This is a genomic window from Hydrogenophaga sp. FG152 (genome assembly GCF_057809615.1).
In genome coordinates this window covers 56,347-504,282 of the sequence record NZ_JBMDKH010000001.1, presented here as the reverse complement: position 1 = coordinate 504,282, position 447,936 = coordinate 56,347, and the positions used below count along the sequence as shown (strand labels likewise).

430 protein-coding genes, 3 tRNA genes, 1 other RNA gene, 3 pseudogenes and 1 riboswitch (1 of these 438 only partly in view) are annotated in these 447,936 nt (G+C 68.3%); of the genes and pseudogenes, 206 read left to right on the top strand and 231 right to left on the bottom strand.

The features are described from left to right. Window positions 1–8: 8 nt before the first annotated feature. The 14 genes from ACODTB_RS02435 to ACODTB_RS02370 are packed head-to-tail and all read right to left on the bottom strand — an operon-like array spanning window position 9 to window position 15,627. A complete protein-coding gene (locus ACODTB_RS02435) occupies window positions 9–401 on the bottom strand; it encodes a DUF1636 domain-containing protein (protein WP_291111286.1) in 393 nt (130 codons plus the stop codon). A 16-nt stretch (window positions 402–417) separates the two neighbouring features. Then, the gene (locus tag ACODTB_RS02430; protein ID WP_291111288.1) at window positions 418–1,101 is read right to left on the bottom strand and encodes a vWA domain-containing protein; all 684 of its coding nucleotides are present in this window, start codon (window positions 1,099–1,101) and stop codon (window positions 418–420) included. Next, window positions 1,098–2,150 (bottom strand): magnesium chelatase ATPase subunit I, encoded by a 1,053-nt coding sequence (locus ACODTB_RS02425; protein WP_291111290.1) that lies wholly within the window; start codon window positions 2,148–2,150, stop codon window positions 1,098–1,100. The genes ACODTB_RS02430 and ACODTB_RS02425 overlap by 4 nt, the downstream gene beginning before the upstream one ends. Continuing rightward, window positions 2,147–5,932, bottom strand: a complete 3,786-nt coding sequence (cobN, locus tag ACODTB_RS02420) for a cobaltochelatase subunit CobN (protein WP_291111292.1) — start codon at window positions 5,930–5,932, stop codon at window positions 2,147–2,149. Before cobN ends, ACODTB_RS02425 begins: the two co-directional genes overlap by 4 nt. Before the next feature lies 1 nt (window position 5,933). After that, window positions 5,934–6,998: a cobalamin biosynthesis protein CobW gene (gene cobW, locus ACODTB_RS02415; protein WP_291111294.1), complete on the bottom strand. Its 1,065-nt coding sequence runs from the start codon at window positions 6,996–6,998 to the stop codon at window positions 5,934–5,936. A 14-nt stretch (window positions 6,999–7,012) separates the two neighbouring features. After that, window positions 7,013–7,837, bottom strand: coding sequence for an ABC transporter substrate-binding protein (locus tag ACODTB_RS02410; RefSeq protein ID WP_291111296.1), 825 nt, complete (start codon window positions 7,835–7,837; stop codon window positions 7,013–7,015). A gap of 8 nt (window positions 7,838–7,845) precedes the next feature. Further along, the gene (gene cobO / locus ACODTB_RS02405) at window positions 7,846–8,415 is read right to left on the bottom strand and encodes a cob(I)yrinic acid a,c-diamide adenosyltransferase (protein WP_291111298.1); all 570 of its coding nucleotides are present in this window, start codon (window positions 8,413–8,415) and stop codon (window positions 7,846–7,848) included. A 25-nt stretch (window positions 8,416–8,440) separates the two neighbouring features. Then, window positions 8,441–9,202, bottom strand: coding sequence for an ABC transporter ATP-binding protein (locus ACODTB_RS02400; RefSeq protein ID WP_291111300.1), 762 nt, complete (start codon window positions 9,200–9,202; stop codon window positions 8,441–8,443). Beyond that, on the bottom strand, window positions 9,199–10,203 hold the full coding sequence (locus ACODTB_RS02395; RefSeq protein WP_291111302.1) for a FecCD family ABC transporter permease: 1,005 nt from the start codon (window positions 10,201–10,203) through the stop codon (window positions 9,199–9,201). Before ACODTB_RS02395 ends, ACODTB_RS02400 begins: the two co-directional genes overlap by 4 nt. Further along, the gene (locus ACODTB_RS02390) at window positions 10,200–11,084 is read right to left on the bottom strand and encodes an ABC transporter substrate-binding protein (protein ID WP_488929074.1); all 885 of its coding nucleotides are present in this window, start codon (window positions 11,082–11,084) and stop codon (window positions 10,200–10,202) included. Before ACODTB_RS02390 ends, ACODTB_RS02395 begins: the two co-directional genes overlap by 4 nt. Further along, window positions 11,081–11,635: a bifunctional adenosylcobinamide kinase/adenosylcobinamide-phosphate guanylyltransferase gene (locus ACODTB_RS02385; protein ID WP_291111304.1), complete on the bottom strand. Its 555-nt coding sequence runs from the start codon at window positions 11,633–11,635 to the stop codon at window positions 11,081–11,083. The genes ACODTB_RS02390 and ACODTB_RS02385 overlap by 4 nt, the downstream gene beginning before the upstream one ends. Then, entirely contained in the window at window positions 11,628–12,449 is an 822-nt protein-coding gene (locus ACODTB_RS02380) for a cobalamin-binding protein (protein WP_291111306.1), read from the bottom strand. The genes ACODTB_RS02385 and ACODTB_RS02380 overlap by 8 nt, the downstream gene beginning before the upstream one ends. Next, a complete protein-coding gene (locus tag ACODTB_RS02375) occupies window positions 12,446–13,765 on the bottom strand; it encodes a cobyrinic acid a,c-diamide synthase CobB (RefSeq protein WP_291111416.1) in 1,320 nt (439 codons plus the stop codon). Before ACODTB_RS02375 ends, ACODTB_RS02380 begins: the two co-directional genes overlap by 4 nt. Continuing rightward, complete coding sequence (locus ACODTB_RS02370; RefSeq protein WP_291111307.1) at window positions 13,765–15,627, bottom strand: TonB-dependent receptor domain-containing protein; 1,863 nt, start codon at window positions 15,625–15,627, stop codon at window positions 13,765–13,767. Before ACODTB_RS02370 ends, ACODTB_RS02375 begins: the two co-directional genes overlap by 1 nt. Before the next feature lie 78 nt (window positions 15,628–15,705). Beyond that, window positions 15,706–15,961: riboswitch (cobalamin riboswitch) on the bottom strand. Window positions 15,962–16,010: 49 nt separating this feature from the next. Between ACODTB_RS02370 and ACODTB_RS02365 the strand changes: the two genes are divergently transcribed. The 8 genes from ACODTB_RS02365 (at window position 16,011) to ACODTB_RS02330 (ending at window position 23,377) form a co-directional block, all read left to right on the top strand. Next, window positions 16,011–16,250, top strand: coding sequence for a DUF904 domain-containing protein (locus ACODTB_RS02365; RefSeq protein ID WP_291111308.1), 240 nt, complete (start codon window positions 16,011–16,013; stop codon window positions 16,248–16,250). Further along, on the top strand, window positions 16,247–16,630 hold the full coding sequence (locus tag ACODTB_RS02360) for a cell division protein ZapA (protein WP_291111310.1): 384 nt from the start codon (window positions 16,247–16,249) through the stop codon (window positions 16,628–16,630). The genes ACODTB_RS02365 and ACODTB_RS02360 overlap by 4 nt, the downstream gene beginning before the upstream one ends. A gap of 73 nt (window positions 16,631–16,703) precedes the next feature. Beyond that, window positions 16,704–16,883: non-coding RNA, 6S RNA (gene ssrS, locus ACODTB_RS02355), on the top strand. 2 nt (window positions 16,884–16,885) lie between these two features. Further along, complete coding sequence (locus ACODTB_RS02350; protein WP_291111312.1) at window positions 16,886–17,701, top strand: sulfite exporter TauE/SafE family protein; 816 nt, start codon at window positions 16,886–16,888, stop codon at window positions 17,699–17,701. Between the two features lie 243 nt (window positions 17,702–17,944). Further along, window positions 17,945–18,352, top strand: a complete 408-nt coding sequence (locus ACODTB_RS02345) for an SWIB/MDM2 domain-containing protein (protein ID WP_297401076.1) — start codon at window positions 17,945–17,947, stop codon at window positions 18,350–18,352. A 207-nt stretch (window positions 18,353–18,559) separates the two neighbouring features. Beyond that, window positions 18,560–20,329 (top strand): adenylate/guanylate cyclase domain-containing protein, encoded by a 1,770-nt coding sequence (locus ACODTB_RS02340; RefSeq protein WP_291111316.1) that lies wholly within the window; start codon window positions 18,560–18,562, stop codon window positions 20,327–20,329. Window positions 20,330–20,429: 100 nt separating this feature from the next. Then, on the top strand, window positions 20,430–21,446 hold the full coding sequence (locus ACODTB_RS02335; protein WP_291111318.1) for a phosphatase PAP2 family protein: 1,017 nt from the start codon (window positions 20,430–20,432) through the stop codon (window positions 21,444–21,446). Further along, on the top strand, window positions 21,443–23,377 hold the full coding sequence (locus tag ACODTB_RS02330) for a S8/S53 family peptidase (protein WP_291111320.1): 1,935 nt from the start codon (window positions 21,443–21,445) through the stop codon (window positions 23,375–23,377). The genes ACODTB_RS02335 and ACODTB_RS02330 overlap by 4 nt, the downstream gene beginning before the upstream one ends. 12 nt (window positions 23,378–23,389) lie before the next feature. Here the strand turns inward: ACODTB_RS02330 and ACODTB_RS02325 are convergent, their stop codons facing one another. The 3 genes from ACODTB_RS02325 to ACODTB_RS02315 all read right to left on the bottom strand — a co-directional run bounded on the left by ACODTB_RS02325 (window position 23,390) and on the right by ACODTB_RS02315 (window position 26,540). Next, complete coding sequence (locus ACODTB_RS02325) at window positions 23,390–24,043, bottom strand: Crp/Fnr family transcriptional regulator (RefSeq protein ID WP_291111322.1); 654 nt, start codon at window positions 24,041–24,043, stop codon at window positions 23,390–23,392. 11 nt (window positions 24,044–24,054) lie between these two features. Beyond that, window positions 24,055–24,750 carry a helix-turn-helix transcriptional regulator gene (locus ACODTB_RS02320; RefSeq protein WP_291111324.1) on the bottom strand — a complete coding sequence of 232 codons (696 nt, stop codon included), beginning with the start codon at window positions 24,748–24,750 and terminating at the stop codon, window positions 24,055–24,057. Window positions 24,751–24,836: 86 nt separating this feature from the next. Continuing rightward, window positions 24,837–26,540, bottom strand: a complete 1,704-nt coding sequence (locus tag ACODTB_RS02315; RefSeq protein WP_291111326.1) for a thiamine pyrophosphate-binding protein — start codon at window positions 26,538–26,540, stop codon at window positions 24,837–24,839. A 35-nt stretch (window positions 26,541–26,575) separates the two neighbouring features. On the opposite strand from ACODTB_RS02315, the gene ACODTB_RS02310 reads away from it, so the two are divergent. From ACODTB_RS02310 to ACODTB_RS02265, 10 genes are all read left to right on the top strand, one after another. After that, on the top strand, window positions 26,576–27,226 hold the full coding sequence (locus tag ACODTB_RS02310) for a TetR/AcrR family transcriptional regulator (RefSeq protein ID WP_291111328.1): 651 nt from the start codon (window positions 26,576–26,578) through the stop codon (window positions 27,224–27,226). Window positions 27,227–27,304: 78 nt separating this feature from the next. After that, window positions 27,305–28,312: a Bug family tripartite tricarboxylate transporter substrate binding protein gene (locus ACODTB_RS02305; RefSeq protein WP_291111330.1), complete on the top strand. Its 1,008-nt coding sequence runs from the start codon at window positions 27,305–27,307 to the stop codon at window positions 28,310–28,312. A 21-nt stretch (window positions 28,313–28,333) separates the two neighbouring features. After that, on the top strand, window positions 28,334–28,819 hold the full coding sequence (locus ACODTB_RS02300; RefSeq protein ID WP_291111332.1) for a tripartite tricarboxylate transporter TctB family protein: 486 nt from the start codon (window positions 28,334–28,336) through the stop codon (window positions 28,817–28,819). Between the two features lie 7 nt (window positions 28,820–28,826). Next, window positions 28,827–30,326 (top strand): tripartite tricarboxylate transporter permease, encoded by a 1,500-nt coding sequence (locus ACODTB_RS02295; protein ID WP_488929073.1) that lies wholly within the window; start codon window positions 28,827–28,829, stop codon window positions 30,324–30,326. Beyond that, window positions 30,323–31,153: a sugar phosphate isomerase/epimerase family protein gene (locus ACODTB_RS02290; RefSeq protein WP_291111336.1), complete on the top strand. Its 831-nt coding sequence runs from the start codon at window positions 30,323–30,325 to the stop codon at window positions 31,151–31,153. Before ACODTB_RS02295 ends, ACODTB_RS02290 begins: the two co-directional genes overlap by 4 nt. Continuing rightward, a complete protein-coding gene (locus tag ACODTB_RS02285) occupies window positions 31,150–32,505 on the top strand; it encodes an enolase C-terminal domain-like protein (RefSeq protein ID WP_291111338.1) in 1,356 nt (451 codons plus the stop codon). The genes ACODTB_RS02290 and ACODTB_RS02285 overlap by 4 nt, the downstream gene beginning before the upstream one ends. A gap of 230 nt (window positions 32,506–32,735) precedes the next feature. Continuing rightward, complete coding sequence (locus tag ACODTB_RS02280) at window positions 32,736–33,707, top strand: tripartite tricarboxylate transporter substrate binding protein (protein ID WP_291111340.1); 972 nt, start codon at window positions 32,736–32,738, stop codon at window positions 33,705–33,707. 43 nt (window positions 33,708–33,750) lie between these two features. Beyond that, the gene (locus ACODTB_RS02275) at window positions 33,751–34,914 is read left to right on the top strand and encodes a Gfo/Idh/MocA family protein (protein WP_291111342.1); all 1,164 of its coding nucleotides are present in this window, start codon (window positions 33,751–33,753) and stop codon (window positions 34,912–34,914) included. A 129-nt stretch (window positions 34,915–35,043) separates the two neighbouring features. Beyond that, window positions 35,044–36,231, top strand: a complete 1,188-nt coding sequence (locus ACODTB_RS02270) for a dihydrodipicolinate synthase family protein (RefSeq protein WP_291111344.1) — start codon at window positions 35,044–35,046, stop codon at window positions 36,229–36,231. A gap of 3 nt (window positions 36,232–36,234) precedes the next feature. After that, window positions 36,235–37,113, top strand: coding sequence for a sugar phosphate isomerase/epimerase family protein (locus ACODTB_RS02265; protein WP_291111346.1), 879 nt, complete (start codon window positions 36,235–36,237; stop codon window positions 37,111–37,113). A 35-nt stretch (window positions 37,114–37,148) separates the two neighbouring features. Here ACODTB_RS02265 and ACODTB_RS02260 read toward each other — a convergent pair whose 3' ends face one another. The 4 genes from ACODTB_RS02260 to ACODTB_RS02245 are packed head-to-tail and all read right to left on the bottom strand — an operon-like array spanning window position 37,149 to window position 38,803. Next, on the bottom strand, window positions 37,149–37,346 hold the full coding sequence (locus tag ACODTB_RS02260) for a hypothetical protein (protein WP_291111348.1): 198 nt from the start codon (window positions 37,344–37,346) through the stop codon (window positions 37,149–37,151). Further along, window positions 37,343–37,861: a DsrE family protein gene (locus tag ACODTB_RS02255; RefSeq protein ID WP_291111350.1), complete on the bottom strand. Its 519-nt coding sequence runs from the start codon at window positions 37,859–37,861 to the stop codon at window positions 37,343–37,345. The genes ACODTB_RS02260 and ACODTB_RS02255 overlap by 4 nt, the downstream gene beginning before the upstream one ends. Before the next feature lie 2 nt (window positions 37,862–37,863). Continuing rightward, entirely contained in the window at window positions 37,864–38,475 is a 612-nt protein-coding gene (locus tag ACODTB_RS02250) for a TetR/AcrR family transcriptional regulator (RefSeq protein ID WP_488929072.1), read from the bottom strand. Window positions 38,476–38,533: 58 nt separating this feature from the next. Beyond that, complete coding sequence (locus tag ACODTB_RS02245) at window positions 38,534–38,803, bottom strand: hypothetical protein (RefSeq protein ID WP_291111354.1); 270 nt, start codon at window positions 38,801–38,803, stop codon at window positions 38,534–38,536. 350 nt (window positions 38,804–39,153) lie between these two features. Between ACODTB_RS02245 and ACODTB_RS02240 the strand changes: the two genes are divergently transcribed. Both ACODTB_RS02240 and ACODTB_RS02235 read left to right on the top strand, forming a co-directional pair. Beyond that, entirely contained in the window at window positions 39,154–39,765 is a 612-nt protein-coding gene (locus ACODTB_RS02240; protein WP_291111356.1) for a response regulator transcription factor, read from the top strand. Continuing rightward, on the top strand, window positions 39,766–41,556 hold the full coding sequence (locus ACODTB_RS02235; RefSeq protein WP_291111358.1) for an ATP-binding response regulator: 1,791 nt from the start codon (window positions 39,766–39,768) through the stop codon (window positions 41,554–41,556). A gap of 8 nt (window positions 41,557–41,564) precedes the next feature. Here ACODTB_RS02235 and ACODTB_RS02230 read toward each other — a convergent pair whose 3' ends face one another. Further along, a complete protein-coding gene (locus ACODTB_RS02230) occupies window positions 41,565–41,879 on the bottom strand; it encodes a hypothetical protein (RefSeq protein WP_291111360.1) in 315 nt (104 codons plus the stop codon). A 197-nt stretch (window positions 41,880–42,076) separates the two neighbouring features. On the opposite strand from ACODTB_RS02230, the gene ACODTB_RS02225 reads away from it, so the two are divergent. Continuing rightward, window positions 42,077–43,969: an InlB B-repeat-containing protein gene (locus tag ACODTB_RS02225; RefSeq protein WP_291111362.1), complete on the top strand. Its 1,893-nt coding sequence runs from the start codon at window positions 42,077–42,079 to the stop codon at window positions 43,967–43,969. A gap of 14 nt (window positions 43,970–43,983) precedes the next feature. On the opposite strand, the gene ACODTB_RS02220 is transcribed toward ACODTB_RS02225, so the two are convergent. Both ACODTB_RS02220 and ACODTB_RS02215 read right to left on the bottom strand, forming a co-directional pair. Continuing rightward, complete coding sequence (locus ACODTB_RS02220) at window positions 43,984–46,518, bottom strand: DUF1631 family protein (RefSeq protein ID WP_291111364.1); 2,535 nt, start codon at window positions 46,516–46,518, stop codon at window positions 43,984–43,986. A 145-nt stretch (window positions 46,519–46,663) separates the two neighbouring features. After that, a complete protein-coding gene (locus ACODTB_RS02215; protein ID WP_291111365.1) occupies window positions 46,664–47,908 on the bottom strand; it encodes an MFS transporter in 1,245 nt (414 codons plus the stop codon). An 83-nt stretch (window positions 47,909–47,991) separates the two neighbouring features. Between ACODTB_RS02215 and ACODTB_RS02210 the strand changes: the two genes are divergently transcribed. Then, window positions 47,992–48,828: an AraC family transcriptional regulator gene (locus tag ACODTB_RS02210; protein WP_291111366.1), complete on the top strand. Its 837-nt coding sequence runs from the start codon at window positions 47,992–47,994 to the stop codon at window positions 48,826–48,828. Between the two features lie 109 nt (window positions 48,829–48,937). After that, window positions 48,938–49,192, top strand: a complete 255-nt coding sequence (locus ACODTB_RS02205) for a hypothetical protein (RefSeq protein WP_291111368.1) — start codon at window positions 48,938–48,940, stop codon at window positions 49,190–49,192. 1 nt (window position 49,193) lies between these two features. Here ACODTB_RS02205 and ACODTB_RS02200 read toward each other — a convergent pair whose 3' ends face one another. From ACODTB_RS02200 to ACODTB_RS02155, 10 genes are all read right to left on the bottom strand, one after another. After that, window positions 49,194–50,615, bottom strand: coding sequence for a coniferyl aldehyde dehydrogenase (locus ACODTB_RS02200; RefSeq protein ID WP_291111369.1), 1,422 nt, complete (start codon window positions 50,613–50,615; stop codon window positions 49,194–49,196). 78 nt (window positions 50,616–50,693) lie between these two features. Continuing rightward, on the bottom strand, window positions 50,694–53,312 hold the full coding sequence (clpB, locus tag ACODTB_RS02195) for an ATP-dependent chaperone ClpB (RefSeq protein WP_291111370.1): 2,619 nt from the start codon (window positions 53,310–53,312) through the stop codon (window positions 50,694–50,696). Window positions 53,313–53,421: 109 nt separating this feature from the next. Beyond that, complete coding sequence (locus ACODTB_RS02190) at window positions 53,422–54,180, bottom strand: GNAT family N-acetyltransferase (RefSeq protein ID WP_291111371.1); 759 nt, start codon at window positions 54,178–54,180, stop codon at window positions 53,422–53,424. 1 nt (window position 54,181) lies between these two features. After that, window positions 54,182–54,655 carry a molybdenum cofactor biosynthesis protein MoaE gene (locus ACODTB_RS02185; RefSeq protein WP_291111372.1) on the bottom strand — a complete coding sequence of 158 codons (474 nt, stop codon included), beginning with the start codon at window positions 54,653–54,655 and terminating at the stop codon, window positions 54,182–54,184. Window position 54,656: 1 nt separating this feature from the next. After that, window positions 54,657–54,908 (bottom strand): molybdopterin converting factor subunit 1, encoded by a 252-nt coding sequence (gene moaD / locus ACODTB_RS02180; RefSeq protein WP_291111374.1) that lies wholly within the window; start codon window positions 54,906–54,908, stop codon window positions 54,657–54,659. Next, window positions 54,905–56,197, bottom strand: a complete 1,293-nt coding sequence (locus ACODTB_RS02175) for a molybdopterin molybdotransferase MoeA (RefSeq protein ID WP_291111376.1) — start codon at window positions 56,195–56,197, stop codon at window positions 54,905–54,907. The genes moaD and ACODTB_RS02175 overlap by 4 nt, the downstream gene beginning before the upstream one ends. Then, on the bottom strand, window positions 56,194–56,736 hold the full coding sequence (mobB, locus tag ACODTB_RS02170; RefSeq protein WP_291111378.1) for a molybdopterin-guanine dinucleotide biosynthesis protein B: 543 nt from the start codon (window positions 56,734–56,736) through the stop codon (window positions 56,194–56,196). The genes ACODTB_RS02175 and mobB overlap by 4 nt, the downstream gene beginning before the upstream one ends. Beyond that, window positions 56,733–58,175 (bottom strand): threonine synthase, encoded by a 1,443-nt coding sequence (thrC, locus tag ACODTB_RS02165; protein WP_291111379.1) that lies wholly within the window; start codon window positions 58,173–58,175, stop codon window positions 56,733–56,735. Before thrC ends, mobB begins: the two co-directional genes overlap by 4 nt. Next, window positions 58,175–59,497 (bottom strand): homoserine dehydrogenase, encoded by a 1,323-nt coding sequence (locus ACODTB_RS02160; protein ID WP_291111380.1) that lies wholly within the window; start codon window positions 59,495–59,497, stop codon window positions 58,175–58,177. Before ACODTB_RS02160 ends, thrC begins: the two co-directional genes overlap by 1 nt. A gap of 27 nt (window positions 59,498–59,524) precedes the next feature. After that, on the bottom strand, window positions 59,525–60,751 hold the full coding sequence (locus ACODTB_RS02155; RefSeq protein ID WP_291111382.1) for a pyridoxal phosphate-dependent aminotransferase: 1,227 nt from the start codon (window positions 60,749–60,751) through the stop codon (window positions 59,525–59,527). A 138-nt stretch (window positions 60,752–60,889) separates the two neighbouring features. On the opposite strand from ACODTB_RS02155, the gene ACODTB_RS02150 reads away from it, so the two are divergent. The 3 genes from ACODTB_RS02150 to ACODTB_RS02140 all read left to right on the top strand — a co-directional run bounded on the left by ACODTB_RS02150 (window position 60,890) and on the right by ACODTB_RS02140 (window position 63,861). Then, window positions 60,890–61,270, top strand: a complete 381-nt coding sequence (locus ACODTB_RS02150; RefSeq protein ID WP_291111383.1) for an Mth938-like domain-containing protein — start codon at window positions 60,890–60,892, stop codon at window positions 61,268–61,270. A 170-nt stretch (window positions 61,271–61,440) separates the two neighbouring features. Beyond that, window positions 61,441–61,917, top strand: coding sequence for a peroxiredoxin (locus ACODTB_RS02145; protein WP_291111385.1), 477 nt, complete (start codon window positions 61,441–61,443; stop codon window positions 61,915–61,917). Window positions 61,918–62,112: 195 nt separating this feature from the next. Further along, window positions 62,113–63,861: a PhoH family protein gene (locus ACODTB_RS02140; protein ID WP_291111387.1), complete on the top strand. Its 1,749-nt coding sequence runs from the start codon at window positions 62,113–62,115 to the stop codon at window positions 63,859–63,861. A 66-nt stretch (window positions 63,862–63,927) separates the two neighbouring features. Here ACODTB_RS02140 and dnaB read toward each other — a convergent pair whose 3' ends face one another. The 10 genes from dnaB to ppsA all read right to left on the bottom strand — a co-directional run bounded on the left by dnaB (window position 63,928) and on the right by ppsA (window position 74,407). Then, on the bottom strand, window positions 63,928–65,367 hold the full coding sequence (gene dnaB / locus ACODTB_RS02135) for a replicative DNA helicase (protein WP_291111389.1): 1,440 nt from the start codon (window positions 65,365–65,367) through the stop codon (window positions 63,928–63,930). Between the two features lie 172 nt (window positions 65,368–65,539). Next, on the bottom strand, window positions 65,540–65,992 hold the full coding sequence (gene rplI / locus ACODTB_RS02130; protein ID WP_382156962.1) for a 50S ribosomal protein L9: 453 nt from the start codon (window positions 65,990–65,992) through the stop codon (window positions 65,540–65,542). A 13-nt stretch (window positions 65,993–66,005) separates the two neighbouring features. Then, on the bottom strand, window positions 66,006–66,287 hold the full coding sequence (gene rpsR, locus ACODTB_RS02125; RefSeq protein ID WP_068166407.1) for a 30S ribosomal protein S18: 282 nt from the start codon (window positions 66,285–66,287) through the stop codon (window positions 66,006–66,008). Window positions 66,288–66,298: 11 nt separating this feature from the next. Next, the gene (gene priB, locus ACODTB_RS02120) at window positions 66,299–66,571 is read right to left on the bottom strand and encodes a primosomal replication protein N (protein WP_291111395.1); all 273 of its coding nucleotides are present in this window, start codon (window positions 66,569–66,571) and stop codon (window positions 66,299–66,301) included. A gap of 39 nt (window positions 66,572–66,610) precedes the next feature. Further along, window positions 66,611–66,997: a 30S ribosomal protein S6 gene (gene rpsF, locus ACODTB_RS02115; protein WP_291111398.1), complete on the bottom strand. Its 387-nt coding sequence runs from the start codon at window positions 66,995–66,997 to the stop codon at window positions 66,611–66,613. 130 nt (window positions 66,998–67,127) lie between these two features. After that, window positions 67,128–67,601 carry a hypothetical protein gene (locus ACODTB_RS02110; protein ID WP_291111399.1) on the bottom strand — a complete coding sequence of 158 codons (474 nt, stop codon included), beginning with the start codon at window positions 67,599–67,601 and terminating at the stop codon, window positions 67,128–67,130. 211 nt (window positions 67,602–67,812) lie between these two features. Continuing rightward, window positions 67,813–69,495: an MFS transporter gene (locus ACODTB_RS02105; protein ID WP_291111400.1), complete on the bottom strand. Its 1,683-nt coding sequence runs from the start codon at window positions 69,493–69,495 to the stop codon at window positions 67,813–67,815. 126 nt (window positions 69,496–69,621) lie between these two features. Further along, window positions 69,622–71,685 (bottom strand): VC_2705 family sodium/solute symporter, encoded by a 2,064-nt coding sequence (locus ACODTB_RS02100; protein ID WP_291111401.1) that lies wholly within the window; start codon window positions 71,683–71,685, stop codon window positions 69,622–69,624. Continuing rightward, window positions 71,678–71,950, bottom strand: a complete 273-nt coding sequence (locus tag ACODTB_RS02095; protein WP_291111402.1) for a DUF4212 domain-containing protein — start codon at window positions 71,948–71,950, stop codon at window positions 71,678–71,680. The genes ACODTB_RS02100 and ACODTB_RS02095 overlap by 8 nt, the downstream gene beginning before the upstream one ends. Before the next feature lie 63 nt (window positions 71,951–72,013). Further along, the gene (gene ppsA, locus ACODTB_RS02090) at window positions 72,014–74,407 is read right to left on the bottom strand and encodes a phosphoenolpyruvate synthase (protein ID WP_291111403.1); all 2,394 of its coding nucleotides are present in this window, start codon (window positions 74,405–74,407) and stop codon (window positions 72,014–72,016) included. A gap of 165 nt (window positions 74,408–74,572) precedes the next feature. On the opposite strand from ppsA, the gene ppsR reads away from it, so the two are divergent. From ppsR to ACODTB_RS02070, 4 genes are all read left to right on the top strand, one after another. Continuing rightward, window positions 74,573–75,394 (top strand): posphoenolpyruvate synthetase regulatory kinase/phosphorylase PpsR, encoded by an 822-nt coding sequence (gene ppsR / locus ACODTB_RS02085; RefSeq protein WP_291111404.1) that lies wholly within the window; start codon window positions 74,573–74,575, stop codon window positions 75,392–75,394. A 120-nt stretch (window positions 75,395–75,514) separates the two neighbouring features. Continuing rightward, window positions 75,515–75,709, top strand: coding sequence for a hypothetical protein (locus ACODTB_RS02080; protein ID WP_291111405.1), 195 nt, complete (start codon window positions 75,515–75,517; stop codon window positions 75,707–75,709). Between the two features lie 105 nt (window positions 75,710–75,814). Beyond that, window positions 75,815–76,123 (top strand): DUF485 domain-containing protein, encoded by a 309-nt coding sequence (locus tag ACODTB_RS02075; RefSeq protein WP_291111407.1) that lies wholly within the window; start codon window positions 75,815–75,817, stop codon window positions 76,121–76,123. Beyond that, entirely contained in the window at window positions 76,120–77,826 is a 1,707-nt protein-coding gene (locus tag ACODTB_RS02070; RefSeq protein WP_291111408.1) for a cation acetate symporter, read from the top strand. The genes ACODTB_RS02075 and ACODTB_RS02070 overlap by 4 nt, the downstream gene beginning before the upstream one ends. 47 nt (window positions 77,827–77,873) lie before the next feature. On the opposite strand, the gene ahpF is transcribed toward ACODTB_RS02070, so the two are convergent. Further along, window positions 77,874–79,463: an alkyl hydroperoxide reductase subunit F gene (gene ahpF / locus ACODTB_RS02065; RefSeq protein WP_291111410.1), complete on the bottom strand. Its 1,590-nt coding sequence runs from the start codon at window positions 79,461–79,463 to the stop codon at window positions 77,874–77,876. Between the two features lie 153 nt (window positions 79,464–79,616). Next, window positions 79,617–80,180 carry an alkyl hydroperoxide reductase subunit C gene (gene ahpC / locus ACODTB_RS02060; protein WP_291111412.1) on the bottom strand — a complete coding sequence of 188 codons (564 nt, stop codon included), beginning with the start codon at window positions 80,178–80,180 and terminating at the stop codon, window positions 79,617–79,619. A 433-nt stretch (window positions 80,181–80,613) separates the two neighbouring features. Between ahpC and ACODTB_RS02055 the strand changes: the two genes are divergently transcribed. From ACODTB_RS02055 to ACODTB_RS02045, 3 genes are all read left to right on the top strand, one after another. Continuing rightward, window positions 80,614–82,779, top strand: coding sequence for a TonB-dependent receptor domain-containing protein (locus tag ACODTB_RS02055; RefSeq protein WP_291118730.1), 2,166 nt, complete (start codon window positions 80,614–80,616; stop codon window positions 82,777–82,779). A 245-nt stretch (window positions 82,780–83,024) separates the two neighbouring features. Continuing rightward, entirely contained in the window at window positions 83,025–85,238 is a 2,214-nt protein-coding gene (locus ACODTB_RS02050; RefSeq protein WP_291118733.1) for a catecholate siderophore receptor Fiu, read from the top strand. A gap of 79 nt (window positions 85,239–85,317) precedes the next feature. Further along, window positions 85,318–85,998 carry a Fe2+-dependent dioxygenase gene (locus tag ACODTB_RS02045; RefSeq protein WP_291118736.1) on the top strand — a complete coding sequence of 227 codons (681 nt, stop codon included), beginning with the start codon at window positions 85,318–85,320 and terminating at the stop codon, window positions 85,996–85,998. A 13-nt stretch (window positions 85,999–86,011) separates the two neighbouring features. Here the strand turns inward: ACODTB_RS02045 and ACODTB_RS02040 are convergent, their stop codons facing one another. From ACODTB_RS02040 to ACODTB_RS02005, 8 genes are all read right to left on the bottom strand, one after another. Further along, a complete protein-coding gene (locus tag ACODTB_RS02040; RefSeq protein ID WP_291118738.1) occupies window positions 86,012–87,427 on the bottom strand; it encodes a sulfite reductase subunit alpha in 1,416 nt (471 codons plus the stop codon). After that, entirely contained in the window at window positions 87,424–88,443 is a 1,020-nt protein-coding gene (locus tag ACODTB_RS02035) for an FAD:protein FMN transferase (RefSeq protein ID WP_291118739.1), read from the bottom strand. The genes ACODTB_RS02040 and ACODTB_RS02035 overlap by 4 nt, the downstream gene beginning before the upstream one ends. A gap of 75 nt (window positions 88,444–88,518) precedes the next feature. After that, window positions 88,519–89,451, bottom strand: coding sequence for a DUF4198 domain-containing protein (locus ACODTB_RS02030; RefSeq protein ID WP_291118741.1), 933 nt, complete (start codon window positions 89,449–89,451; stop codon window positions 88,519–88,521). An 18-nt stretch (window positions 89,452–89,469) separates the two neighbouring features. Next, window positions 89,470–89,982, bottom strand: coding sequence for a DUF2271 domain-containing protein (locus tag ACODTB_RS02025; RefSeq protein WP_291118744.1), 513 nt, complete (start codon window positions 89,980–89,982; stop codon window positions 89,470–89,472). 22 nt (window positions 89,983–90,004) lie between these two features. Continuing rightward, complete coding sequence (locus ACODTB_RS02020) at window positions 90,005–90,643, bottom strand: PepSY-associated TM helix domain-containing protein (RefSeq protein WP_291118746.1); 639 nt, start codon at window positions 90,641–90,643, stop codon at window positions 90,005–90,007. A gap of 158 nt (window positions 90,644–90,801) precedes the next feature. Then, the gene (locus ACODTB_RS02015) at window positions 90,802–92,211 is read right to left on the bottom strand and encodes an efflux transporter outer membrane subunit (protein WP_291118772.1); all 1,410 of its coding nucleotides are present in this window, start codon (window positions 92,209–92,211) and stop codon (window positions 90,802–90,804) included. Between the two features lie 8 nt (window positions 92,212–92,219). After that, complete coding sequence (locus ACODTB_RS02010) at window positions 92,220–94,223, bottom strand: MacB family efflux pump subunit (RefSeq protein WP_291118748.1); 2,004 nt, start codon at window positions 94,221–94,223, stop codon at window positions 92,220–92,222. Further along, on the bottom strand, window positions 94,220–96,082 hold the full coding sequence (locus ACODTB_RS02005) for an efflux RND transporter periplasmic adaptor subunit (protein WP_291118750.1): 1,863 nt from the start codon (window positions 96,080–96,082) through the stop codon (window positions 94,220–94,222). Before ACODTB_RS02005 ends, ACODTB_RS02010 begins: the two co-directional genes overlap by 4 nt. 150 nt (window positions 96,083–96,232) lie before the next feature. Between ACODTB_RS02005 and ACODTB_RS02000 the strand changes: the two genes are divergently transcribed. Together ACODTB_RS02000 and ACODTB_RS01995 are read left to right on the top strand one after the other, a co-directional pair. Next, the gene (locus ACODTB_RS02000) at window positions 96,233–97,786 is read left to right on the top strand and encodes an ATP-binding protein (protein WP_291118752.1); all 1,554 of its coding nucleotides are present in this window, start codon (window positions 96,233–96,235) and stop codon (window positions 97,784–97,786) included. Beyond that, on the top strand, window positions 97,779–98,474 hold the full coding sequence (locus tag ACODTB_RS01995) for a response regulator (RefSeq protein WP_291118754.1): 696 nt from the start codon (window positions 97,779–97,781) through the stop codon (window positions 98,472–98,474). Before ACODTB_RS02000 ends, ACODTB_RS01995 begins: the two co-directional genes overlap by 8 nt. A gap of 116 nt (window positions 98,475–98,590) precedes the next feature. Here the strand turns inward: ACODTB_RS01995 and ACODTB_RS01990 are convergent, their stop codons facing one another. The 6 genes from ACODTB_RS01990 to ACODTB_RS01965 are packed head-to-tail and all read right to left on the bottom strand — an operon-like array spanning window position 98,591 to window position 103,084. Then, window positions 98,591–99,514 carry a metal ABC transporter solute-binding protein, Zn/Mn family gene (locus ACODTB_RS01990; protein ID WP_291118757.1) on the bottom strand — a complete coding sequence of 308 codons (924 nt, stop codon included), beginning with the start codon at window positions 99,512–99,514 and terminating at the stop codon, window positions 98,591–98,593. Then, window positions 99,511–100,413, bottom strand: a complete 903-nt coding sequence (locus ACODTB_RS01985; RefSeq protein WP_291118760.1) for a metal ABC transporter permease — start codon at window positions 100,411–100,413, stop codon at window positions 99,511–99,513. Before ACODTB_RS01985 ends, ACODTB_RS01990 begins: the two co-directional genes overlap by 4 nt. Beyond that, window positions 100,413–101,162: a metal ABC transporter ATP-binding protein gene (locus ACODTB_RS01980; protein WP_291118763.1), complete on the bottom strand. Its 750-nt coding sequence runs from the start codon at window positions 101,160–101,162 to the stop codon at window positions 100,413–100,415. Before ACODTB_RS01980 ends, ACODTB_RS01985 begins: the two co-directional genes overlap by 1 nt. Then, window positions 101,159–102,097, bottom strand: coding sequence for a metal ABC transporter solute-binding protein, Zn/Mn family (locus ACODTB_RS01975; protein WP_291118766.1), 939 nt, complete (start codon window positions 102,095–102,097; stop codon window positions 101,159–101,161). Before ACODTB_RS01975 ends, ACODTB_RS01980 begins: the two co-directional genes overlap by 4 nt. 49 nt (window positions 102,098–102,146) lie before the next feature. After that, window positions 102,147–102,758: a DUF6162 family protein gene (locus ACODTB_RS01970; RefSeq protein ID WP_291118768.1), complete on the bottom strand. Its 612-nt coding sequence runs from the start codon at window positions 102,756–102,758 to the stop codon at window positions 102,147–102,149. Then, window positions 102,755–103,084 carry a hypothetical protein gene (locus tag ACODTB_RS01965; RefSeq protein ID WP_291118770.1) on the bottom strand — a complete coding sequence of 110 codons (330 nt, stop codon included), beginning with the start codon at window positions 103,082–103,084 and terminating at the stop codon, window positions 102,755–102,757. Before ACODTB_RS01965 ends, ACODTB_RS01970 begins: the two co-directional genes overlap by 4 nt. 170 nt (window positions 103,085–103,254) lie before the next feature. Here ACODTB_RS01965 and ACODTB_RS01960 point away from each other — a divergent pair, with 170 nt between their 5' ends. From ACODTB_RS01960 to hemP, 5 genes are all read left to right on the top strand, one after another. Continuing rightward, complete coding sequence (locus ACODTB_RS01960) at window positions 103,255–104,367, top strand: alpha-hydroxy acid oxidase (protein WP_291116337.1); 1,113 nt, start codon at window positions 103,255–103,257, stop codon at window positions 104,365–104,367. 257 nt (window positions 104,368–104,624) lie between these two features. Next, on the top strand, window positions 104,625–105,344 hold the full coding sequence (locus ACODTB_RS01955) for an energy transducer TonB (RefSeq protein WP_291116334.1): 720 nt from the start codon (window positions 104,625–104,627) through the stop codon (window positions 105,342–105,344). Between the two features lie 26 nt (window positions 105,345–105,370). Beyond that, window positions 105,371–106,123 (top strand): MotA/TolQ/ExbB proton channel family protein, encoded by a 753-nt coding sequence (locus ACODTB_RS01950; RefSeq protein WP_291116332.1) that lies wholly within the window; start codon window positions 105,371–105,373, stop codon window positions 106,121–106,123. A gap of 9 nt (window positions 106,124–106,132) precedes the next feature. Continuing rightward, the gene (locus ACODTB_RS01945; protein ID WP_291116328.1) at window positions 106,133–106,546 is read left to right on the top strand and encodes an ExbD/TolR family protein; all 414 of its coding nucleotides are present in this window, start codon (window positions 106,133–106,135) and stop codon (window positions 106,544–106,546) included. Next, a complete protein-coding gene (gene hemP, locus ACODTB_RS01940) occupies window positions 106,543–106,755 on the top strand; it encodes a hemin uptake protein HemP (protein WP_291116326.1) in 213 nt (70 codons plus the stop codon). The genes ACODTB_RS01945 and hemP overlap by 4 nt, the downstream gene beginning before the upstream one ends. Window positions 106,756–106,905: 150 nt before the next feature. On the opposite strand, the gene ACODTB_RS01935 is transcribed toward hemP, so the two are convergent. Then, the gene (locus tag ACODTB_RS01935; RefSeq protein ID WP_291116323.1) at window positions 106,906–107,313 is read right to left on the bottom strand and encodes a GlcG/HbpS family heme-binding protein; all 408 of its coding nucleotides are present in this window, start codon (window positions 107,311–107,313) and stop codon (window positions 106,906–106,908) included. Window positions 107,314–107,562: 249 nt separating this feature from the next. On the opposite strand from ACODTB_RS01935, the gene ACODTB_RS01930 reads away from it, so the two are divergent. Both ACODTB_RS01930 and ACODTB_RS01925 read left to right on the top strand, forming a co-directional pair. Continuing rightward, window positions 107,563–108,258, top strand: a complete 696-nt coding sequence (locus ACODTB_RS01930; protein WP_291116320.1) for a Bax inhibitor-1 family protein — start codon at window positions 107,563–107,565, stop codon at window positions 108,256–108,258. A gap of 141 nt (window positions 108,259–108,399) precedes the next feature. Further along, complete coding sequence (locus ACODTB_RS01925) at window positions 108,400–108,738, top strand: hypothetical protein (protein ID WP_291116317.1); 339 nt, start codon at window positions 108,400–108,402, stop codon at window positions 108,736–108,738. A 1-nt stretch (window position 108,739) separates the two neighbouring features. On the opposite strand, the gene rlmD is transcribed toward ACODTB_RS01925, so the two are convergent. The 5 genes from rlmD to surE all read right to left on the bottom strand — a co-directional run bounded on the left by rlmD (window position 108,740) and on the right by surE (window position 113,682). Continuing rightward, entirely contained in the window at window positions 108,740–110,236 is a 1,497-nt protein-coding gene (gene rlmD / locus ACODTB_RS01920) for a 23S rRNA (uracil(1939)-C(5))-methyltransferase RlmD (protein WP_291116314.1), read from the bottom strand. Between the two features lie 12 nt (window positions 110,237–110,248). Then, on the bottom strand, window positions 110,249–111,034 hold the full coding sequence (locus tag ACODTB_RS01915; protein ID WP_291116311.1) for a 3'-5' exonuclease: 786 nt from the start codon (window positions 111,032–111,034) through the stop codon (window positions 110,249–110,251). 13 nt (window positions 111,035–111,047) lie between these two features. After that, the gene (locus ACODTB_RS01910; protein WP_291116308.1) at window positions 111,048–111,866 is read right to left on the bottom strand and encodes a peptidoglycan DD-metalloendopeptidase family protein; all 819 of its coding nucleotides are present in this window, start codon (window positions 111,864–111,866) and stop codon (window positions 111,048–111,050) included. A 167-nt stretch (window positions 111,867–112,033) separates the two neighbouring features. Next, on the bottom strand, window positions 112,034–112,819 hold the full coding sequence (locus ACODTB_RS01905; RefSeq protein WP_488929085.1) for a protein-L-isoaspartate(D-aspartate) O-methyltransferase: 786 nt from the start codon (window positions 112,817–112,819) through the stop codon (window positions 112,034–112,036). A gap of 83 nt (window positions 112,820–112,902) precedes the next feature. Next, window positions 112,903–113,682 carry a 5'/3'-nucleotidase SurE gene (gene surE, locus ACODTB_RS01900; RefSeq protein ID WP_291116305.1) on the bottom strand — a complete coding sequence of 260 codons (780 nt, stop codon included), beginning with the start codon at window positions 113,680–113,682 and terminating at the stop codon, window positions 112,903–112,905. A gap of 125 nt (window positions 113,683–113,807) precedes the next feature. Between surE and ACODTB_RS01895 the strand changes: the two genes are divergently transcribed. Beyond that, on the top strand, window positions 113,808–114,794 hold the full coding sequence (locus ACODTB_RS01895; protein ID WP_291116302.1) for an NADPH:quinone oxidoreductase family protein: 987 nt from the start codon (window positions 113,808–113,810) through the stop codon (window positions 114,792–114,794). Between the two features lie 24 nt (window positions 114,795–114,818). Here ACODTB_RS01895 and ACODTB_RS01890 read toward each other — a convergent pair whose 3' ends face one another. From ACODTB_RS01890 to ACODTB_RS01870, 5 genes are all read right to left on the bottom strand, one after another. Next, a complete protein-coding gene (locus ACODTB_RS01890; protein ID WP_291116299.1) occupies window positions 114,819–116,633 on the bottom strand; it encodes a methyl-accepting chemotaxis protein in 1,815 nt (604 codons plus the stop codon). Window positions 116,634–116,754: 121 nt separating this feature from the next. Further along, window positions 116,755–117,351: a PqiC family protein gene (locus ACODTB_RS01885; RefSeq protein WP_488929071.1), complete on the bottom strand. Its 597-nt coding sequence runs from the start codon at window positions 117,349–117,351 to the stop codon at window positions 116,755–116,757. 11 nt (window positions 117,352–117,362) lie between these two features. Then, window positions 117,363–118,400: an MlaD family protein gene (locus ACODTB_RS01880; RefSeq protein WP_291116295.1), complete on the bottom strand. Its 1,038-nt coding sequence runs from the start codon at window positions 118,398–118,400 to the stop codon at window positions 117,363–117,365. Continuing rightward, complete coding sequence (locus ACODTB_RS01875) at window positions 118,397–119,212, bottom strand: ABC transporter ATP-binding protein (RefSeq protein WP_291116292.1); 816 nt, start codon at window positions 119,210–119,212, stop codon at window positions 118,397–118,399. The genes ACODTB_RS01880 and ACODTB_RS01875 overlap by 4 nt, the downstream gene beginning before the upstream one ends. After that, window positions 119,213–120,376: an MlaE family ABC transporter permease gene (locus tag ACODTB_RS01870; RefSeq protein ID WP_291116289.1), complete on the bottom strand. Its 1,164-nt coding sequence runs from the start codon at window positions 120,374–120,376 to the stop codon at window positions 119,213–119,215. Between the two features lie 203 nt (window positions 120,377–120,579). Between ACODTB_RS01870 and ACODTB_RS01865 the strand changes: the two genes are divergently transcribed. The 6 genes from ACODTB_RS01865 (at window position 120,580) to ACODTB_RS01840 (ending at window position 127,577) form a co-directional block, all read left to right on the top strand. Further along, the gene (locus ACODTB_RS01865; RefSeq protein WP_291116286.1) at window positions 120,580–122,619 is read left to right on the top strand and encodes an AsmA family protein; all 2,040 of its coding nucleotides are present in this window, start codon (window positions 120,580–120,582) and stop codon (window positions 122,617–122,619) included. 26 nt (window positions 122,620–122,645) lie between these two features. Beyond that, complete coding sequence (locus ACODTB_RS01860) at window positions 122,646–123,401, top strand: tyrosine-protein phosphatase (protein WP_291116283.1); 756 nt, start codon at window positions 122,646–122,648, stop codon at window positions 123,399–123,401. A gap of 98 nt (window positions 123,402–123,499) precedes the next feature. Then, complete coding sequence (locus ACODTB_RS01855) at window positions 123,500–124,345, top strand: plasmid replication/partition related protein (protein ID WP_291116280.1); 846 nt, start codon at window positions 123,500–123,502, stop codon at window positions 124,343–124,345. 22 nt (window positions 124,346–124,367) lie between these two features. Continuing rightward, complete coding sequence (locus ACODTB_RS01850; RefSeq protein ID WP_291116277.1) at window positions 124,368–125,345, top strand: AraC family transcriptional regulator; 978 nt, start codon at window positions 124,368–124,370, stop codon at window positions 125,343–125,345. 58 nt (window positions 125,346–125,403) lie between these two features. Continuing rightward, a complete protein-coding gene (locus ACODTB_RS01845) occupies window positions 125,404–126,555 on the top strand; it encodes an FAD-dependent oxidoreductase (RefSeq protein WP_291116274.1) in 1,152 nt (383 codons plus the stop codon). Window positions 126,556–126,566: 11 nt separating this feature from the next. Then, entirely contained in the window at window positions 126,567–127,577 is a 1,011-nt protein-coding gene (locus ACODTB_RS01840) for an ABC transporter substrate-binding protein (RefSeq protein ID WP_488929070.1), read from the top strand. A 64-nt stretch (window positions 127,578–127,641) separates the two neighbouring features. Here ACODTB_RS01840 and ACODTB_RS01835 read toward each other — a convergent pair whose 3' ends face one another. After that, a complete protein-coding gene (locus ACODTB_RS01835; protein WP_488929069.1) occupies window positions 127,642–129,633 on the bottom strand; it encodes a LamG-like jellyroll fold domain-containing protein in 1,992 nt (663 codons plus the stop codon). A 98-nt stretch (window positions 129,634–129,731) separates the two neighbouring features. Continuing rightward, window positions 129,732–130,652: a LysR family transcriptional regulator gene (locus tag ACODTB_RS01830; RefSeq protein ID WP_291116267.1), complete on the bottom strand. Its 921-nt coding sequence runs from the start codon at window positions 130,650–130,652 to the stop codon at window positions 129,732–129,734. A gap of 155 nt (window positions 130,653–130,807) precedes the next feature. Between ACODTB_RS01830 and ACODTB_RS01825 the strand changes: the two genes are divergently transcribed. Together ACODTB_RS01825 and ACODTB_RS01820 are read left to right on the top strand one after the other, a co-directional pair. After that, a complete protein-coding gene (locus ACODTB_RS01825) occupies window positions 130,808–131,776 on the top strand; it encodes a Bug family tripartite tricarboxylate transporter substrate binding protein (RefSeq protein ID WP_291116264.1) in 969 nt (322 codons plus the stop codon). A 62-nt stretch (window positions 131,777–131,838) separates the two neighbouring features. Continuing rightward, complete coding sequence (locus tag ACODTB_RS01820) at window positions 131,839–132,627, top strand: class II aldolase/adducin family protein (protein WP_488929068.1); 789 nt, start codon at window positions 131,839–131,841, stop codon at window positions 132,625–132,627. A gap of 17 nt (window positions 132,628–132,644) precedes the next feature. Here ACODTB_RS01820 and ACODTB_RS01815 read toward each other — a convergent pair whose 3' ends face one another. Further along, complete coding sequence (locus ACODTB_RS01815) at window positions 132,645–133,064, bottom strand: helix-turn-helix domain-containing protein (RefSeq protein WP_291116259.1); 420 nt, start codon at window positions 133,062–133,064, stop codon at window positions 132,645–132,647. A 113-nt stretch (window positions 133,065–133,177) separates the two neighbouring features. On the opposite strand from ACODTB_RS01815, the gene ACODTB_RS01810 reads away from it, so the two are divergent. Continuing rightward, on the top strand, window positions 133,178–133,363 hold the full coding sequence (locus ACODTB_RS01810; RefSeq protein WP_291116256.1) for a hypothetical protein: 186 nt from the start codon (window positions 133,178–133,180) through the stop codon (window positions 133,361–133,363). Window positions 133,364–133,416: 53 nt separating this feature from the next. On the opposite strand, the gene ACODTB_RS01805 is transcribed toward ACODTB_RS01810, so the two are convergent. Continuing rightward, the gene (locus tag ACODTB_RS01805) at window positions 133,417–133,719 is read right to left on the bottom strand and encodes a hypothetical protein (protein WP_291116253.1); all 303 of its coding nucleotides are present in this window, start codon (window positions 133,717–133,719) and stop codon (window positions 133,417–133,419) included. Window positions 133,720–134,147: 428 nt separating this feature from the next. On the opposite strand from ACODTB_RS01805, the gene ACODTB_RS01800 reads away from it, so the two are divergent. From ACODTB_RS01800 to ACODTB_RS01785, 4 genes are all read left to right on the top strand, one after another. After that, the gene (locus tag ACODTB_RS01800) at window positions 134,148–134,501 is read left to right on the top strand and encodes a hypothetical protein (RefSeq protein WP_291116250.1); all 354 of its coding nucleotides are present in this window, start codon (window positions 134,148–134,150) and stop codon (window positions 134,499–134,501) included. Between the two features lie 136 nt (window positions 134,502–134,637). Then, window positions 134,638–135,423, top strand: a complete 786-nt coding sequence (locus tag ACODTB_RS01795; RefSeq protein WP_291116248.1) for a HupE/UreJ family protein — start codon at window positions 134,638–134,640, stop codon at window positions 135,421–135,423. Between the two features lie 40 nt (window positions 135,424–135,463). After that, a complete protein-coding gene (locus tag ACODTB_RS01790) occupies window positions 135,464–135,814 on the top strand; it encodes a DUF6488 family protein (protein ID WP_291116245.1) in 351 nt (116 codons plus the stop codon). Between the two features lie 3 nt (window positions 135,815–135,817). Beyond that, window positions 135,818–136,870: a DMT family transporter gene (locus tag ACODTB_RS01785; protein WP_291116242.1), complete on the top strand. Its 1,053-nt coding sequence runs from the start codon at window positions 135,818–135,820 to the stop codon at window positions 136,868–136,870. A 267-nt stretch (window positions 136,871–137,137) separates the two neighbouring features. Here ACODTB_RS01785 and ACODTB_RS01780 read toward each other — a convergent pair whose 3' ends face one another. The 7 genes from ACODTB_RS01780 to ACODTB_RS01750 all read right to left on the bottom strand — a co-directional run bounded on the left by ACODTB_RS01780 (window position 137,138) and on the right by ACODTB_RS01750 (window position 142,597). Beyond that, window positions 137,138–137,620 carry a hypothetical protein gene (locus ACODTB_RS01780; RefSeq protein WP_291116239.1) on the bottom strand — a complete coding sequence of 161 codons (483 nt, stop codon included), beginning with the start codon at window positions 137,618–137,620 and terminating at the stop codon, window positions 137,138–137,140. A gap of 237 nt (window positions 137,621–137,857) precedes the next feature. Further along, window positions 137,858–137,933: transfer RNA gene (locus ACODTB_RS01775), tRNA-His, on the bottom strand. A gap of 36 nt (window positions 137,934–137,969) precedes the next feature. Continuing rightward, window positions 137,970–139,889 carry a SurA N-terminal domain-containing protein gene (locus ACODTB_RS01770; protein WP_291116236.1) on the bottom strand — a complete coding sequence of 640 codons (1,920 nt, stop codon included), beginning with the start codon at window positions 139,887–139,889 and terminating at the stop codon, window positions 137,970–137,972. 74 nt (window positions 139,890–139,963) lie between these two features. Then, window positions 139,964–140,039, bottom strand: a tRNA-Val gene (locus ACODTB_RS01765). Window positions 140,040–140,061: 22 nt separating this feature from the next. Beyond that, window positions 140,062–140,334 (bottom strand): HU family DNA-binding protein, encoded by a 273-nt coding sequence (locus tag ACODTB_RS01760; RefSeq protein WP_066158910.1) that lies wholly within the window; start codon window positions 140,332–140,334, stop codon window positions 140,062–140,064. A gap of 272 nt (window positions 140,335–140,606) precedes the next feature. After that, entirely contained in the window at window positions 140,607–141,701 is a 1,095-nt protein-coding gene (locus tag ACODTB_RS01755; RefSeq protein WP_291116234.1) for a tartrate dehydrogenase, read from the bottom strand. After that, window positions 141,698–142,597 (bottom strand): alpha/beta fold hydrolase, encoded by a 900-nt coding sequence (locus ACODTB_RS01750; protein ID WP_291116230.1) that lies wholly within the window; start codon window positions 142,595–142,597, stop codon window positions 141,698–141,700. The genes ACODTB_RS01755 and ACODTB_RS01750 overlap by 4 nt, the downstream gene beginning before the upstream one ends. Window positions 142,598–142,662: 65 nt before the next feature. On the opposite strand from ACODTB_RS01750, the gene ACODTB_RS01745 reads away from it, so the two are divergent. Beyond that, entirely contained in the window at window positions 142,663–143,637 is a 975-nt protein-coding gene (locus ACODTB_RS01745) for a LysR family transcriptional regulator (protein ID WP_291116228.1), read from the top strand. Here ACODTB_RS01745 and ACODTB_RS01740 read toward each other — a convergent pair. The 4 genes from ACODTB_RS01740 to ACODTB_RS01725 are packed head-to-tail and all read right to left on the bottom strand — an operon-like array spanning window position 143,591 to window position 148,246. Continuing rightward, window positions 143,591–144,484 carry a DMT family transporter gene (locus ACODTB_RS01740; protein WP_291116226.1) on the bottom strand — a complete coding sequence of 298 codons (894 nt, stop codon included), beginning with the start codon at window positions 144,482–144,484 and terminating at the stop codon, window positions 143,591–143,593. The genes ACODTB_RS01745 and ACODTB_RS01740 overlap by 47 nt on opposite strands. Window positions 144,485–144,493: 9 nt before the next feature. Next, window positions 144,494–145,063 (bottom strand): CDP-diacylglycerol--glycerol-3-phosphate 3-phosphatidyltransferase, encoded by a 570-nt coding sequence (gene pgsA / locus ACODTB_RS01735; RefSeq protein WP_291116222.1) that lies wholly within the window; start codon window positions 145,061–145,063, stop codon window positions 144,494–144,496. Window positions 145,064–145,111: 48 nt separating this feature from the next. Further along, a complete protein-coding gene (gene uvrC, locus ACODTB_RS01730; RefSeq protein WP_291116219.1) occupies window positions 145,112–147,157 on the bottom strand; it encodes an excinuclease ABC subunit UvrC in 2,046 nt (681 codons plus the stop codon). 48 nt (window positions 147,158–147,205) lie between these two features. Then, window positions 147,206–148,246 carry a dienelactone hydrolase family protein gene (locus tag ACODTB_RS01725; protein ID WP_291116216.1) on the bottom strand — a complete coding sequence of 347 codons (1,041 nt, stop codon included), beginning with the start codon at window positions 148,244–148,246 and terminating at the stop codon, window positions 147,206–147,208. Between the two features lie 103 nt (window positions 148,247–148,349). Between ACODTB_RS01725 and earP the strand changes: the two genes are divergently transcribed. The 4 genes from earP to ACODTB_RS01705 all read left to right on the top strand — a co-directional run bounded on the left by earP (window position 148,350) and on the right by ACODTB_RS01705 (window position 151,943). Beyond that, on the top strand, window positions 148,350–149,435 hold the full coding sequence (earP, locus tag ACODTB_RS01720) for an elongation factor P maturation arginine rhamnosyltransferase EarP (RefSeq protein WP_291116213.1): 1,086 nt from the start codon (window positions 148,350–148,352) through the stop codon (window positions 149,433–149,435). Window positions 149,436–149,509: 74 nt separating this feature from the next. Next, complete coding sequence (gene efp / locus ACODTB_RS01715) at window positions 149,510–150,064, top strand: elongation factor P (RefSeq protein WP_291116210.1); 555 nt, start codon at window positions 149,510–149,512, stop codon at window positions 150,062–150,064. 88 nt (window positions 150,065–150,152) lie between these two features. Continuing rightward, the gene (locus ACODTB_RS01710) at window positions 150,153–151,031 is read left to right on the top strand and encodes an AEC family transporter (protein ID WP_291116207.1); all 879 of its coding nucleotides are present in this window, start codon (window positions 150,153–150,155) and stop codon (window positions 151,029–151,031) included. Window positions 151,032–151,073: 42 nt separating this feature from the next. After that, on the top strand, window positions 151,074–151,943 hold the full coding sequence (locus ACODTB_RS01705; protein WP_291116204.1) for an LOG family protein: 870 nt from the start codon (window positions 151,074–151,076) through the stop codon (window positions 151,941–151,943). A 118-nt stretch (window positions 151,944–152,061) separates the two neighbouring features. Here ACODTB_RS01705 and ACODTB_RS01700 read toward each other — a convergent pair whose 3' ends face one another. From ACODTB_RS01700 to ACODTB_RS01690, 3 genes are read right to left on the bottom strand one after another with little or no spacing between them, the layout of a single operon-like run. Further along, window positions 152,062–153,603 carry an efflux transporter outer membrane subunit gene (locus tag ACODTB_RS01700; RefSeq protein WP_291116201.1) on the bottom strand — a complete coding sequence of 514 codons (1,542 nt, stop codon included), beginning with the start codon at window positions 153,601–153,603 and terminating at the stop codon, window positions 152,062–152,064. Between the two features lies 1 nt (window position 153,604). Then, window positions 153,605–156,769, bottom strand: coding sequence for an efflux RND transporter permease subunit (locus tag ACODTB_RS01695; RefSeq protein ID WP_291116198.1), 3,165 nt, complete (start codon window positions 156,767–156,769; stop codon window positions 153,605–153,607). Between the two features lie 12 nt (window positions 156,770–156,781). Then, complete coding sequence (locus ACODTB_RS01690) at window positions 156,782–158,056, bottom strand: efflux RND transporter periplasmic adaptor subunit (protein WP_291116195.1); 1,275 nt, start codon at window positions 158,054–158,056, stop codon at window positions 156,782–156,784. Window positions 158,057–158,211: 155 nt separating this feature from the next. Between ACODTB_RS01690 and ACODTB_RS01685 the strand changes: the two genes are divergently transcribed. Then, window positions 158,212–158,892: a TetR family transcriptional regulator gene (locus ACODTB_RS01685; RefSeq protein WP_291116193.1), complete on the top strand. Its 681-nt coding sequence runs from the start codon at window positions 158,212–158,214 to the stop codon at window positions 158,890–158,892. Here ACODTB_RS01685 and ACODTB_RS01680 read toward each other — a convergent pair. From ACODTB_RS01680 to ACODTB_RS01645, 8 genes are all read right to left on the bottom strand, one after another. After that, complete coding sequence (locus tag ACODTB_RS01680) at window positions 158,889–160,001, bottom strand: MFS transporter (protein ID WP_488929084.1); 1,113 nt, start codon at window positions 159,999–160,001, stop codon at window positions 158,889–158,891. The two genes, ACODTB_RS01685 and ACODTB_RS01680, sit on opposite strands and share 4 nt — an antisense overlap. A 62-nt stretch (window positions 160,002–160,063) precedes the next feature. Then, window positions 160,064–161,452, bottom strand: a complete 1,389-nt coding sequence (locus tag ACODTB_RS01675; protein ID WP_291116188.1) for a DNA recombination protein RmuC — start codon at window positions 161,450–161,452, stop codon at window positions 160,064–160,066. An 8-nt stretch (window positions 161,453–161,460) separates the two neighbouring features. Further along, the gene (locus ACODTB_RS01670; RefSeq protein WP_291116186.1) at window positions 161,461–162,450 is read right to left on the bottom strand and encodes a 2-hydroxyacid dehydrogenase; all 990 of its coding nucleotides are present in this window, start codon (window positions 162,448–162,450) and stop codon (window positions 161,461–161,463) included. Between the two features lie 22 nt (window positions 162,451–162,472). Continuing rightward, complete coding sequence (locus ACODTB_RS01665) at window positions 162,473–163,885, bottom strand: sodium:proton antiporter (RefSeq protein ID WP_291116184.1); 1,413 nt, start codon at window positions 163,883–163,885, stop codon at window positions 162,473–162,475. A gap of 39 nt (window positions 163,886–163,924) precedes the next feature. Beyond that, window positions 163,925–164,272 (bottom strand): FKBP-type peptidyl-prolyl cis-trans isomerase, encoded by a 348-nt coding sequence (locus tag ACODTB_RS01660; protein ID WP_291116182.1) that lies wholly within the window; start codon window positions 164,270–164,272, stop codon window positions 163,925–163,927. A gap of 40 nt (window positions 164,273–164,312) precedes the next feature. Continuing rightward, window positions 164,313–165,035, bottom strand: coding sequence for a nitroreductase (locus tag ACODTB_RS01655; protein WP_291116180.1), 723 nt, complete (start codon window positions 165,033–165,035; stop codon window positions 164,313–164,315). Continuing rightward, a complete protein-coding gene (locus tag ACODTB_RS01650; RefSeq protein ID WP_291116178.1) occupies window positions 165,032–165,484 on the bottom strand; it encodes an acyl-CoA thioesterase in 453 nt (150 codons plus the stop codon). The genes ACODTB_RS01655 and ACODTB_RS01650 overlap by 4 nt, the downstream gene beginning before the upstream one ends. Beyond that, window positions 165,481–166,458, bottom strand: a complete 978-nt coding sequence (locus ACODTB_RS01645; RefSeq protein ID WP_291116176.1) for a histone deacetylase family protein — start codon at window positions 166,456–166,458, stop codon at window positions 165,481–165,483. Before ACODTB_RS01645 ends, ACODTB_RS01650 begins: the two co-directional genes overlap by 4 nt. Window positions 166,459–166,722: 264 nt before the next feature. Between ACODTB_RS01645 and ACODTB_RS01640 the strand changes: the two genes are divergently transcribed. Then, window positions 166,723–167,265, top strand: a complete 543-nt coding sequence (locus tag ACODTB_RS01640) for a phasin family protein (RefSeq protein ID WP_204733310.1) — start codon at window positions 166,723–166,725, stop codon at window positions 167,263–167,265. A gap of 204 nt (window positions 167,266–167,469) precedes the next feature. Here ACODTB_RS01640 and ACODTB_RS01635 read toward each other — a convergent pair whose 3' ends face one another. Further along, window positions 167,470–168,405, bottom strand: coding sequence for a patatin-like phospholipase family protein (locus tag ACODTB_RS01635; protein WP_488929067.1), 936 nt, complete (start codon window positions 168,403–168,405; stop codon window positions 167,470–167,472). Between the two features lie 107 nt (window positions 168,406–168,512). Here ACODTB_RS01635 and ACODTB_RS01630 point away from each other — a divergent pair, with 107 nt between their 5' ends. Further along, window positions 168,513–169,568: an extracellular solute-binding protein gene (locus ACODTB_RS01630; RefSeq protein WP_488929066.1), complete on the top strand. Its 1,056-nt coding sequence runs from the start codon at window positions 168,513–168,515 to the stop codon at window positions 169,566–169,568. Window positions 169,569–169,719: 151 nt separating this feature from the next. Here the strand turns inward: ACODTB_RS01630 and ppk2 are convergent, their stop codons facing one another. After that, a complete protein-coding gene (gene ppk2, locus ACODTB_RS01625) occupies window positions 169,720–170,628 on the bottom strand; it encodes a polyphosphate kinase 2 (protein ID WP_291121955.1) in 909 nt (302 codons plus the stop codon). Window positions 170,629–170,767: 139 nt separating this feature from the next. Here ppk2 and ACODTB_RS01620 point away from each other — a divergent pair, with 139 nt between their 5' ends. The 4 genes from ACODTB_RS01620 (at window position 170,768) to rpoD (ending at window position 178,159) form a co-directional block, all read left to right on the top strand. Further along, window positions 170,768–171,526 (top strand): 3-hydroxyacyl-CoA dehydrogenase, encoded by a 759-nt coding sequence (locus tag ACODTB_RS01620; RefSeq protein WP_382156785.1) that lies wholly within the window; start codon window positions 170,768–170,770, stop codon window positions 171,524–171,526. A 119-nt stretch (window positions 171,527–171,645) separates the two neighbouring features. Continuing rightward, a complete protein-coding gene (locus tag ACODTB_RS01615; RefSeq protein ID WP_488929065.1) occupies window positions 171,646–173,481 on the top strand; it encodes a gamma-glutamyltransferase family protein in 1,836 nt (611 codons plus the stop codon). Window positions 173,482–173,512: 31 nt separating this feature from the next. Further along, window positions 173,513–175,504: a DNA primase gene (dnaG, locus tag ACODTB_RS01610; RefSeq protein WP_488929064.1), complete on the top strand. Its 1,992-nt coding sequence runs from the start codon at window positions 173,513–173,515 to the stop codon at window positions 175,502–175,504. 315 nt (window positions 175,505–175,819) lie between these two features. Continuing rightward, complete coding sequence (rpoD, locus tag ACODTB_RS01605; protein WP_488929063.1) at window positions 175,820–178,159, top strand: RNA polymerase sigma factor RpoD; 2,340 nt, start codon at window positions 175,820–175,822, stop codon at window positions 178,157–178,159. Window positions 178,160–178,220: 61 nt separating this feature from the next. On the opposite strand, the gene ACODTB_RS01600 is transcribed toward rpoD, so the two are convergent. From ACODTB_RS01600 to ACODTB_RS01540, 13 genes are all read right to left on the bottom strand, one after another. Further along, window positions 178,221–178,637, bottom strand: coding sequence for a PPC domain-containing DNA-binding protein (locus tag ACODTB_RS01600; protein ID WP_488929083.1), 417 nt, complete (start codon window positions 178,635–178,637; stop codon window positions 178,221–178,223). A 5-nt stretch (window positions 178,638–178,642) separates the two neighbouring features. Further along, window positions 178,643–180,145, bottom strand: a complete 1,503-nt coding sequence (locus ACODTB_RS01595; RefSeq protein ID WP_488929062.1) for a class I SAM-dependent DNA methyltransferase — start codon at window positions 180,143–180,145, stop codon at window positions 178,643–178,645. Between the two features lie 7 nt (window positions 180,146–180,152). Then, a complete protein-coding gene (locus ACODTB_RS01590; protein ID WP_488929061.1) occupies window positions 180,153–180,806 on the bottom strand; it encodes a hypothetical protein in 654 nt (217 codons plus the stop codon). Between the two features lie 100 nt (window positions 180,807–180,906). Beyond that, the gene (locus tag ACODTB_RS01585; protein WP_488929060.1) at window positions 180,907–181,743 is read right to left on the bottom strand and encodes a DUF3037 domain-containing protein; all 837 of its coding nucleotides are present in this window, start codon (window positions 181,741–181,743) and stop codon (window positions 180,907–180,909) included. After that, complete coding sequence (locus tag ACODTB_RS01580) at window positions 181,740–182,483, bottom strand: HipA family kinase (protein ID WP_488929059.1); 744 nt, start codon at window positions 182,481–182,483, stop codon at window positions 181,740–181,742. The genes ACODTB_RS01585 and ACODTB_RS01580 overlap by 4 nt, the downstream gene beginning before the upstream one ends. Beyond that, a complete protein-coding gene (locus tag ACODTB_RS01575) occupies window positions 182,480–184,174 on the bottom strand; it encodes a GIY-YIG nuclease family protein (RefSeq protein WP_488929058.1) in 1,695 nt (564 codons plus the stop codon). Before ACODTB_RS01575 ends, ACODTB_RS01580 begins: the two co-directional genes overlap by 4 nt. Before the next feature lie 3 nt (window positions 184,175–184,177). Continuing rightward, window positions 184,178–185,536, bottom strand: coding sequence for a restriction endonuclease subunit S (locus ACODTB_RS01570; protein ID WP_291118878.1), 1,359 nt, complete (start codon window positions 185,534–185,536; stop codon window positions 184,178–184,180). Further along, window positions 185,536–188,430: a type I restriction endonuclease subunit R gene (locus tag ACODTB_RS01565; RefSeq protein ID WP_488929057.1), complete on the bottom strand. Its 2,895-nt coding sequence runs from the start codon at window positions 188,428–188,430 to the stop codon at window positions 185,536–185,538. Before ACODTB_RS01565 ends, ACODTB_RS01570 begins: the two co-directional genes overlap by 1 nt. A 36-nt stretch (window positions 188,431–188,466) precedes the next feature. After that, complete coding sequence (locus ACODTB_RS01560) at window positions 188,467–189,846, bottom strand: HAMP domain-containing sensor histidine kinase (protein ID WP_291118862.1); 1,380 nt, start codon at window positions 189,844–189,846, stop codon at window positions 188,467–188,469. Then, on the bottom strand, window positions 189,843–190,550 hold the full coding sequence (locus ACODTB_RS01555) for a response regulator transcription factor (protein ID WP_291118859.1): 708 nt from the start codon (window positions 190,548–190,550) through the stop codon (window positions 189,843–189,845). The genes ACODTB_RS01560 and ACODTB_RS01555 overlap by 4 nt, the downstream gene beginning before the upstream one ends. A gap of 9 nt (window positions 190,551–190,559) precedes the next feature. Beyond that, window positions 190,560–190,856: a hypothetical protein gene (locus tag ACODTB_RS01550; protein ID WP_291118856.1), complete on the bottom strand. Its 297-nt coding sequence runs from the start codon at window positions 190,854–190,856 to the stop codon at window positions 190,560–190,562. A gap of 14 nt (window positions 190,857–190,870) precedes the next feature. Continuing rightward, entirely contained in the window at window positions 190,871–191,341 is a 471-nt protein-coding gene (locus ACODTB_RS01545) for a Spy/CpxP family protein refolding chaperone (protein WP_291118853.1), read from the bottom strand. Window positions 191,342–191,410: 69 nt separating this feature from the next. Beyond that, the gene (locus ACODTB_RS01540; protein ID WP_488929056.1) at window positions 191,411–192,382 is read right to left on the bottom strand and encodes a LysR family transcriptional regulator; all 972 of its coding nucleotides are present in this window, start codon (window positions 192,380–192,382) and stop codon (window positions 191,411–191,413) included. 77 nt (window positions 192,383–192,459) lie between these two features. Here ACODTB_RS01540 and uraD point away from each other — a divergent pair, with 77 nt between their 5' ends. Genes uraD through ACODTB_RS01525 form a run of 3 tightly spaced genes read left to right on the top strand, consistent with a single transcriptional unit; the run spans window position 192,460 to window position 194,395 of the window. Next, entirely contained in the window at window positions 192,460–193,047 is a 588-nt protein-coding gene (gene uraD, locus ACODTB_RS01535; protein ID WP_291118847.1) for a 2-oxo-4-hydroxy-4-carboxy-5-ureidoimidazoline decarboxylase, read from the top strand. Beyond that, window positions 193,044–194,021, top strand: coding sequence for a Bug family tripartite tricarboxylate transporter substrate binding protein (locus ACODTB_RS01530; protein WP_291118844.1), 978 nt, complete (start codon window positions 193,044–193,046; stop codon window positions 194,019–194,021). The genes uraD and ACODTB_RS01530 overlap by 4 nt, the downstream gene beginning before the upstream one ends. Before the next feature lie 5 nt (window positions 194,022–194,026). Then, window positions 194,027–194,395, top strand: coding sequence for a hydroxyisourate hydrolase (locus tag ACODTB_RS01525; protein ID WP_291118841.1), 369 nt, complete (start codon window positions 194,027–194,029; stop codon window positions 194,393–194,395). A 22-nt stretch (window positions 194,396–194,417) separates the two neighbouring features. Here ACODTB_RS01525 and ACODTB_RS01520 read toward each other — a convergent pair whose 3' ends face one another. From ACODTB_RS01520 to ACODTB_RS01500, 5 genes are read right to left on the bottom strand one after another with little or no spacing between them, the layout of a single operon-like run. Further along, window positions 194,418–195,416, bottom strand: coding sequence for an aldo/keto reductase (locus ACODTB_RS01520; RefSeq protein ID WP_291118839.1), 999 nt, complete (start codon window positions 195,414–195,416; stop codon window positions 194,418–194,420). A gap of 27 nt (window positions 195,417–195,443) precedes the next feature. After that, window positions 195,444–197,243 (bottom strand): HAD-IIIC family phosphatase, encoded by a 1,800-nt coding sequence (locus ACODTB_RS01515; protein WP_291118835.1) that lies wholly within the window; start codon window positions 197,241–197,243, stop codon window positions 195,444–195,446. Then, on the bottom strand, window positions 197,236–197,457 hold the full coding sequence (locus ACODTB_RS01510) for an acyl carrier protein (RefSeq protein ID WP_291118832.1): 222 nt from the start codon (window positions 197,455–197,457) through the stop codon (window positions 197,236–197,238). The genes ACODTB_RS01515 and ACODTB_RS01510 overlap by 8 nt, the downstream gene beginning before the upstream one ends. Window positions 197,458–197,517: 60 nt before the next feature. Further along, on the bottom strand, window positions 197,518–198,693 hold the full coding sequence (locus ACODTB_RS01505; RefSeq protein WP_291118829.1) for a thiolase family protein: 1,176 nt from the start codon (window positions 198,691–198,693) through the stop codon (window positions 197,518–197,520). Window positions 198,694–198,703: 10 nt separating this feature from the next. Beyond that, window positions 198,704–199,636, bottom strand: a complete 933-nt coding sequence (locus tag ACODTB_RS01500; protein WP_291118826.1) for a WcbI family polysaccharide biosynthesis putative acetyltransferase — start codon at window positions 199,634–199,636, stop codon at window positions 198,704–198,706. Between the two features lie 153 nt (window positions 199,637–199,789). Between ACODTB_RS01500 and ACODTB_RS01495 the strand changes: the two genes are divergently transcribed. The 5 genes from ACODTB_RS01495 (at window position 199,790) to ACODTB_RS01475 (ending at window position 210,050) form a co-directional block, all read left to right on the top strand. Next, window positions 199,790–201,163: a surface lipoprotein assembly modifier gene (locus tag ACODTB_RS01495; RefSeq protein WP_291118823.1), complete on the top strand. Its 1,374-nt coding sequence runs from the start codon at window positions 199,790–199,792 to the stop codon at window positions 201,161–201,163. Window positions 201,164–201,218: 55 nt separating this feature from the next. Then, a complete protein-coding gene (locus ACODTB_RS01490; protein ID WP_291118820.1) occupies window positions 201,219–202,076 on the top strand; it encodes a FecR domain-containing protein in 858 nt (285 codons plus the stop codon). A gap of 78 nt (window positions 202,077–202,154) precedes the next feature. Continuing rightward, the gene (locus ACODTB_RS01485) at window positions 202,155–203,996 is read left to right on the top strand and encodes a glycosyltransferase (protein ID WP_291118817.1); all 1,842 of its coding nucleotides are present in this window, start codon (window positions 202,155–202,157) and stop codon (window positions 203,994–203,996) included. 10 nt (window positions 203,997–204,006) lie between these two features. After that, the gene (locus ACODTB_RS01480; protein ID WP_291118875.1) at window positions 204,007–209,202 is read left to right on the top strand and encodes a glycosyltransferase; all 5,196 of its coding nucleotides are present in this window, start codon (window positions 204,007–204,009) and stop codon (window positions 209,200–209,202) included. Beyond that, the gene (locus ACODTB_RS01475; RefSeq protein WP_291118815.1) at window positions 209,199–210,050 is read left to right on the top strand and encodes a class I SAM-dependent methyltransferase; all 852 of its coding nucleotides are present in this window, start codon (window positions 209,199–209,201) and stop codon (window positions 210,048–210,050) included. The genes ACODTB_RS01480 and ACODTB_RS01475 overlap by 4 nt, the downstream gene beginning before the upstream one ends. On the opposite strand, the gene ACODTB_RS01470 is transcribed toward ACODTB_RS01475, so the two are convergent. Then, a complete protein-coding gene (locus ACODTB_RS01470) occupies window positions 209,995–210,969 on the bottom strand; it encodes a class I SAM-dependent methyltransferase (protein ID WP_488929055.1) in 975 nt (324 codons plus the stop codon). The two genes, ACODTB_RS01475 and ACODTB_RS01470, sit on opposite strands and share 56 nt — an antisense overlap. Before the next feature lie 92 nt (window positions 210,970–211,061). On the opposite strand from ACODTB_RS01470, the gene ACODTB_RS01465 reads away from it, so the two are divergent. Then, complete coding sequence (locus tag ACODTB_RS01465; protein ID WP_291118809.1) at window positions 211,062–211,886, top strand: class I SAM-dependent methyltransferase; 825 nt, start codon at window positions 211,062–211,064, stop codon at window positions 211,884–211,886. A 4-nt stretch (window positions 211,887–211,890) separates the two neighbouring features. On the opposite strand, the gene ACODTB_RS01460 is transcribed toward ACODTB_RS01465, so the two are convergent. The 8 genes from ACODTB_RS01460 to ACODTB_RS01425 form a co-directional block, all read right to left on the bottom strand. Then, on the bottom strand, window positions 211,891–212,565 hold the full coding sequence (locus ACODTB_RS01460; protein ID WP_488929054.1) for a class I SAM-dependent methyltransferase: 675 nt from the start codon (window positions 212,563–212,565) through the stop codon (window positions 211,891–211,893). 25 nt (window positions 212,566–212,590) lie between these two features. Beyond that, on the bottom strand, window positions 212,591–213,553 hold the full coding sequence (locus ACODTB_RS01455) for a Gfo/Idh/MocA family oxidoreductase (protein WP_488929053.1): 963 nt from the start codon (window positions 213,551–213,553) through the stop codon (window positions 212,591–212,593). 134 nt (window positions 213,554–213,687) lie between these two features. Then, window positions 213,688–214,554 (bottom strand): class III extradiol dioxygenase subunit beta, encoded by an 867-nt coding sequence (locus tag ACODTB_RS01450; protein ID WP_291117004.1) that lies wholly within the window; start codon window positions 214,552–214,554, stop codon window positions 213,688–213,690. Between the two features lies 1 nt (window position 214,555). Beyond that, window positions 214,556–214,987: a protocatechuate 4,5-dioxygenase subunit alpha gene (gene ligA / locus ACODTB_RS01445; protein WP_291117001.1), complete on the bottom strand. Its 432-nt coding sequence runs from the start codon at window positions 214,985–214,987 to the stop codon at window positions 214,556–214,558. Between the two features lie 2 nt (window positions 214,988–214,989). Beyond that, on the bottom strand, window positions 214,990–215,922 hold the full coding sequence (locus ACODTB_RS01440; RefSeq protein WP_291116999.1) for an amidohydrolase family protein: 933 nt from the start codon (window positions 215,920–215,922) through the stop codon (window positions 214,990–214,992). Between the two features lie 120 nt (window positions 215,923–216,042). Further along, complete coding sequence (gene ligK, locus ACODTB_RS01435; protein WP_291116996.1) at window positions 216,043–216,726, bottom strand: 4-carboxy-4-hydroxy-2-oxoadipate aldolase/oxaloacetate decarboxylase; 684 nt, start codon at window positions 216,724–216,726, stop codon at window positions 216,043–216,045. A gap of 135 nt (window positions 216,727–216,861) precedes the next feature. Next, entirely contained in the window at window positions 216,862–217,896 is a 1,035-nt protein-coding gene (locus ACODTB_RS01430) for an amidohydrolase family protein (RefSeq protein ID WP_291116993.1), read from the bottom strand. A gap of 30 nt (window positions 217,897–217,926) precedes the next feature. Further along, a complete protein-coding gene (locus ACODTB_RS01425) occupies window positions 217,927–218,628 on the bottom strand; it encodes a substrate-binding domain-containing protein (protein WP_291116990.1) in 702 nt (233 codons plus the stop codon). A 125-nt stretch (window positions 218,629–218,753) separates the two neighbouring features. Between ACODTB_RS01425 and ACODTB_RS01420 the strand changes: the two genes are divergently transcribed. Further along, complete coding sequence (locus tag ACODTB_RS01420) at window positions 218,754–219,650, top strand: LysR substrate-binding domain-containing protein (protein ID WP_291116987.1); 897 nt, start codon at window positions 218,754–218,756, stop codon at window positions 219,648–219,650. On the opposite strand, the gene ACODTB_RS01415 is transcribed toward ACODTB_RS01420, so the two are convergent. The 6 genes from ACODTB_RS01415 to ACODTB_RS01390 all read right to left on the bottom strand — a co-directional run bounded on the left by ACODTB_RS01415 (window position 219,647) and on the right by ACODTB_RS01390 (window position 225,672). Continuing rightward, the gene (locus ACODTB_RS01415) at window positions 219,647–220,618 is read right to left on the bottom strand and encodes an AEC family transporter (RefSeq protein WP_291116984.1); all 972 of its coding nucleotides are present in this window, start codon (window positions 220,616–220,618) and stop codon (window positions 219,647–219,649) included. The genes ACODTB_RS01420 and ACODTB_RS01415 overlap by 4 nt on opposite strands. 153 nt (window positions 220,619–220,771) lie before the next feature. Further along, window positions 220,772–221,764: a tripartite tricarboxylate transporter substrate binding protein gene (locus tag ACODTB_RS01410; RefSeq protein ID WP_291116981.1), complete on the bottom strand. Its 993-nt coding sequence runs from the start codon at window positions 221,762–221,764 to the stop codon at window positions 220,772–220,774. A gap of 6 nt (window positions 221,765–221,770) precedes the next feature. Then, on the bottom strand, window positions 221,771–223,090 hold the full coding sequence (locus ACODTB_RS01405; RefSeq protein WP_291116978.1) for a TRAP transporter large permease: 1,320 nt from the start codon (window positions 223,088–223,090) through the stop codon (window positions 221,771–221,773). Then, window positions 223,087–223,557, bottom strand: a complete 471-nt coding sequence (locus ACODTB_RS01400; protein ID WP_366833473.1) for a TRAP transporter small permease — start codon at window positions 223,555–223,557, stop codon at window positions 223,087–223,089. The genes ACODTB_RS01405 and ACODTB_RS01400 overlap by 4 nt, the downstream gene beginning before the upstream one ends. A 117-nt stretch (window positions 223,558–223,674) precedes the next feature. Continuing rightward, window positions 223,675–224,712, bottom strand: coding sequence for a TRAP transporter substrate-binding protein (locus ACODTB_RS01395; RefSeq protein WP_291116972.1), 1,038 nt, complete (start codon window positions 224,710–224,712; stop codon window positions 223,675–223,677). Between the two features lie 177 nt (window positions 224,713–224,889). Beyond that, window positions 224,890–225,672: a GntR family transcriptional regulator gene (locus ACODTB_RS01390; RefSeq protein WP_291116969.1), complete on the bottom strand. Its 783-nt coding sequence runs from the start codon at window positions 225,670–225,672 to the stop codon at window positions 224,890–224,892. A gap of 150 nt (window positions 225,673–225,822) precedes the next feature. Here ACODTB_RS01390 and ACODTB_RS01385 point away from each other — a divergent pair, with 150 nt between their 5' ends. After that, on the top strand, window positions 225,823–226,953 hold the full coding sequence (locus tag ACODTB_RS01385; protein WP_291116968.1) for a 5-methyltetrahydropteroyltriglutamate--homocysteine S-methyltransferase: 1,131 nt from the start codon (window positions 225,823–225,825) through the stop codon (window positions 226,951–226,953). A gap of 442 nt (window positions 226,954–227,395) precedes the next feature. Here the strand turns inward: ACODTB_RS01385 and ACODTB_RS01380 are convergent, their stop codons facing one another. Then, window positions 227,396–228,436 carry a TRAP transporter substrate-binding protein gene (locus ACODTB_RS01380; protein WP_291116965.1) on the bottom strand — a complete coding sequence of 347 codons (1,041 nt, stop codon included), beginning with the start codon at window positions 228,434–228,436 and terminating at the stop codon, window positions 227,396–227,398. Window positions 228,437–228,605: 169 nt separating this feature from the next. Between ACODTB_RS01380 and ACODTB_RS01375 the strand changes: the two genes are divergently transcribed. Next, the gene (locus tag ACODTB_RS01375; RefSeq protein ID WP_291116962.1) at window positions 228,606–229,235 is read left to right on the top strand and encodes a 2-hydroxychromene-2-carboxylate isomerase; all 630 of its coding nucleotides are present in this window, start codon (window positions 228,606–228,608) and stop codon (window positions 229,233–229,235) included. 3 nt (window positions 229,236–229,238) lie between these two features. On the opposite strand, the gene ACODTB_RS01370 is transcribed toward ACODTB_RS01375, so the two are convergent. Next, entirely contained in the window at window positions 229,239–231,077 is a 1,839-nt protein-coding gene (locus ACODTB_RS01370) for an AMP-binding protein (protein ID WP_291116960.1), read from the bottom strand. Window positions 231,078–231,087: 10 nt separating this feature from the next. Beyond that, window positions 231,088–231,954: an amidohydrolase family protein gene (locus tag ACODTB_RS01365; RefSeq protein WP_291116957.1), complete on the bottom strand. Its 867-nt coding sequence runs from the start codon at window positions 231,952–231,954 to the stop codon at window positions 231,088–231,090. A gap of 113 nt (window positions 231,955–232,067) precedes the next feature. Here ACODTB_RS01365 and ACODTB_RS01360 point away from each other — a divergent pair, with 113 nt between their 5' ends. The 15 genes and pseudogenes from ACODTB_RS01360 to dnaJ all read left to right on the top strand — a co-directional run bounded on the left by ACODTB_RS01360 (window position 232,068) and on the right by dnaJ (window position 249,127). Beyond that, the gene (locus ACODTB_RS01360) at window positions 232,068–232,856 is read left to right on the top strand and encodes a crotonase/enoyl-CoA hydratase family protein (protein ID WP_291116954.1); all 789 of its coding nucleotides are present in this window, start codon (window positions 232,068–232,070) and stop codon (window positions 232,854–232,856) included. Between the two features lie 150 nt (window positions 232,857–233,006). After that, entirely contained in the window at window positions 233,007–234,878 is a 1,872-nt protein-coding gene (locus ACODTB_RS01355) for a feruloyl-CoA synthase (protein ID WP_291116952.1), read from the top strand. 12 nt (window positions 234,879–234,890) lie between these two features. After that, window positions 234,891–236,138, top strand: coding sequence for a thiolase family protein (locus ACODTB_RS01350; RefSeq protein ID WP_291116947.1), 1,248 nt, complete (start codon window positions 234,891–234,893; stop codon window positions 236,136–236,138). A gap of 23 nt (window positions 236,139–236,161) precedes the next feature. Continuing rightward, the gene (locus ACODTB_RS01345) at window positions 236,162–236,926 is read left to right on the top strand and encodes an SDR family NAD(P)-dependent oxidoreductase (protein ID WP_291116944.1); all 765 of its coding nucleotides are present in this window, start codon (window positions 236,162–236,164) and stop codon (window positions 236,924–236,926) included. 120 nt (window positions 236,927–237,046) lie between these two features. Next, window positions 237,047–237,466, top strand: coding sequence for an acyl-CoA thioesterase (locus ACODTB_RS01340; protein WP_291116942.1), 420 nt, complete (start codon window positions 237,047–237,049; stop codon window positions 237,464–237,466). Between the two features lie 54 nt (window positions 237,467–237,520). Further along, on the top strand, window positions 237,521–238,654 hold the full coding sequence (locus ACODTB_RS01335; protein ID WP_291116939.1) for an ABC transporter substrate-binding protein: 1,134 nt from the start codon (window positions 237,521–237,523) through the stop codon (window positions 238,652–238,654). Window positions 238,655–238,802: 148 nt separating this feature from the next. Further along, window positions 238,803–239,843, top strand: coding sequence for a branched-chain amino acid ABC transporter permease (locus tag ACODTB_RS01330; RefSeq protein ID WP_291116936.1), 1,041 nt, complete (start codon window positions 238,803–238,805; stop codon window positions 239,841–239,843). Between the two features lie 119 nt (window positions 239,844–239,962). Next, window positions 239,963–241,732 (top strand): branched-chain amino acid ABC transporter ATP-binding protein/permease, encoded by a 1,770-nt coding sequence (locus ACODTB_RS01325; RefSeq protein WP_291116933.1) that lies wholly within the window; start codon window positions 239,963–239,965, stop codon window positions 241,730–241,732. Between the two features lies 1 nt (window position 241,733). After that, window positions 241,734–242,477, top strand: a complete 744-nt coding sequence (locus tag ACODTB_RS01320) for an ABC transporter ATP-binding protein (protein ID WP_291116930.1) — start codon at window positions 241,734–241,736, stop codon at window positions 242,475–242,477. After that, a complete protein-coding gene (locus tag ACODTB_RS01315) occupies window positions 242,474–244,165 on the top strand; it encodes an acyl-CoA dehydrogenase family protein (protein WP_291116928.1) in 1,692 nt (563 codons plus the stop codon). The genes ACODTB_RS01320 and ACODTB_RS01315 overlap by 4 nt, the downstream gene beginning before the upstream one ends. A gap of 3 nt (window positions 244,166–244,168) precedes the next feature. Beyond that, window positions 244,169–244,729, top strand: coding sequence for a MarR family winged helix-turn-helix transcriptional regulator (locus ACODTB_RS01310; protein ID WP_291116925.1), 561 nt, complete (start codon window positions 244,169–244,171; stop codon window positions 244,727–244,729). Between the two features lie 111 nt (window positions 244,730–244,840). Beyond that, window positions 244,841–245,170 (top strand): winged helix-turn-helix transcriptional regulator, encoded by a 330-nt coding sequence (locus ACODTB_RS01305; RefSeq protein ID WP_291116922.1) that lies wholly within the window; start codon window positions 244,841–244,843, stop codon window positions 245,168–245,170. A 146-nt stretch (window positions 245,171–245,316) separates the two neighbouring features. Next, complete coding sequence (grpE, locus tag ACODTB_RS01300) at window positions 245,317–245,877, top strand: nucleotide exchange factor GrpE (protein WP_291116919.1); 561 nt, start codon at window positions 245,317–245,319, stop codon at window positions 245,875–245,877. 86 nt (window positions 245,878–245,963) lie between these two features. Next, window positions 245,964–247,907 (top strand): annotated as a pseudogene (gene dnaK, locus ACODTB_RS01295) (molecular chaperone DnaK); the annotation flags it as partial. A gap of 83 nt (window positions 247,908–247,990) precedes the next feature. Then, complete coding sequence (gene dnaJ, locus ACODTB_RS01290; RefSeq protein ID WP_291116915.1) at window positions 247,991–249,127, top strand: molecular chaperone DnaJ; 1,137 nt, start codon at window positions 247,991–247,993, stop codon at window positions 249,125–249,127. A 59-nt stretch (window positions 249,128–249,186) separates the two neighbouring features. On the opposite strand, the gene ACODTB_RS01285 is transcribed toward dnaJ, so the two are convergent. Continuing rightward, window positions 249,187–249,663, bottom strand: coding sequence for an ASCH domain-containing protein (locus tag ACODTB_RS01285; protein ID WP_291116913.1), 477 nt, complete (start codon window positions 249,661–249,663; stop codon window positions 249,187–249,189). Between the two features lie 157 nt (window positions 249,664–249,820). Further along, a complete protein-coding gene (locus tag ACODTB_RS01280) occupies window positions 249,821–250,321 on the bottom strand; it encodes a GNAT family N-acetyltransferase (protein ID WP_291116909.1) in 501 nt (166 codons plus the stop codon). Between the two features lie 112 nt (window positions 250,322–250,433). On the opposite strand from ACODTB_RS01280, the gene ACODTB_RS01275 reads away from it, so the two are divergent. Next, complete coding sequence (locus ACODTB_RS01275; RefSeq protein WP_291116906.1) at window positions 250,434–251,420, top strand: ZIP family metal transporter; 987 nt, start codon at window positions 250,434–250,436, stop codon at window positions 251,418–251,420. Between the two features lie 35 nt (window positions 251,421–251,455). Next, window positions 251,456–252,682, top strand: coding sequence for a lytic murein transglycosylase (locus tag ACODTB_RS01270; RefSeq protein ID WP_291116903.1), 1,227 nt, complete (start codon window positions 251,456–251,458; stop codon window positions 252,680–252,682). 2 nt (window positions 252,683–252,684) lie between these two features. Here ACODTB_RS01270 and ACODTB_RS01265 read toward each other — a convergent pair whose 3' ends face one another. Continuing rightward, window positions 252,685–253,659, bottom strand: a complete 975-nt coding sequence (locus tag ACODTB_RS01265; RefSeq protein ID WP_291116900.1) for a helix-turn-helix transcriptional regulator — start codon at window positions 253,657–253,659, stop codon at window positions 252,685–252,687. Between the two features lie 113 nt (window positions 253,660–253,772). Here ACODTB_RS01265 and ACODTB_RS01260 point away from each other — a divergent pair, with 113 nt between their 5' ends. Further along, window positions 253,773–254,378 (top strand): glutathione S-transferase family protein, encoded by a 606-nt coding sequence (locus ACODTB_RS01260; protein ID WP_291116898.1) that lies wholly within the window; start codon window positions 253,773–253,775, stop codon window positions 254,376–254,378. 9 nt (window positions 254,379–254,387) lie between these two features. Here ACODTB_RS01260 and ACODTB_RS01255 read toward each other — a convergent pair whose 3' ends face one another. From ACODTB_RS01255 to ACODTB_RS01220, 8 genes are all read right to left on the bottom strand, one after another. After that, a complete protein-coding gene (locus tag ACODTB_RS01255) occupies window positions 254,388–254,714 on the bottom strand; it encodes a hypothetical protein (protein WP_291116895.1) in 327 nt (108 codons plus the stop codon). A 2-nt stretch (window positions 254,715–254,716) separates the two neighbouring features. Beyond that, window positions 254,717–255,235, bottom strand: coding sequence for a helix-turn-helix domain-containing protein (locus tag ACODTB_RS01250; protein ID WP_291116892.1), 519 nt, complete (start codon window positions 255,233–255,235; stop codon window positions 254,717–254,719). Between the two features lie 50 nt (window positions 255,236–255,285). Continuing rightward, window positions 255,286–255,630 carry a heavy metal-binding domain-containing protein gene (locus tag ACODTB_RS01245; protein ID WP_488929052.1) on the bottom strand — a complete coding sequence of 115 codons (345 nt, stop codon included), beginning with the start codon at window positions 255,628–255,630 and terminating at the stop codon, window positions 255,286–255,288. A gap of 245 nt (window positions 255,631–255,875) precedes the next feature. Continuing rightward, window positions 255,876–257,492 carry a DHA2 family efflux MFS transporter permease subunit gene (locus ACODTB_RS01240; protein ID WP_291120456.1) on the bottom strand — a complete coding sequence of 539 codons (1,617 nt, stop codon included), beginning with the start codon at window positions 257,490–257,492 and terminating at the stop codon, window positions 255,876–255,878. 16 nt (window positions 257,493–257,508) lie between these two features. Continuing rightward, a complete protein-coding gene (locus tag ACODTB_RS01235; protein WP_488929051.1) occupies window positions 257,509–258,816 on the bottom strand; it encodes an EmrA/EmrK family multidrug efflux transporter periplasmic adaptor subunit in 1,308 nt (435 codons plus the stop codon). A 43-nt stretch (window positions 258,817–258,859) separates the two neighbouring features. Beyond that, window positions 258,860–260,317, bottom strand: a complete 1,458-nt coding sequence (locus ACODTB_RS01230; RefSeq protein ID WP_291120452.1) for an efflux transporter outer membrane subunit — start codon at window positions 260,315–260,317, stop codon at window positions 258,860–258,862. Between the two features lie 59 nt (window positions 260,318–260,376). Next, a complete protein-coding gene (locus tag ACODTB_RS01225; RefSeq protein WP_291120450.1) occupies window positions 260,377–260,859 on the bottom strand; it encodes a MarR family winged helix-turn-helix transcriptional regulator in 483 nt (160 codons plus the stop codon). Between the two features lie 148 nt (window positions 260,860–261,007). Continuing rightward, entirely contained in the window at window positions 261,008–261,178 is a 171-nt protein-coding gene (locus tag ACODTB_RS01220; RefSeq protein WP_171020127.1) for a hypothetical protein, read from the bottom strand. A 224-nt stretch (window positions 261,179–261,402) separates the two neighbouring features. Between ACODTB_RS01220 and ACODTB_RS01215 the strand changes: the two genes are divergently transcribed. The 18 genes from ACODTB_RS01215 to ACODTB_RS01130 all read left to right on the top strand — a co-directional run bounded on the left by ACODTB_RS01215 (window position 261,403) and on the right by ACODTB_RS01130 (window position 277,734). Further along, window positions 261,403–262,239: an ABC transporter ATP-binding protein gene (locus ACODTB_RS01215; RefSeq protein WP_382320679.1), complete on the top strand. Its 837-nt coding sequence runs from the start codon at window positions 261,403–261,405 to the stop codon at window positions 262,237–262,239. Between the two features lie 52 nt (window positions 262,240–262,291). Then, on the top strand, window positions 262,292–263,287 hold the full coding sequence (locus ACODTB_RS01210) for an ABC transporter substrate-binding protein (protein WP_488929082.1): 996 nt from the start codon (window positions 262,292–262,294) through the stop codon (window positions 263,285–263,287). A 45-nt stretch (window positions 263,288–263,332) separates the two neighbouring features. Next, window positions 263,333–264,118 carry an ABC transporter permease gene (locus tag ACODTB_RS01205; RefSeq protein ID WP_488929050.1) on the top strand — a complete coding sequence of 262 codons (786 nt, stop codon included), beginning with the start codon at window positions 263,333–263,335 and terminating at the stop codon, window positions 264,116–264,118. Between the two features lie 158 nt (window positions 264,119–264,276). Next, complete coding sequence (locus tag ACODTB_RS01200; RefSeq protein WP_291121822.1) at window positions 264,277–265,029, top strand: SDR family oxidoreductase; 753 nt, start codon at window positions 264,277–264,279, stop codon at window positions 265,027–265,029. A 122-nt stretch (window positions 265,030–265,151) separates the two neighbouring features. Further along, a complete protein-coding gene (locus ACODTB_RS01195) occupies window positions 265,152–265,649 on the top strand; it encodes a cupin domain-containing protein (RefSeq protein ID WP_291121834.1) in 498 nt (165 codons plus the stop codon). 102 nt (window positions 265,650–265,751) lie between these two features. After that, complete coding sequence (locus ACODTB_RS01190) at window positions 265,752–266,576, top strand: alpha/beta fold hydrolase (protein ID WP_291121823.1); 825 nt, start codon at window positions 265,752–265,754, stop codon at window positions 266,574–266,576. 14 nt (window positions 266,577–266,590) lie between these two features. Further along, a complete protein-coding gene (locus ACODTB_RS01185) occupies window positions 266,591–267,418 on the top strand; it encodes an IclR family transcriptional regulator (protein ID WP_291121824.1) in 828 nt (275 codons plus the stop codon). Continuing rightward, on the top strand, window positions 267,415–269,091 hold the full coding sequence (locus ACODTB_RS01180; protein WP_488929049.1) for a thiamine pyrophosphate-binding protein: 1,677 nt from the start codon (window positions 267,415–267,417) through the stop codon (window positions 269,089–269,091). Before ACODTB_RS01185 ends, ACODTB_RS01180 begins: the two co-directional genes overlap by 4 nt. Then, window positions 269,088–269,882, top strand: coding sequence for an aspartate dehydrogenase (locus ACODTB_RS01175; RefSeq protein ID WP_291121826.1), 795 nt, complete (start codon window positions 269,088–269,090; stop codon window positions 269,880–269,882). The genes ACODTB_RS01180 and ACODTB_RS01175 overlap by 4 nt, the downstream gene beginning before the upstream one ends. Continuing rightward, window positions 269,879–271,351, top strand: a complete 1,473-nt coding sequence (locus ACODTB_RS01170; RefSeq protein ID WP_291121827.1) for an aldehyde dehydrogenase — start codon at window positions 269,879–269,881, stop codon at window positions 271,349–271,351. Before ACODTB_RS01175 ends, ACODTB_RS01170 begins: the two co-directional genes overlap by 4 nt. Window positions 271,352–271,385: 34 nt before the next feature. Continuing rightward, the gene (locus ACODTB_RS01165) at window positions 271,386–272,369 is read left to right on the top strand and encodes a Bug family tripartite tricarboxylate transporter substrate binding protein (protein ID WP_291121835.1); all 984 of its coding nucleotides are present in this window, start codon (window positions 271,386–271,388) and stop codon (window positions 272,367–272,369) included. Window positions 272,370–272,471: 102 nt separating this feature from the next. Beyond that, the gene (locus ACODTB_RS01160; RefSeq protein WP_291121828.1) at window positions 272,472–273,458 is read left to right on the top strand and encodes a Bug family tripartite tricarboxylate transporter substrate binding protein; all 987 of its coding nucleotides are present in this window, start codon (window positions 272,472–272,474) and stop codon (window positions 273,456–273,458) included. Between the two features lie 5 nt (window positions 273,459–273,463). Then, on the top strand, window positions 273,464–273,784 hold the full coding sequence (locus ACODTB_RS01155; RefSeq protein WP_291121829.1) for a hypothetical protein: 321 nt from the start codon (window positions 273,464–273,466) through the stop codon (window positions 273,782–273,784). Next, window positions 273,784–274,230, top strand: coding sequence for a RidA family protein (locus ACODTB_RS01150; RefSeq protein WP_291121830.1), 447 nt, complete (start codon window positions 273,784–273,786; stop codon window positions 274,228–274,230). Before ACODTB_RS01155 ends, ACODTB_RS01150 begins: the two co-directional genes overlap by 1 nt. Before the next feature lie 6 nt (window positions 274,231–274,236). After that, complete coding sequence (locus ACODTB_RS01145) at window positions 274,237–275,016, top strand: SDR family oxidoreductase (RefSeq protein ID WP_291121831.1); 780 nt, start codon at window positions 274,237–274,239, stop codon at window positions 275,014–275,016. Between the two features lie 43 nt (window positions 275,017–275,059). Beyond that, window positions 275,060–276,046, top strand: coding sequence for a Bug family tripartite tricarboxylate transporter substrate binding protein (locus tag ACODTB_RS01140; protein WP_291121832.1), 987 nt, complete (start codon window positions 275,060–275,062; stop codon window positions 276,044–276,046). A 14-nt stretch (window positions 276,047–276,060) separates the two neighbouring features. Beyond that, complete coding sequence (locus ACODTB_RS01135) at window positions 276,061–276,429, top strand: RidA family protein (protein WP_291121833.1); 369 nt, start codon at window positions 276,061–276,063, stop codon at window positions 276,427–276,429. 84 nt (window positions 276,430–276,513) lie between these two features. Then, window positions 276,514–277,734 carry an MFS transporter gene (locus ACODTB_RS01130; RefSeq protein ID WP_291114120.1) on the top strand — a complete coding sequence of 407 codons (1,221 nt, stop codon included), beginning with the start codon at window positions 276,514–276,516 and terminating at the stop codon, window positions 277,732–277,734. A gap of 19 nt (window positions 277,735–277,753) precedes the next feature. Here the strand turns inward: ACODTB_RS01130 and ACODTB_RS01125 are convergent, their stop codons facing one another. Then, the gene (locus ACODTB_RS01125) at window positions 277,754–278,212 is read right to left on the bottom strand and encodes an NYN domain-containing protein (RefSeq protein WP_291114122.1); all 459 of its coding nucleotides are present in this window, start codon (window positions 278,210–278,212) and stop codon (window positions 277,754–277,756) included. A gap of 422 nt (window positions 278,213–278,634) precedes the next feature. Here ACODTB_RS01125 and ACODTB_RS01120 point away from each other — a divergent pair, with 422 nt between their 5' ends. From ACODTB_RS01120 to ACODTB_RS01110, 3 genes and pseudogenes are all read left to right on the top strand, one after another. Further along, a complete protein-coding gene (locus ACODTB_RS01120) occupies window positions 278,635–279,144 on the top strand; it encodes a DUF1993 domain-containing protein (protein ID WP_291114125.1) in 510 nt (169 codons plus the stop codon). A gap of 215 nt (window positions 279,145–279,359) precedes the next feature. Then, window positions 279,360–279,611: pseudogene (locus tag ACODTB_RS01115) on the top strand (transposase); the annotation flags it as partial. Window positions 279,612–279,628: 17 nt separating this feature from the next. Next, the gene (locus ACODTB_RS01110; RefSeq protein ID WP_488929048.1) at window positions 279,629–279,880 is read left to right on the top strand and encodes a hypothetical protein; all 252 of its coding nucleotides are present in this window, start codon (window positions 279,629–279,631) and stop codon (window positions 279,878–279,880) included. A 430-nt stretch (window positions 279,881–280,310) separates the two neighbouring features. On the opposite strand, the gene ACODTB_RS01105 is transcribed toward ACODTB_RS01110, so the two are convergent. Continuing rightward, a complete protein-coding gene (locus tag ACODTB_RS01105; protein WP_291114136.1) occupies window positions 280,311–280,679 on the bottom strand; it encodes a DUF1428 domain-containing protein in 369 nt (122 codons plus the stop codon). A 233-nt stretch (window positions 280,680–280,912) separates the two neighbouring features. Here ACODTB_RS01105 and ACODTB_RS01100 point away from each other — a divergent pair, with 233 nt between their 5' ends. From ACODTB_RS01100 to ACODTB_RS01085, 4 genes are all read left to right on the top strand, one after another. Next, window positions 280,913–281,722 carry a phosphatase PAP2 family protein gene (locus ACODTB_RS01100; protein WP_291114138.1) on the top strand — a complete coding sequence of 270 codons (810 nt, stop codon included), beginning with the start codon at window positions 280,913–280,915 and terminating at the stop codon, window positions 281,720–281,722. A gap of 27 nt (window positions 281,723–281,749) precedes the next feature. Further along, a complete protein-coding gene (locus tag ACODTB_RS01095) occupies window positions 281,750–282,244 on the top strand; it encodes a DUF1579 domain-containing protein (protein ID WP_291114141.1) in 495 nt (164 codons plus the stop codon). Window positions 282,245–282,387: 143 nt separating this feature from the next. Continuing rightward, window positions 282,388–283,503 carry a DUF4062 domain-containing protein gene (locus tag ACODTB_RS01090; protein WP_291114144.1) on the top strand — a complete coding sequence of 372 codons (1,116 nt, stop codon included), beginning with the start codon at window positions 282,388–282,390 and terminating at the stop codon, window positions 283,501–283,503. 14 nt (window positions 283,504–283,517) lie between these two features. Then, window positions 283,518–285,302 (top strand): alkaline phosphatase D family protein, encoded by a 1,785-nt coding sequence (locus ACODTB_RS01085; protein WP_291114147.1) that lies wholly within the window; start codon window positions 283,518–283,520, stop codon window positions 285,300–285,302. A gap of 21 nt (window positions 285,303–285,323) precedes the next feature. Here the strand turns inward: ACODTB_RS01085 and ACODTB_RS01080 are convergent, their stop codons facing one another. Genes ACODTB_RS01080 through ACODTB_RS01060 form a run of 5 tightly spaced genes read right to left on the bottom strand, consistent with a single transcriptional unit; the run spans window position 285,324 to window position 290,974 of the window. Continuing rightward, window positions 285,324–286,919 carry a class I adenylate-forming enzyme family protein gene (locus ACODTB_RS01080; protein ID WP_291114150.1) on the bottom strand — a complete coding sequence of 532 codons (1,596 nt, stop codon included), beginning with the start codon at window positions 286,917–286,919 and terminating at the stop codon, window positions 285,324–285,326. Between the two features lie 2 nt (window positions 286,920–286,921). Continuing rightward, window positions 286,922–287,902, bottom strand: a complete 981-nt coding sequence (locus ACODTB_RS01075; RefSeq protein WP_291114153.1) for a Bug family tripartite tricarboxylate transporter substrate binding protein — start codon at window positions 287,900–287,902, stop codon at window positions 286,922–286,924. Window positions 287,903–287,925: 23 nt separating this feature from the next. Continuing rightward, window positions 287,926–289,179 (bottom strand): thiolase family protein, encoded by a 1,254-nt coding sequence (locus tag ACODTB_RS01070; protein WP_291114156.1) that lies wholly within the window; start codon window positions 289,177–289,179, stop codon window positions 287,926–287,928. Further along, on the bottom strand, window positions 289,176–290,162 hold the full coding sequence (locus ACODTB_RS01065; RefSeq protein WP_488929047.1) for a fumarylacetoacetate hydrolase family protein: 987 nt from the start codon (window positions 290,160–290,162) through the stop codon (window positions 289,176–289,178). The genes ACODTB_RS01070 and ACODTB_RS01065 overlap by 4 nt, the downstream gene beginning before the upstream one ends. Next, window positions 290,159–290,974: a cyclase family protein gene (locus ACODTB_RS01060; protein ID WP_291117491.1), complete on the bottom strand. Its 816-nt coding sequence runs from the start codon at window positions 290,972–290,974 to the stop codon at window positions 290,159–290,161. Before ACODTB_RS01060 ends, ACODTB_RS01065 begins: the two co-directional genes overlap by 4 nt. 106 nt (window positions 290,975–291,080) lie before the next feature. Between ACODTB_RS01060 and ACODTB_RS01055 the strand changes: the two genes are divergently transcribed. Then, a complete protein-coding gene (locus ACODTB_RS01055) occupies window positions 291,081–291,815 on the top strand; it encodes a TetR/AcrR family transcriptional regulator (protein ID WP_291117494.1) in 735 nt (244 codons plus the stop codon). Window positions 291,816–291,821: 6 nt separating this feature from the next. On the opposite strand, the gene ACODTB_RS01050 is transcribed toward ACODTB_RS01055, so the two are convergent. Further along, window positions 291,822–292,811, bottom strand: a complete 990-nt coding sequence (locus ACODTB_RS01050) for an AraC family transcriptional regulator (RefSeq protein WP_291117497.1) — start codon at window positions 292,809–292,811, stop codon at window positions 291,822–291,824. A gap of 92 nt (window positions 292,812–292,903) precedes the next feature. On the opposite strand from ACODTB_RS01050, the gene ACODTB_RS01045 reads away from it, so the two are divergent. From ACODTB_RS01045 to ACODTB_RS01035, 3 genes are read left to right on the top strand one after another with little or no spacing between them, the layout of a single operon-like run. Next, window positions 292,904–294,043 carry an FAD-dependent monooxygenase gene (locus tag ACODTB_RS01045; protein ID WP_291117499.1) on the top strand — a complete coding sequence of 380 codons (1,140 nt, stop codon included), beginning with the start codon at window positions 292,904–292,906 and terminating at the stop codon, window positions 294,041–294,043. Window positions 294,044–294,088: 45 nt separating this feature from the next. Continuing rightward, window positions 294,089–295,078 (top strand): Bug family tripartite tricarboxylate transporter substrate binding protein, encoded by a 990-nt coding sequence (locus ACODTB_RS01040; protein WP_291117502.1) that lies wholly within the window; start codon window positions 294,089–294,091, stop codon window positions 295,076–295,078. Between the two features lie 13 nt (window positions 295,079–295,091). Beyond that, the gene (locus ACODTB_RS01035) at window positions 295,092–296,672 is read left to right on the top strand and encodes a sulfatase family protein (RefSeq protein WP_291117506.1); all 1,581 of its coding nucleotides are present in this window, start codon (window positions 295,092–295,094) and stop codon (window positions 296,670–296,672) included. A 22-nt stretch (window positions 296,673–296,694) separates the two neighbouring features. Here ACODTB_RS01035 and ACODTB_RS01030 read toward each other — a convergent pair whose 3' ends face one another. Genes ACODTB_RS01030 through ACODTB_RS01000 form a run of 7 tightly spaced genes read right to left on the bottom strand, consistent with a single transcriptional unit; the run spans window position 296,695 to window position 302,667 of the window. Then, window positions 296,695–297,024, bottom strand: coding sequence for a type II toxin-antitoxin system RelE/ParE family toxin (locus tag ACODTB_RS01030; protein ID WP_291117509.1), 330 nt, complete (start codon window positions 297,022–297,024; stop codon window positions 296,695–296,697). Then, window positions 297,021–297,272, bottom strand: coding sequence for a type II toxin-antitoxin system ParD family antitoxin (locus ACODTB_RS01025; protein WP_291117512.1), 252 nt, complete (start codon window positions 297,270–297,272; stop codon window positions 297,021–297,023). Before ACODTB_RS01025 ends, ACODTB_RS01030 begins: the two co-directional genes overlap by 4 nt. A gap of 39 nt (window positions 297,273–297,311) precedes the next feature. Further along, window positions 297,312–298,037, bottom strand: a complete 726-nt coding sequence (locus ACODTB_RS01020) for an SRPBCC family protein (RefSeq protein WP_488929046.1) — start codon at window positions 298,035–298,037, stop codon at window positions 297,312–297,314. After that, window positions 298,027–298,503: a (2Fe-2S)-binding protein gene (locus ACODTB_RS01015; RefSeq protein ID WP_291117518.1), complete on the bottom strand. Its 477-nt coding sequence runs from the start codon at window positions 298,501–298,503 to the stop codon at window positions 298,027–298,029. The genes ACODTB_RS01020 and ACODTB_RS01015 overlap by 11 nt, the downstream gene beginning before the upstream one ends. 18 nt (window positions 298,504–298,521) lie before the next feature. Continuing rightward, window positions 298,522–299,388 (bottom strand): FAD binding domain-containing protein, encoded by an 867-nt coding sequence (locus tag ACODTB_RS01010; protein WP_291117521.1) that lies wholly within the window; start codon window positions 299,386–299,388, stop codon window positions 298,522–298,524. After that, window positions 299,381–301,666 carry a xanthine dehydrogenase family protein molybdopterin-binding subunit gene (locus tag ACODTB_RS01005; RefSeq protein WP_291117524.1) on the bottom strand — a complete coding sequence of 762 codons (2,286 nt, stop codon included), beginning with the start codon at window positions 301,664–301,666 and terminating at the stop codon, window positions 299,381–299,383. The genes ACODTB_RS01010 and ACODTB_RS01005 overlap by 8 nt, the downstream gene beginning before the upstream one ends. A 20-nt stretch (window positions 301,667–301,686) precedes the next feature. Continuing rightward, a complete protein-coding gene (locus ACODTB_RS01000; RefSeq protein ID WP_291117527.1) occupies window positions 301,687–302,667 on the bottom strand; it encodes a Bug family tripartite tricarboxylate transporter substrate binding protein in 981 nt (326 codons plus the stop codon). Window positions 302,668–302,913: 246 nt separating this feature from the next. On the opposite strand from ACODTB_RS01000, the gene ACODTB_RS00995 reads away from it, so the two are divergent. After that, entirely contained in the window at window positions 302,914–303,477 is a 564-nt protein-coding gene (locus ACODTB_RS00995) for a MarR family winged helix-turn-helix transcriptional regulator (RefSeq protein ID WP_291117529.1), read from the top strand. Here the strand turns inward: ACODTB_RS00995 and ACODTB_RS00990 are convergent. The 9 genes from ACODTB_RS00990 to ACODTB_RS00950 form a co-directional block, all read right to left on the bottom strand. Further along, entirely contained in the window at window positions 303,474–304,442 is a 969-nt protein-coding gene (locus tag ACODTB_RS00990; protein ID WP_291117532.1) for a PDR/VanB family oxidoreductase, read from the bottom strand. The two genes, ACODTB_RS00995 and ACODTB_RS00990, sit on opposite strands and share 4 nt — an antisense overlap. Window positions 304,443–304,452: 10 nt before the next feature. Further along, a complete protein-coding gene (locus ACODTB_RS00985; RefSeq protein WP_291117535.1) occupies window positions 304,453–305,481 on the bottom strand; it encodes a Rieske 2Fe-2S domain-containing protein in 1,029 nt (342 codons plus the stop codon). A gap of 43 nt (window positions 305,482–305,524) precedes the next feature. Then, window positions 305,525–305,749: a recombinase-like helix-turn-helix domain-containing protein gene (locus tag ACODTB_RS00980; RefSeq protein WP_291117537.1), complete on the bottom strand. Its 225-nt coding sequence runs from the start codon at window positions 305,747–305,749 to the stop codon at window positions 305,525–305,527. An 18-nt stretch (window positions 305,750–305,767) separates the two neighbouring features. Further along, on the bottom strand, window positions 305,768–306,742 hold the full coding sequence (locus tag ACODTB_RS00975; RefSeq protein ID WP_291117540.1) for a VOC family protein: 975 nt from the start codon (window positions 306,740–306,742) through the stop codon (window positions 305,768–305,770). A gap of 136 nt (window positions 306,743–306,878) precedes the next feature. Then, complete coding sequence (locus tag ACODTB_RS00970) at window positions 306,879–307,229, bottom strand: EthD domain-containing protein (RefSeq protein ID WP_291117543.1); 351 nt, start codon at window positions 307,227–307,229, stop codon at window positions 306,879–306,881. 10 nt (window positions 307,230–307,239) lie between these two features. Next, entirely contained in the window at window positions 307,240–307,989 is a 750-nt protein-coding gene (locus ACODTB_RS00965) for an SDR family NAD(P)-dependent oxidoreductase (protein ID WP_488929045.1), read from the bottom strand. Window positions 307,990–308,000: 11 nt separating this feature from the next. Continuing rightward, the gene (locus ACODTB_RS00960; protein WP_291117549.1) at window positions 308,001–308,888 is read right to left on the bottom strand and encodes an alpha/beta hydrolase; all 888 of its coding nucleotides are present in this window, start codon (window positions 308,886–308,888) and stop codon (window positions 308,001–308,003) included. 38 nt (window positions 308,889–308,926) lie between these two features. Beyond that, entirely contained in the window at window positions 308,927–309,925 is a 999-nt protein-coding gene (locus ACODTB_RS00955) for a Bug family tripartite tricarboxylate transporter substrate binding protein (RefSeq protein WP_291117551.1), read from the bottom strand. Window positions 309,926–309,974: 49 nt separating this feature from the next. Beyond that, window positions 309,975–311,012 (bottom strand): porin, encoded by a 1,038-nt coding sequence (locus ACODTB_RS00950; RefSeq protein WP_291117553.1) that lies wholly within the window; start codon window positions 311,010–311,012, stop codon window positions 309,975–309,977. A gap of 175 nt (window positions 311,013–311,187) precedes the next feature. Between ACODTB_RS00950 and ACODTB_RS00945 the strand changes: the two genes are divergently transcribed. Then, entirely contained in the window at window positions 311,188–311,877 is a 690-nt protein-coding gene (locus ACODTB_RS00945; RefSeq protein WP_291117557.1) for a GntR family transcriptional regulator, read from the top strand. Here the strand turns inward: ACODTB_RS00945 and ACODTB_RS00940 are convergent. Next, window positions 311,874–312,755 (bottom strand): transglutaminase-like domain-containing protein, encoded by an 882-nt coding sequence (locus ACODTB_RS00940; protein ID WP_291117560.1) that lies wholly within the window; start codon window positions 312,753–312,755, stop codon window positions 311,874–311,876. The genes ACODTB_RS00945 and ACODTB_RS00940 overlap by 4 nt on opposite strands. Window positions 312,756–312,922: 167 nt before the next feature. On the opposite strand from ACODTB_RS00940, the gene ACODTB_RS00935 reads away from it, so the two are divergent. Both ACODTB_RS00935 and ACODTB_RS00930 read left to right on the top strand, forming a co-directional pair. Continuing rightward, the gene (locus tag ACODTB_RS00935) at window positions 312,923–315,475 is read left to right on the top strand and encodes an FtsX-like permease family protein (protein WP_291117562.1); all 2,553 of its coding nucleotides are present in this window, start codon (window positions 312,923–312,925) and stop codon (window positions 315,473–315,475) included. Beyond that, the gene (locus ACODTB_RS00930; RefSeq protein ID WP_291117565.1) at window positions 315,475–316,596 is read left to right on the top strand and encodes a lipocalin-like domain-containing protein; all 1,122 of its coding nucleotides are present in this window, start codon (window positions 315,475–315,477) and stop codon (window positions 316,594–316,596) included. The genes ACODTB_RS00935 and ACODTB_RS00930 overlap by 1 nt, the downstream gene beginning before the upstream one ends. A gap of 10 nt (window positions 316,597–316,606) precedes the next feature. On the opposite strand, the gene ACODTB_RS00925 is transcribed toward ACODTB_RS00930, so the two are convergent. The 3 genes from ACODTB_RS00925 to ACODTB_RS00915 form a co-directional block, all read right to left on the bottom strand. Beyond that, window positions 316,607–317,221: a LysE family translocator gene (locus ACODTB_RS00925; protein ID WP_291117568.1), complete on the bottom strand. Its 615-nt coding sequence runs from the start codon at window positions 317,219–317,221 to the stop codon at window positions 316,607–316,609. Window positions 317,222–317,837: 616 nt separating this feature from the next. Then, window positions 317,838–318,905, bottom strand: coding sequence for a M48 family metallopeptidase (locus tag ACODTB_RS00920; protein WP_488929044.1), 1,068 nt, complete (start codon window positions 318,903–318,905; stop codon window positions 317,838–317,840). Further along, window positions 318,905–320,110, bottom strand: coding sequence for a YjgN family protein (locus ACODTB_RS00915; RefSeq protein WP_291120460.1), 1,206 nt, complete (start codon window positions 320,108–320,110; stop codon window positions 318,905–318,907). The genes ACODTB_RS00920 and ACODTB_RS00915 overlap by 1 nt, the downstream gene beginning before the upstream one ends. Before the next feature lie 89 nt (window positions 320,111–320,199). Between ACODTB_RS00915 and ACODTB_RS00910 the strand changes: the two genes are divergently transcribed. After that, entirely contained in the window at window positions 320,200–321,984 is a 1,785-nt protein-coding gene (locus ACODTB_RS00910; RefSeq protein ID WP_291120462.1) for an ABC transporter transmembrane domain-containing protein, read from the top strand. Between the two features lie 130 nt (window positions 321,985–322,114). Continuing rightward, window positions 322,115–323,446 (top strand): Glu/Leu/Phe/Val family dehydrogenase, encoded by a 1,332-nt coding sequence (locus ACODTB_RS00905; protein WP_488929043.1) that lies wholly within the window; start codon window positions 322,115–322,117, stop codon window positions 323,444–323,446. A 301-nt stretch (window positions 323,447–323,747) separates the two neighbouring features. Here ACODTB_RS00905 and ACODTB_RS00900 read toward each other — a convergent pair whose 3' ends face one another. The 26 genes from ACODTB_RS00900 to tsaD form a co-directional block, all read right to left on the bottom strand. Then, complete coding sequence (locus tag ACODTB_RS00900; protein WP_291120466.1) at window positions 323,748–324,227, bottom strand: DUF1178 family protein; 480 nt, start codon at window positions 324,225–324,227, stop codon at window positions 323,748–323,750. Further along, complete coding sequence (locus tag ACODTB_RS00895; protein ID WP_291120468.1) at window positions 324,224–324,847, bottom strand: NUDIX domain-containing protein; 624 nt, start codon at window positions 324,845–324,847, stop codon at window positions 324,224–324,226. The genes ACODTB_RS00900 and ACODTB_RS00895 overlap by 4 nt, the downstream gene beginning before the upstream one ends. Further along, window positions 324,847–325,149, bottom strand: a complete 303-nt coding sequence (locus tag ACODTB_RS00890) for a DUF2818 family protein (RefSeq protein WP_291120470.1) — start codon at window positions 325,147–325,149, stop codon at window positions 324,847–324,849. Before ACODTB_RS00890 ends, ACODTB_RS00895 begins: the two co-directional genes overlap by 1 nt. A 55-nt stretch (window positions 325,150–325,204) precedes the next feature. Beyond that, complete coding sequence (gene nuoN, locus ACODTB_RS00885; protein WP_291120472.1) at window positions 325,205–326,713, bottom strand: NADH-quinone oxidoreductase subunit NuoN; 1,509 nt, start codon at window positions 326,711–326,713, stop codon at window positions 325,205–325,207. A gap of 27 nt (window positions 326,714–326,740) precedes the next feature. Next, window positions 326,741–328,216: an NADH-quinone oxidoreductase subunit M gene (locus ACODTB_RS00880; protein WP_291120474.1), complete on the bottom strand. Its 1,476-nt coding sequence runs from the start codon at window positions 328,214–328,216 to the stop codon at window positions 326,741–326,743. A 16-nt stretch (window positions 328,217–328,232) separates the two neighbouring features. Then, window positions 328,233–330,287: an NADH-quinone oxidoreductase subunit L gene (gene nuoL, locus ACODTB_RS00875; RefSeq protein ID WP_291120476.1), complete on the bottom strand. Its 2,055-nt coding sequence runs from the start codon at window positions 330,285–330,287 to the stop codon at window positions 328,233–328,235. Between the two features lie 40 nt (window positions 330,288–330,327). Next, a complete protein-coding gene (gene nuoK / locus ACODTB_RS00870; RefSeq protein WP_291120478.1) occupies window positions 330,328–330,636 on the bottom strand; it encodes an NADH-quinone oxidoreductase subunit NuoK in 309 nt (102 codons plus the stop codon). Further along, complete coding sequence (locus tag ACODTB_RS00865) at window positions 330,633–331,283, bottom strand: NADH-quinone oxidoreductase subunit J (protein WP_291120480.1); 651 nt, start codon at window positions 331,281–331,283, stop codon at window positions 330,633–330,635. Before ACODTB_RS00865 ends, nuoK begins: the two co-directional genes overlap by 4 nt. 51 nt (window positions 331,284–331,334) lie before the next feature. After that, entirely contained in the window at window positions 331,335–331,871 is a 537-nt protein-coding gene (gene nuoI, locus ACODTB_RS00860; RefSeq protein ID WP_291120482.1) for an NADH-quinone oxidoreductase subunit NuoI, read from the bottom strand. Window positions 331,872–331,886: 15 nt separating this feature from the next. Further along, complete coding sequence (nuoH, locus tag ACODTB_RS00855; protein ID WP_291120484.1) at window positions 331,887–332,963, bottom strand: NADH-quinone oxidoreductase subunit NuoH; 1,077 nt, start codon at window positions 332,961–332,963, stop codon at window positions 331,887–331,889. Continuing rightward, complete coding sequence (gene nuoG, locus ACODTB_RS00850) at window positions 332,960–335,092, bottom strand: NADH-quinone oxidoreductase subunit NuoG (protein WP_291120486.1); 2,133 nt, start codon at window positions 335,090–335,092, stop codon at window positions 332,960–332,962. Before nuoG ends, nuoH begins: the two co-directional genes overlap by 4 nt. A gap of 14 nt (window positions 335,093–335,106) precedes the next feature. Then, window positions 335,107–336,480 carry an NADH-quinone oxidoreductase subunit NuoF gene (gene nuoF, locus ACODTB_RS00845; RefSeq protein WP_291120488.1) on the bottom strand — a complete coding sequence of 458 codons (1,374 nt, stop codon included), beginning with the start codon at window positions 336,478–336,480 and terminating at the stop codon, window positions 335,107–335,109. Beyond that, window positions 336,477–337,001: an NADH-quinone oxidoreductase subunit NuoE gene (gene nuoE, locus ACODTB_RS00840; protein WP_291120490.1), complete on the bottom strand. Its 525-nt coding sequence runs from the start codon at window positions 336,999–337,001 to the stop codon at window positions 336,477–336,479. The genes nuoF and nuoE overlap by 4 nt, the downstream gene beginning before the upstream one ends. After that, on the bottom strand, window positions 336,998–338,251 hold the full coding sequence (locus ACODTB_RS00835) for an NADH-quinone oxidoreductase subunit D (protein ID WP_488929042.1): 1,254 nt from the start codon (window positions 338,249–338,251) through the stop codon (window positions 336,998–337,000). Before ACODTB_RS00835 ends, nuoE begins: the two co-directional genes overlap by 4 nt. Window positions 338,252–338,277: 26 nt before the next feature. Then, entirely contained in the window at window positions 338,278–338,886 is a 609-nt protein-coding gene (locus ACODTB_RS00830) for an NADH-quinone oxidoreductase subunit C (RefSeq protein ID WP_488929081.1), read from the bottom strand. Window positions 338,887–338,955: 69 nt separating this feature from the next. Then, a complete protein-coding gene (locus ACODTB_RS00825; RefSeq protein ID WP_066270388.1) occupies window positions 338,956–339,435 on the bottom strand; it encodes a NuoB/complex I 20 kDa subunit family protein in 480 nt (159 codons plus the stop codon). Between the two features lie 36 nt (window positions 339,436–339,471). Beyond that, window positions 339,472–339,831 (bottom strand): NADH-quinone oxidoreductase subunit A, encoded by a 360-nt coding sequence (locus tag ACODTB_RS00820; protein WP_204735483.1) that lies wholly within the window; start codon window positions 339,829–339,831, stop codon window positions 339,472–339,474. Window positions 339,832–339,879: 48 nt separating this feature from the next. After that, window positions 339,880–339,964: transfer RNA gene (locus ACODTB_RS00815), tRNA-Leu, on the bottom strand. Between the two features lie 180 nt (window positions 339,965–340,144). Then, window positions 340,145–340,549, bottom strand: coding sequence for a preprotein translocase subunit SecG (secG, locus tag ACODTB_RS00810; protein WP_291117827.1), 405 nt, complete (start codon window positions 340,547–340,549; stop codon window positions 340,145–340,147). Between the two features lie 55 nt (window positions 340,550–340,604). Beyond that, window positions 340,605–341,351, bottom strand: a complete 747-nt coding sequence (gene tpiA / locus ACODTB_RS00805; RefSeq protein ID WP_291117830.1) for a triose-phosphate isomerase — start codon at window positions 341,349–341,351, stop codon at window positions 340,605–340,607. A gap of 22 nt (window positions 341,352–341,373) precedes the next feature. Further along, window positions 341,374–342,363 (bottom strand): NAD(P)H-quinone oxidoreductase, encoded by a 990-nt coding sequence (locus ACODTB_RS00800; protein ID WP_291117833.1) that lies wholly within the window; start codon window positions 342,361–342,363, stop codon window positions 341,374–341,376. A 20-nt stretch (window positions 342,364–342,383) separates the two neighbouring features. Further along, the gene (pnp, locus tag ACODTB_RS00795; protein WP_291117836.1) at window positions 342,384–344,513 is read right to left on the bottom strand and encodes a polyribonucleotide nucleotidyltransferase; all 2,130 of its coding nucleotides are present in this window, start codon (window positions 344,511–344,513) and stop codon (window positions 342,384–342,386) included. Window positions 344,514–344,747: 234 nt separating this feature from the next. Further along, window positions 344,748–345,014 carry a 30S ribosomal protein S15 gene (rpsO, locus tag ACODTB_RS00790; RefSeq protein ID WP_291117839.1) on the bottom strand — a complete coding sequence of 89 codons (267 nt, stop codon included), beginning with the start codon at window positions 345,012–345,014 and terminating at the stop codon, window positions 344,748–344,750. Between the two features lie 121 nt (window positions 345,015–345,135). Further along, on the bottom strand, window positions 345,136–346,338 hold the full coding sequence (locus ACODTB_RS00785; RefSeq protein ID WP_291117842.1) for a pyridoxal phosphate-dependent aminotransferase: 1,203 nt from the start codon (window positions 346,336–346,338) through the stop codon (window positions 345,136–345,138). Between the two features lie 25 nt (window positions 346,339–346,363). Continuing rightward, window positions 346,364–347,668: a branched-chain amino acid ABC transporter substrate-binding protein gene (locus ACODTB_RS00780; protein ID WP_291117845.1), complete on the bottom strand. Its 1,305-nt coding sequence runs from the start codon at window positions 347,666–347,668 to the stop codon at window positions 346,364–346,366. A gap of 114 nt (window positions 347,669–347,782) precedes the next feature. Continuing rightward, the gene (gene tsaD, locus ACODTB_RS00775) at window positions 347,783–348,889 is read right to left on the bottom strand and encodes a tRNA (adenosine(37)-N6)-threonylcarbamoyltransferase complex transferase subunit TsaD (protein WP_291117848.1); all 1,107 of its coding nucleotides are present in this window, start codon (window positions 348,887–348,889) and stop codon (window positions 347,783–347,785) included. A 72-nt stretch (window positions 348,890–348,961) separates the two neighbouring features. On the opposite strand from tsaD, the gene ACODTB_RS00770 reads away from it, so the two are divergent. The 13 genes from ACODTB_RS00770 to ACODTB_RS00710 all read left to right on the top strand — a co-directional run bounded on the left by ACODTB_RS00770 (window position 348,962) and on the right by ACODTB_RS00710 (window position 364,019). Next, on the top strand, window positions 348,962–350,233 hold the full coding sequence (locus ACODTB_RS00770) for a nitrate regulatory protein (protein ID WP_291117851.1): 1,272 nt from the start codon (window positions 348,962–348,964) through the stop codon (window positions 350,231–350,233). A 330-nt stretch (window positions 350,234–350,563) separates the two neighbouring features. Continuing rightward, complete coding sequence (locus tag ACODTB_RS00765; protein WP_488929041.1) at window positions 350,564–351,832, top strand: CmpA/NrtA family ABC transporter substrate-binding protein; 1,269 nt, start codon at window positions 350,564–350,566, stop codon at window positions 351,830–351,832. 30 nt (window positions 351,833–351,862) lie between these two features. After that, window positions 351,863–352,792 (top strand): nitrate ABC transporter permease, encoded by a 930-nt coding sequence (gene ntrB, locus ACODTB_RS00760; RefSeq protein WP_291120246.1) that lies wholly within the window; start codon window positions 351,863–351,865, stop codon window positions 352,790–352,792. Next, complete coding sequence (locus ACODTB_RS00755) at window positions 352,789–353,595, top strand: ABC transporter ATP-binding protein (RefSeq protein ID WP_291120243.1); 807 nt, start codon at window positions 352,789–352,791, stop codon at window positions 353,593–353,595. The genes ntrB and ACODTB_RS00755 overlap by 4 nt, the downstream gene beginning before the upstream one ends. A 21-nt stretch (window positions 353,596–353,616) precedes the next feature. Further along, a complete protein-coding gene (gene nirB, locus ACODTB_RS00750) occupies window positions 353,617–356,106 on the top strand; it encodes a nitrite reductase large subunit NirB (protein WP_488929040.1) in 2,490 nt (829 codons plus the stop codon). Further along, window positions 356,103–356,486, top strand: coding sequence for a nitrite reductase small subunit NirD (gene nirD, locus ACODTB_RS00745; RefSeq protein WP_291115927.1), 384 nt, complete (start codon window positions 356,103–356,105; stop codon window positions 356,484–356,486). Before nirB ends, nirD begins: the two co-directional genes overlap by 4 nt. Then, entirely contained in the window at window positions 356,483–359,263 is a 2,781-nt protein-coding gene (locus tag ACODTB_RS00740; RefSeq protein WP_291115925.1) for a nitrate reductase, read from the top strand. Before nirD ends, ACODTB_RS00740 begins: the two co-directional genes overlap by 4 nt. A gap of 68 nt (window positions 359,264–359,331) precedes the next feature. Beyond that, window positions 359,332–360,261, top strand: coding sequence for a DNA-binding protein YbiB (gene ybiB, locus ACODTB_RS00735; protein ID WP_291115923.1), 930 nt, complete (start codon window positions 359,332–359,334; stop codon window positions 360,259–360,261). After that, entirely contained in the window at window positions 360,245–361,030 is a 786-nt protein-coding gene (cobA, locus tag ACODTB_RS00730; RefSeq protein ID WP_291115921.1) for a uroporphyrinogen-III C-methyltransferase, read from the top strand. Before ybiB ends, cobA begins: the two co-directional genes overlap by 17 nt. A 47-nt stretch (window positions 361,031–361,077) precedes the next feature. Beyond that, a complete protein-coding gene (locus ACODTB_RS00725) occupies window positions 361,078–361,758 on the top strand; it encodes a methyl-accepting chemotaxis protein (RefSeq protein WP_291115919.1) in 681 nt (226 codons plus the stop codon). A gap of 27 nt (window positions 361,759–361,785) precedes the next feature. Continuing rightward, entirely contained in the window at window positions 361,786–362,988 is a 1,203-nt protein-coding gene (locus ACODTB_RS00720; RefSeq protein WP_291115917.1) for a BaiN/RdsA family NAD(P)/FAD-dependent oxidoreductase, read from the top strand. Window positions 362,989–363,243: 255 nt separating this feature from the next. Beyond that, window positions 363,244–363,456, top strand: a complete 213-nt coding sequence (rpsU, locus tag ACODTB_RS00715) for a 30S ribosomal protein S21 (protein WP_056273869.1) — start codon at window positions 363,244–363,246, stop codon at window positions 363,454–363,456. A gap of 107 nt (window positions 363,457–363,563) precedes the next feature. Next, the gene (locus ACODTB_RS00710; RefSeq protein ID WP_291115915.1) at window positions 363,564–364,019 is read left to right on the top strand and encodes a GatB/YqeY domain-containing protein; all 456 of its coding nucleotides are present in this window, start codon (window positions 363,564–363,566) and stop codon (window positions 364,017–364,019) included. A 90-nt stretch (window positions 364,020–364,109) separates the two neighbouring features. On the opposite strand, the gene pmbA is transcribed toward ACODTB_RS00710, so the two are convergent. Beyond that, window positions 364,110–365,525 carry a metalloprotease PmbA gene (pmbA, locus tag ACODTB_RS00705; protein ID WP_291115913.1) on the bottom strand — a complete coding sequence of 472 codons (1,416 nt, stop codon included), beginning with the start codon at window positions 365,523–365,525 and terminating at the stop codon, window positions 364,110–364,112. A 72-nt stretch (window positions 365,526–365,597) separates the two neighbouring features. Here pmbA and yjgA point away from each other — a divergent pair, with 72 nt between their 5' ends. The 3 genes from yjgA to ACODTB_RS00690 are packed head-to-tail and all read left to right on the top strand — an operon-like array spanning window position 365,598 to window position 367,355. After that, complete coding sequence (yjgA, locus tag ACODTB_RS00700) at window positions 365,598–366,254, top strand: ribosome biogenesis factor YjgA (RefSeq protein WP_291115911.1); 657 nt, start codon at window positions 365,598–365,600, stop codon at window positions 366,252–366,254. After that, window positions 366,251–366,859, top strand: coding sequence for a molybdopterin adenylyltransferase (mog, locus tag ACODTB_RS00695; protein WP_291115909.1), 609 nt, complete (start codon window positions 366,251–366,253; stop codon window positions 366,857–366,859). The genes yjgA and mog overlap by 4 nt, the downstream gene beginning before the upstream one ends. Window positions 366,860–366,878: 19 nt before the next feature. Then, complete coding sequence (locus ACODTB_RS00690; RefSeq protein ID WP_291115907.1) at window positions 366,879–367,355, top strand: FKBP-type peptidyl-prolyl cis-trans isomerase; 477 nt, start codon at window positions 366,879–366,881, stop codon at window positions 367,353–367,355. Between the two features lie 129 nt (window positions 367,356–367,484). Here ACODTB_RS00690 and cysE read toward each other — a convergent pair whose 3' ends face one another. Together cysE and ACODTB_RS00680 are read right to left on the bottom strand one after the other, a co-directional pair. Next, window positions 367,485–368,255 (bottom strand): serine O-acetyltransferase, encoded by a 771-nt coding sequence (cysE, locus tag ACODTB_RS00685; protein ID WP_291115905.1) that lies wholly within the window; start codon window positions 368,253–368,255, stop codon window positions 367,485–367,487. Window positions 368,256–368,266: 11 nt separating this feature from the next. Continuing rightward, window positions 368,267–369,001, bottom strand: a complete 735-nt coding sequence (locus ACODTB_RS00680) for an RNA methyltransferase (protein WP_291115903.1) — start codon at window positions 368,999–369,001, stop codon at window positions 368,267–368,269. A gap of 124 nt (window positions 369,002–369,125) precedes the next feature. Between ACODTB_RS00680 and ACODTB_RS00675 the strand changes: the two genes are divergently transcribed. Further along, window positions 369,126–370,058, top strand: a complete 933-nt coding sequence (locus ACODTB_RS00675) for an inositol monophosphatase family protein (RefSeq protein WP_291115902.1) — start codon at window positions 369,126–369,128, stop codon at window positions 370,056–370,058. Between the two features lie 150 nt (window positions 370,059–370,208). Here the strand turns inward: ACODTB_RS00675 and ACODTB_RS00670 are convergent, their stop codons facing one another. Beyond that, entirely contained in the window at window positions 370,209–373,517 is a 3,309-nt protein-coding gene (locus ACODTB_RS00670; RefSeq protein ID WP_291115900.1) for a PAS domain-containing protein, read from the bottom strand. Between the two features lie 124 nt (window positions 373,518–373,641). Between ACODTB_RS00670 and ACODTB_RS00665 the strand changes: the two genes are divergently transcribed. Next, entirely contained in the window at window positions 373,642–375,522 is a 1,881-nt protein-coding gene (locus tag ACODTB_RS00665; protein WP_488929039.1) for a sensor histidine kinase, YfiR-like protein-associated, read from the top strand. A 3-nt stretch (window positions 375,523–375,525) separates the two neighbouring features. Here the strand turns inward: ACODTB_RS00665 and rpoN are convergent, their stop codons facing one another. Both rpoN and ACODTB_RS00655 read right to left on the bottom strand, forming a co-directional pair. Then, window positions 375,526–377,022 carry an RNA polymerase factor sigma-54 gene (rpoN, locus tag ACODTB_RS00660; protein WP_291115896.1) on the bottom strand — a complete coding sequence of 499 codons (1,497 nt, stop codon included), beginning with the start codon at window positions 377,020–377,022 and terminating at the stop codon, window positions 375,526–375,528. Window positions 377,023–377,279: 257 nt separating this feature from the next. After that, a complete protein-coding gene (locus ACODTB_RS00655; protein ID WP_366833348.1) occupies window positions 377,280–377,552 on the bottom strand; it encodes a GlsB/YeaQ/YmgE family stress response membrane protein in 273 nt (90 codons plus the stop codon). Between the two features lie 156 nt (window positions 377,553–377,708). Between ACODTB_RS00655 and ACODTB_RS00650 the strand changes: the two genes are divergently transcribed. Genes ACODTB_RS00650 through ACODTB_RS00640 form a run of 3 tightly spaced genes read left to right on the top strand, consistent with a single transcriptional unit; the run spans window position 377,709 to window position 380,213 of the window. Further along, window positions 377,709–378,188, top strand: a complete 480-nt coding sequence (locus tag ACODTB_RS00650) for a CBS domain-containing protein (protein WP_291115894.1) — start codon at window positions 377,709–377,711, stop codon at window positions 378,186–378,188. Window positions 378,189–378,198: 10 nt separating this feature from the next. Continuing rightward, entirely contained in the window at window positions 378,199–379,062 is an 864-nt protein-coding gene (locus tag ACODTB_RS00645; protein ID WP_291115891.1) for a YihY/virulence factor BrkB family protein, read from the top strand. Then, window positions 379,059–380,213 (top strand): zinc-binding metallopeptidase family protein, encoded by a 1,155-nt coding sequence (locus ACODTB_RS00640; RefSeq protein ID WP_291115889.1) that lies wholly within the window; start codon window positions 379,059–379,061, stop codon window positions 380,211–380,213. Before ACODTB_RS00645 ends, ACODTB_RS00640 begins: the two co-directional genes overlap by 4 nt. On the opposite strand, the gene ACODTB_RS00635 is transcribed toward ACODTB_RS00640, so the two are convergent. The 4 genes from ACODTB_RS00635 to ACODTB_RS00620 form a co-directional block, all read right to left on the bottom strand. After that, the gene (locus tag ACODTB_RS00635; RefSeq protein WP_291115886.1) at window positions 380,204–381,478 is read right to left on the bottom strand and encodes an ATP-binding protein; all 1,275 of its coding nucleotides are present in this window, start codon (window positions 381,476–381,478) and stop codon (window positions 380,204–380,206) included. The genes ACODTB_RS00640 and ACODTB_RS00635 overlap by 10 nt on opposite strands. A gap of 78 nt (window positions 381,479–381,556) precedes the next feature. Beyond that, the gene (locus tag ACODTB_RS00630; protein ID WP_291115883.1) at window positions 381,557–382,072 is read right to left on the bottom strand and encodes an MgtC/SapB family protein; all 516 of its coding nucleotides are present in this window, start codon (window positions 382,070–382,072) and stop codon (window positions 381,557–381,559) included. A 5-nt stretch (window positions 382,073–382,077) separates the two neighbouring features. Next, entirely contained in the window at window positions 382,078–382,548 is a 471-nt protein-coding gene (locus tag ACODTB_RS00625; RefSeq protein WP_291115880.1) for a response regulator, read from the bottom strand. A gap of 122 nt (window positions 382,549–382,670) precedes the next feature. Then, entirely contained in the window at window positions 382,671–383,354 is a 684-nt protein-coding gene (locus ACODTB_RS00620; protein ID WP_291115877.1) for an outer membrane beta-barrel protein, read from the bottom strand. A gap of 188 nt (window positions 383,355–383,542) precedes the next feature. Here ACODTB_RS00620 and ACODTB_RS00615 point away from each other — a divergent pair, with 188 nt between their 5' ends. After that, window positions 383,543–385,795, top strand: coding sequence for a response regulator (locus ACODTB_RS00615; RefSeq protein ID WP_291115872.1), 2,253 nt, complete (start codon window positions 383,543–383,545; stop codon window positions 385,793–385,795). A gap of 108 nt (window positions 385,796–385,903) precedes the next feature. Further along, window positions 385,904–386,359, top strand: coding sequence for a PA2169 family four-helix-bundle protein (locus tag ACODTB_RS00610; RefSeq protein WP_291115869.1), 456 nt, complete (start codon window positions 385,904–385,906; stop codon window positions 386,357–386,359). Between the two features lie 58 nt (window positions 386,360–386,417). Here the strand turns inward: ACODTB_RS00610 and ACODTB_RS00605 are convergent, their stop codons facing one another. The 3 genes from ACODTB_RS00605 to ACODTB_RS00595 all read right to left on the bottom strand — a co-directional run bounded on the left by ACODTB_RS00605 (window position 386,418) and on the right by ACODTB_RS00595 (window position 388,533). Continuing rightward, window positions 386,418–386,696 carry a hypothetical protein gene (locus tag ACODTB_RS00605; RefSeq protein WP_291115866.1) on the bottom strand — a complete coding sequence of 93 codons (279 nt, stop codon included), beginning with the start codon at window positions 386,694–386,696 and terminating at the stop codon, window positions 386,418–386,420. 90 nt (window positions 386,697–386,786) lie between these two features. Continuing rightward, window positions 386,787–388,205 carry a sigma-54-dependent transcriptional regulator gene (locus ACODTB_RS00600; RefSeq protein WP_291115863.1) on the bottom strand — a complete coding sequence of 473 codons (1,419 nt, stop codon included), beginning with the start codon at window positions 388,203–388,205 and terminating at the stop codon, window positions 386,787–386,789. A gap of 121 nt (window positions 388,206–388,326) precedes the next feature. Beyond that, a complete protein-coding gene (locus tag ACODTB_RS00595; protein ID WP_291115860.1) occupies window positions 388,327–388,533 on the bottom strand; it encodes a hypothetical protein in 207 nt (68 codons plus the stop codon). Window positions 388,534–388,693: 160 nt separating this feature from the next. Here ACODTB_RS00595 and ACODTB_RS00590 point away from each other — a divergent pair, with 160 nt between their 5' ends. Beyond that, complete coding sequence (locus ACODTB_RS00590; RefSeq protein WP_291115857.1) at window positions 388,694–388,903, top strand: DUF6496 domain-containing protein; 210 nt, start codon at window positions 388,694–388,696, stop codon at window positions 388,901–388,903. A gap of 35 nt (window positions 388,904–388,938) precedes the next feature. Here the strand turns inward: ACODTB_RS00590 and ACODTB_RS00585 are convergent, their stop codons facing one another. Continuing rightward, complete coding sequence (locus tag ACODTB_RS00585) at window positions 388,939–389,187, bottom strand: hypothetical protein (RefSeq protein ID WP_291115854.1); 249 nt, start codon at window positions 389,185–389,187, stop codon at window positions 388,939–388,941. Window positions 389,188–389,333: 146 nt separating this feature from the next. On the opposite strand from ACODTB_RS00585, the gene ACODTB_RS00580 reads away from it, so the two are divergent. The 7 genes from ACODTB_RS00580 to ACODTB_RS00550 all read left to right on the top strand — a co-directional run bounded on the left by ACODTB_RS00580 (window position 389,334) and on the right by ACODTB_RS00550 (window position 394,303). Further along, window positions 389,334–389,699 (top strand): hypothetical protein, encoded by a 366-nt coding sequence (locus tag ACODTB_RS00580; RefSeq protein WP_291115852.1) that lies wholly within the window; start codon window positions 389,334–389,336, stop codon window positions 389,697–389,699. Between the two features lie 53 nt (window positions 389,700–389,752). Then, a complete protein-coding gene (locus tag ACODTB_RS00575; protein WP_291115850.1) occupies window positions 389,753–389,878 on the top strand; it encodes a hypothetical protein in 126 nt (41 codons plus the stop codon). A gap of 114 nt (window positions 389,879–389,992) precedes the next feature. Beyond that, the gene (locus ACODTB_RS00570) at window positions 389,993–390,394 is read left to right on the top strand and encodes a GreA/GreB family elongation factor (protein ID WP_291115847.1); all 402 of its coding nucleotides are present in this window, start codon (window positions 389,993–389,995) and stop codon (window positions 390,392–390,394) included. A gap of 87 nt (window positions 390,395–390,481) precedes the next feature. Further along, on the top strand, window positions 390,482–391,351 hold the full coding sequence (locus tag ACODTB_RS00565; protein ID WP_291115844.1) for a universal stress protein: 870 nt from the start codon (window positions 390,482–390,484) through the stop codon (window positions 391,349–391,351). An 8-nt stretch (window positions 391,352–391,359) separates the two neighbouring features. Next, window positions 391,360–392,232 carry a hypothetical protein gene (locus tag ACODTB_RS00560; RefSeq protein WP_291115841.1) on the top strand — a complete coding sequence of 291 codons (873 nt, stop codon included), beginning with the start codon at window positions 391,360–391,362 and terminating at the stop codon, window positions 392,230–392,232. Between the two features lie 47 nt (window positions 392,233–392,279). After that, a complete protein-coding gene (locus ACODTB_RS00555; protein WP_291115838.1) occupies window positions 392,280–393,404 on the top strand; it encodes an MBL fold metallo-hydrolase in 1,125 nt (374 codons plus the stop codon). Further along, on the top strand, window positions 393,401–394,303 hold the full coding sequence (locus tag ACODTB_RS00550) for a delta(1)-pyrroline-2-carboxylate reductase family protein (protein WP_488929038.1): 903 nt from the start codon (window positions 393,401–393,403) through the stop codon (window positions 394,301–394,303). The genes ACODTB_RS00555 and ACODTB_RS00550 overlap by 4 nt, the downstream gene beginning before the upstream one ends. Here ACODTB_RS00550 and ACODTB_RS00545 read toward each other — a convergent pair. Then, the gene (locus ACODTB_RS00545; RefSeq protein WP_291115833.1) at window positions 394,230–394,433 is read right to left on the bottom strand and encodes a hypothetical protein; all 204 of its coding nucleotides are present in this window, start codon (window positions 394,431–394,433) and stop codon (window positions 394,230–394,232) included. The genes ACODTB_RS00550 and ACODTB_RS00545 overlap by 74 nt on opposite strands. Before the next feature lie 86 nt (window positions 394,434–394,519). Between ACODTB_RS00545 and ACODTB_RS00540 the strand changes: the two genes are divergently transcribed. After that, window positions 394,520–395,059: a DUF4142 domain-containing protein gene (locus tag ACODTB_RS00540; protein ID WP_291115830.1), complete on the top strand. Its 540-nt coding sequence runs from the start codon at window positions 394,520–394,522 to the stop codon at window positions 395,057–395,059. Window positions 395,060–395,065: 6 nt separating this feature from the next. Here the strand turns inward: ACODTB_RS00540 and ACODTB_RS00535 are convergent, their stop codons facing one another. The 5 genes from ACODTB_RS00535 to ACODTB_RS00515 form a co-directional block, all read right to left on the bottom strand. Then, on the bottom strand, window positions 395,066–396,226 hold the full coding sequence (locus ACODTB_RS00535; protein WP_291115826.1) for an alpha-hydroxy acid oxidase: 1,161 nt from the start codon (window positions 396,224–396,226) through the stop codon (window positions 395,066–395,068). 73 nt (window positions 396,227–396,299) lie between these two features. Continuing rightward, complete coding sequence (locus tag ACODTB_RS00530) at window positions 396,300–397,073, bottom strand: SDR family NAD(P)-dependent oxidoreductase (RefSeq protein ID WP_291115823.1); 774 nt, start codon at window positions 397,071–397,073, stop codon at window positions 396,300–396,302. A 28-nt stretch (window positions 397,074–397,101) separates the two neighbouring features. Then, window positions 397,102–398,073: a Bug family tripartite tricarboxylate transporter substrate binding protein gene (locus tag ACODTB_RS00525; RefSeq protein ID WP_291115820.1), complete on the bottom strand. Its 972-nt coding sequence runs from the start codon at window positions 398,071–398,073 to the stop codon at window positions 397,102–397,104. 37 nt (window positions 398,074–398,110) lie between these two features. Then, window positions 398,111–398,584, bottom strand: coding sequence for a RidA family protein (locus ACODTB_RS00520; protein ID WP_291115818.1), 474 nt, complete (start codon window positions 398,582–398,584; stop codon window positions 398,111–398,113). 5 nt (window positions 398,585–398,589) lie between these two features. After that, the gene (locus ACODTB_RS00515; RefSeq protein WP_291115815.1) at window positions 398,590–398,979 is read right to left on the bottom strand and encodes a RidA family protein; all 390 of its coding nucleotides are present in this window, start codon (window positions 398,977–398,979) and stop codon (window positions 398,590–398,592) included. Between the two features lie 123 nt (window positions 398,980–399,102). On the opposite strand from ACODTB_RS00515, the gene ACODTB_RS00510 reads away from it, so the two are divergent. From ACODTB_RS00510 to ACODTB_RS00495, 4 genes are all read left to right on the top strand, one after another. Further along, window positions 399,103–400,002 carry a LysR family transcriptional regulator gene (locus ACODTB_RS00510; protein WP_291115812.1) on the top strand — a complete coding sequence of 300 codons (900 nt, stop codon included), beginning with the start codon at window positions 399,103–399,105 and terminating at the stop codon, window positions 400,000–400,002. 135 nt (window positions 400,003–400,137) lie between these two features. After that, window positions 400,138–401,016, top strand: a complete 879-nt coding sequence (locus ACODTB_RS00505; RefSeq protein ID WP_291115809.1) for a polysaccharide deacetylase family protein — start codon at window positions 400,138–400,140, stop codon at window positions 401,014–401,016. 41 nt (window positions 401,017–401,057) lie between these two features. After that, entirely contained in the window at window positions 401,058–402,059 is a 1,002-nt protein-coding gene (locus ACODTB_RS00500; protein WP_291115807.1) for a Bug family tripartite tricarboxylate transporter substrate binding protein, read from the top strand. Window positions 402,060–402,081: 22 nt separating this feature from the next. Then, entirely contained in the window at window positions 402,082–402,939 is an 858-nt protein-coding gene (locus ACODTB_RS00495) for a fumarylacetoacetate hydrolase family protein (protein ID WP_291115804.1), read from the top strand. Window positions 402,940–402,957: 18 nt separating this feature from the next. Here the strand turns inward: ACODTB_RS00495 and ACODTB_RS00490 are convergent, their stop codons facing one another. Next, window positions 402,958–403,395, bottom strand: coding sequence for a MarR family winged helix-turn-helix transcriptional regulator (locus tag ACODTB_RS00490; RefSeq protein WP_291115801.1), 438 nt, complete (start codon window positions 403,393–403,395; stop codon window positions 402,958–402,960). 108 nt (window positions 403,396–403,503) lie between these two features. On the opposite strand from ACODTB_RS00490, the gene ACODTB_RS00485 reads away from it, so the two are divergent. Together ACODTB_RS00485 and ACODTB_RS00480 are read left to right on the top strand one after the other, a co-directional pair. Then, complete coding sequence (locus ACODTB_RS00485; RefSeq protein WP_291115798.1) at window positions 403,504–404,451, top strand: amidohydrolase family protein; 948 nt, start codon at window positions 403,504–403,506, stop codon at window positions 404,449–404,451. 28 nt (window positions 404,452–404,479) lie between these two features. Then, window positions 404,480–405,481: a Bug family tripartite tricarboxylate transporter substrate binding protein gene (locus tag ACODTB_RS00480; protein WP_291115795.1), complete on the top strand. Its 1,002-nt coding sequence runs from the start codon at window positions 404,480–404,482 to the stop codon at window positions 405,479–405,481. 73 nt (window positions 405,482–405,554) lie between these two features. Here the strand turns inward: ACODTB_RS00480 and ACODTB_RS00475 are convergent, their stop codons facing one another. Further along, entirely contained in the window at window positions 405,555–406,229 is a 675-nt protein-coding gene (locus ACODTB_RS00475) for a response regulator (protein WP_291115792.1), read from the bottom strand. 175 nt (window positions 406,230–406,404) lie between these two features. After that, complete coding sequence (locus tag ACODTB_RS00470) at window positions 406,405–407,097, bottom strand: glutathione S-transferase family protein (RefSeq protein ID WP_291115789.1); 693 nt, start codon at window positions 407,095–407,097, stop codon at window positions 406,405–406,407. Window positions 407,098–407,211: 114 nt separating this feature from the next. Here ACODTB_RS00470 and ACODTB_RS00465 point away from each other — a divergent pair, with 114 nt between their 5' ends. Beyond that, window positions 407,212–408,102 carry a LysR substrate-binding domain-containing protein gene (locus ACODTB_RS00465; RefSeq protein ID WP_291115787.1) on the top strand — a complete coding sequence of 297 codons (891 nt, stop codon included), beginning with the start codon at window positions 407,212–407,214 and terminating at the stop codon, window positions 408,100–408,102. A 607-nt stretch (window positions 408,103–408,709) separates the two neighbouring features. Beyond that, a pseudogene (locus ACODTB_RS00460) lies at window positions 408,710–409,660 on the top strand (transposase); the annotation flags it as partial. A gap of 203 nt (window positions 409,661–409,863) precedes the next feature. Here ACODTB_RS00460 and ACODTB_RS00455 read toward each other — a convergent pair. Further along, on the bottom strand, window positions 409,864–410,259 hold the full coding sequence (locus ACODTB_RS00455; RefSeq protein ID WP_382320886.1) for a helix-turn-helix domain-containing protein: 396 nt from the start codon (window positions 410,257–410,259) through the stop codon (window positions 409,864–409,866). Between the two features lie 106 nt (window positions 410,260–410,365). Here ACODTB_RS00455 and ACODTB_RS00450 point away from each other — a divergent pair, with 106 nt between their 5' ends. The 14 genes from ACODTB_RS00450 to ACODTB_RS00385 all read left to right on the top strand — a co-directional run bounded on the left by ACODTB_RS00450 (window position 410,366) and on the right by ACODTB_RS00385 (window position 424,376). Beyond that, window positions 410,366–410,569 carry a hypothetical protein gene (locus tag ACODTB_RS00450; protein WP_444687010.1) on the top strand — a complete coding sequence of 68 codons (204 nt, stop codon included), beginning with the start codon at window positions 410,366–410,368 and terminating at the stop codon, window positions 410,567–410,569. Continuing rightward, window positions 410,566–410,901 carry a hypothetical protein gene (locus ACODTB_RS00445; RefSeq protein ID WP_488929037.1) on the top strand — a complete coding sequence of 112 codons (336 nt, stop codon included), beginning with the start codon at window positions 410,566–410,568 and terminating at the stop codon, window positions 410,899–410,901. Before ACODTB_RS00450 ends, ACODTB_RS00445 begins: the two co-directional genes overlap by 4 nt. A gap of 113 nt (window positions 410,902–411,014) precedes the next feature. Next, complete coding sequence (locus tag ACODTB_RS00440) at window positions 411,015–411,548, top strand: phospholipase D family nuclease (protein WP_488929036.1); 534 nt, start codon at window positions 411,015–411,017, stop codon at window positions 411,546–411,548. After that, window positions 411,545–412,099: a hypothetical protein gene (locus tag ACODTB_RS00435; RefSeq protein WP_291115781.1), complete on the top strand. Its 555-nt coding sequence runs from the start codon at window positions 411,545–411,547 to the stop codon at window positions 412,097–412,099. The genes ACODTB_RS00440 and ACODTB_RS00435 overlap by 4 nt, the downstream gene beginning before the upstream one ends. Before the next feature lie 390 nt (window positions 412,100–412,489). Beyond that, entirely contained in the window at window positions 412,490–414,517 is a 2,028-nt protein-coding gene (gene fusA, locus ACODTB_RS00430) for an elongation factor G (RefSeq protein ID WP_291115778.1), read from the top strand. Between the two features lie 73 nt (window positions 414,518–414,590). Beyond that, window positions 414,591–414,968 (top strand): nuclear transport factor 2 family protein, encoded by a 378-nt coding sequence (locus tag ACODTB_RS00425; protein WP_291115775.1) that lies wholly within the window; start codon window positions 414,591–414,593, stop codon window positions 414,966–414,968. 306 nt (window positions 414,969–415,274) lie between these two features. After that, on the top strand, window positions 415,275–417,932 hold the full coding sequence (gene mutS / locus ACODTB_RS00420) for a DNA mismatch repair protein MutS (protein ID WP_291115772.1): 2,658 nt from the start codon (window positions 415,275–415,277) through the stop codon (window positions 417,930–417,932). Continuing rightward, complete coding sequence (locus ACODTB_RS00415) at window positions 417,929–418,756, top strand: proteasome-type protease (protein ID WP_291115769.1); 828 nt, start codon at window positions 417,929–417,931, stop codon at window positions 418,754–418,756. The genes mutS and ACODTB_RS00415 overlap by 4 nt, the downstream gene beginning before the upstream one ends. Window positions 418,757–418,759: 3 nt before the next feature. Further along, window positions 418,760–419,629 (top strand): alpha/beta fold hydrolase, encoded by an 870-nt coding sequence (locus tag ACODTB_RS00410; RefSeq protein ID WP_291115765.1) that lies wholly within the window; start codon window positions 418,760–418,762, stop codon window positions 419,627–419,629. 42 nt (window positions 419,630–419,671) lie between these two features. Continuing rightward, window positions 419,672–421,597 (top strand): PAS domain S-box protein, encoded by a 1,926-nt coding sequence (locus tag ACODTB_RS00405; RefSeq protein WP_291115762.1) that lies wholly within the window; start codon window positions 419,672–419,674, stop codon window positions 421,595–421,597. Between the two features lie 131 nt (window positions 421,598–421,728). Then, complete coding sequence (locus ACODTB_RS00400; RefSeq protein ID WP_291115759.1) at window positions 421,729–422,160, top strand: DUF2306 domain-containing protein; 432 nt, start codon at window positions 421,729–421,731, stop codon at window positions 422,158–422,160. Window positions 422,161–422,197: 37 nt separating this feature from the next. Further along, complete coding sequence (locus ACODTB_RS00395) at window positions 422,198–422,488, top strand: 2TM domain-containing protein (protein WP_291115756.1); 291 nt, start codon at window positions 422,198–422,200, stop codon at window positions 422,486–422,488. A gap of 38 nt (window positions 422,489–422,526) precedes the next feature. After that, the gene (locus ACODTB_RS00390; protein ID WP_291115753.1) at window positions 422,527–423,570 is read left to right on the top strand and encodes a sensor histidine kinase; all 1,044 of its coding nucleotides are present in this window, start codon (window positions 422,527–422,529) and stop codon (window positions 423,568–423,570) included. After that, window positions 423,567–424,376: a LytR/AlgR family response regulator transcription factor gene (locus ACODTB_RS00385; RefSeq protein WP_291115933.1), complete on the top strand. Its 810-nt coding sequence runs from the start codon at window positions 423,567–423,569 to the stop codon at window positions 424,374–424,376. Before ACODTB_RS00390 ends, ACODTB_RS00385 begins: the two co-directional genes overlap by 4 nt. A 23-nt stretch (window positions 424,377–424,399) precedes the next feature. On the opposite strand, the gene hutC is transcribed toward ACODTB_RS00385, so the two are convergent. Beyond that, a complete protein-coding gene (gene hutC, locus ACODTB_RS00380; protein ID WP_291115750.1) occupies window positions 424,400–425,128 on the bottom strand; it encodes a histidine utilization transcriptional repressor HutC in 729 nt (242 codons plus the stop codon). Window positions 425,129–425,271: 143 nt separating this feature from the next. On the opposite strand from hutC, the gene hutU reads away from it, so the two are divergent. The 4 genes from hutU to hutG are packed head-to-tail and all read left to right on the top strand — an operon-like array spanning window position 425,272 to window position 430,684. Further along, window positions 425,272–426,969, top strand: a complete 1,698-nt coding sequence (gene hutU / locus ACODTB_RS00375; protein WP_291115747.1) for a urocanate hydratase — start codon at window positions 425,272–425,274, stop codon at window positions 426,967–426,969. Between the two features lie 25 nt (window positions 426,970–426,994). Next, window positions 426,995–428,536 carry a histidine ammonia-lyase gene (hutH, locus tag ACODTB_RS00370; protein ID WP_488929035.1) on the top strand — a complete coding sequence of 514 codons (1,542 nt, stop codon included), beginning with the start codon at window positions 426,995–426,997 and terminating at the stop codon, window positions 428,534–428,536. Then, window positions 428,533–429,768, top strand: coding sequence for an imidazolonepropionase (gene hutI / locus ACODTB_RS00365; RefSeq protein ID WP_291113485.1), 1,236 nt, complete (start codon window positions 428,533–428,535; stop codon window positions 429,766–429,768). Before hutH ends, hutI begins: the two co-directional genes overlap by 4 nt. Beyond that, the gene (gene hutG / locus ACODTB_RS00360) at window positions 429,746–430,684 is read left to right on the top strand and encodes a formimidoylglutamase (RefSeq protein WP_291113483.1); all 939 of its coding nucleotides are present in this window, start codon (window positions 429,746–429,748) and stop codon (window positions 430,682–430,684) included. The genes hutI and hutG overlap by 23 nt, the downstream gene beginning before the upstream one ends. A gap of 13 nt (window positions 430,685–430,697) precedes the next feature. Here hutG and ACODTB_RS00355 read toward each other — a convergent pair whose 3' ends face one another. Further along, window positions 430,698–431,120 carry a hypothetical protein gene (locus ACODTB_RS00355; RefSeq protein ID WP_291113481.1) on the bottom strand — a complete coding sequence of 141 codons (423 nt, stop codon included), beginning with the start codon at window positions 431,118–431,120 and terminating at the stop codon, window positions 430,698–430,700. Window positions 431,121–431,254: 134 nt separating this feature from the next. On the opposite strand from ACODTB_RS00355, the gene ACODTB_RS00350 reads away from it, so the two are divergent. Next, window positions 431,255–431,872: a DUF924 family protein gene (locus ACODTB_RS00350; RefSeq protein ID WP_291113479.1), complete on the top strand. Its 618-nt coding sequence runs from the start codon at window positions 431,255–431,257 to the stop codon at window positions 431,870–431,872. 110 nt (window positions 431,873–431,982) lie between these two features. Continuing rightward, entirely contained in the window at window positions 431,983–433,857 is a 1,875-nt protein-coding gene (locus ACODTB_RS00345) for a choice-of-anchor I family protein (RefSeq protein ID WP_291113477.1), read from the top strand. Between the two features lie 107 nt (window positions 433,858–433,964). On the opposite strand, the gene ACODTB_RS00340 is transcribed toward ACODTB_RS00345, so the two are convergent. After that, window positions 433,965–435,242: a DUF2157 domain-containing protein gene (locus ACODTB_RS00340; RefSeq protein WP_488929034.1), complete on the bottom strand. Its 1,278-nt coding sequence runs from the start codon at window positions 435,240–435,242 to the stop codon at window positions 433,965–433,967. A 117-nt stretch (window positions 435,243–435,359) separates the two neighbouring features. Here ACODTB_RS00340 and ACODTB_RS00335 point away from each other — a divergent pair, with 117 nt between their 5' ends. From ACODTB_RS00335 to ACODTB_RS00320, 4 genes are read left to right on the top strand one after another with little or no spacing between them, the layout of a single operon-like run. Further along, window positions 435,360–437,189 (top strand): glutamine--tRNA ligase/YqeY domain fusion protein, encoded by a 1,830-nt coding sequence (locus tag ACODTB_RS00335; RefSeq protein ID WP_291113473.1) that lies wholly within the window; start codon window positions 435,360–435,362, stop codon window positions 437,187–437,189. A 24-nt stretch (window positions 437,190–437,213) separates the two neighbouring features. After that, on the top strand, window positions 437,214–437,621 hold the full coding sequence (locus tag ACODTB_RS00330; RefSeq protein WP_291113471.1) for a phage holin family protein: 408 nt from the start codon (window positions 437,214–437,216) through the stop codon (window positions 437,619–437,621). 39 nt (window positions 437,622–437,660) lie between these two features. Further along, entirely contained in the window at window positions 437,661–438,305 is a 645-nt protein-coding gene (locus tag ACODTB_RS00325) for a nucleotidyltransferase domain-containing protein (protein WP_291113469.1), read from the top strand. Beyond that, a complete protein-coding gene (locus tag ACODTB_RS00320; RefSeq protein ID WP_291113467.1) occupies window positions 438,283–438,699 on the top strand; it encodes a hypothetical protein in 417 nt (138 codons plus the stop codon). The genes ACODTB_RS00325 and ACODTB_RS00320 overlap by 23 nt, the downstream gene beginning before the upstream one ends. A 55-nt stretch (window positions 438,700–438,754) precedes the next feature. On the opposite strand, the gene ACODTB_RS00315 is transcribed toward ACODTB_RS00320, so the two are convergent. Then, window positions 438,755–439,807 carry a hypothetical protein gene (locus tag ACODTB_RS00315; protein WP_291113465.1) on the bottom strand — a complete coding sequence of 351 codons (1,053 nt, stop codon included), beginning with the start codon at window positions 439,805–439,807 and terminating at the stop codon, window positions 438,755–438,757. 107 nt (window positions 439,808–439,914) lie between these two features. Beyond that, complete coding sequence (locus ACODTB_RS00310; protein ID WP_291113463.1) at window positions 439,915–440,034, bottom strand: excalibur calcium-binding domain-containing protein; 120 nt, start codon at window positions 440,032–440,034, stop codon at window positions 439,915–439,917. Window positions 440,035–440,412: 378 nt separating this feature from the next. Between ACODTB_RS00310 and ACODTB_RS00305 the strand changes: the two genes are divergently transcribed. Together ACODTB_RS00305 and ACODTB_RS00300 are read left to right on the top strand one after the other, a co-directional pair. Next, window positions 440,413–441,279: a restriction endonuclease gene (locus ACODTB_RS00305; RefSeq protein WP_488929033.1), complete on the top strand. Its 867-nt coding sequence runs from the start codon at window positions 440,413–440,415 to the stop codon at window positions 441,277–441,279. Window positions 441,280–441,300: 21 nt separating this feature from the next. Next, a complete protein-coding gene (locus ACODTB_RS00300; protein ID WP_291113458.1) occupies window positions 441,301–441,624 on the top strand; it encodes a hypothetical protein in 324 nt (107 codons plus the stop codon). Between the two features lie 10 nt (window positions 441,625–441,634). Here the strand turns inward: ACODTB_RS00300 and pcp are convergent, their stop codons facing one another. Both pcp and ACODTB_RS00290 read right to left on the bottom strand, forming a co-directional pair. Beyond that, window positions 441,635–442,276 (bottom strand): pyroglutamyl-peptidase I, encoded by a 642-nt coding sequence (pcp, locus tag ACODTB_RS00295; RefSeq protein WP_291113456.1) that lies wholly within the window; start codon window positions 442,274–442,276, stop codon window positions 441,635–441,637. A 4-nt stretch (window positions 442,277–442,280) separates the two neighbouring features. After that, window positions 442,281–443,036 (bottom strand): tRNA-uridine aminocarboxypropyltransferase, encoded by a 756-nt coding sequence (locus tag ACODTB_RS00290; RefSeq protein WP_291113454.1) that lies wholly within the window; start codon window positions 443,034–443,036, stop codon window positions 442,281–442,283. A 154-nt stretch (window positions 443,037–443,190) separates the two neighbouring features. On the opposite strand from ACODTB_RS00290, the gene ACODTB_RS00285 reads away from it, so the two are divergent. From ACODTB_RS00285 to ACODTB_RS00255, 7 genes are all read left to right on the top strand, one after another. Further along, entirely contained in the window at window positions 443,191–443,580 is a 390-nt protein-coding gene (locus tag ACODTB_RS00285) for a hypothetical protein (RefSeq protein ID WP_291113452.1), read from the top strand. 85 nt (window positions 443,581–443,665) lie between these two features. Continuing rightward, window positions 443,666–444,886 (top strand): GGDEF domain-containing protein, encoded by a 1,221-nt coding sequence (locus tag ACODTB_RS00280; RefSeq protein ID WP_488929032.1) that lies wholly within the window; start codon window positions 443,666–443,668, stop codon window positions 444,884–444,886. Window positions 444,887–445,225: 339 nt separating this feature from the next. Beyond that, entirely contained in the window at window positions 445,226–445,840 is a 615-nt protein-coding gene (locus ACODTB_RS00275) for a DUF938 domain-containing protein (protein ID WP_291113448.1), read from the top strand. 52 nt (window positions 445,841–445,892) lie between these two features. Further along, complete coding sequence (locus tag ACODTB_RS00270; RefSeq protein WP_291113446.1) at window positions 445,893–446,369, top strand: tellurite resistance TerB family protein; 477 nt, start codon at window positions 445,893–445,895, stop codon at window positions 446,367–446,369. A 124-nt stretch (window positions 446,370–446,493) separates the two neighbouring features. Further along, complete coding sequence (locus tag ACODTB_RS00265; RefSeq protein ID WP_291113444.1) at window positions 446,494–446,940, top strand: RcnB family protein; 447 nt, start codon at window positions 446,494–446,496, stop codon at window positions 446,938–446,940. A 146-nt stretch (window positions 446,941–447,086) separates the two neighbouring features. Next, entirely contained in the window at window positions 447,087–447,695 is a 609-nt protein-coding gene (locus ACODTB_RS00260) for a thioredoxin fold domain-containing protein (RefSeq protein ID WP_291113442.1), read from the top strand. 105 nt (window positions 447,696–447,800) lie between these two features. Further along, window positions 447,801–447,936, top strand: partial view of a hypothetical protein gene (locus tag ACODTB_RS00255; protein ID WP_291113440.1) — the 5' portion only. 5 nt of this gene lie beyond the right edge of the window; the window shows 136 of its 141 coding nt (coding positions 1–136); it begins with the start codon at window positions 447,801–447,803; its stop codon lies off the right edge, out of view.

Sequence of the window (447,936 nt, the reverse complement as noted above, 5' to 3'; positions counted from 1 at the left end):
GTGGGGGCTCATGGCTCCGCCCCCGTGAGGTTGGGGGGCAGGCGCGCGAGGATGCCGCTGCGCAGGCGCTCCGGCCGCGCGTTGCGCAGCAGGTTGCCGTCGCTCGCGGCCGCGTGCAGGCCGGCGCAGACGAGCACGTGCTCCGCCGTCTCGGCATCGGGCACCAGATCGCCGAACAGGTAGGTGTGTTTGCCCGGCGCCTGAAAGGCCACCGAGCAGGCGCGCGAGCAGCTGCTGAGGCAGGCCATGCCCCGCACCCGCACCAGGGGCTCGGCGTTGCGCCCTTGCACGGCCTGCACGGCCTCGAACAGCAGCGCGCCGGCCGCCGGCTCCTCGCGCGAAGCGCCCGGGGGCCGGCAGGTGGTGCAGACGATCACTTCGGTGATGGGTGTCAGGGACATGGTGTGGGCTGCGTGATCAGGCCGGCAGGCGGTGTTCGGCCTGCCAGCGCTCGGCCCAGGCCGCGCACCGGCCCAGGGGCCGCAGAGGGTCGTCGAAATCCACGACGACGATGTGGCCCGCCGAGCCGGGGGCCATGGGTTGTTCGAGCGTGCGGCCGTCGGTGAGCAGCCACAGGCAGTCGCCACCCGCCGCGCCGCGCTGCCGCTGCGTCTTGCGCAGCAGGCGATCGGCCTCGTTCAGGCAGGCCGACAGCGGTGTGCCGCCGCCGCCACCCACCGGCCGCACGCGCTCGCGGCCGGCCGCGCGGGCCGGGCCGGGTGGCAGCAACAGCTGCACGCCCTGGCCGCCGAAGCTCAGCAGCGCCACGTGGTCGCCGGCGCGCGCAGCCTGCTCGATCAGGCGCGCGGCATAGCCCTTGGCCCAGGCCAGCCGCCCGCCCCGGCGCATCGAGCCCGAGGTGTCGAGCGCGATCAGGTGCAGCGGGGGCGTGCGCGGGCTCACCGGCCGGTGGCGCAGGTGCACGGGCGCGAGGCGCTGCGACCCTTTGGCCTGCAAGGTGCGCAGCCAGTGAATGCCGGCGCCCGCCGCGTCGGCCGGGCGCACTGCGTGCCGGGCCAGGCCCGGTTTCGGGGAGAGGTTCGGGGCAAGCCACCGCCGGCCGCCGCTCGCCATGGGCGCGCGCGGGCCGGGGTGGCTCATGCTTTTTTTGGGGGCCAGGCCCCCGTGTGTTTCACCGACGCCATGGCCTCGGGCTGCGGCGGCAAGGCGCCCCAGTCGCCGTCGGGCTCGGTGCCGTTCGACGCCGCGGCGGCACCCTGCCCGCCCGCCGGGGCATGGGAAGGACGGGACATCGGCGGCGTGGCGCTGTCGGGCGCGCGGCGGTGTGCCAGCGCGAGTTCGGCCACCGCGTCCACATCGGCCACGCCCACGTGGTCGCGCTGCTCCAGCGCGGCCAGGGCGCGCGCGGCGCGCAGCATGACGAGGTCGGCGCGGATGCCGTCGACACCGGCGGCCAGGGCGAGGTGCGCGGCGTGCTGCACCACAGCGTCCGGCCACGGCAGCTGCGCCAGCGCGGCGCGCGCGGCGGCCAGCGTGGCCACCAGCCGGGACTGCGCGGCGGCGTGTTCGGCCAGCAGCGCGTGCGGGTCGGCGTCGAAGGCCAGGCGTGCGCGCACGATGGCCTGGCGCTGCGCGGCATCGTCGGGGTTGGCGAGCGCCACCGACAGGCCGAAGCGGTCCAGCAGCTGCGGGCGCAGCTCGCCCTCTTCCGGGTTCATGGTGCCCACCAGCACGAATTGCGCGGCGTGCTGGCGCGAGACGCCGTCGCGCTCCACCGTGTTCACGCCGCTGGCGGCCACGTCGAGCAGTGCGTCCACCAGCGCATCGGGCAGCAGGTTGACTTCATCGACGTACAGCACACCGCCGTGCGCGCGCGCCACCAGGCCGGGCGCGAGCCGCACCTGGCCGTCGCGCAGCACGTCTTCGAGGTTGAGCGTGCCCACCAGCTGTTCCAGGCTGGCCGCCAGCGGCAGCGTGACGAAGGGCGCCTGCGGCAGCAGCGCGGCCAGCGCGCGCGCCGAGGTGGACTTGGCCGTGCCGCGCGGCCCGCTGATGAGCACGCCGCCCATGCCAGGGTCGATGGCGGCGAGCAGCAGCGCGCGCTGCAGCGCGTCGTGGCCGACCAGGGCGGTGAAGGGAAAGGTGGCGTGGGACGCCGCGTGCAGTTCGGGCAAGGCGGTGTTCGTCATTTCAGGGGTCCTTCTTCCAGTGCGTGTTCGAGCGCCAGCAGGTGCTGTTCGATGCGTTCCCGGTGCTCGCCCGGCTCGGCCCACAGGCCGCGCTGCATGGCTTCGAGCAGGCGCTCGCCGATGCCGCGCAGGGCCAGCGGGTTGTGTTGTTGCAGGAAGGCGCGCGTGGCGTCGTCGTGCAGGTAGGCCTCGGCCACCAGCGCGTACTGGTGGTCGCCGACCACGCCGGTGGTGGCGTCGAAGGCGAACAGGTAGTCCACCGTGGCGGCGATCTCGAACGCGCCCTTGTAGCCGTGGCGTTTCACACCGTCGATCCACTTGGGGTTGACGGCGCGCGAACGCACCACGCGGGCCACTTCCTCGCCGAGCGTGCGCACGCGCGGCGCGCCGGGCGTGCTGAAGTCGCCGTGGTACAGCGCGGCGCTCGCGCCGCTCAGGTGCTGCACGGCCGAGGCCATGCCGCCCTGGAACTGGTAGTAGTCGTCGGAGTCGAGGATGTCGTGCTCGCGGTTGTCCTGGTTGTGCAGCACCGCGTCCACGCGCGCCAGGCGCTGCTCGAAGGCCTCGCGCGCGGCCGTGCCGTGGCCGTCCTGCCCGTAGGCGAAGGCGCCCGCGCGCAGGTAGGCCTGCGCGAGGTCGGCGTTGCCGCTCCAGCGCCGGCTGTCGATCAGCTCCTGCAGGCCGGCGCCGTAGCCGCCAGGAGGCGGGCCGAACACGCGCCAGGTGGCGCGGCGTTGCGCGTCCTCGTCCGCCGCGCCGGCCGCCATGGCCTCCGCGGCTTCGCGCTGCACGCGCGCGCGGATCGGGTTCACCTCGTCCGGCTCGTCGTCCTGCGAAATCGCGGCGACGGCGCGCACCGCCGTGTCGAACAGGTCGATCACGTTGGGAAAAGCGTCGCGGAAGAAGCCGGAGACGCGCAGCGTCACGTCGATGCGCGGCCGGTTCTTGATGGCCATGGGCAGCACCTCGATGTCCACCACCCGGTGGCTGCCGGGCGCCCACTTCGGCCGCACGCCGAGCAGCGCGAAGGCTTGGCCGATGTCCTCGCCGCCGGTGCGCATGGTGCTGGTGCCCCACACCGAGAGGCCGACCGCCGTGGGGAAGCTGCCGTGGTCCTGCAGGTGGCGCTCGATCACACGGTCAGCCGCGAGCGCGCCCATGGCGTAGGCGGTGGGCGTGGGCACGGCGCGCGTGTCGACCGAATAGAAGTTGCGCCCGGTGGGCAGCACGTCGGGGCGGCCGCGCGAAGGTGCGCCGCTCGGGCCGGCGGGCACGAAGCGGCCTGCGAGGCCGCGCAGGAGCTGGCTGGTCTCATTCGGGCCGCAGGCGTCGAGCCGGGGCGCGAGGGTTTCGCGCATGCGATGGATCACCGGGGCCGTGTGCGGCCAGGCCTGCGCATCGAGCAGCGTCCCGTCCGCGCCCAGGTGCTTGTCGACGAGCGCGGCGGCCAGCCACTCCAGCCGCTCGCGGGTGTGGCCGGCGTGGCGCCAGGGCTCGTCGCCCATGGCCTGCAGCGCCTCCGGGCGTGGGCCGTTCCAGGCCTCGGCCCACTCGGGGCTGAGCGGGTCGAAGCCGTCCAGGCCCAGGTCGTTGGCCAGTGCCACCAGCAGGCTGCCCTGCCCCGCCGCCTGCCCGCCGGGGAAGCGCGCGAGCGCCACCAGGGTGTCGGTGCGCTGGCGGCCCTGCGGCGAGCGGCCGAGGATGTGCAGGCCGTCGCGGATCTGCGATTCCTTGATCTCGCACAGGTAGGCGTCGAGCTTCGCGAGCAGCTGTTCGCGCTGCGCCTCGTCGGCCGGCGGCTGGAAGCCCAGCTCGCGGTGCAGCTGGTGTTTCAGCACCTGCGCCAGGATGCCTTCGCGCAGCAGCCTGGCGCGGCGCGGGTCGAGCGCGAGCGCTTCGTAGAACTCGTCCATCTGGCGCTCGAGCTCCTGCAGCGGACCGTAGGTCTCGGCGCGCGTGAGCGCGGGCATGAGGTGGTCGATGATGACCGCCTGCGTGCGGCGCTTGGCCTGGCTGCCCTCGCCCGGATCGTTGACGATGAAGGGGTACAGGTGCGGCAGCGGGCCCAGCAGCACGTCGGGCCAGCAGGCCGCCCCCAGGGCCACGCTCTTGCCCGGCAGCCATTCGAGGTTGCCGTGTTTGCCCACGTGCGCCACGGCATCCACCGCGAAGGCGCGCCGCAGCCAGAAATAGAAGGCCAGGTAGCCGTGCGTGGGCACGAGGTCGGCGTCGTGGTAGCTGGCGACCAGGTCGAGGTCGCGCCCGCGCGCGGGCTGGATGCCCACGAAGACCTGGCCCAGGCGCAGGCCGGGCACCATGAAGCGGCCGCCACGCTGCATCGGGTCCTGCTCGGGCGCACCCCAGAGTGCGTTGACCGCGGCCTGGCTCTCGGGCGGCAAGGCCTGGAAGTCGCGCAGGTAGTCCGCCATGGCGAGGCTCTGGCCGGCCGGCCGGTGGTGATTGGCGTCGGTGTCGTTGGTGACGCCCTGCACCAGGCACGCCATGAGCGCATCGCCATCGGCCGGCAGCTCACCGGTGGAGTAGCCCGCGTCGCGCAAGGCGCGCAGGATGAGTGCGGTGGACGCGGGCGTGTCCAGGCCCACACCGTTGGCCAGCCGGGCGTCGTCGTTGGGGTAGTTGGCGAGGATGAGCGCGAGGCGCTTGTCGGCGGGCGGCTTGTCGCGCAGCGCGCACCAGCGGCGCGCGAGCTCGGCCACGAAGCGGATGCGCTCGGGCTCGGGCTGGTAGCGCACCACGTCCACCTCGGTGCGCTCGCAGCGCCAGGCCAGGCCCTTGAAGCTGATGGCGCGCGTGCCGATGCGGCCGTCCACCTCGGGCAGCACCACCTGCATGGCGAGGTCGCGCGGCGCGAGACCATGCGGGTCGGCCGCCCACTGTTCCTGCGAGCAGCCGGCGGTGATGAGCTGCAAGACCGGCGCGTCGCCGGCCAGCGCCACCGCCTCGGTGCTGTCGCCGTCGAGCGAGGCCACGGCGAAGCTGGTGGCGTTGAGCACCACGCCCACGCCACGCTCGGCGGCCAGGGCCTGCAGCTCGGCCAGGCTCTCGGGGTTTTTCAGGGAGTCCACCGCCACCGCGAGGGCGTTGAGCCCTTCCTCGGCCAGGGCGGCGAGCAGGGCGTCGAACACGGCGGTGTTGCCGGCCTGCAGGTGCGCGCGGTAGAACACCAGCAGCGCCACCGGCGCGCCATCGATCCAGGGCGCGGCGGCCTGCGGCGTGTAGGGCATCACCGGCGGCAGGGGCCGGGGCGGCGGTGGCTTCGGGCCCCGGCCAAAGGCCGCGTGGCCGATGAGCGAGAAGAAGGCCAGCGCGTTCTCGCGCCCGCCTTCGCGCAGGCAGCGCCAGAGCCGGTCGCAGTCCTCGGGCGCGGCGGTGCTGCGCATCAGCAGCTGCGGGTCCTGCGCGTTGTCGCCCGAGAACAGGGCCAGCCACTGGCCGTGTTTCGCCGCCAGCGAGACCGCCTGCTCCACCACGTAGGCCCAGTCGCTCGGCGCGCCCAGGTGGTCGATGACGACCACGCGCGCGTGGCGCAGCACGTCGTCCACGTACAGGTCGGTGGACGCGGGCTGGCGCAGCCACATCAGGTTGCACAGCCGCACGCTGGGGAAATCGCTGCCCAGGCCCGCGGCGGCGTCGGCCAGCAGCGAGAGCGTGGTATCGGCGGCGCTGAGCACCACGATGTCGCCGGGGGTCTGCTCCACGCGCACGATGCCCTGCCCGCCGTCTTCGACGTGGCCGCCCGGGCGTGTGGACAGGAGGTGCATGTCAGGCCACGCTGGTGTCGGTGCTCAGGGCCGACTGGAGTTCGTTCTGCAGCGTGTCGCGGTCGAGGTGGTCGCCGATGAACACCAGCCGCGTCGCGCGCGCGTCGTCGGCGCGCCAGGGCCGGTCGAAGTGGCTGTCGAAGCGCTGGCCCACGCCCTGCACCACCAGGCGCATGGCCGCGCCGGGCAGGGCCACGAAGCCCTTGACGCGGTAGATCTCGTGGCGCTGCACCAGGGCCACGAGCGCGTCCAGCAGGCGCTGGCGGTCTGCCACCTCCAGCGTGAGCGAGACCGAGTCGAACTCGTCGTGGTCGTGGTCCTCTTCCTCGTCGTGGTGGGTCTTGCGCTGGTCGATCACGTCTTCCACCGCGCGCTCCAGACCGAGCAGCACGCCCAGGTCCAGCTTGCCGTGCTGCGCATGCACCAGCTTCACGCCGGCCGGCGTCTCGGCGCGGATGATGGCCTCCACCTCGGCCAGCGTGGCGGCGTCCAGGCCATCGGTCTTGTGCACCACCACCAGATCGGCGGTGGCCAGTTGGTCCTCGAACAGCTCGGCCAGCGGCGAGTCGTGGTCCAGGTTCTCGTCGGCGCGGCGCTGCGCGTCCACCGCCACCGGGTCTTCGGCGAAGCGGCCGGCGGCCACGGCCGGGGCGTCCACCACGGTCACCACGGCGTCCACCGTGAAGGCGTTGCGCAGCGCGGGCCACTGGAAGGCCTGCACCAGCGGCTTGGGCAAGGCGAGGCCGGAGGTTTCGATGACCAGGTGGTCGATCTGGTCGCGGCGCGCGGCGAGCTGCTCCATCACGGGCGCGAACTCTTCCTGCACCGTGCAGCACAGGCAACCGTTGGCGAGCTCGAACAGCTGGCCGTTCTCTTCGCCGTTCTCGTCGCAGCCGATGCCGCAGCCGCGCAGCAGCTCGCCGTCGATGCCGAGTTCGCCGAACTCGTTGACGATGACGGCGATGCGCCGGCCCTGCGCGTTCGTGAGCAGGTGGCGCAGCAGCGTGGTCTTGCCGGCACCGAGGAAGCCGGTGACGATGGTGGCGGGGATCTTGCGGGTTTGCATCAGGGGTCTCCTATTCAGGGGCGAGGGGGCAAGGCGAGCAGGCAATCGACCAGCATCTGCGCGGCCTCGCCCAGGCGGGGACCGGGGCGCGAGAGCAGGTCCATTCGGTCGGCGTCGAGCTGGCAGACCTGCTGGCGGCGCAGCGCCTGCAGGCCGGCCCAGCCGGGGCGCTCGGTCATGCCCGAGAGCGTGGACTGGGGGCCGATGATCAGATCGGGCGAGCGGCGCACCACCATCTCGGGGTTGACGCGCGGGAACAGGCCGGCGTCGCCGCTCACGATGTTGACGAGGCCGAGCCGCGCCACGGTTTCGCCGATGAAGCTTTTGGCGCTGGCGGCGGTGGGACCGATGCCGACCTCCACATACACCGTGCGGCCGCGCAGGGACGCCGGCACGCGGCGCGCGGCGGCGTCGAGCTCCTGGTCGATGCGCCGCACCAGTTCGAGGGCGCGCGCCGTCTCGCCCAGCGACTGGCCGAGCGCGAGCAGCATGCGCTTGAGGTCGGCGTGGGTGCGCGCGTCGAAGGTCTGCACCGGCACGCCGAGTTCGGTCAGGCGCTCACCGGCGCGGCTGCGCGGCCCGAGCAGCACCATGTCGGGCCGCAGCGCCACGATGTGTTCGATCTGCGCATCGGCCAGGCCGCCGACCTTGGGCAGCTTGGACACGCTGCCCGGCCAGCTGGAATGGCGGTCGGTGCCGACCAGTTCGGCGCAGTGACCGAGCGCGCACACGGCCTCGGTGAGCGAGGGCGACAGCGTGACGATGCGGTGCTGCGCGAGCGCCGGCACGGCCATGCCGCCGAGCAGCCCCAGCATCGCCAGCGTTGGCACGGGCAGCATGGCGCCCATCAGTCTTCAATGCCTCGCTGTGCGGGAACGCCGGCCTTGAAGTGGTGCTTGATCAGCGTCATCTCGGTCACCGTGTCGGCCAGCTCGATGAGTTCGGCCGGCGCCCCGCGCCCGGTGAGCACCACGTGGACGTGCGGCGGTCGCTCGCGCAGGCAGGTCAGCACCGCCTCCAGCGGCACCCAGCCGTAGCGCAGCGGGTACATGATTTCGTCCAGCACCACCATGAAGTGTTCACCCGCGCGGATGGTGGCCTCGGCCTTGGCCCAACCGTCGAGCGCGAGTTCGGCCGAGTGGTCCAGGTCGCGGCTCTTCCAGCTGAAGCCGTCGCCCAGGCCTTCGATGGGAATGCCCAGCTGTTCGAACAGGCGGTGCTCGCCGAAGCGCGCCGAGGGCACCTTCATGAACTGGTAGACCTTGACCGCCTTGCCCCGGCCATGGGCGCGCAGCGCCAGGCCGAAGGCGGCCGTGCTCTTGCCTTTGCCGGTGCCGGTGTGGACGAGCACCAGGCCGCGCCGTTCACCTTGGGGTTTGGGGGTGTCGCGCAGGACGGGAGGGGCTTCGATCTGCATGGTGCGGGCTCCGTGAAAAAGAGGGTCAGCGGGGCAAGGCGACCCACTGGTCGCCCAGCGGGTGGATCGCGATGCGGTGGTCAAAGACCTGTTCGAGGGCCTGGTGGGTGGCCGCGTCGTCACAGGCGCCCTGGTGGTGCACGCGGCCCTGGGCCATCACCACCATCTGGTCGGCGTGCAGGGCCATGCCGATTTCGTGCAGCACGCTGACGACGGTCTTGCCCTGCGCCACCAGCTCGCGCACCAGCAGCAGCCAGTCGGCCTGGTGCGGTGGGTCGAGGTTGGCCAGCGGTTCGTCCATCAGCATCACCTCGGCCTGCACCGCGAGCAGGCGCGCCAGCAGCACGCGCTGGCGTTCGCCGCCGGAGAGCGCGCCCAGCGGGCGCTCGCGCCAGTCCCAGGCCTGGGTGGCGCGCAGGGCCTGCTCGACCGCGGCGCGGTCGGCCTCGGACGGCGGGGCCAGCCAGGGCTGGTGCGGCAGGCGGCCAAGCATGGCCACGTCCCACACGCTGAGGTCGTCGGCACCCTGCTCGCCCTGCCCGAGCCAGGCCAAGCGGCGCGCGCGCTCGCGGCCACGCCATTGCATCAGCGGGCGGTCCAGCAATTGCACCTCGCCGCTGTGCGGCAGCAGGCCGGCGAGGGTCTTCAAGAGGGTGGACTTGCCCGCGCCGTTGGGGCCGACCACGCTGGTCCAGCGCGCGGCGGGCAGGCTCACCTCGATGCCGTGCAGCACCGGCGTGCCGCCCAGCGCCACGCCGATGTTCCGGGCCTGCAGTGCGACCGTCACAAGCCACCTCCCGGCCGGCGGCGCCGGTGCATCAGCCACAAGAGGTAGCTGCCGCCCAGCACGGCGGTGAGCACACCCACCGGCAGCTCCTGCGGCGCGATGATCCAGCGCGCGAGCACGTCGGCGGCCATCAGCAGCAGGCCGCCCATCAAGGCGCTCAGCACGATCAGGCGGCCGTGCGTGGTCTTCACGATGGAGCGCACCAGGTGCGGCGAGGCCAGACCCACGAAGGCGATCAGGCCGGTCTGCGCCACGGCCGCACCGGTGGCCAGCGCCAGCACCGCCACCAGCACGGCGCGCACGGCCACCAGCGGCAGGCCCAGGCTGATCGCGGTGGCTTCGCCCAGCGCCAGGCCGTCGAGCACGCGGCCGAGCGAGGCGGCCACCAGCAGCGCGGCCAGCCCCATCGCGGCCATCACGCCGCAGGCGGCCCAGCCCACGAAACCGGTGCTGCCCAGCATGAAGCCCTGCATGGCCTGCAGGGTGTCGGGCGAGGCGATGGTGACGAGGTCGCGCGCGGCGCCCAGCACCACGCCCACGATCACGCCGGCCAGCAGCAGGCGCAGGGTGTGCTGCACGCCCTTGGCGAGCATGAGCGTGAGCACCACACCGACCACCGCACCGGTGAAGGCCGCGCCGGTCAGGCCCAGGCGCACGGCCCATTGGGTGGCGAAGGGGGTGGTGCCGAACAGGGCCAGCGCCAGGGCCACGCCGAGCGCCGCGCCCGAGGCGCTGCCCAGCAGATAGGGGTCGGCCAGCGGGTTGCGGAACAGGCCTTGCGCGACCGCGCCGGCCAGGCCGAGCAGGCCGCCGGCCACCCAGGCACCGAGCGTGCGCGGCAGGCGGATGTCCCACAGGATCTGCCAGGCCACCGGGTCGTGCCGTGCGTGCAGCACGCTGTCGAAGCCGGTGCTGCCCACGCCCGCGCCCAGCAGCAGCACCGCCACGGCCGCGATCAGCAGTGCGCTGCCGAGCCAGAGGCTGTGGCGGGCGCCGCTCACTTCAAGCCCTTTTCGGTGATGCAGCGCGCCATGAGGCGCGCGGCCTCGGCCATGCGCGGGCCCGGGCGCACCAGCACGTCGGACTCCTCGGCCGTGAAGACGCAGAGGCGGCGCTCGCGCAGCGCACGGATGCCGCGCCAGCCCGGCCGGGTTTCCAGGCCCTGGACGTTGCGCGAGCCGATCATGATGAGGTCGGGGTTGGCGCGCACCACGTACTCGGGGTTGACGCGCGGGAACGGCCCCAGCCCGGGCGCAACGATGTTCTGCACGCCCAGGCGCGCCATCATCTCGCCGATGAAGGAGCCGGTGCCGGCGGCGTAGCCCCCGGCACTCACCTCGTAGTACACACGCAGCTGGCGCGCGCCCGGCGGCAGCGACTGCGCCACCGCCGACACGCCGGCGTCGATCGCGCGCCAGATGCGCTGCGCATCGGGCACTTCCAGCAGCTGGCCCAGCTTGCCCATCACGCGCTGCGCGTCGGCCGAGCTTCGGGGCTCCATCGCCAGCACCTTCACGCCCAGCGACTCCAGCCGCTGCACGCCGCGCGACGAGGTGGCCATGAGCACCACGTCGGGCTTGAGGGCCACGATGGCCTCGATGTTGGGGTCGATGCCGCCTCCCACTTGCGGCAGGTTGCGCACGCTGGCCGGGTAGTTGGAATAGCGGTCCACCCCCACGAGGCGGTGGCACTGGCCCAGCTCGCACACGGTTTCCGTGAGCGAGGGCAACACGGAGACGATGCGCTGGGGCGATTGGGCCAGCGTCACCGTCACGCCCCGGTCGTCGGTCAGGGTCACATCGGCCGCGTGCGCCGCGCCACCGATCAGGCAGCCCAGGGCCAGAATGCGCCAGAAACGAAGGGACATGGATCGGACTTTCATTTCAGGGTCAGCGGCAGGCCCGCCGCCATCAGCGTGACGCGCTCGCAGGCGGCGGCCACGGCCTGGTTCAGGCCGCCAAGCGCGTCCACGAAGGCGCGCACCTCGCGGCCCATGGGGATCACGCCCAGGCCGATCTCGTTGCCCACCAGCACCACCGGGCCGCGCGCGGCGCCAATGGCCTGGCACAGGCTGCGCGTCGGCTCGCCGGGATCGGCCGCCGCGCCTTCGGCGGGCATCAGCAGGTTGGTCAGCCACAGCGTGAGGCAGTCCACCACCACCAGGGTGTGCGGCGCGCTGTGTTCGCGCAGGGCCTCGGCCAGGGCCCGCGACTCTTCCACCGTGGCCATGCCGGGCACGCGCTCGGCACGGTCGCGCTGGTGGCGCGCGATGCGCTCGCGCATCTCGTCGTCCCAGGGCTGGCCGGTGGCGATCATCACCGCGCGGTGATCGGGACTTTGCGCCAGCCACTGGCGCGCGAGCAGTTCCGCGCGGCGCGACTTGCCGCTGCGCTGGCCGCCCAGAATGAACTCGCTGCGGGCGATCTCAACCATGCTGCGCCATCCATTCGGTGACGATGCGGTGCAGCTGCGCCACGCCGTCGGTGAGCGCAGCCGGCCCGGGCTGCAGGATGTCGGCCGACTTGATCTCGAACAGCTGGCCGTGCTTCACCGCACTCACGTCCTGCCAACCGGCGCGCGCGGCCACCTTCTCGGGTCGGAATTTCTTGCCGCACCAGGAGCCGATCACGATGTCGGGGTTGCGGCGCACGATCTCGGCGCCGTCGGCAATGATGCGGTCCTTGCCCAGCGGCATGCGCGCGAGTTCGGGGAACACGTCGTCGCCCCCCGCGATGCCCATCAGCTCGGAGACCCAGCGGATGCCGCTGATGTGCGGCTCGTCCCACTCCTCGAAGAACACGCGCGGGCGGCGTTTGCCGCCGGCTTGCAGGGTTTGCACGGCGGCGCGCAAGCCGTCGAGCCGGGCCCGCGTGGCCTCGATCCAGGCCAGCCCTTCGTCGGCACAACCCACGATCGCCGCCACCTGGTACAGCATGGACAAAATCTCGTCCACGCTGCGCTGGTTGAACACCGTCACCTGCACGCCCGCGCGGATGAGTTCGGCCGCGATGTCGGCCTGCAGGTCGGAGAAGCCGAACACGCAGTCGGGTTGCAGCGCGAGGATCTTGTCGATCTTCGCGTTCAGGAAGGCGCTGACCTTGGGCTTCTCGTCGCGCGCGCGGCGCGGGCGCACGGTGTAGCCGGAGATGCCGACGATGCGGTGCTCCTGCCCGAGCAGGTACAGCCACTCGGTGGTTTCTTCGGTCAGGCAGACGATGCGCTGCGGGCCGAGGGATGCCGTGTTCATGGGGCAGCTCCTGCGAGAAACAGCGAGGCGGTGGCCGCCGGGCTGGACGGGAACCAGGCGTGGAAGTAACTGGCCTGCACCGGCCCCACACGGTACACGGCCTCGCCGGCACCGCCGCGCGCCGGCTCGGTGCGGTGGGCCGGCGCCAGCGCGGTCTCGCAGCGCGAGTAATGGAAGGTGTGGCCGCGCAAGGTGCCCGCCGGCAGCGCGAGTTGCTGCAGCCCCAGGGCCGCCAGCCGCTTCTGCATGAGCACCTGGCCTGGCAGCAGGCCCCAGAGGGCGACGGCCTCGCCGTCGCTGGACACGATGTGATCGAACAGCGGCATCATGCCGCCGCATTCGGCCCACACCGGCCGCCCGGCCTGGGCGTGTGCGCGCAGGCCGTCGCGGGTGCGGGTGGCCGCCGCCAGTGCGCCGGCGTGCAGCTCGGGGTAACCGCCGGGCAACCAGACCGCGTCGCACGCAGGCAGCGGCTCGTCGGCCAGCGGCGAGAAGAACACCAGTTCGGCACCGAGCGCGCGCAGCACATCGAGGTTGGCCGGGTAGATGAAGCAGAAGGCCGCATCGCGCGCGACGGCGATGGTCCGGCCGGCCAGCAGCGGCGGCTGGGCGGGCACGGCGGCGGGCGCCTCGAAGGCCACCGACCAGCGCGCCAGCGCGGCGCCGTCCATCTGGCCCAGGGGCGTGCGGGACAGCGCATCGGCGGCGGCATCGAGCCGGGCCAGCGCGTCGGGCAACTCGGCGGCCACCGTCAGGCCCAGGTGGCGTTCGGGCAATGAAAAAGTGGCGTCGCGCATGACCGCACCCAGGAACTGGGCCTCGTCATCGGCCAGCGCCTCGCGCAGCATCTGCGCATGGCGCTCGCTGCCCACGCGGTTGGCCAGCACGCCGGCCCAGGGCAGGCCGGGGCGGAAATGGCGCAGGCCAAATGCCAACGCACCGAAGGTGCCCGCCATGGCCGACGCATCGATCACCGCGAGCACCGGCAGGCCGAAGCGCTGCGCCAGGTCGGCCGCGCTGGGCTCGCCGTCGAACAGGCCCATCACCCCTTCGACCACGATCAGGTCGGCCTGCGTGGCCGCTTCGTGAAGGCGCGCTCGCGCATCGTGCTCGCCCGTCATCCACAGGTCGAGGTTGTGCACCGGGTGGCCGGTGGCGAGCGCGAGCCAGTGCGGGTCGAGAAAGTCGGGCCCGCACTTGAAGGCGCGCACGCGCCGGCCGGCGCGCGCATGCAGGCGCGCCAGTGCCGCGGCCACGGTGGTCTTGCCCTGGCCCGAAGCCGGGGCCGCCACCAGAATGGCCGGGCAATGCGCCATCACCGCTGCGGCGCCCACTTCAGGCCGATATAGAACGTCTGACCGGCGGTGGCGTAGCCGCGCGCGGTCTGGTAGTCCTTGTCGCCCACGTTGTCCACGCGCGCCAGCAGCGTCCAGTCAGGCCCCAGCCGGGTGCTGGCGTACAGGTTCACCAGCCCGTAGCCGTCCAGGCGCTGGGTGTTGGCGGCGTCGTTGTAACGGCGGCCCACCAGCTCCAGCTCGGACCCCAGCGTCCAGCCGGCCACTTGCGTGTCGGCGCTCAGCTTGGCCATCTCGCGCGGCCGCCGTGCCAGTTCCTTGCCGGTCGCCAGGTCCTTGGGGTGTTGCAGGTCGAGCGAGCCGTTCAGCCTCACCGCCCCCACCTGCCCGCCGGCCTCCACCGTGATGCCCGAATACTCGGCGCGGGCGGTGTTGGCGTAGCAGCCGGGGAACGCGCCCGTCCCGTTGATGCAGGCACCGGCCCCGCCCACGTAGGTGATCAGGTCGGACACCTTGTTGCGGTAGGCCACCACGCTGAAGAGGCTGCTGCCGACCTCGCGCTTCAGGCCCACTTCGACGTTGCGCGAGGTTTCCGGGCGCAGCGAAGGCACGCCGTAGATGCTGAAGCGCTGGTACAGCGTGGGCACGCGGAAGGCCGTGCCCGCCGAGGTCATGACACGCCAGCCCGGCGCGAAGGCATAGGCATAGGCCGCGCTGCCGGTCGACTTGGCGCCGAACTCGCTGTCGTCGTCCTGGCGCGCGTTGAGTTGCAGCGTGTGTTTGCCCTCGCGCCAGCCATAGCCCAGTGCCAGTGCGTTCTGATGCCGGTTGGTCGCGGCGGGCCGGGTCTCGGCGTTGTCGAAGCGGTCCTCGCGCCGCTCCAGCGTCGCCGTCAACTGGTGCGCGCCGAGCTGCCAGCGGTTCTGCCACAGGTAGTTGCTCAGGCGGGTCTTGGACACGTAGGGCGAAGGCCGGGTGGCGTAGCGGTCGGTGCCTTGCGTGACACCGACCTGCGTGCTGTACACCTCGCTCCAGCGCGCCGACCAGGTCAGGCCCAGCGTGTTCACCTCGCTCAGCGCGTGGTCGTCGCGGCGCGGTGTGGTCGAGTCGTACTGCGCATCCAGGTCGCTGGACAGCAACGTGGCCTCCAGCCGGTGGCCGGGCGCCACTTTCAGACCCAGGCGGGCCGATGCCGAGGTGCTGCGAAAGCCGTCGTGGTCCGGGTTGGCCGAGGGCTGCGCGTTGAAGCCGTGGCTGGTTTCGCGCGTGACGCCGAAGGCGTAGTCGAAGTCGCCGGCGGCGCCGCTGAAGGAGGCATCGAGCTTGGCCGTGCCCTGGTTGCCGAGACCGAACTCGATCGAGGGCGTGAAGCCGCCCTCGCCCTGGCGCGTGAAGATCTGGATCACGCCCGCCATGGCGTCCGAGCCGTAGACCGCCGCCGCCGGGCCGCGCAGCACTTCGATGCGCTCGATGCGCGACAGCGGGATCGCGCTCCACGATGCGCCGCCGCTGCCGCCCTGCGACTCGATGCGCACGCCGTCCACGTAGACAGCGGTGAAGCGGGTTTCGCCGCCGCGGACATAGACGCTGGTGGTGGCGCCCGGGCCACCATTGCGGCTGATGGAAATGCCTGGCACCCGGGCCAGCACGTCGGCCAGACCGGTGGCGCCGCTGCGCTCGATGGCCGCGCGGTCCAAGATGGACACGTCGGCAACGACGTCGGTCAACGGCTGCTCGACGCGGGTGGCCGTGACCACTGTTTCCTTCAGGGTGGCGTCAGCGGGGGAGGAAGAAGTTTGTGCGCAGGCGACGGACGAGCCAAAGCCCGCCAGCAACGCCAGCGGTAGCACGGCCAGGGGCGCGCGCAGGGTGCGATTTTTCATGATGAAGAAACAGACAGGAGACCCTCACCATCTTCCCCGACGGTGCATGGGCATCACGGTGGAGCGCCTGTCGCCAGACGCACCACCACCTTGTTGGCCGGTATCCGGGCTGACAGACCGACCTCCATCGCCTTCCCAGATGACACGGTGTGTCGTCCAGTGGCTGTCGGATGGAGGCTGAGGACCGTTCGCGCACGCGCTCATGGCCACTCGTCTGCTTACCGTTGCGGGGGCAGCGCAGGTTAGGTCCCATCCCTGGGGTGTGACCCTCCTGCTTCCCGTTGAACTGCGGCATGTGAACCACACCGCGAGCACCAACAACCGGCATTCTACGGCGCGCGCACCCGGGGCAACCCTACAATGTGAAAACTTCGAGTCCCACCATGGCCGATCCCAAGCACTTTGATCAGATCACCGAACGTGTCGAGCGCCTGTTGCTGCGGCACGAAGAACTGCAGCGCACCAACAGCCTGCTGGTGGAACAGGTGCATGCGCTGCAGGCCGAACGCGACTCGCTCAAATCCAGGTTGATGGCCGCCCGCGCCCGCATTGATGCCTTGTTGGATCGCCTGCCACCCGGCATGACCGATGCCACTCCAGACACCCGCAAGGAAAGATCATGAGCAAGCCCGGCAGCAAACAGATTGAAGTGCAGATCATGGGCCAGAGCTACCTGCTCTCGTGCCCACCGGGTGGCGAGGCCTCGCTGCTCGACGCGGTGGAGCGCGTGGACACCGCCATGTGCCGCATCCGCGATGCGGGCAAGGTGAAGGCGCGCGATCGCATCGCGGTGCTCGCCTCGCTCAACCTCGCGTTCGAACTCTCGCAGAAGGAAGCCGAGAGCTTCCAGGCCTCGTCGTTCGGCCAGCCCGAGCCGAGCGCGTTCGCCGAAGCCGGTGGCGGCTTCGAGAGCGAGCCGCTCGACCCCCAGACGCAGGCCCGCGTGGAAGAGCTGATGCGCCGCCTGGACCAGACGCTCGACAAGGACGGGCGCCTGCTCTGACGCGCCGCCGGTCACTGCGCGCGAATATATCGACCGATGGTCCTCGTGGGCCGCATGCAGCGCCTACAATTTGAACTGTCTGCAGTGCGCGCCGGGCTTTATATTTCCTTGAACCAATGCTCATAGAGCCCGGGCTTGGTACATTGCGTGGCTGGTGCGAGCGTCTCGCGTCAGACGAACCCGAAGCCCCGCTGCCCTCGCCCACCTGAACCCCGGTTCAGGATGCCGGTCCGGCGGCACTTGCAGACACCTTTCATGCCTCTAGACCCCCTCCTGATTCTCGAGTTGGCCGCGCTCGGCCTGGGCACCGGATTCCTGGCCGGCTTGTTGGGCATCGGTGGAGGCATGCTGATGGTGCCCTTCATCACCTTCATCCTCGCGGGACGCGGTGTGGAAGCGGATCTCGCGGTCAAGATGGCCATCGCCACCTCCATGGCCACCATCATCTTCACGTCCATCTCCAGCGTGCGCGCGCACCACAAGCGCGGTGCCGTGCGCTGGGACATCGTCAAGGGCCTCGCCCCCGGCATCGTGCTGGGCTCCGCCATCGCCAGCCTGGGCATCTTCGCCTTGCTCAAGGGCTCATGGCTTGCGCTGTTCTTCGCGGCCTTCGTCGGCTTCTCGGCCACACAGATGCTGCTCGACAAGAAACCCAAGCCCACGCGCACCCTGCCCGGCACCCCGGGCCTGGTGGGTGCCGGCGGCGTCATCGGCATGCTCTCGGGGCTGGTCGGCGCGGGTGGCGGTTTTGTCAGCGTGCCCTTCATGACCTGGTGCAACGTGAGCATCCACAACGCCGTGGCCACCAGCGCGGCGCTCGGTTTTCCCATCGCGCTGGCCAACGCCGTCGGCTACGTGATCGCAGGCCAAGGCCTGAAGGATCTGCCGGCCGGCTCGTTCGGCTACATCTACCTGCCTGCGCTGGTGGTGATCGCGCTCTTCAGCGTGTTGATGGCGCCGGTGGGCGTGAAGGCGGCGCATGCGCTGCCGGTGAAATCGCTCAAGCGCGTGTTCGCCGGCCTGCTGTACATGCTCGCCACCTACATGCTCTACAAGGGCATCACCGCCTGATCGAGGCACGAAGCCAGCCGCCGTGAAGCCGGCAAAAACGCCCTCCCGCCAAGGCACTGAGCGGCCTCCTCGCGAGGAAGTGTTGTTTTCCCCGCCAAAAACCCGCGTCTCCCCTGCGCAAAGCTTGAAAAAAGCGCGTTCTCCACCTTGGATTGCGGGTGCATCTCCATTAGCATGCGAGACACCAGTGAGAAAGCGCGTTTTCCGCTGGCGAATCGTCAACTTCTAGAAGGAAATTCAATCATGGCAACTGCGAAAAAAGCGCCCGCTAAAAAGGCGGCACCGGCCAAGAAGGCCGCTCCTGCGAAGAAGGCCGCTCCGGCCAAGAAGGCAGCCCCTGCGAAGAAGGCCGCTCCGGCCAAGAAGGCAGCTCCTGCGAAGAAGGCCGCTCCGGCCAAGAAGCGCACCCCCAACGCCGCGTTCATGAAAGCGCTGACCCCCAGCGCCGCTCTGGCCGCCATCGTGGGCAGCTCGCCCCTGCCGCGCACCGAAGTCACCAAGAAGATCTGGGACTACATCAAGAAGAACAAGCTGCAGGACTCGGTCAACCGCCGCATGATCAACGCCGACGCCAAGCTGAAGGAAATCTTCAAGAAGGCCCAGGCGTCCATGTTCGAAATGACCAAGCTGGTCAACGACCACCTGAAGTAAGCCTTCCTTCTTCACCTTCACGGGTGCAATGAAGATCAGCAAAGCCGGCGCAAGCCGGCTTTGCTGTTTTTGCGCCTTCGCGTCTCAGCATCGCGCGCGACATGTGAGAAACTGCAACAAAATTTTGACAATCCCTCAGGCATGACCGCCCGCCAGCCCGTGACCGCTTCGAAATTTCAAGAAGGCCAGGACCCACCATCGACGACCATGCCTCCGTTGCCACAGCAACGGCACAAGGTCGTGTTGGTGATCGACCTGGTGGAATCGGTGCGGCTCATGGCGGCCAACGAAGCCGCGGTCGTGAACCAATGGCGCGGGTTCATGCACCACGCCACCTCCCAGGTGCTGCCCGCGTGCCGGGGTCGCCTGGTCAAGAGCCTGGGCGACGGCATGCTGGTCGAGTTCGACCAACCCACCGACGGCGTGCGAGCAGCCCTCGCCCTGCACCAATACTTCGCGCCGCTGAACCAGACGCTGCCGCCCGCCCAACAACTGCACCTGCGCGCCGGCCTCAACGCCACCAACCTGTACGTGGACGAGAACGACGTGTACGGCCACGGCGTGAACCTGGCCGCGCGCGTGGCCGACCTCGCCTCGCCCGGTGAAACCCTGGTGACCACCAGCGTGTTCGACGGCATCGTGGTCGGCGTGGACGCCGAGGTCGAAGACCGCGGGGAGAGTTACCTCAAGCACTGGCCCGAGCCGGTGCGCACCTGGCAGCTGTACCCGGTCTCCAGCACGTCGGCGGCCGTGCGCCCGCGCGTGCCCGAAGGCGCCGCCACCGACTTCCGCCCCTCCATCGCTGTGGTGCCCTTCGAGACGCGCAGCCACGCGGCCGAGCAGTTCGTGATCGGCGAGCTGATCGCCGACGGCGTGATCGCGCAACTCGCGCGCAGCCAGAACCTGCGCGTGATCTCCCGCATGTCCACCACCGCCTTCCGTGGCCGCCAGAGCAGCACGGACGAGATCGGCCAGCGCCTGGACGCGGCCTTCGTGCTCGGCGGCAGCTACGTGACCTACGGCGACAAGGTTGTCATCATGGCCGAGCTCTCCGACCGCAAGCGCGGCGAAGTGATCTGGGCCGACCGGCTCACGGGCGACACGCGCGACCTGCTCGAAGCCCAGAGTCAGTTGCTCGACGCCCTGTGCGCCGCCTGCGCCAAGGCCTTGCTCAACGACGTGGTGCAGCGCACGCTGGTGCTGCCCGTGCCACAGCTCGACAGCAATGCCCTGATGCTCGGCGGCATCACGCTCATGCACCGCTCCACGCCGCGCGACCTGCAGCGCAGCCTGCAGCTGATCGAGGCCGTGGTGGAGCGCCACAAGCGCGTGGCCACGCCCTGGGCCTGGCTGGCCAAGTGGCACATCATGCAGGTGGTGCAAGGCCTCTCGGGCGAGCCAGCGCGCGACTTCCAGCGCGCCATCGACACCGCCGACCGCGCGCTCGACCTCGAACCCAGCAGTTCGCTGGCCATGGCGATCAAGGGCCATGCGCTGTGCCACCTCGGCGAAGACGTGGACGCCTCGCACCGGCTGCTGCAGGAGGCCACGCAGAGCAACCCGAACGATCCGATGGCCTGGCTGTACAACAGCGTGTGGTCGACGATGTGGGGCACGCCCGAGGATTCGATGAACGAGGCGGAAAACGCGCTGCAGCTCTCGCCACTGGACCCGCAGAAGTACTATTTCGAGATGATGCTAGCCACCAGTTGCGCGGCCCTGGAACAGTGGGATCGGGCCATCGAGCTCTGCAAGGCCTCGCTGATGAAGAACCGCTACCACCTGCCCACGATCCGTTGCCTGATCGTCGCGCAACTGGAAAGCGGGAGCACCGACGCGGCCAGGGAGTCGTTCCAGCTGATGCGCACGCTGCAACCCGACCTGACCATCACGAAGTACATGGCTTCCGGGGGGCAGAGCCCTCTGCGAAAGCGCGTGGCACATGCACTGACCCAACTGGGTCTCCCTGTCCATTGACCAACAAGGAGTTGACATGAGTGGAGGAATGAGCGGAGGGATGAGCGGCGGCATGAGTGGGGGAATGAGCGGTGGCATGAGTGGGGGCATGAGCGGAGGGATGGGCACCATGGGAGGCGCCATGGTCTCGGCCGATTCCCTGATCCTCAGCCGCGCGGCCATCGTCGGCCCGTTCAACGGGGCGGTGCTGCACGTCAACGAGCCGGCGTTCGACAGCCCGCCGAACCTGGCGCTCTGGGCCGATGGCCCGCGCCATGAAGCCATCTTTACCCAGCTCGTCGAAGGCCTGCTGTTCAAGACCCGCAGCGGCCCCAAGGACGCCACGCTGGAGTTCGCCAACCTCCAGGCCAGCACCATTCAGCGCAAGCCGCTCGTGCGCATGCGCGCGCCCACCAAGGCGCAGTTCAAGAAGCAGCTCGATCTGGTGGCCTCCTATGCGGACCTGCGAGCCGACCGCGCGATCGAGATCGTGGACCAGCGTACCCCGCCGATCCTGTTCTGGTCGTCCCTGCTCGGCCTCACGGCGCACCGCCACAAGAAGACCCTGCAGCTGATCGACCTGGTGTTCTCCCTGAGCGTGCTGGTGGAGATGCGCTTCAAGCAGATCTTCGCCAGCATCCGCCCGGTGGCGTTCTCGCCGCAGATCCAGCCCATGATCGAGACCCCGGGACACGGCAGCTGGCCCAGCGGCCATGCCACCGAGGCCTTTGCCGTGGCCACGCTGATGCAGGCCCTGCTGGATACCGTACCAGGTACAGGATCGCCGCCCAACGGCACGCTGAACCGCGAGCAGATGCAGCGGCTGGCCGCGCGCATCGCGACCAACCGCGTGGTGGCCGGCGTGCACTACCCGGTCGACAGCGCCGGCGGGCGCCTGCTGGGCACGGCGCTGGCCGAGTTCCTGGTGGCGCGCGCCACCGGCACCCGCGTGCACGAGCGCGGCTTCGACGGCCGCCTGTTCGAAGGCCCCAACGGCGAGCCGCTGGACTTCAGCCTGAACCAGTCGATGGACCACACGAGTGGCAACGCCTACACGCGCTCGGCCACGTCCACCGCCGTGGGCAACGCGCCGCTGCTGAACTGGCTTTGGGAGGAAGCACTCAAGGAGTGGAAATGAGCGGCCCGACCTGGCAGCCGCTGCCCACCGGCGAGTTCACCGGCATCGACTGGAACGCCCCCGGTGCCATCGACGGTGAAGACCCCTACCTGGTCTGGGCGGAAGCCGACCAGTTCGCGGGCTACCACTTCGGGCGCGGCAAGAAGCCGCCCAAGTGGCTGCCGATCGTGATCGAGCTCACCAGCGAGGCCGACGTGCCGGCGCTGGTGGCGGCCTCCTCCACCGCCTGGCTGCAGATTCCGCGCGTGTACCTCAACGTGCCCGGGCTGCGCTTCTGCACCGCGCGGGTGAAGAAGCGCTTCTTCGACCAGTTGCGCAACAACCCGCACTTTCGCGGCCTCATCCTGCGCTTCGAGCTCGGCCTGCCGGTGGGCCACCACACGCACCCCCTGGTCGACCCCTGCACGCCCGACAGCCACCCCGACCACGCCCCCGGCCTGCTCGAGGGCAAGGTGCTGGGCCTGATCGACGGCGGCCTGGCCTTCGCCAACGAGCAGTTTCTCGATGCGCTGGGCCACACGCGCGTGAAGCACTTCTGGCGCCAGGACGACACGGTGAATGGCAACTGGCCCGGCAACCAGCCGCACCACTGCGTGCCGCTGGACCCCGCGCGCGCCGGCCCGACCCCGTGCGACATGGGCTACGGGCACGAACTCTCGGGCGCGGCCATCGACGCGGCCATGGCCGCCTACACGCGCCACGGCCAGCTGGACGAGGACGCGCTCTACGAACACCTGCAGCTCTGGGACCTGACGCGCCCGGTGAACCACGGCACGCACGTGATGAGCCTGGCCTGCGGCAAGGGCAGCCTGCTGCACCCCAAGGACGACGAGGCCAGCCGCTGCGATCTGGTGGCGGTGCAGCTCGACTGGTCCAACGTGCTCGATACCTCGGGCGGCGCCATGAACGTGAGCGTGCTCGACGGGCTGATGTACATCCTCGCGCGCTGCGCGCCCAGCGCCCAGCTGGTGGTCAACATCAGCTGGGGCACGCTGGCCGGTCCGCACGACGGCACCTCGGTGCTGGAAGCGGCGATGGACCAGCTGGTCGCGCTGCTCGGCGGCCGCCTGCAGATTGCCGTGCCCGCCGGCAACGCCTACCAGAGCCGCACCCACGCCAACGCCACACTGCCCCCTGGTGGCTCGGTGGCGCTGCACTGGCGCGTGCAACCCGACGACCGCACCGAGAGCTACCTGGAGATCTGGCTGCCCGCAGGCGCGCAGAACGTGCGCATCAGCGTGACGCCGCCTGGCCACACCCAGCCTTTGCCCCCCATGGCGATGGGCCACGGTGGCACCTGGGTGAACGCGCAAGGCGCGCCGCTGTGCGGCCTGATCTACCCCACGACCTCGGCGCTGGGCAGCCACGGCACCTGCGCTCTGCTGGCGCTGGCGCCCACGTTCAGCCGCAGGAAGTCGGTGGTCACCGGGCCCTTCGGCACCTGGAAGGTGGTGCTGAGCAACACCGGCTCGACGCCCACGCTGTTCGACGCCTACATCGAACGCGACGACGTGGCCATCGGCCAGAACACGGGCGCGCGCCAGTCCTATCTGGAAGACGTGTTCTACGACACCAGCGGCAACCTGGGTTCGTTCGTGGACCATGCCGACAACCCCACGCCCGTGCGCCGCAGCGGCACCTTCAACAGCCTCTCGACCGGCCAGAACACCGTGAGCGTGGGAGGCCTGCGCGCGCAGTCGTCGGCGGGCGGGCATTTCGCGCTGTACTCCCCGCGCAAGCCCGACCCCGATGCCGGCCGACCTCAGCGACCGGGCGTGAAGATGGTCCCCGAGACACTCAAGGCCAGCGACGACAACCCGGCCCTTTGGGGTCTGCTCGGCGCGGGCAGTCGCAGCGGCAGCGTGGTGCGCCTCGTGGGCACCAGCTCGGCCACGCCGCTGGAGGCGCGGGACATGGTCAACGGCCTCTGAGCCGCCGCCCGCTCACCAGCGGGCGGGCAAGGGTTTGCGCAGCACGATCCAGCGCTCGCGCACCGCGATGTAGCCGCCGGTCTCCAGGTCCTTGAGCAGGCGGCTCACCATCTCACGCGAGCAGGCGAGGTGCTGCGACATCTGCTGGTGGGTCAGGCGCTCCTTCAGGGGGCGCTCGCCGTTCCCGTCGGGCTTGCTGCTGGCCAGCTCGTTGAGCAGGCGCACCAGGCGGCCGTAGACGTCGATCAACGCCACGCTGCGCGCGCTGTCCGTCGCCAGGCGCGCGCGCCGGATAAGGCGGGCCATGAGTTCCAGCGCGAACTCGGGGTGGGCCGCGATGTACTCGAGCAAGGTGGCGCGCGACACCACCGCGCAGGTGCTGGCCTCGGCGGCCTCCACGTTGGCCGAGCGCGGCCCGCCGTCGAGCGACATCTCGCCCACGTACTCCAGCGGGCCGTACATGCCCAGCGTGAGCTCGCGGCCCTGGTTGTCGGCCACGAAAGCCCGCAACCGCCCCTGCAGGACGATGTACAGCGTGTCGCCGGTTTCGCCTTCCTGGATCAGCAGCGCGCCACGCCGATAGCGCCGCGCGACCCCGAGGGTCGCGAGCGCTTCAATGTGGGGGGAGTTGGGAGGGGTTACGAAGGAAACGGCAGGGGCAGGCATCCAGGCTCACGTCACGGGTGGGAAAACTCCGTGGCATTGTGAGGCATGGGCGTGATGATGCGCAAGGCAGGGACCACCGGCGGCAGGCTGTTGACCCGGTGCAGCAGGCGGCGGATGCTGGGCGCGCCGGCCTTCTCGCGCAAGGTCTTGATCTGGCTGCGCACGGTGGACTCGGCCACGCCGTGCTGCGTGGCGATCTCGGTGATCTGCAGGCCCCGGCACAGGCCCATGAGCACCGACTCCTCGCTCGGGCTGAGGTTGAGCGAGCGGGCGAACATGCGCACCGCGAGGTTGTCGCAGGTGCTCTGGCGCGACAGCAGCACCAGCACCGAGGGCGCGTCGGCCTCGAGCGGGTGGCTCAGCGGCGTGAACGCCAGCGAAAGCTCTTTCTCACCCGACACCAGCATGAGCAGCTTGCGCTGGCCACGGAACGAGGACTCCATGGCCAGCTGGATCTGCGAGGTGAACTCGGCGCTGCTGCCCAGCAGGCTGTTGCCGTACGACATGATGACCCGCCCATTGGCCAGCTCGTGCCGCGCCAGGTGGTTGGCGTGCAGGATGTGCCCTTGCGCATCGATGATCAGCATGCCGTAGTCGATCTCGTCGAACACCCGCATGAGGTGCTGCGCGCCCAGGCCCGAACGCAGGCCCATGCCGCCCGCCACATCCGCGCCGCCGTTCCAAACCGTGTCCGTTGCTTGCCACATGACCAACCCCCGTTGATGGATGGGCCAGTCTAGGCAGGGGCGCTACCGACGGGGTGTGTGAAGCTGCCCCGGACTTTGTGACGTATTCACAGGGCCGTGCGCTGGGCGGCCTGGCGGATCGCGCCGAGCGTGCCGCGCGTGGTGATCACCTCCACGTCCAGCAGCACCTCGATCACCGTGCCCACCGGCGCGGCCAGGGCGCGCTGCAGCGCGGGCTCGAACTCGGCGGTGTGGGTGATGCGCTCGGCCGCGTAGCCATAGGCCCGGGCGAGCGCGCAGAAATCGGGGTTGGTCAGGCCGGATCCGCTCACGTGCGCTGGGTACTCGCGCTCCTGGTGCATGCGGATGGTCCCGAAACTGCCGTTGTTGAGCAGCAGCACGATGCTTTTCGCACCGTGCTGCGTCGCGGTGGCCAGCTCCTGCCCGTTCATGAGGAAGTCGCCGTCGCCCGCGATGGTGAAGGCGGTGCGCCCGCTGACAATGGCCGCGCCGATGCCGGCCGGCACGCCATAGCCCATGGCGCCATTGGTGGGCGCCAGCTGCGTCTTGTGGCCCTTGGCCAGGCCATGGTGGCGGAAGAAGCGGTGCAGCCAGCTGGCGAAGTTGCCCGCGCCGTTGGTGAGCACGGCATCGGCCGGCAGGTGCCGCTGCAGGGTGTGGACGAGGGCCGGCATGTCGATGGTGCCGGGCAGCGTGATGCCGCCGTTGGTCACGTCGATGTTGGCAAGGTAGTCGGCATGGCAGGCCTGCGCCCAGGCGCTCCAGGGCACGGACGGCGGCGCGGTGAGCACCTCGAGGCTGCGCGCGGCGGCGTTCATGGTGGCGTGGATCGCGAGCGTGGGCTGGTACACCCGGCCCAGTTCCTCGGCGCTGGCGTGGATGTGCACCAGCTTCTGGGCCGGCACCGGCGCTTCGACCAGCGTGTAGCCGCCGGTGGTGGCCTCGCCCAGGCGCGGACCCAGCGCGATCAGCAGGTCGCTCTCGCGCACGCGGCGCGCCAGCGCGGGGTTGATGCCCAGCCCCACGTCGCCTGCGTACAGCGGGTGGTGGTTGTCGAAGGTGTCCTGGAAGCGGAAGGCGTTGGCCACCGGCAGCTGCCAGTTCTCGGCGAAGCGCTGCAGCGCGGCCGCGGCCTGCGGCGTCCAGCCGCCGCCGCCGGCGATCACCAGCGGCCGCTCGCTCGCCAGCAGCAGCGTGCGCAGCTCGCGCAGCGCGCCCGGGTCGCTCCAGGCCTGCACCGGCTCCACGCGCGGCAAGGGCTCGGCATCCACCGGCTGCGTGAGCATGTCCTCGGGCAACACCAGCACCACCGGGCCGGGCCGGCCGTTCATGGCGGTGGCGAAGGCGCGCGCCACGTACTCGGGAATGCGGCGCGCATCGTCGATGCGCTCCACGCGCTTGGCCATGCCCTTGGTGGACGGGCCGAAGAAGGCGGCATAGTCCACTTCCTGGAAGGCCTCGCGGTCGCGCGCGTCGCTCGCCACATCGCCCACGAACAGCACCATGGGGGTGGAATCCTGGAACGCGGTGTGCAGGCCGATGGACGCGTTGGTGGCACCGGGCCCACGCGTCACGAAACACACGCCGGGCCGGCCGCTCAGCTTGCCGTGGGCCTCGGCCATGAAGGCCGCGCCCCCCTCCTGCCGGTTGGTCACGAAGCGGATGCGATCGGCATGGGCGTGAAAGCCGTCGAGCACCGCCAGGTAACTTTCGCCCGGCACGCCGAAGGCATGGGTCACACCCTGGACAATGAGGCATTCCACAAGCAGATGGCCAGCGATCCGGGTCATTTGACTTTATTAACCAATTAGAGAATTATGTTGGCATGAGCAGCACACCCACACCGGTCGCGGAAGAGCGCTTGAGAGACGCCGACCGATCGCAGAATACCATTCTGAACGCGGCGCGAGACGAGTTCTCCGAGCATGGGCTGGGCGGTGCTCGCATGGACCGCATCGCCGAGCGCGCCGGCCTCAACAAGCGCCTCATCTACTACTACTTCGAGGACAAGGAGCGCCTGTTCCAGGCGGTGCTGGAACAGGCCTACCGCGACATCCGCGAAGAGGAACAGCAGCTCAACCTGCTGCACCTCAAGCCCGAGATCGCGCTGCGCCGGCTGGTCGAGTTCACCTGGAACTACTACCTCGAACATCCCGAGTTCCTGACCCTGCTCAACAGCGCCAACCTGCACCGCGCGCGGCACCTCGCGCAGTCCGAGCGGGCGCGCCAGCTCAACTCGCCGCTGATCGCCACGCTGGCCGAGGTGGTCGAACGCGGCCACGCCGACGGCACCTTCCGCGGCGGTATCGACCCCCTGCAGCTCTACGTGTCGATCGCCGGCCTGTCCTACTTCTACCTCTCGAACAACCACACGCTGTCGGCCATTTTCGGGCGCGACCTCATGACGCCCAAGGCGCACAACGAACGGCTCTCCCACATGTGCGATGTGATCCTAGGGTATGTCCTGAGGAACTGACACGGCTGGCGGCTTGACGTCGCAGGGGGTGGTTTCTAGTATTAACCGCTCGGTGAATTAAACCCCTGGAGACAACGCATGAAGACCGCCCTGCCCCTTCGCCACCTGTTGATCACCTCCCTGCTGGCCGTTGTCTCGGCCAGCGCCATGGCCCAGTGGAAGCCCGACCGGCCGATCACCCTGATCGTGCCCTGGGCGCCGGGGGGCTCAACCGACCAGGTCACGCGCGTCACCGCAGCGGAACTGGAAAAACACCTGGGCCAGAAGATCGTGGTGATGAACCAGCCCGGCGCCTCGGGCTCGGTGGGCACCAAGAACGCCATGGCCGCCGCACCCGACGGCTACACCTGGACCGCCGGCGGCGCCAAGGACCTGGGCACCTACAAGGTGCTGGGCATGCTCGACACCTCCGCCACCGACTGGAACCTCTACCTGAACGTGGCGCACATCGCGGTGGTCGGCGTCAACGCCGACGCGCCCTACAAGACCATGACCGAGCTGCTGGCGGCCATGAAGGCCAAGCCGGGCGCGGTCTCGGTCGCCACCGCGGGCGTGAATTCCAGCGGCCATTCGGCCATCGAAGCCATCGCGCGCGCCGCCGGCGTGACCTACAAGCACGTCACCTACGACGGTGGCGCACCGGCCGCTGTGGCCGCCGCCTCGGGCGAGACGGAAGTGACCACGCAGCTCGCGGCCGAGCAGACCGACATGATCCGAGCCAAGAAGATCCGCCCGCTGGCGGTGGTGGGCGACAAGTCGATCGAGATCGAGGGCTTCGGCACCATCCCGCCGCTGTCTCAGTTCATCCCCGGCTTCAAGGACCCGATCAACTACTTCGGCATCTTCGTGCCCAAGGCCGCGCCGCCGGTGGTGGCACAGACGCTGGACAGGATCTGGGCCACCGAAATGGTCAAGAGCGAGGCCCTGAGGAAGTACGCGCAGTCGCGCGGCGCCATGTTCGCGCCGATGGCGGGCGAAGAGGCGCAGAAAGCCGTGTTCCCGGCCATCCAGTCCTACGCCTGGACGCAGCAGGCGGCCGGCAAGGCCAAGGTGTCGCCCGACACCGTCGGCATTCCCAAGCCCTGATCCACCCACACGGAACACAGCATGAGCGAGGGTGGAAAAACCGCCCGCTCCGACCTCTGGGGCGGTGCGGGCTGGGTGGTGTTCGGCCTGGCGATCGTGGTCGGCTCGGTGCGCATGGACCGCTTCGAGTCCATGGGCGCGCAGCTCTACACCATGCCGGGCTTCGTGCCCGGCATGATCGGCTGCCTCGTCGCATTGCTCGGCCTTGTGCTGATGGCGCGCGGCTGGGCGCGCCGGGCCCAGGAGTCCGCAGCGCCCTCAGAGCCGCTGCTGAATCGGCGCATCCTCGTCACGCTGGCGCTCACGCTCGTGTACGCCGGCCTGCTGATCGGGCGCGCGCCGTTCTGGCTGGTCACGGCCCTGTTCGTTGCGACCTTCGTGGCCTTGTTCGCCCCCGCGAACCTGGCGCCCGCGCGCCGCGCCACCGTGGCGGTGCTGGCCGGTGTGCTCACCTCGGCCGTCGTCACCCTGGTGTTCGAGCAGGTCTTCCTCGTCCGTCTTCCTTAGGAGCACCATGTTTGACGGACTGATCATGTTCGGGCAGTCGATCGCCCGTTTCAGCGGCCCCGAAACGATTGCCTACGCCCTGCTGGCCTCGCTGGTCGGGGTGGTCATGGGCGCCCTGCCAGGCCTCACGGCCACCATGGCTCTGGCGCTGATGACCACGCTCACACTCAAGCTGCCACCCAGCCAGGCGCTGCTGATCCTGATCTGCACCTACGTGGGCTCGATCTACGGCGGCTCGCGTTCAGCGATCCTGCTCAACATCCCGGGCACGCCGGCCTCGGCCGCGTCCTGCCTGGACGGCTACGCGCTCGCGCGCCAGGGACTGGCCGGCCGCGCCATGGGCATCGCCACCACCGGCTCGGTGATGGGCACGCTGATCGGCATGTTCTTCCTGGCCACGCTCACGCCTGTGCTGGGTGGCCTGGCGCTGAAGTTCGGCGCCTACGAGTTCTTCTGGCTGGCGCTCTTCGGCGTCATCATCGCCGGCACGCTCACCGGCGACGACCCGCTCAAGGGCTGGATCGCCGGCATCGCCGGCCTGTTCATCGCCACCATCGGCCAGGAGCCGCAATACGGCTACGAGCGCTTCGCGTTCGGCGTGAGGGATCTGGCCGGCGGCATTCAGCTGGTGCCCGCGCTGGTCGGCGCCTTCGGCTTTGCCGAGCTGCTCACTGCCATGCGCGAACGGCAGGCGCCGGTGAAGATCAGCGCCTTCGACACCGTCATCCCCAAGGTGCGCGACGTGCTGCAGTACTGGCGCACCATCCTGCGCTCGGGCCTGATCGGCACGGGCGTGGGCATCGTGCCCGGTGTGGGCGAGGACGTGGCGGCCTGGTCGTCCTACGCGGCGGCCAAGCGCGCGAGCAAGGAAAAGGAGAAGTTCGGCAAGGGCTCGGTTGAAGGCCTGATGGCCGCCGAGACCGGCGACAACGCCTGCGTGCCCGGCGCGGTGATCCCCGTGCTCACCCTGGCCATTCCCGGCTCGGCGCCGGCCGCCGTGCTGATGGCCGCGATGATCATCCACGGCGTCAAGCCCGGGCCGCTGATCATGGTGGAGAACCCCGAGTTCGTGTACGACGTGGTGACCATGATGCTGTTCGCCACCATCGGCATCCTGATCTTCGGCCTGGTGCTCACCAAGGCCCTGGTGCAGGTGCTGCGCGTGCCACAGCACCTGATCACCCCCATCGTCTTCGTGCTGTGCGCGGTGGGCAGCTTCGCCATCGCCGGCCGCCTGTTCGATGTGTATGTGATGCTGGTCTTCGGCCTGATCGGGTTCGGCCTGCGCCACTACGGCTACCCGATGGCGCCGCTGGTGCTGGGCATCGTGCTCGGCGACCTGCTGGAGAAGAACCTGCGCCGCGCGCTGGTCCTCTCCGACGGCGACCTCTCGCCCTTCTTCACCCGCCCCATCGCCGGCACCGTCGCCGCCCTGATCTTCGCCACCATCGCCTGGAAGCTCTGGGCGCTGTACGGCCGCCGAAGCCGCACCAGGGCGCCGGCATGAAACTGGCCTTGTGCAACGAGGTGCTGCAGCCCCTGCCGCTGGCGGCGCAGTGCGAGGCCGCCGAGCGCATGGGCTACGACGCCCTGGAGATCGCCCCCTTCACGCTGACCGACGAACCCGAGGCGCTCGACAGCGCCGCCGCCCACCGCGTGCGCGCCACCGCGCACAGCCACGGCCTGGCCGTCTCCAGCCTGCACTGGCTGCTGGTCAAGCCCGCCGGCCTTTCGCTGGTGAGCGATGACAAAGCCTTGCACCGCCGCACGCTGGACCTGCTGCGCCGCCTGATCGACTTCACCGCCGCCTGCGGCGCGCGCGTGCTGGTGCACGGCTCACCCAGGCAGCGCTCGCCCGGCCCCGGCCAGAGCGTGGCGGACGCTGCCGCCCGCTTCGAAGCCGCCATGGCCGAACTCGCGCCACACGCCGCGGACGCGGGCGTGGTCTATTGCATCGAACCACTGGGCCGCTTCGAAACCCCGGTGGTCAACACCGTGGCCGAGGCCGCCGCGATGGTCGATCGCATCGGCTCGCCCGCCATCCGCACCATGCTCGACGTGAGCGCCGCCTCGCACAACGAAACCGAGCCCGTGCACGAGGTGCTGCGCCGCTTTCTCGCCAGCGGCCACATCGCGCACATGCAGGTGAACGACAGGAACCGCCGCGGCCCCGGCCAGGGCGAGACCGACCAGCGCCCCGTGCTGCAGGCGCTCAAAGACGGGCGCTACGCCGGCTGGGTGGCGGTGGAACCCTTTGAATACGTGCCCGATGGCCTGGGTTGCGCCCAGGCCTCGGCGCAGCATGTGCGTGAGATCTGGAGGACCCTGTCATGAGCGCTGTGACCCTGCGCGTGCACGAGGTGCAGCTGTACGAGCGCCACGTCACGCTGCGCCTGCCCTTCCGTTTCGGTGCCGCCACCGTCACGCAATGCCCTCAGGCCTTCGTGCGCGTGCTCGCCGAGGTGAATGGCCGGCGCGTGGAAGGCGCGAGCGCCGAACTGATGGTGCCCAAGTGGTTCGACAAATCGCCCACGCTCACCCACGAACAGAATTTCGAACAGCTGCGCGAATCGCTGCGCAACGCGCGCGAGGCCGTGCAGGCGACCCGCGAGGCGCTCAGCCCCCATGCGCTGTCGCACGAGGCGGGTGAGGCGGCCATCGCCACCTCGGTGGTGCGGCAGCTGCCGCGGCTGGCCGCGCAGTTCGGCCCCGCCCTGCTGGACAAGGCCGTGGCCGACGCGGCGTTGCGCGCGGCCGGCCGCTCGTGGGTCGACGGCGTGCACGCCGGCGTGCTCGGCGACCCCTGGGGCCCGCGGCTCGATCTGGTGCGCCCCACGCACGTGGTGCTGCGCCACACCGTGGGCCTGGCCGACCGCCTGGTCGAGAGCGACCAGGGCGCCGATCCGCAGGACGGGCTTCCCGCCACGCTGGAGGCCGCGATCCAGCGCCACGGCCTGCACCACTTCAAACTCAAGCTCGGCGGGCAGATCGGCGCCGACGTGGAGCGCCTCACCCGCATCGCCGAGGTGCTGCAGCGCCTGGGTGGGGACTACCGCGTCACGCTCGACGGCAACGAAACCTTCACCGATGCCACCAGCCTGGGCAAGTTCTGGCAGGCGCTGCGCACCACCCCCGCGCTGGCCGATCTGCTGCGCCGCACCCTGCTGCTGGAGCAGCCCCTGGCGCGCGCGGTGGCGCTGCGCGAATCGATCGCCTCGCTGGGCATCGGCGTGCCCGTGATCCTGGATGAGTCCGACGACCACGCGGCCGCGCTCGACGAGGGCCTGGCGCTGGGTTACCACGGCATCTCCAGCAAGGCCTGCAAGGGCATCTACCGCTCGCTGCGCAACGCCCACCGCATCGCGCAGGACCCCCGCCTGCTGCTCTCGGGCGAAGACCTCACCTGCCAGGCCGGCCTGGCGGTGCAACAGGACACCCTGCTCGCGGCCAGCCTGGGCGTGCGCCACATCGAACGCAACGGCCATCACTATGTGGACGGCTTCGGCCCCGCGCCCGCCGATGAAGCGTTGGCCTTCGCGCGCGCGCACCCCGGCTTCTACGAGACCACGGCGGGCCGCCCGCACCTGGCGGTGCACCAGGGCCGGCTCGACCTGAACGCCCTGCACGCGCCGGGCTTCGCGACCGCGGCCGTGCCGCAATGGCGCAGCTTGCAGGCCATTGCCTGAAATTTCACCAAATGGTTAATTGAAAGCGGTCTGCGGCTCACCACTCGCGGCCGTGGCGGCGGTGGCCGAGCCGCGTCCTGGCGCGCTCAAGCCCGCAAAACCAAGGGAAAACCCTGAATTCAAGGCCCGCAATCTCCGCTTGCGCATCTTTCGCGACCGCTTCTATAATTTCCACTATTCACTGACTGGTGAATTAAACCAACAACCAGCCTTTTTCACTGGAGACAAGCATGAAACTGATCCACGCCACCGCCCTGGCCGCGTTCGCTCTCGCCACCAGCCTGCCTGCCGCCGCGCAGCAGGCCTACCCGAACAAGGCCATCCGCGTGATCGTGCCGTTCGCCGCGGGCAGCACCACGGACATCATTGCGCGCGCGATCACGGACAAGATGAGCCAGAGCATGGGCCAGCCCATCGTGGTGGACAACCGCGGCGGCGCCAGCGGCACCATCGGCCAGGCGGCGGTGGCCGCGGCCGCGCCTGATGGCTACACCATCATGATCCACTCGTCCTCGCACACGGTGAGCCCCTCCACCTTCGCCAAGCTGTCCTTCGACACGGTGAACGACTTCGCGGGCGTCACCCCGATCTCTTCCACCCCCAACGTGCTGGTGATCGCGCCGAGCAGGAACCTCAAGACGCTGCCGCAGCTGGTGGCCAACGCCAAGGCCAACCCCGGCAAGATGAACTTCGCCTCCGCCGGCCAGGGCAGCGCCACCCACCTCAACGCCGAGAAGTTCAAGATGGCCGCGCAGATCGACGCGGTGAACATCCCCTTCAAGGGCTCCGCAGAAGCCGTCACCGAAGTGCTCGCCGGCCGCGTGGACTACTACTTCTCGCCCATCGCCCCGGTGATCGGCCAGATCAAGGAAGGCCAGCTGCTGGCCCTGGCCGTGGGCTCGCCGCGCCGCGCCAGTGCCCTGCCCGATGTGCCCACCACCGCCGAAGCCGGCGTGCCCGGCTCCGAATTCAACTTCTGGATCGGGATGATGGCCCCGGCCAGGACGCCGCGCGACGTCGTCAACCGCCTGCACGACGAAGTCGTCAAGGCCCTGGCCACGCCGGAAGTGAAGGAACGTTTCCTCAAGCTGGGCGCCGATGCCTGGACGCTCAAGCCCGAGCAGTTCGATGCCTACATCAAGGAAGAAATCAAGAGCAACGCCGTGCTGGTGAAAGCCGCCGGCCTGCAAGTGACCAACTGACCCCGGCCCCGGGGTTTTCAAAGCGAAGAGAAGGAATTCGACAATGGCCGTTCAACAACTCGGGATCATCATGCACGGCGTGACCGGACGCATGGGCATGAACCAGCATCTGATCCGCTCCATCTGCGCGATCCGCGCGCAAGGCGGTGTGACGCTCTCCAACGGCGACCGGGTCATGCCCGACCCCATCCTGGTCGGCCGCAACGCCGAGAAGATGGAAGCGCTGGCCAAGGCCCACAACATCCCGCGCTGGGGCACCGACCTCGATGCCGCGCTGGCCAACAAGAGCGACACCATCTTCTTCGACGCCGGCACCACGCAGATGCGCCCCACCCTGCTGGCCAAGGCCATCCGCGCCGGCAAGCACGTGTACTGCGAGAAGCCGATCGCCACCAACCTCAACGAGGCGGTGGAGATCGCGCGCCTGGCGCAGAGCTCGGGCCTCAAGCACGGTGCCGTGCAGGACAAGCTGTTCCTGCCCGGGCTGCGCAAACTCGACATGCTGCGCCGCGCCGGCTTCTTCGGCCGCATGCTCAGCGTGCGCCTGGAGTTCGGCTACTGGGTGTTCGAAGGCGACCTGCAGCCCATCCAGCGCCCGAGCTGGAACTACCGCAAGGAAGACGGCGGCGGCATGATCCTGGACATGATGTGCCACTGGCGCTACGTGCTGGACAACCTGTTCGGTGAAGTGAAGTCGGTCTCGTGCATCGGCACCACGCACATCCCCACGCGCTGGGACGAAGCCGGCAAGCCCTACGAGTGCACCGCCGACGACGCGGCCTACGCCACCGCCGAGCTCACCGGCCACAACGGCGAAAACGTGATCGCGCAGCTCAACATGAGCTGGGCCACCCGCGTGAACCGCGACGACCTCGTGACCTTCCACGTCGACGGCACGCACGGCTCCGCCGTCGCGACGCTGACCGGCTGCAAGGCCCAGAGCCGCGTGAACACGCCGCGCCCGGTGTGGAACCCGGACGTCAAGCAGACGATGAACTTCTCCGAGCAATGGCAGGACGTGCCGGACACGCAGGTCTACGACAACGGCTTCAAGATCCAGTGGGAACACTTCATCCGCCACGTGGTGGAGAACGAGCCCTACAAGTGGACGCTGCCCGAAGGCGCCAAGGGCGTGCAGCTGGTGGAAGCCGCGCTGGAGAGCTGGGAACAGCGCCGCTGGGTCGATGTGCCCGAACTGAAAGTCTGAAGACCGGAAGACACCCCCGCCGCGCTTCGCGCGACCCCCTCAAGGGGGCGACACCTGCGGCCCGGCAAAGCCGGTTCCGCGGTGTCTCTTGATCCGACCATCTCGCGCGTTGCGCTCTGGAGCATCCACATGACCTTTTCTCTCAAACTGCCCACGGCTTCGGGCCAGGTCGAGGCTTACACCCTGCGCGGCACCACCCCGGTGAAGCCCGCGCCGGGCGTGAAGTTCAACCGCATCGCCTACTCCGCCGCCCACGTGGTGGCCGACCCGCTCGCCGCCATCGACCCCTGGCTGCAGTGCGCGGTGGACTGGGACGCGACCATCGCCTACCGCCAGCGGCTCTGGTCGCTCGGCCTGGGTGTGGCCGAGGCCATGGACACGGCCCAGCGCGGCATGGGCCTGGACTGGCCCACCTCGCTGGAGCTGATCCGCCGCTCGCTCGACGCCGCCAGGGACGTGCCCGGTGCGCTGGTGGCCTCGGGCTGCGGCACCGACCACCTCGTGCTGGAGAACGTGAAGACGGTCGATGAAGTCATCGCCGGCTACGAAGAGCAGATGGCCGCCATCGAGAAGCTCGGCGGCAAGCTGATCGTGATGGCCAGCCGAGCCCTGGCCCGCGTCGCGAAGAGCCCGGCCGACTACGAGCGCGTGTACGACCGCATCCTGAGCCAGGCGAAACAGCCCGTGGTGCTGCACTGGCTGGGCGACATGTTCGACCCCGCACTCAAGGGCTACTGGGGCGACAACGACCCCGACAAGGCCATGGACACCGCGCTGGCCGTGATCGCGGCACACCCGGACAAGGTGGACGGCATCAAGATCTCCCTGCTCGACAAGGACAAGGAGATCGCGATGCGCCGCCGCCTGCCCCCGGGCGTGCGCATGTACACCGGCGACGATTTCAACTACGCCGAGCTCATCGCCGGCGACGGCTTCGGTGCCGAGAAGACGCACGGCCAGAGCGACGCGCTGCTGGGCATCTTCGACGCCATCGCACCCGCCGCCAGCGCCGCGCTGGGCGAACTCGCGCAGGGCAACCTGCAGAAGTTCCACGACATCCTCGGCCCCACGGTGCCGCTGTCGCGCCACATCTTTGCCGCGCCCACGCGCTTCTACAAGACCGGCGTGGTCTTCATGGCCTGGCTCAACGGCCACCAGTCGCACTTCACCATGGTCGGTGGCCAGCAAAGCACGCGCTCGCTGCAACACTTCGCCGAGCTGTTCCGCCTGGCCGATGCGGCCAACCTGCTGGAGCAACCCGAGCTGGCCGTGCGCCGCATGGGCACGCTGCTGGCCCTGCACGGCGTGGAGGCCTGATCGATGCGCGACTTCTCCCAAGACCACCGCTGGTTGTCCCTCAACACGGCCACGGTGCGCAAGAGCCGGGGGCAGGACCTGCCGCTCGATCAGATCCTGGACGCCTGCGCGCGCCACGGCATCCCGGCCATCTCGCCGTGGCGGGACCAGGTCGCCGCCGTCGGGCTGAAAACCATCTCAGCCCAGGTGAAGTCGCTCGGCCTGAAGCTCTCGGGCTACTGCCGGGGCGGCATGTTCCCGGCGGTGGATGCCGCCGGGCTGCAGGCCGCTCGTGACGACAACCGCCGCGCGGTGGACGAGGCCTGCGAACTGAACGCACCCTGCCTGGTGCTGGTGGTGGGCGCCCTGCCCGGTGCGCTGGCCGGCCAGGCCGCGCACAAGGACATCGGCCGCGCGCGCCAGCAGGTGAGCGAAGGCATTGCCGAACTGCTCGAGTACGCCAAGGCCAACGGCATGCCGCTGGCCATTGAACCCCTGCACCCGATGTACGCGGCCGACCGCGCCTGCATCAACACCATGGAACAGGCGCTGGACGTGTGCGACGGGCTCGACCCGGGCCAGACCGGCGCGATCGGCGTGGCGGTGGACGTGTACCACGTGTGGTGGGACCCCAAGCTGCAGGCGCAGATCGAGCGCGCGGGCAAGAACCGGCTGCTGGCCTTCCACGTGTGCGACTGGCTCACCCCCACCACCGACCTGCTCAACGACCGGGGCATGATGGGCGACGGCGTGATCGACATCCCGCGCATCCGCGGCTGGGTGGAAGCGCAGGGCTTCGCCGGGTTCAGCGAGGTGGAGATCTTCTCCACCGGCAACTGGTGGAAACGCGATCACGACGAGGTCCTGAAGACCTGCATCGAACGGCACCGCAGCGCGGTGTGAGCCCCAGGCCCCGCGCACGGCGCGGGGCCCGCCCATCAAGGCCGGCGCAGATCGACGTCCGGGCCGATGTTCTCAGGCCGCCGCTCGGCCTTGCCCGGGACGGGCGCGCCTTGAGCCGTCTCTGGCCTCTGGAACATGGCCAGCAGCAACTCCCGGATCCGCTGCGCGGCGAGGTCCTGGGTCTCGGCAACCAGCGAGCGGTGGGGGGTGGTCCACTTTTCGCGAGCGCTCATTTTTTCAGTTGAGGCTGGTCCATGTAGCGCACGTCCTTGACCGGCAGCGGGATCGGATTGATGTACCGGTAGCCCTGGGACTGCAGGTAGGCGATCTCCGGAAAGCCTGCGGGCACGACGGTGATGAACCCGTGCATGTCGTTCGGCTGGAAACCCGCTGCCCGCATGGCGTTGCTGCACATGCGGAACTCGACCCCGTTCTTCGCCAGCTCGGCCATCTTGTCCACGATGCCCTGGTACTTCTCGTAGTTCTCCTTCGCGAACACCCGAAGCTCGGGGCCGTGCGTCACCACCACCATCTTGCCCTTGAGCGGCGTGCGGGTGTTGTTGACGAAGTTGTAGAGGATGTTCATGTCTCCGGGGTTCTCGTAGTTGAGATCGAAGACAGCATTGATGGTCGGGTACTCGTGCATGTCGACCTTGGCAGTGCCGTAGGGCGCGAACTCGTCGGCAGAGGCCGCGACGGCGCCGAAAACCAACGCCGATGCAAGCAAGGTGCGAGCGAAAAATGTCATCGTCAAAACTCCAGGGTGAAAAAACTAGCAGGCACTGGCGCGTGGTTCCAGCGAGCGAAGCCAGGCCTTGATCTGGCGGGCTTCGGTATCGATGACCCTGGGGTCCTTGAGCGCATTGGCCAGGATGCCCATGCCCTGCAGCGAACACAGCAGCTGAAGGCGTGCTGGCGCGCGCTGCGCGCCAGACCCATCGCCGCGAACTGCCTCGTGCACCACGCCAGCAGAAGAGAAAAAGGCTTCGAGGCCAGCTGGCCAAGCGTCCCGCCGTCCTTGCCCAGCTCATAGCACAGGCTGCCGACTGGGCAGCCGTGCCGGGTGTCGGACTCCCGGTCGCGCAGCCAGACATCGGCCAGCGACGCGAGCCGGGCACGCGGGTTCTTGAGCGCATCCCAGCTCGTCAGGCGGCGCTGGATGACGCCGACGCGCAAATCCATGATGGCGCTGGCGAGCAACTCCTTGGTGGGGAAATAGAAATGCACGCTGCCCAGCGGAATCCGCGCCGCCGTGGCAACGTCGGCCAGGGACGTGTTGGAAAACCCATGTCGATGGACCAGGTCGGCCGCCGTCTCGGTCAGGTGCTGGCGCTTCAGTTCACTCTCTGCCCGCGATGCCATGTCATGCCCCAAAAAACCAGTTGATCAACTGGATTATGGGATTTCGACACGGAGACTGTCAACGAGTGATGAGCTTCTCGTTGCTCGCTGTGAGCACGGCGGCCGGGAGGGGGCCGCGCCGCGCGGCCTCGTCGGCGAGGATCAGCGACCCTGTCGTGCGCTGCTGCAGGCGGCGCTGCTCGCCGCGTTGCGTGACGTCATTGAGCACCGCCACGAACCACATCAGCAGCAGGCCGGCGGTCGCCAACAGCAGCCAGACCAAGGCATTGGAAAAGACGCCGAGCCAACCGCTGTCGCGGGGTGGGCTCATGTGGGTGGTGCTGTTCATTGCGGGCTCCTCGATGCGGTGTTGGGCTTGCACGGATGATCCGCGCAGGCACCGATCCGGCATGTCGGTGCATGGCGACGCAGCTTGTAGGAGCCAGCCGACACAGCGGCAATGCCGCACCCAGCGGCTGCGCATGTGCGCGCGGCACAGGCCCTCGCGACTCACTTGACCAGCACGCGCTCGGTGGCGGTGGAAGCCGTCGTGCCAGGCGTGGAAGGCCGGGTTCTTCTGCATTCGATTGAGGGGTTCTCGAGGATGTCAAGAATCCGTGGCGATATTCCCGAAAGGCGGTGACCTGCCCCTTGGGGCAGTGCCCAAAAGTGCATGGTGGGCCCAGAATCGACACGCCCATGAACCTGCTCCTCATCGATGACCACCCGATGTTCGGCGTCGGGTTCGTTCACGCCCTCACCCACCTGCGCCCAGGCATCGACGCCCGGGCGGTGCTGCACCTGGAACACGGGCTGGCGCTGGCCCGGCAATGGCCCGGGCTGGATGTGGTGCTGATCGACTACCGGCTGGCGGGCGACGATGGGCTGGCCGGCTTGCGGCGCTTCGGCACGCACCACCCGCTCGTCGCACGCGTGCTGATCTCGGGCCAGGAAGACCGGCACCTGCTGGCGCAGGCGCGCACGGCCGGCGCCGCGGGCTTTCTGGGCAAGTCGTTGCCGATCGCCGAGATCCTGGCTGCGCTGGAGAAGATCGTGGGTGGTGGCGAACATTTCCACGCGGCGGAAGTTGCCGGCAGGCTTCTCACGGGAGCAGCGACCTCCGGCCCGACAGCCCGACAGCTCGAGGTGTTGCTGCTGGTGGCGCGGGGCCAGCAGAACAAGCAGATTGCGCACGAACTGGGCATAGCCGAGCGCACCGTGAAGCTGCACGTCACCGCGCTGCTGGATGCGCTGGGCGCGCGCAACCGCACGCACCTGCTGGTGCTGGCACGCGACTCGGGCCTCATCTGAATGGACCGGTCCACCAGCGCCCCGGGCCCGACCGCGCTGGAGGTGGACCAGATCAACCGGCTGGTGCGCACCACCCCGGCGGTGTGGTTCCTGAGCACACTGGGCGCGTTGATCTGTTACCTGCAGTTCGCCGACTCGCAGACCGATTCGCGCCTGGACTGGTGGCTGGCCGCCTTCTGCGCGGTGAGCACGCAGAGGCTGGTGGCGTCCCTTTTCGTGCACCGCGTACCGCGCTCGGTCCGCCTGATCCGCTGGTGGCTGAGCAGCACGCTGGTGCATGCCGCGCTGTGGGGCCTGCTGAGCGTGGTCCTGCTGACCCCGGGGCCGCCCCAGGCGGAGTCCATCCTGCACATCACGCTGGTGGCGATAGCCATGGGCGGCTCGGTGCGCCTGCCCGGCTTTCGCCTCACGCTGATCGCCCATGTGGGTCTGGTGCTCGGCCCGCTGATCCTGCGCGACCTGTGGACGGCCAACCCATACCACGCGGTGCTGGCGTTCCTGGTGTTCCTGATCGGGGTGTACGCCCTGGTCAGCGGCCGCAACCAGTCGCTGGCCCTGCGCGAGATCCACGTCCAGCGCCAGCGCAACGAGGAACTGATCGTCGCCTTGCAAAGAGAGAACGAACGCAGCGAAACCGCGCGCGGCGTGGCCGAAGAGGCGAACGCGGCACGCACCCGCTTCTTTGCAGCGGCCAACCACGACCTGCGCCAGCCTCTGCACGCCATGCGCCTGCTGTCTCAGACGCTGCTGGAACAGGGCCACAAGGTGGACGTGGCCGCGGTGTCCACCCACCTGGTCGAGTGCGTGGAGGGCATGGCGGAGGTGATCGACGACCTGCTGGAGATCACGCGGCTCGACGTGGGCCACATGGCACCGCACTGGTCGAGTTTTCCGCTGGACGATCTGGTGCGGGAGTGCTGCCGGCCCCACGAACCACTGGCGCTGGCCAAGGGCCTGCGGCTGGACATCGATGTGGCCCGGCTGGCCGTGCACAGCGACCGCGCCCTGCTGGCCCGGGTGCTGAGCAACCTGGTCTCCAACGCCATCCGCTACACCGAGCGCGGCGCGGTGCGGGTGGCCTGCGCCCTGACAAGCGACGAAAGCCACGTCTGGCTGGATGTGGAAGACACCGGCATCGGCATCGGTGAAGAGGACCTGCCGCGCATCTTCGAGGAGTTCTACCAGGTGGGCAACCCGGCCCGCGACCGCCACCTGGGCCTGGGACTGGGCCTGGCCACCGTGAAGCGCCTGAGCGACCTGCTGTCGCTGGATGTGTCGGTGCTGCGCTCGGCGCCCGGCCAGGGCAGCGTGTTTTCCCTGAAGCTGCGGCGCGTGGCCATGGACGAGGTCACGATGAGCGCCGCGCCCCATCCCGAGCCGGGCGCCCAAGAGGCTTTGCTGCCCGGCCACCGGGTGCTGGTGATCGAGGACGACGCCGATGCGCGCGCCGCGCTCACGGGCCTGTTGCGCTCATGGGGTTGCGACGTGCGTTCGGCGGCGGATGCGGCCACCAGCCTGGACCACATTCGGACGGGGTTCCGGCCCGACGCCCTGGTGGTGGACCTGCGCCTGCCCGACGGTGCCAGCGGCATCGACGCCTTGCGCGATGTGCGCGCGCTGCTGGGTGACGAGCTGCCCGCCGTGATGGTGACGGGCGACGCCGGAAGCCCGCACATGCGGCTGGCCCAGGACGCCGGCCTGACGGTGATGGTCAAGCCGGTGCGGCCGGTGCAATTGCGCGCGTTCCTGGGGCAGGTGTTCGCCAGGGAGCAGGCGCCGCAGCCCGATTGAGGAAGGGCTCAGCGCAACAGGGGGTTGCGCGCGGGCGGCGCGCCCTTGCGGCTGCACACCGCCTCGGACACCGAGCGCCCCAGCACATTGAAGGACCCGCCGACGAAGCAGCCGTATTCCTGGCCGCTCTTGGTGCGCACGGCGTAGCGGGTGGTGGTGCCCTCGTCGACGCGGTTGCTCACGGTGAACGCGTTCCGCTCCAGGCCGAGCGCAAAGGCGGTGCGGTCGACGATGGCCTCGTCGGTCACGGCCATCGAGGCGCAACCGGCGGTGAGCAGCAGCAGCGCGGCAAGGGTGGGTACCCAGAGTCTGGGTGAGTGCATGGGTTCTCCTGTCATGAAAGTAGTCGGTTTTGACGGCAAAGGTCTGCCGCGAACCCATGCTAGGCGGGACCTCCCCGGCGGGGAACAGCACCATCGGGCAGGTGATGCGCGCGCGCATCGCCCTGCCCGATGGTGCTATGGAGCCGCGCGCCCTTCGTTCCTAGCATCCGCCCCATGTACAACCATGGAGCACATGAATGAAATGGCAAGGAACGATCGCACGGCTGTCCGTGCTGGCGGCGGTGGCCGCCGTGCTGGGCGCCTGTGGAGGCTCGAACAACAGCAGTGGAAGTGGTGGCAACAGCCCCGCTCCCGCTCCGGACACCAGCAGGCTGGAGGTGACCGTGGTGGGCAGCGGCAACATCAGCTCACTGCCCACCGGGCTGGACTGCAACGACGCCTGCGGCGCACCCTTTGCGACCGGCAGCGCGGTGACGCTGACGGCCACACCGGCGGCGGGGCAGCAACTGGCCAGCTGGAGCGGCGCCTGCAGCGGCGCGGCGCTGACCTGCACCGTGTCGATGGACCAGGCGCGCTCGGCCACGGCCACCTTCGTGGCCACCACGGCCACGCGCTTCGACCTGTCGGTCACGCGCACCGGCAGCGGCGATGTGACTTCGTCACCGGCGGGCATCAGCTGCGGCAGCAGCTGCGAGGCCCAGTTCAACGCCGGCACCCTGGTCACGCTGACGGCCAGCCCCGCGTCGGGCCAGGTGTTCGATGGCTGGAGCGGCGCCTGCCGCAACCAGGCCCTGAGCTGCGACGTGACGATGAGCGCGGCGCGAGCCGTGGCGGCCGCCTTCAAGGCAGCGCCCAGCCAGGCGGGCTGGGGTGAGCTGGTGAACCTGGCGGGCGCGGGCGCGGCGACGCCGGTGGTGGCCATCGACGACGCGGGCCGGGCCACCGCCGTGTGGCGCCAGCTGAACCCGGGCACCACCGAGCACCACGTCTGGAGCAGCCGCTCGGTCTCGGGAGGCACCTGGTCCACGCCCGAGCGGCTGGAGAGCAACACCGGCAACGTGAGCGAACTGCGCTTGTCGGTGGACGCGGCCACGGGGCGCGGCATGCTGCTGTGGATCCAGGCCGGCCCCACGGTGGACCTGCATGCGAGGCCGCTGGACCCCACCACCGGCTGGGGCGCCGCCGCGGTGGTGGACAGTGGCGCGGGCATGGTCGGCGTGAGCAGCGTGGGCACGGACCACAGCGGCAACGCGGTGGCGGTCTGGTCGCAGATCGGCCCGGCGACGCGCTTCAGCATCCACGCCAACCGCTACACGCCCGGCGGCGGCTGGGGTTCGCCGCAGCTGATCGAGACCAACGAGGTGGTCGGCAGCGTGGACGGTGACCCCGTGGTGGCGGTGACGCCCGCCGGCGACGCACTGACCGTGTGGAAGCGCTCCGGCGGCGGCGGTGACCTCTGGGGCAACCGCTTCACCGTGGGCGCGGGCTGGGGAACCGCTGCCGCCATCGTGACCGACGCGGGCGCCTTCCAGACCCTGGGCCGGCACGACCTCGCGCTCGATGCCGGTGGCAACGGCCTGCTGGCCTGGGGCCAGCTCGACATCGCGGGCGGCACCGGCAACAACGCCATCTGGTTCAAACGCTTCAATGCCGGCGCCTGGCAACCGGCGGTGGGCACCGTGGCACCAGCCGTGCCCAACACGCAAGGCTTCGTCAGCACGCCGGTGCTGCGCATGAACGCGGCGGGCACGGCGGTGGTGGTCTGGGGCGATGCCGACCAATCGCTGAACGCGGCGGCGGCCGCCCCGCAGGCGGTGGCCTTCAGCGGCCCGACCACGCTGCGCAGCGCCAACGGCGGCACCTGGGACAGCCTGCCGGTGGTGGGCATGGACAGCGCGGACCGCGCGATGGTCGCCTGGGTCGATCCCGTGGGCAGCAACGTCACGGTGTCGCGCCTGACACCGGGCAGCGGCTGGTCCACGGCGGAGGTGGTGGAAACCTACACCGACCCGTCGTACACCCCGGCCCTGGCCATGAACGGGCAAGGCCACGCGGTGCTCGGATGGGCGCAGCTCTTCTCCGCCACCGGCACGCAGATTGTGGTGCGCCGCTGGAACGCGGGGCCGTGAACGGGCGACGGCCTTCAGGCCGCGGCCGACTCCGCCGACCTCGACGAGGCGGCGGGGTCGGCCTTTTTCATGGCCTGCAGCGCCTTCTGCACCACACCCTGCTGCGTGTTGACCGGGCGCAACAGGCGGCTGGCGATCAGGCGTTCGCAGCTGCGCTTGGTCATCGAATGCGGCCGGCCTCCCCGGCTCACGAACATGAACAGCGTGCCCTTGCTGCTGGCCCAGATGAGTTGGGCGCGCAGCCACTCGCGGTGGGAATACAGGTCCACCCAGTCGCCTTCGTGCAGGCCCACCAGCGTAGCGGCGGCGTTGATGTCTTCCAGTTCGCCCTCTTCGGCCAGGGCCGCGGCCTGCGAATCGTCCTCGCTGGCGCGGGCCTGCACCTGGGTTTCGATGAGGTCGCCGTAATCGGTCGGCATGGTGTCCTCGAAACCGGCGGCCTCCAGCTCGCGCTTGCCCAGCCAGGGCTGCGCGCGCGGCTTCGGCTTGCGCTGCTCGGGCGTGGCGGGCAGGGTTTCGTCGAGGTCCATGGACATGGAGGAAGGCACCTCCTCCAGGGGCATCGCGCCGGAGTTCTCCATCGGCGGCAGGCCGGAGTGGCTCGCATCGGCGCGGATGCGCGCGCGGCGAAGGCCGAGCACAGGCTGGTGCAGGCGCATCAGCGCATCGAAAAAAGGCTTGGTTTCCTCGCGCGTCTTGCCCAGCATGTCCAGCCCCGCGTGCAGCGTGGCGAGCATGCCGGGCACCATGGCGAACAACTCCTTGGGCCGCTTGAGCGTGACTTCCTTCTTCACGCTCCACAGCAGGTTGGACACCACCTTCCGGTAGCCGCCGGGGTCGGCCTCGTCCGGCTCGTTGAGCTTGGCCGAGGCGATCACCAGCGACCAGGGGCCATAGAGGAAATCGAGGATCACCCCGGGCGCATTGTCCACGTCGGGCCGCTGGCTCAGGTCCCAGGCGATCTGGTCGGCCATGGCCTGCCGCTCTTCGGCGTAGCGGATGGACTGCAGGCTGTTGTCCTGCAGCGCGAGTTCCTTCTGGTCCTGCGCTTCCCAGCCCTGCCGCAGTTCGGTGAGCACGTCGGCGAACGGCTGGGGGTCGCGCGTGGCGGTGGCGTTGAGCTCGTTGAACGCGCTCTGCACCGGCTGGAAGAAGCTGTCGAACTCGGGCGCGAACTCGTCGTTGAACTTGAAGCTGCGCTGCGCCACGCTCTCGATCAGGCGCCGCGCGGGGTGCTCGTCCTCGTTGAAGAAGCGCGGGTTGGCCATGGCCAGGCGCAGCAGCGCCGGCTCCAGCGCCACCACCGCTTCGCGCACCGGCCCGAGCAGCAAGGGATCGCTCGCCACCTGGCTGACCAGCGTGCGCACCAGGTCCAGGCCCACGGCCTGGCTGACGCGCTGCGCCTTCTGCTTGAGGTGCATGAGCACGCGCGAGCGCTCGTGCGCGGCGGCGTAGGTGCCCCAGGCCTTGTGGCTGAGCTGGCTGGAGATGCCGATCTCGCGCGCCGGCCGGTCCACCACCGGCAGGTCGCGGTACTGCGTCTGCTGCTCCAGGATCATGGACTCGTCGAGCACCGGGATCGCGGCAAACGCCTCGATGGCGGCGAGCTCCTCGCTCACCTGCTCGTAGTAGTCCGGGGTCAGGTGGCGGTCGAAATGCTTGCCGCCCTGCTTCAGGAAGTCATGGAAGACCTGGTGGTCTTCGCCCGGTTGCATGCGCGCCAGCGTCTGCATGGACGGCAGCGGATCGGCACTGGCCCAGCCCGGCGCGTGGTGGCCGCTGCCCCCGGTGTCGCCGGCGTCCTGCCACTGGCTGCTGGACGGGACGCCCAGGCCGGCCGCGCGGGACGAAGTGCCCAGGCTGCCCGAGCGCGTGGACAGGCCGCCGGATCGGGTGGACGCGCCCGACTCTTCCACCAGCCGCACGCGGTAGCCGGCTTCCTGCACGTTGGCGCGCTGCAGGATCAGCGCCACGCGCTCGTAAAGCTTCTGCAACTCGCGGGCCAGCGCGTCGCCCATGTGCCGCAACCACAGGGCGCGCACCTCGGGTTCGGATTCGGCCGAGGCCATGAGCTCGCGCAGCGCCCGCACGAAGACCGAGGGCCGCATGGGGTTGCGCTCGGCCTGCACCGTCTGCAGGCCGATCACCGAACTCATCAGGGCATCGAGCACGCCGAGTTGCTGCTCCACCACCGGCATGAGGCTGTGCACCAGCCGGGCCGATTCGAGCGACTCGTTGACCGCGTCGTCCTCCACCAGCGACAGCAGGGAAGACTCGGAGAGCAGGGCCGGGCGCGAGCTGTTCATCTCGGGCGAGGCCATCAAAGCATCGCGCAGGTGCTGCGAGAAGCTGCGCCCCCACTGGATCTTGTTCTGCAACAGACCCCACCAGGCCAGCGCGAGACGGTCGCGCTGGGCGACTTCCTTGGAAGCTTTTTCCGCGGCCTGCAGGCTGGCAATGGCCGAGTCGGCGCAGCGCGCCAGCATGTCGGGCGCGCCGGAGAGTGCTTCCTGGAAGCACTGCTGCAGCAAACGGGAGGGCGCCGTCATGGGCGGTGTGCGGGAATCGGCCGGGTGGGTATATGTATCAAGATGCTTTTATACCCGCTGGCAAGGCCCACCGCGTGAAGGGCGGCAAATATTCGGCAGCCGGGCGCAACACCGGCACCGGCGGCGCCCGGGTGGCCGGCCCGCTTCAGGCCGGCGCCAAGACGGTGCGCCGCACCCGGCGCACGTTGAAAGCGCTCGCGATGAGCACCGCCTGCACCACCGCCAGGCCGATCAGCACGCCCTGGAACTGGCCGTGGTCCATGAGCACGCCGAAGATCAGCGGCGAGATCGCCTGCCCGATGTCCAGCCCCGAATAGACCACGCCGTACACGCGGCCGGTGGCGTTGTCGGGCGTGGACTTCTTCACCAGCAGGTCGCGCGACGGGCCTGCGATACCGGCCGAGAAGCCCATGGCGCCGAACAGAACGGGCACCGCCGCCGCCGGCACGTGGGCAAAGGCCAGCACCAGCGCGAGGCAGGCCGCCAGGCCGAAGCCCACGCCCACCACGCGTTCGCAGCGCGCCGGGTCGGCGGCCAGGAAGCCACCCAGCACCATGCCGCCGGCCGAGCAGACCATGTAGATCGTCAGGCACACCGCCACCAGCGCGATGGGCACACCGTGCAGCTGGCGCGCGGCCTCGGGCGCGAAGGCCTGCACCACGCTGAGCGCCATGGCATAGAAGAAGAAGAAACCGAAGCACATCCATACCGCCGGGATGCGCAGGAAGGCCATGGGGTTTTCCACCGCCCCGTGGGCGGCGCCCGGCGCGGGCTTGGGCGCGGCAGGCAGGGCGAGCCGCTCGCGGTTGAACCACAGCACGGCAAGCACCACGAAGGCCAGCACCCCGGCGCTCGCCAGCGCCGCCCGCCACGAATAAGCCAGGGCGATCGGCACCATCATGGCCGGCGCGAGCGCCCAGCCCAGGCTGCCGGTGATGCCGTGCACGCTGTAGGCGTGCCCCAGGCGGGGCGCGCTCACCTTGCGGTTGAGCAGGGTGTAGTCCACCGGGTGGAAAACGCCGTTGCCGATGCCGGCCACGATGGCGAAGAAGGCCATCATCCAGTAGCCGGTGCTGGCCGCGAACCCGAAGGCCGCCACGCCCAGCAGCGCCAGGCCGGCGAACAGCACCGGGCGGGGACCGAGGCGGTCCACCACGAAACCCGAGGCGGTCTGCACCGCGCACGAGGTAACGAAGAAGATGGTCATCAGGAAACCCAGTTCCGCGTAACTGGCATTGAATGCGTCCTTGAGCCAGGGGAACAGCGGCGCGAGCAGCAGCTGGCTGAAGTGGCTGACCATGTGGGCCAGGCCGACCAGCCCGATGAGGCTGGCGTCCTGCCGCAGGGCCACGGGCGGCGGCAGGGATGAGGTGGTGCTGGAGGAGGACATGGCGTGATCGTAGATCGGCCCGACTTCGCCGAATCGCGACGATCTGTCAGAATTCGTTGAAAATCCGCCAACGCACCAAAACGATGCCTCAGCGCCCTCGCCCCGGCCCCACGCAGCTCGGAGACACCGACCCCTTCACGCCCGACGCGGCCCGCCCGGTGCGCGTGCGCGCCCGCGACCTGAGCGCGGACACCCACTTCGAACCACACCGCCACCCCTGGGGGCAGCTGGCCTACTGCGCCACCGGCATCGTGCAGGCGATGGCCTCTCCCGACGACCCGAGCCTGCAGGCGGTGACCTACATCGTGCCGCCCTCGCGCGCGGTGTGGATTCCGCCCGGCATGCGCCACGCCGTCACGGTGCGCGAAGCCGCCGAGTTGCGCACGCTCTACATCCACGCGGGCGCCGCGCCCGCCGGCTGGACGGCCTGCCGCATGATCGTCGTCTCTCCCCTGTTGCGCGAGCTGATCCAGGCCATGGACGCGGCCACGCGGCGCGCGGCCGAACCGGCGCGCGACCGCCTGCTGACCGACCTGGTGCTCGACGAGCTGGCGCACGCCGACACCCAGACCCTGGGCGTGCCGCTGCCGCGCGACAAGCGGCTGCGCGCCCTGTGCGAGGCGGTGCTGCGCGCGCCCGGCGAACGCGCCACGCTGGCCGAATGGGCGGCCGACACCGGGGCGAGCGAACGCACCGTGGCGCGGCTGTTCCGCGAGGAACTGGGCACCACCTACCAGCAGTGGCGGCAGCAGGCGGTGCTGGCACACGCCTTGCCTCTGCTCGCCCGGGGCATGCCCATCGGTCAGGTGGCGGCGGCCACGGGTTATGCCAGCGACAGCGCGTTCAGCGCGATGTTCAAGGCGGCCATGGGCCACCCGCCAACGCGCTGGGGCTTGCGGGCAGACGGCCAGCAACGCTGAAGGAGACTCGGCGCGGCCGTCTTCCCCCCCCTTCAAGGGGCTGTCATATCTGACAGGCAGCATGGGACACGCTCGGGCCAGAATGGTGCCGAGATTCGGGGAGAAAAAAATGGAATGCAGCAACCAACGCTACGTGAAGACATCCCGCGCCTGGGACGCCCTCACCTGGCCCGACCGGCTGGGCCGCCAGACACACACCCTCCTGTTGCTGGCCAACGGCCGCCGCAGCGAGCAGGAACTGGTGGGCCTGCTGGGCGACGATGTGAAAGAACTTCTGCAGCGCTTGCAGCAAGAAGGTTTGCTGCAGTGCGCCACGACCGGGGCCGCGGCGGAGACCGACGACGATGCGGTGGCGGGTGTCTGACTCAGAGCCAGCGCTTGAGCAAGCCCATCACACGCTGGAACCGCGCCCCATACGGCGGATAGAACAGCTGGCCCATCGCCCAGCGCGACTGCACCAGCACGGGCTTCTGCTGCGTGAAGCGCAGGAAGCCGGCCTCGCCGTGGTACGAGCCCCAGCCGCTTTCGCCCACGCCACCAAAAGGCAGGCCTTCGTGCGCGATGTGCATCAGGGTGTCGTTCACCGTCACACCACCGCTGACCGTGCGGTTCAGCAAGCGATCGCGCGCGGCGGTGTCGCTGCCGAACCAGTACAGCGCCAGCGGCCGGGGGCGCAGGTTGATGAAAGCGATGGCGTCGTCGATGCCGTCGTAGGCCACCACCGGCAGGATGGGGCCGAAGATTTCTTCGCCCATCAGACGCACGCCCGGCGCCGCATCGAACACCAGCACGGGATTCATCTGGCGCGCATCACCGCTGGTGCCACCGGGCGGCGCCACATCCACCACGCGCGCGCCGCCGGCCTGGGCTTCGTCCAGCATCGCGACCAGACGCGCCTGGTGCCGCTCGCTCACGATGGCGGCGTAATCGGGGTTGCCCGCGATGCTGGGGAACAGGCGTGCGACAGCGGCGGTGTAGGCGCGCTCGAACTCGGCCTCCCGGTCCCGGGGCAGCAGCACGTAGTCGGGCGCGATGCAGGTCTGGCCGGCGTTGAGCAGCTTGCCGTGCGCGATCTTGACGGCCGCATCGTTCAGGTCGCACGAGGCATCGATCACGCAGGGTGACTTGCCGCCCAGCTCCAGTGTCGTGGGCGTGAGGTTGGTCGCCGCGGCCGCCGCCACCTGGCGGCCGACCTGGGTGGAGCCGGTGAAGAACAGGTGATCGAACGGCAGGCGGGAGAAGTCCTGCGCCACGTCCGGCCCGCCCAGCACCACGCTGAACTCGTCGGCCGCGAAAGCCTGCTGCACCAGCGTGGCCATGAGGGCCGAGGCGTGGGGCGTGAGTTCGCTGGGCTTGAGCATCACGCGGTTGCCGGCCGCCAGCGCCGTGGCGGCTGGGCCGAACGTGAGTTGCAGCGGGTAGTTCCAGGGACCGATGACGCCGACCACGCCCAGGGGCTGGCGCTGGATGTGGGCCCGCGCGGGCTGCAGGTAGAGCGGCGTGGCCACCCGCTGCGGTTTCATCCAGCCGGGCAGGTGCTTGTGCAGCTGGGCCATGCCCGCGCGCAGCACGAACAGGTCCGCCGCCTCGGTGAGCTGCGGGGAGCGCACGCCGAAGTCGGCCTCCACCGCCTCGGCCAGAGCCGGCGCGTGGGTGTCGATCAGGGCACGCAGGCGGGCCAGCCGGTCGCGCCGCAATGCCAGTGGCACGTCCACCTGGGCGCGGCTGGCGTTGTACTGCGCGTCGAACAGCGCCCGCAGAGGCAGGGAGGGAGGGATCTGGGTCATGGGTTTCATGATAGGCCGCCCCTCCCGTCAAGGGTAGAGCCCCTCCTCCATCCACGACGGACGGAGGAGCCCAGGGCCTCAGGCCTGCACGACGCCGTCGCCGAACTCGAACACGCCGGGGTTCTGCACCGGGTCCACGTCCACCGGAATGGACGACTTCGGTGGGTAGCGCCCTTCGAGCAGGAACTTCGAGAGCGGGTTCTCGATGCGCTGCTGGATCGCGCGCTTGAGTGGCCGCGCGCCGAAGACCGGATCGAAGCCGACCTTGGCCAGCTCGGCCAGGGCCGCCGGCGAGACATCCAGATGCAGGTCCATCCTGGCCAGGCGCGCCTCGAGCACCTTGAGCTGGATCGCGGCGATCGATTCGATGTGCTTCGCGTCGAGCGCGTGGAACACCACCGTCTCATCGATGCGGTTGAGGAACTCGGGCCGGAAGTGGTTCTTGAGTTCGTCCCAGACCGCTTCCTTCACCTCGTCGTACGGCGAGCCGACCATGGCCTGGATCATGTGCGAGCCGATGTTGCTCGTCATGACGATCACGGTGTTCTTGAAGTCCACGGTGCGGCCCTGGCCATCGGTCAGGCGGCCGTCGTCGAGCACCTGCAGCAGCACGTTGAACACGTCGGGGTGGGCCTTCTCGACCTCGTCGAGCAGCACCACGCTGTAGGGCTTGCGGCGCACGGCTTCGGTGAGGTAACCGCCCTCCTCGTAGCCCACATAGCCGGGTGGCGCACCGATCAGGCGCGCGACCGAGTGCTTCTCCATGAACTCGCTCATGTCGATGCGGATGAGGTGGTCTTCACTGTCGAACAGGAAACCGGCCAGCGCCTTGCACAGCTCGGTCTTGCCCACGCCCGTGGGGCCGAGGAACAGGAAGGAGCCGGTCGGGCGGTTCGGGTCGGACAGGCCCGAGCGCGAACGGCGGATGGCGTTGGCAACGGCACCGATGGCCTCGTCCTGGCCGACCACGCGCTCGTGCAGCTTGCCCTCCATCAGCAACAGCTTGTCACGCTCGCCCTGCATGAGCTTGGACACCGGAATGCCGGTGGCGCGCGCCACGACCTCGGCGATCTCTTCCGCGCCGACCTGGGTGCGCAGCAGCTGCGGTCGGCCCTTGCCGTCCTTGTTCAGCGCCTTGCCCGACTCGACGGCCTGCGCGTCCTTCAGGCGCTTTTCCAGCTCGGGCAGCTTGCCGTACTGCAGCTCGGCGACCTTGTTGAAATCGCCCTTGTCGGTGAAGGTCTTGATCTGCGAGCGGATGCGGTCCATCTCTTCCATCACGTCCTTGGAGCCGAGCGCGGCGGCCTTCTCGGCTTTCCAGATCTCGTCGTAATCGGAGATCTCTTTTTCCAGCCGCGCGATCTCTTCCTCGATCAGACCAAAGCGCTTCTGCGATGCCTCGTCCTTCTCGCGGCGCACGGCTTCGCGCTCGATCTGCAGCTGGATCAGGCGGCGGTCGAGCCGGTCCATCACCTCGGGCTTGGAGTCGAGTTCGATCTTGATCTTGGACGCGGCCTCATCGATCAGGTCGATCGCCTTGTCGGGCAGGAAACGGTCGGTGATGTAGCGGTGGCTGAGTTCGGCCGCGGCCACGATGGCCGGGTCGGTGATCTGCACGCCGTGGTGCACCTCGTACTTCTCCTGCAGGCCGCGCAGGATGGCGATGGTCGCCTCCACGCTGGGTTCGCCCACCAGGATCTTCTGGAAACGGCGCTCCAGCGCGGCGTCCTTCTCGATGTACTTGCGGTACTCGTCGAGCGTGGTCGCGCCCACGCAGTGCAGTTCGCCGCGCGCCAGGGCCGGCTTGAGCATGTTGCCCGCGTCCATCGCGCCTTCGGCCTTGCCCGCGCCCACCATGGTGTGCAGCTCGTCGATGAAGACGATGGTCTGGCCCTCGTCCTTGGCCAGTTCGTTGAGCACGGTCTTGAGGCGCTCCTCGAACTCGCCGCGGAACTTGGCGCCGGCCAGCAGCGCGGCCATGTCCAGGCTCAGCACGCGCTTGCCCTTGAGCGAGTCGGGCACTTCACCGGCCACGATGCGCTGCGCCAGGCCTTCGACGATGGCGGTCTTGCCCACGCCGGGTTCGCCGATGAGCACGGGGTTGTTCTTGGTGCGGCGCTGCAGCACCTGGATGGCGCGGCGGATCTCGTCGTCGCGGCCGATCACCGGGTCGAGCTTGCCCAGGCGGGCGCGCTCGGTGAGGTCCAGCGTGTATTTCTTGAGCGCCTCGCGCTGGCCTTCGGCCTCGGGGCTGTCCATTTTCTGGCCGCCGCGCACGGCGGTGATGGCCGCTTCCAGGCTCTTGCGGTTCAGGCCGTTTTCGTTGGCGATGCGAGCGAGTTCGCCCTTGCTGTCGGCCACGGCGAGCAGGAAGAGCTCGCTGGCGATGAACTGGTCGCCGCGCTTGATCGCTTCTTTTTCGGTGGCCTGCAGCAGCTTGGCCAGCTCGGGGCCGACCTGCACCTGGTCCTGCCCCTGCACTTCGGGCAGGCGCTTGACCGCCGCTTCAGCGGCCTTGACCAGGCCCGGCACGTTCACGCCCGCGCGCTGCAACAGCGACTGCGGGCCATCGGCCTGGCGCAGCAAGGCCAGCAACAGGTGGGCGGGTTCAATGTAGGCGTTGTCGGCGCCCAGGGCCAGGGTTTGAGCTTCGCCGAGGGCTTCCTGGAACTTGGTGGTGAGTTTGTCGAGACGCATGAAAGGCTCTCCGTAAATTCAGAATTGCCCCACAGGTGGCGCCAATCACCGGATTTTCAAGGCGCGGTTCCACTGTCACGGTCCCGGCCGGCATCGGGTTTGATGTCGATCAAACCGGGGCGGGATCGGGCCGGCGCCAGTAAGCGTAAGCCCAGGCCGTGGAAAAGCCCAGCCTCTGGTAGAGCGCGAGCGCCGGTGCGTTGCTGGCATCGACCTGCAGGAAGGCTTGCGCAATGCCGCGCTGCGCCGCCTCCCGGGCCATCGCGCGCAGCAAGCGCCCAGCCAGGCCCCGGCCGCGCTGCGCGGCCGCGGTGCGCATGCCGTGCACCCCCAGCCAGCCGTGGCCGAACGAAGCCGCACCACAGGCCAGCGTGTGACCGTTCTCGCGCAGGCTGGCATACCGCGTGCCCGTGGCGCGGCTCAGCGAGCGGGCATGGCTCTCGCCATCCACCGGGTCCAGGCCCTCGCCCAGGAACATGGCCATCCAGGCCGCATCAGGCGCATCGGCCAGCACAGCGGCCGGATCGGCTTCGGCGCTCAGCAGCGCCTCGATCGGGGCGGTCTGCGTCAGCGTGGGTTGCTGGCGCACGAAACCCTGCTGCCGCAAGGCCTGCTGGAAGGGCTCGAACGGGGGCAGGTCCGGCAGGCGGAGCGCGGGGGTGAAGCCCCGGGCTTCATACCGCGCCAGGATCGAGGCCAGCAAGCCGAGGTCGGGCGCTGCATGGTGCAGGGGCACGGCGCTGCGCGCGCGGCCCACGGTGCCACTGTCCATGGGCAACAACCAGCCGGGCAGCGCTTCCACCACCTCCGGCGCCACCGCCTGCAGCGTGGCGCGTTCGATGGCTTCGACGTCGGCGGCGCGGGTCATGTCAACCGTTGCGCGCCTCGATGCCCCAGCGCGCGAGCGCCGCGTCGTCGCTCACGCGGGCGTCGACCCAGCGCGCCCCCTCGGGCGTCTGTTCCTTCTTCCAGAACGGCGCCTGGGTCTTGAGGTAGTCCATGAGGAACTCGCAGGCCTGGAAACTTTCGCCCCGGTGCGCGGAGGTCACGGCCACCATCACGATCTGGTCCAGCGGCTGCAGCAGGCCCACGCGGTGGATCACGCGCGCGCCGTACAGATCGAAACGCCGCAAGGCCTCATCGATCATGGCTTCGATCGATTTTTCAGTCATGCCCGGGTAATGCTCCAGCTCCATCGTGCTCACGCTCTGGCCGTCGTTGCGGTCCCGCACGGTGCCGATGAAGCTGCAGACGGCGCCCACGCGCGCGTCCTGCAGGCGCAGTTGAGCGACCTCGGTGCTGAGGTCGAAGTCTTCGATCTGGATGCGGACGCGGGGCGTCATTTCAACCACCCGTGACGGGCGGAAAGAACCCGACCTCGGCGCCCTCGGTGAGTGGCGCGGACTCTTCGCTCATGGCCTGGTTCAGGGCCACACGCACCGCCCGGCCCGGCGCCAGCACGTCCGCGTACGCGCCCCCGCGCGCCACGAGCTCGGCGCGCAAGGCCGAGAGCGTGGTGGCCTGCGTGTCCAGGGTTTCGCTGCCGGTGCCCACGGCCTCACGGATGGCGGCGAAATAGCGCAGTTGGACTTTCATGCAAGCAGATCCGCGAACGAGAGATAGGACACGGGGTCACCGTGGGCGATGGTGGTGCCGGCCGGGTTGTCGACCAGGCCATCACCCCAGACCGCGGACGTCAGCACACCCGAGCTCTGGTTGGGGAACAGGTCGAGCCCGCCCGCGGCGTTGCGGCGCACGCGCAGGAATTCGCGGCGCTTGTCGGCACGCGCCACCGTGAAATGCGCCGGCAGCGTGATGGCCGCAGGCAGTGCCTGGAAGCGGTTGGCCGGCACGCCTTGCAGCTTGAGCAGGAAGGGCCGAACCAGCAACAGGAAGGTGACGAAGCTGGACACCGGGTTGCCCGGCAGGCCAATGAAATGGCAGGCCTCGCCAGTGGCTGCACCCGCGCCACCATCGCGCCGCACCGTGCCATAGGCGAAGGGCTTGCCCGGCTTCATGCCGATCTGCCACAAGTCCAGGCTGCCGAGCTTTTGCACCGAAGGCTTGATGTGGTCTTCCTCGCCCACCGACACACCACCGCTGGTAAGGATCAGGTCGTGGTGGTCGGCCGCGGTCTTGAGCGCGGCCAGCGTGGCCTCACGCCGGTCGGGCACGATGCCGAGGTCGCTCACCTCGCAGCCCATGCGCTGGAGCAGCGTGCGCAGGAAGAACCGGTTGGAGTTGTAGATCGCGCCCGGCTTCATGGCTTCGGGCGGCACCTCGCCGGGCATCACGAGTTCGTCGCCGGTGGAGAACAGCGCCACGCGCGGCCGCGCGTTCACCAGCAGGTGCGCCAGGCCCAGGCTCGCGGCCAGACCCAGGCTCGAGGGCGAGAGCCGCTCGCCCCGGGCGAGCACCACGGCACCGCGCGTCACGTCTTCGCCCGCGCGGCGCACCCACTGGCCCACCTCGGGCACCGCCTGGATGTGCACGGCGTGGATGTCGCCCCCCACCTCGATGGTGTCTTCCTGCATCACCACGGCATCGGCCCCGGCGGGCATGGGTGCGCCGGTGAAGATGCGCGCACAGGTGCCCGGCTCCAGGGGCTGGCCCACATGGCCTGCGGCGATGCGCTGGCTCACACGCAGCACCTGGCCCGGCTCGGTCACATCGGCCACGCGCACCGCGTAGCCGTCCATGGACGAGTTGTCGTTCGGCGGCACCTGCAGGGCCGAAACCAGGTCTTGCGCGAGCACCCGGCGGTCGGCATCGAACGTGGCGACGGTCTCGGTCGCGCTCAGCGCCTCGACACGGCCCAGCAGGTCGGTCATGGCGTCGGCCAGCGACATCAGCGGTGCGCGTGCGGAAGGTTGGGAGGCGTTCATGGCGTCTTGGAAGGCGGATGGGCCTGGTAGGCGAAGCGGTCTGCATTGTCGAGCAACCAGAGCGCCACGTCATCGGGACGGTTCAAATCCAGCACCGTGCGTGGGGTGGGTGCCGGCAAGGCATTCGGGCTGTCGGTCACGACGGCAACGACGCGATCGTCGGCGGGGTAACGCACCGGCTTGCCATGGGCCTCGCGCCAGACCTCGACCTTGGCGAGGTCGCTGTCCTTGAAACCCTCGACCAGCACCCAGTCCACGGCGGGGTGCAGCTCGGCGATGAGGCTGTGCACCGAGTGCACCACGCGATCCTGCAGCTCGCGCATGATCACCAGCCGCCGGGGCGAGGCGGCCAGCACCTCGAAGGCGCCAGCCTCGCGGTGGCGCCAGGTGTCCTTGCCCGGGTGGTCAATGTCGAAATCGTGGTGGGCGTGCTTGACCACCGAAACGCGCTGCCCGCGCAGTTGCAGCGCGGGAATCAGTTGTTCGACCAGCGTGGTCTTGCCGGATCCGGAGTAGCCCGCGAATCCGACCACCTTCATGCGCGGGCGCAGTGCTGGGCGATGAAGGCCTGCACGTCGGCGGTGCGGGCCGGCATGACCTTCACCCGCTTGGGCAGGTCTTCGATCCCCTGGAACTGCGCCGGGCGATCGGGCTGGCGGCCCAGGGCTTCGACAATGGTTTCGGCGAACTTGATGGGCAGCGCGGTCTCCAGCACCACCATGGGGGTGCCGGCTTCACGGTGTTCGCGCGCCACCTTCACACCGTCGGCGGTGTGGGTGTCTATCATCAGGCGGTGGCGCCGGTGCACGTCGCGAATCGTGTCGAGCCGGTCGGCATGCGTGCTCTTGCCGCTGCGAAAACCATAGTGGCTCGCGGCCTCGGCGAACACCGGGTCGGTGCTCAGGTCGAAGCGACCCTCGCGCGACAGGCCTTCACCGAAGAAGGCCTTGACGCGATCGCCGTCGCGCCCGAGCAGGTCGAACACGAAGCGCTCGAAGTTGCTGGCCTTGGAAATGTCCATCGACGGGCTGGAGGTCTCGTGCGTGTCGGCGCTGCCGCGCACGCGGTACACGCCGGTGCGGAAGAACTCGTCGAGCACGTCGTTCTCGTTGGTGGCGACCACCAGCGTGCGGATCGGCAGGCCCATCTGGCGCGCCACATGGCCCGCGCACACGTTGCCGAAGTTGCCGCTGGGCACGGTGAAAGAGACCTGCTCGGTGTCCTTCGTGGTGGCCTGGAAATAGCCGGCGAAGTAGTAGACCACCTGGGCCAGCAGGCGGGCCCAGTTGATCGAGTTGACGGTGCCGATCTTGTAGGCGCGCTTGAACGCGAGGTCGTTGCTGACGTCCTTGACGATGTCCTGGCAATCGTCGAACACGCCTTCGATCGCGATGTTGTGGATGTTCTCATCCATCAGGCTGAACATCTGCGCCTGCTGGAACGGGCTCATTCGCCCGTGCGGGCTGAGCATGAACACGCGCACGCCGTGCTTGCCGCGCATGGCGTACTCGGCCGCGCTGCCGGTGTCGCCGGAGGTCGCGCCCAGGATGTTGAGCTCTTCACCGCGGCGCGCCAGTTCGTACTCGAACAGGTTGCCGAGCAACTGCATCGCCATGTCCTTGAAGGCCAGCGTGGGGCCGTTGGACAAGGCTTCGAGGTAGAAGCCGTCTTCGAGCTTCTTCAGCGGCACGATCTGCGGCGTGCCGAAGACCGCTTCGGTGTAGGTCTTCTCGCAGAGCGCACGCAGGTCGGCGGCGGGAATGTCGTCGATATAGAGCGACAGGATCTCGAACGCCAGCGCGGCGTAGCCCCCGGGCCGGCCGCCGTTGAACGACTCACGCAGGCGCTGCAGCGCGATGGCATCGACCTGCGGGTAACGCTCGGGCAGGTAGAGACCACCATCGGGCGCCAGGCCTTCCAGCAGGATTTCGCAGAAGCGCTTGCGGTCGGCATGACCGCGGGTCGAGAGGTAACGCATCAGTTGAGCTCTTCCTTGCGGATGCGCACGATGGGCGCCAGCACGGTGGGCAGCGTCTGCAGTTGCGCCAGGGCGTCGTTCATGGTGCCCTCGCGCGTGTCGTGCGTGAGGATGATGAGGTCGGTGGAGGTGCCACCTTCGCCGCTCACCTCGTCGGCCTCGCGCTGCAGCACCGCATCGATGCTGATGCCGGCGCCGGCCAGCAAACCGGTGACCTTGGCCAGCACGCCGGCCTGGTCGGCCACGCGCAGGCGCAGGTAGTAGCTCGTCACCACCTCGCTCATGGGCAGCACGGTGAGATCGCTCAAGGCGTCGGGCTGGAACGCCAGGTGCGGCACGCGGTGGTGGGGGTCGGCCGTGTGCAGGCGGGTGATGTCCACCAGGTCGGCGATGACGGCGCTGGCGGTGGGCTCGCTGCCCGCGCCCTTGCCGTAGTACAGCGTGGTGCCCACGGCGTCGCCGTTGACCACCACGGCGTTCATCGCGCCTTCCACGTTGGCAATCAGGCGCTTGCTCGGCACCAGGCTCGGGTGCACGCGCAGCTCGATGCCTTGCGCCGTGCGCTTGGTGATGCCCAGCAGCTTGATGCGGTAGCCGAGCTGTTCGGCGTACTTGATGTCGGTGGCGCCCAGCTGGGTGATGCCTTCCACGTAGGCCTTGTCGAACTGCACGGGAATGCCGAAGGCGATCGCGCTCATGAGCGTGACCTTGTGCGCCGCGTCCACGCCTTCGATGTCGAAGGTCGGGTCGGCCTCCGCGTAGCCCAGGCGCTGCGCCTCCTGGAGCACGACGGCGAAGTCCAGGCCCTTGTCGCGCATCTCGGAGAGGATGAAGTTGGTCGTGCCGTTGATGATGCCGGCGATCCACTGGATGCTGTTGGCGGTGAGACCTTCGCGCAGCGCCTTGATGATGGGAATACCACCGGCCACGGCGGCCTCGAAGGCCACCATCACGCCCTTGGCCGAAGCGGCCGCGAAGATTTCGGTGCCATGCACGGCCAGCAGGGCCTTGTTCGCGGTGACCACGTGCTTGCCGGCAGCGATGGCCTCCATCACCAGGGCCTTGGCGATGCCATAGCCGCCGATGAGCTCGATCACGATGTCGATCTCGGGGTTGGCGATCACGGCGCGGGCGTCGTTCACGACCTTCACATCGGGACCCACGATGGCCTGCGCACGGGCCACGTCCAGGTCGGCCACCATGGTGATTTCAATGCCACGACCGGCGCGCCGGCGAATCTCTTCCTGGTTGCGCTGGAGCACGTTGAACGTGCCACTGCCTACGGTGCCTATGCCCAGGAGGCCTACTTGGATCGGTTTCATGTCGGTCATGGTTGGGAAGCGGAAAAATCAGGTGCCGTGGCGTTTTCGCCAGCCCTCGAAAAACTTGGCCACGCGGTGGATGGCCTCGCGCAGGTCGTCCTCGTGCGGCAGGAACACGATACGGAAATGCTGGTTGTCCGGGTAATTGAACCCGGTGCCCTGCACCAGCATCACGCGCGTTTCCTGCAGCAGTTCCAGGAACATCTGCTGATCGTCCTCGACCGGGTACATCTTCGGGTCGAGCTTGGGGAACATGTAGAGCGCGGCCGAGGGCTTGACGCAGCTCACGCCAGGAATGGCGGTGATGAGTTCGTAGGCAAGGTCGCGCTGGCGGCGCAGGCGACCGCCTTCGCACACGAGGTCATTGATGCTCTGGTACCCGCCCAGCGCGGTCTGGATCGCCCACTGGCCCGGCACGTTCGCGCACAGGCGCATGTTCGAGAGCATGTTCAGGCCCTCGATGTAGTCCTTGGCGGGCTTCTTGTTGCCCGACACCACGAGCCAGCCCGCGCGGTAGCCACACGACCGGTAGCTCTTGGACAGCGAGTTGAAGGTCAGCGTGAGCACGTCGTCCGACAAGCTGGCGATGGCCGTGTGTTTGGCACCGTCGTACAGCACCTTGTCGTACACCTCGTCGGCGAAGATCACCAGCCCGTGCTCGCGTGCGAGTTCCACGATGGCCTTGAGCAGATCGTCAGAGTACAGCGCACCCGTGGGGTTGTTCGGGTTGATCACCACGATGCCCTTGGTCGCCGGCGTGATCTTGCGGCGGATGTCGTCGAGGTCCGGCATCCAGCCGTTGGACTCTTCGCACATGTAGTGCACCGGCGTGCCGCCCGACAGGCTGGCCGCGGCCGTCCACAGCGGGTAGTCCGGTGCCGGCAGCAGCAGCTCGTCACCGTTGTCCAGCAGCGCGTTGGTCGCCATCACGATGAGTTCGCTCGCGCCGTTGCCGAGGTAGATGTCTTCCAGGGCCACGCCTTTGATGCCCTGCTTCTGCGTTTCGTGCATCACCGCCTTGCGCGCCGCGAAGATGCCCTTGCTGTCGGAATAACCCGCCGAGTTCGGCAGGTTGCGGATCATGTCCTGCTGAATCTCCTCCGGCGCATCGAAGCCGAACACCGCCAGGTTGCCGATGTTGAGCTTGATGATCTTGTGGCCTTCCTCTTCCATCTGACGCGCCGCGTCCATGATGGGCCCGCGGATGTCGTAGCAGACGTTGGCAAGCTTGGCGGATTTCTGGATGCTTTTCAAAGGCCCTCCGGAGGGGGTTGTGGGGTCATGACCAACATGCCCCGCCGAGGTGCGCCGGGCGTTATATTCGGTCTCTTCAGCAGGGAAAACCTGCAATTTGACCACAGATCCCCAGCCCTTCTGATCCGCTGCCTTCCCATGAAACTTCACGCCGACAAGCTGGACACACAGTCCATCACCTCCTACGGCGAGGGGTGGATCGCCGTGAACGGCCAGCGCCACGCCGGCAGCCTCGTGCTCGCCTCGGGGGGCCAGCTGATTCCCTGGGAATGCCAGCACTTCGAAGACCTCACCGCCACGCACTTCGAGCAGTTGGCCAGCGTCATGCAAGAAGCACCTGAACTGGTGGTGTTCGGCAGCGGCTCCCGGTTGCGCTTCGTGCGGCCCGCGCTGCTGCAGGGTTTGATGGAGCGCCGCATCGGCGTGGAAACCATGGACACCGCCGCGGCCTGCCGCACCTACAACATCCTGGCTGGCGAAGGCCGCCGCGTCGTGGCGGCGCTTTTGATCGAAACCTGAAACGCCCCGTTCCCCGCTCCAGCCAAACCGTGACGGAATGGCGCAATCAGGGTAAAATAGCGGATTGTTTCCTGCCACGGCCCCCTTTTGCATGTCCAGTGCAGGGCATGCCGTGAAGCACCCGGGAAGCCAACGAATCACCACCAACTTACGTCAGGGGTCCACGCAGTATGGCAGTCGTTGTCAACAAACCCATTCCCGAATTTGAATCGCAGGCCACCGGTGGCGTGAAGGTCAGCAACCAGACCCACCTTGGCCAGACCATCGTTCTGTATTTCTACCCCAAGGACAACACCCCCGGTTGCACGACCGAGGCCATGCAGTTCCGCGACAAATACAAGGATTTCGTCAAGGCCGGCGCGCAGGTGTTCGGCGTGTCGCGTGACAACATGAAGTCGCACGATGACTTCAAGACCAAGCTCGAACTGCCCTTCGAGCTGATCGCGGACACCGAAGAGAAGATGTGCCACATGTTCGGCGTGGTGAAGAACAAGATCATGTACGGCAAGAAGGTCAAGGGCATCGAGCGCAGCACCTTCCTGATCGGCCCGGATGGCGTGCTCAAGCAGGAATGGCGCGGCCTGAAAGTGCCTGGCCACGTGGAAGACGTGCTCAAAGCGGTGAAGGCGCTCAAGAAGGCTCCCTGAACCCCAGATCGAGGGAGTGTGGGACCCCGCTGATGCAGGAATTTCCGGGTCACACGACTCGTGCATAATGAATTCATGACAACGGGAAGCGTTTCAGCCCCACCCTCTTTCGACAAGCTCCGCAGCTCTCAAAGCCGCCCGGTTTTCCCGGCGGCTTTTTGTTTTCCGGCCCCGCGCTGACACCACTAGCCCTCCATGCCACTGCCTCCCGCACCCTCCAAACGCGCAGCCCTGCTGGCCCCCGATGCCTACTCCCTTCGAGCCGCCGAAGAGCCACTGGACTTGAACCCTGTCCTGGAACCGTCCGCAACGGTTGCACCCGCCACCCCGACGGGCTCGGCGCCGAAGGGCCATGGGCGGGGTCGAAAACCCTCGATGACAGCTGCCAGCGCACGCGCCGAAGTGCCGAAGGCACCCGTGCGCCCGCCTGCGCCGGTGGTGGCCAAAGCCCCCGAAGTGCGCCAGCCCGTCCCCGAGGCGCCCGCCGAACCCCGGGCCCCCGTGGCACCGGTGGCCAGCAACCGCCGGCGCACCGCAGGCAAGGCCGGCAACGGGCCGGCGCGACTGTTCGTGCTGGACACCAACGTCCTGCTGCACGACCCCATGAGCCTGTTCCGCTTCGAGGAACACGACATCTTCCTGCCCATGATCGTGCTCGAAGAACTCGATGGGCACAAAAAAGGCATGACCGAGGTGGCCCGCAACGGCCGCCAGACCAGCCGCACGCTCGACGCCCTGGTGGCCCAGCAAGGTGGCGACATGGCCAAGGGCCTCAAGCTCTCGGCCACCGGCCACCAGTCGGCCCGTGGCCTGCTGTTCTTCCAGACCGAACCGCTGGACAACGCCCTGCCCTCCAGCCTGCCCCAGGGCAAGGCCGACAACCAGATCCTGGGTGTGGTGCATGCCCTGCGCGAGCGGTATCCGCAACGCGAAGTCATCCTGGTGTCGAAGGACATCAACATGCGGGTTAAAGCGCGCGCGCTGGGCCTGGCCGCCGAGGACTACCAGAACGACAAGACCCTGGACGACGGCGAACTGCTCTACGCCGGCGCACTGGCCCTGCCCCAGGACTTCTGGACCCGCCAGAGCAAGACCATCGAGAGCTGGCAGAGCGGCAGCCACACGTTCTACCGCGTGAGCGGCCCTGCCGTGGGCCAGTTCTACATCAACCAGTTCGTGTATTTCGAGGCGCCCGGCGAGCCCTCGCTGTACGCCCGTGTGACCGAGATCCGCGACAAGACCGCGGTGCTCAAAACGCTGAAGGACTACACCCATTTGAAAAATGCGGTGTGGGGTGTGACCAGCCGCAACCGCGAGCAGAACTTCGCGCTCAACCTGCTGATGGACCCGGAGATTGACTTCGTCACACTGGCCGGTACCGCGGGCACGGGCAAGACGCTGATGGCGCTGGCCAGCGGCCTGACCCAGGTGCTCGACGACCGCCGCTACACCGAGATCATCATGACGCGCGCCACCGTGAGCGTGGGTGAGGACATCGGCTTCCTGCCGGGCACCGAAGAGGAAAAGATGGGTCCCTGGATGGGTGCGCTCGACGACAACCTCGAGTTCCTGGCCAAGGGCGATGGCGGCAATGCCGGCGAGTGGGGGCGCGCCGCCACCAATGAGCTCATCCGCAGCCGCATCAAGGTCAAGAGCATGAACTTCATGCGCGGCCGCACCTTCATGAACCGGTACGTGATCATCGACGAGGCGCAGAACCTGACGCCCAAGCAGATGAAGACGCTGATCACCCGCGCCGGCCCGGGCACGAAGATCATCTGCATGGGCAACCTCGCACAGATCGACACGCCCTACCTGACCGAAGGTTCGTCGGGCCTGACCTACGCAGTCGATCGCTTCAAAGGCTGGCCGCATGGCGGACACATCACGCTCGCGCGCGGCGAGCGTTCGCGCCTGGCCGATTTCGCCAGCGAAGTGCTCTGACCTCAAGGCTTTTTGCCATGAAAAAACCCGGCCAAGGCCGGGTTTTTTCATGCGCGCCGTCCGTTGTCAGTAATCGCTGCCACCGCCCATGCCACCGCCTGCCAGGCTTTCGAAACGGGTGAGCATGTTCAGGAAGGCCAGCTTCACCACGCCAGTGGGGCCGTTGCGCTGCTTGCCGATGATGATCTCGGCCACGCCCGGCTCCTTGCAGTTCTCGCGGTTGTAGTACTCGTCGCGGTAGATGAACATGATGATGTCCGCATCCTGCTCGATGGCACCGGACTCGCGCAAGTCCGACATCATGGGGCGCTTGTCGGTGCGCTGCTCGACCGACCGGTTGAGCTGGGAGAGCGCGATCACCGGGCACTGCAGCTCCTTGGCCAGCATCTTCAACCCCCGCGAGATTTCACCCAGCTCGGTGGCGCGGTTGTCGCCCCCGGACGCGCCGGAGCCACTCATGAGCTGCAGGTAGTCAACCACGATCAGGCCCAGCTTGCCGCACTGTCTGGCCAATCGACGGGCATTGGCGCGCAGCTCGCTGGGCGTGAGACCCGGCGTCTCATCGATGTGCAGCGACACGGTGCGCAGCTTTTCGATCGCCTCCGTCAAGCGGGGCCACTCGTCGTCGGTGAGCTTGCCGGTGCGCAGATGCCCCTGGTTGATCCGGCCGATGGAGCCGACCACACGCACCGCCAGCTGCGACGCGCCCATTTCCATGGAGAACACGGCCACAGGCAGCCCTTCGTTCAGGGCCACGTGCTCGGCGATGTTGATCGCGAACGCGGTCTTGCCCATGGAGGGTCGGGCCGCCAGCACCACGAGGTCACCCGCCTGCAGGCCCGAGGTCATGCGGTCCAGATCGATGAACCCGGTGGGAACACCCGTCACGTCCGCCGGGTTGTCGGCCATCTCCTGCACACGGTCCAGGAGGTCTACCACGAGCTTGTCCATGCTCTGGAAGCCCTCCTTCATCCGCGAGCCTTCCTCGCCGATCTTGAAGACCTTCTGCTCGGCCTCGTCCAGGATCTTGGCGACTGGCCGTCCTTGTGGGTTGAAAGCGGCGGTCGCGATCTCATCACTGGCGGTCACGAGTTTGCGCAGGATCGCGCGCTCGCGCACGATCTCGGCATAGCGGCGGATGTTCGCCGCACTCGGCACGTACTGCGCAAGCGAGTTGAGGTACGCCAACCCGCCCGCCTCTTCGGCCTTGCCCAGGTTCTGCAAGTGCTCGAACACCGTCACCACATCGGCAGGCTTGCTCCCGTTGACCAGGGTCGCGATCGCAGAATAGGTCAGCCGGTGCTCGTGGCGATAGAAATCGGAATCGTTGATCAGGTCGGCCACACGGTCCCACGCACCGTTGTCGAGCAGCAGGCCGCCCAGCACACTGGATTCGGCTTCGATGGAATGCGGGGGCACACGCAACTGGGCGACCTGACGATCCCCCACGGGGTCTTCAAAGCCCGCATCAAAGTCGGGGAAGGGACTGGAAAAGGCAGTGGACATGGAGGTATCGCAGCTAAAGAGCGATGGTACGCCCCAGGGGATGGATCAGGGGTGGACAACCCTGTGGAAATCCGGTGTGAATCGCGTGCAGAAGGCGGGATAACCCGCCCGCGCCGGGCAAAAAAAAGCCGCTGCCCGAAGGCAGCGGCTTTTGCAGAACGCTGCGCGGAACTCAGGCGGTTTCGCCGAGCACCGAGACGTTGACGTCGACCGTCACGTCGGTGTGCAGGTTGACGCTGACCGTGTAGTCGCCCACGTTCTTGAGGGGGCCGTTGGGCATGCGCACTTGCGACTTGGCCACGGCGAAGCCTTGCTTGTTCAGCTCTTCGGACACGTCGTGGTTGGTCACGGAGCCGAACAGGCGGCCGTCCACACCGGCCTTTTGCGACAGCTTGACCGTCACGGCAGCGAGCTTCTCGCCCAGGGCCTGGGCTTCGGCCAGCTTGGCCGCCGCCACCTTTTCGAGTTCCGCACGGCGGGCTTCGAATTCAGCGATGGCGCTCTGGGTGGCACGGCGGGCACGGCCGGTGGGGATCAGGAAGTTGCGGGCATAGCCCTCTTTGACCTTGACCACATCGCCGAGGGCGCCGAGGTTGATCACTTTGTCGAGCAGGATGATTTGCATGTCAGGCTCTCTTTCAGACGCGGTGCTGGTCGCTGTAGGGCAGCATGGCCAGGAAGCGTGCGCGCTTGATGGCGGTGTTGACCTGGCGCTGGTAGAAGGCACGGGTGCCGGTCAGGCGCGCGGGGATGATCTTGCCGTTTTCGGCGATGAAGTCACGCAGGACGTCCACGTCCTTGTAGTCGACTTCTTCGACGTTGGCCACGGTGAAGCGGCAGAAGCGCTTGCGCTTGAAGAGCAGCGACTGGGTGTTGCGCTTCGGGCGCTTGTCTTTGTTGAAACGTTTGGGTGCAGCCATGATGGGCCTTCCTATGTTTTGCTGAAATCTTGGATGTGGAACACCACGCCTTTGCCATTGCGCGCATTCGTCATGAAACCGTGAAACTCGCAAACCGCATCCAGGCCCTGTCGGGAGAGGATTTCGGCCTGGGCACCGAAGGCCACGGCCCTCAGCTGCAATTTCACCTGTCTGGGGGTGTCCATCTCGACGACCTGGGACTCGTGTTCAAGCACGAGGTTGACGGCCGGGATGCCTGCCGGTGTGTAACGCAGGCTCTGCACCTGCACCACCACGGCGGACAATTGAAGACGGTTCACCCGATGACGATTGGCGCCACAGACTTAGGCGGCGGCCTGCTCCTGCGACTGGTGCGTGGCGGGCTGTTGAAGCTTGCGGGCTTCTTCGCGCTCGACCGACTTCATCATGGCCGACGGACCGGTGTCGGCCTTCTTGCGCAGCACGGTGAGGTGGCGCAGCACGGCGTCGTTGAACTTGAACGCGTGTTCCAGTTCGGACATCACGGCCTGATCGGCCTCGATGTTGACGCACAGGTAGTGGGCCTTGGACAGCTTGTTGATCTGGTAAGCCATCTGGCGGCGGCCCCAGTCTTCAACACGGTGGATCTTGCCACCACCGGTGGTGATCATGCCCTTGTAACGCTCCAGCATGGCCGGAACCTGTTCGCTTTGGTCCGGATGGATCAGCAAAACGATTTCATAGTGACGCATAGACACTCCTTGAGGATGAGCCGTGGGAAGCCACGGCGGGATTCAGCCACCCGCCGCGTCTGGAAGCGGTGTGGCAAGGCGAAAAGCTCACGATTATAGCAAATCGCGGCTTTTCGGCACCCCAACTGCTTCAGCGGTTGTTCAGCGCCTTGTCCAGGGGCACGAACTTCTCGGGGCCCACGGCCTCGCGGATCCGGGGAGCCAGTTCGAGCAGTTGCTCGTAGTTGCCGGCGGCCTCCACCGCCAGATTCAGGCGAAACCCCCTCAAGCCCAGGCTGGCGGTGAGCCGGGTGGCGATGGGATAGGCATCCTGATAGCGCTGCACCGGACTGCGCGAGTTGTGCTCCTTGAGCACTTCGTCGTGGGCCGCGGCCACCGCCTGCTCCGCGGCCGAGGGCCTGGGTGCCGAATCGGTGATCAATCCGAGCGCGAACAGGTGCTCAACGTCTTCCTGGGATACCCCCATGGCGGCCGAGGCCGCCAGCAACTCCGCCATGGAACGCCGGCCATCCACGAGGATGAAGACCGACCGTTGTCGCGGCGTCAGCGGCACCGATCGGTCTTTCATGACCTGCAGGCCGGTTTCGGTTTTCACAATGCTCATGGGTTCTCTCGAGGAAGCTCCACCGGGGGTGGTTTGTACCGGTCACCGGGATGACTCAACGCGGAAGTTGGATGAAACGAGCTTTACATGCGACTGGCGGCATTTGAATTGGGGTTTATCCATACCGGAGCGCCCATGAAAAAGCCCGCACGGGGCGGGCTCTGTGAAGAAAGTCGCACCCGCCTGCGGGCGGATGCGACCCTGCTTAACCTCAGTCCTTGGCGTAGATGTCCACGTCCTTGGTCTCGCGGATGAAGATCATGCCGATGATGAACGTGCCGGTCGCCACGATCACTGGGTACCAGAGGCCGTAGAAGATGTCGCCGGTCGCGGCCACCATGGCGAAGGCCGTGGTGGGCAGCAAGCCGCCGAACCAGCCGTTGCCGATGTGGTACGGCAGGCTCATCGACGTGTAGCGGATGCGCGTGGGGAACATCTCGACCAACATGGCAGCGATCGGGCCGTACACCATGGTCACCAGGATCACCAGGAACACCAGGATCAGCAGGACCATGCCCTTGTTCATCTTGGCGGGATCCGCAGGGGTGGTCAGGCCTTCGGCCTTGGCGGTGTCGGTCAGTGCCTTGCGGAAGTCGCCAATGGCCTTCGCGCTGTCAGCCGCAAACGCATCGCGCTTCTCGTTGAGCACGCCCACTGGCGAGTTCAGCACCTTGTCGCCCAGCGTCACCGTCGCAGGTGCACCGGCCGGACCCTGCACGCTGGTGTACGGGATGTACGCCTGCGTGAGTGCGCGCTTGGCGATGTCGCACGAGGTGCGGAAATCGATGTCGCGTGCAATCGGGCTGCCCTGGAACGAGCACTCCTTCAGATCGGCCGTCACCGTGACCTTGTTCGCCTGCTGTGCCGCCACCAGCGCCGGGTTGGCGTAGTTGAGCAACATCGGGAAGACGGTGAAGTAGGTCAGCGCTGCGATCAGGCAGCCGCCCATGATGATGGGCTTGCGGCCGATCTTGTCGGACAGCGTGCCGAAGAAGATGAAGAACGGCGTACCGATCAACAGCGAGGCGGCGATCAACAGGTTGGCGGTGGTGGCGTCCACCTTGGCGATCGTGGTCAGGAAGAACAGCGCGTAGAACTGCCCCGTGTACCAGACCACGGCCTGGCCGGCGGTCAGGCCGAGCAGCGCCAGGATCACGACCTTCAGGTTCTTCCATTGGCCGAAGGACTCGGTCAGCGGCGCCTTGGAGGTCTTGCCTTCGGACTTCATCTTCTGGAACGCCGGCGACTCATTGAGGCTCAAGCGGATCCAGACCGAAATGCCCAGCAGCAGGATGGACACCAGGAATGGAATGCGCCAGCCCCATTCGCCGAACTCCTTGTCGCCCATCGCGGTGCGCACGCCCAGAATCACCAGCAGCGACAGGAACAGACCCAGCGTGGCCGTGGTCTGGATCCATGCCGTGTAGGCGCCTCGTTTGCCGTGCGGCGCGTGTTCGGCCACATAGGTCGCGGCACCGCCGTACTCACCACCCAGCGCCAGGCCTTGCAGCATGCGCAGGATGATCAGGATGACGGGAGCGGCCAGGCCGATGGACGCGTAGCTGGGCAGCAGGCCCACGATGAACGTGGACGCGCCCATGATCAGGATGGTCACCAGGAAGGTGTACTTGCGCCCGATCATGTCCCCCAGGCGGCCGAAGAAGATCGCACCGAACGGCCGCACCAGGAAGCCCGCTGCGAAGGCCAGCAAGGCGAAGATGTAGGCGGATGTTGGATCCAGGCCGGAGAAGAACTGGCGCGCGATGATGGCCGCGAGCGAGCCGTAGAGATAGAAGTCATACCACTCGAAAACCGTCCCTAGAGAAGAGGCGAAGATCACCTTTCTCTCCTCCTTGGTCATCGGTGCAGAAGCACTGGCCGTCGAAGTTGCCATGATGTTGAAGTCTCCTAAGTTAGATGGCTGGCACAAGATGCCATCGCAGTGTTTTAGGAGCGTCTGACAAGAAACTGACAGAGGGTGTCCTGGGCACGCCAGCGCCCTTGGAACTGGTGTAAACCCCTAAGCGCTGGCGCCCTTGCGGCGCTGCAACAAGCTCAGAAGACCGATCACCACAAAGCCCACCGGCACACCGAAGACCCCCGCCGACAGGGGTTGGATGCCGAACCAGAGGTCTTGCCCCGCAGGCATGGCGAAGAAGGCGCGAACGGTGGGGGCATTGATCATCATGTAGAGCACCGTGGTGCCCAGGCCGATCAACATGCCTGCCACCGCGGCCGGGCCGGTGGTGCGCGACCAGAAGATGCCCATGATCATGGCGGGCACGAAGGCGGACGCGGCCAGCGAGAACGAGGACGCCACCAGCGGCAGGATCTCGGCAGGCTTGAGCGCGGCCACGAAGGCGGCCACCGTGGCCACGCTGAGCAAGGCGAACTTGGAGAGGATCACGCGCTGCTCGGGCGTGACGATGCGTTTGACCTCATGGCAGTAGGTGTCGCGCACCAGCGAATTGCTGATCGTCAGCAGCAGGCCATCGGCGGTCGACAGCGCGGCCGCCAGCCCCCCGGCGGCCACCAGGCCCGAGACCACATAGGGCATGCCCCCGAGCTCGGGCGTGGCCAGCATGATCACGTCGGCACCCAGGCGGAGTTCGCTGAACTGCAGGATGCCGTCGCCATTGATGTCGCTCACCGAGACCAGCGAACCGTCCATGCGCGACCACTGCGCGATCCAGGGCGGCAAGGCATCGAAACTGCTGCCCACCACGTTCTGCATCACCTCATACTTCACCAGCACCGCCAGCGCGGGCGCGCTCAGGTACAGCAGGGTGATGAAGAACAGCGACCACGCCACCGAGGAACGCGCGGTCGCCACCGATGGCGTGGTGTAGTAGCGCGTGAGCAAATGCGGCAGCCCCGCCGTGCCCACCATCAGGCAGAACATGAGGGCCAGGAAGTTCGCGCGCGAGGACTGGAAGGTCTCGCGCTCGGCCGGCGTGCCGTCCGGATCGCCTGCGAAGGCCTGGCTGTGCGGCATGAGCCCACCCAGTGGCCGGGACCGCTCCTCGCTTTCCTGCATGGCACGCGTCCACCGTTCCCGCGCCGTCGCCACGTCAGGAGGCAAGGCCGCCAGTTCGCGCGTGGCCGCGACCACCAGCTCCATGTCGGCGTTCTGGGACTTGAGCGCGCGGACGCGCTCCTGCTTGGCGACCCGCTCGCGCTTGAGCGTGCCCTCCACGTCCTGCAGCCACACCGCGTACTCGCGCGCGCGCCGCGCGAACTCGTCCTGCACCTGCTTCTCGGCCGGCGAGGCCATCAGATCGTGCTCGAGCTGGGCGATCTTCTCGAGTTGCTCGCCGTACACCAGCGGCGCCAGCGGGTTGCCCAGTTGCTTGTAGGCCAGCCAGGACACCGGGATAAGGAAAGCGAGCAGCAGGATGATGTACTGCGCCACCTGGGTCCAGGTGATGGCCCGCATGCCACCCAGGAACGAGCACAGCACCACCCCACCCAGGCCCAGCATGATCCCGATCTCGAACTGCACGCCGGTCAGTCGCGAGGCCACCAGGCCGATGCCGTAGATCTGCGCGACCACGTAGGTGAAGGAGCACAGCACGGCCGAAAACGCCGCGATGCGCCGGGGCCAGCGCCCGCCGAAACGTTCCTTGAAGTAGTCCGGCACCGTGTACAGGTTGAGCTTGCGCAGATGGGGCGCGATGAGCAGCGCCACGAGGCAGAAGCCTCCGGTCCAGCCCAGCACATAGGCCAGCCCGCCGGCCTGCGTCTCGGTGCCGCCGAAGCCTTGCAGGTACAACCCACCCGCGAGGCTGATGAAGGAGGCCGCGCTCATCCAGTCGGCGGCGGCGGCCATGCCGTTGTAGACGGGCGGAATGCGCCGCCCCGCCACGTAGTACTCCTCGGGGTCGGCGGTGCGGCCGTAGATGCCGATGCCGCCGTACATCATCACCGTGGAGAACAGGAAGATGGGGCCCAGCCAACGCCGGGACAGGCCGCTCTGCTCGGCCCACGCCATCAACAGCAGGAAGGCGATCAGCGCCAGGACGTAGAACGCCAGGATGCGGTGCAGCCGGCGCTGGTAGGCCGCGTAGCCCGGGCCGTCAGTCATCACCGGCCTCGCCCGCCCCGTTGCGCGCCTCCTGGGCCTCCAGGCGGCTCATGACACTGGCGTAGACGACCACGACGATGATGAACACCAGGACCGCGCCCTGAGCCGCCATCCAGAAGTGCAACGGCCAGCCCATGACGACGACGCTGAGTTCGCGCGCGAAGAAGCAGACGCCGAACGAGGCCAGCACCATGACCGACAACAGCACCGCCTTGAGCGCCAGGGCGCGGCGGTCGTGTTCGTCGGTCGTGGGGCGCTCGGACATCAGCGGATCATCGCACCCGGGCGGCTCGCGCCGCCTAGGTATTTGCTCGCAGCAGCGAGGCGATCACTCCTTGGCCAGCTGCTTCCAGGTGTCGATCACGCTGTCCGGGTTGAGCGAGATCGAGCTGATGCCCTCGTCGCGCAGCCACTCGGCGAAATCGGGGTGGTCGCTGGGGCCCTGGCCGCAGATGCCCACGTACTTGCCTTCGGCCTTGCAGGCGCCGATGGCCATGGTCAGCATGGCCTTGACGGCCGGATCGCGCTCGTCGAAGTCGTGCGCCAGCAGCTCCAGGCCCGAGTCGCGGTCCAGACCCAGCGTGAGCTGCGTCAGGTCGTTGGAGCCGATCGAGAAGCCGTCGAAGAACTGCAGAAACTGCTTGGCCAGCACCGCGTTGCTGGGGATCTCGCACATCATGATGACCTTGAGGTCGTTCACGCCGCGCGCCAGGCCCTTTTCGGCCAGCAGCCCGGTCACGCGCTCGGCCTGGGCCAGGGTGCGCACGAAGGGCACCATCACCTGCACGTTGGTCAGACCCATGTCCTCGCGCACGCGCTTGAGCGCCTCGCACTCCATGGCGAAGGCTTCGCGGAACTCGTGGCTGACGTAGCGCGCCGCACCGCGGAAGCCCAGCATCGGGTTCTCTTCCTCGGGTTCGTAGCGCGAGCCGCCCACCAGCTTGCGGTACTCGTTGCTCTTGAAGTCGGACAGGCGAACGATGACGGGCTTGGGCCAGAAGGCCGCCGCGATCGTGGCCACGCCTTCGGCCACCTTGTCGACGTAGAACGCGCGCGGCGAGGCGTGGCCGCGGGCCACGGACTCCACCGCCTTCTTCAGGTCGGCGTCGACGTTCGGGTAGTCGAGGATGGCCTTGGGGTGCACGCCGATGTTGTTGTTGATGATGAACTCCAGTCGCGCCAGGCCCACGCCGCCATTGGGAATCTGGGCGAAGTCGAAGGCCAGCTGCGGATTGCCCACGTTCATCATGATCTTCACGTCCAGCGCCGGCATGTCACCGCGCTGCACTTCGGTGATCTCGGTCTCGAGAAGGCCGTCGTAGATGTTGCCGGTGTCGCCTTCGGCGCAGCTCACCGTGACCAGCGTGCCGTCCTTGAGCAGGTCGGTCGCGTCGCCGCAGCCCACCACGGCCGGGATGCCCAGCTCGCGCGCGATGATGGCGGCGTGGCAGGTGCGCCCGCCCCGGTTGGTCACGATGGCGCTGGCGCGCTTCATCACCGGTTCCCAGTTCGGGTCGGTCATGTCGGTCACCAGCACGTCGCCGGGCTGCACCTTGTCCATCTCGCTGATGTTGTGCACCAGGCGCACGGGGCCGGTGCCCACCTTCTGGCCGATCGCACGGCCGCTGGCCAGCACGGCGCCCTTGCCTTTGAGCTTGTAGCGCACCTCGGTCTTGCCGGCGCTCTGGCTCTTCACCGTCTCGGGCCGGGCCTGCAGGATGTAGATCTGACCGTCGGTGCCGTCCTTGCCCCACTCGATGTCCATCGGGCGGCCATAGTGTTGCTCGATCACCAGCGCGTATTTCGCCAGCTGCTCGACGTCGGCATCGGACAGGCTGTAGCGGTTGCGCTGTTCCACCGGCACATCGATGGTCTTCACCAGCTTGCCGCTGGCGGCCTTTTCCTCGGGCGTGCTGAACACCATCTGGATCAGCTTGGAGCCCAGGTTGCGGCGGATCAGCGCGCGCTTGCCCGCCTTGAGCATGGGCTTGTGCACGTAGAACTCGTCCGGGTTCACCGCGCCCTGCACCACCGTTTCGCCCAGGCCGTAGCTGGAGGTGATGAAGACCACGTCCTCAAAGCCGCTCTCGGTGTCGATGGTAAACATGACGCCGGCCGCGCCGGTGTCGGAGCGCACCATGCGCTGCACGCCGGCGGAGAGCGCCACGTCGGCATGGGCGAAGCCCTTGTGCACGCGGTAGCTGATGGCGCGGTCGTTGTAGAGGGAGGCGAACACCTCCTTCATCTTGTGCAGCACCTCTTCGATGCCCACCACGTTGAGGAAGGTTTCCTGCTGGCCGGCGAACGAGGCGTCGGGCAGGTCTTCGGCCGTGGCCGAGGAGCGCACCGCGAACGAGGCCTTGGCGTTGCCGGCGCTCAGGGTCACGAAGGCGTCGCGGATCGCTTTTTCCAGGTCGGCCGGGAACGGCTGGTTTTCGACCATGGCGCGAATCTCGGCACCGGCCTGGGCCAGGGCCCGCACGTCTTCGGTGTCCAACTGGTCCAGCCGGGCGTTGATGCGCTCGGTCAGGCCGTCGTGCTTGAGGAATTCGCGGAAGGCGTGCGCCGTGGTGGCAAAACCGGTCGGCACCTTCACGCCGGTGGGCAATTGCGAAATCATCTCGCCGAGGCTGGCATTTTTGCCGCCGACGGACTCGACATCGCTCATTCGCAGTTTTTCGAACGGCACGACCAGATCGGTCGCTCCAAACAGCTGGGACATGGGAAAGCTCCTAAGGTTGAAAAACCGGGGTTCCAAGCGCCAGCGGGGCGACCTGTTGTTCTGTTGTGGGTCCGACGCCGGGCAGGGAAGCAGATACGGGGGCGCCTGCGGCAGGATAATGGCTGGCGCAGACACAACACCCAGCATTGTAAGGACGCGGCCCACATGCCCAATCGAACGGTCTTCTTCATCTCGGACGGCACCGGCATCACGGCCGAAACCTTCGGCAACGCTATCCTGAACCAGTTCGAGGCCACCATGCGCCGGGTCCGGCTGCCTTTCCTGGACAGCGTGGACAAGGCGCACCAGGCGGTGCGCCAGATCAACCATGTCGCCGACGTCGAAGGCAAGCGCCCGCTGGTGTTCACGACGGTGGTCGACATGGACGTGCTGTCGGTGTTCCGCACCCAGTGCAAAGGGGTGCTGCTGGACATGTTCGGCACTTTCGTCGCCCCCCTGGAACACGAACTCGGCATCAAGTCCAACCACCGCGTGGGCCGTTTCTCGGACGCCTCCAAGAGCCAGGCCTACCACGACCGCATCGAAGCCATCAATTTCTCGCTGGCCCATGACGACGGCCAGAGCCACAAGGACCTGGAGGGCTCGGACGTGATCCTGGTCGGCGTGAGCCGCAGCGGCAAGACGCCGACCTCGCTCTACCTGGCGATGCAGTACGGCCTGAAGGCGTCGAACTACCCGCTGATCCCGGAAGACTTCGAGCGCCGCCAGCTGCCCCCTGCCCTGGTGCCGCACCGCAAGAAAATCTTCGGTCTGACGATCGCGCCCGAGCGGCTGAGCGAGATCCGCAACGAGCGCCGGCCCAACTCGCGCTACGCGCAACTCGACAACTGCCGCATGGAAGTGGCCGAGGCCGAGGCCATGATGCGCCGCGAAGGCATCCGCTGGCTCTCGACCACCACGAAGTCGATCGAGGAAATCGCCACCACCATCCTGCAGGAGATCCGGCCCGAGCGCCTGGAGTACTGAGGGCCCGGCGCGGGCGCTGTCAGAAAGACGTCAGCCAGTGCCCGAAAAATGGGCCGACGGGCCTTGCCCGTTCCCGCCCTCCCCTGCCCCTCGCGGCAGACGCCAACCAGTACACGAGACATGATCAAGATCTTCATCGCCTTCGCCATCTTCGCCGCCATCAGCCTGTTCGCGCTCATGAAAGGTGGCGACATCGACATGGGTGGCGAGAAGCACGGCATGGATGCGCCGCACACCGAACAGGCCGCTCCTGCAGCACCGGCAGCGGCACCTGCCGCGCCCGCCGCACCCGCGCCGGCCGAACAGCCGAAGTAAGCCAGGAACAAGGCGCGGGTCAGCCCCGCGTCAGCCAGGGGTCAGTGCTCCGTAAGTGCCACGTCCTACGCTCCATGTCACCCGAAATCAACCCGAGAGACATGCATGGACGAGAGTCTGGTTCAACAGATCGCGAGCAACCCCGCTTACCTTCAACTCAAGGCCAAACGATCGCGCTTCGGCTGGTGGCTCACGCTGGCGATGATGGCCGTCTACTACGGCTTCATCCTGCTGGTCGCCTTTGACAAGGCCTTGCTGTCGCAACTCACGGGCGACGGCGTCATGACCGTCGGCATCCCGCTGGGCTTCGGTGTCATCGTCTTCACGATCGTCATCACCGCGGTCTACGTCAGGCGCGCCAACACCGAGTTCGACGAGCTGTCGGCCGCCGTGGTCAAGGCGGTGCAGAAATGAGGCGCGTGCTCACCCTGCTGGCCCTGGCCAGCGTGTCCGTCGCGGCCTGGGCCGCCGGTGCCGATCTCGGCCAGGCCGACAAGCAGGCCACCAACTGGACGGCCATCGGCATGTTCGGCCTCTTCGTGCTGGGCACGCTGTACATCACCAAATGGGCCGCCGCCAAGACCCGCTCCGCGTCGGACTTCTACACCGCCGGTGGCGGCATCACCGGCTTCCAGAACGGCCTTGCCATCGCGGGCGACTACATGTCGGCCGCCTCCTTCCTGGGCATCTCGGCGGCGGTGATGGCCTCCGGCTTCGACGGCTTGATCTACTCCATCGGCTTCCTCGTGGGCTGGCCCGTCATCACCTTCCTGATGGCCGAGCGCCTGCGCAACCTGGGCAAGTTCACCTTCGCCGACGTGGCCGCGTTCCGCTTCCAGCAGGCTCCCATCCGCATCTTCGCGGCCTCGGGCACGCTGGTGGTGGTCGCGTTCTACCTGATCGCGCAGATGGTGGGCGCGGGGCAGCTGATCAAGCTGCTGTTCGGCCTGGAGTACTGGGTCGCCGTGGTGATCGTGGGCGCGCTGATGATGGTCTACGTGCTCTTCGGCGGCATGACCGCCACCACCTGGGTGCAGATCATCAAGGCCTGCCTGCTGCTCGGCGGCGCGTCCTTCATGGCCTTCATGGTGCTGCTGCACTTCGGCTTCAGCCCCGAGGCCATGTTCGCCGGGGCGGTGAGGATCAAGACCGATCTCGCGCTCAAGGACGGCAAGGTCGCCGAGGCCGCGGCATCCATCGGGCAGTCCATCATGGGCCCGGGCAACTTCGTCAAGGACCCGATCTCGGCCATCAGCTTCGGCATGGCGCTGATGTTCGGCACCGCCGGCCTGCCCCACATCCTGATGCGCTTCTTCACTGTGCCCAGCGCCAAGGAAGCCCGCAAGTCCGTGATGTGGGCCACCGGCTGGATCGGCTACTTCTACCTGCTGACCTTCATCATCGGCTTCGGCGCCATCACCTTCGTGCTGACCAACCCGCAGTTCCTCGATGCCAAGGGCGGCCTGCTCGGCGGCAACAACATGGCGGCCGTGCACCTGGCCAGCGCCGTGGGTGGCAACGTGTTCCTGGGTTTCATCTCGGCCGTGGCCTTCGCCACCATCCTGGCCGTGGTGGCCGGCCTCACGCTTTCGGGTGCTTCGGCCGTGTCGCACGACCTCTATGCCACGGTGCTGAAGAAAGGCAAGGCCGATTCGGCCGCCGAGCTGCGCGTGTCCAAGATCACCACGCTCTGCCTGGGTGTCGTCGCGGTGGTGCTGGGCATCGCTTTCGAAAAACAGAACATCGCCTTCATGGTCTCGCTGGCCTTCGCCATCGCGGCCTCGGCCAACTTCCCCGTGCTCTTCATGAGCGTGCTGTGGAAAGACTGCACCACCAAGGGCGCGGTGATCGGCGGCTTCCTCGGCCTGGTGTCCTCGGTGGCGCTCACCGTGGTCTCGCCCTCGGTCTGGGAAGCGACCCTGGGCAACCCCAAGGGCTCGGCGTTGTTCCCCTACACCTCGCCCGCGCTGTTCTCGATGGCCATCGGCTTCGTGGGCATCTGGCTGTTCTCGGTGCTGGACAAGAGCCAGCGCGCACGGGTGGACCGGGCCGGCTTCCTGGCCCAGCAGGTGCGGTCGGAAACCGGGATCGGCGCCGCAGCAGCGGCCGCCCACTGAAACGGCGAACCGGCCCGGGGCCTCGCGGCGCCCGGGCCTGACAAGCCTCAGGCCGCGACGGCCTCGGCCGGCGCCGCCACCGGCTGGCGGATCAGGTGATCGAAGGCGCTGAGCGCGGCGGTGGAACCGGCGCCGGCCGCGATCACGATCTGCTTGTACGGCACCGTGGTGCAGTCGCCCGCCGCGAACACGCCTGGCACGTTGGTGTGGCCCTTGGCGTCCACCACGATCTCACCGAAGCGGCTCAGCTCCACCGTGCCCTTCAGGAATTCGGTGTTGGGCACCAGGCCGATCTGCACAAACACGCCTTCGAGTTCGACGTGCTTCACGTCGCCGCTCGCGCGGTCCTTGTAGCTCAGGCCATTCACCTTGCCGTCGGCGCCGGTGATCTCGGTCGTCTGCGCATTCACGTGGATGTCCACATTGCGCAGGCTCTTGAGCTTGCTCACCAGCACGGCATCGGCCTTGAGCGCATCGGCGAACTCGATCAGCGTCACGTGCTGCACGATGCCGGCCAGGTCGATCGCGGCCTCGACACCCGAGTTGCCGCCACCGATCACCGACACGCGCTTGCCCTTGAACAGCGGACCGTCACAGTGCGGGCAGTAAGCCACGCCCTTGTTGCGGTACTCGGCCTCGCCGGGCACGTTCACATTGCGCCAGCGGGCACCGGTGGAGAGGATCACGCTGCGCGCGCTCAAGGTCGCGCCGTTGGCCATCTGCACCTGGACCAGGCCGTTGGGTTCGCTCGCCGGGATCAGCTTGTCGGCGCGCTGCAGGTTCATGATGTCCACGTCGTAGTGGCGCACCTGCGCTTCGAGCGCGGCGGCGAACTTCGGGCCGTCGGTCTCGAGCACGCTGATGTAGTTCTCGATCGCCATCGTGTCGTTGACCTGCCCACCGAAACGCTCGGCCGCCACGCCCACTCGAATGCCCTTGCGGGCGGCGTACACCGCCGCCGCGGCACCGGCCGGGCCGCCGCCGACGATCAGCACGTCGAACGGGTCCTTGGCGTTGAGCTTCGCGGCTTCGCGCGCATCGGCGTTCACGTCGAGCTTGCCGACGATCTCTTCCACCGTCATGCGGCCCGAACCGAACACCTGGCCGTTGAGGAACACGATGGGCACGGCCATGATCTCGCGCGCCGTCACCTCGTCCTGGAAGGCACCGCCTTCGATGACCGTGGTCTTGATCTTCGGGTTCTGGATCGCCATCAGGCTCAGTGCCTGCACCACGTCCGGGCAGTTGTGGCAGGTCAGGGACATGTAGACCTCGAAATTGAAGTCACCATCCAGCGCCTGGATCTGTTCGAGCACGTCCTGCTCGACCTTGGGCGGGTGGCCGCCGGTCCACAGCAGGGCCAGCACCAGCGAGGTGAACTCGTGGCCCAGCGGCAGCCCGGCGAAGCGCAGCGAGGTGTCGCTGCCGGCGCGCTGCAGGGTGAACGAAGGCCGGCGCGCGTCCTGGCCGTCGGTCTTCAGGGTGATCTTGTCGCTGCGCAGCGCCTGGATGGTCTGCAGCAGATCAAGCATTTCGCGGGAGCTCTCAGAGTCGCTCAAGGAAGCGACGATCTCGAAAGGTTGTGTCACGCGCTCCAGGTAAGCGCCGAGTTGAGCCTTGAGGGTGTCGTCCAACATGTTGTGTTTCCTTTATCTAAGCGACTTTGAGAACCGGCCTCCTCAGGGATTGAAAGGCGGCCAGGGGTTCACCCGACGGGCCTTCTGGGCCCGCGGGTTCTTCGATGTGCAACCGGTGAGGCCGGGCCTCATCTCGGAACATCAAACGATGGATCAGATCTTGCCGACCAGGTCCAGCGAAGGAGCGATGGTCTTGGCGCCTTCGTTCCACTTGGCCGGGCACACTTCGCCGGGGTGGGCGGCGGTGTACTGGGCGGCCTTGAGCTTGCGCAGCGTTTCCTTCACGTCACGGGCGATCTCGTTGGAGTGGATCTCGGCGGTCTTGATCGTGCCTTCGGGGTTGATGATGAAGGTGCCGCGCAGCGCCAGGCCTTCTTCGGGGATGTGCACGCCGAAAGCGTTGGTCAGCACGTGGGTCGGGTCGCCCACCAGCGGGAACTTGGCCTTGCCCACGGCGGGCGAGGTTTCATGCCACACCTTGTGCGAGAAGTGCGTGTCGGTCGTGACGATGTAGACCTCGGCACCGGCCTTCTGGAATTCGGCGTAGTTCTCGGCCGCGTCTTCCACTTCGGTGGGGCAGTTGAAGGTGAAGGCAGCGGGCATGAAGATCAGCACCGACCACTTGCCCTTCAGCGTCTCGTCGCTGACGTCGATGAACTTGCCGTTCAGAAAGGCCGTGGTCTTGAAAGGCTGGACGGTGGTGTTGATCAGGGACATGGTTTTCCTTGGGTTGGGGTTGAGAAAGAGGCGGCGATCAGAAAGGGTTTTCCATATCGCCATGGGTTGAATGATAGCAAATAACTACCAACCCTTGGGATTGATAGTGTTTATCCACCCGATAGCTTTCTTGTTGCTGTGCAGCAACTCGCCCGATGAGGGCCATTCGTGTTTACCACATTCCGGCGACGGCATCGTTTTGGCGAGATTTCAGAGGGCAAACCACGTTCCCGCCGGACGCTTTCTGGCAGGCATCGAGCGAGCTATCACAAAAAAATTATCAGAAACTTAACAAGAATGGTTTTCATTTGTAATAATAAGAAAAGTAGCCAGCCAGCCCCTCCCCTGCCCCCGTCCCTTGTGTGATGCGCGCGATGCCGAGTGGATGCATGCCAGCCAATTCCATCAACGCATGCATACGTAAGGATTTCTGATGTCGAGAGCATCCACCCCGTCGGCTGGCCAGCGCGGCGTTTCGTCGGGCTACCGCTTCCCCTTGCAAGCCACCGCCGTGGCCTGCAGCCTGTACGCGCTGAGCCTGGGCGCGGCCCACGCCCAGCAAGCCGAGGGCTCGCTGTCCGAAGTCGTGGTATCGGCCTCCGGTTTCGAGCAAGACATCAAGAAGGCGCCCGCCAGCATCACGGTGGTGTCCCGCGAAGCCCTGGAAACCAAACGCGCCAGCAGCCTGGCTGAAGCGCTCGCCGATGTGGAAGGCGTGGACGTCGGCAACGACGTTGGCAAGACCGGCGGCATGAACATCAGCATCCGCGGCATGCCTTCGGACTACACCCTGGTGCTGGTGGATGGCCGCCGCCAGAACGCCGCCGGCAACGTGACCCCCAACGGCTTCGGCGAGACCTCCACCAGTTTCCTGCCGCCCATCAGCGCCATCGAGCGGATCGAAGTCATTCGCGGCCCGATGGCCACGCTCTATGGTTCCGATGCCATGGGCGGCGTGATCAACATCATCACGCGCAAGGTCGGCAAGACCTGGGCCGGTGCGGTCAACCTGAACGGCACCGTGCAGGAAAACCGCGATCGCGGCGACAGCCTGGGCACCAACGTCTATCTGAGCGGCCCCATCAAGCAAGACACGCTGGGGTTGACGCTCCGCGCCAGCTCTTTCAAGCGCTCGGCGTCCGAACTGGAGCCCACTGGCGACGCAGGCAACACCACCATCAGCACCCGTGGTCCCAGCCCGGTGAAGGCGGACATCGACACCCTCGGCGCTCGCCTGACGCTGACGCCGAACAGGGATCACGAAATCTACCTGGACCTGGACACCGCGCGGCAGGTGTACGACAACTCATCGGCGCAGCTCGGCACCCTCGGCGTGCAAGGCTACACGGCGAAGCAGAAGTTCAATCGCGAGCAGACGGTGCTGGCCTACAACGCCAACCTCGGCTTCGGCAAGCTGGAAACCAGCCTGACCCGAAACGAAACCGAAACCATCGGCCGCACGATCCCTTCAGGCACCCCCGGCAAGGCGCCGGGCAGCGCGCGCACGCTGACGGCGGAGAACACCATCCTCGACGCCAAGCTGATCACAGCCGTGGGCGAGTCGCACCTGCTGACGGTGGGCGCCCAGTACTGGGACGCGGAGATGATCGATGGCGTGGCGCCCGCACCGTACACCCACACGCAGTGGGCCTTGTTTGGCGAGGACGAGTGGCGCCTCACGCCCGCCCTCGCGCTCACACTGGGTGCGCGCTACGACGACCACAGCCAGTTCGGCGCGCAGTTCAGTCCGCGCATCTACACGGTCTGGGATGCCACCGACAACTGGATCGTCAAAGGCGGTGTGAGCCGTGGCTTCAAGACCCCGCGCCTCGATCAACTGGCCGATGGCATCACCGGTTTCACGGGTCAAGGCACGCGCCCCACCATCGGCACGCCTTCCCTCAAGCCAGAAACCAGCACGTCTTACGAACTCGGCACGATGTTCGACGACAAGAAGGGCTTCACGATCGGCGGCACCATCTTCTTCAACCAGTTCAAGGACAAGATCGCCACCGGCAGCGGCTTGCTCAACTGCAGCTTCGCGGGCGCCCCCAACCGCCCCGGGTGCGTGAACTATGGCAACTGGCCCGCCGTGGACACCTATGGCCAGTCGGTGAACGTGGACGAAGCGCAAACGCGCGGCTTTGAGCTGTCCACCCGGGTGCCGCTGGCCAAAGGCCTCCACGCCACCGGCAACTACACCTTCACCCGCAGCGAGCAAAAGAGTGGTGCCAGCGCAGGCCAACCCCTATACAACACCCCGAAGCACATGCTCAACGCCAAACTCGACTGGAAGATCGACGAGAAGTTCTCGACCTGGGTCAGCGCCGAGTACCGCAGCTCGCGCTGGCGCGACGACACCTCGGCCACCGGCAGAGCGGCCCGTGCAGTCCTGGGTGACTACAAGGCGACGACCCAGTTCCACCTGGGCGGCAGCTACCGCCTGAACAAGTCGGTGACCCTGGGCGCCACGATCTACAACCTGTTCGACAAGGACTTCCTGGAATACGCCCAGTACGCGCCCAACGCCTATGCCGCGCGCTACAACAACATGCTCGAAGGCCGGCGCCTCTGGCTGACCGCCAACGTCACCTTCTAACCCCCCTGTTTCTGCCATCGGGCATGCAAGCGCCAAGACCGTCCGGTCTTGGCGCCCTTCGTCGTTCCTGACGCCAATTCACAACAAAATGGAAAAATTGTGAATGGGAATGATTTTTATTTGTGATAATCCCGGCCGAAGCCAGCCAAAGCCCCCGACGACCTGCCGTGCCCTTGCACCGAGCCGGTGCGATGTGGAAGCCCGCCAGCCAACACACCATCGCACCGCACCGCAAGGACTCACCCATGGCCCATATCCGCAGCCGCAAGCACAGCAAACCCGTCCACCTCCTGGCCCTCCTGGCCGCCTCCGTTCCTGCCGCCGGCATGGCGCAGCAGACCACCACCCTGCCCACGGTGACCGTCAAGGAAGCCCCCGAGGTGCCGTACAAGGCCGACAAATCGGCCAACGAGAAGATGACGGCGCCGCTGGTGGACACGCCCAAGACCATCCAGATCATCAAGAAGGAAGTGCTGGAAGAGCAAGGTGCCGTCACGCTGATGGAAGCCCTGCGCAACACCCCAGGCATCACCATGCAGATGGGTGAGAACGGCAACACCTCGGCCGGCGACACTTTCCAGATGCGCGGCTTCTCGTTGCAGCAATCCACCTTCGTCGACGGCATCCGCGACCTCGGCGCCGTCACGCGCGACACCTTCAACCTGGAACAGGTCGAGATCGTCAAGGGCGCCGCCGGTGCTGAAACCGGCCGTGGCGCAAGCTCCGGCTTCATCAACCTGATCTCCAAGCAGGCCCACCTGGGTGACGAAAACAGCGCCTCCGGCACGATCGGCACCGGCAGCCGCAAGCGCGCCACCGTTGACTTGAACAAGCAGCTCAGCGACACCTCCGCCTTCCGCCTGAACGCCATGGCGCAGGACAGCGGCGTCGATGGCCGCGATTTCGTGGAGAACAAAGGCTATGGCGTGGGTCTGTCTTACGTGACCGGCCTGGGCACGCCCACGCGCCTGCACCTCTTCAGCCAGCACCTGCGCCAGAAGAACGTGCCGGACGGTGGCATTCCCGCCATCGGCTACGAGGGCTTTACCTCGATTCCGAATGCCGCCAAGGTGCGTCGTGAAAACTACTACGGCAGCCCCAACGACCAAGAGAAAGTCGATGCGGACATGATCACGGCCAAGATCGAGCACGACCTGGGCCAAGGCACGACGATCCGCAACATCACGCGTTTCGGCAAGACCCGCATGGACCGCACGCTGACCGGCATCATTGGCATCACCTCCGCCAATACCGCCGCGACGGCCGTGAACCCTGCGGTGGTCGCTGCCAACCCGGCCACCTGGCTGGTGGCCCGCTCGCGCCAACGCGTCGATCAGGAAAACACCATCCTCGCCAACCAGACCAGCGTGAACACCGAGTTCAGCGCGGGCGGCATGCAGCACTCCCTGGCAGCCGGTGTGGAGTTGCTGCATGAAAAGCAGAACGCCTTCGACCATGGCACCGCTGTGGGCACGACGCCATCGGCCAACCTGTACAACCCGAACCCGTTCCAGACCATGGCCAACTTCGGCGGGCGCACGGGCGGTGTCACGGGCGGCTCGACCAACACCATCAGCGCGTACGCGTTCGACAACGCCAAGCTCAACGACCGCTGGTCCATCAACGGTGGCCTGCGTGCGGATGTCTACAAGCTGAGCACGGAAAACGTGACCGCGGCCGGTGCGCGCACCGCGTTGGAAGACTCGCGCAGCCTCATCAGCTGGAGCGTTGGCAGCGTCTACAAGCCGGCCGAAAACGGCAGCGTGTATGCGTCCTACGCCACCTCGGCCAACCCGCCCGGCGGCAACAACTTCCAGCTGAGTGCCACGGGCGGCAACCAGGCCAATGCGGCCCTGGATCCTCAGAAAACCGAAACGTTCGAGCTCGGCACCAAGTGGGAGCTGATGAACAAGCGCCTGAACGTGGCCGCCGCTGTGTTCCGCACCACGAACGACAAGCAAGTCACGACCGACACGATCACCAACGCGTCGGTGCAGGAAGGCAAGACGCAGGTGCAAGGCATCGAGCTGTCCGCCGTCGGCCAGATCACCAACTTCTGGCAGATCACCGCCGGCCTGGCCAAGACCAGCACGAAGCAGATCAACCAACAGACAGCCACGACCGCCACGACGGGCGTGCGCTGGTCGCCTGACCTGACCGCCACGGTGTGGACTTCGTACCAGCTGGACAAACTCACGCTGGGCGTGGGTGCGCGCTACAGCTCCGAAGCCAAGCGCTTCGTCAACGCCACGGGCGCACCGGGCAACCTGCCCAACGTGCCTTCGTACTGGGTTGCGGACGCCATGGTCGCCTACCAACTCACCGACAAGGTCAGCCTGCGCCTGAACGTGTACAACCTGTTCGACGACGAATACCTGATGGCCGTGAACAACGGTGGCGGCCGTCTGGCACTGGGCGCCCCCCGCTCCGCCGCCCTGACCGCCAACTTCAAGTTCTGATCCCGACCACCCCTCAGAACGCTGCGATCGAAAAGGCCCGCCCCATGGCGGGCCTTTTCCCGTTTCAGGAACCCTGCCCATGCTGCTGCACATTCCCCAGGTCCTCACCCCCTCCGAAGTGGCCGAGATCCGCCAGGTGCTCGACACCCAGGGCTGGGTGGACGGTCTGCGCTCCACCGGCCCGCAGGCGGCCAACGTCAAGCGCAACCTCCAGCTCGACACCGCTTCCCCCGTGTTCGCGCCGCTCTCGCAGCGCATCGCGCAGGCGCTGCAACGCCATCCGCTGTTCGTCTCGGCCGTGCTGCCAGCCACCATGCTGCCGCCGATGTTCAACCGCTACGAAGGCGGTGGGCACTATGGCAACCACATCGACAACACGATCCAGACCGACCGCTTCAGCGGCCAGAAGGTGCGCACCGACGTGTCCACCACCGTGTTCCTCAGTTCACCCGACGAGTACGAAGGCGGCGAGCTGATCGCCGAGGACAGCTTCGGCACGCACGAGATCAAGCTCGATGCGGGCGACGCAATCGTCTACCCCTCCACCAGCCTGCACCGTGTGGAGCCGGTGACCGGCGGCGTGCGCGTGGCCTCGTTCCTGTGGACGCAAAGCCTGGTGCGCGACGCGTGGCGGCGCTCGATGCTGTTCGATCTGGACATGACCATCCTGAAACTGCGCAACCAGCTCGGTGACACGGCCGAGGTGGTTGGCTTGACTGGCCACTACCACAAGCTCCTCCAGCAGTGGGCGGAGACTTGAACGCAGCGCGCCGTCAGTACACGTCGCGGCGGTAGCGGCCGTCGGCCGCGAGCTGCTGCAGCGCGTCTTCGCCCAGGATGGTCTGCAGCGCGTCGTTGACTTCGCCGGCCATGCCTTCGAGGCTGCCGCAGACATAGATGGCCGCACCGTCGGCCACCCACTCGCGCACCGAGGTGGCAGCCTCGGCCAGGGCATGCTGCACATACAGGCGCTCCACTTGATCGCGCGAGAACACCCAGTCCACGCGGCTGAGCCAGCCCTGGCGCGCCCAGGCATCGATCTCGTCTCGGTAGTGCGCATCGCAGCGCGCGTTGCGTTCACCAAACAACAGCCACATCGGCGCCACACCGTCGGGTCGGCGCACCGTGGTGGCATCGGCCAACGGCCCGGCCGCCGCCAGACGGCCGCGAATGTGCCCACGCAATCCGGCCAGGCCCGTGCCGTTGCCAATCAGGATCAGGCGGCGGTCTGCGTTCTCACCAATGCGAAAGCCCCCGTGCGCGCGCACGCGCAGCATCACCGTGGCGCTGTCGGCCGCAGCGCTCGTCAGCCAGCCCGAGGCCAGGCCCGGGCTGCCGTCGGCGCGGCGCGTGCGGCGCACCAGCAGGTGCACCGCGCCGTCCTGCGGCACGGAAGCGATGGAGTAGTCGCGCGGTTCGCCCGGTGCGGTGGGCACCTCCACCTGCACCAGGTCGCCCGCCTGCCACTCGGGCAGCGCCGCGCCAGCGTGTTCGGGCACCAGTTCCAGGTGATGCACTTCCTCGCCTGCGCTGCCGGGGTTGAGGTGCTGGCGCGCGCGCAGCCGCCAAGGTTGCAAGGCCGGCGCTTCCCAATCCGGCAAGTCGCTGGTGCCAGCCAGGTGCGCGAGGTGCTGGCGCCAGCGCTGCAGCGCGTCGGGGTCGCTCTTGTCCACGTCGATGCGGTCGAACAGGGCCTGCGCGCCGCGGTCCATCAGCCATTGGTCCAGCTGGCGGCCGAAGCCGCAGAAATGGGCGTAGGTCTTGTCGCCCAGCGCGAGCAGGCCCACGTGCAGGTGCGACAGCGTCACACCCGCGCTGGCCATCACCTGCCGGGCGAACAGCACGGCGCTGTCGGGCGGATCGCCCTCGCCATAGGTGCTCGCGATGCAGAGCAGGCGATCGGCCTGTTGCAGGTCGGCCAGGCTGATCTGGCTCAGCGGCGCCAGGCGCACCGGCACGCCCGCCGTGTGCAAGGCCTGCGCGGTCTGCAAGGCCAGCTCTTCGGCCTGGCCGGTCTGGCTCGCGTACGCCACCCACCACGCGGGCACACCGGGCGTGGCCGGCAGCAGCGCGTCCACCCGGCGCCGCGCGGCGCGCTGCCGGTTGCAGTGCTGCCAGGCGATGGTGCCGCACAGCAACGCGTAGCACAGCAGGGTGGCCAGGGCGTAGAGCCATTTTTCGCTGGTCATCCGGCGAGTTCCTTCATCGCGGGTGTGAGGGCTTCGGTCAATCGGCCATCGGGCTCGCGCTGCACGAACAGCGCCGCGATGCCGTGCGCGGTGGCCAGGGCCAGGCCCTGCTCTCTTCCGAGCACGGTCAGCGCGGTGGACCAGGCATCGGCCCACAGGCACTCGGCGTGCAACACGCTCACGGACGCCAGACCGTTCGCCAGCGGCCGGCCGTGGCGCGGATCGATGGTGTGCGGCCAGCGCGCGCCGTCGTGGGTGTACACACGCCGGTAGTCGCCCGAGGTGGCGACACACAGCCCGTGCAGGGCCACGCGTGTGGTGGGCAGCGGTGCTTGTCCAGGCGCGGTGGGTGGCGATTCGAGGTCCACCCACCAGGGTTGGCCACCCAGCCGCAAGCCCTGGCCCCGCAGCTCGCCCCCCACCTCCACCAGGCTGTGGCGCAAGCCCATGCCGCTCAAACGCCGCGACACCCGGTCCACCGCATAACCCTTGGCAATCGCCGAGAAGTCCAGCCGCACGCCACCGGGCTGGTGAAGCTGGCGGCTGGCCGGCTGCCATTGCAGGGCGCGCCAATCGTTGAGCGCCAGGGCGTGCTGCACCGCGCCGTCCGTGGGAGGGGCGAAGCCGGGGTCGGTGTAGCGTGGGCGGGGGCCGAAGCCCCAGAGGTTGACCAGCGCGCCAGCCGCGGGGTTGAAGGCACCGCCGGACACCTCGGCCAGCCACAGCGCCGCCGCCAGCACCTCGGCCATGGCCTCGGGCACGGTGTGCCACGTGCCGGCCGGGGCGCGGTTGAAGCGCTCCAGGTCGGAGCCCTCCAGCCAGGTGCTCATCTGGGCCACGACAAGATCCAGCTCGTCCTGCACGGCGGCGCGCACCGGCTCGCTGGGCGAGGCGCCGGCCGCCACCCACCGCACCTGCCAGGTCGTGCCCATGGTCTGGCCGTCCAGGCACTGTGCCTGGGCACCCAGCAGGGGCATCGAAGCGTCCAGCTCCAGGGGCACCAGCACACGGTTCATGTTGCGAGGGTCAGAAACCAAAAAACAACCCCAGCCATCTGCATGGTCTGGGGCATGCCGGCATGCGCCGGGGCATCAACGGGGCAGGACTTCCAGCGTCAGGCTGTAGCCCGAGCGGCGGACCGGCTCGGCCAGCGTGCCTGCGGGGCCCGCCGGCGCGGGACGCGGTGCATCGGCAGCGGGGGCTGCGGCAGCAGGCGCACCCGGACCACCAGCACCGGGCCCACCCGCACCGCCAGGACCACCCATGCCGGGAGCGCGCGGCGGCGCGATGTTCACCCAGTACATGCCGGCCGCAGGCCACTTCACCTTGATTTCACCCTTGTCGTCGGTGGTGGTGCGGATTTCACCCAACTCGCTGCGGTAGCGCAGGCCGGCCAGGATCACGGTGGCCGCGTAACCGGCCGCGGGCTTGCCGTTGTCGATGAAGCGGAACGTGGCGGTGTCGCCTTCCACCAGATCGTTCGGGTGCGTCACCGGCACCAGCTCGATGCCGCGGCCCGTGGGCTTGAGGGCGTCGGTGGTGGGCTTGCCCGAGGTCACGAAGGTCTCCACGCGGTTCTGCGACTGGCTCACGCGCAGGTCTTCGGCGTTGGCGGGAATCTCCTTGGCCAGCGACTCGGCGGTGCCGCGCAGGCGCTTGCTCTCGGTGCCCACCTTGAAGCTGGCGATGAGGGCGTCGTTCACCAGCGCGAGTCGGTAGGTGCCGGGCTTGTCGAGCTTCACGTCGAACATGCTGCGGTAGCGGCCCTTGGCCTGGTTCTCGGCCTGCACCGGCTGGCCGTCGGGACCGATCACCACCAGGTTGTCCAGGCCGGCGGCGTTGTGCTCGTAGTAGAAGATGTCGTTGGAAACGGCGGCGTCGACCGACACCCAGGGCAGCTGGCCCGAGTAGATGGTGCCCGAGGGCAGCAGCCAGGAGCGGTGCGCATGCACGGCGGCCGGCAGGGCCAGCATGGCCGCGGCGGCCAGGGTGAGAACTCGGGCGCGAACGGTGGTGGTTTTCATGAGGGTCTCCAGTCGGGGTCAGGGTTTGACGGTGACGCTGATCGCGCCGAGTTCGTGTTCGCCACGGGCTTGCGTGGTGGTGGCCGCCTTCGGGGGCCACACGAAGGGCACCTTCACCACTTCGCGGCCTCCCACTTCGCGCGCGGCTTCGAGCACAAGGCTGTATTCACCCGGGGCCAGCTTGCCCAGCGCGGTGCTGTCGGCGAACTGCACCGACTGCTCGCCGGGCGCGCGCGTGGCGCCGCTGATGCCGTCCACCGGCATGGTCAGCTCGCGCCCGCTCTTGCGCCACCAGGCGCGCATGTCCTTGAGCCACTTGGTGCCCTCGTTGTTGCGCATCTTGATGTCGTACCAGACCGCGAGGTTGCCCGCGAAGGACTGGTCGTTCTTCTCGATCCAGATCGCCACGTAGGGGCGGTGGTACTCCGCCACGGTCAAGCGCGGAATCTCGACTTTGAGCGCCATGTCGGCGGCCAGGGCGGGGAAGGCAAACCCAGCCGCGGAAATGGCGGTGGCGTATCGGATCAACATGGGAACGCAGCTCCTTCGGCAGTCAATGGATGAACAGGATCACGAGCAACAAGGGAATCACCAGGCCCGCGCCCACCATGGGCCAGGTGGTGGGGCGGCTTGTCGCGTGGAACTTGAGGATGAACAGGCCGGTGATGCAGAACACCAGGCAGGCCACCGAGAAGATGTCGAGAAACCACTTCCAGGCCAGGCCGGTGTGTCGGCCCTTGTGCAGGTCGTTCAGGTAGGAGATCCAGCCCCGGTCGGTGCGCTCGTACTCCACGCTGCCCGACTCGCGCTCGATGCGCAGCCAGGCATCGCCACCGGGGCGCGGCAGCGAGAGGTAGATTTCTTCGGGCGACCACTCGGCGGTCGTGCCGGGCAAAGGCACGTCCAGCGCCTCGGCCAGCCAGCGGTGCACCTCGGGCGGCAGCACCGCGTTGTCCGGCTCGTCGTCCTTGGGCGCGAGCGCCGTCTGCAGCTCGGCGGGCAGCTGCACCAGCTTCTGCTGCACCTTGGGAGCGGCCGCGATGTCGGCCGCGTGGTTGAGGGTGATGCCCGTGAAGGCGAACAGCAGCATGCCGATCAGGCACAGCGCCGAACTGATCCAGTGCCATTGGTGCAGCGTCTTGAGCCAGTAGGCACGGTTGGATGCCGCTTGGGCGGCAGGAGGGTTCTTCACGGGAGTAGAAGCAACGCAGAAACAGATCGGAAGCCAAGGAAAGGCGGGACGTCGCAAAGGCGGACACTGCCTTCGCTCATCAATCTGAGAATTATAACTATTCTCATTTAGAAAGGCACTCACACCCCCATAAAAATGGCGGGTTCGTGCTCCTCTTTTTAGGACAGCGGGGGCGGCGGGCCGGCCCAGTCGCCGCCCAGGGCCTTGTACAGGTCCAGCGCGGCCGTCAGGCGCGACAGGCTTTGCGTGGCCAGCGCGTCCAGGGCGGTGAACAGGGTGCGCTGCGCGTCCAGCACCGAGAGCAGATCGCCACTGCCCTCGCGGTACCGCAGCTCGGCCAATTGCAGCGAGCGGCGCGCCTGCGCCACCACTTCGCGCTGCAGCGCTTCCTGGCGCTCGCTGCGCGCCACGTTGCCCAGGCCGTCGTCCACCTCCTTGAGCGCGGTGCGGATGGCCTTGCCGTAGTTCTCGATCAGCACCACGCGCTGGGACTCGGTGCTGCGGATCTGCAGGCGCTGGCGCCCGCCATCGAAGATCGACTGCGCCAGCGAAATGCCCAGCGACACGCTGCGCGTGGGGTCGGCCAGGCTGATCAGGGCCGAGGTGCCCAGGCTGCCCGACGCCGACAGCGACAGGCTCGGCAGCAGCGCCTTGCGCGCGACTTCCACGTTGGCATCGGACGCGGCCAGTTGCGCTTCCGCAGACGCCAGATCGGGGCGGCGCGTGAGCAGCGAGGACGGCAGGCCCGGCGACAGCGCGGGCACACGCAGCTGCGTGAACTCACCCGCTTCAGGCGCGTAGCCTTGCGGCACGCGCCCCAGCAACAGCGCGAGCGCGGTGGCGGTCTGGCGCTGCTGCAGTTCGATGGGCAACAAGGCCGTGCGCTGCGACAGCACTGTGGTGCGCTGTTGTGACACTTCCAGCGCCGTGGCCACGCCGTTGCGCTGGCGCGCTTCCACGATCGCCAGCACGCGCTCGGCAATGGCCAGGTTCTCCCGCGCGATGCGCAGGCGCTCGGCGGTGTTGAGCCACAGGAAATAGTTGTTGGCCACGGCCGTGAGCAGCGTCAGGCGCGCGGTCTTCCAGTCGTACTGGCTGGCCTGGAACGAGGCCTCGCCCGCGCGCACGCCGGCCGCGATGCGGCCCCAGAGATCGACCTCGTAGCTGACGGACAACCCGGCACTGCTCGACTCGCGGGAGGTGGACGCGGTGCCCGGCGCATCGGTCCGGCCGGCGGTGCTGCCCAGGCTGCCGTTGACCGACGGCAGGCGCGAGACGCCCGCCTGCTGCAGGGCGATGTCGGCCTGGCGCATGCGTTCGATCGCGATGCGCAGGTCCGGGCTGCCGGCCTGCGCCTCTTCGATCAGGCGCTCCAGCGGCTGCGAGCCGAAGGACTGCCACCAGGCGGTGGTCAGCTGCGGCGCTTCGGCCGCGGGCAGCGTGGGCGCAAAGGTGGCGGGCATCTCGACCACCGGCCCACGCGCCGGCTCGGTGCTGGCACAGGCCTGCAAGGCCAGCACGGCGGCCAGGACCAGCGGTTTGGCCAAGGGGAACATTGACGGTTTCATCACGGTGTTCATTCGGAAGACAGGGCCACGACGGGGTCGAGCCGCGCGGCCTTGCGCGCGGGCAGGTAGCCAAAGATCAGGCCGGTGGCGAAGGCGCAGCCGAACGCCAGCACGACCGGGGTGACGGAGAACTGCACCGCCGTGCCGGTGGCGCCGATCACGAAGGCCACACCCAGGCCGATGACGACGCCGATCAGGCCACCCAGTGCGGAGACCACCAGCGCCTCGATCAGGAACTGCTGGAGGATGTTGCGCATGCGCGCGCCCGTGGCCATGCGGATGCCGATCTCACGGGTGCGCTCGGTCACGCTCACCAGCATGATGTTCATGACCCCGATGCCACCGACCAGCAGCGAGATCGCGGCGATCGAGCCCAGCAGGATGGTCATGGTGTTCTGGGTCTCGGTCGCGGTGTCGATGATCGACGCCATGTTGCGGATCTGGAAGTCGATCACGCCATGGCGCTCGGCGAGCAGCGACTCCACCGCCGACTGGGTTTCGTCGATGCGGCTCACGTCCGACACCGCCACCGTCACGTTGCGCAGGAAGCGCTGGCCCGACAGGCGCAACTGGCTGGTGGCGTAGGGCACCAGCACCACGTCGTCCTGGTCCTGCCCGTTGGGCGAGGCGCCGCGCGTGCTCATCACACCCACCACCTGGAAGATCAGGTTGTTCACCAGCACGAACTTGCCCAGCGGCTCCTCACCCCCCGGGAACAGGGCCTTGGCCACGGTCTGGCCGAGCACCGCCACGGTGGCGTATTCCTGCTCGTCCTCGTCGGTGAAGAAGGTGCCGCGCTGCACCTTCCACTGGCGCGCGAGCGGAAACTTGGACGAGGTGCCGAGGATGCTGCTCGAATAGTCGGACTCGCCATAGCGCAAGGTCGCGTTGCTGCTCTGCTCGGGCACGGCCGCCAGCACGTTGGGCACTTCCTTGTCGATCGCGTTCACGTCGGCCAGCACCAGCGTCGCCGTGTTGGAGAAGCCCCGCTGGTTGGGCGCGCCCGGGCGCACCAGCAACAGGTTGGAACCCATGGCGCTGATGCGGTCGATCACCACCTGCTTGGCGCCATCGCCAATGGCGAGCATGGCGATCACCGAGGCCACCCCGATCACGATGCCCAGCAGCGTGAGGATGGCGCGGAACACGTTGGCGCGCAGGGCGCGCAGCGCGGTCTTGGCGGCCTCGACCACATCGCTCAGGTGCGAAATGCGGCCGGCGCGCGCCGTCCAGTTCTGCGCCGCCACGGCGGCCTGCCCTTCGGGCGGGCGCGGGCCCGGGTCGGCCAGGATGTGGCCGTCCTTGATCTCGATCACGCGCTGCGCGTGCTGCGCGACCTCGGCGGCGTGGGTGATGAGGATCACCGTGTGCCCCTGCGCCGCCAGCTCCTTGAGCAGGACCATCACGTCGGCGCCGCTCTTGCTGTCCAGCGCGCCGGTGGGTTCATCGGCCAGGATCACGCGGCCGCCGTTCATCAGGGCACGGGCGATCGATACGCGCTGCTGCTGGCCGCCCGAGAGCTGGTTCGGCCGGTGGTGCATGCGCTCGCCCAGGCCCAGCGAGCCGAGCAGTTCGCTGGCACGCTGATGGCGCTCGGCCGGGGGGATGCCGGCGTAGACGGCGGGCACCTCGACGTTGTCCGCCGCCGTGCCGGTGGCGATGAGGTTGTAGCTCTGGAACACGAAGCCGAAGGCATCGCGGCGCAACTCGGCGAGTTCGTCGCGCTCCAGTTCGGAGACATCGCGGCCCATGAAGAGGTAGCGGCCGGTGGTGGGCTTGTCCAGGCAGCCCAGGATGTTCATCAGGGTGGACTTGCCCGAACCGGATGCGCCCATGATGGCCACCAGCTCGCCGGGGTAGATCTTCAGGTCGATGCCATGCAGCACCTCGACCGACAGGTCACCGTTGTGGTAGGTCTTGGTGATGCCGCTCAGGTCGATCAGCGGCACGCCCGCGCTCTGCGGCGCGGCGCGCAGCGCCTCGGCCTCCTGCGACTGCGGCAGCTGGCTCATCGGCGTGCCCCACCGCCGGCGCCAGCCGGCATGCCGCCAGGACCACCCATGTTCGGCTGGCCAAGGCCCGTGCCCTGTGTCGGGTTGGCGGGACGGCGCTCGGGTTCGCGCACGCCGGCGATCACGCGGTCGCCTTCCTTCAGGCCCGACAACACCTCGGCGTGCACCCGGTTGCTGATGCCGATGGTGACTTCGCGCTCCTCGATCGTGCCGTCCTCGGCCATGACCTTGACCTTGGCCTGACGAGGGCCGCGCGCCGGGCGGGCAGGTCCGTCGTTGCGGGGCATGCCGCTCACGTTCGGCACCGAGGGCTTGGCGGGGGCAGCGTCCTTGCCGCCGGCCTCGGTGCCCGAGGCGGCCCGCTTCTGCGTGGGAGCGGCACCATTGGCGCCGCCGGGTGCCGCCGTGGCTGCACTGCCACCGTTGGCCTGCGCCTGCTCGCGCTCCTTGCGGCGCTGCTCGCGGAAGCGGGCACGCTCCTCTTCGCTCATGTTCTGGAACGCTTCAGGGCTCATGCGCGGGCGATCGCCGCCCGCGCCCGCACCGCCCGGTGCGGCACCGCCTGCGGCTTCGCGTTCCTTGCGGCGCTGCTCGCGAAAGCGCGCACGCTCCTCGTCGGTCATTTTCTCGAAGGCCTCGCGGTCCATGCGAGGACGCTCGCCGCCCGCCTGCGCGACCACGGTGTCGGCCACCGTCCTGAAGGACGCCGACGGGATGGCGGACGTGCTCGTGCCACGCTGCGTCGGCGCCGCCGGTGCGGTCGGTGCCGCGCCCGGTGCAGGCGAACCAGCGCCGGGGTTGCGGTTGCCGCCGCCCGGCCCGCCTGGCTGCCCGCCGCGGTTGCCCTGGGCTCCGCGCTGGATCGTCAGCGCCGACATCGGCACCACCAGCACGTCCTTGGCCTCGGCCACCACGAAGAACACCTGCGCCGTCATCTGCGTCATCAGGCTGCGGTTGTTGTTGGGCACCTCGAACAGCGCGTTGTAGAGCACCACGTTGTTGGTCACCGTGGGCGTGGGTTCGATCTTCTTGAGTTCGCCGTACCAGCGGCGGCCCTGGCCACCCAGGGTGGTGAAGTACACCGGCATGCCGCCGCGCAGCTTGCTCACGTCGGCCTCGGACACCTGGGTCTGCACCGTCATCACCGACAGGTCGGCGATGCGCATCAGCGTGGGGGCCGACTGGTTGGTGTTCAGCGTCTGGCCCTGGCGCGCCGTGATGCTCACCACCGTGCCGGCCATGGGCGCGTAGATCTTGGTGTACTTCAGGTTCGCCTCTTCCACCCGCATGCTGGCCTGCAGCTGCTCCATCGAGGCCTTGAGCGACTGGATCTGCGCACGCGCCGTCTTCACCGCGGTTTCCGCGTTCTGCAGCGTCTCGGCGGTGGTGGCCTCTTCGGCCATCAGGTTCTTCTGGCGCTGCAGGTCGCGCTCGGCCTTGGCCAGGGTGAGCTCGCGCTCGCCCATCTGCGCCTGCTGCGAGCGCAGCTGGGCGCGGCTGGCGTCCACGCGCGCCATCGAGGTCTCGGCGTCGATCTCGGCCAGCAGGTCGCCTTCCTTGACCTCGCTGCCCACCTCCACGTGGATCTTGCGCAACTGGCCCGACACCTGGGCGCCCACGTCCACATAGTCGCGTGGCTGCAGCGAACCGGTGGCGCTGACCTGGTCTTCGATGTCGCCGCGCTGCACCGTGGCGGTGATGTAGGCGCTCTCGGTCTTGGCGCCGGGCCCCCAGCGGTGGTACGCAAAACCGCCGCCCCCGAGCACCGCCAGGCCCACGAGCGCGATCAGCGCCAGCTTCCAGGGCTTGCGGCGGCGGGTGGCTGGGGCCTTGCCCCCTTCACGTTGGACTTCGTTCATGGCAATGCGTTGAGGTTCTGGATGGAGGGCGCCAGCAGGGCGTGCCGGGATGATGCGGGATATTGCCCGCGAAATATGGAAAGAATGAGCAAGCAGAACGCCCTGGCTTGCACAAAGTTTGAAAGATTTGGGTTTAGTCTCGGCAACACCATGCAGACCGACCGTGCCATCCCTTCGTCCAGCCGCCGGGCCTGGCTTTCGCGCTTCGACACCCTGCGCGTCAAGCTCTTCCTGGCCATCGCAGGCGCCAACGTGGTGCTGGTCATGTCCGCCTACCTCATCTACAGCTGGAGTTTCGACAAGGGCCTGGTCGAGTACCTGAACAAGGCCGACGAAAACCGGCTGCAGCCCCTGATCGTGCGGCTCGCCGAGGGGTACCGCCAGCACGGCAGCTGGGCCTGGATCACCGAAGACCGCCAGCGCTGGCAGGACCTTTCGCGCGAGGTGCTGGGCACCGGCCGCATGCAGCGCCGCCCCGCCGAGCCGCAGGGAAGCTCGCCTGCCCTCCCCCCGGCGCAGACGCCGGCCGACGTGCAGCCCCATGTGCATCCGCCGCCACCGCCCCCATCGGCGCAGCCGGCACCCGGCACGCCGAGCGTGCCACCGCCCCTCACCATCGACCCCCGGCTGCTGCTGCTCGACCCCGAGCGCAACCTGCTCGCCGGCCCGGAAGGCCGCACCGAACAGGCCGTGCTCAAACCCATCCAGGTCGACGGCCAGCTGGTGGGCTACCTGGGCTATGTGCCGCGCCTGCAGATGGTGGCCTCGCTCGAACGCGTGTTCCTGGCCCAGCAGACCCGCACCTTCGCCGCCATCGCGCTGGGCATGCTCGCGGCCGTGCTGCTCAACGCCGCGCTGATCGCGCGCTGGCTCTCCCGGCGCCTGCACGTGCTCGGCGAAGGCACGGCGGCCGTGGCCCAGGGCGACTACAGCGTGCGCCTGCCCGCGCGCGGCCACGACGAACTCGCGCAATTGGCCGATGCCTTCAACCACATGGCCACTTCGCTGCAGGCCGCGCAACACGCACGGCAGCAATGGATCGCCGACATCGCCCACGAACTGCGCACGCCACTGGCGACCTTGCGCGCCGAGATCGAGGCCTTGCAGGACGGCATCCGCCAGCCCGACACGGCCAACCTCGACTCGCTGGCGCAGGAGGTCAGCCGCCTGACGCGGCTGGTGGAAGACCTGCGGCTGCTCTCGCTGTCGGACCTGGGCGCGCTGGACTACCGCTTCGCCCCGCTCGACCTCGGCCGCTTCGTGGGCCACCACCTCAGCGACGCGGCGGGCCTGCCCGGCCGGCGCCTTCAGGTGCGCACCGAACTGGCCGACGGCGTGGAGATCCGCGCCGACGGCGACCGGCTCGATCAGGTGCTCAACAACCTGCTGCAGAACACGCAGCGCTACAGTGCCGACCCCGCCACGCTCAACGTGCAGGTGCGCCGCCACGACACCGAGGCCCAGCTGACCTGGGAAGACAGCTCGCCGGGCGTGCCACCCGACGCCCTGCCCCGCCTGACCGAGCGGCTCTACCGCGTGGACGAGTCGCGCGCCAGCGCCAGCGGCGGCTCGGGCCTGGGTCTGGCGATCGCGCACGCCATCGTGCTGGGCCACGGCGGCCGCATGCAGGCTTCGGCCAGCGCGCTGGGCGGTTTGCGCTGGGACATCTGGCTGCCTCTGAACACGGAGGCCGCGCATGGCTAGGATCCTGATCGTCGAAGACGAAAACAAGATCGCAGGCGTGCTGCTCGACTACCTCCGGCAGTCCGGCTACGACACGCACCACCTCGCGCGCGGCGACGAGGTGGAAGACTGGCTGGAGCACCACCCGGTGGACCTCGTCCTGCTCGACCTCATGCTGCCCGGCAAGAGCGGGCTGGACGTCTGCAAGGCGCTGCGCGCCGGCACGCCCGGGAAACAGGCACCGGCCGTCATCATGGTCACGGCCCGGGTGGAAGAGATCGACCGCCTGCTCGGGCTCGAACTCGGGGCCGACGACTACATCTGCAAGCCCTTCAGCCCGCGCGAAGTGGTCGCGCGCGTGAAGGCGGTGCTGCGGCGCGGCATGCACGCGGTGGAGGCCACGGCCGACGAACTGCCCCATGGCCTGAAACTCGACGACGCCGCCTGGCGCGCCACCATCGCCGGGCACGACCTGGGGCTGACCGCCGTGGAATACCAGCTGCTCAAGGTGCTGAGCGCGCGGCCCGGGCGCATCTTCTCGCGCGAACAGCTGATGGACTCGATGTACCAGGACGAGCGCATCGTCTCGGACCGCACGGTCGACAGCCACATCAAGAAGCTGCGCCGCAAGATCCAGGAGCACCTGCCGGAGCAGGAGCTCATCCATTCCGTCTACGGCCTCGGCTACAAATTCGAACCACCCCTGTAGCGGCTGCGCCGCTTTCCCCTCAAGGGGACGACACCAGCGGCCTGGCGAAGCCAGTTCCGCGGTATCTCTGGAATCGACCCCGTGCGCGCCGGACGCGCCCCTTCTCCTCCGTGCCTTCAACGGGTGGCGATGGCGCCCAGGCGCTGGGCGTTCTCGCGCAACTCAGCCACCGGGTCGCGGCCCTCGGTCAGCAGCACGATGCTGCGCACACCGGCCTGTTGCACGGCCTGCGCCACCGCTGGCGGCAGGTCGCGGTGGTGCAGCACGGCGACCACCGACGCGCTGCGCAGCCGTTGCGTCAACTGCGTGAGCGCCTCTGGCGTCCACGCTTCGTCGGCGCGGGCATCGGTGCCTGCGAGGTCGAGGTTGAAGCCGTTGACGAGGTAGTCGAGCCGGTCCGACAGGCTGAACACCGCGAGGTTGCTCGCGGTGGCCAGGCGGGCTTCGCTCTGCGCCGTGATGCCCAGCAGCTGCTGGCGCAGCACGCCCACATTGGCCTGCAGGCGCGGCTTGGCGGCGGGCACCAGCCGGCCGACATCGCTGGCGATCACGTCGGCCATGCGGCCCAGGTTCACCGGGTCCAGCCAGGGCAGCGCGTTCGCTGCGGCGTCCTGCTCCTGCAGCGCCATGCCGGGCAAAGAGGCATCGAGTGGGCGCGCCGCATCGATCTCGATCAGGCGGATGTTCTGGCGGCGGGCCAGCGGAAACAGCGGGTCGTCGGGCCAGATGGAGCGCAGGGCGATCACGGCGTCGGCCTGGCGCGCGGCCTCGCCGAGCCCGGTGGCGCCACGGCCGGAGAAGAAAGCCAGCTGCCGGTTCGGCGGCAGCGTCTCGGGTACCGGGCGCAGCACCACGATGCCGGTGTCGCGCGCCAGGGTGGTGGTCAGCGCGGCCACCACGGGATGCGCCACCAGCAGGCGCGCCGGTGCGGCGGCAGTTGCCGTGGGTGCGGCAGGCGCCTGCGCGGTGGCGGGCCCGGCCGACAGGGCCAGCAGACCGGCCAGGCACCAGGCCGAGGGAGACAGAAGGCGCGAGGTCATCCGGCATGTCCTTTCAATGACGGGGTGAAGCCCCGGATGACCGCCGCGAGCGCAAACAAGCCGCCGGCGGTCAGGATGATGGCCGCGCCCGAAGGCACCGGCAGTTCGAGTTCGATCGGCACCAGGATGCCGATCTGCGTGCTGACGGTGGCGATCGCCACGCTCAGCCAGAAGAAGCCCCGCAGCGACAGGCTCAGCAGGCGCGCGGCGGCGGCCGGAATGATGAGCAAGGCACCGACGAGGATGGCACCGATCACTTTGACCGACGCCACCGTCACGATGGTCACCAGCACCACGAACAGGTAGTCCAGCAGCTTCACGCGCACGCCGCGCACGCTGGCCAGCTGCGGGTTGAAGCTGGCGAGCATGAAGCGGTTGTACAGCGGCACCGTGAGCGCCACCACCAGCGAGCCGACCACCGCGAGCACCAGCAGGTCCCCGGCGTCCACGGTGAGCACCGAGCCGAACAGCACGTTTTCCAGGATGTGGATGTTGACGCGGCCCGACAGCATCAGCAGCAGGCTCGCCCCCATGGCCAGCGAGACCGCGAGGAACACGCCGATGAGGGTGTCGGGCGAGAGGCCGGTGCGGTTGCGCAGGTAATTCAGCAGCATGCCGAACAGCAGGCAGTAGGCGAACAGGCTGCCGTAGGGCCCGGTGTAGGGCTCGCCCAGCAGGATGCCGATGGCCACCCCGGTGAGCGCGGCGTGGCCCACGGCCTCGGAAAAGAAGGCCAGCCGCTTGACCACGACCAGCGTGCCCAGGCCGCCGAGCACGGGGCCGATGAACAGGCCGGCCAGCACGGCGTTGACCACGAAACCATAGGCCAGCGAAGCGGGCAGCGTGCCCTGCTCGGCCAGGTGCTGGATGCCCTGGCGGAAGGAATCGAACGCGCTCATCACGCCACCGCCTTGTCTTTTTCTTCTTCGCGCCGCTGCCGGCTGGAGAACAGCGCGAGCACGCGCTGCGGGGTCAGCGTCTCGGCGGCCGGGCCATCGAACAGCACCTGGCGGCTCAGGCCCGAGACGTGGTCGGCCAGGCGCGTGACGGCATCGAGGTCGTGCTCGATCCACAGCACGGTCACGCGGGTTTCGCGCCAGTGCGCGAGCAGCTTCTCGAAGATCGCCTCGCCCGCCTCGTCCAGTGCCGACATGGGTTCGTCGAGCAGGATCAGATCGGGCGAGGGAATCAGCGCCTGCGCCAACAGCACGCGCTGGCGCTCGCCGCCAGAGAGCGCACCCATGCGGCGGCCGGCCTTCTCCAGCATGCCCACCTGCTGCAGCGCCTGCTCCACCGGCTCGCGCCAGCGCGGCGACAGGCCGAGAAACACGGGCCGGCGCTGGCACATCGCGCCCATGAAATCCATCACCGTCATCGGCAGGCCGGCATCAAAAGCCAGCGCCTGCGGCACGTAGCCCACCACGCCGGGCAACTCCCCGGGCCAGCCCAGGCTGATCTGCCCCCGGTGCGGCACCTGGCCGAGCAAGGCCTTGAAGAGCGAACTCTTGCCGCCGCCGTTGGGGCCCACGAGCGCGTGCACAGTGCCCGCCGCCACGCGCAGGTTCACCTGCCGCAGGATGTCGGTGTGGCCGAGGGTGAGGTCGACGGATTCGAACGCAATGCCGGGGCCGCCCGCCACCGCGCTCACGCGGACTCCTTGATCGCGCGCACCACGGTGGCGAGGTTGCGGGCGATTTCGTTTTCGAACTTGTCGGCCGTGTACGGGCCGTGCGAGATGTGCGTCAGCGCGTAGAGGCGCACGCCGGTTTCGCGGCGGATGGTGTCGACGTAGGCCGACGGGAAGTCCATTTCCGAAAAGATCACCTTCACATCGAGCGAACGGATCTGGTCGATGGTGCCCTTGAGCTGCGAAGGGCTGGGTTCGATGCCGTGCGCGGGCTCCACCACCGCCGCGACTTCCAGGCCGAACTCGCGCAGCAGGTAGTCGTAGGCGCCGTGGATGGTGGCGATGCGCAGGCCGCTGGCGGGTGCCTGTGCCAGCTGGCCCAGCGCGTCGGCGCGCAGCTTGCGCAGCCTCTGCGCGTAGGCGCGCGCGTTCGCGGTGTACGCGTTGGCGTTCGCCGGGTCGAGCTTGCCCAGTTCGCGGGCGATGGTGTTGACCTGCGAAATCGATGCCGTCACCGACAGAAAGGTGTGCGGATTCACCACCTTGCCCGAGGTGCCCCGGCCGGTGCCCACCGCGGCGAGCAGCGGCACCTGGGCGTTGGCCTCGATCACTTTCAGATCGGGCTTTTCGCTGGCCGCGATCATGCGGCCGGCGAAGTCGTCGTGGCCCACGCCGTTGAGCACGATCACGTCGAGCGAACCGATGCGCTTGATGTCTTCGGTGCGCGGCTCGTAGGCGTGCGGGTTGAAGCCGGCGGGGATGACGGGCACCACCTCGGCCAGATCGCCCACCACGTTGGCGACATAGCTGTAGTAGGGGTGCAGCGTGACACCGACGCGCAGCTTGCGCGCCTGGGCCCAGGCCGGCACGCTGGTGGCGGCAAAAGCCACGGGCGCCCAGGCCATCGCCGACAACAGGTGGCGGCGGCGCGCGGAAGGCAGGGGGTGGTCTGGCATGAAAGAAATCCCGAAAGAAAAGAAAACGGAAGCGCGAAAGACAGCGAGGTCAGTGCGCGGTGTCCTTGCGCGTCACGCCAGCGTCGTAGCGCACCACGACCTGGCGCCAGCCCTGGCGCGTGAGCGAGGCATCGTCCAGCTGCTCGGGCCAGGCGTTGGGGCCCTCGCGGTGCACCCAGACCTCGGCCTCTTCGTCGTGCGCGTGGGCCTTGGGCGGCGCTTCGCCCTCGCCCCTGGTCGGCAAGCGCAACAGGACCGACGCCGCGACATCCGGTGCCGCACTGCGGCCCACGTAAGCCAGCTCATGGCCTTGTGCCTGCGTGCGCCATTCGTGGCCACCGCGCGCGGCCGCACCCGCGCCGGCAGCGAAGGGCGGCAGGTCCATGCCACGCAGTTGCTCGATGCTCGGCACTGCGTTGTCCGTCTCGATCAGCGCGGTGATTTCCTCGGCCGCCACCAGCAGGTCGGCGTGCACGCCCTGCTCCGCCGCGTTGAGCTGCGTTCGGGCGTCGATCTGGTGCGACGACAAAGCCGCCGCCGCCAGCGGCTGCGCGCGCGCACCGATCAGGATCGCTGCCACCAGCAGCACGCAGGCCGCGGCCAGCACCACCCACAAGGTTTCGTGTCCCGCGCCCGCAGGACGCACCACTTGCGTGGTCATGGCTTGACGTCGGTGTGGTCGACCTCGGCCGAATGCTCGCCGCCGTCCTCCAGCCGCACGAAGAATTCGCCCGCAGGCCGCTTGAACTGCAATGAGGAATCGCCGCCCAGCGTGCCCTTGAACAACACGCGCTCGTCGTAGGCCCGTACCTGCACCGACATGCCGACCGCGTCGCTGCCATCGGAGAATTCGCCGACGCAGCGCACCATGTTCTCGGCAGCGGGCTTGCAGGTCAGCAGCAGGCTGTGAGCCGAGGCCAGGCCGGGCAGCGCCGCCGCCCCCACGAACAGGATGGACAGAAACAGGGGGTGAAGGTTTTTTTGCATGGACCAGAATTCGCCGAAACCTGCCCGGATCGGCCGAACCGGCCCGGCATGGACAATAATGAACTACAAATGAGAATTGTTACCATTATAAACAGCGAAACAAAGCCCCTGCCCGCGCTGCTCCTGTTTTTGCTGCACCGCTCCCAAGCCCGCCGCACCCCCACGACGCCATGACATCCCACCCCGCCCTGCCCCCGGACGTCGCCACCCTGGGCGATCACGAGCGCCACGCCCGCCGCGTGCTGGACGATGCCACCTGGGCCTATCTGTTCGGCGCGGCGGCCGACGAGCTGACCTTCGCGCGCAACATCGACGCCTGGCGCGCCCTGGAGCTGCTGCCCCGCGTTCTCAAGCCTCTGGCAGGGGGCCACACCCGCATCGAGCTGCTCGGCCGCACCCTGGCCCACCCCATTCTGGTCGCACCCATGGCGCATCAGCGCCTGGCGCACCCCGATGGCGAACACGCCACCGCCCTGGCCGCCGCCGCACTGGGCGCGGGCCTGGTGTTCAGCACCCAGGCATCGGTACCGCTGGACGAGATCGCGGCCCGCTTCCTGCCGGAGCCTGGGCGCGGCCCCTTGTGGTTCCAGCTCTACCTCCAGCCCGACCGGGGCTTCACGGCCGAACTCGTGCAGCGCGCCGAAGCCGCCGGCTTCGAAGCGCTGGTGCTCACGGTGGACGCGCCGGTGCAAGGCGCTCGCGACAGCGAACGGCGCAGCGGCTTTCGGCTGCCGGCCGGCATCGGCGCGGTCAACCTCACGGGCCTGCGCCAACCGCCGCCCCGCACACTGGCCGCGGGGCAGAGCGCCCTGTTCGACGACCTGCTCACCCACGCACCCGCCTGGGACGACGTGGCCTGGCTGCGCTCGATCACGCGCCTGCCCGTGCTGATCAAGGGCGTGCTGCATCCCGACGATGCCCGCCAGGCGGTGGCCTGCGGCGCCTCGGGCCTGATCGTCTCCAACCACGGCGGGCGCACGCTCGACACCGCCATCACCACAGCCAACGCCCTGCCCCGCATCGCGCAAGCCGTGCAAGGCGATCTGCCCCTGCTGGTGGACGGCGGCATCCGGCGGGGCACCGACGTGCTCAAAGCCATCGGCCTGGGCGCGAGCGCGGTGCTGGTGGGCCGCCCCGTGCTGCACGGCCTGGCCACGTCGGGCGCGACCGGGGTCGCCCACGTGCTGCGCCTGCTGCGCGACGAGCTGGAAATCGCGATGGCGCTCACCGGCTGTCGCACGCTGGCCGAGGCCTCCACCGCGCTGGCACCGCCACCGCGCTAAAAAAGCCGCTCCTTTTTTACTGAAATCATGAGAATGCGAAACATTCTCGTTTAGAATGACTGCCAGTTTCCCGCCACACCGCCGAGCCGTCGGCCCAAGCGAAAGGACCTCCATGACCACCGGCCTCGCTGTCCTCGGCGCCAGCCTCATGATCATGCTGATCGCGGCGTGGTGGATTTTTCGACACAGATAGTTCATAACGAGGCCTTCACCACGGCCCCACGCCATCGTCCTGCCGAGCCTCTGCCGACTTCACCATGCCGACCGCCAGCGCCACCATGGCGCCTCCCCTCTCTCCCTTGCCTGACGCCCCACCGCGCCGACTGAATCGCCGCATCCTGGTGGTGGCAGCGGTGATGGGCTTCCATGTGCTGGCCGTCTGGGCTCTGCAGAGCGGCCTGCTGCGCCGCGCCGTGGAGATGGTGATCCCGGTCGAGGTGCTGGCCGAGATCATCGAGCCCGCAAAGCCACAGGTCATTCCCGAGCCGCCACCGCCTGCGCCTGTGGTGCAAAAGCCCCAGCCCAAACCGAAGCCCATCGCGCGCCCCGAGCCCACGCCGCAACCGGTATTGCAGCAGGAGCCCTCACCCACGGCGCCCGTGGTGGCGCCCCCGGAACCCGCGCCGCCTGTCGTGGCCGCCGAGCCAGCGCCCCCGGCACCGCCCGCGCCGCCCGCGCCACCCGCACCGCCGCGCGTGGAACTGCCCTCCAGCAGCGCCGATTACCTGAACAACCCGCGCCCGCCCTACCCCGCCTTGTCCAAGCGCATGGGCGAGCAGGGCAAGGTCGTGGTGCGCGTGTTCATCGAGACCAACGGCACGGCGAGCAAGGCCGAGGTCCGCACCTCCAGCGGCTTCGACCGGCTGGACCAGACCGCCGTACAGACCGTGCTGCGCTGGCGCTACGTGCCGGGCAAGCGCAACGGGGTGGCTGAAGCCATGTGGTTCAACATCCCGATCAATTTCGTTTTGGAATAAACCTCTTCCCCTGGAGTCAGAGAATCATGGATCCGCAATTCGCTTCGACCGGCTTGGCCCACGTCTGGACACAAGGTGACTGGGTCACCCGCTCGGTGGCCATCGTGCTGCTGGCGATGTCCCTGACCACCTGGGTCATCATCCTGTGGAAGGCCCTGGACCAGCGCGCCCAGCGCGCCCAGGCCAAGGGCATCGAAGGCTTCTGGCACAGCGCCGATTTCGCCGAAGGCCTGGACAAGCTGGGCTCGTCCGAAGGCAACCCCTTCCGCAGCGTGGCCCTGGAAGGCCGCGAAGCCACCCGCCACATCCTGCACAAGGACGGCCACAACGGCACGCCGCCGCAGCGCCAGCTGCACGACAGCCTGGACGTGAGCGACTGGGTCGAGCGTTCGCTGCGCAAGAGCGTGGACGACCACACCGCCCGCGCCCAGAGCGGCCTGTCGGTGCTCGCCTCGGTGGCCTCCACCGCGCCTTTCGTGGGCCTGTTCGGCACCGTCTGGGGCATCTACCACGCCCTGCTGAGCATCGGCGCGGCCGGCCAGGTCAGCATCGACCGCGTGGCCGGCCCGATCGGCGAGGCGCTGATCATGACCGCGCTCGGCCTGCTGGTCGCCATTCCCGCCGTGCTGGGCTACAACGCCCTGGTGCGCGGCAACAAGGGCATCAGCCACCAGCTCAACCGCTTCGCACACGACCTGCATGCGTACTTCGTCACCGGCGCCCGCGTCACCGCCGGCGCGGCCGACGGCAAGGTGCTGCCGATGAAGAAGGCCTCGTAAGGACCCGCCATGGCCATCGGAACCCAATCGGACAGCGACGAGGTGATGAGCGAGATCAACATGATCCCGTTCATCGACGTCATGCTGGTCCTGCTGATCATCTTCATCATCACCGTGCCCGTGATCAAGCACTCGGTCAACATCGAGCTGCCCCAGGCGAGCGTGGAGAAGGTGCTGGACAAGCCCGAGAACATCCGCCTGTCGGTGGATGCGGACGGTGTCTATTACTGGAACGACCAGCGCGTGGAAGACGCCGACTTCGCCAACCGCCTCGCGGCGGCGGCCGCGCAAGATCCCCAGCCCGAGCTGCACATCCGTGGCGACAAGGCGGTGCGGTATGAGCGCGTGGCGCAAGCCATGGCCAGCGCGCAGCGCAGCGGTGTGCGCAAGATCGGCTTCATCACGGAACCAGGCACGCCATGAACCCGAACCCGGACACCACCCCCGCGCCCGCCGACGCAACCGCATCCGATGCGCCGACGACGCTGCAGCTCCTGCACGAAGGCCATCCCGTGCCGGTGCTGCCCAGCGCCGAGCTGCTTCGAGGCCAGAAGGTGGTGGCCATCCATCACAACGGATCGCTCTACCGGCTGCACGCGACGCGACAGGGCAAGCTGATCCTCACCAAGTAACCAGGCGGCACCGCCAGCCCGCCTCGCACCGTTTTTTCATCGTGGGGCGACCCGGGGACATCACCATCCCCGTGCGTCGTTTTTAGCCAGCCAAGAGACCCCGGGTCTCGTTAGCCAGGCATTTTTTCGGGGCGCGCCGCCCGGATTCGCTTACAGGCCAATCGCCGCGATGCCCGCGCGCGCGATCTGCGCGTCTTCGGTCGACTTCACACCGCTCACCCCCACCGCGCCCAGGCACTGGCCATCCTTGAGGATGGGCACGCCACCTTCGAGCATGCCCGAAAGCGTGGGCGCGCTCAGGAAGGACATGCGGCCCTGGTTGATGACATCTTCGTAGATCTTGCTCTCGCGCCGGCCCATCGCGGCCGTGTGGGCCTTGGCGGGGGCGATGTGGGCGGAAATCGCGGCCGCGCCGTCCAGCCGCTGCAGCCAGAGCAGGTGCCCGCCGTCGTCCACGATGGCGATGGTCACGGCCCAGTTGTTCTTCACCGCCTCGGCTTCGGCCGCGGCGGCGATGAGTTTGACGTCGGCGATTTCGAGCATTGCCTTGTTTTTCATGAACTTGGTCCTAAATGGGGGATCAGAGAAGGAATTGCAGAGCGGGAGCTTACCGCCCGGGCGCAAAGTGCGAACGATAACGCGTGCATTGGCACACCCCAGGTCACAAGTGACCATACCAAAAATGCGTTGTCCCGCGCCGGGTGCTCACGGCGAACCAGCCTCCTACAATGCAATTTCGCCGGTTGCGCGTCATTCCGACGCGCAGCGACCGGCCCACGTCGTCAGATGATGAAGGAGATCACCACCATGACCGACCAAGCACAGACCAGCGGCCGCTTCGGCACCGCCGTCTCTTCCGATGCACTGCGCAACAAAGTCATGCGCAACACCTACTGGCTGCTGGCCCTGTCCATGCTGCCGACCGTGCTGGGCGCCTGGATCGGCGTGCAGACCGGCATCACCGCCGCGCTCACGGGCGGCCTGGGCCTGATCGTCTTCCTGGGCGGCGCCTTCGCCTTCATGTTCGCGATCGAGAAGACCAAGAACTCCGCCGCCGGCGTGCCCGTGCTGCTGGCTTTCACCTTCTTCATGGGCCTGATGCTTTCGCGCCTGCTGGCTTCGGTGCTGGGCTTTTCCAACGGCTCCAGCCTGATCATGACCGCCTTTGGCGGCACGGCCGGCGTGTTCTTCATCATGGCCAACCTCTCTGCCGTGATCAAGCGCGACCTCTCCGGCCTGGGCAAGTGGCTCTTCGTGGGCGCCCTGGCCATCATGATCGGGGCGATCATCAACGTGTTCGTGGGCAGCCCGGCCGGCATGGCCGTGATCGCCACCCTGGCGATCGTGGTGTTCAGCCTGTACCTGCTCTACGACCTCAAGCGCATCGTGGACGGCGGCGAGACCAACTACATCACCGCCACCCTGGGCCTGTACCTGAGCCTGTTCAACATCTTCCAGAGCCTGCTGATGCTGCTGGGCATGTTCGGCGGCGACCGCGAGTAAGCCCCGGCTCTCGCCCCAAGAAAAAGGACCTTCGGGTCCTTTTTCTTGACCTGCCGCGCGGGTGGCGTGACTTTTTTGCTGCCAGAGGCGTCAAGTTCGGGGCCGAGGCGCCGAAACAAGGCTGAAACCCACTGAACAGCCATGCGACACACCGCCCTCACCCTCTGCCTCCTGGCCGCCGTCAGCCTGCTGACCGGCTGCGAAGCCCTGGGCATCGAGACCGCCACGCAGGTCGCGGCCAAGAAGGAGGCCGAGGGCAAGGCCATCGGCAGCGCGTGCCGGCATGCGGTGCGCAGCATCGAAAGCTGCTTCAGCAACTACCCGCGCGCCGGCAAGGCCGCCGTGTTCGCCGGCTGGCGGGAGATGGACCAGTACATGCGCGAGAACTCGGTGGTGGGCATGCCCTCCGAACCCGAGTCCGGCGCCGCGCCCGCGGCGGCCGACGGCGCCAAGCACGGCGCCGAATCGCAGAAGTCCTGACTCAGCCCTCGTCGGCCACCGCTGGCGCCGCATCGGCGCCCGGCACCTTCGACGGGTCCAGCTCGAACACCGCCATGCTCTCGACGTGCGCCGTGTGGGCAAACATGTTGACCACCCCGGCCGCCACGCAGCGATAGCCCGCCTGGTGCACCAGCAGCCCCGCGTCGCGCGCGAGCGTGGCCGGGTTGCAGCTCACGTAGACGATGCGCTGCGGCGGCGTCCAGCCACCGCGCAGGGCCGGGTTCTGGTGCAGGTCGGCCATGGCCTTGGCCAGGGCGAACGCGCCCTCGCGCGGTGGGTCCACCAGCCACTTCTGTGCCACGCCATCGGCCACCAGTTGCTCGGGCGTCATCTCGAACAGGTTGCGCGCCGCGAAGGTGGTGGGCGCAAGCGGGCGGTCCCGGCCGGCCTGGTTGCCCGCCAAGTTCTCGCGGGAGCGCGCCACCAGGGCCTCGCTGCCTTCGATGCCCAGCACCTCGCCCGCCGTCGTGGCGATCGGCAGCGTGAAGTTGCCCAGACCGCAGAACCAGTCGATCACACGCTCATCGGCCCGGGCGTCGAGCAGGCGCAGGGCGCGCACCACCAGCACACGGTTGATGTACGGGTTGACCTGGGTGAAGTCGGTCGGCTTGAACGGCATGGTGATGCCGAACTCGGGCAGGGAATACGACAGCACCGCCCCACCCTCGTCGAGCAGCTTGACCGTGTCCGGCCCTTTGGCCTGCAGCCACCATTGCACGCCATGCTGGAGGCCGAAGGCCCGCAGGCGCGCGCGGTCGTCCTCGCTCAGCGGCTCCAGGTGGCGCAGCACGAGCGCCGTCACGTCGTCGCCGCTGGCCAGCTCGATCTGCGGGCATGTGTCGCGCGCGTCCATGCCGAAGATGAGTTCGCGCAAGGGCATGAGCATGTTGCTCACGTGCGCGGGCAGCACCGGGCAGACCTTCATGTCGGCCACATAGCGGCTCTTGCGCTCGTGAAAGCCGATCAGCACCTCGCCCTTCTTGTGCACGTGGCGCACCGAAAGGCGCGCGCGGTGGCGGTAGCCCCAGGCCGGGCCTTCGATGGGCCGCATCATGGTCTCGGCCTTGACTTTGCCCAGGTGCCACAGGTTGTCTTCCAGCACGCGTTGCTTGACGGCCACCTGGGCGGCCTCGTGAAGGTGCTGCATCTTGCAGCCGCCGCAAGCGCCGGCGTGCAGGCCGAAGTGCGGGCAGCCGGGCCGCACGCGCTGCGAGGATTCGCGATGGATCGCCGTCACCGTGCCGGCCTCCCAGTTGTTCTTCTTGCGGTGCACGTTCACGCTGACCTGTTCGAAGGGCAGCGCACCTTCGATGAACACCACCTTGCCGTCGGGCCGGCGGGCGATGCCCTGGGCGTCGATGTCGAGGGATTCGATCGCGAGCCAGCCCTCAGGCAGGGTGCTGGCCGGTGTTTCGTGGGCCGCCTCGGTGCTGGCGGTGGTGAGAAGGCTGTTTTCGTGGAGGGAGGACGCTGTCATCCCCCGATTGTCTCAGGCCCAGGCCCGCAGGTACTCGTCCCAGTGCGGCTCGGCCGGCGCCAGGTTGCCCAGCGTCTCCTTGACCATGGCGATTTCCTGCCCGTATTCGGCCTCGGTCAACCCGCCGCGCATCTTCTGGAAACGGCAGTACACCAGGTAGGTGTTCATCACGTCGGTCTCGCAATAGCGGCGAATCTCTTCGGTCTGCCCCGCCAGGTACTGCGCGTACACCTGCGAGCCGTCCATGCCCAGCTTGCCCGGAAAGCCGCAGAGCTTGGCCATGGCATCCAGTGGCGCGTTGTTCTTGGGCGAGTACATGGCCAGCAGGTCCATCAGGTCCAGGTGCCGCATGTGGTACCGGCTGATGTAGTTGTTCCACTTGAACTCGCGGTCGTCCTCGCCCAGGTCCCAGTACTTGCTGGCCTCCACGCCATGGCGCAGGCCGCGGTAATGCAGCACCGGCAGGTCGAAGCCGCCCCCGTTCCAGCTCACCAGCTGGGGCGTGTGCTTCTCGATGGAATGGAAGAAGGCCTGCACCACCTTGCCTTCGCTCTGCCCATCGCGGTCCACGAAGGAATGGATGCGCAGGCCCTCAGCGTTGCGGAAGACGCAGCTGATGACGAGCACGCGCTGCAGGTGCAGCGGCACGAAGTCGCTCTGGCCCTTTTCCTTGCGCTCGGCCAGCCAGGCGGCGTGGACCTGCTCGTCGGTCAACTCGGGCGCCGCGCCGCGCAGGGCGCGCAGCCCGGCCACGTCGGGAATGGACTCGATGTCGAAGACGAGAACCGGCCAGGCCATGCCGCGCCGGGGTTCAGCGCTTGGGCAGGTGGCCCATCGGGTCGACCGGCTTGCCCAGGCGGCGCACCTCGAAGTGCAGCTTCACGCGATCGGTGTCGCTGCTGCCCATCTCGGCGATCTTCTGGCCCTGGCGCACAGCCTGGTCCTCACGCACCAGCAGCGCCTGGTTGTGGGCGTAGGCGGTGAGGTAGGTGTTGTTGTGCTTGAGGATGATCAGGTTGCCATAGCCGCGCAGGCCGGCACCGGCGTAGACCACACGGCCATCGGCCGCCGCGACCACCGGGTCGCCGATCTTGCCGGCGATCGACACGCCCTTGTTGTTGGCCTCGTCGAACGGCGTGATGACGGTGCCCTGGGCCGGCCAGATGAAGCTGATCTCGTCGGCACCGCCCGCGGCCGGGGCGGGTGCCGGGGCCGGCGGGGTGGTGGGCGAGGTGGAGGCCGCGGGGGGCGCGGTTTCCGACAGCGGCCGCGAGGCCACGCCCGAACTGGTCACCGGGCTCGTGGTGGGGCCTGTCGGTGCCGTGGCGGTGGCGCCCGGCGGCTGCACGCGCAGCACCTGGCCCACTTCGAGCGCATTCGGGTTGGTCAGGTTGTTCCAGGCCTGGATGTCGCGCCAGTTCTGGCCGTTGTCCAGCGCGATGCGGAACAGGGTATCGCCCGCCTTGACGGTGTAGTAGCCCGGCTTGCCGGCGTTCTCGGCGCCCGGCATGGGCACCACTTCGGCCGGGCGCGGGGCGGCGGAACCGCCTCGGTCTTCCACCGGCGCCGGGCGGTCCAGGCGGGTGGAGGAACAACCGGCGGCGACCATCAGCGCCGCCAGCATGGACATGACCGCGACGCCTCGCCATGCAGGACGACCCGACTCCTGGGGACGCCCCGAGCATTGGAAAACACGCTTGTTCATGAAAACTCCCACGAATTGCAAGGAACCCTGGCCGCCTGCGCGGTCAGGGCCCTGAAAAAGACACGTTGCACCGCCCGGGAGGCGGTGCAACATCATGCGACACCCGATTTTAGAGGCACAAAGAGCACGGCCTCCAGCTCGGTGCGGACGATGCCGGTGGCGGTTTTGTCCACCACCACCAGGTTCTGCCGACCGGCCGCCGTGACCGCGGGCGCCACCAGCCGGCCACCCACGGCCAACTGGTCGATCCAAGCCTGCGGAATGTCGTTGCCACCCGCCGCCGCGATGATGGCCGCATAGGGTGCCCCTTTGGGGTAGCCCAGCATGCCATCGCCAAACAGCAGGTGCAGGTTGGAGAGGCGGAACCAGCGAAGGTTCTCGCGCGATTTTTCGTGCAGCCCCTTGAGCCGCTCGATGCTGTAGACCTCGCGCGCCAGGTGGCTGAGCAAAGCGGCCTGGTAACCGCAGCCGGTGCCGATCTCCAGCACCCGGCCCATCTTCTCGCTGCGGCCCTGGCAAAGCAGCTCCAGCATGCGCGCCACCACGCCGGGCTTGGAAATCGTCTGCCCCAGGCCGATGGGCAGGCTGGTGTCTTCATAGGCCTGGTTGACCAGCGCCGAATCGACGAAGCGGTGGCGTTCCACCGCCTGCAAAGCCGCCAGCACGCCCGTGTGCGTGACGCCCTGCCCCTGGATCTTGCGCACCATGGCGGCGCGCACCGCCTGCGATTCCATGCCCACGCCCGTGGGCGCCACCGGATGCGCCGGTACCCGGGGCGCGGCCTTGGGCTGCGGCAGGGCCGGCGGTGCCACGGCGCGCGCCGCCGGCCGGGGCTGCAACTGATTGCGCAGCACCGGTGCGGGCGCGGCGGCGGGCAGGCGCGCCGGAAAACCCGGCCTGGGCTTCGCGCCCGCCGCAGGGGCGGAAGATGGTGACGGCGGACCCCCCGGCAGACCGCGCTTCACGAGCCGGCTCCGCCCGTGGACAGGCTCGCGGCCGTGGGCGCCCAGTAGGCAAGGCGGTCGTGGTCGGTCAGGTCCACCTGCAGGGGCGTGATGGTCGCGTAACCCTGCAGCGAGGCGTGGAAATCCGTGCCTTCGGCGTCGTCCTTGGCCTTGCCCGCGCTGCCGATCCAGTACATGGTGTCGCCGCGCGGGTTGGTCTGCGAAATCACCTGCTCGGCAGCGTGCCGGCGGCCCAGGCGCGCCACCTTGAAGCCGCGCAGCTCGGCCAGCGGCCGGTTGGGGATGTTGACGTTGAGCAGCCAGGGCTCGGCGGGCGGGCCGTTTTCCAGCGAGGGCAGCAGTTGCGAGACCAGGCGCGCGGCCATCTGGCCCGCGTCTTCCAGGTGGCCCCAGCCCTTTTCGGTCTGTGAAAAGGCGATGGCGGGCACGCCGAACAGGTAGCCCTCCATGGCCGCGCCCACCGTGCCGGAGTAGATCGTGTCGTCGCCCATGTTGGCGCCGTTGTTGATGCCGGAGACCACCAGATCGGGCCGGTAGCCCAGCAGGCCGGTGAGCGCGATGTGCACGCAGTCGGCCGGCGTGCCGTTCACATAGCGAAAACCGTTGTAGGCCGTGTGCACGTACAGCGGCGAATGCAGCGAGAGCGCGTTGGACTTGGCGCTGTTGTTGTGTTCCGGGGCCACCACCTCCACCTCGGCCAGCCCCTTGAGGGCTTCGTAGAGCGCCACGATGCCGGGCGCCTGGTAACCGTCGTCGTTGGAGATGAGTATTTTCATTGCCGCGATTTTAGGTGGATCGCCCCGGTCACGCCCGGGACATGCAAGGGGCTTACCCGCTGCGGAAGACGGTCCCCGCTGCCTATCATGGAACGGTTTCATGACCATTTGAACGAGGACACACCATGCATGCCTGGCTCTGCGAAAACCCCGTGGGCGTCGACGCCCTGACCTGGAAGGAACTGCCCACGCCAGCGCCCAAGGCGGGCGAGGTGCTGATCGAGATCCAGGCCGCGAGCCTGAATTTCCCCGACCTGCTCATCGTGCAGAACAAGTACCAGATGAAGCCCGCCCTGCCCTTCGTGCCAGGTTCGGAATACGCCGGCGTGGTGCGGGCGGTGGGCGAGGGTGTGAAGCACCTGCAGGTGGGACAAAGCGTGGCCTGCCTGAGCGGCACGGGCGGCTTCGGCACGCACACCATCGCGCCGGCCGCGCTGTGCATGCCGCTGCCGCCCGGGTTTCCGGCGGTGGACGCGGCCGCGTTCATCATGATCTACGCCACCTCGTGGCACGCGCTGATGGACCGGGGCGCGCTCAAGGCCGGCGAGACCGTGCTGGTGCTGGGCGCGGCCGGCGGCGTGGGCACGGCGGCGATCCAGATCGCCAAGGCCGCGGGTGCGCGCGTGATCGCGGCTGCCTCCAGCGACGAGAAGTGCGAGCTGTGCAAGCAGCTGGGGGCCGACGCCACCATCAACTACAGCGTGCACACCCCCAAGGAGGGCCTGCGCGATGCGATCAAGCAGCTCACCGACGGCAAGGGCCCGGACGTGATCTACGACCCGGTGGGTGGTGACTTCGCCGAGCCCGCGTTCCGCTCGATCGCCTGGCGCGGCCGCTACCTGGTGGTGGGCTTTGCCAGCGGCCCGATCCCGGCCCTGCCGCTGAACCTCACCCTGCTCAAGGGCGCGAGCCTGGTGGGCGTGTTCTGGGGCGATTTCGCGCGCCGCGAACCCAAGGCCAACGCCGAGATGATGCAGGCGTTGGCGGGGATGTATGCCAGGGGCCAGGTCAAGCCGGTGATCGACCAGACCCTGCCCATGAGCGAGCTGCACAAGGCCTACGCGATCATGGGATCGCGTTCGGTCAAGGGCAAGCTGGTGATGGTGAACTGAAGAAGGCCGCGAAGCCTTCTTCGTTCAGAACGATTCCCAGTCGTCCGCACCACCCGCCGTCGCGGGCACGGGAGCGGCCACCGGCGCGGGCCTGGGGCTCTTCGCCACCGCGACCGGTGCCGCAGCGGGCTTCACCGCCGGTGCCTTGGCCACGGCCTTCACGGGAGCAGGCGCCGCTTTCGGCGCGGCAGGTGCCGTTGCAGTTGCAGCCACCGGCTTGGCGACCACGGCCGTGGGGCGCTTGTGCAGGTCGTTGGCATTCAGTTGAGCGATCGAGCTGGCCGCATCGGCCCCGTCCACGCGGAAGATGCGCACCACCTCGGACAGGCGCAGCGCCTGGTCGTTCATGCTCGATGCGGCGGCCGCGCTTTCCTCGACCAGCGCCGCGTTCTGCTGCGTCATCTGGTCCAGGTTGGAGACGGAGGCGTTGATCTGGTTGACGCCTTCGGCCTGCTCGCTCGACGACGAGGCGATCTCGCCGATGATGTCGCGCACGCGCACCACGTTCTCCACGATCTCGCCCATGGTCTGGCCGGCCTGGCCCACCAGTTCGGTGCCGGCGGTCACCTTGTCCACGCTGGCGCCGATCAGCACCTTGATTTCCTTGGCCGCCTGCGCACTGCGCTGCGCAAGGTTGCGCACCTCTCCGGCCACCACGGCGAAGCCCCGGCCCTGTTCGCCCGCCCGCGCGGCTTCCACCGCCGCGTTCAGCGCCAGGATGTTGGTCTGGAACGCGATCCCATCGATCACGCCGATGATGTCGCTGATCTTGCGCGAGGCCTGGTTGATCTCCTCCATGGTGGACACCACTTCGTTGACCACCTGGCCGCCCTTCTGGGCGCTCTGGCCGGCCACGTCGGCCAGCTGGTTGGCCACGCGCGCCGAGTCGGCCGACTGCCGGATCGCGCCCGACATCTGCTCGATGCTGGCGGCGGTCTGCTGCAGGTTCGCGGCGGTCTGCTCGGTGCGGGCCGAGAGGTCGTTGTTGCCCGAGGCGATCTCGCGCGCGGCCACAGTGATGTTGTCGGTGCCGCGCTTCACGTCGGCCACCACGTGCACCAGGCGATCGCGCATGTCGGAGAGAGCTTTGGTCATCGCGCCGAACTCGTCGCGGCGGTCGTTGCGGATGCGCGCGGTCAGGTCACCGCCGGCGACGCGCTCGGCAAACGCCACCGCCTCGCGCAGCGGCGTGCGGATGTTGCGGATGAGGAGAAATGCGCCGACGATGATGCCCACGATCAGCAGGCCGATCTGCGCGCTCGCCATGGTCATGTTGCTGGCGCGTGCGGCGGCGAACTTTGCCTGCGCCTCGGCCTGCATGCTCACCTGCATCTGCGCGAACTCCCGCAGCGCCGCCACGTAAGGGGGCACGGCCGCGTTGAAGCGGGACGTGATTTCGGCCACGGCACCGGCGGTGTCACCGTTCTTCTTCATCTCGTTGGCCTTGGCCAGCGAACCCAGCACAGCCTGGCGCAGCCCGGCGATCTTCTCGAGCTGGGCCTTCTCGGCGTCGTTCATGGGCATCGCGTCCAGCCGCTTCTGCAGCGCGGAAATCGAGGCCACGCCCACGGGAATGACGTCTTTGTAAAGCTGGTCGATGGAGGGGTCGGTGCTCAGGATCGAAGCCTGCACGCGCGTCACGTTGGTTTCGGTCAGGCCAGCCCATTCCGTGGCGATCACGGTCTTGTCGGACATCCGGCCGAGCACTTCATCGGCTTCCCTGGTCAAGGCACTGGAGCGGGTGCCGGTGAAGGACAACATCGCGCCCAGGGCGAGCACGATGGCAAGAACGCCGGCCCAGAGTTTGGCGTTCACGGTCATGTTGCGAAAGAGGTTCATGTGGGGAGGTTCAGGCAAAAGGATCGGATCACCTCCGGCCTATCGACAGGAACCGCCGGCACTGAAATCCAGCCGACGAACGCGCAGCCCTTCTCGGGATCGCCCCTCCCGAGGCCCCCGCTCAGCCGCCCGCGATGCGCTGCGCCAGGCGCCAGACGGCCAGGCGGTGGCCGGCCGCCAGGGCGTCGGGCGAGCCGTCGGCCAGCGGCACCTCGATGTCGGCCTGGCCCAGCGTGGGCGGCGTGGTGCCGCCGCGCAGGTCGGTCAGCCACCAGCGGGCCTGCAGGCGCAGGGTGCGCCGGCCGCTGTCGGCCATCAGCGAATCGATCTCGACGCGCAGCTGCCGCGTCACGTTCGCCCCCGAGGGCGCGGGCGCGCGCCAGACCAGGCCCTCGCCCCGCAGCAGCGCCAGGTCGGCCACCAGGCGGCGCGGCACGCTCTCGCGCAGCGGCTCGGCCCAGCGGTGCCCGGGCAGCGGCAGCAGGGACGACGCGCCGCTGGAGACCATCAGCACGTCCCGGTCCAGCGAGCCGGGCAGGCGCACCAGGCCGGAGACCTCCCACACCGCGCCATCGCCCGGCCGGGGCGCCGGCCGGGGTTCCGGGGGCTCCGCGCGCAATTCGTACCAGCGCGTGGGCGGCGCATCGGTGCCGGCGCAGCCGGCGGCGAACACCACGGGCGCCAGGCCCAGGGCGGCGAGCAGGCCGCGTCGGTTCATGGCTGGGCGGTTCATTCGTTGACCTTTCTGCCCCGCAGGAGCGCATCGGGTTGTTGTTCCAGGGCCTCGGCCAGGTCGCGCAACGCGCGGGCGGCGCGCGAGAGGTCGTCCAGCGCGCGGTCGGCCCCCACCATCAGCTGCGAATCGCCCGCGGTGGCCTCGCGCAGCGCGCCTGCGGTGCGGCTCACCTCGTTGGCCGCGCGCTGCAGGTTCTGCACCAGGGGCGCGTCGGGCGCCAGCAGGTCGGACACGCGCTCGGACGTGCGGCCAAAACCAACGGCGCTGTCGTTCACCGATTTGGCCGCCTTCTCCATGCCGTCCATCGCGGTGCGGGTGGACACGAGCGAGCGCTGCAACTCGTTGGCCAGCGGGTCCAGGCGCTTGTCGAGCCGCTCGGACACGCGCTTGAAGGTCGCGGTGATCTCGGCCAGGTCGCTCAGGGCCTGGTTGAGCTGCGGCCCCGAGATCACGGCGCGGGCCGAAGCGGCGATCGCCGCCAAGTCGTCGGTGATCTTGCGCAGGTCGATGCCTTCGAGCTGATCGCGGAAGGTCTGGATCGCCGTGGGCGCGGTCGGAATTTCGGTCAGGCCGCGCCGCGTGCCGTGCGTGCTGGCCACGCGCTTGGGGCGCAGGTCCAGGTCCACATAGAGCAGGCCGGTGAGCAGGCTCTGCATCGAGAGCTGCGCGCTCATGCCCCGCTCCACCAGCGCGGGCAGCGCCAGTTCGGAATCGGAAGCCGCATCGCCGTGCTTGCCATCGAGCCCGCGCAGGGCATCGCTGTCGAGCGAGGCCACCACCGGGATGGAGAAGGCGTCGGTCTCGCTGTTGTAGGAGACCTCGATCGACTCCACGCTGCCCACGCGCACGCCACGGAACACCACGGGGGCGCCGACCTGCAGGCCGTAGACGGAGCCGCTGAAGTACATCACGGTGCGCTCCTTGCGCGTGAAGTAGCTGCTGCCGGCCAGCGTGATGATGGCCACCGCGATCAGCGCGAGGCCGGCCACCACGAAGGTGCCGATGAGGGTGGGGTTGGCCTTGCGCTTCATGATGGGGTTTCCTCTCTGACAGGGGCGGCGGCACCGCGGCGCAGGAAGCGCTGGACTTCCTCCGGGCCGTCCTGCCGCAATGCCTTGGGCGGGCCGAGCGCCGTCATGGTCTTGCTTTGCGCGTCCAGGAACAGCAGGCGGTCGGCCAGTGCGAAGATGCTCTCGAGTTCGTGGCTGACCATCACCACCGTGGTGCCCAGGTCGTCGCGCAGGTGCATGATGAGTTCGTCCAGGTGGGCGGAGGTCAGCGGGTCCAGGCCGGCGGAGGGCTCGTCCAGGAACAGCAGTTGCGGATTCAGCGCCAATGCGCGCGCGATGGCGGCGCGCTTGCGCATGCCGCCGCTCAGCGTGGCGGGCTCGGCCTCGAAACTGCCCGCCAGCCCCACGAGCGCGAGCTTGAAGCGCGCCTCCTGCTCGCGGCGTTCGGGCTCCATGTCGGTCAGCACCTGCATGGGCAGCATCACGTTCTCGCCCACGGTCATGCTGCTCCACAGCGCGCCGGCCTGGAACATCACGCCGAAGGAACGCAGCAGCGCGGCCTTCTCCTTGTCGTCGGCGGCGTACAGGTCTTGCGTGCCATAAAGCACCCGGCCCTTGGCGGGCACCTGCAAGCCGATGAGGTGGCGCAGCAGCGTGCTCTTGCCGCAACCGCTGCCGCCGGCCAGGGCCAACACCTCGCCGGGCAGAATCTCGAAATTCAGGTCGCGCTGGATCACGTTGCTGCCGAACGCCATGGTCAGGTTCTCCACGCGCACCAGCGGTTCCGCACCGGGCTCGGGCGGGGCGGGTTGGGCGTGCAGGTGTTCGTCCATCTAGAAGTCCAGGCGTTGAAACACCACGGTGAGCGCGGAAGCGACCACCACGATCCACACGATGGCCTGCACCACCGAGGCCGTCGTCGCGTCGCCCACGGCCTGCGCACTGCGCCCCGCCGCCATGCCCTGCAGGCAACCCGCGAGCGCCACCAGCACCGAGTAGGTGGTGCCCTTGATCAGCCCCACCACCACGTGCGGCAGCGTGATGGCCTGGGCGCTGGCGTACACATATTCCAGCGGTGTGACGCCATAGATGCCCACCGCCACCAGCCAGCCCACGGCCATGCCCACCAGCGCGCCGAAGGCGGTGAGCATGGGCCCGACGATGAGCAGCGCCAGCACGCGCGGCAGCACCAGGAAGTCCACCGGGTTCACGCCCATGGTGGCCAGCGCGTCCACTTCTTCGTTGGCGCGCATGCTGCCGATCTGCGCCGCGAAGGCCGCGCCCACGCGACCCGCCAGCACGATGCCCACCAACAGGGCCGCCACCTCGCGCACCACGCCCACCGTCACGAGGTCGGCGATGTAGTTCTGCGCACCGAAGCGCTGCAGCTGGGCCGCGCCCATGTAGGCCACGATGAGACCGACCAGGAAGCACACCAGCGCCACGATGGGCAGGCTGCGCGGCCCCGTCTGTTCGATCTGCCAGGCAAGGTCGGAGGCGCGCATGTCGCTGCGCCCGCGCAGCCAGCGGCCCAGGGACAGCAGCACCTCGCCGAAGAAGGTCAGCGTCTTGCGGCGCAGGGCCCACCAGGCGGTGACGCGCGCGCCCAGGCGGGCCACGCGGCCGCGTGTGGCGGCCGGGGCCGCTGCGGCGGGGGGCGGGGTGTCCAGCGCGAGCGCTAGGATCTGCTGGAGACCTTCGGGCAGGGCCTGCAGGTCGACATCCGCACCACGGCGCGCGAAGGGTTCGATCTGATGCCACAGCGCGGAGGCCAGGGACGCGTCCCACGAGCGCAGGCCGTCCGCGTGGGCACGCACGGCGCCCACGACCTCGGTGGCCGGAAGCTCGGGGAGAGGGGCGCTGTGTCCGCGCCAGGCGCCGCTGAGTTCCAACACCCAGTCGTCGCCTTGTGAGAGCCAGCGTGCATCCGGGGCATGCGTCTCGTCATTCACCTCCATCGTGTCCGACACGGCATCTCCGCTCGGGGCATCGCGCATGGAAGAACCCATTCAGATTCGGAATCTGGATTCTATCGACCGACCTGCGGGCTGGCCGCCGCCGCCCTGTAGGACAAGGCCGCGTCATCGGGCCGAAACCGAACGATCCGGCCCGCGCTGCGTTCCAATGAAGCGTGGACGCTCAGACCAACCCTCCCCCTTCGAAGAGGCGACGCCCTCGAACCCTCTGGATCGCCGGTGGCGTGCTCGCCGTGCTCGTTCTGGGCGTGGCATGGGGCGAATACAGCGGCTGGCCGGTGCTGCGCCAACCCTTCGAGAACGCCGCCACGCGCGGCGTCGGCGTGCCGGTGCAGATGCAGGGCCAGGTGCGCACACACCTGCTGTGGCGCCCCCGGCTGGAGGTGGAGCACCTGCGCGTCGCCTCCGACGCGCGCTTCGGCGCTCCCCATCTGCTCGATGCGCGCCACATCACCCTGGTCTGGCACTGGGGCGACCTCTGGCGCTGGCAGCGCGGCGATCGCCTGCTGCTGCAGCGGCTGCAGGCGGATCAGCTCGACGCGCATCTGATGCGCATCGAGGGCGGGGACGCCAACTGGCAGCTGGGCAACCAGGACGACAAGCCTCGCGCCGAAGAGAACAGCGACCCGCTGGGTGGCCTGCCGCGCTTCGGTTCGCTCGTGATCGGCCAGGGCCAGGTGGCCTGGAAGGATGCGGTGCAGGACGTCGATCTGGCCATCGGCGTGAAAGGCAGCGAAGGCGAGGCCGTGACCGGCGCCGCCTCGGGTTATGAGGCCACCTTCAAGGGCCGCTACCGCACCATGCCCATGGACCTGCAGGTGCGCGCGGGCAGCACCCTGCCCTTGCTGCAGGACCCCGATGCCGCGCCCGACGCGCAGTGGGTGCCGGTGCGCGTGGCGGGCACGGTGGCCTCGGCCAGGCTGCTGTTCGACGGCCAGGCCGCCGCCCTGCTGGGCACACCCCGGCTCGATGGCGCGCTGTCGTTCCAGGGCCGCTCCCTGGCCGAAGTGGGCCGCCCGCTGGGCATCACCCTGCCGCAGACCCCGCCCTTCGACCTGCGCGGCCGGCTCTCGCAAGCCGACGGCGTGTGGCGCCTGCAGGCCTCGCGCGCCACCATCGGCAGCAGCAGCCTCGCGGGCGACCTGCGCTTTCACCAGCTCACCAGCCCGCGCCAACTCACGGGCGAACTCACCGGCCCCAAGCTCGCGTTCGCCGACCTGGGGCCGGCCATCGGTGGCGAAGGCGGCACCGCCAAGGCGCCACCGCAGCAGGAAGCCCAGGGCCGCGTGCTGCCGCAGCGCCGCTTCGACCTGCCCTCGCTGAAAGCGATGGACGCCGACGTGAACGTGGCCATCGATGAAGTGGACTTCGGCACCGACGCCATGGCGCCCTTGAAAGGGCTCAAGACCCGCATCCATCTCGACGCGGGCGTGCTGCGCCTGGACGACCTGCAGGCCTCGGTGTCGGGCGGCCAGTTCAAGGGCATGACCCAGCTCGACGCCAATGCGCAACCCGCCAAATGGCAGGCGCGGCTGGACGTCGCTGGCGTGGACATCGCAGGCTGGATGCGCGGGATGCGCAAGGACACCGCGCCCCCCGCGCCCTCGGCCAACGCCACCAAGGCCCTGAAGAAGGAACGCGAACAGGCGCGCCAGGGCGGCGAACAGGCGGCGCGCTCCTACCTCACTGGCGTGCTCTCCGCCAGGCTGGACGTGCGCGGCGCGGGCAACTCCACGGCCGACATCCTGGGCTCGCTGAACGGCCCGGTCGATCTGACGCTGCGCGACGGCACCATCTCCCACCTGGCCACCGAGGCCATGGGCCTGGACCTGGCGCAGGCCCTGGGCGTGCTGATCCGGGGCGACCACCCGCTGCCGTTGAACTGCGCGCGTTTCGACCTCGTGGCGCGCAACGGTGTGTTCGAACCCCGGCTGGCGGTGATCGACAACCGCGACAGCACCGTGCGCATCGACGGCCAAGTCAACCTGCGCGACGAGTCGATGGCCCTGCGCCTGGTCGCCAAGCCCAAGGACTGGTCGCCGCTCTCGCTGCGCACGCCCATCACCGTGACCGGCACCCTGGGCAAGCCCGACGTGGGCATCGAGGGTCGGCGCCTGGCGGGCCGGCTGCTCGGGGCTCTCGCGCTGGGCGCGGCGGCGGGCCCGGCGGCCGCGGTGATCCCGCTGATCGAACAAGGCGACAAGACCGCGGGCGACCCATGTGTTTCAGTGGCGGCCGCACCCGCGCCGACCAAAAAACCCTGACATCGGCGGCGCGCGACAATGGCCGCATGTCGACCCCGCCCACGTCCACCTTTGCGCCCCGGCTGCTCCACAGCGCCTCCAATTTCCGCGACCTCGGCGGCCACGTCGGCCTGGACGGGCGGCGCGTGCGCCTGCGCCGCGTCTACCGCTCCGACCACCTCGCGGGCCTCACGCCCGAAGACCGCGCCACGCTGCAAGGCCTGGGCGTCACGCACCGCATCGACTTCCGTGGCGTGGCCGAAAGCGCCACCCTGCCCTCCGAGGTCGAGGGCCTGACCACGCTGGCCCTGTCGATCGAACCCACCGTGGTGCACCGCGTGCAGCAACTGCTCGCCGCGCAGCAGGTGCCCACCGAGGCCGAGACCGTGGCGCTGATGTGCCAGACCTACCGGGGCTTCGCGCGCGAAGGTGCGCCGGTGTACGCGCGCTTCTTCCGCCATCTGCTCGACCAGCCCACGCCGCTGGTGTTCCACTGCACCGCCGGCAAGGACCGCACCGGCTTCGCTGCCGCGCTGCTGCTCAGCGCATTGGGGGTCTCGCGCGACGACATCGTGCAGGACTACCTGCTCACCAACCACCTCTACGTGCGCAGCCCGCTGGTGGAAGCGCGCGGACCGGCGCATGTGATGGACGTGCTCTGGAGCGTGCAGCCGGCCTTTCTCGACGCGGCCTTCACCACCATCGAGCAGGAGTTCGGCGGCCTGCCCCGTTACCTGGAAAGCGCCATGGGTCTGAACGCGAAGGCGCTCGAGCGGCTGCGCGCCTCGCTGCTGGAGGCCTGAGCCCCCACCGCGTGGGCGGGCGTGGTCTGGCGATCCGCGCGCCGTTGCCCGCCATCTACAATTCGCGCCCCACCCTCTTCCCCCCCGATCCCGTCCCCATGCACCTCACCGTCAACCCGGAACTCAAAGCCTACATCGACCCCCTCACGCCCGACGAGCACGATGCGCTGGAGCGCAGCATCCTCGCCGAAGGCTGCCGCGATGCGCTGGTGCTGTGGGGCGACGTGCTGGTGGACGGCCACAACCGCTACGGCATCTGCCAGAAACACGGCCTGCCCTTCCAGACCGTGCAGAACCCGCGCTTCCAGACCCTGGAGGACGTGCACCTGTGGATGATCGACCAGCACCTGGGCCGGCGCAGCGTGTCGGACTTCCAGCGTGGCGTGCTGGCCTTGCGCAAGCGCGAGATCCTGGCCGAGCGGCGCACGCGCATCCTGGCGACCTCGCCCTCGCCGGAGGACCTGCCGCCCGATGAGGAAGCCCCCGCGCCCGTGGCCGCGCAAAACCCGGCCGTCGCCGCGCTCGAACCCCGGCCGCTGCACAGCCGCGAAGACATCGCCAAGGCCGCGCGCCTGAGCAGCAGCCAGGTGGTGATGATCGAGAAGATCCAGAAGCAGGCCGCGCCCGAACTCGTGGACGCGCTCAAGGCCGGGGCCGTGTCGCTCAACGCCGCCGCGGCCGTGGCCAGCCTGCCGCCGGAAGAACAGAAGGCCGCCGCCCTGGCCGGCAAGGACGAGCTCAAGCTCGCGGCCAAGCGCGTGCGCGAAGCCCGCCGCAAGCCGCCCGAGGCCGATGCGGACGCGGCCGGCGAAGCGGCCGACCCAGGCACCGATGAACTCACGGCCCTGCGCCAGAAGGTCGCGGCGCTGCAGGCGGAGAACACCGCGCTGCGCGAGCAGGTGGCCACGTTGCGGGCGCAACTGGAAGAGGCGCCGTCGGCCTGACGGCCCCGCCTCCCGGACCTTCATGGGCACCTCTTCCGGCGATCTGATCAGCCTGGTCCTGGGCACCCTGCGCACGGACCGCGCCGTGACGGCGCGCTTCTCGCTCACGGCACCGTGGGCGCTGCGCTCCGAAGGCGTGGAAGGCCTGCTGATGCGCGTGTGCACCGGCGAGCCCTACTGGATCCAGATGGACGGGCTGGACGCGGTGCACGTGCAGCCCGGCGACATCGTGATGCTGCCGCAGGGCGGCCCCCACGTCGCCGCCGCCGAGATCGGCCTGGACACCGTGCCGTTCCGCTCGCTGCTGCAGCGGCACATGCGCGGCGCGCACGGCGACCACCCCATCACCTTCGCCCACGGCGGTGGCGGCGCGGCCACCGAGCTCTTCTCGCTGCACCTGTGGATGCCGCAGCACCAGGGCGTCTCATTGCTCTCCTGGCTGCCTCCGCTGATCGTGCTGCGCGCGGCCGAGATCGCCACCACGCGCACCCTGGCGCTGGCCACCCAGGCCATGGTGGACGAGACCATCGAGCAGCGCCCCGGTTGGCAGCTGTCCACCGCGCGCATGGCCGACCTGCTGCTGGTGCACGTGCTGCGCGAGCACCTGCACCATGGCCCCGCCGGCGCCCAGGGCTGGCTCAACGGCGTGCGCGACAAGGCCATCGGCAAGGCCCTGGCGCAGATGCATGCCCACCCGGAACTGCCGTGGTCGGTGGAGAGCCTGGCCCGCGTGAGCCACCAGTCGCGCTCGGTGTTCAGCGAGCGCTTCGTGGAACTCATGGGCACCACCCCGCTGCGCTACCTCACCTCGGTGCGCATGGGCATCGCGCGCCAGCAGTTCCTCAAAGGGGCGGACGACGTCTGGCGCGTCGCGCAGGGCGTGGGTTACGGCTCGGAGAAGGCGTTTTCCCGCGCGTTCGAGCGCTGGGCCGGGCAGACGCCCAGCCAGTGCATCAAGTCGCGGACGATCGGTGCCCAGATCCGGCGCCCCGAAGGTTGAACACAGGCGGGGCCTGACCAAGAATCGACCGCGTCCGCGTTGGTCTTCTGGTTCCCCCATGAAAAAAGTTCTGATCGTTGGTGCCGGCATTGCCGGCTGTTCCGCCGCCCTGGCGCTCGCGCAGCGCGGCTGGCAGGTCGAGGTGGTTGAAAAGCAGCCGCAATGGCGCTTCCAGAGTTCGGGCATCTTCGTCTACAGCAACGGCCTGGACCACTTCCGCCAGATCGGCGCGATGCAGGATCTGGTCGAGGCGGGTTTTCCCATCGCCTCCGGCCGCAACGTCTACCTGGACCAGGACGGGCGGCACCTGGTGGACGTGGTCTACCCCAGCCTGGGCTCACCGCCCGCGCCCGCCATCCTGGGCATCAAGCGGGCCGAGATGCACCGCGTGCTGTCCGGCCGGCTCGACGCGCTGGGGGTGCCGGTGCGCCTGGGCACCACGGTGTTGTCCCTGCGGCAGGACGAGGGCGGCGCGCACGTGCGCTTCTCCGATGGCGGTGAGGCGTCCTTCGACCTCGTGGTGGGCGCCGACGGCATCCGCTCGGGCCTGCGCGCCCTGCTCTGGCCCGAGGTGCAGCCCACCTACTCGGGCTTCGGCGTCTGGCGCAGCGTGCACCGGCGCCCGCCCGCGCTGGTGGACAAGATCATGATGATGGGCCTGGGCAAGCGGCTGGGCATCATGCCGATTTCGCCGGAGCGCCTCTACATCTTCGGCACCGTGGCGCAGCCGAAGGACACCTGGTTCGAGCCCGCCCACTGGCCCGAGACCATGCGCGCGAGCTTCACCGAATTCGGCGGGCCGGTGCGCCCCTTCCTCGACGAGATCTCGCCCGACACCGAGGTGCTCTACACCGCGGTGGAAGAGGTGGTGATGCCCCTGCCCTGGCACCAGGGCCGCGTGGTGCTGATCGGCGACGCCGCCCACGCATCGACCCCCTTCATGGGACAAGGCGGCGCCCTCGCGGTGCAGGACGCCGTGGTGCTCGCCCGCCTGCTCGAAGGCGGCGCGCCGGTGCCGGCGGCCCTGGCCCGCTTCGGCGAGCGCCGCGCGCCCGTGTGCCGCTTCGTGCAGGAGGCTTCGCACCGCGTGGGCCGCGCCGGCGCCGAGCAGGACCCGGCGCGCCATGCCCAGGCTCTGCAGGCGCTGCCCGCCAGCGCCCAGGCCCACGTGGACGACTTCTACCGCCAGCTTCACACCCTCAGCCATTGAAAGGACTTCCCATGCCCCAAGTGTTCCGCCCTCTGGCCCGCACGAGCCGCCGCCGCCTGCTGGCACTGCTCATGGCCAGCGGCACCGCGTTCCCGCTGCTGGCCCACGCGCAAGCGCAAGAAGTCACCTACCTGCTGCCCGCGCCGGCCACGCTGCCCGCCTTCGGCCCCTGGATGCTGGCCCAGGCCAAGGGCTACTACGAGCAGGAAGGCCTCAAGGTCAACTTCGTCACCGCGCGCGGCGGCGTGGACGTGGCCAAGCAGATCGGCGCCGGCAACGCCGTCATCGGTGGCGCCATCGGCGACACCCCCATCATCGCCCGCGCCCAGGGCATCCCCGTCAAGGCCGTGGCTGTGCTCGGCGCCGGCTCCCTCACCCAGCTCGTGAGCCACAAGGACGAGAAGATCGAGAGCCCGCGCGAGCTCAAGGGCAAGACCGTCACCGTCCTGGCCTACACCGACACCACCTACTACGCCCTGGTGGGCATGCTCAGCAAGGTCAGCCTGACCAAGAACGACGTCAACATCCAGGCCGCCGGCCCGGGCGGTGTGTGGCAGCAGTTCGCGGCGAAACGCGCGTCCGCCATGGCCACGGTGCCCGACTGGACGGTGAGCGCGATGGAGGCCGGTGCGCAGGTCGACATCCTGCCGGCCGACATCTACTTCAAGAGCATGGCCCAGGCCATCCTCGCCTCCGACGAGACCATCGCCAAGAACCCGCAGCTGATCCAGAAGCTGGTGCGCGCCACGCTCAAGGGCATGAAGGACATCATGGCCGACCCCAAGGCCGCCACCACCGCCTACGTGGCGCACGTGCCGGTGCACAAGGGCAAGGAAGCCAGCATCCAGAAGGCCTTCGAGATGTTCAACCAGTACGTCTACGCCGCTCAGAAGGTGCCCGGCACGATGGACGAGGCCCGCCTGGCCGAGCTGCAGAAGTTCTACGTCACCAATGGCGTGGTGCCGCGCGAGACCCCGGTGAAAGAGCTCTACACCAACCAGTTCGTGCCCAGCGGCCGCTAGGCCCGGTCAGCCGGTGCAGCCCGCCAGGCGCGGCCTGGCATGGCGGGCGCCCGGCCCCCGAGCCCTAGGGCTTGCGAATCACATAGGCCAGGGTGGCCCAGCTGTCGCCGGCAATGCGCCAACCGCCGGCCGTGAAGGCTTCGCTGTCGGTGGCCTCCAGGTTGCGCGCCGCGAGCGTGCCGCAGACCGCGCCGCGATCCACACTGTTCAAGGTGGACCAGGCGCTGGCGTTCGCGATCACCGGGTCATCGTCCACAGCACCCCAGCACACCAGTCGCCCGCCCCCGTCGGTCGAGCCCGCGCTGAAGGCGGGCGACAGCACCGTGGTTTCAGCGCCTCCCGCGCTGGCGCGCGTGGCGGTGGCGCCGACCGGTGTCGAGGCGTCGAACTCGCCCGCGCGCACCTTGAGGACGGCGGCGGTCCACTGCTCGCTGGCACTCGGTGTGAACGTGCGCGTGCCGGCACTCCAGGCGCCCGTGGCGATGTACCGCCAGGCCTGCGCCCGCACCTCCGTGCCACTCGATGCGATCGGGCCTGCGATGGACGTGGCCACTTCACCGTTCGGGCCGGTGGGCGTGCTCACCGACGTGGTGTCCGTGCTGTCGTCCCAGGCCAGATGGAAGGTCAGCATGTCGCCAGCCGTGGCGGCCGGATGGCTGACCGCCCAGCTGCTGCTCGCGCTGTTGCTGCCGCTGGCGGTCACGTCCGCCGCCACCGGGAAAGCGACCGTTGGCGCGACCGTGGCGAGGCTCGCCGGGGCCCAGGTCGCCAGGGTGATCGGCCCGGCGTACGTGTTCTGCGTCGTGGCGGTCTCGGTGCCCGTGGCCGTGATGGGCTTGGACCGAAGGCGGGAGCTCGCCCAGTAGCCGAAGGTCCCGGTGGATTCGCCGGTGAGCACCGAATCCCAGCCCGACTCGTTGCCGGGAAAGGCACCGGACGTCGCGTTCAGCCGCGTGTCCAGCGCAACGGCCAGGCCGCCCGACACCCCGGACGCGCTGGCCACGCCAGGCGTGGTGCCATCGCCCGTTGCCTGGCCATAACCCCGCGCGGTGACACCCGTGGTGTCCTGGAGGAAGCAGACGAAGGCATGTGCGCCCGCCAGCGAATTCGCCTGCGTGAACGCGATGGTGACGCTGCGGCCGGCGGCCCAGTTCGCCACCGGCGCCGTGCACACCCAGCCACCCGCCGCTGTGGCAATGGCGCCGTTGCCCGTCTGGCTGAAAGCCGCCGCGAAATCCGAAGCGATGGAGGCGAGATCGGTATAAGGCACAGCCGTGTCATCGCTGCCGACGATGTGCACGGCGACGAATTCCGCCCACTGCGGCACATTGACGGTGCGCGCGCCGGGCGTGGCCGAGGTGCCCAGGTCCACGACCTGGGGCACACCGAGAATGCTGGGCAGGTAGGTGAAATCGCTGCCATCGCCGCACGGCTCGGCGGGGTTGTCGGCCAGCGGGGGCTCGCCAGGCATCGTGTCGTCGAACCGCACGCTGCCGGCATCCATCGGCCAGTTGTGGATCAGGTTGCGCGTGCGAAACGGCACCGTCGAGCGGTACTCGCGGCGGTGCTCCGCCTCGGTCAGCACGGCCGTCCACATGCGCCAGCGCGCGATCGTGCAGTCCGTATAGCCCGCCAGCTCGCCATAGCCGCCCCATTGCAGCGAGCGCTCGCCCGCCGTGCCCGCGTTGGGCACGAACGCCATGGAGAGCACCACCGCGCCATCGAGCAACATGCGCACGGTGCCCGCGCCGTCGTAGTCGATCGCCAGGCGGTATGCCTGGCCCACCTGCAGCGTGTAGCTGGCGCTGACCGTGGGCGACCCGCCGTTGTAGCCTTCGAGCTGGCAGGTGATGCCGTCGGAATTCATGTAAAGCCCGACCCACGAAGCCGCGTTCGTGGTGCCGTACAGCGCGACGATCAGGGTGTTGAAGTTGACGTCGGCCTCGAACCGGAACAGGCCGGCGACCGACCATGGCGTGTTGAGTGCCGGAACCTCATGCCCCAGCGGTTCATGGATGTAGACCGCCTGATAAGGCGCATTGACGCGGATGGCCACTGTGTTCTCCCTCGGCGACCATGGGGCTCAACGCCGGTGGTTGAGGCTCAGGCTTTGCCGTTCGCCGGCCATTTTGGCTTAACAGCGCGCGCCGGCGCCTACAGCGTGCGGATGTACGCCAGCAGTTCGTCGCGAAGCGCCAACGTGGCCGGCGACAGCGTGCCCTCGCGACGCCGATAGAGCGCGAACCGGCGCACGGAGCGAACGTCCTGCAGATGCAGGATGCGGATCGCGCCCTCTCCCGGCCCTGACAACGAGGTCACGAGCTGGCGTGGCATCCAGCCCAGGAACGAGCCCCCGGCCACCAACTGGCGCAACGCCGCCATGGACCGGGACTCCACGGTGGCCTGCGGCGGCGGCAGGTGGTGGTCCAGGTACATCTGCTTCAACTCGTCACGCGGCTGGGTTCCCCGTGGGGCCAGGGCCCAGGCCTCGCCCAGCAAATCCTGCAAGCGCAGATCCTGGCGCCCGCACAAACGGTGGGTCGCCCCCGTGACCACGTGGCAACCCTCCTGCCATTCGCTCTGCGAAACGGTGGTGATGTCATCGGAGGTGGACACGGCAAACGCCAAGGCCAGGTCGATCTCGCCACGGGCGAGCTGCTGCAGCAGATCTTCCGAGAGCCCTTCGACCAGGACCACCTGCAGGCCCGGCATCCGGGCCAGCAAGCGCTCCACCACGCCCGGCACGAAGCTCGCGAGCGCGCTGACCACCGCGCCAAAGCGCACGACGCCCCCGGGCTGACCGCGCAGGGCATCGACTTCCTGCACGGCCCGGGAAGACTCGGACAGCATCAGCCTCGCATGAGGCTCCAGCCGCCGGCCAAAGTCCGTCAGCGCCACGCCGTACTGGTGCCGCTCGAACAAGGCCACGCCGAGTTGCTCTTCGAGCCGCCGGATGATCCGGCTGAGCGCCGGCTGCGTGATGTGCAGGCTCTCCGCCGCCTTGCTCAGGGAGCCCGCATCGATCACTGCCTGAAACGCATGAAGCTCGCGCAGATTCAACAGCATGGAAGGCATGGCCGCAGCCTTGGAGGAAGGGGATAGGGATCTTAGTCTGCGCCGGTTTTGGAGCATTCCGATTCGGTATGCCACAGGGCCCACATGGCATGTCTGGCGCGAAGGGGCGTCCCTAGACTGCGGCACACCACAACACTGCCCACCAGGAGACACACATGCCCCTCTTCAGACAGCTCGGCGCGGCCCTCGTCGCGTCGTTGGCGATCACCGCCCTGGCCGCGGACCCCTACCCCACCAAGCCCATCAAATGGGTGGTGGGCTATGCGGCGGGCGGCGGAACCGATGCATTGGCCCGCATGGTCGGCGCGCAGCTGGCGATCCAGATGGAGCAGCCGGTGCTGATCGAAAACCGCCCGGGCGGTGCCACGGTCATTGCCGCCGATGCCACCGCGAAGGCCGCTGGCGACGGCTACACCATGATGAGCGTCGATGGCGGCACCCTGGTCTACAACACGGCCTTGTTCAAAAAGCTCAGCTACCAGCCGTCCAGGGACTTTGCTCCCGTGGCCCTGCTGGGGCGCTTCCCGCTGCTGCTGGCCGTCAACGCCACTTCCAGCCTTACCGATGCGCGCCAGCTCATCGAAGAGATCAAGCGCAACCCCGGCAAGCTCAGCTACGGATCGCCCGGCGTGGGTGGGCCTCACCACCTCGCCATGGAAATGCTCAAGGACCGCAACAAGCTCGACGTGGTCCATACGCCCTATCGCGGCGCCGCTCCCGCCCTTCAGGACCTGCTGGGCGGCCAGATCCCGCTGATGGTGGTGGACACCGTCGCGGCCATGCCCATGATCAAGGCCGGCAAGATCAAGCCCCTCGCCACCTTCGGCAAGGCCCGCCTCGCCTCGCTGCCCAATGTGCCGTCACTCATCGAACTGGGCTATGCCGACATTGAAATGCTGCCCTGGCAAGGCATCGTCGTGCCCGCCGCCACGCCCAAGGACGTGATCGCCAAACTCAGCGCGGAACTGCAGAAGGCGGTGGCCCACCCATCGGTCAACAGCCGCCTGCTGGAACTCGGCTTGCTGCCCACGCCCGCCGACACCGCCGCCATGGCACTGCAATGGAAACAGGATGCGGACTACTGGCCCAAGCTGATTCAGCAAAAGGGCATCTCCGCCGAGTGACACCAGGACCCGCGAAGTGCGGCTCTCCTGCGCACCGCGCGCTCCCACGATGAAAGATTGACATGCTGAACAACGACGAACTCGCCGTCCTGCTGAAGGAACGGAAACAACTGCGCGAACAGGTGTCGCCCGAGGAATGGGCGGCCCGGGTGGAACTGGCCGCCTGCTACCGGCTCATCGCCCATTTCCGCATGACCGACTGGATCTACAACCACATCTCCTCGCGGGTGCCGGGGTCGCACGAGCACTACCTCATCAACCCCTTCGGCCTGCTCTACGAAGAGGTGTCCGCTTCCAACCTGGTCAAGGTGGATGTGCACGGCAACCTGGCCGAGGACGTGCAGCTGGACGTGAACCCGGCGGCCTTCGTCATTCACGGCGCGATCCACAGCGCGCGCCCGGATGTGGGTTGCGTCCTGCACACGCACACCGCAGCCGGCGTGGCGGTGGCGGCGCAGCAGGATGGCCTGCTGCCCATCTCGCAACACGCCATGCGCGTGTACGGGCAGCTCTGTTATCACGACTTCGAAGGCATCGCGCTGAACAACGACGAGCAGCAGCGGCTGATTGCCGACGTGGGCAACAGAAACGTCCTGATCCTGCGCAACCACGGGCTGCTCACCATGGGTCGCACCGTGCCGGAGGCCTTCGAGCTGATGTTCTATCTGGAGCGGGCCTGCCAGATCCAGATCGCCGCCACCTCGGGCACCCAGAAACTCATCTACCCCGCTGAAGAGGTGTGCCGACACGCCATCGCGCAATTCGATGGCTCGCCGTCCTACATCCAGGGACGTGATTGGCAAGCCTTGCTGCGCCTGCTCGACCGAACCGACCCTTCCTACAAGGAGTGAGGGCACAGCCCATTCTTCTACTTTTCCTTGCGCACCTTCGCCGCGCCCATGCCACGGGCGGGTTTTTTCACGGCGGCTGCACGGCCCGCAGGCGTCTGGGGCGACATGCCTGCGGCCAGCAGCGCCAGGTGCTGGACCGCTTCCATCTGCCGCTGCGGTGAGCATTGCGCCAGGCTGTTCAGCACGGCGCTCTGGATGGGGTCGAGGGTCAGCTTCGTCGACATGCGCTCGCCAGTGAGGACATAGAACACATCCAGACCGTGCGGTGCGGCAAGCGCCAGAAATTCGGAACTCACTGCGGCAATGCCGCGCTCCCAATCCTGATAAGTCCGCAGCTTGAACTCGGCAAGCGCTGCCATTTGCGCTTGGCTCAGATCGAGCCTCTCCCGCTCTTCACGCAGTCGGGCGCCAATAGACGAACGGATATCTGTTACCATAAAGTTTTACTGACAGAATTCCGTTATAAAATTCGGTTGATGTGTATTTTCCCGTTACTCAATGCTAACTGAGTGATGTGGTCACGCTCTGGTGAAACATGGTCAAAACCACCTTGCCCGCACGACGCAAACGAGTCCCCAACGGCGCGATCAGCGAGCGCCCCATCGCACTGCGTTTGCTCCCGGACGAACTCGAACGCGCGAAAGAAAAGGCCGACAGGGAACAGCGCTCCATGGCCAGCGTGTGCCGCCTCGCGGTGCTGCGCGATCTGGGCCTGATGAAGAAGGACAAGCCGTGAGATTCCCCTGCCCGATTGCAAGGCCCTGATCGGGCCAGCGCCATCGCGCGGCGCTACATCCCGTTGTCGCCATCCATCTTTTGAAGCGCGGCGGGTGGCACGCCGGTGTTGAACGTGAGGAGCTGGAGGTGCTGGCGCAGCTCATGCCACCCGGTCTTGACCTGCCCGCCCAACCGCTCCTCTGCGACAACGTGGCAGCGTCCCTTGTGGGCGTGGAGCACCTCGGAGATGTCGCCCTCCCCATGCTTCTTGCAGAAGACCGCGGCACCCTCGTCAGCGTCGTCGATCCAGGTCCCGCAAACGTCGCAACAGAGAATCGGAACGGTCCGGTGGCCCTTGTTCATGACCTTGATCATCGCCCCTCCTGTCACAGGGCGAGGGAACGCTCCCGCCCGCGTCCTCGATCTTTCCACGCCTGCCCCCCTCTGGGGATGGGTACAAATCCTGATCTCCCACCAAAGTCGCGCCGTGCGCCCGCTGGCGAAACCGATGGGTGCAATGGCATGGAGCGACCACAAAAGCTCGGTCGCCATGGCACAGCCAGAAACGAAAAAGCCCCGCGTCAGCGGGGCTCTTCTGGATGCATCCCTGCGGCCGGGGGCCGCAAGAATGCTGGGGTTTGGATGGGGTGGCTGATGGGACACCAAACCGGTAGCCCCCTACCTCCAGACAGCAGGCGCCCATGCGGGTTTGGAATCCTTGGGGGTGCATTTGCACACCTGCTAACGACTGCGAACTGCAACGAACGGACATCCTGTCACGGGAGCCAACCTATACTCGGGCGATGCGCCAAGCCCTGAAGGCCGCCCTCCTGATTGCCGTCATGCTCTGGCAGACGCTGGTGTGGGTGACACCCTTTGCGGTCGAGGCGCAAGGCGAGCAACTGGCGCACATGGCGGTCCATTCACAAGACACGGATCACCACCACCATGCCGATGCGTCACTGCACCTCGCGTCAGACAGCGACAGCTCGCCTCATTTCCATGCCGACAACGGCTTCCAACCCCTGGCGCTGACCCCACTGGGTGCAGGTACGGGCATTTTCCTGATGCCGAGCGTACAGCCTGATTCCAGCATTTCTGAGCCCCCATCGGTGTATCTGGACGGCCTGCTGCGCCCTCCCAGCCTGACATCCTGAAGCCCTCCGCGTGAGCCCCTGGCTCGCGGTCATTGGAGCGGACGTCCCCTCGTTGACTTGCTACCCCGCCTTGCGGGAGCTCTGCTGCGCTTGGCCGTTGTGCTGCGCGGTGTTCTCAACCCTTCATTCTCAGTCTATGAAAAAACTCAACTATCGCTTTCCTTTGGCGATTGCCCTGGGACTGGTGCCGCTGCTGGCACTCGCTCACGGCATCTCCGCCGAGGACCAGCAACGGATGCTTGACGCTGGCTACTTTCACTACATCGAACTCGGGGCTCGGCACATGCTGACGGGCTACGACCACCTGCTGTTCCTGTTCGGCGTGGTGTTCTTCTTGACGACGTTCCGGGATGTGGCCAAGTTCGTGACTGTCTTCACCATCGGTCATTGCATCACGCTCATCTTCGCGACGTACTTCAAGATCACCTGGAACTTCTACCTTGTCGACGCCATCATCGCGCTTAGCGTGATGTACAAGGCATTCGACAACAACGGTGGCTTCCAGAAGTACTTCTCGATGGCATCACCGAACTTGCTCTGGGCAGTGTTCGGGTTCGGCCTGCTGCATGGGTTTGGCTTGTCAACGCGGCTGCAACAGCTACCCCTGGGGGACGACTCTCTCGCAATGCTCTGGCGCATCCTGAGCTTCAATGTGGGTGTGGAGGTGGGGCAAATCGCCGCCCTCACGGTCATGGTGGGCGCTCTGGCCCTATGGCGTCATCGGCCGTCCTTCAAGCGATTCAGCTATGCCGCCAATCTGGCGCTCTTCTACGGCGGCGTGTACCTCCTGTTTACGCAATTGCATGGCTACCAACACGACAGCCACCCAGACAGCTTCCGTTTTCCCGCCGCCGAGCACCGGCACGCTCATGAAGACATGGATGTCGAAAACACGGAAGACAAGAGCCGTGACGGCATCTGACCTCCCCTACACCCCGAGTACCTACGTTCAAGGAATCATCATGAAAGCACTCATTCTCAGCGCCGCACTCATCGCACTGCAATCCTTCAGCCCGATGGCCTTGGCCGACAAGGGCAGCAGTTGCCATTTCCACGGTAAGACGCCTGCGACCGAAGCCGTCGTTACCGATTGCGCCAACCAGCGCAGAGATGCGCTCGTGAAGGGCGCCAAACTGGAGAACTCATGGCAGGCCGTCAAGCTCGGCAAGCTGGAGCTGGTGGACGGCAAGAAGGGCAAGGAGTGGAAGGCCACCTTCACGAACCCCTCCGCCACGGACAAAACGAAGCAGAATCTGTATGTCTTCTTCTCCCATCCGGGCAACTTCATTGCGGCGAACTTCACCGGTCAGTAAGACATGACACACGGGTCACTCACACCCGTGCTCAAGGGCGGTCTGCTGGCACTGCTGGCAGCCGCCCTTTTTGGGTTGAGCACGCCCTTCGTTCAAATGTGGGGGCGGGGCCTCGGTCCGTTCACCACCGCTGGCCTGCTGTATGGAGGTGCGGGCATTGTCGCGCTGTTCATCCGCCGTCCCAAGGAGCGCGAGGCGCAACTTCAGCGCGGCGACGCGAGGCGCTTGGTTGCAATGGCTCTGTTTGGGGCAGTCGTGGGACCTGTCGCGCTCGCATGGGGACTTCAGCGAACAAGCGGTACTTCAGCGTCGTTGATGCTGACCCTTGAAGCCTTGTTCACGGCGCTGCTGGCATGGCAGCTGTATGGCGAGACCGTCGACAGGCGCGTGGTTCTGGCGATGTTGACGCTGCTCGCGGGCAGCGTTGTGCTCGCCTTGGAGCAGGGCTTGCAAGGTGGCGTTCAACTCCTTGGGCTGGCTGCCGTAACGGTTGCCACCGCTGCCTGGGGCGTCGACAACACGTTGTCGCGCGGGGTCGCTGACCGTGACCCGGGTCAGGTAGTGCTCACGAAGTCGGCGTTGGGCACCATGGCGACGGTCTCTCTCGCTTACCTGTTTGACGAACCCATGCCTGCCCTGCAGCCCGCCTGTCTCTTGCTGGCTATCGGTGCCAGCGGCTACGGACTCAGCCTTCGGTTCTACTTACTCGCGCAGAGAACCTTCGGTGCTGCACGGACAGGTTCGGTGTTCGCGTTTGCCCCGTTTATTGGTGCCCTGGGTGCATTGGGGCTCGGTGAACGAAGTGGCTCCCTTCTCCTCGTTCTGGGAGGCGGATTGATGCTCAGCGGTGTCGTCCTGCACTTGATCGAAATGCACGAGCATGAACACGTGCACGAGAAGATGAGCCACGAGCATGCCCACACGCACGACGACGGACACCACGGGCACCAACACGACCCCATGCCTGATGGTGCACACAGTCATCTTCATGCCCATGAGGAGCAAAGGCACCGCCATGCGCATGTGCCAGACGCCCATCATCTGCATCGTCACTGACCGGCTCAGCGTCGGGCACAAGATGCTGTACCGAAGGCTGTCCACTGGGGTAGGTCACGCACGGCCTGCCGCCATTCATGGGGCCTTGTAAATCGGGGACTTACGTGAGGCGGAGAAGGTGGGCGTGGTTCACTACCCCCTGTTCCCCGTCAACTCCTCGCGCAAGAACCCGTACAGAGATGCGGTCCGCACGGAGACCCCGAGTTCCCATGTCCACCTCCGCCAGCCGGTCGATCAACCTGGACCGTGGAGCATCCGCAGCGGCGTTCATGCAGATGGCACCGCTTTGCCGAACAGGCCGTAGGCCGCCACGACGCAGCCACCAATGAAGAGGGCGAAGGCGGCGTACGGCAGCACGTAGGCCATGAGGGGCAACTTGCCCGAGCGGGCTTCGTCGCGTTTTGCAACCTCGCCAAATTCGATTTCATCGGCAAAGAACTGGTTGGCGTCGGCCTTGTACTTGGCGAAGAACCGATCCATCTGATGGTAGATGCGAGCCAGACCGCAGCCCGTGACGATGACGCCCAAAACGAAGGCGACCAACGCAGACTGCGCGGCCATCAGGTGGGCGGCCTTGCCGGTCCCAAGGAAACTCAGCATCGCAACCGCCCCACCTGAATTGGAAAGCAAGAGGTACTTGTAGACCCGCTCGCCCCACTCCTTTTCCAGTCCATGGAGCTGCCCCCATCGCTGGTTTACTGCGTCGATGACCTGTTGCTGCCGCACCGCCGTCATTTGCGAGAACTTCATGCCGCCCCTCGTGTGGTTTCCTGGACCTGCTCCGCCCCGAGGATAGCGGCCCAACAGCCACCAGAGGAAGACCGGCACCAAGCACGCGCGACGAGGCAAGCCAATGTGGGACTGACCTGAACGACGTTGGACAGTCCAGAAACGAAAAAGCCCCGCGTCAGCGGGGCTCTTTATCGTGCACCCCCAGAATGCACCCACACCAGCCTGGAGGCCGCATGGATACGGGGGTTCAAATGGTGGGGTGGCTGATGGGACTCGAACCCACGACAACAGGAATCACAATCCTGGACTCTACCAACTGAGCTACAGCCACCGCAAGCTGATTATTATAGCCCGAACCAAAGCCCTCTCATCGGGCCGGTGCCGGCGTGGTGGCCGGCTCGGGCACCAGGATGCGGGCCTTGAAGCGTTCCTTGAGGCCTTCGACGTAGGCTTCGTTTTCGGCCGAAGCCCACCACTGGTTGTATTGCTGCACTTCCTGGGCCAGGGCTTGCGCTTCGCGCACATCGCGCGGCAGCACCTTCTCCACCTTCACGATGGCGTAGCCCTGGTCGGCCAGGTTCACGCCCACCCAGGCGGGCAAGGTCTTCGGGTCCGCGCTCAGGGCGGCGGTCAGCACTTGCTGCGCAAGGCCTTGCGGGTTCTCGCGGGACACCACGACGGCATTGCCCAGGCCCTTGGCGTCGCCGCCCGCCTTCCAGGCCTGCAGCTGCTTCTCGCCTTCGGCGCGCGCCAGTTCTGCCGTGCGCTGAGCGACCAGGCGCGCGCGCACCTGCTCGCGCACCTCCGCCAGGGGCTGGGTGTGGGCGGGCGAGTGCTTCACCACGCGCGCCGAGACCAGTTGGCCCGAACCCGTGTCGATCGCTTCGGTGTTGCGCTTCTTGTCGATCGACTCGGTGTCGAACAGCGCGCCGAGCAGGCGTTCGCTGGCAAGCGCGCCGGTCGCACCGGGCTGCGGCTGGCGTTGCACCGTGGCCTTGCGGACCTGCAGCTTCAGGCGATCGGCCGCGGGTTGCAGGGAATCGGCCTGCTCGTAGACGAGGTTGCTGAAGGTGTCGGCGGCTTCGGCGTACTGCTTCTGGGCCTGTTGCTTCTTCAACTCGGCTTCGATCTCGGGGCGCATGGATTCGAAGCTGCGCACCGGCGGTGCCTTGATGTCGGTGAGCTGGATGATGTGGAAACCGAAGTCGGTTTCGACCACATCGGAGATCGCGCCCTTGGCCAGCGAGAACACCACGTCCTCGAAAGGCTTGACCATGGCACCCCGGCCGAAGTAGTCGAGGTCACCACCCTTGGCGGCCGAGCCCGGGTCTTGCGACTGGGCCTTGGCCACGTCGGCGAAGCTCGCGGGCTTGGCGCGCACCTGCGCGAGCAGTTCTTCGGCGCGCTTGCGCACGGCGTCCTTGTCGGCGGCGGGCGCGCCGGCCGGCACGGTCAGCAGGATGTGGCGCGCGCGGCGCTCCTCGGTGCCGGACAGGCGCGAGGCGTTCTGTTCGTAATAGGTCTTCACGTCGGCTTCGTTGAAGGTCACGCTGTTCTGCAGCGCCGCCGCGTCGAGCACGAGGTATTCGATCTCGGCCTGCTCGGGCGCCTGGAACGAGGCCTGGTTCGCGCTGTAGAAGGCTTCGATGTCGGCGTCGGTCGGCTTGACCTGTGAAGCGAAGTCGCTGGCGGCGAAGCGCGCCACGCGCACTTCACGGCGTTCGAAGAAGGCGTTGAGCGAAACGTTGGCCAGCGCCGTGGGCGCGAAGCTCGAACCGAGGATGCCTTGCGACACCTGGCGCTGCGAGAGGTCGGCGCGCACGCGCGCTTCGAACATCTCGGGCGTCAAGCCCTGGCGGGCGACGAGCTGGCGGTAGGCCTCCACGTCGAGCGTGCCATCGGGCTTGCGCAGCGCGGCGATGGCTTCGTTCTGCTGCAGGTCGCGCGCCAGGCGCGCGTCGCTGGTGTAGAGGTTGAGCTTGGTCGCGGCAGCGGCCAGCAGGCGCTGGCGCACCAGGCGCTCCAGCGTGGCGTAGCGCGCGCCATCGCTGTCGAGCAGGCGCGAGTCGAGCGAGGGCATCGCTTCGCGCAGGCGCTGGGACTCCTGCTGGTGCGCCTGGTCCCATTCGGCCTTGGTGATGTCTTTTCCATCGACGACAGCCACCGGTGCGCCGCTCTCGTTGAAGCGCGTGTAGCCTTCGATGCCGAACAGCACAAACGAGGGGATGATCAGGATCATCAGGAAGCCCATGAGGTACTTCTTGTGATTGCGGATGGAATCGAACATGCCTTGAATCCTGCTACGTGGTGCTGCCGTTTCCGACAACAAAAAAGGCGAACCCTGGTTCGCCTTTTCGATGGTGGTGGGTGCTGACGGGGTCGAACCGCCGACCTACGCCTTGTAAGGGCGCCGCTCTACCGACTGAGCTAAGCACCCCACCGGAAATCCGGTGAGCGCTTCAGTTCAGCGCATCCTTGAGTGCCTTGCCCGGGCGGAACTTCGGCACTTTGGCGGCCTTGATTTTAATCTCAGCGCCGGTGCGGGGGTTGCGGCCTTTGCGGGCGGGGCGTTTGGTCACGGCGAAAGAGCCAAAACCGACGAGCGACACAGTGCCACCCTTCTTGAGCGTGGTGCGGATGGCGGTGATGGTGGAGTCCAGTGCACGCGTTGCAGCCGCCTTGGAGATGTCGGCGTGCTTGGCAATGTGTTCGACGAGTTCTGTTTTGTTCACAAATAGCCCCTCTTGAAGGTGAAATGAATGTTCCGTAAGGACAGGTTTTTTCCGGAGACGGCGCGGGCCGCGGGCAAAAAACCCCAATCGCTCTAGACCGCAGGACGATGCCAACACCGTGGCAAACGCTGGGTGATTAGACCCACTGGGCACAACCCCTGTCAATACTGAGGAGCCTGGGCCCGGTGCCTGTCGGCGCAAGAGGCGAGATTCTAGACGCTTTCATCCACCGGATGTCGCGCGCAACAATCTGTCGCAACTCCCTCCGTCCTTCACGAGGCCGCGAGCACCTCTGCAATGGCCTGGCCCACGTCGCGCGTGCCGGCCTGGCCCCCCAGGTCGGCGGTGCGCGGGGCACCGCTGCCGGGCTGCAGCACGGCCTCGATGGCCTGCATGATCGCGTCGTGTGCACCACGATGGCCCAGGAAGTCGAGCATCATGGCACCGCACCAAATCTGACCAATCGGGTTCGCGATCCCCTTGCCTGCGATGTCCGGTGCCGAGCCGTGCACCGGCTCGAACAGCGAGGGATGCTGGCGCGTGGGGTTGAGGTTGGCGCTGGGCGCGATGCCGATGGTGCCGGTGCAGGCCGGGCCGAGGTCGCTGAGGATGTCGCCGAACAGGTTGCTGCCGACCACCACGTCGAAGAAGTCCGGGCGTTGCACGAAGTGCGCGGTGAGAATGTCGATGTGGAACTTGTCGACCTTCACGTCCGGGTATTCCTTGGCCATCTCGACCACGCGCTCGTCCCAGTAGGGCATGGTGATGGCGATGCCGTTGGACTTGGTGGCGCTGGTCAGGTGCTTCTTGGGGCGCGAGCGCGCGACCTCGAAGGCGTGGCGCAGCACGCGGTCCACGCCGATGCGCGACATCACGGTTTCCTGTACCACGATCTCGCGCTCGGTGCCGGGGAACATGCGCCCGCCGATGGCGGAATATTCACCTTCGGTGTTCTCGCGCACGATCACCATGTCGATCTCGCCGGGCGCGCGCGGGCTGCCGTCGCGGCGCACCACCGGCGCGGTGACGCCGGGCATGAGTCTTGCGGGGCGGATGTTGACGTACTGGTCGAACTCGCGGCGGAACATCAGCAGCGAGCCCCAGAGCGACACATGGTCGGGCACCTTGTCGGGCCAGCCCACCGCACCAAAGTAGATCGCGTCGTGCCCGCCGATCTGGTCCTTCCAGTTGTCGGGCAGCATCTTGCCGTGGCGCTCGTAATAGTCGCAGCTGGAAAAATCGAAGTGGTCGAACTGCAGGTCGATGCCGAACTTCGAGGTCGCGGCCTCCAGCACGCGGATGCCTTCGGGCATGACTTCGGTGCCGATGCCGTCTCCGGCGATGACGGCGATGCGGTGTTTGCTCATGGTTGTTGCTCCTCGGAAGGGGATCGAAAAAAGGACAGGGTTTCGTCGATGAGGCGCCCGGGCGCCTCTTCCGCGATGTAGTGGCCACACGGCAAGGCGTGGCCCGAGACCTTGGCGGCGCGCTCGCGCCACAGCGCCAGCACATCGAAGCAGCGCGCCACCGTGCCGTGTTCGCCCCACAGCACGCGCAGCGGCTGTTCGATGCGGCGGGCGGCGGCCACGTCGGCGCGGTCGTGATCGAGGTCGATGGTGGCGCTGGCGCGGTAGTCCTCGCAGACCGACTCGGCGGTGCCGGGCAGCGCGGCGCAGCGCTCGTATTCGGCCAGCGCGGCGGGGTCGAACGGTGCCAGCCCCGCGTGGCGGCTGCCCATGACGCTGCGCACGTAGCGCGCCGGGTCGGTGCCGATGAGCGCCTCGGGCAGCGGCGGCGGCTGGATCAGGAAGAACCAGTGCCAGTAGGCCCGCGCGAAGGCTTCACCGGTCTGCGCGTACATGGCCAAAGTGGGCGCGATGTCCAGCAGCAGCAGACGCCGCACCGCATCGGGGTGGTCGGCGGCCAGGCGGTGCGCCACGCGCGCGCCCCGGTCGTGCGCCAGCACGTCGAAGCGCGGAAAGCCGTGGTGCGCCATGACCGCGATGGCATCGAGCGCCATCTCGCGCTTGCTGTGCGCGAGGTGTCGGGCGTCGGCGGCGGGCCGGCCCGAATCGCCGTAGCCTCGCAGGTCCGTCAGCACCAGGGTGAAGTGCCGGGCCAGTTCGGGCGCCACGCGGTGCCACATGGCCATGCTCTGCGGGTGGCCGTGCAACAGCAGGAGCGGCGGCCCGTCCCCGCCGATGCGGGTGTGCAGGGCGACACCATCGCGCAGCACGGTATGGAGCTGGAATCCGTTCAACATGGGCGCCAGCATAGTCCTCATTGGGGCAATAATCCGGCAATTGATTCGTTCCCAAAGGGAAACAATTGGACCGCCCCGATCTCGAACTCGTGCTCGCCATCCGACAGCATGGCAGCCTTGCCATGGCCGCTCGTGCGCTGCGCGTGGCACCGTCGGCCGTCACCAAGCGTCTGGCCGCGCTCGAAGCCCGGCTGGGCCTGCGGCTGTTTCAGCGCACCACGCGGCGCGTGAGCCCCACGGCTGAGGGCGACACGCTGTGCGAGCGCGCAGTGCAGCTGCTGCGCGCCTTCGACGAGGTAGAGGCCGAGCTGCGCGAGCGCCAGGCCGAGCCGGCTGGCCCGATCCGGCTCGCCGCCACCTTCGGCTTCGGCCGGCTCTGGCTCGGGCCCGCGCTGGCCGAGTTCCAGGCACGCCACACCGGCATCCAGGTGCAGTTGCAGCTCACCGAGCAGTTGCCCGATCTGGCCGTGGAAGGTTTCGACGGCGCCATCTGGCTGTGGAACGCACCCACCGAGCGCGCGGCCGAATGGGTGTCGCGCCGCCTGGCATCCAACCAGCGCGTGCTGGTGGCCTCGCCCACCTACCTCGAACGGCACGGCGCTCCGCGCCATTTGCAGGATCTGTCCCGGCACGCCTGTCTGGTGGTGCGCGAGAATGGCGGCGGGCCGGGCCAGCGCTTCGACCACTGGCGCCTGCAGCGTGCGTCGGACGCGCAGGTGCAGCACGTGCCGGTGAGCGGCCCGCTGTCGAGCAACTCGGGTGAGCTGGTGCGCGACTGGTGCCTCGCGGGCCACGGCCTCATGCTGCGCAGCCTGTGGGACATCGCGCCGCAGATCGCCAGCGGTGAGCTGGTTCGCGTGCTGCCGAGCTATGCCATGCCCGACGCCGACATCCACTGGCTGGCGCCGTACCGGCCGCAGACGCCGCGCCGCATCCGCCTGCTGGTGGACTTCCTGGTGGAGAGCTTCCGCCAGGAGCCCTGGAAGAAACGCGTCAGCGCGACGAAGAGCGCACCACCAGCGCCACGCCAAAAGCGGTGAGCGCGGTGCCGGCCAGGGTGACGGCGGTGATCGGTTCGGCGAACAGCAGCCAGGCGATGAGCGCGGTGCATGGCGGCACCAGGTACATCAGGCTGGTGACCGAGGCCGCCGCGCCGCGCTGGATCAGCAGGTAGAGCAGCGAGCTGCCGCCCAGCGTAAGACCCAGCACCGACCAGGCCATGGCACCGATGAGCTCGCCGTTCCAGTCCATCCGCTCGGCTTCCAGCAGCGTGAGCGGCAGGGTCACCAGCAGCGCCGCGAGCAACTGCACCGCGTTGGCGGTGCGCACATCGCAGGCCGCCACGAAGCGCTTCTGGTACAGCGTGCCCACGGTGATGGCGATCAAGGCCATCACCGCGAACGAGAGGTTGAGCCAGTTGGCCTGGTCGCCCGGCCCGCCTGCGCCGAACTTGCGCGAGACCACCAGCACCAGGCCGGCGAAGCCCAGCACCAGGCCCAGCCACTGGCGTCCGGACACCTTGGAGCCCGTGCCCGAGAGCCAGATGGCGGTGAGCACCGGCTGCAGGCCGACGATGAGCGAGGACAGGCCCGAGCCCATGCCGGCCTTGACCGCCGCCCACACGCCGCCGAGGTAACCCGCGTGCATCAGCACACCGGTGACCGCGAGGTGGAACCACTGGGTGCGGTTGCTGGGCCACTTCACACCGGCCAGGAAGATCCAGGGCAGGAAGCACGCGATGGACAGCGCGTAGCGCACGGCGAGGAACTTCATCGGCGGCGCGTGCGGCATGCCGTAGCGCGCCACGATGAAGCCCGTGCTCCAGATCAGCACGAACACCCAGGGCATGGCGCGCAGCCATGCGTTGTCTTGCGCCGGGGAATTCATGGCAGAGGCTCAGCGCGACTTGGCGCGGATCTCGGGGATGGCCTTCTGCAGGTAATACACCATGGACCAGATGGTCAGCACGGCGGATATCCAGATCAGCCAGGTGCCCCACCGCTGCGTGTCGATCATGCCGAACAGCGTGCCGTGGAACAGCAGGAAGGGAATCGCCACCATCTGCACGGTGGTCTTGACCTTGCCGATCATGTGCACGGCCACGCTCTTGGTCGCGCCGATGATGGCCATCCACTCGCGCAGCGACGAAATGGCGATCTCGCGGCCGATGATGATGAGGGCCACGAACACGTCGGCGCGGTCCAGGTGCACCAGCACCAGCAGGCTGGCGCACACCAGGAACTTGTCGGCCACCGGGTCGAGGAAGGCACCGAAGGCCGAAGTCTGGTTGAGTTTGCGGGCCAGGTAACCGTCGGCCCAGTCGGTCAGCGCGAACACGATGAACAGCACCGTGGCGATCAGGTTCTGCTGGGCCGGGCTGAGGTCCTCCAGATAGAACACCCCCACGATCAGTGGGATGGCGACGATGCGGGCCCAGGTGAGCAGGGTGGGGAGGTTGAAGAACATGGGCCGATTATGCGTTGGCAACCCGGAAACCGCAGCGGGACGGGCTCTTCAGTGCAGGGCGCGGTAGATCGCGTCCGCCAGCTCGGGGGAGATGCCTTCCACCGTGCATAGGTCTTCCACGCTGGCCGAGGCCACGCCGCGCACGCCGCCGAAACGCTGCAGCAGGCGCGCGCGCTTCTTGGGGCCGACGCCCGGGATGTCCTCCAGCCTGCTGCCGCCGGTGCGCACCTTGGCGCGCTGCGCGCGCATGCCGGTGATGGCGAAGCGGTGGGCCTCGTCGCGGATCTGCGCCACCAGCATGAGCGCGGCGGAGTCGTGGCCGAGGTAGACCTTCTCCCGGCCGTCCGCGAACACCAGCTCTTCCAGGCCGACCTTGCGGCCTTCGCCTTTTTCCACGCCGACGATGAGCGAGAGGTCCAGGCCGAGCTGCTCGAAGACCTCGCGCGCCATGCTGACCTGGCCTTTGCCGCCGTCGACCAGCACCAGGTCGGGCATGCGCGGGCCGGCGATGGACTCGACCGTGGGCTCGGTGGACAGCGCCTCGTCCGGTGCGTCGGCGGCCACGGCGGCCTCGGTGGGCGGGAGGGCGGGCGCGCCCTCCTCCGCCCGCAAGGCCTCGGCGATGCGGCCGTAACGGCGCAGCAGCACCTGGCGCATGGCGGCGTAGTCATCGCCCGGGGTGATGCCCTCGATCTTGTAGCGGCGGTACTGGCTGTTCTGCATCTTGTGGCCTTCGAACACCACGCAGGACGCCTGGGTGGACTCACCGGCGGTGTGCGAGATGTCGAAGCACTCGATGCGCAGCGTGTCGAGCTGGTCGTCAGGCAGGTTCAGCGCGTCGGCCAGCGCGCGCGTGCGGGCCTGCTGGCTGCCTTCTTCGGCCAGCAGGCGCGCCAGCGCAATGTCGGCGTTCTTCTGCGCCATCTCCAGCCAGATGCGGCGGTGCTCGCGCGGGTGGTGCACCGCGTTCACCTTGGCGCCGATCTGCTCGGTCAGCGCGTCCAGCAGCGGCTTTCCCACGGGGTGGCTGGTCACCAGCGTGTGCGGCATGGCCACGCCCAGGTAGTGCTGCGCGATGAAGGCCTCCAGCACCTGCACGGCCACGCGTTCGGCGGGGTCCGCCGGCTTGGGGGTTTCACCGCCCTCCTCGGCCAGCGCGTTGTCGATGGCGGTGGCGTCGTCCACGTGGGCGGGGAAATACGGCCGGTCGCCCAGGTGGCGGCCGCCGCGGATCATCGCGAGGTTCACGCAGGCCCGCCCGCCGTGCACCTTCACCGCGAGCACGTCCACGTCCTTGTCCGACACGGTGTCCATGGCCTGCTGGTGCAGCACGCGCGAGAGCGCGCTCATCTGGTTGCGGATCTCGGCGGCCTGCTCGAACTCCAGCTTCTCGGCGTGCGCGAGCATGCGCTGCTCCAGCGTGTCGAGCACGGCCTGGGTCTCGCCGCGCAGGAAGCGCTCGGCGTCGCGCACGTCCTGCGCGTAGGCCTCGTGGTCGATCAGGTCCACGCAAGGGCCGCTGCAGCGCTTGATCTGGTACAGCAGGCAGGGCCGCGTGCGGTTGGCGAACACCGTGTCCTCGCAGGTGCGCAGGCGGAACACCTTCTGCAGCAGGGTGATGGACTCCTTCACCGCCCAGGCGCTGGGGTACGGGCCGTAGTAGCTGTGGCGGCGGTCGACCACGCCCCGGTAGTACGCCATGCGCGGAAACGCCAGCGAGGGCGACGGCAGCCGGGCCGAGGGCTTGAACACCTCGCGCGTGCCGGTGATCTTGAGGTAGGGGTAGCTCTTGTCGTCGCGGAACAGGATGTTGAACTTGGGGTTCAACGTCTTGATGAGGTTGTTTTCCAGCAGCAGCGCCTCGGCCTCGGAGCGCACCACGGTGGTTTCCATGCGCACGATCTTGCCCACCATGTGGCCGATGCGCGTGCCATCGTGGTTCTTCTGGAAATAGCTCGACACGCGCTTCTTGAGGTTGCGCGCCTTTCCCACGTAGAGCAGCTGGCCCTGGGCGTCGAAGTAGCGGTACACGCCGGGCAGGCCCGGCAGGGCGGCCACCTCGCTGAGCAGTTGTTCGGAATGCGTGTCGGACATGGGCGCGTATTGTGGCCCGTCCCCGCCGGCCCCGCCGGCGTGCGGGCCTCAGCGTGAGCCGAGCGTCTTGCGGAAGAAGGCCAGGATGGCCTGCGCGGCCTTGTCGCGCGCGGCGCGGTCGCCCTGCACATGTGCGCCGATGGCGCTGCACGACTGCCGCGTGAGCGCCTGCAGCGCCTCGCCGCTGACCCGCTGGCCGGTGTTGCGGTCGTAGGTGGCCAGCGTGTCGATGTCGAGCTCCAGCGGGCAGGTTTCGAGCGTGCGCTGCGCGCCGCGCACGTTCAGGCGGCGCGTGTCGTCCTGGTCGAACTTGTGCATCGCGCCTTCGAGGGTGACGAACTCCACCGGCGTGCCGGCCTTGCCGATGTGATCGGCGTAGTCGCGGCAGGCGCCGATGGTCGTGTAGTCGTCCGCATCGCCGTGCACCCACAGCATGGGCGCCTTGGCGGTGAACACACCGGGCTTGACCATCAGGCGGAACGCGCCCACGCAGCCGCCCGAATACATCGGCACGTGGGCGGCGAAACGCAGGTTGTCGGGCAGCTTCTGCGCCGCCGCGATGCGCTCGACCGCCGTGCGCCAGGTGGTGATGCCCCCGCGCGAGAACCCCATGATGGCGATGCGCGCCGGGTCCACGCGGGGGTGGCTGGCCACGAGTTTGAGCGCGGCGAAGGCGTCCGCCGTGTCGGCGGCGAAAGGCACTTGCGACTGGTCCTCCGCCGTGCTCTTGACACCGCGGGGCCCGAAGGAATCCACCGCCAGCACGGCGATGCCCGCGGCGTTGAACTGCCTGGGCCAGAAGTCGAGCATGGCGTCGTAGAGGCCGCCCGAGCCGTGGATCAGGATCACGGCGGGCCCACGTTCCATGCCGGCGGGCAGGAACCAGTGCCCCACCGGCTGGGCCGGCTCACCCTGCCCCGGGCCCTTGAGCAGGTCCGGCAGGCTGCGCGGGGTGCTGCTGGCGAAGGCGTAGCGGCCGGTGGGCGGGCCGGCGCTCATGTCGGCGATGAGGTCCTGAGCGGCCAGCAGGGGAGACAGGAGCACCAGCGGCAGTGCGGCCAGCCAGGGGATGAAGCGTCGCAAGGCCATGGTGCGGGTCTCCGCGCCTTCAGCGACCCAGCGGGCCCGGCCTGCAGCGCCCGCAAACTGTAGCCCGGCCAGCGGGCGCCGCCAAGCCCCGACAATGGCGCCCATGCGCTGGGACATTTTCTGCAGGGTGATCGACAACTTCGGCGACGTGGGCGTCTGCTGGCGACTCTCGGCCGAGCTGGCCCGCCGGGGCGAGCAGGTGCGCCTGTGGCTGGACGACCCGCAGGCCCTGGCCTGGATGGCGCCCGGCGCGCTGCAAGGCAGCGTGCCGAACATCGAGGTGCGGACCTGGACCTCGCCCCTGCCCGCCGGCCAGGCCGACCCGCAGCCCCCGGCCGACGTGTGGATCGAGGCCTTTGGCTGCGAGCCGCCGGCCGAGTGCATCAAGGCGCTGGCCGCCCGCGTGGCCGGTGGCGCGCGCGCGCCGGTGTGGATCAACCTGGAGTACCTCAGCGCCGAGTCCTATGTGGAACGCTCGCACCGCCTGCCCTCGCCGGTCATGAGCGGGCCGGCGCGTGGGCTCGGCAAATGGTTCTTCTACCCGGGGTTCACCGCCCGCACGGGCGGCCTGCTGCGCGAGCCCGACCTGCTGGCGCGCCAGGCCGCGTTCGACGCTGGGGCCTGGCTGGCCAGCCTGCAACTGCCGGTGCGCCCCGAGGCCCGCCGGGTCAGCCTGTTCTGCTACGAACCCGCCGCACTGCCCGCCGTGCTGCAACAGGCCGGGCTGGACACGGCAATCAGCGACTGGCTGGTGACGCCCGGGCGGGCCTGGCAGGCCGTGCAGCAGGCGGCCTCGCCCGGCCCGGGCTGCCGGCTGCACCCGCTGCCCCTGCTGAGCCAGCGCGACTTCGACCACCTGCTCTGGACTGGCGACCTCAACTTCGTGCGCGGCGAGGATTCACTGGCCCGTGCCCTGTGGGCCGGCCGGCCCTTCGTCTGGCACATCTACCCGCAGCACGACGGCGCGCACCACGCCAAGCTGGAGGCGTTTCTGGACTGGCTGCAGGCACCGCCCTCGCTGCGCGCCTTCCACCTGGCGTGGAACGGCATCGGCCCGCAGGCGGCCGTCTGGCCGGATGCCGACACCCTGGCAAGCTGGCACGGCTGCGCCCAGGCGGCGCGCGAACGCCTGCTGGCCCAGGCCGACCTGTGCAGCCAGCTGGTCGGGTTTGCACTGGAAAAGCGATAAAATTCGAGGCTTTGCGGAAAACCGGGCCGGATTCGATCCCAGTCACCATTCCGCGCCCAACCGTTGGAAGCCCTATGAAAATCGCTCAAGAACTCCGCGCCGGCAACGTCATCATGCATGGCAAGGACCCGATGATCGTCCTGAAGACCGAATACAGCCGTGGCGGCCGAGGCGCGGCCACCGTGCGCCTCAAGCTCAAGGCCCTGTTGAACAACATGGCCACCGAAGTCGTCTGCAAGGCCGACGACAAGATGGACCAGATCATCCTGGACAAGAAGGAGTGCACCTACTCCTACTTCGCCGATCCGATGTACGTCTGCATGGACGCCGAGTACAACCAGTACGAAGTGGAAGCCGAGAACATGGGCGACGCCCTGAACTACCTCGAAGACGGCATGACCGTCGAAGTGGTGTTCTACGACGGCAAGGCCATCTCGGTCGAACTGCCCACCAGCGTCGAGCGCGAAATCACCTGGACCGAGCCGGCCGTCAAGGGCGACACCTCGGGCAAGGTGCTCAAGCCGGCCAAGATCGCCACCGGTTTCGAAATCTCCGTGCCGCTGTTCGTGGCCCAGGGCGACCGCATCGAAATCGACACGCGCACCGGCGAATACCGCAAGCGCGTCTGAGCGTTTGACGCCCACGACGAACCCTTGAAGAGGCTCCTGCGGGAGCCTTTTCACTTTCCGGCATCCGCACGCCGCCCCCTCCCTGCGCATGGACCTGATCGCCCGCATTGCCGACGTCATCATCCCGGTGTTCCTGATCGTGGCGATCGGCTTCGCTTATGCGCGCCGGCAGGCGCCCGACATGGGCACCTTCAACCGCATCGCGCTCGACGTGCTCGCGCCCATGCTGGTGTATTCGGCGCTCGCGTCGCGCGACTTCGTCATCGCCGAGCACCTGGTGCTGCTCGTGGGGGGCGGGGTGATCATCCTGGGCGGCGGTCTGCTGGCCTGGGTCCTGTCTCGGGCCATGGGTGCGCAGCCGCGCACGCTGGTGCCGGTGGTGATGTTCAACAACTGCGGCAACATGGGCCTGCCCCTGGCGCTGCTGGCCTTCGGCCCGGCCCACTTCGGCGCGGCCGTGGCGCTGTTCTCGGTCAGCAACCTGCTGCACTTCTCGCTCGGCGCGCGCATCACCAGCCGCATGGCGCGCACGCGCGACCTGCTCACCAGCCCGCTGATGATCGGCACGGCGCTCGGCTTCGCGAGCGCCCTGACCGATGTGCGCCCGCCCGACGTGGTGCTCTCCGGCCTGAAGCTGCTGGGCGATGCGCTGCTGCCCATGATGCTGTTCTCCCTGGGCGTGCGCCTGACCGCGCTGACCCGCGAGGGCCTGGCGATCGGCCTGCTCGGCGCGCTGGCCCGCCCGCTCATCGGCCTGGCCATCGCCCTGCCGCTGGCCTGGGCGCTCGGCCTGGAAGGCGCGGCGCGTGGCCAGCTGCTGCTGTTCGCCGCCTTGCCTCCCGCCGTGATGCAGTTCATGCTGGCCGACCGCTACCACCAGGAGCCCGACAAGGTCGGTGCCATGATCATGCTGGGCAACGCGCTGGCCGTGGTCTTCGTGCCGCTGGCCCTGGCGCTCGCCCTGTGAGCGGCATCATCCGAATCACACGACAAACGAAGGAATTCCACCATGGCTGCTCCCCAAGACCTCAATGAACGCCGCCTGGCCGATGCCTGGGCCGAACTCCAGACCCACGCCAACGAAGGGCTGCCCCTGCAGGCCGACGCCTACCGCCTGGCGTTCGCCGACCCTGAGTTCCTGCTGCGGCGCGAGACGCGCGGCATCCGCCTGCAGCTTGAGATGCTCAAGCCCGACCTGGCCCAGCGCGAAGCGGGCATCGAGAACACCATCGTCGTCTACGGCAGCGCGCGCTTTCGCGAAGCCAGCGAAGCGCAGGAGCAGCTGGTGCGCGCCGAGCGCAGCGGCGACGCGCGCGAGATCGCGCGCGCCCAGGCCATGGTGCGCAACGCGCACTACTACGACAAGGCGCGCGAGTTCGCGCGCATCGTGGCCCGCTACAGCGCGAAGTGCGCGAAGGCCGAGCAGCTCTTCATCTGCACCGGTGGCGGCCCCGGCATCATGGAAGCGGCCAACCGGGGCGCGCACGATGAGGGCGCGCCCACCGTGGGCCTGAACATCGCGCTGCCGCACGAACAGGCCGCCAACCCCTACGTTTCACCCGAGCTGAGCTTCAAGTTCCACTACTTCGCGCTGCGCAAGATGCACTTCATGATGCGCGCCAAGGCCCTGCTGGCATTCCCCGGCGGCTTCGGCACGCTCGACGAACTGTTCGAGGTGATCACGCTGGTGCAATGCAAGAAGTCCAAGCCGGTGCCGATCCTGCTGTTCGGATCGGACTACTGGAAGCGGCTGATCAACCTCGACGTGCTGGTCGAGGAAGGCACGATCTCGCCGGAAGATCTGAACCTGTTCAAGTACGTGGACGATCCCCAGACCGCCTGGGAACACATCCTCGAGTTCTACAGCTTGAAGGGCTGATCCCCGCAAGGCATTTCCGGCGCGCGGTGAACCCTCCAGAAACGCCGAGGAACCGGCTTCGCCGGGCCTCAGGCGTTGTCCCCCTTTCAGGGGGAGGCCGCGTCAGCGGCGCAGGGGGTCATTCCTGCTGCCAGCCGCCGCCCAGGGCCTTGTACAAGTTCACCTGGTTCTGCTGTTGTGCCAGGCGCGTCTGCGCCAGCGCCTGCTGGGTGGCGAACAGCGAGCGCTGTGCGTCCAGCACGTCGAGGAAGCTCGCCACGCCATTGCGGTAGCGCAGCTCGGCCAGGCGGAAGCGCTCGGCCTCGGCCGTGGCCTGCACCTGCTGCGCGCTGAGCTGGTCGCCCAGCGTCGCGCTGCCGGCCAGCGCATCGGCCACTTCGCGGAACGCGGTCTGGATCGCCTTTTCGTACTGGGCCACCGCGATCTCACGCCCGGCGTTGGACGAGTCCAGGTTGGCGCGGTTGCGCCCCGCATCGAAGATCGGCAGCAAGGCCTGCGGCGCCATCGTGAAGCCCCAGGAACCGTCCTTGAACAGGCCCGAGAGGCTGCTGCTGGCCGTGCCGGCCGACGCGGTGAGCGAGATGCGCGGGAAGAACGCGGCGCGCGCGGCGCCGATGTTGGCGTTGGCGGCAATCAGCTGCTGCTCGGCCTGGCGGATGTCCGGGCGGCGCGTGAGCAGGTCCGACGGCAGGCCGGCCGGCACGTCGCGCAGCATGGAGGCGGCGGGCACGGGCGCGGTCGGCACGGCCACCTCGTTGGCATTGGCGCTCTGCGTGGGCACGGTCGGCGGCACGGGCAGCAGCTCGGCCGGGGGCGCCTGGCCCACCAGCAGCGTGAGGGCGTTGATGTCCAGCGCGCGCAGGCGGCGCTGCTGCGCCAGCGCGGACTGGGCCGCGGCGGTCAGCGACTCGGCCTGGCGCAGGTCCAGCGCGGAGGTGGCACCGTTGTCGAAGCGCAGCTTGCTCAGGCGCAGCGAATCCTCGCGCGTGGCCACGGTGCGCTCGGTCAGCACCAGCAGCTCGTCGTTGGCCTGCAGGCTCAGCCAGGTGCTGGCGACAGCCGCCACCAGGCTGGTCTGCGCGGCGTGGCGCGCTTCCTGGCTCGCAAGGTACTGGGCCAGGGCCGCTTCCTTCAGCGCGCCGAGGCGGCCGAAGAAATCGATCTCCCAGCTGCTCAGGGCCAGGCCCACGCTGTAGACGCTGGTGATGCCACCGGTGCCGTCGGGTTGGCGGTTGCCGGTGGCGGCCAGGCCGATGGTCGGGAACTGGTCGGCGCGGCGGATCTGGTACTGAGCACGCACCTGCTCGATGTTGAGCGTGGCCACGCGCAGGTCGCGGTTGTTCTGCAGCGCCAGCGCGATCAACTCGCGCAGCTTGGCGTCACCGATGAACTCGCGCCAGGCAACGTCGGCGCCCGACTTGGCATCGACCGAAGCAGCCGGCTGAGGCCCCGGAAACTGCGAGGCCACCGGCGCCTCGGGGCGCTCGTACTTGGGAATGAACGAGCAGGCACCGAGCGCAGCAGCAGCCAGCAGCGTCAAGCCGAGGCGCGACAAGCGCCGAGACGAAACATCCAGAGCACCGGCGGAACTGGCTTCGCCAGGCCGCACGATGCGCCCCCTCGAGGGGGTGCCGCCGGAGGCGGCGCGGGGGTGGGTCATGTCATACATCGATTTGCACTCCTGGGCCATGGTGGGCGGCCGCTTGTTCGGCATCCCGCTGGTGCTGGCGTTCGCTGCCCTTGAACAGGGTGCGAACCACCACAAAGAAGATCGGCACGAAGATCACCGCCAGCACGGTGCCGGTGAGCATGCCGCCGATCACGCCGGTACCGATCGCGCGCTGGCTGGCCGAGCCGGCGCCCGAGGCGATCGCCAGCGGCAGCACGCCCAGCGTGAACGCCATCGAGGTCATGATGATGGGGCGGAACCGGATGTGGGCCGCTTCCAGCGCCGCCGCGATCACGCTCTTGCCTTGCGCCTGCAGGTCCTTGGCGAACTCGATGATCAGAATCGCGTTCTTCGCCGAGAGGCCGATGATGGTGATCAGCCCCACCTGGAAGTACACGTCGTTCGAGTAGTCGCGCATCAACGTGGCCAGCAGCACCCCGAGCACGCCCAGCGGCACCACCAGAATCACCGACAGCGGAATGGTCCAGCTCTCGTACAGCGCGGCCAGGCAGAGGAACACGGCCAGGATGGCGAAGGCGTACAGGATGACGGCCTGCGAGCCGGCGAGCTTTTCCTCGCGCGTCTGGCCGGTCCACTCGTAGCCGATGCCTTGCGGCAACTGGGCCGCGAGCTTTTCCATCTCGGCGATGGCCGCACCCGTGCTCATGCCGGGGGCGGCGCTGCCACTGATGCGCACGGACGGGTAGCCGTTGTAGCGCACCGTCTGCATCGGGCCGGTGATCCATTTCGTGGTGGCGAAGGCCGACAGCGGCACCGCCTGGCCCTTGTTGTTCACCACGTTCAGGCGCAACAGGTCTTCCGGCTGCATGCGGGCCGGCGCATCGGCCTGCACCACCACGCGCTGAAGGCGGCCGGCGTTGGGGAAATCGTTGACGTAGCTCGATCCGAGCGAGGTGCCGATGGCGGCATTGATCACGTCGAAGCCCACGCCCAGGGCGTTGGCCTTGTCGCGGTCGATGTCGATCTGCAGCTGCGGCGCGTCTTCCAGGCCGTCCGGGCGCACCTGGGTGATCACCTTGCTCTGCGAGGCCATGCCCAGCAGCTGGTTGCGCGCGCTCATCAGGGCGTCGCGGCCCAGACCGCCCCGGTCCTGCAGACGGAAGCTGAAGCCGGACGAGGCCCCCAGTTCGGGAATGGGTGGCGGGCTCAGCGGGTAGATGAACGCATCGCGGATGCCCGAGAGCGCGCCGAAGGCCCGCCCGGCCACCGCCTCGGCCGAACTGCCGGGCTCGGTGCGCTCAGCCCAGTCCTTGAGCGTCACGAACGCCAGCGCGGCGTTCTGGCCCTGGCCGGAGAAGCTGAAGCCCAGCACGCCCACCATGCTTTCCACTTCGGGCTGCTGCAGGATGTAGCCTTCCACCTGCTTCATCACGTCCAGCGTGCGCTCCTGCGTGGCGCCCGGCGGCAGCTGCACGTTCACCAGCAGCGTGCCCTGGTCTTCATTGGGCAGGAACGAGGTCGGCAGGCGCATGTAGACCACGGCCGCGGCGGCGATGATGGCCACGTAGATGATCAGCGTGCGACCGGCGCGCGGCAGCAGCGCCGCCACGCCTCGCTCGTAGCGTTTGGCCGTGCGCGAGAAGCCGCGGTTGAACCAGCCGAAGAAGCCCTTCTTCTCGTGGTGGTGGCCGGCCTCGACCGGCTTGAGCAGCGTCGCGCACAGCGCGGGCGTGAGCGACAGGGCCAGGAAGGCCGAGAACGCGATCGACACGCCCATCACCGCCGAGAACTGGCGGTAGATGTTGCCCACCGAGCCGGCGAAGAAGGCCAGCGGCACGAACACCGAGATCAGCACCACGGTCACGCCGACGATGGCGCCGGAGATCTGCGACATCGCCTTGCGGGTCGCCTGCAGGGGTGGCAGCCCCTCCTCGCTCATGATGCGCTCGACGTTCTCCACCACCACGATGGCGTCGTCCACCACGATGCCGATCACCAGCACCATGCCGAACATGGTCAGCACGTTGATGGAGAAGCCCATGGCCAGCAGGGCCCCGAAGGTGCCCAGCAGGGCCACCGGCACGACGATGGTCGGGATGATGGTGTAGCGGATGTTCTGCAGGAACAGGAACATCACCAGGAACACCAGCAGCATGGCCTCACCCAGGGTCTGGGCCACCTGCGTGATGGAGATCTTCACGAAGCGCGAGCTGTCGTAGGGGATCGACCATTTCATGCCGGTGGGGAAGAAGCGCTCGAGTTCGTGCATCTTGGTGCGCACCGCCTCGGCCGTGGCCAGGGCGTTGCCACTGGGCGAGAGCTGCACGCCAACGCCCACCGCAGGCTTGCCGCTCAGGCGCGCCGACGTGGCGTACGCCTGGCCACCGAGTTCGATGCGGGCCACGTCCTTGAGGCGCACCGTGGCGCCGTCGGCGCTGGCGCGCAGCACGATGTTGCCGAACTGCTCGACGCTGCCGAGCTGGCCGTTGACCACCACGGTGGCCGCGATGCTCTGGCCGGCCACGTTGGGCAGCGCACCGATTTCACCGGCCGAGACCTGCGCGTTCTGCGCGCGGATGGCGTTGTTGACGTCGGACGCACTCAGGTTGAAGCCGAGCAGCTTGGCCGGGTCGATCCAGATGCGCATGGCGCGCTCGGAGCCGAACAGCTGGGCCTGGCCCACACCGGGCAGGCGCTGCAGCTCGGGCACCACGCTGCGCGCGGCGTAGTCGCCCAGCGCCACGGGGTCCAGCGCCGGATCGTCGCTCGAGAGCATGGCGAACAGCAGGAAGTTGCTGTTGGACTTGTCCACCCGCACACCCTGCTGCGTGACCGCCGAAGGCAGGCGCGGCGTGGCCCGGGACAAGCGGTTCTGCACGTCCACCTGCGCCAGTTCCGGGTTGGTGCCGGTCTCGAAGCTCAGCGTGATGCTGCCGCTGCCATCGGCCTGAGCCACCGATTCCATGTAGATCAGGCCGGGCGCGCCGTTCATCTCGCGCTCGATCACCGACAGCACGCTGTCCTCCAGCGTGGCGGCCGAGGCGCCTGGGTAGGCGGTGTTGATGACGATGGCCGGCGGGGCCACAGGTGGGTACTGCGCGATCGGCAGCTGCGTGATCGACACGCCGCCGAGCACCATGATGAAGAGCGCGATCACCCACGCGAAGATGGGTCGGTCAATGAAGAATTTCGCCATGTCGGGCGCTCCTTACTTCGCGGCCTCGGGCGCCGGGGCTGCGGCGGCCGGGGCTGGAGCCGGCGCGCTGCCTGGCGCCTGCCAGGGCACGGCCTTCACGGGCGTGCCGGGCGGCATCATCTGGAGCTTCTGGAAGCCATCGACCATGATCTGTTCGCCGGCCTTCACGCCGTCGAGGATGACCCACTGGCCGTTCTGCTGACCGCCCACCTTCACCTGGCGCGGCGAGATCTTGCCGTCGGCGCCGACCACCGAGACGGTGTCGCCCTGCGCCGAGCGCGTCACGGCCTGCTGGGGCAGCGTGATCGCATTGCCGGCCTTGGCCTGCTCCAGGCGCACGCGCACATACAGACCCGGCAGCAGCGTGCCCTTGGGGTTGGGCACTTCGGCGCGCAGCGTCACCTGGCCGGTGGCGCTGTCCACCGTCAGGTCGGCGAACAGCAGGCGGCCGGGCTGTTCGTACACGGTGCCGTCTTCCAGCACCACCTGCACGGCCGCGGCTTGCGAGCCCGCTCCCTTGAGCTGGCCGTTGTCCATGGCCTTGCGCAGCTTGAACACCTCGGCGGCAGACTGCGTGAAGTTCACGTACATGGGGTTGATCTGCTGGATCACCGCCAGCTGCGTGGCCTCGCCCTGCCCGACCAGCGCGCCTTCGGTCACCAGCGCGCGGCCGATGCGGCCCGAAATGGGCGCCGTCACACGGGCATAGCCGAGGTTGATGTTGGCGGTCTGCACGGCCGCCTTGCCGGCCGCGACATCCGCCTCGGCCTGCTTCTGGGCCGCGACGGCGGAGGCGTATTCCTGCTGGCTGATGGCGTTTTCCTTCACCAGCGGCGCGTAGCGCTCGGCCAGCGCCGTGGCTTGCGTGAGGTTGGCCTGCGAGCGCGCCAGGCTGGCCTGGGCGCTTTGCAGGGCGGCCGAATACGGCGCGGGATCGATGCGGAACAGCGGCTGGCCCGCCTTCACGTCGCTGCCCTCGCGGAACAGGCGTTCCTGCAGGATGCCGGCCGCGCGGGCCCGCACCTGCGCCACGCGCGACGCTTCCAGGCGGCCCGGCAGTTCGGTCGTCAGGCCCACGTCGCCGGGGGCGACCGTGACCACGCCCACTTCGGGGGCAGGCATGCCACCACCCGGGGCGGCTGCTTGCGGGGGAGCGGACTCGCCGCAGGCGGCCAGCACCGCGGCCAATGCGAGGACGGACAGGCCACGCCACAACCGGGCCGGGGGCAAGGGGGCGAACCGGGTGCGCGAAACGGGCACTGACTTGATGAGGCTCAAGGCGGGCATGGGAGTCCTTGGGTATGAAAGAGGGTTGGCGCGCAACGGCAGGGAATACCCTGACGGGTTGTGCTGTCGCAAAACGGCGAAGTATACATACATCCAAGAATGTATGTATAGTCCTGCCCATGCCCACGGGCTTCCATTCTGGAGACACAAACACCATGGTTCGACGCACCAAAGCCGATGCGCTGGCCACCCGCCACAGCCTGCTGGATGCTGCCGAGCATCTGTTTCAGGAGCGAGGCGTCTCCCGCACCTCGCTCAACGACATTGCCACCGCCGCCGGCACCACGCGCGGCGCGATCTACTGGCACTTCAAGGACAAGGCCGACCTGTTCAACGCCATGATGGAGCGCGTGACCATGCCTCTGGAGGGCACGCTGGCCTGCACCGCGCGCACGGCGGACACCACCGCCAACCCCCTGCTCTCCCTGCGCGACTCGATCATGAACGCGCTCCAGCAGACCGCCAACGACGAACAGACCCGCCGGGTGTTCGAGGTCGCCACGCACAAGGTGGAGTACGTGGCCGAGATGCAGGCCGTGCGCGACCGCCATCTGCAGGTGCGCAACGAATGCATGGCCATGACCGAAGAGATCCTTCAGCAGGCGGTGCAGCGCGAAGGCATCCAGCTGCACATCCCGCTGGGCACCGCCGCGCTCGGCCTGCACGTGATCATCGACGGCCTGATCCAGAACTGGCTGCTCGACCCCGAGGCTTTTGATCTCGTGAAGAGCGGGCGCGACACGATGGACGTGTACCTCGCCGGGCTGGGCTTCACCCACCCCGCCGCGCGGGCCCCGCAACGCGCGGCCGCTCCGCGCAAGCTCGCGCCCGCCTAAGGCATGCGCTGAGGCGCCTCGGCCGAAGGCGCCGGCAGGCGCCAGGCCAGCGGCGAACCCAGGCCGACCACCGCGCCCACGAGCCAGAACACCGCGCCCACCCCGATCAGGGCGCCGGCCGAGCCGAACATCAGCGGCATCACCACGCTGGACCCGTTGATGGCCATGGCGCGCAGGCCCAGCGCTTCGCCGTGGCGGTGGTGCGGCGTCATCTGGTGCAGCGAACTCATGATCATGGGTTGCACCGATCCGAGCGCGAAACCCAGCAGCACCGAGAGCGTGCCCATGGCCCAGGCCGCGTGCACCATGGGATAGGCCGCGAACAGCAGCGCGGTGGCCAGCATGGCCGTGCCGATCACCACCGACTCGCGCAGGTGCGAGGCCAGCCACGGCAGGAGCAGGCGGATCGCGGTGGCGGCCAGGGCGAAGGCGCCGAGGATGGTGCCGATCACGGTCGCACTCAGGCCGCGCTCGTGGCCCAGCACCGGCACCAGGAAGGTGTGCACATCCCAGCAGGACGACAGCATCCAGTTGATCATCATCAGCTGGCGAAAGCCCTTGTCCTTCAACAAATTCCACGACGAGCCGCTGGCCTGGCGCAACTCGGGTGCCACCGGCTCGTGCTCGACGGTGTGCCGCACGCCGTACCAGGCCAGCGAGGGCAGCAGCGCGAGCAGCAGGAAGGCGGCGCGAAAGCCGAAGCTGTCGATCATCAAGCCCGCCAGAAAGGGCCCCAGGAAGTTGGAGATCGACGGGCCGATGGCCATCCAGCTGAACACCTGCTTGAGCTCCGTCGGCCCGTGGGCCAGCCGGCCCACGTGGCGCTGCAGGGCGATCATGGCCATGCCCGTGCCCGCCCCGCAGGTCAAAGCGGTCAGGCACAGCATGGGGAACACGGGAAAGGCCACCGACAGCGCCGCGCCGGCCGAGGCCACCCCCACCGAGAGCATCACCGGTTTGCGCAGGCCGCGCCGGTCGGCGTAGCGCCCCGCGGGCAAGGCCATGAAAACGGGTGCCAGCGCGAACAGGGCCAGCAACACGCCCACGGCCACCGGGCTGTAGCCCTCGCGCAGCGCCATGAGCGGAGCGGCCATGCGAAACCCCGTCATGCACGCATGCAGGCAGATCTGCGCCGCGATGAGGCGCCAGAGGACGGATCGGAGCTGGGGGTTCAAGCGTCTCCGTTGTCGGTGGGGTCCAGCGGCAGCAGCGCGCTGGCCTGGTCCTGCGGCAAGGCTTCCACCGCCTTGAGCGCGCGGCCCATGGCGCGGCTGCGCGTCTCGGCGCTGTCCAGCGTGTTGAGCACGGTCTGCGTCTGGCTCTTCACGCGCGCGAGCACGTCGCCGAACTTGCCGAACTCGGTCTTGACCGCGCCCAGCACCTGCCAGACTTCGCTGGAGCGCTTTTCCAGCGCCAGCGTGCGAAAGCCCATCTGCAGCGAGTTGAGCATGGCCATGAGCGTGGTGGGCCCGGCCAGGGTCACGCGGTGCTCGCGCTGCAGCACTTCCATCAGCCCCGGTCGGCGCAGCACCTCGGCGTACAGGCCTTCGGTGGGCAGGAACAGGATGGCGAAGTCGGTCGTGTGCGGCGGCTGCAGGTACTTGTCGGCCATGGACTTCGCTTCGAGCCGGATGCGCTGCTCCAGCCCACGCGCGGCCAGGTCGGCGCCTTCGACGTCGGCGCGCTGCTGCGCATCGAGCAGGCGCTCGTAGTCCTCGTTGGGAAATTTGGCGTCGATCGGCAACCAGCAAGGCGCGCCATCTTCGCTGCGGCCGGGCATCTTGATCGCGAAGTCCACCGTGAAGCGGCTGCCCGGCTTGGTCATCACCTGCACGGCGTACTGGTCGGGCGCGAACACCTGTTCGAGCAACGCGGCCAGCTGGGCTTCGCCGAACATGCCGCGCGTCTTCACGTTGGTCAGCAGGTGCTTGAGGTCGCCCACGCCCTGCGCCAGCGTCTGCATTTCGCCCAGGCCCTTGTGCACCTGCTCCAGGCGGTCGGCCACCTGCTTGAAGCTCTCGCCCAGGCGCGCCTGCAGCGTGCTCTGCAGTTTCTCATCGACCGTGGCGCGCATTTCATCGAGCTTGGCGGCGTTGTTCTGCTGCAGTTGCGCGAGCTGCGCGTCCAGCGTGGTGCGGATCTCGGCCAGGCGCCGCGCGTTGCCTTCGCTCATGTCCTGCAGCTGGCGCGTGAGCGTATCGCCCAGTGTGCCGCGCAGTTGCACGAGTTGCAGGGCGAAGGCGTCGAGCTGGGCGTTCTGCGTGCGCGTGGCCTCGGCCTCCTGGCGCGAAAGGGTTTCCTGGAAGGTGGCCAGGGTCTGCTGCATCTCCTGGCGCCCGCCGCGCGACTGCTCGCCGATCTCGCGCCGCAGTTCGCTTTCCACCCGCTCCACGCGCTGGCTCACCTGCTGCCCCTGCAGCTGCAGCTGGTCGAGCAGGCGCTGGCGGTGCGCGAGCTCCTGGGCATCCACCGGCGCACGGCGCAGCAGCAGCCACAGGCCGAGCGCGAGGTTGAGCGCCACCCCGATCAGCAGCAGCCAGAGAAGCAGGTCGTTGCTCATCGTGTCGTTCAACGCGTGCCCGCCACTTCGGGGTTGAGCGGCGTGAGGGTCTTGCCCTGCGTGAGGTAGGCGATCACGTTGTCGGCCGCCAGGTGCGCCATGGCCTTGCGGGTGGTGATGGTGGCGCTGGCGATGTGCGGCGTGAGCACGATGTTGGGCACGGTGAGCAGGTCGGGATGCACCTTGGGCTCGCCCTCGTACACGTCCAGCCCTGCAGCGGCGATGCGCTTCTCGCGCAGCGCCACGGCCAGCGCCGCGTCGTCCACGATGCCGCCGCGCGCGATGTTGACCAGCGTCGCCGTGGGTTTCATCTGCGCGATCTCGGCCGCGCCGATGGCGTGGTGCGACGCCGCGCTGTAAGGCAGCACGAGGATGAGGTGGTCGGCCGTCTTCAGCAGCTCATCCTTGCTCACGTAGCTGGCCTTGCATTCGGCTTCCGTCGCCGCGTCGAGCCGCGAACGGTTGTGGTAGATCACCTTCATGCCGAAACCGTGCGCGCCGCGCCGCGCGATGGCCTGGCCGATGCGGCCCATGCCGAGGATGCCCAGCGTGCTGCCGTTCACCTCGGCGCCAGCGAACATGTCCAGGGCCCAGCGGTTCCACTGGCCAGCGCGCAGGAAATGCTCGCTCTCGGTGAGGCGGCGCGCCGTGGCCAGCAGCAGCGCGAACCCGAAATCGGCGGTGGTTTCGGTCAGCACGTCGGGCGTGTTGCTCGCCAGCACGCCGCCGGCGGTGATGGCCGGCAGGTCGAAGTTGTTGTACCCCACCGCGATGTTGGCCACGATCTTGAGTTGCGGGCAGGCCGCGATCAGGGCCGCGTCCACGCGCTCGCTGCCGGTGGTGATCACGCCCACCTTGCCTTGCAGGCGCTCGATCAGCTGGGCCGGCGCCAGCGGTGCGTCGTCTTCATTGGTGTCCACATCGAAGTGCTGCCGCAGCTTGTCCACCACCTCGGGGAAGACTTGGCGGGCGACGAGGATGGCGGGGCGGGAGGTCATGGCGGGAGGCTCCTTCAAGGGGTCAGACAAACCAGATCCAGGTCATCAGCGCGAACAGCGGCACCAGGATGCCGACCGACCAGAGCATGTAACCGAAAAAGCTGGGCATGCGGATGCCGCGGTCTTCGGCGATCGCCTTGACCATCAGGTTGGGCGCGTTGCCGATGTAGGTGTTGGCGCCCATGAACACGGCACCGGCGGAGATGGCGACCAGCGTGGGCGCCATGGCGGTCATCAGCACCTGCGGATCGCCGCCGGCCGTGTTGAAGAACACCAGGTAGGTGGGTGCGTTGTCGAGGAAGGAACTCAGGGCGCCGGTGGCCCAGAAGTACATGGCCGGATTGGGCGAGCCGTCCGCATTCGTCACCGCCTTGACCACCGCGCCGAACGGGCCGTCGACACCGGCCTTGAGCATGGCGATCACCGGGATGATGGTGAGGAAGATCGCGGCGAACAACTTGGCCACTTCCTGCATCGGCCCCCAGGCGAACTGGTTGCTTTCGTGCACGCTGGATGGTGTCAGCCTGAGCGAGATGAGCGTGACCCCGATCAGCCCGACGTCGCGCAACAGGCCCGGCAGGCCGACGTCGGTGCCCGCGATGTGGAACACCACGGACGACTTCCACAGGCCGCTCATGAGCACGAGCGCCACGACCACGCCCAGCAGAGCGAAGTTGAAGCCGCCGTCGAAGCCCAGGCGCGCGGTGTCGGGCGTGGGGTCCTGCGGCTGGATCTCTTCACGGCGGTGGTAGTACCACCAGTCGATGGCGTAGAAGATCACCAGCAGCGCGCCGATGAGCGCCACGGTCTCCATCCACAGGTGAGCCATGGTCCAGAAGAAATCGATGCCCTTGAGAAACCCCAGGAACAGCGGCGGGTCACCCAGCGGCGTGAGCGAGCCGCCCGCATTGGAGACGATGAAGATGAAGAACACCACCACGTGCACCTGGTGCTTGCGGTTGTCGTTGGCGCGGATCAGCGGGCGGATCAGCAGCATCGACGCGCCGGTGGTGCCCATGAAGCTGGCGAGCACCGCGCCAATGGCCAGCAGGCCGGTGTTCAGGCCCGGGCTGCCATGCAGGTTGCCCCGCACGAAGATGCCGCCGGCCACCGTGAACAGCGCGGTCAGCAGCACGATGAACGGGATGTACTCGGCCAGCAGCGCGTGCACGACGCTGGTCCCAGCCAGGCCCGGGCCCGCCACGATCGCGAACGGCACGAGAAAGGCCAGTGCCCAGGCGGCCGATACCTTGCCGAAGTGGTGGTGCCAGAAAGCCGGTGCCAGCAGGGGCACCAGGGCAATGGAGAGCAGGACGCCCGCGAACGGCACGCCCCACCACACGGACAGCTGGCTGCCGTCGAGATCCGCGGCACGAGAAAGGCCAGGCAGCAGGGTGGCCGCCAGGCACAGCCGGCGCAGGGTGGGTGATGTCATGTTGTCTCCGGGGCGCCTTCGCTGGGCGCGAACAAGCGATCAGACGGCCAGCAGGTCCACTTCGAACAGCAGCGTGGCGTTGGGGGGGATCACGCCGCCGGCGCCGCGCGCGCCGTAGCCGAGCGCGGCCGGAATGACCAGGCGGCGCGTGCCGCCCACGGCCATGCCCTGCACGCCCTCGTCCCAGCCCTTGATGACGTGGCCGGCACCGAGCGGGAATTCGAACGGCTGGCCACGGTCCTTGCTGGAATCGAACTTGGCGCCCTGCACGCCGTCGTTGTAGAGCCAGCCGGTGTAGTGCACCTGCACGGGACGGCCGGCCTGGGCCACTTCGCCGTTGCCGACCAAGGTGTCTTCGTACTGCAGGCCGCTGGGGGTGGTGATCATGTTCTGTCCTTTGAAATGAGATGAAAAGTGGAAGCGGCGATTATTCCAGCCAGTGGGTGAAGCTCTCGACCGGCTCGCGTGGGGTGTAAAAGCCGTTGACCAAGTGGCTGGGGTCGGCATAGCCCAGGGCCATGCCGCAGACCAGCATTTCGTTCTCGCCGGCACCGATGTGCGGCAGGATGATCTTCGCGAAGCCGTTCCAGGCGGCCTGCGGGCAGGTGTGCAGACCGTGGCCGCGCGCAGCGATCATGAGCGTCTGCAGGAACATGCCGTAATCGACCAGCGAACCCCGGCCCATGATGCGGTCCACCGTGAACATCAGACCCACCGGGGCGTCGAACAGGCGGAAGTTGCGCTGGTGCTGCGCGTGCATCTTGTCCTTGTCGCCCTTGGTGATGCCCAGCAGCCCGTAGAGGCCCCAGCCGTTCTCGCGGCGGCGGTCGATGTAGGGGCTGACCCATTTCTCGGGGTAGTAGTCGTACTCCTCGCGGTACTCGGCGGCCAGCGCCGGGTCGGCCCGCAACGCGTCGTGCGCGGCGCAGACCTTCTCCACCAGGCTGTCGCGGCTGGCGCCCTGCAGCACGTACACCTTCCAGGGCTGGGTGTTGGTGCCCGAGGGCGAACGGCTGGCCAGCCGCAGCAGGTGCTCGATGGTCTCGCGCGGCACCGGATCGGGCAGGAAGGCCCGGGTGGACATGCGGCTGTTGATCGCGGCATCGACGCTGGCGGCATCGATCAGGGGCGACGCGGGGTTCTGGCTCATCGCAGGGTCTCCAAAGTCTTCTTGAGGATGTCGGGCAGCGGCACGGGCCGGCGGGTTTCGCGGTTCACGTACACGTGGACGAAGTGCCCGCAGGCCGCGGCGGTCTCTTCACCGTCGGCAAACAGGCCCACTTCGTAACGAACGCTGGAGCTGCCCAGGTGCGCCACGCGCAGGCCGGCCCACACGGTCTGGGGAAACGCCAGCGGCGCGAAGTAGTTGCACTGGGTCTCGATCACCAGGCCGATCACCTCGCCGCCGTGGATGTCGAGCGCGCCCTGCTCGATCAGGTGCGCATTGACCGCCGTGTCGAACCAGCTGTAGTACACCACGTTGTTCACATGGCCATAGATGTCGTTGTCGCTCCATCGCGTGCCGATGGGACGGAACACCCGGTAGGCGCTGCGGGGCAAGGCTTGCGGACGCGGAGGTGGGCTGCTGGCGGTGCTCATGCCGGGGCATTGTGCCAGTGGGTTGATCCGGCAACCGCCGCCGCCCCGCCGCGCCAGCGCTGCCAGTACTGCAGCGCGGTGCGGTAGGTGTTGACCTGCACCTGCACGGTCGCCTCCAGGTCGTGCCCGTAACCGCCGCCCATGGCGATGGCCAGCGGCAGGCGCTTCTGCCAGGCCCAGTCCATCACCCGGCGGTCGCGCGCCTCCAGGCCATCGAAGCTGAGCTTGAGGCGCCCGAGCCGGTCGCCCTCGTGCGGGTCCGCGCCGGCCAGGTACAGCACCAGGCCCGGGTCGAAGCGGCGCTCCAGTTCGCCCAGCGCCCGCTCCAGCGCGTCCGTGTAGGTGTCGTCGTCGCAGCCATCGGGCAGCTCGACGTCGAGGTCGCTGGGCTCCTTGCGGAAGGGGAAATTCCTCGCGCCGTGCAGCGACAGTGTGAACACCGACGCATCGTTGGCGAAGATGGACGCCGTGCCATTGCCCTGGTGCACGTCGAGGTCGATGATCGCGACCCGCAGCGGTCCCCGGGCGCGGTTCAGCCGCGCGTGCTCGGCCTGCATCAGGCGGGCCGCCACGGCGAAGTCGTTGAACACGCAGAAGCCGCTGCCTTTGTCGGCATAGGCGTGGTGCGTCCCGCCGGCCAGGTTCGCGGCCAGCCCGGCGCCGCCCAAGGCGCTGCGGCAGGCCTGCAAGGTTGCGCCCACCGAGCGGCGCGCCCGTTCGGCCATGGCCGGGCTCCAGGGAAAGCCGATCTCGCGCTGCGCCGCCGGGCTCAGCGTGCCACTGGCCACGGCCTCGATGTACGCCGGGGTGTGCACCAGGGCCAGCTCGCCGCGGCTCGCGGGCAAGGCCTCTTGCATCTGCACCTCGGGCAACTCGGCCACCAGCCGCTCGCGCAGGCGCGCGTACTTTCCCATGGGAAAGCGGTGCCCGCTGGGCAGCGGCAGGACAAAGTGGTCGGCGTAGTAGGCGTGCACGGAGGGGAGATCGGGGCGAGGATTCGGTCAGGCCGGGCCATTGTGGGCGCAGGACGATGCCGCAGTGCCACCAACGACTTTTAGAACACCGCATCTAGAATGCTGCAGCGCAACAAAAAGAGCTTGCACCTCCGCAGCATCTCCCTATAATTCGAGTCATGTTGCAGTGCAGCAAAGCGAACGAAAACAACAGCGTCCCGACAGCGCGGTGTTCTCAGCAGCCTTCAACTAAGCCCTTGTTTTACAAAGTTTAGGAGTATGAATATGTTGACCGCTGAACAAATCGTTGCCGCCCAGAAAGCCAACATCGAAACCCTTTTCGGCCTGACCCAGAAAGCCTTCGAAGGCGTGGAAAAGCTGGTCGATCTGAACGTGCAAGCCACCAAGGCTGCCCTGTCCGAATCCGCCAACAGCGCCCAGGCCCTGCTGAGCGTGAAGGACGCACAGGAACTGCTGTCGCTGCAAGCCAACCTGATGCAGCCCCTGGCCGAGAAGACCGTGGCCTACAGCCGCCACCTGTACGACATCGCCGCCGGCACCGGTGCCGAGTTCGGCAAGGCCGCTGAAGCCCAGGCCAGCGACACCCAGAAGAAGTTCCTGGCTGTCGTGGACAACGCCGCCAAGAACGCTCCCGCCGGTTCCGAAACCGCCGTGGCCGTGATGAAGAGCGCCGTTTCCGCCGCCAACAACGCCATGGAATCCGTCCAGAAGGCCGTCAAGCAAGCCACCGAAATGGCCGAAGCCAACTTCAACACCGTGACCGCCTCGGCCGTGAACGCGACCAAGACGGCCGCCAAGAAGCGCTAAGCAGCACAGCACCGCGATCGTGCCGTTGATCGGCCCGCTTGACACACGTCAAAACGGCCCCTCTAGTATCAAGTCACGGCGCGCTACCCCCTCAAAGGCAGCGCTTGAATCTCAGGTCTGTTTTTCTGGTTGTCTCCTCGGGTCCTTTTCGAAATTCGATTTCATCGGACCCCTTAAGCCCTCACTGCAAGGTGAGGGCTTTTTTTATGGCCGGTTGGCCGGCAGGCGCCGGGCCAGCTGGGTGCGCAGTTGCGGCAAGGCCGCCTGCATGGCGGCACGGCCCGCTTCGATGGCGCGCAGCCGCGCCGTGAAGTCCGCGCTGCCCACGCCCACCAGTGCCGGGCGCAGCACCACGTCGGCCCCCGCCAGTTCGTGGCGGTTGATGCTCTGTCCCATGATGGCGAAGGTCTGCAGCAGCACCTGCACGCTGCCGACCGCCGAATTGCCCTCGGGCGCGCTCGAAATGTCCACCGCCAGCACCACCTCGGCGCCCATGTCGCGGGCGTAGCGCACCGGAACCGGCGCCACCAGGCCGCCGTCCACATAGTCGCGCCCGGTGATGTTCACTGGCGCGAACACGCCCGGCACGGCACTGGAGGCGCGCACGGCCTGAGCCGCGTCGCCCCGGCGGAACAGCACACCCTGCCCGGTCGCCAGGTCGGTGGCCAGCACGCCCAGGGGAATGGACATGTTCTCCAGCAGCTTGCCGCCCACGGCCTGGCGCACGTAGCGCGTGAGCGCCTCGCCGCGCAGCATGCCCCGACCCATGATGGGCAGGGACCAGTCGGTCAGCGTCGCCTCTTCCATGCTGAGCGCCGTGGCTTCCAGCTCGGCGGCCGTCTTGCCGCTGGCATACATCGCGGCCACCATGCTCCCGGCGGAGGTGCCCACCACCAGATCGGGGCGGATGCCGTTCTGCTCCAGCACCTGGATGACGCCCACATGGGCAAAACCCCGCGCCGCGCCGCCACCCAGCGCCAACCCCAGGCGTGGTGCGCGCGTGGCCGCTTCGGGTGTCACGGGCGGGGGCGACACCGGGGGTGTTTCCGGCACGCGGACCGGCCCGCTGGAGCAGCCCGCGATCACCCCGACAAGCGCCAGAATCCATGCGACTTTACTTAAGCTTTTGTTAAGAACCATTCTCGTTTGTGTTAGCATGCACCGCGCAATTATCCCCTCGCGCCCCATCCCGATGGACGGTGCGCGCCGCTCCCCTCACCGTGCCAACCACCTCCAAGGAACACGTCATGACCCGATTCCCCAAACTCGCCATGATGGCCATCGCCATGGCCGCCACGCTGGGCGCCCACACCCAGATCCAGGCCCAGGACAAGGTGCTCAACTTGTATTCCGCCCGTCACTACCAGACCGACGAGGCCATGTACGAGACCTTCACCAAGACCACCGGCATCAAGATCAACCGCGTGGACGCGGACGACGCCGGCATCATCGCGCGCCTGCGCGCCGAGGGCGCGGCCTCCCCCGCCGACGTGATCATGCTGGTGGACGCCGCCCGCCTGGCCGTCGCCGACACGCAGGGCCTGTTCCAGCCGATCAAGTCGGCCAAGCTCGACGCCGCCATTCCCGCCAACCTGCGCGCCACGGCCACCGCCGACGGCGTCACCTGGACCGGCTTTTCCACCCGCGCCCGCGTGATCGTGTACGACCCGGCCCGCGTGAAGGCCGAAGACGTGGCCACCTACGAGCAGCTCGCCGACCCCAAGCTCAAGGGCATGGTCTGCACGCGCTCGGGTTCGCACCCCTACAACCTGTCGCTGTTCTCCACCATCGTGGAGCACCTGGGCGACCAGAAGGGCGAAGCCTGGCTCAAGGGCGTGGTGGACAACATGGCCCGCGCCCCCAAGGGCGGCGACACCGACCAGATCAAGGGCGTGGCCTCCGGCGAATGCGGCGTGGCCTTGACCAACACCTACTACCTCGCGCGCCTCATCAAGTCCGACAAGGCCGAAGACAAGGCCGTGGTGAACAAGGTGAAGGTGGTGTTCCCGAACCAGGCCACCAGCGGCACCCACGTGAACATCGCTGGCGCGGGTGTGGCCAAGCACGCCAAGAACCGCGACAACGCGATCGCCTTCATGGAATTCCTGTCCAGCCCTTATGCGCAGGACTACTTCGCCAACGGCAACAACGAGTTCCCCACGGTCAAGGGTCTGAAGGTCGAAAACCCCGCCATCAAGGCCATGGGCGGCGACAGCTTCAAGGCCGAGACCGTGCCCCTGGGTGTGGTGGCGAAGAACATGACCAAGGTTCAGCAGATGCTGGACCGCGTCGGCTATAAGTAAGAACACCCCCGCCGCGCTTCGCGCGCCCCCCCTCAAGGGGGCAACATCTGCGGACCGGCGAAGCCGGATCCGCGATGTTCTGGACTTGAGGCGCTTCGGCTAAAGAAAAAGCCCCCGTGTGAATGCATGGGGGCTTTTGCTTTTATGGCGGTCAATACACCTGGGGCACGTAGATCTCGCCAGGGACCTGGTGGCGCCGGTAACCCTCGTGTCGCACGCGCTCAGGCAGTGTGATGGTCTGGCGCTCCACCTCGCCGTAGGGCATCTGCCGCAGCAGGTGGTGGATGCAGTTGAGGCGGGCCTTTTTCTTGTCGTCGGCTTGCACCACCCACCACGGCGATTCGGGGATGTGGGTGCGCTCCAGCATCACTTCCTTGGCCTGGGTGTAGAGCTCCCAGCGGCGGCGGCTCTCCAGGTCCATGGGGCTGAGCTTCCACTGCTTGAGCGGGTCGTGGATGCGGCCCAGGAAGCGCAGGTGCTGTTCTTCGTCCGAGATCGAAAACCAGTATTTGATGAGCTGGATGCCCGAGCGCACCAGCATCTTCTCGAACTCGGGCACCGAGCGGAAGAACTCTTCGTATTGCTCGTCGCTGCAGAAGCCCATGACGCGCTCCACGCCGGCGCGGTTGTACCAGCTGCGGTCGAACAGCACCATCTCGCCCGCGGCGGGCAGGTGCGCGGCGTAGCGCTGGAAGTACCACTGCGTGCGCTCGCGGTCGTTGGGCGCGGGCAGCGCGGCCACGCGGCACACGCGCGGGTTCAGGCGCTGGGTGATGCGCTTGATCGCCCCACCCTTGCCGGCCGCGTCGCGGCCCTCGAACACGATCACCACCTTGTGCCCGGTGGCAACCACCCAGTCCTGCAGCTTCACCAGCTCGGCCTGCAGTCGGAACAGCTCGCGGAAGTAGGTGCGGCGCGCTTCCTTGTGTTTGGCCTCTTCATCGGCGTCCAGGGCCTGGTCCAGCACGCGGTCCTCGAGCTCCATCTCCAGCTCTTCGTCGTAACCGTCCATGAGGTCGGTGTGGATGCGGCGCATCAGCTCGTCCTGGCTGTCAAACATGTGGGCTCCATGATGGGAACAAAGCGCCCAGGCTAGGGCACCCGCGTGACAAGGGCGTGACACGGGCGTGTCGCATAATCCGGGTCCAATTGACGTTTACGTCAACGTCACATCCCTCTCATCACACAGGAGCACACCCATGGACATTCAAGGCAAGGTATTCATCGTCACCGGCGGCGCATCGGGGCTGGGCGAAGGCACGGCGCGCATGCTGGCGGCCAACGGCGGCAAGGTCGTGATCGCCGACATGCAGGCCGACAAGGGCGAGGCCGTGGCCAAGGAGATTGGCGGCGCGTTCGTGAAATGCGACGTGAGCAACGAGGCCGACGGCCAGGCGGTGGTGGCCAAGGCCCTGTCCCTGGGCAAGCTCATGGGCCTGGTGAACTGCGCCGGCATCGCCCCGGCCGAGAAGACCGTGGGCAAGAACGGCGCGCACAACCTGGGCGTGTACACCAAGACCATCATGGTCAACCTGGTGGGCAGCTTCAACATGATCCGACTGGCCGCCGAGGCCATGTGCAAGAACGAGCCCGAGGCCACCGGCGAGCGCGGCGTGATGATCTCCACCGCCAGCGTGGCGGCCTACGACGGCCAGATCGGCCAGGCGGCCTACGCGGCGTCCAAGGGCGGCATTGTCGGCATGACGCTGCCGATCGCGCGCGACCTGGCGCGCAACGGCGTGCGCAACATGACCATCGCCCCTGGCATCTTCGGCACGCCCATGCTGTTCGGCATGCCCAAGGAGGTGCAGGACGCGCTGGCCGCCGGCGTGCCTTTCCCCAGCCGCCTGGGCACCCCGGAGGATTACGCCAAGCTGGCCAAACACATCTTCGAGAACGACATGCTCAACGGCGAAGTGATCCGCCTGGACGGCGCGATCCGTCTCGCGCCGAAGTAAGCGGCGCCCCCGCCGCGGAAACGGCTTCTTACGCATCCGTGGACCGCTTCAGGCGGTCCACGGCCGTTTCCGGGTTACGGTTGCAGGCTCCCGCCACCGATCCACAAGGAGCCACGCCCATGAAACGCCTCGCCGGCCTCATTGCCTCGCTCGCCCTGCTGAGCGCTTGCGGCACCCCGTCCTCCCCCACACCTTCCTCCTCCTCCATCCAGCAACCCGAGGGCGCCTCGGGCCTCACGGTCAAGCCCGGCTGGGCCTTCGCGCGCCAGGCCGTGGCCGCGGCCAACCCGCTGGCCACCGAGGCCGGTGCGCGCATCCTGCGCGCAGGCGGCAGCGCGGTGGACGCGGCCATCGCCGTGCAGATGGTGCTCACGCTGGTGGAGCCGCAGTCCAGCGGCATCGGCGGCGGCGCCTTCCTGCTGCACCACGACGGGCGCCGCGTCCAGGCCTTCGATGGCCGCGAGACCGCGCCCGCCGGGGCGAACGAACAACTCTTCCTCGACGAACAGGGCAAGCCCCTGCCCTTCATGGTGGCCGTGGCAAGCGGCCGCTCGGTGGGCACGCCCGGCGCGGTGGCGATGCTCGCGCAGGCCCACCGCCAACACGGCAAGCTGCCCTGGGCGCGCCTGTTCGAGCCCGCCATCGCGCTGGCCGACCAGGGCTTCGCCGTCAGTCCGCGGCTGCACACCCTGCTCCTGTCCGAAACCGCGCTGAAGAACGACCCCGTCGCGGCCGCCTACTTCTACCGGCCCGACGGCCAGCCGCACCCCGTGGGCCATGTGCTGCGCAACCCCGAACTCGCGCAGGTGTTGAGGAACATCGCGGCCCAGGGCCCGATCGCCCTGCACGAAGGCCCGGTGGCCCAGGCCATCGTCAACAAGGTGCGGCAGCACCCGGTGCGACCCGGCAGCCTCAGCCTCGAAGACCTCCAGCGCTACCAGCCACGCGAGCGCGAAGCCCTGTGCCACGACCACACGGCCGCGCAGCGCGCCTTGCGCGTCTGCGGCTTCCCGCCACCCAGCTCGGGCGCCATCGCCGTCGGCCAGATTCTCGGCCTGCTCGCGCGCACGCCGCAGGCCCAGGAGCCGCTGGTGAAGCCCGCGATGGGCACCGCCCTGCCCTCGGCCGACTGGCTGCACAGCTACACCGAGGCCTCGCGCCTGGCGTTCGCCGACCGCGCGCAGTACGTGGCCGACCCGGACTTCGTCGCCGCCCCTGGTGGCCGCTGGAGCAGCCTGCTCGATGCGCGCTACCTGGACGAGCGCGCCCGCCTGATCAACCCGGACGCCCGCATGCCGCAGGCGCCCGCCGGCGTGCCGGGCGGCGTGCAGGTGGGCTGGGCGCCCATGCCGGAGCAGCCCGAGTACGGCACCAGCCACATCAGCATCGTGGACGCCTACGGCAATTCGCTGGCCATGACCACCACCATCGAGGCCGTCTTCGGCTCGCGCCTCATGGTCACCACCGACCCGAGCCGCCCGGGTGGTTTCCTGCTCAACAACGAACTCACCGACTTCAGCTTCGCGCCGCGCAACGCCCAGGGCCAAGCCATCGCCAACCGCGTCGAACCGGGCAAGCGGCCACGCTCCTCGATGTCGCCCACCCTGGTGTTCGACAAGGCCAGCGGCGAGCTGCTGATGAGCGCGGGCAGCCCCGGCGGCGCGCTCATCATCCACTTCACCGCCAAGACCCTGCACGGCACGCTGCAATGGGGCCTGTCACCGCAGGACGCGATCAACCTGCCCAACTTCGGCACCACCGGCGGGCCCCTGCTGCTGGAACAGACACGTTTTGCGACCGCCACCGTGGAGGCCCTGCGCCAGCGCGGCCACACGGTCGAGGAAGCGGACATGACCAGCGGCCTGCAGGCCCTGATGCGTAGCACGCAGCGCGGCCAGCGGGTGTGGCTGGGCGGGGCCGATCCCCGCCGCGAGGGCATCGTCGCCGGGGACTGAGCCGCCGGGGTGCATCGGTCAGAATACCCCGGTGGCCATCCCCCAGACCTTCATCCAGGAACTGCTCAACCGCGTGGACGTGGTCGACGTGGTGGGCCGCTACGTGCAGCTCAAGAAGGGCGGCGCCAACCTGATGGGCCTGTGCCCGTTCCATGGCGAAAAATCGCCCTCGTTCAGCGTCAGCCCGAGCAAACAGTTCTACCACTGCTTCGGCTGCGGGGCCAACGGCAACGCCATCGGTTTCCTGATGGAGCACGCCGGCATGAGCTTCATCGAGGCGGTGAAAGACCTCGCCCAGCAGGCCGGCATGCAGGTGCCGGAAGACGAGGCCTCGCCGCAGGACCGCGAGCGCGCCGCCCAGCAGCGCCAGAAGCAGGCCACGCTCACCGACGTGCTCGAGAAGGCCGCGCAGGCCTACGCCAAACAGCTCAAGGTCTCGCCGCGCGCCATCGACTACCTCAAGGGCCGCGGCCTCTCGGGCCAGATCGCCAAGACCTTCGGCCTGGGCTACGCACCCGAGGGCTGGCGCGCCCTGGCCAGCGTGTTCCCCGACTACCAGGCACCCCTGCTGGTCGAGTCGGGCATGGTGATCGAGCACGAGGACGAAAAAGGCGCCGATGGCCAGGCCAAGCGCTACGACCGCTTCCGCGACCGGATCATGTTCCCGATCCGCAACGTCAAGGGTGAGTGCATCGGCTTTGGCGGGCGCGTGCTCGACAAGGGCGAGCCCAAGTACCTCAACTCGCCCGAAACGCCGGTGTTCAGCAAGGGCCGCGAGCTCTACGGCCTGTTCGAGGGCCGCACCGCCATCCGCGTGGCCGGCTACGCCCTGGTCACCGAAGGCTACATGGACGTGGTCGCGCTGGCCCAGCTCGGTTTCGCCAACGCCGTGGCCACGCTGGGCACGGCCTGCACGCCCGACCACGTGCAAAAGCTGTTCCGATTCACCGACGCCGTGGTCTTCAGCTTCGACGGCGACGGCGCCGGCCGGCGCGCCGCGCGCAAGGCGCTCGATGCCGCCCTGCCCCTGGCCACCGACACGCGCAGCGTCAAGTTCCTGTTCCTGCCGGCCGAACACGACCCGGACAGCTTCATCCGCGCCAACGGCGAGGCGGCGTTCGCGCAGTGCGTGAAGGAAGCCGTGCCGCTGTCGCGCTTCCTGGTCGAATCCGCCGGTGCCGACTGCGACCTCAGCACCGCCGAAGGCCGCGCGCGCATGGCCAGCCAGGCGCGACCGCTCTGGAGCGCCCTGCCCGACGGCGCGCTCAGGCGCCAGCTCATCGGCGAACTCGCCGCCGGCATCGGCATCGGCAGCCCGGACCTGCTGCAGCTCTGGCAGCAGACCGGCGGCGGCCCGCGCAAGCCCCGCGCCGCCAGCCCGGCGCCCGCGCAGCCGGGGCACGACGCCGGTTACGACGGCGGCGGAGCCAGCGCGGCCTACACCTCGGACCCGGGCTACGACAGCGGCGCCAGCGGCGGTTACAGCGGTGGCGGCTACGGCGGCGGCAAACCCTACGGCGGCGGCAACAAGGGCTTCGGCAAGTGGCGCAAAGGCCCGCCGCCCCCGCCCCGAATGCTCGGCACGCGCCGCGCGGGGGGCAGCCGGGCCGACCGCGCGGTGGGCCTGCTGCTGGCCAGCCCGCAGGCCTGGGACACGCTCTCGGCCGACGACCACGCCCTGCTGGCCCACCTGCCCGCGCCCCACGGCCCGGTGTTCGTCTGGCTGGAAGCCCAGCTGCACGAGCACGGGCACCAGCCCTGGGCCGCGGTGCGCGAGGCCCTGCGCGGCCACGAACACGAAACCTTTGCCTGCCTTCAGGTCGAGCAGGCGACCCTGGGCGGCGACCCGAGCGCCGAGCTGTCCGAGCTGAACGACGTGATGCACCGCCTGCGCCGCGACGGGCTGGTGGAGCAGGCTCGCCAGCTGGCCGAGCGCGTGGCCGCGGGGGATGCGAGCGCCATGGAAGACTACAAACGCGTCAACGCCCAGCTGCAGGCCCTCCAGAGCGACACGCCCGCCTGACAAAAAAACGCTGTCAGCGGTATAATCCAAGGTTTTGCACCGCAAGCGCGACAGCAGCACCTCCGGCACCGGCCCGGCCCCAGCAAGGGGCTAGATGGAACACCTTCCTGGCCACCTCGGCGACCTCCCCGGCCCGACGGAACCCCGCAAGGACTGCACACCAAATGTTCGCCCCACAGCTTGCAGGCCTGCCCTTTCCGGCGAAAGGCAGGCGTTGTGCCCAACAAAATCACCGGAACGGACCGCGTCGCGCGGCCTTTCAGGCGTTTTTTGCGTGTTCTGCCGGCTCCAGTTCGACATTTTTTTGAGGTCCCCATGCCCGCGAAGAAATCCAGTACGTCCGTTGCGTCCAGCACCAAAACCGCCAAGAAGGCCAGCCCGCGCGCGGCCGCCCCGGTTTCTCCCCCGAAGAAAGCCCCCGCTGTGACCCAGAAGCCCCCCGTCAAAGCCGCCGCCAAGGCCGCGCCCGCCAAGAAGACCGCCGTGAAGGCCAAGTCCGAGGCCGAACTGCTCGAAGAACCCGCGAAGAAGAAAGCCGGTCGCCCGGCCAAGGCCGATGCGGGCGACAAGCCCGCGGCCAAGCGCGGCCGCAAGCCCAAGGCGGACGCCAAGGGCAAGGGAGGCGATGCCGACCTGGACGATGCCGACCTCAGCGACATCGAGGACGACCTGACGGGCGACGAGACCGAAGCCGAGGCGGTGGACACCACCGCCGCGCAGACGACCGAGAAGGTCAAGCCCCTGCGCATGAAGATCAGCAAGGCGAAGGAACGCGCGCTGATGAAGGAGTTCGGCCTGGACGAAACCGTCCTGTCCGAAGAAGAAGCCCGCAACCGCCGCGAACGCCTCAAGACCCTGATCAAGCTGGGCAAGACGCGCGGCTACCTCACGCACGGCGAAATCAACGACCACCTGCCCGACAAGCTGGTGGAAGCCGAGACCCTGGAAGTGGTGGTCTCGCTGCTCAACGACATGGGCGTGGCCGTCTACGAACAGACGCCCGACGCCGAGACCCTGCTGCTGAACAACACCGGCCCGACCGCCGCCACCGAAGAGGAAGCCGAGGAAGAAGCCGAAGCCGCCCTGTCCACGGTGGACAGCGAATTCGGCCGCACCACCGACCCCGTTCGCATGTACATGCGCGAAATGGGCACGGTGGAGCTGCTCACGCGCGAAGGCGAAATCGAGATCGCCAAGCGCATCGAGGGCGGCCTCAACGACATGATGGCCGCCATCAGCGAGAGCCCGGCCACCATCGCCGAGATCCTGGTGATGGCCGAGGACATCCGCGAAGGCAAGGTCGTCATCTCCACCGTGGTGGACGGCTTCGCCGACGCCGACGAGGCCGATGACTACGTGGCCGAAGAAGACTTCGACGACTACGACGAAGCCGACGACGACGACGGCAAGGGCGGCTCCAAGGCCCTGACCCGCAAGCTCGAAGAACTCAAGCGCGAAGCCCTCACCCGCTTCGACAACATGCGCGCGCTGTTCGAGAAGCTGCACAAGACCTACGACAAGGAAGGCTACGGCACCCCGAGCTACCTCAAGACGCAGACGGCCATCACCGAAACGCTGATGTCCATCCGCTTCACCGCCAAGGCGATCGAGAAGCTCTGCGGCACCATGCGCAGCCAGGTCGACGACGTGCGCAAGAAAGAGCGCGAGCTGCGCCGCATCATCGTGGACAAGTGCGGCATGCCGCAGGAAACCTTCATCAAGGAATTCCCGCCCAACCTGCTCAACCTCAAGTGGGTCGAGAAGCAGGCCGCCGCCGGCAAGCCCTGGAGCGTGATCATCGAGCGCAACATCCCGCCGGTGCAGGAGCTGCAGCAGGGCCTGATCAACATCCAGAGCAGCGTGGTCGTGCCGCTGGCGCACCTGAAAGACATCCACAAGCGGATGAACCAGGGCGAGTCCACCTCGCGCGACGCGAAGAAGGAAATGATCGAGGCCAACCTGCGCCTGGTGATCTCCATCGCGAAGAAGTACACCAACCGCGGCCTGCAGTTCCTGGACCTGATCCAGGAAGGCAACATCGGCCTGATGAAGGCGGTGGACAAGTTCGAATACCGCCGCGGCTACAAGTTCTCGACCTACGCCACGTGGTGGATCCGCCAGGCCATCACCCGCTCGATCGCCGACCAGGCGCGCACCATCCGCATTCCGGTGCACATGATCGAGACCATCAACAAGATGAACCGCATCTCGCGGCAGCACTTGCAGGAGTTCGGCTTCGAGCCCGATGCGTCCATCCTGGCCGAGAAGATGGAGATGCCCGAGGACAAGATCCGCAAGATCATGAAGATCGCGAAAGAGCCGATCTCGATGGAAACCCCCATCGGCGACGACGACGATTCGCACCTGGGCGACTTCATCGAAGACCAGGCCAACACCGCGCCCATCGAGGCCGCGATGCAGGCCGGTCTGCGCGAAGTGGTCAAGGAAATCCTCGACAGCCTCACGCCGCGCGAAGCCAAGGTGCTGCGCATGCGCTTCGGCATCGAGATGTCCACCGACCACACGCTGGAAGAAGTGGGCAAGCAGTTCGACGTGACGCGCGAGCGCATCCGCCAGATCGAAAGCAAGGCAGTGCGCAAGCTCAAGCACCCGAGCCGCTCGGACAAGCTGCGCAGCTTCATCGACACGCTGTAAGCGGCGGTCGGTCACAAAAAAGGGAGCCACTGGCTCCCTTTTTTTCTGGGTGGCGCACGCCTCAGGCTTCGCGCGGCCGCACCACCCGTTCCGGAAAGCCGGTGGCCGGGTCGGTCTCGCGCGAGAAGCGCCATTCGGGCAGCAGGCCCAGCAGCACCTCGGCCGTGGTGCGCACGCGGCAGCCCGGCACCACGTGGCCGCCAAACACGGCACCGCTGGCGGTGGACACGGCCATGTGCAGGTGCGAGTGGCTGCGGCCCTCGCCGTCCACCCCCACTGTGCCCGACAGGCTCAGTATCTCGCTGTCACCGTCCAAGGTCTGGGCCTGGTCCACGCCCGCGAAGCGCAGGCGCGCATCGCTCAGGCTGCCGATGCCGGCGATCACAAACGCGGCCTGGCCGCCCTGTTCGCGCAGCGCCGCCTCCAGCGCCGAGCGCAAGTCCTGGCCGGGAGTGAGGCGGAGCGGCAGGGTCTTCATCTCGTTCACGCCGACTCGTCCACTTCGGCACCCAGGTCCCCCGCAATCAGCTTGAACTGCTCCAGCGCGGCTTGCAGGTCTTCCACGATTTCCTGCGCAATCACATCGGGTGCCGGAAGGTTGTCGCTGTCCGCCAGCGAGTCGTCCTTGAGCCAGAAGATGTCGAGGCTGGCCTTGTCACGGGCCATGATGTCTTCATAGCTGTAGTCACGCCATCGCCCCGTCGGCTGTTCGGCGCTCCAGGTAGCCTGGCGCTGGTTGGGGTTGGCCATGTTATAGAGCGCCACGAACTCGTCCAGGTGCTCGCGCCGCAGTGGATTGGTCTTGAGCGTGAAGTGCTGGTTGGTGCGCAGGTCATAGATCCACAGCTTCCGTGTCCAGGGCGTTTCGCTGGCGGGCTTCTTGTCGAAGAACAGCACATTGGCCTTGACGCCTTGTGCGTAGAACAAACCTGTGGGCAAGCGCAGCAGGGTGTGCAGGTCGCATTCCTGCATCAAACGACGGCGAATGGTTTCGCCCGCCCCGCCTTCAAACAGGACGTTGTCGGGCAGCACCACCGCCGCGCGTCCGTTCGTGGCCAGCAGCGTCTTGATGTGCTGCACGAAGTTAAGCTGCTTGTTGCTCGTGGTGGCCCAGAAATCGTCGCGTTCGATGATGTCTTTTTCCGTGCTCGTGCGGCCGTCTTCGCCCACGATCACGGTGCTGCTCTTCTTGCCGAATGGTGGGTTAGCCAGCACCACGTCAAAGCGCGCGCCGGGATCGGCACCGAGCGCGTCGCCCACCACCACCGGCACCGACTTTTCAGAGCCAATGCCGTGCAGCATCAGGTTCATCGCACAAACGCGCGCCGTGGCCTGCACGAGCTCGTAACCGGTGAAGGCCTTTTCCTTCAGGTGTTTGAGTTGGTCGCGGGTCAGGTTCTTGTGGTGCGCGGTGATGTGGTTGTGTGCGGTGAACAAGAAACCGCCCGTGCCACAGGCCGGGTCGCAAATCGTCTCGCCCGGTTGCGGGCCGATGCAGTCCACCATGGCCTGAATGAGCGCGCGCGGCGTGAAGTACTGGCCCGCGCCACTTTTTGTGTCTTGTGCGTTCCGCTCCAGCAGTCCCTCGTAGGCATCACCCTTCACGTCCGCGCCCAGGATGGTCCAGGTTTCCGCGTCGATCAGGTCCGCCACCACGCGGCGCAGCTTGGCCGGGTCCTGGAACTTGTTCTGCGCCTTGCCGAAGATCAGGCCCAGCGTGCCGCGTTCCAACCCGAGCCGCTCCAGGGTGTGTCGGTAGTGGTCAAACAGTGCATCGCCATCTCGTGCCAGTAGCTCGGGCCAGCTGTAGCCAGCGGGCACGATGCTCGGCTGGTTGTGCGGCGGCTTGCTGCGCTCGTCAGCCATCTTCAGGAACAGCAGGTAGGTCAGCTGCTCCACATAGTCGCCATAGCTCATGCCGTCGTCGCGCAACACGTTGCAGTAGTTCCAGAGTTTCTGGACGAGGGAGTGGGTGTTGGTGTTCATGTCGGTTTCAGCCCTTGGGGGCGGGCTTCGGTGGTCTGGGCGTATCGGGGTCAAGGATGGCTGCCAAGCGGTCGATGGCCATGCCGCGTTCTCGGGCTCGCCCTATGCGCAAGGCGTCGAACAGGGCCAGCATTTCGTACAGCTTCGCATCTTGCATGGCCGCAAACGGCACGTTGGGATGCAGTGGCTCAATGCCCAGTCCACGAACCTGGCCGTTCGGGTGTGGCCACACGTAGTCGTTTGAGCCAGGAGCAAACACTCCGGCAAAGGCTGGCGCGCTGTGGCCGGTGGGCACGCCAACGGCTATTGGAGTCCGGTCGGGCACAAAGGCGAAGCGCGCGCCGTGAATAACGAACTCCGCAAGAAAGCGGCTGTGCGGGCGAACCGGATTGCCAAAGGCATTCGCCTTAGCTCCCCAACGTCGACGTTGCCTCACCGGGTAAATGTCCTGACTCAGCAGTGCCGCGCGATCCCCCTCGTCCGACAGATCTGCTGTGACGTTCTCCAGCAGCAAGCTGGATCGCAAACACCGTTGCACACCTGCGTGCGCCTCGGACGCGCTCAACCCCAGCTCTTTGGCCAAGCGCGCATAAGTCCACCGGTCGCCGCCGAGAGCAACCAGCTTGAGCGCAACCAGCAAGTCTTGGGGTTTGAGGATCATCAATCTACATTCGCGAATTACGAACAATCTTATCCGAAAGATGGCCGGACAACGCCGGCCATGTATTCCCTTTCCGTGGTCAGAGGGGCGCCGCTCGCCCTCAGTTCCGCGCGAAGTCCAACAATCGCTGGTTCTGGCCGAGCCCAGCTACTTCAACATTGAGGTTCCGCAACTCCGCTAGCACCTCAGCCCGTGCGCGAGCACGCAATCCACTGGCAGTTGGCTCGTCATCGACGGCGAAAAGGACATGCTCTGGCAACAGTCCACGCTTGCGAAGCTGTGTCACCCGCATCACCCATTGCCAACCATGGTCGATGATCCGCGCCGGATCAGGCTGGCACAGCGTCAGCGCCTTGATGGCCTTCACCGGTGCTTCGCCGTCCATCTGGACGAACGGAAACTGCGCGTGGTATTCCTCATTGCCCACGCGAGCGGGCTGAAACCGCCTAGCCAGATCGGCCGCCTTGAGCACCTGGCGAACATTGCGCTCCAACACCTGCTCACGGTACTCGCGTGTCACGAAATTGCGCTCCACGTAGTAGCCGAACAGATCGTTGAGCTTGGCCTCCGGGTCGCTGGCGAGCACGACCCGCCCCTCACCGAACCGCACAAGGCTGGCGCGCGGCTTGATCAGCTCCGACCACATGGCCCAAGCCGATGTCATGTCCAGCGTCTTCAAACGCCGGTCTGTGCCCATGGTCTTAAACGCAGCGCTCACCCGCACCAGCTCTTCCCGCAAGTCGCGCATGAACGCGCGGTAGGTGGCCACCTCCATCTGTTCAAAGAAGTTGGTGATCCGGCTCGTGCGGTTGCCGAGCAGCCTGAAGCCGAAGTAGCGCCCGTCCGGCGCGAAAAGGACCACGCCGACATTGGCAAACTCTTCGGTCTCCACAAACGGCATGAAGCGCACGATGGCGTAATGGCATGCGGTTTTCATGGTGTGAGGTTCCAGAAAGTCTGATCGTTCTGACAACGCTGCAGCGTCGTCACAAATTCCGGCAGGTTCCACGCCGCCTGCACGGTCTGCTCTGCATCAGCGAAATGCCAAGCCTCAGGAATGGTAGCGCAGACACCCTCTACCAGGTGGAGAGCTGACACAAACCCCTGCCGCACCTGATCTCTCGCTACCCAGTCCGACACCAGCAGCTTGAGGTCACTGGCGAAAACGTGGGAATCCAGAAATGCCTCGGCATTGAACCCGATCTCAAACGCCAGATTGTGGTCAAACACCACCACCTCTCCGCCATTTTCCCCTTGACGCCACAGCAGATTGGGGTTGCCACCCAGCGCCGAAAGGGTCCGATCGGCGTTGTGAATCCACCAGTCAAACGCCACAATCAGCGCCCGCTGAGTCGGTGGAACATGCCCAGTCATGCTCCAGGCAAAGTCTCCGGCCTCGACCCGTTGCGACGCGAAAGCCACGCCGGGCACCAAGTCCTTCAACCAGTGGCCCATCCTCCGGTCGCACAAGGCCTCTGGAATCTCCGCCATGTCAAAAACCGGAATGGGCAAACCCACCGCTTTCGCCATATGGGCAGCCAACCACTCAGCCACCAACTCGCGCTTGGGCAGCGAGCCGCTCTTGACAAAATACACCTGCCCATCGTCTGCACGGCACAGGTAAGGCGCGGTCTGGCCCTGCTCGGCCCGCTTGATGACTTCTTCAATAACGATCATGTTTCGGCCTCTGCCTCCTGCAGCTCTTTCAGCGTGCGCCCCTGCGCATCCTTCCACTCGATGCGCCCGTTGGCGCTGCGCCCCAGCACCACGGCGGCGGCCGTGCTCGGAGAACTGAAGCTGTAGTCCTGCGTGAAGCGGTACAGCCCGTCGGCCATGGTCAACACGCCGTTGGCTATCAGCTCCTGCCGCACGTCGTACATGCCTCGCACATGCTGCTGCATGGAGGGCACCGACTCGGTCACCGCCTGCGAACCCGCCTTCACCACAAAGCCCTGGCTGGCCTCATAGCCGCTGGCCAGCACGCCCTTGCCCTTGCAGCTGAGCACCGGGCTGGCCTTCGCGGCCACGGCCGGCGCGGACTCGAACGCATGCACCCCCAGCACCGGCAGCATGCCCAGCATGTGATCCAGAAACACCAGCATGTCCGCCCGGTCCGCCTCGCTCAGAGTTGGCTCGCTGGGAAAGTTGCCGTTGTCCAACGGTACGCGCTTGGCCGCGCGGGCCAGCGCGATCAGTCGTGCCTCCAGAAACTGCACATGGGCCTTGTTCAGCAACCCGCCCGTCGCCACAAAGCCGATGGCGCGGGTCCAGAAGTCTTTCTGCGCGTAGTGGCTCTCCAGCCGGGGGCGAATGGGGTCGCCCTCGCCCACGTAGAGCAATTCACCCTCGCCGTCCGGCCGAGGGCCGAGCAGCAGGTACACCCCGGTCTGCTGCAACTCGGGCCGGGCTTTCACCTGCGGCAGCAAGGCGCGCGGAAACACCACGGCGCGGGCGCTGGCGTTGAAGCGCTCGACGATGCGCAGGCCGTCAGGATCGCCGTCGGCGACGAAGATGCGAAGGGAGAAAGGCTGAGTGTTGGCTGTCAACCGAAGCGCCCTAGAGACCTGCTCATTCGACTTGCCGCGCACATGCAAACGGGCCAACAATTGACCGACCCAAGCCGCACATTGCTTGGACGGGTTCACAGTTTCCATGGCCTTTGCCAGTGCCGCCAAGTCTTTGCCAGCAAAAGCCGAGTCCCCCGTGTCTGCAACCAGCCAGCGAGACAACACGACCGTCATCGCATTACGGCATTGATCGATGATGGAGACAGGTGTTTCACGGAACGCCGAATCCAGCACACGGTCCACCGCTGACCTGACAGCCGCTCGATCCGCTTCAGGAATGGCGGAGAGTGCGAGTTCGGGCAACACACCGAATGCACTCTGCGCCTTGAGTGTCAACATGACATCGTCACCGCGCACCATCTCCGCTTGGATCACCCGCCAAGCCGATGAGCCACGCACCTGCCCGATGAGCAACGTTTGTCCGAGGCCGCCATTCGGCATGTGCAGCACAGCGGTGCAAGGCATGTAGGTGTACAGCCTGCGAGTACGCCCACCGCCCGCCACGGAACGGAGTGCGTTCTCAATAAGTGGATGGCCTGCCGTAAGCACGGACTCTGGTTGGCTTTGGCTCTGAGGCTGAAATAGCCGCCCACGGCGTACTCGAGTCACCGTGTCAAAACTGTCCTCCCGGAACACCCAGGCAAATGGATCAGAAAACAAGCCTTTGGGTGGTGCGCTCCAGTCCTCGGGATTGGTGATCAACTTGGCCTGGGAGAGAAGCGGTGGAGGCAAAACGGCAAACTGCGGCGCACTGGCGCCTTCATATACATGGCCGGTATCGCTCTCAAACCCGATGCGCATAGTTCAGTCCGCTTTCATGAAAGCTTTGGCAAGCGTTGCTTTCCGCAACGAGTGCGCACGCAGGAGGTTAGCTGCAACTTCGGCCTCCACTTCGCGAATAACTGACAGGCAACGATCAAGCTCTTCGACAATCCGCACCTGCTCCCCAATGGGCGGCAAAGGGACTACGAACTTCCGGATGTGAGCGAGCCCCAAATCTGGCTGCGCAGTAGCGCGAACGTCTCGCTTGATCTGAGCCGTCACTACCTCTGAACGCAATGCTGCAATCAAAAATCTGACCGGGAAATTTTCTCTAACGGGCTTGAGGATCGCGACACTGTAAGACGCCTGAAACGGTGAGTCGACCGTCACCGCTCTGACCTCACCAACAGTGCCATATCGAGACAATAGTACGTCACCGCGCTCTGGTTTCACCTTTCGGCAGAGTGCCTCGTAGTCTTCTGACGAAATCCGTTTGGCTCCCGCGAAGTCGATGCCTTCATCGTCCAAGAAGTCCTTCGTACTGACGTACGGGACACCGTCCTGCTGCCCCTTTGGCATCCTGTGATCCACGTCAGCGATCTGAAGATGCAATTGCTCTAACGAAGCCCATGTCCATCCTTCCGGAATGTCCACGCGGCTCACGTTTGTGAGGAACTCGGGTTCTTTGTACTTGCCACGCCCAGCCCACTGAATACGTCGTTGTTCGAGGATTCGTTGCAGTAGTTGGTTGCCAGTTTCGTAGCTGCGGCCTTCGCGGTGGGCGAGGCTGGCTTCGGTTTCTACGAGGCGGCCTTCGACGGCGGCTTTGAGGACGGCGGCTTTGTAGCGTTTGAGGTTGGCCTTGACGCGCTGGAGGTTGGCGACGGCTTCGTCGAGTCGGGAGAACTGCTTTTCGATTTCGGCGACGATGCGGCGCTGTTCGTCCACGTCAGTCAGCACGATGGGAAAGTCAGATAGCTGCCCCTGACTGATGGATGCCATGCCTACCACTTGTTGGGCGTTGTTTGCAAAGTGCTTGCTTCCGCGGGCAAACAACTGGTAATTGATGAACTTTGGAAGCGCCTTGGAAGTGTCGAGCCGAACGCGGATGTTCTTGCTCTCGAAGACGCTGGGTTCCAGCGCGCCGGGAATGACCGCAGCCTTGCCGACAAGCTCGCGGCTGTTCACACGGTTCACTAGCAAGTCACCCTCATGCAAGCCGTAGTCGGCGTACTCTTGGGGCGTCACCTTCATGCGCTTGATGTCGCGCCATACGATGGAGCCGGCTTCAATGTTGTACATGCGCAGGCAAGGAATGCCGTCATCCGCATACTCCGACGCGGGCTTGTACATGCCGTTCTTCATCGACGCGACGACATCGCCCAGCCGAGCTTCCCGCATCACGCCGCCAACTCCCGATTCAACGTCTCAATCACGTGGGGCAGCTCCGCCCCAAACAGCTGGTGCACCTTGCCCAGCCCGCCGTCCTGTTCAAATGGGGCGTAGCTGAAGTCTTCGATGTCGATGCCGAGGTTGGCGGCGATGTGGTCGCGGATCATTTCTAGCCAATGAATTTGTTCGGTTGTGAAGCGGGGAGAGCCCTCACCCCTGCCCTCTCCCAGGGGGAGAGGGGGTGAATTCGGTGAGCGGGTGGGTGACGATTGCTGGGCGAGCCAAGCTTTGAAGTTGGCTTGCACGCGTTCCGGGTAGGGGACGAGTTCGTTGTCTTGCTGCATGGCGAAGCGCACCAGGCTGACGAGGTCGGTGAGCAGGCGGCGCTGGCTGGTGCCTTTGACGCGGGTCTTGTTGAGTGCGGCGTAGGCCTGCCACAAAGCGCTCTCGTCAATCAGATGCGGTGGGCTGTGCAGGGCGTCGGCCAGGGCCTTGATGTCTTCAAACTTCAGCGGCGCGCGCACCGGGCGGTTGTAGAGGATCTGCAGCGCGGTGATTTCGTCTTTGTGCTGGGCGATGAAGGCTTCGAAACTCTGCACCAGCTCCTTGGCGCGGTCGCTGCCTTCGGCAAAGCCGGCGTGCAGCAGCACGTCTTGCGTCACGGTGTCGATGACCAGATCGGCTTTCTGCCTGAGCTTGAGGATGAGCTCGCGCAGCGTGGGGTTGGTGAAGGGTTGGGCGGCCTGGATGCGCTGGGCTTCGACAAGCTCAGCCCGAACGGATGGGGGCAGACCCTCGTCCTCCTCGGCGTTGAGGGCTTGCACGATGCCGTGTGCCAGTTCGCGCAGGCTGTGGCCGCCGCTGGCTTCGATGACGCGGGCCTGGTCTTCTTCGTCCAGGTCCTTGTCGAGCCGGCTCAGGCGGGCGGCCACGCTTGAGAGCACTTCGTCTTCCACATTGCCCAGGGCCACGGCCTGCAGCAGTTTGTCGAGCGGCACGCTCTTCTTCTGGTCCATGGGGCGGCTGTCGGTCTTGTCGCGCTCGCACACGCCCACGCAGTCGACGATGACGAAGTGGTCTTTGCGCAGGTGCTCGCCGGGGTTGACCTGCATGAGGTCGGTGGGGTTGCACACGCGCACGCCGCGGCCCTTCATCTGCTCGAAGAAGCTGCGGCTTTTCACCGAGCGCATGAACATGACGATTTCGACCGGCTTGATGTCGGTGCCGGTGGCGATCATGTCCACGGTGACGGCCACGCGCGGGTAGTAGGCGGTGCGGAAGTCCTTGATGAGCTGCTCGGGGCTGGTGCCGGTGGTGCGGTAGGTGATCTTCTGGGCGAACTCGTTGCCGCGGGCGAACTCTTCGCGCAGGATCTCGACGATCTTTTCGGCGTGGTTGTCGTCCTTCGCAAAGATGAGTGTCTTGGGCAATTCCTGGCGGTGGGGGAACAGGTCCACGTTCCAGTTGTCGCGCAGGGTGCGCACCACGGTGCGGATCTGGTCGGGCGTCTGCACAGCGCGGTCCAGCTCGGAGGGGTCGTATTCAAAGTCTTCGTCGAGCTGCCAGGCGGTCTTGCGGCGGGTGGCTTTGTCTTGGGTTTCCAGCCAGTAACCCTTGTCCACCTTGGCGCCGGCCTCGGTCACTTCGGTCTTGATGCGGTAGACGTCGTAGTTGACGTTCACGCCGTCGGCCACGGCCTGGGCGTGTCCGTATTCCATGACCAGGTTCTGGTTGAAGAAGCCGAAGGTCTGCTTGTTGGGCGTGGCGGTGAGGCCGATGAGGTACGCATCAAAGTACTCCAGCACCTGGCGCCACAGGTTGTAGATGCTGCGGTGGGCTTCGTCGGTGACGACGATGTCGAACATCTCAATGGGGATCGCCGGGTTGTAGCCGATGGGCTCGGGGTCCTTGAACAGGGCCTCGGCGCCTTCGGTGCTCGTCTCGTCAGCCTCTTCGGGCAGGTCTTTGCCCTTGAGCATGCTGAACATGCGCTGGATGGTGCAGATGACCACGCGGGCGCTGGTGTCCAGGTTGTTGCCCTGCAGGTGCTGGACGATGTACTCCTCGCCGAACTTGTAATTGTTGTGCGGGCTGGCGTAGGCGTCGAATTCCTTCTTGGTCTGGCGCGCGAGGTTGCCGCGGTCCACCAGAAACAGCACGCGCCGGGCACCACCGAACTTGATGAGCCGGTAGATGAAGCTGATGGCGGTGAAGGTCTTGCCGCTGCCCGTGGCCATCTGGATCAGGGCCTTGGGCTTGTTGGCGGCCAGGCTCTTCTCCAGGTTCTGGATGGCCTTGATCTGCGCGGGCCACAGCTGGTAGCTGGCGCCGCCACTGCCCCATTCGGTCACGAGCGGGGGCATCTGCTGCAGGCGGGCGAGGAAGGTGCCGGATGAACCGTATCTCGCCGCTGGCTCCTGTACCGTTCGCCCTGAGCTTGTCAAAGGATGGGCTTCGACAGGCTCAGCCCGAACGGGAGTGAGCCAGTGCAGCAAGAGATCAGGCCGGTAGAAAGCGAACAGCGGCCGGGCGCGGGGTGCCGGGTCCAGTCCGTTGGTGAAACGGGTTTCGACACCGGTGGACTCGAACACGAAGGGCAAAGGCCGGCGCCAGGCCGGCAGGGTGGCGGGCAAGCCCTGGGCATACCGGGCGCTTTGCCCTTCCACACCGCTGAGCGTGGCGCCTTCCTTCTTGGCTTCAATCACGCCGCAGGCTTTGCCGTTGACGTAGAGCAGGTAGTCGGCGAAGCCGTGGCCGGGGTTGAGTGGAAACTCGCGAATGGCGACGCCTTTGACTGCGCCATCACCTGCATGGATGTTGGCGTTGGCCACACTGCAGACGTGCCAGCCCGCTGCGATGAGCAATGCGTCGATGGTCTGGCGGGCGCGGGCCTCGGGCGTCATGCGTGTGGTAGTGGCGTTGTTTCCTCTTGTTGCATTCTAGGGGGCGGAAGGCAAGGTCACCGTCACCGCCAGCCCGGGGTGTGCATTGCGCACCGCGAAAGTGCCCCCGTGCGCCTGCGCCACCAGCCTGCACAGGTAGAGGCCCAGGCCCACGCCGCCGGCGTTGCGCGTGCGCGCGGTGTCGGGGCGGAAGAAGGCCTGCGCAAGGTGGGGCAACTGGTCGTCGGGTACGCCGGGGCCATGGTCGCGCACTTCGAGTTCGATGCCCTGCCCCGCTTCCAGCGCGCGGATGTGCAGTTCCACCGCCCGCGGCGCGCCGGTGCTGTGGCGCAGTGCGTTGTCGAGCAGGTTGCGCAGCAGCAGGCGCACGCGGATCTGGTCCAGCGGCAGCGTGGGCAGGCTGTAGGGAGCGTGCAGCTGGATGCTGCGGGCCGCGGGCTGCGTGATGGTGAGTTCGTCGATCACGTCACGGGCCAGCGCAACCGGGTCGGTGGGCTCGCGACTCAGCGCCTGGTGGCGCCCGGCCAGTCTCTCGCTTTCCAGCAGGTCGCTGATGAGGCGGGCCATCTCGCTGAGGTCGCGCAGCAGGGCCTCGCGCTGCGGGGCGACGTCGGCGACCTCGGGCAGCAGCTCGGTGTTGAGCCGCGCACGGGTCAGCGGGCTGCGCAGTTCGTGGCTGATGGCCAGCAGCAGGGAGCGCTGGGCATCGAGCATCTGCTGGATGTCCTGGCCCATGGTGTTGATGGTCGCGGCCAGTTCGCCCAGCTCGTCGGGCCCCCGGGGATGGCGCACGGGAATGGGCTGGTCGAACCGGCCTGCGCCGAAGCGCAAGGCGCCCTGCCGGATGTCGTCGAGCGGTCGCAGCAGGCGGCGCACGTAGAGGAAGGCCAGCAGCGTGAGGATGAGCAAGGCCACCAGCGTGTAGCCCACGATTTTGGGCCGGCGGTCGAACACCGCTTCGTTCAGGCCGAATTCCAGGCGGTGGCCATCGGCCGTGGTGCGCTGCAGCAGCTGTTGCCAGTCCTTGTCGTCGCCCCAGCCGGCGTCGTCGTCCGCGCCCCGGTCCCGGGCCCGCTCGCGCAGCCAGTGCGGGCGCTGCTGGTCGGGGTGCGAACGCCAGTTGACCCGCGGGCCGACGATGTCGATGGTGAGCGGCAGGCGCTGCGTGAGGGCCTGCGCGCGCTCGACGCTGGGGCTGCCCCCGGCGGCCACATCGGCCGCGAGGCGGTCCACGTAGTCCATGAGCACCGGGCGCGCGGCCTCGCGCCAGCCGACCGAAAAGGCCTTCTGCGCCCCGCTGATGAAGGTGAACGACATGGCCATGGCCAGCAGCAGGAACACCATCACCATGCGCAGCTTGAGGGAGCAGCGCAAGGCCAGGAAAGCCCGGCGGTACCAGGGCAGCGCCTGGGTCATGGCGCGATGCGGCGCAGCGCCAGCGAGTAGCCCGCGTTGCGCAGGGTCTTGATGCAGTCCAGCGGTTCGAGCTTCTTGCGCAGGCGGCTCACCACGATGTCGACCGCGCGGGTGTAGAGGTCGGCCTCGTGGCCGCGCAACTGGTTGAGGATGTCGTCGCGGCTGAGCACGCGCCCGGCCTCGCGCGCGAGCAGGTGCAGCAGGTCGAACTCGGTGCTGGTGAGCTCCACCGCCAGGCCCTCGCGCAGCACGCTGCGGCGCGTCGGGTCGATGGTGAGGCCGTCGAACACCAGGGTGCCCGGCTCCACCGCACCAGCGGGCGCGGCCGGCGGGCCGTTGCCACCATGGCGGCGCCGCAGCACGGTCTGGATGTGCGCCACCAGCTCGCGTGGCTCGAAGGGCTTGGGCAGGTAGGCATCGGCGCCGAGTTCGAGGCCGACCACGCGGTCCATCACGTCGCCGCGCGCGGTGAGCATCACGATGGGGATGTCGCTTTCCTTGCGGATGGTGCGGCAAAGTTCGAAGCCGTCCATCTCGGGCAGCATCACATCGAGGATGGCGGCGTCGAAGGCCTCGGCGCGCAGGTGCGCCAGACCCTCGCTGGGCCGCAGCGCGTGCGTCAGCGCCAGCTCGAAGCGCTGGAAATAGGTCGCCAGCGGCGGGCCGAGCTGTTCGTCGTCGTCAATGAGCAGAACGCGGTGCATGCGGCATTGTCACATTGCGCCCGTCAGGCTGCGGTGGCGCACGATGAGGCGGCGAAGCCGTTGCTGCGCGCCGCGGTCCAGCCCGTCGAAGCGGTCGGCCACCGAGAGGATGGCCGGCAGCGCGGGCACGGCGTCGTTCGGCTGGCGGCGCGAGAGCCGCGCCCACAGCCCCAGCGCGTGCTCGCGGTCGAAGCGCGGGCCCCACACCAGGGCCAGCAACTCGTCGTGCGGGTCGTCCACCCCGGCCAGCAGCGCTGGGCCATGGTCGCGCAGGCGCTGGGCGATCGGTTGCAGCACGGGCGACATGGGATTCACCCCGCTCAGCCGCGCGAGAACCAGCCGCGGCGCTTGCCCATGCGCTCGCGCACCTCGGCCTGCTGCGTCGGGCTCAGGCTGTCGTAGAAATCGGCCAGGGCGTTGATCACCTCCGGGCTGCTTACCTGCACCACGCGGGTCTTCTCGTCGAGCAGGTTCAGCGCGCGGGCGCGGTCGAACTTCTCGCCGGCGATCAGCGCCTGCATCTCGCCGCGCGGGTTCGTGGTCTGGCCGATCAGGGCCGTGCGCTGGGCCTGCACCTTGTCGGCCAGCACGTTGAGCTTCTGCTGCTGTTCGGCGTTGAGGTCGAGCTTGCTCGTGATGCGGTTGACCACCTTGCCGCGCACTTCGGCGATCTTCTCGGCGCTCATGGGCGCGCGCTCGTGGTGAGCGCGCGTGCCGCAGGCGGCCAGGCCGCCGATGGCGATGGAGATGCCGGTGAAGGCCATGAGCGAGCGCTTGATCCAGGGTTTCATGACGGTGTCCTTTCAAAGGGACTGTTGAACATGACCGCCATGGTGCCGGCAGCGGTGCGCCCCGGGGTCTCAACGCGGTTTCGGTTTTTTTCGTTTTGTATCGACGCCGGCCGCGCGCACCTGGGCCAGGTAGTCGTTCACATGCGCGCCCAGGCGCTCGGCGACCATGCGCGCGATGCGCGGCAGCGAGCGGCTCGCGCTGATCGCCACGCCCACGGTCTGCGGCTGGGCACTCTTGTCCTTGAGGGGCACGAAGCACAGGCTGCCCGCGAGGATCTCGGGACCGGCATCCAGCTCGGAGGTGAGCGCCACGTGGCTGCCGCTGCGCACCAGGCTCTTGACGAGCTGCAGCGAGTTCGTCACCAGCGGTGGCCGGGCTTCCTCCAGCAGCCAGTTGTGGCGCCGCTCCAGGTAGCGGCGGATCGCCAGCACCCGGCTTTGCGCGGCCATCGGCCAGGCCGCCACGTCCTTGAACGTCACGTGGGCCTGCGCGGCCAGCGGATGGCCCGGCGCCACCACGCAGCCCAGCGGCAGCTCGGCGCTGGCCACGATGTGCAGATCGCGCCCGGGCTTGAGGTTGAAGGCCACCGCAAGATCGACCTCGCCCGCGCGCAGGCGCTGCATGGCGTCGTCGGTGCTGACGATGTCCACCTCCAGCACGATGCCCGGGTGTTCCCGCGCCACCACCGCCACGAACTCGGGCAGGAAGCCGTTGACGTGGCTGTCCATCGCGGCCAGGCGCAGCTGGCCCTGGCTCACGCCCTGCAGGTGCTTGATGTCGGACAGCGTGCGGTTGAGGTCGGTCTTCCATCTCTGCGAGAGCGCCAGCAGCAGCTCGCCCGCGGCCGTCAACCGCATGCCGCGCGGCTGGCGCTCGAACAGCGGCAGCCCGAGGTCTTCTTCCATCAGCAGGATGTGGCGGTCGATCGCGGAGGCGGAAATGGACACCTCGCGCGCGGCCGCCTGCACCGAACCGAGCTGCGCGACGGCCGCCAGGTAGCGCAGGGCCTTCGGATGCAGAAGCTGGTTCAGCGAACTCATGCGTACTGAAAATTCGAATGCAACATGCCCAATTATGCGATGGACAGCAATGCAATGGCGCCGCAAACTGCGATCGCATGAACACACCGACACCCTCACCCCTGGCCTGGAATGCCCTCGCCCTCCTGGACGAAGCCACGTTCTGCGCGCGCCTGGGGCCGGTGGTCGAGCACTCGCCCTGGGTCGCCCGGGAGGCCTGGGCCGCCCGCCCGTTCGCCGACTGGGCTTCGCTGTGCGACAGCTTGTCGCGGGTGATCCATGGCGCCGACGAGGCCCGCCAGCTGGCCCTGCTGCGCAGCCATCCGGAACTCGCCGGCCAGGAGGCACGGGCCGGCACCATGACAGCGGATTCGCAGAGCGAGCAAGGCCGCCTGGGCCTGCTGGCGCTGGATGCCGCCACCGTTCAGCGCATCGAATCGCTCAACCGGCGCTACCGCGAGCGCTTCGGCTTTCCCTTCATCGTCGCGTTGCGGCTGCACGGCTCGCTGGCCACGGTGCTGCAGGCCGGTGAAGCGCGCCTGGCGAACGACGCCCTCAGCGAGCGCCGAAACGCCCTGCAACAGGTCTGCGAAGTCATGCGCGGACGGCTGGCGCAGACCGTGTCACCCGAGCCCTCCCCTCCGCCCTCCCCGTCCGTCAACACCCTCGCAGGAACCCCGTCATGAACACCCCACGCCGCCTTCTTCTGGCCGTCAGCGCCTTGTCGATGCTGGGCTCGCCGCTGGTCCACGCACAGGCCTGGCCGCAGCAGAAGCCGATCCGGATCATCGTGACCTTCTCGCCCGGCGGCTCGTCGGACATCGTGGCGCGCCTGCTGCAGCCGGGCCTGCAGGAGAAGCTGGGCCAGACCGTGATCGTGGAGAACAAGCCCGGCGCGGGCAGCACCATCGGCGCCAACGAGGTGGCGCGCGCCGCGCCCGACGGCTACACGCTGCTGCTGTCCAACACCGCGCCCATGAGCATCTCCCCCTTCATGATGGACAAGGCGCCCTACGACCCGGTGAAGGGTTTCACGCACATCGCCTACATCGGTTCGGTGCCCAATGTGTTCGTGGTGCATCCTTCGGTGCCCGCCAAGACCATGCCCGAGCTGGTGAAGTGGATCAACGCGCAGGCCAAACCCGTCAACTACGGCTCGGGCGGCGTCGGCTCCATCGGCCACATCGTGGGCGAGATGTTCAAGCAGCAGTACCAGCTGAAGATGGAGCACGTGCCGTACAAGGGTTCCTCTCCCATGCACAACGACCTGCTCGGCGGCTCCCTGCAATTCGCGGTGGACACGCTGACGCAGAACGTGCCCTTCATGAAGGAGGGCAAGCTGGTCGGCATCGCGGTCACGTCGCGCGCCCGCGCGCCCATGTCGCCCACCGTGCCCACCGTGGGTGAAGCCGGTTACCCCAAGCTGGTGGCCGAGAACTTCCTCGGCATCTCCGGGCCCGCCGGCACGCCGGCGGACGTGGTCGACAAGGTCAACAAGGCGGTGACCGAGGTGGTGGCGCGGCCCGACGTGGCCAGGCGACTGAGCGACCTGGGGGTGGAATCGGAGCCCATGAGCGCCGCGCAGTTCACCCGGTTCGTCACCGACCAGGTGAACGAATGGGCGCCTGCGGTCAAAGCGTCCGGCGCACGGTTGAATTGAACGCCATGAACGGCGGACTCTCCATTCATTGCGTGGACGTGGCCAGTGGCCGCGTCGCCGCCGGCCTGCAGGTGACCGTGGTGCGGCTGGGGCCGGACGGCCTGCCGCACGGCCCGGTGCTCGCCGAAGGCCGCGTGGGCGCCAACGGTCTGCTGCAGCACCCGCTGCTGATGAGCGATGCCATCACTGCCGGCGGCTACGAGGTGCGCTTCGCGGTAGGCGACTTCTACCGCGACCAGGGCACCCCCGTGCCCGAACCTGCGTTCCTGGAAACAGTGCCCTACCGCTTCCACATCGCCGACACCTCGCAGCACTACCACCTGCCGTTCAAGTTCACGGCCTGGGGCTTTTCGCTCTTTCGCGGCGGCGCCTGAAACGCCGTCGCTCGGCGCAGGCTCAGTACGCTTCGGTGTCGACTTCGCGGCTGGACTGCTCGTTGTAGCGGTTGCCGCTCACCGTGCGCTGGTTGATGAGTTCGTCCAGCCGGGCCAGCGTGGCCGCGTCCAGCGCCACGTCCACCGCGCCCAGGTTGTCGCGCAGGTGGTCTTCGCGCGAGGTGCCCGGGATGGGCAGCACGTCCGGCCCCTGGTGCAGCAGCCAGGCCAGCGCGAGCTGGGCCGGCGTGCAGCCCACGTCGTTCGCGATCGCGCGGTAGGCGGGCAGCAGCTTGAGGTTGGCCGCGAAGTGCTCGGGCGCGAAGCGCGGCATCGCGCGGCGGATGTCCTTGGCGTCGAAGGCGCCCACGTCCAGGTCGGGGCCGCACAGGAAGCCGCGCGCCACCGGGCTGAAGGCCACGAAGGCGATGCCGAACTCGCGGCAGGTGTCGAGCACCGCGATCTCGGGGTTGCGCGTCCACAGCGAGTACTCGGTCTGCACCGCGGTGATGGGGTGCACCGCCTGCGCCTTGCGGATGGTGGCGGCCGACACCTCGGACAGGCCCAGCGCGCGCACCTTGCCCGCGCGCACCAGGTCGCTCATCGCGCCCACGCTGTCCTCCACCGGCACCTGCTTGTCCCAGCGGTGCAGGTAGTAGAGGTCGATCACGTCGGTCTTGAGGCGGCGCAGGCTGTCTTCGCAGTTCCTGCGGATGGCCTCGGGCCGGCCGTCGATCACGCGTTTCACGCCATCGTCGAACTGCACACCGGCCATGCCGCCCTTGCTGGCCAGCGTGAACTTCTGGCGGTGCTTCGCGAGCACATGGCCCACGTGCGTTTCGCTGGCGCCGAAGCCATAGAGCGCTGCGGTGTCGAAGTGCGTCACGCCTTCATCGAAGGCGGTGAGCAGCACGCGCTCGGCCTGCTCTTTGGACACCGGCGCGCCGTAGGCGTGGCAGATGTTCATGCAGCCCAGGCCGATGGCGCTGACGCTGAAGGGGCCCAGTTGACGTTGGTTCATGGCGGGTTTCTTTCTCAAAAACGGGTTTCAGGGACTGGCCTCGGCGATGGCCGAGGTCAGGTCATCGAGGGGTGCGGCCAGGTCTCGCCGCCACAGCCGCCCATCGGCGGACCAAGGCGCGAAGCCCAGCTTCGCATACAGGTCGGCCACCACGGCGTTTCGCGCGCTGGCCAGGTATTCGCCCACCAGGGCCGACACGCCCTGCTCGCGAGCCCACAGGATCAGCGCGCGCAGGATGAAGGCCTCGGCCCCGCGCGAAAAGACGCGGCAGCTCAGCAGCCAGCTGTCGATGCGCAGCGCCTGCGCTTCGCGCACCGCGAGCAGCGAACCGACCAGGCCGTGATCGCCGAAGCGGTCCTTCAGGTGGAAGGCCAGCACAAGCCGGTCGGGCTGCTGCATCTGCGCCGCGAGCTGCGCCTGGGTGTAGCGCCGCGCGGTGAGATTGAACTGGTTGGTCTTGAGTTCCATCTGCGCCAGCCGGGGCAGGTCCTGCGCGAGCGCGGGCCCGGCGCGGCCCTGCATCGCCAGGCCCGCGAGGTAGCTGCCGATGTCCGCCGACGAGGTCTGGGCCGCGCGCGCCTGGCGCAGCGCGGCGTAGGCGGCACTGCGCCCCTGGTCCACCTCGGTGTAGGCCTGCTGGTCGAACCAGTGCCCGGCCTCCAGGCGCTCGATGAACTGCGCCGGGTCGGTGCCGATGTCCACCACCGCCACCTCGGGCAGCAGCTGCTGCACCAGCGCGCGCTCGGCCGGGTTGTCGTCGACGAACACGGAGGCGTCCAGCCCGAGGTTGAGTTCCTGCGCGATGCGCCGCAGGCCGGTGGCCTTGTCGTCCCAGCTGCAGACGAAGGCGGCGAAATCCTCGCGGCACAGGGCGCTGTCGGCGTGTTCGAAGCCGGTGGCGGCGATCTCGGGGGCGTTCTTGCTGCAGACCGCGAGCACCACGCCGCGCCGCGACAGGCCCGCCAGGTGCTGCTGCCAGGCGGCGAAGGCCTCGCCCTTGCCACCATGGGTCGGTCCCAGGGCGATGCCGCCGAGACCGTCGTCGCCGATGGTGCCGCCCCACAGGGTGTCGTCCAGGTCGAGCACCAGCAGCTTGCGGGTGCGGCCAGTGGTGGCCCGCCAGGCCCCACGGAACCAGGGCAGGTAGTCCGGCAGGAAGCGCGGATCGAAGCCGAGCTTGCCGGCGTGGAAGAAGCGCGGTGCCGACCACGCGGCCAGGCCGACGCCGGCGGCGAGCCGGTCGGCTTCCAGCCAGGTCACGCGGCCCGCTCCGGCGTCGATCAGCGCCTCGTTGAGGGCCTGCACGCGGCGCACGGTCGAGGCCGGCGAGCGGCGGTCGGCCACGCCGCGCCAATGTTCGGACGGCGGCACGAACAGGTGCTGCACGGTGCGGCAGCCGCGCGCCTCCAGCGCGGCCCAGATTGCTTCGAAGCCTTGCACCTGCCGCGCGGTGTCGGCCGCGACCGCGTCGGCATCGGCGTTCAGCGGCAGGGGTTCGAGGGCCTGGCGCCAGTCGGGCACCAGCACCACCACCTCGGGCTCGAAGGCATGCAGGGCGGAGCCGCCGTCCATGCATTCCTGGCGCATCACGCCGTACGGTGCGGCGTGCACCAGCGCCAGCTCACCCTCCTGGGCAATGGCGCAGGCGATGGCCTGCCGCAGCAGGTCGGGCGTGAGGTCGGCGGCCAGCGCGACACGCCGCACGGCACCGCCCGAGGCGGCGGCCTCGGCCGCGAGCGCGGCGATGTCCGTCGCGCAGGCCATCAGCTCGGGCAACGGCGGCCGGGCCACGGCCAGGCGCTCGCGAATGCCGGCCCAGCTAGACATGGCGGGCGATGACCTCGCGCACCGCGCTCACGCTGGTCAGTCGCTCGATGTCGCTGTTGTCGAGCGTGATGTCGTAGGTGATCTCGATCATGCTGGCGAGCATGACGGTCTTGAGGCTGTCCCAGGACTCGACGGTCTCGGCGCCGTCGTCGTCTTGGAGGGCATCGGCAGGGATCTGCAGCACCGAGGCGATCAGGGCGCGGACTTCAGGCATGGGCGGCTCTCGCGAAGGGCAGTGGATGGAAGCGCGCCAGTATAGGGAGGCGGGGGTCTCTCACGAGGGCCTCTCCAGCGCCACCGCCAGCGCTTCGCCGCCCCCCATGCAGAGCGTGGCGATGCCGCGCCGCGCGCCGTGCCGCTCCATCGCGTGCAGCAGCGTGACGAGCATGCGCGCGCCGGTGGCCCCCACCGGGTGCCCGAGCGCGCACGCACCGCCATGGACGTTCACGCGGTCCGCCGGCACACCCAGCGCCTGACATGTCGCCAGCAGGCCGACGGTGAAACCCTCGCCGATCTCCCACAGCTCGACGGTGTCGATCGGCCAACCGGTGCGGGCCAGCAGCTTGCGCACCGCGCCCACCGGCGCGGTGCTGAACTGCCGCGGCGCCTGCGCGTGCGAGGCGTGCCCGCGCACGCGTGCGCGCACCGGCCAGCCTCGTTCCCGCGCTTTCGACTCCCGCGCCATCACCAGGGCCGCCGCCCCGTCCGACAGCGGCGAGGCGGTGGCGGCCGTGGCCGTGCCACCTGGGCCGCTCAAGGGCTTGAGTTCGGCGAACTTCGCGGGCAAGACGTTTTGCACAGGTTCATCGCACGCGACCACACGGCCGTCGGGCAGCGTCACCGGCACGGTCTCGCGCTCGAACGCGCCGCTGGCCTGCGCCGCCCGCGCGCGCTCGAACGAGTTCAGCGCCTGAGCCTCCTGCAGGGCGCGCGTCAGGCCGAGTTCCGCCGCGGTGGCATCGACGAACTGGCTCAGGCCGATCGGCGCCGTGCCGGTGCAGGCGTCCTGCATCACGTCGAACATCAGGTGGTCGAGCAGGCCGGCATGGTGCGCGCCGCGCTCGCGCCCGAGCAGCATCGGCGCGCGGCTCATGTTCTCCATGCCGCCGGCCAGCGCGGTCGACACCGTGCCCGCCAGCAACAGGTCGTGCACCAGCATCACCGCCTGCAGGCTGGAGCCGCAGACCTTGGAGATCGCCGTGCACGGCACCTCGGGCGCCAGCCCCGCGCGCAGCGCGGCCTGGCGCACCGGCACCTGGCCCAGGCCGGCCACCGCCACGTGGCCGAAGAACACCTCGTCGATGTCCGCCGCCGCCCCACCGCCCTGGGTGAGCACGGCCTGCATCGCGCTCACGCCGAGGGCGGTCGCGGGCACGTCCTTGAACACGCCCTGGAAAGCGCCGATCGGCGTGCGCGCCGCGGCCGTGATCACCACCGGGTCAAGGTTCATGCGACTGTCCTCACCAACTGGTGTCGTATTCGATGTAGCGCTGGATGTACTCATAGTAGGTCCATTGCTGCGTGTGCCAGCGGTAGGCGAAGTCCGTGCGCCAGAAGCGCAGTTCCAGGGCTTCGGCGACCAGGGGATGGATGGGGTGTTGATGGACCCCCATGCCGCCATCGTGCGATGCGGCGGCCAGGCAGGCCTCGGCCCGCGCGGCGCTGCCGCCGAGCACCGGCCGCGCGTGCCCGGCCACGCGGCGCGTCAGCTCGGCCATGGCCGGCGCGGACATGTGACCGCTGGTCCAGAACAGGTGCTCGTCGCGGAAACGGTCCAGCACGTAGTCGGCCAGCTGCACGTCGCTGTGGGCGTCGTAGTGGCGCATGCGGTCGATGTCGCGCTGCAGGCGCACCCGCAGGTCGGGCATCTTGCGCTCGGACAGGTCCATGTAGGCGGCCACCGCCATCGGCCCGGTGAGCCCCGCCTGCGCGATCCGCAAGCCCAGCATGTCGCCCAGCGGGTAGCGCTTCCACAGCGTGTAAGCCGGGTCGTGATGCACACGCGGCTCCGGGCATTCGAAGGGCCAGGCGCTGAGCAGGGCGAAGCTGGGGTAGCGGATCACCGGGCAGTGGGCCGGCAGGCGCTCGGTCAGCGCGGTCAGGGCCGGGTTGTCCTGCTGGTCTTCAAACTGGCGCAGCAGCAACGCCACGTCCTTCAGGTCCTCGTCGGGAATGGCCGGCGCGAGCGCATCGCCCGGCAGCGCGTGGTTGAGCGCGACCACGAAACGGTAGTCGCCGTTCAGGTCATCGAGCGACGCGAGCATCTGCGCCAGGTACGGGGCCTGGCAATTGCCGTAGACCAGCACCGTTCGCGCCCGCGCACTCTGGCTCCCGAAGACCATGGCGTGGGGCGAGCGTTGCGCGGCATCAGGGGCGTTGTCGTCGGCGGGCACTATTAACAAGAAAGCAGCAAGTCGAGGCAGATTGTGATGATCAAGCGTGTCAATCGCGCATCAAAGCGGCCAATTCAACCCGTTACAAGACATCACAGTGTGTATTATCAAACGCGCTTTCACCGCCCATCCCCATCCCAGGAGCCTGACCCCATGCGTGTGCCGGAAAACCGACCACTGCGTTCCTCTGCCGTGGCGCTTGCCACGTGGAGCCTTTTCTGCACCGCCGCCTGGGCCCAGGCACCCAGCAACACGCCACTGGAAAGGCAGGTCGACGAGGCCTTCCGTCAGTCGATGCGCGCGCCCGCCGACGCCGCGGCCACCGAGCGCTACGCGCGGTTGCTGGCGCAGTCGGGCAACTACGAAGGCGCGATCGCCGCGCTGGAGCGCCACTTGCTGGACCCGAACGCACCGGCCTCGGTGCGGCTCGATCTGGGCGTGCTGTATTACCGGCTCGGCTCCTACGACATGGCCGCCGGCCTGCTGCGCCGCGCCATCGAAGACCCGCGCCTGGACCCGGGGCAGCGCAGCCAGGCCGAGACCTTGCTCAAGGACATCGGCAAACGCATCCAGGTCTCGCGCCTGGACGGGCAAGTGGTCCTGGGCCTGCGGGCGCAGAGCAACCCGACCGCCCGCAGCGACAGCGCCAACCTGCTCGCGGGCGGCGCGCTGGTGAACAACCCCAACCGGCCCGAAAGCGACACCGACATCCAGGCCACGCTGCGCCTGGACCACCAGTACGACCTGGGCCTGCAGAACGAGGCAGCCCTTGTCAGCTCGCTGACGGCGCAGGTTGTCAAGTTCAGTTCGTCGTCGGGCAGCACGCTGCAAGCCAACCAGACCGACCCGTACAACCTGGGGCTGATCGAGGTCACCTCGGGCGTGCGCTTCAAGCCTTCGCCCACCGGCGCGCCCGCGTTGACGATCCGGCCCTACCTCGTCGCCGCCGGGCTGGTGGCGCAAGGCCACCGCTACCTGAGCAACCACGGTGCAGGCGTGGAGGCGGCCTACAGCCTGAACGACCGCACCCTCATCGACGGCGGGTACGAGTACCGCTACAACGATTACGCGACCCGCATCGACGTGCCTGCCGCGGACGAGCTCAGCGGCCCCAGCAACCTGCTGCGCGTGCGCCTGACGCGCGAACTCGCGCCCGGTCACCTGCTCAGCGGCGAGCTGCGTGCCCGTTCGCAACGCACCCAACTGCGCTATTACGACCACGACAGCCAGGAAGTCCGCGTGACCTACGTGCGCAGCTACGCCAGCCCGCTCAAGAGCGGCGGCCTGTGGAGCACCTCGGTGTGGGGCGGCGTGCAGCGCCGCAGCTACGACGCCGCCGATCCGGCGGTCGATGCGAACACCGCGCGCCGCGACACCGAATGGCGCATCGGCGTCGGCCAGACCGTTCCGCTGTCGGACGCCTGGTCGCTGCTGGTGCAGCTGGAGCACCTGAAGACCAACGCCAACCTGCCCAACAACGAGAGCAAGAACACCTCGCTGTACCTGGCGGCCGGCTACCGCTTCTGATGCCGATGCACGGCCCCGCACACCCCCTTTCGACCGCATTCCCGAGGACCCCGAAATGACCCCGCCGATTTCCAAGGACTGGTGGCTTGCCGCCGCACTGTCGACCGCCACCGTGCCCGCGACCCTGGCCCAGAGCCCCGCGGCCGCGGGTGGCGCCCGCACCGGCGTGGTGACGGCCGTCGCCCCCGGCGGCAAGGTCACCGGCAACAACGAGCTGCTGGTGGTGGGCAGCAGCGTCGTGCCGGGCCAGCGCCTGCGCACCGATGCGGGCGGCCCGATGCATGTGCTGTTCATGGACCAGTCGGCCCTGACCCTGGGCCCGAACGCGGAACTCACCATCGACGAATTCACCTTCGACCCCGGCACCAAACAGGGCCGGATCCGCCTGGGCCTCGTCAAGGGTGTGGTGCGCGTGGTGGGCGGCCAGATCAGCAAGAACACCGCGACCACGATCGCGACGGCACATGGCAAGGTCGAGATCCTGGGCGGCATCACCCTGGTCGACAACAAAGGCACCAGCACGTCGGCCACCTTCCTGTTCGGCCAGTCGATGCGCGTGACCGACAACAGCGGCAACACCCAGACCGTGACCCGGGCCGGCTTTGGCACCGACCTCACCGGCAACACCATCTCCCCCGCCGCGCGCGCCTCCGCCGCTGTGCTCAACATGACGATCAGCCAGCTCGAAGGCCCGAGGACCACCGCCTTCGCCAACGTCGGGGGCGCGAATCCACCGCCGGCGCCCGCAGGCCAGTTGATCAGCACGGGCAACACGCCGGGCGGCGCGAACGACCCGGGCTCGACGCTGGCCAACGACCGCCTGAAAAGCGTGGTCGACAACGTCACCGTCGGCAATCCGTCGAACACGCTGCGGGCCCTGCTGGGCACCGGACAGATACAGAACCAGTCCTGATCGGAGAACGGTCGCGCCCCTTCCACAGACCGGCGGCTCGCCTTGGCGCAGCCGCCGTTTTTGCATTGAATCGCCGCCATGCGCGTCCTGTTCGTTTCCAGCTACCCGCACCTGCCCGACATCGTCGGCGGCCTGCAGACCACCACCCACGACCTGTGTCTGGCGATCCGCGCCCTTGGGGCCGAAGCCGCCGTGCTCTGCGGCCAGGCGGCGGATCCCGCCGCGAACCCGGATGCCCCGTTCATCCGCGATGACAGCCTGGGCTACCCGGTGCTGCGCTCGCTGCGGCCGGCGCAGGCCCTGCCCATCGCGGCCGCCGACTTCGACGCCGACGCCATCGTCGTGCAGAGCGGCACCACCCTGGCGCCCCTGGTGCTGGCCAGCCTGGACACCGGGCGGCCCACCGCCGTGTACCTGCACAACGTCGAGACCAGCCAGCTCGGCGGCCACCTCGTGGCCGACCCCTCGCTGCTCTACCTGGCCAACTCGGACTTCACGGCAGAGCGCTGGCACGCCCTCTACGGCCTCGACTGCGCGGTGATCCCCCCCGTCGTCTCGCCGCAGGACTACCTGGCCGAGCGCACGGGCGACAAGGTGCTGTTCGTCAACCCCACGCCCATCAAGGGTGTGGAGCGGATGTTCGAGCTGGCGATGGCCTGCCCCGAACTGCCCTTCCTCGTGATGGAGAGCTGGCACCTCGACCCGCACTGGCGCGCGCACTGCCAGGCGCGCGCGGCGCAACTGGGCAACATCGAATGGCGCGGCCCGAGCACGGCCATGCACGAGGTGTTCGGCCAGGCGCGCGTGCTGCTGATGCCCTCGGTGTGGGAAGAATCGTTCGGCCGCACCGTGGTCGAGGCCCAGCTCAACGGCCTGCCGGTGCTGGCCAGCCGGCGCGGCGCCCTGCCGCAACTGGTGGGCGGCGGCGGCATGGTGCTGGAACCGCACGCACCGGTGGAGGACTGGGCCGCCGCGCTGCGCCGCCTGTACGACCCTTTCGCCACCGCCGAGCGCGACGCCGCGCGGCGCCTGGGCGCGGCGCATGTCGCCGGCACCCCCACCACCGTGGCCCGGCTGCTGGGCCTGCTGCAGTTGCACGCCGCGCAGACGGCCGGGCGCGAGCCCGTGACTGGCCAGAATGCCGCGCCACCGGCCCAGGCCGGCGCAACCGCCTGGCGCGAGGTCCTGCCGCGCCAGCCGCGCCGCGAAGACTGCCTCTTCTACCACTCGTACACCCTCGCCGGCGGCGAGGAAGTCACCGGTGACTGGGACCTGCGCCCAGCCACCGCCCAGTACCTGGGCGAGGTGGACTTCGCAGGCCGCTCGGTGATCGAGATCGGGCCGGCCAGCGGCTTCCTGTCATTCCACATGGAGGCCGCCGGGGCCGAAGTCACCTGCCTGGAGCCGCCCATGTCGCACCTGTGGGACGTGGTGCCGTTCGAGGGCTTCGACACGCCGACGTGGCGCAAGACCTTCACCCGCAACATCGAAGGCGTGCGCAATTCGTTCTGGTACGTGCACCAGCAGCGCCATTCCCGCGTGCGCATGGTCGAGGGCGACCCCTACGCCCTGCCCGAGGACTGCGGCCCGTTCGACATCGGTCTGCTCGCCGCCGTGCTGCTGCACTGCCGCCGCCCCTTCGACATGCTGCAGAGCGTGGCCCGGCGCACGCGCCGCACCCTGATCGTGACGGACCTGTACGACGCCACGCTCGGCCCCCGCGCGCTGGCCGAACTGCAACCGCACCGCGGCGTGGATCAGGTGGACACCTGGTGGCAGTTCACGCCGCAGTTCATCGTCTCCGCGCTGGGCCTGCTGGGCTTCACCGAAGTGCGGGTCAGCGTGCACCACCAGCGGCAGCCCTCGATGGACCGCATGGTGCCGCTGTTCACCGTGGTCGGCGAACGGCCCGAGGTGTGACCCCTTGAGCATGGACCCCCACGCCGGCGGCACCGGCGACCTGCTCGGCGAGGCCTGGCAGGCCTTCCGTGCCGGTCAGCTTGACACGGCCTTGCACCTGGCGCTGCAGGCCCATGCCGACGCGCCGACGCCGCAGGCCGCCGCCGCACTCGGCCATTTCCTCACGCACGCCGGCCATCTGGTGGCGGCCGAAGACGTGCTGCTCGCCGCGTGCGAGCGCACGCCCGATCACGCCCCCCTGCACGGCTGCCTGGGCCTGCTGCGCCAGCGACAGGGCGAACCCGCGCAGGCCGCCGCGTCCCTGCGCATGGCCTGCCTGCTGGATGAATCGCTGCACGAGACCGCCTTCGCCCTGGCCTGGCTGCTGCACGACCTGGACGAACTGCCCGAGGCCCGCGCCTGGGCCGAGCGCGCGCTGCAGGGCGCGCGCCTGCCGGGCCGGCTGCTGCAGGTGGGTTGGCTGCACCAGAAGGCGGGCGAATTCGAAGACGCGCTGGCCCTGTATGAAGAAGCCGTCGCCGGCTACCCCTGGAACGCGGCCGAGCAGGTGCGCCTGCACCTGCACCGCGCGCAATGCCTGGTGGCGCTGGGACAGGCCGCGCGCGCGGCCGACTGCCTGGCCGACGGCCTCGCGCGCCACCCCGACGACCCCGAACTCCTGACCGCCCTGGTGGACTGGGAGTGCGAGCACGGCCACCTGGACCGCGCCGTCGACGTGGCGCGCCGCCAGGTCGACGCCTTTCCCGATCAGGCCGCCGCCTGGCACCTGCTCGGTGCCCTGCAGCAGCGCGCGGGCGACCTGAAGGCGGCCGACCGCAGCTTCAACGAAGTCCAGCAGCGCGACATGAGCCGCTGGGACGCGCTGCTGCGCCGCGCGCAGATCCAGGTCGCGTGGCAGCACCCGGTGGACGCCGAATGGCTGTTGCTGCAGGTCCTGGCGCGCCAACCGGACTGCCTGCCCGCGCAGGCGCTGATGGCCCGCGTGCAGCTCGATCTCGGGCGCGTCGAGGCCGCGCGGCGCCAGTTGCTGCAAGGCTTGCGCGCCCACCCGCACCACGCCGACGCCTGGCTGGTGCTGGCGCAGGTGCACGCGCGGCGGCAATGCTGGGTGCGGGCTCGGCGCGCGCTCGCGCGGGCCGCGCGCGCCGGCGCTGACGAAGCCGAGGTGCTGCGCCTGCTGGGCTGGATCGCCAAGGACCAGGGCGACCTGGCCACCGCCAGCGGCGCCGTGCGCGAGTTGCTGCGGCACCGGCCCGACGAGCACCTGACCCGGGTGCAGGCGGCGTTCGTGTTCGCCGCCGCCGGCGACCTGGCCCCCGCCGCCCTGCACGCGCAGGCCGCCGTGGCCCAGGACCCGGCCAGCGTGCAGGCCTGGCGCGCGCTGGCCCAGGTGCGCTACCGGCAACAGCGGCTGGACGAAGCCCAGAGCGCCATCGAGACCGCCCTGCAGCTGCAACCCGAGCGCGTCGACAGCCTGCGCCAGCTCGGCTGGATCCTGCTCGACGGGCAACGCTTCGGTGCGGCCCGCCTGGCCTTTCTGCACGCCTGCGAGCGCGCCACCGACCCGGCCTTGCCACTGCGCGAGCTGGCCGAAGCCTGCTTGCGGGGCGGCGCGTTCGCGCAGGGCCTGCAGGCGATCGACCGGCTGCAGACCCTGCACCCCGACGATGCAGAGGCGCGGCTGCTGCGGGCGCGGCTGCTGAGCGAAGACCCCGCATCGACCGCCGACGACCTGGCGCGCGCGGTGGCTTTGTGCCGCGAGCTGATCGTCGAGCGCGAGCGCGGCGCCGAGGCCGTTCGCGCCCTGCTGCGCCTGCACAGCCTGGGCGCCGCCGGTGCGCCTGCCGCGCTGGCCCTGGTGCCGCACGCCGACCGCCGCGCCGCCTACCAGGCAGCGATCGCCGAGGGCACGGCCCGCCATGGCCACGGCGCCCTGCTGCGGCTGGCGCAGGCCGCTGCGCACGACTTTCCGGAAGACCCCTGGCTCGCCAGCGCCGCCCTCTACACCCAGTCGCTCTGCGCCGACGCCACGCGCGACAGCCTGGCCGAGGCCGCGCGGCACGTGTTCCGCGATCTCAAGCTGCGCTCGGGCCTGCACACCTGGCAACGCCCCGACCTGCCGCGCCGACCGGGCGCGCGCCCCCGCATCGCTTACATCGCCGGCCAGCTGCACGAGCGCCTGCTGCGCCGCGTGCTCGCCGGCCACGATCCCCTGGCCGCCGAGGTCTTCCTCTTCGCGCACCGGCCCATGGCCGGCCTGCCCGCCCACATCCACCAGGAACCGCTGGACCCGCCCGAGCTGGCGCGCGCCTGCGCCGCCAACCGCATCGACGTCGTCATCGACGCCGGCGGCCTGCACCCGTTCGAAGGCCAGTTCGAGGTGCTGCAAGCCTTCGCGCGGCGGCTGGCGCCGCTGCAGGTCGGCTGGCTGGGCTGCTGGGGCCCGGCCGGCGGCCTGTTCGACGCCCTGCTCTGCGACACCGCGACCGTGCCCGCCGCCCACGAGGCGGCGCACGAAGAGGCGCTGTGGCGGCTGGACGGCGGCCAATGGTGCTGGGACCCGCCCACGCACGCCCCGCCGCCGCTGCCGCCACCCGTGCAGCGCACCGGCGCCGTGACCTTCGGCGTGGTCGCGCGCGGCCTGCGGCTCAACGGCGCCAGCCTGCAGGCCTGGGCGCGTTGCCTGGTGGCCCGGCCCGGCTCGCGCCTGCGCTTCGTCGGCCAGGTCGCCGCCGACTGGCCGCAGCGCGCGCGCGTCCTCGCCACCCTGCACGCCCACGGCGTGGCCGCCGAGCGCGTGAGCTTCGACCCGCCGCGCTCCTACGAAGACCTGCTGCTGTGGCTCCAGCAGATCGACGTGGTGCTCGACAGCTTCCCCGGCAACGGCGGCCTCAGCCTGCTCGACCCGCTCTGGATGGGCGTGCCCGTGGTCACGCTCAGCGGCGACCGCGCCGGTGCGCGCCAGGGCCATGCCATCCTGGACGCCCTGGGCCTGCAGGCCTGGGTGGCCGACACGCCCGAGCGCTTCGTCGACATCACCGCGGCCCTGGCCGGGGACACGGCGGCCCTGGCGCAACACCGCGCCACGCTGCGCGCGCGCCTGCTCGACGCGCCACTGACCGACGGCCGGCGCGTGGCCCGCCAGATCGAAGCCTTGTGCGCGCAGGCCGTGGCCGACGCCGACCTGGGCCTGTTCGCCGCCGACCCCAAGACCCGCCTGCGCGCCCAGGCTCGCCGCGCGCTGCAGGTCTGGCTCGACAAGCCCGGCAGCCGCATCGCCCTGCCCGAACCCGCCCCGGACAGCGTGCCCGACCTCTCCGTCGTCGTGGTGCTCTACAACCAGGCCGGGCTGACGCGGCGCACGCTGCAGGCCCTGGCCGACCAGCGCGGCCTGTCCTTCGAGACCATCGTCATCGACAACGCCTCCAGCGACGAGACGGCCCAGCTGCTCGCGCGCGTGTCGGGCGCGCGCACCGTCGTCAACGCGGAGAACACCGGCTTCCTGCTGGCCGCCAACCAGGGCGCGGCCCTGGCGCGCGGGCGCCACCTGGTGTTCCTCAACAACGACGCCATCGTGCAGCAGGGCGCCCTGCGGGCCGCGCGCGACCGGCTCGACGCCGACCCCGCCGTCGGTGCGCTGGGCGGGCGCATCGTGCTCAGCGCGGGCGGGCTGCAGGAGGTGGGCAACCTCATCTTCCGCGACGGCAACGCGCACGGCATCGGGCGCGACGAAGACCCCTTCTGCCCCGCCGCCATGACCAGCCGCGCCACCGACTACGTCTCCGGCGTGTTCCTGGCCGTGCCGACGCCGCTGTGGCGCATGCTCGGCGGCTTCGACGAAGCCTTCGTCCCGGCCTACTACGAGGACGCCGACTTCTGCCTGCGCGTGTGGCGCGCCGGCTTTCGCGTGGTGGTCGAGCCCGGCGTGCTGGTCGAACACGTGGAATGGGGCAGCGCCCCCGGCGACGAAGCCAACCGCCGAATGCGGGAGAACCGCGCGCGCTTCCAGGCGCGCTATGCCGACTGGCTGCAGGACCGCCCCTACCCCATGGCCCCCCGGCTCGACGGCGACCGCTGGCGCTCGCCGGAAGACCAGCCGCGCCGCCCGCGCGTGCTCGTCATCGACAACGAGGTGCCCCACATGGTCAAGGGCGGCGGGCTGCCGCGCGCGCGCCTCATGCTGCAGGCCCTGCGCGACTGGCCGGTGAGCTTCTTCCCGCTGTGGCAGACCGACGACGACTGGCGCGAGGTGCACGCCTCGGTGCCCTCCAGCGTCGAAGTGGTGCTGCACCACGGCCTGGCGCGGCTCGAGGACTTCCTCGAGCGCCGGCGCGGCGTGTACGACGTGCTGCTGGTCAGCCGCCCACCCAATCTGCGGGCGCTGCAACCCTTGCGCGCGCGCCGGCCCGAGCTCTTTGCCGGCATGCGCCTGGTCTACGACGCCGAAGCCCTGTTCGCGCTGCGCGAGATCGCCGAGGCCGGCGTGCGCGGCAAGCCGATGTCGCGCGCGGCGGCGCAGGCGCATCTGGCGCGCGAGATCGCCCTGGCGCGCGGCGCCAGCGACGTGCTGGTGGTGTCGCAGCGGGACGCCCAGTGTTTCCAGGCAGCCGGCCACCGCGTCACCCTGCTGAGCCACGGCATGGCCGTGCGCCGCGACGCGCCCGGGCCGGCCGGGCGCAGCGGCCTGTTGTTCGTGGGCGCGCTGCACCCCGACACCCCCAACGAAAACGGGCTGGTGTGGTTCATCGAACAGGTCATGCCGCTGCTGCGCGCTCGCCTGCCGCAGCCCCCGGTGCTCTGCGTCGTGGGCATCAACCGCTCCAGGCGCGTCATGGCGCTGGCCGGCGACGATGTGCAGGTGCTGGGCCCTCGCGACGAACTGGGGCCGCTGTACGACAGCGCGCGGGTCTTCATCGCGCCGGTGCGCTTCGCCGGCGGTGTGCCGGCCAAGGTGATCGAGGCCGCGGCACAAGGGATCCCGGTCGCCGCCTCGGCCCTGCTGGTGCGCCAGCTCGGCTGGCGCGAGGGCATCGACATCCAGGCAGGCCGCGATGCGCGGACCTTCGCCGACGGCATCGCGCGCCTGCTGCGCGACGACGGCCTGTGGACACGGCAGCAGCAGGCCGCGTGGCAGCAGTGCGCCGAACGCTACGCGCCCCAGCGCTTCGGGCAGGTGCTGCGGCAGGTGCTGGAAAACACCGCATGAACGCCCCCGTGCATCCCCTGGAAACCGCGGCCCTGCGCCGCTGGCGGCGCCTGAGCGCCCGGGGCGCGACCGCGGCCGCCGAAGCGGTGCTGTGGGACGCCCTCGCGCAGGAGCCCAACCTGCCCGGCGTGCACGTGGCCCTGGCCCGCCTGCGCTGGCCCGGGCCGGACTACCGCCACTGGCTCGCCTGGTTCCACCAACAGCTGAAGCCGCGGATCTACCTCGAGCTGGGTGTGGAACATGGCCACACGCTGGCCCTGGCGGGGCCGGACACGCGGGTGATCGGCGTCGACCCCTCGCCCAAGGGCGACCCCTTGAGCCGCTGCGCGGGGCCGGCGCAACTGCACCGATGCACCAGCGCCGAGTTCTTCGCCGACGTCCCGGTGGACAGCGGTCTCACCGACACCGGTTTCGACCTCGCCTTCATCGACGGCGATCACCGCTTCGACACCGTGCTCGACGACGTCATCGGCGCCGAGCGCCTGGCCGCACCGGGTGCGGTGCTGCTGCTTCACGACACGGTGCCGCTGACCGCCGAGACCGCCGGCCGCGAGCACCGCACCGGTTTCCATACCGGCGACGGCTGGAAGATCGTGCCCTGCCTGCGCGCGCTGCGGCCTGACTTGCGCATCGTCACCCTGCCCACCGCGCCCTCGGGGCTCACCGTGGTGACCGGGCTCGACCCGTCGAACACGCGCCTGAGCGAACGGCGCGCCGCGATCCGCGAGAGCTACGCCCGCTTGCCGCCCGACGCCGCCCTGCAGACACCCGCGCGGATGCTGGCCCTGGTTGTCAACGACCCGGAGGTGATGCGGCGCTGGCTGCGGCAGGCCGCGGGCGCGCGATGACGCAAGCGAAGTCGTGCCCGATCTGCCCCGCGCGGATCAGCTCGTCCTCGGCCTCCATCAAGGCGTTCAGATAAGGCGCCTCGGCCGCCGGCGCGAAGTTCTGCGCGATGCTCCCCAGCACCAGGTGCAGCATCGAGCCACCGTAGGGGCGCACGGCCTGCACCTCGAAATGGCCCGGCAGCAGCGGCAGCAGCTCGGACGAGCGCACCGCTTCGCTGGCGTCCACCGCGATCACCTCCTGCACGCTCGGGCGGCGCGCGTTGCCCTTGAGCCGGCCGTCGGTCGTCATGCGCAGGCGCGGCGGCAACAGGTCCAGCAAGGTGTTGAGGTGGCGCTCTTGCGCCGGCGGCCACTGGAAGCGGTCCGGGCCCACGTACTCATCGAGAAAGAACCAGCCGCCGGGCACCAACAGCGCGGCCACGTCCGCGTACAGGCGCTCGAGGTCGCTGCCGTGGTGCACGCCGGCCACGCCCAGCACGGCGTCGAAGGACCCGGGCAGGAAAGGCGCCTGCCCCAGGGGCAGGCGGTTCATGTCGGCGTGGTGGTATTCGATGGCCAGCCCTTCGGCCTGGGCCTGCGCGCTCGCGCGCGCCAGCACCTGGGACGAGAAGTCGATCGCCACCGCCGAAGCGGCCCATCCCAGGGACAGCGCCTGGCGCTCCACATGCCCCGCGCCGCAGGCCAGCACCAGGATCCGCCGCAGCGGCAGAGGCTGCTCGGCGGCCACCTGGCGGAAGAACCACTCGATCGGGTGGATGCCCGCGTCGCCCGAGACCATCTCGGCGATGCGCGCCTTCACCGCCGGCAGGTGGGTCCAGTGCAGGCCGTGTTCGGTCCAGGTGGCCGGGTCGCCCCAGACGGCGTCGAGCTGGGCGGCAGCGCCGGGGTCGGCGGGGGTGGAAGGGGTCGCAGGGGACATCGCTGGGGCGTCAAAGGAGGATGCGGACCCGCCTAGTGTGCTCGATAGAATTTGTCCGCCCGACCGCCACCGCACCCGAGACCGCCCCCACCATGTTTCCGCCCGGCCACTACTACTCGCCCTTGCCCGATCTGGACGAGGTTCGGCGCCACGAGGCCCGGTTGTTCGGCGCGCCCCCCGCCACCCTGCCCGGCATCGACCTGCGCGAGCCCGAACAGCTGGCGCTGCTGCACGGCTTCGCGGCGCTCTACCCCGACATCCCCTTCGGCGACGAGCCCCGGCCCGGGCTGCGCTACCACTACCTGAACCCGGCCTACAGCTACTCCGACGCGATCATGCTGCACTGCATGCTGCGCACCCTGCGACCCGCGCGCCTGGTGGAGGTCGGGTCGGGCCACTCGTCGTGCGTCACGCTGGACACCCGGCAGCACTTCCTGGACCCGTCGATGCACACCACCTTCATCGACCCCTACCCGCAGCTGCTGCAATCGCTGCTGCGGCCCGAAGACCTGGCCACCACGACCGTGCTCGCCCAGGCGCTGCAGGACGTGGATCTGGCGGTGTTCACCCAGCTGCGCGAGAACGACGTGCTGTTCATCGACTCCACGCACGTCGCCAAGATCGGCAGCGACGTCAACCGCCTGCTGTTCGAGATCTTCCCGGCGCTGGCCCCGGGCGTGGTGATCCACCTGCACGACGTCTTCTACCCCTTCGAGTACCCGAAGGAGTGGATCTACGAAGGCCGGGTCTGGAACGAGGCTTACATGGTGCGGGCCTTCCTTCAGTACAACAGCGCCTTCGAGGTGCTGCTGATGAACACCTACATGGCGCATTTCCACCGGGACTTCTTCGCCGCGCACATGCCGGACTGCCTGCGCAACACCGGCGGCAGCCTGTGGCTGCGCAAGACCGCCTGAGCCTTCAGCCCAGGCCCTGGGGGTGGCCGGTCAGGCGGCGCAGGCGGGCGCCCTCTTCCGTGTGGTCCTGCGGGCACAGGATGCCCTCCACGCCGTGGCGGCGACCGTTCATGTAGCGCCCCACCCGATCAAGCATGCGCGCGGGGTGGCGCTCAATGCAGGCCTCGTCCTTCACGAACACCGCCACGAAGTCGCTCCACACGTCGAGCTGCTGGTAGGCGGTGAACGACTCCAGCAGGGCCGGCCGGTGGCCCGAGCGCACGCCCCAGCGCACGAGCGCGCCGCCGGCGTCGGGGTAGAAGCGCCAGCAGTCCACCGGGTAGCGGTGGAAGTCGCCGTTGGACGGCGCGTTGAGATAGAACAGGCCTTCGGGCTTGAGCACCCGCAGCACCTCGTTGAAGCTCAGCCAGAACAGCTCGATGTGCTCGAAGCAGGAGCTGCTGACCACGGCGTCGATGCTCCCGTCGGCGAACGGCAGGTGGTACGGGTCGTCCAGCACCACGTCCACACCGCGCCCGGGCGCGAAGTCCACGCCGATGTAGCGGCAGGCCGCCGGTGCCAGCGAGCGCAGCGAACCGTTCACGTCCTGCGCCCCAATGTCGAGCACGGTGGGTGCGGACTGCGGGCTCAGGTAGGTGTCGAAGAACAGGCGACCGTGGTCGAAGGCGCTGGGGTGCATCTCGGTCCGCCCGGGCAGCGCCGGCTCAGCCGGCCGCGTTGAGCTGCTGTTCCAGCTTGTCCAGCACCTGGTAGCAGGCGAACACCCGGCCCACGCTCGAGTTGGGCTCGCGGCCTTCCTTGATCGCGGCGAAGAACTCGCGGTCCTGCAGCTCGATGCCGTTCATGCTCACAGCCACCTTGGACACATCGATCTGCTCTTCCTTGCCGTTGAACAGGTCGTCGTAGCGCGCGATGTAGGTCGCGGTGTCGCCGATGTAACGGAAGTAGGTGCCCAGGGGGCCGTCGTTGTTGAACGAGAGCGACAGCGTGCAGATCGCGCCGTTGGCGGCCTTGAGCTGGATGCTCATGTCCATGGCGATGCCCAGCGTCGGGTGGATCGGGCCCTGCACGGCGTTGGCCTGCACGATGGGGCTGTTGGCCTGGTAGGCGAACAGGTCCACCGTGTGCGCGGCGTGGTGCCACAGCAGGTGGTCGGTCCAGCTGCGCGCCTGACCCAGCGCGTTGGTGTTGGTGCGGCGGAAGAAGTAGGTCTGCACATCCATCTGCTGGATGTTGAACTTGCCGGCCTGGATCTGGTGGTGCACGTACTGGTGGCTGGGGTTGAAGCGGCGCGTGTGGCCGCACATGGCCACCAGGCCGGTCTTCTTCTGCAGATCCACCACGGCCTGGGCGCCCGCGAGGCTGTCGGCCAGCGGAATCTCGACCTGCACGTGCTTGCCGGCGTTCAGGCAGGCCAGGGTCTGCTCGGCGTGCATCTGCGTGGGCGTGCACAGGATGACGGCGTCCAGCTCCTTGAGCGCGAGCGACTCGGACAGCTCGGTGGTGACGTGGCCGATGCCGTACTTGGCGGCCACTTCCTTCGTCTTGTCCAGTTCGCGCCCGATCAGCGAGATGACCTCGACGCCGTCGATGTTCTTGATGCCGTCCAGGTGCTTGATGCCGAAGGCGCCAGCGCCCGCCAGGGCGACTTTGATGGTTTTGCTCATGTCCATTTTTCCTCTATTTGAAGCGCAGTCCGAAACGCGCAAAAAGATCTAACCCAGGGGTGCCGCGGAACCGGCTTTGCCGGGCCGCAGGCGCCGCCCCCTTGAGGGGGTCGCGCGAAGCGCGGCGGGGGTGTTTACTCATTCTCCAGGATCAGGTGGCCCACCGCCGTGTTCGACGCGGGCACGTGGTAGAAGCGTTGCACGGCCTTCGGGCGGGGACCGCCGGCCGCATCGGCCATCGCGCCGCGCGCGATCAGCCACATCACGAGTTCGATGCCTTCGCTGCCCGCATCGCGCACGTAGTCGATGTGCGGGATGTCGGCGGCGGCCTCGGGGTCGTTGATCAGCTTGTCGAGGAAGGCGTTGTCGAAGTCCTTGTTGATCAGGCCCGCGCGCGGTCCCTGCAGCTGGTGGCTCATGCCCCCCGTGCCCCAGATGTGCACGTTGATGTCCTCGTCGTAGCTGGCCACCGCCTTGGCGATGGCCTTGCCCAGGTTGTAGCAGCGCCGGCCGCTGGGCACCGGGTACTGCACCACGTTGACCGCGAACGGGATCACCGGGCAGGGCCAGGCGCCCTTGACCGGGTCCTGCGGGCCGCACATCAGCGAGAGCGGCACGGTCAGGCCGTGGTCCACGTCCATCTTGTTGACGATGGTGAGGTCGAAGTCCTGCTGGATCACCGACTGCGCGATGTGCGAGGCCAGGTCCGGGTGGCCGATCACCTTGGGCACGGGGCGTGGGCCCCAGCCCTCGTCGGCCGGCTGGTACTCGGCGGCGGTGCCGATCGCGAAGGTGGGGATGAAGTCCAGGCTGAACGCGGTCGCGTGGTCGTTGTAGACCAGGAAGACCACGTCGGGCTTGTTGTCCTTCATCCACTGCTTGCCGAACTCGTAGCCCTGGAAGACGGGCTGCCAGTACGGCTCCTGCGTCTTGCCGAGGTCGAGCGCGGCGCCGATGGCCGGGACGTGCGAGGTGTAGACGGATGCGGTGATGCGGGCCATGTCAGCTCTTTCCTTTGCCTTGGGGTTGGCGGTGCGCCTGCGCATCGCCGTCTTCGCCGACCACGCGATTGCCTTCGGCCGAACGGCCGCCGGCGACCATCATGTTGCGGTACTCCTCTTCGGTCATGCCGGTCATGGAGCCCGCCATCTGCTGGAAGCTCTTGCCGTCGGTGGCACCGATCTTGGCCAGGAAGTAGATGTTGCCGCCCAGGCGGATGCACCAGTTCAGGTCGCGCGCGAGCACGGCCTGCTTCTGCTCTTCCGTCATGGCCCACTCGTCGAGGTAGGCGCGCTCGTCCTTCTTGAAACGCTCGCGGTTCTCGGCCTTCATGAGGCTCATGCAGAACTGGTTGAGCCAGTAGCCTTTGCGGCTCTGCTCGGCGTCGAAGATGGTCGTGCCGGGCACGTCCAGATAGGGTTTGTCCAGGGCCATGGTCAGACCTCTTCCGGCCAGTAAAGGCGCATGGGGTTGGTGACAAGCAATTTTTGCTGCAGCTCGGCCGTGGGCGCGATCTGCGGAATGAAGTCGACCAGCAGGCCGTCGTCGGGCATGTGGTCCTTGAGGTTGGGGTGCGGCCAGTCGGTGCCCCACAACACGCGGTCGGGGAACTCCTCGACCACCTTGCGCGCGAACGGCACCACGTCCTGGTAGGCCGCCTGTTCGCCGTTCAGCGCCTTGGGGCCGGTCACGCTCAGGCGCTCGGGGCAGCTCACCTTGCTCCACACATTGGGGTGCTGGCGCATGAACTTGAGGAACAGCTCGAACTCGGGGCCGTCCACGGGCTTGCTCACATCGGGGCGGCCCATGTGGTCCACCACCACGGTGGTGGGCAGCGCAGTGAAGAAGTCCCACAGCTCGGGCAGGTCCACCGCCTCGAAGTAGATGACCACGTGCCAGCCCAGCTTCTGGATGCGCGCGGCAATCTCCATCAGCTCGTCCTTGGGCGTGAAGTCCACCAGGCGCTTGACGAAGTTGAAGCGCACGCCGCGCACGCCGGCGGCGTGCAGCTGCTGCAGTTCCTCGTCGGTCACGCTGCGCTTGACGGTGGCCACGCCGCGCGCCTTGCCGCCGCTGGAGACGCAGGCGTCCACCATGGCGCGGTTGTCGGCACCGTGGCAGGTGGCCTGCACCACCACGTTGCGCGAAAAGCCGAGGTGGTCGCGCAGCGCGTACAGCTGCGCCTTGCTGGCATCGCAGGGCGTGTACTTGCGCTCGGGCGCGTAGGGGAACTCGGCGCCCGGGCCGAACACGTGGCAGTGCGCGTCCACGGCGCCGGCGGGCAGCTGGAAGCGCGGCTTGCTCGGGCCGGTGTACCAGTCGAGCCAGCCTGCGGTCTTGGTGAAGTCACCGGAAGTCGGTTTTGTCATTTGCAAATCCCTCTGCATGAAATGAGCCTGTCAAGAAACACCGCGGAACCGGCTTTGCCGGGCCGCTGGTGTTGCCCCCTTGAGGGGGTCGCGCGAAGCGCGGCAGGGGTGATTCCCTGTTCAGTCGATGTACTTCAAGCCGGCGGCGGCCAGGGGCTCGCGCATCTTGTACATGTCCAGCCCCAGCACGCCGCTGGCCAGCTTGGCGCGCTTCTCGCCCTCGAAGCTCTCGCGCTTGCGCGCGGCGTCCAGCGTGGCGGCGGCGCGCGCGGCGGGCACGCAGACCACGCCGTCGTCGTCGGCCACGATCACGTCGCCCGGCGTCACCAGCATGCCGGCGCAGACGATGGGGATGTTCACCGAGCCCAGCGTGGCCTTGATGGTGCCCTTGCTGCTGATGGCCTTGCTCCACACGGGGAAGTTCATTTCCTGCAACGTCTTCACGTCGCGCACACCGGCGTCGATGATGAGCGCGCGGGCACCGCGCGCCTGGAACGAGGTGGCGAGCAGGTCGCCGAAATAGCCGTCGGTGCATTCGGCGGTGACGGCCGCCACCACGATGTCGCCGGGCTGGATCTGCTCGGCGGCCACGTGCATCATCCAGTTGTCACCGGGCTGCAGCAGCACGGTGACGGCGGTGCCGCTGACCTGCTGGCCCGAATAGATCGGGCGCATGTAGGGCTTGAGCAGGCCCACGCGGCCCATGGCCTCGTGGACGGTGGCCGAGCCCAGCGCGGCCAGGCCATCGGCGGCCGCGCGGTCGGCGCGGGTGATGTTGCGATACACAACGCCCAGTTCGTACATTTCTTTCTCCTCAGTCACAAGCGCACGCACGCGTGCAAGGGTCTCAACCAGAGGCACCGCGGAACCGGCTTTGCCGGGCCGCTGGTGCCGCCCCCTTTCAGGGGGTCGCGCGAAGCGCGGCGGGGGTGGGCCTTTTCAAAGGCCCTTCGCCTTCAGGCGCGCGTCGAGGCGCGGGAACACGCGGCGCACGTTGCCTTCGTAGATCTGGTGCTTGTCGTCCGCACTCAGGATCTTCGACGCCTCGATGTAGCGCTTGGTGTCGTCGTAGTAATTGCCGGTCGTCGGGTCGATGCCGCGCACCGCGCCGATCATCTCGCTGGCGAACAGCACGTTCTTCACCGGGATCACGGTGTTGAGCAGGTCGATGCCGGGCTGGTGGTACACGCAGGTGTCGAAGAACACGTTGTTCATCACGTGCGTGTCCAGCAGCGGCTTCTTCATCTCCTGCGCCAGGCCGCGGAAACGGCCCCAGTGGTAGGGCACCGCGCCGCCGCCGTGGGGGATGAGGAACTTCAGCGTCGGGAAGTCCTTGAACAGGTCACCCTGGATGAGCTGCATGAAGGCGGTGGTGTCGGCGTTGAGGTAGTGCGCGCCGGTGGTATGGAAGCAGGCGTTGCAGCTGGTGCTCACGTGGATCATGGCCGGCAGGTCGTACTCCGCCATCTTCTCGTAGATGGGGTACCAGTGCCTGTCGGTCAGCGGCGGGCTCGTCCAGTGGCCGCCCGAGGGATCGGGGTTGAGGTTGATGCCGACCGCGCCGTATTCCTTGACGCACTTCTCCAGCTCCGGGATGCAGGTCTTCGGATCGACACCGGGCGACTGGGGCAGCATGGCCACGGGCACGAAGTTGTCCGGAAACAGCGTGGACACGCGGTAGCAGAGTTCGTTGCAGATGGCGGCCCAGGTACTGGAGACGTTGAAGTCGCCGATGTGGTGCGCCATGAAGCTCGCGCGCGGCGAGAACAGCGTGATGTCGCTGCCGCGCTCCTTCATCAGCTTGAGCTGGTTGGTCTCGATGGACTCGCGCAGCTCGTCGTCGCTGATCTTCAGGTCGGCGACCTTGGGCATGAGCGCCGGGTCCTGGATGCCCGCGATCTGCTGGTTGCGCCAGGCCTCCAGCGCCTTGGGGGCGGTGGTGTAGTGGCCGTGGCAGTCGATGATGAGACTCATGTAGGGGCTCCTCTTTGGGGGTCGGTGGATTCAGGCGGGTTCCATGCCCTGGCGGCGCTTGGCCGCCTCGGCATCGGGGGATGTCATGAATTCGAGCAGGGCGCGCACGCGGGCGGCATGCAGTCCGTCGACGGGCAGGCCGGCGGAGAAGATGGTGGTGATCTCGACCTCGGGCGGCATGCCGCCCACCAGGGTGATGCCGTCGACGTGGATCAGCTCGCTGAGCTGCTGGAAGCCGAGCTCGACCTCGCCGCGCGCCACCAGCGTGCCCACCGGCACACCGGGCGGCGCCTGCACGGTGCGCGCGCGCACCTCGTCGGCCACGCCCCAGCGCTCGAACAGCGCGGCCAGCGCCACGCCGCTGGGGCCGGTGGAGTAACTGATGCTGCGCGCGGCCAGCACGGCGCGCTTGAGCGCGGCTTCGGAGCCGATGTCGGGCACCGGCGCGCCCGCGCGCACCGCGACGGCCACGCTGGAGCGCACCAGGTCCACGCGGCTGCCGGCCTGCAGGTGGCCGGCGGCGATCAGCTTGTCGATCGCGTCGGAGGCGAGGATCACCACGTCGAAGCGCTCGCCGGCGGCGACCCGCTTGGCGGCGTCCACGCCGCCCACCGCCTCGATCGCCACGGCACAGCCCGTGCGCTGCTCGAACGCCGCGCCCAGTTCGGCCAGCACCTGGCGGGTGGCCATGGACGAAATGCCTCGGATGCTCGGTGGGGTCTCGGTGGTCATGGGCAGGGACTCGGGTTGAAGGGCGCATTGTGACCCCCAGCACCCCTCAAGAAAAGTCACAGTCGTGGCTATCAGCTAGAACAAAATCACATAACTATGATGGGGGCTGCAACCCGACCTTTTCCATGGACCTGAAACAACTCGAATACTTCGTGCGCGTGGCCGAACTCGGCAGCTTCACGCGCGCCGCCATGGCGCTGAACGTGGCACAGCCCGCGCTCTCGCGCCAGGTGCGCCTGCTGGAGGTGGAGCTGCGGCAGAACCTGCTGGTGCGCAACGGGCGGGGCGCCACGCCCACCGAGGCCGGCAAGCTCCTGCTGGCGCATGGGCGCGGCATCCTGCACCAGGTGGAGCGCGCGCGCGAAGAGCTGGGCCGGGTGCGCGGCGCACTGGCCGGGCGCGTGGCCATCGGCCTGCCACCCAGCCTGGCGCGCGTGCTCACGGTGCCGCTCACGCGCGCCTTCCGCCAGCAGCTGCCACAGGCCAGCCTGTCGATCAGCGAAGGCCTGTCCATGTCGATGCAGGAATGGCTGGTGACCGGGCGGCTGGACATCGCCGTGCTCTACAACGCCCAGCCCTCGCCCGAACTCGACATCCACCCGCTGCAGGACGAGGAGCTGGTGCTGGTGCAGCCTCGCCCGCCGGGCCTGCCGGAAGACCCGCCGCCCCTGGCGGTCCCGCTGCGCGAGGTGGCTGAATTGCCGCTGGTGATCCCGAGCCGGCCCAACGCGATCCGCATGCACGTGGAGACCGAAATGGCCAACATCGGCTGCCGGCCCCACATCGCGCTGGAAATCGACGGCGTCTCGGCCATCCTCGACCTGGTGGCCGACGGCGTGGGCGCCGCCCTGCTCTCGCGCAACGCGGTGCTCAGCTCGATCCGGCCCTCGGCCTACCGCATGCGCCCGGTGAGCGACCCGCCCTTGCGCACCCGCCTGTGCCTGGCCGTGAGCTCGCAGCGGCCCGCCACGCTCACGCAGCAGACCACACTGGAATTGATCCGGAAATTAGTGGAGGCTTAGCCCAGCCAACCCGGGCTGTGGCGCATCAGCCAGAGGATGGCGCTGAGGGTGAAGAATGACGCGACGGTGGTCGCCAGCAACGCGGCGGCAGCAAAGCCTTCATGGCCGTGGCGTTGCGCGAGCAGCGGATAGATTCCCAGCATGGGCATCGCGGCCGACAGCACCACGGCTGCGCGCAATTCGCCGGTGAGCGCGGGCAGGCCGATCAGGGGCAGCAGCATCACGGCGGCCCACACCGCAGCGGGATGCAACAGCAGCTTGCCGATCGTGATCTGCGCCACCTGCCGGCGCAGGCCGCGCACTTGCAGGCCCACCAGCGTGCCGCCGATGATGAACAGCGCCAGACCGCCGCTGGCCGCACCGAACAGGTTGACGGTGCGAGAGATCACCGAAGGCATCGGCCAGCCCAGTAGCGCGACCACGAAGCCCAGCACGATGGCGACGATCATGGGGTTGCGCACCAGGCGGTGCAGCGTTTCGCGCAAGGCGTGCCGCCAGGACGAGCGCGCCGTGTCCGACGCCCCCACGTCGGCCAGCGTCATCAGCAGCGGCAGCTTGATGAGGTTCTCCACCAGCAGGTTCATCGCCAGCGCCACGCCCGCCAGCGGCCCGATCGCCAGCAGCACCACCGGGTAACCGATGAAGGTGCTGTTGCCGCAGGTCATGCCCATGGTGGTGTAGGCGCTCTCGGTCAGCGAGCGCTTCTGCAGGCGGCGCGCGCCCCACAGGCTGATCAGCAGCCACACCACCGACCCCGTGCCGAAAGCCAGCAGGTAAGCCGGCTGCAACAGCTCGGCGATCGGCCGCGAAGCCAGCGCATTGAACAGCAGCGCCGGCAGCGCGAACTGGATGACGAACTTGCCCATCACCCGCATGTCCGCCGCACTGAAGATGCGCCAGCGCACCGCCGCAAAACCCAGCGCGATACAAAGGTAGATCGGCCCGGTGATGGCCAGGATATCGAGCACGGGGAGAGCCTGAGCGGGTAGCGGGGAAGAATGGGTCCGGAGCGCGGCACCCTGTCCAGGGCTCGCGAGGATCCGGCTCCGCCGGTCCTAGCGTGCGCCCCCCTCCCGCCGAAGGCGAGAGAGGGGGAAGCCGCGCAGCGGCGCGGGGGGAGGCTACTGCTTGGGAATGCGCGCTTTCTCGATCACCCCGCTCCAGCGGCGGATGTCGGACGCCAGCAAAGCCGCGTTCTGTTCGGGCGTGCTGGAACGGGCGTCGATGTTCAGGTTGCGCAGCTTCTCGCGCACGCCGGGATCGGCCACCGCGGTGGCGATCTCCTTGTGCAGGCGCTCCACCACGGCGCGCGGGGTCTTGGCCGGCACGGCCAGCGCGTTCCAGGACGACGCGATGTAGTCCTTGACGCCGGCCTCGACCGCCGTGGGCACCTCGGGCAGCACGATGGAGCGCTTCTCACCCGTCACGGCCAGCGCGCGCAGTGCGCCGCCCTGGATCTGCGTGAGCACCGGGGCCAGGATTTCCACCGCCACATCGACCTGCTGGCCACGGATGGCACCGATCAGCGCGGGCGAGCCGTTGTAGGGCACGATCTGTGCGTCGATACCGGCCGTGCTCTTGAACAGCTCGGCCGCCAGGTGCTGGGTGCTGCCGATGTTGATGCTGCCGATGTTGATCTTGCCGGGGTTGGCCTTGGCGAAGCTCACCAGCTCGCCCAGGGTCTTGTGCGGCGAGTTCGCGGGCACCACGACGGCGATGTCGAAGTAGCCGAGCGTGGAGACCGGCGTGAAGTCCTTGATGGTGTCGAACGGCAGCTTCTGGAACAGGCTGGCCGTCACGGCCGTGCCGTTGGACATCAGGAACATGGTGTGGCCATCGGGCTCGGAGCGCGCGACCGACTCGGCCGCCACCACGCCACCGGCGCCGGGGCGGTTGTCGATCACCACCGGCTGGCCGAGCTGGCTGGTCAGCTTCTCGGCCACGATGCGGGCGGTCAGGTCGCCCACGCCGCCGGGACCGAAGGGCACCACGATGCGCAGGCCCTTGGACGGGAAGGTGGACTGTGCCGCGGCGGGCAGGGCCAGGCCCAGGGCGGCCGTGGCCAGGGCAGCACCCATCACGGTGCGGCGGCGGAAATTCAGGAAGGTCGTCATGTCAAATCACCCCACGAATTGAACCAGCCAGAGAGAGACGGCCGGGAAGAAAAGCACCAGCAACGAGCGGATCACATCGCTGCACAGGAAGGGCATCACACCGCGGTAGCTCTCGCCGATGGGCACGGTCTTGGCCATGCCATTGACCACGTACACGTTCAGGCCCACGGGCGGCGCCAGCAGGCCGAAGCCCACGGTCATCAGCACCATGATGCCGAACCAGATCGCCACCGATTCCTGCGGCATGCCGAAGTCCAGGCCCATGACCACGGGGAAGAAGATCGGGATGGTCAGCAGGATCATGGAGAGTTCGTCCATCACCGCGCCCAGCACCACGTAGAACAGCAGGATGCCGCCCACCACCATCAGGGGCGAGACGTCCCAGCCCTGGATGACCGATGCCAGCTGCGCCGGCACCTGCGTGAGGGCCAGGGCCGAGTTCATGAGGTCGGCGCCGATGAAGATCATGAAGATCATCGCGCTGGCCGCCGCCGTGGAGTAGAAGCACAGCTTGACCTTGGCCCAGGTGAGTTCGCGCTTGAACAGGGCCGCGACGAAGGTGGCGGCCGCGCCGACACCCGCGCCTTCGGTGGGCGTGAACAGGCCGCCGTAGATGCCGCCGAAGACGATCAGGAACACCGCCGCGATGGGCAGGACACCCATGAGGGATTCCAGGGTCATCTTGGCTTGTTCCGCGTCCTTTTCAGGGGCGTGGCCGGGCACCAGGCGCACATAGACCGCGATGGCGATCATGTAGCCCAGCATCGCGATGATGCCGGGGATCATGGCCGCGGCGAACAGCTTGGCGATGTTCTGCTCGGTCAGGATGGCGTAGATCACCAGCGGCACCGAGGGCGGGATCAGCACGCCCAGCGTGCCGCCGGCGGCCAGCGTGCCGGTGGACAGGCGACCGGAATAGCCGTGGCGCTTCATTTCGGGCAGGGCCACCGAGGTGATGGTGGCCGCCGTGGCGACCGAGGAACCGCAGATCGCGCCGAAGCCCGCGCTGGCCAGCACGGCGGCCATGGCCAGACCGCCCTTGAAGCGGCCCATGACCACGGCGGCAAACTGGAACAGCGCCTTGGAGATGCCGCCCTGGGTGGCGAAGTTGCCCATCAGGATGAACAGCGGGATGACCGAGAGGTCGTAGCTGGCGAAGCGCGCGAACGCCATGCCGTTGAGGTTGTTGAAGAAGGGCGGCAGGCCCACCTGGTAGATGTAGCCGAAGGTGCCGGCGGCAAACATCGACACGGCGATCGGCACACGGATCGCCATCAGGACCAGCATCACTGCGAAGATCATCCCCGCGAGACTCAAAGAACTCATTCGCCCTGCTCCGAAAAATTACCGAAAAACACCTGATAGAGGGCGATCAGGCCCGTCAAGATGAAGGGCGGAACCATGAAGGCGTAGGTGATCCACTCCGGGAAGCCCAGCATCATCGTGGTGGTCTGCGACGCGTAGGCGCTCATGCCGCCGATGGCGGTGCGCCAGGCCAGCGCGAACATGAGCAGGCCCAGCAGCAGGCTGCCGAAGCGGTCCAGGCGCGCGACGCCGGCTTCGGACACCTTGGCGGTGAAGAAGTCGACGATGATGTTCTCGCGCTTGAGCTGGCACCACGGCATGAACAGCGCGATCGCCGCGCCGGCGGTGACAGCGGTCAACTCGTAGTCACCCACCAGCGTGGTGCCGATGGTGTTGCGGCCGATCAGGCTGATGCAGGTGACCAGGGTGATCACCGTGAGCAGGACCCCGGCCAGGATGGCGCAGAACCTGGCCAATAAAGACAGCACTTTCAAACTTGTCACCTTCAAAAAAACGACCAATTCACGTCCGCTGAGCACAGCGAAAGCGAATCGGTCACTCAGTAGAGGGACGGCCAGGAGGGCCGTCCCGTGGGGGGTGCGGGATTATCGCTGGTACTTGGCGATCAACGCACGCGCTTCCGACAGGAGCTTCGCTCCGTCGATGTTCTTGCCTTTCATTTCATTGACCCAGTCGGTCTCGACCGTGGCCGCCGTGCGGCGCCAGCGCTGCGTCTCGGCCGCGTCGAGCGCGACGATGTTGTTCTTGGCCTTCTCGGCGATCTCGCGGCCGGCCTTGTCACCGTCGTCCATGGCCTTGCCGAACAGGGCGGCGGTCTCGATGCCGGAGTTGGCGTCGATCACCTTCTTGAGGTCGGGCGGCAGCTTCTCGTAACTCGCGCGGTTCATGGAGAACGCGAAGGTCTGGGTGTACAGGCCCTGCTTGCCGGCGAAGGTGGTGTGGTTCTTCACCAACTCCGTGACCTTGAGCGAGGGCGTGACTTCCCAGGGGATGGTGGTGCCGTCGATGGTGCCCTTGGACAGGGCGTCGGTCACGGCCGGCACCGGCATGCCCACGGGCGTGGCGCCCAGCTTGGTGAGCATGTTGTTGATGACGCGCGAGCCGCCGCGCACCTTCATGCCACGCAGGCTTTCCAGGCCGGTCACCGGCGTCTTGGTGTGGAACAGGCCGGGGCCGTGGGTGTGCACCGCGATCAGCTTGACCTCGCGGAATTCGTCGGCGGCGAACTTCTCGACGTATTCCTGGAAGGCGCGCGAGGACTCCTCGGCCGATCCGCTCATGAACGGCAGTTCGAAGACTTCGGATTTGTTGAAGCGGCCCGGGGTGTAGCCCAGCACGGTCCAGGTCAGGTCCACCACGCCGTCGCGGGCCTGGTCGTACAGCTGCGGGGGCGCGCCGCCCAGGGCCATGGCATGGAACAACTGGACCTTGATCTTGCCGCCCGACTCGGCCTCCACCTTCTGCGCCCATGGGATGAGCGCGCGCGCCGGGATGGTGGCCTGCTGCGGCAGCATCTGGTGCAGCCGCAGCGTGACCTGCTGGGCCATGGCGTTGCCCGCCATCAGGGCACCAGCGAGGGCACCCACGGCCAGTAAGGCGGTTCGGCGTTGGATGAATCTCATGCTTGTCTCCAGTTCCTTGTGTTCGCCGGGTCGGTAGCGTGTGGGCGCACTCCGACTTCCGGCAGGCTTGAAGAACGTCTTGCCCACACTGTGCATGGCCGCCGGCATGTTCGCCAGCCAGATAACCGACTTTCAGCTATGCCGTTTTTCTATGAAACCTTCGGGTTGTCGGCCGCCTCAGCGGCGGCGGATGAGCTTGATGGCCGGCATGGAGGCCGGCGCGTGCACCGTGGCGTGGCCGGCCAGCACCTCGCGCAGGTTGCGCTGGGCCAGGCGGGAGTGCTCGCGCATGATGGCCTCGGCGCGCGTGCCTTCGCGCTGGTCGATGGCATCGAGCACCTGGCGGTGCTGGTCCTGCGCCACCACCAGCATGTCGCGCGCGCGCTGGGAATGGGCCTGCATCACGACGAAGCCCGAGGGCGAGGCGAACGGCAGGGTGAGCACTTTGTCCAGCTGGCGTGCGATGGTGGGGCTGTCGGCCATTTCCCAGACCAGGGCATGGAACTGGCTGTTGAGCGCCACGTAGTCGGAGAAGCCCTTGTCGTCGAGCGCGGGCACGGCCAGCACCGTGTCCAGGCGGTGGAGGCATTGCCGGGCGTCGAGCAGCACCGCGCCGGGCGCGCCGCGCTCGGCCGCCAGCCGGGCCAGCAGGCCTTCGAGCGTGCCGCGCAGTTCGATCGCGTCGGCGATGTCGCGCTCGGAAAAGGTCTGCACCACGTAGCCGCCGTTGGGCAGGGCTTCGAGCAGGCCTTCCTGCTCCAGGCGCATCAGCGCGGCGCGAATGGGGGTGCGAGAGACGCCCAGGCGCTCCACGATCGCGAGTTCAGCGATGCGCGAGCCGCCGGCCAGCTCACCTGAGAGGATGAGTTCGCGCAGCTGCAGCAGGGCGCGCACTTGCGCGCTCTCGGTGGCGGCGCCCGCGGGCTCGGGCGGGGACAGGATGGTGGCGTCCGATGTCATGGGATACGCAATGTATACAGAAACCGCCATTTTTCAAGTGATTTGCCATCGAATCGGGGTTTTCCATAGGTTTATGTATGCATTGAAGGCTGGCAAAGTGCGCCTTCACCCCATTTCCAGAACCCCAACGACCCGAGGACGTTTTCCACCATGAGCCTGCGCACCCATGCCCCGTTCCGCGCCGACCACGTCGGCAGCTTTCTGCGACCGGCCTACCTGCTCGAAGCACGCGAGAAGAAGGCAAAAGGCGAGATCAGTGCGGCGCAGCTGCGCGAGGTGGAGGACCGGGCGATCACCGAGATCGTGAAGTTCCAGGCCGATGTGGGCCTGCAGTCGATCACGGACGGCGAGTTCCGCCGCACGTATTTCCACATCGATTTCCTGGAGCAGCTGGGCGGTGTGAAGACGGACATTCCGGTGACGATCAGGAAGCCGGACGGCACGGAGGAGCTGGCGCCGCCGGTGATCCGCGTGATCGACAAGGTGCGGCACGCGAAGAACATCCAGTTGGCGGACTTCGAGTACCTGAAGGCGCAGGTGGCGGCCCTGGGGCTGCCGGCCATCACCCCGAAGGTGACGATTCCATCGCCGACGATGCTGCACTTCCGGGGTGGGCGCGCGGGCATCAGCAAGGAGGCCTACCCGGAGCTGGACCCGGTGTTCTACGACGATGTGGCGAAGGCGTATGGCGAGGAGTTGCAGAGCCTGGCGGACGCGGGTTGCACCTACGTGCAGATGGACGACACGAACATGGCGTATCTGTGCGATGAGCGGATGCGGGAGGCGGCGCGGCAGCGGGGGGACGATCCGAACGAGTTGCCGCACCGGTATGCGGGTTTCATCAACAAGGTGGTGGCGCACAAGCCGGCGGGAATGACGCTGGCGATGCATTTGTGCCGGGGAAACTTCAAGAGCACGCACGCGGCTGCGGGCAACTACGAGCCGGTGGCGGAGGCGTTGCTGTCGGAGATGAAGCTGGATGCGTTCTTCCTGGAATACGACGACGACCGCTCGGGGGATTTCCGGCCTCTGCGCTACCTGAGCAAGGACAAGGTGGTGGTGCTGGGGCTGGTGACGACGAAGTTCGGTCAGCTGGAGAGCAAGGACGATCTGAAGCGGCGCATCGATGAGGCGGCCAAGTACGCGCCGCTGGAGCAGATGTGCCTGTCGCCTCAGTGCGGGTTCTCTTCGACCGTGCACGGGAACAACATCGCTGTGGAAGACCAGCGTCGCAAACTCGCCCTCGTGGTGGAGACGGCGCGGGAGGTTTGGGGGGGCTGAGTTTCTGGCGGAGACCTCGCGTCAGGCCGGCGGCGGGATCCGACTGCTCCGGCCCTGCTCGCGGGCGGCTGCCCGGGTGCGCTCACGCCGCTTCGTAAACACGTCTGTTGGTGCGCAGCCTCTGTGGCAACCGCGAATGGGGGCCTGCGCATTCGGACGCCGCCACCGTCCTGCAAAACAACGTAGGCGCACCACCCTTTGCGCGCCAACATGGTGCTGGGGGCGGGTGGTTTGGGCATGAGGGCGCCGGCCCATTCGCGGTTGCCACACAAGGGCGCGCGCCCGTCCGGTGTTGACGAAGGGGTGGTGGCGCCCCCGGGCAGACGCCCGCGAGCAGCCGGCGCCAGCATGACCGGACCACCCGACCCTGCCCACCACGCAGGCACGAAAAAAAGGGCCGCCCGAAAACGAGCGACCCGGAGCAATTCAAACGAAACTTGAATTACTTGCTGTGCTTGGCAATCAGGGCTCGCGCCTCGGACACCAGCTTGGCGCCGTCGATGTTCTTGGCCTGCACCTCCTTCACCCAATCTGCTTCAACCACTGCAGCAGCCGCCTTCCAGCGCTGGGTTTCGGTGGCATCCAGCGTCACCACCTTGTTGCCCAGCTTCGTCGCCGATGCCAGGCCCACGCGGTCACCCTCATCCATCGCGCGGCCGAAGAGCGCGGCGGTCTCGACACCCGAATTCGCGTCGATCACCTTCTTCAGATCCGCCGGCAGCTTGTCATAGCTGTTGCGGTTCATCGTCAGCGCAAACGTCTGCGTGAACAAACCCTGAGGACCCGAGAACGTGGTGTGGTTCTTCACGATCTCGGCAATCTTCAGCGAGGGCACCACCTCCCACGGAATCGTCGTGCCCTGAATCACACCCTTGGTCATCGCCTCCGTCACCGCCGGCACCGGCATGCCCACCGGCGTGGCACCCAGCTTCAGCAGCATGTTGCTGATCACGCGCGAACCACCGCGCACCTTCTTGCCCTTGAGGTCCTCCAGCTTCGCCAAAGGCTCCTTCGTGTGGAACAGGCCCGGGCCGTGCGTGTGCGCCGCCAGCAGCTTCACGTCCTTGAACTCGTCGGCCGCGTGCTTCTCCACGAACTCGTGGAACGCGCGCGACGCCGGCTCGGCCTTGCCGCTCATGAACGGCAGCTCGAACACTTCGGCCTTGTTGAAGCGGCCCGGCGTGTAACCCAGCACCGTCCAGGAGATGTCCACCACGCCATCGCGCACCTGGTCGAACAGCTGCGACGGCGAACCGCCCATCGACATCGAGTGGAACAGCTGCACCTTGATGCGGCCACCCGACTCCGCCTCGACCTTCTTCGCCCACGGCACGATGGCCAGCGCCGGAATCGGCGCCGTCGGCGGCAGGAACTGGTGCAGGCGCAGCGTCACGGTCTGCTGCGCCAGGGCGCTGCCCGCCAGGGTGGCTGCGCCCAGGGCGGCCATCGCCACGATGGCTTTGCGGCGTCGAAGGAAGGTCATGGAGAAACTCCTGAAAGAAAAAAGAGGGAGGAAGAAAGGTCCGTGCGGCGCACCCTGCAGGGCGGGCCAGGACATGGCATGTGCCGCGTCAGACACAACAGGCACACTGTGCGGCCATCGTACCCACCGAGCCAGACCGTTTAGGTACAAACAGCTATTCCATATTGTTATGAAACCTGCTAGCAATATTTCGATCGAGCCCCTCCAGTTCCACTTCGACTTCATCTCGCCCTACGGCTACTTCGCCTCCCTGCGCATCGAAGCCCTGGCCGCGCGCCACGGCCGCACGGTGGACTGGCGCGCCATGCTGCTGGGCGTGTCGGTGATGAAGGTGATGGGCCTCAAGCCCTTGATGGACACGCCCCTCAAAGGCCCCTACACCGCGCGCGATGTGCTGCGCCACGCGCGCGAACACGGCCTTGCGATGAAGCGCCAGCCGAACGACCCGGTGATGAACCCCCTGCCCTGCGCGCGCGCCTTTGCCTGGGTGAAGCAGCACCAGCCCGAACACGCGGCCGCGCTGGCCCACGCCATCTACGCCGCCTACTGGGGCGAGGGTCAGGACCTCTCCACGCCGGCATCGCTGCGCGGCCTGGCGCTGCCCGAGGGCCTGTCGGCCGACGCGGTGGCCGAGGCGGCCGCGGGTGAAGAAGCCGCATCGCTGCTGCGCGCGATGGTCGACGCGTCGCTGAAAGCCGGCGTGTTCGGCTCGCCAACCGTGGTGGTGGACGGCGAACCGTTCTGGGGCGTGGACAAGCTCGATCAGGTCGAGCGCTGGCTCACGCGCGGCGGCTGGTAGCGCCTACTCGAAACGCAACTCGGTCTGCACGGCCATGGCCGCCAGGCCCTGCATCAGGCGCTCGCGCAACGCGTCGTCGCGCGGGCCGCTCACGGTGATCACCGCGCACTGCCGCCCGCCCCGCTCCAGCGCCTGCACGCGCGCCGGCACACCGGGCGCCCACTCGCGCAGACTCTCCGCCAGCTTGATCTCGATCGCGCGCAGGCGCAACTCGGGCTTGAACACCTTGCCGATCGCCGTCATCGGCAAGGCGTCGAGCAGCACCACGCGTTTGGGCACCGCCGGCCGTTCGTAGACCTGCGGCGCAACCAGCGCCAGCAACTCGTCGGCAAGCAGCGCCGTCCCCGGCTTGAGCGTCACGAAGGCCACCGGCACTTCGCCCGCGTAGGCATCGGGCTCGGCCACCACTGCGCACAGCGCCACGGCGGGGTGCGCCAGGAACGCGTCTTCCACCAGACCAGGGTCGATGTTGTGCGAGCCGCGGATGATCACGTCCTTCGCGCGGCCGGTGATGTGGATGCGGCCGGCCTCGTCGAGGTGGCCCAGGTCGCCGGTGACGATCCAGCCCCGCTCGAACATCCCGGCGTTGCGCGCGGCATCGGTGTAGCCCGGGCTCACGTGCGGACCGCGCAGCACCAGCACGCCGGTCTCGCCCGCCGCGCAGCGCTCGCTCAGTTTCGCCTCTCCGTCGCGCCAGGGCACAGCGTGCACCTCGGTGTAGGGCAGGCGCAGGCCCGCCGAGCCGGGCGTGCGCGGACCGAGCAGCGGCTCGATGCTCACCAGCCCCGCGCACTCGGTCATGCCCAGGATGTTGCGCACGGGAATGCCGGTGGCGGCTTCGAAGCGCTGCGCGAGTTCGGACGGCAGCGGCGAGCCGCCGGTGTAGGCCGCGCGCACGGTGGTGATGTCCGCGTCCACCGGCACGCCCATCAGGGCCGCGAGCACCGTGGGCACGCAGGCCAGGTGCGTCACGCGCTCGCGTTCGCAGAACCGCCAGTAGCGCTGCACGAAGCCGGTGTTGCGCATGCCGCTGAGCGTGGGCAGCACCTGCCGTGCGCCCACCGCCAGCAGGGCCAGGCCGTAGACGAACGCGCCGGCCACGTGGAACAGCGGAAAGCCGTTGATCTCCACCGCGTGTTCGTCCAGGTCGTAGAAGGCATGGGCGAACCAGGCCGTGTGCGCCTCGTTGCCCTGTGTGTGTTGCGCGAGCTTGGGCGCGCCCGTGGTGCCGCCGGTGTGGAACAGCGCCACCACACGATCGGGGTCCAGGTCGGGCTCGAAGCCCAGCGCCTCGGGCTGCGCGGCCAGCAGGTCCTGCAGCACCGGCACCTCGGGCGCGGTGGACTCGCCCACGCGGATCTGTAGCAAGGGCAGCACGTGGTGCTGCACCACCTGCTGGGCCACCGGCCACACCGCCAGTTCGCCGCTGGGCCCGAGCGCCACCAGCAGCTTCGCGTTCGAGGCTTTCAACAGCGCCGCGATGTGATCGGGCTGCAGCAGGTAGTTGATGGGGCACACGCGGCCCGCGAGCTGCGCGCCCCAGAGCACCGCATGCGCCTCGGGCAGGTTGGGCGCGAGCAGCGCCACCGCGTCGTCCGGCCCCACGCCCAGCGAGCGGAACAGGTTGGCCGCGCGGTGGATGTCGGCCAGCAGCGCGCGGTAGCTCACGCGCCGGGGCGGCGTCTCCAGCCCGGCATCGGGCAGGAAGGTGAACGCCTCGCGCTCGGGGAAACGCTCGGCCGTGGCACGGATCAGCGCATACGGGCTGCGGTGCGGCGCGGTCTGCCCGCGCGGGGTCTGCTCCAGCCGCTGAATGTCGGCCAGCGTGGTGAAGGCCTGCATGGGCGCGGCCTCAGGTGTCCAGGCCCAGCAGGCGCACCGCGTTGCCTTTGAGAATGCCGGGCATCACCTCGGGCTTGAAGCCGGCGACCTCGAAGTCCTTCATCCAGCGCTCGGGCGTGATCAGCGGGTAGTCGCTGCCGAACAGCACGCGGTCCTTCAGCAGCGTGTTGGCGTACTGCACCAGCTGCTTCGGGAAGTACTTCGGGCTCCAGCCCGAGAGGTCGATCCACACGTTGGGCTTGTGCGTGGCCACGCTGAGCGCCTCGTCCTGCCAGGGGAAGCTGGGGTGGGCCATGACGATCTGCATGTCGGGGAAGTCGATCGCCACGTCGTCCAGGTGCATGGGGTTGCTGTACTCCAGCCGCAAGCCGCCGCCGCAGCGCATGCCCGAGCCGATGCCGCTGTGGCCGGTGTGGAAGATCGCGGGCAGCTTGTGCGCGTTGATCACCTCGTAGATCGGCCAGGCCATCTTGTCGTAGGGGTGGTAGCCCTGCACCGTGGGGTGGAACTTGAAGCCCTTGACGCCCTCCTCCGCGATCAGCCGCTCGGCCTCGCGCGCGCCCATCTTGCCCTTGTGCGGGTCGATGCTGGCGAAGGCGATCATCATGTCGCTGTTCTCGCGCGCGGCCTGCGCAATCTCTTCGTTGGGAATGCGGCGCCGGCCGAGTTTGGACTCGCTGTCCACGGTGAACATCACCAGGCCGATCTTCTTCTCGCGGTAGTAGGCGATGGTCTCGGCGATGGTGGGCCGGCGGTTGCTGCCGAAGTACTTGTCGGCCGCGCGGTCGTACTCCTCGCCATAGTTGTCGAAGGGGTTGCGGCAGCTCACTTCCGCGTGGGTGTGGATGTCGATCGCGAGGAGGTTCTTGTGGTCCATCTTGTCTCCGGAGATTAGGGAAAACACGGGGGTCGTTTTCGACCGGCGCGCTTGTTTTGGTTATTGTTTATAACAATAATGCGACCTCACTTCAAGCAAGCCCTTCCTGCCTCATGCCCATCCATTCCACCGACATCAGCCTGAGCCTGCAAGGCGCATCGTCCGAAATCGCGGTCATCACGCTGAACCGGCCCGCCAAGCGCAACGCGCTCAACGACGGCCTGATCCTCGCCTTGCGCGACATCTTCCAGGGCATGCCGCAAGGCGTGCGCGCCGCCGTGATCCACGGCGCGGGCGACCACTTCTGCGCCGGCTTGGACCTCTCCGAACTGCAGGAACGCGACGCCGGCCAGGGCCTGCACCACTCGCGCATGTGGCACGCCGCGCTGGAGTGCGTGCAGCACGGCCCGGTGCCGGTGGTCGCGGCGCTGCACGGCGCGGTGGTCGGCGGTGGCCTGGAGCTGGCCAGCGCCTGCCACATCCGCGTGGCCGACGCCTCGTCCTTCTTCGCGCTGCCCGAAGGCTCGCGCGGCATCTTCGTGGGCGGTGGCGGCTCGGTGCGCATCCCGCGCCTGATCGGTGCCGCGCGCATGGCCGACATGATGTTCACCGGCCGCGTCTACAAGGCCGAGGACGGTGAGCGCATCGGCCTGGCGCAGTACCTGGTGCCCGAAGGCACGGCGCTGGAAAAAGCCATGGAACTGGCCACGCGCATCGCCAGCAACGCACCGCTGACCAACTACGCGCTGATGCACGCCCTGCCGCGCATCGCCGAACAACCGGCCGACCAGGGCTTCTTCACCGAAGCGTTGATGGCCGCCATCGTGCAGAACGCTCCCGAGGCCAAGGAACGCGTGCGCGCCTTCCTCGAAGGCAGGGCCAGCAAAGTAAAGAGCGACTGAGGTCGCTCTTCACCCCCCCCGCGCCGCCTTCGGCGTCACCCCGCAAGGGGGCGATGCCTGGGACCGGCGAAGCCGGATCCGCGGCATCTCTGGATGCAGGCACGTGCGCCGACAAGATTGATCGATAACGAAGAACCGCCCGAGAGAGACATGAGCCAGAACCCCGCCACGGCCGCCCCCCGCTACCGGCCTCTGACGTTCGGCGTCACCCGCGCGATCCTGCGCGACGGCGACACCGGCGTGCACTACCTGAGCGCGCAGCAGGACCTGCCCGCCTTCCCCGGTCGCATCACCGACCGGCTGGTGCACTGGGCCCGGACACGCCCCGACCAGACCGTGTTCGCGCGCCGCGCGAAGAACCCCGACGGCACCACGGGCGAATGGCGCCACATCAGCTTCGCGCAGGCGCTCGACGCGGCGCGCCGCATCGGCCAGGGCCTGCTGAACCGCGGCCTGTCCGCCGACAAGCCGGTGCTGATCCTGAGCGAGAACGACCTGGAGCATGCGCTGCTCGCGCTGGGCTGCGTCTACGCCGGCATCGCCTACTGCCCGACCTCGCCAGCCTATTCGCTCGTGAGCCAGGACTTCGACAAGCTGCACCACGTGGTGAAGACGCTCACGCCCGGCCTGGTGTTCGCCGCCGACGCGCAGCGCTACAGCCGCGCCATGCTCGCCACGCTGGGGGCCGACGTGGAGCTGGTGACGACCGAGGGCAGCGTGCCCGGCCGCGCCACCACCTCGTTCGCCTCGCTGCTGGCGACCGAGCCCACCCCGGCGGTGGACGCCGCCATGGCCGCCACCGGCCCGGACACCATCACCAAATTCCTCTTCACCTCGGGCTCGACCAAGATGCCCAAGGCCGTGATCAACACGCAGCGCATGTGGTGCGCCAACCAGCAGCAGATGACGGAGTCGATGCCGGTGCTGGCCGAGAACCCGCTGGTGCTGGTGGACTGGCTGCCCTGGAACCACACCTTTGGCGGCAACCACAACGTCGGCATGGTGCTGTACCACGGCGGCACGCTCTACATCGACGACGGCAAACCCACGCCCGCGCTGATGGCCGAGACGCTGCGCAACCTGCGCGAAATCGCACCCACGGTGTACTTCAACGTGCCCACGGGTTTCGAGGCGATTGCCAACGCCATGAAGACCGACGAGGCCCTGCGCAAGACCCTGCTCTCGCGCGTGCGCATGTTCTTCTACGCGGGCGCCGCCCTGGCCCAGCCAGTGTGGGACGCCCTGCACGCGGTGCAGGAGCAGGAGATCGGCGAACGCATCGTCATGGGCACGGGCCTGGGCATGACCGAGTCCGGCCCCTTCGGCATCTTTGTCACCAGCCCGAACGTGAAGGCCGGTGACCTGGGCCTGCCCACGCCAGGCCTGGTGCTCAAGCTGGTCGACACCGACGGCAAGACCGAGGTGCGCTACAAGGGCCCGAACATCACGCCGGGCTACTGGCGCATGCCCGCCGAAACCGCCGAGTCCTTCGACGAAGAAGGCTTCTTCAAGACCGGCGACGCGGTGAAGTGGATCGACGAGACCGACATCCACCAGGGCCTGAAGTTCGACGGCCGCATCGCCGAAGACTTCAAGCTCGCCACCGGCACCTTCGTGAGCGTGGGCCCGCTGCGCGCCAAGATCATCGCGGCCGGCGCGCCTTACATCCAGGACGTGGTGCTCACCGGCCTGAACATGAAGGAAGTCGGTGCCATGGTGTTCCCCACTGGCGCGGTGCGCACGCTCAGCGGCCTGGGCGCCGAGGCCTCGCTGCACGACGTGCTCAACAGCGCGCCCGTGCTCGCGCACTTCCAGCGCGTGGTGACCGATCTGGCCAAGACCTCCACCGGCAGCGCCAGCCGCATCGCGCGCCTGTGCCTGCTGGCCGACCCGCCCACCATCGACCGCGGCGAGATCACCGACAAGGGCTCGATCAACCAGCGCGCGGTGCTGGCGCATCGCGCCGAGACCGTGGAACGCCTGCACGCGGACACGCTGCACGCCATCCTGAAACCTGAATAAACGAAAGACGACATGGCTTCCCGAGGCTTCTTCAACGCGTTCGACGACGTCTGGCTGCTCGACGGCGTGCGCACGCCCCTGGTGGACTATTGCGGTGCGCTGGGCCACATCTCGCCCACCGACCTGGGCATCAAGGCCGCGCGCGAAGCGCTGGCGCGCGCGGGCGTGCCCGGCGAGCACATCGGCTCGGTCGTCACCGGCAACATGGCCCCTGGCGACTTCGACCAGTTCTTCCTGCCGCGCCACATCGGCCTGTACGCCGGCGTGCCCGTGGAGGTGCCGGCCATCATGGCGCAGCGCATCTGCGGCACCGGCTTCGAGCTGTTCCGCCAGGCCGGCGAACACATCCAGGGCGGCGCCTGCGACGCCGCACTGGTGGTGGGCACCGAGAGCATGACGCGCAACCCCATCGCCGCCTTCGACCACCGCACCGGCTTCAAGCTGGGCGCGCCGGTGGGTTTCAAGGATTACATGTGGGAAGCGCTGAAGGACCCGGCGGCCGGCATCAACATGATCCAGACCGCCGAGAACCTGGCGAAGCAATACAGCATCGCGCGCGAGGACGTGGACGCCTTCGCCTCGGCCTCGTTCGCCAAGGCCGTGGCCGCGCAGGAAAGCGGTTTTCTCGCCGGTGAGATCGTGCCGGTGGTGACCGAGAAGTTCGAACTCGCGGGCTACAAGGCGCGTGGCATCAAGCTGCAAGGCAAGCTCACCGAAGTCGCCACCGACACCCACCCGCGCCTCTCGCCGGTGGAGGTGCTGGCCAAGCTCAAACCGGTGTTCGAGGGCGGCGTGCAGACCGGTGGCAACAGCTCGGCCCTGGTGGATGCCGCCGCCGCCTGCGTGGTCGCTTCCGGCAGCTACGCGAAGGCCAACGGCAGGAAGTCCCTGGCCCGGGTGGTCGCCGCTGCCGCCGTGGGCGTGCCGCCCGAGATCATGGGCATCGGCCCCGCGCCGGCGATCCGCCTGCTGCTGGAGCGCACCGGCCTCAAGCTCGCCGACATCGCGCGCTTCGAGGTGAACGAAGCCCAGGGCGCGCAGACCCTGGCCGTGGCGCGCGAGCTCGGCATGGACCTGGACAAGCTCAACGTCAACGGCGGCGCGATCGCGCTGGGCCACCCGCTGGCCGCCACCGGGGTGCGCCTCACCCTCACGCTGGCGCGCGAACTGCAGCGCAGCGGCCAGCGCTACGGCATCTCCAGCGCCTGTGTGGGCGGCGGCCAGGGCATGGCCTTGCTGATCGAGAATCCGAACGCCTGAAACCAGAGAAGAAGGAGACCGACATGAACATTCAAGGACACGCCGCCCTCGTCACCGGTGGTGGCTCGGGCCTGGGCGAAGCCACCGCGCGCGAACTCGCGCGCCTGGGCGCCAAGGTCGCCGTGCTCGACGTGAACCTGGACAACGCCAAGCGCGTCGCGGCCGACATCGGCGGCGTGGCGCTGCTGTGCGACATCACGAACACCGAAAGTCTGCAGGCCGCGATCGACCAGGCCGCCGCCGCGCACGGCCCGGCGCGCATCCTGATGAACATCGCCGGCATCGGCTCGGCCAAGCGCGTGGTCGCCAAGGACGGCAGCCCCGCGCCGCTGGAAGACTTCGCCAAAGTCATCAACGTCAACCTGATCGGCACCTACAACGCCAGCCGCCTGTTCGCCGCCGCCTGCGCGAAGCTGGATGCACTGGAAGACGGCGAGCGCGGCGTGATGGTGTTCACCGCCAGCGTGGCCGCGTTCGACGGCCAGATCGGCCAGCAGGCCTACAGCGCCTCCAAGGGCGGCCTGGTGGGCATGACGCTGCCGATGGCGCGCGACCTCGCGCAGCACGGCATCCGCGTCTGCACCATCGCACCCGGCCTCTTCAGCACGCCGCTGATGAAGCAGCTGCCCGAGCCGGTGCAGCAGTCGCTGGCCGCCAGCATCCCCTTCCCGCCGCGCCTGGGCAAGCCCGAGGAGTTCGCCCAGCTCGCCGCGCACATCGTCACCAACACGCACCTCAACGGCGAAGTGATCCGCCTCGATGGCGCACTCCGCATGGCCCCAAGGTGAAGACTCCCCCCGCGCCGCGCCTCCGGCGCGTCACCCCTCAGGGGCGATGCCAGAGGCCCGGCAGAGCCGGTTCCTCGGCATCTCTCGATCAGACATTTCGCCCCGACCGCCTTTTTTGATATGACCAAGACCGTTGTTTACGAAGTGGAAGTGATGTTCGGCGACTGCGACCCCGCCGGCATCGTCTTCTTTCCGAATTTCTCGAAGTGGATGGACGCGTCCTCGCTGAACTTCTTCGTCAAGTGCGGCGTGCCGCCCTGGCGCGAGCTGGTCAAGACGCGCGGCATCGTCGGCACGCCCCTGCTGGAGATCCACACCAAGTTCAGCCGCCCGGCCACCTACGGCGAGCGCCTGCAGATCCACACCAGCGTGACCGAGTGGCGCGAGAAGGTGTTCATGCACAAGCACGTGGTCAAGCGCGGCGACGACGTGCTCTGCGAAGGCACCGAAACGCGCGCCTTCGTGATTCACCCGCCCGAAGCGCCCGAGCGCATCAAGGCGATCCCCGTGCCCGAAGACATCAAGGCACTCTGCTCCTGAACTGCTGTTTTCCCCCGCCCTTTCCCTTTTCACCACCCCAAGAAGGAGACTCGAATGAAAGCCGTCAAAACCCTCATCGCCGTGGCCGTCACGGCCCTGGCCAGCACCTCGGCGCTGGCCGACATCAACGTCGGCGTGATCCTCTCGCTCACGGGCCCAGGCTCCGGCCTCGGCATTCCGATGCAGAACCAGTTCAAGCTGTTTCCGCAGACCATCGGCGGCGAGAAGGTCAACCTGATCGTCCTGGACGACGCGAGCGACCCGGGCAAGGGCGCTGCCAACGCACGCCGCCTGGTGACCGACGACAAGGTCGACCTGATCATCGGCTCGACCCTCACCCCGGTGGCCGCGGCCATCGCCCCGGTGGCCGCCGAAGCCAAGACCGTGCAGCTGGCCGCTTCGCCGGTGGGCGTGCCGCCCGGTGCCGACCAATGGCTGTTCCGCCTGCCGCAGGGCAACGATGTGATGGGCTTCGCCGTGGTCGAGCACATGAAGAAGCAGGGCATCAAGACCATCGGCTTCCTGGGCTACACCGACGCCTACGGCGAGCTGTGGCTCAAGGCCATGACGCCGCTGGCCGAGAAGGCCGGCATGAAGATCGTGGCCGCCGAGCGCTTCGCGCGCGCCGACACCAGCGTGACGCCGCAGGCGCTCAAGCTCACCGCCGCCAACCCCGATGCGATCCTGGTGGTGGCGACCGGCTCGGGTGCTGCCATGCCGCACAAGGCCATCGTCGAGCGCGGCTACAAGGGCAAGATCTACCAGACGCACGCGGCCGCCACGCCCGACCTGGTGCGCATCGGTGGCAAGGACGTGGAAGGCTCCTTCGTGGTCTCCGGTCCGGCCGTGATCGCCGAGCAGTTGCCTGACAACCACCCGTCCAAGAAGGTGGCCATGGACTTCGTCACCAACTACGAGAAGCTGGTCGGCCCAGGCATGCGCAACCAGTTCGCGGGCCACGCCTACGACGCCGCCATCGCACTGAACAAGGCCGTGCCGATCGCCCTGAAGACCGCCAAGCCCGGCACACCCGAGTTCCGCACCGGTCTGCGCGACGCACTCGAAACCATGGGCCGCACCGTGTTCTCGCACGGCGTGATGAACTGGACCAAGGAAGACCACTGGGGCTTCACCAATGAGACCGGTGTGATGCTCAAGGTCGTGGACGGCAAGTTCAAGGTGGAGTGATCCGGGGCTCCCCCCTGCGCCGCTGACGCGGCTTCCCCCCTCTGTGGCGCGCCTTCGGCGCTTCGAGGGGGGACGACACCTGGGGCCGGCGGAGCCGGACCCTCGGTGTCCCTGTTCGAGAGTGTCTCTTTCTTGCGCTGAGGCTTTTATGGATTTCTCAATCGCCAGCATCCTGGCGTTGGATGGTCTGACCAACGGTGCGGTGTACGCGCTGCTGGGGCTGGCCATCGTCCTGGTGTTCACCGTCACCCGGATCATCTTCATTCCCCAGGGGGAGTTCGTCGCGTACGGCGCACTCACCCTGGCCATCTTCCAGACCGGCAAGGTGCCCGGCACCGTGTGGCTGCTGTTGCTGCTGGCCGGCGTGGCCGCGCTGATGGAGTTGTTCGGCCGCTGGCAGCACCAGCGCAATGCGCTGATCGCCCTTAAGGCGGCCGCGCGCACGCTCGCCTTGCCCGTCGTCGTCTCTCTCGTCGCCATCTGGGCCGCGCCGCAGCAGTTCCCGCTGTGGGTGCAGGCGGTGCTCAGCGTGGCGGTGGTCACCGTGTACGGCCCGCTGGTGTACCGCGTGGCCTACCAGTCGCTGGAGAGCTCCACGCCGCTGGTGCTGCTGATCGTGTCGGTCGGCGTGCACTTCGCCTTGACCGGCCTGGGCCTGCTGTTCTTCGGCGCCGAAGGCTTCCGCAACCCGGCGTTCTGGGACACGCGCTTCCAGCTAGGCCCCGTCATGCTGTCCGGCCAGGCCATCATCACCTTCGCGGCGACCGTGGCCCTCATCGTCATGCTCTGGCTGTACTTCGAGCGTTCGCTGCGCGGCAAGGCGCTGCGCGCCATCGCCGTCAACCGCACCGGCGCCCGCCTGATGGGCATTTCCTCGCAAGCCTCCGGCCAGTTGACCATGACCATGGCGGCCTTCATCGGCGCCCTCTCGGGCCTGCTGATCGGCCCGACCACCACCGTGTTCTACGACTCCGGCTTCCTGATCGGCCTCAAGGGCTTCGTGGCCGCCGTGGCGGCCGGCCTCGCCAGCTACCCGGGCGCGCTGGTCGCGGCCCTGGGCGTCGGTGTGATCGAGGCCTTCGGCTCTTTCTGGGCCAGCGCTTTCAAAGAAGTGATCGTCTTCACCCTGATCCTCCCCGTTCTGCTCTTCAGGTCCCTGAGCAGCAAGCATTCTGACGAGGACCACTAGATGAAGCTCCCCCCGAAGCGCCTGCGGCGCCTCCCCCCACGGGGCAACACCTGCGGCCTGGCAAAGCCAGTTCCGCGGTGTTCTGGAACGGCGTTGTTTCAAACGGGTAGATAACCGATATGCCAAAAACTCAAAACCTGGGCCTGCTGATCCTGGCCATCGCGATCCCGTTGCTGGCGCTCGCGCCCCTGCCCGATTTCTGGGTCACACAGCTCAACTACATCGGCATCTACAGCATGACGGTGCTGGGCCTGATCCTGCTCACGGGCGTGGGCGGCCTCACCTCGTTCGGTCAGGCGGCCTTCGTCGGCATCGGTGCCTACACCACCGCCTGGCTCACGCTCAACCTGGGCGTGTCGCCCTGGATCACGCTGTTCATCGGCATGGCCTTGACCGCCGGCAGCGCGCTGCTCGTGGGCCTGATCACGCTGCGCATGTCGGGCCACTACCTGCCGCTGGCCACCATCGCCTGGGGCCTGTCGCTGTACTACCTCATGGGCAACCTGGACGCGCTGGGCAAGTACGACGGCCTGCTGGGCATCAAGAGCCTGTCCATCGGCGGCTTCGACATCGGCCAGGGCCGCGCCTTCTTCGTGCTGACCTGGTTCATCCTGCTGGCCTTCGTGGCCGCGCTGATGTTCCTGCTGGACTCGCGCGCGGGCCGCGCCATGCGCTCGCTCAAGAGCGGCTCGCAGATGGCCGAGGCCATGGGCATCAACACCTTCCGCTACAAGGTCACCATGTTCGTGCTGGCCGCGCTGTTCGCCTCGGTGGCGGGCTGGCTGCTGGCGCACTTCCAGCGCACGGTGAACCCCTCGGCCTTCGGCCTGAAGATGGGCATCGAGTACCTGTTCATGGCCGTCATCGGTGGCGTGGGCCACGTGTGGGGCGCCATCGTCGGCGCCGGCCTGATCCGCGTGCTCGAAGACCAGCTGCAGGTGCTGCTGCCCCGCCTCATCGGCACCAGCGGCAGCTACGAGGTGATCGTCTTCGGCATCGCGCTCGTCGTGGTGCTCAAGTACCTGCCCGACGGCCTGTGGTCCATCGTCGGCAGAAACAGGAAACCCAAGCCGCGCACGGTGGACTGGCAGAACGCCGCCGCCCTGCCCGAGCGCGCCAAGCCCGCCGCGGGCGAGCTGGTGCTCGACGTGCAGAAGGCGCGCATGCAGTTCGGCGGCCTGGTGGCGGTGAACGACATCAGCTTCCAGATCCACGCCGGCCAGATCGTCGGCCTGATCGGCCCCAACGGCGCCGGCAAGTCCACCACCTTCAACCTGATCACCGGCGTGCTGCCTGCCACCAGCGGCGAAGTGCGCTTCCAGGGTGGCAACGTGATCGGCAAGCCCTCGCGCGCCATCGCGCAGCTGGGCATGGCGCGCACCTTCCAGCACGTGAAGATGATCCCGGACATGACCGTGCTGGAGAACGTGGCCCTGGGCGCGCACACGCGCGGCCGCAAGGGCGTGCTGCCCGCCATGCTGCGCGCCAACCGCGCCGAGGAACGCCAGCTGTTCCGCGAGGCGCAGCGCCAGCTCGAACGCATCGGCATGGGCGAGTACCTGCACGAACAGGCCGGCAACCTGGCCATGGGCCCGCAGCGCCTCATGGAAATCGCGCGCGCCCTGTGCGCCGACCCGACCCTGCTGCTGCTCGACGAACCCGCCGCCGGCCTGCGCCACAAGGAAAAGCAGGCCCTGGCCGGCGTGCTGCGCCAGCTCAAGGCCGAGGGCATGAGCATCCTGCTGGTGGAGCACGACATGGACCTGGTGATGCAGATCTGCGACCACCTGGTGGTGATGGAATTCGGCACCCTGCTCACGCAGGGCGACCCGGAACACGTACAGCAGGACCCCAAGGTGCGCGCCGCCTACCTCGGCACGGAGCATTGACATGAGCACACCCCCCATTCTTCAAGTCAAGGGCCTGCGCGCCGGCTATGGCCGCGCCGAGGTGCTGCACGGCATCGACCTGCAGGCCCAGCCCGGTGGCGTGATCACCGTCATCGGCCCCAACGGCGCGGGCAAGTCCACCCTGCTCAACACCCTCATGGGCATCCTGCCCGGCCAGGGCGCGATCGAGTTCCGCGGGCAGGACATCAGCACCCTCACGCTCGAAGAGCGCGTGATGAACGGCATGGCCCTGGTGCCCGAGAAGCGCGAGCTGTTCGGCACCATGCCCGTCGAAGACAACCTGCTGCTCGGCGGCTTCCGCCAGATGCGGCTGGGCAATGCGAAGTGGCGCAGCCGCCTGGACGACGTCTACAGCATCTTCCCGCGCCTGCAGGAACGCCGCGTGCAGCTCGCCGGCACGCTCTCGGGCGGCGAGCGCCAGATGCTGGCCGTGGGCCGAGCCCTCATGTCCGCGCCCGACCTGCTGATGCTCGACGAGCCCAGCCTGGGCCTGGCGCCGCTGATCGTGAAAGAGATCTTCGCCATCATCGACCGCCTGCGCCAGACCGGCGTGACCATCGTGCTGGTGGAGCAGAACGCGCGCGCCGCGCTGCAGGTGGCCGACCATGGTTACGTGCTCGAAATGGGCGAACTCAGTGCCCAGGGCCCGGCCAGCGAACTCGCCAGCGACCCACGCGTGATCGAGACCTACCTCGGCACCGCGCGCAAAACCACCACCGCATGAACGCCTACCAGCCCCGCGCCGCCGAACACGCCTTCGTGCTGTTCGACGTGCTGCGCGCGCACGAACGCATCGCCGAGCTGCCCGCGCTGGCCGAACACGCCGACACCGGCCTGCTCACGCAGGTGATCGAGGAAGCGGGCAAGTTCGTCGGCGAGGTGATCGCCCCGCTCAACCGCGAAGGCGACGAGGTGGGTGCGCAATGGAACGCCGGCGCGGTCACCATGCCGCCCGGCTTCCGCGACGCCTACCAGGCCTTCTGGCAGGCCGGCTGGCCCTCGCTGGCCAGCGCCACCGAAGACGGCGGCCAGGGCCTGCCCACCGTGGTGGAAGCGGTGCTGCACGAGATGCTCAACGCCGCCAACCACGGCTGGACCATGGCGCCCGGCCTGCTGCACGGCGCCTACGAATGCCTGCGCCACCACGGCAGCGACGAGCTCAAGGCCCGCTACCTGGAGAAGCTGGCCTCGGGCGAATGGCTCGCCACCATGTGCCTGACTGAGCCCCACGCCGGCAGCGACCTGGGCCTGGTGCGCACCAAGGCCGTGCCGCTGGCCGACGGGCGCTGCGCCCTCAGCGGCACCAAGATCTTCATCTCCGGCGGCGAACACGACCTGGCGGACAACATCGTGCACCTGGTGCTCGCGCGCCTGCCCGACGCCCCGCCCGGCCCCAAGGGCCTCTCGCTCTTCCTCGTGCCCAAGTTCCACGAAGACGGCAGCCGCAGCGCCGTGCACTGCGAGCGCATCGAGGAAAAAATGGGCCTGCACAGCAGCCCCACCTGCGTGATGCGCTTCGACGAAGCCACCGCGTCCCTGGTGGGCGAGCCCGGCAAGGGCCTCAACGCCATGTTCGTCATGATGAACGCCGCGCGCCTGCTGGTGGGCCTGCAGGGCGTGGGCCTGCTCGACGCGGCCTGGCAGAAAGCCCATGCCTACGCGCGGGAGCGCCGCCAGATGCGCGCGCCCGGCACCGCGAGCAAAGCGGGTGAGGCCGACCTGATCGCGCTGCACCCGGCGATGCAGCGCATCCTGAACACTCAGCGCGCCTGGATCGACGCCGGGCGCGTGATCGCCTACCGCACCGCGCTCGAACTCGACATCCAGAAGCACCACCCCGACGCCGCCCGGCGCGAGGCCGCCGCGCGCTGGTGCAGCCTGGTCACGCCGGTGCTCAAGTCCGCCTGGACCGAGCAGGCCTTCAGCGGCGCCAGCGCCTGCCTGCAGGTGTTCGGCGGGCACGGCTACGTGCGCGAATGGGGCATCGAACAGCACGTGCGCGACGCGCGCGTGGCCATGATCTACGAGGGCACGAACGAGATCCAGGCCATCGACCTGCTGGTGCGCAAGACCCTGCCCGATGGCGCGGCCGCGCTGCAGGCCCTGCTGGCCGACCTCACCAGCGACCTGGCCGCCCTGCCCGAGGCGGCGGCCACCCGCGAGGCCCTGGCGCGTTTCGACGACTTCGTTCGCGAGCGGATCGTGCCCCTGGCCGGCGCCTCCGCCGAGCGCCCGTTCTGGCTGGCCGACGACTTCCTGCGCGCCACCGCCCTGCTGCTCATGGCCTGGGCCTGGGAGCGCCTGGCCGCCACCGCCGGCCACGGCGCCGAGGCCCGCGCCGCCTTCTGGCGCTGGGTCTGGCCCGAGTTTCAGATGCGCCTGGCCATGATGGACGCCACCCTGGTCAGCTAAACCATGTCCGAAACCGCCCCCTCCACCGCCAACGCCCTGCGGCGCCCGCGCGGCCCGCGCAAGCCCACGGCGGCCGAGCTGACGCCGGAGAGCGCCCTGGACAGCACGGGGCCCGAGATCGACACCAGCTACCTCGAAACCCTGCTGGGTTACAACGCGCGGCGCACCGCGCTGGCCGTGATCACCGTGTTCCTGCGCCGCATGGAGCCCTACGGCATGCGGCCGGTGGACTTCTCCGTGGTCTCGGTGATCGCGCACAACCCGGGCGTGACCTCGCGCCAGATCTGCGCCGCCCTGGACATCCTGCCGCCCAACCTGGTCGGCATGATCAAGAGCCTGCACAAACGCGGCCTGATCCTGCGCAAACCCCACCCCACGGACCGGCGCGCCCAGGGTCTGCACCTGTCCGCCGCCGGCCAGCGCCTGTACCGCGAGGCCCAGGCCACGGCCACCTCGCTGGAGCGCGACGTGGCCGACCGCCTCTCGACCGAGGAACTGCAGACCCTCATCGGCCTGCTGCGCAAGGTCTACCGCCGCCCGGCCACGCCCGCGCAATCCGGGTAAGTCCGTAGCCTTGGCCTTTGCGCCACAGAACGGGGGTTCCCGCAGCTAGCAAACCGGTAGCGCGGGCCGTATATTGCGAGGACCAGACGGGCCCGTCGCAGGAGACCTCGCATGAGTGCCAAGGACAACGCTGCCGTGATGCAACTCTTCGACTTGCTGGAATCGCGCTACGCCCTGCGCGTGATCTGGGCCCTGAGCGACGGCCACCCCCAGACCTTCCGGCTCCTGCAGGACAGCGTCGGCGGCGTCACCCCGAACACGCTCAACACCCGCCTGAAAGAGCTGCGCGCCGCCCGCCTGGTGGACCACAGCGGCCATGGCTACCGGCTCACCACCCAGGGCGCCGATCTGGCGCGCCGCCTGGTGGACGTGCAGCAATTCGCGGGCAAATGGTCACACCAGCAGGCGCGCGCCGCCCATCCCCCGCCCGCCGGGACATAGAATCACGCCCCTGGACAGGCCGCCTTCGCGCCGGCAGCGTCCACCGGTGGCCAAAGTGCCACTTCCCACCCTTGAATCCGGGCCCGTCGGCCCCAATTGCCCTGCATGGCCGTCCTGGCCATTGACTTCACGCACTTCAAAGACCCATGAGCCAGACGACACCCCACACCGACCAGCCCGACCCGAACGCGCCCCTGAGCCCCGAAGAGGCCCTGGCCGCCGAGGCCGCCAACCAGGCCGATGCCGTCGCCGCCCTGACCCAGGATCTCTCCACGCTCAAGGCCCAGAACGCCGACCTGGCCGACCAGTTCCTGCGCGCCAAGGCCGAGGCCGAAAACGCCCGCCGCCGCGCCGAGGAAGAGGTCAGCAAGGCCCGCAAGTTCGCCGTGGAAAGCTTTGCCGAGAGCCTGCTGGCCGTCGCCGACAGCCTCGAAGCCGGCCTGGCCATCCAGGAAGCCACGCGCGAACAGCTGCGCGAAGGCACCGAGGCCACGCTCAAGCAGCTCAAAAGCGCGCTGGAGCGCCACAAGGTCCTGGAAATCAACCCGACCGGGGCCGCGAAGTTCGACCCCCACCAGCACCAGGCCATCAGCGTGGTGCCTGCCGACCAGGAGGCCAACACCGTGGTCAGCGTGCTGCAGAAGGGCTACCTCATTGCCGACCGCGTGCTGCGCCCGGCCCTGGTGACGGTGGCAGCCCCCAAATGATCAACCGGCGGACTTGAAATACCCACCGGTTATCCACACCTTCCCCACATCGTTTTTCACCACATCCTCACTTTTCGCATCGGAGCAACAACATGGGACGAATCATCGGCATTGACCTGGGCACCACCAACTCGTGCGTGTCCATCATGGAAGGCAACAACACCAAGGTGATCGAGAACGCCGAGGGTGCGCGCACCACGCCGTCGATCGTGGCCTACCAGGAAGACGGCGAAGTGCTGGTCGGCGCCTCGGCCAAGCGCCAGGCCGTCACCAACCCGAAGAACACGCTGTACGCGATCAAGCGCCTGATCGGCCGCAAGTTCACCGAGAAGGAAGTCCAGAAGGACATCAACCTCATGCCCTACTCCATCGTGGCCGCCGACAACGGCGACGCCTGGGTGGAAGTGCGCGGCAAGCAGATCTCGGCCCAGCAGGTCAGCGCCGACATCCTGCGCAAGATGAAGAAGACCGCCGAGGACTACCTGGGCGAGCCCGTCACCGAAGCCGTGATCACGGTGCCCGCGTACTTCAACGACGCCCAGCGCCAGGCCACCAAGGACGCTGGCCGCATCGCCGGTCTGGACGTGAAGCGCATCATCAACGAGCCCACTGCCGCCGCCCTGGCCTTCGGCCTGGACAAGCAGGAAAAGGGCGACCGCAAGATCGCCGTGTACGACCTGGGTGGCGGCACGTTCGACGTGTCCATCATCGAGATCGCCGACGTGGACGGCGAGAAGCAGTTCGAGGTGCTCTCCACCAACGGCGACACCTTCCTGGGCGGTGAAGACTTCGACCAGCGCATCATCGACTACATCATCGGCGAGTTCAAAAAGGAACAGGGTGTCGACCTGTCCAAGGACGTGCTCGCCCTGCAGCGCCTGAAGGAAGCCGCCGAGAAGGCCAAGATCGAGCTCTCCAGCTCGGCCGCGACCGACCTGAACCTGCCCTACATCACCGCGGACGCCTCGGGTCCCAAGCACCTGAACATCAAGCTCACGCGCGCCAAGCTCGAAGCGCTGGTGGAGGAGCTGATCGAGCGCACCATCGCGCCCTGCCGCACGGCCATCAAGGACGCCGGCATCAGCGTCTCCGACATCCACGACGTGATCCTGGTCGGCGGCATGACCCGCATGCCCAAGGTGCAGGAGAAGGTGAAGGAGTTCTTCGGCAAGGAGCCGCGCAAGGACGTGAACCCCGACGAAGCCGTGGCCGTGGGGGCCGCCATCCAGGGCCAGGTGCTCTCCGGCGACCGCAAGGACGTGCTGCTGCTCGACGTGACCCCGCTGAGCCTGGGCATCGAGACCATGGGTGGCGTGATGACCAAGATGATCGCCAAGAACACCACGATCCCGACCAAGTTCTCGCAGGTCTTCTCCACCGCCGAGGACAACCAGCCGGCCGTGACCATCAAGGTGTTCCAGGGCGAACGCGAGATCGCCTCGGGCAACAAGCTGCTCGGTGAGTTCAACCTCGAAGGCATCCCCAGCGCACCGCGCGGCATGCCGCAGATCGAGGTGTCGTTCGACATCGACGCCAACGGCATCCTGCACGTGGGCGCCAAGGACAAGGGCACCGGCAAGGAAAACAAGATCACCATCAAGGCGAACTCGGGCCTGTCGGAAGACGAGATCCAGCAGATGGTGAAGGACGCCGAGCTCAACGCCGCCGACGACAAGAAGAAGGTCGAGCTGGTGCAGGCCCGCAACCAGGCCGAAGCCATGGTGCACAGCGTGAAGAAGTCGCTGGGCGAGCACGGCGACAAGCTCGAAGGCGCCGAGAAGGAGGCCATCGAAGCCGCGCTGAAGGACGTGGAAGAAGCCGCCAAGGGCGATGACAAGGAAGCCATCGAGGCCAAGACCGAAGCCCTGATGGCCGCCAGCCAGAAGCTCGGCGAGAAGGTCTACGCCGCCTCACAGGCCGAAGCCGCCGCTGCGGGCGGTGCCGCTGAAGGCGCCGAACCGCAAGGCAGCAGCAAGCCGGCCGACGACGACGTGGTCGACGCCGAAGTCAAGGAAGTCAAGAAGGGCTGATCGGGGGCCCGCTTCCGATCATCACTCGCCGCGTCCGGGCAACCTGACGCGGCGTTTGTGTTCCACCCAAGCAGTTAGAGACCATGGCTAAACGCGATTTTTACGAAGTGCTGGGCGTGCCCAAGAACGCCGGCGACGACGAGATCAAGAAGGCGTATCGCAAGCTGGCGATGAAGCACCACCCCGACCGCAACCAGGGTGATGCGGCCAAGGCGGCCGAAGAGAAGTTCAAGGAGGCCAAGGAGGCCTACGAGATGCTGTCGGACCCGCAGAAGAAGGCGGCCTACGACCAGTACGGCCACGCGGGTGTGGACCCCAACATGCGCGGTGGCCCGGGTGGCGCCGAGGGCTTCGGCGGTTTCGGCGATGCGTTCGGCGACATCTTCGGCGACATCTTCGGTGGTGCGCGCGGCGGTCAGCGCGGCGGGCGCCAGGTGTACCGGGGCGCCGACCTGTCCTACGCGATGGAAATCTCGCTGGAAGAAGCTGCCGCCGGCAAGGAGACGCAGATCCGCATCCCCTCATGGGACAACTGCGAAACCTGCAGTGGCACCGGCGCCAAGCCCGGCACCAGCGTGAAGACCTGCACCACCTGCCACGGCCAGGGTTCGGTGCAGATGCGCCAGGGCTTCTTCAGCGTGCAACAGACCTGCCCGACCTGCCACGGCCAGGGCAAGATCATTCCCGAGCCCTGCACCACCTGCCATGGCCAGGGCAAGATCAAGCGCCAGAAGACGCTGGAGATCAAGATCCCCGCCGGCATCGACGACGGCCAGCGCATCCGCAGCACCGGCAACGGCGAACCGGGCCAGAACGGCGGCCCCTCGGGCGACCTCTACATCGAAGTGCGACTGCGCAAGCACGACATCTTCGAACGCGAGGGCGACGACCTGCATTGCCAGGTGCCGGTGAGCATGACGGTGGCCGCCCTGGGCGGCGAGATCGACGTGCCCACGCTGGCGGGCAAGGCCACCATCGACCTGCCCGAAGGCACGCAGAGCGGCAAGACTTTCCGCCTGCGCGGCAAGGGCGTCAAGGGCGTGCGCAGCAGCTACCCCGGTGACCTGTACTGCCACGTGGCGGTGGAAACGCCGATCAAGCTCACCGAGCACCAGCGCAAGCTGCTCAAGGAGCTGGACGAGTCGTTCAAGAAGGGTGGCCACAAGCACAGCCCGAACGACAAGGGCTGGTTCGAGAAGGCCAAGTCGTTCTTCAGCTGAGGCTTGGAACGCTCAGAAAAAAGCGACGCCTCGGCGTCGCTTTTTTTTCGGGCAGCGCTTCAGGGGCTCGGCCGGTACACCACCTTGAAGCGCTCGCAGGCCAACGGCATGTCTTCGGTGAAGGCGCGCCCATGCAAGGCGCACTCGCGCTGGAAGAACTGCGCATGCGCTTCGCGCCAGTACGTCAGCGAGCCATCCCCCTCGCCCTCCGTGGCCGCGAACTCGGCGCTGACCTGGTGGAAGGGAACCACGTCAACCGCCACGGTTTCGATGACGCATTGCGGCACACCGGCCCAGTTGGTCACGACGCTGAGGTCGCCCGGCTCCGGCGCGTGCCTGCCCTGCGCCTCGAAAGTCCAGACGGCCGAGGCCGTCGCGCGCTTCGTGCCGGACAGCACGAGTTCAGCGAGCGAATCCGCCAGGGCCTCGCTGTCGGCGAAGTAGAACGCTTCGTAGAAACGCGATTCGTCGACGCCGGCGGTCGACGCGACAAAGGCCCGCCAGAACTCGGCGATGGGGGGAGGCATGGGTGACATGGCCGGTATTGTGCGGGAGGCGCTCACCGCCTCAGGGCTTGGCGCCACCCGCAGCCCCGCTATGCGGCCAGCTTGATGAACTGCTCCGCGCTCTGCAACGTGCCCCGCTTCTCGAGGCAGGCGAGCTTGTCCAGCAGGTGCGCCGTGCACAAGCCGGTCAGGCCGCCTGGCGCAGCAAAGCCATGGCATGGCTGTCGATGAATTGGCCGTCCACCCGGAACGCCTGCCGTTGCACGCCTTCGTGCTGAAAGCCCAGGCGCTCGTAGAGCGTGCGCGCGTTGGGGTTGTCCGCGCGCACGGTGAGTTCGATGCGCGTCAGGCCCTGGCGCCACGCCTTGTCGATGGCGGCGGCCATGAGCTGCCTGCCCAGGCCCCGGTGCCTCGCCGAAGGCAACAGGCCAATGCCCAGGACGCCGATGTGCGCCCGCGCCTGACCAAACACCGGCAGCACATCGCACCAGCCAACCACCGCGCCGTCCAGCAGCGCGACGAAATGCGGGCGATCCTGGTCCAGGTTCTGCCGGAAGAAGGCGATGGCCTCGGTCAGGGGCGGTGCCTGCGTCAGCGCGAGAAAGCGCTTTTCGCGCGCCACCGCATCGAGCACCAGGTGAAGCTCGGTGAAATGGGGTTCGGCCAGGGGCGTGATCGACAAGTTCATCCAGCCCGACTGTACCGGCGCTCCCTATCCCCTTCATTGACAACATCGATTGGCCTGCGTTGATAGTTTTTGTCAAACTAAAAGCCACTTTCCATTCGACGCAGGAGCTTCCATGGCTGAACTGATCCGACAAGTCCGACCCGCCTGGGTGCAGCTGCAGCAACTTCCGCTGCCGCCCCACGCCCTGCGCAACGCCCTGCTGGCCCTGGGCACCGGCCTGCTGGTGATGGCGGGCCTGGCCTCGCTCAGCACCTTCTGGGCGCCCACGCGCGCCTGGTGGGACGCAGCCGAACACGGCAGCGCCATGGCGGCCGGCGTGCAGGCCTCGCTGCTGGCCGCGGTGGCCACCGCCGTGGGCGCGCTGCCGGTGTTCCTGGTGCAGCGCGTGAGCAAGCTGCAGGAGGCCGCCCTGCTGTCGTTCTCGGCCGGCGTGATGCTGGCGGCGGCGATCTTCGCGCTCCTGCTGCCCTCGCTCGACGCGGGGCAGGCCCTCTTCGGTGGCCGCGTGAGCGCTGCCGCGCTCAGCGGTGTGGGCCTGGCGCTGGGCATGGGGCTGATGCTCGTGGTGGACCGCTTCACGCCGCACGAACACGCGGTGCTGCCGCCAGCGGCGCAGGGTCACGCGGTTTCTCACACCGCTGGCGCGGTGCAGGGTGCCAAGCTCATGGTGCTGGCCATCCTGATCCACAACGTGCCCGAAGGCCTGGCTGTGGGCGCCGCCTATGCCGGCCCGCAGGACGCGGCGGGCGCGCAGGCCGGCGCCTCGGTGGCCCTGGCCATCGGCCTGCAGAACATGCCCGAGGGCCTGATCGTGGCCATGGCGCTGCGCACGCTGGGCCGCAGCGCGGCGCAGGCCTGGGGCGTGGCCGCGCTCACCGGCCTGGCCGAGCCGCTGGGGGCCATCCTCGGCCTCGCGGTGCTGGGCAGCCTGCCGGCGTTCTACCCGCTGGGACTGGCCCTGGCGGCCGGCGCGATGCTGTTCGTGGTGAGCCACGAGATCATTCCCGAGACGCACCGCAACGGCTTCGAAACCCTGGCCACGGGCACGCTGCTGGCGGGTTTCGTGTTCATGCTGTTACTCGATGCCGCATTGAACTGAAGCCCCTGGCGGGGTGCGTGGCTAAGATCGGGCGCATGAAAGCCCGACGCCCCGCCCCGCACCTGCTCGCCGCCCTCTGCACCGCCCTGTTCGCCACCGCCGGCCAGGCACAGGCCCCCAGCCCCACCCCGGCGCCCGCGCCCCAGGAATTCGAGAACTGCCTGAACACGCTGCGCGCCCCCGCCCGCGCGGTGGGCGTGAGCGAGGCGACCTTCACGCAGCACACGCTGGGCCTGGCGCCCGACATGAGCGTGATCGACAAGCTGAACTTCCAGCCCGAGTTCCGCACCGCGATCTGGGACTACCTCGCCGGCCTGGTGGACGATCAGCGCGTGGCCGAGGGCCAGGCCATGCTGGCGCTGCACGCGGAGACGCTCAGGCGGGTGCAGGAGCGCTTCGGCGTGGACCCCGCCACGGTGGTGGCGGTGTGGGGAGTGGAGAGCAATTTCGGCCAGACCTTCGGCAAGTCGCCGCTGGTGCAGTCGCTGGGCACGCTGTCCTGCTTCGGGCGGCGGCAGGCCTATTTCCGCACCGAGTTCTACGCCACGCTGCGCATCCTGCAGGCCGGGCACATCGCGCCCAACCGGCTGGTGGGTTCGTGGGCCGGCGCGTTCGGCCACACGCAGTTCATGCCCAGCACCTTCGAGCGGCTGGCGGTGGACTTCGATGGCGACGGCCGCGCCGACCTGATGGACAGCACGCCCGACGCCCTGGCCTCGACCGCGAACTTCCTCGCCAAGGCCGGCTGGCAGAGCGGCCAGCCCTGGGGCTTCGAGGTGAAGCTGCCCCCCGGCTTCAACGCCAGCAGCGAAGGCCGCCGCACCAAGCGCACCATGGAAGACTGGGTGGCGCGCGGCGTGAAGCGGGTGGATGGCTCGCCCCTGCCGGCCAGCGGCAGCGCCGGCCTGCTCACCCCCGCCGGCCCGCAAGGCCCGGCCTTCCTGGTGCTGCGCAACTTCGACGCGATCTACAGCTACAACGCGGCCGAGAGCTACGGCCTGGCGATCGCGCACCTGTCGGACCGCCTGCGCGGCGGCGGCCCCTTCGTCACGCCCTGGCCCACCGACGACCCGGGCCTCTCGCGCGCCGAGCGCCGCGAGGTGCAGACGCTGCTGATCGCGCGCGGCCACGACATCGGCGAGGTGGACGGCATGCTCGGCGACAAGAGCCGCGTGGCAATCCGCGCCGAGCAGGCGCGCCTGGGGCAGGAGCCCAGCGGGCGCGCCGGCCAGAAGCTGCTGAAGGCGCTGCGCGGCAGCTGAAATCAGCGGCCCGCGCGGGCCAGGTTGCGCGCCAGGCGCTCGCCGGCCGCGCGCAGGCGCTCGTGCAGCGCGGGCGGCTCCAGCACGTCGAAGTCCACGTCCATCGCCATGAGCCAGTAGGCCAGCGAGTCCAGTGAATCCAGTTGGCCGGCGCCACACCGCATGAGACAGCGCGTGTCGTCGATGGCCTCCAGCGTGGCGGCCGAGGCCGGGATGATGCGCGCCATCGCCTCGCGGGGCCGGTGCAGCACCACGCGCGCCTCGTCGCCGTGCTGCACCCCCGCCAGCGTGCCCGAGACATAGGCGCGCAGGTCGCCCGCCGGCGCGGCCCGTGGCGTGAAGTGCGCGCCGGTGCTTGGCGCGCCTTCCACGCGGTCGATGCGGAAGGTGCGCCAGTCGTCGCGCGCGGGGTCCCAGGCCACCAGGTACCAACGGCTGCCGGTGTGCACCAGGCCTTGCGGCTCCACCGTGCGCACGCTGCTCTGGCCGCGCATGTCGCGGTAGTGGAAGCCCACCTGCAACTGGTCGCGGCAGGCGACGGCCAGCAGGGCCAGCACCCCCGCGTCGATGGTCGGTCCGCCGCGCTGCAAGGGCACGATGGCCGAGCGCAGCGCGCCGGTGCGGCGGCGCAGCCGGGTGGGCATCACCTGCTCCAGCTTCACCAGGGCGCGCAGCGAGCTCTCTTCCACCCCGCTCACGGTACCCGAGGCGGCGACCTGCAGCGCGATGGCCACGGCCAGGGCCTCTTCGTCGTCCAGCAGCAGCGGCGGCAGCGACTGGCCCGCGCGAAACGCATACCCACCCGCCACGCCGCTGCTGGCGTGGATGGGGTAGCCGAGCTGGCGCAGTCGGTCGATGTCACGGCGCAGGGTGCGGGGATGCACCTCCAGCCGCTCGGCCAGCTCAGTACCCGCCCAGTGGCTGCGGGTCTGCAGCAGGGACAACACGCGCAGCAGCCGCGAAGAGGATGAAAGCATGGGCATCACTCTACCTCTGATCGAGGGCCGAATCTGTCCGCAATAGGCGCGACATTGCAGGCACGTGCCGACGCGGTGTCGGCCGATCATTCAAGCCTTTTCAGGAGCCCACCATGTCCCAGATCGTTCTCTACTGGCACCCCATGTCCAGCGCCACCCCGGTCGCCTGCGCCCTCGCGGAACTCGGCGTGAAGCACGACCGCGTGAAGATCGACATCACGAAAGGCGAACAGCGCCGCCCCGACTACCTGGCCCTCAACCCCAACGGCAAGGTGCCCACCATGACGGTGGACGGCGCGCCGATGTTCGAGGCTGTGGCGATCGAGATGTGGCTGGGCGAAACCTATGGCGTGAAGAAGGGCCTGTGGCCGGCCGAAGGCACGCCCGAGCGCCTGCAGGCGATGGCGTGGAGCACCTGGGCGTACGTGACCTACGGCGCGCAGCTGGTGCGCCTGCAGGCCGCGCGCGACCTGGGCACGCCCGACGACGCGCACGGCACCTCGGCGCACCAGGGGCTCGACGACTTGCTCGCGCTGCTCGACGCGCGCCTGGCGGCCCAGCCCTGGATGCTGGGGCAGGCTTACACGCTGGTGGACCTGATCGTGGGCTCGGTGATCGGCTACAGCGCCTACATCGGCGCGCCGGTGGGCTCGCACCCGCACGTGGCGGCCTGGCTGGGCAAGGTGCAGGCCCGGCCGGCGATGCAGATCGACGCCTGAGCGAAAGCCTCAAGCCTCCAGCGACAGGCGCGAGAGGCGTTCTCGCCAATCCGCTTCAGGCGAAGGCATCCGCATGGCCTTCATGCAGCGGGACAAACGGCCGTCCCGCTCCAGCAGAAGCTCCTTGCCCTGCGCGAAGGCCTTGTCGATGCCTTTGCCGTAGGCGCGCCGGGCCTTGGCCGCGCCAGCGGCGTTCAGCACGTGGTCGTGCGCCAGCATCGAGAGGTCGATGAGATCCCGGCTCATCATCGCGTCGTCGGCATACCGGTCCGCGCTTGAGCAGCACCTGAACGTCCAGGCGCTCCAGAATCGCCGCGATGCGCTGGTGGTGCTCACGCTCAAACAAGCAGCACCCCCTTGCCTACCGTGTTCGTCAGCTTCTTGAGCACAGCCGCTTCCTTGCCGACGATCTTCTCGGGCTCGATGTGCCGCCAGTTGCGTTCGTACAGGCCGAACACCTCCTCCGGCGTGAGCTTCGTGTCCTCATCGGGCAGGTGCCATGCCGCCACCGTCCGCAGGTACGGCAGATCCTTCAAGGCGATCAGGCGCGGCAACGGGGGCCGCTTCGGTGCCAACAGGCGGGCATCGCGCAACCCATGCCCCACACGGTCGTCCCGGGCCAGCAAGGTCAGATCGCTCGCCATCCCCAGTGCCCCGAGCACCCGGGTGAGCGTGCCCAGGCTGGCCGCCGCCGGCTCCCCCACCTCCAGCCGATGGAGCGTGACGCGGGTGATGCCCGCGAGTTCGGCGAGCTTCTCGGCACTCATCCCTCGGCGCTTCCTCGCCAGACGCAGTCGCATGCCCAGCTCCGCCAGCAATTGGGCGTCGTCGTCAAGCGGTTGAGCATAGGTCGGCATGAATCGTATTTCATACAAAATACGCCGTTTTGATCAACAAAATATCCAAATTACAGCTTCACCGCCGTGCCGCTCACCGCGACCATCATCATCCCGTTGGTCTCGCCCAGCACCTCGTAATCGAAGTCGATGCCGATCACGCCGGTGGCGCCCATCTCGCGCGCCGATTCCATGAGGTCCTCCATGGCGGCGTCGCGCGCGCCCGAGAGGGCGCGCTCGTAGCCACCGGCGCGCCCACCCACCACGTCGCGCACCGACGAAAACAGGTCGCGAAAGATATTGGCGCCGATGATGGCCTCGCCATGCACGATGCCCAGGTACTGCGACCGCTCGATGCCCTCGGGCAAGGTCGTGCTGAGAAAGAAGCCGTCCTGGCTCTTGGAAAACCAACCCATGTGATCACTCCCGCGAACGCACCACCCGGCGGGTGCATGGGCATGGTAGCGCGGCAACAAACGAAGCGCCCTACCCCACAGCACCGACAACGAAGTGCCTCATCCAAGGGCACCGACAACGAGGTGCCTCCTCCAAGGGCACCGAGGGTCCGGCTCCGCCGGCCCGAGGTGCCGTCCCCCCTCCAAGCGCCGAAGGCGCGCCAGAGAGGGGGGAAGCCGCGCAGCGGCGCAGGGGGGGGCCTCTTCTAGTGCGCCCCGCCCGCGTCCACCGCCGCGCCGAGCACCGGCTTGGAGAACCAGATCACCGCCACCAGCACGAAGAACAGCGCTGCCGAGAGGTAGAACAGGTCGGTCACCGCCAGTGTGAAGGCCTGCTGGTTGATCATGCGGTCGATGTTCGCCAGCGCCTGTTCGCGGCTCAAGCCGCTGCCCATGAGCTGGTCCAGCGTGGCCATGGCGGTGGCGTTGCCGGTGTGGATGGACTCCACCAGTTGTGAGTGGTGCAGCGAGGCCCGGCTTTCCCACAGCGTGGTGAACAGCGAGGTGCCCACCGCGCCGGCCGTGATGCGCACGAAGTTGGACAAACCGGCGGCCGACGGCGTCTGCTGCGGCTGCAGGCCCGAGAACACGATGGCCTGCAGCGGAATGAAGAAGAACGCCATGGCCGCCCCCTGCAACAGCGTGGGGATCAGGATGGTCATGAAGTCGGCCTGGGTGTTGAAGTTCGAACGCATCCACAGCACCGCGCCAAAGCCGAGGAAGGCCACGGTGGCGAGCTTGCGCGGGTCGATGCGGCTCACGTTCTTGCCCACCCAGGGCGAGAGCACGATGGCCAGCAGGCCCACCGGCGCCGTCGCCAGGCCGGCCCAGGTGGCCGTGTAGCCCATGTGCTGCTGCAGCCACAGCGGCAGCAGCACCACGTTGCCGAAGAACAGGCCGTAGGCGATGGACAGCGCGAGCGTGCCGGTGACGAAGTTGCGCCGCGCGAACAGGCGGATCTCCACGATGGGGTGCTTGTCGGTCAGCTCCCAGGCCAGGAAGAACAGGAAGCTCACCACCGCCACCACGGCCAGCGCGATGATCTCGCCCGACTCGAACCAGTCCAGCTCCTTGCCCATGTCGATCATGATCTGCATCGCGCCGACGAACAGCACCAGCAGCACCAGGCCGATCACGTCCAGCGGCACGCGGCGCGGGCCGGGGTCGCGGCTGCGGTAGATGGACCAGGTGAGCGCGGCGGCCACCAGGCCCACCGGGATGTTGATGTAGAAGATCCACGGCCACGAGATGTTGTCGGTGATCCAGCCACCCAGCAGCGGCCCGGCCACGGGCGCGACCAGCACGGTCATGGCCCACATGGCCATGGCGGTGCCCGCCTTGGCGCGCGGGTAGCTCGCCAGCAGCAGCGTCTGCGACAGCGGGATCATCGGGCCGGCCACCAGGCCCTGCAGCACGCGGAACGCGATCAGCAGGCCGATGTTGGGCGCCAGGCCGCACAGCCAGGAGGCGACCACGAACAGCAGCACGCTCATGGTGAACAGGCGCACCTGCCCGAAGCGCTGCGTGAGCCAGCCGGTGAGCGGCACCGAGATGGCGTTGGCCACCGCGAACGAGGTGATGACCCAGGTGCCCTGCGCCGGGCTCACGCCCATGTCGCCCGCGATCGCGGGAATGGACACGTTGGCGATCGAGGTGTCGAGCACGTTCATGAACGTGGCCAGCGACAGGGCGAGCGTGCCCAGCACCAGCTGCGCGCCCTTGAGGGGCTCGAACACCGGTGGCGAGGCGCTCGGCGCGCGCGCCGGCGGTGGGGCCTCGGCGGGCAAGGCCCCCGAGGCGGGAAGAGCGTGGCTGTCGGCCATGGCGGTCAGCGCCGGTTCAGCGGGCCAGGGCCACCGAGCCCGTGCTCACCGGGGCGGCCGGCAGGGCCGGCACCGAAGGCTTGGCCGAGGGCGCCCGCGTGGCGGCCGCCGTGCGCGACCCACCACCACCGTGCTGGCCGATGATCTGTTGCACGCGCGTGTCGGCTTCGCGGTTGTCCTGTTCGAACACGGCGGTCTGCACCGCCTGCGGCGCGGCGGCCGCATCGGCCAGCATGCGGCCGTCGGTCTTGCTCACGTCCACGCGGGCTTCCATCGACAGGCCCAGGCGCAGCGGGTGGTCCACCAGTTCCCTGGCGTCCAGGCGCACGCGCACCGGCACGCGCTGCACCACCTTGATCCAGTTGCCGGTGGCGTTCTGCGCCGGCAGGAGCGCGAAGGCCGCGCCGGTGCCCGCGCCCAGGCCTTCGATGGTGCCGTGGTATTTCACGTTCTTGCCGTACACGTCAGCGCTGAGCTCCACCGGCTGGCCCAGCCGCAGGTTCTTGAGCTGGCTTTCCTTGAAGTTGGCGTCCACCCAGACCTGGTCGAGCGCGATCACCGACAGCAGCGGCGAACCGGCCGGCACGCGCTGGCCCAGCTGCACGTTGCGGCGCGCCACGTAGCCGGCCACCGGCGCCTGCAGCTCGACGCGCTTGAGCGCCACATAGGCCTCGCGCACGCGGGCCGAAGCGCGCAGCACGCTGGGGTGCTGGTCCACCGCGATGCCTTCGGTCAGCGTCTGGTTCGAGGCCAGCTGTTCCTTCGCGGCGAGCACGGCCGCGCGGGCCGCCTCGGTGGCGCTGCGCGCGGCGGCGAGCTGCGCCGTCGCGTGCTTGAACTCTTCCTGGCCGACGGCGCCGGACGCCACCAGCGGCTGGCGCCGCGCCACGTCGTCCTGCAGGCGCTGCAGGTCGGCCTGCGCGCGCGCCAGGTCGGCTTCGCGCAGGGCGATCTGGGCGCCCTGGGTGCGGTTGTTGGCGTACAGCGTGCGCACCTCGCGCACGGTCTGCGCCAGCTGGGCCTCGGCCTGTTCGAGCGCGATCTTCGCGTCCGTCGGGTCCAGGCGCACCAGCCACTGGCCGGCCTGCACGTGGTCGTTGTCGTTGGCGCTGATCGCCACCACGGTGCCCGCCACCTGCGGCGTGATCTGCACCACGTTGCCCTGCACGTAGGCGTTGTCGGTGGTCTCAAAGTGGTTGAGCACCAGGGCCCAGTAGGCGGCATAGCCCAGGCCGGCGGCGAGCACGACCGCGCTCACGGCGGTCAGGGCTTTCTTGCGGGCGGGGTTGCCTTGCGGTGCGGTGGTGTCGGAAGGGGTCGTCATGAGGGGCTCCGTTGGTCGGTGAGCAAGATGAGAAAAAAGGAAGTCAGTGCGAGGCCGGGGCGTCGGTCTCGAAGCCGCCGCCCAGGGCGCGCACCAGCGCCACCTGGGTGGACAGGGCGCGCGCCTGCAGCTCCACGGTCTGGCGCCGCTGGCTGAACAGCGAGGTCTCGGCGCTGAGCACCGTGAGGTAGCCGCTCAGGCCCGCCCGGTAGCGCTGGGTGGCGATGTCGTAGGCCGCCTCGGCGGCGCTGCGCGCCTGCGCCTGCTGCTCGCGCTGGCGCTCCAGCGACTGGCGGGCGTTGAGCTGGTCGGCGGTCTCGCGCACGGCTTCGAGCACCGCGCCGTTGTAGCTTTCCACCGCGGCGTCGAGGTCGGCGGTGCGGGTGCGCAGCTGCGCGCGCAGGCGGCCGGCGTCGAAGATCGGCAGGTGGATCGCAGGGCCGATGCCGTAGTGCTGGCTGCCCGAGTCCACCAGGCGGTCCAGCCCGATGCTGGACAGGCCCACGAAGGCGGTGAGGCTCACGTTGGGATAGAACTGCGCCTTGGACACGTCCACGCCCTTGGTGGCCGCCTCCATGCGCCAGCGCGCGGCGGTGATGTCGGGGCGGCGACCCAGCAGGTCGGCCGGCAGCACCTCGGGCAACGCCAGGGTGCGCAGGGCCTGCAGGTCGGGTTTCAACTGGTCGTAGCTGGACGGCGGCAGGGCCGCGAGCGCGGCCAGGGCGTGGCGCGTGGCCACGATCTGTTCGTCCAGCTGCTCGATCTGCACGCGCGCGTCGGGCAGCGCACCCTCGCCCTGCTTGAGCTCCACGCGCGTGTCCAGCCCGGCGTCCACGCGCTGGCGGATCAGGCCCAGCATCTGCTCGCGCTGGGTCAACGCCTGCTGCGCCACCTCGCGCTGCGCGAGCAGGCGGCCGAGCTGCACATAGGTCTGCGCCACGTTGCTGGCCAGCACGTTGCGCGCGGCCTGCAGGTCGGCGGCGGCGGCGCGCTCGCTGCCCACGGCGGCTTCGATCGCGGAGCGGTGCAGGCCGAAGAAGTCGAACTCCCAGCTGCCGGCGATCTGCGCGTTCGCCAGCGTGCGCGTGGAGCCGCCCAGCGGCGCCGGGTAGATGCTGTTGGCGCTGAAGTGCTGGCGCGTGGCGTCGGCACTGCCGTTGATCTTCAGGCCGTCGTTGGCCTCTTCGCCGGCCGTGGCGGCCTGGGCGCGCCGCAGGCGGGCCTCGGCCACCCTCAGCGAAGGCTGGGCCTGCAGGGCTTGGTCGATCACCTGGGTCAGGGACGCATCGCCCCAGCCGCGCCACCAGTCGGCGGGCACCGGTTCGGCGGTGGCCGCGCCGCTGCCGGCAGGCTGCGCCAGGCCAACAGCCTGCGGTTCCAGCACCGTGGATTGCGATTGAATGCCCGCGCTGCTGGCGCAGGCCGCGAGCACGGCGGCCAGGGCCAGGGTGCTCAGGGTGGCCACCGTGCGGCGTGCGGGGAATATTTGATAGGGCTTCATTTGCTTAGGCAAGTAATGGGATCAACAAGTCGATGAGGCGGGCGTTCACAAGCGATCCGTCAACCGGAGTCCTTCAGCGCCTCGCCCGTCTCGACCATGCGGCGCAGGTAACCCAGCAGCGCCTGCCACTCGGTCTTGCTGAAACCGGCCAGGTGCTGGTTCATCACATCGGCCAGCACCTCGGGCACGTGTTCCATCGCGGCTTTGCCCTCGGGCGTGAGTTCCACCACCACCACGCGGCGGTCTTCGGTGGAGCGCACACGCGTGCACAAGCCCTTCTTCTCCAGGCGGTCGAGCAGTCGCGTCATGGCACCGGCGTCGATCTGCGACCAGCGCGCGAGCTCGGCCACGGTGGCCGTGCCCTGCATGCGCAGCTTCATCAGCGGACCCCACTGCGCGGTGGTGAGGTCGTGCAGGCACAGGCGCTTGTCGGCCTGGTAGACGATGGACATCATCACGCGCTTCATGAGGTACCCCACGCTCTGGTCGGGCGTGAAGTTGTGTCCGTCGTAGAAGGCGGGGGTCGGTTTGGTGCGAGGCATGCCGCGAATATACATGCCTAGGCAATATTTGTCTTGGCTTCAAAAAAGCCCGCGAGCGCGAGAGGGCCAAAAAGCCGCGCCGAAAAAACAAAAAGGCCCGCGATGCGGGCCTTCCGGCGGGTGCCTGGCCGGGTAGGCCAGGGGGCGATCAGCCGCCCTTCTTCGAGCGCTTGCCCGGGTTCTTCTTGCTGCGCGTGGCCACGCCGCGCTCCAGGCTCACGCGCTGGCCACGGCCGGGCGTGGTCAGGGTGACGCCAGCGACGGGCTTCGGACGGGGAGTGGCTTTGCGGTCGGCTTCGGTGACGATTTTGTTGCCCATGGCTGGTTCCTGAGAGAGATTGCAAAAGCCGCTATTAGGCCATAGACGGCGGCCCCTCTCCCAGGCGCGCCGTCCCACGGGTTCAAGGCCGTCCGGCCCACCACGCCAATACCCCGCGGCGTTAGTAGGTTTTTGCAGACAAAGCGGGGCAACGGCCCTAGCATTGATTCCGTAATGAATCAATGTTTCATATACAAAACACTCTAACCCACCCGCAGGTCCCCATGAACGACGCACTTCACGGCTCCCGCGCAACCGCCCCGACCAGCGGCGGTTTGCATCCCGCGATCGAATTCATCGGGGTGGACAAGCGCTTTCCCGCGCGGGGCAAGAACCCGGAAGTGATCGCCGCGCGCAACGTGACGCTGTCCATCCAGCCGGGCGAGGTGGTGTCCCTGATCGGCCCTTCGGGCTGCGGCAAGAGCACGCTGCTCAACATGGGCTCGGGCCTGGCCAAGGCCTCGGCCGGCACGGTCAAGGTCAACGGAGAAGTGGTCACCGGCCCCAACAAGCACGTCGCCTTCATGTTGCAGAAGGACCTGCTCATGCCCTGGCGCACGATTTCGCAGAACGTCGAGTTCGGCCTGGAGTTGCGCGGCGTGCGCGCCGCCGACCGCGCCGCCATCTCCGAGAAGCTGCTGGCCCAGTGCCACCTCAAGGGCTTCGGCAACAGCTACCCGCACCAGCTCTCCGGCGGCATGCGCCAGCGCGCCGCCATGGCGCGCACGCTCGCGGTCGATCCGATCGTGCTGCTGATGGACGAGCCCTTCTCCGCCCTTGACGCACAGACCAAGATGATCCTGCAGCAGGACCTGGCGCGCACCGTGGCCGAGCACAAGAAGACCGTGCTCTTCATCACCCACGACCTGGCCGAAGCCGTCGCGCTGTCCGACCGCATCCTGGTCATGAGCGAGCGCCCCGGCACCATCGTCGAAGAGATCGTGGTCGACATCCCCGGCCGCGACAACCCGATGGCGCGCCGCAAGCACCCCGCCGTGGGCGACTACGTCTCGCGCCTGATGGACCTGCTCAAGCTCGACGCGCAGACCGACGTGCACTGACCCTTCACGAATCCCGCCTCCCATCCACCGTCCCCCTGGAGTTGCCATGAAGATGACCCGCGCTTTCAACGGAACCCGCCGTGCCTGCCTGAGCCTGCTTGCCACCGCGGCGCTGGTCGCGCCCCTGGCGGCCCATGCCCAGTTGCAGGAGATCACCTACCTGCTGCCCGCGCCGGGCACGCTGCCGGCCTTCGGCCCCTGGATGCTGGCCCAGGCCAAGGGCTACTACGAGCAGGAAGGCCTCAAGGTCAACTTCGTCACCGCGCGCGGCGGCGTGGACGTGGCCAAGCAGATCGGTGCCGGCAACGCCGTCATCGGCGGCGCCATCGGCGACACCCCCATCATCGCCCGCGCCCAGGGCATCCCCGTCAAGGCCGTGGCCGTGCTCGGCGCCGGTTCGCTCACCCAGCTCGTGAGCCACAAGGACGAGAAGATCGAGAGCCCGCGCGAACTCAAGGGCAAGACCGTCACCGTCCTGGCCTACACCGACACCACCTACTACGCCCTGCTGGGCATGCTCAGCAAGGTCGGCCTGACCAAGAACGACGTCAACATCCAGGCCGCCGGCCCCGCGGGCGTGTGGCAGCAGTTCGCCGCCAAGAAGGCCTCGGCCATGGCCGGCGTGCCCGACTGGACGGTGAGCGCGATGGAGGCCGGTGCGCAGGTCGACATCCTGCCCGCCGACATCTACTTCAAGAGCATGGCCCAGGCCATCCTCGCCTCCGACGAGACCATCGCCAAGAACCCGCAGCTGATCCAGAAGCTGGTGCGCGCCACGCTCAAGGGCATGAAGGACATCATGGCCGACCCCAAGGCCGCCACCACCGCTTACGTGGCGCACGTGCCGGTGCACAAGGGCAAGGAAGCCAGCATCCAGAAGGCCTTCGAACTCTTCAACAAGTACGTCTACGCCGCGCAGAAGGTGCCCGGCACGATGGACGAGGCCCGCCTGGCCGAGCTGCAGAAGTTCTACGTCACCAACGGTGTGGTGCCCAAGGAGACCCCGGTCAAGGAGCTCTACACCAACCAGTTCGTGACGGCCAAGTGAGTCGCGCCGCCCTTCCCTTCCCTTCCCGCATCTGAGAGTCGCGACATGAAAGACGTACTGCAGCGCTACAGCACAGCGCTCTGGAGCCTGCTGGTCCTGGTGGTGTTCATGGCGGTCTGGGAATACGTTCCCGGCCTGCTGGGCGTGCCGGAATTCGTGCTGCCGCCCTTCTCCCGCGTGTGGGAGGAAGCGGTTCGCATCTGGGGCACCGAACGCCTGCTCTGGCACGCCGGCATCACCGGCCTGGAAGTCGTCATCGGCTTCATCCTGGGTTCGCTGCTGGGCGCGCTGATCGGCTACGCCCTGGGCCTCTCGCCCAAGGTGGAAGCCGTGCTCTCACCCTACCTGCTGGCGCTGCAGATCGCGCCCAAGGTGGCGTTCGCCCCCCTGTTCGTGATGTGGCTGGGCTACACCATGTACCCCAAGATCCTGGTGGCCGTGCTGATCGTGTTCTTCCCGGTGCTCATCAACGTGCTCTCGGCCATGCGCACCATGGACCACGACCTCATCAACCTCGCGCGCTCCTTCTCCGCCACCCGGCTGCAGGTGTTCCGCATGGTCGAGTTCCCCACTACGCTGCCGCCCCTGTTCTCGGGCCTGCGCATCGCCAGCACGCTGGCGGTGATCGGTGTGGTGGTCGGCGAACTCGTGGGCGGCAACATGGGCCTGGGCTACATGCTGGTGTTCTTCGAAGGCCAGGGCAACACCGCTGGTGTGTTCGTGGTCATCGGCGCGCTCACCGTGATCGGCATCGTCGCCTACTACGCCGTGGTGATCGCCGAGAAACGCGTGCTCCATTACCTCCCCAGCGCCGAGCGGCGCGTGGCCTGACATGAACACCCCCCTGCGCCGCTGCGCGGCTTCCCTCCTCTCTGGCGCGCCTTCGGCGCTGGGAGGGGGGACGGCATCTCGGGCCGGCGGAGCCGGACCCTGGATGCCCCTGGTCGCGTTGCCGCGTGCGCAGCGCAGCAAAAACTGAGACGAAGACCATGCACAACGAAATCCAGCTCACCGGCCGCCGCGTGCTCGTCACGGGCGCTGCCCGCGGCCTCGGCGCGAGCTTCGCCCAGTCGCTGGTGCAGGCCGGCGCGCGCGTCGTCATCAGCGACGTGCTGCACGAGGCCGGGCAACAGCTCGCGAAAGACCTCGGCCCGAACGCGCACTACGTGCCGCTGGACCTGCTCGACGCGGCCAGCGTGCGCGCCGGTGTGGACGCCGCCGCGCAATGGCTGGGCGGCCTCGACGGCCTGATCAACAACGCGGCCATCACCAACTCCGGCGGCAAGGGCATGGGCGAACTCAGCCCCGAGACCTGGGACCTGGTGATGGACGTGAACGTGCGCGGCACCTGGCTCGTCACCGCCGCCGCGCGCCCCCACCTGGCCGCCGCCGGTGGTGGCCGCGTGGTCAACATCGCCTCCGACACCGCGCTCTGGGGCGCGCCCCGCCTGCTGGCCTACGTGGCAAGCAAGGGCGCGGTGATCGCCATGACCCGCTCGCTGGCGCGCGAGATGGGCGAGGACGGCACCACCGTCAACGCCATCGCGCCCGGCCTCACGCTGGTCGAAGCCACCGCCTACGTGCCGCAGGAGCGGCACGAGCACTACCTCAAGGGCCGCGCCATCCAGCGGCCGCAGATCCCCGAAGACGTCAACGCCGCCGCCCTGTTCCTGCTGACACAGGCCAGCGGCTTCATTACCGGTCAGCTGCTGCCCGTCAACGGCGGCTTCACGATGAACTGAAAAGGAGAAAACGAATGAGCACAGCCACCATCACCAAACCCGCAGCGGCCAACGCGCCGGTGTTCAACGAACGCGGCCTGATGGACCCCAACATCCCGCCCGAGGCCGAGACGCAGCGCGTGATGATGCGCCAGGAAGGCCAGAGCTTCGCGCAGTGGATGGAAACCCGCGTGGCACGCAAGAGCACGCGCAGCTACGACTGGGACGCGCTGAAGTTCCAGGCCGACTACGACCCCAAGTACCGCCGCGCGCAGATGCGCTACGTGGGCACTGGCGGCACCGGCGTGAACAAGGACACCAACACCGTGCCCGCCGCGCACTTCACCTTCTCCACCATGGTGATCCCGGCCGGCAACATCGGCCCCTCGCACATCCACTACGACGTGGAAGAAATCTTCTTCGTCATGCGCGGCGCCATGAAGGTGGTCTGCGAGAAGGACGGCGAGCGCTGGGAAACCATCGTCGGCGAGCGCGACCTGATCTCGGTGCCGCCCGGCGTGTACCGCGAAGAGCACAACGTCGGTGACGAGGACGCGCTGATGTGCGTGATGCTGGGTTCGCCCAAGCCCATCACCCCGACCTACCCGCCCGATTCTCCCCTCGCAAAAATCAAACGGTGACTCCCCCCGCGCCGCTGCGCGTCACCCCCCCAGGGGGCAACACCAGCGGCCCGGCAAAGCCGGTTCCACGGTGTTTCTGGATCAACTTCCCTTCACGCTGACATGACGCCTCTTCAAGCCCTGGCCGCCCACCCGCTGCGCAGCATTGCGCTGGCGGATGGCGCGCGGCTGTCCTACCGCGAGGCGGGATCGGCCAAGGACGTGACGCACGCGCTGCTGCACGGCATCGGCTCGGCCTCGGGCAGCTGGGTGCGCCAGCTCGAGGCCGCGGCGGGCAAGCCCGTGCGCGTGCTGGCCTGGGATGCGCCGGGCTACGGCACCAGCGATCCGGTGAAGGCCGACTGGCCGCGCGCCGACGACTACGCCGAGCGCCTCTGGGCCTGGCTCGATGCGCTGGGCGTGCAGACGCCCATCACGCTCGTGGGCCACTCCCTGGGCGCGCTCATGGCCGGCCGGGCCGCCTTGCTGGCGCCTTCGCGCGTGCAGCGCCTGGTGCTGCTCTCGCCCGCCGGCGGGTATGGCAACGCCGAGGCGGCCGTGCGCGAGCAGAAACTGCGCGACCGCCTGGCCACGCTGGAGCGCCTGGGCCCGCAAGGCATGGCGCAGGCGCGCGGCGCGGCCATGCTCTCGCCCGGCGCGGCGCCCGAGCTGGTCGAGGCCGTGCGCGAAAGCATGTCGCAGGTGATTCCCGCCGGCTACACACAGGCCGCGCGCCTGCTCGCCCACGGCACCCTGGCGACCGACCTGAAGCAGCTGCGCCTGCCGATGGTGGTGGCCAGTGGCGCCGCCGACGGCATCACCACCCCCGCCTCCTGCCAGGCCGTGGCCCAGGCCGCCGGCGTGGCATGGAATGATCTCGGTTCTGCGGGCCACGCGTGCCCGCTGGAAGCCCCCGGCGCGGTCAACGCCCTGCTGGGTCTCAACTGAACAAGGAGAAGACCATGGCCACCGAGAAAAACGACGACCGCTACACCGTGCCCGCGCTCATGCGCGGCCTGCAGCTGCTGATGCTGTTCAACCGCGACGAGCGCGAACTCACCGGTGCCGAAATCTCGCGCCGGCTCGAGCTGCCGCGCGCCTCGGTGTTCCGCATGCTGCAGACGCTGGAGCAAGGCGGCTTCGTCGAGCGCGTGGGCGATGGCGCCTACTACAAGCTCGGCCTGTCCGTGCTGCGCCTGGGCTTCGAGTTCCTGGCCTCCATGGAACTCACCGAGCACGGCCGCCCCATCATCGAGGCGCTGCGCGACCAGTGCGGCTACTCGGCCCATGTGGTGGTGCGCGACGCGCGCGAGGTGGTCTTCATCGCCAAGGTGGCCGGGCGCAGCGCCCTGTTCCATTCCATCCAGGTCGGCGCGCGCCTGCCGGCCCACGCCACCGTGCTGGGCCGCCTGCTGCTCAGCGACCTCGACCTGCAAGCCCTGCGCCAGCTCTACCCCGAACCCGAGCTGCCGAAGTACACCCCCCGCACACCGGCCACGGTCGAGCAGCTCAAGCAGCTGATCGACCAGGACCGAGCCAACGGCTACGGCGTGAGCCAGGGCGGATTCGAATCCGGCATCTCGACCATCGCCGCACCGGTCTTCAACGACCGGGGCGAGGTCTCGGCGGCCATCAGCATCACCGTGCCGGCGCAGCAGGTGCAGCCCGGCGAACTCGAAGTTCTCGTCAACCAGGTGCGCGAGGCCGCGGCCCAGCTCACCGAACGCATCAGCCACCTGCCCAACCGCGGTGGCTGGCAAACCAAACCGACCGAAAAGAAAGTCGCATGAGCCCTTCTCACCAACGCATCACCGTGGGGGAACTCGCCGCCCGCTTCCTGGAGCAGTGCGGCGTGCGCGCCGCCTTCGGCGTGATCTCCATCCACAACATGCCCATCCTCGACGCGTTCCACACGCGCCAGAAGATCCGTTTCGTCTCGGCGCGCGGCGAGGCAGGTGCGTGCAACATGGCCGACGCCTATGCCCGCGTGAGCGGCACGCTGGGCGTGTGCGTCACCAGCACCGGCACCGGCTGCGGCAACGCGGCGGGCGCGATGGTCGAGGCCATCACCGCCGGCACGCCGCTGCTGCACCTCACCGGCCAGATCGAGTCCCCCTTCCTGGACCGTGACCTCGGCTACATCCACGAGCACCCGGCCCAGCTGGCCATGCTCAAGGCCGTGGGCAAGGACGCCTTCCGCATCCGCAACCCCGAGACCGCCCTGGCCACGCTGCGCGAGGCCGTGCGCCTGGCGCAGACCCCGCCCTGCGGCCCCGTGAGCATCGAGATCCCGATCGACGTGCAGAAGATGAAGCTGGACCTGCCGGCCGATCTCTCGCCCCTGGCCGTGCCGCCGGTGCAGCCCAACCTGGCCGCCGTGGACCTGCTGGCCGAGCGCCTGCTCAGCGCCAGGCGCCCCCTGCTGTGGCTGGGTGGTGGCGCGCGCGGCGCCAGCGCCGCCGCGATGCGGCTGGTGAACATGGGCTGGGCCGTGGTGTCCTCCGTGCAGGGCCGCGGCATCGTGCCCGAAGACCACCCCGCCACGCTGGGCTCCTACAACCTGCAGAAGCCCGCCGAAGAGTTCTACGAAACCGTGGACGCGTTCCTCTCGGTCGGCACGCGCCTGCGCAGCAACGAGACGCTGAACTACAAGCTCAAGCTGCCGGCCACGCGCTACCGCATCGACGCCAACCCCCTCACCGACGGCCGAGGCTACAGCAGCGAACTGTTCGTGCACGGCGACGCCGAGATCACGCTCAACGCACTGGCCGACCGGCTTGAAGGCCGCATGCAGATCGACCCGCAGCTGGCGACCGATGTGAAGCGCACGCGCGCCGAAGCCGCTTCGCTGGTGGACGGCACGCTGGGCCAGTACGCCAAGCTCAAGAACGCGCTGGCCGAGGTGGTCGGCAAGAAACTCTGGTGGGTGCGCGACATCACGCTCTCCAACAGCATGTGGGGCAACCGCGCCCCGGTGCTGGACCACCCGCGCGCCGGCGTGCACGCCCTGGGCGGCGGCATCGGCCAGGGCCTGGCCATGGGCGTGGGCGCGGCCGTGGCCGATGCCGAACACGCGCTGGGCCGCCGCACCATCTCGCTCTGCGGCGACGGCGGTTTCATGCTCAACGTGGGCGAGCTCGCCTGCGCCGCGCAGGAGAAGGCCAACGTGGTCTTCGTCGTCATGAACGACCAGCGCTACGGCGTCATCAAGAACATCCAGGACGACATCTACGGCAGCCGCCACGCCTACGTGGAACTGCACACGCCCGACTTCGCGCAGCTCTGCGCCAGCCTGCAGGTGCCGCACCACAAGCTGGCCGACCCGGCCGCCGCCAAGGACACGCTGCAGAAAGCCCTGGCCCACGCCAGCGGCCCGGTGGTGGTGGAAGTGGACATGAACGCCTGGGGCCCGTTTGCCGTGAAGTTCGCCGGCCCCCCGAAGAAGAAGGAAGAGACGACATGAGTTTTCAGCAGGTCACGCTGATCGGTTACGGCGCCATCGGCCGCACGCTGTTCGCGCGCATGGCCGGCCACCCCACGGTGCGCATCACGCACGTGGTGCTGTCCGAGAGCCACGTCGCCGAGGCGCAAGCCGCGCTCGGCACGGCCGCGACCGTGTGCACCGAGGTGCCGCCCGAGACCACCCTGCTGCTGGAATGCGCGGGCCACGCCGCCATCGGCAGCCACGTGCTGCCCGCGCTGGAGCGCGGCATCGAATGCGCCGTGCTGTCCATCGGCGCGCTGTCCGAAGACGGCCTGCCCGAGCAGCTGGCCGAGGCCGCGCAACGCGGCGGCACGCGGGTGCACCTGCTGGCCGGCGCCATCGGCGGCATCGACGCCATCGCCTCGGCCCGCCTGGCCGGCCTGGACAGCGTCACCTACACCGGCCGCAAGCCGCCCCAAGGCTGGCGCGGCACCCCCGCCGAACAGGTGGCGGACCTGGGCGCGATCACCGAGCCCACCGTCATCCTCGAAGCCACGGCGCGCGAAGCCGCCCACCTGTACCCGAAGAACGCCAACGTCGCCGCCACCGTCTCGCTCGCCGGCCTGGGGCTGGACGCGACCCGCGTGCGCCTGATCGCCGACCCGACCGTGACCGAGAACATCCACGAGATCGACGTGCGCGGCGCCTTCGGCGAGATGCGCATCACCATGCGCGGCAAGCCCCTGCCCGACAACCCCAAGACCTCGGCGCTGACGGTGCTCTCCGCCCTGCGCTTCCTGAACAACCGCACTTCGGCAGTGACGATATGACCGACAAACTTCAAAGCTACTTCGCAGGCCAATGGCGCGACGCCTCGGGCCCGGAATACACCACCGAATACCCGCACGACGGCAGCACCGTGGCCCGCCTGCACGCGGCCACCGCCGCCGATGTGGACGAGGCCGTGCAGGCCGCAGAACGCGCCCGCCTGCAGCCTTCCTGGGCCAGGCTCAAGCACCACGAACGCGCCGCCATCCTCTACCGCATCGCCAACGGCATCCGCGAGCGCGGCGAAGAACTCGCCCAGCTCCAGCGCCTGGACAACGGCAAGCCCATCAAGGAATGCCGCGCCCTGGTCGCCAGCGCCGCCGGCACCTTCCAGTTCTTCGGCGCCGCCGCCGAAACCTGGGAAGACACCATCACCCCCTCGCGCGGCGACTACCTCAGCATGAGCGTGAACGAACCGCTCGGTGTGGTCGGTGCCATCACGCCCTGGAACTCCCCCATCGCCAGCGAGGCCCAGAAGCTCGCCCCGGCCCTCGCCGCCGGCTGCGCCATGGTCTTCAAGCCGGCCGAGATCACCCCGCGCATGGCCCTGGAGCTGGCCAGGATCGCCGAGCAGGCCGGTGTGCCCGCCGGCATCATCAGCGTGCTGCCGGGCAAGGGCAGCATCGTGGGCGACGCGCTTGTGAAGCACCCGCTGATCAAGCGCATCGCCTTCACCGGCGGCACCACCGTGGGCATGGGTATCCAGCGCCTGGCGGCCGAGAAGCTCATGCCGACCTCGCTGGAGCTGGGCGGCAAGTCCCCCACCATCGTCATGCCCGACGCGGACCTGGACCACGCCGTGGCCGGCGTGCTCTACGGCATCTTCAGCTCCTCGGGCGAATCCTGCATCGCCGGCTCGCGCGCCTTCGTGCACGAGAGCGTCTACGACGAGTTCAAGGCCCGCCTGCTCGAAGGCGTGAAGAAGCTGCGCGTGGGCGACCCGTCCAGGGAAGAGACGCAGATGGGCCCGCTGGTGAACCTGGGCCACCGCGCCTCGGTGGAGAAGTACGTGCAGCTGGGCCGCGACGAAGGCGGCACGGTGCTGTGCGGCGGGGAACGCCCCACGGGCAGTTTCTACGACGGCGGCAGCTACTACCTGCCCACCATCTTCGAAGGCCTGCCCAACAGCGCGCGCATGTGCCAGGAAGAGATCTTCGGCCCGGTGCTGGCCTTGCTGCCGTGGAAGGACGAGGACGACCTGATCGCGCAGTGCAACGACAACATGTTCGGCCTGGCCTCGGGCATCTGGACGCGCGACTTCAAGAGCGCCTGGCGCATCGGGCGCGCGCTGCAGACCGGCACCGTGTGGATCAACACCTACAAGGTCTTCTCCATCAGCACGCCTTTCACCGGCGTGAAGATGAGCGGCTACGGCCAGGAGAAGGGCCGCCTGGGCATCCTCGAATACACCAGCCAGAAGAGCTTCTATTGGGGCCTGAACGAATCGCCCATGCCCTGGGCGACCAGCTGATTTTCTTTTTTCAACCTTGCAACCTTCTCTCGACATGACAAGCCGCCGCACCCTTCTCGCCCTCGCCTCGCTGTTCGCTCTCATGGGAACCGCGCAAGCCCAGACCGCGGCCGAAAAACAACTGGCGTCCGACAAGTTCACCCTGGTCGCGCCCTTCCCCGCCGGTGGCGCCATCGATGCGCTGGCCCGCCTGCTGGCCGACGGCCTGGCCAAGCGCTACAACCAGAGCGCCATCGTGGAAAACGCCCCCGGTGGCGCCGGCACCATTGGCATGGGCAAGATCAAGCGCGCCAAGGCCGACGGCCACAACCTGCTGGTGATCCCCGCTGGCAACCTCACCATCAACCCCACGCTGATGCCGAAGTTCCCCTTCGACGTGCAGAAGGACTTCGTGGCTGTCACCATGCTGGCCACCACGCCCAACGTGCTGGTGACCCACCCCAAGAGCGGCTTCAAGAACGTGGCCGACGTGATCAAGGCGGCCAAGGCCAAGCCCGGCACGCTGTTCTACGCCTCGACCGGCATCGGCAGCGGCCTGCACATCGCAGGTGAACTGTTCAAGGACCAGGCCGACATCGACATCCAGCACGTGGCCTACAAGGGCTCGACGCCCGCCATCAACGACCTGATGGCGGGCACCGTGCCCCTGATGTTCGGCAACCTGCCCACCATGCTGCCGCACCTGGAAAGCGGCCGCCTCGTGGCGCTGGGCCTGGCCGACCGCGCGCGCACCCCCAACGCGCCCGACATCCCCACCCTGGCCGAACAAGGCGTGCCCGGCGTGGTGGTGCCCTCGTGGTACGGCCTGCTCGCGCCCGCGGGCACGCCGGCCAACGTGGTCGATCAACTCGCGAAAGACATGGTCGAGATCCTGGCGCAGCCGCATGTGCGCGACACGCTCAAGGCCCAGGGCATGACCGAGTGGACGATGAAACCCGCCGCCTTCGATGCGCACATCCGCACCGAGACGGCCAACTGGGCCAAGGTGATCAAGGCACGCAACATCACGATGGACTGACAGGGCGTCGCGCACGCGTGCTTTGCACGCATCTTGCGTGAGCCGCAGGCGCCCGGCACCGGGCGCACCATCCTGTTTCTTTGAACCGTTGAGAGTTTTTCCATGACACATCGCCGCACCCTCCTCGCCCTCACCTCGCTGCTCGCCCTGCTGGGCACCACCGCCCACGCACAGACCGCCGCCGAGAAGCAGCTGGCGTCCGACAAATTCACGCTCGTGGCCCCGTTCCCTGCGGGCGGCCCCATCGACGTGCTCGCCCGCATCCTGGCCGACGGCCTGGGCAAGCGCTACAACCAGGTGGCCGTGGTCGACAACGCACCCGGCGCGGCCGGCAACATCGGCATGGAGCGCGTCAAGCGCGGCAAGCCCGACGGCCACACCCTGCTGGTGATTCCGGCCGGCAACCTCACCATCAACCCCACGCTGATGCCGAAGTTCCCCTTCGACATCCAGAAGGACTTCGTGCCCGTGGCCATGCTGGCGAAAACGCCCAACGTGATCGTCACCAACACGAAGACCGGCATCAAGACCGTGGCCGACCTGATCGCGCAGGCCAAGGCCAAGCCCGACACCCTGTCGTACGCCTCGCCCGGCGTGGGCAGCGGCCTGCACCTCGCGGGCGAGCTGTTCAAGTCGCAGGCCAACGTGGACATCCTGCACATCGCCTACAAGGGCACGCCCCCGGCCATCAACGACGTGCTCGGCGGCGTGGTGCCGCTGACTTTCAGCAACCTGCCCACGGTGCTGCCGCACATCCGCAGCGGCAAGCTGGTGGCCATCGCCCTGACCGACAGCGCGCGCACCCCCACGGCGCCTGAAATCCCGACGCTGGCCGAAGAAGGCGTTCCGGGCGTGGTGGTGCCCTCCTGGTACGGCCTGCTCGCGCCCGCCGGCACGCCCGCCGACGTGGTGGCACAGCTGGCCAAGGACGCGGCCGAGATCCTGGGCCAGCCCGCCGTGCAGGAACAGCTCAAGGGCCAGGGCCTGACCTCCTGGGACATCCGCACCGCCGCCTTCGACAAGCACATTCGCGACGAGACCGCGCGCTGGGGCAAGGTCATCAAGGAACGCAACATCACCGTGGAGTGAGCGCCATGAGCGAAGGCAATGTGCTCATCACCATCGTGCTGAAACACCACGCCGGCCTCACGCTGGACGACGTGCAGGCCAAGCTCAAGGCCAGCGAATGGTGGGAGCGCTTCCCGGTGGAAGGCACGCGCGTGGTGTCGTGGACCGTGGCCATGGGCCTGGGCCAGATCGTCACGCTCGAAGTGCCGCCGCACCTGCTGGGCCGGGTCAACCTCGAACTGGAGCGCTCCGCCTGGGGCGTCTTCCAGACCGAGTGCTACCCCACCTACGACTTCGTGCCGGTGCGCGAACGCATCATCGAACGCGTGCGCGCCGGAGGCCAGTGATGGCGACTATCGCCGAAAAAATCCGCTGCACCCAGGTGCCCGACCTGCCCACCGCGAGCTGGACCAACGGCTACCGCATCGGGCAGGAGGTGGTGGTCTCGGGCATGACCGGCCACCCCGCCACGCGCCAGGCCGCCGAGCGCGGTGAACCGCTGGGCGCCTACGAGCAGACCATCGTGGTGCTCAGGAAGCTCGAAGCCCTGGTGGTCGCCGCGGGCGGCCACCGGCACAACCTCATCAAGACCGTGGTCTACCTGACCGACATTGCCGACAAGGACGAGGTCGGTCGCGCGCGGCGCGATTTTTTTGGCGAGCACACGCCGTGCTCCACACTGGTGGCCGTGAAGGCCCTCGTGTTCCCGGAACTGCGCGTCGAGATCGACGCCTGGGCCCGGCTCGACGTGGACCTTCGCGAAGCCCAACCCCTCCTCTCTACTGAAAGCTGAACCACCATGGACCTGGGCATTGCCGGCAAGAAAGCACTCGTGTGCGGCGCGAGTTCGGGGCTGGGCTACGCCTGCGCCGAGGCGCTGGTGAAAGACGGCGTGCACGTGGTGATCGCCGCACGCACCGAAGGCCCGCTGCGCGAAGCCGCCGAACGCCTGGCCGCGCATGGCACGGGCCAGGTGAGCTACGTCGCCGCCGACGTGACCACCGACGAAGGCCGTGCGCGCATCTTCGCCGCGCACCCCGATTTCGACATCCTCGTCACCAACGCGGGCGGCCCACCGCCGGGCGACTTCCGCACCTGGGACAAGGAAACCTGGCACAAGGCCATCGACGCCAACATGCTCGCGCCGATCGAACTCATCAAGGCCACCGTGGACGGCATGATGGCCCGGGGATGGGGCCGCATCATCAACCTCACCTCCAGCGCCGTGAAATCGCCACTGGACGGCCTGGGCCTGTCCACCGGCGCGCGCAGCGGCCTCACCGGCTTCGTCTCGGGCCTGGCGCGCACCACCGTGGCGCGCGGCGTGACCATCAACAACCTGCTGCCCGGCACCTTCGACACCGCGCGCCTGGAAAGCAACTTCGCCGCCCAGGCCAGGCGCGAAGGCAAGACCGTGGACGAGGTGCGCACCGCGCGCCTGGCCAAACACCCGGCCCACCGCATCGGCCAGCCCAGCGAACTCGGCCACACCTGTGCCTACCTGTGCAGCGTGCACGCGGGCTACATCAACGGCCAGAACATCCTGCTCGACGGCGGATCGTTCACCGGCGTGTTCTGACCCCAAAAAAACTGCCAGCCCACCACCCCAGGAGACAACGAAGATGACCACCCGCCGCCCCCTGCTGCTCACCGCGCTCGCCGCTGCCGCCGCCCTCGCCCTGCCCGTGGGCAGCGCGCTGGCGCAGACCTACCCCAGCAAGCTCATCACCATCGTCGTGTCCTTCCCGCCCGGTGGCGACACCGACGCGCTCGCGCGGACCTTCGCCGAGAAGCTGCAGGCCCGCGTGGGCCAGCCCGTGGTGGTGGAAAACAAGACCGGTGCCAGCGGCACCATCGGCAACTCGTTCGTGGCCAAGGCCGCGCCCGATGGCCACACGCTGCTCTTCACGCCCAACACCTTCGCCACCGCCCCGCTGGTGCTCAAGCCCGGCACCGGTGCCACCTACAACCCGCTCACCGACTTCACGCCCATCCTGCTGGCCGGCACGCAACAGCTGTTCCTCATCACCCACGCCGGCTCGGGCCTGAACACCGTGAAAGACGTGGTGGCCGCCGCCAAGAGCGGCAAGCTCACCAACTACGCCAGCCCCGGCAGCGGCTCGCCCATGCACATCCTGGGCGAGATGTTCAACCGCTCGGCCGGCGTGAAACTGACCCACGTACCCTACCGGGGCGTCGCGCCCGCCATCGTCGACCTCGTGGCCGGCCACATCCCCATGATGTACACCACGCTCGGCCCGGTGGCGCAGTACATCAGCCAGGGCAAGCTGGTCGCCGTGGCCGTGGCCGACCCGCAGCGCTCGCCGCTCGCGCCCAACGTGCCCACGCTGGCCGAGGCCGGCGTGAAAGACGCCGAAGTCGGCGCCTGGCAAGGCTTCATGGGCCCCAAGGGCATGCCCGCCGACGTGGTGCGCACGCTCAATGGCCACCTGAATGAAATTTTGAAAATGCCCGACGTGATCGCGCGCATGAACACCATGGCGCTGATTCCGGCCGGTGGCGAGCCGGCGGCGCTGGCCAAGATCAACCAGTACCACAACGAGCGCTACGGCAAGGTGATCCGGGAAACCGGCATCATGGCCGACTGAGCACCGCCGTCACGATGAAGGAAATCATCGACGTCGGCCTGCCGCCGTTCAAGCAGCCGTTCTCGTGGATGGTGCGCGCCGGCGGCGTGCTCTACACCGCCCACGGGCCGGTGCGCGAAGACGGCAGCGTGAACACCACCGGCACCATTGAAGAGCAGGCCCGCCTGACCTTCAGCAACCTGCAGCGCGCGGTGGAGCGCGCGGGCAAGACCATGGACGACGTGGCGCAGGTGCTGATCTACATGACCGACGTGGCCGACATGCCGGCCATCGACGCTGTGTACCGCGAGTTCTTCCGCGCGCCCTGGCCCAACCGCTCCAGCGCGGGCGTCGCGCTGGTGGTGCCGGGCATGAAGATCGAGATCGTGGCCTACGTGGCCTGAGGGGCACTGCGCCGGCCTTCAGCGGGCCGAACAGCGGAGGGAGACAATGCGAGCCCCCGCTGTCTCCACGCCCCGCCGCCGCGCATGCCACCTCCTCCCGCCCCGCCCGGCGCCGCCGCTTCGGCCGAGTTCTCCTTCCGGCGGACCGCCGTGCCGGTCTACGGCCCGTCTCTGCTCTTCGGGCTGGGCGAAGGCGCCATCCTCCCCATCATCCCGCTCGTGGCGCGAGAGCTGGGGGCCTCCGTGCCGATGGCCGCGCTGGTCTTCGCGCTGATGGGCCTGGGCTCGCTGCTCAACAACATCCCCGCGTCGCTCATCACCATGCGCTGGGGCGAACGCTGGGCCATCGTCGCGGCCGGCCTCTGGAGCGCCCTGGGCATGGCGCTGTGCGTGTGGACCTCGCACCTGGCGCTGTTCGCCACGGGCTGCCTCATGGTGGGCATGTCCAAAGCCGTCTACAACCTGGCACGCCAGAGCTACATGGCCGAAGCCGTGCCGATCGCCTACCGCGCGCGAGCGCTCTCGACACTGGGCGGCGTGAGCCGCATCGGCATGTTCATCGGCCCCTTCCTCGGCGCGGCGGCCGTGCACGTGTGGGGCCTGGCCGGCGCCTTCGGCGTCGGCATCATCGGGGTGGCGGCGGCCGCCGCCCTCGGCGCGCGCGTCCCGGACCTGGAGACACCCCACCTGCCGGCCGGCCAGACGCCGCCCGCGGCCACCACCATCGCCTCCACGCTCAGGGACCACCGCCACGTCTTCCTCACGCTCGGCATCGGCGTGGTGCTCGTCAGCGCCGTGCGGGCCTCGCGCCAGGTGGTCATTCCCCTGTGGGCGGACCACCTTGCACTGGCACCGGCCGTGGCATCGCTCATCTACGGCCTGGCCGGCGGCATCGACATGCTGGTGTTCTACCCCGCCGGCAAGGTGATGGACCACAAGGGCCGGCGCTGGGTCGCCGTGCCCTCCATGGTCATCATGGGCACGGCACTGCTGCTGATGCCGTTCACCTCGGGCTTCACCACGTTGCTGCTGGCCTCGCTGGCCATCGGCTTCGGCAACGGCATCGGCTCCGGCATGATCATGACCCTGGGTGCGGACCATTCGCCACGGCATGGCCGCGCGCACTTCCTGGGTGTGTGGCGCCTGATGTCCGACATCGGCTCCTCGTGCGGACCGGTGCTGCTGTCGTTCCTGGCGGGCAGCCTGTCGCTGGCCACCGGCATCGCCGCCACCGGGCTCATCGCCTTCGCGGCGGCGGGTTCGCTGGCCTATTGGATTCCCCGCACACACGCCGCTGGACGGTGACGGCGACAGCCCCACCGCCTCACCCGCCCGTTGCCGCGATCGACTCGGTGTAGATGAAGCTGCTGCAGGCGGCCACGAAAGCCCGTGGCGTCTGCCGTGCGCCGAAGCCATACACGCGCACCCCCTCGCGCCGCACGCCGAAAGCCAAGGGTGCGAAGTCGCTGTCCGACGACACGAGGCACACCGCATCGAACTGCCCCGTGTTCACCAGCGACATCGCTTCCACGCTGAGCATGATGTCGGCCGCGTTCTTGCCCTTGGCATACGGAAAGAGCTGCACCGCCTCGATCGCGTTGTGGAGCAGCACGCTCTTGAAGCGGCTCATCTGCGGGCGCGACCAATCCGCATACGCGCGCTTGACGATGAGCGCGCCGTAACAGGCGGCGCGCAGCAGGATGGAACGGATCAGCGTGTGGGAGATGTTCTCCGCGTCGATCAACACGGCGAGCTTCTGTTGCTTGTGCTGCAGCTTGGGCATGGGGGCCGACCTTCCCTGTTCGTTGAGGAACAGCCGCCGCCACATCGTGAAGTGGCGGCGGCCCGAACGGGCTGAGAACCAGGGACCCCTTGCGAAGAACCGGCAAGCCTCGCGGCTTCCCATCCAGGCCGCCATAAAAGCAGACGTGAATGATGAAGGCCGCTGTCCTAGCGGTATACAGCGGCCTATCAAGCCGCAAAGGGTCCTCGGGTTCTCAGGCCCGGCTCACCTTTTTCGTGAGCGGGAGAGACTTTACACCAATACGCCAAAAGTATTCACATGGTGCGCAAGAAAAATCTGCAGCAAGCACCCCTCTCGTTGACAGGTGCGGGTTGGCCCTGTGCTGTTAGCCTTGCTGCCTCGGCAAGGCCTCTGCCATGCCAGCCTCGGCAATCGTGCCCCAACTTAAAAGTGAATTCCCCATGACCAGCCCGCTGTACAACGCCTCCGTCCCCGTCATTCAGCAGATGCTGCGCGCCCTGTCCGATGTGCTCAAGAAGGCCGAAGACCACGCGACGCAAAAGAATATTGATCCCAACGCGCTGCTGCAAGCGCGGCTGTTCCCCGACATGTTTCCGCTGATTCGTCAGGTACAGATCGCCGCTGACTTCTCCAAGGGCATAACGTCCCGCCTGGCGGGTGCCGAGGTGCCGTCCTGGCCCGACACGGAGGCCAGCTTCGCGGACCTGCAAGCCTTGATCGCCAAGGCCTTGGCCCACATCGGCTCCTTCAAGCCCGAGCAATTTGATGGCAGCGAAGGTCGCGAAATCGTGTTGCGCCCCGGCACCCCCAAGGAAAAGAAGCTGGCTGGCAGCGCCTATCTTCTGCACTACGGCCTGCCGCAGTTCTTCTTCCACGTCACCACCGCCTATGCCATCTTGCGCCACAACGGTGTTGAGATTGGTAAGCGCGACTACATGGGTGCCTATTGATGCAAGGCGCCTGAGTGCAGCGGGGCGCCAGGCGCGCCTTGCCGCACTTCACTGACGGCTGCAACAGCCAGTCGGTGAAATCACATTTTTGACCTCTGTGGGCGTTCGGCGATGTTTTGGAGAGGCGGCTATGCAGCGAGGCTGTGTGAAAACCCTCTCCCTGCGCGAGGCCGAGCTCGGTAGAGTTCACAGACATATTGAACACGGGGGTCAATATGTCGAGATACATTGAAGGTCAGGACAGGCAGCAAGTCACGTTGCTGCCGGAGTGCCTGGACGACTTCATTGCAGAAGACAACACCGTTCGGATCGTGGACGTCTTCATCGATGAGTTGGACCTGGTCGGTTTGGGTTTCGATGGCGCAACGCCAGCCTCAACTGGCCGGCCTTCGTATCACCCTTCGGTGCTGTTGAAGCTTTATCTCTACGGCTACCTCAACCGTACAAGCTTAAGAACGGCACGACGCTGGAACAGCAGATCGACATGGCCGCGGACGATGGCGTGATCACTGCTGCGCGTAGGCGCAGGGCACATGAGGAAATTCGAGTCCTTGGCAACGACGTTCTTCATGATGAATGGCAAGAAATCGCCATTGAGGATGTGGAAGCGGCACGTCACTATGCGCAACGGGTGCTTGAGGACTTTTACGACGACCGTCAATCCGTGTTGAAGCTGTTGCGGGAAGCGGGGCGAGTTCCAGATGAAGACAAGCAACCACCGGCAGCTGCGACCTAACAAGTCGGTCGACTCGGACACGCTGCTGCAAGGCGCCGCGGGACGTACGCTCACCTGCACGTCTCGCGGCGCCTTGCAGCAGCGTGCCGGTCACCTCCAACGTTGAGCGTCCGCTTTTACTCGCAAGCACCGACAGCTTCTGGCCGATTGCGGCAGTCTAGCCTCGGTGCTGCTGCCTGCAGGCCGCAGGTCTTCACGGCCAACGGCTGGATGACTGCTATGTGTTGCAGATCTCACGTTCGAGACATTCGGTCAGCCGGCAGCTCCCTGTCTTTAGCAGTCAAAAGCGACGACCAAACATTACCCGCCTCGGAAGTCGCGCATTCACCAACCCAGACCAGCCAGCTGGATAGCAGGCAGGCAGGCAGCGACGAGACCTTCCACTGCCAGGCGCGCGCTGCGCAACATCCAGGCGCAGCGCAACGCCCACTCAAGCCTTCACTTCAACCACCTGTTCAAACCCGCCAAAGATCATGCGTTTGCCGTCGAAGGGCATGGGCGGGTTGCCGGGGGCGGACGGGTCCATGCGCGGGTCTTCCATCATCTTCTTCATGCCCGCGTCGCGGGTGGCCTTGTCCGGCCATTCGACCCACGAAAACGCCACCGTCTCCTCGACCGTCGCCTGGACCGCACGGCGGAAGTCGGTGACCTTGCCGTCGGGCACGTCGTCGCCCCAGCCCTCGATCACACGAATGGCGCCCAGCTCGAGAAATATCGGGTCGAGCTTTCGCGCGTGCTCAATGAACTTCTGCTTGTTGGCGGTGGGAACGGCGATCACGAAACCATCGATGTAAGACATATCGGACTCCTGTGGGGTTGACCTGCAAGGTGCCCCCTGTGGGCACCCTGTAGTTGCTCGACGAACGACAGCAGGAGAAATCGACATGACCATCCATCCTGCGTTAGAAGAACATGGTGGGCAATGCCGGTTCGCGAGGCTGTAGGACAGCCGCGCTTTTGGCGGGCAGGCCTCGCATGCAAAAATCGTGAGCAGCCGTGACGATCCGGTCCGGAGAGCAACCCCAAGCGCCCATGGACAACGACCTCCTCCAAGCCCTCGCCTGGGCCGAATGGCTCGGCCGCCACGCGGTCCCGGTGCTCGCCGCCGCGCTGGTGCTGGTGCTCATCGCCGTCGCCGCCCTCGTCATCGCCTTCAGGCGCTACAGCCCCTACGCCGCCTGGGACCGCTGGCCACGCCCTTTGCTGCTGGGCGTGTGCCTGGCGCTCGGTGCGAGCGTGCTGGTCGCCACGGCGTCCCTGTTCGCCGAGATGCTGGAGGTGTTCGATGCGGACGAGGAGATTGGCCAGTTCGATGTGCGGCTCACCGAGACCCTGGCGCGCGAGCTGTCCCCAGCTGCCCTGCGCTTCTTCGGCCACCTGACGCACCTGGGCGACCCCTGGCCGTTGACGCTGCTGGTGATCGGCGTGGGGGTGCTGCTGCTCGTTCGTCGGCAGACCTCAACGGCCCTGGGCTGGGTGGTGGCCTGCGCGGGTGCGGGTTTGCTCAACCGGGTACTGAAGCACATCTTCGAGCGCGTGCGCCCCTTGCATGAGCACGGCTTCGCGCAGGCCGACGGCTACAGCTTTCCCAGCGGCCACACCTCGGGTTCGCTGGTGGTGTACGGCATGCTGGCCTATCTGTGCCTGCGGCTGCTGCCGCCGCGCTGGCACCTGCCCAGCGTGCTGCTGGCCTCGGCTTTGGCGTTCAGCATCGGCTGGAGCCGTGTGATCCTGCAGGTGCACTGGGCGAGCGATGTGGTGGCCGGGTTCGCCTTTGGTGTGGCGTGGTTGACGCTGTGCATCGCGGCGGTCGAGGTGACGCGGCGCCGTTCGCGCGTGTAGCCGGCTGGCATGGAAGGAGGAGACACCATGGGTCGCAAGGAATTCGACGCTTCGCTCGCTGGCGGCGTGCACGCCCAGCTGGCGCGCATGGCCGGGCAGTGGCAGGGGCGCTTTCGCCTCTGGTTCGAGGCGGGCGAGCCGGCCGAAGACTCGGTGCAGCGCGGCAGCATCCGTGTGCTGCTGGGTGGCCGGGTGCTGCTGCACGAGTACAGCGGCCATTGCGGCGGTGAGCCCATGGAAGGCGTGGCGCTGATCGCACACCACCTGGACGAGCGCCGCTACGAGTCGGCGTGGGCCGAGAGTTTCGGCACGGGCACGTCCATCATGTTCAGCACCAGCACGCCTGGCGACCCGCGCCTGTCGGTGCTGGGCAGCTACGCCGACGGCCAGGGCGGCCCGCGCTGGGGTTGGCGCACGGTGATCGATCAGCCGGACGACGACACGCTGGACCTGCGCATGTACAACATCTCGCCCACCGGCGAAGAGGCCTTGGCCGTCGAGGTGAACTACCGCCGCGTCTGACATGCACAGATGGGGTAAGAGCCGCGGCGAAACGGGCGCAACCGGTTGATGCTGAAGGAAATCTTGCCCAGAATCCAGCAGCGTCATCTGGCGCAGGGCCTGCGGGCCGATCCGCCAGGTTCAACAACAACAAGGAATGCCTCTTGGCCAAGTCTCTCATCCGGGTGATGCTCTCCAGCCGCTGCCTGGACCCCTTCCCCGCCGGCAGCAAGACCACCTTGACCGATCTGCGCAAGGCGCTGAAAGCCGATATCGAGGCCGTGCAGGTGCTGGGCCGAAAGCTGTTCGAGGTGTGGATCAACGAAGACGCTCCGCCCGCCGAAGGCACGCAGGACAGTTGGGACGCCTGCCTGCAGGCGGTGCGCGATTGCGATGTGCTGATCGTGCTGTCCAACGGCAATGCGGGCTGGGCCGCGGGCGATCAGGACATCGGCATCTGCCACGCGGAGTACATGGAGGGCCTTCGCTCGGCGCAGGCCAAGGTGCGCCTGGTGGCGCTGCCGACGGTGTCCGATGCCAAGGGCGCGGCGGGCGAGCGCAACCGGCGCTTCCAGGACTATCTCTCGCGGCAGACGGCCTTCCGGGGCGGCGAGGTGAAGACGGTGGCCGATGCGAGGAAGCGCGTGTTCGAGGCGCTGTCGGACGCGGTGATCTCGCTGACGCAACGGGGCGTGCAGGCCGGCGCGTCGACGCGCTTCGATGTGGGCGCGGCACTGGACTGGACCCGGCTCGACTTCCGCCAACGAAAGAGGGCGATGGAGGCCACGCTCAGGACGGCGCTGGGCGGGCTGCAGGGCGCCAAGGTGGTGGACGGCGGTGTGGTGGTCCAGCTGGACGGCAAGGACGTGGCGGTGGTGGTGCACGCGATCCCGGCTTCGTTCAGCGTGGCCGCCGCGCGCGAGCTGGTGGGCCGGCCTTTTCTGGAGGACCACCAGCGCACCGACCTGCTGGCCTCGGCGCATGGGCCGCTGCACCTGATCGCCTGCCACCGGGGCGCGACGGAGACCCAGGCCACCTCGCTGCTGGGCTTTCCGGACGCGACGGTGGTGAGCGGGCCCTTCGGGGTGTTTGTGGCCGATGACGTGCAGAAGGTGCAGTTCGCCTTCCTGGCCCACTGCCGCGACGACTCGCAGACGCGCCACGCGAGCCAACGGTTCTTTGAGTGGCTGCAGCAGACGGGCGAGGCCGCGCTGGTGGCGCGCCGGGCGGTGTCGCGCGCGCGCATCGTCAAGGTGGTGGCGAAAGAAATGAACGCTTGAAAGGGGAGCTGAACATGAATGAGAAGGATCTTCTGCTGGGGCCGGTGCTGTCGTTTCGCGGCATCGGCCAGGGCGATGTCTGGAAGGTGACGGCGCTGGTGGGCCTCAAGGCCGGCGCGCCGGTGCCTGCGCTGGAGGTGGACGGCAAGGCCTGCCCCGCACCAAAGGAGCTGCTGGCCATCCCCGGCGAACGCTATCTGCGCTACGACCTGTCCTGCAAGGTCTTGAAGAAAGAGCGCACGGTGAGCTACGGCGTTCCTGGCGGGCTGACGTGGCGGATGACGGTGCCGGGCAAGGATTTCTCGCCGCGCATGGCCTATGTGTCGTGCAACGGGTTTTCCGACCCGGCGGTGATGCGCAAGCTCATCCGCACCTCGGACGCGGTCTGGGAAGACCTGCTCTACAGCCACGACCGCGCGCTGCGCCGCAAGCCGGGTTCAGGCGAAGTGAAACTGCTGGACAAGGAGCAGCTGTGGCACGAGCAGCGCATTCACGACAAGGGCCTGCAGCGCTTTCACCTGATGCTCATGGGCGGCGACCAGATCTACTTTGATTCGATCTGGGAAGACATCAAGCCACTGCGGCAGTGGGTGGCGTTGCCGCGGCAGGCGCAGCTGGATTTCAAGGTGACGAAAGCGCTCGATCGCGAGATCGAGGCGTATTACTTCGGGCTGTACAAGCAACGCTGGCTGCCCAGCGAGAGAAAGCCCTGGTCGTCGCCTACGGCCACGCTGGATGCGAGCGCGGCGATGGCGTCCATGCCCACCATCATGATGTGGGACGACCACGACATCTTCGATGGCTGGGGCTCGTACACCTGCGAGATGCAGAACAGCCCGCTCTTCCAGACGATGTTCCGACACGCGCGGCGTGCCTTCTGGGTGTTCCAGATGCAGCACGCGCTGGAGGACCTGCCCGAGCTGGAAGACACGACGCGCGCGGGTTTCACTCAGAAGGACCCGTTGCTCAAGCCCATCGCATGGACCGAGGTGCTCGCCAAGGACGCGCTCGCGCTGCCCCTGCTGGACGGCCAGCCGGGCTTCACCTCGACCTACGCCGTCGGGCCGGTGTCCATCATGGCGGCCGACCTGCGCACCGAGCGCTCGCGCGCACAGGTGATGAGCGAGATCACCTGGAAACAGATCAAGCAATGGACGAACAGCCTGGCCTCGGGGAACGCAGGTGTACAGCCCAGCGGCGCGTGCCAGCATTTGCTGTTCATGTCCTCGGTGCCCGTGGTGCACCCGAAGCTGCCCCTGGCGGAGCTGCTGATGGACACGTTCGGGCAAGACCACGTCACCGACAGCAACGCCGACGATCTGAAGGACCACTGGTCCCACGACGACCACGAGGGCGAGCGCAAGCGCCTGCTGGAGGTGCTCTCCCACCTGGCGCGCGACAAGAAGATCCGCGTGTCCCTGGTGTCGGGCGATGTGCACGTGGCGGCCTGGGGCACGGCCTACCGCAAGGACCTGCCGGCGACGGAGACCTGGTCCCAGATCCACCAGTTCACCTCGTCGGCCGTGGTCCACCCCTCGCTCATGGGCGTGATGGAGCGGCTGTTCCTCTCGTGGCTGAACAGCAATGCCAAGCAGCCGCAGAACATCGACGTGCAGTACGTGACGGAGGTGATGCCTTTCCCGGGCCACGACAAGCACGTGATGGCGGCGCGCAACTGGCTGGCCCTGGAGCTGGACATGGGGTCGGCCGAGGGCTGCAAGCTGTGGGCGACCTGGCGCTGCGAGACCGAGACCAGCTTTTCCAACCACCTGCTGGCGGTGGCGCCCATCGCCCCCTGAGCCGGTCCCCCCCGCCGAGGCCTACGCAGGCCAGCCGAGCGCCAGGCCCGGCTGCTCCGCCAGCATCTGGCCGAGCACGCGGGCCAGGGGTTTTTCCGAGGCTGTTTTCGGAATGGCGTTCAACGGCAGCACCTGCTGCAGCACCACCGGCCTGCGCAGCGCGGCCCGGAGTGCGGCCACCGCCACCCCTTCGTCGGCGGGTGCGTTCGGCGCGAAGACGACGGCCGCCACCACGTCGGACTCGCCCGGCACACGGGACGCCGCCGGCACGCCGAACACGAACACGTCGTCGACCAAGCCCGTCTCGGCCAGGGTCTTTTCGATGAAGGCGGCGTCGATGAAATCGCCGTTGCGGCGGATGCCGTGCCCCATGCGAAAGTCGAAGAACAGCCAGCCGTCGGCATCGCGGTGCACCACGTCACCGGTCCACAGCCAGCCGTCGCGGCATTTGGCTTCGGAAGCCTCGGGCTCGTCCACGTAGGCCACCTGGAACGGCGTGCCGTCCGCAGCGCGGATCAGCAGTTGGCCGCGCTCGCCCGGCGCCACGTCCTGCCCCGCGTCGTCGACGATGCGGATGCTCAGCGAGGGCGCCGGCTGGCCGATGCTGCCCACCGGCCCCTGCCCTGGCGGCTTCATCGTCAGCCCACCCTCGGCCGTGCCGTAGAACTCGAGCAGGCTCACGCCGAAGCGGTGCTCGAAGTCCCGCCAGATGGTGGCGGGCATGCCGGCGGACACGACCAGCCGCACCGGGTGGTCGCGGTCGGCGGGGGTGGCGGGTTCGCAGTAGATGGCCGTGGTCATGCCACCCAGCAGCGTCAGGCTGGTGCAGCCGTGCTCGCGCACGGTCTGCCACATGCGGCTCTTGCTGAAGCGGCGCGAGAACACCACCGGCAGGCCGCGCACCAGGGCGGCGCCCAGCGTCACCAGCTGGGCGTTGGCGTGCGTGAGCGACAGGCCGGAATACAGCCGGTCGTCCGGCCGGTAGCCGAAGGCCGAGGCCGCCATGCGCGCGGTGTCGGTGAATTTGCGGTGGCTGTAGACGATGCCCTTGGGGTTGCCGGTGGTGCCGGAGGTGAAGAGGATCTGCATGTCCTCGTCGGCCGGGCGCTGCGCTTGCGCGAGCTCGGGCGACGCGGTGTCCGCCAGCAGGCTGCCGTAGGGCACCGCGGCCACCGACGGCGGCTCGCCCAGCACGGCGATCAGGCGCAGGCTGGGGCAGGTGTAGCGCACCGCCAGCGCACTCTGCAAGGCGGCCGGCTCGGCCACCAGCAGCGCGCAGCGGGTCTTGGTCAGCATGAAGGCCAGGCGCTCGGGCGGCGTGCGCGGGTCGATGGGCACGAGCGTGAGCCCGATGAGGCTGCTGGCGACCAGCATCTCCACGAATTCCGGGTGGTTGGCCATCAGCAGGGCGGCGCGGTCGCCCGGGCCGAAGCCTTGCACGGACAGGCCGGTGGCGAGCCGCGTGGCGGCGTCCCACAGTTGCGCATAGGTCCGGCGCTCGGTGCCTTGCGCTGGTGGGGCCGCATGGTCGATGAAGGTCAATGCCAGGCTGTCGCCACGCTCGCGCGCCAGCGCCCTGACCAGTTCGGCGATCGTGTGCGGGGTCGCGGGTGTCATCGTCAATCTGCCTTGATGCCTTTTTCGCGGATCAGCTTGCCCCACTGCGCCGACTCCTGGGTGGTCAGCCGTTCCACCTCGCCCGGCGCGGAGCCCTGGGGGTCCACGCCCATGTCAGCGAGCCGCTTGCGCAGCTCCGGCTCCTGCAAGGTGGCCTGGATCGCGCGGGACATCTGGTCCACCACCCCGGCCGGCACACCGGCAGGGGCCCACACCGCGTTCCAGCCGGTGAGCTCGAAACCGGGCACCGATTCCTTCAGGGTCGGCACCGTCGGCAGCGCGCTGAGTCGGTCGGGCGTGGTGACCGCCAGGGCCTTGACCTTGCCGCTGCGCACCAGGGGAACGGCCGAGGTCTGCGTGTCGAACTTCACCTGGATCTGGTTGGCCATGAGGTCGGTGTTGGCCGCCGCGCTGGTGCGGTAGGGCACGTGCAGCAGGTCGATGCCGGCGCGCTGCTTGAGCAGCTCCATGCCCAGGTGGGGCGCGCTGCCGTTGCCGAAGGACGCGTAGGTGAGTGCGCCCGGGTGGGCGCGGGCGTGCTGGATCATGCCGGCCACGTCGTCGAAGGGCACGGTCGGGCCGGCGATGAGCACATAGCCTCCTTTCGAGATCAGGCTCACCGGCGCGATGCCCTTCACCGGGTCGTAGGGGAGCTTGGCGTAGATGTGCGGATTCATGGTCATCAACTGGTTGAATCCGAACAGGAAGGTGTAGCCGTCGGGTGCGGCATTCAAGGCCTTGTCGGCCCCCAGGATGCCGGAGGCACCGGGGACGGGTTCGACCACGATGGGCTGACCCAGGCGCTGCCCCAGCCGGTCTCCGATCAAGCGGGCCATGACGTCGGGGCCGGTGCCCGCGCCCGCGGGCACGACCATCCGGATGGGTTTGTTGGGCCAGGCGGCCTGGGCGAACACGGCAGGTGCCATCGCCATGCCGGCCAGGCAGGCCAGCACATGGCGGCGGTGAAGGGGGATTCGTTTCATGTCTTTGTCTCCTGAAGGGTTGTTCAATCTCTTGCGGGGCGCCCGGCGCCCAGGAGGGTGACGCACGCGACCGCCTCCTCGTTCTCGATGAATCCGCCGCCGTTCTCGGCGAGGGCGATTCGGGCGCCGGCCACCTGGCGCGGGCCTGCGCGTCCGCGCAGTTGCTGGGCCAGTTCGCCGATCTGCATCAGGCCGGTGGCACCGATGGGGTGGCCCTTGGATTCGAGCCCGCCCGACACGTTGACGGGCAGCGCGCCGCCGAGCGCCGTGGCACCGGACTCGGCGAAGCGCCCTCCTTCGCCGCGGGCACAGAAGCCCAGCGCCTCGGTTTGCAGGATTTCACCGAAGGCGGTGGCGTCGTGCACCTCGGCCAGGTCGACGTCTTCAGGGCCGATGCCCGCGTGCTCGTAGGCGGCGCGGGCCGCGCGGTGCGTGATGGCCAGATGGGCATCGTCGTCATCGCGCGGCAGGCTGCTCACCAGTTCGCAGGCCAGCACGTCGACGGGGGCGGCCGCAGACAGGCGCTGCAGGCCGGCCGCGTTGCAGACGAGCACGGCGGCCGCGCCGTCGCCGATCGGCGCGCACATGGGCAGGGTCAGCGGGTAGGCGATGGCGCGCGCGGCCAGCACCTCGTCCACCGACCATGCGTTGCGGTACTGGGCCAGCGGGTTGTGGACCGAGTGCGCGTGGTTCTTGGACGCCACGATCGCCAGCTGCCGTTGCGTGAGGCCGTGGCGCTGCATGTGGTTCGCGGCCAGCGCGGCATAGATGTCCATGAAGATGCTTCGCTCCGACGAAGCGCCCTGCGCCACGGGGACACCGGCGGCCTGGTTCAGGCGCGCCAGGTACGCCAGCAGCCGGTCTTGCCGGGTGACGTCGAAGCCGCCGCCGAACACCTCGAAGGATTTTTGCCGGTTGGCATCGAACAGCTTTTCAGCGCCCACGGCGAGCGCCACATCGGCACCGCCCGAGCGCACGCTCTGGCACGCGAGCCAGAAGGCGGTCGACGCGCTGGCGCAGGCGTTCTCGACGTTGACGATGGGCACGCCGACGATGCCCAGTTCGCGCAGCACAACCTGCCCGGCCACCATGTGCTGCCCTTGCAGGAAGGAGGCGGCCACGTTGGAGAAGTACGCCATGTCCACCTGCCGTCCGGTGGTACCGGCATCGGCCAGCGCAGCGCGCACGGCCGTGGCCGTGAGCTGGTGCAAGGAGGTGTCGGAGAACTTCCCCGTGGGCGTCATGCCCACGCCGACGATGTAGACCGCGCTGGTCATGCCGCGCCTCCCGCACCGGACGTGACGATGGTGTTCGCCAGCACACCGATGTGCTCGGCCTCCAGCTCGATCCGGTCACCGGGCTGCAGCAGGCGCCCGGTCTCCACACCGCAGCCACGTGCGAAGGTGCCCGAGGCAAACACCTCACCGGCGTGCAAGGTGCACGACCGGCTGGCGTAGGCGATCAGATCCTCGAAGCCAATGTCCATGCTCGCGGTGCTGTCCTCGGTCTGTGTCTCGCCGTTGAGGCGTGAGGTGACGCGCAGTTGGTACAGGTCGGGCAGCTCGTCCAGCGTGACGATGCAGGGGCCGAGCGCGTAGGCGCCATCGAAATCCTTGCTCTTGCCGGCGGGCTGGCCTTCGGCCGCCTGCACGTCGCGGGCGGTGAAGTCGTTGAACAGGGTCACGCCCAGAATGAAATCGCGCGCCCGATCCCTGGGGATGTCTTTGCCCGTGCGACCCAGCACGACCGCCAGCTCCAGTTCGTAGTCGAGCTTCTGCGCGAACGCGGGCCACTCGATGGCCTGGCCCGGCCCGGCGAGGTTCAGCGGGTTGGCGGTGTAGAAGCGCGGCACGGTGAACCAGTTGGGCGGCAGGTCCATCTCACCGGCCTGGCGCGCCGCTTCCAGGGCCGCCGCCGGGTCGGGGCTGGCCTGCGCGCGCTGGCGCGCGCGCATCTCCAGAAAGAACTTGGGGTGCGCGGTCATCGTGCCCCAATCGCGCATCAGGGGCGGCCGCGCCAAGGGGGTGAGCAGCGTGTGGCCGCCGGGTGGCACCTCGTGGGCACCACCGGGCCGGTGGCCGTCGGCATCGCGGCGTGCCAGCGCGAGCGCTGCTTCGCCGCCGTCGATCAGGGCCGCCATGGAGGCAAAGCGCGCGTCGCCCGCGCGGCTGGCGGTCAGGCACAGGATGGCGCCGTCGGGTTGAAGAACGCCCAGGCGGGGCGCCTGCGCCGAGGCCGTGCGGTAGGTGACGAGTTTCATGGCGCCACCTGCAGCTCGGAGAGAAAGGCCACTGCCCGCGCGGGTGCGGCGCTGGTGCGCGCCAGCTTGATGGGAAAGAAGCCCACGTGGAAGCCGCTGACGGGCAGCGCCCCCAGGTTGCAGAGCTGCTGGACGATGAAGGCCTCGCGCTCGGTGATGGCCTTGTGCGCGTCCCACAGGTAGCGGCGGTCGCCGGTGCGGCGGAAGTCCGCCGCCATGGTGGCGAACGGGCGGTCCCAGCCGACCGCATCGGTGCCCAGCACCTTGGCGCCGCGCTCCGTGAGAAAGAGCGTGCTGTCGCGCGTCATGCCGGGGTACTGGAAGAACCCGGGCTCGCCGATCCGGAAGCGCTCCTGCCCGGTGCGCAGCAAGACGGCATGGCCGGCGATGTCCGTCACGCCGACCGCGTCCATGGCCGCTTGCAGCATCTCGGAGGTGATCGCGCCGCAAGGTTCCACCATGGCGCGCAGGTCGAGCACGACGCCCGGGCAGTACAGCTCGTCCAGCGCGATCTGGTCGATCGTCCGGGCCGGCTCACCCGCGCAGCGGGATCCGCTGTGCATCGGCGCGTCCACATGCGTTCCGCAATGCGAGGACATGTCGGTCAAGACCTCGGAGCCCCAGCCCTCGCCGTCGGGGAGGTCGTCGTGCGTGCAGCCGAAGAACTCGCAGAAGCGGTCCTTGCCTTCCGCCTCGTCGGGGCGCTGGTACTCGATCCTCGGGGCGACAACGCCAGCGGCGGCACGCAAAGGTGGCGGCAGGAGATCGCGCTCCATGGGGTCCAACAAAGTGCTGAGATCAATGAGTTTCATGTTTATACGTCCGTGTAAATGAATCTTATACGGTCGTATGATTTCTTGTCAACAGGCAGAATGCCCCCATCGAATGGAGCGCTCCTCGGCGGGCGCGGGAGATGACATGGTCACGAAGAAAGCGGGTCCGGCGGTCAAACGCAAGCGGACGGAAGAAGCGGGCAAAGCCGAGCGCCCGAACACGCAAGAGCTGATCCTGGATGCGGCCGAACAACGGTTCGCGGCCCAGGGTTACGAAGGCACGAGCATTCGCCAGATCGCCGAAGCGGCCGAGGTCAACCTCGGCATGTTTCACTACTACTGGGGTTCCAAGCAGGCGCTCTGCCGGGCCGTGCTGGAGCGCCGCCTCGGGCCCATCATGGCGGAGCGGGTGGCCCGCCTCTCATCGGCGGTGGAGACGCGCGCGCCCATCGAGGAGCTGCTGCTGGCCGCCATGGAGCCTTCGTTGATGGTGACGGGCGCCAGCCCCGAGCAGCGCGACGCCTTCCGCAGCTTCTATGGCCGCATGCTGGCCGACCCCTCGCCGGACGTGCGCGAAGCGATGGGCGCGATCGTGGACGGGTTCTCGCGCGAGTTCATGGAGGAGCTGCACCGGCGCTGCACGCACATCGACGACAAGGAGTTCTACTGGCGCATGGTGTTCGTGTTCGGTGCGTTCTTCTATGCGCACAACGCGCACGACCGCATCCTGACGCTGCTGGGTGCCGAGTTCACGGCCCCACCGATCGAAGACGCCGCCCAGTACCTGGTGCGTTTTGTGGTGGGCGGCCTGCAGGCCGATCCCTTGGTGGAGCCAGGCGCACCGGCCCGGCGAAAGCGAAGCAAACCGGCGGAACGCTGACCGGTCTCAGTCCGCCGCCGAGGCGGTGTGCGGGTCGGTCATGGCCGTGCGCCGCGCCACCTCGCGCTTGGCATACGCCGTGGGCGACAGGCCTGACCAGCGGCGGAACGCGCGCGCGAACACCTTGTCGGACTCGTAACCCGCGTCCTGCGCCACCTGGGCCAGCGGCAGGTGCCCGGCTTCCAGCTGTTCGGCCGCGAGCGCCATGCGGTGGCCGCCCAGGTAGCCCATAGGCGTGTCGCCCACCAGGGCCTTGAAGCGGTCGCTGAAGCGCGAGCGCGACATCGCGGCCTCGCGCGCCAGGGTCTCCACCGTCCAGCTGCGCGCGGGTTCGCGGTGCATGGCGGCGATAGCACGGGCGATGGCGGGGTCGGACAGGCCTCGCCACCAGTTCGCCTCGGTCGGGCCCGCGCCGCGCAGCAGGTGGCCGCGCAGGATGTTGATGAGCAGCAGCTCGCCCATGCGGCTGGCCGAAAGGCGCCAGCCCGGGCGCTGGTCCAGCGTTTCGGTGACCAGGGTTTCCATCGACGCGGCCAGGATCACGGCGGTGGGCAGTTCGCTCGCGCGCACGTGGATGAGCGGCGGCAACACGCTGAGCACGGAGTGGCGGCAGTAGGCCGAGAACCAGAGCAGCGCGCTGAACATCTCGCAGCCGTCGCCGCCACCGCCGTGCCGCAGGTCCAGCGGCGCTTCGTCGCGCGCGCCGGGCGTGCGCTGGGTGAGCAGCTGGGCGAAGGGCACGGTGGGCGCGTCGGGCGTGGAACCCATGCGGTGGGCGGCGCCCAGCGGCATCATCACCAGGTCGCCGGGCTCCACGCGCAGCGGCCCGCCGCCGCCAGCCGCTTCCACCCACCAGGGCGCGCCGCGCGCCATGCGGATCATGGCGGCACCGGACACGCCGTTGGAATGCAAACCCCAGGGCGCAGACAGGTGGAACCGGGCCGTCACCGCGCGTTCGGCGCGGCAGATGGCGAGCACTTCGCTGAGGACATCCATGGACGAATCGTACCCATTTCGGGCGTCCGGGCGGTTGAGCGCGCAGGGCTCGCACTGAACAATGCACGCTTCGACATTGCAGGAGCAGCCCCATGAGCAGTTTGAAAATCGGTATCGCCGGCGGCGGTGTGGGCGGTCTGGCCGCCGCGATCGCCTTGCGCAAGCAGGGTCATGACGTCACCGTGTTCGAGCAGGCCAAGGGCTTCTCGCGCGTGGGCGCGGACATCAACCTCACGCCCAATGTGGTGCGCGCCATCGACGGCCTGGGCGCGGGCGCATCCATCCGCCGCACGGGCGCCCAGCCCACCTTCCGCATCAGCCGCGACTGGGACACGGGCAAGGAAACCTCGCGCCTGGGCATGGGCAACGTCGCCGAAGAGCAGTACGGCGCGCCGCAGGTCACGATCCACCGCGCCGACATCCTGGCCGCGCTGGCCGAGCAGTTCCCCATCGAGCAGATCGCGTTCGACAAGCGCATCGAAACCCTGAGCCAGAGCGACGCCGGCGTGACGGTGACGTTCCAGGACGGCAGCGAAGCGACGTTCGACGTGGTGGTGGGCGCCGACGGCATCCACTCGCGCGTGCGCACCGCCCTCTTCGGTGAAGAGAGCCCGCGCTTCACCGGCGTGGTGTCGTTCCGCTCGGTGGTGCCCACCGAGCGCGTGAAGAACGTGCCGGAGATCGAGGCCTTCACCAAGTGGTGGGGCCCCAACCCGCAGAGCCAGATCGTCACCTTCCCGCTCAACCAGGGCCGGGAGACCTTCATCTTCGCCACCACCGGCCAGGAGAGCTGGACCGAGGAGTCGTGGACCAGCCCCGGCGACGTGAACGAGCTGCGCGGTTTCTACAAGGACTTCCACGCCGACGCGCGCGCGTTGCTCGATGCCTGCGACACCACGCTCAAGAGCGCGCTGTACGAGCGCGAGCCGCTGCCGCAGTGGTCGCAGGGCACGGTGACGCTGCTGGGCGATGCCTGCCACCCCATGCTGCCCTTCATGGCGCAGGGCGCGGGCATGGCGATCGAGGACGCGGTGGTGCTGGGCCGCTCTCTGGCGGGGGTGGGCACGCGTGCCCAGGCCGTCGAGGCGCTGCGCCGCTACGAGAAGACGCGCCAGGAGCGCACGGCCAAGATCCAGATCGGTTCGCGCGGCAACCAGTGGATGAAGGGCCAGGGCAACGCCGACTGGGTCTACGGCTACGACGCCTGGAACGTGCCGCTCGCCCAGGCCTGAGCGGCCTGAGATTCCCTCCCCCCTTTTTTTCCAGGAGACAACACCATGACGAACACCAACCCCAAACGCCACTTCACCCTGGGCCTGATCGGCCTCGCGCTCGCCTCGGCCCTGCCCTTCGCGGCGGCGCAGACCTTCCCGAGCAAGCCCATCACCATCGTCGTGCCCTTCCCGCCCGGCGGCGGCCCCGACCTGGCCGCGCGCGTGCTGGCCGAGAAGATGGCGCCCAAGCTGGGCCAGCCGGTGGTGGTGGACAACCGCCCCGGCGCCGGTGCGCTGCTGGGTGCCGGCGCGGTGGCGCGCTCAGCCGCCGATGGCCACACGCTGCTGCTCACGCCCAACACCATGGTGATCTCGCCCCACGTGCTGCCGGCCGGCGCGGGCGGTGGCGTGGACGTGCACAAGGACCTGGTGCCCGTGATCTCGCCCGCCACCACGCCCATGGTGCTGGTGGCCAACCCCTCGCTGGGCGTGACCAACCTCAAGGCCGCGCTGGACGCCGCGCGCAAGTCGCCCGGCCTGCCCTACGGCAGCCCCGGCAACGGCTCGCCCATGCACTTCGCGGGCGAGATGCTCAAGAGCGCGGCCAAGGTCGATCTGATGCACGTGCCCTACCGGGGCGTGGGCCCCTCCATCACCGCCGCGCTCAGCGGTGAGGTCAAGCTGCTGTTCACCGGCCTGGGTGGCGCGGTGCCGCACATCAAGGGCGGCAAGCTGGTGCCGCTGGCGCTGACCGAAAAGAAGCGTTCGCCGCTGCTGCCTGACGTGCCGACCGCGACCGAACAGGGCGTGAGCGGCGTCGAGGTGAACGCCTGGTACGGCGTGTTCGTGCCGACCGGCACGCCCGCCCCCGTGATCGCGCGCCTGAACCAGGCCTTCAACGAAGCGCTGCAGCTGCCCGACGTGCGCGAGAAGCTCGCCGGCGCCGGCCTGGACGTGCTGGGCGGCACGCCGCAGGTGCTGGCCGACTTCATGAAGGCCGACAACGAACGCTACGGCAAGCTGGCCAAGGAACTCAACATCAAGGCCGATTGAGGCGCACAGCGGCATGACACGGCGACCGAACTTCCTGCTGTTCATCACCGACCAGCACCGGGCCGACCACCTCGGCTGCTACGGCAACACCGAGGTGCGCACGCCGCACATCGACGCGCTGGCGGCGCAGGGTTGCCGCTTCGACGACTTCCACGTCGCCACCCCCATCTGCCAGCCCAACCGCGCCTCGCTCATGACCGGGCGCCTGCCCAGCGTGCACGGGCTGCAGATGAACGGGCGCGAGCTCTCGCTGGGCGAGCGCACCTTCGTGGAGACCTTGCGCGAGGCGGGCTACCAGACCGCGCTGGTGGGCAAGTCGCACCTGCAGAACATCACCACCCTGCCCACGGCCTGGCCCGGCAAGGGGCCACGCCGCCCGCACGAGGCCCTGCGCCCCTACCCGGGCCGCTACGGCCAGGAGGTGTGGCAGCGCTGGGAGGAAGACCCGGCCCACGAGCTGGAACTGCCTTACTACGGCTTCGAGCAGGTCGCGCTCACCATCGGCCACGCCGACGAGCAGCACGGCCACTGGCGGCGCTGGCTGCGGCAGCAGACGCCCGACGCGGACCGCCTGATCGGCCTCGCCAACGCGATCCCCACGCCCGACCTGCACCTTGCGCGCATCGGCCACGCCTGGCGCACGCGCGTGCCCGAGGCGCTGTACCCCACGGCCTACATCGCCGAGCAGACCTGCCACGCGCTGGACCGCATGGCAAGCGCGGAGCAGCCGTTCTTCATCCAGTGCTCGTTCCCCGACCCGCACCACCCCTTCACGCCGCCGGGCCGCTACTGGGACCTGTTCCGGCCGGAAGACGTGTCGCTGCCCGCCTCGTTCCGCGCCGAGCTGACCGACCCGCCGCCGCCGGTGCAGTGGCTGCGCGAGCAGCGCCGCGACAACCCCGCGTTCCGTCCCGGCTACGGCAGCTTCGCCTGCTCCGAGCAGGAGGCGCGCGAGGCCATCGCGCTGAACCATGGCAGCCTGGCCAACATCGACGACCACATCGGGCTCGTGATGGCGCGGCTGCGCGCGCTGGGCCTGGACGAGGACACGGTGGTGATGTTCACCAGCGACCATGGCGACCTGCTGGGCGAGCGCGGCCTGATGTTCAAGGGCGGCCTGCACTACCCCGCGCTCACCCGCGTGCCTTTCATCTGGCGCGACGGCGCGCAGGCGCCGGCCACCGCGGCCACGGCCGCGCTGACACAGACCATCGACATCGCGGCCACCGTGCTGGAGCGCGCCGGCCTGGAGCCCACCAACGGCATGCAGGGCGCGTCCCTGCTGCCCGTGGTGGCGGGCCAGGCGGGCGCGGTGCGCGACGCACTGTTGATCGAGGAAGAAAGCCAGCGCAGCGATTTCGGCATGGACCGCCGCGTGCGCATGCGCACCCTGCGCAACCACGCACACCGCCTCACGGTGTACGACGGCCAGCCCTGGGGCGAGCTCTACGACCTGCGGCAGGACCCGCTGGAGCTGCGCAACCTGTGGGCCGATGCGGCCTCGCTGCCCTTGCGGCGCGAGCTCATGGAGCAACTGGCGCGCACCATGCTGTCAGCGGCGGACACGAGCCCGTATCCGGGCGCGGCGGCGTAGAGAAATCTGCCTCGGGCTTCGGTCACGCGCCGTCGGGCTCCTGCATCCACGCGGGAATGTCTCGCTGGCCATGCAGCACGCGCCACACATCGATCTGGTCCGGGTGCTCGACGTAGAACACCAGGTAGGGGTATCGCGTCAGCGGCCAGACGCGCAGACCAGACAGATTGAGTTCGTGGGCGTAACGCGGGGAGCCCATGGCCGGGTGACGGCCGATGTGGGCGTAGGCCTTCTCCAGCGCGTCGATGAAGCCCGACGCCGCCTGCGCGGCCCCCTCGCTCAGGTAGTAGGCAATGATCTCGTCGACATCCCGATTGGCTTGCTCCCGTGGGACGACCGCCTTGCCCTTCATCTCTGAGCGTCGGCTTTGGCGCTCTTGCGCACCCGGTCTCGCAGGCCTGCGAAGTAGCGGTCATCGGCTGGCGCTGCCGGACTTGACGCCACGCCCGCCATCAGCAAGCCACGCAATTGCAGACGATCCTGATCCTTGCGGATCAACTCGCGCACGTACTCGCTGCTGGTGCCGTAGCCACGCTGGCTGACCTGTTCATCCACAAAGGACTTCAGGGTGTCGGGGAGAGAGATGTTCATCGTGCCCATGGCGCAAGCGTAGGCCTTTTGGCAAAATTTGGCAAGGTCCTACATCAGTGTGCGCAGCCAGGCCGCGCACTCCTGCGAGGCCTGCACCGGCCATTGCACGGTGATGGTGGTGTCGCCGCGCCGCACTTCCACGCGGATCTCCTGACCCGAACCGCCCCACAGGCGCGCCCAGAAGCCCCGGGCCGGCGTGGCGGGCGCAGCGGGCGCGGCGGGCGCAGGAATGGCCGGTACCGCCGACACGGTGATCGGCTGAGCCGGCGCGGGCGCCTCGGCGACCGGCGGCACCGGTGCCGCGGCCTCCACCCCCTCCACCGCAGGCGAGCCGGCCAGGCGCGCCGCCGCGTTGACCCCGAACTCGTCCCACATGCGGTCGGCCTTGGTCTTCATCACGCCCAGGCCGAAGGTGCCCATGCGGCCCAGCACGTCCACCTTGACCTTCATGCGCAGCTCGGTGCCGCCGCCCTCGCGCGCCTGCAGCCACATCTCGCTGCTCTGCTTGAGCGAGCTGGCCACCGAGGCGTCTTCGCCCGTGCCTTCGGCGCGCAGGTAGCGCGGCTCGTCGCGCTCGACGATGCGGGTCTTGAGCTTGAAGCGCGCGCTGATGAAGGCGATCTTCACCTTCATCACGGCCACGTACTCGTCGTCGCTCACGACCTCGATGGACTCCATGCCGGGCACGCAGGCGCCCATGGCATTCGGGTCCAGCAGCAGGGCCCAGACGATCGCCGGTGGCGCGTCCAGCAACAGGGTTTTTTCAATTTCCACGCATCTTCTCCGCTGCGGTCAGGATGGATTCGACGATCTGGGTGTAGCCGGTGCAACGGCAGAGGTTGCCGTTGAGGCCGTGGCGCACCTCGTCTTCGCTGGGTGAGGGATTGGCCGCCAGCATCGCGCACGAGGTCATGAGGAAGCCGGGCGTGCAGTAGCCGCATTGCAGGCCGCCGCATTGCATGAAGCTCTCCTGCAAGGGGTGCAGGCTGTCGCCCTGCGACAGGCCTTCCACCGTGGTGATGGCGCGGCCACTGTGTTGCACGGCCAGGCTCAGGCAGGACTTGACGACCTGCCCGTCCACCAGCACCGAGCAGGCGCCGCAGATGCCGGTTTCGCAGCCGCGCTTGGTGCCGGTGAGGTGCAGGTCGTCGCGCAGGAAGTCGCACAGCAGGCGCCGCGCGGGCACGGTGCTCTGCACGGGCTCGCCGTTGACGGTGAGGGTGATGGGGTGTTGGCTCATGGCTGGGGTCTGTTCACACTATTCCTGGGGCAGGCCGAACAGGCCCGCGATGTTGCGCCGCGCGACCACGCGCACCATGTCGCGCCGAAAGTCGGCGTCGCCCCGGGCGTCGGACACGGGTTCGATGTCGGCGGCGACGATGGCCGCAGCCTCGGCCGCCACGTCGGCGGTGACGGTCTTGCCGGCCAGGTACGCCTCGGCGCGCGGCAGGCGCGCGGGGATGGGGGTGGACGCGCCGACGGCGATGCGCGCCTCGGTGCACACCGCGCCCTGGCGCCGCGCGACGAAGGCCACGCTGACCAGCGGCCGGTGCTCGGCGGCCGTGCGCAGGAAGCGCGCGTACTGGCCGCTCGCATCGGCGGGCAGCGCGGGCACGCGGATCTCGCTGAGCAGCTCGTCGGGTTCGAGCGCGGTGGTGTAGTAGTCCACCAGGAAATCGCTCAGGGCCAGCACGCGCTCGCCGCGCACACTGGCCAGTACCACCTGCGCGTTCAGCGCCAGCAGGCAACCCGGCGGGTCGGTGGAGGGGTCGGCGTAGCAGAGGTTGCCGCCGATGGTGCCCTGGTTGCGCACCTGCGGGTTGGCCACGCGCGCGGCCATGCTGGCGAGCATGGGCCAGCGCTCTTGCACCAGGGGCGAGGCGGCCACCTCGGCGTGCAGCGTGAGCGCGCCGATGCGCAGGCCGCCGCGCTCGTCCAGCGCGATGCCGCGCAGCGCGCCGAGCCGGCCCAGCGACACCAGGTGCGAGGGCGTGAGCATGCGCTGGCGCATGCCGAGCATGAGCGCGGTGCCGCCGGCGATCACGCGGCATTCGTCGCCCAGGTCGGCGAGCATGCGGCTGGCCTCGGCCACGCTGTCGGGTTCGAGGAAGTCGAAGTCAAGCATGGGCCGTCTCCTTCAGGGCGCGCAGCGCGGCCAGCACTTTCTGCGGCGTGATGGGCAGGTCGGTGATGCGCACGCCCACGGCGTGGTACACCGCGTTGGCGATCGCCGGCGCGCCGGGCAGGATGGCGGTCTCGCTCGCGCCCTTGGCGCCGTGCGGCCCGTTGGGTTCGTGGGACTCGACCAGCCCGCCGCGCAGCAGGGGCACGGCGTCGGCGGTGGGCATGTTGTAGTCGGCGAAGTTGCCGTTCATGAGGCGGCCACCTTCCAGCTGAAGCTCTTCGTAGAGCGTCCAGCCCATGGCCTGCACGGTCGCGCCATTGGTCTGGCCGTGGATCGCCAGCGGGTTCAGGGCCTTGCCGCAGTCGTCGCTGACGTAGCTGTCGATCACCGTGACCTGGCCGGTCTGCGTGTCCACCTCCACCTCGACCGCCTGGGCCGCGAACGAATAGGCGGGCGCGATGTTGCCGTGGACCTGGTCGTCGTGCATCTGGGTCTTCGCGTCCCAGCTGCCCATGACCTGGATGCCTTCGCCGCCGTGGCGCCAGATGTGCTGGCGCGCCACCTCGGCCAGCGTTCGCCGCTGCCCGGGTTGCTGGCGCACGCGGATGTGGCCTTCGGCGATCTCCAGCTGGTCGGCCGGCGCACCGAGCATCTGCGCGGCCAGGGCGAAGAGCTTGTCGCGCGCGGCCTGCGCGGCCACGATGGCGGCGTTGCCGGCCGCCATGGTCACGCGCGAGGCCAGCGTGCCGATGCAGAACGGCGCGCTGTCGGTGTCGGGCGCGACCACGAGCACGTGGGCCAATGGCAGGTTGAGCTCGTGGGCCACGATCTGGCTCAGCATGGTCATGGCGCCCTGCCCCATGTCGCCTTCGCTGCAATGCACCACCAGGCGGCCGTCTTCGTTGACCTTGATCATCACGGTGGAGCCGTCCCAGTTGCCGATGGTGCGGTTGCCGCTCACGTGCATGGCCGCGGCCATGCCCACGCCGCGCCGGCGGCTGCCCGTGCCGGGCGCCCGCGCGCGCTTCTGATGCCAGCCGATGGCTTCGGTGCACTGGGCAATGCATTCGAGCAGGCCGGTGCTGCCGATCTGCCAGCCGTGGATGGAGGTCTCGCCACGGCCGATGGCGTTGCGCTGGTGGATCTCCACCGGGTCGAGCCCGAGCCGCTCGGCCATGGCGTGGATGTGGCTGTTGAGCGCGAACAGCATCTGCGTGCCGCCAAAGCCCCGGAACGCGCCGTGCGGTGGCGTGTGGGTGTAGGCCATGGTGGCGTGCGAGCGCACGTGCTGCAGCCGGTGCATGTTGTCGCTGCGCATGGCACTCACGTGCATGACCTCGGGCGAGAGGCCGCAGTAGGCGCCGCAGTCGGCCACGATGTGCACGTCCTTGGCGACGATCAGGCCCTCGCGCGTCATGCCCAGCTTGAGCGTGATGCGCTCGGGCACGCTGGAGCAGGCGGCCTGGAAGTCTTCCAGCCGGTTGTTGACCAGGCGCACCGCGCGCCCGGTCTTGAGCGCGAGCAGGCCGGCCACGAGCTGGTTGTCGTCTTCGACGATCTTGCCGCCGAAGCCCCCGCCCACGGTGGCCGCCTGCACCCGCACGCGCGAGACCGGCAACTCCAGCGCGGCCGCCAGGCGCGCGCGCGCCAGGAACACCGACTGCGTCGAGGTCCAGACCTGCAGGCGGCCGTCCGGGTCGATCGCCGCCACGCTGGCCATGGGTTCGAGGTAGCCCGGGTACTGTGCGTGTGTGGTGTAGGTGGCCTCGTGGATCAGGTCCGCCTGCGCGAAACCGGCGTCGACGCTGCCACGCTCGAAGCGGATTTCGTGCGCCACGTTGGCACGCCCGGGGTGCACGCCGGGCGCGCCATCGGCGAGCGCGTCCTCGGGCGTGAGCAGCGCGGGCAGCTCTTCGTATTCGATGCGGATCAGGTCCAGCGCGTCGCGCGCGATCTCTTCGGAGGTGGCGGCCACGGCCGCCACCTCTTCGCCCGCGAAGCGCACCACGCCCTCGGCCAGGATGCGGCGCTCCTTCTGGTGCACGCCCCACATCGTGCGCGGCGCGTCGGCGCCGGTGAGCACCGCCTTGACGCCAGGCAAGGCCCGCGCGGCCGAGGTGTCCACGCGGACGATGCGCGCATGGGGGTAAGGGCTGCGCAGGATCTTGCCGTGCAGCATGCCAGCGACCTGGATGTCGCCGGCGTACACCGCGCGGCCCAGCACCTTGGCGCGGGCGTTGACCTGCGGCGTGTCGCGGCCCAGGGTGGATTCGCTCATGGGGGTTCCTCGTCCTGGGCTCAGTCGGCCTGGATGTTCAGCTCTTTGATGAGCTTGGAGAGGCGCGCGTAGTCGTCGGCGTTGATCTTGGCCAGGGCCTCGGGCTTGCCGCCCACCGGGCGGGAACCGAAGGTCGCCATCTTCTCGATCACGTCGGGCATGCGCAGGATCTCGTTCATGTGCTCGTTGAGCAGCTTGACGATGGCCGGGGGCGTGCCCTTGGGCGCGAAGATGCCGTTCCAGGCGCCGAGCTTGACGTCCTTGTAGCCCTGCTCGGCCACGGTGGAGAGGTTCGGGATCAGCGGGCTGCGCTCGCCGTCGGTGAGCGCCACCGCCACCAGCTTGCCGGTCTTGAGGTGCGCCTCCACGGCACCCAGCGTGGGGTAGCCCATGGTGACCCGGCCCGCGAGCATGTCGGGGATCATCGGGCCGACGCCACGGAACGGCACGTGCTGCACCTGGATGCCGGCGGCGCGGTTCAACCACTCGGCCACGATGTGCATCGGCGAGCCCGCGCCGGGGCTGGCGTAGGTGAGCTGCTTGCCGGCCTTGGCCTGCGCCACGAGGTCGGCCACGGTCTTGATGCCGCTGTCCGGGTGCGTGACCAGCAGCACCGATTGCATCGCCGTCAGCACCACCGGCTCGAAACCGTGCAGCACGTCGTAGGTGGCGTTGGGCGCGAGCTTGAGCACCATGGGCGCGGTGGTGAAGGGGTTGGGCGTGAACAGCAGCGTGTAGCCGTCGGGCTTGGCGCGGCTCACGTAGGTGTTGCCCAGCGTGCCGCCGGCGCCCGGCTTGTTCTCCACGATCACGGTCTGCTTGAGCCGCTGCGACAGCTTGTCGGCGAACAGGCGGGCGGTGGCGTCGGAGTCGCCGCCGGGGGGATAGGCCACCACCAGGCTGATGGTCTTTTCCGGGTAAGCCTGGGCGGCTGCGCCACCCGACACCAGGGCCGTGGCCGCCAAGGCCAGACCCATCCACTGACGACGATCCATTTTCATCATGCGCTCCTGTGAGGCGATTCACTCGGTTGTGGGGTTCAGTCCGGCGTGAAAGGCACCGGGACGCGGTTTCATATTGGAAACAAGGGTTCACAACAGAAACGAGTCCATCGTAGACCTTCGTCGTTGACTGATCAACGATGAAAACCCGATTTCTGACAATTTGTTGCAATTTTGTTGATCAATCAACAGAGGCATCGGGGTGCGGTGCCCAGTGAACGCGGTGGCTTCCCCGAGAATGGCCGCATGTCTTCACCCAAGCCGCTGCCGACGCCCCCCGCCCTGCCCCCCGAGACCGGCACCGCCGACGAGGCCGCCAACCCCTGGACCGATCTGGCGCCCGATGGCGCGGGCCTGGCGGTGCACGATTTCCTGACCACCATGTTCAGCCACACCAGCAACGGGCTGCGGCGCGCGATCACCCTGCCCTACGCGGACCGCTTCGAGCTCACGGTGTCGGAATGGCGCATCCTCTCGGTGCTGGCGCACGCGGGTTCACTGCCGTTTGCGGAACTGGTGGAACTGGCGGCCGCCGACAAGGCGCAGGTCAGCCGCGCGCTGCGGCTGCTCGGCGACCGGGGCCTGGTGGAGATGCAGACGCCGGGCCCGCGGGGGCGCAAGGGCCTGATCTGCCGGATGACCGAGGCGGGTGAGGCGCTGTACGGGGAAATCATGCCGCTGGCGCGGCGCAGCCAGGCGCAGATGATCCTCACGCTCAGCCGCGACGAGCGCCGTGTGCTGTACACGGTGCTCGGCAAGCTGCGGCGGCAGTGCGCGACTGCCCCCGACGACGGCTCGATCGACGCTTAAATATCGAGAACGAGCCGGTCGCTCTTGCAACCGGAGACGCAGACCATCATGGCCTTGTTGGCCGCGCGCTCGGCGTCGGTCAGCACCATGTCGCGGTGGTCGGGGATGCCTTCGAGCACCTTGGTTTCGCACGAACCGCAGATGCCCTCTTCGCAGCTGAAGGGCACGTCGGCGTTGATCTCGATCAGGCGCTTGTGCAGCGTGGTGTCGGGCGTGACCTCGAACATCTGGCCGCTGCGGCGCAGCTCGACGGTGAAGCTGGTCTTGGCGTCGTCCGCCGCCGCCACCTCGACCGCCGCGAAGCGCTCGATGTGCGCCTGGGTGTGGCCCAGCGCGGCGCAGGTCTTCTCGAAGTTGTCCAGCATCACCGCCGGACCGCAGGCGTAGTAGTGCTCGCTGGCCGAAGGCGCGCGACGGCCCAGCAGGGCCGGGAGGTCGGGCGGGCCGCCCTTCTCGTCGTCGAAGTGCCAGGTCACGGGCACGCCCAGGGCCTCGATCTCGGCGACGAAGGCCGCGCTCTTGCGCGAGCGGGCGAAGTACAGGAACTCGAAGCTGCGGCCCAGGTCCTTCAGGCGGCGCGCCATGCACAGCACGGGCGTGACGCCGATGCCGCCGGCCACCAGCACGGTGTGCGAGGCCTCTTCGTGCAGGCCGAAGTGGTTGCGCGGCGCGCTGATGGTGATGCGCATGCCCACGCGCAGCTGCTCGTGCACGCAGCGCGAGCCGCCCCGGCTGGCGCGGTCCTTGAGCACGCCGACCACGTAACGGTGGCGCTCCTGGCTGGGGTTGCACAGCGAGTAGCTGCGCACCATGCCGTTGGGCAGGTGCAGGTCGATGTGGGAGCCGGCCTCGAACGCGGGGAACACGACGTCGGGGGCCGGACGCAGGTCCACGCTGATGATGTCGTCGGCTTCGTGACGCAGCGTGTGGACCCAGGCTTGCAGGGTGGTGGCGTTGTTGCTCATCCCGCGATTCTCACACGGGCTTGTCGAGCTGGGCCTTGGCCAGGTTTCTGAGGTGGCGGCGCAGGCGCACGATGCCCATGTCGTGGGCGTACAGGTGCTCGCGCTTGTTGGCGTCGGGCTCCATGTTTTCCACCGCCACGCGGTCCTGCTCCAGCACGTTCCAGTGGCGCTCTTCCAGGCGGTTCTTGTACAGGAAGCGCCAGGTGTCGCGCTGCCAGCCGGTCACGCGGCGGCAGCGCCAGTGGAACACGCCGGAGGTGCGGCTGCTGATCGGGGTGTAGCTGCCGATGATGGTGAAGTTGCCGCCGGGGCCGCCGGTCTTGGGGTACGGAATCTCCAGGCGCATCACGTGGATGCCCAGGTCCATCCACTCGGTCCAGTCGAAGTTGACGCCGCGCTGGCCCTTCTTCTCGAAACAGAAGCCGTTGGGGATGTCGCGGATCTGGAACTCGGCCTCGCTCGCGCCTTCGCTCATGGTGTGCGACTGCTTGTGCAGGTACACGCCGTGCATCGGGTCCATGACGTTGTCGATCACGTAGCGGTAGTCGCCGCCCCACTCGGTGTAGCAGAGGAAGTTCGACCACTCGGGCGAGGTCAGCTCCTCGGGCAGCTGCAGCGGCGGCGCCTGGTCCAGGATGGGGTTGCTCGCGTTGTAGAGAAAGATCGCGCCGGCCGCTTCGGTGGCGTGGAACATGCGCGCAGGGCGCGAGCCTTCGAGCTTGCAGCCGGGGCTGCCGGGCACGCGGGTGACGGTGCCGTCGCAGCGCACCTCGACACCGTGGTACGGGCAGGCCAGACGGTCGCCCAGGTTCACACCCAGCGAGAGCGGCGCGCCGCGGTGCGGGCAGTGGTCTTCCAGCGCGTGGACCTGGCCGGCCTGGTCGCGCCAGAGCGCGATCTTGTAGCCCAGGCGGCGGATCGAGATCGGGTCGTTCTTCACGAAGCTGGACGGGCAGACCGGGAACCACAGGTCTTTGAGGCCGACTTCGAGGACGGCGTCGACCGGGTCGAGCTGAACGTTGATGACAGAGGTATCCATGGACGTGTCTCCTGGCGATGGGCTGGGTTCGGGCGGCGCGCGGTCAGGCGCCGAGGCGGGCCATTTCCTGCTGGAAGGACGGCTCGGTCCAGCGCTGGCCGTTGGGGCCGGAGGGGCCCGCATCGTTGAGGTAGTTCACCAGGCCGGCGAGGTCGTGGATGCCCTGGGCGTAGGCACGTTCGATCGAATCGCCCAGCAGGCCCTCATACGAGGTCGGCGGTGCGGTGCGCGTCTGGTGGGTTTCGTTGTACAGATCGGGGGTTCGCATGTCATGTCTCCTTCGGTGTCATTCCGTGGGCGGCTTGGGCTTGTCGGTCATGAATTTGCCGCTGGGCGCGGCGGCGTTCACCTGGCGGCGGGTGTTGCCGTCGATGCCGCCCTTGATGGCCCATTCGGCGAACACCGTCGGGCCGGGCGTGAATTCGCGCGGCTGCCAGTCGGCGGTGAGTTCGTCCTCGTCGGTGTAGTACTCCACCAGCGCGCCGGCCGGGCTCTCAAAGTACCAGAACATGGCCGACGAAATCGGGTGGCGGCCCGGGCCGAGCTCGGTGCTCCAGCCGCTGCGCGACATGTGCATGCCGCCGCCGACCACCTCGTGCAGGTCGCGCACGGAAAAGGCCACGTGGTTCAGGCCCCGGCGCGGCTCGGGCGGCTGCAGCAGGAACAGGTCGTGGTGCCCGCCTTCGGCCGCGCAGCGCAGGAACAGGCCGCGCTCGGGGTACAGGTCGGAGACGACGAAGTCCAGGTTGTCGATGTAGAAGGCGCCGGTGGCCTTGAGGTCGGTCACGAAGAACACCACGTGGCCCACCTCGACCGGCGTGGCGCGGTCGTAGGCCGGGCTGCGCTGGTTGCGGCGCGGGCGGTCGCTCCAGGTGTTGACGAGCGCGCTCTCGATCTGCACCTCGCGTTTTTTCGTGAGCTGCAGGCGCACCGCCAGGCCGTTGGGGTCGGTGCAGCCGAAGCGGCCATCGGCGTCCACGAAGCCGGCCTGGCTCTGCAGGCGGCTGCGGTAGAGCGCCAGGCTCTCGGCCGTGTCCACGCCCCAGACCACCTCGCGCAACGTCGGGTCCGGCTCCACGCCGGCCGGCAGGCCGGGCTTGTCGGAATGCGCGACGACCACGCGGCAGCCGTTGAGCGACTCGAACACCAGTTCCTGGGGCGACTCCTGCACCAGCGACAGACCCCAGTCCAGGAAGAACTGGCGGCAGCGCGGCAGGTCGGCGGCTCCGTAGGTAATTTGATCGATGCCCAATACGCTCATCTGCAATCCTTGAAGTGCCTGGGCGCTGCGGGCGCCCAATGTTTCTTTAGTAAACCCGTGTTTCTTACTTGAAACGAACTGAATTCTACCGGCAAACCTCCTGCGAGGGAAGTGGCATGCAGAGTAATTTGGTCGGCTATGCCTTGTCGGGCGTTGGGCAAGGCCCGTCGGCCAGCACCTTTTGCGTGACGTGGAACAGGCGGCCCTGGAACCAGGGCCGGATTTGCGCGAGCTGGGCTTTCAGCTCCTGGCGAACGGGATCGGCAAAGGCGCGCTCCATGGCGTCCACCGAGTCGTAAGAGGATTCAAAGGTCATGTGCAAGCGCGGGCCGCCGTCCTCGATGGACAAGGCGCGCAGCACCCGCACGGCGCGCACGCCAGGAAAGCGCTTCATCAGCGGCACCACCTGCTCGATCACGAAGGCATCCAGGCGGTCCACGTCCTCCGGCTTCACGGTGCCTTCGAGACACGCGGTTCGAACGATCATCGCGGCCTCCTCACAGGCCAAGGCCGCCCAGCGACTTGCCACCATCCACGAAGAGAGTCTGGCCCGTGATGAAGCGGGTGCGCGGCGACGCGAGGAAGGCAATGGCATGGGCGATCTCGCCCGGATCGGCGGGCTGCCCGCTCGGTTCGAGCGCGCTGGCCGCCGCGTGCTGCTCGGGCGTCATGGCGCGCGTCATGCCGGTGTCGGTGAAGCCCGGCGCGATCGAGTTGACCGCTATCTGCCGCTGGCGAAGCTCCATCGCCATGGCCCGGGTCAGGCCCACCACCGCCGCTTTCGAGGCCACGTAGTGCGCAAAACCGGTGCCACCCAGCGCCGCGCGCGAGGACACCGTCACGACCCGGCCGCCCGGCTTCATCCGTCGCGTGGCTTCCTGCGCGGCGATGAAGACGCCCAGCACGTTCACGTCCAGCACGGCGCGAAAGTCCTCGTCACGGATGTCGTCGAAGGACCGGGCGGGGCCGATCCCCGCCGCGCATACCATGACGTCGACACGCGCCTCGGCGGCGATCAGCGCCGCGATGGCCGGGCGGTCGCACACGTCGACCGCGTGGCCGGCCGTGTCGCGCCCGGCCTGGGTGAGTTCCGCGAGCAGCGTGTCAACCTGCGCCGCGTTGCGGTCGATCACCACGACGCGAAAACCGTCTTCGGCCAGGCGCAGCGCCGTGGCGCGGCCGATGCCGGAGGCGCCTCCGGTGATGAAAGCGGTTTCCCTGTCGGCGGGGGTGGGTGGGGTCTGCATTCTTTTTCCTCTCAAACAGCGGGTTCATCCCAGCGCCGGTGGGCCTGCAGGAGGCCAGCCAGGCGCTGGTACCACGCCGCCTTCGGGTCGCGCAGGCAGGTGTGGGTCGCAAAATGGTCCAGGCCGGGCTCTTCGTGCAGCTGGGACGGCCCCGGCTGCCTGGCCAGCAAGGCCGCCATGCGGCGGTTCGAATGAACCACCCGCGCACTGTCCGACTCGCCATGGCTGAGGTACATGGGGATGGTGTTGCCCACCGTCCAGCACAGCGGGCTCATCACGGCGTCGTGCGCCGCGTCGCTCAGCACCATGCTGTAGATGCGCTCTTCCAGGCTGGCCGCGGAGGGATCGGGGTGGTGCAGATCCATGATGCCGCTCACAGGCAGGCAGGCCCGGATCGCGCCCGGGGGAATGCCAGCGCTGCCCGCTTCATCGCGCCGCAGGGCCACCAGCGCCGCCAGATGCGCGCCGGCGGAATGCCCCGCCAGGTAGATCTGGTCGCCGCGACCGCCGAAGTCGGCCGCATGGGCGATCACATGGCGGGTGAGCGCCAGGCCGTCTTTGAACGCCGCCGGCAGCCGGTGCCCCGGCGCCAACCGGTAGCCCGGCGCCACCAGCACCATGCCCAGGCCGACCACGGCTGGCGCCATGAAGGCAACGTACTCCTTGTAGCCGTTGGTCCAGCCGCCGCCGTGCCAGAAGATCAGGATGGGGGCGTCGTCCCGCGCATCGATCGACCGGTACACGTCGCAGCGGTGCTGCGGATCGGGGCCATAGGCGCGGTCGCGCGTGACGGCGATGCCGGCCGGTAGCGGCAGGTCGGCGGCCCAGCCCAGCACAGTCTCTTCGTAGGCCTGCGCGGCTTCGAAGGGAAGCGGCGGCTGCGTTGGAAGGCGGGACAAAAGGTTCTCTGAATAGTAGGTCACGGTGCTTGCGGCGCTCAGTCCGCCTTGATACCAAACTCGGCCACGACCTTGCCATAGCGCACATAGTCGGCGGCCACCAGCTTCGCGAGCTTGCCGGGTTCTCCACCCGCTGGCGCGAGCGCGATGGTCTCCATCCGCGCGATGACATCGGGCATCTTGAGGATCTCGTTGACATGCTGGTTGATCAGCTGGACCAGGTCCGAGGGCATGCCCTTGGGCCCCATCAGCGCCTGCCAGGCCCCGACCTCGGCCCCCACGATGCCCTGCTCGGCGAGCGTGGGCACATCGGGCAGAAAGGGCGAGCGTTTAAGGTCGGCCACCGCCAGCGGGACCAGGCGGCCCGACTTGATGTGCGGCGCGGCGGGACCCAGCGTGGTGTACATCAGCGGGATCGCCCCACCCACCACGTCGGCGATGGCGGGCATGCTGCCCCGGTACGGTATCTGCGTGATCTTCGTGCCGGTGGACTTGTTGAAGAGTTCTCCGAGGATGTGCATGGGCGAACCGTTGCCGGGGCTGGCGTAGCTCACGATGCCGCCGGCCTTGGCCTTGGCCACCAGCTCCTTCACGGAAGAAACGCCGGTTGCGGTCGCCGCGACGACGAACAGCGATTGGCTGCCCAGCTGGACGATGGAGGTCAGTTCCGTGCTCGGGTCGATCGCGCTGCCGGCGGCCGTCATCACGTGGGGCGTGATGGCCGCGGTGTTGGGGGCCAGCAGCAGGATGTGGCCATCCGGGCGTGCCTTGGAGACGTAGTTGGTGGCGATGGTGCCGGCGGCGCCGGTGCGGTTGTCGACCACCACCGGTTGTCCAAGGCGGGGGGCGAGCTTCTCGGCGATCAACCGCGCCAGCACGTCGGTGTCGCCCCCAGCGGGGTAGCCCACCACGATGGTGACCAGCTTGTTGGGGTAGTTCGGCGCCTGGGCTTGCGCCTTCGGCGCGAGCAGCGCCGCGGCGGCGAGGGTGGCGAGCAGCAGCCACAGCGAAGAGCGGCGATGGAAGGAGGTGTTCATGGTGTCTGAAGGAGATGGAGGGAAGGACGCTTCTGGCGCGCGGCAGGCGTCAGAAGGCATGGCGGATGCCGACGTTGTAGGCCCGGTTGCCCAGGCCTTGTTCGGTGGCGTTGCCCACCCGGTAGAAGCCGGTGGGGGAGCCCGCGGGCACGCTGTTGTCGATGCGCGCGATCGAGGCGTAGACGCCCGTGCGCTTGGACAGGGCGTGCGTGTAGCCCAGCGCCCACTGGCTCGCATCGTGGTTGGCGGCGGTCCGGTCGTTCTTGCGGATGTACGAGGCCATGAACCGCCCTGCCCCATAAGGCACCGACACCCCCAGCAGCACGTCGCGCGAATCCGCGTTGACCAGGCCGAACACCGCCGAGCCCTTGTTCACCACGTAGTTGAAATGCGCCGTCGCCACGCCAAAGTCGTATTTCGCCCCGAGGAAGCCCATCTTCGCCGGCACCGACGCGGCGCTGTTGACGTTGTGGTGGCCCAGCTTGACGTACACCGGACCCGACACATAGCCGATCGCGCCACCGTACTGGCGCCGCGCGCTGCTGTCGCCGGGCGTTTCGCCCAGGCCGTAGACCACATCGGCGGTCCAGCCGGCCTTGGCCGCGTAGGTGTAGCGCACGGTGTTGTCCATGCGGTTGTTGCCGCCCGCGCCGCCCGCGCTGATCAGGTTGGCGGACGTCCCGGCCAGGCCCGTGATGAAGGGATCCGTCTCGGTCTGGACGAAGGCGACAGGGGTGTATTGGCGGCCGAGCGAGAGGCTGCCGAAACCGCCCTGCAGGCCCACGAGCGACTGCCGCCCGAACGCGAGACCGCCCTGCCCCAGCGTGCCGTTGTCCGCGTTGAGCCCCATTTCCAGGATATAGAACGCCGAGAGCCCCGCACCGAGGTCTTCGGTGCCGCGAAAGCCCAGCCGCGAGCCGCCGGCGACGCCGCTGGTGAGCTTGGAGGCACTGGCGCCGTTGGGCCCGCCGCTTTCGCGCACGAAGCCCAGGTCGACGAGGCCGTAGACCGTGCTGGTGCTCTGGGACCACGCGGCGCCGCTGACCAGGACCAGCGCGGAGAGAAGGGTGCATCGTTTCAGTTTCATGGGTACTTTCGGGACAGGGGGTGAAAACGCCTCTTTCGCGGCGGGGAGAAGGCGGCACACCGGCCCACGAAGGGCGGTCGGTGCGATAATTTCTCCGTTTGCGAAAGTTGCTGAATTTCATGAAATATACATTTTTCATGAAATATTGTGTTTCGTATAAACTCCTATTTACTTCATGAATCAGTTCGTTGTAGAAGACCCCGCCCTCGATTCGGGCTCGCGCACCGAGCGCGCGTACCACCGCCTGCGGCAGGAAATCCTGTTGGGCGACCTGGGGGCGAATGACCGCTTGCGGGTCGCGGAGCTGGAAGAGCGGTTCGGCCTGGGGCTCACGCCCATCCGCGAGGCGCTGGCCCGCCTGGCCAGCGAAGGGCTGGTGTCCATGGAGGCGCGGCGGGGCGCGCGCGTCCTGGAAATCTCACTCGCCGAGCTGGCCGATCTGATGAAGACGCGCCGTGAGATCGAACGCCTTTGCCTGACCGAATCCATCCAGTACGGCGACGCCCGCTGGGAAGCGGAGGTGGTTGCCGCCCTGCACGTGCTGGGGCGCACCCCCCTGCCCGGGAGCGAAGGCAGCACCACGGATCTCGAGTGGGAGAAGCAGCACCGCCACTTTCATGCGGCCCTGGTGAGCGCCTGTGGTTCGGAGTGGCTGCTGCGGTTCTGGAACCAGTTGATGGACCATTCGCAGCGCTACCGCAAAGCCCGCCACAAGGGCCCGCTGGTGGCCCGGGACGTGCAGGCGGAACACCAGGCGATCCTCGACGCGGTCCTGCGCAGGGATGCGGCGGCCGCGGTCGCCCTCATGGAGCAGCACCTGCTCGCCACGGAGAAAGCGGCCCGCGCCGCGCTTGAGCAGCGTTAGCCGCCCGCTTGCCAGCCGCCGTCGGTGGACAGGGCTTCGGGCCGGTGCACGGGCATCAGCCAGCCGTGGCGGGGGCTGGTCTGGGCCGAGATGTCGATGCGCGGCGCGTGCGTGTCCACACCGCCAAAAATGGTGGCAAACGAGGCGTCGGCCGCATCGCGGCCGGTGCCGATGCGCAGGAAACCCATGGGGATCGCGGTGCCCGAAGGATCGAAGATGTACCAGCGGTGGCCCACATAAGCCTCCACATAGGCATGGAAGTCGGTCGGGCCCAGGGCGGGGTCGGCGCCGAAGTCGATCGCGGTGGTGAAGCGCGCGGGAATGTTGAGCGCGCGGCACATCGTGATCATGAGGTGCGCGAAATCGCGGCACACGCCTTTGCGGTCGTTCATCGTGTCCAGGGCCGAGGTCATGGAGTTGCTGGTGTTCGACTCGAACGTCACCTGGCTCTGCACCCATTGCTGGATCGCCTGCACACGGCGGTAGCCCTGCGGCATCTGGCCGAACAGCTGGTTGGCCATGGCGGTGACGCAGTCGGACTGGCAGTAGCGGCTGGGGTAGATGTAGGCCAGTGCTTCGGGCGGCAGTTGGGCCACCGGCGTTTCAAACACGCTGTCGGGTGGCGCCACGTGGTGCTCGATGTCCACCGTGGCACGGTAGCGCACCGACAGCGGACCCGGGCCGGCGCTCAGGCGCAGCGTGCGCGTGCGCGTGGCCGCGTCGGTGTGCATCAGCAGGGGAACGGGCTGGCTGACCTGCAGCTGCTCCCAGCTCACGGTCTGCTGCGGCGAATGCGCGGCCTGCACGTTGAAGATGAAATCGGCACCGGGAGGGTGGATCTCGTACTGCAGATCGATGGCGAGGTGAATGCGAACCATGGGGATCACCGTGTGGGGAGAAGTGGACCCGCCTCGCGGCGGGCAGCAGCGCGTGGGTGCGCTGTGTGATCGGTGAGCGCCAGACAACCGTTGGGCCATCTTACGCGCGCCCCCGGTTGGCCGTCGGTGCGCTGCCCCACCAAACCCGATGGGCTTAAGCTCAAGCCATGCGCTCGCTGCTCTCGACCTTTTCCTTGCAAGAGTTGCGCCACCACCCCTGGCGCAACGCCTCAGCCGTGGTGGCGGTCATGCTGGGCGTGGCGCTGGCGTTCGCGGTGCACCTGATCAACGCCTCGGCGCTGGCCGAGTTCTCCAGCGCGGTGAGCTCGGTCAACGGCCAGCCCGACGTGGAGCTGCGCGCGCGCCAGGGCACGCTGGACGACGCCCTGCTCGCGCGCGTGGCCGCGCAGCCCGGTGTGGCGCTGGCCAGCCCGGTGCTCGAAGGCCCGGTGCAGGTCGTCGCGAGCGACGGCGGGCGGCTGAGCGTGAAGCTGGTGGGCGTGGACGCGCTGGTGGTGGCCGGCCTCTCGCCCGCCTTGATGCCGGTGGCCGACGGCGACGGCGCCACGCGGCGCTTCGACCTCTTCGCGCCCGACGCGGTGTTTCTCAACGCGGCCGCGCAGCAGGCCCTCGCGGGGCAGCCCCGCCTGCCATTGCAGAACGGCGCGGTGCTGCGCGTGGCCGGCCGCGTGAACGCGCCCGGCGCGCCCTTGCTGGTGATGGACGTGGCCGCCGCGCAAGACCTGCTGGACCGCACGGGCCAGTTGAGCCGCATCGACCTGCGCCTGGCCCCCGGCGCGCGCGTGGCTGAGGTGCTGGCCGCCCTGGCCCTGCCCGCCAACGTGATCGCGCAGCGGCCCGAGCAGTCGGGCGAGCGGGTGAGCAACCTCTCGCGCGCCTACCGCGTCAACCTCACAGTGCTCGCGCTGGTCGCTCTGTTCACCGGCGCCTTCCTGGTGTTTTCGGTGCTCTCGCTCTCGGTGGCGCGGCGCCAGCCGCAGTTCGCGCTGCTGGGCGTGCTGGGCCTGTCCAGCCGCGAGCGGCTGCGCCTGGTGCTGGCCGAATCGGCCCTGCTCGGCCTGCTGGGCAGCGCGCTCGGTATCGCGCTGGGCACGGCGCTGGCCGCGCTCGCACTGCGCCTGCTCGGTGGCGACCTGGGCGGCGGTTACTTCTCGGGCGTGACACCGCCGCTGCTGTGGAGCCCGCTGGCGGCCGGTGTGTACCTGCTGCTGGGCGTGGTGGCGGCGCTGGTGGGCGGCTGGTGGCCCGCGCAGGCCACCGCCCGCCTGGCGCCCGCGCTCGCGCTCAAGGGCCTGGGCGCGCCGCTGCGACCCGGCGCGCGCCGCCACACGCTGGCGCTGGCCCTGGTGCTGCTGGCCGCCGCGATGGCCTGGGCGCCACCGGTGGCGGGCATTCCGCTGGCGGCCTATGTGTCGGTGGGCCTGCTGCTGGTGGGCGGCATCGCGGCGCTGCCGCTGGGCGTGGGCTGGCTGCTGGACCGCATCGCGCCGCGCATCGCGCGCCATGCATTGCCGGTGCTCGCGGTGGAGCGCGCGCGCCGCCTGCGCGAGACCGCCGCCGTGGCCACCAGCGGCGTGGTCGCGAGCCTGGCGCTGTCGGTCGCGCTCACGGTGATGGTGGCGAGTTTTCGCGACTCGGTCACGCACTGGCTCGACGCTGTGCTGCCCGCCCAGCTCTATGTGCGCAGCGTGGGCAGCGGCGCCGGCGACGGCAGCCACCTGCCGGCGGCGTTCGTGGCCAGCGTGGCCGACGTCGAGGGCGTGGCCCGCGTGGACACCTTGCGTGCCACGCCGGTGCAGCTTGCGCCCGAGCGCCCCGCCATCGCGCTGCTCACGCGCCCGCTGGAGACCACGCCCGGCGGCACCTTGAGCCTGCCCCTGGTCGGCAACGCCATGCCCGCCCCCGCCGCACCCGATGGCGCGCGCGTGGTCGCGGTCTACGTGAGCGAGGCCATGGTGGACCTCTACGGCGCCCGGCCCGGCAGCTGGTTGCCAGCGCTGGCGCAGGCCTTTGCCGAGCCGCAGGTGCGCGGCACGCGCTTCTTTGTGGCGGGGGTGTGGCGCGACTACGCGCGCCAGCACGGCAGCGTGGTGATGGACCGCGCCGACTTCGTGCGCCTCACCGGCGACGCGCGCGTGAACGACCTCGCGCTGCACCTGGCCGAAGGGGCCGACGAAAACACCGTGCGCGAACGCATCCGCGCGCTGGCCGAGGCACAGGGTGCGGCGAATGCCATCGAGTTCGCCTCGGTCGGCCAGATCCGCGCCAACTCGCTGCGCATCTTCGACCGCAGCTTCGCCGTCACCGTGTGGCTGCAGGCAGTGGCGATCGGCATCGGCCTGTTCGGCGTGGCCGCGAGCTTCAGCGCGCAGGTGCTGGCGCGCCGGCGCGAGTTCGGCCTGCTCGCGCACCTGGGCCTCACGCGGTCGCAGATCCTGGGCGTGGTGGCGCTCGAAGGCCTGGCCTGGACGGTGCTCGGCGCGCTCGCCGGCCTCGCGCTCGGCCTGGCCGTGAGCCTGGTGCTGGTGCACGTGGTCAACCCGCAGAGCTTCCACTGGACCATGGACCTCGTGCTGCCCTGGGCCCGCCTGCTCGCGCTGTGCGCCGCCGTGGTGGTGGCCGGCACGCTCACCGCCTGGCTCGCTGGGCAGGCCGCCGCCGGCCGCGATGCGGTGCGCGCGGTGAAGGAGGACTGGTGATGCGCCGCCGGCAACTGCTGGTGGCCTCGGCCGGTGCGGTGGCGCTGCCCCGCGCGCAGGCACAGGCCGGTCACCGGCCCGGCGATGCCCTGCGGCCACGCCCGCTGCGCTTCCCGCGCGACCACGGCACGCACAACGAGACGCGCACCGAGTGGTGGTACCTCACCGGCCAGGCGAAGGACGCGGCGGGGCGCGACTTCGGTTTCCAGGTGACGTTCTTCCGCAGCCGCGTGGACGGCACGCAGGCCCTGCGCGGTCCGCTGGCCGCGAAGCAGCTGCTGTTCGCGCACGCGGCCATCACCGACGTGCAAAGCGGCCGGCTGCTGCACGACCAGCGCATCGCGCGCTGGAACGGCGAGCCGCTCGCCTCGATCGAGCGCAGCGTGTTCGCCAGCGCCGAGGACACGCACGTGGTGCTGCGCGACTGGTCGCTGCGGCGCCGGCCCGACACCGGCCACTACACCGCGCGCGTGGTGGGCGACGAACTCGGCATCGATCTGCAGGCGGTGCCGCAGCAGGCCTGGCTGCTGCAGGGCGATCAGGGTTTCTCACGCAAGGGGCCGGACGCGTCGCAGGCCAGCTTCTACGTGAGCCAGCCGCACCTGGCCGTGCAGGGCACGCTGGCGCTCAAAGGCCAGCGCTTCGAGGTGCGCGGCACCGCCTGGCTGGACCACGAATGGAGCGAGGCCCTGCTGCACCCTGAGGCGGTGGGCTGGGATTGGATCGGCATGAACCTGTTCGAGGGCCACAGCCTCACGGCCTTCCAGCTGCGCCGCAAGGACGGGAGCAAGCTGTGGGCCGGGGGCTCGTTCCGCGCGGCGGGCAGCGCGCAAAGCGCCACCGACATCTACCGCTTCAGCGCGGGCGAGGTGGACTTCCAGCCCCGGCGCTGGTGGACCAGCCCGCTCACGCGCGCGCGCTACCCGGTGGAGTGGGTGGTGCGCACGCCGGGCGATTTCTACACGGTGAAGGCCGTCATCGAGCCGCAGGAACTCGACAGCCGTGCGAGCACCGGCACGGTGTATTGGGAAGGTCTGTCCGACCTGATCGACAGCAACGGCAAGGCCGTGGGGCGGGGGTATCTGGAGATGACGGGCTACGTGCAGCGGCTGGTGCTGTGAGCGCGGTGCGTCAGCGTTCGGTGAACGCGAGTTGCGCGCCCAGGCCGGCGAAGGCGGCGGAGAAGCTGCGGCGCAGCCAGTCCTGCACGCGCGGCGAGTCGATGACCGCGCGGCGGAAGGCGTGCGCAAGCAGGCCGTAGAGCACGAAGACGCCGAAGGTCATGGCCATGAAGACGCCGCTGAGCAGGAGCAGTTGGCCCAGGGGCGAGGCGGCGGCTGGGTCGACGAACTGGGGCAGGAAGGCGAGGAAGAAGATGGTGAGTTTGGGGTTGAGGATGTTGAGCAGGAAGGCTTTGACGGTGAGGCTGAGGGCGCTGCGCCGTGCGCCGCCTTCCTGCACCACGAAGGCCGAGCGGTCGCGCCAGGTGGCGATGGCGAGGTAGAGCAGGTAGGCCACGCCGGCGTACTTGAGCAGCTGGAAGGCGAGCGCGCTGGTGTGCATGACGGCGGCGAGGCCGAGCACGGTGGCCAGCAGGTGGGGCACGATGCCCAGGGTGCAGCCGAGGGAAGCGAACAGGCTGGCCCGCTTTCCCTGCACCAGCCCGGCGGACACGGTGAACACCACGCCGGTGCCGGGGATGAGGACGACGATGAGGGAGGTGATCAGGAATTCCAGGGTGATCATGTGGTGGCTCCTTTTGGGGTGGTCATGTTGCCACAGGGTGCGGTTTTGGTTCGCCTGGCTTGGCTTGGCTTGGCTTGGCTTGGCTTGGCTTGGCTTGGCTGGGCTGGGGTGGGCTGGGGTGGGGTGGCTTGGTCTCGGGGCCGCTGGTGCGGGTGGCCGTTCTCCAGCGCTGCTCGCGGACGACTGCCCCGGGCACGCCCACACCCCTTCGTCAACACCGGACAGGCGCACAACCTCTGTGGCAACCGCGAATGGGCGCCTGCGCCCGACCACCCGCACCATCGACCCAGTGGCATGGTGGCATGGTGGCATGGTGGCATGGTGGCATGGTGGCATGGTGGCATTCAAGTGATTGAATTCAAGTTTCATTTGAATGACGTTCCATTCCCTCCCTCTCGACGGATGGTGGGGTTCGCGGGCGCAGGCGCCCATTCGCGGTTGCCACAGAGGGTGAGCGAAGGGGTGGTATTGACGAAGTGATGGTCGTGGACCCGGGCAGACACCCGCGAGCAGCGCCGGAGAACGCGGACCACGCCAGCCGTCAGCGCGAGGTGCAAGGCCGGAAACCAGCGCGAGGTGCAAGGCCGAAAACCAGCGCGAGGTGCAAGGCCAGAAACTAGCGCGAGTCCTCAGGCCGCCACTCCCGAAAAAACCGGATGCGTTCCAGGTGATCCGGGTGGCTGCCAATCGCGATGGGCAAAGACACCCGGTCCTCCTCATCCTGCGGAGAAGGGTCCTTGTCCGCCTCAACCAGCATGCGCTCGAAAAACACCACCATGGCCGCCGGCGGCACACCCCCCGCGTGCATCAGCCGAGCCGCATGCGCATCCGCGCGCCGCTCGGTGTCGCGCGAATAGGCCTGGGTCGCCAACGTCGCCGGCACCGTGGCCAGAAAACCGCTGGCATCCCCCAACACCACCCCCACCAGCGCACTGATCAGACTCGCGCGCACCACCATGTCCAGCCCATCGCGGTGCTCCACATGGCCCAACTCGTGCGCCAGCACACCCACCAGCGCATCCGGCTGGTCGTGCAACAGCGCCACCAGCTCGTCCGTCATCACCATGTAACCGCCCGGCAACGCAAACGCATTCGCGCCCAACACCGGCGAGGCATGGAACGCCAGCTCCCAGTGCGGCGCATCCCCCTGCGGATAAGCGCGATCCACCAGCGACTTGAAACGCTGGCGCAACTCGTCCTGCCGCGTCTGCGGCAAGGCGCTGGGCCGCAGAAACAAGCGGTCCAGCTGCTGCAAGCTCTGCTGACCCACATGCCGGTCCAGCGAATCCGGCACCTGGTGCGCCAGCGTCTGGCTCAACCACGGCACGCCCCACAACCACGCGGCCCCCAGGAACACCACCGAACCCGCGAGTGCCACCAGCGCGGCGCGCCAGCTCTGCATCCAACCCACCACCGCGCTGTCCTGCAACCCGCTGGCCCGCGCCCAGGCGTCCCACGCCGCCGCATCGGCGTGCTGGATGAGACCGCCGTCCGGCAACTCGGCCTGGCGCTGGCCGTGCGTGCGCCGCTCGGGCCAGCGCACGCGCGCCAGCGGGTAGCGCCGTGTGTCCTCACCCGCTTGCATGAGCAGCTCGCCCGCCTCCACGCGCAACGTCACCGAGCGCGGCCTGGGCGACTGGCCGTCGAACCACTGGCTTTGGAGCGAGGCAGGCGCAGCACCCATCAGAGCCCCATGTCCATGCCGAAGAAATCGCCGGCCGCGTCGCCCAGCACACCCTTGCCGACCTGCTGCGCGCTCGCCAGCCAGCCATCCACCGGCCCATCGACCGCCAACGACATGGCCTCGAGCTTCAGGCGCGCGGTGCGCACCTTCGCGAAGGGCCAGTACAGGCCCAGCGTGACCACGATCAACAACCAGTTGACCAGCGTGACGCGGAACAGGCTGCGAAAGCGCAGCGCGCTGTTGAAGCGGATCTTCTCGCTGCGCGTGCCGTTCCAAAGCAGGTCCTGGAAACGCGCGCCGAAGTACGGGGCGCTCACCAGCGGGATCAGCAGGTAGATCACCCCCAGCGCCACCGGCACCACCAGCGCGACCAGGGCCCGCCGCTGGCCGGCCGCCAGGTCGCCGAACATGCCACGCGCCAGCACGAACAGGACCAGGGCCACCAGCGCGGCACCCACCAGGCCCACCAGCAGGCTCACGCCACCCGTTTTCAGGAACAGCCCGTAGAAGCGGGCGGTGCGGGTGTCCAGCTGCGTGCGCTGCTGCGCGAACACATAGCCCCCATGCTGGTAACGTTTGATGCGCGCCATGAGCCAGGGCATGAGCGCCGTGAAGAGCAGCACCACCGAGCCGATCACGATGCCGCCGCGCCGGGCCACCTCGGGCGCCATCTCTTCGCCTTCGGTCACGGCGGGCAGGAACAGCACGAAGGCCAGCGCGGGCAGGAAGAAGGGCAGCATGCTGAGGTAGGCGCCCTTCAGATCCCCCGCGAAGCTCAGGCGCACACCGCGCCAGCTGGTGTTGCGCAGCCGGAACTGCAGCGAGGCGCGCCACAGCGCGGGCCAGAGCACCATGAAAGCCAGCAGCGCGACCCACGCCAGATGGGGCAGGAAGTTCGACACCGCCCAGTAACCCACGCCCAGCAGCAGCACCAGCAGGTAGCCGCGGAACATCTTCCAGGGGTCGGCGTGGAAGCCCAGCGGGTCGCCGCCGACCAGGGTGTTGTTCTGGAAATAGGCGATGCGCCGGGCGCGCGCGAAGGGCGCATACAAGGTAAGGGTGACCAGCGTGAGCAGCAGGTTCACGACCCAGATGCGGAAGTACTCGCTGCCCGAGCCGTTGAACCGGACGTCCAGTGCCTGCACCGCCGCCGCGCGCTCATCCGCCAGCGCCACGGTGGGCGCGAAATCGTCCTGTTGTGCCATCCCCGTCCCTTGAAATTGAAAAATTGGGAGGCATCCTAGCACCGCACCTCCATTCACGCCCGGCCCCCAAAACCGGCACACTCTGCACCATGCCCACCCCCTCCTCCGACCGCCCCAAAGCCGAATCGCCCACCTCGCTCGGGGGCCTGCTGCCCTTCATGCGGCCCTACCGCACCCAGATCGGGCTGGCGATGCTGTTCCTGGTGCTGGCGGCCGTTGCCACGCTGCTGTTTCCGGTGGCCCTGCGTGGCCTGATCGACGGCGGCCTGGTGGCGGGCGATCGCAGCGCGCAGGCCATGGGGCTGCGCGGCCACTTCCTCGAACTCTTCGCCGTCGCGGTGGCCCTGGGCGTGTTCTCCGCCGCGCGCTTCTACCTGGTGAGCTGGTTGGGCGAGCGCATCACGGCCGACCTGCGCCACGCGGTCTACAGCCACGTGCTGCGGCAGAGCCCGCAGTTCTTCGAGACCACACAGACCGGCGAGGTGCTCTCGCGCTTGACCACCGACACCACGCTGGTGCAGACCGTGGTGGGTTCCTCGCTCTCCATGGGCCTGCGCAACGGCGTGATGGGCATCGGCGCCCTCATCATGCTGGTGTGGACCAACCCCTACGTGATGCTGCAGGTGCTGCTGATCATCCTGCTGGTGGTGCTGCCCAGCATGTGGTTCGGCCGGCGCGTGCGCAAGCTCTCGCGCGCCAGCCAGGACCGCGTGGCCGACTCCAGCGCGATCGCGGCCGAGGTGCTCAACGCCATTCCCATCGTGCAGAGCTACACCGCCGAAGACCGCGAGGCCTCGCGCTTCAAGGACTCGACGGAGAGCGCCTTCGTCACCGCCATCCGCCGCACCAAGGCCCGCGCCGGCATGGTGGCCTTCATCATCATCAGCACCGCGGCGCTGCTGCTCTGGGGCCTGTACCAGGGCACGCAGGCGGTGCTGGCCGGCACCATCACGCCCGGCCACCTGGGGCAGACGGTGGTCTACATCATCATCCTGGCCGGTGCGGTGGGCGTGCTGGGCGAGGTCTATGGCGACCTGCTGCGCGCGGCCGGCGCGAGCGAGCGGCTGATGGAGCTGCTGGCCAGCGAGTCGCCGGTGCAGTCGCCCGCGCGGCCCTTGCAGGCGCCGGCACCGCAAGGGGGCAGCGCGCTGGCCTTCGACGACGTCACCTTCCACTACCCCTCACGCCCGGCGCAGGCGGCGCTCAGCGGTTTCACCCTGGCCGTGCAGCCGGGGCAGACGGTGGCGCTGGTCGGGCCCAGCGGCGCCGGCAAGACGACCGTGTTCGGCCTGCTGCTGCGCTACTACGACCCGGCGCTGGGCAGCATCCGGCTCGATGGCGTGCCGATCGACCAGCTCAGCCTGCACGACCTGCGCCAGCGCATCGGCATCGTGCCGCAGGACCCGGTGATCTTCTCCAGCAGCGCGATGGAGAACATCCGCTACGGCAAGCCCGGCGCGAGCGATGCCGAAGTGCGCGCGGCGGCGGCCGCCGCCTTCGCCGACGAGTTCATCGAGAAACTGCCCGAGGGCTACGACACCTTCCTGGGCGAGCGCGGCGTGCGCCTCTCGGGCGGGCAGCGCCAGCGCATCGCGATCGCACGCGCCATGCTCAAGAACCCGCCCCTGCTGCTGCTCGACGAAGCCACCAGCGCGCTGGACGCGCAGAGCGAGCGCATGGTGCAGGCCGCGCTGGAGTCCGCCATGAAGGACCGCACCACGCTCGTGATCGCCCACCGCCTGGCCACGGTGCAGCAGGCCGACCGCATCGTGGTGCTCGACCACGGGCGGCTGGTGGAACAAGGCACGCACGCCCAGCTGGTGGCGCAGGGCGGTGTGTACGCGGGGCTGGCGGCGTTGCAGTTCAACGCGTAGAACAAAGTTCAACTATGCAATCGATGCATAACACGATGGCATCATGGCCTTGGACATGAAGAGGCCATCTCCGTAAGCTTCCGCGTGTTGGCCCATCGGTGCATGGGCCACAACCCACAAGGAATCTTCCATGTCACAAACACCGCCCCTTCCGGCCGGCAGCGCCACCAGCGCCCCGGCCGTTTTCACGCAAGCCCTCCCCTCCTACCTCGACCCCAAGCACCTCGGCCCCTGGGGCGTCTACCTGCAACAGGTGGACCGCGTCGCGCCCTACCTGGGCCCGCTGGCGCGCTGGGTCGACACCCTCAAGCGGCCCAAGCGCACGCTGATCGTGGACGTGCCCATCCACCTGGACAACGGCACCGTGGCCCACTTCGAGGGTTACCGCGTGCAGCACAACGCCTCGCGCGGCCCGGGCAAGGGTGGTGTTCGTTTCCACCAGGACGTGACGCTGTCCGAGGTGATGGCCCTGTCGGCCTGGATGTCGATCAAGAACGCGGCGGTGAACGTGCCCTACGGCGGCGCCAAGGGCGGCATCCGCGTGGACCCGCGCCAGCTCACGATCGGTGAGCTCGAGCGCGTGACGCGCCGCTACACCAGCGAGATCGGCATCATCATCGGCCCGACCAAGGACATCCCGGCGCCGGACGTGAACACGAACGAGCAGATCATGGCCTGGATGATGGACACCTACTCGATGAACGAGGGTGCCACCGCCACCGGCGTGGTCACCGGCAAGCCGGTGGACCTGGGCGGCTCGCTGGGCCGGCGCGAGGCCACGGGCCGCGGCGTGTTCACCGTGGGCGTGGAAGCGGCGCGCCGCATCGGCCTGGACGTGGCCACCGCGCGCGTGGCCGTGCAGGGTTTCGGCAACGTGGGGGGCGTGGCTGGCAAGCTGTTCGCCGAGGCCGGCGCCAAGGTGGTGGCGGTGCAGGACCACGGCGGCACCATCTACCGCGAGGCTGGCCTCGACGTGCCCGCGCTGCTCGACCATGTGAAACGCGCCGGCACGGTGGCGGGTTTTGCCGGTGCCGAAGTGATGGCCAACGACGCCTTCTGGGACGTGCCCTGCGACATCCTCATCCCCGCCGCGCTCGAATCGCAGATCACCGAGGCCAACGCCGGCCGCATCCGGGCGCGCATGGTGATCGAGGGCGCCAATGGCCCGACCACGCCGCAGGCCGACGACATCCTGCACGAGCGCAACGTGCTGGTGCTGCCCGACGTGATCGCCAACGCCGGCGGCGTGACGGTGAGCTACTTCGAGTGGGTGCAGGACTTCTCCAGCTTCTTCTGGAGCGAGGACGAGATCAACGCCCGCCTGGTCAAGATCATGAAGGACGCCTTCGCCGCCGTGTGGCAGGTGGCCGACGAGAACAAGGTGAGCCTGCGCACGGCGACCTTCATCGTGGCCTGCAAGCGCATCCTGCATGCGCGCGACCTGCGCGGACTGTATCCGTAACACCCCCTGGTATCCGTAACCCCCCCCTGCGCCGCTGACGCGGCTTCCCCCCTCTCTGGCGCGCCTTCGGCGCTTGGAGGGGGGACGACAGCTGGGGCCGGCGTAGCCGTCCCTCGCTGTCTCTGGATGGCGTTACTTCAAGCGCGGCACCTTGGTCCTCCGCTCTCCGGAGCGCGTGCCTGAACCCAGAGATGCCGTGGAACCGGCTCTGCCGGGCCACTGGCATCGTCCCCCCTCCAAGCGCCGAAGGCGCGCCAGAGAGGGGGGAAGCCGCGCAGCGGCGCAGGGGGGTGTTCCCTGTCTACTGCAGCGTTTCCTTGATGCCGGGCACCGAAGGCAGGGCGATCACTTCGATGCCCTCTTCCATGAGTTCCAGCGCTTCCTGCGGGCTGGCCTGGCCCCGGATCTGCCGATGCTCGACCTCGCCATGGTGCATGGCCCGGGCTTCGTCGGCGAAACGTTCACCCACGTCTTCGGTGTTCGCCATCACCTCGCGCAGCGCCTGCATGATGCGCGCCTGCATGGCCACGAGGTCGGGCTGACCACCGTGGTTGCTCATGGCCACCGCCGTGCCGGCGGCCGGTTCGGCCGGCGCCTGCGGCTCCTGACGGCCGGCGCGCAGGTTCAGCCTCGGTGCCGAGAGCTTCTTCTGGATGTGCACATCGCCACACATCGGGCACGACACCAGGCCGCGCTCGAGCTGGCTCGTGTAGTCGTCTTCGGAGCCGAACCAGCCTTCGAATTCGTGCTGGTGCGCGCACTGCAGGTTGAGGACCTTCATGCCCCGGATTGTCCCGCATCCGCCCCATCCGGGTGGGCGGCCCATTCCAGAACCCATTCGCCGCGCTGCACGTTCTGCAGCCACATGGAGCCGATCAGGGTCTTGCAGTCGATCACCTCGCCGCTGAAGCACCAGGCCTGCAGCTCGGCGGGCGTGGCGGCGAACACGTCCAGGAATTCGCCTTCGTCGAGCTGGCGCTCACCGAGCGTGAGGCCGCGCGCGAACCAGATGTCGATGACTTCGTCGGAATAGGCGATGGTGGGCGCGAGCCGGCCGGCAAAGGCCCACTCGCGGGCGCTGTAGCCGGTTTCTTCGAGCAGCTCGCGCCGCGCGCAGGCCAGGCTGCCCTCGCCCGCGTCGAGCTTGCCGGCGGGGAATTCGATCATCACCGCCTGCATGGGGTGACGGAACTGCCGCTCCATCACCACACGGCCATCGTCCAGCAGGCCGATCACCATCACGGCGCCCGGGTGCAGCACGAACTCGCGCGTGGCGTGGGCGCCATCGGGCATGCGCACGGTGTCGCGCACCACGTGCAGGAAATGGCCGCGCAGCAACTCGGTGCGCGACAGCGGGGTTTCTCGGAGGTGGCTGTCGTCGGCCATGGGCAGCTCGGCCATCAGCCGCGGCGGCGGAACAGGTAGCGGTAGACGAAGCCAGGGAAGGCCAGGGTCAGGAACAGCGAGCCCGTGGTGGCGTAGAACTCCCAGCCCTGAGGGGCGATCTGGCCGGCGTCGCGTTCGAGCGCCAGGCCCAACGCACCGACCAAGAAGTACAGCAGCACCAGTTCACCCACGCGCATCCACAGCGTCTTGGGCGCGCGGCGCGGCAGCACGGCCAGCCAACGGTTGTTGAGGAAAGGCAGGTTGGCCGCGACGAAGGCGGTGATCAGCACCAGCCAGACAGAGAGTGTGTGGGTCATGGAACGGTGTGAGCCGGCGGCCACCGGCAAGTTCACCGGTGCGCCGCCAACGCGATCAGGCCAGCAGTTGCGCCACGGCCTGGGCACACAGGGTCATGAGGCCGCCAGGCACGATGCCCAGCGCCAGCACCAGCAGGCCGTTGACCGAGAGCACCGCGCGCGCGTCCAGCCCGGCCTCGATCTCGGCGGTCTGCGTGGGCGCATCGAAGTACATGATCTTGACCACGCGCAGGTAGTAGAACGCGCCGATCAGCGACATGATCACCGCGAACACGGCCAGGCCCACATAGAAGGCGGCGCTCGAAGCCAGCAGCGCCTGCAGCACGGCGAGCTTGGCGTAGAAACCCACCAGCGGCGGCACGCCGGCCAGCGAGAACATGCAGACCGCCATGACGCCGGCGTACAGCGGGCTGCGCTGGTTCAGGCCGGCCAGGTCGCTGATGTTCTCCGACTCGAAGCCGCTGCGCGAGAGCAGCAGGATCACACCGAAGGTGCCCAGCGTGGTCAGCACGTAGGTGACGACATAGAACATGGACGAGCCGTAGGCGTTGGCCATGTTGCTGCTGTCCAGGCCGTCGGCGCCCTGCACCACGCCCGCGAGCAGGCCCAGCATCAGGAAGCCCATCTGCGCGATGGTCGAGAAGGCCAGCATGCGCTTGAGGTTGTTCTGCGCGATGGCGGCGAGGTTGCCCACCAGCAGCGACATGACGGCGAGCACGGCGAGCATCTGCTGCCAGTCCACGGCCAGCGGCTGCAGGCCTTCGACCAGCAGGCGGATCACGATGGCGAAGGCGGCCAGCTTGGGTGCGCCACCGATCATCAGGGTGATGGCGGTCGGGGCACCGTGGTACACATCGGGCACCCACATGTGGAAGGGCACCACGCCGAGCTTGAAGGCCAGGCCGGCCACCACGAACACCAGGCCAAGGGTGAGCACCTGCGGCGAGCCCACGAGCGTGTCGTCGCCGCCCGCGATGGTGAGCATCACCTCGGTGAGGTTCAGCGAACCGGTGGCGCCATAGACCATGGACAGGCCGTAGAGCAGGAAACCGCTGGCCAGCGCGCCCAGCACGAAGTACTTCATGGCCGCTTCCGTGGCCTTCACGTCGTCGCGGCGCAGCGCAACCAGGGCGTAGCTGGAGAGCGTGAGCAGCTCCAGACCGAGGTAGATCACCAGGAAGTGGTGGCTGGAGATCATGACGAACATGCCCAGCAGCGCGAACATGCCCAGGCTGAACAGCTCGCCGCCGCGCAGCATGTCGCGCTGGCCGGCGTAGGCACGGCCGTACACGAAGGTGACCATCATGGCGATGGAGGCGAAGCACTTGAGCCAGTTGCCCATGGGGTCGCTGACGATCATGCCGCCGAAGCCGTAGACGGTGTTGCCCGAGCTCGCGGCCAGGCCCTGCAGCACCGCGATGACGCCCAGCGTCAGCAGCGTCAGGCCGTAGGTGATGCCGCGCAGCGGCGTCTTCACCGCCAGATCGACCAGCGCGATCACGCAGGCCATCGTCATCAGGAGGATTTCCGGGTAGGCCGCGACCCAGCTGAGCTTGTCAATCATGTGAGCGTTCTCTCGTGTAGCGTGAGCTCAGTTCAGTTTGGAGATGGCGACGTGGCGCAGCAGTTCGGCCACGGACGCGTCCATCACGTCGGTGAAGGGCTTGGGATAGACACCCATGTAGAGCACGGCCAGCGCCAGCACGCCCAGCACCAGGAATTCGCGCGCGTTGATGTCGACCAGGGCCTTGACATTGTCGTTGCCCACGCTGCCGAGGTAGACCCGCTTGTACATCCACAGCGAGTACGCGGCGCCGAAGATCAGGGCCGAGGCGGCCAGCAGGCCGATCCAGAAGTTGGCCTTGACGGCGGCGATGATGACCATCCACTCGCCCACGAAACCGGCGGTGCCCGGCAGGCCGCAGTTGGCCATGGTGAACAGCAGCGCGAAGGCGGCGAACTTGGGCATGGTGTTGACCACGCCCCCGTAGTCGGCGATCTCGCGCGAGTGCACGCGGTCGTACAGCACGCCGATGCCCAGGAACATGGCGGCTGAGACGAAGCCGTGGGCGATCATCTGCACGATTGCACCGGACACGCCGAGGTCGCTGAAGACGAAGAAGCCCAGGGTGACGAAGCCCATGTGCGCGACCGACGAGTAGGCCACGAGTTTCTTCATGTCCTGCTGCACCATGGCGACCAGACCCACGTAGATCACGGCGATGAGCGAGAGTGCGATCATCAGCCAGGCCCATTCGTGCGCGGCATCGGGAAGGATGGGCAGCGAGAAGCGCAGGAAACCGTAGGCACCCAGCTTGAGCATGATGGCCGCCAGCACGGCGGAACCGCCGGTGGGGGCTTCCACGTGCACGTCGGGCAGCCAGGTGTGCACCGGCCACATCGGCACCTTCACCGCAAAGGCGGCGAAGAAGGCGAAGAACAGCAGGGTCTGCGCGGTGCCGCCCAGGGGCAGCTTGTACCAGTCGGCCAGCGCGAAGCTGCCACCGGACTGCGTGTACAGGTAGATCAGGGCCACCAGCATGAGCAGCGAGCCCAGCAGGGTGTACAGGAAGAACTTGAAGGCCGCGTAGATCTTGTTCGGGCCGCCCCAGATACCGATGATCAGGTACATCGGGATCAGCGTGGCTTCGAAGAACACGTAGAACAGCATCGCGTCCTGCGCGCTGAAGACGCCGATCATCAGCCCCGAGAGGATCAGGAAGGCGCCCATGTACTGGTTGACGCGCGAGGTGATCGACTCCCAGCTCGCCACCACCACCACCACGTTGATGAAGGCGGTCAGCAAGATCAGCCAGAGCGAGATGCCGTCCACGCCCAGGTGGTAGTTGACGTTGAAGTTCTCGATCCAGGCGCGCTTCTCGACGAACTGCATGGCGGCGGTGCCCAGCTCGAAGCCGGTGTACAGCGGCACGGTGACAGCCAGGCCGGCAATGGCGCCCACCAGCGCGACCCAGCGCACCACGTGCGCCTGATCGTCGCGGCCCAGGGCCAGCAGCACGACGCCGAAGAAGATCGGCGTCCAGATTGCAAGGCTCAGCAAACCCATCTTGTTATCCCTCTTCTTATTTGGCGAGCCAGACGAAATACGTCATGAACAGCAGCACGCCCACGATCATCATGAGCGCGTAGTGGTAGAGGTAACCGGTCTGCGCGCGGCGCACGACCGAGGACACCACACCCACCAGCTTCCAGCTGGCGTTGACCACGCCACCTTCGATCACGCCCCGGTCGCCGCCCTTCCAGAGGCCGACACCCAGCGCGCGCGCGCCACGGGCCAGCACGTTCTCGTTGAACCAGTCCAGGTAGTACTTGTTCTCCAGCACCACGATCAGCGGGCGCAGCGCGCGCGCGATGGCGGCCGGCACGGCCGGGTTGATCAGGTACATGTACCAGGCGCACACCGCGCCGGCCAGGGCCAGGTACAGCGGCGCGGTCGAAAGCGCGTGGGTCGCCATGGCCAGGGGCCCGTGGAACATCTCGCCGAACTTCACCATGGCCGGGTGGGCCGCGGTGTTGATGGTGATGGCGTCCTTGAAGAAGTCACCGAACAGCATGGGCTGGATGGTGATGAAACCGATCACCACCGAAGGAATGGCCAGCAGCAGCAGCGGCACCGTCACCACCCAGGGCGACTCGTGAGGCTTGCCATCGCCGTGGCCGTGCCCATGGTCGTCGTGGTGGTCGCCATGGTCGCCATGGTCGTCGTGGTGGCCGTGGTGGGCGTCCGGGTTCTGGTCGTAGCGCTCCTTGCCGTGGAACACCAGGAAGTAGAGCCGGAACGAATAGAACGAGGTGACGAACACGCCCGCGAGCACCGCGAAGTGCGCGAAGCCGGCGGCGGGCAGGTTGCTGAAGTGCACCGCCTCGATGATGCTGTCCTTGGAATAGAAGCCGGAGAACAGCGGCGTGCCGATCAGGGCCAGCGTGCCCAGCAGCGAGGTGATCCAGGTGATGGGCATGTACTTGCGCACCCCACCCATCCAGCGGATGTCCTGGTTGTGGTGCAGGCCCATGATGACCGAGCCGGCGGCCAGGAACAGCAGCGCCTTGAAGAAGGCGTGGGTCATCAGGTGGAACACGGCGACCGAGTAGGCCGAGGCGCCCAGCGCGACCGTCATGTAGCCCAGCTGCGAGAGCGTGGAGTACGCCACCACGCGCTTGATGTCGTTCTGGATGATGCCCAGGAAGCCCATGAACAGCGCGGTGATCGCGCCGATGACCAGGATGAAGTTGAGCGCGGTGTCCGACAGCTCGAACAGCGGCGACATGCGCGCGACCATGAAGATGCCGGCCGTCACCATGGTGGCGGCGTGGATCAGCGCAGAGATGGGCGTGGGGCCTTCCATGGAGTCAGGCAGCCAGACGTGCAGCGGGAATTGCGCGCTCTTGCCCATGGCGCCGATGAACAGGCAGATGCAGATCACGGTGATCAGCATCCAGTCGGTGCCTGGGAAGCCCAGCGTGCCGAGTTCGGGCGCCTTGGCGAACACCTCGGTGTAGTTCATGGTGCCGGCATAGGCCACGATCAGGCCGATGCCGAGGATGAAGCCGAAGTCGCCCACGCGGTTGACCAGGAAGGCCTTCATGTTGGCGAAGATGGCCGTGGGCTTGTTGAACCAGAACCCGATCAGCAGGTAGGACACCAGACCCACCGCCTCCCAGCCGAAGAACAGCTGCAGCAGGTTGTTGCTCATGACCAGCATGAGCATGGAGAAGGTGAACAGCGAGATGTAGGCGAAGAAGCGGTTGTAGCCGTCGTCTTCCTCCATGTAGCCGATGGTGTAGAGGTGCACCATGAGCGAGACGAAGGTGACGACCACCATCATCATGGCGGTGAGGCCATCGACCAGGAAGCCGATCTCCATCTTCAGGCCGCCCACCACCATCCAGGTGTAGATGGTCTCGTTGAAGCGCGCACCGTCCACGGCCACGCTCTTGAGCGTCATGGCCGAGAGGATGAAGGCCACCAGCACGCCCAGGATGGTGAAGGTGTGCGAGGCGCGGCGGCCGATCACGTTGCCGCCGAAGGTGGTGCCCAGGATGCCGGCGATCGCCGAACCCAGCAATGGGGCCAGCGGAACGGCGAGCAAGGTGCTTGCAGAGAGGGTGGTGCTCATGGGGTTCTTGCCTGAGTTCTCGTGTGGGGTGGCCCTGGCCTCAACCCTTGAGGGTGTTGAGTTCTTCGACGCTGATCGACGACTTGTTGCGGAACAGCAGCACCAGAATGGCCAGACCGATCGCCGATTCGGCGGCGGCCACGGTCAGGATGAAAAACACGAAGACCTGGCCGTGCATGTCGCCCAGGAAATGAGAGAAGGCCACGAAGTTCATGTTCACGGCCAGCAGCATCAGTTCGATGGCCATGAGCAGAACGATGAGGTTCTTGCGGTTCAGGAAGATGCCCACGACCGAGATCGCGAACAGGATCGCGCCGACGGCGAGGAAATGGCCCAGCGAGACGGTCATGGTTTCTGGCCCTCCTGGGCGGCTGCCGCGTCGGCGGCGGGAGCGGCTTTCTGCGTGGCGTTCATGGGCAGCACCACCAGGCGGTCGCTGGCGCGCACGTGCACCTGCAGATTGGGGTTGATGGCCTTGCTGTCCTTGCGCTGGCGCAGGGTCAGCGCGATGGCGGCGATCATGGCCACCAGCAGGATCACGGCGGCCACTTCGATCGGGTACAGGTACTCGGTGTACAGCAGCACGCCCAGTTCACGGGTGTTGGAATAGCCCGGGTCGGCCGCCACCGCGCCCGGATTGCCCGTGACCGTGGGGAAACCGGCCCACAGCACGGCGATGAGTTCGGCCGCCACGAAGGCGCCGAGCAAGGCCGCCACCGGGAAGTGCTTCCAGAAACCCTGGCGCACCGTGTCCAGGTTGATGTCCAGCATCATCACGACGAAGAGGAACAGCACCATCACCGCGCCCAGGTACACCAGCACCAGCGTGATGCCCAGGAACTCGGCGCGCAGCAACAGCCACAGCGCCGCCGCCTGCGAGAACGCGAGCATGAGGTGCAGCACGGCATGCACCGGGTTGCGCGCGGTGATCACGCGGTAGCCTGCGTACAGCAGCACCGCGGAGAACAGGTAGAAAAAGCCGGTCTGGTAATCCATGGCGTCGTGGTTCTTGTGTCGTCTGGTCCGGCCGAGTCGGGTCAGCCCTGATCAGCGGTAGGGGGCGTCGGAGGCCCGGGCGGCGGCGATCTCGGATTCGTAGCGGTCGCCCACGGCCAGCAGCATCTCCTTGGTGAAGTACAGGTCGCCGCGCTTTTCGCCGTGGTACTCGAGGACATGCGTCTCGACGATGGAGTCGACCGGGCAGCTTTCTTCGCAGAAGCCGCAGAAGATGCACTTGGTCAGGTCGATGTCGTAGCGCGTGGTGCGGCGCGAACCATCGGCGCGCACATCGGATTCGATGGTGATCGCCATCGCCGGGCAGACGGCTTCGCAGAGCTTGCAGGCGATGCAGCGCTCTTCACCGTTCTCATAACGGCGCAGGGCGTGCAGGCCACGGAAGCGTGGCGACAGCGGCGTCTTCTCCTCGGGGAACTGCACCGTGACCTTGCGCTTGAAGGCGTAGCGGCCCGTCAGGGCCATGCCCTTGAACAGCTCCACCAGCAGAAAGCTGTTGAAGAAATCGCGGAAAGAGAACGGCGCGGCGTGCGCGGACGGCGCGGTGGAATTGGCGGTGGTGGTGGACATGGTCGTGCGCCCGGCTTATTTCCAGAGGTTCCACGGGGTCTGCATGAGCGCGCCCACGAGGAGCAGCCAGATCAGCGTGACAGGGATGAAGATCTTCCAGCCCAGACGCATGATCTGGTCGTAGCGGAAGCGGGGGAAGGTGGCGCGGATCCAGATGAACATGGACACCACCACGCAGGTCTTGATGCCGAGCCAGATCCAGCCGGGGATGAAGTCGAGCGCGGCGATCGGCGACAGCCAGCCGCCCAGGAACATCAGCACGGCCAGCACGGACACCAGCCACATGCTGGCGTACTCGGCCAGGAAGAAGATGGCGAAGCCCATGCCCGAGTACTCGACCATGTGGCCCGCCACGATCTCGGCCTCGCCTTCGACCACGTCGAAGGGGTGGCGGTTGGTTTCGGCCACGCCGGAGATCAGGTAGACGAAGAAGATCGGCAGCAGGGGCAGCCAGTTCCAGGACAGGAAGCCCAGGCCCATGTTGGCGCCCATGCCGCGCGCCTGCGAGGCCACGATCTCCCCCAGGTGCAGGCTGCCGGCGGTCATGACCACCACCAGGAAGCAGAAGCCGATGGCGATTTCGTAGCTCACCATCTGCGCCGAGGCGCGCAGCGCGCCCAGGAAGGCGTACTTGGAGTTGGACGCCCAGCCGGCGATGATCACACCGTAGACCTCGATCGAGGTGATGGCCAGGATCACGAGCAGGCCGGCGTTCACGTTGGCGATGATCGCCTCCGGGCCGAAAGGAATCGCAACCCACGCGGCCAACGCCGGCATGATGGCCATGACGGGGCCGAGGCGGAACAGCCCGTTGCTGGCCGCGCTGGGGCGGATCAGTTCCTTGGTCAGCAGCTTGAGCGCGTCGGCGATCGGCTGCAGCAGGCCGAAGGGGCCCACGCGGTTGGGACCGTGGCGCACCTGGATCCAGCCGAGCAGCTTGCGCTCCCACAGCGTGAGGTAGGCCACCGCGCCCATCAGGGGCGCGAGCACGACCACGATCTTGATCAGGTTCCAGATGACGGGCCAGGCACCGGTGGCCCACCAGTCGGCGGCGATCAGGCCCAGGCCGCCGTTGTACATCGCATCGATCACGCTGCGGCTCCTTCCAGGGCTTGAGCGGTCCGCGCATCGGCGGTGAGTTGCAGGGCGGTCGAGCGGCGCACCAGGCCGTCGAGCTGGTAGATGGAGGCCACGCAGGGCGCCACTTCGGCCGGCGACGTGTCGATCGCCGCGCTGCTCGCGTTGGACAGGCGGGCGGCATCGACCACGCTGCCGTTGCTCACACCCGGCAGCGCCGCGGCCAGCACGGCCTGCGACGAATCGGCGTCGAAGCCCGGCAGGTCCAGCAGGTTGCCGAGCACGCGCAGCACCTTCCAGGCCGGGCGCGTGTCGCCCAGCGGGCGCACGACGGCGTGGAAGCCTTGCAGGCGGCCTTCGGCGTTCACGAAGGAGCCCGAGGTTTCGGTGAACGGAGCGATGGGCAGGAGCACGTCGCTCACGTCGAGGTTGGTCTTGAAGGGGCTCAGGGTGACGACCATGTCGGCCGCTGCCAGACCCGTGGCACCGACGGCGGTGTCCTGGGCAGGCTCGGTGTTGAGCAGGATGGCGGCCTTGAGCTTGCCCACCAGCATCTGGCTGGCGTTCAGACCGCCCTGCCCCGGCAGCGCGTTCACCAGCTGCGCGCCCACGGTGTTCGCGGCTTCGGTGAGGTAGCCCACCGTGGCACCGGTCTGCTGGGCGATCCAGTTGGCCAGCGCGAGCAGGCTCGACGCCTTGGCATGGTGTGCCGCCGCATTGCCCAGCAGGATGGCCTTCTGTTCGCCGCCCAGCAGGGACTTGGCGACCGCGCGGTGCGCGTCCGTGGCTTCGCCGCTCACGGGCGCCGCGGCACCCGTTTCAGCGCCAATGGCGGCCGCGATGCCGGCCAGCGCCGACACCCACAGGCGGCTGTCGGCCAGCACGGTGTTCTTTATCGGCATGGCCCAGTCCTGCGCCTTGGCGTTGAGCACGTTGACCTGTGCGCCCTTGCGCTGGGCCTGGCGGATGCGCTGCGCGAACAGCGGGTGGTCCTTGCGCAGGTTGGAGCCGATCACGAGCACGCGTTGCAGCGTGGAGAGCGATGCGATCGGCAGACCCAGCCAGCGGGCCGCGCCTGCCGGCGCGGTGTTCGAGAAATCGGCGTGGCGCAGGCGCGCGTCGATATTCTGGCTGCCCAGGCCGCGCACCAGCGCACCGGCCAGGGCCAGCTCTTCGAGCGTGCTGTGCGGGCTGGACAGCAGGCCGATGGCGTTGGCACCGTGATCGGCCTTGACCTGCTTCAGGCCATTGGCCACGTATTCGAGCGCGGTCTGCCAGTCGACCGTCTTCCACTCGCCGCCCTGTTTGAGCATGGGCGAGGTCAGGCGCTCTTCGCTGTTGACGGCCTCGTACGAGAAGCGGTCGCGGTCGGCGATCCAGCATTCATTGACAGCCTCGTTCTCCAGCGGCACCACGCGCATGACCTTGTGGTTTTTCACCTGGACGATCAGGTTGGCACCGGTGGAATCGTGCGGGCTCACGCTCTTGCGGCGCGACAGCTCCCAGGTCCGGGCGCTGTAGCGGAACGGCTTGCTGGTGAGCGCGCCGACCGGGCAGATGTCGATCATGTTGCCCGAGAGCTCGGAGTCCACCGTATCGCCCAGGAAGGTCTCGATTTCGGCGTGTTCGCCGCGGTGCGACATGCCCAGCTCCATCACGCCGGCCACTTCCTGGCCGAAGCGCACGCAGCGGGTGCAGTGGATGCAGCGGCTCATCTCCTCCATGGAGATCAGCGGGCCCACGTCCTTGTGGAAGACCACGCGCTTTTCTTCTTCGTAGCGCGAACCGGAGCCGCCATAGCCCACGGCCAGATCCTGCAGCTGGCACTCGCCGCCCTGGTCGCAGATGGGGCAGTCCAGCGGGTGGTTGATGAGCAGGAACTCCATCACCGACTGCTGGGCCTTGATCGCCTTGTCGCTCTGGGTGCGCACGATCATGCCCTGTGTGACCGGCGTGGCGCAGGCGGGCATGGGCTTGGGCGCCTTTTCCACGTCAACCAGGCACATGCGGCAGTTGGCCGCGATGGACAGCTTCTTGTGGTAGCAGAAGTGGGGGATGTAGGTGCCCGCCTTCTCGGCCGCATGCATGACCATGCTGCCCGGGGGCACTTCCACCTTCTTGCCGTCGAGTTCGATTTCAACCATGGGAATGTCTTCTCTTAAGCGGCCTTGACGGGCGTCTGAGCAGCCGCGATCTTGGCCTCGAACTCATGCCGGAAGTGTTTGATCATGGCGCGCACCGGCATGGCCGCCGCATCGCCCAGGGCGCAGATGGTGCGGCCCATGATGTTCTCGGCCACGTTGTCGAGCAGCGCCATGTCGGCGGGCTTGCCCAGGCCGCGGTCGATGCGATCCACCATGCGCCAGAGCCAGCCCGTGCCTTCGCGGCAAGGCGTGCACTGGCCGCAGGATTCGTGCATGTAGAAATAGGACAGGCGCTTGAGCGACTCGACCATGCAGCGAGAGTCGTCCATCACGATGACGGCACCCGAGCCCAGCATGGAGCCGGCCTTGGCGATGGAGTCGTAGTCCATCGTGCACTCCATCATGATGTGCGCAGGCAGCACCGGGGCCGACGAGCCACCGGGAATCACGGCCTTGAGCGTGCGGCCCTTGCGCACGCCACCGGCGAGCTCCAGCAGCTTGCTGAACGGCGTGCCCAGCGGCACCTCGTAGTTGCCCGGCATCTCCACGTCGCCCGAGACCGAATAGATCTTGGTGCCGCCGTTGTTCGGCTTGCCGCAGGCCAGGTAGGCCGCGCCGCCGTTGCGGATGATCCAGGGCACCGCCGCGAAGGTCTCGGTGTTGTTGATGGTGGTGGGCTTGCCGTACAGGCCGAAGCTGGCCGGGAACGGCGGCTTGAAGCGGGGCTGGCCCTTCTTGCCTTCGAGCGATTCGAGCAGCGCGGTTTCTTCACCGCAGATGTAGGCGCCGAAGCCGTGCGCGGCGTGCAGCTGGAAGTTGAAGCCACTGCCCATGATGCCGTCACCCAGGAAGCCGGCGGCGCGCGCCTCTTCCAGCGCGGCCTCGAAGCGCTCATAGGCTTCGAAGATCTCGCCGTGGATGTAGTTGTAGCCCACGCTGATGCCCATCGCATACGCCGCGATGGCCATGCCTTCGATCACGATGTGCGGGTTGTACAGCAGGATGTCCCGGTCCTTGCAGGTGCCGGGCTCGCCTTCGTCCGAGTTGCAAACCAGGTACTTCTGGCCCGGGAACTGGCGCGGCATGAAGCTCCACTTCAGGCCCGTGGGGAAGCCCGCGCCGCCCCGGCCGCGCAAGGCCGATTCCTTCAGCGTGGCGATCACCTGGTCCTGCGTCATGCCCACGACGGGCGGATCACCGGCCGGCGGTGCGCCGTCCTGGCCCAGCACCTTGCGCAGGGCCTGGTAGCCACCGCGGGCCACGTAGTCCTTGAGCGACCAGTTGCTGCCATCGAGGCCGGCGTAGATCTGCGGTTCGATGTGGCGGCCGTGGAAGCAGGTCTGCACGCCGGTGGCGCGGAACTGCGAGAGGATCTGCTCGGCGTTCATGCTTGTCCTTCCGAGGCCTGCACGGACGATTTGAGGCCGTCGACCAGCTGGTCCAGCTTCTCGTTGCTCATGAAGCTGCACATGTGGCGGTCGTTGACCAGCATCACGGGGGAGTCGGCGCAGGCACCCAGGCATTCGCTCTGCTGCAGCGTGAACAGGCCGTCGGCCGTGGTCTCGCCCATGGTGATGCCCAGCTTCTGCTCCAGGTGGTGCAGGGCCTTGTTGCCGTCGCGCAGCTGGCACGGCAGGTTGGTGCAGACGTTGAGCTTGAACTTGCCCACCGGCCGCTGGTTGTACATGTTGTAGAAGGTCGTGACCTCGTGCACCGCGATCGGTTCGACGCGCAGGTAGGCGGCCAGCGCCACCTCGGCTTCAGGGCTCACGTGGCCCGCTTCCTGCTGGATGATGGACAGGCAGGCCATCACCGCGGAAATGCGCTGCTCGTCGGGGTACTTCGCGACCTCGCGGTCGAAGCGCCGGATCGTGGCCTCGTGGAAGGACTCGGGCGTGACGGTGCTCATCGGTCGATCTCTCCGAAAACGATGTCCATGGTGCCGATGATGGCCACCGCATCGGCCAGCATGTGGCCGCGCGCCATCTCGTCCATGGTGGCGAGGTGCGCGAAACCGGGCGCGCGGATCTTCAGGCGGTAGGGCTTGTTGGCGCCGTCGCTCACGAGGTAGATGCCGAACTCGCCCTTGGGGTGTTCGACCGCCGCGTAGGCCTCGCCTTCGGGCACGTGGAAGCCTTCGGTGAAAAGCTTGAAGTGGTGGATCAGCTCTTCCATGTTGGCCTTCATGGCCTCACGGGCGGGCGCCGCCACCTTGTGGTTGTCGGTGATCACCGGGCCGGGGTTGGCGCGCAGCCACTTCACGCACTGCTCGATGATGCGGTTGGACTGCTTCATCTCCTCCATGCGCACGAGGTAGCGGTCGTAGCAGTCGCCGGTCTTGCCCACCGGGATGTCGAAGTCCATCTGGCCGTACACGTCGTACGGCTGCTTCTTGCGCAGGTCCCAGGCGATGCCGGAGCCGCGCAGCATGGGACCGGTCATGCCGAGGTTGAGCGCGCGCTCGGGCGTGACCACGCCGATGCCGACGGTGCGCTGCTTCCAGATGCGGTTGTCGGTCAGCAGCGTGTGGTACTCGGCCAGGTAGGTCGGGAAGCGCTTGGTGAAATCGTCGATGAAGTCGAGCAGCGAACCCTGGCGGTTCGTGTTCATCTGCTCCATGGCACGCGCGTTGCGGATCTTGCTGTGCTTGTACTGCGGCATGCTGTCCGGCAGGTCGCGGTACACGCCGCCCGGACGGAAATAGGCCGCGTGCATGCGCGCGCCGGACACGGCCTCGTACATGTCGAACAGGTCTTCACGCTCGCGGAACGCGTAGATCAGGATGGTCGAGCTGCCGCAATCGTTGCCGTGCGAGCCCAGCCACATCAGGTGGTTGAGCAGGCGTGTGATCTCGCTGAACATCACGCGGATGTACTGCGCGCGGATCGGCACCTCGATGCCCAGCAGCTTCTCGATGGCCAGGCAGTAGGAGTGCTCGTTGCACATCATGGAGACGTAGTCCAGTCGGTCCATGTAGGGCAGCGACTGGATGTAGGTCTTGTGCTCGGCCAGCTTCTCCGTGGCGCGGTGCAGCAGGCCGATGTGCGGGTCGGCGCGTTGCACGACCTCGCCGTCCAGCTCCAGCACGAGGCGCAGCACGCCGTGCGCGGCCGGGTGCTGCGGACCGAAGTTCAGGGTGTAGTTCTTGATCTCTGCCATGACGATTCACACGACGGGCCGGGGCCTCAGTGCAGGCCCCCGTAGTTGTCTTCGCGGATGATGCGCGGCGTGATCTCGCGCGGCTCGATGGTCACCGGCTCGTAGATCACGCGCTGGCGCTCGGCGTCGTAGCGCATTTCGACGTGGCCCGACAGCGGGAAGTCCTTGCGGAACGGGTGGCCGATGAAGCCGTAATCGGTCAGGATGCGGCGCAGGTCGTCGTGGCCTTCGAAGACGATGCCGTACAGGTCGAAGGCCTCGCGCTCGTACCAGTTGGCCGCGGCCCACAGCGGGGTCACCGACGCCAGCACCGGGAAATCGTCCTCGGGGCAGAACACACGCACGCGCACGCGGTGGTTGTGGGTGACGGACAGCAGGTGCACCACCGCCGCGAAGCGCTGGCCTTCCCAGCGGCCATCGCCGTAGGCCTGGTAGTCCATGCCGCAGAGGTCGATGAGCTGCTCGAAGCGGGCCTCGGGCGCATCGCGCAGGGTCTGCATGACGGCCAGGTAGTCGGACGCCTTCACCGTGAGCGTGAGCTCTTCGCGGACCACCTGGAGGGACTGGGCCTTGTCGCCCAGCAGACCCGCCAGCGAGTTCTTCAGCGCCTCGGGCTCGACGGCAGGGGGAGTCATGGCGGTGTCGGTCATGAACAGGGTTCTTTCAGGGCCAGTGACGTGCTAGCAATGTCAGGGGCGCCGCGCTCAGGCACGCGCAATGGTGTGGGTGCGGCGGATCTTCTGCTGCAGCTGGATGATTCCGTACAGCAGCGCCTCGGCCGTGGGAGGACATCCGGGCACGTACACGTCCACCGGAACGATGCGATCGCAGCCCCGCACCACCGAATAGCTGTAGTGGTAGTAACCGCCGCCGTTGGCGCACGAGCCCATGGACAGCACCCAGCGCGGCTCGGCCATCTGGTCGTAGACCTTGCGCAGGGCCGGCGCCATCTTGTTGCACAGCGTGCCGGCCACGATCATCAGATCGGACTGGCGCGGGCTGGCGCGGAACACCTCGGAGCCGAAGCGGCCGATGTCGTAGCGCGCGGCGGCCGCGTGCATCATCTCGACCGCGCAGCAGGCCAGACCAAAGGTCATGGGCCAGAGCGAGCCGGTCTTGGCCCAGTTCACCACCGAGTCGTAGCTGGTGGTGACGAAACCTTCCTTGAATACACCTTCAATCATGAACCGCTCCGGTGCGCGCGCACGCGTCTGTCGAACTCATTCCCAATCCAGCGCGCCTTTTTTCCATTCGTAGGCGAAGCCCACGGTCAGGATGGCCAGGAACACCACGCCAGCGAAGAAGCCCGTGGCCCCGATGTCGGAGAACGCCACGGCCCAGGGAATGAGGAATGCAATTTCGAGGTCGAAGAGAATGAAGAGGATGGCCACCAGGTAGTAGCGCACATCGAACTTCATGCGGGCGTCTTCGAAAGCCTCGAAGCCGCATTCGTAAGGGGAGTTTTTCTCGGCGTCCGGGAGGTTGGGGCCAAGGATGTAGCCCAGAACCTGCGGGATGATCCCTACGGCAATACCCACCAAGATAAACAGGAGCACAGGAAGGTATTGTTCGAGACTCATCTTGGGTAGATTCCGCTGACACGGCGTGGGACCGTGTTGTCCAATGATTGGTGCCGACGGCGAGACTCGAACTCGCACAGCTTTCGCCACTACCCCCTCAAGATAGCGTGTCTACCAATTTCACCACGTCGGCTGGGTCTGCATTGATGGGCTCGCGAGGAATGGTGCGAGCCTTGCTGACAACCCATAGAGTTTACCCTGAAACGCCCCCTGTTTCCGGGGGCTGCTCCGGTTTTTCCGAAGGAATCGGTCGGGTTGTCGCAGCGCAGGAAAAGTCCGCCCGGCGTGGTGGCCAGGCGGATGGAGGATTCGCTTACTTGGCGGGAATCTGGGCTGCGCCGGTGGCCGGTGCGGCATCGCCTGCGGCGGCCGGCGCGGGCGCCGTGCCGGTGCCCGGGATCTGCTGGGCGGCTCCGGCCGGTTGCGCGGGCAAGGCAGCGCCTTCCAGCACGCTGCCCGTGCTCGGTGCGGCGGTGCGCAGGTTGCCGAAATACGCCAGAGCCAGCGTGCAGGCGAGGAAGATGGCGGCCAGCACGGCCGTGGTGCGCGACAGGAAGTTCGCGCCACCCGAGGCACCGAACAGGCTGGCCGAACCAGCGCCACCACCGAAGGCCGCGCCCGCATCGGCACCTTTGCCGTGCTGCATGAGGATCAGGCCGATCATGCCCAGCGCGGCCAGGATCTGAACCGCCAGCAGGATGGTCAACAAAACGTTCATCTTTTTTCTCCGGAGATATCGGTTGTCGCCGCGCCACCCAGGGCGCGAGCGGGGATTAAGGGGCAGAAGCCACGATCTGAAGGAAGTCGGGCGCCTTGAGCGACGCACCGCCGATGAGGCCGCCGTCGATGTCAGGCTGGGCCAGCAGGCTCGCGGCGTTGGCTGCGTTCATGCTGCCGCCGTACAGGATGTGAACCCGACCGGCATTCTGCGTCGCCGCCGAAATCTGGGCGCGCAACACGGCGTGCACCTGCTGCGCCTCTTCGGGCGTGGCGGTCTTGCCGGTGCCGATGGCCCAGACTGGCTCGTAGGCCACGACGATTTCAGTGATGCAGTGGCCGCAGAGGTGGATGACGGCCGCCAGCTGGCGCTTGACCACCTCCTCGGTGTGACCGGCCTCGCGCTCGGCCAGCGTTTCGCCGACGCAGACGATGGGCGTGATGCCCTTGGCCAGCGCGGCTTTCGCCTTCTCGGCCACCACGGCGTCGGTTTCGCCGTGGTACTGGCGGCGCTCGGAATGGCCCACGATGGCGTAGCGGCAGGCGAAGTCACGCAGCATGGCCGCCGACACCTCACCGGTGTAGGCGCCCTGCTCCTGGCTCGACACATCCTGCGCGCCCCAGGCGATCGGGCTGCGTTGCAGCAGCGCGCCCACCTGCGCCAGGTAAGGCGCGGGCACGCACAGGGCCATGTCGGCCTTGGGCGACTGGCCGCCGAGGCCATCGAGCATGGCCTTGACCAGCGCTTCGTTGGCGGCCAGCGAGCCGTTCATCTTCCAGTTGCCTGCAATCAGTTTTCTCATGACGGTTTCTTCTCTGACCGGGTCAGGCCCAGCTCAACACGAGCTTGCCGACGTGCTGGTTGGACTCCATCAGCGTGTGCGCCGCCGCGGCCTGCGCGGCGGGAAACACCTGGTGAATCACCGGCTGGATGCGGCCTTCGGCCAGCAAGGGCCACACGCGCGCGCGCAGCGAGGCCGCGATCGCCGCCTTGAACGCCACCGGCCGGGGTCGCAGGGTGGACCCCGTGATGGTCAGGCGACGGCGCAGCACCAGGCCGGCGTTGAACTCGGCCTTGACGCCGCCCTGCACCGCAATGATCACCAGCCGGCCGTCCTCGGCCAGGCATTCGATCTCGCGGCTCACGTAGCTGCCGGCGACCATGTCGAGGACGACATCGACGCCGCGCTTGCCCGTGAGCTCGGCCACGGCAGCGACGAAGTCCTGGGTCTTGTAGTTGATGGCGTGGTCGGCCCCGAGCTTGAGGCAGGCGGCGCACTTGTCGTCGCTGCCGGCGGTGGCGATCACGCGAGCGCCCAGGGCCTTGGCCATCTGGATCGCGGTCACGCCGATGCCGCTGGTGCCACCCTGCACGAGCAGGGTTTCACCGGCCTGCAGGCGACCGCGGTCGAACACGTTGCTCCAGACGGTGAAGAAGGTCTCGGGCAGCGAAGCGGCGGCGATGTCGTCCAGGCCCTCGGGCACCGGCAGGCATTGCCCCACAGGCGCCACGCACCATTGCGCGTAGCCACCCCCGGCGACCAGCGCGCACACGCGGTCGCCGGCCTTCAGGCCGGCCTGCGCCATCGCGGCGGCATCGCCCGATTCGATCACGCCCGCCACCTCGAGGCCGGGAATGTCGGACGCGCCAGGTGGCACCGGGTAGTTGCCGGTGCGCTGCAGCACGTCAGGGCGGTTCACGCCCGACGCGCTGACACGGATCAGCACCTCGCCCGCACCCGCGACCGGCACCGGGCGTTCGCCCAGGCGCAGGACTTCGGGTGCGCCGTAGGCGCTGATTTCAACGGCTTGCATGACCGGCACGACCGGTGACATCACGACTGAGGCTGTTGAGGCGCCTGCTCGCCGGTGTTGCGTTCGGCCAGGGCCTTCATGGACAGCTTGACGCGGCCCTTTTCATCGGTCTCCAGCACCTTCACGCGCACGACCTGGCCTTCGCTCAGGTAGTCGGTGACCTTCTCGACGCGCTCGTGGGCGATCTGGCTGATGTGCAGCAGGCCGTCCTTGCCAGGCAGCAGGTTGATCAGGGCACCGAAGTCCAGAATCTTGGTGACCGGGCCTTCGTAGACCTTGCCCACTTCCACTTCGGCCGTGATCTGCTCGATGCGGCGCTTGGCTTCGTCGGCCTTGGCCGAGTCGGTCGAGGCGATGGTGATGGTGCCGTCTTCGTCGATGTTGATCTGCGTGCCGGTCTCTTCGGTCAGCGCACGGATGACGGAGCCGCCCTTGCCGATCACGTCGCGGATCTTCTCGGGGTTGATCTTCATGGTGAAGAGCTTGGGCGCGAAGTTGGACACTTCGGTCTTGGCTTCGCCCATGGCTTCCTGCATCTTGCCCAGGATGTGCATGCGGGCTTCCTTGGCCTGGGCCAGCGCGACCTGCATGATTTCCTTGGTGATGCCCTGGATCTTGATGTCCATCTGCAGCGCCGAGATGCCGTTGGTGGTACCGGCCACCTTGAAGTCCATGTCGCCCAGGTGATCTTCGTCACCCAGGATGTCGGTCAGCACCGCGAAGCGGTTGCCGTCCTTGATCAGGCCCATGGCAATGCCGGCCACGTGCGCCTTCATGGGCACGCCGGCGTCCATCAGCGCCAGGCAGCCGCCGCAGACCGAAGCCATCGACGAGGAGCCGTTGGATTCGGTGATCTCGGACACCACGCGCATGGTGTAGGGGAAGTCTTCCTTGCTCGGCAGCGCGGCGATCAGCGCGCGCTTGGCCAGGCGGCCGTGGCCGATCTCGCGGCGCTTGGGCGTGCCGAAGCGGCCGGCTTCACCGGTGGCGAAGGGAGGCATGTTGTAGTGCAGCATGAAGCGGTCTTCGAACTCGCCGGCCAGCGCGTCGATGCGCTGTGCGTCGCGGTCGGTACCGAGCGTGGCCACGACCAGCGCCTGGGTTTCACCGCGGGTGAACAGGGCCGAGCCGTGGGTGCGGGGCAGCACGCCGTTGCGGATTTCGATGGCGCGCACGGTGCGCGTGTCGCGGCCGTCGATGCGGGGCTCGCCAGCCAGGATCTGGCCACGCACGATCTTGGCTTCGATCTCGAACAGCAGGGCTTCGACGGCCACGCTGTCGAACTCCACGCCTTCGGCCTTCAGGGCGGCGAACACGTCGGCATAGGCCGTGCGGCAGGCCTGGGTGCGGGCCTGCTTGTTGCGGATCTGGTAGGCGGCTTCGAGCTTGGCCTTGGCCAGTGCGTCGACCTTGGCGATCAGCGGCTCGTCCTTGGCCGGCGGCTGCCAGTCCCAGGCCGGCTTGCCGGCGTCGCGCACGAGTTCGTTGATGGCGGCGATGGCGATCTTGCCCATGTCGTGGCCGTAGACCACGGCGCCCAGCATGACTTCTTCCGACAGCTGGTCGGCTTCGGATTCCACCATCAGCACGGCGGCTTCGGTGCCCGCGACCACGAGGTCAAGCTGGCTGTCTTTGAGCTGGGTCTGGCCTGGGTTGAGCACGTACTCGCCGTTGACGTAGCCCACGCGGGCGGCGCCGATGGGGCCGTTGAACGGGATGCCGCTGACGGCCAGCGCGGCGGAGGTGGCGATCATCGCGGCGATGTCGGCCTGCACTTCGGGGTTCAGGCTCACCACGTGCACGATCACCTGCACTTCGTTGTAGAAGCCTTCAGGGAACAGCGGGCGGATCGGGCGGTCGATCAGGCGGCAGGTCAGCGTCTCGAGTTCGCTCGGGCGGCCTTCGCGCTTGAAGAAGCTGCCGGGGATCTTGCCGGCGGCGTACGACTTCTCGGTGTAGTCCACCGTCAGGGGGAAGAAGTCCTGGCCGGCCTTGGCCTCGGTCTTGGCGACCACGGTGGCCAGGACCACGGTGTCGTCGATGTTGACCAGCACGGCGCCGGTGGACTGGCGCGCGATTTCGCCGGTTTCCATCGTGACGTGGTGGGGGCCCCACTGGAAGCTCTTGGTGACCTTGTTGAACATGCTCATGGTGTCTCTCCGTTAAATGCGTGCAGCTTCGCTGCACAAAACCCGGAGACACAACCCAGAACACGATGCCATTCCAGGAGGATTGTGGGCACGCCGTCTGGCGCACAACCCCCTTGGAATGACACAGCTTCGCTCTGTTGTCGGGGCTCCGGAATCAAAAAAGGCGCGTGACAAGCAAAAAACGCCCGAGCCAGCGAACCAACTCAGGCGTTTTGTGCGTCACGGCCGTGCCAATTACTTGCGCAGGCCCAGTTTCTGGATCAGGGCGATGTAACGCTCGGCGTCCTTGGACTTCAGGTAGTCGAGCAGCTTGCGGCGGCGGCTCACCATGCGCAGCAGACCGCGGCGGCCGTGGTGGTCCTTGGCGTGGGTCTTGAAGTGAGGGGTGAGCTCGTTGATGCGGGCGGTCAGCAGTGCGACTTGCACTTCGGGGCTGCCGGTGTCGTTGGCGGCGCGGGCGTTGGCCGCGACCACTTCGGCTTTGATGGATTGGGCGATCATTGAAAGTTCCTTGGCCAGTTGCCTGGCGTTACGTGCGTCCCGCCGCAGCCGATGTGGGCCGCCGCGGGCGTGAAATTGCCGTCCGTGAAGACAGCAACCGCGAATTATAGACCAGAAGGACTCAGCGGGCAGCGGGGGGCTGGGCGGCCAGCCAGTGGCGCAGGCGCTCCACGCCCTGCTCCAGCCGGCCCGTGTCGCGGCTGGCGAAGCACCAGCGCAGCCAGCCCGTGGCCTCGGGGCTGAAGGCACTGCCGGGTGCCAGGCCCAGGCCGGCTTCGCGCACCAGGCGCTTGGCCACCGCCAGGCAATCGTCCTGCCCGGCCAACCGGAAAAAGGCGTACATGCCGCCCAGTGGCTCGGCCAGGGTCACCCCGGGCAGGGCGCGCAGCAGCGGCACCAGCGTGTCGCGGCAGTGCCGCAGGTGCGCCACCAGGGCCGGCGTGACCTCGTCGCCGCGCTGCAGCGCCACGGCGGCCGCCCGCTGCACGAACACCGGCGCGCAGGAGGTGTTGTATTCAATGAGCTTGCCGATGGCGCCCGTGAGCGCTGGCGGCAGCACCAGCCAGCCCAGGCGCCAGCCGGTCATGAGGAAGCTCTTGGAAAAGCTGTGGGCGACGATGACGCGGTCGTCCGGCTCGGCCACATCCAGGAAGCTGGGCGCGGCGCCGTTGGCCGTGTCGCCGGCGAAGTAGAGCCGCTCGTAGACCTCGTCGGCCAGGATCCAGGTGCCGGTGCGACGGCAGTGCGCCAGGATGGCGCGCTGCTCGGCGGCGCTGAGCGTCCAGCCCGTGGGGTTGTTGGGTGCGTTGACGACCAGCAGGCGGGTCGAGGGCGTGATGGCGGCCAGCAAGGCGTCCATGTCCAGCACCCAGGCACCCGCACGGGGGCCATCGGCCTGCACGCGCAGAGGCACGGTCTTGACCTTCGCACCCAGAATCTGCGGCTGCGCCACCAGGTTGGGCCAGGCCGGTGTGACCACGGCCACCTCGTCCCCCGCCTCCACCAGGGTCTGCGACGCCAGCATGAGGCCGTTGACCCCACCGGAACTCACGGCCAGCCGATCGAACCAATGGCTGGCGCCGCGCCCGGGATGCAGCCGGTCGGTGTACGCCGCCAGCGCCTCGCGCAACTCCTGCAGGCCCAGGTTGTGGGCGTAGAAGGTCTCGCCGGCCTGCAGCGAGGCCACGGCCGCGTCGCGGATGAAGCCGGGCGTGACCTCGTCGCTCTCGCCGAACCAGAACTTGAGCACATCGGCCCGGCCCAGGCCTTCGTTGGCCACTTCCCGGATGCGCGAGGCTTCCAGCTGCTCCACCACCTGTCTCATCGGCACACGCTCCCGCAAAGCTGTATCAAGGTCGCTGCATGGTACAGGTGTGCGGCAGCTCGGCCTGCTGCGGGCTCAGGTTGCGGATCACGCGAAAGCCGTAGCCCGAGCCTTCGACGTCGAACTTGACGCCGGGCGCGCCCTGTCGGTCCATCACGGCCACAGCCAGCGATTGCTGGAACTGGTGGTCGGCGGCGCGCATGCGGGCGCGCTGACCCGCGAGGGTGACGTCGGCCTTCTCCAGCTGGGCGGCGATGGTGGCGGCGTTGACCGGGCCGGCCGCGCCCGCGCGCTCGATGGCCTGCGCCAGCGCCTCCACCAGCAGCTGCATGCGCATGTGCACGTAGTCGTCCGCCGGGCTGGGGAAGCGCTCGCGGAACGATTTGTAGAAGGCCTCGGACTCGGGCGTTGGCACGTTGGGGAACCAGTCGGCCACGGCGATCACCTTGCCGATGCCGGCGTCGCCCATGGCGGCGGGCGCGCCCAGCGCATTGCCGTAGAAGGTGTAGAAGCTGCCCTCGAAGCCGCTTTCGCGCGCGGCCTTCACCAGCAGCGTAAGGTCGTTGCCCCAGTTGCCGGTGAGCACGGCCTGCGCGCCGCTGGCCTTGATCTTGGCGGCGTAGGGCAGGAAGTCCTTCACGCGCGCCATGGGGTGCAGCTCGTCGCCGACGATGGTGACGTCAGGACGCTGGGCCGCGAGCTGGCTGCGCGCCTCGCGCAACACGGCCTGGCCGAAGCTGTAGTCCTGCCCGATCAGGTAGATGTTCTTGAGCTGCCCGTCCTCGCGCAGCACGCTCATGAGGGCCTTCATGCGCATGTCGGCGTGGGCATCAAAGCGGAAATGCCAGAAGCTGCATTTCTCGTTGGTCAGCACCGGGTCCACCGCCGAGTAGTTGAGGAACAGCACCTGGCGCGCCGTGTCGCGCTCGTTGTGCTTGTTGATGGCGTCGATCAGCGCGCTCGCCGCCGCCGAGGAGTTGCCCTGGGCGACGATGGTGACGCCCTTGTCGATCGCCGAGCGCAGCGCCGAGAGGGCCTCGTCGGTCTGGCCCTTGCTGTCGAAACGCTCGATCACCAGCGGCCGGTTGCCGCCGGGCAGCTTCACGCCGCCACGGGCGTTGACCCGCTCGGTGGCCCAGACCAGATTGCGGAACACCGCATCGCCGGTGTTGGCGATCGGGCCGGAGAGGCCTTCGATCATGCCGATGCGGATCGGGGCGCCGGTGGCGGGCGCCTGCGCCACGGCCAGGGTGGTGGTCAGGCCTCCCACGAGGGCTGCGACGAGCGCGCGGCGGCGTGGCGAAAACAGAGAATCGAACAGGTGTTTCATCAGAGAAGGGCTCCGGGTGCAAAGGCCAGGGGGCCGGAAATGGCCCACGCAGCAGAGTCGCCAAGGCGACAGCGCCGGGAGTTTAATTCATAATTACAGAAGCCAGTCGCCCGCTCATCCGGCGGGATTGGCGGGCAGGCCCAGGTCGGAGAGGGGCCAGCGGGGCTTCACGTCGAAGGGGTAACCACCGGCGTCCGCCGCGCCGCCGCTGGCCAGCCCGGCCTGGGCCCGCATGCCGCCGGCCAGCGCGATCATGGCGCCGTTGTCGGTGCACAGGTGCAGCTCGGGGTAGTGCACGCGCACGCCGGCCTGGGCGCAGGCAGCGCCCAGCTGCTCGCGCAGCAGCGCATTGGCCCCCACCCCACCGGCCACCACCAGGCGGCGCAGACCGGTCTGGCGGATCGCCATGAAGGATTTCTTCACCAGCACCTCGACGATGGCGGCCTGCACGCTGGCGGCCACGTCGGCCTTCTGCTGCGCGCTCAGCGGGTCGGCCAGGTGCAGCGTGGCCGGGCCGTCCGGGTGGGCGTGGGCCAGTTTCTTCACCTGGGTGAGCACCGCCGTCTTGAGGCCGGCGAACGAAAAGTCGAGATCGCCGCTGTGCAGCAGCGGGCGCGGGAATTTGTAGGCCAGGGCGTCGCCCTGCTGGGCCAGGCGCGAGAGCGCCGGGCCGCCCGGGTACGGCAGGCCCAGCAGCTTGGCCGATTTGTCGAAGGCCTCGCCGGCCGCGTCGTCGATGGTCTCGCCCAGCAGTTCGTAGCGGCCCACGCCGTCCACCCGCATCAGTTGGCTGTGGCCGCCCGAGACCAGCAGCGCCACGAAGGGAAATTCGGGCGGGTCGGCGCTCAGGAAGGGCGAGAGCAGATGGCCTTCGAGGTGGTGCACGCCGATCACCGGCTTGCCCAGCGCAAAGCCGAGCGCGCAGGCCACGCCCGAGCCGACCAGCAAGGCGCCGGCCAGCCCCGGCCCCCGGGTGTAGGCGATGGCGTCCACAGCCGAGAGCGGCAGGCCGGCCTGCGCCAGCACGGCGTCGGTCAGCGGCAGGACGCGGCGGATGTGGTCGCGGCTGGCGAGTTCGGGCACCACGCCGCCGTAGGCCTGGTGCATTTCAATCTGGCTGTGCAGGGCATGCCCCAGCAGCCGGGGGGTGGCGCTGCCGCTGGCATCGACCAGGGCCACGCCGGTTTCGTCGCAGGATGACTCGATTCCCAAAATCCGCATGCGGGGAGTGTACGGGCGGCATGGTTGTTGCTCAGTTGCAGGGACATGCCGAGCCACCCCACGAACACCTCGATGAAATCGGGTTTGAATTTTCTCGTCGCGGCCAAGCGCTGCGAAATCGCCGAGCTGCAGGAGCTCGCGCTGACCAGCGCGCTGGTGAATGTCACCGGCCGGCTGGTGCACGGTCTTCAACGCGAGCGCGGCCTGTCCAACCTGCACATCGGCTCCCAGGGCGCGCGCTTCACCGACATGCGCGCCCGCCAGATCGAGGAATGCCGGCAGATCGAGGCCGAGCTGCGCGCCTGTTTCGACAGCCTGGACACCGAGTCGCCCCGCGTGGGCCATGGCGCGCGCCTGTTCAGCCGCATCGCCTACGTGCTGCACGGCCTGAACGCGCTCGAAGACCTGCGCGAGCGCGTGGCCTCGCTGGCCTGGACCACCCGCCAGGCCACCGACGCCTACGCGCGCCTGATCGCCGGCCTGCTGGCGGTGGTGTTCGAGGCCGCCGACAGCGCGAGCGACCCCGAGGTCTCGCGCCTGCTGGTGGCGCTGTTCAACTTCATGCAGGGCAAGGAGTTCGCGGGCCAGGAGCGCGCCGCCGGCTCGGCCCTGTTCGTCAGCGGCCGCGCCGAAGCGATCGAGCAGCAGCGCCTGCTGCACCTGATCGAGTCGCAGGAGCGCTGCCTGCAGGTGTTCGCCGAGTTCGCCAACCCGAAAGCGGTGGACCTGTGGGCGGCCAGCCAGGCCAGCGCCACGCTGGCCGAACTGGAGCGCCTGCGCCGCGTGCTCTGCACCGCCACGCAGGGCGCGCCGCTCAACGTGCAGCTCAGCCAGGTCTGGTTCGACTGCTGCAGCCAGCGCATGGACCGCATGAAGGCGGTGGAGGACCGGCTCGCGCTCGACCTGCTGCGCGCCTGCGAGGACAAGATCAGCGCCGCCCGGACCGAACTGGAGGCCTACCAGGCCCTCAGCACCACCGCCCCGCGCGAGGCCAACGCCCTCTCCTTCTTCCAGGACGCACCTTCCACGGCCGTGCCCGCCGGCTTCGGCGCCGCCGCCCAGGGCTATGGCCTGCAGCTGGATCGCTCCATCCTCGAGCTGGTGCAGGACCAGGCGCGCCGACTGCAGACCATGGGCGAGGAGCTGGACACGGTGCGCGCCAGCCTGAACGAGCGCAAGCTGATCGAACGCGCCAAGGGCCTGCTGATGGCGCACCGCCAGCTCAGCGAGGAAGAAGCGCACAAGACCATGCGGCAGATGGCCATGAACCAGAACCGCCGGCTGATCGAGGTGGCCGAGGCCGTGCTGGCCATGGCCGACGTGCTGCCCGCCCGCCCTCGCTGACACGCGACCGGGTGCTGCGGTGCACAAATAGCGTGCCCGCCGGATCGGCTCGCACCAGTTTGAAGCCCACCACCCGGATGCCGCCCCACCGGCCAGCGGGTTTTTCCTTGGAAATCAAGCGCTTCTCGCGCGAGCCCGGGACAACCCTGAGGCTGGCACGCTAACTGCTTTGATCCAGGCAAGGGAAACCGGGCCAATGGCGGCCCGAGTTCCAGACAGTCTTCCCAGACACGGACAACGGCGTCCATTTCCGCCCGCTCAGCGCAGGCACGGAAATGGGCGCCGTTGTGCTTTGGGGCACCGCTTTTTTTCATCAGCAAGGAGTTGGACATGAACGCAGACATCCCCACCCCAGCCGACGGCCCCGCCGCTTCGCGCCGCGAGTTCATCAAGAAGGGCAGCGCCATCGGCACGGCCGCCCTCTTCTCCACGCTGGGCCACCACGGGGTCTGGGCCGCCGGCTCCGACGCGCCTGAAAAAACCGAAGTCAAGATCGGCTTCATCCCCCTGACCGACTGCGCCAGCGTGGTCATGGCCGCCGAACTCGGCATCGACAAGAAGTACGGCGTCAAGATCGTCCCGACCAAGGAAGCCAGCTGGGCCGGCGTGCGCGACAAGCTGGTCAACAGCGAGCTCGACATGGCCCACGTGCTCTACGGCCTGATCTACGGCCTGCAGCTGGGCACCGCCGGGCCGAAGAAGGACATGGCCATCCTGATGAATCTGAATCAGAACGGGCAGGCCATCACGCTGTCGAAGAAGCTGGCCGACAAAGGCGCGGTGGACGGCCCCTCGCTGGCCAAGCTGATGGCCACCGAGAAGCGCGAATACACCTTCGCCCAGACCTTCCCCACCGGCACCCACGCCATGTGGCTCTACTACTGGCTGGCGGCGGCCGGCATCGACCCGTTCAAGGACGCGCGCGCCATCGTGGTGCCGCCGCCGCAGATGGTGGCCAACATGCGCGTGGGCAACATGGACGGCTTCTGCGTCGGCGAACCCTGGAACCACCGTGCCATCATGGACGGCATCGGCATCACCGCCAACACCACCCAGGACATCTGGAAGGACCACCCCGAGAAGGTGCTGGGCACCACGGCCGAGTTCGTGCAGAAGTACCCCAACACCGCGCGCGCCGTGACGGCGGCCATCCTGGAGGCCGGCAAGTGGATCGACGCCGGCCTGCAGAACAAGAACAAGATGGCCGAGACCATCGCCCAGCGCTCCTACGTGAACACCGGTGTGGACGCGATCAACCAGCGCATCCTGGGCCGCTACCAGAACGGCCTGGGCAAGACCTGGGACGACCCCAACCACATGAAGTTCTACAACGACGGGGCGGCCAACTACCCCTATCTGAGCGACGGCATGTGGTTCCTCACCCAGCACAAACGCTGGGGCCTGCTCAAGTCGCACCCGGACTACCTGGCGGTGGCCAGACAGGTCAACCGCATCGACATCTACAAGGAAGCCGCGTCCGCCACCAAGACATCGCTGCCCAAGTCCGACCTGCGCAGCGCCAAGTTCATCGACGGCGTGGTGTGGGACGGCAAGGACCCGGCCAAGTACGCCGACAGCTTCAAGATGAAGGCAGCCTGACCCGGCCCGCCGAACCCGAGGAACAACACCATGGTCAGTGCCGTTTTCCACACCCCCCTGGAGGCCGTGGCGCCCGCCGCGCCCGTGGCCGCCGCCGTGCCCCATCCCAAGCCCAGCGTCGCGCCGGCGGTGGCCGCCGAGCCCGCCCGGGCGGCCACGCCTTCGCCCTGGCGCGAGCGCATCGCGGGCTTCTTCCGAGGCGCGCTGCCACCGCTGCTCGGCCTGGGTTTCCTCGTGCTGGTCTGGTCGCTGGTGGCCGGCAGCAGCGACAGCGGCATCCCCACGCCGCTGGCCACCTGGGCACAGGCCGTGGGCGTGTTCTCCGACCCGTTCTACCAGGCGGGGCCGAACGACCAGGGCGTGGGCTGGAACGTGCTCATGTCGCTGCAGCGCGTGGGCGTGGGCTTCGGCCTGGCCGCGCTGGTGGGCATCCCGGCGGGCTTCGCCATCGGCCGCTTCGAGTTCCTCAGCCGCATGTTCAACCCGCTCATCAGCCTGCTGCGCCCGGTCTCGCCGCTGGCCTGGCTGCCGATCGGCCTGCTGGTGTTCAAGGGCGCCAACCCCGCCGCGATCTGGACCATCTTCATCTGCTCGATCTGGCCCATGATCATCAACACCGCCGTGGGCGTGCAGCGCGTGCCGCAGGACTACATGAACGTGGCGCGCGTGCTCAACCTGAGCGAGTGGAAGATCTTCACCAAGATCCTGTTTCCCGCCGTGCTGCCCTACCTGCTGACCGGCGTGCGCCTGGCCGTGGGCACGGCCTGGCTGGTGATCGTGGCCGCCGAAATGCTCACCGGTGGCGTGGGCATCGGCTTCTGGATCTGGGACGAGTGGAACAACCTCAACGTCGCCAGCATCATCATCGCCATCTTCGTCATCGGCGTGGTCGGTCTGGTCCTCGAGTTCGGCCTCATCAAGCTGGCCACCCTGTTCACCTTCGAGGAAGTGAAATCATGAGCGACGCATCCAAGTACATCGAGATCCAGGGCGTCGAGCAGACCTTCAAGACCCGCAAGGGCCTCTTTCCCGCGCTGCGCCAGATTCACCTCACCGTCGCCAAGGGCGAGTTCGTCACGCTGATCGGCCACTCGGGCTGCGGCAAGTCCACGCTGCTCAACCTGATCGCCGGTCTCACCACGCCCACCCGGGGTGTGCTGCTCTGCGCCAACAAGGAAATCGCCGGCCCCGGCCCCGAGCGTGCGGTGGTGTTCCAGAACCACTCGCTGCTGCCCTGGCTGACCTGCTTCGAGAACGTGCACCTCGCGGTTGAACGCGTCTTCGGTGTCACCGAGAGCAAGGCGCAACTGAAGACGCGCACCGAAGCCGCGCTGGCGCTGGTGGGACTTACCGCCGCCGCACAGAAGCGTCCCGGCGAAATCTCCGGCGGCATGAAGCAGCGCGTGGGCATCGCCCGTGCCTTGTCGATGGAACCCAAGGTGTTGCTCATGGACGAACCCTTCGGCGCGCTCGACGCCCTCACCCGCGCCAAGCTGCAGGACGAGCTGCTGGAGATCGTGGCGCGCACGCACAGCACCGTGGTGATGGTCACGCACGACGTGGACGAAGCCGTGCTGCTGAGCGACCGCATCGTGATGCTCACCAACGGCCCGGCCGCCACCATCGGCGAGGTGCTGCGCGTGGACCTGCCGCGCCCGCGCCAGCGCGTGGCGCTGGCCGACGACCCGACCTACCAGCAATGCCGCAAGGAAGTGATCGACTTCCTCTACACCCGCCAGACCCACGTGGAGAAGCTGGCCTGACCGGCCGCCCAGGAGAACCCCATGGACATGCGCCTGCCTCCCTCGCAACGCCTGAAACTGGTCATGGTCGGCAACGGCATGGCCGGCGTTCGCACGCTTGAAGAATTGCTCAAGATCGCGCCCGATCTCTACGACATCACGGTGTTTGGCGCGGAGCCCCACCCCAACTACAACCGCATCCTGCTCTCGCCGGTGCTGGCGGGTGAGCAGACGCTGGACGAAATCGTGCTCAATGACTGGTCCTGGTACCAGGACCATGGCATCACCCTGCACGCGGGCAAGACCGTGACCGAGGTGGACCGCTTCAAGCGCGTCGTGCGCGCCAGCGACGGCAACGGCGGTGTGATCGAAGCGCCCTACGACCGCCTCATCATGGCCACCGGCTCCAACCCTTTCATGCTGCCCATCCCGGGCAAGGCACTGCAGGGCGTGCTGGCCTACCGCGACATCGCCGACACGCAGGCCATGATCGACGCCGCCACGCAGTACCAGCACGCCGTCGTGATCGGCGGCGGCCTGCTCGGTCTGGAAGCGGCCAACGGCCTGATGAAACGCGGCATGACGGTCAGCGTGGTGCACGTCGCGCCCTGGCTGATGGAGCGCCAGCTCGACGATGTGGCCGGCAAGCTGCTGCAGCAGTCGCTGGAGCAGCGCGGCATGCGCTTCCTGATCGGCGCGCAGACACAGGAGCTGGTGGGCAACGAGACCGGCCGGGTGAAGGCGATCCGCTTCAAGGACGGCACCGAGCTGCCGGCCGACCTGGTGGTGATGGCCGTGGGCATCCGCCCCAACACCGCCCTGGCGGAGTCGATGAAACTGCACGTGAACAAGGGCATCGTGGTCAGCGACACGCTGCAGACCGTGACCGACCCGCGCATCTACGCGGTGGGTGAATGCGCGGCGCACCGCGGCATCGCCTACGGCCTGGTGGCGCCGCTGTTCGAGCAGGGCAAGGTGCTGGCCACGCACCTGGCCGAGTTCGGCATCGGCCGCTACGTCGGCTCGCTCACCTCCACCAAGCTCAAGGTCACCGGCATCGACCTGTTCTCCGCCGGCAACTTCATGGGCGGCGAGCACACCGAAGAGATCGTGATGAGCGACCCCTCGGGCGGCGTCTACAAGAAGCTGGTGATCGAGGGCGACAAGCTGGTGGGCGCCTGCCTGTACGGCGACACCGTGGATGGCAGCTGGTACTTCAAGCTGCTGCGCGATGGCCGCAGCGTGGCCGACATTCGCGACCGCCTGATGTTCGGCGAGTCCAACATCGGCGACGTGGGCCACCAGGGCCACAGCAAGGCCGCCGCCATGGCCGACAGCGACGAGGTCTGCGGCTGCAACGGCGTGACCAAGGGCAGCATCTGCAAAGCCATCAAGGACAAGGGCCTGTTCACGCTGGAAGAGGTGCGCAAGCACACCAAGGCCAGCGCCTCCTGCGGCTCGTGCACCGGCCTGGTGGAACAGATCCTGATGTTCACCGCTGGCGGCGACTACTCCGCCACGCCCAAAAAGAAGGCCATGTGCAGCTGCACCGAGCACAGCCACCAGGAAGTGCGCGATGCCATCTTCGCCAACAAGTACCTCACCATTGCCGAAGTGCAAAACGGCATGGGCTGGAAGACACCCAATGGCTGCTCCAGCTGCCGCCCCGCGCTGAACTACTACCTGATCAGCAGCTGGCCCAAGGAAGCCAGGGACGATCCGCAAAGCCGCTTCATCAACGAGCGCAGCCACGCCAACATCCAGAAGGACGGCACCTACAGCGTGATCCCGCGCATGTGGGGCGGCGAAACCACCGCCGACGAGCTGCGCCGCATCGCCGACGCGGTGGACAAGTACAAGATTCCCACCGTGAAGGTCACCGGCGGCCAGCGCATCGACCTGCTGGGCGTGAAGAAGGAAGACCTGGTCAACGTGTGGAACGACATCGGCATGCCCAGCGGCCACGCCTACGCCAAGGCCCTGCGCACGGTGAAGACCTGCGTGGGCAGCGAATGGTGCCGCATGGGCACCCAGGACAGCACCCAGATGGGCAAGGACCTGGAGCGTGCGCACTGGCGCATGTATGCACCGCACAAGGTCAAGTACGCCGTCTCCGGCTGCCCGCGCAACTGTGCGGAAGCCGGCATCAAGGACGTGGGCATCATCGGCGTGGACAGCGGCTGGGAGATGTACATCGCCGGCAACGGTGGCATCAAGACCGAAGTGGCGCATTTCTTCGTCAAGCTCAAGACGGCCGAAGAGGTGCTGGAGTACACCGGCGCCTTCATGCAGCTCTACCGCAAGGAAGGCTGGTACCTGGAGCGCACGGTGCACTACGTGAGCCGCGTGGGCCTGGACTACGTGAAGAAGCGCATCCTCGAAGACGCCGAAGGCCGCAAGGCCCTCAACGAAGAACTGCTGTTCGCGCTGGACGGCGAGCCCGACCCCTGGTTCGAGCACCAGAAGGCCGCGGTGGACACGCGCCAGTTCATTCCCATCAAACCCGTTTCGCTCGAAGGGAGCGCCGCATGAACGACTGGATTGCCATTGCCCGCGTGGACGACATCCCCGTGCTCGGCTCGCGCTGCGTGCAGCGCGAAAAAGGCCTGGATGTGGCCGTGTTCCGCAACGACCGGAATGAGGTGTTCGCCCTGCTCGACCGCTGCCCGCACAAGGGCGGCCCGCTGAGCCAGGGCATCGTGTTCGGCACGAACGTGGCCTGCCCGCTGCACAACTGGACCATCGGCCTGGACAGCGGCTGCGCGAAGGAGCCCGACGAAGGCTGCACGCCGCGCTTCGCGGTGAAGGTGGAAGACGGTGTGGTGCACCTGAACGCGCAGGAACTCGCGACGCAGGCGACCGACCTCACCCGGCCCATCGCCGGCCCCGCCCGCAGAACCGTTCCCGCATGAACCCGATCACCACCCGCTCGACCTGTCCCTACTGCGGCGTGGGCTGCGGTGTGTTGATCGAGAGCGTGGGCAGCCAGATCACCGGCGTGCGCGGCGACCCGCAGCACCCGGCGAACTTCGGCCGTCTCTGCACCAAGGGCCAGACCCTGCACCTCACCGCGTCGCCCGCGATCGCCGAGCAGACGCGCCTGCTGCAGCCGATGCAGCGCGCGCAGCGCGGCGCGCCCGCGTCTCCCCTGGCCTGGGACGCCGCGCTCGACCTCGCTGCCGGGCGCTTCGCCTCGGTGGTCGAACAGCACGGCCCGGACGCGGTCGGCTTCTACATCAGCGGGCAGTTGCTCACCGAGGACTACTACGCCTTCAACAAACTCGCCAAGGGCCTGATCGGCACCAACAACATCGACACCAACTCGCGCCTGTGCATGAGCAGCGCGGTGGCCGGCTACAAGCTCACGCTGGGCGCCGACGCGCCGCCCGTTTGCTACGACGATGTGAACCACGCGCAGTGCCTGTTCATCGTCGGCAGCAACGCGGCCTTCGCGCACCCCGTGCTGTTCCGCCGCATCGAGGAGGCGCGCAAGAACAACCCGGCCATGAAGGTGATCGTGGCCGACCCGCGCCGCACCGACACCGCCGGCCTCGCCGATCTCTACCTGCCCCTGCTGCCCGGCAGCGACGTGATGCTGTTCCACGGCCTGCTGCACATCATGCTGTGGGAAGGCTGGATCGACAGCGACTACATCGCCGCGCACACCAGCGGCTTCGACGCGCTCAAAGCCCTGGTGCGCGAGCACACACCTGAACGCGTGGCCCAGGCCTGCGGCCTGCGGCGCGAAGACCTGTTCACCGCCGCGAAGTGGTTCGCGACCTCGCCCGCCACGCTCAGCCTCTACTGCCAGGGCCTGAACCAGAGCAGCAGCGGCACGGCCAAGAACGCCACCCTGATCAACCTGCACCTGGCCACGGGCCAGATCGGCCAACCCGGCGCCGGCCCGTTCTCGCTCACCGGCCAGCCCAACGCCATGGGCGGGCGCGAAGTCGGCGGCCTGGCCAACCTGCTCAGCGCGCACCGCGACCTCGCCAACCCCGAGCACCGCGCCGAAGTGGCCGCGCTCTGGGGCGTGCCCTCGGTGCCCGAGAAACCCGGGCTGAGCGCCGTCGAGCTGTTTCAGGCGGCGGCCGACGGCCAGGTGAAAGCGCTCTGGATCGCCTGCACCAACCCGGCCCAGTCCATGCCCGACCAGGCCACCGTGCGCCGCGCGCTGGCGCGCGCCGAGTTCGTGGTGGTGCAGGAGGCCTACGCCACCGCCGCCACCTGCGAATTCGCCGACCTGCTGCTGCCCGCCACCACCTGGGGCGAAAAGGACGGCACCGTCACCAACAGCGAGCGCCGCATCAGCCGCGTGCGCGCCGCCGTGCCCGCGCCCGGCCAGGCACGGCACGACTGGCGCATCGTGGTCGACGTCGCCCAGCGGCTCGAAGCCCGCTGGCGCCCCGGCCAGCCCACGCTGTTCCCCTACCCCGATGCCGAGAGCCTGTGGCTGGAGCACCGCGAATCCACGCGCGGGCGCGACCTCGACATCACCGGCCTGAGCTACGCCATGCTCCAGCAGCAGGGGCCGCAGCAATGGCCCCTCAAGGCCGGAGAATCGCAGGGCCGCCAACGCCTCTACGAAGACGGTGTGTTCGCCACGCCCGACGGCAAGGCCCGCTTCGCCGCCCTGCCCTTCGTGCCGCTGGCCGAGCCGCGCGAGTCGCGTTACCCGTTCTCGCTCACCACCGGCCGCCTGCGCGACCAGTGGCACGGCATGACCCGCACCGGCACACTGGGCCGGCTGTTCGGCCACGTCCCCGAACCCTCGGTGCAACTGCACCCGCAGGACATGGAACACCGCGGCCTGAAGGACGGCGATCTGGTGCACGTGACCAGCAAGCGCGGCTCCATCCTGGTGCCCGCCGTGGCGTCCGATGAGATCGGCCTGTCGCAGGCCTTCATCGCCATGCACTGGGGCGCGGAATACCTCGGCGGCCTGAGCAGCACCGGCGAGCCACTGGCCGGCGTCAACGCGCTGACCACCTCGGCCTGCTGCCCCACCTCCAGGCAGCCCGAGCTCAAGCACGCGGCGGTGAAGGTGCTCAAGGCCGAGCTGCCCTGGACGCTGCTGGCCTTGGGCTGGCTGCCCGACACCCAGGCACTGAAAGCGCGGGAAGGCCTGCGCGCGCTGATGGCGCGGTTTCCGTTCGCCTCGTGCGTGCCGTTCGGTCGCGAACGCACCGGTGTCCTGTTCCGCGCCGCCGCGCACGAGGCGCCCGAGCCCGAACTGGTCGAACGCATCGAAGCCCTGCTGGGCCTGCAGACGACCGACGCACTGCGCTACGTGGACAAGCGCCTGGGCCAGCGCCGCACCGCGCGCCTGGTGCGCGAGGGCGACACCACCCGGCTCGAGGCCTTCGTGCTGGCCGGCGACACACGCGCCGAGGTCTGGATCAAGCCCCTGCTGCAGGACGGGCTGCCCGCCGCAGCATACGGCCGCCTGCTGCTCATGCCGGGCGCCAAGGCCCCCCTGGCCGTGGTGGCCAGGGGCCGGCAGGTCTGCACCTGCTTCAACGTGGATGAAGACGCCATCCAGGCCCGGCTGGCCCGTTGCGAAGGCAGCGACGACCAGCGGCTGGCGGCCCTGCAGGCCAGCCTGCAATGCGGCACCCACTGCGGCTCCTGCGTGCCCGAACTCAGGCGGCTGGTGCGCGCCAGTGCGTCCCTGGCCCAGCCCGCCTGACCAGGCAGAACGCCCATATAACGATAAGTCATCAAACTTGCCGGACAATTCGCCGAAATTTGCAAGTCATGGCCATCAGTCAATACATCAAGGAAATCGGTCGGGGCAAGGACGGTGCCCGCTCGCTCACGCGCGAGCAGGCCACCGACCTGCTCGGCCAGGTGCTGGACGGCACCGTGACCGACCTCGAGGTCGGCGGCTTCTGCCTGGCCATGCGCATCAAGGGCGAAACGCCCGACGAGATGGCGGGCTTCCTCGATGCCACCCACGCGCGCCTGCGCCGCCTGCCCGACAACGGCCTCTCCACCGTCGTGCTGCCCAGCTACAACGGCGCGCGCAAGCTGCCGGTGCTCACCCCGCTGCTGGCCCTGCTGCTGGCGCGCCGGGGCGCGGCGGTGCTGGTGCACGGCACGGCCACCGAGAACCAGCGCGTGTTCGCCTCCCAGGTGTTCGACGCGCTGGGCGTGCCTTCGGCCAGCGCGGCGCCCACGCTCGGCGCGGGCGAGGTCGCCTTCGTGCCCACCGAGGTGCTCAGCCCCGCCCTCAAGCGCCTGCTGGACGTGCGCCGCGCGGTCGGCCTGCGCAACCCCGCGCACAGCCTGGTGAAACTCATGAACCCGTGCGAAGGCAAGGCCTTCATCGTCGGCAGCTACACCCACCCCGAATACGCGACCTCCATGGCCGCCACCTGGGCGCTCACCGGCGCGCACGCGCTGCTGCTGCGAGGCACCGAAGGCGAACCCGTCGCCGACGCGCGCCGCACGCCGCGCATGGAGGTGTTCCGCGACGGCGAGCGCTCCGAGGTGCAGGCCCAGCAGGACGGGCCGCTGGCCAGGCTGCCGTCGCTGCCCGCGGTGGACGCCTCGCACACCGCCGCTTACATCCGCGCCGTGCTCGATGGCGCGGAGCCCATCCCCACACCGATTGCCCTGCAGGTGGAACACATCTTGCGAGAGGTCGTGCAACATGAAACCGCAACCCATGCCCTCGCCGTCTGAGTTCCTGCCCGGTACCGTGGCCCTGGTGGGCGCCGGCCCCGGCGACCCCGAACTGCTCACGCTCAAGGCCGTCAAGGCCATCAGCGCGGCCACCGTGCTGCTGGTCGACGACCTCGTGAGCGAAGGCGTGCTCGCCCACGCTTCGCCGCGCGCGCGCATCGTGCACGTGGGCAAGCGCGGCGGCTGCAAGAGCACGCCGCAGGCCTTCATCGAGAAGCTCATGTTGATGGCGGCCCAGGAAGGTGAAATGGTGGTGCGGCTCAAGGGCGGCGACCCGTTCATCTTCGGCCGTGGCGGCGAAGAGGTGGAGCACCTGCGCGCCGCCGGCATCGAGGTGCAGGTGGTCAATGGCATCACCTCGGGCCTGGCCGGGCTCACCTCGCTGGGCGTGCCGCTCACCCACCGCGAACACGCGCACGGCGTGGTCTTCGTCACCGGCCATGCCAAGCCGGGCGATGCCGGCACCGACTGGCAGGCCCTGGCCACCACCGCGCGCGACGCCAGGCTCACGCTCGTGATCTACATGGGCGTGTCCAGCGCCGCGCAGATCGAGCAGGACCTGCTCACCGGCCTGCCGGCCGACACGCCTCTGGCCGTGATCCAGCACGCCACGCTGCCCCAACAACGGCACGCGCTCACCACACTGGGGCAATTGAGCGCCACCATCGAGCGCGAAGGCCTGGGCAGCCCGGCCGTGATCGTGGTGGGTGACGTGGTCCGCGGCATCGCGGCCGTGCAGGCGCCCGAGGCGGCCGCGCGCGCCGCCTGAACACCGCCCGGGCCACCATGGCCCGGCGATTGCTTGATGTCAGCCCCATGACATCCCTCGCCCCCACCCGACCCGTTCGCCGCGACACGCCCGCCCACATCGCGGGCCTCTCGCTGGTCAACCTCGCCGCGCGCCAGCGCATGCTCTCGCAACGCATGATCCTGCAGACCGTGCTCGCCGCCAACGGCGAGGCCGGGCGCTTGCAGGCCGCGCAGCGCAGCCTGCAGATGTTCAGCGAAAGCCAGCAGCACCTGCTGGGCACGGTGGACCAGCTCGAAGCGCAGGGCGCCCGCAAGATCCGCGAGACCTACCACGGCACGCGCGGCGTCGGCCCGGTGGTGGAAGCGTTCATGCAGCTCATGCGCAACGCCCTCGAACAGATCGAGGCCTACAGCCCGCGCGTGCCGAACACCATGACAGAACTGGTGGAGCACACCGACCGCATTCTCGAAGCCCTCAATGCCGCGACCACCGCCTTCGACGAGGTGGCCAAGGCGCGCTCCGACGCGATGATGAAAGAGCTCACGGGCATCGTCGGCGACATCCAGAGCGTGGCCAAGGAGGCCAAGGTGGTGAGCTTCAACGCCCAGGTCGTGGCCGCGCGGGCGGGGCAGCACGGCCGCGAGTTCGCGGTGGTGGCCAACGTGCTATCGGACATCACGGGCGAGATCGACGGGCTCACGCGCAAGGCCGCCACCCTCGCCGAACGAAGCCGGCACGCAGGCTGACAGCGCGGTGCGCCTACACTGCGCGCCATGCAAGATTTCGACGCCATCGTCATCGGCGCGGGCGCGGCCGGTCTTTTCTGCGCCGGCATCGCCGGCCAGCGGGGCCAGCGCGTGCTGGTGCTCGACCACAGCGACAAGGTCGCGGAGAAGATCCGCATCTCGGGCGGCGGGCGCGCCAACTTCACCAACCGCGAACTCGACCCGCAGGCGCCGCACAAGCACTTCCTGAGCGCCAACCCGCACTTCTGCCGCTCGGCGCTCTCGCGCTACACGCCGGCCGATTTCATCGGCCTGGTGCAGCGCCACGGCATTGCCTTCCACGAAAAGCACAAGGGCCAGCTGTTCTGCGACCACTCGGCCGACGACCTGATCCAGATGCTGCTGCGCGAATGCGACGCGGGCGGCGTGCAGCGCTGGCAGCCCTGCGGCGTGAAGGCCGTGCGCCAGGGCGGTGACGGCGTGTACGAGCTCGACACCGACCGGGGCCCGGTGCGCGGCCGCGCGGTGGTGATCGCCACCGGCGGCCTGTCCATCCCCAAGATCGGCGCGAGCGACTTCGGCTACCGCGTCGCCAGCCAGTTCGGCCTGCGCCTGGTGGCGCAGCGCCCGGGCCTGGTGCCGCTCACCTTCGACGGCGATGGTTGGGCCCCCTACGCCGGTCTGGCCGGGCTCGCGTTGCCGGTGCGCATCGAGACCGGCGAGAAAAAGGGCCGCATGGCCTTCCTGGAGGACCTGCTGTTCACCCACCGGGGCCTGTCGGGGCCAGCCGTGCTGCAGATTTCCAGCTACTGGCAGGAAGGCACGCCCATCCGCCTGAACCTGGCCCCCGAGACCGAGCTGCCCACCGCCCTGGCGCGCGCCAAGGCCAGTTCGCGCAAGCTGCTGGGCAACGAACTCGCCAACCTGGTGCCCAGCCGCCTGGCCGAGGCCTGGGTGCAGCAGGACGCCGACTGGCAGCGCCCGGTGGCCGAAGCCTCGGACAAAGCCCTGGCCCGGCTGGCCGAGCGCCTCTCGCGCTGGGAACTCACCCCCACCGGCACCGAGGGCTACCGCAAGGCCGAGGTCACGCTGGGCGGCGTGGATACCCGTGACCTCTCGTCCCAGACCCTGGAATCGAAGCAGCCGGGCCTGTATTTCATCGGAGAAGTGGTGGACGTGACCGGTTGGCTGGGGGGCTACAACTTCCAGTGGGCCTGGGCCAGCGCCCACGCCTGTGCACAGGCGCTGTGACCCCCACGCTCCGCCGCTGCGCGGGTCGCTGCCCCCCGAGGGGGCTGTTTTGCCTTGGGGCGGCCCGGCGGCAAAACTTGCCTCCTACCTTTGCGATTTGGTAGCCACCCTCATGGAAAGGGCTATAATCCAGGGCTTTGCTGGCAAATCCCCGTCGGCCAATACTAGTTAATGACGGGACATTTTGCGGAAACGACGCCCGGGCCCGATCTTCCCGTTCATCCTCTTTCCGCGCATTCTGGACATCCTTCGCCAATGACGACCATCCGTGTAAAAGACAACGAGCCCTTTGACGTCGCCCTGCGCCGTTTCAAGCGCACCATCGAAAAGCTCGGCCTGCTGACCGATCTGCGCGCCCGCGAGTTCTACGAAAAGCCGACCGCCGAGCGCAAGCGCAAGAAGGCTGCCGCCGTCAAGCGCCACTACAAGCGTGTGCGCTCGATGCAGCTGCCCAAGAAGCTGTACTGAGCACGAGCCACCGGGCCCTGCCGCCCGGTCGCGAACAAGCCCGCTGGAGGACGCTCAGGCGGGCTTTTTTGTTTCCGATTCCTCTCTCGACCCTCCCAGGAGCCTCCATGAGCCTGAAAGACCAGATCACCGAAGACATGAAAGCCGCCATGCGCGCCAAGGACAGCGAGCGCCTGGGCACCATCCGCCTGCTCACCGCCGCGATGAAGCAGAAGGAAGTGGACGAGCGCGTGGAGCTGGACGACGCCATGGTCATCGCCATCGTGGACAAGCTGGTCAAGCAGCGCAAGGACAGCATCGAGGCCTTCACCAAGGCCGCTCGCCAGGACCTGGTGGACAAGGAAGCCGCCGAAATGGCCGTGTTGCAGGGCTACCTGCCCGCGCGCCTGTCGGCCGACGAAGTGGCCGCCGAGGTCAAGGCCATCGTGGCCGAACTCGGCGCCAAAGGCCCGGGCGACATGGGCAAGGTCATGGGCACGGTGAAAGCGCGCCTGGCCGGCAAGGCCGACATGGGCCAGGTGTCTGCGGCGGTGAAAGCCGCCCTCTCCGGCGCAGGCAGCTAAGTCAAGACATGCCGTGGATCCGGCTCCGCCGATCCACAGGCATGGCTCCCCCGAGGGGTGACGCGCCGCCGGCGCGGCGCGGGGGTGGGCCTAGCTCCCCGCCACCTTCATTCTGTTGATCAGGATCGAACCGGTCGTTTTCGCACCGTAGTTGTAGGCATCGGCCCCGATGGCCTCAATGCCCAGCAGCATGTCCTTGAGGTTGCCGGCGATGGTGATCTCGTGCACCGGGTAGGCGATCTCGCCGTTTTCCACCCAGTAGCCCGAGGCGCCGCGCGAGTAGTCGCCGGTCACGTAGTTCACGCCCTGTCCCATGAGCTCGGTGACGAACAGGCCGCGGCCGAGCTTCTTCAGCATGGCGCGCAGGTCGTCGCCCGGCTGCGTGAGCCGGCTGGTGAGCGTGAGGTTGTGCGAGCCGCCGGCGTTGCCGGTGGTGCGCATGCCCAGCTTGCGCGCCGAGTACGTGGAGAGGAAATAGCCCTGCACCCGCCCGCCCGAGAGCACCTTGCGCTTGGCTGTGCGCACGCCTTCGTCGTCGAACGGCGCGCTGCCCTTGCCATTGCGCACGTGCGGGTCTTCCAGGATGTCCAGGTGCTTGGCCGTCACGCGCTTGCCCAGGCTGTCGTGCAGGAAGGTGGTGTTGCGGTACAGCGCGCCGCCGCTGGTGGCCTGCACGTAGCTGCCCAGCAGGCCGGCCGCCAGGGGCGACTCGAACAGCACCGGGCATTCGGTGGTGGCGATCTTGCGGCCGTTGAGGCGCGCCAGCGTGCGCTCGGCGGCGTAGCGGCCCACCGCCTCGGGCGTGGCCAGCTCGCCGGGCGAACGCATCGAGCTGTACCAGTAGTCGCGCTGCATGTTGGCGCCCTTGCCCGCGATCGGCGCCACCGACAGGCTGTGGCGCGAACTGGCGTAACCCCCGCTGAAGATGCCGGGCTTGCCGCGCTCGCCGCCGCGCAGGTGCGCGGTGAAGAAGTGCGACTGCTGGGCCGACACGCCGGCCCCTTCGCTGTTGCTGATCTTCCTGCTGGTGGCGAAAGCCGCGGCCTCGCAGGCCAGGGCGATGCGCGCGGCCTCTTCCGAATCGAGCGACCAGGGGTGGAACAGGTCCAGGTCGGGGTAGCTGTCGGCCACGTCCTGGGCGTCGGGCAGGCCGGCCACCGGGTCTTCGGCGGTGAAGCGGGCGATGTCGTAGGCGGCCTGCACCGTCTGGCGCACGGCGGCGGCGGAGAAATCGGAGGTGGACGCGTTGCCGCGCTTCTGTCCCAGGTAGACCGTGACGCCCAGCGACTTGTCGCGGTTGCGCTCCACGTTCTCCAGCTCGCCCTTGCGCACCGAAACGCTCAGGCCGGCGCCCTCGGACACCTCGGCCGCCGCGTCCACAGCACCGAGCTGTTTCGCGTGGCCCAGGGCCAGATCGACCAGTTCCTCGAACTGGCTGCGGGCGTACTGGAAACCGGAAAGGGGGGAACGGGGGTCTGCCGCAGGGGCTTGGGAGGGTTTTTTCATGTCGACGGCTATGATACTTGCCGCCCCTTCCGGCCGCTGCCATTCGCGCAGAAGGCCTATTCAACGATCCACATGTCCCGCAAACCCACCAAAGGCTATTTCGTTCGTGGCCAGTTCGTCGCCCTGGGCAGCGAGCTGGACCTCGAGCTCAAGCGCGAGCTCAAGGGCGACGCCGAAATGAGCAAGACCGACCTGAAACGGGAGAGCGACCGCCTCCAGGCGCTCGGCGAGAACCTGCTCACCCTGCGCGCCGACCTGACGCAGAAGCTCGACCTGCCGGAGAAGCTGCTGGACGCGGTGGCCGAGGCCAAGCGCATCACCAACTTCGAAGGCCGCCGCCGCCAGATGCAGTTCATCGGCAAGCTGATGCGCGCGCTGGACGAAGACACCATCGCCGCGGTGGAAGCCGCGCTCGACGAGCAGAACAAGGGCTCGGCCAAGGGCACGCTCTCGCTGCACCTGGCCGAACAATGGCGCGACCGCCTGATCGCCGACGACGACGCGCTCACCCAGTGGCTGCAGCTCGACGCGGGCGCCGACGTGCAGCACCTGCGCGCGCTGATCCGCCAGGCGCGCAAGGACGCCCAGGCCACGCAGGCGCAGGAGCGCCCCGGCGAGGCCGTGCGCCACGGCAAGGCCTACCGCGAGATCTTCCAGATCGTCAAGGCCACGCTGAACCAGGGCGAGGACGACGACGGCCCCCCCACCGACGAACAAGACCAGCCATGAGCGAGACGACCACGCCCCCCTCGGCCGACCCGGTGCGCATCGGCATCGTGTCCATCAGCGACCGCGCCAGCACCGGCGTGTACGAAGACAAGGGCCTGCCCGCGCTGCAGGACTGGCTCACGCGCGCGCTCAGGAACCCGATCACCTTCGAACCGCGCCTCATTCCCGACGAACAGGCGCGCATCAGCGCCACGCTGATCGAACTGGTGCACGCCGGCTGCTCGCTGGTGCTCACCACCGGCGGCACCGGCCCGGCGCTGCGCGACGTGACGCCCGAGGCCACGCTGGCCGTGGCGCACAAGGAAATGCCGGGTTTTGGCGAGCAGATGCGCCAGATCAGCCTGGCCTTTGTGCCCACCGCCATCCTCTCGCGCCAGGTGGCGGTGATCCGCAGCCAGAGCCTCATCATCAACCTGCCCGGCCAGCCCAAGGCCATCGCCGAGACCCTCGAAGGCCTGAAAAACGCCGACGGCACGCAGCGCATCAACGGCATCTTCGCCGCCGTGCCCTACTGCATCGACCTGATCGGCGGCCCCTATCTTGAAACGCACGACGAAGTCTGCAAGGCCTTCCGCCCGAAGTCCGCCGTGCGCCCCGCCCGCTAACCCATTCCAGCGACCCGCCATGAAGATCACCAAAGACACCATCGTCACCCTCACCTTCCGCGCCGTCGACGCCAAGGGCAAAGTGCTCGAAGACGGCAAGGAACCGCGCGCCTACCTGCACGGCGGCTACGGCAACACGCTGCCGGGCGTCGAACTGGCCCTGGAAGGCCAGGAAAAGGGCTTCAGCACCACCATCAAGCTGCAGCCCTCGCTGGCCTTCGGCGAGCGCGATGAAAGCCTGGTGACCTCCATCTCCAAGAAGGACTTCCCGCCCGGCGTGAAGGTGGGCGGCCAGCTCGAAGGCAGCGATGCCGATGGCAACCGCCAGATCTTCACCGTGACCAAGATCAAGGGGGACACCGTCCTGCTCGACGGCAACCACCCGCTGGCCGGCCAGGACCTGACGTTCACGCTCAACGTGATCGACGTGAAGGCCGCCTCAGCCGAAGAGATCGCCCATGGCCACGCCCATGGCGCGCACGGACATCATCACTGAACGAAGCCCTTCCGCGCACCACCACGCGTGACGCGGAGCGCCGGGTGGCCGGCGCAGCGAAGTGAAGGAGGAGACCCGGCGAAGCCGGGTCGGGGGACATGAGCGGAGCCGGCCACCCGGCGCTCCGCGTCACTTCCCGACCAGCTGATTGAGCTTTTCAGCCTCGAAGCACTCTTCGCGCGCCGCGTCCTGCGGCACACAATCGCGCTTCTTCGCCTCGGCCAGGGTCTCGATGGCCTGCCAGAGCAGCGCGATCTGGTGCTCCTGCCCGGCGGCGTTGTCGATCAGGCCGCGCATGGCCTGCGACAAGGGATCGTCGTCCTGCGTGATGCCGTAGGCCTGGAACTTCTGGCCCTGCTCGGTCACGTCGGCGCTCTCGCCGGTCTTGCTCGGGATGATGCGGGCCGGAATGCCCACCGCCGTCGCCCCTGCGGGCACCGGCTTGATCACCACCGCGTTGCTGCCGATCTTGGCACCGTCGCCGACGACAAAACCGCCCAGCACCTTGGCGCCCGCGCTCACCACCACGTCGCGGCCGAGCGTCGGGTGGCGCTTGGTGCCCTTGTAGAGCGAGGTACCGCCCAGCGTCACGCCCTGGTAGATGGTGCAGCCGTCGCCGATCTCGGCAGTCTCGCCCACCACCACGCCCATGGCGTGATCGAAAAACACGCGCTCGCCCAGCTTGGCGCCCGGGTGGATCTCGATGCCGGTGAACCAGCGCGAAATGTGCGAGATGAAGCGACCCAGCCACTTGAAGCCGTGGTGCCAGCACCAGTGCGCCGGGCGGTGCAGCCAGACGGCGTGCAGCCCGGGGTAGCAGGTGATCACCTCCCAGGTGCTGCGCGCGGCCGGGTCGCGGTCAAGCACGCACTGGATGTCGGAGCGGATGCGGTCGAACATAAGCCGGCAGTCTATCGCTTCGCCTTCTCGGCGGCTTGCAGCATGGCCTTGGCGACACCTCGAAGAATGTGGATTTCCTCGTCGCTGGGCGCGGCCCGGTTGAAAAGCTGGTTCAGGCGCGGCATGAGCTTCTTGGGCGCCTCGGGGTCGAGAAAGTCCACCGCCACCAAGGCGCGCTCCAGGTGGTCGAGCATGCCGCCCAGGGCCTGGGCATCGGCTTGCGGCCGCTCGGCCACCACCGGTGGCGCCCCGAAGCCGCCGAGCGCCTGGCGCCAGTCGTAGGCGATCAGCTGCACCGCCGCGGCGAGGTTGAGCGAGCCGAAGGTCGGCGCGGTGGGGATGCTCAGCGCCACGTGGCAGCGGTACACGTCTTCGTTGCGCATGCCGAAACGCTCGGACCCGAACAGAAAGGCCACCCCTGACGGCGGATCGCCCGCGCCCAGCAGCTCCGTGAAGTGCTCGCGCGGCGCGCGCGTGGGCGGGCCGAAGTCGCGCGGCGTCATGGCGGTGGCACAGAGGTGGCTCATGCCCTCCAGCGCCTCGTCCAGCGTGTCCACGATGCGCGCCTGGGCCAGCACGTCGTTGGCCCCGCTGGCGCGCTGGATGGTTTCCTCGCGGCGCAGCACGTTGGCCCAGCGCGGCTGCACCAGCACCAGGTCGTCGAAACCCATGACTTTCATGGCGCGGGCGACACCGCCCACATTGCCGGCGTGGCTGGTCTGGATCAGGACAAAACGGGTGCGCATGCGAAAAAGGGCGGGGACGGTAAAATCCCGGGTATTGTCGCCGCCCGCATCGCCGGGCTTCGTCACCCGCTCTTCCACCACTGCCGCGCCCTCCCCCTGCGGAGCGCGCCGAGGTTCACAATTCATGTCGTCCACACTCCACCCCATGCTCAACGTGGCCATCAAGGCCGCACGCACCGCTGGCACCCTCATCAACCGCGCCGCGCTGGACGTGGAGTCGGTCCGGGTCTCGGTCAAACAGACCAACGATTTCGTGACCGAGGTCGATCAGGCCGCCGAGGCCGCGATCATCGACACCCTGCTCACCGCCTACCCCGACCACGCGATCTGGGCCGAGGAATCGGGCAAGCGCCCGGGCAAACATGGCGGCGCAGACCATGTCTGGATCATCGACCCGCTGGACGGCACCACCAACTTCATCCACGGCTTCCCGGTCTACTGCGTGAGCATTGCGCTCATGGTGGGCAACCGGCTGGAGCAGGCCGTCGTCTACGACCCATCGCGCAACGACCTCTTCTGCGCCACGCGCGGGCGCGGCGCCTACCTGAACGACCGCCGCATCCGCGTGGCCAAGCGCACCACGCTGCGCGACTGCCTGATTTCCACCGGCTTCCCATTCCGCCCGGGCGACGCCTTCCAGACCTACCTGCAGATGTTCGGCGACGTGATGCCGCGCGTGGCCGGCGTGCGCCGCCCCGGCTCGGCCGCGCTCGACCTGGCCTATGTGGCCGCGGGCTTCACCGACGGCTTCTTCGAAATGGGCCTCTCCCCCTGGGACGTGGCCGCCGGCGCCTTGCTGGTCACCGAAGCCGGCGGTCTGGTGGGCAACTTCACCGGTGAGTCCGACTTCCTCGAACAGAAGGAATGCCTGGCCGCCAACCCCAAGATCTACGGCCAGCTGGTCGGCCTGACCGGCAAGTACAGCAAGTTCGCCAGCGCGGGCGACAAGGCGGCGGTGCGCCAGGCGCGCGCCAAGCCCACCGCACCCGCCAACGCACCGCAGGACACACCCGCCGCCGACGATGCGGCAGCGCCCGACAACGCCGTCGGCAGCTGACCCGGAGCGCGCCCCGCAACAAGAGGGGCAACACCCACCAGGGGCATCCAGGGTCCGGCTTCGCCGGCCCGAGATGCCGTCCCCCCTCGAAGCGCCGAAGGCGCGCCACGGAGGGGGGAAGCCGCACAGCGGCGCAGGGGGGTGTTTCCTTCAGCCCAGCGGCAGGCGCAGCCAGAAGGTCGAGCCCTCACCGGGCGCGGATTCGGCCCAGACGCGCCCGCCATGGCGCTCGACGATGCGCGCCACGATGGCCAGCCCCACCCCCATGCCGGGCACGCTGCTGCCCGCGTGCAGGCGCTGGAACAGGCCGAACAGCTTCTCGGCGTGCGCCATGTCGAAGCCCATGCCGTTGTCGCGCACGAAATACGCGCGCTGGCCCGAATCGAAGCCCACCGCCAGTTCGGGTTGCGCCAGGTGGCGCGAGTACTTGAGCCCGTTGTCGATCAGGTTGGACAACACCTGGCGCAGCAAGGTGGCATCGCCCATCGCCTGCGGCATGGCCTGGATGTCGATGCGCGCGTGGTTGGTCTGCGGCGAAAGCGTTTCCACCACCGACTGCGCCAGCGCGGCCATGTCCACCGGCACGGGTTCGAGGTCCACGCGCACCACGCGCAACAGCTCGAGCATGTCGGTGATCATCTGGCCCATGTTGCGCGACGAGCGCGCGATGCGCTCGAACATGTCGCGCCCGGTCGGGCTCAGGCGGTCGGCCTCGTCCTCCAGCACGATGGACGCAAAACCGTTGACCGACCGCAGCGGCGCGCGCAGGTCGTGCGCGATGGAGTACGAGATGGCCTCCATGTCGCGCATGGAGCGCTCCAGTTCGGCCGTGCGCGCGCCCACCCGCTGCTCCAGGCTGGCGTTGAGCGCCTTCACCTGCTCCTGCGCGGCCACTCGCTCGGTGATGTCCAGGTGCGTGCCCGACATGAACGTCGCGCGGTCCTGCGCATCGCGCTTGTGCACCCGGCCGCGCGTGTTGACCCAGATCCAGTGGCCGGCCTTGTGGCGCATGCGGATGTCGCACTCGTAGTACGGCAGGATGCCCGCGATGTGCTGGTCGCGGATCTGGTCGGCCCGCTTCAGGTCGTCGGGATGCACCAGCGCCTCCCAGGTTTCGGCGCGCATGGGCTGCAGCTCGCGCAGGGTGTAGCCCAGCATCTCGGCCCAGCGTTCGTTGACCGTGAGCACGTTGTCGGGGATGTTGTTTTCCCAGATGCCCGGCCGCGTGGCCTCCAGCACCCAGGCCAGGCGCTGGCGCTGCTCGCGCAGCGCCTCCTGGGCCTGCATGTAGGAACTCACGTCGGTGAAGGTGCGCACCATGCCTCCGTCGGGCAGCATCCGGGAGCGCATCTCCAGCGTGCGGCCATCGCGCGTCTTGCGCCAGTATTTATCGGGCGGTGGCACCGGTGGTCCGTGCATGAGGTGGGCGTGGGCAATCGGGTCCACCCAGGACAACCCGGGCCCGAAGTCGCCGCGCTCGGTCTGGAAGCGCCGCACCTGTTCCAGCGTGGGTTGCCCTTGCAACAAGGCTTCGGGCAGGTCCAGCATGTCGAGCAGGCGGTGGTTGTAAGCCGTGATGCGGTTGTCCGCGTCCACCCGGCACAGGCCCTGTTCGATGCTCTCCAGCGTGGCCCGCAGGTCCAGGCTCTTTTCGGTCAGCAGCTCGCTGGTGATCTCCAGCTGCTCGCGCGTGCGGCGGCGCTCGATGTGGCCGCGCCAGGCCAGCACCAGCTGGCGCACCGCCCCCAGCAGGGGCTGCAGGAATTCGATGTCGTCTTCGCTGTAACCCCCCGGCTGGTTGGCCAGACCCACCATGGCCACGAGCCGGTCGCCCACGGCCAGTGGCACGCACAGAAAGGCGTCCATGGGCGGATGACCACCCGGCAGCCCCCCGGCGTGCGGGTGGGTTGCCGGCTGGTTGGCGATCAGGGGCTCGCCCGTGAGCATGGCGCGCCCGAACAGGGTGTCGAGGTTGCGGAACGCCATGCCCGCCTCGGCCTGGCTGGCGTACATCAGGCGGGACGCCTCGTCCCAGGCGATGTTGGTGATGGCGCTGGTGCGCAGGTAGGGCGCGCCAGCGTCGGTGTAGAGCACCTCGCCCACGAAGCCGTAGGCGCTGCCGGTGACCGAGAGAAAGGCCTGCAACAGCCCTTCGAAGGCCTTGCGCTTGTCCTCGGCCTCGATGAACACCGACTGGGCCAGGCGCACCGCCTCGAGCATGCGGTGCTGCCGCTCCAGCTTCTGCGTGGCCAGTCGCGCCTCGGTCACGTCGGTGGAGAAGCCATGCCAGAGCACCGAGCCGTCGGCCTCGCGCTGCGGCACAGCCTCCACATGGTGCCAGCGCATCCCGGCCGTGGGAAGGCACACGCGGTAGGTCTGGCGCCAGGGCGTGAGATGCCGGGCAGAGGCGCCGAGCGAGGCGATCATCTCCGCGCGGTCATCGGGATGCACCCGCCGGAACAGCACGTCCGCATCCTCCTCCAACTCGGCCGGCTCGATCTCGAGCATGGTGCGGACCACGTCGTTCACATACGAGATCACGCTCTTGCCGTCGGCCCGCAGGCGCGCCTGGTACATCATGCCGGGCACCCGGGCCGCGATGTTCTGCAGCAGCTTGAGTTGTTCGGCCAGGCGCTCGCTGGCTTCGCGCTCGGCCGTGATGTCCTGCACCACGCCGAAATCGGTCTGCGGGTTGCCGGCCACGCTGGTCTGGCCGATGCGGGTGCGGAACCAGCGTTGCTGGCCATCGGGCAGCTGCCAGCGGAACTCGACCTCGCGCCCATCCATCGCCTCGCGCGCGGCCTGCCAGGCGGGCAGGTCGTCCGGGTGAATGCCCGCCCGGCCGTCTCCGCGCGCGATCAGGTCGCGCGGCTCCAGGCCGGCGATCTCGAACAGGCCCAGCGACCACACCACGCTGTCCGAGTGCTGGGCGTTGGTCCAATGGCCCACGCGGGCCAGCTTCTCGATCGCGGCGTGCAGCTCCACCTGCTGCTGCAGAACGAGGTTCGCCTCGCGCAAGGCGGCTTCGGTCTGCAGCCGGGCTTCCATCGCCTCGAACTCGCGGGTGGCTTCGGTGATGTAGACCAGCGCCAGGGGCTCGGGCAGCGTGTCCACCACCGTGGTGTGCAGGCGGACCCGGTGCATCACGCCGTCGCGCAGGCGCAAGTGCTGCACCGTGTCGAGCGACGGCAGCTGGTTCACGAAGCGCGCGCGCTCGTCGGCGCTGGGCCAGTGCCCGAGCTCCACGGTCGTGCGGCCGATCGCCTGCTCGCGGCGCTGGCCGGTGAGCGCCAGCCAGGCGTCATTGACCGCCAGCAGGCGCCCGTCGCTCAGGCGCGAGACGCTCGCGGCCAGCGGCGAGGCCAGGAAGATGGCCTCGAAAGGCAAACCCGCTTCCGGCTGCGGGGCAAACGCTGCGCGCCCGACGGTGGACGGGGGTTCGGGAACAGTTTCGGCCATGCGCGCTCGTGAAAGGGTGGGAGGACGGAAACAGGCTCAAATTGTGCCGGACTGTGCGGCTTGCGGTGCGTGAAATTGGCCTGCTAAAGTGGCTTGCTCTTCACCACGACGCGCCCCGCAGACCATGAAACCCACCTCGCTGCGCCAGCAACTCACGCGCGCGGCCATGCTCACCACGTTCCTGGCGATCCTGCTCAGTGCGGGCGCCCTGCTCACCTACGAGCTGATGGTCTACCGCCGCGTCGGCATCGCCGACATGCGCACCCAGGCCGATCTGATCGCGCGCTCCATCGCCCCGGCGCTGGAATCGCGCAACACCCAGGCGGCCTGGGAAAACCTCTACCTGCTGCGCCAGCAGCCCCAGATCCGCGCCGCCGCCGTGTACGGCCGCGACGGCGCGCTCATCGCCTCGCACACCACCACGAAAAGCGAGCTGCGCGCCCGCATCCCGCTGGCATCGGACGCCTGGGGCCCGCGCTTCAGCGGCGCGTCGCTGGAGATGGTCCGCCCCATCGAGCACAACGGCGCGCGCATCGGCATGCTCTATCTCAAGGCCGAACACGGCGTGTGGCAGCGTTTCGTGGACTTCGCGCTGATCGTGCTGGCCGTCAGCGCGGTGAGCCTGGTCGCGGCCTACTACCTGTTCGTGCTCCTGCAGCGCCGCATCACCGCGCCGCTGGAGAAGATGACGTCGGTGGCGCGCGACGTGATCGGCAGCCACAACTGGTCGCTGCGGGCACCGGCCACCGACTACAAAGACCTGGACGTGCTGGTCGACGCCTTCAACCGCATGCTCTCCGAATGCGAAATCCGCACCACCGAACTCGAACGCGAGATGGTGACGCGCCAGGGCGTCGAACGCGAGCTGCGCCAGGCCGACCGCCAGAAGGACACCTTCCTGGCCACCCTCGCCCACGAATTGCGCAACCCCCTCTCGCCCATGACGAGCGCGGTGGCCCTGCTGCAGATGCCGCAGGTGTCGCCGCAGGCGCGGGAGAAGGCGCTGACGGTGCTCGAGCGCCAGCTGCAGCACATCGTGCGCCTGGTCAACGACCTGCTGGACGCCTCCCGGGTGACCACCGGCAAGTTGTCGCTCGACACGGCGCCGGTGAACATCGGCGAGCTGCTGCTCACCGCCATCGAAGGCGCGCAGGCGCTGGCGCAACAGCATGGCCTGCAGCTCACGCTGCACCTGCCCGATGCCGCGCTGTATGTGAACGGCGACGCGGTGCGGCTGACGCAGGTGTTCTCCAACCTGCTGAACAACGCCTGCCGCTACACGCCGCACGGTGGGCGCGTGGACCTCTCGCTCACCTCGACACCATCGTCGGTCGAGGTGACGGTGGTGGACACCGGCATCGGCGTGGAGCCTGCCATGCAGGAACGCATCTTCGACCTGTTCGAACAGGCGGACCAGTCCATGCAGCGCGGCAGCGCCGGGCTGGGCGTGGGGCTGACGCTCTCGCGCCAGATCATCGAGCTGCACGACGGTTCGCTGTCCATGCACAGCGAGGGCCTGCACCGCGGCTCGTGCTTCACGGTGCGGCTGCCCCGCCTGCACCGGGAGCCGCCGCGCGACGAGGCCTCCGCCGTGGCGCAGGCCCATGCCCAGCCTTCGCGCCCGCTGCGCATCCTCATCGCGGACGACAACGTCGATCTGACGGTGAGCCTCTCGGCCGTGCTGTCCTCACACGGCCACCAGGTCGAGGTCGTGCACGATGGCGAAGCGGCGGTTCGCGCGGCGCGCGCGCAGGTCCCGGACGTGGCGCTGCTGGACATCGGCATGCCCGGGCTCGATGGCCACCAGGTGGCGCGGGCGCTGCGCGCCGATGCCACCACAAAAGGCATCCGCCTCGTGGCCATCACCGGCTGGGGCCGCGACGCCGACCGCGAGGCCGCGCGCCTGGCCGGCTTCGATCAGCACCTGCTCAAACCGGTGAACCCCGAACAGCTGCTTCGGCTGCTGAGCGAGCAGCCAGAAGCGACCCGTGCCCCGCCGGTCTGAGCCTCAGGTCGAGACGGCGAGGCCGTCGTGGCGCTTGCGTCGGCCCACGGCCTCGATGCGCAGCATCTGACGGTACTTGGTGACGGTGCGCCGAGCCACCGTCAGGCCCTGCCGGGCGAGCTGGCGCGTGATCTCGGCGTCCGACAGCGGCCGATCGGTCGACTCGGCTTCGATGATGTCCTGGATCAAGCCCCGGATCGCGGTGCCCGAGCAGGCTTTGCCATTGGCGCTCACCATCGCACGCGAGAAGAAGTGCTTGAGCTCGTACACGCCAGTGGGTGTGGCCATGTATTTGTTGTTGGTGACGCGCGAAACCGTGGATTCGTGGATGCCGACCTCGTCGGCGATCTCGCGCAGGCCCAGCGGCTTCATCGCCATGCTGCCGTATTCGAAGAAGTGGCGCTGGCGCCGCACGATGGCCTGTGACACGTCGAGGATGGTCGAGAAGCGCTGCTCGACGTTGCGCAAAGTCCAGCGCGCCTCCTGCAGGTGCGCGCCCATCTCGGCGTTCTCGGCGCAGCGGTGGCGCTGGAACAGCTGGGCGTACACCTCGTTGATGCGCACCTTGGGCACCACCGCGGCGTTGAGCCGCACGTTCCACGCGCCCCGGTCCTTCTTCACGATCACGTCGGGCACGATGTAGTTCACCCGGGAAGAACTCAGGCGCCAGCCCGGTCGCGGGTCGAGGTGGCGGATGCGGTCGCACACGGCCTCGACCTCGCCCACCGAGGCGTCCAGCGCCCGCGCCAGGGTCGGCACATCGCGCGCCGCCAGGCTGTTCATGTGGTCGTTGACGATGGCGCGCGCCATCGCGCGCACATGGGGGCATTCGATCTCGCCCAGCTGCAGGCTGAGGCATTCCGCCACATCGCGCGCGGCCACACCGGCCGGCTCCAGCGACTGCACCAGCTTGAGCGCGATCTGCAGGTCTTCCAGCGTCGCTGCGGGCACCACGTCCGCCACCTCGCGCAGTTCGTTCAGGGGCGTGCGCAGGTAACCGTCGTCATCGAGCGACTCGACCACCACGCCCGCCAGCGCGAGGTCGCGCGGCGACAGGGCCATGGTGCCGAGCTGCGCGTGCAGGTGGGCATTGAGCGGAGTTTCCTCCATCATGAAATCCAGCGCGGACACATCCCCGTCGTGTCCCTGGCGCGCCGGGGTCAGGCCATCGGCGAGCCACAGGTCGCTGTCGGACGCCATGGACCGGTCGATCTCGGCCTCCGCCGGCGCCGCCAGATCGGTCTCGCGCGGTCCGTCGTACACCTCGCCAGCCGCTTCGCCCGCTCGGGTGTCGATGTCACCGTCCCGCAGGCCTTCGCCCTCGTCATCGTCATCGCCCTCTGCTGCTTCAAGGAACGGGTTGCGCCCGAGCACGTCGCGCACCACGATGCCGAAATCCAGCGAGGACATCTGCAGCAGGCGCACGGCATGCTGCAAGCGGGGAGACAGGGTCTGGGTCTGGCTCTGGCGCTGGTCGGCGCGGGCGTCCATTTGGATCATGCGGTTCTCCTCCGGTAAGACAGGGTCGGCGGTGTCGCGAGCTGCGGCCGCCTCAGACCAGCTTCTATGCAACCACCATGCCGCACCAGAGCAGAAGACACAAATTCCCACAAAACCCCGTCCCCGCCGCGCCCTCACAGAGGGACACGGCGCGCACCTTTCCGAACATTCAGACACAGTGGTTCGGAACGCCCGCCAGACCGGCCCGGGCAAGGGAGCATCTTGCCGCAATATTTGCCGAAACGGGCCCACGCGGACTAGTGCATCGACTCGCGTCGAAAGAGGTTGATGAGCGCCAGCAGGATGATGGCGCCGATCAGCGACATGAGCATGGCGCCCACGTTGACGACGCTGTCGTTGAGGGTGTCCACACCCATCAGGGGCGCGAGCACCCAGCCACCGATGGCGGCCCCCACGATGCCGGCCACGACATTGCGCGCGATGCCTTGGCGGCCATCCGTGGACATGACCACGCTGGCCAGCCTGCCCAACAGGCCGCCGGCCGCCAGCCAGAGGATGATGTTGATCATGGCGTTGCTCCTCGTTAGAGTGGTCGCAGGAAGATCCTTCGAGCCTGCCGGGGCAATCCCCGCTCCCGGTGGGCGCAGGCACAGCACCTGCCCTGTGCAGGTCCCACCCGCCGCCCTGCGGCGGGCCAACGCCACAACCGCAGCAGGAGATTTCCCATGAAGCAAGTGAAAGATGTGATGACAAGTGGCGTGCGCACACTCGGCCCCCAGGACAGCGTGGTGCTCGCGGCCCAGGCCATGGAAGAACTGGACATCGGGGCGCTGCCGGTCTGCGATGGCCAGCGCCTCCTCGGCATGGTGACCGACCGCGACATCGTGGTGCGCGGCGTCGCCCAGGACCTCGCGCCCGGCAAGACCAGGCTCGAGGACGTGATGAGCGCCCAGGTCGAATGGGTGTTCGAGGACGAAGGCCTGGCCGAGGTCGCGGCCAAGATGCAGCAACTGCAGATCCGCCGCCTGCCCGTGCTCGACCGCGACAAGCACCTGGTGGGCATCCTCTCGCTGGGCGATCTGGCCGCCAGGGGCGACGTGCAGCAGGCCGGCGCCGCGCTGGCCGACATTTCCGAGCCGGCCCGCCCGACACGCACCGGCCAATCGGTCGCCAGCGGCCCCGCCGGGGGCGGGGAAAGCCTCTGAAAGGCACGCGATGCTCTTTCGCGTGATGAAAGCCGCCGTCGTCAACTGGATCGACGACGACGCGCCCAGCATGGGCGCCGCCCTCGCCTTCTACACCCTGTTCTCCGTCGCGCCCATCCTGCTGATCGTGATCTCGGTCGCGGGCCTGTGGTTCGGTGAAGCCGCCGCGCGCGGCGAGATCTTCGCGCAGCTCTCCCAACTGGTCGGCAGCGACAGCGCGCTCACCATCAACAGCCTGGTGGAAGACGCGAACCGCCCGGCCGCCGGCATCGTGGGCACGGTGGTGGGCCTGGGCGCGCTGCTCATCGGCGCCACCACCGTGTTCGCCGAGCTGCGCAACGCCATGGACCGCATCTGGCGCACGAACGCCGAGCACCCCAAGCGGGGCGGCGTGCTCGAGCTGCTGCGCGCGCGCCTGGTCTCGCTGGGCCTGGTGCTGGCCATCGGTTTCCTGCTCATGGTCTCGCTGGTGCTCAGCGCCGCGCTGGCGGCCCTGGGCAAGTGGGCCGCGCCCTGGCTGGGCGAGCTGGCGATGCTTGCGGGCGCGGTCGACTTCGCCCTGAGCCTGGCTTTCCTCAGCGTGCTGTTCGCCATGATCTTCAAATGGATGCCGCGCGTTCCGCTGGCCTGGGGCGATGTGTGGATCGGCGCCGTGATCACCGCCGTGCTGCTCACCGTGGGCAAGTCCGTCATCGGCACCTACATCGGGCGCAGCGGCGTCGCCTCGGTGTTCGGCGCGGCCTCCTCGCTGGTCATCTTCCTGCTCTGGGTGTACTACTCGGCGCAGGTGTTCCTGCTCGGCGCGGAATTCACGCGCGCCTTCACCCTGCGGCATCAGACCGCCACCCGCATCACCGAGGACCTCGCGCCGTGAACCGTGCTTTCACCTGCATCTGCGGGCAACCGATCTTCTTTCGCAACAGCGTGTGCCTGGGCTGCGGCCGGGCGCTGGGCTACGACGCCGCGCGCGGCAAGCTGCTGCCCCTGGAGCCCACCGGCGAAGCCGGCTGGTGGCGCAGCAGCGAGACCGGCACGCGCCAGCGCACCTACCAGCGCTGCGAGAACCTGTCCTCGCCGGCCGCGTGCAACTGGCTCGTTCCGCCGTCCAAGCCACGCGAGCAAACGCCCTCGCTGTGCCTGTGCTGTCGGCTCACGCGCACGCTGCCCGACCTCGACGTGCCGGAACACGCCGGCTGGTGGCACCGCATCGAACAGGCCAAACGGCGCATGGTGTCCTCGCTGCTCGCCCTGCGCCTGCCCATCGTGCCGCGCAGCGAAGACCCGCAGCGCGGGCTGGCCTTCGACATCCTGGTCTCGCAACCTGGCCTGCCGCCCGTGATCACCGGCCATGCCGAGGGCGTGATCACCCTGGACGCGGCCGAGGCGGACGACGCCACGCGCGAGCACCGCCGCACCTCGCTGCGCGAGCCCTACCGCACACTGCTGGGCCACCTGCGCCACGAGTCGGGCCACTACTTCTGGCAGCGCCTGGTCGATGGCAAGGAATGGCTCGAGCCGTTCCGGGCCGTGTTCGGCGACGAGCGCACCGACTACGCCCTGGCGCTGCAGAACCACTACAACCAGGGCGCGGCAGCGGACTGGAGCTCGCGCCACGTGAGCGCCTACGCCAGCAGCCACCCCTGGGAAGACTGGGCCGAAACCTGGGCGCACTACCTGCACATGCGCGACACGCTGGGCACGGCGCGCGGCTTCGGCATCCGGGGCGACCGCGTGGAACTGGCCTGCGAACCCTTCGGCCCCGACGTGCTGAGCGAGGACGGCAACGGCAACGGGGCCCTGGACGCCACCGACGAGCAGTTCCTGCTCTGGCTCAACCACTGGCTGCACCTCACCGTGGCCCTGAACGAGATCTCGCGCAGCATGGGCGTGGCCGACTTCTACCCCTTCGTGCTGTCGCGGCCCGCCGTGCGCAAGCTGCACCTGGTGCACCGCGTCATTGCCCACCACACCCCGCGGGACGGCCGGCGTCGGCGCCCGCTGACGCCACCCCCGACTCAGTCGTAGGCGCGCGGGAACATGATCTGGAAGGTCGTGCCGGAGTGGTCCGAGTCGACCTGCACCGTGGCATCGAGCACCTCGCACAGGCGCTTGACGATGGACAGGCCGATGCCCTCGCCGTGCACGTAGTTCTCGGTAGATTCGCCCGGCGGGGGCACGCCGGCGTCCTCATCGTGAATGTGCGTGATCTGGTTCGCTTGCGTGTCGCTCACGACCTGCTCCGCGTGCTGGGTGGCCACCTCCAGCGCGTCCTTCAGCTCCGAGGACTTGGCCTGGTGGATGCCCGGACCGGTGTCTTTCACGATCAGCTTCCAGCGATCCGGGTCCTCGGCACCGCCATCGGCCCAGGTGACCTCCACGCCCCCGGTGCGCGTGTAGCGGATCGCGTTGAGCACCAGGTTCTGCACGATGCGTCGCAGCTTCACCGCATCGGACTGCACCACGAAGGGCGACGGCCCGTTCAATCCGAAGGTCAGGCCCTTCTGCTGCGCGTGGTCCTCCAGCGCCTCCCACAGATCGCGCAGCGGCGGCGCGACGTCCATGGACTCGAGGTTGCGCTCCTCCTGCCCGCTTTGCAGCCGCGCCAAGGTGGTCACATCGTCCAGCAGCTTGTGCAGCGCCTGCACGTTGTGTCCCAGCAGGCGCAGGAAGGTCTCGCGCGCTGCGGGATCGGCCTGGCGCGCACCCAAGCCGGCGGTGGCGTTGGTCACCACGCCCAGGTTGCCGCGCAGGTCGTGCGCGGCTTCCTGCCAGAGCAGGGCGCGCTGCTGCTCCATGCGGCGCAGGGCCTCCAGGGCCTCCTCCAGCCCGCGCGCATAGGCGGTGGCCTCCAGTTGCTGCAACTTGAAGTACTGCGCGGTGCTCGCGCTCACGGCCAGGCTGTAGACCTGTGCCCACACCGCGCGCGCCATGGCCATCGCCGCCACCGAGTGGCCCGACGCCAAGGCCTCCAGTGCGTTGACCACGCATTCGTTGAGGCGACCGAGTTCCCGCACCACCTCGGCCAGGCCAAAGCCCTGCTGCCAGCGGTGCAGGCCGTGCGCCGCGGCGTCGCCCAGGTGCGCGGTTTCCACGCGGGGCGCGCGCAGTTGCTCCTCGAAGCCTTCCAGCACGGCGGGGATGTGGTCGTTGAGCTGCGTGTGCGGCAGCGAGGCGCCAGTGGTCAGCGTGGCATCCGCCGCGACGCTCGCGCGCCACGCCTGCAGAATGGCTTCACGCCGTTGCGTCAGTTGGTCCGCCAGCGCGATGAGTTCTTTTCCATGCAGGGGCATCAGTAGGCCTTGAAGGTGGGTGGCGACAGCGGCGCTCAGGGCTCGCGCGTCATTCTGCACCCGAAAGCCACCGCCTGTTCAATGTCCCCCGTCGGCCGGGGGGTCGGCCTCGCTCTCCTTGCGGATCGAACGCCCCCAGCGGCGCAACCACACCAGCACCAGCAGGATGAAGGCCGTGGCCAACACGGCGGTGCCCGTCTGGCCGAGCCCGGCGGCCACGCCGATCGCGGCGGTCGCCCAGATGGTGGCGGCCGTGGTCAGCCCGTGGATCCGCCCCTCGCTCTCGTCCTTGAGCACCGCCCCAGCGCCGAGAAAGCCGATGCCCGATACCAGGCCCTGCACCACGCGGCTGAGCTGCTCCTCGTTCATGCCGGATGCCTGCGGCACGAGCACGAACAGGGCCGCGCCCAGCGCCACCAGCATGTGGGTGCGCAGCCCGGCCTCGGCATCGCGCCGCTCGCGGTCCCAGCCGATGGCCGCGCCCAGCAGCAGGGCTTCGCCCATGCGCCAGGTGGCGCGCGTGATGCGCTCGACATCGGCAAGGTCGCCGAACTCCGCCTGCACCGTGGTCCAGATGGTCTGCAGCACGGACATCGCGGTCAGCCTTGCGGGGGCGTGGACGGCGACGGCGCCGCGCCGTCGTCCCGCCATTGGGCAAGGCTGCCCATGAGCGCGCCCAGCGGGATGGGCTTGGTGAAGTACAGGTCGAACCCGGCGGCCAGCGACCGTGCCCGGTCTTCCGGCTGCGAACGGCCGGTCACGGCGACGATCATCATGCGCCGCTCCGGCAAGGCATCGCGCAGGCAGCGCGCCACCGTATTGCCATCCATGCCGGGCATGCCGATGTCGAGGATGCAGACATCGGGCTGCAGGCGCTGCGCCATCTCGAGGGCCTGCCGCCCGTCGTTGGCGATGTGCACGGTGTGGCCGTCCACCTCCATCAGCAGGGCCAGCGACTCGGCAGCGTCGCGGTTGTCGTCCGCGACGAGCAGCTGCAGGCCGCTGCCCGCAGGCGATGGATGGGGTTCGTACATGCTCGGCTCGCCCGCGCTGGAGGTCTGAAGAACCATTCTTTTTCCATAGGTTGTCGGATCAGGCCTACACAGGGCAAACGGCGCGCCCGGTTCGGTTCCCGCTGGCAAAAAAAAGGATGCCGAGGCTCGGCATCCCGAAAAAAGCGCCGAAACCGGCCTCAGAACCGGTGCATGTAGCCGATGCTGGTGGTGTCCACCTCGCGCTTGCCGATGCCCACGAAGCGCACGTCGTAGCGGTTCCACTCCAGCACGATGGAGGAGCGCGGGCTCAGGTCGAAGCCGATGCCCGCGCCGTAGGAGCCTTCCCACCCGCTGGCCTTGCCGGTGGCGATGCCCGAGCCCGGGCTGGCCGAGACCTCGCTGCGGCCATAGGTGGTGCCGACCTTGCCGAACAGGTGCACCACGCCCAGCGGCACGCGCCCCACCAGGCTCAGGTTGATGCCATGCGCCTCGGCCTTGCCACCGCCGCGCTCCATGTCGCCCAGGTTCACGTAACCCAGCTCGGCACCGACGTAGCGGTTGAACATCCCGCCGGTGTACAGGTGGTACGAGGTGCTGCTGTCCGAACAGGCGAAGCCCCCCACGCAGCCCAGGTCGTAGTCGGGTTTGCCGACGTTGACGCCGACGTAGCCGTGCGAGGTGTACGGAATCACGGAGAAGTTGCCTTCGCCCGGTGCGTAGGCGCGCCGCTGCGCCGCCGTGCTGGTGGTGCCTGCCTGGGCCACCACCGTGGTGTCCAGAGGGGTGGGCGGCGTGCCCGACTGCGCGGAGACCGAGCACGCAACGGCCAGGCCGATCGCGGCCAGCGGCCACGCCTTGAGATGGTGAAGTGAGCGGTTCATGGGGAGGTCCTGGTGGGTTGGAAAAACACTGCGCCTGAAATGGAATGCAGCGCTCCACCACGGCAAGCGGGATGCCAGGTGCGCGCCATCGGACATCGAACCGCGGACGGGCACGCGGATTGCCCGCCTCCCCCGGGGCGCCAGGCATGTGTGCAGCGACAGTGCGGCACCCTGGGGCCAGGCATTCGATGTTTTCCATCCATCCTTCGAAGCGCGAACCGGGTGCTCTGTCGGCCCGAGGCTTCTCCATCCGGACGCGCCTGATCGCCCTGGTGCTGGCGGTGCTGCTGCCCGCGCTGTGCGCCGCCGCCTGGGTGCTGGGCCTGACCTACCGCATGGAACGCGAGAGCAGCGAGCACGTGCTCGAAGAGACCACCCGCGCGCTGTCCATGGTGCTCGACCGCGAGCTGACCCAGCGGGCCGTCGTGGTGCGCGCGCTCGCGAGTTCCAGGCTGCTCGACACAGCCCCCCAGCTGTCGCCCGCCGCCCTGCGCGATTTCGACCAGCAGGCGCGGCGCACCCTGACCGGGCTGGAAGGCTGGCTGGAGCTGCGCAGCGCGGACCAGGTGCTGGTCAACACCCGCCAGCCACCCGGCACCCGGCCGCGCGCGGCCCCCCGGCTTGCGCTGGTCGACCGCCCGATGATCCAGCCGCTGCGGCAGAACGCGGCACTGGGCATTCAGTACGCCGCGCTGGTGCAGCCGGTGCTGCGCGACGGCCAGGCGGTGCTCAACCTGTCGCTCGCGATGCTGCCGAACGAGTTCCAGCGCATCATCGACGAACAGCGCCTCCCTGATGGGTGGCTGGCGGCCATCATCGACAACCAGGGCCGCGTGGTCGCCCGCCATCCCGGCGGCGGCGCCCACGCCGGTCGAGCTGTCACGGCGGACCTCCAGGCCCACCTGGCCGCCGAACGCGAGGGCCTGATGCACACGGTCTCGCTCGATGGCCACCCCGTGACGCTGTACTTCCACACCTCGCCACAAGGCTGGACCTACGTCACGGGCATGTCGCGCGAGCAGTTCGTAGGCGCGGTCCCGCGCGCCGTGCTGCAGGTGGCCGCCGCCATGCTGGCGCTGCTGGTGGTCTCGCTCATCGCGGCGGCCTGGGTGGCGCGGCGCATCGTCCAACCCATCCACACCATCGAGCAGATGGCGCTGGACCTGCGCGAAGGCCGCCCCCTGCGGCGCACGCGCACCGGCTTGCTGGAGTGCGACCAGGTCGCGCTGGCGCTGCACGATGCGGGGCACGCCATCCGCCACGCGCGCATCGAACTGGAACGCCAGGTGAGCGATGCGGTGGAACGCACCCGCAAGCTGGAGCAGCGGGCCTCGCACAACCACCGGGTGGAGGCCCTGGGCCGGCTCACCGGCGGCATCGCCCACGAGTTCAACAACCTGCTGGGCATCATCAGCAACTGCGCGCACCTGATGCGCCGCCTGGCCCCGGCCCCCGCCATCCAGCCCGCGATCGACGCCACCCTGAACGCGGTCGACACCGGCAGCCGCCTCACCCAGCACCTGCTGCGCTTTGCCGGCCGCCAGACCGTGCACCCGCACATGCTGCAACTCCAGACCTTCCTGCCCGAGACCGCCGAACTGCTGCGCACCTTGCTGGACCGCCGCGTCACGCTGACCACCGAAGTCGACGACAACACACCCGCCGTGCGGCTCGACCCCAGCGAGCTGGAACTCTCGCTCATCAACCTGGCGCTGAACGCGCGCGAGGCCGTTCCTGCCCATGGCCACCTCTGGCTGGGCGCCGCTCCGGCCGAGCCCGACGATCTGGAGGGCTTGCCCAGCGGCAGCTATGTGCGCATCACCCTGCGCGATGACGGCCATGGCATGGACGACACCGTCGCCCACCGCGCCTTCGAGCCCTTTTTCTCGACGCGGGAACCGCACGAAGTCGCCGGGCTGGGCCTGAGCCAGGTCTACGGCTTCTGCCTGCAGGCCGGCGGCCGCGCGCGCCTGGAGAGCATGCCGGGCCTGGGCACCACGGTCACGCTGGTGCTGCCCGCCCACACCGGTGAACCCGCCGACGCGCGCCCCGCCCCGCCGGCCTCGCCCGCCGCCATCGCCGGCACCCGACTGCTGCTCGTCGAGGACAACGAGGCCTTGTGCGAAGCCACCGCGGCTGTGCTCCGCTCCTACGGCTGCGACGTGGTGTGCGCCGCCGGCGCGGAGGAAGCGCTGCGGCTGATCGACACGCCGCCCAGCTTCGATGTGGTGGTCACCGATGTGCTCATGCCCGGCAAGATGGACGGCGTCGCGCTCGCCAACCATTTGCGGCAAATCTTGCCGCAGCTGCCCGTGGTGCTGATCAGCGGCCATCACGGAGACACCGTCCCGCCGCCGGGCGTGCGCCTGCTGCGCAAACCCTGCCCGCCCGAAGTGCTGGCGGGCGCCATCGGAGAAGCCATCGCGCAGCGCCCGCTCTGAGGCACCCCACCCAGCGGGTACGCCGTGTGCCCATGAACAGACGTCGGATGGGTCGGGACTTCGAGTCCCCCGGTTCGGCTTCCCGTTCACAACCTCGAAGGAACGCCAATGAAAGACACACGCACCATCAACACGCTCAACAACCTCATCGAGACCTGCAAGGACGGTGAGTACGGCTTCAAGGCCAGCGCGGACCACGCCGTGGACCCGCAGATCAAGTCCCTCTTCATGAGCCGCGCGGAAGACTGCCGGCGCGCCGCCGCGGAACTGCAGACCATCGTGATGCAGCAAGGTGGCAAACCCGAAGACAGCGGCACCGCCACCGGTGCGGCCCACCGTGGCTGGGTGGCCGTCAAGGGCACCCTGGCCGGCTACACCGACCTGGCCATGCTCGAAGAGACCGAGCGCGGCGAAGACGCCGCCCTGGCGCGCTACCGCTCCGCGCTGAAGGATGACTTGCCCGCCGACATCCGCAGCGTGGTCGAGGCCCAGATGCAAGGCGTGCAGCGCAACCACGACCAGATCCGCGCGCTGCGCGATCAGCACAAGGCCGCCGCCCACTGAATTCCCTCTCCTCCCCCTTGGCCCGCGCATGCCGCGGGCTTTTTTTTGCCTGGCAGCCTCAACGGCCCTGGGGATGGCGCTCGGCCCACTCCGCGTCGCTGTGCCCGTCGCCCACCGGGTCGGCGCTTTCGTCTTCGGGCGGGGCGGAGGGCACCGGGGTGGGCGCAGGAAGTGGTGGGGAAGCTCCGGGGGCGCTCGCGCCGTCGGCCGTGGCATCCGCACACAGCAGGGCACACGGTCGCGGTTCGTGCGCGGTTTCAGCGCGCGGGGCCGGGCTGGCATCGGCCATTGCCAGCACACATGGCTTCTTCTCGCCTGCGGCGGTGACATGGGACATGGGGCACTCCTGTGGCGGCGGCAACCGGTGGGTCACCCTCCTGCCCCCCGCGCGGCAAGCGGCGTGCCTTGCGCAACCTCCAAGGGCGTCCTAGGGCTGGGGCCCGTCGGCCGGGTCTTCGGCCGCGTACTGCTTGAGGCGGTTGTAGAGCGTCTTCAGGCTGATGCCCAGGGCTGCGGCGGTGCGTTCCTTCTGGCGGCCGTAGTGCTGAAGCGTCGCCAGGATCAGGGTCTGCTCGGCCTGGGCGAGCGAAATGCCCAGCGGCAGCACCACCGAACCTTGCGGGCTGGCGCCCAACGTCACCGGCGCGCTCGCCACGGCCGGCGCAGGCGCGACCGCGCCCACCGGCGGTTCGGAGGCACTCGGCAGCCACTGCGCGCCGATCACCCCGCCAGACGTCATCACGTAGGCGCGCTGCACCGCGTTGCGCAGCTCGCGCACGTTGCCCGGCCAGGCATAGGCCGTGAGCCGCTCCAGCGCTTCGGGCGAAAAGCTCTTCTCCTTGCCCTCCTGCTCGCCGATGAGCCGCAGGAAACGGTTCGCCAGCAAAGGCACATCGTCCAGGCGCTCGCGCAGCGGCGGCAGGTCGATCGGGAACACGTTGAGGCGGTACATCAAGTCCGTGCGCAGGCGCCCGTCGGCCACGGCCTGCATGGGCTGGCGGTTGGTCGCCGCGATGATGCGCACATCGGTTTCCTGGCTCTGGGTCGCGCCCACGCGCAGGAAGCGGCCGGTCTCGAGCACGCGCAAGAGCTTGACCTGCAGGTCCAGCGGCATCTCGGTGATCTCGTCGAGGAACAGCGTGCCGCCCGACGCGCGCTCGAAGAAACCCTGGTGCTGGCGGTCCGCGCCGGTGAAACTGCCCTTCTCGTGGCCGAAGATCTCGCTCTCGATCAGGTTGGGCGAGATGGCGCCGCAGTTGACGCCCAGGAAAGGCATCTTGCGCCGCCGGCTGAGCTCGTGGATGGTCTGCGCCACCACCTCCTTGCCGGTGCCGCTCTCGCCCGTGATGAACACCGACACGCCGGTGCCCGCCACGCGGGTGATCTGCTCGTACACCTGCAGCATCGAGGGCGAGCGCCCCCACAGCTGGCCGAAGTGGCCGGTGCTCGCGACCTTGGCGGTCAGCCCCGCCACCTCGGCCTTGAACACGGAAGGCTTGCTCACGCGCGAGAGCACGCCCTGCAACTGTTTGGGCGTGATCGGCTTGACGATGTAGTCCACCGCACCCAGGCGCAGCGCGAGGATGGAGGTCTCCAGGCTCGCGTGGCCGGTGACCAGCACCACCTCGGAGTTGGACAGCAATTCGGGGTCGGCAAACAGATCCATGCCGCTGCCATCGGGCAGGCGCAGGTCCAGCAGCACCAGGTCGGGCGCCTGCAGGGTCAGCTGTTTGCGCGCATCGCGCAGCGTGTTCGCGGTGGCCACGGTCAGGCCTTGCATGGCGATCAGCTCGCCGAGCATCGCGGAAGCATCCACATCGTCGTCCACGATCAGGACATGGGTCATCTCTAACGTTTCCTTGGTCTGCGCCCACCCACGGGCGTGTTCGTGCATCGAAGCGGCGCCCATGATGCCACCGTTTGCCCGGCCCACGCACGGCCGCGCGCCGGTGTCCGAGCCGGCCTTGTCAATGCAAGGACACGATGGGCGTGGGCTGCCGCGGCGGGTCGCCCGCCGGGGGCGTCTGCTCGTCCGGCACCTCGGGTTCGCGGATGTCCGGCGGCAACTGCGTGGGCGTTTCCGGCGGCACGACGGGCTGCCCCGGAGGGGGCGGGGGTGGCACCGGGGGCGTGGGCTTGGGCACGTCGGGCACGTGGGCGTGAACCATGGTCATCAGGCACTCCTGTAATGGTGTTGGAAGAAGTCCCCTGCACTGGCAAGGCGTGTGCCCGTTTTGCCGCAAGAAGTTCGAGACGCCCGCTTCTCACCCCCTTTGTCCCGGGTACGCCGTTCGCCCAGACCACAACCCCATCGCTTTTCAACGGGAGTCTTCCATGGCCAGCACGTCCACCAAAAGCAAGTCCGACACCATCACCGACCGCAAGATGAAAAAGGTCATGCACGAGTACAAGGAAGGGGAACTGGAAAGCGGTTCAGGCGACAAGGTGCGCAGCCGCAAGCAGGCCATTGCGATTGGCCTGTCGGAAGCGCGCCAGGCGGGCGGCAAAACGCCGCCCGCGCCGAAAGAGAACAAGCGCCGTTGAACCGGGACCTCGCGTCCCGGGAGCAGCGCAAGTGCCTATTGCGTGGTGCCGCCGGGCGCGGGCGTCGCGGGCGAACTGGCCGGCGGTGCCGGCGTCGTCTCAGGCACCGGCACGGCGGGCGCGCTCGGTGGCATGGGTGGGTTGGTGGTGCGGTCGCGCTGCGTCTCGTCTGTCGTGGGCGGTGGCACATCGGTGGGACGCCGGTCGCAGCCGGCCAGCAGCACCAGCGAGGTGGCGGCGGCCGCCACACCCAGCGCCATGCGGGATGAAACGAAAGATTTCATGGTGATCTCCTGAAGGCACGCAGGATGGCGTGCGCCCTGAATCGGGGGCAAGTCGAGTGCCTGTGCGTCGGCCGCGTGTCAGTCTGCGGGCACATGCCTTGCCGCTGCCGCCGCGGTGGACACCTCCACGCCTCAGGAGATTCGAGATGAGCAAGCCCCGCACAGATGCGCCCAACCGACCCTCCGGCGCGCCGCAGCGCGACCCTGCGAACCCGGTGAGCCGCACGCCCGATGCCCCCGGCTCGACACCGGCCAGGGAAACCGACGACCACCTGGAACTGCCGCACGAACGCGACCAGTCCACCGACAGCACGGCCAGCGCGCCGGACCCCGACATGCAACAGGCGCACCAGGACCTCCAGGACGGCCAGGTGGACACGGACATGCGCGCCACGCCCGGCCTGGACGCGGGCCGGCGCGCCGGCTACGTGCCCGGCGCGGGCGGCAAGTCCCCGTCGCAGAAGGCACCGGCTTCCTCGCCCACCGCCCCGCGCAAGGACCCGCGCCGCTGAAGAACAACCGCACAAGCCTTGCCAGAATGGGCTCCGCGCCTACAATACCCCCCATGGCATCCCGGTCCACCCTCACTTTCCACCTGCACACGCGCCTGCCCCTGATGGCAGGTTCGGCCGTGGCCGGTCGCAAGCTGATGGGCACGGCGGGACTGCGCCAGCCGGCCGCACATTCCTAAGCCCGGCGATACCCCCTCCTCCTTTTTGCGCAAACCATCTATCGCCGGGCCCCAGCCCAGCGCGATCGTGGCCACTGCACATCCGCAGCATGGCCGCACCAGATGGAGTGCTCCATGCACAAGACCCTGACCGGTGAACGCCTGCTCACCGAACTCGATTTCACGCGCCTGAACAACCTGCGCGGCGGCAAGATGCCGCCCGAGCTGGCGGACACGCTGGACTCGCTGGACCTCGTGCCCTCGCGCGAGGTGCCGGCCAATGTCGTCACGATGTACTCGCAGGTCATCCTGGAAGACGTCGCCACGGGCAAGCGCCAGAAGCTCACGCTGTGCTACCCGGCCGATGCGGAGCCGCACCTGGGCTTCATCTCCGTGCTCTCGCCCGTCGGCGCCAGCCTGCTCGGCCAGCGCGTGGGCGCCATCGCGCGCTGGCGCACGCCCAACGGCGACGCCTGCGAGGCCGAGGTTGTCGAGCTGCTGTTCCAGCCCGAAGCCAGCGGCGACTACACCACGTAGTTCCCTCGCGCCCCCGCCGCGCCCCCTTCGTCACGCTCCCATCGGCCCGCCGCCATGGGGTTGGCCCCCGCACGTCCAGGATGTCCCATGACCTTCGATTCCATTCTCGCCCTCACCGACTTCACGACACAGTCCGAGCACGCACTGGATCGGGCCGCGCTCCTCGCCGGCCAACACAACACGCCCTTGCGCCTCATCCATTTCGCGGAAGAGCCCCACCGCTTCTTCGCCGACCCGATCGCGCGCCTGTCGCAGCGCGCGCGCCAGCTGACCCGGCGCCATGGCATCCGGGCCGTGGCCCTGGAGCGCAACCCCGTGACGCTGGACGACGTCATGCGGGAATGCCGCGACGCCAGCCTGCTGGTGATGGGCCCCCTGTGGCAACGCAGCTGGAAAACCTTCTACCGCGGCACCACGCTCGACCAGTTCGTGCACGACAGCCCCTGCCCGGTGCTGGTGGTCAAGCAGGCGGCCGGGCGCACCTACGAGCAGGTGCTGGTGGCGGTGGACCTCACGCCGCGCTCGCGCGACCTGATCGCCTACGCGCGCCGCTTTGCCAGCCCCTCGGCGCTCCAGCTGTTCCACGCCATCGACACGATCGAGGAATCCAAGCTGCGCTCGGCGGACGTGTCCTTCGAGGCCATCCGCGCGAATCGCCTCGACTCGCGCCAGCACGCCAAGGACCGGCTGATGCAGCTCACCCGCGCGCTGGGCATGGCCGGCAGCGCCATGGCCTTCGACGTCGGCAACGGCGACCCCGCGTACCAGACCGCCGTGCAGCAGCAGGCCACCCGCGCCGAACTGGTGGTGGTCGGCAAGCGCCGCGCCTCCGCGCTCGCGCGCTTTCTCACCGGCAGCGTGGCCCAGCGGCTGGCCAAATGGGCCGAGAGCGATGTGCTGGTGGTGCCCTTCGACGGCCTGGCCGAACCCGTGCCCGTGATGGCGAGCCAGGGATGACGCCGGCCATGGACCTCACCAAGCAGTTCATCAAGACCAAACAACCCTGCGCCGACGGTTTCCGCTGGTTCCTGCGCCACCACGAAAACGGCAGCAACTACCAGGACCTGCTCGACGCCCTGGTGGAGGCCGGCCGCGTGAGCGACGCCTGCTGGCTGCTCTCGCAGTTCGGCCCCACCAACGCCGTGATGGAGGTGGACGCCGTGGCCGCCGAGGCCCTGGTGTTCGCGGGCTCGCTGGTGGTGCGCGGCAACATCGAGGTCGACACCCTGATCCGCACCGGGCGCGGCATCCAGGCCGGCGGCAGCATCGTGGTCGGCCAGTCGCTGGTCTCGGGCGACGACATCAAGGCCGGCGGCAGCGTGCGCAGCGACGGCTCGCTGGAGGCCACCGGGCACATCAAGGCCGCCTGGGGCATCGACGCGCGCGAGCAGCTGCGCTGCGGCGGCGACATCCGCGCGGCCTGGGACCTGTGGTGCGGCGGCTCGCTGCACGTGGCCGGCAACGCCCACGTGGGCCAGGACCTGATCACCCAGGGCCCGATCGAGTGCGGCAAGAGCCTGGTGGTGGGCGGCCGGCTGACAGCGCGCGACAGCATCCGCGCGGGCGACGGCATCCAGGCCGGCGGCACCATCGAATGCGCCATGCACCTGGAAGCCGGCTGGGGCATCAAGGCCGGCCGCTCCATCGTGGCCGAAGGCGCGATCCGCGCGGGCGAGAGCCTCAGCGCCCACGAGGTCATCCGCGCCGGCGCCGGCTACGGCGTGTTCGCCGGCCTGAATGTGCAGGTGGAAGCCTGGGAATGCAGCGCGCGCGTGTGCGCCTGCACCAAGCCTGCCAGCCTCATGAGCGGCTGGTGGGCCGGCGCGCGCGAAGTCTGAAACCCGGGGTGACAGCGCGCCGGGGGGCCTTCTGAAATAATCCCCCGATGCCCGAAGCCCCCACCTCCGACGGCCGCCCGGACGATCCGGCCACCGCCCCCGACACCCCCTACGCCCTGCAATACCCGTGTGGTGAGCCGCCTGCGCCCGGCCAGGTGCGCGAGGTCGCGCCCGGTGTGCTGTGGCTGCGCATGCCGCTGCCATTCGCGCTCAACCACATCAACCTCTGGGCCGTGGCCGACGAGGACGAACAGGGCACGGGCTGGGCCGTCATCGACACCGGCACCAAGACGCCCGAAACACTGGCCGCCTGGCGCCAGCTCACCGGGCCCGAAGGCCCGCTGGCCGCCACACCGCAGGGCGCGCGCATCACGCGCGTGTTCTGCACCCACATGCACCCCGACCACGTCGGCATGGCCGGCTGGCTCACGCGCAAGTTCCAGTGCCGGCTGTGGATGACCCGGCTCGAATACCTCACCTGCCGCACGCTGGTGGCCGACACCGGCCGCGAAGCCCCGGAAGACGCTATCCAGTTCTACCGCCAGATGGGCTGGAACGAAGAAGCGCTGGACATCTACCGCACCCGCTTCGGCGGCTACAGCAAGTACATGCACACGCTGCCCGACAGCTTCCGCCGCCTGAGCGACGGCGAGACGGTCCGCATCGGCGCGCACGACTGGCGCGTCATCATCGGCCGGGGCCACTCGCCCGAACACGCCTGCCTCGTCAGCGAGTCGCTCGGCGTGCTGGTCTCGGGCGACCAGGTGCTGCCCCGCATCTCGTCCAACGTGAGCGTGTTCCCCACCGAACCCGACGCCGACCCGCTGGGCGACTGGATCGCCAGCATCGAGCACCTGCGCAGCACGCTGGGCGACCACCTGCTGGTGCTGCCCGCGCACGGCGAGCCCTTCCGCGGCCTGCACGCGCGGCTGGACCGCCTGGCGCAAGGCCACGAGCGCGGCCTGCAGCGCCTGCGCCGCAGCCTGGCCGAATCGCCCAAGCGCACGGTGGACGTGTTCGGTGCGCTGTTCGCGCGCGCCATCGACAGCAATGGCGAACTGCTGGGCATGGCCACCGGCGAAGGCGTGGCCCACCTCAACCACCTGCTCGCTCGCGACGAGGCCGTGCGCGAAACCGGTGCGGACGGGGTGTACCGCTACCGCATGAAATGAACCCCAGCGCCACCGCCGCCGCGCTGCCCTACCCCGAGCTGGCCGACGAGATCGAGGCGCTGCTGAGCGACCCCACGGTGGCGGTGCCCGCGCGCATCGTGCAGGCCCTGCCCGGTGGCGGCACCCTGTTCGCGATGCCCGCCGTCGACGCGCGCGTGGCCATCACCAAACTCATCACCCTGATTCCGGACAACGGCGCGCGCGGCCTGCCCACCATCCAGGGCGACATCGTGGTGTTCGATGTCGCCACCGGCCAGCGCACCGCCCTGCTCGACGGCCCCACCGTGACCGCGCGCCGCACCGCGGCCGTCTCGCTGCTGGGCGCGCGCCTGCTCGCGCCCCGGCGCGATGGCCCGCTGCTCATCGTCGGCGCGGGCGTGCAGGGCCGCGCGCACCTGGAAGCCTTTGCCGCCGGCCTGGGCGTGCGCGAGGTGCGCATCGCCTCGCGCAACGCGGCCAGCGCCGACGCGCTGGTGGCCCATGCGCGCACGCTCGGCCTGGACGCGCGCCGCGTGGACGATGCCGACGCCGCGCTGGCCGAGTGCCCGCTGGTGGTGAGCACCACGCCGGCCCGGCAGGTGGCGCTGCGCGGCACGCCGCGCGACGACGCCTTCGTGAGCGCCGTGGGCGCCTACACGCCGCAGATGGTGGAGTGGGCGCCCGAGGTCTGCCGCGACCTCGCCGCGCGCGGCACGCTGGTGGTGGACACGCGCGACGCCGACCACGAGGCCGGCGACCTGCTGCAGGCCGGCATGGATGTCACCGCCGTGCCCACCCTGGCCGATTGGCTCGCATCGCCCCGGCCGGTGCGCGGCCCCGTGTTCTTCAAGAACTGCGGCTGGGGCGGCTGGGACCTGGCGGCGGCCCGCCTGGTGACTCGCCGGCAGCAGGCCCGCTGAGCGGCGCGCGCGGCGGCGGCACCGGCGCGTCCAGCGCCGCGCCCGGGTCTTCCTCGCCCGCCACCGAGTCCAGCAACTCGCTGGCATCGGCCGGCGGCGGCGAAGGGGGCAGGCGAATGGTGCGGCTCATGGTCGTTGCAGGGCAAACGGCGTTCCTGCCCGACATGGGCACACCTCTTGCCGGTGAGGGGATTCCACGGATTCAAGGAGCCCCGCATGAAACACCGAGCAAGCCCCCTGACCGCGCTGGCGTTCACCACCACCTTGCTGTGGAGCACCACGGCCCTCGCGCAGCCGCTGGCGCCGGTCGACAAGACCTTTCTGGAACAGGCCGCCGAGAACGGCCATGCCGAGGTGTCCGCCGGCCGCCTGGCCCTGACCAAGGCGCGCAACCCCAAGGTGCGCGACTTCGCGCAGCGCATGGTCGATGAGCACACCAAGGTGGGCGAAGAGTTGCGCACGCTCGCCGCCGCCAAGCAGCAGGAACTGCCCACCGAGCCCTCGATGCTGCAGAAGGGCAAGGAGATGATCATCGCCGGCCTGGGCGACGAGACCTTCGACCGCCGCTACCTCAACCAGATGGGCGTGGAGGCTTACAAGAGCGCCATTCCCCTGTACGAAAAAACCGCGCTCGAATCGCGCGACCCGGAGGTCAAGGCCTTCGCCTCCAAACACCTGCCGGCCCTGCGCGAGCACCTGCAGACCGCGCAGGACCTGAAGGTCTCGGTGGACCAGCGCCCCGCCTCGACGAAGTGAGCGCGTTCAGGGCGGCGTCGGCAGCAGCAGTTCGCGATCCAGCTGCCCGCAGTCGGTGACGCCCAGCATGGCCATGTTGCGGTCGATCTCGGCGCGCAGCAGCTCGATGGCGTGCGCCACGCCGCGCTGGCCGGCCACCGCCAGCGCGTGGTTGAACGGCCGGCCCACGAACACGAAGCGCGCCCCCAGCGCGAGCGCCTTGAGCACGTCCGAGCCTCGGTGGAAGCCACCGTCCACCATCACCGGCATGCTGCCCACGCCGTCCACGATGCGCGCCAGCACCTGCATGGGTGCCACCGCGCCGTCGAGCTGGCGCCCGCCGTGGTTGGAAACCACGATGCCGTCGGCCCCCAACGCCTTGGCCTTCACCGCATCGGCCACGCTGAGGATGCCCTTGATCACCAGCGGCCCGGTCCAGAAGGCGCGGATGCGCTGCACGAAGGACCAGTCCAGGTGGTCGCGGTGCGAAAAGTCGCGCAGCACGTTGCTCGACAGAATGGGCGCGCCGCGCTCGGCGAACGAGTTCTCGAAATGCGGCATGCCGTGGCGCCACAGCGTCTTCGCGAACGTGCCGAACAGCCAGCGCGGGTGCGACACCCCTTCCCACGCCAGCCGCAGGCTGGGCCGCAGCGGCGTGGAAAAACCGTTGCGCACGTTGTTCTCGCGGTTGGCGCTCACGGGAATGTCCACCGTGACCACCAGCGTCTCGTAGCCCGCGCGGCGCACGCGCTGCAGCAGCGCCAGGATGCGCGCCTCGTCGCCCGGCAGGTAGGCCTGGAACCAGGTGCCCGGCGCGGCCTGGGCCACGTCCTCCAGCGGCGTGAGCGAGGAGCCGCTCAGGATCGCGGGAATGCCGGCCTCGCGCGCGGCCTTGGCCAGCGCGATGTCGCCCCGGTAGGCCGAGAGCGCGGCCAGGCCCATGGGCGCGATGCCGAAGGGGCTGGCGTAGGTGGTGCCGAACAGCGATTGCTGCTGCGTGCGGCGCGACACGTCCACCAGCACGCGCGGCACGAAGCCGTGGGCGTTCATCGCGTCCTGGTTGCGGCGCAGCGAGACGTTGTCCTCCGCCGCGCCCGCCACATAACCGTGGATGGGCCGGGGCAGGCGGCGCTGCGCGAGCGGCGCGAAGTCCTTGAGCGCGAGGATGTTCGAGAGGGCGGAGGGCATGGTGAAGCGACAGGAAGGCTCCCGCCCCGGCCAGATCGCCGGGGCGTGGAATTCGAAAAGGAAAAGCCGGCGGTCAGGCGAGCGTCTGCCCGCCGTCCAGCGTGATGGTGCTGCCGGTCACGTAGGCCGAGGCGTCCGAGGCCAGCCACACGGCGATGTCCTGGATTTCCTCGGGCTGGCCGATGCGGCCCAGCGGCACCTGGCGCACGAAGGCCGCGTACTTCTCGGGCACCGACATCTCGGCCTCGGTCAGCGGCGTGAGGAAGCGCCCCGGCGCGAGCACGTTGACGCGCACCCCTTTCGGCGCCCACTCCATCGCCAGCGCGCGCGAGAGGTTGATGACCGCCGCCTTGGCCGCCGAGTACGGCGCGTTGCCGGCCCGGCCGCGCATGCCGGCGGTGGACGAGAGGTTGATGATGGAGCCGCCGCCCTGCGCCAGCATGTGCCGGCCCACGGCGCGGCACACCTTGAAGGTGGACGAGAGGTTGGCCGAGATGACGCCATCCCATTCTTCGTCCGTCACGTCCACGCTGGGCTTGCGCAGGCTGCCGCCGGCCGCGTGGGCCAGCACATCGATGCGGCCGAAGCACGCCACCGCCTGTTCCACCACCGCATTCACCTGCCGCGAGTCGGTGGCATCGGCCACGGCCACCAGGGCCTGCCGGCCCAGCGCCTCGACCTCGCGGGCCACCGCCTCCAGGTCGCTGCGCGTGCGCGCCATCAGCACCACGTCGGCCCCCGCGCCGGCAAAGCCCAGCGCGATCGCGCGGCCCAGCCCCTTGCCCGCGCCGGTGACCAGCGCGGTGCGCCCCGCCAGACGCCCGCCGGCCTGTTCCTTGTCGTTCATGAGGTCCGCTCCTGATGCTGCTGTGTCGTCAATCCGCCGTGATGCCGGCCGAGCGGATGATGCCACCCCACTTGGTCGCATCGGCCTGCACGAAGGCCTTGGTGGCCGCCGCGTCCGAGGCCAGCGTGGTCAGGCCCAGTTGCGCGAGCTGCGTCGTCACCGACGGCTGGCGCAGGGCGTGCGTGAAAGCGTTCTGCAGCTGCGTCACGATCGGCGCGGGCACGCCCGCTGGGGCGAACACCGCGTACCACACGGAAGCCCCGAAATCCGCCAGCCCCGAAGCCGCCAGCGTGGGCGTGTCGGGCAACTGCGCCACGCGCTGCGACGACGTGACCGCCAGCGCCTTCAGGGCACCACTGCGGATCTGCGGCAGCAGCGGCGGCATGTTCTCGAACGCCAGCGTGACGCGGCCAGCCAGCAGGTCCTGCATCGCGGGTGCCGTGCCTTTGTAGGGCACGTGGATCATCTCGGTGCCGGTCATGCGCTCGAACAGCTTGGCGCACAGGTGCTGGGTAGAGCCGTTGCCCACCGAGGCATAGGCCACCTGGCCGGGGCGCGCCTTGATGTAGGCGATGAGTTCCTGCACCGAGTTCACCGGCAGCGAAGGCGGCACCACCAGCACGTTGGGCACCGTGGCCACGCCGATGATGGGCGTGAAGTCCTTGAGCGGGTCGTACGGCAGGTTGGGGTAGAGCGCGGGCGCGGTCGCGTAGCCGGGCGTGCTGCCCAGCGTGAGCGTGTAGCCGTCCGGCTTGGAGCGGGCCACCGCCGTGGTGCCGACGACGCCGCTGGCGCCCGGCTTGTTGTCCACCACCATGGGCTGGCCCAGCACGCCGCCGGCCTCGCGCGCCAGCAGGCGGCACAGCAGGTCGTTCGTGCCGCCGGCCGCCCAGGGACTCACCAGCGTGATGGGACGGGAGGGAAACGCCTCGGCAAAAGCCGGCCATGCCGACGTGAGGCTGCCGAGGCCCAGGGCTTGGATGAGTTGACGTCTTTGCATGGCGGTGGTCCTTTGCGCGTATCGGAGGGAGGAAGGGTCAGGGTTGGATTTCGAAGGTGCAGATCGTCTCGACCGGCGCCGTGTAGATCAGGTCGGGCACGCTCAGGCTGGCCCGCGCCATGGCCGCGCGCTCGGCGCCCAGCACCTCCACGAACAGGTCCGACGCGCCGTTGGAGACGTAGGGCGCGCGCTCGAAGCCGGGCGCGCCGTTGACGTAGATCAGCAGCTGCACCACACGCACGATCCGGTCCAGGTCGCCGAGCACGGCCTTGGCCTGGGCCAGGTGGTTGATCGCGCACAGCCGGGCCGACTGGTAGGCCTCGTCCACCGAGACCTTGTCGCCCACCTTGCCCAGGTAGGGGAACTCGCCGTTGTGGTGCCCCAGAGCGCCCTGGCAGAAGAACAGATTGCCCACGGCCACACCCGGCACCAGCGCCGGGTTGGCCTTGATGATGGGCGCATCGGGCAACACGATACCCAGCTCGGCCAGGCGCGCTTCGATCTTGCCCATGGCCATCACTCCACTTCGGCGACGCACTCGATTTCCAGCAGGAAATCCTTGCGCGGCAGGCGGGCTTCGACGGTGGTGCGGGCCGGCCAGGTCTGCGGGTCGTTGCCGAAGAACTCGCGGTAGATCTCGTTCATCTCGTCGAAGTCGGCGCGCCGGTCCAGGAACACGTTGACCTTCACCACCTGCGCCAGCGACGAGCCGGCCTCTTCCAGGATGTTCTGCAGGTTGGTCATGCACTGGCGCATCTGCGCGGTGAAGTCGCCCTTGGCCAGCTGCATCTCGCCGTGGTAGGCCGGGCAGCCCGAGACGAACACGAGGTTGCCGGTGCGCACGGCGTGGGCGTGCGGCGCCTTCGTGCGGGTCACCTTGGGGCTGTAGATCACTTGTTTGGTCATGGGAACTCCTGTGTGCGGAAAAACGTTGGAGACGCAAATGTGCCTGCCGAATGGCGTCGCATCAAACGATTTGTTTTGAACAATGGGTTGCGATTTTCGCAACACCCATCCTAGAATCGCCGCATGATCCTGCAGACCTCCCTGCTGCGCTACCTCGAAGTGGCGCAGAGCGGCTCCATCCGCGCCGCCGCCGAACGGCTGTTCGTCACGCCCTCCGCGCTCAGCCGCGAGCTGCAGAAGCTGGAGGAAGACCTGGGCGTCACCCTGTTCGAGCGGCGCGCGCGCGGCATGGTGCTCACCGCCGCCGGCAAGGTCTACCTGAACCACGTGCGCGACGCGCTCAACGGCATCGAGCGCATGCGCTCCGAGCTCGACGCGCTGCAGAACCTGCACCGCGGCCATGTGTCGCTGCTCTCGGTGGAGGGCTACGCCTCGGACTTCCTGGCCCCCGCCATCGCCCAGTTCCAGGACGCCTACCCCAACATCACCTTCTCGCTGCGCATCACCGGCACCGGCGCCGTGGAAAACGGCATCGCCAGCGGCGAAGCCGACATCGGCCTGGTCTTCAACCTGCAGCCCAAGGCCGAGATGCACTCGGCCCTGCACCTGCACGCGCCGCTGCTCGCCGTCATGGCGCCCAGCCACGCGCTGGCGCGGCGCAAGAGCCTCACGCTGTCGCAGATCGCCGGGCAGCGCCTGGCCCTGCCCGACAACAGCTTCGGCGTGCGCCGCCTGATCGACCTGCAGAGCCACATGTCCAAGGTCCACATCGAGCCCGCGCTGGAAGCCAACTCGCTCGCGGTGCTGCGCGGCTTCGCGCGCAACGGCGGCGGCATCACCCTGCTCTCGCACATGTCCATCCGCAACGAGCTCGCCATGGAGCAGCTGGTGGGCGTGCCGCTGGACGACGCGCTGCTCTGCCAGGGCGGCATCGACGTCTGCGTGCTCTCCGAGCGCAAGCTGCCCGTGGCCTCGGCGGCCTTTCTCAAACACCTCACCGAAGTGGGGCGCGCCGCGCTCTGAAGCGGTGCATTAGCGTTGCGCGCAAATCAACGCTGCGTGCAAAAGAAGTCGTTTGTGGTTGCACAGGCGACTCCGTAAGCTCGGGCTCCATCAGGCAAGGCACTGGCGCCTTGCGGTTGGAACCCGGAGCCCCGAATGCCTCAGAAACTCGACGTGCACGCCGATGCCATCGAAACCCTGCCCCCCGCCGATTTCCGCTGGCCCGGCGGCAAACGCCTCGGCATCTTCTTTCGCGTCGCGCTGGAAGGCTGGTCCGATGACCAGTGGCCGGGCTTCGGCCCCATGGGCAACCCGCTCAAGCCCGGCATACCCGACCTGAACGCGCTCGGCTGGGTGGAGTACGGCATCCGGCGCGGCATCCACCGCATCCTCGACGTGCTGGAGCGCCAGCAGATCCAGACCAGCATGCTGGTCTGCGGCGTGCTCGCCGAGCGCTACCCTGAAACGCTGCGCCGCATCGCCGACGCCGGCCATGAAATCGTGGCGCACTCCTGGGGCATGGACGTGATCCCGGCCTACCTCGACGAAGCCGCCGAACGCGCCAACATCCGCCGCACCACCGAGCTGCTGGAACAAGCCTGCGGCGTGCGCCCTGTGGGCTGGATCAGCCCGCGCGCCTCGCCCAGCGTGCGCACCGCGCGCCTGCTCGCCGAAGAAGGCTACGAATGGCACGGCGACACCATGAACGACGACCTGCCCTACCTCGTGCGCTTCGGCGACCGCGAGATCGCGGCCTTCCCCGGCGGCATGGAGATGAACGACACGCCGCACGCCATCCGCTACGGCAACGCGCCGCGCCAGATGCTGGAGCTGTTCGACGACTGGCTCGACTTCGTGCAACGCCACGAGCCCGGCGCGGTGCGCCTCAACCCGTCCATCCACGGCCACGTGTTCGGCCGCCTCAGCGGCATCGGCGTGTTCGAAGAACTGATCCGCCGCGCCCGCGCGCTCGACGACACCTGGATCGGCCGCCAGGGCGACGCCATCCGCCACCTGCGCCAGTCGCTGCGCTGAACACACCTCACCACCACCCCCGCCCCACCAGGAGAAGCTCCATGAACGCACACCCCTCGAATGGTCTCACCCGCCGCCGCGTCGTGGCCGGTGGCACGGCCCTGGCCGCCCTGATGGGCAGTGGCCTGGCCCGCGCCGCCGGCTATCCCGATCGCCCCATCCGCATGGTGGTGCCCTACCCCGCCGGCGGCTCTACCGACATCGTCGCCCGCCTCGTCGCCAAGCACCTCGGCGAAGTGCTCAAGGGCACCGTGGTGGTGGACAACAAGGGCGGCGCGGCCGGCGCCATCGGCGCGGCCGACGTGGCCCGCTCCGCCCCCGATGGCTACACCCTGCTCTCCAACATCGTCACCTCGGCCGTGCTCACGCCCATCACCCAGGCCAAGACGCTCACCTACGACCCCATCGGCGCCTTCCAGCCCGTGGCCATGGTGGCCAAGCTGCCCAACGTGCTGATCATCAACAAGGACATTCCGGTGCGAAACCTCAAGGAGTTCGCCGCCTGGGCGCGAGCCAACCCTGCCCGCGCCAGCTACGGCACGGGCGGCACCGGCAGCGTGATGCACCTCACCGGCGAACTGCTCAAGCGCGACGGCGACTTCGCCATGGAACACGTGCCCTACAAAGGCGCGGCCGCCGCCATCCAGGACCTCATGGGCGGCAACATCGTCGCGGTGCTCGACAACATCACCGGCGTCATCGGCCCCATCCGCTCCGGCCAGGTGCGCGCCCTGGGCGTCTCCACCGACCAGCGCTCCCCCGCCCTGCCCGACGTGCCCACCTTCGCCGAAGCGGGCGTCAAAGGCTTCTCCAACGCCAGCTGGTTCGGCGTGTTCACACGCGCTGGCACGCCGAGCGACATCGTTGCCCAGCTCGAAAAAGCCACGCTCGAAGCCTGCGCGCGGCCCGAGGTGGTGCGCACGCTCACCGAGCTCGGCGCCGTGCCCGATCCCATGGGCGCCAAAGCCATGGGCGAGTTCTGGAAAGCCGAATTCACCTACTGGAAACGCGCCATCGACGCCGCCGGCGTCCCCCTGAACTGACCCCACCCCGAAAAGGCCTCTCTTGAAATTCGCCAGCTTCCTGCACCAGGGCACCGCCACCTACGGCGCCGTGATCGACGACCAGCACCTCGTGGACCTGCGCCCCGCCCTGGGCGCGCTCGCGCCCGACCTCCAGAGCGCGATCGCGCAAGGCCTGCTTGACCAAGCCGCCACCCTCGCGCGCGCCGCCACCGAGCGCATCCCGCTCGACGCCGTCGAGTTCCTGCCCGTGATCGGCCGACCGGCCAAGATCGTCTGCGTGGGCCTCAACTACGCCGATCACGTGGCCGAGACCGGCCGGCAGGTCACGCAGGCGCCCACGCTGTTCCTGCGCGTGGCCAACTCGCAGGCCGGGCACGGCCAGGCCCTGCTCATCCCGCCCGAGTCCACCGCACTCGACTTCGAAGGCGAGATCGCCGTGATCATCGGCAAGCCGGGCCGCCGCATCGCCGAGAGCGCGGCCTGGGCGCACGTGGCCGGCTGCGCCTGCTACAACGACGCCAGCATCCGCGACTGGCAGACCGCCACCTCGCAATGGACCGCCGGCAAGAACTTCGCGCGCACCGGGGCCTTCGGCCCCTGGATGGTCACGGCCGACGAGATCCGCCCCGACCAGGTCATGACCCTCATCACCCGCCTCAATGGCGTGGAAGTGCAGCGCACCACCACCGACCTGCTCATCCACAGCATCCCCTCGCTCATCGCGCACATCAGCGCCTTCACCGAACTCGAAGCGGGCGACGTCATCGTCACCGGCACCCCGGGCGGTGTCGGCTTCAAGCGCCAGCCGCCGCTCTACATGCAGCCGGGTGATGTGGTGGAAGTGGAAGTGGATGCGCTGGGCGTGCTGCGCAACCCGATCGCAGCCGAAGCAACCTAAACCCAGGGGCGATTCCCTTCAGTCCCCGAGCTTGCCCAGCAGCCGGATCAACTCACCGGTCTCGGCATCGGAGAGCCCCGCGCGCAGCGCCGCCTCGTGCTCGCGCACGATGCGCGCGGCGCGGCTCCAGCACTTGCGCCCCTCGGGCGTGAGCTTCAGGTACACCGTGCGGCGGTCGTGCGCCTGGCGCGTGCGGTCGATCAGGCCGCGCTCGGCCAGCTTGTCCGCCAGCGGCACCATCGACGGGTTCGTCAGCCCCACGCCGCGCGCCAGTTGGCCCTGCGGCAACTCCACATTGCAACTCAACAGCTCCAGCACGCCATACATGGCGGTGGTCAGCTGCAGCTTGCCCAGCGCGAGGTCCAGCCGGCGCAGCGCCTGGTTGTGCGCTTTTCGAAGGTGGTACCCGACGTAAGCGTCGAGCGCGGGAGAGGAAGGGGGGGAGCAATCGGCCATGGACGACGCGCAGGATAGCACGCAGTCGCCCAATCATTCTCCGTCTATTAGTTTGACATCAAACTATTCGATGACTACACTTCGGCCCCACATCAATCAGGAGACCGCATGTTCGTCGTCGACAACCACATCCACCTGGGCCAGCCGGGTGTTCACGTCTCGCAGCACATCTACAGCGAGCTGCGCAAGAACTGGAGCGACCGTGGCTTTCGGTACCACAGCACCGAGGTGAAGTCCGAGCGCCGCGACGGCGAGATGCTCGTCCACGTGATGGACGAAGTCGGCATCGACGTGTGCTGCGTGCTCGCCGGCAACTGGAACCGCGTGCTCCCGCCCGAACAGCGCCCCTACAACGTGCCCAACGAATTCGTGGCCCAGCAAGTGAAAGCCTCCAAAGGCCGGCTCATCGGCATCTGCAGCGCCGACCCCATCATCGACCCCTGGGGCGCCGCCGACGAACTGGAGCGCTGCGTGCGCGAGCACGACTTCCGCGGCATCAAGCTCTACCCCACCTACGCCCACTTCGACCCGCGCGACAAGGCCTGCGAACCCCTGTACGAAGCCGCCTCCGCGCTCGGCGTGCCGGTGCACTTCCACATGGGCTTCACGCCCGTCTGCGGCGCCGACATGAAACTGCAGCAACCCTGGCTGCTCGACGAAGTGGGCCAGCGCTTCCCGAAGATGAAAGTGGTCATCTGCCACCTCGGCTACCCCTACGCCGCCGAAGCCATGGGCGTGGTCGCGCGCAACCCCAACTTCCACGCCGACCTCAGCGCGCTGGGCTTCTACCACCCGCGCACCGTGTACCAGCTCATCCACGACTTCGGCTGCGTCAACCCCTGGGAACGCCTGCTCTACGGCTCGGAAAATCCCTTCATGTGGACCTTCCACAAGACCGTGCAGAACATCAACGAGCATGCGCGCGCCCTCGACATGCCCGAGATCCCCGACCATGCGCTGGAACTCATCCTCGGCGGCAATGCCACGCGCCTCTACCGCATCGACCAGAGCAAGCAGCACCGCCCCGCGACGCCGCCCGCCAAGGCCGCCGCCTGACCGCCCCACCACACCGGAGACAACACCCATGAAAAAGATCGCCCGCCGCTCCCTGCTGGCCGCCGCCCTGGCGCCGGCCTTCGGCTCCCTCGTTGCCCCACTGGCCCACGCACAGGGCAGCGCCTTCCCCGCGCGCCGCATCTCCGTCGTCGTGCCCTTCCCTGCCGGCGGACCGGCCGACATGGTCGCGCGCGTCATGCAACCGCTGATGCAGAAAGCCCTGGGCGAAACCGTGATCGTGGAAAACTTCGCCGGTGTCGGCGGCGCCATGGGCGTGGGCAAGGTGCTGGCCGCGCCGGCCGACGGCCACACCATGCTGCTCACCACCGTGGCCGAGCCCATCCTGCCACCGCTCACCATGCCCAGCGTGCGCTACAAGCCCGACGACCTCGTGCTCGTCTCGCAGCTCTCGTACACCAACATCGCGCTCGTCGTGCGGCCCAGCCTGCAGATCAACTCGGCGCAGGCCCTGGTGGACTACCTCAAGAACCCCTCCAACAAAGCCCTGACCTACGCCACGCCCGGCAGCGGCACGCTCTACCACCTCATGGGCGAGCACTTCAAGATGCTCACCGGCACGCAGCAGCTCATGCACGTGCCCTACAAGGGCCTGGCACCGGCCGTGAACGACCTCATCGGCGGCCAGGTGGACGTGGCCTTCCTGCCCATGGCCGGCAGCACCGCCAAGCTGATCGAAGCCGGCACCCTGCGCGCCCTGGCCCACACCGCCGACAAGACCGTGGCCGGCCTGCCGCGCCTGAGCGAGGTTGACGCCAGCCTGAAAGACTTCGTCTACACCGTGTGGACCGGCGTCTTCCTGCCGCGCCAGACACCCACCGACGTGGTAACCGCCGTGCACAAAGCCATCGACACCGCCCTGCAAGGGCCCGAATTCGGCGTGTACACGCGTGAAGCCGGCGGCGTGGCGCTCACGCGCGCCATGCCGCTGAAACAGGCGCAGACCTTCTACAGCGCCGAAGCGCAACGGCTGCAGCGGGTGTTTCAGGCGGTGAGGCTGAAGGCGGATTGAGCGAGAGCGCAGCCTCAAGAACAGCTGCTTCGGCATAGACAGAATTGAACTGCGCTGTTGACTCCCGAGGCCATCACTTCGCACCCCTCAGAGCGGCGACCGACAGCGAGAACAGCCGCTGGGGTTGATTCGTTTCGGCATAGGCACCGCGTTGGCGGGCCTCCTGCTCTAGCTCGGGTGTAGCAGACGCGCTATAGATGATGACCGGCGTTGTCGGGCTGACCTTCTTGACCTCGGCGAGCAATGTGTATCCACCTTGTGGATCGTCAGCTCGCTTGAAATCTGTGATGACCAGATCAAACTTCTGTGAGCCAAGAAGAGGGATCGCCTTGGCGGTTGACTCGGCCAGAACAAACTGAATTCCGAGTGCGGAAAGCGCTTGCCGCTCGTACTCTTGGTTCTGTGGGTTGTCATCGACCCAGAGAACTCTTCGACTGCCAAGGTTGATTTCACTGGCCTCTTTGGCCGTAGCTTGTATCTCGCGCGCATCGGGAGGGTTCTTGGGTGGCGCGTTCGCAGGCCCACCCCGCTTTTCAGCCTCAAGAAGGTAGAAACTGATCAAGATACCTTTCTCGTTGAGACTGAAGTCTCGTGGTGCGATCACGCCGCGAAACAGAAATAACACTGCCAACAGGAAAAGCGGCCACACCAGTATTTTTGTCAGCTGGATGCTGCGATCCGTTGCGAGTGGCTGAGGACTTGCAGTCTCGTTTTTTTCAGGCACGTTTTCATCCTCCGCTGATGTCATGACGAGCCATCGATCGACTTGGAGGCCTGACGCACAGGCCTCCCTCAGATCATGCAGGATGCGCTGAAGACTGCGAAGCGTTCTGGATGTAATGCCTCACCAAAACGTCGATGAATCGGTATGCCATGGCCCAACAATGTGCTCGCCCTCAGCAATTCAACGAGGCGCCCGCGCCCTACACCAACGCCCCGAGCTCCACCTGCCCGGCAAACGCCCCCGTGCTGCGCACCACCTCCCCATGCTCCACCCCACGCGCGAAGTGCACAGCCGGGTCGGCCTGCAGGCGCTCGTACAAGGCATTCAACGCCGGGTAGTCGCGGCGGTCCAGCACCTGGTGGAAATCGTTCCAGCGCGCGATGCCCAGGAAGTACGCGTCCGCCGCCGTGCGGCGCTCGCCCACCAGCCAGTCGCGCCCGGCCAGCAAACCTTCCAGCGCGGCATGGGCGCGGCGCACCTTGTCATGCCCCATGGCCGTTACCGCGCGCAACGCTTCGCCTTGCAGGCCGTGTTCCATCGCGTACCAGAGCGGTGCGAACGATTCGAAGAAATCGGTGTTCAGGAACGCCAGCATCTCGTTGAAGCGGTCGAACTCCGCACTGCCCTGCGCAGGCACCAACTCACTGGAAGCAGCCGCCGCCGCGCCGATGTGATGCAGGATGGCCATGCTCTGGCTCACGAAGCGGCCATCGGCCGTGCGCAGTGAGGGCGTTTCGCCCACCGGGTTGATGCGCTTGAAGGCCTCGCTGCTCACCACCTCGGGCATCTGGATGCGGCACAGCTGGTAAGGCAGGCCGCTCCACTCCAGCGCCACGATGGCGCCAAACGAACAGCCCTCGGGCACGCCGTAGAAAAGAAGAATGGGTTTCATGGTTGGTTTCAACTCCTGTTGCGTTGACGAAGGAGTGCATTCTTGCGGCGTGGACGATGGCCGCCTAGACAGGCAAAAGGCAACGCATCGTCCACATCTGTGGACAATGGCGGCATGAACCTGAACGACCTCACCCTGTTCGCCCAGGCCGTGGAAAGCGGCGGCTTCGCGCCCGCGGCCCGGCGCTTCTCGGTGCCGAAATCCACTTTGAGCAAACGCGTGGCCGCGCTCGAAGCCAGCCTGGGCGTGCGCCTCATCGAGCGCAATTCGCGCAGCTTCCGCCTCACCGACACCGGGCACGACTTCTACCAACACGCGCGCGCCGCGCTGGTGGAGGTGGAGAGCGCGCAGCAGGTGGTGCAGTCGCGCCTGGCCGAACCCAGCGGCACCGTGCGGCTCACCGCCGCCGTGCCGGTGGTGCAGTTCCAGCTGGCGCCCCACCTGCCCACGCTCGCGCGCACCTGGCCCCGCCTGCAATTGCAGCTGCACGCGAGCGACCGGTTTGTGGACCTGGTGCAGGAAGGCTTCGACATCGCCTTGCGCAGCCACTTCGCCCCCCTGCCCGACTCGGGCCTGGTGCAGCGCACCCTCAAGGTGGAGCCCGTGATGGTGGTCGCGGCCTCGGCCTACCTGCGCGAGCACGGCACACCGCGCCAGCCGAGCGACCTCGCGGCACACCAGGCCCTGCTGACGGGCGTGGACGCCACGCGCTGGACGCTGCGCAACAGCAAAGGCGAAGTGCAGACCGCCGAGCCGCAGCCGCGCATGGTGGCCGACGAATCCGTGGCGCTGCTGCACGCGGCCACGGCCGGCCTGGGCATCGTGTGCCTGCCCGAGAGCATTTGCCAACACCACCTGGCGCGTGGGGAACTGGTGCGCGTGCTGACGCGCTGGACGGCGGGCAGCGTCACCACTACCGCGCTGGTGCCGCACCGCCGCAGCCTGCTGCCTTCGGTGCGCGTGGTGCTGGAGTTTCTTTCGGAACAGCTGGGGTCGGCTGCCTGAGCCAGCGCTTCTGCGGAAGATACTGTATTAACGTACAGTACAATGGCGCCAGGCCAGGCACCATGCGGTGTGTGGCGCCCCGCAGTTGCTGTTGTTGTCTCCTTGTGGATCTACAGCTTTAGCCCGTCCGCCTTGTTGGTGGGCGGGCTTTTTCTTGTTGTCTTTTTAGCGACGGGCAAAAGCAATAGGTTGGTCAACAGCCGCTAAGCAGCGTTTGCCGCCTTCCATGGCCGCGCCCGAAAATCGAAGTGATGGCTCGTTCGCCACCATACAAACATCCGCCTTGTTGCTGGCCTGATGACCGCTTATGCGGGCAATGCTGCCATGGGACCGATGCCGGCAGAGCAAGCGCCCGCTGCCCGACTGTCTAACCAGCAAAAGCCAATCTGTTGCCGTCGTTCCTCGAAAATTCGCCCCGTTGAGCGAATCGTCACAATACTTTTGGTCCAAGCTGAGAGCGAGTTGCGCGCAATATCCGCGAGTAAAGCAAGGCATCTTGTTCGAAAGGTCTCAGGTGGCCGAGTCAAGTTCAAGCGTTAGTCGATCACAATATGGGTGTTGAAGAAATCGGACTAGCAACACATGGCAACACGCAAACCATCACCGCCAGGTGCGGATGCAGCAACTGGAGCACAGCATCAACCGGTATCTGACCGAGCTTGATCGCGCCGACCGTGATCCCACGATCGTTCTTCCAGATCGAGTGGCGCGTCTGAAGGAGAAGATCAGCAAGATCAAGGAGCAGATGCGGGGCCTCGGCGAGATCGAGGCGCATCTGCAATCCTCGCAGGAGCGTCAGGTCTCATTCACCGATCCCGACGCCCGCTCTATGGCGACGAGCCGTCTGGGCTCCGCGGTGGTGGGATACAACGTCCAGACTGCGGTCGACGCCAAACACCACCTGATCGTTGCGCACGAGGTGACAAACGCCGTGACAGACCGTGGGCAATTGGCTGCGATGGCGATGGCCGCCAAAGAGGCCACTGCACACCCGAGCTTGATCGTCTTGGCCGATCGCGGTTACTTCGAGGGGTACCAGATTCTGGAGTGTGAGCAGGCCGGCATCGCGACCATGGTGCCCAAGGCGTTGACCTCGGGCGGCAAATTTGAGGGGCGCTTCGACAAGCGAGACTTCATCTATGACAAGGAGCGCGACGAGTACCGATGCCCCGCAGGGCAGAAGGCTATCCGCCGATTCACCACAGTCGAGGACGGCAAGACGCTTAACAAGTACTGGTCGTCTTCCTGTCCTGGTTGCCATCTCAAAGAACAGTGCACCCCGGCCCCGTACAGGCGCATTAGCCGATGGGAGCATGAAGATGTGCTCGAGGTCGTTCAGGCACGCCTTGATGGTGCACCCGCTGCCTCTCGCCTACGACAGTGCACCGTAGAGCACGTGTTCGGAACGCTGAAGGCCTGGATGGGGGCCACCCACTTCCTCACCAGGACCCTGCCGCGAGTGCGAACCGAGATGAGTTTGCAGGTACTGGCCTACAACCTGCGGCGAGTAATCAAGATCCTTGGTTCCGAGAGACTGATGGCGGAGATGAGAGCTTAGGGGGTCTTGCCCCTTCGCAACCGTGCTTGAGATCACCGACTTGCCGCACTTGGTCGCTGTGGCCGCCGCAGCGTCTTGTAGGCCGTTGCCAAAGATGTTTCCACACAGCCTCAGTCTGGAGCGGACTTCTACTCCTCAGCCTCATGTGAGGTCGAAAAGAAAAAAGGCCCCGAGGGGCCTTTCTGCTCTTTTGGATCTACGACTCAATTACTTTTATTGCCCTTGGCTTCGGCGCCCTTCGTCCGGGACTTGTGAACCTGTTTGGAAGGCGCAGACGGCATCGCGCCCTCAGCCAATAGCGCCATATACCTCACCGCTTCGATCTTCATCTCGTCCGTACAGCGGTCGAAGTCATCGAGCACGGCTCTTTGCATCGGCTCCAGGCCCAGCCTGGTCGAGATGCGCTTGCCCGTCAGCAGGTAGCAGACGTTCACACCCACCTCCCCCAACTTGACGAGCACTTCAGCATCCGGGTTGCGTTCCCCTCGTTCGTAGTTTCCGATCGAGCGCTTCGAGATTCCAACGGCGTCGGCGAGCTCCTGTTGGTTGAGCTTGAGCCGACGCCTCTCCTCCAAAAATCGCTCCACAAAGTTACTCATTTTTGCTACAGCTGGGATATGATGGAATGGACATGTACTCAAAAAGTACCTGTTGTGTATTTTTCCGTTACTCAATGCTAGCCCAGGGAAAGGAGCAACTTTGACCATGTCCACATTCGTCTCTTCGTCTCGCAAACGCGTCCCCAACGGCGTAAACAGCTCCCGTCCCATCGCGCTGCGGCTCACTCCGTTTGAGCTGGAGCATGTGAAAAAGCGGGCCGAGCGCGAACAGCGCTCCATGGCCAGCGTGTGCCGCCTCGCGGTGCTGCGCGAGCTGGGCTTGAACGACAACGAAAAGGTGACCTCATGAAACTCTTTGGCCGCAAACCTTCCCCTCAGGCAGCAGTGCCCACGTACACGCCCGATCCGGAGCACATGCCCTTCTTCCCGAAACCGGTGTCGACGCAGCGCATGTGGTTTTCGCTGCACCACTGCACGTCGGCGGAGCTGAACGTGTCCACGCGCCGCGCGAAGGAGGAAGACGCCCCTTATGACGTGGTGCTGCAGGCCAGCAAGGCGCCCCTGGAAACGGAATGGACCCTCAGCGCCGAGCAGGCGCGCGAACTCGCGGCCCGCCTGCTGGACGCCGCCGCCGACTGCGGCGAGTTCGACAACGCGACGTTCTCCCTTCGCAGGGACTGAACGGGCCAAGCGCGCCGAGCCAAGCCCCGCTGGCTACGATGTGGGCTGCCAGCCCTGCGCAGCGGCCCACATCGGGCGCGCGCCTCGTGCCGGCGCAGCTGGGGGGCATGGGCATGACGACTGTTCTTCGATCCATCGCGCTGGCGGCGTGGCTGCTGGGCGCTTCCGTGCTTTCGCACGCGGCGCCGAGCGTGCAGGTGGGCTTTTCGCCGGAGGGCTCGGCGCGCCAGCTGGTGCTGGAAACGATTGCCAGCGCGCAGCAGAGCATCCACGTGTTGGCCTATGCGTTCCAGGCGCCAGACATCATGCAGGCGCTGGTGGACGCGAAGAACCGGGGCGTGGAGGTGCGCGTGGTGGTGGACAAGAAGCGCAACCGGGGCAAGACGAGCAGGAAGGCGATGGACTTCGTGACCCGCCACGGCGTGGAGCTGCGGACGAACGACCATTTCCACATTCACCACGACAAGACCATCATCGTGGACGGCCACACGGTGCAGACGGGCTCGTTCAATTTCGCGCCGTCGGCCGAGACGCTGAATTCCGAGAACGTGGTGGTGATCCGCGGCCTGCCCGAGGTGTCCAGCCAGTACATGGCGCACTGGCAATCGCGCTGGAAGCTGGGCAAGCCGTATCCTGCACAACCATGACCCAACCCTCTTCTCCCCCTTCTTCCTCATCGTCCTCCATTTCCAAGCGCCGCCAGATCATCACGGTGATGATGCTGGTGCTCGCGCTCATCGGCGGCCTGGTGCGCTGGCTCGCGCCGCAGCCTTCGCTGGCGCGCGACCTGGGTTCGGTGCTGATGGTGCTGTGGCTGCCGATCATCGGCAACATCATTGGCTGGCTGATCCAGCGCGCGAAGGCGCCGAAGCACCTGCCGCAGGGTTTCGCGGCGGGCACGGTGTTCAAGCCAGATGCGCGGATCGAGCTCACCTTGCTCGCAGCGGACACGCCGAGGCTCAGCCGGCCGATCCGTGCGGGGTATTTCGACGGGGCGCTGGTGGTGGGCTCAGAGGGGTTCACCACGCGCCTGGCCGTGCCCACCGATGGGGAGCCGGTGCCCGAGGTGCCTTGCACGCTGGAGGTGCAGTTCCTGCGCCCGGAGCTGGCGCTGGCCCAGCTCCAGAACGGCACCAAGTTCGCGCTGCTGTCGGGCCGCACCTTGCTGGGCACGGGGCATGTGCTGCCGCTGGCTTGATTCGGCAACGCGCAAGTTCCAGCCCTACTGACACTCAGGGCACTCCCATTCCAGGAAAATACGCGAATGTTCAATTTCAACGCCGTCCAACCTGTGTTCGCTGCCTAGCTGCGTCCTTTCGATGGCAATCGGAAGGAGATGACCTTCCGGCCCCACAACCCCGGCAGGCATGGTCTTCCGGGGTTTTTGTTTTTTCAGGTTCCAACATGTTCACGCGCACCTACGACAAGCTGATCGCCACGATTTCCGCCCGCCGGAACGTGGGATGCGTGCGCGTGCGCCCGTGGTCCGGCCGAGCCATTCCGTCCTGAGCCAGCCCTGGTGAATCCATGCCGGGGCGGCTTGATCGTCCTGACATGTGGACCCTCGAGGGGTCCGGAAAGATTCACCATGAACCGCATCAACAACAACAACGGCATCCGCAACATCGGCATCATTGCCCATGTGGACGCGGGCAAGACCACAACCAGCGAACGCATCCTCTACTACACGGGCGAGAGCCACCGCATGGGCGAAGTGCACGACGGCGCTGCCCACATGGACTTCGACCCCGAGGAGCGCCGACGCGGCATCACCATCAACAGCGCCGCCACCACCGTGCATTGGCGTGGGGTGCAGATCAACCTGATCGACACCCCCGGCCACATCGACTTCAACATCGAGGTGGGCCGCGCGTTGCGCGTGCTCGACGGCGCCGTGGTGGTGCTCGACGGTGTGGCCGGCGTGGAGCCGCAGACCGAAACCAACTGGCGCCTGGCGGACCGGCACGAGGTGCCGCGCATTGCCTTCGTCAACAAGCTCGACCGCACGGGTGCGAACTTCGAACGCGTGATCGCGTCGATGCGCGAGCGCCTGGGTGTGCAGGCCGTGCCGGTGCACCTGCCCATCGGCGCCGAGGGCGAGTTCCGCGGCGTCGTGGACCTGGTGCGCATGCGTGCCCTGCTGTGGGAGCGCGACGACGCATCGCAGCCGGTGCAGGAAGCCGCCATTCCCTCTGACCTTCTGGCCCAGGCCCAGGCGGCCCGCGCGCGCCTGCTGGAAGCCGTGGTCGAGCAGGACGACGAGGCGCTGGAGGCCTGGCTGCGGGGCGAAGAGCCCTCGGTGGAGCTGCTGCAACGCTGCATCCGTGCGGGCGTGCGCCAGCGCGCCTTTGTGCCGGTGCTGGCGGGTTCGGCCTTCCGCAATCGCGGTGTCGAGCCGCTGCTGGATGCGGTGGTCGACTGGCTGCCCGCACCTGGCGAGCGCGAAGGCACGGCCACGGGCCTGGACAGCGCGCCGCTGGCCGCCCTGGCCTTCAAGGTGGTGAGCGACGAGCACGGCAGCATGGTCTTCGTGCGCCTGTATGCGGGCAGGTTGCGGCGTGGCGATTCGGTGCTCAACACCAGCACCGGACGCATGGAGCGCGCGGCCCGCCTCTACGAGGTGCATGCCGACAAGCGCATCGAGCGCGATGAACTCGTGGCGGGCGAGATCGCCGCGGTGGTCGGGTTCAAGGACACGCTCACCGGCCAGACCCTGAGCGATCCCAGGCACCCGGTGCAGCTGGAGTCCATCGCCGTGCCGGAGCCGGTGATCCACATGGCGCTGGAGCCGCGCACCAAGGCCGACCAGCAGGGCCTGTCCAAGGCGCTGCAGAGCATGCTGCGCGAGGACCCGAGCCTGCGCGTGCGCCAGGACGAGGAATCGGGGCAGACCATTCTGTCGGGCATGGGTGAGCTTCAGCTGGAGGTCGCCGTGCACAAACTGCACGACCGTTTTGGCGTGGGCGTGGTGGTGGGCCGTCCGCAGGTGGCCTACCGCGAGACCATTGCCACGGCCGCGGAGCTGACGCACGTGCACAAGAAGCAGACCGGCGGCCCGGGCCAGTTCGCGCAGCTCACGCTGCGCCTGGAGCCTCTGGAGCGAGGTGCGGGCGTGCAGTTCGAAAGCCGCATCGTCGGCGGCGCCATTCCCCGCGAGTTCATTCCCGCGGTGGAAGCGGGTATCCGGCGCGCGGCCGAAGCCGGTCCGGCTTCGGGCTACCCGGCCGTGGACTTCCGCGCCGTGCTGCTCGATGGGGCTTTCCATGAGCGCGATTCCTCGGCCATGGTCTTCGAGCTGGCGGCAAGCCATGCGCTGCGCGATGCCTTTGCCAAGGCCAGGCCGCATCTGCTGGAGCCGGTGATGGCCGTGGAGGTGATCGCGCCCACCGAATACCTCGGCGACGTGATCGGCGATCTGCACCGCCGCCGTGGCCAGGTGCGAGGGCATGAGGTGCGCGGCACGGCCACGGTGGTCGACGCGCTGGTGCCGCTGAAGGAGATGTTCGGCTACATCAGTGCGCTGCGCGCGCTGTCATCGGGCCGTGCGCAGTACACGATGCAGTTCGATGGCTACCAGGTGGCGCCGCCCGCTGTGGCCGAGCTGGCTGCAGCTTGACCAGAGGGGTGCCATCCTGAGGGATTGCACCCCTCGAACCCATGGCGTGGCCAGGCCCCATTAATATGGGGTCATGAATGATGCAAATCTCGACGCCATTGTTGAACTCGAAGAACGGCTGGTGCGTGCCATGCGCACCTCCGATGTCCCGGTTCTGGACGAACTGCTGGCAGACGACCTGCTGTTCACGAACCACCAAGGCATGGTGGTGACGAAGCAGGAAGACCTTGAGGTTCACAGGTCGGGCCTGTTGAAGCTGGAATCGCTCGATGCGTCGGACCGCAGCGTCCGGCTGCTCGGCAATGTGGCCGTGGTCGCGGTGCGGGTGCAGCTGGCTGGACGCTACGGCAACGATTCTTTCGAAGGCACGTTCAGATACACCCGCGTGTGGGCGCTTCTGGGCGCGCGCTGGCGGATCGTCGCCGCACACGCGAGCGTGGTGGCCGCGTAGCACCGTCGGCGCCTGTCGAAAGGCGGCCGTACCCGACTTGTCCCTTCTTTCTGTGCATAACTTTGTGGATGTCGCTGGAGCAACCTTGCCACAGCGAGTGCTTGCGGGGCCTGCCGCTGTGTTGCCCAAAAAACGGGCAGTACCGCCGACGCCCCTGTCGTAAGACATAAGATACAGCTCGGGCATCGAAGCCGCCCTCCACAGACCCACCCGCGCCGCCCACCGTCCTTCGCCTGCTGCCACCGACGCAGCCCGTGCCACGGCACAGCGCGGTGAACCCCTGGCCAGACATTCACGACCTCATCGATGAAAAAGGATTTTTCCGACAGCCCTTCCGCCCAGCCGGACCTGTCGCAGCACACGCCCATGATGCAGCAGTACCTCGGCCTGAAGGCCGGGCATCCGAACACGCTGCTGTTCTACCGCATGGGCGATTTCTACGAGCTGTTCTTCGCGGACGCGGAGAAGGCCGCGCGCCTGCTGGACATCACGCTCACGCAGCGCGGCCAGTCGGCCGGCCAGCCGGTGATCATGGCCGGCGTGCCGTTCCACTCGGTGGACACCTACCTGGCGCGCCTGATCAAGCTGGGCGAGTCGGTGGCGATCTGCGAGCAGGTGGGCGACGTGGCCACGGCCAAGGGGCCGGTGGAGCGCAAGGTGGTGCGCGTGGTCACGCCGGGCACGCTGACGGACAGCGAGCTGCTGTCGGACAAGTCCGAAGCGCTGCTGATGGCGGTGCACCCGGGCGCGCGCACGGGTTGCGGGCTGGCGTGGATGTCGGTCACGCAGGGCATCGTGTTCCTCGCGCAGTGCGCGAGCGATGAGCTGGCCGACTGGGTGGCGCGCGTGTCGCCCGGCGAGGTGCTGTACAGCGCAGACGCCACGCCCGCGTTCGAGAAGTCGGTGCAGGCGCTGGCCAGCCAGAGCGGCAGCAACGGCGGGCGGCTGGTGGCGGTGTTGCGCCCGGCCTGGGCGTTCGACGCCGCGCTGGGCCAGCGCAAGCTGCTGGAGCAGTTGCAGGCCGCGAGCCTGGCCGCGTGGGACGCGCAGGACATGCCGGACGCGCACGCCGCCGCCGCCGCGCTGCTGAACTACGCCGAGCACACACAGGGCCGCGCGCTCACGCACGTGAGCAGCCTGCAGGTGGCGCGCAGCGGCGAGCGGATCGACCTGCCGCTGAACACGCGGCGCAACCTGGAACTGACGCAGACGCTGCGCGGCGAGACCAGCCCCACGCTGTTTTCGCTGCTGGACGTGTGCTGCACCGGCATGGGCAGCCGCGCGCTGCGCAGCTGGCTGCTGGAGCCCCGGCGCGACCGCGCGGAAGCGCGCGCGCGGCTGGCCGCCATCGACACGCTGCGCGGTGGCCTGTGGCAGTCGCTGCGGCAATCGCTCAAGGGCGCGAGCGACGTGGAGCGCATCACCGCGCGCACGGCGCTGCGCCAGGTCAAGCCGCGCGAGCTGGTGGGCCTGGGCCAGACGCTGGAGCGTGCGCGCCAGCTGGGGGCCCAGTTGGGCCCGCAGGCCGCTGGCGGTCTGCTGCATGGCATTGCCGCGCACCTCACGCCACCCGAGGGCTGCGCCGAGCTGCTGCGCGACGCCCTGCTGCCCGAGCCGGCCGCGCTGGTGCGCGACGGCGGGGTGATCGCCGACGGTTTCGATGCCGAGCTGGACGAGCTGCGCGGCATCCAGAACCACAGCGACGCCTTCCTGATCGAGCTGGAGCAGCGCGAGCGCGCGCGCACCGGCATCGCCAACCTGCGGGTGCAGTTCAACAAGGTGCACGGCTTCTACATCGAGGTCACGCAGGGCCAGGCCTCCAAGGTGCCGGACGACTACCGCCGCCGCCAGACGCTGAAGAACGCCGAGCGCTTCATCACGCCCGAGCTCAAGGCCTTCGAGGACAAGGCCTTGTCGGCGCAGGACCGCGCGCTGGCGCGCGAGAAGTGGCTGTACGACCACCTGCTGGACGAGCTGCAGGCCTACATTCCCGCGCTCACGCAGCTGGCGCGCGCCATGGCCGCGCTGGACGCGCTGTGCGCGCTGACCGAGCGCGCGCTGACGCTGAACTGGTGCGCGCCGCAGTTCGTGCCCGAGCCCTGCATCGACATCCGCGGCGGGCGCCACCCGGTGGTGGAGGCGCGCCTGAACGAAAGCTCGGGCGGCAGTTTCATCGCCAACGACACGGTGATGGGCCCCAAGCAGCGCATGCAGGTGATCACCGGCCCCAACATGGGCGGCAAGAGCACCTACATGCGGCAGGTGGCGGTGATCGTGCTGCTGGCCAGCATGGGCAGCCATGTGCCGGCCACCTCGTGCCGGCTGGGCCCGATCGACGCGATCCACACCCGCATCGGCGCGGCCGACGACCTGGCCAACGCGCAGTCGACCTTCATGGTGGAGATGACCGAGGCGGCGCAGATCCTGAACGCCGCCACGCCCGAGAGCCTGGTGCTGATGGACGAGATCGGCCGGGGCACCTCCACCTTCGACGGCCTGGCGCTGGCCGGCGGCATCGCCACGCACCTGCACGACAAGTCGCGCGCCTACACGCTGTTTGCCACGCACTATTTCGAGCTGACCGAGTTCCCGGCCAGCCACCACGCGGCGGTGAACGTGCACGTGAGCGCGGTGGAGTCGGGCGGCAAGGGCGGTGGCGGCATCGTGTTCCTGCACCAGATCGAGCCCGGCCCGGCCAGCCGCAGCTACGGCATCCAGGTGGCGCGCCTGGCCGGCGTGCCGGCCGGGGTGGTGCAGCATGCGCGCCACGCCCTGGCCGCTCTGGAGGCCCAGAGCGAAGAAAGCCGCAGCCAGGTGGACCTGTTCGCGCCCCCACCTGCCACACTGGAGCCTGAAGCGCACCCGCTGCAGGCGGCCGTGGCGCAGATCGACCCCGACACCCTGAGCCCGCGCGAAGCGCTGGAACAGCTTTACGCCCTCAAGAAACTCGCTGCCTCATCATGACTTACTGCGTCGCCGTCAAACTCAACGCGGGCATGGTCTTCCTCTCCGACTCGCGCACCAACGCGGGCCTGGACCAGATCAGCACCTTCCGCAAGATGATCGTCTATGAAAAGCCGGGCGACCGCTTCATGTGCCTGCTGTCGGCGGGCAACCTGAGCATTTCGCAGTCGGTGCGCGAGATCCTGCAGGTGGAGCAGCTCACCGACCCCGATGGGGGCGAACCCATCACGATCTGGAACGCCAAGAGCATGTTCGATGCCGCGCGCGTGCTGGGCTCGGCGGTGCGCCATGTGTACGAGCGCGACGGCGACGCGCTGCAGCGCGCGGGTGTGGATTTCAATGCTTCCATGATCTTCGGCGGCCAGGTGCGTGGCGAGGGCATGCGCCTGTTCCAGGTGTATTCGGCCGGCAACTTCATCGAGGCCACGTCGGAGACCCCGTTCTTCCAGATCGGCGAGTCGAAGTACGGCAAGCCGGTGCTGGACCGCGTGATCGGCCCCGAGACGCCGCTGGACGAGGCGGCCAAGTGCGTGCTGGTGTCGATGGACTCCACGCTGAAGTCCAACCTGTCGGTGGGCCTGCCGCTGGACCTGGCGGTGTACGAGGCCAACATGCTGCAGTCCGACAAGATCACCTGCATCGACAACGACAACCCCTACTTCCGCATGCTGCACAAGACCTGGGGCCAGAAGCTGCGCGAGGTGTTCGACGAGATCGAGGACCCGACCTGGGACGACGCGCACACCGACGTGCCGCTGCTGAGCAACAACCCGCGCAACGCGCCGCTCAAGAAGATCACCAATGCCCGGGAAAAGCTGATCTGAGGCATGTCGCTGATCGTCTTTTCCCACGCCAACAGTTTCCCCGCCAGCACCTACGGGGTGCTCTTCAAGTCGCTGCGCGCCCGCGGCCACACGGTGCGCGCGGTGGACCGCTTCGGCCACGAGCCGCAGTACCCGGTGACCAGCAACTGGCCCCATCTGGTGCAGCAGCTGGCGGATTTCGCCGCCCCTGAGGTGGAACGCCACGGCCAGGGCGCCTGGCTGGTGGGCCATTCGCTGGGCGGTTTTCTCAGCCTGATGTGCGCGGCACGCCACCCCAAGCTCGGCGGCCATGCGGTGCGTGGTGTGGTGCTGATCGACTCGCCGGTGCTCGGCGGCTGGCGCGCGCGCACGCTCGAGCTGATCAAGCGCACGCAGCTGGTGGGCTCTGTCTCGCCGGGCAAGGTGAGCCGGCGCCGGCGCCACAGCTGGCCCGATGCGCAGACCGCCCTCGCCCACTTCAGCAGCAAGAAGGCGTTCGCCCGATGGGACCCCCATGTGCTGCACGACTACATTCAACATGGCACGCGCGACGCCGCCGATGCGCAGGGCAAGCCGCAGCGGGTGCTGGCCTTCGACCGCGAGGTGGAGACCGCGATCTACAACACCCTGCCCCACAACCTGGACCGCCTGCTGCGCCGCCACCCGCTGCAATGCCCGGTGGGCTTCATCGGCGGCACCGATTCGCAGGAGATGAAGCAGGTGGGCATGGCGATGACGCTGCGCCTGGTGGGCAAGGCGCACCCCGAGCGGCTTCGCATCCTGGAGGGCAGCCACCTGTTCCCGATGGAAAAGCCGCAGGAGACGGCCGCCGCCATCGACGACATGCTGGGGGCGTTGACCCCCGCGCGCCGGGCCCGCGAGCGCACCGTTTGAGGCGAGCCGGTGTAAGCTGGGCCACTTTTTCACCGCGCGCCCATGACGACCCCACCGTCCTCCACCCATCGGCTGCAGCAAGGCTGGCAGCGCGCGGCGAACTGGCAACCCGAAGAACACAGCCTTTGGCTTCGCTGCGCGGTGGCCGTGCTGCTCACCTTCGCGGCGGTCTGGCTGCGCATGGCGCTGGCACCGGCCGAATCGGGCGGGCGCTTCATCACGCTCTCGCTCGCGACCGCGCTGGCCGCGCTGTACGGCGGCTTCCTGCCCGGCATGCTCAGCGCGGTGCTGGGCACGGTGTTGATCAACTTCCTGATGATCAAGCCGTACTGGAGCCTGGCGATCGACCACCCGGCGGAGGCCTTCTGGCTCAACCTCTGGCACCTGCTGGCGCAGATCGTGGTGGTGGGCTCCATCACCGTGATGCAGCGCCGCAACCAGCGTTTTCAGGAGGCCACCGAGCAGCTCCAGCAAAGCAAGCGGCAGCTGGAAGACACGTTCGAACAGAGCGCCACCGGCATGGCGCACAACCACCTGGACGGCCGCTGGATCCGCCTGAACCAGACCTATTGCGACATCGTGGGCTACACGAAGGAGGACATGCTGACCAGGCATTTCCGCGACTTCACCCACCCCGACGACCTGGAGCTGGACATGCGCGAGCTCAAGCGCACGCTGGCCGGCGAGATCAACCACTACAGCTTCGAGAAGCGCTACATCCACCGGCAGGGCCACGTGGTCTGGGCGCACGTCACCATTTCGCTGGTGCGCAAGGTCTCGGGCGAGCCGGACTACCTGATCGCGGTGGTGCAGGACATCAGCGCGCGCAAGGCCATCGAGGACGCGCTTCGCACCAGCGAGCACCTGCTGCGCCAGGCCCATGGGCTGGCGGGCCTGGCCAGCTGGCGCGCCGACCTGAGCACCGGGCGCTTCGTCACGCTGGCGGGTTCTCACCAGATCCTCGGCCTGCCTTCGGCGGACTTCAGCGCCCAGGACCTGATCGCGCTGACGCACCCCGATGACTTTCCAAGGGCGTTCGAGCTGTGGAAGCTCGCGGTGCAGGGCAAGGCCGACTACCACATCGAGTACCGCCTGCTGTTCGGTGGCGAGGAGCACTGGTTCCTGGTGCAGGCCGAGTTCGAGCGCAACGCGCAGGGCCGCGCGGTAGGCGCGCTTGGCGTGATCCAGGACGTGACCAAGCGCAAACGCGCCGAGATGGAGATCCAGCAGCTCAACGCCTCGCTGGAGCAGCGCATCCACCGCCGCACCGAGGCCTTGAAGGCCGCCTACGACGAACTGGAAAGTTACTCGTACGCGGTGGCGCACGACCTGCGCTCGCCGCTGCGCATCATCAACGGCTTCGCGCAGGCGCTGCACGAAGACAACCCCAGCATGAGCAGCGACAGCCAGTCGCACCTGCAGCGCATCACGGCGGCGAGCAAGAAGATGGGCGAGCTGATCGATGGCCTGCTCACGCTGTCGCAGTTCGCGCGCGGCGAGCTGCAGCGCAAGCCGGTGCACCTCAGCGCCATCGCCACCCGGCTGCTGGAGGAGTTCGCGGGCGCCGAGCCGCAGCGCCGCGTGCGCTGGCAGGTCGAGCCCGGGCTGCACGTGATGGCCGACCCGGCCCTGGTGGAGGCCTTGATGCAGAACCTGCTGCACAACGCCTGGAAATACACGGCGAACACACCCGAGGCGCTGATCCGTGTGGAAGGTGCCTACGAGCATGGCCAGCAGCGCTTCAGCGTGATCGACAACGGCGCGGGCTTCGACATGGCGCGCGCGGCCAAGCTGTTCCAGCCTTTCCAGCGGCTGCACATGCCGCACGAGTTCAGCGGCCTGGGCATCGGCCTGGCCACCGCGCTGCGCATCGTGCAGCGCCATGGCGGGGAGCTGCAGGCCAGCGCCGAGCCGGGGCGTGGCGCCACCTTCAGCTTCACGCTGAGCGCCAAGCCCCTGGCGAGCTGAGTTCCCGCGCCTGCATTTCGCGCCGCGCTGGCGGCGTTTCGCCCCGGGCTGCGGCGGTTCGGTCGCAAGCCGCTGGCACCCGGGCGGCGCCCCCGGCACAGTGCGCTCCATCCCCTCCGATGGAGCCCACCATGCAACTCACACCCCTCATTGCCGTTCACATGACCGCCGCCATCACCGCCGTGGTGCTGGGCCCGGTGGCGCTCTGGGCGCGGCGCGGGCACGCCGCGCGCCAGGCCCACAGCCAGCGCCCGCGCCTGCACCGCGCCATCGGTTATGCCTGGGTCACGCTGATGCTGATCACCGCGATCTCGGCCGTCTTCATCCGCGATTTCAAGCTGCCCAACATCGCGGGCTACACGCCGGTGCACCTGCTGGTGCCCATCGTCTTCGGCAGCCTGTTCCTGGCGTTCCGCGCCCTGCTGCGCGGCAACGTGAACACCCACCGCCGCGTGATGGTGTGGCTTTACGTGAGCGCCTGCCTGGTGGCCGGCGCCTTCACCCTGCTGCCCAGCCGCTACCTGGGTGGCCTGGTCTGGCACCAGTGGCTGGGCCTGGCCTGAACCCTTCCTTTCCTTCCACCTTGAACTGGAGCGCACCATGAACCTCTCGACCCCCCAACACCAGGATCTGGACCGCCTGGCACGCCGCCGCGCGGGCGCCCGCATGGGCTGGTACGTGCACGCGCTGGTCTTTCTTTCGGTCAACAGCGTGCTGGCCATGCTGTCCTTCTCCAGCGGCCGCCACTGGGCCATCTACCCCGCGCTGGGCTGGGGCCTGGGCCTGCTGATCCATGGCCTGGTGGTCTGGCTCGTGCTGGGGGGCGGCGGGCTGCAGCAGCGCCTGGTGGCGCAGGAACGCCAGCGGCTCCAGCGGGAACACGGCCGGTGAGCCCCATGGCGGCGGCGGGCATGCGGGATACTGCGGCCATGCCGCCGTTCCAGTTCAAGCCCGACATCGCCGCCCGCCGCGCCCTGGTGGTCGTGGTGGTCAACACCGTGATCGCGCTGATCATCACGGCGGTCAACGGCGATGCCTTCGCGGTCAACCTCGTGTACTCGCAGTGCATCGGCCTGGGCATCTGGGCCATGATCGACGGTGGCCGCCACGTGCTCAACCCCAGCGGCTGGCCCGGCGCCTGGCGCATGGCCTTGCTGGTGGTGGTCGCGGTGCTGACGTCCTATGGAGGCGGCAGCGTGGTGGCGAACCTGCTGCTGGGCCGCGATCTGTTCGCCAGCCTGAGCAACGTGCCCCGCGCCACGCTGGGCTTCGTGCTGATGTCGCTGGCCGCCGGGGGCTTTGGCGCCTACTACTTCACCAGCCGGGCCATGCTGGCCCATGCGCGCCTCGCGCAGGAAGAGGCCCAGCGCCAGGCCAGCGAGGCACGCCTGAAGCTGCTCGAATCGCAGCTCGAACCGCACATGCTGTTCAACACCCTGGCCAACCTGCGCGTGCTCATCGGGACCGACCCGGCGCGCGCCACGGCGATGCTCGACCGGCTCAACGATTTCCTGCGCGCCACGCTGACCGCTTCGCGCACCGAGGCCAGCGCCGGCCGCCACACGCTGGATCAGGAGTTCGCCCGGCTGCGCGACTACCTGGAGCTGATGGCGGTGCGCATGGGCCCGCGCCTGCGCTACACGCTGGACCTGCCCGACGAGCTCACCACCCAGCCCGTGCCACCTTTGCTGCTGCAGCCGCTGGTGGAGAACTGCATCCGCCACGGCCTGGAGCCCAGCCTGCAGGGCGGCGAGGTCCGCGTCAGCGCGCGCCACGAAGGCAGCGACTTGGTGCTGGTGGTCAGCGACACGGGCGTGGGCAGTGAGCCGTCGCCCACACCCGGTTTCGGCCTTTCGCAGGTGCGCGAGCGGCTGGAAACGGCCTACCCGGGCCGTGCGCGCATGGACTGGCGAGGCCAGCCCGGCGGCGGCACGCGCGCCCTGCTCACACTGCCATGGACCCCATCCCCATGAACGCCACCGCCCTGCTGGCCGAAGACGAACCGCTGCTGGCCCAGGCCCTGCAGGCCGAACTCGCCCGGGCCTGGCCCGGCCTTGAGGTGCTGGCCACCGTGGGCGATGGCGACGCGGCCGTGGCGCACGCGCTGCGCCTGCAACCCGATGTGCTGTTCCTCGACATCCGCATGCCCGGCCAGACCGGCCTGCAGGCCGCCGCCGAACTGGCCGACGAATGGCCCGACGGCGTGCCGTTTCCCGCGCTGGTGTTCGTCACCGCCTACGACGCCTACGCGGTGCAGGCCTTCGAGGCGCAGGCGGTGGACTACGTGCTCAAGCCGGTGCAGCCCGATCGCCTGGCGCGCACCGTGCAGCGCGTGCAGCAGGTGCTGGCGCAAAGGCAGCCTGCCAGCGCTGGGGCCACGGCGTTCGACGAGGCCACGCTCGTGCGCCTGCGCGCCCTGCTCTCGGGCCATGCGCCGGCACCGTCGGCACCACCGCGCCTGCAGGTGATCCAGGCGGGCGTGGGCCAGGGCATCCGCATGGTGCCCATCGGCGAGGTGCTGGTGTTCGAGGCGGCCGACAAGTACGTGCGCGTGCTCACCGCGAACAGCGAAGTGCTGATCCGCACGCCGCTCAAGGAACTGATTCCGCAGCTGGACCCGGCCTTGTTCTGGCAGGTGCACCGTGGCACGGTGGTGCGCGCCGATGCCATCGACAGCGTGCAGCGCGACGAAGCGGGCAAGCACAGCCTGCGCCTGCGCGGCCGGCCCGAGAACTGGCCGGTGAGCCGTCTCTACGCGGCGCAGTTCAAGGCCATGTGAGACCGGTCTGAGGCCGACGGCGTTCAGAAGCTGCCGGTGAACTGGTAACGCGATGCGGGGTGCCACATCGCGGCCACCGAGGCCACCTGCCCTTGCGACTGCGTCTGCCGGCGCAGCACCAGGCAGGGGTCGCCGGGTGCCATGTGCAGCATCTCGGCCACCTCGGGTGGCGGCGCGCTGGCTTCGATCACGAAGTGCACGCCCTGCAGGGGCGCCACGCGCATCAGGTAGGCGTTGGGGGTCTGGCTGTTGAAGTCCTGCGCCATGTAGTCGGGCGCGACCCGGGGGTTGACCCAGCGGTCCTCGACCTGGATCGGTTCGCCGTTCTCGAAGTGCACCACCACCGAGTGGAACAGCGGCTGATCGGCCTTGAGCCCGAAGCGGCGCGCCAGCGCTTCGCCCGCCTTGGCGCGTTCGAGCCTGTGCAACTCGCTGCGGTGGGCGTGGCCGCGCGCGGTGATCTCGTCGGCGATGTTGCGGATCGCCACCAGCGTGGCCTGGTACTTCTGCTGCGCCACGTAGGTGCCTGAGCCCTGCACGCGCTCGACGATCTGCTCGTCGCTCAGCTCGCGGATGGCGCGGTTCACCGTCATGCGCGAGACGCCGAACTCGCGCGCCAGCGCCTCTTCGGCCGGGATGGCGTCGCCCTCGCGCCAGACGCCGGCCTGGATCTGCGACAGCACGTGCTGCTTCACCCGCAGGTAGGCAGGGGTTCGTTCGGCAGCGGGCAAGGCGGGGGGAGCGGGGGTCATAGGGTTTCTACCAGGGCGCGAGCCGCTGAAGTGGTCTTGACAGCATCGATTATCGGCAGATAAAGTTGTCTATACATATTCAAGATTATTCGGTGAATATGTACACCATCACCAGCCGCCATCCGCCTGAAGGAATCCGCCCCGTGACCACCACCGTCGACCCCCGTCTGGACCCCACCCGCGTGATCCGCGCCCCGCGCGGCAACACCTTGCATTGCAAGAACTGGGTGGCCGAAGCCGCCTACCGGATGATCCAGAACAACCTGGACCCCGAGGTGGCGGAGAACCCGCAGCACCTGGTGGTCTATGGCGGCATCGGCCGCGCCGCGCGCGACTGGGCCTGCTTCGACCAGATCCTGGCCTCGCTGAAAGACCTCGAAGAGGACGAGACCCTGCTCGTGCAGTCGGGCAAGCCGGTGGGTGTGTTCAAGACCCATGTCAACGTGCCGCGCGTGCTGCTCGCCAACAGCAACCTGGTGCCCAAATGGGCCAGCTGGGAACACTTCAACGAACTGGACCGCCAGGGCCTGTTCATGTACGGCCAGATGACGGCGGGCTCGTGGATCTACATCGGCAGCCAGGGCATCGTGCAGGGCACGTTCGAGACCTTCGTCGAGGCCGGCCGCCAGCACTACGGCAACGACCTGGCCGGCCGCTGGATCCTCACCGCCGGCCTGGGTGGCATGGGCGGCGCGCAGCCGCTGGCCGCCACGCTGGCCGGTGCCTGCTCGCTCAACATCGAGTGCCAGCAGAGCAGCATCGACTTCCGCCTGCGCACGCGCTACGTGGACAAGCAGGCCAGCGACATCGACGACGCGCTCGCGCTGATCCGACACCACACGGCGCGCAAGGAAGCCGTCTCGGTCGCGCTGCTGGGCAACGCGGCCGAGGTGCTGCCCGAACTGGTGAAACGCGCCAAGGCGGGCGGCCTGCGGCCCGACCTCGTGACCGACCAGACCTCGGCCCACGACCTGATCAACGGCTACCTGCCCGCAGGCTGGAGCGTGGCGCAGTGGAAGGCCGCGCAGCGCGATTCGGCCCAGCACGCGCAGCTGGTCGACGCCGCCGCGAAAAGCTGCGCGGTGCACGTGCAGGCCATGCTCGACTTCCACGCCATGGGCATCCCCACCGTGGACTACGGCAACAACATCCGCCAGGTGGCCTTCGACCAGGGCTTGGGCAACGCCTTCGACTTCCCCGGCTTCGTGCCGGCCTACATCCGCCCGCTGTTCTGCGAGGGCAAGGGCCCGTTCCGCTGGGTGGCGCTCTCGGGCGACCCGGAGGACATCCACAAGACCGACGCCAAGATCAAGGCGCTGTTCCCGCACAACCACCACACCCACCGCTGGCTGGACATGGCGCGCGAGCGCATCGCCTTCCAGGGCCTGCCGGCCCGCATCTGCTGGCTGGGCCTGGGCGAGCGCCACCTCGCGGGGCTGGCGTTCAACGAGATGGTGCGCACGGGCGAACTCAAGGCGCCGATCGTGATCGGCCGCGACCACCTGGACACCGGCTCGGTGGCCAGTCCCAACCGCGAGACCGAGGGCATGCGCGACGGCACGGACGCGGTGAGCGACTGGCCCTTGCTCAACGCCCTGCTCAACACCGCCGGTGGCGCGAGCTGGGTCAGCCTGCACCACGGCGGCGGCGTGGGCATGGGCTACTCGCAGCACGCCGGCATGGTGATCGTGGCCGACGGCAGCGACGCCGCCGCCGAGCGCCTGGCGCGCGTGCTGGTGAACGACTGCGGCTCGGGCGTGATGCGCCACGCCGATGCGGGCTACGAGCTGGCGATCGCCACCGCGAAGAAGCACGGCCTGAAACTCCCGATGGTGGCCTGAACGCAGGCGCGAGACACTTCCTCCCATGACCCTCTCCACCCTCACCCTCCAGCCCGGCCAGATGGCGCTGGGCGACCTGCGCGCCGTCTGGCAGCAGGCCGTGCCCGTGCAACTCGCGCCCGAGGCCCAGGCCGGCATCGCGGCCTCGGCCGCGGCAATCCACGCCATCGTGCGCCAAGGCGACGCGGCCTACGGCATCAACACCGGCTTCGGCAAGCTCGCGCGCACGCGCATCCCGGACGAACAGCTCGAGACCCTGCAGCGCAACCTGATCCTGTCGCACTCGGTCGGCACCGGCGAGCCCATGAGCGACGCCACGGTGCGGCTGGTGATGCTCATGAAGGCCGCCAGCCTGGCGCGCGGCCACTCGGGCGTGCGGCCCGTGGTCATCGACACCCTGCTCGCTCTGCTGAACGCGGGCATCTCGCCGCTGATTCCAGTGAAGGGCTCGGTGGGCGCCTCGGGCGACCTCGCGCCGCTCTCGCACATGACGCTGGCGCTGATGGGCGAAGGCGATGTGTTCGTGCAAGGCCGGCGCGTGCCCGCCACCACCGCCCTGAAAAACGCCGGCATCGCCCCCCTGGTGCTCGCCGCCAAGGAAGGGCTGGCGTTGATCAACGGCACCCAGGTGTCCACCGCGCTGGCGCTGCACGGCCTCTTCATGGCCGAGCGCCTGCTGGAGGCCGGCACCGTGATCGGGGCGCTGTGCGTGGACGCCGCCAAGGGCAGCGACGCGCCCTTCGACCCACGCATCCACACCGCGCGCGGCCAGCCCGGCCAGATCGCGGTGGCAGCGGCCACGCGCGCGCTGCTGGAAGGCAGCCAGATCCGCCGCTCGCACCTGGACAACGACGAGCGCGTGCAGGACCCCTACAGCCTGCGCTGCCAGCCCCAGGTGATGGGCGCCTGCCGCGACCTGATCGCCAACGCCGCGCGCACGCTGCTGATCGAAGCCAACGCGGTCACCGACAACCCGCTGGTGTTCATCGACACCAGCGAGGTCATCTCGGGCGGCAACTTCCACGCCGAGCCGGTGGCCTTCGCGGCCGACACGCTGGCGCTGGCCATCGCGGAGATCGGTGCCATTTCCGAGCGGCGCATCGCGCTGCTGATCGACAGCACGCTCTCGGGCCTGCCGCCCTTCCTGGTGGACAACCCGGGCCTGAACTCGGGCTTCATGATCGCGCACGTGACCGCCGCCGCGCTGGCCTCGGAAAACAAGTCGCACGCCCATCCCGCCAGCGTGGACAGCCTGCCCACCAGCGCCAACCAGGAAGACCACGTGAGCATGGCCACCTTCGCGGGGCGTCGGCTCGACGAGATGGCGCGCAACACCGCGACCATCCTCGGCATCGAGTGGCTGGCCGCGGCGCAGGGCGTGGACTTCCACCGCCCACTGACCACCAGCCCGCGCCTCACGCACACCCACGCCACGCTGCGCCAGCGCGTGCCCTTCTACGCGCAGGACCGCCTGTTCGCCCCCGACATCGAGGCCGCCCTGCAGCTGGTGCTGCGCGGCGAGGCCAGTGCGGGCCAGCCCGACCTCTGTGTCGCGATCTGGACATGACCACCCTCTGGCGCAACGCCCGCCTGGCCACGCTGGACCCGAACCGGGGCAGCGACGGCTGGGGCCTGGTCGAACACGGCGCCCTGCTCACCGAGGGCGGCCGCATCGCCTGGGTGGGCGCGCTGGCCGATCTGCCCGCGCAGGCCCGGCCCGACCACGAGGTGGATCTGGGCGGTGCGCTCGTCACGCCCGGTCTGGTGGACTGCCACACCCACCTGGTCTATGGCGGCCAGCGCGCAGCCGAGTTCGAGCAGCGCCTGAAAGGGGTGAGCTACGAAGCGATCGCGCGCGCCGGCGGCGGTATCCGTTCCAGCGTGACCGCGACGCGCGCCGCGAGCGAAGCGCAGCTGCTGGCCAGCGCCCGGCAGCGAGCGTTGTGCCTCATGGCCGAAGGCGTGACCACGCTGGAGATCAAATCCGGCTACGGCCTCTCGCTCGAGACCGAGGTGCGCTGCCTGCGCGTGGCGCGCCGCCTGGGCGCCGAACTGCCGCTGACCGTGCGCACCACCTTCCTGGGCGCCCACGCCGTGCCACCGGAGTTCGAAGGCCGGCCGGACGGCTACATCGACGCCGTCTGCGCCTGGCTGCCTGAGCTGCACGCGCAGGGCCTGGTGGACGCGGTCGATGCCTTCTGCGAGCGCATCGGTTTTTCACCCGCGCAGACGCGGCGCGTCTTCGACACCGCGGTCGGCCTGGGTCTGCCGGTCAAGCTGCACGCCGAGCAGTTGTCCGACCAGGGCGGTGCCGCGCTCGCGGCCTCCTACCGGGCGCTGTCGTGCGACCACCTCGAACACCTGAGCGCCGAGGGCATCGCGGCCATGCGGGCGGCCGGCACGGTGGCCGTGCTGCTGCCGGGCGCGTACTACTTTCTCCGGGAGACGAAACTGCCGCCCATCGAGGCGTTGCGCGCGGCCGGCGTGCCCCTGGCCGTGTCCACCGACCACAACCCCGGCACCTCGCCGGGCCTTTCGCTGCTGCTCATGGCCAGCATGGCCTGCACCCTGTTCCGCCTCACGCCGCTGGAAGCGGTGCAGGGCATCACGGTGAACGCCGCGCGCGCCCTCGGCCTGGCCGACCGGGGCCGGCTCGCCGCCACCCAGCGCGCCGACTTCGTGGCCTGGGGCCTCGAGCACCCGAACGAACTGGCCTACTGGTTTGGCCGCAACCCCTGCCACCGCGTGGTGGTGGGCGGACAGGAAAGGACTTCCCATGGACATGGCACCCCCCTTTGAATGGAGCGGCCGCGTGGACGCCGAAGAGACCGGCGTCACCACCCGCTGGCACCAGCACGTGCGCGCGGCCACCACCCGATCCACCGGCGGCGTCACGCTGATCGGCTTCGCGGTGGACGAGGGTGTGCGCCGAAACGGCGGCCGCCCCGGCGCGACGCGCGGGCCCGTGTCGCTGCGCCACGCCCTGTGCAACCTGCCCGTGCTGGGCGAGCCCGCGGTGTGGGACGCGGGCGACGTGAGCTGCGGGAAAGGTGGGCTCGAGGACGCCCAGACCCGGCTGGCCGCGCGCGTGGCCCAGGCCATTCAGCACAAGAGCCTGCCGCTGGTGCTGGGCGGCGGCCACGAAATGGCCTGGGGCACCTTCCAGGGCATCGTGAAGAAACGCCCCGACACGAACCGCCTGCTGGTGGTCAACCTCGACGCCCATTTCGACCTGCGCACCGCGGCCCAGGCCAACTCGGGCACCCCCTTCCGCCAGATGCACGACTGGTGCGTGCAACACCAGCAGGCCTTCAACTACCGCGCGCTGGGCATCAGCCGTTTCGCCAACACCCAGGCCCTGTTCGACCGGGCGCGGCAGATCGGCGCGCGCTACTGGCTGGACGAGCACCTGCAGGACGCGGGCGGCGTGCACGACGCGCAGCAGGCGCTGTCTCTCGACCTCGCGCACTGCGATGCCGTGTACCTCACGGTGTGTCTGGATGTACTGCCCGGGGCGCAGGCCCCGGGGGTGTCAGCGCCCGCGACGCTGGGCGTGCCGCTGGCCCATGTGGAGCGGCTGATCGATCAAGTGATGGCGTCTGGCCGCGTCGTCGCGGCCGACATCGCGGAACTCTGCCCGGTGCTCGACCGCGATTGCATCACCTCGCGCCTGGCGGCGCGGCTGGCCGCGCGCATCGCCCGCGGCGCGGCCTGATCGCGCGCCTTGCTCAGCGGCGGCGACCGTCGTAGCGGTCGTCGTCACGATCGTGGCGATGGCCGTGTCGGCGGCCTTCCCACCGTGGCGCGGGGCCCCAGCCGGAGCGGTAGACCGGACGCGGCGCGTAGTACACCGGCGGCGGCCCGTAGTAGACCGGGCGGGGAGCGTAGTAGATCGGACGGGGGGCGTAGTACACCGGCGGCGGCGCGTAATACACGGGGGGCGGTGCGTAGTAGACCGGCGGCGCGTTCGACACGCCCACGACCACGCCTGGGGTGTTCACACCAATGGACCAGTGCACGTCGCTGCGGGCGTGGGCCTGCGAGCCCATGGCCGACAAGGCCCAGGCACCAGCGGCCAGGGTGGCGAGGGTGAGACCACGGGCCAGCGCCGAGGTGCGGCTCCAAGGGGTTTTCAAGGTCTGTGTGTTCATGTGGGGCTCCAATGCAGGGTGGTTTGCGCACCCCGTGACCGTATTACAGGCAATTCCGCGCTAACCTGTTCCACATACTCGGTCAAAGTCGTTGCCAGACGTAACGCCTGCCCCATCTTTACATTGAAACCTCCATGAAAACCCTCATGCCACCCACCGCGCAGGACGTGCTCGACTTCTGGCTCGGGGACGGCCTGGAACGCGGCTGGTGTTCGGACAAGCGCGACGAGCTCTGGTTTGGCGGCAGTCCCGAGATCGACGCACGCATCCGCGAGCGTTTTGGCGCGCTGGTGGAACAGGCGCTGGACGGCGGCCTGGGCGAGTGGGAGGCGCGCATCGACACGCGGCTCGCTCTGGTGCTGCTGCTCGACCAGTTCACCCGCAACGTGCACCGGGGCCAGGCGCGCGCCTTCGCGGGCGATGCGCGGGCCCAGCAGCTGTCGCTGCAGGCGCACGCCAGCGGCATGGACGCCGAACTCGCCACCGTGGGCCTGGTGTTCCTGAACATGCCGCTGATGCACGCGGAAGACGCCGCCCTGCAGGCCGAGAGCGTGCTGCGTTTCCAGCGCCTGCTCGACACCTGCGCGCCCGAGCTGCGCGACACCCTGGAGCGCAACCTCGAATTCGCGCGGCTGCACCGCGACATCGTGGGCCGCTTCGGCCGCTTTCCGTACCGCAACGCCGTGCTCGGGCGCACCAGCACGCCCGCGGAAGAAGACTTCCTGAAAGACGGACCGCGCTTCGGGCAGTGAGGCCGGCGCGCCCCAGGGAAACGTCACCAAAAAGACACGAACAAGTCACGATCGCGTCACGGCCGGTTTCTACAACCGTGGTTTTCAACCACCACGTCGAGACCGCCCGAATGCGACCCCTGCTGCCCAGCGCCCCCACCACCCGCTTGTTCACCGCCTCGCTGCTCATGACCGCCGTGCTCGCCGCCTGCGGTGGCGGCAGCGATGCCCCGGCGCCCACCACGCCGACGCCCGAGGCCACGCCGGTGAGCCTGAAGCTGGAGAAGATCGGCGGCTACAGCACGGGCCAGTTCGGTGTGAGCGCGGCGGAGATTCCGGCCTTCGACGCCGCCAGCAAGCGCCTGTTCGTGGTCAACGCGCAGCTCGGCGCCGTGGATGTGCTCAACCTGGCCAACCCCGCCAACCCGGTGAAGATCGGCGTGATCGACGCCACCGCGGTGCTGGCCGGCGCCGAGATCAACAGCGTGGCGGTGCACAACGGCATCGTGGCCGTGGCCATCCAGGCCCCGGTGAAGACCGACACCGGCCGCATGGCGCTGTACCGCGCGAGCGACCTGAGCCTGATCAGCTCGGTCACCATCGGCGCCCTGCCCGACATGGTGACCTTCACGCCCGATGGCAACACCGTGCTGGTGGCCAACGAGGGCGAGCCCAGCGACGACTACCAGGTGGACCCCGAAGGCAGCGTGAGCATCATCGACGTGCGCAACCCCGCCGCGCCGGTCGTGCGCACCGCGACCTTCACCGCGTTCAACGGCCAGGAAGCCACCCTGCGCGCCGCCGGCGTGCGCATCTACGGCCCGAACGCCACCGCCGCGAAGGACTTCGAGCCCGAGTACATCGCCGTCTCGGCCGACAGCAAGACCGCCTGGGTGACGCTGCAGGAGAACAACGCGATGGCCAAGGTGGACATCGCCACCGCCACCGTCACCGACGTGCTGCCGCTGGGCTACAAGGACCACGGCGTGGCCGGCAACGAACTCGACGCCTCGGACACGGACGGCGGGGCCATCAACATCAAGACCTGGCCCGGCGTGCGCGGCATGTACCTGCCCGATGCCATGGCCTCGTACACCGTGGGCGGCGCGACCTACCTGGTCACCGCCAACGAAGGCGACGCGCGCGCCTGGGGCGAAGACAACGCGGCGTACTGGGGCGGTGACGCGACAAAGGGCTTCGTCGAGGAGTTCCGCGTCAAGCACCTGGTCAACAAGAACGGCTGGGCGGGCCGCGCGGGCGACGACCTGCCGCCGCAGCTCAACGCCATGGCCGCGGGCGGCCTGCTCAACCCCGCCACCTTCGGCTACTGCGGTGCCATTGCCGGCGACCCGCTGGGCTGCCGCGCCGATGCCGCCCTGGGCCGCCTGAACATCAGCTGGACCATGGGCTACCGCACCAACCCCGATGGCTCGCCCATGATGTTCAGCGCCGCCGGCGTGGCCGACCCGCTGGGCAACCGCCTGATGTACGACCAGCTGTACAGCTACGGCGCGCGCTCCTTCAGCATCTGGAACGCCAACGGTGGCCTGGTGTGGGACTCGGGTGCGGAGATCGAGAAATTCCTCGCCAGCAGCGACTGCAAGCTGGGCAGCGCGCGCAACATTCCCTGCGCCGACTTCTTCAACGCCGGACACGACGAAGGCAACGCGAAGGACAGCCGCAGCGACGCCAAGGGCCCGGAACCCGAGGGCATCGCGCTCGGCCAGATCGGCACCAAGACCTTCGCCTTCATCGGCCTGGAGCGGATGGGCGGCGTGCTGGTGTACGACATCACCAGCCCCACGTCCCCCAGGCGCGTGGACTACCTCAACACCCGCGACGAGTGGGTCACCAACCCGCCGAGCCTGGCCACGGCGGGCGACCTCGGCCCCGAAGGCCTGGTGTTCATTCCCGCGACCCGCTCGCCCAACGGCAAGCCGCTGCTGGTGGTGGGCAACGAAGTGAGCGGCACCACCGCCGTGATGCAGCTCAACTTGATGTATTGAAGAGGCTCCCCCCGCGCGGCTTCGCCGCCCCCCCCTCTCTCGCCTTCGGCGGGAGGGGGGCGACACCTGGGGCCGGCGGAGCCGGACCCTCGGTGTCCCTGGTCAAGTCACTTCGCTCTCGCCAGTGGCTTCAGCGCTGCCGGCAGCCAGTCGGCCAGCCGGGCGTGGAGGCGGTCTTCGTTGCGCTGCCACCAGATGCCCAGCGCCACCACGCCCAGGCCCAGCAGGGTGAGCGCGAACGGGAACAGCAGGCTGTCTTCGAACACGCGGTAGGCCAGGTAGCCCAGGTAGCTGGCCACGCCGATGGCGCCCAGCACGGTGAACACGCGCCGCCCGATGGCCGCGCCGAGGAACACCAGGAACACGTTGATCAGCGCGTACAGGAACTTGTTGAGCTCGGAATCGCTGTCGCGCAGGCTCAGGCCACCCCAGAACATGATGGCGCCGAACAGGTAGAGCCAGAAGGCGAAGTCCTGCCGGTCTTCGGCGTTGTCGGCGGTGCGCGTGCGCAGATCCACCCACACCGCGATGGCGCAGGTGGCCAGGCCGAACACCAGGGACACGTCGCGCGTGAATGTCCAGTCGAAGCCGTCCTTCTGCATCAGCATGTGCGCCACGTCCATGCTGAGGTACCAGATCGTCACCGCCACCGGCATCACCATGAAGGGCAGTTTGTAGCGGTACAGCAGCACCACGGCGGCGGCCAGCGTGGCCAGTTCCAGCGTGAGCCAGCGCCAATCGATGTAGCGGTGGTAGTCGCGGTAGCTGTCGGGTCCACCCTCGGGCCACAGGCCGATGCCCGACTGGAACGCCCACACCGCCAGCGGCACCAGGCACACGGCCAGCGTGGCCAGCACACCGGCGGGCGTGCGCAGGCCTTTTTCCAGCAGGTTGCCCGCCACCAGCAGCGCGCCCGTGAGGTAACCCAGGGCCAGCACGAACACGCCCCAGGCGCCGAACAGCTCCCAGCCCAGCGTCATGAACAGCGTCATGGCGCCGATGGCCAGCATGCCGCCGAAGTAGTAGAGGGTGTTGGTGAAGCTGAACGCCGGGCCCCGGTCCAGCGCGGGGCGCGGGGCCTGGGCCGGCGGTGCCGCCGAGCCGGCGGCGAGGTCTTCCTGGGCGAGCTCGGCCGCCGTGGGCACCACGGAGGGGGACGGTGAGGCGCCTGCGGCCACCCGCAGCGGGCTGCCCGGCGAGGCCCACGACGCCCAGAGCGCATGCGCCTCGGCCGGCGGGATGGCCCCCCGCTCCACGGCGGCCTCCACGTCGCGCCAACCCAGCTGCACGCGCACCGAGGGCAGGAACACGTCCTCCGTCTGCGTGATTTCCCACCGCGTCGGCTCGTCGGTGGGCATGGTGTCGGGGTTGTCGTTGTTGTTCATCTCGGGCTTCCTCTTCCTCGTCCGGGAACGGCCACGATACCGGAAAGCGCCACCATGGAACCAAAGTAGCACTCGGCCAAAAGCGGTGCACATCGGGCCGGGTCAATAGAATGGCGCATGAGCTCCACCCACCCCAGCAACAAAACCAGCACCCCCGCCACCGACGGCGAACACAAGGTCAGCAACTTCCTGCGCCAGATCATCGAGAACGATCTGGACAAAGGCACCTACCAGAGCCGCCGCTGGGCTGGCAGCCCCGGCGACGCCGCGCACCAGGCCCAGGGCCAGCCCGACCCGGCCAGGATCCGCACCCGCTTCCCCCCCGAGCCCAACGGCTACCTGCACGTGGGCCACGCCAAGAGCATCTGCCTGAACTTCGGGCTGGCGCGCGACTACGGCGGCGTGTGCCACATGCGCTTTGACGACACCAACCCGGAGAAGGAAGACACCGAGTACGTCAACAGCATCATCGACGCCGTGAAATGGCTCGGCTTCAGCTGGGAGGCCCACGGCCGGCAGCACCTCTACCAGGCCAGCGACTACTTCGACTTCATGTACCGCGCGGCCGAGTACCTGGTGCAGGCCGGCCACGCCTACGTGGACGAGCAGACCACCGAACAGATGCGCCTGAACCGCGGCGACTTCGGCAAGCCCGGCGTGGACAGCCCCTTCCGCAGCCGCACGCCCGCCGAAAACCTCAAGCGCCTGCGCGAGATGCGCGACGGCCTGCACGAGGACGGCAGCATGGTGCTGCGCGCCAAGATCGACATGGCCAGCCCCAACATCAACCTGCGCGACCCGGCGATCTACCGCATCCGCCGCGCCACGCACCACAACACGGGCGACACCTGGTGCATCTACCCGATGTACACCTTCGCGCACCCCATCGAAGACGCACTGGAGCAGATCACCCACAGCTTCTGCACGCTGGAGTTCGAAGACCAGCGCCCGTTCTACGACTGGCTGCTCGAGCGCCTGTGCGAAGGCGGCCTGCTGCAGACCCCGCCACCGCGCCAGTACGAGTTCGCGCGGCTCAACCTCACCTACGTGATCACCAGCAAGCGCAAGCTCGCGCAGCTGGTGTACGACCACAAAGTCAGCGGCTGGGACGACCCGCGCATGCCCACCATCGTCGGCCTGCGCCGGCGCGGCTACACGCCCGAGAGCATCCAGCTGTTCGCCGAACGCATCGGTGTGACCAAGAGCGATTCCTGGATCGACTACAGCACGCTCGAAGGCTGCCTGCGCGAAGACCTGGAGAACAAGGCCCACCGCGGCATGGCCGTGCTCGACCCGGTCAGGCTGGTGCTCACCAACTGGGCCGAGACCTTCGGCAGCGATGACCACACCGAGGACTGCACCCAGCCCGCCCTGCCCCACTCGGCCATCGCCGAAGGCCAGCCCGAACCCGCACCGCGCGTGTTCAAGATCGGCCAGGCCGTGTGGATCGAGCGCGAGGACTTCGAGGAAGTGCCGCCCAAAGGCTACAAGCGCCTGTTCCCCGGCAACGTGGTGCGCCTCAAGGGCGGCTACGTCATCGAATGCACCGGCTGCGCGAAAGACGCGGACGGCAAGGTCACCGAAGTGCATGCCAAGGTCATCCCCGGCACCAAGAGCGGCACCCCGGGCGCCGACAGCGTGAAGGCCAAGGCCGCCATCACCTGGGTGAGCGTGGCTGACGGCGTGCAGGCGGAAGTGCGCCTCTACGACCGCCTCTTCCTCGACGCGCAGCCCGACGCCGGTGGCAAGGACTTCATCGAAGCCCTGAACCCGAACAGCCTGAAGGTGGTGACCGCGTACGTGGAGCCTTCACTGGCGCAGGCGTTGCCGGACGACAAGTTCCAGTTCGAACGGCACGGCTACTTCGTGGCGGACCGCCAGGACCACGTGGCGGGCAAACCGGTGTTCAACCGGGCGACGGGGTTGAAAGACTCCTGGGGCAAGTAAACACATCCGAGGGAACATCCCACCATGCTCACCAACCTCACGCCGTTCCTGCTGCACTGGGCCATCACCGGGTTCGCGCTCTGGGTGGCGAGCCATGTGTTCAAGGGCATCCAGTTCAGCAGCACGTCATCGCTGGTGGTGTCGGCGCTGCTGCTGGGCCTGGCCAACGCGATCGTGCGGCCCTTGCTCGTGCTGCTGACCTTGCCCTTGACGCTGCTGACCTTCGGCCTGTTCCTGCTGGTCATCAACGCGCTGATGCTGTTGCTGGTGGCCAAGGTGGTGAACGGCTTCAAGGTCGATGGCTTCTGGACCGCGTTCTGGGCCAGCCTGTTCATGTCCTTGCTCAGCGTGGTGCTCGGCGCCTTCGTGCTGGGCGGTTCGCCGGAGTACATGATCGAGACCAGTCCGGGGCCGGGGTCGGTGTGGCTTTGAGCAGCTAGCGATCCTTGCGATCAAAAACCCAAATTGGGTATGATCCACCCCAATATGGGTAAAGAATCCACCTTGGCAGGTTCTGCGGCGGCGAATGCCTTGTTTCCGAAGACGCGGCAACGCGTCCTGGCCGTTCTGTTCGGCTCACCCGACCGCAGCTTCTACACCAGTGAAGTGATCGGTATGGCGCGATCGGGTGCCGGTGCAGTGCAGCGCGAGCTGGCTGCACTGGCGGACGCCGGACTGCTGACCGTGCGCCAGCAGGGCAACCAGAAGCATTTTCAAGCCAACCCGGCGTCCCCTGTGTTCGCCGAGCTGCGCGGCCTGGTGCTCAAGACCATCGGCTTGGCGGATGTTCTGCACGCCGCGCTGGCGCCACTGGCCACGCAGATCGAGTGCGCCTTCGTGTTTGGCTCCATCGCCAAGCAACAGGACAACGCGCAGAGCGATGTGGACTTGCTGGTGGTCACCGACAAGCTGGGCTATGGCGATGTGTTTGCCGCACTGGAAGAGGCCGGTTTGGCATTGGGACGCAAGATCAACCCGGCTCTCTACACCGCAGCGGATTTTCGCGCACGGCTCCATGGCGACAATGCGTTCATCAACCGTGTGATGCAACAGCCCAAGATATGGCTCATCGGCCAGGAGAAATCCGCCCAACATGAGCCCACCCACCCCGCTTGAAAACCTGAGCCGCCCAGGTGGTTCGCTCAAGGCCGAGCCGCCCGATGCGGCAGAGACAGCGGGCCTCTTGCGCACCGGCCTCGCCCGGTTGGCCGATGCAGGCAACGCTTCACTGGCGCTGGAGAGCCGCTTCGACCTCGCCTACAACGCAGCCCATGCGCTGTGTCTGGCGGCCCTTCGTGCCAAGGGCTATCGGGCGAGCAATCGCTACATCGCTTTTCAGGCTCTGCCGCACACGCTGGGGCTCGGACCCGAGGTATGGCGCGTGCTGGACCTTTGCCATCACAAGCGCAACCTCGGCGAATACGAGGGCTTGATGGAAGTGGACGCGCGTTTGCTGGAAGACCTGATCGTGGCGGCACGAAAGGTGGCGGCTGCACTGGCTCAGATCTGAGGCCCTGGTCTGAGGGCACGCGAGAGGATGGCGGACGCACGGAGAGGGTGTGAACTCAAGTGCGGCAACCGCCTGCTTGCGCGGTCGATAGCGCGGGCATCTGGCGAACAGTGTGGACGCCCTCACCTGGAATGGTGATGCGCACCGCACCGTTGCGGCCCTTCGGTTGAGTGCCGTCCAGTTGCACCTCGATCAACCAGCGCTCGCCGAGGTTGGAAAGCACTTGCGCGTGGACTGTGCCCCAGTCGGCATCTTCAGTGCAATTCACTGGCTTGGCGGCTGAGGCGGAAGTCAGCGCACTCCGAATCAGATGGCATGTGCCTTTCGACACGCGCAACTCATTGACCTGTTTTGCACGAATACCTGCCATCTCCGCGACGACGGTGGGCAGGTAGCTGATCCGCCCTTGCAAGCCCGGCAGCGAGATCATCAAAAGCGGCATCAGGAACATCAGCATCAAGGCGCATCCCCATAGAGGCAGTCTGTGGAAAAGCAGGGAGGTCGCGAGAACAACCATCAGCCAGGCTACGACGAAGACACCGACATGCCACCCGTCAGCACCCTGCGAAGGGTACAAAACGGAGAAGAGTGCAAGGAATGGGAAGACACCGAAGAAGCAGACGTTGATCGCTGAAAGCTGCCGTCGCCACCAAGGGTGCTGGTGTGCCGTCTGTTTGATCTGGTACCACGCCCATCCCAAGCCACCGATCAAGACAAAAACCGCGCCTGGAACCAGCACGAACTCCGGGTCATTCTTGCAATCTCGCCACAACCGGTACCCGACGAAAAGCAGAAACGCACCGACTCCGACCAACTGCAATGTCCACAGGGACGAAGGCCTGTTGATATCGGTTTGATCGTCCAGTCCGGCTTCTCGGTACGCCCACAGTGGCGCAAGAAGCGAGCCTGCCGTGTACAGGCAAAGGGCCGCAGCCAGCAGCCCGACGAAAAGACTCGCACTCAACATCGCGGGGATGTCCGCCGGCACAAACTCGATTGACCGGAAGTAGAAATACAGCAGCGCCAAGCCACAACCCGTGCCGACCGCTCCCAACGTCACCCACGGTATGGCGCCCATGAACGCCACGAGACGCTTGAGCAACATCATTGGTTCAATCGGCTTGCCTTTCGTGGCTGCGGGCGCCCGCGTCTGCTGCACTCCAATAGGCTCGCCGTGTTCCGTGTCTGCTCGCATACGTCTCCGCCTCGCTCCATTCACCGATCGGCCAAACCCGTGCACCACTGTTGCTCGCACGGAACGCCATCCCCGTCGCCGTCCATCTTCACACCCGGGCAGTGCTTGAGAAAAAGCCTGGCCTCACTGCACGAGGTCATCTGTGAGCAATGCAAGCGGCCATCACAGCGAAATGCGCGAGCGGCAGGGAGTTTGCTTGAAGCGGGGCCTGGTGCAGCCGTCGCACCGCACGGCTCGTGCGAGTAAGAGGCCTTGCCCCTGGTTTCGCATCGGTAAACCGTCTGGCCAGACGCGGTCAACATCGCCATCATGAGACCGGCCACCACCGCCAGTCGGCCCAGCGCACGCGCTCGCCGATTCGTGCCCTCGCTTGTTGCCATTGCGCCCTCCCGCGTTGTGGAACTGCGGCATCATGCCCGCGACCGAACAAAAATCAAACGGGGGTTTCTCGCATGGGCAGGTCATCGACTCCAAGGGCACATCGCAGAAAGGACCATCAGCCATTTCTCGAGAAGGGGTTGCGCGCCTTGTTTCTGGGTGCCGGTTTGTGGTTGCTCCCACTGTTGATGGCGGGTCATCCTTTGCTCGGCAGCGCAGGCCAATCGCTTCGAGCGCTCGCATGGTTCTTGATGGGCGTGGGGGTCCTGCTGGTCGGCATTCACTGCTTGCTGAAGGCCAAGGCTGCCGATGAACGCGCTCGGCCGCTGCCCAAGGTCGAACCCGGTCTGCGCGGAGCCGCATCCGTCAAACCGATGGGCCCGCATGAAGAAACGGCCATCTGGCATTCAGGTGCTGCAGAAACGGCTGGCGCGGCCAACACGTCTCGCCCGCTCAAGGAGTGGAGCCCGGCGGTTTTCCAAGCCATCGAATGGCGGCGCTTCGAAGCGGTGTGCGAATTGCTGTTCGCACAGGCGGGCTTCGAAGCACGCACGCAGTCCCATGGCCCGGATGGTGGCGTGGACGTGTGGCTGTATTCAAAACACGCACAGGGTCCCGCATTGGTCGTGCAGTGCAAGCACTGGCGGTCGAAACGCGTGGGGGTGAAGGAGGTGCGCGAGTTCTTGGGGGTCATGGCATCAAACCAGCTGAAGCGCGGCACGTATGCCACCACCTCCACCTTCACGTCCGATGCGGTGGATTTCGCGAGACGCAACGGCATTCATTTGCTGGATGGCAAGGGCCTCATCACACTGATTGCGCAACGCACACCGGAACAGCAACAAGCCCTGCTGGGCGTGGCATTCGAGGGCGACTACGCGCGACCGACGTGTGCAAGCTGCGGAATCAAGATGGTCAGGCGAACACCATCGAGAGGTGGGTCCGATTTCTGGGGCTGTTCGAATTACCCGCGATGCCATTCACGCCTGGGCATGACCGCAGGCTGAACGCGGCAGAATCCACCGGATATGCCGCGCCCTCACCACCACGTCTACGTGATCGAGCTCTCCAAAGACGTGCTGAGCGAAAGCAAATTCCGCAAGAACAACCCGGGTTACATCGACGGCAAACCCTGCGTCTACGTCGGCATGACCGGCCTCGACCCGGACGTGCGTTTCGACAAGCACAAGGCCGGCATCCAGGCCAATGCCTACGTGTTCAAGTACGGGCTGCGCCTGCTGCCCGACCTCTACGAGGCCTTCAACCCCATGCGGTATGAAGCCGCCGTGGAGAAGGAAATCGAGATCGGCATCGACCTGCGCTCTGCCGGTTTCGGTGTCTGGCAGGCCTGAGCCGGCCGGCTCAGTGGGTGGTGCCGGCGCCCAGCGCGTGGTCCTGGTCCACCTGCAGTGCGCTGCGCACGGCCACCCGCAGCCCGCGCACGATGTCGTCGAGCGCCATGTTCGGCACCCCCTGTTCCGGCAGCCACGGCACGTGCACGAAACCACCGCGCGTGTGTGCCAGTTCTGGCACCGTGGCCAGTGTGCGCATCAGGCCGTAGAACACGTGGTTGCAGACAAAGGTGCCGGCGGTCTGCGACACCTCGGCGCCCACGCCTTCCTCATGCAGCGCGGCGAGCATGGCCTTGATGGGCAGGCTGGTGAAGTAGGCCACCGGCGCATCGCGGACCACCGGCGTGTCCACGGGCTTCGCACCCGCGTTGTCGGCCAGGGGCGCGTCGTTCACGTTGATGGCCACGCGCTCCAGCGACAACACTTTGCGCCCACCGGCCTGCCCCACACAGATGACGAGGGCGGGCTGGTGTTGGCGCAGCAGCGCGTCCAGCTCGCGCAGCGAGGCCTCGAACACGGTGGGCAATTGCGCCGCCACCACGGTGTGGCCGAGCACCTTGCGGCCGTGCAGCGCCTGCACGGCCAGCCAGCTGGGGTTGAGCGGTTGACCGCCGAAGGCATCGAAACCGGTGAGCAAGACCTTTTTCTGCATCGCGTCAATCTACCGCACGCAGCGCCTGCAGCCGCCCGTGGGCCTCGGAGGCGATGTCCAGCGGGGTGCTGCGCTTGATGCTGAGGTAGTGCGCGGTGAACACGTCCAGCCACGCGGCCAGCGTCTGCGCCGCATGGCTTTCACCGGCCAGCTCCAGGCAGAGCGCCGCCACTTCCGAGGTGCAGAAGTGGCTCTCGCGGAACGACCGCCTCAGGCGGTAGTTGGAGACCACCTGTTCGGGGTGCAGGCTGAGCACGGGCAGGTGGTCCAGATAGGGGCTCTTGCGGAACATCTTGCGCGCTTCGGACCAGGTGCCGTCGAGCAACACGAACAAGGGTTTCCTGGCGCCTCCGTGTGCGGGCTCCACGTGGCGGAAGTCGGTCACCACGCGCTCGGGCGGCACGAATTCGCCGGGAAACACGAGGTAAGGCTGCCATTGCGGATCAGCCAGCAGGGCGGGCAGGCCGGGGTCCACTTCGGTGCGGGACCATTTGAAGGCCCAGGTGTCGGCCACCACATCGGCCACCAGCCAGCCGGTGTTGCTGGGCTTGAGCGCTTCGATGTCGCCCATGATGAGGCAGACGCCGGCGCGCGTGGGCGTCTGCGGGCGCCAGGCGCACAGGCAATGGCTGGCGGTCAGCCGGCAACCGGCGCAGCGCCCCAGGCCTGAGCCGCGGGCCACAAAAGGTTTGGCGCTGGCGGCCAGGCGGGTGGTGCGCAGGCGAGAAACGGCATGCTCGGAGGCGGAAACAGATTGCATGCAAGGAATGTAGGCGCAAGTGCCCAGGCAGGGATTTTTCTTACACCTGCGGTCGCCAGATGTAACGCCTTTCGCGGTCAGCCGGCCATGGCTCCGTTGGTCGCCCTGCGGCGCGGCCTGAACGGCGTTTGGCACATGATGGCGGGGATTTCTCATGACCAAGACCACCAGCTCCAAGACCAAGTCCGGGCGGCGCAAAGCCCATCGGCGCAGAACCCAACCCCTGCTTTTCAACGGCCTCGGCGCGCTGTTGGCAGGCATCTTCCTGTGGATGGTGTCCTTGGCGATGGCGACCGAGGCTTCGCTCAAGTCCGCCGCCAAGGCTTTGCTTGCACCGGCCTGGATGGCGCTGGGCCTGGGCGTGGGGCTGCTGGTGCTGCACGTGATGTCCAAACGCCGCGCGCAGGCCGAAGCGGATATGCTGCTGCGCCAGCACTCGACCTTCCTCGAACCGATGCCGCGGCTCAAGCCCCGCCCCAGCAAGCCCAGGCACAAGGAGCCCTTTCAGGGACAGCAGCAGCGCACGTCGGCCACGGGCCGGTAGCGGGATCCGCACGCAATGCGAAAGGGCGTGACAAACTTGACGGGATAGGACCTCGCCCTCCCGGTCGACTCCCGATAATCCTCGCATGCCCATTGCCGAAATCGCTGTCTGGTCCGCCATGCTGGGTGGCTTGTGCACCCTCGCGGCACTGGCACTGGCCGACCTGTTCCAGGGCCACAGCATCGGCTCTCTTCGCAACCTGCTGTTCGTGTCGATCACCGGTGCCAGCTGCGTGGTGATGACGGGTTTGCCCGAGGTCTTCTTTCCCGATCTGCCCGAGCGGCTGATGATGGTGCTCAAGGCCGGCCTGGGCCCGGCGGCCGGGGCCATGGGCCTGTACTACGTGGGCACGTGGCTGGGTGGCGCCCGCGAGGACGGGCGGGTGCACCGTCTCACGGCGGTGGGCGGTGCGCTGCTGGTGTCTGCCACGGTCATCCTGGTGGTGCTCGCCAGTCAGATCGAACCCGACAACTTCCGCGAATTGCTGGTGGCCACCGCGGTGGTGAACATGGTGCCGGTCTTGCTCGCCCTGGCGGCCGCGTTGCGCGCAGCCCGGTTGGGCGACCCGCTCGCGCGCTGGATGGTGGTGGCCATCGGCTGCCTGGCCGTCACGACGGTCGGCCACTACCTGCGTGGCCTCGAGGTGCCGGGCCTGGGCGTGGGCACCTGGCTGTTCACCGCGGTGATCACGCTGGTGTTTTTCCTCATGGCCTCGGTGCTGGGCCTGCTGCGCAACCGGCACAACCGCGAGATCGCGCGCCTCTCGCGCTTGTCGAACAGCACCGACCCGGCCACCGGCCTGTCCACGGGTTCGGCCCTCATCGCCGACGTGGAACACGCCCTCTGGCGCGCCGCCCGCCTGGACTGTGAGGCGGCCGTGTTGTGCCTGTACGTGAGCAACCTGTACGAACTGGCCGATTCGGCCGGGCCCAGCGCGGAGCATCAGATCCTGTCCACCGTGGCCGCGCGCATCCGCCGGGCGGCGGGCTTTCGTTGCGTGGTGGGGCTGTACCACCCCCGGTGCTTCGTGGTGGTGCTCACCATGGACCCGCACCAGCCCCCGGTGCGCGCCACGGCCGCGCGCATGGCCTTGACGGTATCCAACCCCTTGACGGTGTTCGACGAGCAGCGCAAGCGCCAGCCGTTCCGCCCGCGCATCGGCCTGGGCGTGGTCACGGTGGACCCCGCCAGCGCCACGCCCACCGACGTGATCAACGAAGCCGAACGCCAGGCGCTGGCCATGGCCAGCACGGCACCCCGCGACGGCGAACAAGGGGTGGAGACCGAGCCCGCGCGCCTGCGCTGAAGCCTCGCGCCCTCAGCGCATCAGGCCCCCGCAGAGTTCGCGTTCCAGCCCCGTCGCATCGGCCTTCCAGCGCTCCACCAGGCGATCGCCGATGGGCATATCGGGCCCATGGCGCATGAGGCGAGAGACCTGTCCCGATGCGCCGGGTCTGGCCGTCGATCACGTCGTTGACCCGACCGGTGACCACGGTGAACGACTCGCTCGACACCTGCTCGGTCGGCGCCTTCGCCACGGGGTGGAGGGCACAGCCTTGCAGCTGGGCTGCCAGGGCGACCATGAAGGTCCATGGCTTCATGGCAGCGAACTCTCGCACCGCCCTCCGTACCGGACAATGCCCCCATGAACGCCAATGTCCTGCGCCTGAGCCCTGCCGCCGAACGCAACAAGCGGCCCATTCTGGAGGTGCTCCGCCAGGCGCTGCCCGAACATAGCCGCGTGCTGGAGATCGCCTCGGGCACCGGCCAGCACGCGGCCTGGTTCGCCGCGGCCATGCCGGGCTGGCGCTGGCAGCCCACGGACTTCCAGGCCGACGCCCTGCCCTCCATCCGCGCCTGGGCGGCCGACACCACCGCAGGCCATGTGCTCGCGCCGCTGCAGCTGGACGTGCTCGCGCCCCACTGGCCGGTGGGCCCGGAACCCTTTGACGGCATCTTCTGCGCCAACATGCTGCACATCGCGCCGTGGGCCACTTGCGCAGCGCTGATGCAGGGCGCGGCCCGGCACCTCACGCCGCTGGGTGCACTCATCACCTACGGTCCCTACCTGGAAGACGGCGTGCCCACCTCACCCGGCAACCTGGCGTTCGACGAGAGCCTGCGGCGCGAGAACGCGGCCTGGGGCATCCGCCAGCGGGAAGCCGTGGAAGGTGAAGCCCGGCGCGCCGGCCTGGTGCTGAGCGAACGGCACGCCCTGCCGGCCAACAACCTGCTGCTGGTCTGGCGCCGGGAACCCTGAGCCCTCGCCCCGGCTCCACCTCTCTACCCACGCGCCACACCTTTTCCACACCATGCTCAGAAACCTCAAGGACCTGTTCGACACCCTCACCGCCAGCCTCACGGCACCGGCCGGCGCCCAGGCGCCCGCCGAGCAGGAGCACACCTTGCAGCTCGCCACCGCCGTGCTGCTGGTGGAAGTGGTGCGCGCCGAGCCCAGCCTGCAGGACAGCGAGCGCGACGCGGTGCTGACGGCCCTGCGGCGCAAGTTCGCGCTGAGCGACGACGAGCTGCAGCGCCTGCTGGAGCTGGCCCACGAGACCGCGCGCACCGCCTACGACTACCAGCGCTTCACCGCGCTGATGAACGAGCGCTTCACGCAGGCGCAGAAGATCCGCGTGGTGGAAGCGATGTGGGAGGTGGCCTTCGCCGACCACCACCTGGACGCGCACGAGCACCATGTCATCAGCAAGGTGGCCGGCCTGCTGCATGTGACACATGGTGAGTACATCGCGGCCAAGCTGCATGCCCAGGCCGCCATGAAAGGCTGAGCGGCAAGGCTTCGGTGGCCGGCACAAGCCGGTACAGAACTTTGCACAGGCGGAGCGCGGCATTTACCGGGCGTTCACATGCGCCGGACACGATGGAGTCTCACCAACCCCAGGAGAAAGCTCCATGAAATCCCGAAACCTTGTTGTGTACGCCCTGGCGGCCGCCTCCCTCGGCGTGAGCTCGCTGTCCTTCGCGCAAGGTGCGCGATTCGAGCCCAGCCACCTGCAGCGCGTGGACGACCGGCGCGATGACCGCCGGGACTACCGCCAGGACCGGCGCGACGATCGCCGCGATTTCCGCCATGATCGCCGTGACGACCGGCGCGACTACCGCCATTCGCGCAACGACCGGCACTACCACCATTACTACTACAACGCGCGCGGCCCCGAGTTCCGCCGCGGTGGCTACATCCCTTACGAATACCGCAACCGCCAGTACGTGGTGGTGAATCCGCACCAGCACCGCCTGTACGCGCCGCCGCGCGGCCACCAGTGGGTGCAGGTCGGCACCGACTACGTGCTGGTCGCCATCGCCACCGGCCTGATCGCCAACCTGATCCTGAACAACTGACGTTCCACGGCGCAGGCACCACCGCGCCCAGGGCGCAGCACATCCGCAAGCCGGGGTGCTGCGCCCTTTGCCATGGGCCCCGCGCTCACGGGGGTGCGCCTTCTCTGCGATGATGCGGCCCAGGAAAACCACCGATGCGATCCGCCATGAAACTCCGCCACCTCACCCTCCCCCTGATGGCCGCCCTGGCCCTTTCGCTGGCTGCCTGCTCCAAGGAAGAAACCACCGGCGCGCCGAGCGCCGCTGGCGCCCCCGCGGCCGACACCAGCCCCATCCCGCCGGCCCAGGCCTACGACGTGCTCGCCGCGCAAGGCAAGGGCTTCACCGCCGGCGCCCTGATGAGCGCCAACACGGTCTACGTGCTGTTCGACCCGCAGTGCCCGCACTGCGGCCACCTGTGGCAAGCGTCCGTGCCGCTGCAGAGCAAGGTGAAGTTCGTGTGGCTGCCCGTGGCCATCATGAACGCCAAGAGCGCGCCGCAAGGCGCGGCCATCATGACCGCCGCCAACCCGGTGGAAACCATGAACGCGCACGAGCAGCAGCTGCTCACCGGCCAGGGCGGCATGTCGGCCTCGGCCAGCATTCCGGACGAGGTGATGGCGAGCATCAAGGCCAACACCGCGCTGCTGGAGCGCCTGGGCGCCACCTCGGTGCCGTTCATGGTGGCCAAGCACCAGCGCACGGGTGCCGTGATCACGCAAAGCGGTGCCCTCGGCGTCGAGGCCCTGGCCAACTTCCTGGGCATGGGGCAGTAGTCCGCGAACGCGCTTTCCGGGCGCCCGTCAGGGGCTTGAAACGCGCATTTTGTCGCTTACCATCGGCGCATCTGCCGCGCATCGCGGTGTCAATTGGAGGTCCCCATGGGCAAGGAACAACGCAACGAAAAAATGGCCAAGAAACCCAAGAAGGACACCTCGGCGCCCAAGGGCCCCGTGTCCTCCGACCGGCCGGTGCCACCGGTCACGGCCGTGATGCCGCGCGGCAAAGAGAAGAACA

Coding starts and splice junctions, on each gene's coding strand:
- ACODTB_RS02435 (WP_291111286.1), bottom strand. CDS start 401: ATGTCCCTGACACCCATCACCGAAGTGATCGTCTGCACCACCTGCCGG.
- ACODTB_RS02430 (WP_291111288.1), bottom strand. CDS start 1,101: ATGAGCCACCCCGGCCCGCGCGCGCCCATGGCGAGCGGCGGCCGGCGG.
- ACODTB_RS02425 (WP_291111290.1), bottom strand. CDS start 2,150: ATGACGAACACCGCCTTGCCCGAACTGCACGCGGCGTCCCACGCCACC.
- cobN (WP_291111292.1), bottom strand. CDS start 5,932: ATGCACCTCCTGTCCACACGCCCGGGCGGCCACGTCGAAGACGGCGGG.
- cobW (WP_291111294.1), bottom strand. CDS start 6,998: ATGCAAACCCGCAAGATCCCCGCCACCATCGTCACCGGCTTCCTCGGT.
- ACODTB_RS02410 (WP_291111296.1), bottom strand. CDS start 7,837: ATGCTGCCCGTGCCAACGCTGGCGATGCTGGGGCTGCTCGGCGGCATG.
- cobO (WP_291111298.1), bottom strand. CDS start 8,415: ATGCAGATCGAAGCCCCTCCCGTCCTGCGCGACACCCCCAAACCCCAA.
- ACODTB_RS02390 (WP_488929074.1), bottom strand. CDS start 11,084: ATGAAAGTCCGATCCATGTCCCTTCGTTTCTGGCGCATTCTGGCCCTG.
- ACODTB_RS02385 (WP_291111304.1), bottom strand. CDS start 11,635: ATGGTTGAGATCGCCCGCAGCGAGTTCATTCTGGGCGGCCAGCGCAGC.
- ACODTB_RS02380 (WP_291111306.1), bottom strand. CDS start 12,449: ATGAACACGGCATCCCTCGGCCCGCAGCGCATCGTCTGCCTGACCGAA.
- ACODTB_RS02375 (WP_291111416.1), bottom strand. CDS start 13,765: ATGGCGCATTGCCCGGCCATTCTGGTGGCGGCCCCGGCTTCGGGCCAG.
- ACODTB_RS02370 (WP_291111307.1), bottom strand. CDS start 15,627: ATGAAAAATCGCACCCTGCGCGCGCCCCTGGCCGTGCTACCGCTGGCG.
- ACODTB_RS02365 (WP_291111308.1), top strand. CDS start 16,011: ATGGCCGATCCCAAGCACTTTGATCAGATCACCGAACGTGTCGAGCGC.
- ACODTB_RS02360 (WP_291111310.1), top strand. CDS start 16,247: ATGAGCAAGCCCGGCAGCAAACAGATTGAAGTGCAGATCATGGGCCAG.
- ACODTB_RS02350 (WP_291111312.1), top strand. CDS start 16,886: ATGCCTCTAGACCCCCTCCTGATTCTCGAGTTGGCCGCGCTCGGCCTG.
- ACODTB_RS02345 (WP_297401076.1), top strand. CDS start 17,945: ATGGCAACTGCGAAAAAAGCGCCCGCTAAAAAGGCGGCACCGGCCAAG.
- ACODTB_RS02340 (WP_291111316.1), top strand. CDS start 18,560: ATGCCTCCGTTGCCACAGCAACGGCACAAGGTCGTGTTGGTGATCGAC.
- ACODTB_RS02335 (WP_291111318.1), top strand. CDS start 20,430: ATGGGCACCATGGGAGGCGCCATGGTCTCGGCCGATTCCCTGATCCTC.
- ACODTB_RS02330 (WP_291111320.1), top strand. CDS start 21,443: ATGAGCGGCCCGACCTGGCAGCCGCTGCCCACCGGCGAGTTCACCGGC.
- ACODTB_RS02325 (WP_291111322.1), bottom strand. CDS start 24,043: ATGCCTGCCCCTGCCGTTTCCTTCGTAACCCCTCCCAACTCCCCCCAC.
- ACODTB_RS02320 (WP_291111324.1), bottom strand. CDS start 24,750: ATGTGGCAAGCAACGGACACGGTTTGGAACGGCGGCGCGGATGTGGCG.
- ACODTB_RS02315 (WP_291111326.1), bottom strand. CDS start 26,540: ATGACCCGGATCGCTGGCCATCTGCTTGTGGAATGCCTCATTGTCCAG.
- ACODTB_RS02310 (WP_291111328.1), top strand. CDS start 26,576: ATGAGCAGCACACCCACACCGGTCGCGGAAGAGCGCTTGAGAGACGCC.
- ACODTB_RS02305 (WP_291111330.1), top strand. CDS start 27,305: ATGAAGACCGCCCTGCCCCTTCGCCACCTGTTGATCACCTCCCTGCTG.
- ACODTB_RS02300 (WP_291111332.1), top strand. CDS start 28,334: ATGAGCGAGGGTGGAAAAACCGCCCGCTCCGACCTCTGGGGCGGTGCG.
- ACODTB_RS02295 (WP_488929073.1), top strand. CDS start 28,827: ATGTTTGACGGACTGATCATGTTCGGGCAGTCGATCGCCCGTTTCAGC.
- ACODTB_RS02290 (WP_291111336.1), top strand. CDS start 30,323: ATGAAACTGGCCTTGTGCAACGAGGTGCTGCAGCCCCTGCCGCTGGCG.
- ACODTB_RS02285 (WP_291111338.1), top strand. CDS start 31,150: ATGAGCGCTGTGACCCTGCGCGTGCACGAGGTGCAGCTGTACGAGCGC.
- ACODTB_RS02280 (WP_291111340.1), top strand. CDS start 32,736: ATGAAACTGATCCACGCCACCGCCCTGGCCGCGTTCGCTCTCGCCACC.
- ACODTB_RS02275 (WP_291111342.1), top strand. CDS start 33,751: ATGGCCGTTCAACAACTCGGGATCATCATGCACGGCGTGACCGGACGC.
- ACODTB_RS02270 (WP_291111344.1), top strand. CDS start 35,044: ATGACCTTTTCTCTCAAACTGCCCACGGCTTCGGGCCAGGTCGAGGCT.
- ACODTB_RS02265 (WP_291111346.1), top strand. CDS start 36,235: ATGCGCGACTTCTCCCAAGACCACCGCTGGTTGTCCCTCAACACGGCC.
- ACODTB_RS02260 (WP_291111348.1), bottom strand. CDS start 37,346: ATGAGCGCTCGCGAAAAGTGGACCACCCCCCACCGCTCGCTGGTTGCC.
- ACODTB_RS02255 (WP_291111350.1), bottom strand. CDS start 37,861: ATGACATTTTTCGCTCGCACCTTGCTTGCATCGGCGTTGGTTTTCGGC.
- ACODTB_RS02250 (WP_488929072.1), bottom strand. CDS start 38,475: ATGGCATCGCGGGCAGAGAGTGAACTGAAGCGCCAGCACCTGACCGAG.
- ACODTB_RS02245 (WP_291111354.1), bottom strand. CDS start 38,803: ATGAACAGCACCACCCACATGAGCCCACCCCGCGACAGCGGTTGGCTC.
- ACODTB_RS02240 (WP_291111356.1), top strand. CDS start 39,154: ATGAACCTGCTCCTCATCGATGACCACCCGATGTTCGGCGTCGGGTTC.
- ACODTB_RS02235 (WP_291111358.1), top strand. CDS start 39,766: ATGGACCGGTCCACCAGCGCCCCGGGCCCGACCGCGCTGGAGGTGGAC.
- ACODTB_RS02230 (WP_291111360.1), bottom strand. CDS start 41,879: ATGCACTCACCCAGACTCTGGGTACCCACCCTTGCCGCGCTGCTGCTG.
- ACODTB_RS02225 (WP_291111362.1), top strand. CDS start 42,077: ATGAAATGGCAAGGAACGATCGCACGGCTGTCCGTGCTGGCGGCGGTG.
- ACODTB_RS02220 (WP_291111364.1), bottom strand. CDS start 46,518: ATGACGGCGCCCTCCCGTTTGCTGCAGCAGTGCTTCCAGGAAGCACTC.
- ACODTB_RS02215 (WP_291111365.1), bottom strand. CDS start 47,908: ATGTCCTCCTCCAGCACCACCTCATCCCTGCCGCCGCCCGTGGCCCTG.
- ACODTB_RS02210 (WP_291111366.1), top strand. CDS start 47,992: ATGCCTCAGCGCCCTCGCCCCGGCCCCACGCAGCTCGGAGACACCGAC.
- ACODTB_RS02205 (WP_291111368.1), top strand. CDS start 48,938: ATGGAATGCAGCAACCAACGCTACGTGAAGACATCCCGCGCCTGGGAC.
- ACODTB_RS02200 (WP_291111369.1), bottom strand. CDS start 50,615: ATGACCCAGATCCCTCCCTCCCTGCCTCTGCGGGCGCTGTTCGACGCG.
- clpB (WP_291111370.1), bottom strand. CDS start 53,312: ATGCGTCTCGACAAACTCACCACCAAGTTCCAGGAAGCCCTCGGCGAA.
- ACODTB_RS02190 (WP_291111371.1), bottom strand. CDS start 54,180: ATGACCCGCGCCGCCGACGTCGAAGCCATCGAACGCGCCACGCTGCAG.
- ACODTB_RS02185 (WP_291111372.1), bottom strand. CDS start 54,655: ATGACGCCCCGCGTCCGCATCCAGATCGAAGACTTCGACCTCAGCACC.
- moaD (WP_291111374.1), bottom strand. CDS start 54,908: ATGAAAGTCCAACTGCGCTATTTCGCCGCCATCCGTGAGGCCGTGGGC.
- ACODTB_RS02175 (WP_291111376.1), bottom strand. CDS start 56,197: ATGAACGCCTCCCAACCTTCCGCACGCGCACCGCTGATGTCGCTGGCC.
- mobB (WP_291111378.1), bottom strand. CDS start 56,736: ATGAAGGTGGTCGGATTCGCGGGCTACTCCGGATCCGGCAAGACCACG.
- thrC (WP_291111379.1), bottom strand. CDS start 58,175: ATGCGTTACCTCTCGACCCGCGGTCATGCCGACCGCAAGCGCTTCTGC.
- ACODTB_RS02160 (WP_291111380.1), bottom strand. CDS start 59,497: ATGAAACCGATCCAAGTAGGCCTCCTGGGCATAGGCACCGTAGGCAGT.
- ACODTB_RS02150 (WP_291111383.1), top strand. CDS start 60,890: ATGAAACTTCACGCCGACAAGCTGGACACACAGTCCATCACCTCCTAC.
- ACODTB_RS02145 (WP_291111385.1), top strand. CDS start 61,441: ATGGCAGTCGTTGTCAACAAACCCATTCCCGAATTTGAATCGCAGGCC.
- ACODTB_RS02140 (WP_291111387.1), top strand. CDS start 62,113: ATGCCACTGCCTCCCGCACCCTCCAAACGCGCAGCCCTGCTGGCCCCC.
- dnaB (WP_291111389.1), bottom strand. CDS start 65,367: ATGTCCACTGCCTTTTCCAGTCCCTTCCCCGACTTTGATGCGGGCTTT.
- rplI (WP_382156962.1), bottom strand. CDS start 65,992: ATGCAAATCATCCTGCTCGACAAAGTGATCAACCTCGGCGCCCTCGGC.
- rpsR (WP_068166407.1), bottom strand. CDS start 66,287: ATGGCTGCACCCAAACGTTTCAACAAAGACAAGCGCCCGAAGCGCAAC.
- rpsF (WP_291111398.1), bottom strand. CDS start 66,997: ATGCGTCACTATGAAATCGTTTTGCTGATCCATCCGGACCAAAGCGAA.
- ACODTB_RS02110 (WP_291111399.1), bottom strand. CDS start 67,601: ATGAGCATTGTGAAAACCGAAACCGGCCTGCAGGTCATGAAAGACCGA.
- ACODTB_RS02105 (WP_291111400.1), bottom strand. CDS start 69,495: ATGGCAACTTCGACGGCCAGTGCTTCTGCACCGATGACCAAGGAGGAG.
- ACODTB_RS02100 (WP_291111401.1), bottom strand. CDS start 71,685: ATGACTGACGGCCCGGGCTACGCGGCCTACCAGCGCCGGCTGCACCGC.
- ACODTB_RS02095 (WP_291111402.1), bottom strand. CDS start 71,950: ATGTCCGAGCGCCCCACGACCGACGAACACGACCGCCGCGCCCTGGCG.
- ppsA (WP_291111403.1), bottom strand. CDS start 74,407: ATGTCCCAGCTGTTTGGAGCGACCGATCTGGTCGTGCCGTTCGAAAAA.
- ppsR (WP_291111404.1), top strand. CDS start 74,573: ATGCCCAATCGAACGGTCTTCTTCATCTCGGACGGCACCGGCATCACG.
- ACODTB_RS02080 (WP_291111405.1), top strand. CDS start 75,515: ATGATCAAGATCTTCATCGCCTTCGCCATCTTCGCCGCCATCAGCCTG.
- ACODTB_RS02075 (WP_291111407.1), top strand. CDS start 75,815: ATGGACGAGAGTCTGGTTCAACAGATCGCGAGCAACCCCGCTTACCTT.
- ACODTB_RS02070 (WP_291111408.1), top strand. CDS start 76,120: ATGAGGCGCGTGCTCACCCTGCTGGCCCTGGCCAGCGTGTCCGTCGCG.
- ahpF (WP_291111410.1), bottom strand. CDS start 79,463: ATGTTGGACGACACCCTCAAGGCTCAACTCGGCGCTTACCTGGAGCGC.
- ahpC (WP_291111412.1), bottom strand. CDS start 80,180: ATGTCCCTGATCAACACCACCGTCCAGCCTTTCAAGACCACGGCCTTT.
- ACODTB_RS02055 (WP_291118730.1), top strand. CDS start 80,614: ATGTCGAGAGCATCCACCCCGTCGGCTGGCCAGCGCGGCGTTTCGTCG.
- ACODTB_RS02050 (WP_291118733.1), top strand. CDS start 83,025: ATGGCCCATATCCGCAGCCGCAAGCACAGCAAACCCGTCCACCTCCTG.
- ACODTB_RS02045 (WP_291118736.1), top strand. CDS start 85,318: ATGCTGCTGCACATTCCCCAGGTCCTCACCCCCTCCGAAGTGGCCGAG.
- ACODTB_RS02040 (WP_291118738.1), bottom strand. CDS start 87,427: ATGACCAGCGAAAAATGGCTCTACGCCCTGGCCACCCTGCTGTGCTAC.
- ACODTB_RS02035 (WP_291118739.1), bottom strand. CDS start 88,443: ATGAACCGTGTGCTGGTGCCCCTGGAGCTGGACGCTTCGATGCCCCTG.
- ACODTB_RS02030 (WP_291118741.1), bottom strand. CDS start 89,451: ATGAAAACCACCACCGTTCGCGCCCGAGTTCTCACCCTGGCCGCCGCG.
- ACODTB_RS02025 (WP_291118744.1), bottom strand. CDS start 89,982: ATGTTGATCCGATACGCCACCGCCATTTCCGCGGCTGGGTTTGCCTTC.
- ACODTB_RS02015 (WP_291118772.1), bottom strand. CDS start 92,211: ATGAAACCGTCAATGTTCCCCTTGGCCAAACCGCTGGTCCTGGCCGCC.
- ACODTB_RS02010 (WP_291118748.1), bottom strand. CDS start 94,223: ATGAGCCAGCTGCCGCAGTCGCAGGAGGCCGAGGCGCTGCGCGCCGCG.
- ACODTB_RS02005 (WP_291118750.1), bottom strand. CDS start 96,082: ATGAACGAAGTCCAACGTGAAGGGGGCAAGGCCCCAGCCACCCGCCGC.
- ACODTB_RS02000 (WP_291118752.1), top strand. CDS start 96,233: ATGCAGACCGACCGTGCCATCCCTTCGTCCAGCCGCCGGGCCTGGCTT.
- ACODTB_RS01995 (WP_291118754.1), top strand. CDS start 97,779: ATGGCTAGGATCCTGATCGTCGAAGACGAAAACAAGATCGCAGGCGTG.
- ACODTB_RS01990 (WP_291118757.1), bottom strand. CDS start 99,514: ATGACCTCGCGCCTTCTGTCTCCCTCGGCCTGGTGCCTGGCCGGTCTG.
- ACODTB_RS01985 (WP_291118760.1), bottom strand. CDS start 100,413: ATGAGCGCGTTCGATTCCTTCCGCCAGGGCATCCAGCACCTGGCCGAG.
- ACODTB_RS01975 (WP_291118766.1), bottom strand. CDS start 102,097: ATGCCAGACCACCCCCTGCCTTCCGCGCGCCGCCGCCACCTGTTGTCG.
- ACODTB_RS01970 (WP_291118768.1), bottom strand. CDS start 102,758: ATGACCACGCAAGTGGTGCGTCCTGCGGGCGCGGGACACGAAACCTTG.
- ACODTB_RS01965 (WP_291118770.1), bottom strand. CDS start 103,084: ATGCAAAAAAACCTTCACCCCCTGTTTCTGTCCATCCTGTTCGTGGGG.
- ACODTB_RS01960 (WP_291116337.1), top strand. CDS start 103,255: ATGACATCCCACCCCGCCCTGCCCCCGGACGTCGCCACCCTGGGCGAT.
- ACODTB_RS01955 (WP_291116334.1), top strand. CDS start 104,625: ATGCCGACCGCCAGCGCCACCATGGCGCCTCCCCTCTCTCCCTTGCCT.
- ACODTB_RS01950 (WP_291116332.1), top strand. CDS start 105,371: ATGGATCCGCAATTCGCTTCGACCGGCTTGGCCCACGTCTGGACACAA.
- ACODTB_RS01945 (WP_291116328.1), top strand. CDS start 106,133: ATGGCCATCGGAACCCAATCGGACAGCGACGAGGTGATGAGCGAGATC.
- hemP (WP_291116326.1), top strand. CDS start 106,543: ATGAACCCGAACCCGGACACCACCCCCGCGCCCGCCGACGCAACCGCA.
- ACODTB_RS01935 (WP_291116323.1), bottom strand. CDS start 107,313: ATGAAAAACAAGGCAATGCTCGAAATCGCCGACGTCAAACTCATCGCC.
- ACODTB_RS01930 (WP_291116320.1), top strand. CDS start 107,563: ATGACCGACCAAGCACAGACCAGCGGCCGCTTCGGCACCGCCGTCTCT.
- ACODTB_RS01925 (WP_291116317.1), top strand. CDS start 108,400: ATGCGACACACCGCCCTCACCCTCTGCCTCCTGGCCGCCGTCAGCCTG.
- rlmD (WP_291116314.1), bottom strand. CDS start 110,236: ATGACAGCGTCCTCCCTCCACGAAAACAGCCTTCTCACCACCGCCAGC.
- ACODTB_RS01915 (WP_291116311.1), bottom strand. CDS start 111,034: ATGGCCTGGCCGGTTCTCGTCTTCGACATCGAGTCCATTCCCGACGTG.
- ACODTB_RS01910 (WP_291116308.1), bottom strand. CDS start 111,866: ATGTCCATGCTGGCGGCGCTGATGGTCGCCGCCGGTTGTTCCTCCACC.
- surE (WP_291116305.1), bottom strand. CDS start 113,682: ATGAAAATACTCATCTCCAACGACGACGGTTACCAGGCGCCCGGCATC.
- ACODTB_RS01895 (WP_291116302.1), top strand. CDS start 113,808: ATGCATGCCTGGCTCTGCGAAAACCCCGTGGGCGTCGACGCCCTGACC.
- ACODTB_RS01890 (WP_291116299.1), bottom strand. CDS start 116,633: ATGAACCTCTTTCGCAACATGACCGTGAACGCCAAACTCTGGGCCGGC.
- ACODTB_RS01885 (WP_488929071.1), bottom strand. CDS start 117,351: ATGAACCGACGCGGCCTGCTCGCCGCCCTGGGCCTGGCGCCCGTGGTG.
- ACODTB_RS01880 (WP_291116295.1), bottom strand. CDS start 118,400: ATGAAGCGCAAGGCCAACCCCACCCTCATCGGCACCTTCGTGGTGGCC.
- ACODTB_RS01875 (WP_291116292.1), bottom strand. CDS start 119,212: ATGGACGAACACCTGCACGCCCAACCCGCCCCGCCCGAGCCCGGTGCG.
- ACODTB_RS01870 (WP_291116289.1), bottom strand. CDS start 120,376: ATGCGCGATGCCCCGAGCGGAGATGCCGTGTCGGACACGATGGAGGTG.
- ACODTB_RS01860 (WP_291116283.1), top strand. CDS start 122,646: ATGTCGACCCCGCCCACGTCCACCTTTGCGCCCCGGCTGCTCCACAGC.
- ACODTB_RS01855 (WP_291116280.1), top strand. CDS start 123,500: ATGCACCTCACCGTCAACCCGGAACTCAAAGCCTACATCGACCCCCTC.
- ACODTB_RS01850 (WP_291116277.1), top strand. CDS start 124,368: ATGGGCACCTCTTCCGGCGATCTGATCAGCCTGGTCCTGGGCACCCTG.
- ACODTB_RS01845 (WP_291116274.1), top strand. CDS start 125,404: ATGAAAAAAGTTCTGATCGTTGGTGCCGGCATTGCCGGCTGTTCCGCC.
- ACODTB_RS01840 (WP_488929070.1), top strand. CDS start 126,567: ATGCCCCAAGTGTTCCGCCCTCTGGCCCGCACGAGCCGCCGCCGCCTG.
- ACODTB_RS01830 (WP_291116267.1), bottom strand. CDS start 130,652: ATGCCTTCCATGCTGTTGAATCTGCGCGAGCTTCATGCGTTTCAGGCA.
- ACODTB_RS01825 (WP_291116264.1), top strand. CDS start 130,808: ATGCCCCTCTTCAGACAGCTCGGCGCGGCCCTCGTCGCGTCGTTGGCG.
- ACODTB_RS01820 (WP_488929068.1), top strand. CDS start 131,839: ATGCTGAACAACGACGAACTCGCCGTCCTGCTGAAGGAACGGAAACAA.
- ACODTB_RS01815 (WP_291116259.1), bottom strand. CDS start 133,064: ATGGTAACAGATATCCGTTCGTCTATTGGCGCCCGACTGCGTGAAGAG.
- ACODTB_RS01805 (WP_291116253.1), bottom strand. CDS start 133,719: ATGATCAAGGTCATGAACAAGGGCCACCGGACCGTTCCGATTCTCTGT.
- ACODTB_RS01800 (WP_291116250.1), top strand. CDS start 134,148: ATGCGCCAAGCCCTGAAGGCCGCCCTCCTGATTGCCGTCATGCTCTGG.
- ACODTB_RS01795 (WP_291116248.1), top strand. CDS start 134,638: ATGAAAAAACTCAACTATCGCTTTCCTTTGGCGATTGCCCTGGGACTG.
- ACODTB_RS01790 (WP_291116245.1), top strand. CDS start 135,464: ATGAAAGCACTCATTCTCAGCGCCGCACTCATCGCACTGCAATCCTTC.
- ACODTB_RS01785 (WP_291116242.1), top strand. CDS start 135,818: ATGACACACGGGTCACTCACACCCGTGCTCAAGGGCGGTCTGCTGGCA.
- ACODTB_RS01780 (WP_291116239.1), bottom strand. CDS start 137,620: ATGAAGTTCTCGCAAATGACGGCGGTGCGGCAGCAACAGGTCATCGAC.
- ACODTB_RS01770 (WP_291116236.1), bottom strand. CDS start 139,889: ATGTTCGATTCCATCCGCAATCACAAGAAGTACCTCATGGGCTTCCTG.
- ACODTB_RS01755 (WP_291116234.1), bottom strand. CDS start 141,701: ATGAGCAAACACCGCATCGCCGTCATCGCCGGAGACGGCATCGGCACC.
- ACODTB_RS01750 (WP_291116230.1), bottom strand. CDS start 142,597: ATGTTGAACGGATTCCAGCTCCATACCGTGCTGCGCGATGGTGTCGCC.
- ACODTB_RS01740 (WP_291116226.1), bottom strand. CDS start 144,484: ATGAATTCCCCGGCGCAAGACAACGCATGGCTGCGCGCCATGCCCTGG.
- pgsA (WP_291116222.1), bottom strand. CDS start 145,063: ATGTTCTTCAACCTCCCCACCCTGCTCACCTGGGCCCGCATCGTCGCC.
- uvrC (WP_291116219.1), bottom strand. CDS start 147,157: ATGTCCGACACGCATTCCGAACAACTGCTCAGCGAGGTGGCCGCCCTG.
- ACODTB_RS01725 (WP_291116216.1), bottom strand. CDS start 148,246: ATGGCCTTGCGACGCTTCATCCCCTGGCTGGCCGCACTGCCGCTGGTG.
- earP (WP_291116213.1), top strand. CDS start 148,350: ATGCGCTGGGACATTTTCTGCAGGGTGATCGACAACTTCGGCGACGTG.
- efp (WP_291116210.1), top strand. CDS start 149,510: ATGAAAATCGCTCAAGAACTCCGCGCCGGCAACGTCATCATGCATGGC.
- ACODTB_RS01710 (WP_291116207.1), top strand. CDS start 150,153: ATGGACCTGATCGCCCGCATTGCCGACGTCATCATCCCGGTGTTCCTG.
- ACODTB_RS01705 (WP_291116204.1), top strand. CDS start 151,074: ATGGCTGCTCCCCAAGACCTCAATGAACGCCGCCTGGCCGATGCCTGG.
- ACODTB_RS01700 (WP_291116201.1), bottom strand. CDS start 153,603: ATGACCCACCCCCGCGCCGCCTCCGGCGGCACCCCCTCGAGGGGGCGC.
- ACODTB_RS01695 (WP_291116198.1), bottom strand. CDS start 156,769: ATGGCGAAATTCTTCATTGACCGACCCATCTTCGCGTGGGTGATCGCG.
- ACODTB_RS01690 (WP_291116195.1), bottom strand. CDS start 158,056: ATGCCCGCCTTGAGCCTCATCAAGTCAGTGCCCGTTTCGCGCACCCGG.
- ACODTB_RS01685 (WP_291116193.1), top strand. CDS start 158,212: ATGGTTCGACGCACCAAAGCCGATGCGCTGGCCACCCGCCACAGCCTG.
- ACODTB_RS01680 (WP_488929084.1), bottom strand. CDS start 160,001: ATGACGGGGTTTCGCATGGCCGCTCCGCTCATGGCGCTGCGCGAGGGC.
- ACODTB_RS01675 (WP_291116188.1), bottom strand. CDS start 161,452: ATGAGCAACGACCTGCTTCTCTGGCTGCTGCTGATCGGGGTGGCGCTC.
- ACODTB_RS01670 (WP_291116186.1), bottom strand. CDS start 162,450: ATGACCTCCCGCCCCGCCATCCTCGTCGCCCGCCAAGTCTTCCCCGAG.
- ACODTB_RS01665 (WP_291116184.1), bottom strand. CDS start 163,885: ATGACATCACCCACCCTGCGCCGGCTGTGCCTGGCGGCCACCCTGCTG.
- ACODTB_RS01660 (WP_291116182.1), bottom strand. CDS start 164,272: ATGATCACCACCCCCAGCGGCCTGCAGTACGAAGACACCTTGGTCGGC.
- ACODTB_RS01655 (WP_291116180.1), bottom strand. CDS start 165,035: ATGAGCCAGAACCCCGCGTCGCCCCTGATCGATGCCGCCAGCGTCGAT.
- ACODTB_RS01650 (WP_291116178.1), bottom strand. CDS start 165,484: ATGAGCACCGCCAGCAGCCCACCTCCGCGTCCGCAAGCCTTGCCCCGC.
- ACODTB_RS01640 (WP_204733310.1), top strand. CDS start 166,723: ATGTTGACCGCTGAACAAATCGTTGCCGCCCAGAAAGCCAACATCGAA.
- ACODTB_RS01635 (WP_488929067.1), bottom strand. CDS start 168,405: ATGGTTCTTAACAAAAGCTTAAGTAAAGTCGCATGGATTCTGGCGCTT.
- ACODTB_RS01630 (WP_488929066.1), top strand. CDS start 168,513: ATGACCCGATTCCCCAAACTCGCCATGATGGCCATCGCCATGGCCGCC.
- ppk2 (WP_291121955.1), bottom strand. CDS start 170,628: ATGTTTGACAGCCAGGACGAGCTGATGCGCCGCATCCACACCGACCTC.
- ACODTB_RS01620 (WP_382156785.1), top strand. CDS start 170,768: ATGGACATTCAAGGCAAGGTATTCATCGTCACCGGCGGCGCATCGGGG.
- ACODTB_RS01615 (WP_488929065.1), top strand. CDS start 171,646: ATGAAACGCCTCGCCGGCCTCATTGCCTCGCTCGCCCTGCTGAGCGCT.
- rpoD (WP_488929063.1), top strand. CDS start 175,820: ATGCCCGCGAAGAAATCCAGTACGTCCGTTGCGTCCAGCACCAAAACC.
- ACODTB_RS01600 (WP_488929083.1), bottom strand. CDS start 178,637: ATGAAGACCCTGCCGCTCCGCCTCACTCCCGGCCAGGACTTGCGCTCG.
- ACODTB_RS01595 (WP_488929062.1), bottom strand. CDS start 180,145: ATGAACACCAACACCCACTCCCTCGTCCAGAAACTCTGGAACTACTGC.
- ACODTB_RS01590 (WP_488929061.1), bottom strand. CDS start 180,806: ATGATCCTCAAACCCCAAGACTTGCTGGTTGCGCTCAAGCTGGTTGCT.
- ACODTB_RS01585 (WP_488929060.1), bottom strand. CDS start 181,743: ATGAAAACCGCATGCCATTACGCCATCGTGCGCTTCATGCCGTTTGTG.
- ACODTB_RS01580 (WP_488929059.1), bottom strand. CDS start 182,483: ATGATCGTTATTGAAGAAGTCATCAAGCGGGCCGAGCAGGGCCAGACC.
- ACODTB_RS01575 (WP_488929058.1), bottom strand. CDS start 184,174: ATGCGCATCGGGTTTGAGAGCGATACCGGCCATGTATATGAAGGCGCC.
- ACODTB_RS01570 (WP_291118878.1), bottom strand. CDS start 185,536: ATGCGGGAAGCTCGGCTGGGCGATGTCGTCGCGTCGATGAAGAACGGC.
- ACODTB_RS01565 (WP_488929057.1), bottom strand. CDS start 188,430: ATGACGCCCGAGGCCCGCGCCCGCCAGACCATCGACGCATTGCTCATC.
- ACODTB_RS01560 (WP_291118862.1), bottom strand. CDS start 189,846: ATGACCCAGGCGCTGCCCTGGTACCGCCGGGCTTTCCTGGCCTTGCGC.
- ACODTB_RS01555 (WP_291118859.1), bottom strand. CDS start 190,550: ATGCACCGCGTTCTGCTCATTGACGACGACGAACAGCTCGGCCCGCCG.
- ACODTB_RS01550 (WP_291118856.1), bottom strand. CDS start 190,856: ATGTCGCCCGTGCTGCAACCGATCGCCCAGCGCCTGCGCGACCATGGC.
- ACODTB_RS01545 (WP_291118853.1), bottom strand. CDS start 191,341: ATGAAACCCTGGATCAAGCGCTCGCTCATGGCCTTCACCGGCATCTCC.
- ACODTB_RS01540 (WP_488929056.1), bottom strand. CDS start 192,382: ATGAGTTCGCTGAACCAGCTTCTGCATCCGAAGGCCCTGCGCTACCTG.
- uraD (WP_291118847.1), top strand. CDS start 192,460: ATGAACACACCGACACCCTCACCCCTGGCCTGGAATGCCCTCGCCCTC.
- ACODTB_RS01530 (WP_291118844.1), top strand. CDS start 193,044: ATGAACACCCCACGCCGCCTTCTTCTGGCCGTCAGCGCCTTGTCGATG.
- ACODTB_RS01525 (WP_291118841.1), top strand. CDS start 194,027: ATGAACGGCGGACTCTCCATTCATTGCGTGGACGTGGCCAGTGGCCGC.
- ACODTB_RS01520 (WP_291118839.1), bottom strand. CDS start 195,416: ATGAACCAACGTCAACTGGGCCCCTTCAGCGTCAGCGCCATCGGCCTG.
- ACODTB_RS01515 (WP_291118835.1), bottom strand. CDS start 197,243: ATGTCTAGCTGGGCCGGCATTCGCGAGCGCCTGGCCGTGGCCCGGCCG.
- ACODTB_RS01510 (WP_291118832.1), bottom strand. CDS start 197,457: ATGCCTGAAGTCCGCGCCCTGATCGCCTCGGTGCTGCAGATCCCTGCC.
- ACODTB_RS01505 (WP_291118829.1), bottom strand. CDS start 198,693: ATGAACCTTGACCCGGTGGTGATCACGGCCGCGGCGCGCACGCCGATC.
- ACODTB_RS01495 (WP_291118823.1), top strand. CDS start 199,790: ATGCGTGTGCCGGAAAACCGACCACTGCGTTCCTCTGCCGTGGCGCTT.
- ACODTB_RS01490 (WP_291118820.1), top strand. CDS start 201,219: ATGACCCCGCCGATTTCCAAGGACTGGTGGCTTGCCGCCGCACTGTCG.
- ACODTB_RS01485 (WP_291118817.1), top strand. CDS start 202,155: ATGCGCGTCCTGTTCGTTTCCAGCTACCCGCACCTGCCCGACATCGTC.
- ACODTB_RS01480 (WP_291118875.1), top strand. CDS start 204,007: ATGGACCCCCACGCCGGCGGCACCGGCGACCTGCTCGGCGAGGCCTGG.
- ACODTB_RS01475 (WP_291118815.1), top strand. CDS start 209,199: ATGAACGCCCCCGTGCATCCCCTGGAAACCGCGGCCCTGCGCCGCTGG.
- ACODTB_RS01470 (WP_488929055.1), bottom strand. CDS start 210,969: ATGTCCCCTGCGACCCCTTCCACCCCCGCCGACCCCGGCGCTGCCGCC.
- ACODTB_RS01465 (WP_291118809.1), top strand. CDS start 211,062: ATGTTTCCGCCCGGCCACTACTACTCGCCCTTGCCCGATCTGGACGAG.
- ACODTB_RS01460 (WP_488929054.1), bottom strand. CDS start 212,565: ATGCACCCCAGCGCCTTCGACCACGGTCGCCTGTTCTTCGACACCTAC.
- ACODTB_RS01455 (WP_488929053.1), bottom strand. CDS start 213,553: ATGAGCAAAACCATCAAAGTCGCCCTGGCGGGCGCTGGCGCCTTCGGC.
- ACODTB_RS01450 (WP_291117004.1), bottom strand. CDS start 214,554: ATGGCCCGCATCACCGCATCCGTCTACACCTCGCACGTCCCGGCCATC.
- ligA (WP_291117001.1), bottom strand. CDS start 214,987: ATGGCCCTGGACAAACCCTATCTGGACGTGCCCGGCACGACCATCTTC.
- ACODTB_RS01440 (WP_291116999.1), bottom strand. CDS start 215,922: ATGACAAAACCGACTTCCGGTGACTTCACCAAGACCGCAGGCTGGCTC.
- ligK (WP_291116996.1), bottom strand. CDS start 216,726: ATGTACGAACTGGGCGTTGTGTATCGCAACATCACCCGCGCCGACCGC.
- ACODTB_RS01430 (WP_291116993.1), bottom strand. CDS start 217,896: ATGAGTCTCATCATCGACTGCCACGGCCACTACACCACCGCCCCCAAG.
- ACODTB_RS01425 (WP_291116990.1), bottom strand. CDS start 218,628: ATGACCACCGAGACCCCACCGAGCATCCGAGGCATTTCGTCCATGGCC.
- ACODTB_RS01420 (WP_291116987.1), top strand. CDS start 218,754: ATGGACCTGAAACAACTCGAATACTTCGTGCGCGTGGCCGAACTCGGC.
- ACODTB_RS01410 (WP_291116981.1), bottom strand. CDS start 221,764: ATGACGACCTTCCTGAATTTCCGCCGCCGCACCGTGATGGGTGCTGCC.
- ACODTB_RS01405 (WP_291116978.1), bottom strand. CDS start 223,090: ATGAGTTCTTTGAGTCTCGCGGGGATGATCTTCGCAGTGATGCTGGTC.
- ACODTB_RS01395 (WP_291116972.1), bottom strand. CDS start 224,712: ATGAGATTCATCCAACGCCGAACCGCCTTACTGGCCGTGGGTGCCCTC.
- ACODTB_RS01390 (WP_291116969.1), bottom strand. CDS start 225,672: ATGACATCGGACGCCACCATCCTGTCCCCGCCCGAGCCCGCGGGCGCC.
- ACODTB_RS01385 (WP_291116968.1), top strand. CDS start 225,823: ATGAGCCTGCGCACCCATGCCCCGTTCCGCGCCGACCACGTCGGCAGC.
- ACODTB_RS01380 (WP_291116965.1), bottom strand. CDS start 228,436: ATGACCTTCCTTCGACGCCGCAAAGCCATCGTGGCGATGGCCGCCCTG.
- ACODTB_RS01375 (WP_291116962.1), top strand. CDS start 228,606: ATGAAACCTGCTAGCAATATTTCGATCGAGCCCCTCCAGTTCCACTTC.
- ACODTB_RS01370 (WP_291116960.1), bottom strand. CDS start 231,077: ATGCAGGCCTTCACCACGCTGGCCGACATTCAGCGGCTGGAGCAGACC.
- ACODTB_RS01365 (WP_291116957.1), bottom strand. CDS start 231,954: ATGGACCACAAGAACCTCCTCGCGATCGACATCCACACCCACGCGGAA.
- ACODTB_RS01360 (WP_291116954.1), top strand. CDS start 232,068: ATGCCCATCCATTCCACCGACATCAGCCTGAGCCTGCAAGGCGCATCG.
- ACODTB_RS01355 (WP_291116952.1), top strand. CDS start 233,007: ATGAGCCAGAACCCCGCCACGGCCGCCCCCCGCTACCGGCCTCTGACG.
- ACODTB_RS01350 (WP_291116947.1), top strand. CDS start 234,891: ATGGCTTCCCGAGGCTTCTTCAACGCGTTCGACGACGTCTGGCTGCTC.
- ACODTB_RS01345 (WP_291116944.1), top strand. CDS start 236,162: ATGAACATTCAAGGACACGCCGCCCTCGTCACCGGTGGTGGCTCGGGC.
- ACODTB_RS01340 (WP_291116942.1), top strand. CDS start 237,047: ATGACCAAGACCGTTGTTTACGAAGTGGAAGTGATGTTCGGCGACTGC.
- ACODTB_RS01335 (WP_291116939.1), top strand. CDS start 237,521: ATGAAAGCCGTCAAAACCCTCATCGCCGTGGCCGTCACGGCCCTGGCC.
- ACODTB_RS01330 (WP_291116936.1), top strand. CDS start 238,803: ATGGATTTCTCAATCGCCAGCATCCTGGCGTTGGATGGTCTGACCAAC.
- ACODTB_RS01325 (WP_291116933.1), top strand. CDS start 239,963: ATGCCAAAAACTCAAAACCTGGGCCTGCTGATCCTGGCCATCGCGATC.
- ACODTB_RS01320 (WP_291116930.1), top strand. CDS start 241,734: ATGAGCACACCCCCCATTCTTCAAGTCAAGGGCCTGCGCGCCGGCTAT.
- ACODTB_RS01315 (WP_291116928.1), top strand. CDS start 242,474: ATGAACGCCTACCAGCCCCGCGCCGCCGAACACGCCTTCGTGCTGTTC.
- ACODTB_RS01310 (WP_291116925.1), top strand. CDS start 244,169: ATGTCCGAAACCGCCCCCTCCACCGCCAACGCCCTGCGGCGCCCGCGC.
- ACODTB_RS01305 (WP_291116922.1), top strand. CDS start 244,841: ATGAGTGCCAAGGACAACGCTGCCGTGATGCAACTCTTCGACTTGCTG.
- grpE (WP_291116919.1), top strand. CDS start 245,317: ATGAGCCAGACGACACCCCACACCGACCAGCCCGACCCGAACGCGCCC.
- dnaJ (WP_291116915.1), top strand. CDS start 247,991: ATGGCTAAACGCGATTTTTACGAAGTGCTGGGCGTGCCCAAGAACGCC.
- ACODTB_RS01285 (WP_291116913.1), bottom strand. CDS start 249,663: ATGTCACCCATGCCTCCCCCCATCGCCGAGTTCTGGCGGGCCTTTGTC.
- ACODTB_RS01280 (WP_291116909.1), bottom strand. CDS start 250,321: ATGAACTTGTCGATCACGCCCCTGGCCGAACCCCATTTCACCGAGCTT.
- ACODTB_RS01275 (WP_291116906.1), top strand. CDS start 250,434: ATGGCTGAACTGATCCGACAAGTCCGACCCGCCTGGGTGCAGCTGCAG.
- ACODTB_RS01270 (WP_291116903.1), top strand. CDS start 251,456: ATGAAAGCCCGACGCCCCGCCCCGCACCTGCTCGCCGCCCTCTGCACC.
- ACODTB_RS01265 (WP_291116900.1), bottom strand. CDS start 253,659: ATGCTTTCATCCTCTTCGCGGCTGCTGCGCGTGTTGTCCCTGCTGCAG.
- ACODTB_RS01260 (WP_291116898.1), top strand. CDS start 253,773: ATGTCCCAGATCGTTCTCTACTGGCACCCCATGTCCAGCGCCACCCCG.
- ACODTB_RS01250 (WP_291116892.1), bottom strand. CDS start 255,235: ATGCCGACCTATGCTCAACCGCTTGACGACGACGCCCAATTGCTGGCG.
- ACODTB_RS01245 (WP_488929052.1), bottom strand. CDS start 255,630: ATGGGTTGGTTTTCCAAGAGCCAGGACGGCTTCTTTCTCAGCACGACC.
- ACODTB_RS01240 (WP_291120456.1), bottom strand. CDS start 257,492: ATGGCCGACAGCCACGCTCTTCCCGCCTCGGGGGCCTTGCCCGCCGAG.
- ACODTB_RS01235 (WP_488929051.1), bottom strand. CDS start 258,816: ATGACGACCCCTTCCGACACCACCGCACCGCAAGGCAACCCCGCCCGC.
- ACODTB_RS01230 (WP_291120452.1), bottom strand. CDS start 260,317: ATGAAGCCCTATCAAATATTCCCCGCACGCCGCACGGTGGCCACCCTG.
- ACODTB_RS01225 (WP_291120450.1), bottom strand. CDS start 260,859: ATGCCTCGCACCAAACCGACCCCCGCCTTCTACGACGGACACAACTTC.
- ACODTB_RS01220 (WP_171020127.1), bottom strand. CDS start 261,178: ATGGGCAACAAAATCGTCACCGAAGCCGACCGCAAAGCCACTCCCCGT.
- ACODTB_RS01215 (WP_382320679.1), top strand. CDS start 261,403: ATGAACGACGCACTTCACGGCTCCCGCGCAACCGCCCCGACCAGCGGC.
- ACODTB_RS01210 (WP_488929082.1), top strand. CDS start 262,292: ATGACCCGCGCTTTCAACGGAACCCGCCGTGCCTGCCTGAGCCTGCTT.
- ACODTB_RS01205 (WP_488929050.1), top strand. CDS start 263,333: ATGAAAGACGTACTGCAGCGCTACAGCACAGCGCTCTGGAGCCTGCTG.
- ACODTB_RS01200 (WP_291121822.1), top strand. CDS start 264,277: ATGCACAACGAAATCCAGCTCACCGGCCGCCGCGTGCTCGTCACGGGC.
- ACODTB_RS01195 (WP_291121834.1), top strand. CDS start 265,152: ATGATGCGCCAGGAAGGCCAGAGCTTCGCGCAGTGGATGGAAACCCGC.
- ACODTB_RS01190 (WP_291121823.1), top strand. CDS start 265,752: ATGACGCCTCTTCAAGCCCTGGCCGCCCACCCGCTGCGCAGCATTGCG.
- ACODTB_RS01185 (WP_291121824.1), top strand. CDS start 266,591: ATGGCCACCGAGAAAAACGACGACCGCTACACCGTGCCCGCGCTCATG.
- ACODTB_RS01180 (WP_488929049.1), top strand. CDS start 267,415: ATGAGCCCTTCTCACCAACGCATCACCGTGGGGGAACTCGCCGCCCGC.
- ACODTB_RS01175 (WP_291121826.1), top strand. CDS start 269,088: ATGAGTTTTCAGCAGGTCACGCTGATCGGTTACGGCGCCATCGGCCGC.
- ACODTB_RS01170 (WP_291121827.1), top strand. CDS start 269,879: ATGACCGACAAACTTCAAAGCTACTTCGCAGGCCAATGGCGCGACGCC.
- ACODTB_RS01165 (WP_291121835.1), top strand. CDS start 271,386: ATGACAAGCCGCCGCACCCTTCTCGCCCTCGCCTCGCTGTTCGCTCTC.
- ACODTB_RS01160 (WP_291121828.1), top strand. CDS start 272,472: ATGACACATCGCCGCACCCTCCTCGCCCTCACCTCGCTGCTCGCCCTG.
- ACODTB_RS01155 (WP_291121829.1), top strand. CDS start 273,464: ATGAGCGAAGGCAATGTGCTCATCACCATCGTGCTGAAACACCACGCC.
- ACODTB_RS01150 (WP_291121830.1), top strand. CDS start 273,784: ATGGCGACTATCGCCGAAAAAATCCGCTGCACCCAGGTGCCCGACCTG.
- ACODTB_RS01145 (WP_291121831.1), top strand. CDS start 274,237: ATGGACCTGGGCATTGCCGGCAAGAAAGCACTCGTGTGCGGCGCGAGT.
- ACODTB_RS01140 (WP_291121832.1), top strand. CDS start 275,060: ATGACCACCCGCCGCCCCCTGCTGCTCACCGCGCTCGCCGCTGCCGCC.
- ACODTB_RS01135 (WP_291121833.1), top strand. CDS start 276,061: ATGAAGGAAATCATCGACGTCGGCCTGCCGCCGTTCAAGCAGCCGTTC.
- ACODTB_RS01130 (WP_291114120.1), top strand. CDS start 276,514: ATGCCACCTCCTCCCGCCCCGCCCGGCGCCGCCGCTTCGGCCGAGTTC.
- ACODTB_RS01125 (WP_291114122.1), bottom strand. CDS start 278,212: ATGCCCAAGCTGCAGCACAAGCAACAGAAGCTCGCCGTGTTGATCGAC.
- ACODTB_RS01120 (WP_291114125.1), top strand. CDS start 278,635: ATGACCAGCCCGCTGTACAACGCCTCCGTCCCCGTCATTCAGCAGATG.
- ACODTB_RS01110 (WP_488929048.1), top strand. CDS start 279,629: ATGGCCGCGGACGATGGCGTGATCACTGCTGCGCGTAGGCGCAGGGCA.
- ACODTB_RS01105 (WP_291114136.1), bottom strand. CDS start 280,679: ATGTCTTACATCGATGGTTTCGTGATCGCCGTTCCCACCGCCAACAAG.
- ACODTB_RS01100 (WP_291114138.1), top strand. CDS start 280,913: ATGGACAACGACCTCCTCCAAGCCCTCGCCTGGGCCGAATGGCTCGGC.
- ACODTB_RS01095 (WP_291114141.1), top strand. CDS start 281,750: ATGGGTCGCAAGGAATTCGACGCTTCGCTCGCTGGCGGCGTGCACGCC.
- ACODTB_RS01085 (WP_291114147.1), top strand. CDS start 283,518: ATGAATGAGAAGGATCTTCTGCTGGGGCCGGTGCTGTCGTTTCGCGGC.
- ACODTB_RS01080 (WP_291114150.1), bottom strand. CDS start 286,919: ATGACACCCGCGACCCCGCACACGATCGCCGAACTGGTCAGGGCGCTG.
- ACODTB_RS01075 (WP_291114153.1), bottom strand. CDS start 287,902: ATGAAACGAATCCCCCTTCACCGCCGCCATGTGCTGGCCTGCCTGGCC.
- ACODTB_RS01070 (WP_291114156.1), bottom strand. CDS start 289,179: ATGACCAGCGCGGTCTACATCGTCGGCGTGGGCATGACGCCCACGGGG.
- ACODTB_RS01065 (WP_488929047.1), bottom strand. CDS start 290,162: ATGAAACTCGTCACCTACCGCACGGCCTCGGCGCAGGCGCCCCGCCTG.
- ACODTB_RS01060 (WP_291117491.1), bottom strand. CDS start 290,974: ATGAAACTCATTGATCTCAGCACTTTGTTGGACCCCATGGAGCGCGAT.
- ACODTB_RS01055 (WP_291117494.1), top strand. CDS start 291,081: ATGGTCACGAAGAAAGCGGGTCCGGCGGTCAAACGCAAGCGGACGGAA.
- ACODTB_RS01050 (WP_291117497.1), bottom strand. CDS start 292,811: ATGGATGTCCTCAGCGAAGTGCTCGCCATCTGCCGCGCCGAACGCGCG.
- ACODTB_RS01045 (WP_291117499.1), top strand. CDS start 292,904: ATGAGCAGTTTGAAAATCGGTATCGCCGGCGGCGGTGTGGGCGGTCTG.
- ACODTB_RS01040 (WP_291117502.1), top strand. CDS start 294,089: ATGACGAACACCAACCCCAAACGCCACTTCACCCTGGGCCTGATCGGC.
- ACODTB_RS01035 (WP_291117506.1), top strand. CDS start 295,092: ATGACACGGCGACCGAACTTCCTGCTGTTCATCACCGACCAGCACCGG.
- ACODTB_RS01030 (WP_291117509.1), bottom strand. CDS start 297,024: ATGAAGGGCAAGGCGGTCGTCCCACGGGAGCAAGCCAATCGGGATGTC.
- ACODTB_RS01025 (WP_291117512.1), bottom strand. CDS start 297,272: ATGGGCACGATGAACATCTCTCTCCCCGACACCCTGAAGTCCTTTGTG.
- ACODTB_RS01015 (WP_291117518.1), bottom strand. CDS start 298,503: ATGAGCCAACACCCCATCACCCTCACCGTCAACGGCGAGCCCGTGCAG.
- ACODTB_RS01010 (WP_291117521.1), bottom strand. CDS start 299,388: ATGCTTGACTTCGACTTCCTCGAACCCGACAGCGTGGCCGAGGCCAGC.
- ACODTB_RS01005 (WP_291117524.1), bottom strand. CDS start 301,666: ATGAGCGAATCCACCCTGGGCCGCGACACGCCGCAGGTCAACGCCCGC.
- ACODTB_RS01000 (WP_291117527.1), bottom strand. CDS start 302,667: ATGAAAATGGATCGTCGTCAGTGGATGGGTCTGGCCTTGGCGGCCACG.
- ACODTB_RS00995 (WP_291117529.1), top strand. CDS start 302,914: ATGTCTTCACCCAAGCCGCTGCCGACGCCCCCCGCCCTGCCCCCCGAG.
- ACODTB_RS00990 (WP_291117532.1), bottom strand. CDS start 304,442: ATGAGCAACAACGCCACCACCCTGCAAGCCTGGGTCCACACGCTGCGT.
- ACODTB_RS00985 (WP_291117535.1), bottom strand. CDS start 305,481: ATGGATACCTCTGTCATCAACGTTCAGCTCGACCCGGTCGACGCCGTC.
- ACODTB_RS00980 (WP_291117537.1), bottom strand. CDS start 305,749: ATGCGAACCCCCGATCTGTACAACGAAACCCACCAGACGCGCACCGCA.
- ACODTB_RS00975 (WP_291117540.1), bottom strand. CDS start 306,742: ATGAGCGTATTGGGCATCGATCAAATTACCTACGGAGCCGCCGACCTG.
- ACODTB_RS00970 (WP_291117543.1), bottom strand. CDS start 307,229: ATGATCGTTCGAACCGCGTGTCTCGAAGGCACCGTGAAGCCGGAGGAC.
- ACODTB_RS00965 (WP_488929045.1), bottom strand. CDS start 307,989: ATGCAGACCCCACCCACCCCCGCCGACAGGGAAACCGCTTTCATCACC.
- ACODTB_RS00955 (WP_291117551.1), bottom strand. CDS start 309,925: ATGAACACCTCCTTCCATCGCCGCTCTTCGCTGTGGCTGCTGCTCGCC.
- ACODTB_RS00950 (WP_291117553.1), bottom strand. CDS start 311,012: ATGAAACTGAAACGATGCACCCTTCTCTCCGCGCTGGTCCTGGTCAGC.
- ACODTB_RS00945 (WP_291117557.1), top strand. CDS start 311,188: ATGAATCAGTTCGTTGTAGAAGACCCCGCCCTCGATTCGGGCTCGCGC.
- ACODTB_RS00940 (WP_291117560.1), bottom strand. CDS start 312,755: ATGGTTCGCATTCACCTCGCCATCGATCTGCAGTACGAGATCCACCCT.
- ACODTB_RS00935 (WP_291117562.1), top strand. CDS start 312,923: ATGCGCTCGCTGCTCTCGACCTTTTCCTTGCAAGAGTTGCGCCACCAC.
- ACODTB_RS00930 (WP_291117565.1), top strand. CDS start 315,475: ATGCGCCGCCGGCAACTGCTGGTGGCCTCGGCCGGTGCGGTGGCGCTG.
- ACODTB_RS00925 (WP_291117568.1), bottom strand. CDS start 317,221: ATGATCACCCTGGAATTCCTGATCACCTCCCTCATCGTCGTCCTCATC.
- ACODTB_RS00920 (WP_488929044.1), bottom strand. CDS start 318,905: ATGGGTGCTGCGCCTGCCTCGCTCCAAAGCCAGTGGTTCGACGGCCAG.
- ACODTB_RS00915 (WP_291120460.1), bottom strand. CDS start 320,110: ATGGCACAACAGGACGATTTCGCGCCCACCGTGGCGCTGGCGGATGAG.
- ACODTB_RS00910 (WP_291120462.1), top strand. CDS start 320,200: ATGCCCACCCCCTCCTCCGACCGCCCCAAAGCCGAATCGCCCACCTCG.
- ACODTB_RS00905 (WP_488929043.1), top strand. CDS start 322,115: ATGTCACAAACACCGCCCCTTCCGGCCGGCAGCGCCACCAGCGCCCCG.
- ACODTB_RS00900 (WP_291120466.1), bottom strand. CDS start 324,227: ATGAAGGTCCTCAACCTGCAGTGCGCGCACCAGCACGAATTCGAAGGC.
- ACODTB_RS00895 (WP_291120468.1), bottom strand. CDS start 324,847: ATGGCCGAGCTGCCCATGGCCGACGACAGCCACCTCCGAGAAACCCCG.
- ACODTB_RS00890 (WP_291120470.1), bottom strand. CDS start 325,149: ATGACCCACACACTCTCTGTCTGGCTGGTGCTGATCACCGCCTTCGTC.
- nuoN (WP_291120472.1), bottom strand. CDS start 326,713: ATGATTGACAAGCTCAGCTGGGTCGCGGCCTACCCGGAAATCCTCCTG.
- ACODTB_RS00880 (WP_291120474.1), bottom strand. CDS start 328,216: ATGGGTTTGCTGAGCCTTGCAATCTGGACGCCGATCTTCTTCGGCGTC.
- nuoL (WP_291120476.1), bottom strand. CDS start 330,287: ATGAGCACCACCCTCTCTGCAAGCACCTTGCTCGCCGTTCCGCTGGCC.
- nuoK (WP_291120478.1), bottom strand. CDS start 330,636: ATGACCGTCTCGCTGGGCCATTTCCTCGCCGTCGGCGCGATCCTGTTC.
- ACODTB_RS00865 (WP_291120480.1), bottom strand. CDS start 331,283: ATGGATTACCAGACCGGCTTTTTCTACCTGTTCTCCGCGGTGCTGCTG.
- nuoI (WP_291120482.1), bottom strand. CDS start 331,871: ATGTCCACCACCACCGCCAATTCCACCGCGCCGTCCGCGCACGCCGCG.
- nuoG (WP_291120486.1), bottom strand. CDS start 335,092: ATGGTTGAAATCGAACTCGACGGCAAGAAGGTGGAAGTGCCCCCGGGC.
- nuoF (WP_291120488.1), bottom strand. CDS start 336,480: ATGAACGCCGAGCAGATCCTCTCGCAGTTCCGCGCCACCGGCGTGCAG.
- nuoE (WP_291120490.1), bottom strand. CDS start 337,001: ATGAGCACCGTCACGCCCGAGTCCTTCCACGAGGCCACGATCCGGCGC.
- ACODTB_RS00835 (WP_488929042.1), bottom strand. CDS start 338,251: ATGGCAGAGATCAAGAACTACACCCTGAACTTCGGTCCGCAGCACCCG.
- ACODTB_RS00830 (WP_488929081.1), bottom strand. CDS start 338,886: ATGACTCCCCCTGCCGTCGAGCCCGAGGCGCTGAAGAACTCGCTGGCG.
- ACODTB_RS00825 (WP_066270388.1), bottom strand. CDS start 339,435: ATGATTGAAGGTGTATTCAAGGAAGGTTTCGTCACCACCAGCTACGAC.
- ACODTB_RS00820 (WP_204735483.1), bottom strand. CDS start 339,831: ATGAGTCTCGAACAATACCTTCCTGTGCTCCTGTTTATCTTGGTGGGT.
- secG (WP_291117827.1), bottom strand. CDS start 340,549: ATGAACGTTTTGTTGACCATCCTGCTGGCGGTTCAGATCCTGGCCGCG.
- tpiA (WP_291117830.1), bottom strand. CDS start 341,351: ATGAGAAAACTGATTGCAGGCAACTGGAAGATGAACGGCTCGCTGGCC.
- ACODTB_RS00800 (WP_291117833.1), bottom strand. CDS start 342,363: ATGCAAGCCGTTGAAATCAGCGCCTACGGCGCACCCGAAGTCCTGCGC.
- pnp (WP_291117836.1), bottom strand. CDS start 344,513: ATGAGCATGTTCAACAAGGTCACCAAGAGCTTCCAGTGGGGCCCCCAC.
- rpsO (WP_291117839.1), bottom strand. CDS start 345,014: ATGATCGCCCAATCCATCAAAGCCGAAGTGGTCGCGGCCAACGCCCGC.
- ACODTB_RS00785 (WP_291117842.1), bottom strand. CDS start 346,338: ATGAGACAGGTGGTGGAGCAGCTGGAAGCCTCGCGCATCCGGGAAGTG.
- ACODTB_RS00780 (WP_291117845.1), bottom strand. CDS start 347,668: ATGAAACACCTGTTCGATTCTCTGTTTTCGCCACGCCGCCGCGCGCTC.
- tsaD (WP_291117848.1), bottom strand. CDS start 348,889: ATGCGGATTTTGGGAATCGAGTCATCCTGCGACGAAACCGGCGTGGCC.
- ACODTB_RS00770 (WP_291117851.1), top strand. CDS start 348,962: ATGAAATCGGGTTTGAATTTTCTCGTCGCGGCCAAGCGCTGCGAAATC.
- ACODTB_RS00765 (WP_488929041.1), top strand. CDS start 350,564: ATGAACGCAGACATCCCCACCCCAGCCGACGGCCCCGCCGCTTCGCGC.
- ntrB (WP_291120246.1), top strand. CDS start 351,863: ATGGTCAGTGCCGTTTTCCACACCCCCCTGGAGGCCGTGGCGCCCGCC.
- ACODTB_RS00755 (WP_291120243.1), top strand. CDS start 352,789: ATGAGCGACGCATCCAAGTACATCGAGATCCAGGGCGTCGAGCAGACC.
- nirB (WP_488929040.1), top strand. CDS start 353,617: ATGGACATGCGCCTGCCTCCCTCGCAACGCCTGAAACTGGTCATGGTC.
- nirD (WP_291115927.1), top strand. CDS start 356,103: ATGAACGACTGGATTGCCATTGCCCGCGTGGACGACATCCCCGTGCTC.
- ACODTB_RS00740 (WP_291115925.1), top strand. CDS start 356,483: ATGAACCCGATCACCACCCGCTCGACCTGTCCCTACTGCGGCGTGGGC.
- ybiB (WP_291115923.1), top strand. CDS start 359,332: ATGGCCATCAGTCAATACATCAAGGAAATCGGTCGGGGCAAGGACGGT.
- cobA (WP_291115921.1), top strand. CDS start 360,245: ATGCCCTCGCCGTCTGAGTTCCTGCCCGGTACCGTGGCCCTGGTGGGC.
- ACODTB_RS00725 (WP_291115919.1), top strand. CDS start 361,078: ATGACATCCCTCGCCCCCACCCGACCCGTTCGCCGCGACACGCCCGCC.
- ACODTB_RS00720 (WP_291115917.1), top strand. CDS start 361,786: ATGCAAGATTTCGACGCCATCGTCATCGGCGCGGGCGCGGCCGGTCTT.
- rpsU (WP_056273869.1), top strand. CDS start 363,244: ATGACGACCATCCGTGTAAAAGACAACGAGCCCTTTGACGTCGCCCTG.
- ACODTB_RS00710 (WP_291115915.1), top strand. CDS start 363,564: ATGAGCCTGAAAGACCAGATCACCGAAGACATGAAAGCCGCCATGCGC.
- pmbA (WP_291115913.1), bottom strand. CDS start 365,525: ATGAAAAAACCCTCCCAAGCCCCTGCGGCAGACCCCCGTTCCCCCCTT.
- yjgA (WP_291115911.1), top strand. CDS start 365,598: ATGTCCCGCAAACCCACCAAAGGCTATTTCGTTCGTGGCCAGTTCGTC.
- mog (WP_291115909.1), top strand. CDS start 366,251: ATGAGCGAGACGACCACGCCCCCCTCGGCCGACCCGGTGCGCATCGGC.
- ACODTB_RS00690 (WP_291115907.1), top strand. CDS start 366,879: ATGAAGATCACCAAAGACACCATCGTCACCCTCACCTTCCGCGCCGTC.
- cysE (WP_291115905.1), bottom strand. CDS start 368,255: ATGTTCGACCGCATCCGCTCCGACATCCAGTGCGTGCTTGACCGCGAC.
- ACODTB_RS00680 (WP_291115903.1), bottom strand. CDS start 369,001: ATGCGCACCCGTTTTGTCCTGATCCAGACCAGCCACGCCGGCAATGTG.
- ACODTB_RS00675 (WP_291115902.1), top strand. CDS start 369,126: ATGTCGTCCACACTCCACCCCATGCTCAACGTGGCCATCAAGGCCGCA.
- ACODTB_RS00670 (WP_291115900.1), bottom strand. CDS start 373,517: ATGGCCGAAACTGTTCCCGAACCCCCGTCCACCGTCGGGCGCGCAGCG.
- ACODTB_RS00665 (WP_488929039.1), top strand. CDS start 373,642: ATGAAACCCACCTCGCTGCGCCAGCAACTCACGCGCGCGGCCATGCTC.
- rpoN (WP_291115896.1), bottom strand. CDS start 377,022: ATGATCCAAATGGACGCCCGCGCCGACCAGCGCCAGAGCCAGACCCAG.
- ACODTB_RS00655 (WP_366833348.1), bottom strand. CDS start 377,552: ATGATCAACATCATCCTCTGGCTGGCGGCCGGCGGCCTGTTGGGCAGG.
- ACODTB_RS00650 (WP_291115894.1), top strand. CDS start 377,709: ATGAAGCAAGTGAAAGATGTGATGACAAGTGGCGTGCGCACACTCGGC.
- ACODTB_RS00645 (WP_291115891.1), top strand. CDS start 378,199: ATGCTCTTTCGCGTGATGAAAGCCGCCGTCGTCAACTGGATCGACGAC.
- ACODTB_RS00635 (WP_291115886.1), bottom strand. CDS start 381,478: ATGCCCCTGCATGGAAAAGAACTCATCGCGCTGGCGGACCAACTGACG.
- ACODTB_RS00630 (WP_291115883.1), bottom strand. CDS start 382,072: ATGTCCGTGCTGCAGACCATCTGGACCACGGTGCAGGCGGAGTTCGGC.
- ACODTB_RS00625 (WP_291115880.1), bottom strand. CDS start 382,548: ATGGTTCTTCAGACCTCCAGCGCGGGCGAGCCGAGCATGTACGAACCC.
- ACODTB_RS00620 (WP_291115877.1), bottom strand. CDS start 383,354: ATGAACCGCTCACTTCACCATCTCAAGGCGTGGCCGCTGGCCGCGATC.
- ACODTB_RS00615 (WP_291115872.1), top strand. CDS start 383,543: ATGTTTTCCATCCATCCTTCGAAGCGCGAACCGGGTGCTCTGTCGGCC.
- ACODTB_RS00610 (WP_291115869.1), top strand. CDS start 385,904: ATGAAAGACACACGCACCATCAACACGCTCAACAACCTCATCGAGACC.
- ACODTB_RS00605 (WP_291115866.1), bottom strand. CDS start 386,696: ATGTCCCATGTCACCGCCGCAGGCGAGAAGAAGCCATGTGTGCTGGCA.
- ACODTB_RS00600 (WP_291115863.1), bottom strand. CDS start 388,205: ATGACCCATGTCCTGATCGTGGACGACGATGTGGATGCTTCCGCGATG.
- ACODTB_RS00595 (WP_291115860.1), bottom strand. CDS start 388,533: ATGACCATGGTTCACGCCCACGTGCCCGACGTGCCCAAGCCCACGCCC.
- ACODTB_RS00590 (WP_291115857.1), top strand. CDS start 388,694: ATGGCCAGCACGTCCACCAAAAGCAAGTCCGACACCATCACCGACCGC.
- ACODTB_RS00585 (WP_291115854.1), bottom strand. CDS start 389,187: ATGAAATCTTTCGTTTCATCCCGCATGGCGCTGGGTGTGGCGGCCGCC.
- ACODTB_RS00580 (WP_291115852.1), top strand. CDS start 389,334: ATGAGCAAGCCCCGCACAGATGCGCCCAACCGACCCTCCGGCGCGCCG.
- ACODTB_RS00575 (WP_291115850.1), top strand. CDS start 389,753: ATGGCATCCCGGTCCACCCTCACTTTCCACCTGCACACGCGCCTGCCC.
- ACODTB_RS00570 (WP_291115847.1), top strand. CDS start 389,993: ATGCACAAGACCCTGACCGGTGAACGCCTGCTCACCGAACTCGATTTC.
- ACODTB_RS00565 (WP_291115844.1), top strand. CDS start 390,482: ATGACCTTCGATTCCATTCTCGCCCTCACCGACTTCACGACACAGTCC.
- ACODTB_RS00560 (WP_291115841.1), top strand. CDS start 391,360: ATGGACCTCACCAAGCAGTTCATCAAGACCAAACAACCCTGCGCCGAC.
- ACODTB_RS00555 (WP_291115838.1), top strand. CDS start 392,280: ATGCCCGAAGCCCCCACCTCCGACGGCCGCCCGGACGATCCGGCCACC.
- ACODTB_RS00550 (WP_488929038.1), top strand. CDS start 393,401: ATGAACCCCAGCGCCACCGCCGCCGCGCTGCCCTACCCCGAGCTGGCC.
- ACODTB_RS00545 (WP_291115833.1), bottom strand. CDS start 394,433: ATGAGCCGCACCATTCGCCTGCCCCCTTCGCCGCCGCCGGCCGATGCC.
- ACODTB_RS00540 (WP_291115830.1), top strand. CDS start 394,520: ATGAAACACCGAGCAAGCCCCCTGACCGCGCTGGCGTTCACCACCACC.
- ACODTB_RS00535 (WP_291115826.1), bottom strand. CDS start 396,226: ATGCCCTCCGCCCTCTCGAACATCCTCGCGCTCAAGGACTTCGCGCCG.
- ACODTB_RS00530 (WP_291115823.1), bottom strand. CDS start 397,073: ATGAACGACAAGGAACAGGCCGGCGGGCGTCTGGCGGGGCGCACCGCG.
- ACODTB_RS00525 (WP_291115820.1), bottom strand. CDS start 398,073: ATGCAAAGACGTCAACTCATCCAAGCCCTGGGCCTCGGCAGCCTCACG.
- ACODTB_RS00520 (WP_291115818.1), bottom strand. CDS start 398,584: ATGGGCAAGATCGAAGCGCGCCTGGCCGAGCTGGGTATCGTGTTGCCC.
- ACODTB_RS00515 (WP_291115815.1), bottom strand. CDS start 398,979: ATGACCAAACAAGTGATCTACAGCCCCAAGGTGACCCGCACGAAGGCG.
- ACODTB_RS00510 (WP_291115812.1), top strand. CDS start 399,103: ATGATCCTGCAGACCTCCCTGCTGCGCTACCTCGAAGTGGCGCAGAGC.
- ACODTB_RS00505 (WP_291115809.1), top strand. CDS start 400,138: ATGCCTCAGAAACTCGACGTGCACGCCGATGCCATCGAAACCCTGCCC.
- ACODTB_RS00500 (WP_291115807.1), top strand. CDS start 401,058: ATGAACGCACACCCCTCGAATGGTCTCACCCGCCGCCGCGTCGTGGCC.
- ACODTB_RS00490 (WP_291115801.1), bottom strand. CDS start 403,395: ATGGCCGATTGCTCCCCCCCTTCCTCTCCCGCGCTCGACGCTTACGTC.
- ACODTB_RS00485 (WP_291115798.1), top strand. CDS start 403,504: ATGTTCGTCGTCGACAACCACATCCACCTGGGCCAGCCGGGTGTTCAC.
- ACODTB_RS00480 (WP_291115795.1), top strand. CDS start 404,480: ATGAAAAAGATCGCCCGCCGCTCCCTGCTGGCCGCCGCCCTGGCGCCG.
- ACODTB_RS00475 (WP_291115792.1), bottom strand. CDS start 406,229: ATGACATCAGCGGAGGATGAAAACGTGCCTGAAAAAAACGAGACTGCA.
- ACODTB_RS00470 (WP_291115789.1), bottom strand. CDS start 407,097: ATGAAACCCATTCTTCTTTTCTACGGCGTGCCCGAGGGCTGTTCGTTT.
- ACODTB_RS00465 (WP_291115787.1), top strand. CDS start 407,212: ATGAACCTGAACGACCTCACCCTGTTCGCCCAGGCCGTGGAAAGCGGC.
- ACODTB_RS00455 (WP_382320886.1), bottom strand. CDS start 410,259: ATGAGTAACTTTGTGGAGCGATTTTTGGAGGAGAGGCGTCGGCTCAAG.
- ACODTB_RS00450 (WP_444687010.1), top strand. CDS start 410,366: ATGTCCACATTCGTCTCTTCGTCTCGCAAACGCGTCCCCAACGGCGTA.
- ACODTB_RS00445 (WP_488929037.1), top strand. CDS start 410,566: ATGAAACTCTTTGGCCGCAAACCTTCCCCTCAGGCAGCAGTGCCCACG.
- ACODTB_RS00440 (WP_488929036.1), top strand. CDS start 411,015: ATGACGACTGTTCTTCGATCCATCGCGCTGGCGGCGTGGCTGCTGGGC.
- ACODTB_RS00435 (WP_291115781.1), top strand. CDS start 411,545: ATGACCCAACCCTCTTCTCCCCCTTCTTCCTCATCGTCCTCCATTTCC.
- fusA (WP_291115778.1), top strand. CDS start 412,490: ATGAACCGCATCAACAACAACAACGGCATCCGCAACATCGGCATCATT.
- ACODTB_RS00425 (WP_291115775.1), top strand. CDS start 414,591: ATGAATGATGCAAATCTCGACGCCATTGTTGAACTCGAAGAACGGCTG.
- mutS (WP_291115772.1), top strand. CDS start 415,275: ATGAAAAAGGATTTTTCCGACAGCCCTTCCGCCCAGCCGGACCTGTCG.
- ACODTB_RS00415 (WP_291115769.1), top strand. CDS start 417,929: ATGACTTACTGCGTCGCCGTCAAACTCAACGCGGGCATGGTCTTCCTC.
- ACODTB_RS00410 (WP_291115765.1), top strand. CDS start 418,760: ATGTCGCTGATCGTCTTTTCCCACGCCAACAGTTTCCCCGCCAGCACC.
- ACODTB_RS00405 (WP_291115762.1), top strand. CDS start 419,672: ATGACGACCCCACCGTCCTCCACCCATCGGCTGCAGCAAGGCTGGCAG.
- ACODTB_RS00400 (WP_291115759.1), top strand. CDS start 421,729: ATGCAACTCACACCCCTCATTGCCGTTCACATGACCGCCGCCATCACC.
- ACODTB_RS00395 (WP_291115756.1), top strand. CDS start 422,198: ATGAACCTCTCGACCCCCCAACACCAGGATCTGGACCGCCTGGCACGC.
- ACODTB_RS00390 (WP_291115753.1), top strand. CDS start 422,527: ATGCCGCCGTTCCAGTTCAAGCCCGACATCGCCGCCCGCCGCGCCCTG.
- ACODTB_RS00385 (WP_291115933.1), top strand. CDS start 423,567: ATGAACGCCACCGCCCTGCTGGCCGAAGACGAACCGCTGCTGGCCCAG.
- hutC (WP_291115750.1), bottom strand. CDS start 425,128: ATGACCCCCGCTCCCCCCGCCTTGCCCGCTGCCGAACGAACCCCTGCC.
- hutH (WP_488929035.1), top strand. CDS start 426,995: ATGACCCTCTCCACCCTCACCCTCCAGCCCGGCCAGATGGCGCTGGGC.
- hutI (WP_291113485.1), top strand. CDS start 428,533: ATGACCACCCTCTGGCGCAACGCCCGCCTGGCCACGCTGGACCCGAAC.
- hutG (WP_291113483.1), top strand. CDS start 429,746: ATGGACATGGCACCCCCCTTTGAATGGAGCGGCCGCGTGGACGCCGAA.
- ACODTB_RS00355 (WP_291113481.1), bottom strand. CDS start 431,120: ATGAACACACAGACCTTGAAAACCCCTTGGAGCCGCACCTCGGCGCTG.
- ACODTB_RS00350 (WP_291113479.1), top strand. CDS start 431,255: ATGAAAACCCTCATGCCACCCACCGCGCAGGACGTGCTCGACTTCTGG.
- ACODTB_RS00345 (WP_291113477.1), top strand. CDS start 431,983: ATGCGACCCCTGCTGCCCAGCGCCCCCACCACCCGCTTGTTCACCGCC.
- ACODTB_RS00340 (WP_488929034.1), bottom strand. CDS start 435,242: ATGAACAACAACGACAACCCCGACACCATGCCCACCGACGAGCCGACG.
- ACODTB_RS00335 (WP_291113473.1), top strand. CDS start 435,360: ATGAGCTCCACCCACCCCAGCAACAAAACCAGCACCCCCGCCACCGAC.
- ACODTB_RS00330 (WP_291113471.1), top strand. CDS start 437,214: ATGCTCACCAACCTCACGCCGTTCCTGCTGCACTGGGCCATCACCGGG.
- ACODTB_RS00325 (WP_291113469.1), top strand. CDS start 437,661: ATGATCCACCCCAATATGGGTAAAGAATCCACCTTGGCAGGTTCTGCG.
- ACODTB_RS00320 (WP_291113467.1), top strand. CDS start 438,283: ATGAGCCCACCCACCCCGCTTGAAAACCTGAGCCGCCCAGGTGGTTCG.
- ACODTB_RS00315 (WP_291113465.1), bottom strand. CDS start 439,807: ATGATGTTGCTCAAGCGTCTCGTGGCGTTCATGGGCGCCATACCGTGG.
- ACODTB_RS00310 (WP_291113463.1), bottom strand. CDS start 440,034: ATGACCTCGTGCAGTGAGGCCAGGCTTTTTCTCAAGCACTGCCCGGGT.
- ACODTB_RS00300 (WP_291113458.1), top strand. CDS start 441,301: ATGCCGCGCCCTCACCACCACGTCTACGTGATCGAGCTCTCCAAAGAC.
- pcp (WP_291113456.1), bottom strand. CDS start 442,276: ATGCAGAAAAAGGTCTTGCTCACCGGTTTCGATGCCTTCGGCGGTCAA.
- ACODTB_RS00290 (WP_291113454.1), bottom strand. CDS start 443,036: ATGCAATCTGTTTCCGCCTCCGAGCATGCCGTTTCTCGCCTGCGCACC.
- ACODTB_RS00285 (WP_291113452.1), top strand. CDS start 443,191: ATGACCAAGACCACCAGCTCCAAGACCAAGTCCGGGCGGCGCAAAGCC.
- ACODTB_RS00280 (WP_488929032.1), top strand. CDS start 443,666: ATGCCCATTGCCGAAATCGCTGTCTGGTCCGCCATGCTGGGTGGCTTG.
- ACODTB_RS00275 (WP_291113448.1), top strand. CDS start 445,226: ATGAACGCCAATGTCCTGCGCCTGAGCCCTGCCGCCGAACGCAACAAG.
- ACODTB_RS00270 (WP_291113446.1), top strand. CDS start 445,893: ATGCTCAGAAACCTCAAGGACCTGTTCGACACCCTCACCGCCAGCCTC.
- ACODTB_RS00265 (WP_291113444.1), top strand. CDS start 446,494: ATGAAATCCCGAAACCTTGTTGTGTACGCCCTGGCGGCCGCCTCCCTC.
- ACODTB_RS00260 (WP_291113442.1), top strand. CDS start 447,087: ATGAAACTCCGCCACCTCACCCTCCCCCTGATGGCCGCCCTGGCCCTT.